The 370,350-nt window shown below is 72.7% G+C and carries 336 protein-coding genes, 1 tRNA gene, 2 rRNA genes, 3 pseudogenes and 2 riboswitches (1 of these 344 running past the window's edge); of the genes and pseudogenes, 173 read left to right on the forward strand and 169 right to left on the reverse strand.

Features of this window, described 5'->3' with window-relative positions:
• Both ACFVQG_RS02225 and ACFVQG_RS02230 read right to left on the reverse strand, forming a co-directional pair.
• A protein-coding gene (locus tag ACFVQG_RS02225; protein WP_383375814.1) for a helix-turn-helix domain-containing protein crosses the window boundary here: on the reverse strand, window positions 1-631 show its 5' portion. It extends 413 nt beyond the left edge of the window; 631 of the gene's 1,044 nt are visible here — the first part of the coding sequence; its start codon is at window positions 629-631; its stop codon lies beyond the left edge, outside the window.
• 60 nt (window positions 632-691) lie between these two features.
• Window positions 692-1,582, reverse strand: a complete 891-nt coding sequence (locus ACFVQG_RS02230) for an SDR family oxidoreductase (RefSeq protein WP_383375816.1) — start codon at window positions 1,580-1,582, stop codon at window positions 692-694.
• Window positions 1,583-1,720: 138 nt separating this feature from the next.
• Between ACFVQG_RS02230 and ACFVQG_RS02235 the strand changes: the two genes are divergently transcribed.
• The gene (locus ACFVQG_RS02235) at window positions 1,721-2,467 is read left to right on the forward strand and encodes a maleylpyruvate isomerase family mycothiol-dependent enzyme (RefSeq protein WP_383375819.1); all 747 of its coding nucleotides are present in this window, start codon (window positions 1,721-1,723) and stop codon (window positions 2,465-2,467) included.
• Window positions 2,468-2,474: 7 nt separating this feature from the next.
• Here the strand turns inward: ACFVQG_RS02235 and ACFVQG_RS02240 are convergent, their stop codons facing one another.
• Window positions 2,475-2,867 (reverse strand): MarR family winged helix-turn-helix transcriptional regulator, encoded by a 393-nt coding sequence (locus ACFVQG_RS02240; protein WP_383375821.1) that lies wholly within the window; start codon window positions 2,865-2,867, stop codon window positions 2,475-2,477.
• A gap of 86 nt (window positions 2,868-2,953) precedes the next feature.
• Here ACFVQG_RS02240 and ACFVQG_RS02245 point away from each other — a divergent pair, with 86 nt between their 5' ends.
• Window positions 2,954-4,435, forward strand: coding sequence for an MFS transporter (locus tag ACFVQG_RS02245; RefSeq protein WP_383375824.1), 1,482 nt, complete (start codon window positions 2,954-2,956; stop codon window positions 4,433-4,435).
• Window positions 4,436-4,505: 70 nt separating this feature from the next.
• Complete coding sequence (locus ACFVQG_RS02250; RefSeq protein ID WP_383375826.1) at window positions 4,506-4,820, forward strand: DUF6332 family protein; 315 nt, start codon at window positions 4,506-4,508, stop codon at window positions 4,818-4,820.
• Here the strand turns inward: ACFVQG_RS02250 and ACFVQG_RS02255 are convergent.
• Genes ACFVQG_RS02255 through ACFVQG_RS02265 form a run of 3 tightly spaced genes read right to left on the reverse strand, consistent with a single transcriptional unit; the run spans window position 4,781 to window position 8,903 of the window.
• Entirely contained in the window at window positions 4,781-5,446 is a 666-nt protein-coding gene (locus tag ACFVQG_RS02255; protein WP_383375828.1) for a response regulator, read from the reverse strand. The two genes, ACFVQG_RS02250 and ACFVQG_RS02255, sit on opposite strands and share 40 nt — an antisense overlap.
• A complete protein-coding gene (locus tag ACFVQG_RS02260) occupies window positions 5,443-6,699 on the reverse strand; it encodes a sensor histidine kinase (RefSeq protein WP_383375831.1) in 1,257 nt (418 codons plus the stop codon). Before ACFVQG_RS02260 ends, ACFVQG_RS02255 begins: the two co-directional genes overlap by 4 nt.
• 53 nt (window positions 6,700-6,752) lie before the next feature.
• Window positions 6,753-8,903, reverse strand: a complete 2,151-nt coding sequence (locus ACFVQG_RS02265) for an MMPL family transporter (protein WP_383375833.1) — start codon at window positions 8,901-8,903, stop codon at window positions 6,753-6,755.
• Between the two features lie 115 nt (window positions 8,904-9,018).
• Here ACFVQG_RS02265 and ACFVQG_RS02270 point away from each other — a divergent pair, with 115 nt between their 5' ends.
• A complete protein-coding gene (locus tag ACFVQG_RS02270) occupies window positions 9,019-9,873 on the forward strand; it encodes a BTAD domain-containing putative transcriptional regulator (RefSeq protein WP_383375835.1) in 855 nt (284 codons plus the stop codon).
• On the opposite strand, the gene ACFVQG_RS02275 is transcribed toward ACFVQG_RS02270, so the two are convergent.
• Entirely contained in the window at window positions 9,828-10,595 is a 768-nt protein-coding gene (locus ACFVQG_RS02275; RefSeq protein WP_383375837.1) for a TetR/AcrR family transcriptional regulator, read from the reverse strand. The two genes, ACFVQG_RS02270 and ACFVQG_RS02275, sit on opposite strands and share 46 nt — an antisense overlap.
• A 186-nt stretch (window positions 10,596-10,781) precedes the next feature.
• Between ACFVQG_RS02275 and ACFVQG_RS02280 the strand changes: the two genes are divergently transcribed.
• Window positions 10,782-11,243: a nitroreductase family deazaflavin-dependent oxidoreductase gene (locus tag ACFVQG_RS02280; protein WP_383375839.1), complete on the forward strand. Its 462-nt coding sequence runs from the start codon at window positions 10,782-10,784 to the stop codon at window positions 11,241-11,243.
• Here ACFVQG_RS02280 and ACFVQG_RS02285 read toward each other — a convergent pair.
• Complete coding sequence (locus tag ACFVQG_RS02285; protein ID WP_383375842.1) at window positions 11,233-12,516, reverse strand: geranylgeranyl reductase family protein; 1,284 nt, start codon at window positions 12,514-12,516, stop codon at window positions 11,233-11,235. The two genes, ACFVQG_RS02280 and ACFVQG_RS02285, sit on opposite strands and share 11 nt — an antisense overlap.
• 190 nt (window positions 12,517-12,706) lie before the next feature.
• Between ACFVQG_RS02285 and ACFVQG_RS02290 the strand changes: the two genes are divergently transcribed.
• Window positions 12,707-14,062, forward strand: coding sequence for a dipeptidase (locus ACFVQG_RS02290; protein WP_383375845.1), 1,356 nt, complete (start codon window positions 12,707-12,709; stop codon window positions 14,060-14,062).
• 70 nt (window positions 14,063-14,132) lie between these two features.
• Here ACFVQG_RS02290 and ACFVQG_RS02295 read toward each other — a convergent pair whose 3' ends face one another.
• The 3 genes from ACFVQG_RS02295 to ACFVQG_RS02305 form a co-directional block, all read right to left on the reverse strand.
• Window positions 14,133-15,185: an NUDIX domain-containing protein gene (locus ACFVQG_RS02295; RefSeq protein ID WP_383375847.1), complete on the reverse strand. Its 1,053-nt coding sequence runs from the start codon at window positions 15,183-15,185 to the stop codon at window positions 14,133-14,135.
• 145 nt (window positions 15,186-15,330) lie between these two features.
• Entirely contained in the window at window positions 15,331-15,579 is a 249-nt protein-coding gene (locus ACFVQG_RS02300; RefSeq protein ID WP_383375849.1) for a hypothetical protein, read from the reverse strand.
• 179 nt (window positions 15,580-15,758) lie between these two features.
• Entirely contained in the window at window positions 15,759-16,712 is a 954-nt protein-coding gene (locus tag ACFVQG_RS02305) for an ROK family protein (RefSeq protein ID WP_383375851.1), read from the reverse strand.
• Between the two features lie 186 nt (window positions 16,713-16,898).
• On the opposite strand from ACFVQG_RS02305, the gene ACFVQG_RS02310 reads away from it, so the two are divergent.
• Both ACFVQG_RS02310 and ACFVQG_RS02315 read left to right on the forward strand, forming a co-directional pair.
• A complete protein-coding gene (locus tag ACFVQG_RS02310; protein WP_383375853.1) occupies window positions 16,899-17,963 on the forward strand; it encodes a LacI family DNA-binding transcriptional regulator in 1,065 nt (354 codons plus the stop codon).
• A 193-nt stretch (window positions 17,964-18,156) separates the two neighbouring features.
• Window positions 18,157-18,894 (forward strand): hypothetical protein, encoded by a 738-nt coding sequence (locus ACFVQG_RS02315; protein WP_383376511.1) that lies wholly within the window; start codon window positions 18,157-18,159, stop codon window positions 18,892-18,894.
• Here the strand turns inward: ACFVQG_RS02315 and ACFVQG_RS02320 are convergent.
• The gene (locus ACFVQG_RS02320; protein WP_383375855.1) at window positions 18,840-20,528 is read right to left on the reverse strand and encodes a protein kinase; all 1,689 of its coding nucleotides are present in this window, start codon (window positions 20,526-20,528) and stop codon (window positions 18,840-18,842) included. The two genes, ACFVQG_RS02315 and ACFVQG_RS02320, sit on opposite strands and share 55 nt — an antisense overlap.
• Window positions 20,529-20,625: 97 nt before the next feature.
• Window positions 20,626-21,957 (reverse strand): DUF6986 family protein, encoded by a 1,332-nt coding sequence (locus ACFVQG_RS02325; RefSeq protein ID WP_383376513.1) that lies wholly within the window; start codon window positions 21,955-21,957, stop codon window positions 20,626-20,628.
• Window positions 21,958-22,147: 190 nt separating this feature from the next.
• Here ACFVQG_RS02325 and ACFVQG_RS02330 point away from each other — a divergent pair.
• A pseudogene (locus ACFVQG_RS02330) lies at window positions 22,148-22,849 on the forward strand (endonuclease/exonuclease/phosphatase family protein).
• Window positions 22,850-22,905: 56 nt separating this feature from the next.
• On the opposite strand, the gene ACFVQG_RS02335 reads toward ACFVQG_RS02330, so the two are convergent.
• The 4 genes from ACFVQG_RS02335 to ACFVQG_RS02350 form a co-directional block, all read right to left on the reverse strand.
• Window positions 22,906-23,868 carry an electron transfer flavoprotein subunit alpha/FixB family protein gene (locus ACFVQG_RS02335; protein WP_383375857.1) on the reverse strand — a complete coding sequence of 321 codons (963 nt, stop codon included), beginning with the start codon at window positions 23,866-23,868 and terminating at the stop codon, window positions 22,906-22,908.
• 54 nt (window positions 23,869-23,922) lie between these two features.
• Window positions 23,923-24,708, reverse strand: a complete 786-nt coding sequence (locus ACFVQG_RS02340) for an electron transfer flavoprotein subunit beta/FixA family protein (protein WP_210924853.1) — start codon at window positions 24,706-24,708, stop codon at window positions 23,923-23,925.
• A gap of 217 nt (window positions 24,709-24,925) precedes the next feature.
• Window positions 24,926-25,435, reverse strand: a complete 510-nt coding sequence (locus ACFVQG_RS02345) for a flavin reductase family protein (RefSeq protein WP_383375860.1) — start codon at window positions 25,433-25,435, stop codon at window positions 24,926-24,928.
• Window positions 25,436-25,552: 117 nt separating this feature from the next.
• Entirely contained in the window at window positions 25,553-25,903 is a 351-nt protein-coding gene (locus ACFVQG_RS02350) for a TlpA family protein disulfide reductase (protein ID WP_383375862.1), read from the reverse strand.
• Between the two features lie 314 nt (window positions 25,904-26,217).
• Between ACFVQG_RS02350 and ACFVQG_RS02355 the strand changes: the two genes are divergently transcribed.
• A complete protein-coding gene (locus ACFVQG_RS02355; protein WP_383375864.1) occupies window positions 26,218-26,946 on the forward strand; it encodes a lysophospholipid acyltransferase family protein in 729 nt (242 codons plus the stop codon).
• Between the two features lie 21 nt (window positions 26,947-26,967).
• Here ACFVQG_RS02355 and ACFVQG_RS02360 read toward each other — a convergent pair whose 3' ends face one another.
• The 5 genes from ACFVQG_RS02360 to ACFVQG_RS02380 all read right to left on the reverse strand — a co-directional run bounded on the left by ACFVQG_RS02360 (window position 26,968) and on the right by ACFVQG_RS02380 (window position 31,616).
• Window positions 26,968-27,672, reverse strand: coding sequence for a B3/4 domain-containing protein (locus ACFVQG_RS02360; RefSeq protein WP_383375866.1), 705 nt, complete (start codon window positions 27,670-27,672; stop codon window positions 26,968-26,970).
• A gap of 13 nt (window positions 27,673-27,685) precedes the next feature.
• Entirely contained in the window at window positions 27,686-28,279 is a 594-nt protein-coding gene (locus ACFVQG_RS02365; protein ID WP_383375868.1) for a transglutaminase domain-containing protein, read from the reverse strand.
• Between the two features lie 75 nt (window positions 28,280-28,354).
• Complete coding sequence (locus ACFVQG_RS02370; protein ID WP_383375870.1) at window positions 28,355-29,425, reverse strand: threonine aldolase family protein; 1,071 nt, start codon at window positions 29,423-29,425, stop codon at window positions 28,355-28,357.
• The gene (locus ACFVQG_RS02375) at window positions 29,422-30,171 is read right to left on the reverse strand and encodes an SDR family NAD(P)-dependent oxidoreductase (protein ID WP_383376515.1); all 750 of its coding nucleotides are present in this window, start codon (window positions 30,169-30,171) and stop codon (window positions 29,422-29,424) included. Before ACFVQG_RS02375 ends, ACFVQG_RS02370 begins: the two co-directional genes overlap by 4 nt.
• A 47-nt stretch (window positions 30,172-30,218) precedes the next feature.
• Window positions 30,219-31,616, reverse strand: a complete 1,398-nt coding sequence (locus ACFVQG_RS02380; RefSeq protein WP_383375872.1) for a DUF6421 family protein — start codon at window positions 31,614-31,616, stop codon at window positions 30,219-30,221.
• Between the two features lie 197 nt (window positions 31,617-31,813).
• Here ACFVQG_RS02380 and ACFVQG_RS02385 point away from each other — a divergent pair, with 197 nt between their 5' ends.
• A complete protein-coding gene (locus ACFVQG_RS02385) occupies window positions 31,814-32,497 on the forward strand; it encodes a glycerophosphodiester phosphodiesterase (RefSeq protein ID WP_383375874.1) in 684 nt (227 codons plus the stop codon).
• Here the strand turns inward: ACFVQG_RS02385 and ACFVQG_RS02390 are convergent.
• Window positions 32,481-33,026 carry a GNAT family N-acetyltransferase gene (locus tag ACFVQG_RS02390; RefSeq protein WP_383375876.1) on the reverse strand — a complete coding sequence of 182 codons (546 nt, stop codon included), beginning with the start codon at window positions 33,024-33,026 and terminating at the stop codon, window positions 32,481-32,483. The two genes, ACFVQG_RS02385 and ACFVQG_RS02390, sit on opposite strands and share 17 nt — an antisense overlap.
• A gap of 70 nt (window positions 33,027-33,096) precedes the next feature.
• On the opposite strand from ACFVQG_RS02390, the gene ACFVQG_RS02395 reads away from it, so the two are divergent.
• Window positions 33,097-33,489 carry a VOC family protein gene (locus tag ACFVQG_RS02395; protein ID WP_383375878.1) on the forward strand — a complete coding sequence of 131 codons (393 nt, stop codon included), beginning with the start codon at window positions 33,097-33,099 and terminating at the stop codon, window positions 33,487-33,489.
• On the opposite strand, the gene ACFVQG_RS02400 is transcribed toward ACFVQG_RS02395, so the two are convergent.
• Window positions 33,471-34,391 carry an N-acetyltransferase gene (locus tag ACFVQG_RS02400; protein WP_383375880.1) on the reverse strand — a complete coding sequence of 307 codons (921 nt, stop codon included), beginning with the start codon at window positions 34,389-34,391 and terminating at the stop codon, window positions 33,471-33,473. The genes ACFVQG_RS02395 and ACFVQG_RS02400 overlap by 19 nt on opposite strands.
• Before the next feature lie 165 nt (window positions 34,392-34,556).
• On the opposite strand from ACFVQG_RS02400, the gene ACFVQG_RS02405 reads away from it, so the two are divergent.
• Window positions 34,557-35,321, forward strand: a complete 765-nt coding sequence (locus tag ACFVQG_RS02405; protein WP_383375882.1) for a VOC family protein — start codon at window positions 34,557-34,559, stop codon at window positions 35,319-35,321.
• Window positions 35,322-35,348: 27 nt separating this feature from the next.
• On the opposite strand, the gene ACFVQG_RS02410 is transcribed toward ACFVQG_RS02405, so the two are convergent.
• Entirely contained in the window at window positions 35,349-35,906 is a 558-nt protein-coding gene (locus ACFVQG_RS02410; RefSeq protein WP_383375886.1) for a MarR family winged helix-turn-helix transcriptional regulator, read from the reverse strand.
• Window positions 35,907-36,234: 328 nt separating this feature from the next.
• On the opposite strand from ACFVQG_RS02410, the gene ACFVQG_RS02415 reads away from it, so the two are divergent.
• From ACFVQG_RS02415 to ACFVQG_RS02435, 5 genes are all read left to right on the forward strand, one after another.
• Entirely contained in the window at window positions 36,235-36,780 is a 546-nt protein-coding gene (locus ACFVQG_RS02415) for a DUF5134 domain-containing protein (protein WP_383376517.1), read from the forward strand.
• A gap of 97 nt (window positions 36,781-36,877) precedes the next feature.
• The gene (locus ACFVQG_RS02420) at window positions 36,878-37,813 is read left to right on the forward strand and encodes a M56 family metallopeptidase (RefSeq protein ID WP_383375891.1); all 936 of its coding nucleotides are present in this window, start codon (window positions 36,878-36,880) and stop codon (window positions 37,811-37,813) included.
• Between the two features lie 91 nt (window positions 37,814-37,904).
• Complete coding sequence (locus ACFVQG_RS02425; RefSeq protein ID WP_383375893.1) at window positions 37,905-38,621, forward strand: phosphatase PAP2 family protein; 717 nt, start codon at window positions 37,905-37,907, stop codon at window positions 38,619-38,621.
• A 9-nt stretch (window positions 38,622-38,630) separates the two neighbouring features.
• Window positions 38,631-39,344: an HAD family hydrolase gene (locus ACFVQG_RS02430; RefSeq protein ID WP_383375896.1), complete on the forward strand. Its 714-nt coding sequence runs from the start codon at window positions 38,631-38,633 to the stop codon at window positions 39,342-39,344.
• Between the two features lie 163 nt (window positions 39,345-39,507).
• Entirely contained in the window at window positions 39,508-40,182 is a 675-nt protein-coding gene (locus ACFVQG_RS02435; RefSeq protein WP_383375898.1) for a TetR/AcrR family transcriptional regulator, read from the forward strand.
• Here ACFVQG_RS02435 and ACFVQG_RS02440 read toward each other — a convergent pair.
• Complete coding sequence (locus tag ACFVQG_RS02440) at window positions 40,170-41,672, reverse strand: LVIVD repeat-containing protein (protein ID WP_383375900.1); 1,503 nt, start codon at window positions 41,670-41,672, stop codon at window positions 40,170-40,172. The two genes, ACFVQG_RS02435 and ACFVQG_RS02440, sit on opposite strands and share 13 nt — an antisense overlap.
• 211 nt (window positions 41,673-41,883) lie before the next feature.
• Between ACFVQG_RS02440 and ACFVQG_RS02445 the strand changes: the two genes are divergently transcribed.
• Entirely contained in the window at window positions 41,884-42,540 is a 657-nt protein-coding gene (locus ACFVQG_RS02445) for a DUF305 domain-containing protein (RefSeq protein WP_383375902.1), read from the forward strand.
• A 21-nt stretch (window positions 42,541-42,561) separates the two neighbouring features.
• Here ACFVQG_RS02445 and ACFVQG_RS02450 read toward each other — a convergent pair whose 3' ends face one another.
• Window positions 42,562-43,011 carry a DUF6214 family protein gene (locus ACFVQG_RS02450; protein ID WP_383375904.1) on the reverse strand — a complete coding sequence of 150 codons (450 nt, stop codon included), beginning with the start codon at window positions 43,009-43,011 and terminating at the stop codon, window positions 42,562-42,564.
• 190 nt (window positions 43,012-43,201) lie between these two features.
• On the opposite strand from ACFVQG_RS02450, the gene ACFVQG_RS02455 reads away from it, so the two are divergent.
• The gene (locus ACFVQG_RS02455; RefSeq protein WP_383375907.1) at window positions 43,202-44,542 is read left to right on the forward strand and encodes an FAD-dependent oxidoreductase; all 1,341 of its coding nucleotides are present in this window, start codon (window positions 43,202-43,204) and stop codon (window positions 44,540-44,542) included.
• A 236-nt stretch (window positions 44,543-44,778) separates the two neighbouring features.
• On the forward strand, window positions 44,779-46,131 hold the full coding sequence (locus ACFVQG_RS02460) for a nucleobase:cation symporter-2 family protein (protein WP_383375910.1): 1,353 nt from the start codon (window positions 44,779-44,781) through the stop codon (window positions 46,129-46,131).
• 68 nt (window positions 46,132-46,199) lie between these two features.
• Here the strand turns inward: ACFVQG_RS02460 and ACFVQG_RS02465 are convergent, their stop codons facing one another.
• The 3 genes from ACFVQG_RS02465 to ACFVQG_RS02475 form a co-directional block, all read right to left on the reverse strand.
• Window positions 46,200-50,504: an HAD-IC family P-type ATPase gene (locus ACFVQG_RS02465; protein WP_383375912.1), complete on the reverse strand. Its 4,305-nt coding sequence runs from the start codon at window positions 50,502-50,504 to the stop codon at window positions 46,200-46,202.
• A 9-nt stretch (window positions 50,505-50,513) separates the two neighbouring features.
• Complete coding sequence (locus tag ACFVQG_RS02470; RefSeq protein WP_383375914.1) at window positions 50,514-50,984, reverse strand: hypothetical protein; 471 nt, start codon at window positions 50,982-50,984, stop codon at window positions 50,514-50,516.
• Between the two features lie 168 nt (window positions 50,985-51,152).
• Entirely contained in the window at window positions 51,153-52,466 is a 1,314-nt protein-coding gene (locus ACFVQG_RS02475) for a PHB depolymerase family esterase (RefSeq protein WP_383375916.1), read from the reverse strand.
• Between the two features lie 370 nt (window positions 52,467-52,836).
• On the opposite strand from ACFVQG_RS02475, the gene ACFVQG_RS02480 reads away from it, so the two are divergent.
• Window positions 52,837-53,622, forward strand: coding sequence for a pectate lyase (locus tag ACFVQG_RS02480; RefSeq protein WP_383375918.1), 786 nt, complete (start codon window positions 52,837-52,839; stop codon window positions 53,620-53,622).
• 71 nt (window positions 53,623-53,693) lie between these two features.
• On the opposite strand, the gene ACFVQG_RS02485 is transcribed toward ACFVQG_RS02480, so the two are convergent.
• Entirely contained in the window at window positions 53,694-54,452 is a 759-nt protein-coding gene (locus ACFVQG_RS02485) for a PaaX family transcriptional regulator C-terminal domain-containing protein (RefSeq protein ID WP_383375920.1), read from the reverse strand.
• 88 nt (window positions 54,453-54,540) lie between these two features.
• Between ACFVQG_RS02485 and ACFVQG_RS02490 the strand changes: the two genes are divergently transcribed.
• Window positions 54,541-56,172: an acyl-CoA dehydrogenase family protein gene (locus ACFVQG_RS02490; RefSeq protein WP_383375922.1), complete on the forward strand. Its 1,632-nt coding sequence runs from the start codon at window positions 54,541-54,543 to the stop codon at window positions 56,170-56,172.
• A gap of 287 nt (window positions 56,173-56,459) precedes the next feature.
• On the opposite strand, the gene ACFVQG_RS02495 is transcribed toward ACFVQG_RS02490, so the two are convergent.
• Complete coding sequence (locus ACFVQG_RS02495; RefSeq protein ID WP_383375924.1) at window positions 56,460-57,044, reverse strand: hypothetical protein; 585 nt, start codon at window positions 57,042-57,044, stop codon at window positions 56,460-56,462.
• Window positions 57,045-57,326: 282 nt separating this feature from the next.
• On the opposite strand from ACFVQG_RS02495, the gene ACFVQG_RS02500 reads away from it, so the two are divergent.
• The 4 genes from ACFVQG_RS02500 to ACFVQG_RS02515 all read left to right on the forward strand — a co-directional run bounded on the left by ACFVQG_RS02500 (window position 57,327) and on the right by ACFVQG_RS02515 (window position 61,264).
• The gene (locus ACFVQG_RS02500; protein ID WP_383375926.1) at window positions 57,327-58,421 is read left to right on the forward strand and encodes a WD40/YVTN/BNR-like repeat-containing protein; all 1,095 of its coding nucleotides are present in this window, start codon (window positions 57,327-57,329) and stop codon (window positions 58,419-58,421) included.
• A 69-nt stretch (window positions 58,422-58,490) separates the two neighbouring features.
• On the forward strand, window positions 58,491-59,168 hold the full coding sequence (locus ACFVQG_RS02505) for a uracil-DNA glycosylase (protein ID WP_383375928.1): 678 nt from the start codon (window positions 58,491-58,493) through the stop codon (window positions 59,166-59,168).
• Window positions 59,165-60,154: an N-acetylglucosamine kinase gene (locus ACFVQG_RS02510; protein WP_383375930.1), complete on the forward strand. Its 990-nt coding sequence runs from the start codon at window positions 59,165-59,167 to the stop codon at window positions 60,152-60,154. Before ACFVQG_RS02505 ends, ACFVQG_RS02510 begins: the two co-directional genes overlap by 4 nt.
• 183 nt (window positions 60,155-60,337) lie before the next feature.
• Complete coding sequence (locus ACFVQG_RS02515) at window positions 60,338-61,264, forward strand: sirohydrochlorin chelatase (RefSeq protein WP_383375932.1); 927 nt, start codon at window positions 60,338-60,340, stop codon at window positions 61,262-61,264.
• Between the two features lie 69 nt (window positions 61,265-61,333).
• Here the strand turns inward: ACFVQG_RS02515 and ACFVQG_RS02520 are convergent, their stop codons facing one another.
• Both ACFVQG_RS02520 and ACFVQG_RS02525 read right to left on the reverse strand, forming a co-directional pair.
• Window positions 61,334-62,380 (reverse strand): lactonase family protein, encoded by a 1,047-nt coding sequence (locus ACFVQG_RS02520; RefSeq protein ID WP_383375934.1) that lies wholly within the window; start codon window positions 62,378-62,380, stop codon window positions 61,334-61,336.
• 109 nt (window positions 62,381-62,489) lie between these two features.
• Window positions 62,490-63,995: an FUSC family protein gene (locus tag ACFVQG_RS02525; RefSeq protein ID WP_383375936.1), complete on the reverse strand. Its 1,506-nt coding sequence runs from the start codon at window positions 63,993-63,995 to the stop codon at window positions 62,490-62,492.
• Between the two features lie 254 nt (window positions 63,996-64,249).
• Here ACFVQG_RS02525 and ACFVQG_RS02530 point away from each other — a divergent pair, with 254 nt between their 5' ends.
• Window positions 64,250-64,726, forward strand: coding sequence for an Lrp/AsnC family transcriptional regulator (locus ACFVQG_RS02530; RefSeq protein ID WP_383375938.1), 477 nt, complete (start codon window positions 64,250-64,252; stop codon window positions 64,724-64,726).
• A 33-nt stretch (window positions 64,727-64,759) separates the two neighbouring features.
• The gene (locus tag ACFVQG_RS02535) at window positions 64,760-65,455 is read left to right on the forward strand and encodes an HAD family hydrolase (protein ID WP_383375940.1); all 696 of its coding nucleotides are present in this window, start codon (window positions 64,760-64,762) and stop codon (window positions 65,453-65,455) included.
• Between the two features lie 108 nt (window positions 65,456-65,563).
• Here the strand turns inward: ACFVQG_RS02535 and ACFVQG_RS02540 are convergent, their stop codons facing one another.
• Entirely contained in the window at window positions 65,564-66,298 is a 735-nt protein-coding gene (locus ACFVQG_RS02540) for a LysR family substrate-binding domain-containing protein (RefSeq protein ID WP_383375942.1), read from the reverse strand.
• Window positions 66,299-66,363: 65 nt separating this feature from the next.
• Here ACFVQG_RS02540 and ACFVQG_RS02545 point away from each other — a divergent pair, with 65 nt between their 5' ends.
• The 3 genes from ACFVQG_RS02545 (at window position 66,364) to ACFVQG_RS02555 (ending at window position 68,771) form a co-directional block, all read left to right on the forward strand.
• A complete protein-coding gene (locus ACFVQG_RS02545; protein WP_383375944.1) occupies window positions 66,364-66,759 on the forward strand; it encodes a DUF5997 family protein in 396 nt (131 codons plus the stop codon).
• Between the two features lie 74 nt (window positions 66,760-66,833).
• Window positions 66,834-68,147, forward strand: a complete 1,314-nt coding sequence (locus ACFVQG_RS02550) for a hypothetical protein (protein ID WP_383375946.1) — start codon at window positions 66,834-66,836, stop codon at window positions 68,145-68,147.
• Between the two features lie 201 nt (window positions 68,148-68,348).
• Window positions 68,349-68,771: a hypothetical protein gene (locus tag ACFVQG_RS02555; protein ID WP_383375948.1), complete on the forward strand. Its 423-nt coding sequence runs from the start codon at window positions 68,349-68,351 to the stop codon at window positions 68,769-68,771.
• Between the two features lie 129 nt (window positions 68,772-68,900).
• Here ACFVQG_RS02555 and ACFVQG_RS02560 read toward each other — a convergent pair whose 3' ends face one another.
• Window positions 68,901-69,323 (reverse strand): YjbQ family protein, encoded by a 423-nt coding sequence (locus ACFVQG_RS02560; protein WP_383375950.1) that lies wholly within the window; start codon window positions 69,321-69,323, stop codon window positions 68,901-68,903.
• Between the two features lie 98 nt (window positions 69,324-69,421).
• Here ACFVQG_RS02560 and ACFVQG_RS02565 point away from each other — a divergent pair, with 98 nt between their 5' ends.
• Window positions 69,422-70,495 (forward strand): NAD(P)-binding domain-containing protein, encoded by a 1,074-nt coding sequence (locus ACFVQG_RS02565; RefSeq protein WP_383375952.1) that lies wholly within the window; start codon window positions 69,422-69,424, stop codon window positions 70,493-70,495.
• Between the two features lie 12 nt (window positions 70,496-70,507).
• On the opposite strand, the gene mltG is transcribed toward ACFVQG_RS02565, so the two are convergent.
• Both mltG and ACFVQG_RS02575 read right to left on the reverse strand, forming a co-directional pair.
• On the reverse strand, window positions 70,508-71,422 hold the full coding sequence (mltG, locus tag ACFVQG_RS02570) for an endolytic transglycosylase MltG (protein ID WP_383375954.1): 915 nt from the start codon (window positions 71,420-71,422) through the stop codon (window positions 70,508-70,510).
• A 43-nt stretch (window positions 71,423-71,465) separates the two neighbouring features.
• A complete protein-coding gene (locus ACFVQG_RS02575; RefSeq protein ID WP_383375956.1) occupies window positions 71,466-73,277 on the reverse strand; it encodes an ABC transporter ATP-binding protein in 1,812 nt (603 codons plus the stop codon).
• 101 nt (window positions 73,278-73,378) lie between these two features.
• On the opposite strand from ACFVQG_RS02575, the gene ACFVQG_RS02580 reads away from it, so the two are divergent.
• The 5 genes from ACFVQG_RS02580 (at window position 73,379) to ACFVQG_RS02600 (ending at window position 79,130) form a co-directional block, all read left to right on the forward strand.
• Window positions 73,379-73,864: a MarR family winged helix-turn-helix transcriptional regulator gene (locus tag ACFVQG_RS02580; RefSeq protein ID WP_383375959.1), complete on the forward strand. Its 486-nt coding sequence runs from the start codon at window positions 73,379-73,381 to the stop codon at window positions 73,862-73,864.
• A gap of 353 nt (window positions 73,865-74,217) precedes the next feature.
• The gene (locus ACFVQG_RS02585) at window positions 74,218-76,167 is read left to right on the forward strand and encodes an ABC transporter ATP-binding protein (RefSeq protein WP_383375961.1); all 1,950 of its coding nucleotides are present in this window, start codon (window positions 74,218-74,220) and stop codon (window positions 76,165-76,167) included.
• On the forward strand, window positions 76,164-77,945 hold the full coding sequence (locus tag ACFVQG_RS02590) for an ABC transporter ATP-binding protein (protein WP_383375963.1): 1,782 nt from the start codon (window positions 76,164-76,166) through the stop codon (window positions 77,943-77,945). The genes ACFVQG_RS02585 and ACFVQG_RS02590 overlap by 4 nt, the downstream gene beginning before the upstream one ends.
• Before the next feature lie 336 nt (window positions 77,946-78,281).
• Window positions 78,282-78,752: a DUF5709 domain-containing protein gene (locus tag ACFVQG_RS02595; RefSeq protein ID WP_383375966.1), complete on the forward strand. Its 471-nt coding sequence runs from the start codon at window positions 78,282-78,284 to the stop codon at window positions 78,750-78,752.
• Between the two features lie 105 nt (window positions 78,753-78,857).
• A complete protein-coding gene (locus ACFVQG_RS02600; RefSeq protein ID WP_383375969.1) occupies window positions 78,858-79,130 on the forward strand; it encodes a type B 50S ribosomal protein L31 in 273 nt (90 codons plus the stop codon).
• A gap of 107 nt (window positions 79,131-79,237) precedes the next feature.
• Here ACFVQG_RS02600 and ACFVQG_RS02605 read toward each other — a convergent pair whose 3' ends face one another.
• Window positions 79,238-80,032 (reverse strand): metal-dependent hydrolase, encoded by a 795-nt coding sequence (locus ACFVQG_RS02605; RefSeq protein WP_383375971.1) that lies wholly within the window; start codon window positions 80,030-80,032, stop codon window positions 79,238-79,240.
• A gap of 166 nt (window positions 80,033-80,198) precedes the next feature.
• On the opposite strand from ACFVQG_RS02605, the gene ACFVQG_RS02610 reads away from it, so the two are divergent.
• Window positions 80,199-82,712, forward strand: coding sequence for a DEAD/DEAH box helicase (locus tag ACFVQG_RS02610; protein ID WP_383375973.1), 2,514 nt, complete (start codon window positions 80,199-80,201; stop codon window positions 82,710-82,712).
• 19 nt (window positions 82,713-82,731) lie between these two features.
• Window positions 82,732-83,598 (forward strand): acyl-CoA thioesterase, encoded by an 867-nt coding sequence (locus ACFVQG_RS02615; RefSeq protein WP_383375975.1) that lies wholly within the window; start codon window positions 82,732-82,734, stop codon window positions 83,596-83,598.
• A 111-nt stretch (window positions 83,599-83,709) separates the two neighbouring features.
• Here ACFVQG_RS02615 and ACFVQG_RS02620 read toward each other — a convergent pair whose 3' ends face one another.
• Window positions 83,710-84,624, reverse strand: coding sequence for a DUF6397 family protein (locus ACFVQG_RS02620; protein WP_383375977.1), 915 nt, complete (start codon window positions 84,622-84,624; stop codon window positions 83,710-83,712).
• 126 nt (window positions 84,625-84,750) lie between these two features.
• Window positions 84,751-85,164 carry a roadblock/LC7 domain-containing protein gene (locus tag ACFVQG_RS02625; protein ID WP_383375980.1) on the reverse strand — a complete coding sequence of 138 codons (414 nt, stop codon included), beginning with the start codon at window positions 85,162-85,164 and terminating at the stop codon, window positions 84,751-84,753.
• Between the two features lie 107 nt (window positions 85,165-85,271).
• Here ACFVQG_RS02625 and ACFVQG_RS02630 point away from each other — a divergent pair, with 107 nt between their 5' ends.
• Window positions 85,272-85,700 carry a PPOX class F420-dependent oxidoreductase gene (locus ACFVQG_RS02630; RefSeq protein WP_383375982.1) on the forward strand — a complete coding sequence of 143 codons (429 nt, stop codon included), beginning with the start codon at window positions 85,272-85,274 and terminating at the stop codon, window positions 85,698-85,700.
• Between the two features lie 25 nt (window positions 85,701-85,725).
• Here the strand turns inward: ACFVQG_RS02630 and ACFVQG_RS02635 are convergent, their stop codons facing one another.
• The 5 genes from ACFVQG_RS02635 to ACFVQG_RS02655 all read right to left on the reverse strand — a co-directional run bounded on the left by ACFVQG_RS02635 (window position 85,726) and on the right by ACFVQG_RS02655 (window position 90,709).
• Complete coding sequence (locus ACFVQG_RS02635; protein WP_383375984.1) at window positions 85,726-86,331, reverse strand: ATP/GTP-binding protein; 606 nt, start codon at window positions 86,329-86,331, stop codon at window positions 85,726-85,728.
• Window positions 86,332-86,489: 158 nt separating this feature from the next.
• Entirely contained in the window at window positions 86,490-86,903 is a 414-nt protein-coding gene (locus ACFVQG_RS02640) for a DUF742 domain-containing protein (RefSeq protein WP_383375986.1), read from the reverse strand.
• A 23-nt stretch (window positions 86,904-86,926) separates the two neighbouring features.
• Window positions 86,927-87,364 (reverse strand): roadblock/LC7 domain-containing protein, encoded by a 438-nt coding sequence (locus tag ACFVQG_RS02645; protein WP_383375988.1) that lies wholly within the window; start codon window positions 87,362-87,364, stop codon window positions 86,927-86,929.
• Window positions 87,361-89,883, reverse strand: coding sequence for a nitrate- and nitrite sensing domain-containing protein (locus ACFVQG_RS02650; RefSeq protein WP_383375990.1), 2,523 nt, complete (start codon window positions 89,881-89,883; stop codon window positions 87,361-87,363). The genes ACFVQG_RS02645 and ACFVQG_RS02650 overlap by 4 nt, the downstream gene beginning before the upstream one ends.
• Before the next feature lie 52 nt (window positions 89,884-89,935).
• Window positions 89,936-90,709, reverse strand: a complete 774-nt coding sequence (locus ACFVQG_RS02655; protein WP_383375992.1) for an MHYT domain-containing protein — start codon at window positions 90,707-90,709, stop codon at window positions 89,936-89,938.
• 149 nt (window positions 90,710-90,858) lie between these two features.
• Here ACFVQG_RS02655 and ACFVQG_RS02660 point away from each other — a divergent pair, with 149 nt between their 5' ends.
• Window positions 90,859-91,458 carry a class I SAM-dependent methyltransferase gene (locus ACFVQG_RS02660; protein WP_383375994.1) on the forward strand — a complete coding sequence of 200 codons (600 nt, stop codon included), beginning with the start codon at window positions 90,859-90,861 and terminating at the stop codon, window positions 91,456-91,458.
• Between the two features lie 19 nt (window positions 91,459-91,477).
• Here the strand turns inward: ACFVQG_RS02660 and ACFVQG_RS02665 are convergent, their stop codons facing one another.
• A complete protein-coding gene (locus tag ACFVQG_RS02665) occupies window positions 91,478-92,383 on the reverse strand; it encodes an oxygenase MpaB family protein (protein WP_383375996.1) in 906 nt (301 codons plus the stop codon).
• A gap of 101 nt (window positions 92,384-92,484) precedes the next feature.
• Between ACFVQG_RS02665 and ACFVQG_RS02670 the strand changes: the two genes are divergently transcribed.
• Both ACFVQG_RS02670 and ACFVQG_RS02675 read left to right on the forward strand, forming a co-directional pair.
• Window positions 92,485-92,781, forward strand: coding sequence for a hypothetical protein (locus ACFVQG_RS02670; RefSeq protein ID WP_383375998.1), 297 nt, complete (start codon window positions 92,485-92,487; stop codon window positions 92,779-92,781).
• 136 nt (window positions 92,782-92,917) lie between these two features.
• Entirely contained in the window at window positions 92,918-93,865 is a 948-nt protein-coding gene (locus ACFVQG_RS02675) for a hypothetical protein (protein WP_383376000.1), read from the forward strand.
• A gap of 26 nt (window positions 93,866-93,891) precedes the next feature.
• Here the strand turns inward: ACFVQG_RS02675 and ACFVQG_RS02680 are convergent, their stop codons facing one another.
• The gene (locus ACFVQG_RS02680; protein WP_383376002.1) at window positions 93,892-97,185 is read right to left on the reverse strand and encodes a hypothetical protein; all 3,294 of its coding nucleotides are present in this window, start codon (window positions 97,183-97,185) and stop codon (window positions 93,892-93,894) included.
• A 409-nt stretch (window positions 97,186-97,594) separates the two neighbouring features.
• On the opposite strand from ACFVQG_RS02680, the gene ACFVQG_RS02685 reads away from it, so the two are divergent.
• Window positions 97,595-98,986 carry a tannase/feruloyl esterase family alpha/beta hydrolase gene (locus ACFVQG_RS02685; protein ID WP_383376004.1) on the forward strand — a complete coding sequence of 464 codons (1,392 nt, stop codon included), beginning with the start codon at window positions 97,595-97,597 and terminating at the stop codon, window positions 98,984-98,986.
• Window positions 98,987-98,989: 3 nt separating this feature from the next.
• Here ACFVQG_RS02685 and ACFVQG_RS02690 read toward each other — a convergent pair whose 3' ends face one another.
• Window positions 98,990-99,172, reverse strand: coding sequence for a hypothetical protein (locus ACFVQG_RS02690; protein ID WP_383376006.1), 183 nt, complete (start codon window positions 99,170-99,172; stop codon window positions 98,990-98,992).
• Window positions 99,173-99,414: 242 nt separating this feature from the next.
• Between ACFVQG_RS02690 and ACFVQG_RS02695 the strand changes: the two genes are divergently transcribed.
• Together ACFVQG_RS02695 and ACFVQG_RS02700 are read left to right on the forward strand one after the other, a co-directional pair.
• Window positions 99,415-102,327 carry a DEAD/DEAH box helicase gene (locus ACFVQG_RS02695; RefSeq protein ID WP_383376008.1) on the forward strand — a complete coding sequence of 971 codons (2,913 nt, stop codon included), beginning with the start codon at window positions 99,415-99,417 and terminating at the stop codon, window positions 102,325-102,327.
• Window positions 102,324-103,616 carry an SWF or SNF family helicase gene (locus ACFVQG_RS02700; protein ID WP_383376010.1) on the forward strand — a complete coding sequence of 431 codons (1,293 nt, stop codon included), beginning with the start codon at window positions 102,324-102,326 and terminating at the stop codon, window positions 103,614-103,616. Before ACFVQG_RS02695 ends, ACFVQG_RS02700 begins: the two co-directional genes overlap by 4 nt.
• Before the next feature lie 17 nt (window positions 103,617-103,633).
• Here the strand turns inward: ACFVQG_RS02700 and ACFVQG_RS02705 are convergent, their stop codons facing one another.
• Together ACFVQG_RS02705 and xylA are read right to left on the reverse strand one after the other, a co-directional pair.
• The gene (locus tag ACFVQG_RS02705; RefSeq protein ID WP_383376012.1) at window positions 103,634-104,053 is read right to left on the reverse strand and encodes a hypothetical protein; all 420 of its coding nucleotides are present in this window, start codon (window positions 104,051-104,053) and stop codon (window positions 103,634-103,636) included.
• Between the two features lie 138 nt (window positions 104,054-104,191).
• The gene (gene xylA / locus ACFVQG_RS02710) at window positions 104,192-105,358 is read right to left on the reverse strand and encodes a xylose isomerase (protein ID WP_383376014.1); all 1,167 of its coding nucleotides are present in this window, start codon (window positions 105,356-105,358) and stop codon (window positions 104,192-104,194) included.
• 177 nt (window positions 105,359-105,535) lie between these two features.
• Between xylA and xylB the strand changes: the two genes are divergently transcribed.
• From xylB to ACFVQG_RS02730, 4 genes and pseudogenes are all read left to right on the forward strand, one after another.
• Window positions 105,536-106,981 (forward strand): xylulokinase, encoded by a 1,446-nt coding sequence (gene xylB / locus ACFVQG_RS02715; RefSeq protein ID WP_383376016.1) that lies wholly within the window; start codon window positions 105,536-105,538, stop codon window positions 106,979-106,981.
• A gap of 101 nt (window positions 106,982-107,082) precedes the next feature.
• On the forward strand, window positions 107,083-108,291 hold the full coding sequence (locus ACFVQG_RS02720; RefSeq protein WP_383376018.1) for an ROK family protein: 1,209 nt from the start codon (window positions 107,083-107,085) through the stop codon (window positions 108,289-108,291).
• Between the two features lie 180 nt (window positions 108,292-108,471).
• On the forward strand, window positions 108,472-109,113 hold the full coding sequence (locus ACFVQG_RS02725) for an N-acetylmuramoyl-L-alanine amidase (RefSeq protein WP_383376020.1): 642 nt from the start codon (window positions 108,472-108,474) through the stop codon (window positions 109,111-109,113).
• Window positions 109,114-109,240: 127 nt separating this feature from the next.
• Window positions 109,241-109,378 (forward strand): annotated as a pseudogene (locus ACFVQG_RS02730) (transcriptional regulator); the annotation flags it as partial.
• A gap of 73 nt (window positions 109,379-109,451) precedes the next feature.
• On the opposite strand, the gene ACFVQG_RS02735 reads toward ACFVQG_RS02730, so the two are convergent.
• The 4 genes from ACFVQG_RS02735 to ACFVQG_RS02750 all read right to left on the reverse strand — a co-directional run bounded on the left by ACFVQG_RS02735 (window position 109,452) and on the right by ACFVQG_RS02750 (window position 114,764).
• A complete protein-coding gene (locus ACFVQG_RS02735; protein ID WP_383376022.1) occupies window positions 109,452-110,855 on the reverse strand; it encodes a GH1 family beta-glucosidase in 1,404 nt (467 codons plus the stop codon).
• Window positions 110,856-111,265: 410 nt separating this feature from the next.
• A complete protein-coding gene (locus ACFVQG_RS02740; RefSeq protein ID WP_383376024.1) occupies window positions 111,266-112,165 on the reverse strand; it encodes a carbohydrate ABC transporter permease in 900 nt (299 codons plus the stop codon).
• Window positions 112,162-113,124, reverse strand: coding sequence for a carbohydrate ABC transporter permease (locus tag ACFVQG_RS02745; protein WP_383376026.1), 963 nt, complete (start codon window positions 113,122-113,124; stop codon window positions 112,162-112,164). The genes ACFVQG_RS02740 and ACFVQG_RS02745 overlap by 4 nt, the downstream gene beginning before the upstream one ends.
• Before the next feature lie 341 nt (window positions 113,125-113,465).
• Window positions 113,466-114,764 carry an extracellular solute-binding protein gene (locus tag ACFVQG_RS02750; RefSeq protein WP_383376028.1) on the reverse strand — a complete coding sequence of 433 codons (1,299 nt, stop codon included), beginning with the start codon at window positions 114,762-114,764 and terminating at the stop codon, window positions 113,466-113,468.
• 374 nt (window positions 114,765-115,138) lie between these two features.
• Here ACFVQG_RS02750 and ACFVQG_RS02755 point away from each other — a divergent pair, with 374 nt between their 5' ends.
• Window positions 115,139-117,919: a glycosyl hydrolase gene (locus ACFVQG_RS02755; protein WP_383376031.1), complete on the forward strand. Its 2,781-nt coding sequence runs from the start codon at window positions 115,139-115,141 to the stop codon at window positions 117,917-117,919.
• Window positions 117,920-118,351: 432 nt separating this feature from the next.
• On the opposite strand, the gene ACFVQG_RS02760 is transcribed toward ACFVQG_RS02755, so the two are convergent.
• The 7 genes from ACFVQG_RS02760 to ACFVQG_RS02790 form a co-directional block, all read right to left on the reverse strand.
• The gene (locus tag ACFVQG_RS02760) at window positions 118,352-119,374 is read right to left on the reverse strand and encodes a LacI family DNA-binding transcriptional regulator (RefSeq protein WP_383376033.1); all 1,023 of its coding nucleotides are present in this window, start codon (window positions 119,372-119,374) and stop codon (window positions 118,352-118,354) included.
• 267 nt (window positions 119,375-119,641) lie between these two features.
• Window positions 119,642-120,769: a hypothetical protein gene (locus ACFVQG_RS02765; protein WP_383376035.1), complete on the reverse strand. Its 1,128-nt coding sequence runs from the start codon at window positions 120,767-120,769 to the stop codon at window positions 119,642-119,644.
• On the reverse strand, window positions 120,766-121,068 hold the full coding sequence (locus ACFVQG_RS02770; RefSeq protein ID WP_383376036.1) for a DNA-binding protein: 303 nt from the start codon (window positions 121,066-121,068) through the stop codon (window positions 120,766-120,768). The genes ACFVQG_RS02765 and ACFVQG_RS02770 overlap by 4 nt, the downstream gene beginning before the upstream one ends.
• Entirely contained in the window at window positions 121,065-121,808 is a 744-nt protein-coding gene (locus ACFVQG_RS02775) for a hypothetical protein (protein ID WP_383376038.1), read from the reverse strand. The genes ACFVQG_RS02770 and ACFVQG_RS02775 overlap by 4 nt, the downstream gene beginning before the upstream one ends.
• A 265-nt stretch (window positions 121,809-122,073) precedes the next feature.
• Window positions 122,074-122,934 carry a hypothetical protein gene (locus ACFVQG_RS02780; protein ID WP_383376040.1) on the reverse strand — a complete coding sequence of 287 codons (861 nt, stop codon included), beginning with the start codon at window positions 122,932-122,934 and terminating at the stop codon, window positions 122,074-122,076.
• A 110-nt stretch (window positions 122,935-123,044) separates the two neighbouring features.
• Complete coding sequence (locus tag ACFVQG_RS02785) at window positions 123,045-123,839, reverse strand: Crp/Fnr family transcriptional regulator (protein ID WP_383376043.1); 795 nt, start codon at window positions 123,837-123,839, stop codon at window positions 123,045-123,047.
• A 76-nt stretch (window positions 123,840-123,915) separates the two neighbouring features.
• The gene (locus tag ACFVQG_RS02790; protein ID WP_383376045.1) at window positions 123,916-128,367 is read right to left on the reverse strand and encodes a hypothetical protein; all 4,452 of its coding nucleotides are present in this window, start codon (window positions 128,365-128,367) and stop codon (window positions 123,916-123,918) included.
• Window positions 128,368-129,022: 655 nt separating this feature from the next.
• On the opposite strand from ACFVQG_RS02790, the gene ACFVQG_RS02795 reads away from it, so the two are divergent.
• From ACFVQG_RS02795 to ACFVQG_RS02895, 21 genes are all read left to right on the forward strand, one after another.
• Window positions 129,023-130,501, forward strand: coding sequence for a sugar transferase (locus ACFVQG_RS02795; protein WP_383376048.1), 1,479 nt, complete (start codon window positions 129,023-129,025; stop codon window positions 130,499-130,501).
• A 91-nt stretch (window positions 130,502-130,592) separates the two neighbouring features.
• Window positions 130,593-131,909 carry a nucleotide sugar dehydrogenase gene (locus tag ACFVQG_RS02800; RefSeq protein ID WP_383376051.1) on the forward strand — a complete coding sequence of 439 codons (1,317 nt, stop codon included), beginning with the start codon at window positions 130,593-130,595 and terminating at the stop codon, window positions 131,907-131,909.
• The gene (locus ACFVQG_RS02805; protein ID WP_383376053.1) at window positions 131,899-133,179 is read left to right on the forward strand and encodes a glycosyltransferase family 4 protein; all 1,281 of its coding nucleotides are present in this window, start codon (window positions 131,899-131,901) and stop codon (window positions 133,177-133,179) included. The genes ACFVQG_RS02800 and ACFVQG_RS02805 overlap by 11 nt, the downstream gene beginning before the upstream one ends.
• A complete protein-coding gene (locus ACFVQG_RS02810; RefSeq protein WP_383376055.1) occupies window positions 133,176-134,543 on the forward strand; it encodes a Wzz/FepE/Etk N-terminal domain-containing protein in 1,368 nt (455 codons plus the stop codon). Before ACFVQG_RS02805 ends, ACFVQG_RS02810 begins: the two co-directional genes overlap by 4 nt.
• Entirely contained in the window at window positions 134,540-136,054 is a 1,515-nt protein-coding gene (locus ACFVQG_RS02815; protein WP_383376057.1) for a Wzz/FepE/Etk N-terminal domain-containing protein, read from the forward strand. Before ACFVQG_RS02810 ends, ACFVQG_RS02815 begins: the two co-directional genes overlap by 4 nt.
• Before the next feature lie 3 nt (window positions 136,055-136,057).
• A complete protein-coding gene (gene asnB / locus ACFVQG_RS02820) occupies window positions 136,058-137,980 on the forward strand; it encodes an asparagine synthase (glutamine-hydrolyzing) (protein WP_383376059.1) in 1,923 nt (640 codons plus the stop codon).
• A gap of 17 nt (window positions 137,981-137,997) precedes the next feature.
• Window positions 137,998-140,178 (forward strand): bi-domain-containing oxidoreductase, encoded by a 2,181-nt coding sequence (locus ACFVQG_RS02825; RefSeq protein ID WP_383376062.1) that lies wholly within the window; start codon window positions 137,998-138,000, stop codon window positions 140,176-140,178.
• Window positions 140,175-142,103, forward strand: coding sequence for an alginate lyase family protein (locus ACFVQG_RS02830; protein WP_383376065.1), 1,929 nt, complete (start codon window positions 140,175-140,177; stop codon window positions 142,101-142,103). The genes ACFVQG_RS02825 and ACFVQG_RS02830 overlap by 4 nt, the downstream gene beginning before the upstream one ends.
• 9 nt (window positions 142,104-142,112) lie before the next feature.
• A complete protein-coding gene (locus ACFVQG_RS02835; protein ID WP_383376067.1) occupies window positions 142,113-143,633 on the forward strand; it encodes a right-handed parallel beta-helix repeat-containing protein in 1,521 nt (506 codons plus the stop codon).
• Between the two features lies 1 nt (window position 143,634).
• A complete protein-coding gene (locus ACFVQG_RS02840; RefSeq protein WP_383376069.1) occupies window positions 143,635-144,861 on the forward strand; it encodes an O-antigen ligase domain-containing protein in 1,227 nt (408 codons plus the stop codon).
• A gap of 8 nt (window positions 144,862-144,869) precedes the next feature.
• A complete protein-coding gene (locus ACFVQG_RS02845; RefSeq protein ID WP_383376072.1) occupies window positions 144,870-146,069 on the forward strand; it encodes a glycosyltransferase in 1,200 nt (399 codons plus the stop codon).
• Window positions 146,070-146,085: 16 nt separating this feature from the next.
• Window positions 146,086-147,321, forward strand: a complete 1,236-nt coding sequence (locus ACFVQG_RS02850; RefSeq protein WP_383376074.1) for a methyltransferase domain-containing protein — start codon at window positions 146,086-146,088, stop codon at window positions 147,319-147,321.
• The gene (locus tag ACFVQG_RS02855; protein WP_383376076.1) at window positions 147,318-148,118 is read left to right on the forward strand and encodes a glucose-1-phosphate cytidylyltransferase; all 801 of its coding nucleotides are present in this window, start codon (window positions 147,318-147,320) and stop codon (window positions 148,116-148,118) included. Before ACFVQG_RS02850 ends, ACFVQG_RS02855 begins: the two co-directional genes overlap by 4 nt.
• Complete coding sequence (locus tag ACFVQG_RS02860) at window positions 148,115-148,762, forward strand: PIG-L deacetylase family protein (protein WP_383376078.1); 648 nt, start codon at window positions 148,115-148,117, stop codon at window positions 148,760-148,762. The genes ACFVQG_RS02855 and ACFVQG_RS02860 overlap by 4 nt, the downstream gene beginning before the upstream one ends.
• A 3-nt stretch (window positions 148,763-148,765) precedes the next feature.
• Window positions 148,766-149,791 carry an NAD-dependent epimerase/dehydratase family protein gene (locus ACFVQG_RS02865; RefSeq protein WP_383376080.1) on the forward strand — a complete coding sequence of 342 codons (1,026 nt, stop codon included), beginning with the start codon at window positions 148,766-148,768 and terminating at the stop codon, window positions 149,789-149,791.
• Window positions 149,779-151,062, forward strand: a complete 1,284-nt coding sequence (locus tag ACFVQG_RS02870) for a DUF4910 domain-containing protein (protein WP_383376082.1) — start codon at window positions 149,779-149,781, stop codon at window positions 151,060-151,062. Before ACFVQG_RS02865 ends, ACFVQG_RS02870 begins: the two co-directional genes overlap by 13 nt.
• Entirely contained in the window at window positions 151,059-152,357 is a 1,299-nt protein-coding gene (locus ACFVQG_RS02875; protein ID WP_383376084.1) for a hypothetical protein, read from the forward strand. The genes ACFVQG_RS02870 and ACFVQG_RS02875 overlap by 4 nt, the downstream gene beginning before the upstream one ends.
• On the forward strand, window positions 152,354-153,301 hold the full coding sequence (locus ACFVQG_RS02880) for a glycosyltransferase family 2 protein (RefSeq protein ID WP_383376086.1): 948 nt from the start codon (window positions 152,354-152,356) through the stop codon (window positions 153,299-153,301). The genes ACFVQG_RS02875 and ACFVQG_RS02880 overlap by 4 nt, the downstream gene beginning before the upstream one ends.
• The gene (locus ACFVQG_RS02885) at window positions 153,298-154,500 is read left to right on the forward strand and encodes a polysaccharide pyruvyl transferase family protein (protein WP_383376088.1); all 1,203 of its coding nucleotides are present in this window, start codon (window positions 153,298-153,300) and stop codon (window positions 154,498-154,500) included. Before ACFVQG_RS02880 ends, ACFVQG_RS02885 begins: the two co-directional genes overlap by 4 nt.
• Entirely contained in the window at window positions 154,497-155,048 is a 552-nt protein-coding gene (locus ACFVQG_RS02890) for a dTDP-4-dehydrorhamnose 3,5-epimerase family protein (RefSeq protein WP_383376090.1), read from the forward strand. The genes ACFVQG_RS02885 and ACFVQG_RS02890 overlap by 4 nt, the downstream gene beginning before the upstream one ends.
• 4 nt (window positions 155,049-155,052) lie before the next feature.
• Entirely contained in the window at window positions 155,053-156,378 is a 1,326-nt protein-coding gene (locus ACFVQG_RS02895; RefSeq protein ID WP_383376092.1) for a glutamate-1-semialdehyde 2,1-aminomutase, read from the forward strand.
• A 7-nt stretch (window positions 156,379-156,385) separates the two neighbouring features.
• Here ACFVQG_RS02895 and ACFVQG_RS02900 read toward each other — a convergent pair whose 3' ends face one another.
• The 9 genes from ACFVQG_RS02900 to ACFVQG_RS02940 all read right to left on the reverse strand — a co-directional run bounded on the left by ACFVQG_RS02900 (window position 156,386) and on the right by ACFVQG_RS02940 (window position 169,695).
• Complete coding sequence (locus ACFVQG_RS02900; RefSeq protein ID WP_383376095.1) at window positions 156,386-157,045, reverse strand: phosphatase PAP2 family protein; 660 nt, start codon at window positions 157,043-157,045, stop codon at window positions 156,386-156,388.
• Between the two features lie 15 nt (window positions 157,046-157,060).
• A complete protein-coding gene (locus tag ACFVQG_RS02905; RefSeq protein ID WP_383376097.1) occupies window positions 157,061-158,152 on the reverse strand; it encodes a sensor histidine kinase in 1,092 nt (363 codons plus the stop codon).
• A complete protein-coding gene (locus ACFVQG_RS02910; RefSeq protein WP_383376099.1) occupies window positions 158,145-158,825 on the reverse strand; it encodes a response regulator transcription factor in 681 nt (226 codons plus the stop codon). Before ACFVQG_RS02910 ends, ACFVQG_RS02905 begins: the two co-directional genes overlap by 8 nt.
• A gap of 9 nt (window positions 158,826-158,834) precedes the next feature.
• A complete protein-coding gene (locus tag ACFVQG_RS02915; RefSeq protein ID WP_383376101.1) occupies window positions 158,835-159,539 on the reverse strand; it encodes a VanZ family protein in 705 nt (234 codons plus the stop codon).
• Between the two features lie 130 nt (window positions 159,540-159,669).
• Window positions 159,670-160,566, reverse strand: a complete 897-nt coding sequence (locus tag ACFVQG_RS02920; protein WP_383376103.1) for a UTP--glucose-1-phosphate uridylyltransferase — start codon at window positions 160,564-160,566, stop codon at window positions 159,670-159,672.
• A 186-nt stretch (window positions 160,567-160,752) separates the two neighbouring features.
• A complete protein-coding gene (locus ACFVQG_RS02925) occupies window positions 160,753-164,838 on the reverse strand; it encodes a discoidin domain-containing protein (protein WP_383376105.1) in 4,086 nt (1,361 codons plus the stop codon).
• A gap of 184 nt (window positions 164,839-165,022) precedes the next feature.
• Window positions 165,023-165,472, reverse strand: a complete 450-nt coding sequence (locus ACFVQG_RS02930; protein ID WP_383376107.1) for an SsgA family sporulation/cell division regulator — start codon at window positions 165,470-165,472, stop codon at window positions 165,023-165,025.
• 354 nt (window positions 165,473-165,826) lie between these two features.
• Complete coding sequence (locus ACFVQG_RS02935) at window positions 165,827-169,075, reverse strand: tetratricopeptide repeat protein (protein ID WP_383376109.1); 3,249 nt, start codon at window positions 169,073-169,075, stop codon at window positions 165,827-165,829.
• A gap of 146 nt (window positions 169,076-169,221) precedes the next feature.
• Window positions 169,222-169,695, reverse strand: coding sequence for a hypothetical protein (locus ACFVQG_RS02940; protein ID WP_383376111.1), 474 nt, complete (start codon window positions 169,693-169,695; stop codon window positions 169,222-169,224).
• A gap of 139 nt (window positions 169,696-169,834) precedes the next feature.
• On the opposite strand from ACFVQG_RS02940, the gene ACFVQG_RS02945 reads away from it, so the two are divergent.
• The 5 genes from ACFVQG_RS02945 to ACFVQG_RS02965 all read left to right on the forward strand — a co-directional run bounded on the left by ACFVQG_RS02945 (window position 169,835) and on the right by ACFVQG_RS02965 (window position 175,407).
• Entirely contained in the window at window positions 169,835-170,377 is a 543-nt protein-coding gene (locus ACFVQG_RS02945; protein WP_383376518.1) for a DoxX family protein, read from the forward strand.
• Window positions 170,275-171,090 (forward strand): 4Fe-4S dicluster domain-containing protein, encoded by an 816-nt coding sequence (locus ACFVQG_RS02950; protein WP_383376520.1) that lies wholly within the window; start codon window positions 170,275-170,277, stop codon window positions 171,088-171,090. Before ACFVQG_RS02945 ends, ACFVQG_RS02950 begins: the two co-directional genes overlap by 103 nt.
• Window positions 171,087-172,016, forward strand: a complete 930-nt coding sequence (nrfD, locus tag ACFVQG_RS02955; protein ID WP_383376114.1) for an NrfD/PsrC family molybdoenzyme membrane anchor subunit — start codon at window positions 171,087-171,089, stop codon at window positions 172,014-172,016. Before ACFVQG_RS02950 ends, nrfD begins: the two co-directional genes overlap by 4 nt.
• 4 nt (window positions 172,017-172,020) lie before the next feature.
• Entirely contained in the window at window positions 172,021-175,284 is a 3,264-nt protein-coding gene (gene fdh / locus ACFVQG_RS02960) for a formate dehydrogenase (RefSeq protein WP_383376117.1), read from the forward strand.
• Window positions 175,285-175,311: 27 nt separating this feature from the next.
• Window positions 175,312-175,407, forward strand: a tRNA-Sec gene (locus ACFVQG_RS02965).
• A 32-nt stretch (window positions 175,408-175,439) separates the two neighbouring features.
• Here ACFVQG_RS02965 and ACFVQG_RS02970 read toward each other — a convergent pair.
• Both ACFVQG_RS02970 and selA read right to left on the reverse strand, forming a co-directional pair.
• Window positions 175,440-177,263 (reverse strand): annotated as a pseudogene (locus ACFVQG_RS02970) (SelB C-terminal domain-containing protein); the annotation flags it as partial.
• On the reverse strand, window positions 177,182-178,519 hold the full coding sequence (selA, locus tag ACFVQG_RS02975) for an L-seryl-tRNA(Sec) selenium transferase (RefSeq protein WP_383376118.1): 1,338 nt from the start codon (window positions 178,517-178,519) through the stop codon (window positions 177,182-177,184). The pseudogene ACFVQG_RS02970 and the gene selA, both read right to left, overlap by 82 nt.
• A gap of 200 nt (window positions 178,520-178,719) precedes the next feature.
• On the opposite strand from selA, the gene ACFVQG_RS02980 reads away from it, so the two are divergent.
• The 7 genes from ACFVQG_RS02980 (at window position 178,720) to ACFVQG_RS03010 (ending at window position 185,999) form a co-directional block, all read left to right on the forward strand.
• Entirely contained in the window at window positions 178,720-181,548 is a 2,829-nt protein-coding gene (locus ACFVQG_RS02980) for a Na+/H+ antiporter subunit A (protein ID WP_383376120.1), read from the forward strand.
• A complete protein-coding gene (locus tag ACFVQG_RS02985) occupies window positions 181,545-181,961 on the forward strand; it encodes a Na(+)/H(+) antiporter subunit C (protein WP_383376122.1) in 417 nt (138 codons plus the stop codon). The genes ACFVQG_RS02980 and ACFVQG_RS02985 overlap by 4 nt, the downstream gene beginning before the upstream one ends.
• Window positions 181,958-183,463 carry a Na+/H+ antiporter subunit D gene (locus ACFVQG_RS02990; RefSeq protein ID WP_383376124.1) on the forward strand — a complete coding sequence of 502 codons (1,506 nt, stop codon included), beginning with the start codon at window positions 181,958-181,960 and terminating at the stop codon, window positions 183,461-183,463. The genes ACFVQG_RS02985 and ACFVQG_RS02990 overlap by 4 nt, the downstream gene beginning before the upstream one ends.
• Complete coding sequence (locus tag ACFVQG_RS02995) at window positions 183,460-184,014, forward strand: Na+/H+ antiporter subunit E (protein ID WP_383376127.1); 555 nt, start codon at window positions 183,460-183,462, stop codon at window positions 184,012-184,014. Before ACFVQG_RS02990 ends, ACFVQG_RS02995 begins: the two co-directional genes overlap by 4 nt.
• Complete coding sequence (locus ACFVQG_RS03000; protein ID WP_383376129.1) at window positions 184,011-184,277, forward strand: monovalent cation/H+ antiporter complex subunit F; 267 nt, start codon at window positions 184,011-184,013, stop codon at window positions 184,275-184,277. Before ACFVQG_RS02995 ends, ACFVQG_RS03000 begins: the two co-directional genes overlap by 4 nt.
• Complete coding sequence (gene mnhG / locus ACFVQG_RS03005) at window positions 184,274-184,666, forward strand: monovalent cation/H(+) antiporter subunit G (protein WP_383376131.1); 393 nt, start codon at window positions 184,274-184,276, stop codon at window positions 184,664-184,666. The genes ACFVQG_RS03000 and mnhG overlap by 4 nt, the downstream gene beginning before the upstream one ends.
• Window positions 184,667-184,784: 118 nt before the next feature.
• Window positions 184,785-185,999 (forward strand): phosphodiester glycosidase family protein, encoded by a 1,215-nt coding sequence (locus ACFVQG_RS03010; protein WP_383376133.1) that lies wholly within the window; start codon window positions 184,785-184,787, stop codon window positions 185,997-185,999.
• Window positions 186,000-186,017: 18 nt separating this feature from the next.
• On the opposite strand, the gene ACFVQG_RS03015 is transcribed toward ACFVQG_RS03010, so the two are convergent.
• The 6 genes from ACFVQG_RS03015 to ACFVQG_RS03040 form a co-directional block, all read right to left on the reverse strand.
• On the reverse strand, window positions 186,018-186,212 hold the full coding sequence (locus tag ACFVQG_RS03015) for a hypothetical protein (RefSeq protein ID WP_383376135.1): 195 nt from the start codon (window positions 186,210-186,212) through the stop codon (window positions 186,018-186,020).
• A 123-nt stretch (window positions 186,213-186,335) separates the two neighbouring features.
• On the reverse strand, window positions 186,336-187,199 hold the full coding sequence (locus ACFVQG_RS03020; protein ID WP_383376138.1) for a phosphatidylinositol-specific phospholipase C/glycerophosphodiester phosphodiesterase family protein: 864 nt from the start codon (window positions 187,197-187,199) through the stop codon (window positions 186,336-186,338).
• Window positions 187,200-187,379: 180 nt separating this feature from the next.
• Complete coding sequence (locus ACFVQG_RS03025; protein ID WP_383376140.1) at window positions 187,380-188,465, reverse strand: acyl-CoA dehydrogenase family protein; 1,086 nt, start codon at window positions 188,463-188,465, stop codon at window positions 187,380-187,382.
• Window positions 188,462-189,643 (reverse strand): acyl-CoA dehydrogenase family protein, encoded by a 1,182-nt coding sequence (locus tag ACFVQG_RS03030; RefSeq protein WP_383376141.1) that lies wholly within the window; start codon window positions 189,641-189,643, stop codon window positions 188,462-188,464. The genes ACFVQG_RS03025 and ACFVQG_RS03030 overlap by 4 nt, the downstream gene beginning before the upstream one ends.
• Entirely contained in the window at window positions 189,640-190,605 is a 966-nt protein-coding gene (locus ACFVQG_RS03035; protein WP_383376143.1) for an NADPH:quinone oxidoreductase family protein, read from the reverse strand. The genes ACFVQG_RS03030 and ACFVQG_RS03035 overlap by 4 nt, the downstream gene beginning before the upstream one ends.
• A gap of 87 nt (window positions 190,606-190,692) precedes the next feature.
• Window positions 190,693-191,286 (reverse strand): helix-turn-helix domain-containing protein, encoded by a 594-nt coding sequence (locus ACFVQG_RS03040; RefSeq protein WP_383376145.1) that lies wholly within the window; start codon window positions 191,284-191,286, stop codon window positions 190,693-190,695.
• 96 nt (window positions 191,287-191,382) lie between these two features.
• Between ACFVQG_RS03040 and ACFVQG_RS03045 the strand changes: the two genes are divergently transcribed.
• The 8 genes from ACFVQG_RS03045 (at window position 191,383) to ACFVQG_RS03080 (ending at window position 199,287) form a co-directional block, all read left to right on the forward strand.
• Window positions 191,383-192,312 (forward strand): NAD(P)/FAD-dependent oxidoreductase, encoded by a 930-nt coding sequence (locus ACFVQG_RS03045; RefSeq protein ID WP_383376522.1) that lies wholly within the window; start codon window positions 191,383-191,385, stop codon window positions 192,310-192,312.
• A gap of 249 nt (window positions 192,313-192,561) precedes the next feature.
• The gene (locus ACFVQG_RS03050) at window positions 192,562-194,100 is read left to right on the forward strand and encodes an ATP-dependent DNA ligase (protein WP_383376147.1); all 1,539 of its coding nucleotides are present in this window, start codon (window positions 192,562-192,564) and stop codon (window positions 194,098-194,100) included.
• Window positions 194,097-194,555, forward strand: a complete 459-nt coding sequence (locus tag ACFVQG_RS03055; RefSeq protein WP_383376149.1) for an NUDIX domain-containing protein — start codon at window positions 194,097-194,099, stop codon at window positions 194,553-194,555. The genes ACFVQG_RS03050 and ACFVQG_RS03055 overlap by 4 nt, the downstream gene beginning before the upstream one ends.
• A 63-nt stretch (window positions 194,556-194,618) precedes the next feature.
• Window positions 194,619-196,004 carry an NADP-dependent succinic semialdehyde dehydrogenase gene (locus ACFVQG_RS03060; RefSeq protein ID WP_383376151.1) on the forward strand — a complete coding sequence of 462 codons (1,386 nt, stop codon included), beginning with the start codon at window positions 194,619-194,621 and terminating at the stop codon, window positions 196,002-196,004.
• A 25-nt stretch (window positions 196,005-196,029) separates the two neighbouring features.
• Window positions 196,030-196,257 carry a DUF6213 family protein gene (locus ACFVQG_RS03065; protein ID WP_383376153.1) on the forward strand — a complete coding sequence of 76 codons (228 nt, stop codon included), beginning with the start codon at window positions 196,030-196,032 and terminating at the stop codon, window positions 196,255-196,257.
• Between the two features lie 178 nt (window positions 196,258-196,435).
• Entirely contained in the window at window positions 196,436-197,551 is a 1,116-nt protein-coding gene (locus ACFVQG_RS03070; RefSeq protein ID WP_383376155.1) for a type III polyketide synthase, read from the forward strand.
• Window positions 197,544-198,758 (forward strand): cytochrome P450, encoded by a 1,215-nt coding sequence (locus ACFVQG_RS03075; protein ID WP_383376157.1) that lies wholly within the window; start codon window positions 197,544-197,546, stop codon window positions 198,756-198,758. The genes ACFVQG_RS03070 and ACFVQG_RS03075 overlap by 8 nt, the downstream gene beginning before the upstream one ends.
• Before the next feature lie 7 nt (window positions 198,759-198,765).
• A complete protein-coding gene (locus ACFVQG_RS03080; RefSeq protein WP_383376159.1) occupies window positions 198,766-199,287 on the forward strand; it encodes a cupin domain-containing protein in 522 nt (173 codons plus the stop codon).
• Here the strand turns inward: ACFVQG_RS03080 and ACFVQG_RS03085 are convergent.
• Window positions 199,274-199,600 (reverse strand): hypothetical protein, encoded by a 327-nt coding sequence (locus ACFVQG_RS03085; RefSeq protein WP_383376161.1) that lies wholly within the window; start codon window positions 199,598-199,600, stop codon window positions 199,274-199,276. The genes ACFVQG_RS03080 and ACFVQG_RS03085 overlap by 14 nt on opposite strands.
• 134 nt (window positions 199,601-199,734) lie before the next feature.
• Here ACFVQG_RS03085 and ACFVQG_RS03090 point away from each other — a divergent pair, with 134 nt between their 5' ends.
• Window positions 199,735-199,983, forward strand: coding sequence for a hypothetical protein (locus tag ACFVQG_RS03090; RefSeq protein ID WP_383376163.1), 249 nt, complete (start codon window positions 199,735-199,737; stop codon window positions 199,981-199,983).
• 37 nt (window positions 199,984-200,020) lie between these two features.
• On the opposite strand, the gene ACFVQG_RS03095 is transcribed toward ACFVQG_RS03090, so the two are convergent.
• Window positions 200,021-201,247, reverse strand: coding sequence for an acyl-CoA dehydrogenase family protein (locus ACFVQG_RS03095; RefSeq protein ID WP_383376165.1), 1,227 nt, complete (start codon window positions 201,245-201,247; stop codon window positions 200,021-200,023).
• Between the two features lie 167 nt (window positions 201,248-201,414).
• Between ACFVQG_RS03095 and ACFVQG_RS03100 the strand changes: the two genes are divergently transcribed.
• The gene (locus ACFVQG_RS03100) at window positions 201,415-202,056 is read left to right on the forward strand and encodes a TetR family transcriptional regulator (protein ID WP_383376167.1); all 642 of its coding nucleotides are present in this window, start codon (window positions 201,415-201,417) and stop codon (window positions 202,054-202,056) included.
• Between the two features lie 87 nt (window positions 202,057-202,143).
• On the opposite strand, the gene def is transcribed toward ACFVQG_RS03100, so the two are convergent.
• The gene (def, locus tag ACFVQG_RS03105) at window positions 202,144-202,683 is read right to left on the reverse strand and encodes a peptide deformylase (protein ID WP_383376168.1); all 540 of its coding nucleotides are present in this window, start codon (window positions 202,681-202,683) and stop codon (window positions 202,144-202,146) included.
• A gap of 156 nt (window positions 202,684-202,839) precedes the next feature.
• Here def and ACFVQG_RS03110 point away from each other — a divergent pair, with 156 nt between their 5' ends.
• The 5 genes from ACFVQG_RS03110 to ACFVQG_RS03130 all read left to right on the forward strand — a co-directional run bounded on the left by ACFVQG_RS03110 (window position 202,840) and on the right by ACFVQG_RS03130 (window position 207,442).
• On the forward strand, window positions 202,840-204,078 hold the full coding sequence (locus ACFVQG_RS03110; protein WP_383376170.1) for a MurT ligase domain-containing protein: 1,239 nt from the start codon (window positions 202,840-202,842) through the stop codon (window positions 204,076-204,078).
• 23 nt (window positions 204,079-204,101) lie between these two features.
• Entirely contained in the window at window positions 204,102-204,833 is a 732-nt protein-coding gene (locus ACFVQG_RS03115) for a type 1 glutamine amidotransferase (RefSeq protein ID WP_383376172.1), read from the forward strand.
• Window positions 204,834-204,996: 163 nt separating this feature from the next.
• Window positions 204,997-206,022 (forward strand): 6-phosphofructokinase, encoded by a 1,026-nt coding sequence (locus ACFVQG_RS03120; RefSeq protein WP_383376174.1) that lies wholly within the window; start codon window positions 204,997-204,999, stop codon window positions 206,020-206,022.
• A gap of 219 nt (window positions 206,023-206,241) precedes the next feature.
• Window positions 206,242-207,192, forward strand: a complete 951-nt coding sequence (locus tag ACFVQG_RS03125; protein ID WP_383376176.1) for a cytochrome c oxidase assembly protein — start codon at window positions 206,242-206,244, stop codon at window positions 207,190-207,192.
• Window positions 207,193-207,271: 79 nt separating this feature from the next.
• A complete protein-coding gene (locus ACFVQG_RS03130) occupies window positions 207,272-207,442 on the forward strand; it encodes a hypothetical protein (RefSeq protein ID WP_383376178.1) in 171 nt (56 codons plus the stop codon).
• Window positions 207,443-207,453: 11 nt separating this feature from the next.
• On the opposite strand, the gene ACFVQG_RS03135 is transcribed toward ACFVQG_RS03130, so the two are convergent.
• The 4 genes from ACFVQG_RS03135 to ACFVQG_RS03150 all read right to left on the reverse strand — a co-directional run bounded on the left by ACFVQG_RS03135 (window position 207,454) and on the right by ACFVQG_RS03150 (window position 211,620).
• Window positions 207,454-208,641, reverse strand: coding sequence for a sensor histidine kinase (locus tag ACFVQG_RS03135; RefSeq protein ID WP_383376179.1), 1,188 nt, complete (start codon window positions 208,639-208,641; stop codon window positions 207,454-207,456).
• Complete coding sequence (locus ACFVQG_RS03140) at window positions 208,638-210,350, reverse strand: cation acetate symporter (RefSeq protein WP_383376181.1); 1,713 nt, start codon at window positions 210,348-210,350, stop codon at window positions 208,638-208,640. Before ACFVQG_RS03140 ends, ACFVQG_RS03135 begins: the two co-directional genes overlap by 4 nt.
• A 6-nt stretch (window positions 210,351-210,356) precedes the next feature.
• Window positions 210,357-210,737, reverse strand: a complete 381-nt coding sequence (locus ACFVQG_RS03145; protein ID WP_383376182.1) for a hypothetical protein — start codon at window positions 210,735-210,737, stop codon at window positions 210,357-210,359.
• A gap of 124 nt (window positions 210,738-210,861) precedes the next feature.
• A complete protein-coding gene (locus ACFVQG_RS03150) occupies window positions 210,862-211,620 on the reverse strand; it encodes a LytR/AlgR family response regulator transcription factor (protein ID WP_383376184.1) in 759 nt (252 codons plus the stop codon).
• A gap of 77 nt (window positions 211,621-211,697) precedes the next feature.
• Between ACFVQG_RS03150 and ACFVQG_RS03155 the strand changes: the two genes are divergently transcribed.
• The 5 genes from ACFVQG_RS03155 (at window position 211,698) to ACFVQG_RS03175 (ending at window position 216,349) form a co-directional block, all read left to right on the forward strand.
• Window positions 211,698-212,180, forward strand: a complete 483-nt coding sequence (locus ACFVQG_RS03155) for an Lrp/AsnC family transcriptional regulator (protein ID WP_383376186.1) — start codon at window positions 211,698-211,700, stop codon at window positions 212,178-212,180.
• Between the two features lie 166 nt (window positions 212,181-212,346).
• Window positions 212,347-213,159 carry a dimethylargininase gene (gene ddaH, locus ACFVQG_RS03160; protein ID WP_383376188.1) on the forward strand — a complete coding sequence of 271 codons (813 nt, stop codon included), beginning with the start codon at window positions 212,347-212,349 and terminating at the stop codon, window positions 213,157-213,159.
• Entirely contained in the window at window positions 213,156-214,376 is a 1,221-nt protein-coding gene (gene rocD / locus ACFVQG_RS03165) for an ornithine--oxo-acid transaminase (protein WP_383376189.1), read from the forward strand. Before ddaH ends, rocD begins: the two co-directional genes overlap by 4 nt.
• Window positions 214,377-214,517: 141 nt before the next feature.
• Entirely contained in the window at window positions 214,518-215,249 is a 732-nt protein-coding gene (locus ACFVQG_RS03170) for a lysophospholipid acyltransferase family protein (RefSeq protein WP_383376191.1), read from the forward strand.
• A gap of 83 nt (window positions 215,250-215,332) precedes the next feature.
• Window positions 215,333-216,349: an NAD-dependent epimerase/dehydratase family protein gene (locus tag ACFVQG_RS03175; protein WP_383376523.1), complete on the forward strand. Its 1,017-nt coding sequence runs from the start codon at window positions 215,333-215,335 to the stop codon at window positions 216,347-216,349.
• On the opposite strand, the gene ACFVQG_RS03180 is transcribed toward ACFVQG_RS03175, so the two are convergent.
• The 7 genes from ACFVQG_RS03180 to ACFVQG_RS03210 all read right to left on the reverse strand — a co-directional run bounded on the left by ACFVQG_RS03180 (window position 216,313) and on the right by ACFVQG_RS03210 (window position 221,651).
• Window positions 216,313-217,110 (reverse strand): urease accessory protein UreD, encoded by a 798-nt coding sequence (locus ACFVQG_RS03180; protein ID WP_383376193.1) that lies wholly within the window; start codon window positions 217,108-217,110, stop codon window positions 216,313-216,315. The two genes, ACFVQG_RS03175 and ACFVQG_RS03180, sit on opposite strands and share 37 nt — an antisense overlap.
• Window positions 217,092-217,778 carry an urease accessory protein UreG gene (gene ureG / locus ACFVQG_RS03185; RefSeq protein WP_383376195.1) on the reverse strand — a complete coding sequence of 229 codons (687 nt, stop codon included), beginning with the start codon at window positions 217,776-217,778 and terminating at the stop codon, window positions 217,092-217,094. The genes ACFVQG_RS03180 and ureG overlap by 19 nt, the downstream gene beginning before the upstream one ends.
• A gap of 82 nt (window positions 217,779-217,860) precedes the next feature.
• The gene (locus ACFVQG_RS03190; protein WP_383376199.1) at window positions 217,861-218,535 is read right to left on the reverse strand and encodes an urease accessory protein UreF; all 675 of its coding nucleotides are present in this window, start codon (window positions 218,533-218,535) and stop codon (window positions 217,861-217,863) included.
• Window positions 218,536-218,548: 13 nt separating this feature from the next.
• A complete protein-coding gene (locus tag ACFVQG_RS03195) occupies window positions 218,549-220,270 on the reverse strand; it encodes an urease subunit alpha (protein WP_383376202.1) in 1,722 nt (573 codons plus the stop codon).
• Window positions 220,263-220,574, reverse strand: coding sequence for an urease subunit beta (locus ACFVQG_RS03200; RefSeq protein ID WP_383376204.1), 312 nt, complete (start codon window positions 220,572-220,574; stop codon window positions 220,263-220,265). Before ACFVQG_RS03200 ends, ACFVQG_RS03195 begins: the two co-directional genes overlap by 8 nt.
• A gap of 11 nt (window positions 220,575-220,585) precedes the next feature.
• Window positions 220,586-220,888: an urease subunit gamma gene (locus ACFVQG_RS03205; RefSeq protein ID WP_383376206.1), complete on the reverse strand. Its 303-nt coding sequence runs from the start codon at window positions 220,886-220,888 to the stop codon at window positions 220,586-220,588.
• Between the two features lie 133 nt (window positions 220,889-221,021).
• Entirely contained in the window at window positions 221,022-221,651 is a 630-nt protein-coding gene (locus ACFVQG_RS03210; protein WP_383376209.1) for a TetR/AcrR family transcriptional regulator, read from the reverse strand.
• Window positions 221,652-221,783: 132 nt separating this feature from the next.
• Here ACFVQG_RS03210 and ACFVQG_RS03215 point away from each other — a divergent pair, with 132 nt between their 5' ends.
• Window positions 221,784-222,782, forward strand: a complete 999-nt coding sequence (locus ACFVQG_RS03215; protein ID WP_383376211.1) for an ABC transporter permease — start codon at window positions 221,784-221,786, stop codon at window positions 222,780-222,782.
• Window positions 222,783-222,851: 69 nt separating this feature from the next.
• Here ACFVQG_RS03215 and ACFVQG_RS03220 read toward each other — a convergent pair whose 3' ends face one another.
• Window positions 222,852-223,130 (reverse strand): type II toxin-antitoxin system Phd/YefM family antitoxin, encoded by a 279-nt coding sequence (locus ACFVQG_RS03220; RefSeq protein ID WP_383376213.1) that lies wholly within the window; start codon window positions 223,128-223,130, stop codon window positions 222,852-222,854.
• A 103-nt stretch (window positions 223,131-223,233) separates the two neighbouring features.
• Here ACFVQG_RS03220 and ACFVQG_RS03225 point away from each other — a divergent pair, with 103 nt between their 5' ends.
• From ACFVQG_RS03225 to ACFVQG_RS03235, 3 genes are all read left to right on the forward strand, one after another.
• A complete protein-coding gene (locus tag ACFVQG_RS03225; RefSeq protein ID WP_383376214.1) occupies window positions 223,234-223,869 on the forward strand; it encodes an ATP-dependent Clp protease proteolytic subunit in 636 nt (211 codons plus the stop codon).
• Window positions 223,870-223,876: 7 nt separating this feature from the next.
• Window positions 223,877-224,185, forward strand: coding sequence for a hypothetical protein (locus ACFVQG_RS03230; RefSeq protein ID WP_383376216.1), 309 nt, complete (start codon window positions 223,877-223,879; stop codon window positions 224,183-224,185).
• Window positions 224,186-224,489: 304 nt separating this feature from the next.
• Window positions 224,490-224,691, forward strand: a riboswitch (cyclic di-AMP (ydaO/yuaA leader).
• Window positions 224,692-224,694: 3 nt separating this feature from the next.
• Window positions 224,695-225,168: a C40 family peptidase gene (locus ACFVQG_RS03235; RefSeq protein WP_383376218.1), complete on the forward strand. Its 474-nt coding sequence runs from the start codon at window positions 224,695-224,697 to the stop codon at window positions 225,166-225,168.
• A gap of 56 nt (window positions 225,169-225,224) precedes the next feature.
• Here ACFVQG_RS03235 and ACFVQG_RS03240 read toward each other — a convergent pair whose 3' ends face one another.
• Window positions 225,225-225,689: an ATP-binding protein gene (locus tag ACFVQG_RS03240; RefSeq protein WP_383376219.1), complete on the reverse strand. Its 465-nt coding sequence runs from the start codon at window positions 225,687-225,689 to the stop codon at window positions 225,225-225,227.
• A 243-nt stretch (window positions 225,690-225,932) separates the two neighbouring features.
• On the opposite strand from ACFVQG_RS03240, the gene ACFVQG_RS03245 reads away from it, so the two are divergent.
• The gene (locus tag ACFVQG_RS03245) at window positions 225,933-226,793 is read left to right on the forward strand and encodes a helix-turn-helix domain-containing protein (RefSeq protein ID WP_383376221.1); all 861 of its coding nucleotides are present in this window, start codon (window positions 225,933-225,935) and stop codon (window positions 226,791-226,793) included.
• Between the two features lie 10 nt (window positions 226,794-226,803).
• Window positions 226,804-227,028: a DUF397 domain-containing protein gene (locus ACFVQG_RS03250; protein WP_383376223.1), complete on the forward strand. Its 225-nt coding sequence runs from the start codon at window positions 226,804-226,806 to the stop codon at window positions 227,026-227,028.
• 63 nt (window positions 227,029-227,091) lie between these two features.
• Here the strand turns inward: ACFVQG_RS03250 and ACFVQG_RS03255 are convergent, their stop codons facing one another.
• Window positions 227,092-228,237 (reverse strand): 8-amino-7-oxononanoate synthase, encoded by a 1,146-nt coding sequence (locus ACFVQG_RS03255; protein WP_383376225.1) that lies wholly within the window; start codon window positions 228,235-228,237, stop codon window positions 227,092-227,094.
• A gap of 375 nt (window positions 228,238-228,612) precedes the next feature.
• Between ACFVQG_RS03255 and bioB the strand changes: the two genes are divergently transcribed.
• From bioB to ACFVQG_RS03275, 4 genes are read left to right on the forward strand one after another with little or no spacing between them, the layout of a single operon-like run.
• A complete protein-coding gene (gene bioB / locus ACFVQG_RS03260; protein WP_383376227.1) occupies window positions 228,613-229,761 on the forward strand; it encodes a biotin synthase BioB in 1,149 nt (382 codons plus the stop codon).
• Window positions 229,754-231,034, forward strand: a complete 1,281-nt coding sequence (locus ACFVQG_RS03265; RefSeq protein WP_383376229.1) for an adenosylmethionine--8-amino-7-oxononanoate transaminase — start codon at window positions 229,754-229,756, stop codon at window positions 231,032-231,034. Before bioB ends, ACFVQG_RS03265 begins: the two co-directional genes overlap by 8 nt.
• Before the next feature lies 1 nt (window position 231,035).
• Window positions 231,036-231,809 (forward strand): dethiobiotin synthase, encoded by a 774-nt coding sequence (gene bioD, locus ACFVQG_RS03270; RefSeq protein WP_383376231.1) that lies wholly within the window; start codon window positions 231,036-231,038, stop codon window positions 231,807-231,809.
• 28 nt (window positions 231,810-231,837) lie between these two features.
• Window positions 231,838-232,518 (forward strand): class I SAM-dependent methyltransferase, encoded by a 681-nt coding sequence (locus ACFVQG_RS03275; protein WP_383376233.1) that lies wholly within the window; start codon window positions 231,838-231,840, stop codon window positions 232,516-232,518.
• Window positions 232,519-232,527: 9 nt separating this feature from the next.
• Here ACFVQG_RS03275 and ACFVQG_RS03280 read toward each other — a convergent pair whose 3' ends face one another.
• Together ACFVQG_RS03280 and ACFVQG_RS03285 are read right to left on the reverse strand one after the other, a co-directional pair.
• A complete protein-coding gene (locus tag ACFVQG_RS03280; protein ID WP_383376234.1) occupies window positions 232,528-232,902 on the reverse strand; it encodes a fic family toxin-antitoxin system, toxin component in 375 nt (124 codons plus the stop codon).
• A 4-nt stretch (window positions 232,903-232,906) separates the two neighbouring features.
• On the reverse strand, window positions 232,907-233,152 hold the full coding sequence (locus ACFVQG_RS03285) for a toxin-antitoxin system HicB family antitoxin (protein WP_383376236.1): 246 nt from the start codon (window positions 233,150-233,152) through the stop codon (window positions 232,907-232,909).
• 157 nt (window positions 233,153-233,309) lie between these two features.
• Between ACFVQG_RS03285 and ACFVQG_RS03290 the strand changes: the two genes are divergently transcribed.
• The 8 genes from ACFVQG_RS03290 to mug all read left to right on the forward strand — a co-directional run bounded on the left by ACFVQG_RS03290 (window position 233,310) and on the right by mug (window position 242,856).
• A complete protein-coding gene (locus tag ACFVQG_RS03290) occupies window positions 233,310-234,245 on the forward strand; it encodes an ABC transporter ATP-binding protein (RefSeq protein WP_383376238.1) in 936 nt (311 codons plus the stop codon).
• A gap of 4 nt (window positions 234,246-234,249) precedes the next feature.
• A complete protein-coding gene (locus ACFVQG_RS03295) occupies window positions 234,250-236,817 on the forward strand; it encodes an ABC transporter permease (RefSeq protein ID WP_383376240.1) in 2,568 nt (855 codons plus the stop codon).
• A gap of 67 nt (window positions 236,818-236,884) precedes the next feature.
• Window positions 236,885-237,307 carry a GNAT family N-acetyltransferase gene (locus tag ACFVQG_RS03300; protein WP_383376242.1) on the forward strand — a complete coding sequence of 141 codons (423 nt, stop codon included), beginning with the start codon at window positions 236,885-236,887 and terminating at the stop codon, window positions 237,305-237,307.
• A 164-nt stretch (window positions 237,308-237,471) separates the two neighbouring features.
• Entirely contained in the window at window positions 237,472-238,824 is a 1,353-nt protein-coding gene (locus ACFVQG_RS03305) for a hemolysin family protein (protein ID WP_383376244.1), read from the forward strand.
• Complete coding sequence (locus ACFVQG_RS03310; RefSeq protein WP_383376245.1) at window positions 238,821-239,834, forward strand: hemolysin family protein; 1,014 nt, start codon at window positions 238,821-238,823, stop codon at window positions 239,832-239,834. The genes ACFVQG_RS03305 and ACFVQG_RS03310 overlap by 4 nt, the downstream gene beginning before the upstream one ends.
• A gap of 62 nt (window positions 239,835-239,896) precedes the next feature.
• A complete protein-coding gene (locus tag ACFVQG_RS03315; RefSeq protein ID WP_383376247.1) occupies window positions 239,897-240,682 on the forward strand; it encodes an SGNH/GDSL hydrolase family protein in 786 nt (261 codons plus the stop codon).
• Between the two features lie 172 nt (window positions 240,683-240,854).
• Window positions 240,855-242,297, forward strand: a complete 1,443-nt coding sequence (gene purB / locus ACFVQG_RS03320) for an adenylosuccinate lyase (protein WP_383376249.1) — start codon at window positions 240,855-240,857, stop codon at window positions 242,295-242,297.
• Window positions 242,298-242,310: 13 nt separating this feature from the next.
• A complete protein-coding gene (mug, locus tag ACFVQG_RS03325; RefSeq protein WP_383376251.1) occupies window positions 242,311-242,856 on the forward strand; it encodes a G/U mismatch-specific DNA glycosylase in 546 nt (181 codons plus the stop codon).
• A 3-nt stretch (window positions 242,857-242,859) separates the two neighbouring features.
• On the opposite strand, the gene ACFVQG_RS03330 is transcribed toward mug, so the two are convergent.
• The 3 genes from ACFVQG_RS03330 to ACFVQG_RS03340 all read right to left on the reverse strand — a co-directional run bounded on the left by ACFVQG_RS03330 (window position 242,860) and on the right by ACFVQG_RS03340 (window position 245,014).
• Entirely contained in the window at window positions 242,860-243,291 is a 432-nt protein-coding gene (locus ACFVQG_RS03330; protein WP_383376253.1) for a hypothetical protein, read from the reverse strand.
• A 68-nt stretch (window positions 243,292-243,359) separates the two neighbouring features.
• Entirely contained in the window at window positions 243,360-244,085 is a 726-nt protein-coding gene (locus ACFVQG_RS03335) for an ABC transporter permease (protein WP_383376255.1), read from the reverse strand.
• 2 nt (window positions 244,086-244,087) lie between these two features.
• Complete coding sequence (locus tag ACFVQG_RS03340) at window positions 244,088-245,014, reverse strand: ABC transporter ATP-binding protein (protein WP_383376257.1); 927 nt, start codon at window positions 245,012-245,014, stop codon at window positions 244,088-244,090.
• Window positions 245,015-245,131: 117 nt separating this feature from the next.
• On the opposite strand from ACFVQG_RS03340, the gene ACFVQG_RS03345 reads away from it, so the two are divergent.
• The 3 genes from ACFVQG_RS03345 to ACFVQG_RS03355 all read left to right on the forward strand — a co-directional run bounded on the left by ACFVQG_RS03345 (window position 245,132) and on the right by ACFVQG_RS03355 (window position 248,204).
• Window positions 245,132-246,268: a sensor histidine kinase gene (locus ACFVQG_RS03345; protein WP_383376525.1), complete on the forward strand. Its 1,137-nt coding sequence runs from the start codon at window positions 245,132-245,134 to the stop codon at window positions 246,266-246,268.
• 14 nt (window positions 246,269-246,282) lie between these two features.
• Window positions 246,283-246,945 (forward strand): response regulator, encoded by a 663-nt coding sequence (locus ACFVQG_RS03350; protein ID WP_383376259.1) that lies wholly within the window; start codon window positions 246,283-246,285, stop codon window positions 246,943-246,945.
• A 101-nt stretch (window positions 246,946-247,046) separates the two neighbouring features.
• Complete coding sequence (locus ACFVQG_RS03355) at window positions 247,047-248,204, forward strand: ROK family transcriptional regulator (RefSeq protein ID WP_383376527.1); 1,158 nt, start codon at window positions 247,047-247,049, stop codon at window positions 248,202-248,204.
• A gap of 16 nt (window positions 248,205-248,220) precedes the next feature.
• On the opposite strand, the gene ACFVQG_RS03360 is transcribed toward ACFVQG_RS03355, so the two are convergent.
• On the reverse strand, window positions 248,221-248,982 hold the full coding sequence (locus tag ACFVQG_RS03360; RefSeq protein WP_383376261.1) for a GntR family transcriptional regulator: 762 nt from the start codon (window positions 248,980-248,982) through the stop codon (window positions 248,221-248,223).
• Window positions 248,983-249,255: 273 nt separating this feature from the next.
• Between ACFVQG_RS03360 and ACFVQG_RS03365 the strand changes: the two genes are divergently transcribed.
• Complete coding sequence (locus tag ACFVQG_RS03365) at window positions 249,256-250,086, forward strand: alpha/beta fold hydrolase (RefSeq protein ID WP_383376263.1); 831 nt, start codon at window positions 249,256-249,258, stop codon at window positions 250,084-250,086.
• A 267-nt stretch (window positions 250,087-250,353) separates the two neighbouring features.
• On the opposite strand, the gene ACFVQG_RS03370 is transcribed toward ACFVQG_RS03365, so the two are convergent.
• Together ACFVQG_RS03370 and ACFVQG_RS03375 are read right to left on the reverse strand one after the other, a co-directional pair.
• Window positions 250,354-251,271 (reverse strand): esterase/lipase family protein, encoded by a 918-nt coding sequence (locus ACFVQG_RS03370; RefSeq protein WP_383376265.1) that lies wholly within the window; start codon window positions 251,269-251,271, stop codon window positions 250,354-250,356.
• Window positions 251,272-251,407: 136 nt separating this feature from the next.
• Window positions 251,408-251,932: an SRPBCC family protein gene (locus ACFVQG_RS03375; RefSeq protein WP_383376267.1), complete on the reverse strand. Its 525-nt coding sequence runs from the start codon at window positions 251,930-251,932 to the stop codon at window positions 251,408-251,410.
• A gap of 389 nt (window positions 251,933-252,321) precedes the next feature.
• On the opposite strand from ACFVQG_RS03375, the gene ACFVQG_RS03380 reads away from it, so the two are divergent.
• The 6 genes from ACFVQG_RS03380 to ACFVQG_RS03405 all read left to right on the forward strand — a co-directional run bounded on the left by ACFVQG_RS03380 (window position 252,322) and on the right by ACFVQG_RS03405 (window position 258,949).
• Window positions 252,322-252,948, forward strand: coding sequence for a hypothetical protein (locus ACFVQG_RS03380; RefSeq protein WP_383376269.1), 627 nt, complete (start codon window positions 252,322-252,324; stop codon window positions 252,946-252,948).
• A 47-nt stretch (window positions 252,949-252,995) separates the two neighbouring features.
• Window positions 252,996-254,864 (forward strand): NAD(P)/FAD-dependent oxidoreductase, encoded by a 1,869-nt coding sequence (locus tag ACFVQG_RS03385; protein ID WP_383376270.1) that lies wholly within the window; start codon window positions 252,996-252,998, stop codon window positions 254,862-254,864.
• 283 nt (window positions 254,865-255,147) lie between these two features.
• Window positions 255,148-255,597, forward strand: coding sequence for an RNA polymerase sigma factor (locus tag ACFVQG_RS03390; RefSeq protein WP_383376272.1), 450 nt, complete (start codon window positions 255,148-255,150; stop codon window positions 255,595-255,597).
• Window positions 255,598-255,663: 66 nt separating this feature from the next.
• Window positions 255,664-256,374, forward strand: a complete 711-nt coding sequence (locus ACFVQG_RS03395) for a hypothetical protein (protein ID WP_383376274.1) — start codon at window positions 255,664-255,666, stop codon at window positions 256,372-256,374.
• 104 nt (window positions 256,375-256,478) lie between these two features.
• Entirely contained in the window at window positions 256,479-258,032 is a 1,554-nt protein-coding gene (locus tag ACFVQG_RS03400; protein WP_383376275.1) for an ABC1 kinase family protein, read from the forward strand.
• A gap of 38 nt (window positions 258,033-258,070) precedes the next feature.
• Window positions 258,071-258,949, forward strand: a complete 879-nt coding sequence (locus ACFVQG_RS03405; RefSeq protein WP_383376277.1) for an SAM-dependent methyltransferase — start codon at window positions 258,071-258,073, stop codon at window positions 258,947-258,949.
• Window positions 258,950-259,001: 52 nt separating this feature from the next.
• Here ACFVQG_RS03405 and ACFVQG_RS03410 read toward each other — a convergent pair whose 3' ends face one another.
• The 9 genes from ACFVQG_RS03410 to ACFVQG_RS03450 all read right to left on the reverse strand — a co-directional run bounded on the left by ACFVQG_RS03410 (window position 259,002) and on the right by ACFVQG_RS03450 (window position 268,169).
• Entirely contained in the window at window positions 259,002-260,240 is a 1,239-nt protein-coding gene (locus tag ACFVQG_RS03410) for a wax ester/triacylglycerol synthase domain-containing protein (RefSeq protein ID WP_383376279.1), read from the reverse strand.
• Window positions 260,241-260,277: 37 nt separating this feature from the next.
• Window positions 260,278-261,600, reverse strand: a complete 1,323-nt coding sequence (locus tag ACFVQG_RS03415; RefSeq protein ID WP_383376281.1) for an NAD(P)/FAD-dependent oxidoreductase — start codon at window positions 261,598-261,600, stop codon at window positions 260,278-260,280.
• Entirely contained in the window at window positions 261,597-262,172 is a 576-nt protein-coding gene (locus ACFVQG_RS03420; protein ID WP_383376283.1) for a flavin reductase family protein, read from the reverse strand. Before ACFVQG_RS03420 ends, ACFVQG_RS03415 begins: the two co-directional genes overlap by 4 nt.
• Window positions 262,144-262,608, reverse strand: a complete 465-nt coding sequence (locus tag ACFVQG_RS03425; RefSeq protein WP_383376285.1) for a type II toxin-antitoxin system RatA family toxin — start codon at window positions 262,606-262,608, stop codon at window positions 262,144-262,146. Before ACFVQG_RS03425 ends, ACFVQG_RS03420 begins: the two co-directional genes overlap by 29 nt.
• Window positions 262,609-262,683: 75 nt before the next feature.
• The gene (locus tag ACFVQG_RS03430) at window positions 262,684-263,970 is read right to left on the reverse strand and encodes an aspartate aminotransferase family protein (RefSeq protein ID WP_383376287.1); all 1,287 of its coding nucleotides are present in this window, start codon (window positions 263,968-263,970) and stop codon (window positions 262,684-262,686) included.
• Complete coding sequence (locus tag ACFVQG_RS03435; protein WP_383376289.1) at window positions 263,967-265,106, reverse strand: SDR family oxidoreductase; 1,140 nt, start codon at window positions 265,104-265,106, stop codon at window positions 263,967-263,969. The genes ACFVQG_RS03430 and ACFVQG_RS03435 overlap by 4 nt, the downstream gene beginning before the upstream one ends.
• A 457-nt stretch (window positions 265,107-265,563) precedes the next feature.
• Window positions 265,564-266,697: an acyl-CoA dehydrogenase gene (locus ACFVQG_RS03440; RefSeq protein WP_383376292.1), complete on the reverse strand. Its 1,134-nt coding sequence runs from the start codon at window positions 266,695-266,697 to the stop codon at window positions 265,564-265,566.
• A gap of 40 nt (window positions 266,698-266,737) precedes the next feature.
• On the reverse strand, window positions 266,738-267,700 hold the full coding sequence (locus ACFVQG_RS03445; protein WP_383376294.1) for a bifunctional lysylphosphatidylglycerol flippase/synthetase MprF: 963 nt from the start codon (window positions 267,698-267,700) through the stop codon (window positions 266,738-266,740).
• Entirely contained in the window at window positions 267,684-268,169 is a 486-nt protein-coding gene (locus ACFVQG_RS03450) for a hypothetical protein (RefSeq protein WP_383376295.1), read from the reverse strand. The genes ACFVQG_RS03445 and ACFVQG_RS03450 overlap by 17 nt, the downstream gene beginning before the upstream one ends.
• Before the next feature lie 320 nt (window positions 268,170-268,489).
• Here ACFVQG_RS03450 and ACFVQG_RS03455 point away from each other — a divergent pair, with 320 nt between their 5' ends.
• The 5 genes from ACFVQG_RS03455 to ACFVQG_RS03475 all read left to right on the forward strand — a co-directional run bounded on the left by ACFVQG_RS03455 (window position 268,490) and on the right by ACFVQG_RS03475 (window position 277,783).
• Window positions 268,490-269,932, forward strand: a complete 1,443-nt coding sequence (locus ACFVQG_RS03455) for a PLP-dependent aminotransferase family protein (RefSeq protein WP_383376297.1) — start codon at window positions 268,490-268,492, stop codon at window positions 269,930-269,932.
• 499 nt (window positions 269,933-270,431) lie between these two features.
• Entirely contained in the window at window positions 270,432-272,006 is a 1,575-nt protein-coding gene (locus tag ACFVQG_RS03460; protein WP_383376299.1) for an alkaline phosphatase D family protein, read from the forward strand.
• A gap of 146 nt (window positions 272,007-272,152) precedes the next feature.
• Window positions 272,153-273,553 (forward strand): SWIM zinc finger family protein, encoded by a 1,401-nt coding sequence (locus ACFVQG_RS03465; protein ID WP_383376301.1) that lies wholly within the window; start codon window positions 272,153-272,155, stop codon window positions 273,551-273,553.
• Window positions 273,550-276,216, forward strand: a complete 2,667-nt coding sequence (locus tag ACFVQG_RS03470; protein WP_383376302.1) for a DUF6493 family protein — start codon at window positions 273,550-273,552, stop codon at window positions 276,214-276,216. The genes ACFVQG_RS03465 and ACFVQG_RS03470 overlap by 4 nt, the downstream gene beginning before the upstream one ends.
• Window positions 276,217-276,349: 133 nt before the next feature.
• Entirely contained in the window at window positions 276,350-277,783 is a 1,434-nt protein-coding gene (locus ACFVQG_RS03475) for a GNAT family N-acetyltransferase (protein ID WP_383376529.1), read from the forward strand.
• 204 nt (window positions 277,784-277,987) lie between these two features.
• On the opposite strand, the gene ACFVQG_RS03480 is transcribed toward ACFVQG_RS03475, so the two are convergent.
• The gene (locus tag ACFVQG_RS03480) at window positions 277,988-279,190 is read right to left on the reverse strand and encodes a trans-sulfuration enzyme family protein (protein ID WP_383376304.1); all 1,203 of its coding nucleotides are present in this window, start codon (window positions 279,188-279,190) and stop codon (window positions 277,988-277,990) included.
• Between the two features lie 60 nt (window positions 279,191-279,250).
• Between ACFVQG_RS03480 and ACFVQG_RS03485 the strand changes: the two genes are divergently transcribed.
• Both ACFVQG_RS03485 and ACFVQG_RS03490 read left to right on the forward strand, forming a co-directional pair.
• Window positions 279,251-279,742: an Lrp/AsnC family transcriptional regulator gene (locus tag ACFVQG_RS03485; RefSeq protein WP_383376306.1), complete on the forward strand. Its 492-nt coding sequence runs from the start codon at window positions 279,251-279,253 to the stop codon at window positions 279,740-279,742.
• Between the two features lie 33 nt (window positions 279,743-279,775).
• Window positions 279,776-281,557, forward strand: a complete 1,782-nt coding sequence (locus tag ACFVQG_RS03490) for a DUF885 domain-containing protein (RefSeq protein ID WP_383376308.1) — start codon at window positions 279,776-279,778, stop codon at window positions 281,555-281,557.
• Window positions 281,558-281,616: 59 nt separating this feature from the next.
• Here the strand turns inward: ACFVQG_RS03490 and ACFVQG_RS03495 are convergent, their stop codons facing one another.
• Complete coding sequence (locus tag ACFVQG_RS03495) at window positions 281,617-282,096, reverse strand: rhodanese-like domain-containing protein (protein ID WP_383376310.1); 480 nt, start codon at window positions 282,094-282,096, stop codon at window positions 281,617-281,619.
• A 93-nt stretch (window positions 282,097-282,189) separates the two neighbouring features.
• On the opposite strand from ACFVQG_RS03495, the gene ACFVQG_RS03500 reads away from it, so the two are divergent.
• Window positions 282,190-282,636 carry an Lrp/AsnC family transcriptional regulator gene (locus tag ACFVQG_RS03500; RefSeq protein ID WP_383376311.1) on the forward strand — a complete coding sequence of 149 codons (447 nt, stop codon included), beginning with the start codon at window positions 282,190-282,192 and terminating at the stop codon, window positions 282,634-282,636.
• A gap of 3 nt (window positions 282,637-282,639) precedes the next feature.
• On the opposite strand, the gene ACFVQG_RS03505 is transcribed toward ACFVQG_RS03500, so the two are convergent.
• Both ACFVQG_RS03505 and ACFVQG_RS03510 read right to left on the reverse strand, forming a co-directional pair.
• Window positions 282,640-285,633: an AAA family ATPase gene (locus ACFVQG_RS03505; RefSeq protein WP_383376313.1), complete on the reverse strand. Its 2,994-nt coding sequence runs from the start codon at window positions 285,631-285,633 to the stop codon at window positions 282,640-282,642.
• On the reverse strand, window positions 285,630-286,793 hold the full coding sequence (locus ACFVQG_RS03510) for an exonuclease SbcCD subunit D (protein ID WP_383376314.1): 1,164 nt from the start codon (window positions 286,791-286,793) through the stop codon (window positions 285,630-285,632). The genes ACFVQG_RS03505 and ACFVQG_RS03510 overlap by 4 nt, the downstream gene beginning before the upstream one ends.
• Window positions 286,794-288,320: 1,527 nt before the next feature.
• On the opposite strand from ACFVQG_RS03510, the gene ACFVQG_RS03515 reads away from it, so the two are divergent.
• Window positions 288,321-289,541 (forward strand): alpha/beta hydrolase, encoded by a 1,221-nt coding sequence (locus ACFVQG_RS03515; RefSeq protein WP_383376316.1) that lies wholly within the window; start codon window positions 288,321-288,323, stop codon window positions 289,539-289,541.
• Between the two features lie 193 nt (window positions 289,542-289,734).
• Here ACFVQG_RS03515 and ACFVQG_RS03520 read toward each other — a convergent pair whose 3' ends face one another.
• From ACFVQG_RS03520 to ACFVQG_RS03530, 3 genes are read right to left on the reverse strand one after another with little or no spacing between them, the layout of a single operon-like run.
• Window positions 289,735-290,361 carry a YigZ family protein gene (locus ACFVQG_RS03520; RefSeq protein WP_383376317.1) on the reverse strand — a complete coding sequence of 209 codons (627 nt, stop codon included), beginning with the start codon at window positions 290,359-290,361 and terminating at the stop codon, window positions 289,735-289,737.
• A gap of 43 nt (window positions 290,362-290,404) precedes the next feature.
• Window positions 290,405-290,953, reverse strand: coding sequence for a SixA phosphatase family protein (locus ACFVQG_RS03525; protein WP_383376319.1), 549 nt, complete (start codon window positions 290,951-290,953; stop codon window positions 290,405-290,407).
• A complete protein-coding gene (locus ACFVQG_RS03530) occupies window positions 290,950-291,678 on the reverse strand; it encodes a hypothetical protein (protein WP_383376321.1) in 729 nt (242 codons plus the stop codon). The genes ACFVQG_RS03525 and ACFVQG_RS03530 overlap by 4 nt, the downstream gene beginning before the upstream one ends.
• A gap of 184 nt (window positions 291,679-291,862) precedes the next feature.
• On the opposite strand from ACFVQG_RS03530, the gene ACFVQG_RS03535 reads away from it, so the two are divergent.
• Complete coding sequence (locus ACFVQG_RS03535) at window positions 291,863-292,270, forward strand: CoA-binding protein (protein WP_383376323.1); 408 nt, start codon at window positions 291,863-291,865, stop codon at window positions 292,268-292,270.
• A gap of 40 nt (window positions 292,271-292,310) precedes the next feature.
• Window positions 292,311-293,525 (forward strand): 4-hydroxybenzoate 3-monooxygenase, encoded by a 1,215-nt coding sequence (locus ACFVQG_RS03540; protein ID WP_383376325.1) that lies wholly within the window; start codon window positions 292,311-292,313, stop codon window positions 293,523-293,525.
• Window positions 293,526-293,642: 117 nt separating this feature from the next.
• Here the strand turns inward: ACFVQG_RS03540 and ACFVQG_RS03545 are convergent, their stop codons facing one another.
• A complete protein-coding gene (locus ACFVQG_RS03545; RefSeq protein ID WP_383376327.1) occupies window positions 293,643-294,002 on the reverse strand; it encodes an ArsR/SmtB family transcription factor in 360 nt (119 codons plus the stop codon).
• A 17-nt stretch (window positions 294,003-294,019) separates the two neighbouring features.
• Here ACFVQG_RS03545 and ACFVQG_RS03550 point away from each other — a divergent pair, with 17 nt between their 5' ends.
• Complete coding sequence (locus ACFVQG_RS03550; protein WP_383376330.1) at window positions 294,020-295,075, forward strand: cation diffusion facilitator family transporter; 1,056 nt, start codon at window positions 294,020-294,022, stop codon at window positions 295,073-295,075.
• 104 nt (window positions 295,076-295,179) lie between these two features.
• Here the strand turns inward: ACFVQG_RS03550 and ACFVQG_RS03555 are convergent, their stop codons facing one another.
• Window positions 295,180-295,737 (reverse strand): YbaK/EbsC family protein, encoded by a 558-nt coding sequence (locus ACFVQG_RS03555; RefSeq protein ID WP_383376332.1) that lies wholly within the window; start codon window positions 295,735-295,737, stop codon window positions 295,180-295,182.
• 43 nt (window positions 295,738-295,780) lie between these two features.
• Window positions 295,781-296,353, reverse strand: coding sequence for a helix-turn-helix domain-containing protein (locus tag ACFVQG_RS03560; protein ID WP_383376334.1), 573 nt, complete (start codon window positions 296,351-296,353; stop codon window positions 295,781-295,783).
• Between the two features lie 106 nt (window positions 296,354-296,459).
• On the opposite strand from ACFVQG_RS03560, the gene ACFVQG_RS03565 reads away from it, so the two are divergent.
• Window positions 296,460-297,317, forward strand: a complete 858-nt coding sequence (locus tag ACFVQG_RS03565) for an EamA family transporter (protein WP_383376336.1) — start codon at window positions 296,460-296,462, stop codon at window positions 297,315-297,317.
• Window positions 297,318-297,338: 21 nt separating this feature from the next.
• Here the strand turns inward: ACFVQG_RS03565 and ACFVQG_RS03570 are convergent, their stop codons facing one another.
• Entirely contained in the window at window positions 297,339-298,175 is an 837-nt protein-coding gene (locus ACFVQG_RS03570) for an acyltransferase (RefSeq protein WP_383376338.1), read from the reverse strand.
• 108 nt (window positions 298,176-298,283) lie between these two features.
• Between ACFVQG_RS03570 and ACFVQG_RS03575 the strand changes: the two genes are divergently transcribed.
• Entirely contained in the window at window positions 298,284-298,814 is a 531-nt protein-coding gene (locus ACFVQG_RS03575) for a gamma carbonic anhydrase family protein (protein WP_383376340.1), read from the forward strand.
• Between the two features lie 58 nt (window positions 298,815-298,872).
• Here the strand turns inward: ACFVQG_RS03575 and ACFVQG_RS03580 are convergent, their stop codons facing one another.
• The 3 genes from ACFVQG_RS03580 to ACFVQG_RS03590 form a co-directional block, all read right to left on the reverse strand.
• Window positions 298,873-299,514, reverse strand: a complete 642-nt coding sequence (locus tag ACFVQG_RS03580; RefSeq protein ID WP_383376531.1) for a DedA family protein — start codon at window positions 299,512-299,514, stop codon at window positions 298,873-298,875.
• Between the two features lie 154 nt (window positions 299,515-299,668).
• Window positions 299,669-302,143: a beta-glucosidase gene (locus ACFVQG_RS03585; RefSeq protein ID WP_383376342.1), complete on the reverse strand. Its 2,475-nt coding sequence runs from the start codon at window positions 302,141-302,143 to the stop codon at window positions 299,669-299,671.
• 185 nt (window positions 302,144-302,328) lie between these two features.
• On the reverse strand, window positions 302,329-302,766 hold the full coding sequence (locus ACFVQG_RS03590) for a DUF4442 domain-containing protein (protein ID WP_383376532.1): 438 nt from the start codon (window positions 302,764-302,766) through the stop codon (window positions 302,329-302,331).
• A 176-nt stretch (window positions 302,767-302,942) separates the two neighbouring features.
• Between ACFVQG_RS03590 and ACFVQG_RS03595 the strand changes: the two genes are divergently transcribed.
• Both ACFVQG_RS03595 and ACFVQG_RS03600 read left to right on the forward strand, forming a co-directional pair.
• Window positions 302,943-303,965: a hypothetical protein gene (locus ACFVQG_RS03595; protein ID WP_383376344.1), complete on the forward strand. Its 1,023-nt coding sequence runs from the start codon at window positions 302,943-302,945 to the stop codon at window positions 303,963-303,965.
• Between the two features lie 83 nt (window positions 303,966-304,048).
• Window positions 304,049-305,341 carry an MFS transporter gene (locus ACFVQG_RS03600; RefSeq protein ID WP_383376346.1) on the forward strand — a complete coding sequence of 431 codons (1,293 nt, stop codon included), beginning with the start codon at window positions 304,049-304,051 and terminating at the stop codon, window positions 305,339-305,341.
• A gap of 10 nt (window positions 305,342-305,351) precedes the next feature.
• Here the strand turns inward: ACFVQG_RS03600 and ACFVQG_RS03605 are convergent, their stop codons facing one another.
• The 3 genes from ACFVQG_RS03605 to ACFVQG_RS03615 all read right to left on the reverse strand — a co-directional run bounded on the left by ACFVQG_RS03605 (window position 305,352) and on the right by ACFVQG_RS03615 (window position 307,763).
• On the reverse strand, window positions 305,352-306,203 hold the full coding sequence (locus ACFVQG_RS03605; RefSeq protein WP_383376348.1) for a spermidine synthase: 852 nt from the start codon (window positions 306,201-306,203) through the stop codon (window positions 305,352-305,354).
• 79 nt (window positions 306,204-306,282) lie between these two features.
• Entirely contained in the window at window positions 306,283-307,452 is a 1,170-nt protein-coding gene (tuf, locus tag ACFVQG_RS03610) for an elongation factor Tu (protein WP_383376350.1), read from the reverse strand.
• 92 nt (window positions 307,453-307,544) lie between these two features.
• Window positions 307,545-307,763: a hypothetical protein gene (locus ACFVQG_RS03615; RefSeq protein WP_383376536.1), complete on the reverse strand. Its 219-nt coding sequence runs from the start codon at window positions 307,761-307,763 to the stop codon at window positions 307,545-307,547.
• Window positions 307,764-307,783: 20 nt separating this feature from the next.
• On the opposite strand from ACFVQG_RS03615, the gene ACFVQG_RS03620 reads away from it, so the two are divergent.
• Window positions 307,784-308,557, forward strand: a complete 774-nt coding sequence (locus tag ACFVQG_RS03620; protein ID WP_383376352.1) for a TVP38/TMEM64 family protein — start codon at window positions 307,784-307,786, stop codon at window positions 308,555-308,557.
• A 21-nt stretch (window positions 308,558-308,578) separates the two neighbouring features.
• Here the strand turns inward: ACFVQG_RS03620 and ACFVQG_RS03625 are convergent, their stop codons facing one another.
• Entirely contained in the window at window positions 308,579-309,748 is a 1,170-nt protein-coding gene (locus ACFVQG_RS03625) for a thiolase family protein (protein ID WP_383376354.1), read from the reverse strand.
• Between the two features lie 116 nt (window positions 309,749-309,864).
• Between ACFVQG_RS03625 and ACFVQG_RS03630 the strand changes: the two genes are divergently transcribed.
• The 3 genes from ACFVQG_RS03630 to ACFVQG_RS03640 all read left to right on the forward strand — a co-directional run bounded on the left by ACFVQG_RS03630 (window position 309,865) and on the right by ACFVQG_RS03640 (window position 311,724).
• The gene (locus tag ACFVQG_RS03630) at window positions 309,865-310,395 is read left to right on the forward strand and encodes a winged helix-turn-helix transcriptional regulator (protein ID WP_383376356.1); all 531 of its coding nucleotides are present in this window, start codon (window positions 309,865-309,867) and stop codon (window positions 310,393-310,395) included.
• A gap of 156 nt (window positions 310,396-310,551) precedes the next feature.
• Window positions 310,552-311,427 carry an undecaprenyl-diphosphate phosphatase gene (locus tag ACFVQG_RS03635; protein WP_383376359.1) on the forward strand — a complete coding sequence of 292 codons (876 nt, stop codon included), beginning with the start codon at window positions 310,552-310,554 and terminating at the stop codon, window positions 311,425-311,427.
• An 87-nt stretch (window positions 311,428-311,514) separates the two neighbouring features.
• Window positions 311,515-311,724, forward strand: a complete 210-nt coding sequence (locus tag ACFVQG_RS03640; protein WP_383376361.1) for a hypothetical protein — start codon at window positions 311,515-311,517, stop codon at window positions 311,722-311,724.
• Between the two features lie 42 nt (window positions 311,725-311,766).
• Here ACFVQG_RS03640 and ACFVQG_RS03645 read toward each other — a convergent pair whose 3' ends face one another.
• Window positions 311,767-312,507, reverse strand: coding sequence for an SDR family NAD(P)-dependent oxidoreductase (locus ACFVQG_RS03645; protein ID WP_383376363.1), 741 nt, complete (start codon window positions 312,505-312,507; stop codon window positions 311,767-311,769).
• Window positions 312,508-312,597: 90 nt separating this feature from the next.
• On the opposite strand from ACFVQG_RS03645, the gene ACFVQG_RS03650 reads away from it, so the two are divergent.
• Both ACFVQG_RS03650 and lnt read left to right on the forward strand, forming a co-directional pair.
• On the forward strand, window positions 312,598-313,083 hold the full coding sequence (locus ACFVQG_RS03650) for a nuclear transport factor 2 family protein (protein WP_383376365.1): 486 nt from the start codon (window positions 312,598-312,600) through the stop codon (window positions 313,081-313,083).
• Window positions 313,084-313,150: 67 nt separating this feature from the next.
• Window positions 313,151-314,773, forward strand: a complete 1,623-nt coding sequence (gene lnt, locus ACFVQG_RS03655; RefSeq protein WP_383376367.1) for an apolipoprotein N-acyltransferase — start codon at window positions 313,151-313,153, stop codon at window positions 314,771-314,773.
• Here lnt and ACFVQG_RS03660 read toward each other — a convergent pair.
• Window positions 314,694-315,602 (reverse strand): Gfo/Idh/MocA family protein, encoded by a 909-nt coding sequence (locus tag ACFVQG_RS03660; protein ID WP_383376369.1) that lies wholly within the window; start codon window positions 315,600-315,602, stop codon window positions 314,694-314,696. The genes lnt and ACFVQG_RS03660 overlap by 80 nt on opposite strands.
• 12 nt (window positions 315,603-315,614) lie before the next feature.
• Window positions 315,615-316,835 (reverse strand): FAD-dependent monooxygenase, encoded by a 1,221-nt coding sequence (locus ACFVQG_RS03665; protein WP_383376371.1) that lies wholly within the window; start codon window positions 316,833-316,835, stop codon window positions 315,615-315,617.
• A 90-nt stretch (window positions 316,836-316,925) separates the two neighbouring features.
• On the opposite strand from ACFVQG_RS03665, the gene ACFVQG_RS03670 reads away from it, so the two are divergent.
• Window positions 316,926-317,579 (forward strand): TetR/AcrR family transcriptional regulator, encoded by a 654-nt coding sequence (locus ACFVQG_RS03670; protein ID WP_383376373.1) that lies wholly within the window; start codon window positions 316,926-316,928, stop codon window positions 317,577-317,579.
• Between the two features lie 113 nt (window positions 317,580-317,692).
• Window positions 317,693-318,220 carry a hypothetical protein gene (locus ACFVQG_RS03675; protein ID WP_383376375.1) on the forward strand — a complete coding sequence of 176 codons (528 nt, stop codon included), beginning with the start codon at window positions 317,693-317,695 and terminating at the stop codon, window positions 318,218-318,220.
• 76 nt (window positions 318,221-318,296) lie between these two features.
• On the opposite strand, the gene ACFVQG_RS03680 is transcribed toward ACFVQG_RS03675, so the two are convergent.
• From ACFVQG_RS03680 to ACFVQG_RS03710, 7 genes are all read right to left on the reverse strand, one after another.
• Complete coding sequence (locus ACFVQG_RS03680) at window positions 318,297-318,782, reverse strand: hypothetical protein (protein WP_383376377.1); 486 nt, start codon at window positions 318,780-318,782, stop codon at window positions 318,297-318,299.
• A gap of 122 nt (window positions 318,783-318,904) precedes the next feature.
• On the reverse strand, window positions 318,905-319,588 hold the full coding sequence (ung, locus tag ACFVQG_RS03685; RefSeq protein WP_383376379.1) for a uracil-DNA glycosylase: 684 nt from the start codon (window positions 319,586-319,588) through the stop codon (window positions 318,905-318,907).
• A 91-nt stretch (window positions 319,589-319,679) separates the two neighbouring features.
• Window positions 319,680-321,257, reverse strand: coding sequence for an ABC transporter substrate-binding protein (locus ACFVQG_RS03690; protein ID WP_383376381.1), 1,578 nt, complete (start codon window positions 321,255-321,257; stop codon window positions 319,680-319,682).
• 306 nt (window positions 321,258-321,563) lie between these two features.
• On the reverse strand, window positions 321,564-322,319 hold the full coding sequence (locus ACFVQG_RS03695) for an SDR family oxidoreductase (RefSeq protein WP_383376382.1): 756 nt from the start codon (window positions 322,317-322,319) through the stop codon (window positions 321,564-321,566).
• 22 nt (window positions 322,320-322,341) lie between these two features.
• Window positions 322,342-323,103 carry a 3-oxoacyl-ACP reductase FabG gene (fabG, locus tag ACFVQG_RS03700; protein ID WP_383376384.1) on the reverse strand — a complete coding sequence of 254 codons (762 nt, stop codon included), beginning with the start codon at window positions 323,101-323,103 and terminating at the stop codon, window positions 322,342-322,344.
• Window positions 323,104-323,377: 274 nt separating this feature from the next.
• Window positions 323,378-323,761, reverse strand: a complete 384-nt coding sequence (locus ACFVQG_RS03705) for a DUF3037 domain-containing protein (protein WP_383376386.1) — start codon at window positions 323,759-323,761, stop codon at window positions 323,378-323,380.
• Entirely contained in the window at window positions 323,758-324,513 is a 756-nt protein-coding gene (locus ACFVQG_RS03710; RefSeq protein WP_383376388.1) for a HipA family kinase, read from the reverse strand. Before ACFVQG_RS03710 ends, ACFVQG_RS03705 begins: the two co-directional genes overlap by 4 nt.
• Window positions 324,514-324,624: 111 nt before the next feature.
• On the opposite strand from ACFVQG_RS03710, the gene ACFVQG_RS03715 reads away from it, so the two are divergent.
• Window positions 324,625-325,125, forward strand: coding sequence for a Rieske (2Fe-2S) protein (locus ACFVQG_RS03715; protein ID WP_383376390.1), 501 nt, complete (start codon window positions 324,625-324,627; stop codon window positions 325,123-325,125).
• Between the two features lie 13 nt (window positions 325,126-325,138).
• Here ACFVQG_RS03715 and ACFVQG_RS03720 read toward each other — a convergent pair whose 3' ends face one another.
• On the reverse strand, window positions 325,139-325,780 hold the full coding sequence (locus ACFVQG_RS03720) for a cysteine hydrolase (protein ID WP_383376392.1): 642 nt from the start codon (window positions 325,778-325,780) through the stop codon (window positions 325,139-325,141).
• Between the two features lie 117 nt (window positions 325,781-325,897).
• On the opposite strand from ACFVQG_RS03720, the gene ACFVQG_RS03725 reads away from it, so the two are divergent.
• The gene (locus ACFVQG_RS03725) at window positions 325,898-326,365 is read left to right on the forward strand and encodes a pyridoxamine 5'-phosphate oxidase family protein (protein ID WP_383376394.1); all 468 of its coding nucleotides are present in this window, start codon (window positions 325,898-325,900) and stop codon (window positions 326,363-326,365) included.
• Here ACFVQG_RS03725 and ACFVQG_RS03730 read toward each other — a convergent pair.
• The gene (locus ACFVQG_RS03730) at window positions 326,343-327,281 is read right to left on the reverse strand and encodes a LysR family transcriptional regulator (protein ID WP_383376396.1); all 939 of its coding nucleotides are present in this window, start codon (window positions 327,279-327,281) and stop codon (window positions 326,343-326,345) included. The genes ACFVQG_RS03725 and ACFVQG_RS03730 overlap by 23 nt on opposite strands.
• Window positions 327,282-327,355: 74 nt before the next feature.
• Here ACFVQG_RS03730 and ACFVQG_RS03735 point away from each other — a divergent pair, with 74 nt between their 5' ends.
• Window positions 327,356-328,288: a DMT family transporter gene (locus ACFVQG_RS03735; protein ID WP_383376398.1), complete on the forward strand. Its 933-nt coding sequence runs from the start codon at window positions 327,356-327,358 to the stop codon at window positions 328,286-328,288.
• A gap of 6 nt (window positions 328,289-328,294) precedes the next feature.
• Here ACFVQG_RS03735 and ACFVQG_RS03740 read toward each other — a convergent pair whose 3' ends face one another.
• Window positions 328,295-329,623, reverse strand: a complete 1,329-nt coding sequence (locus ACFVQG_RS03740; RefSeq protein ID WP_383376400.1) for an aminotransferase class I/II-fold pyridoxal phosphate-dependent enzyme — start codon at window positions 329,621-329,623, stop codon at window positions 328,295-328,297.
• Window positions 329,624-329,658: 35 nt separating this feature from the next.
• Here ACFVQG_RS03740 and ACFVQG_RS03745 point away from each other — a divergent pair, with 35 nt between their 5' ends.
• Window positions 329,659-330,348, forward strand: coding sequence for a pyridoxamine 5'-phosphate oxidase family protein (locus ACFVQG_RS03745; RefSeq protein WP_383376401.1), 690 nt, complete (start codon window positions 329,659-329,661; stop codon window positions 330,346-330,348).
• A 61-nt stretch (window positions 330,349-330,409) separates the two neighbouring features.
• Here ACFVQG_RS03745 and ACFVQG_RS03750 read toward each other — a convergent pair whose 3' ends face one another.
• The 3 genes from ACFVQG_RS03750 to ACFVQG_RS03760 all read right to left on the reverse strand — a co-directional run bounded on the left by ACFVQG_RS03750 (window position 330,410) and on the right by ACFVQG_RS03760 (window position 333,362).
• Window positions 330,410-331,351 (reverse strand): DMT family transporter, encoded by a 942-nt coding sequence (locus tag ACFVQG_RS03750; protein WP_383376402.1) that lies wholly within the window; start codon window positions 331,349-331,351, stop codon window positions 330,410-330,412.
• A 210-nt stretch (window positions 331,352-331,561) separates the two neighbouring features.
• Window positions 331,562-332,566 carry a DMT family transporter gene (locus tag ACFVQG_RS03755; protein WP_383376404.1) on the reverse strand — a complete coding sequence of 335 codons (1,005 nt, stop codon included), beginning with the start codon at window positions 332,564-332,566 and terminating at the stop codon, window positions 331,562-331,564.
• Window positions 332,567-332,807: 241 nt separating this feature from the next.
• Window positions 332,808-333,362 carry a Clp protease N-terminal domain-containing protein gene (locus ACFVQG_RS03760; protein WP_383376406.1) on the reverse strand — a complete coding sequence of 185 codons (555 nt, stop codon included), beginning with the start codon at window positions 333,360-333,362 and terminating at the stop codon, window positions 332,808-332,810.
• A gap of 198 nt (window positions 333,363-333,560) precedes the next feature.
• On the opposite strand from ACFVQG_RS03760, the gene ACFVQG_RS03765 reads away from it, so the two are divergent.
• Together ACFVQG_RS03765 and ACFVQG_RS03770 are read left to right on the forward strand one after the other, a co-directional pair.
• Complete coding sequence (locus ACFVQG_RS03765) at window positions 333,561-333,749, forward strand: hypothetical protein (RefSeq protein ID WP_383376408.1); 189 nt, start codon at window positions 333,561-333,563, stop codon at window positions 333,747-333,749.
• 108 nt (window positions 333,750-333,857) lie between these two features.
• A complete protein-coding gene (locus ACFVQG_RS03770; RefSeq protein WP_383376411.1) occupies window positions 333,858-334,286 on the forward strand; it encodes an SRPBCC family protein in 429 nt (142 codons plus the stop codon).
• A 56-nt stretch (window positions 334,287-334,342) separates the two neighbouring features.
• Here the strand turns inward: ACFVQG_RS03770 and ACFVQG_RS03775 are convergent, their stop codons facing one another.
• The 7 genes from ACFVQG_RS03775 to ACFVQG_RS03805 form a co-directional block, all read right to left on the reverse strand.
• Window positions 334,343-334,969 (reverse strand): PadR family transcriptional regulator, encoded by a 627-nt coding sequence (locus ACFVQG_RS03775; protein ID WP_383376413.1) that lies wholly within the window; start codon window positions 334,967-334,969, stop codon window positions 334,343-334,345.
• 130 nt (window positions 334,970-335,099) lie between these two features.
• On the reverse strand, window positions 335,100-337,484 hold the full coding sequence (locus ACFVQG_RS03780) for a phosphoketolase (protein ID WP_383376414.1): 2,385 nt from the start codon (window positions 337,482-337,484) through the stop codon (window positions 335,100-335,102).
• Window positions 337,485-337,635: 151 nt separating this feature from the next.
• Entirely contained in the window at window positions 337,636-338,502 is an 867-nt protein-coding gene (locus ACFVQG_RS03785) for a universal stress protein (protein WP_383376416.1), read from the reverse strand.
• On the reverse strand, window positions 338,499-339,521 hold the full coding sequence (gene adhP / locus ACFVQG_RS03790; RefSeq protein WP_383376418.1) for an alcohol dehydrogenase AdhP: 1,023 nt from the start codon (window positions 339,519-339,521) through the stop codon (window positions 338,499-338,501). The genes ACFVQG_RS03785 and adhP overlap by 4 nt, the downstream gene beginning before the upstream one ends.
• A gap of 42 nt (window positions 339,522-339,563) precedes the next feature.
• Window positions 339,564-340,469 carry a universal stress protein gene (locus ACFVQG_RS03795; protein WP_383376420.1) on the reverse strand — a complete coding sequence of 302 codons (906 nt, stop codon included), beginning with the start codon at window positions 340,467-340,469 and terminating at the stop codon, window positions 339,564-339,566.
• 121 nt (window positions 340,470-340,590) lie between these two features.
• Window positions 340,591-342,321, reverse strand: coding sequence for a GAF domain-containing protein (locus tag ACFVQG_RS03800; protein WP_383376422.1), 1,731 nt, complete (start codon window positions 342,319-342,321; stop codon window positions 340,591-340,593).
• Window positions 342,322-342,892: 571 nt separating this feature from the next.
• Window positions 342,893-343,591, reverse strand: a complete 699-nt coding sequence (locus tag ACFVQG_RS03805) for a response regulator (protein WP_383376424.1) — start codon at window positions 343,589-343,591, stop codon at window positions 342,893-342,895.
• A 207-nt stretch (window positions 343,592-343,798) separates the two neighbouring features.
• On the opposite strand from ACFVQG_RS03805, the gene ACFVQG_RS03810 reads away from it, so the two are divergent.
• The 3 genes from ACFVQG_RS03810 to ACFVQG_RS03820 all read left to right on the forward strand — a co-directional run bounded on the left by ACFVQG_RS03810 (window position 343,799) and on the right by ACFVQG_RS03820 (window position 345,758).
• The gene (locus tag ACFVQG_RS03810) at window positions 343,799-344,260 is read left to right on the forward strand and encodes a pyridoxamine 5'-phosphate oxidase family protein (RefSeq protein ID WP_383376426.1); all 462 of its coding nucleotides are present in this window, start codon (window positions 343,799-343,801) and stop codon (window positions 344,258-344,260) included.
• A gap of 125 nt (window positions 344,261-344,385) precedes the next feature.
• Window positions 344,386-344,853: a cyclic nucleotide-binding domain-containing protein gene (locus ACFVQG_RS03815; RefSeq protein ID WP_383376428.1), complete on the forward strand. Its 468-nt coding sequence runs from the start codon at window positions 344,386-344,388 to the stop codon at window positions 344,851-344,853.
• Window positions 344,854-344,948: 95 nt separating this feature from the next.
• Window positions 344,949-345,758, forward strand: a complete 810-nt coding sequence (locus tag ACFVQG_RS03820) for a PhzF family phenazine biosynthesis protein (protein ID WP_383376430.1) — start codon at window positions 344,949-344,951, stop codon at window positions 345,756-345,758.
• Window positions 345,759-345,764: 6 nt separating this feature from the next.
• Here ACFVQG_RS03820 and ACFVQG_RS03825 read toward each other — a convergent pair whose 3' ends face one another.
• Both ACFVQG_RS03825 and ACFVQG_RS03830 read right to left on the reverse strand, forming a co-directional pair.
• Window positions 345,765-346,565: a CPBP family intramembrane glutamic endopeptidase gene (locus ACFVQG_RS03825; RefSeq protein WP_383376432.1), complete on the reverse strand. Its 801-nt coding sequence runs from the start codon at window positions 346,563-346,565 to the stop codon at window positions 345,765-345,767.
• A 149-nt stretch (window positions 346,566-346,714) separates the two neighbouring features.
• Complete coding sequence (locus ACFVQG_RS03830; protein WP_383376434.1) at window positions 346,715-348,232, reverse strand: glutamate--cysteine ligase; 1,518 nt, start codon at window positions 348,230-348,232, stop codon at window positions 346,715-346,717.
• 547 nt (window positions 348,233-348,779) lie between these two features.
• Here ACFVQG_RS03830 and ACFVQG_RS03835 point away from each other — a divergent pair.
• The 6 genes from ACFVQG_RS03835 (at window position 348,780) to ACFVQG_RS03860 (ending at window position 353,400) form a co-directional block, all read left to right on the forward strand.
• Complete coding sequence (locus tag ACFVQG_RS03835; RefSeq protein ID WP_383376436.1) at window positions 348,780-349,364, forward strand: hypothetical protein; 585 nt, start codon at window positions 348,780-348,782, stop codon at window positions 349,362-349,364.
• A 338-nt stretch (window positions 349,365-349,702) separates the two neighbouring features.
• Window positions 349,703-349,900, forward strand: coding sequence for a DUF5999 family protein (locus ACFVQG_RS03840; RefSeq protein WP_383376438.1), 198 nt, complete (start codon window positions 349,703-349,705; stop codon window positions 349,898-349,900).
• 186 nt (window positions 349,901-350,086) lie between these two features.
• Complete coding sequence (locus ACFVQG_RS03845; RefSeq protein ID WP_383376440.1) at window positions 350,087-350,482, forward strand: molybdopterin-binding protein; 396 nt, start codon at window positions 350,087-350,089, stop codon at window positions 350,480-350,482.
• Between the two features lie 184 nt (window positions 350,483-350,666).
• Window positions 350,667-351,503 (forward strand): molybdate ABC transporter substrate-binding protein, encoded by an 837-nt coding sequence (gene modA / locus ACFVQG_RS03850; RefSeq protein WP_383376442.1) that lies wholly within the window; start codon window positions 350,667-350,669, stop codon window positions 351,501-351,503.
• Window positions 351,500-352,324, forward strand: coding sequence for an ABC transporter permease (locus tag ACFVQG_RS03855; RefSeq protein WP_383376444.1), 825 nt, complete (start codon window positions 351,500-351,502; stop codon window positions 352,322-352,324). The genes modA and ACFVQG_RS03855 overlap by 4 nt, the downstream gene beginning before the upstream one ends.
• A complete protein-coding gene (locus ACFVQG_RS03860; RefSeq protein WP_383376446.1) occupies window positions 352,321-353,400 on the forward strand; it encodes an ABC transporter ATP-binding protein in 1,080 nt (359 codons plus the stop codon). The genes ACFVQG_RS03855 and ACFVQG_RS03860 overlap by 4 nt, the downstream gene beginning before the upstream one ends.
• Before the next feature lie 70 nt (window positions 353,401-353,470).
• Here ACFVQG_RS03860 and gcvP read toward each other — a convergent pair whose 3' ends face one another.
• Entirely contained in the window at window positions 353,471-356,356 is a 2,886-nt protein-coding gene (gene gcvP / locus ACFVQG_RS03865; protein ID WP_383376447.1) for an aminomethyl-transferring glycine dehydrogenase, read from the reverse strand.
• Between the two features lie 176 nt (window positions 356,357-356,532).
• Window positions 356,533-356,628: riboswitch (glycine riboswitch) on the reverse strand.
• Between the two features lie 163 nt (window positions 356,629-356,791).
• Here gcvP and ACFVQG_RS03870 point away from each other — a divergent pair.
• Complete coding sequence (locus ACFVQG_RS03870; protein WP_383376449.1) at window positions 356,792-357,139, forward strand: PRC-barrel domain-containing protein; 348 nt, start codon at window positions 356,792-356,794, stop codon at window positions 357,137-357,139.
• A 340-nt stretch (window positions 357,140-357,479) separates the two neighbouring features.
• On the opposite strand, the gene ACFVQG_RS03875 is transcribed toward ACFVQG_RS03870, so the two are convergent.
• The 12 genes from ACFVQG_RS03875 to ACFVQG_RS03930 form a co-directional block, all read right to left on the reverse strand.
• Entirely contained in the window at window positions 357,480-358,862 is a 1,383-nt protein-coding gene (locus ACFVQG_RS03875) for a DNA polymerase IV (protein WP_383376451.1), read from the reverse strand.
• A 56-nt stretch (window positions 358,863-358,918) separates the two neighbouring features.
• Window positions 358,919-359,599 carry a MerR family transcriptional regulator gene (locus tag ACFVQG_RS03880; RefSeq protein WP_383376454.1) on the reverse strand — a complete coding sequence of 227 codons (681 nt, stop codon included), beginning with the start codon at window positions 359,597-359,599 and terminating at the stop codon, window positions 358,919-358,921.
• Window positions 359,600-359,860: 261 nt separating this feature from the next.
• Window positions 359,861-360,334, reverse strand: coding sequence for a bifunctional nuclease family protein (locus ACFVQG_RS03885; protein ID WP_026281837.1), 474 nt, complete (start codon window positions 360,332-360,334; stop codon window positions 359,861-359,863).
• Between the two features lie 133 nt (window positions 360,335-360,467).
• Entirely contained in the window at window positions 360,468-361,208 is a 741-nt protein-coding gene (locus ACFVQG_RS03890; RefSeq protein ID WP_383376456.1) for a MerR family transcriptional regulator, read from the reverse strand.
• A 41-nt stretch (window positions 361,209-361,249) separates the two neighbouring features.
• Window positions 361,250-362,200 carry an FHA domain-containing protein gene (locus tag ACFVQG_RS03895; RefSeq protein ID WP_383376459.1) on the reverse strand — a complete coding sequence of 317 codons (951 nt, stop codon included), beginning with the start codon at window positions 362,198-362,200 and terminating at the stop codon, window positions 361,250-361,252.
• 61 nt (window positions 362,201-362,261) lie between these two features.
• Window positions 362,262-363,095: a DUF881 domain-containing protein gene (locus tag ACFVQG_RS03900; protein WP_383376461.1), complete on the reverse strand. Its 834-nt coding sequence runs from the start codon at window positions 363,093-363,095 to the stop codon at window positions 362,262-362,264.
• 5 nt (window positions 363,096-363,100) lie between these two features.
• Window positions 363,101-363,433, reverse strand: coding sequence for a small basic family protein (locus ACFVQG_RS03905; protein WP_003977440.1), 333 nt, complete (start codon window positions 363,431-363,433; stop codon window positions 363,101-363,103).
• On the reverse strand, window positions 363,430-364,356 hold the full coding sequence (locus tag ACFVQG_RS03910) for a DUF881 domain-containing protein (RefSeq protein WP_383376463.1): 927 nt from the start codon (window positions 364,354-364,356) through the stop codon (window positions 363,430-363,432). The genes ACFVQG_RS03905 and ACFVQG_RS03910 overlap by 4 nt, the downstream gene beginning before the upstream one ends.
• 98 nt (window positions 364,357-364,454) lie before the next feature.
• Window positions 364,455-366,950 carry a sugar phosphate nucleotidyltransferase gene (locus ACFVQG_RS03915; RefSeq protein WP_383376466.1) on the reverse strand — a complete coding sequence of 832 codons (2,496 nt, stop codon included), beginning with the start codon at window positions 366,948-366,950 and terminating at the stop codon, window positions 364,455-364,457.
• A gap of 115 nt (window positions 366,951-367,065) precedes the next feature.
• A complete protein-coding gene (locus tag ACFVQG_RS03920) occupies window positions 367,066-367,674 on the reverse strand; it encodes a CDP-alcohol phosphatidyltransferase family protein (protein WP_383376468.1) in 609 nt (202 codons plus the stop codon).
• Between the two features lie 109 nt (window positions 367,675-367,783).
• Window positions 367,784-367,900: ribosomal RNA gene (rrf, locus tag ACFVQG_RS03925) — 5S ribosomal RNA — on the reverse strand.
• 87 nt (window positions 367,901-367,987) lie between these two features.
• A 23S ribosomal RNA gene (locus ACFVQG_RS03930) occupies window positions 367,988-370,350 on the reverse strand; the annotation flags it as partial.

Raw genomic sequence — 370,350 nt, forward strand, 5'->3', positions numbered from 1 at the left:
AGGCGGCCAGGTCCACCCCGATGGCGCCGAGCCGGGCCAGTTCCGCGGGCCCGCAGGCGCGGGCGGCCTGGGCGAGCCCGGAGAGATACGCGCCGAGCAGGGCCCCGGACCCGGACCGACCGGACAGCGGTTCGGCCAGCAGCCGGTCCGCCCGTCCGCCGGTCAGCGGCAGCAGGCCTCGCGGCAGCCGCAGCTGCGTCGTCCGGCAGGGCCCGCCGCGGTCGATGAACTCGCAGGCCAGCGGGTACGACGTGGAGAACAGGGCCAGGTCACCGGCGTCGAGGCAGGCGGTGGCGCGCCCCTGCTCCAGCCGGATCGAGCTGTTGTCCCCGACCATGACGAGGAAGTAGTCCTCGGGGTCGTCCTGCCGGATCTGCACCGGTGAGCGCCGGGCGCTCATCGGGGAGTAGGTGTAGGTGCCCACCTGGCTGTGCGGCAGTTGGACGATCTCCGCCCGTCCCTCGAAGCGGGGCGCGTGCGGGCTGCGGATCGTGACGGACATGACCTCCTGGCCCACCAGGTCGCCCCACCAGCCGAACCGGTCCGCCACCGCGACCGCGTCGGTGTCCACCGTCACCACCGGCCCCACCGGAGCACTGCCCCGCTCCGCGGCCGTCCCGGGAATCGACATGCAACGATGATGCGGGGCCGTGGAGTTGACGGGGAAGCACGCGGCGGCCGAACCAGCCTCTCACGGCAACGGCGTGCCGCCCGTCACGTTCAGGATCTCCGCGGTCACGTAACTCGCCTCCTGCGACGCCAGATAGACGTACGCGGGCGCCAGTTCGGCGGGCTGGGCCGGGCGGCCCAGGGGGCTCTGCTTGCCGAACTCCGCCGTGTCGGGGAGCGTCGAGGGGATCAGCGGCGTCCACACCGGGCCGGGCGCCACCGCGTTGACCCGGATGCCGCGCCCGGCGAGCATCTGGGCCAGCCCGTGGGTGAAGGTGACGATCGCGCCCTTGGTCATCGCGTAGTCGAGCAGGTGCGGGCTGGGCTTGTAGGCCTGCACGGACGTGGAGTTGATGACGCTGCCGCCCTCCGGGATGTACGGCAGGGCGAACTTGGTCAGCCAGAACATCCCGTACAGGTTGGTCCGCATCACCCGGTCGAACTGCTCGGTGGGGATCGCCTCGATGCCGTCGGGCTGGGACATCTGGAACGCGGCGTTGTTCACCAGCACGTCGACACGGCCGAACTCGGCGACCGCCCGCCCGATCAGCGCCCGGCAGTTCTCCTCCTCGCGGATGTCACAGGAGACGGCGACGGCCTTGCGGCCCGCGTCCTCCACCAGGCGGGTCGTCTCGCGCGCCTCGTTCTCCTCCTCCCGCAGGTAGGTGAGGAGCACATCGGCGCCCTCACGGGCGAAGGCCAGGGCGACCGCGCGGCCGATACCGGAGTCACCGCCGGTGATGACCGTCTTGCGGTCGGTGAGTCGGCCGCTGCCGCGGTAGGTCTCCTCGCCGTGGTCGGGAGGTGGGTCCATGGGACCCGTCCAGCCGGGATGGGGCTGGTCCTGGGCGGGGAAGTCGGGCTGCGGATGCCGGGTCGCCGGGTTCTGCCGGGGGTGGTGTGCGTCGGTCACGTCGGTCTCCTCGGCGCCGGGGGAACGCATGGCGTGTGCGCGAGTTCCCCTCCCGCCCCGCCCTCAATCGACCGTCCTGCCACGCGTCCGTGAGACGGCCCTTGCGCTGCAGCCCACTCCATCCGGCAGACTCCGCCCATGGAAACTGCCGAGTACATCGATGTCCTGGACCGGGAGGGCCGGTTGCTGGCGGGTGCCGCCGCCGAGGCGGGGCCCGATGCCAAGGTGCCGCCCTGTCCGGGCTGGCAGCTGCGCGACCTGTTGCGGCACACCGGCATGGTGCACCGCTGGGCCACCGCGTTCGTCGCCGAGGGATACACCTCCTACCACCCCGACGGGGGGCTGCCGGACCTGGACGGCGCCGCGCTGCTCGACTGGTTCGAGGACGGCCACCGGCGGCTGGTGGCGACCCTCTCCGCCGCCCCGCCCGACGTGGAGTGCTGGCACTTCCTGCCCGCCCCGTCACCGCTGGCGTTCTGGGCGCGGCGGCAGGCGCACGAGACGACCGTGCACCGGTTCGACGCGGAGTCGGCGCGCGGCGGCACGCCGAGCGGGATCGACCGTGACTTCGCCGTCGACGGCATCGACGAGCTGCTGCGCGGCATGCACGCCCGCGGCAAGAGCAAGGTCCGCACCGCGGAGCCCCGGGTGCTGCGCATACGCGCGACGGACGTACCGGACGGCGGGGTGTGGACCGTGCACCTGTCCACCGAGGCGCCGGTGACGGCGTACGGCGACGACGGGAGCGACGCCGACTGCGAGATCAGCGGTCCGGTGGCCGGGCTCTACCTGGCGCTGTGGAACCGGGTGCCCTTCCCGGAGGTGACCGGGGACAGCGCGATCACCGACCTGTGGCGCGCCGCCTCGGCGGTCACCTGGAACTGAGCCCGGCTCAGTTCGTCAGCATCCGCGTCAGCACCGCGCGCTGCACCGGCAGTACCCGTCCGTGCAGCGCGCGCCCCCGCGCGGTGAGCCCCACGCGCACGCCCCGGCGGTCCTCCGGGCACATGCCGCGTTCGACGAGCCCGTCCTTCTCCAGCCGGGCGATCAGCCGGGACAGGGCGCTCTGGCTCAGATGGACCCGCTCGGCGATCTCCTGGACGCGGTAGGAGCGCACGCACTGGGCGGTGGCGTCCTCGGCCAGGACATCGAGCACCTCGAAGTCGCTGGCGCACAAGCCGTGTTCGTGCAGGGCGCGGTCGAGTTCGCACTGGGTGCGCGAGTGCAGGGCCAGGATGTCCCGCCACTGATCCACGAGAGCCTGTTCGGCCGTCTTCGCCGCCATGTCCGCACGGTAGCAGAGAAACGGCTTTGTTGCATCGTAATTAAATGCACTTGCACCTCATGCATGTGCATGTAGTGTCTGGGGTCATGACCTCTCCGCACACCCTCCCCGCGTCCGAGGGGCGCTGGACCCCGCGCCTGTGGGGCACCCTCCTGGTGCTCTGCGCCGCGATGTTCCTCGACGCGCTCGATGTGTCGATGGTCGGCGTGGCCCTGCCGTCCATCGGCTCCGACCTGGGTCTGTCGACCTCGACGCTGCAATGGATCGTCAGCGGCTACATCCTCGGCTACGGCGGTCTGCTGCTCCTCGGCGGCCGGACGGCCGACCTGCTGGGCCGCCGCCAGGTCTTCCTGGTCGCCCTCGGCGTCTTCGCGCTCGCCTCGCTGCTCGGCGGCCTCGTCGACTCGGGCCCACTGCTGATCGCCAGCCGCTTCATCAAGGGCCTCAGCGCGGCCTTCACCGCGCCCGCGGGCCTGTCGATCATCACCACCACGTTCCCACAGGGCACCCTGCGCAACCGCGCCCTGTCCATCTACACCACCTGCGCGGCCACCGGCTTCTCCATGGGCCTGGTGCTCTCCGGCCTGCTCACCGAGGCCAGTTGGCGCCTGACCATGCTGCTGCCCGCGCCGATCGCGCTGATCGCCCTCATCGCGGGCCTGAAGCTGCTGCCGCGCAGCGCCCGCGAGAAGGACCACAACGGCTACGACATCCCGGGCGCCGTCCTCGGCACCGCCTCGATGCTGCTGCTGGTGTTCACCGTCGTCCAGGCACCCGAGGTCGGCTGGGCCAGCGCCCGTACGCTGCTGTCCTTCCTGGCCGTCGCCGTCCTGCTGACCGTCTTCGTGGCCGTCGAGCGCCGGTCGCCCGGACCACTGATCCGGCTCGGTGTGCTGCGCTCCGGCAACCAGATCCGCGCCCAGCTCGGCGCGATGGCCTTCTTCGGGTCGTACGTCGGATTCCAGTTCCTGGTCACGCTGTACATGCAGTCCCTGCTGGGCTGGTCCGCGCTGCACACGGCGCTCGCCTTCCTGCCCGCCGGTGTGCTGGTCGCGCTGTCGGCCACCAAGATGGGCGCGATCGTCGACCGGTTCGGCACCCCGCGCCTGCTCACCCTGGGCTTCGCCCTGATGGTCGTCGGCTACGCGCTGTTCCTCGGCGTCGACCTGGACCCGGTCTACGCGGTCGCGATCCTGCCGAGCATGCTGCTGATCGGCGCGGCCTGCGCGCTGGTCTTCCCCTCGCTCAACATCCAGGCCACCAACGGCGTCGACGACCACGAGCAGGGCATGGTCTCCGGGCTGCTCAACACCTCGGTGCAGGTCGGCGGCGCGATCTTCCTGGCCGTCGTCACGGCGGTGGTGACCGCGCACGCGCCCGAGAACGCCACCCCGCAGGGCGTCCTCGACAGCTACCGGCCCGGCCTGATCGTCATCACCGGCATCGCCCTCGCCGGGCTGCTGATCACCCTGACGGGGCTGCGCACCGGACGCCCGCGGCAGTCCCTCGTCGTCGCCCAGTCCACCGTGAAGGAGACGGAGGCGGAGCGGGTACCGGTCCGCGACTAGGGGGACCGTCTCCCGGTGTGCCCGGCGGGGCCGCTTGTCCCGCCGGGCACACGCCTGTTTGACTCACCGGATGACCTACGACGGGGGACGGCGGACGCGGGCCCATGACGGTGGGCGGCGGACCCAGGCCGACCGGGACGCGATCACGGTCGAGATCGGGTACGCGCTGTGCAGCGCGGCGTTCGCGGCGGCGGTGGTGTTCGGGGCGGTCGCCGGTCCCGCGCTGCTGTTCACGCTGCCGGGACCGCTGGAGACCGTACTGGTGCGCACGGGCCTGGTGCTCGGGCCGGCGCTGTTCACCGCCCGGGTCGTCGCCGTCCTCGTCCGCTTCCAGCGGGCCGCCGGTCAGCCCAGCCAGCCCGGCCGCACCAACCCCGACTCATAGGCGAGGACGACCAGTTGGGCCCGGTCGCGGGCGCCGAGCTTCACCATGGTGCGGCTCACATGGGTCTTGGCGGTGAGCGGGCTGACGACCAGTCGGCGGGCGATCTCCTCGTTGGACAGGCCGATGCCGACCAGGGCCATCACCTCCCGCTCCCGCTCGGTGAGCCCGGCGAGCGCGTCGGCCCCGGCGGGTTCCTTGGAGCGGGCCGCGAACTCGGCGATGAGGCGGCGGGTCACACCGGGCGAGAGCAACGCGTCACCGTCGACCACCGCCCGTACCGCGCGCAGCAGTTCCTCCGGCTCGGTGTCCTTCACCAGGAAGCCGGAGGCGCCCGAGCGGATCGCCTCGAAGACGTACTCGTCGAGTTCGAAGGTGGTCAGCATGACGACCTTGACGTCCTTCAGCCCGGCGTCACCGGTGAGGTGACGGGTCGCGGCCAGTCCGTCGAGCGCGGGCATGCGGATGTCCATGAGGACGACGTCGGGCCGCAGTTCGCGCACCGCGCGCACGGCCTCCTCCCCGTCGGCGGCCTCCCCGGCGACCTCGATGTCGGGCTGCGCGTCCAGCAGCGCCCGGAATCCCGCGCGGACCAGTGACTGGTCGTCGGCGAGCAGTACGCGGATCACCGGTCGCCCTCCTTGGCTGTCGTACCGGTCAACGGCAGTACGGCGAGCACCGTGAAGCCGCCGTCCGGGCGCGGGCCCGCCTCGATGGTGCCACCCAGCGCCGCGGCCCGCTCCCGCATCCCGGCCAGACCGTTGCCGCCGCCGCCCGCGTCGGCGCCGGTCGCGGGCCCGTCGTCGTCGACGCGCAGCCGCAGCGCGCCGCCCGCCGGATCGAACCGCACGCGCGCGTGCCGCGAACCGGAGTGCCGTACGACATTGGTGAGGGCCTCCTGGACGATCCGGAAGGCGGCCAGGTCGGTGCCGGGTGGCAGCCGGGGGTGCTTTCCCTCGACCTCGACGGTCAGGCCCGCGCTCGCCGCCTGGGTCACCAGCTCGGGCAGCCGGTCCAGGCCGGGGGCGGGGGCGCGCGGCGCCTCTCCGGGCGCGCGCAGGTTGGCGAGCACCTGGCGGACCTCGCCGAGCGCCTCCTTGCTGGCGGCCTTGATGGTGGTGAGCGCCGTACGCGCCTGCTCGGGGTCGGAGTCCAGCAGCGCGAGACCGACACCGGCCTGCACGTTGATCACGGAGATGCTGTGCGCCAGGACGTCGTGCAGTTCGCGGGCGATGCGCAGCCGCTCCTCGTCCGCGCGCCGCCGGGCCGCCTGCGCCCGCTCCGCCCGCTCCCGGGCCCACTGCTCGCGCCGGACCCGGGCCAGCTCCGCCAGGGCCATGATCGCCACCACCCAGGCGAGGACGACCGCCTCCTGCCCCCACGAGAGCGCCGAGTCCCCCGACGGCGGCAGCCACCGGTACAGCCAGTGCGCCACCAGCACATGCGCGGCCCACAGCACCCCCACCGCGGTCCAGGCGGCCCGGCGGTGCCCGGCGACGACGGCGCTGAAGCAGGCGACGGCCACGGTGAGGAAGACCGGCCCGTACGGATAACCGGCGCCCAGATAGGTCGCCGCGGCGGCAGCCGTGCCGAACAGCACCGGCACCGGATACCGCTTCCGCCACAGCAGCAGCCCCGCGGCCACCACCAGCAGCACCCGCGCGAACGGGTCGAGGGCCGCCCGCTCGCCCTCCTGGCCGTGCGCGGCGAAGGTGGAACCGACCAGCACGAACGCCGTCAGCAGCAGGGTGGACCGCCAGGGCCAGCGGGCGCCGCCCGGGACCTCGTCGTCGTCCCACCGGGAGGCCCACGGCGGCCCCTGCCGCCACCAGGCCGGTCCCTGGCGGAACCACCCCGGCCCCCGTACGCGCCGCTCGTCCATGACCGCCACGCTAGACGCCGCGCACCCGCTCCGACGTCACCCGCGCGTGGTGATCACACGTACTCCCTGGGCAGTACGTCGGCCACCGGTTCCTCCCGCACCCGGACACGGCGCAGCGCGCGGGGCGCCCACCAGTTCGCGCGGCCCGCCAGCCGCATCGTCACCGGCAGCAGCACCACACGGATGAGGGTGGCGTCCACGAGGATCGTCAGGGCCGTGCCGATGCCGAGTTCCTTCAGGAAGACGACGCCGCCGGTGGCGTACGACAGGAAGGACAGCGCGAGGATCCCGGCCGCCGCGGTGACCAGCGGCGCGCTGCGCCGGATGCCCTCGCCGACGGCGCGCACGGTGTCACCGGTGCGCTCGTGCTCCTCCTTGATGCGGGCCAGCAGGAACACCTCGTAGTCCATCGACAGCCCGTACGCCACGCAGAACATCAGCACCGGGATGCTCGGCTCGATGGAACCGGTCGGGGTGAAGCCGAGCGGCCCGGACAGGTTGCCGTCCTGGAAGACCCACACCAGACAGCCGAACATCACCGCCAGGCTGAGCAGGTTGAGCACGGTCGCCTTGAGCGGCAGCAGCACGCTCCCGGTCATCAGGAAGAGGATCACGTACGTCGCCACCAGCACCAGCCCGACGGCGACCGGGAGCCGCTCGAGGAGGGTGGCGCGGAAGTCGGTGGTCTCGCCGGGGTAGCCGCCGACCAGGGCGGGCGCGGGGGCCGGGGTCTCACGGACGCGTTCGACGAAGGCGGGGACGTCGCCGTACATGGCCTCCTGGGTGGGTACGACGGCCAGCCGCACCCGTCCGTCGGGCGCGGTCAGCCGGTCCTGGCCGGGGGCGCCGGTGCGGCGGCCGTCGCGGTAGCTGCCCTCGGGCGCGTCGACCTGGTACACGCCGGGGACGCGGGAGAGGGCGGCGGCGTACGCGCGCGTGCCGGTGGGTTCGGCGAGGACCACCTGGATGGTGTCGGTGGGTTCGGCGGCGAACTCGCGGTGCACGATCTCGGAGGTGGTGCGCGAGGAGGTGCCCTCGGGGAGGGTGCGCTCGTCGGGCAGGCCGAAGCGCAGGCCGAGCAGCGGGGACGCGGCGACGAGGATGACGGTGAGGACTCCGGCGCCCGCGAGCAGGGGGCGGCGCATGGCGTGCAGGGCGGTGCGGTGCCAGAAGCCGGAAGCGGGGACGGTGGCGCGTTCCACGCGGTGGCCCCAACGGGCGAGCGCGGCGGGCAGGAACAGCACCGCTCCGGTGACGGCGGTGAGCACCACGAACACCCCGGCGTACGCGAAGGAGCTGAGGAAGAAGAACGGGAACACCAGCAGCGCGCACAGCGACACCGCCACCGTCACCCCGCTGAAGACGACCGTCCGCCCGGCCACCCGGGTCGCCCGCACCACGGCCTCCGGCTGGGCGTGTCCGGCGGCCCGCTCCTCGCGGTACCGGTTGATCACGAACAGGCTGTAGTCGACGCCCAGTCCGAGCCCGAGGACGAGCGCCAGGTTCGCGGCGAACGTCGACACCTCCGTGAACTGCGCGACCGCCCGCAGCCCCGCCAGCGTGCCGAGCACCGCGAACAGCCCGACCGCCACCGTCAGCAGGGCGGCGGCCGTGCGCCGGTAGACCAGGATCAGCAGAAGCAGCACGGCCGGGAGCGCGAAGACCTCCGCACGCAGGAAGTCGGCGCGGGCCTGCTCGCTGACCTGACGCGAGATCTCCTCCTGGCCGCCCACCCGGACCTCGAGTCGAGCGGTGCTACGGGTCAACTCCGGCGAGAGCCTGGCGAGTTCCTCGCGGGTCTCGGTGGCGGTGCCCTCGAGCCGGGCGAGGATCAGGGCGCGGCGGCCGTCCTCGCCGCGCAGGGCCGGGCTGTTCGCCTCCCAGTAGGAGGTGACGTCCGTGACCAGCGGCAACCCCTGTATCTCCGCCGTGAGTTCGCGGGCCGCGCGGGCGGTGTCCGGGCTGTCCACGTCGCCGTCGCGGGCCGTGACGAGGAGCGCGAGGTTGGGGTTGCCGGTGCCGAACTCGTCGCGCAGCACCTCTCCCGCGCGGACCGACTCGGTGCCGGGCGAGTCCCAGCGCGAGAGGTCGAGATCGTTCTGGGCGCCCGCGCCGTACGCGCCGAGGCCGAGGAAGGCGAGCAGGACGCCGAGCAGGACGGCGCGACTGCGCCGCACGGCCAGACGGCCGAGCCGGGTGAGCATGGGAGGGGCCTTTCTCCGGGAAGGGAACGCTGTCCACGGCTCACGGTCGGTGAGACCGCTGGAACGCCCGCTGGAAGATCCACTGGAATACGGGCCTCGGGATACGCTCGACCGCATGGCTGAGGGGACAACAGGGACATCGACACCGGCACCGGCACCGGCACCGGCACCGGACGGTCAGGGGCGGGGTGGCGGCCAGGGCGTCCCGCGCTTCGAACTGCTCGGCCCGCTGCGCGCGTCACGCGACGGCGTCGACCTGCCCCTGGGCCCGCCGAAGCAGCGCGCGGTGCTCGCGGTCCTCCTCCTCCAGGAGGACCGGCCCCTGTCCTACGAGGGTCTGGTGGAGGCCGTCTGGGACGGCGAGCCGCCGGTCCACGTACGCAACCTGGTGCAGAAGTACGTCTCCGGGCTGCGCCGCGCCCTCGGCCCGCACGGGCCGGAGCTGACCTGGACCGGCGCCGGATACCGGCTCACCGGCGCGGACATCGCCGACCTGCGCGAACGGCGGCGTCTCGTCGACGGGGCGCTGGCCGCGCGGGACGCCGGTGACATCGGGCGCGCGGTGGAACTGGCCCGGCGGGCCGAGGAGTTGTGGCGCGGCGACTTCGCCGAGGGACTGAAGGCGCCGTACCTGGCGGCGGAGCGGCTGCGCTGGGCGGAGAAGCGCCTCACGGTCCTCGAGGGACGGCTGGCCGGTGAGATAGAGCTGGGGCGGTCCTTCGAGTACGTCCATGAACTCGTCCGGCTCGTCGCCGCGCACCCCCTGCGGGAACGGCTCACCGAACTGCTGATGCTGGCGCTGTGCCGCACCGGCCGCCCGACGGACGCGCTCACCGCCTACGAGGCCACCCGGCGGCGGCTCGCTCAGGCGCTGGGCGCCGATCCGGGGCCCGCGCTGCGGTCACTGCACGAGCGGATCCTGCGTCAGGACCCCGCCCTGCTGCCCTTGCCGCCCGTCCCGGTGCCATGACCGGCCGGGCGCCGGGCGGCCCCGTTCCGGTAGGGGTCCACCAGCCCCACGCCCTGCGCCAGTTGTGTCACCGCCTGCCGGAAGAACGGCTCGCGGTCCTCCACGACCCGGTTGAACTGCCCGAACACCTCGAACCCGACCAGCCCGTACAGCTGCGCCCAGGCCGCGACGAGCGCGGTGACCACCTCCGGCGGCAGGTCGGGGGCGAGATCGGCGGCCAGCCGGGCGGCCTCGGTGCGCAGGTCGGCGGCGAGCGGGGTCCTGGCCAGGCCGACCTCCCGCTGCGCGTCGCGCAGGATCCGGATGAGCAGCAGCCCGACCCGGGAGGCGGCCGGGACGGTCGCCTGCGGCGCGGTGTAGCCGGGCACCGGGGAGCCGTAGATCAGCGCGTACTCGTGCGGATGCGCGAGCGCCCAGCCGCGCACCGCCTCGCACACCCGGGTCCAGCGGCCCAGCGGACCGGCGTCGGTGACCTCGTCGTGCGCGGTCTCGGCCGCCTCGCCGAGGGAGTCGTAGGCGTCGATGATCAGCGCGGTGAGGAGGTCGTCGCGGCTGGGGAAGTAGCGGTAGAGCGCGGAGGAGGCCATGCCCAGCTCGCGGGCGACGGCCCGCAGTGAGAGCTTGGCGGCACCGTCGGCGGCGAGCTGTCTGCGCGCCTCGTCCTTGATGGCGGCGGTGACTTCGATCCGGGCTCGGGCTCGGGCGCCGTGTGCGGTGCTCATGGGGTGAGTGTCGCATGGAAGCGGAGCGGTGCACACAAACGAGAGCACCGCTCTTGCTTTGGATCACCGATCTCGCGCACACTGTTCTCAAGCGAGAGCGGCGCTCACAAAAAAGAGCACCGATCACCAAAAGAGCGCCGATCACCAAAAGAGCGCCGCTCACCACCACAAACCCAGGGGCCACCCATGTCGTCATCGCAGCCGCAGCCGTACTACCTCCAGGCAGGCCCGATCGCCAACCGCTTCAACAACGTCATCGGCTGGCTCGCCCGGCACGGGATCAGCTTCGCGGGGACCGCCGAACTCTCCGTCCGCGGCCGTAAGAGCGGCAAGATGCAGCGCATCCCGGTCAACCCGCACACCCACGACGGCGGGCAGTTCCTGGTCTCGGCCCGCGGCCACTCCCAGTGGGTGCGCAACATGCGCGCCGCCGGGGGCGGAGAGCTGCGCGTCGGACGCAAGGTGCGCACCTTCACGGCCGTAGAGCTTCCCGACGAGGAGAAGCTCCCGATCCTGCGCAGCTACCTGGACAAATGGGGCTGGGAGGTCAACCAGTACTTTCAGGGAGTCACGGCCAAGTCCTCCGACGAGGAGATCACCGCCGCCGCCCCGGACCACCCCGTCTTCCGCGTCACCGTCACGAAGTGACGTCGCCGTCGTCGGACTTCTCCGCCGCAGGTTCCCCCGCGGGGACGGCACCGTCGCCACCCCCGGCCCGCCGGTCCAGCACGGCCATCGCACGCTGGACCATCGGCCGGTTGCGCACCATCTCGCCGAGCGTGGTCGAGCCCCGGGTGATGTCCATGAACGCCCGCCACGCGGGCCGCAGTCCGGTCAGCGCCGCGTGGAAGACGCCGGGCCGCCGCTCGAACACGGTCAGCAGCCGCTTGCCCACCGCCATCTCCACGCCCAGCCCCGCCTTGATCGCGAAGGCGTAGTTCAGCGCCTGGCGCCGGGTGTCCACGGCGTCGTGCGCCTCGGCAATCCGCACCGCCCACTCCCCCGCCAGCCGCCCGGAGCGCAGCGCGAAGGAGATGCCCTCGCGGGTCCACGGCTCCAGCAGGCCCGCCGCGTCCCCGCAGACGAGCACCCGCCCGCGCGACAGCGGCGAGTCGTCGGCCCGGCAGCGGGTCAGATGGCCGGAGGAGATGCTCGGCTCGAAACCGGCGAGGCCGAGCCGCCCGATGAAGTCCTCCAGATAGCGCTTGGTCGCGGCGCCCTCACCGCGCGCGGAGATCACGCCGACGGTGAGCGTGTCGCCCTTGGGGAAGACCCACCCGTAACTGCCGGGGATGGGGCCCCAGTCGATGAGGACCCGCCCCCGCCAGTCCTCGGCGACCGTCTCCGGCACCGGGATCTCCGCCTCCAGGCCGAGGTCCACCTGGTCGAGCTTGACGCCGACGTGCGCTCCTATCCGGCTGGCGCTGCCGTCCGCGCCGACCACGGCCCGCGCGAGCAGCGTCTCGCCGCCCTGGAGGACGACGGCGACCGTGCGCCGGTCCGGCACGGCCGAGCCGTGCTGCTCGACGCGCGAGACGGTGGCGCCGGTGCGCAGCTCGGCGCCCGCCTTCTGCGCGTGCTCGACCAGTTGCTGGTCGAACTCGGGCCGGTTGATCAGCCCGAACAGCATCTGGCGGGAGCGCCGGGTGCGGGTGAAGCGGCCGTTGTGGGAGAACGTCACGGCGTGCACGCGGTCGCGCAGCGGCAGTTCGAAGCCGGGGGGCAGGGCGTCGCGCGAGGGGCCGATGATGCCGCCGCCGCAGGTCTTGTACCGGGGCAGCTCCGCCTTCTCCAGCAACAGCACACGGCGTCCCGCTACCGCCGCGGCGTACGCCGCCGAGGCCCCGGCTGGTCCCGCCCCCACCACGACGACGTCCCACACCTGCGCCACATCGTCCGCCGAAGAGTTCTCGCTGCTCACGATGGTCTGCTGCTCCCGATCCCGCCGCCTGCCGCTGTTGTCCCCCGCATCCTACGGCGGCGGTTCCCGCAGGTCGTTGTGGGAGGATCGGCGGCGTCCGTCTCCGGAAGCACCAGGTCCGTTCACCGGACGGCCGGAGGCCGGGACAGCCACCCGGCAGTACAACGTCGCACCCACAAGGAGCGTGCCCATGTCGTCGAATCCGGTCGCCGAGACCGTCGCCTCGCTGATGCCCAGGGCCAGGGCGGAACTCACCGAGCTGGTGGCCTTCAAGTCGGTGGCGGACTTCGACCAGTTCCCGCGCGAGGAGAGCGAGGGCGCCGCCCGCTGGGTCGCCGACGCGCTCCGTGCCGAGGGCTTCGAGGACGTGGCCCTGCTCGACACCCCGGACGGCACCCAGTCGGTCTACGGCTATCTGCCGGGTCCCGAGGGCGCGAAGACCGTCCTGCTCTACGCCCACTACGACGTGCAGCCGCCGCTGGACGAGGCGGGCTGGGCGACTCCGCCGTTCGAGCTGACCGAGCGCGACGGGCGCTGGTACGGGCGCGGCGCCGCCGACTGCAAGGGCGGCGTCATCATGCACCTGCTGGCGCTGCGCGCGCTCAAGGCCGACGGCGGCATACCGGTGCATGTGAAGGTGATCGCCGAGGGCTCGGAGGAGCAGGGCACGGGCGGTCTGGAGCGGTACGCCGAGGAGCACCCCGAGCTGCTGGCGGCGGACACGATCGTGATCGGCGACGCGGGCAACTTCCGTGTCGGTCTGCCGACGGTCACCGCCACCCTGCGCGGGATGACGCTGCTGCGCGTGAAGGTGGACACGCTGGCGGGCAATCTGCACTCCGGCCAGTTCGGCGGCGCCGCCCCGGACGCGCTGGCCGCGCTGATCCGCGTACTGGACTCGCTGCGCGCCGAGGACGGTTCGACGACGGTCGACGGGCTGACGAGCGAGGCGTCCTGGGACGGGATCCAGTACGACGAGGAGCAGTTCCGTCAGGACGCCAAGGTGCTGGACGGGGTCGAACTGATCGGCTCCGGCACCGTCGCGGACCGGATCTGGGCCCGCCCGGCGATCACCGTGCTCGGCATCGACTGCCCGCCGGTGGTCGGGGCCACGCCGTCCGTGCAGGCCAGCGCGCGGGCGTCGGTCAGCCTGCGGGTGCCGCCGGGGGTGGACGCGGACGAGGCGACCAAGCTGCTCACGGCCCACCTCCAGGCGCACACGCCGTGGGGCGCGCGGGTGAGCGTGGAGCAGGTCGGCCAGGGGCAGGCGTTCCGCGCCGACACCGACAGCCCGGCGTACCAGGCGATGGCCGACGCGATGGCGGTGGCGTACCCGGGTCAGCGGATGCAGTACGCCGGTCAGGGCGGCTCCATCCCGCTGTGCAACACCCTCGCCGCCCTCTACCCGCGCGCGGAGATCCTGCTGATCGGGCTGAGTGAGCCGGAGGCGCAGATCCACGCCGTGAACGAGAGCGTCTCCCCCGAGGAACTGGAGCGGCTGTCGGTGGCGGAGGCGCTGTTCCTGCGCAACTACGCGGCGAGCTGAGCCGACGGGGGCGGGACCCGGCGCGCGAGGCGTGTGACGTAGGGCGTCGGCCGGACCCCGCCCCCTGGCCTCAGGTCTGGCCTCCCATCGGAATCCCCGCCTCCAGGTACAGCGCCGCGCCGCGTTCCCTGGCCCGCAGGGCCCAGCGCAGGCGTTCGTAGCGGACCGGTGGGAGCAGGCCCGCGGCCTCCTCCTCGGTGACGAAACGCCAGTCGCGGAGTTCGGGGCCGGGCAGGAGCAGCCGCTCGGTCTCGCTGGAGTCGAGCCGTCCGCCGTCGAAGAGGAGGCGCAGTCCGCCGTAGCCGGGCGGTGCGGGCGGCTCCCAGTCGACGACGAGCAGCCGCGGTACCTCGTCGAGGTCGATGCCGGTCTCCTCGGCGACCTCGCGGATCCCGGCGCGGGCGGGGGCCTCGCCCGGTTCGACGACGCCGCCGGGGAACTCCCAGCCGGGTTTGTAGGTGGGGTCGACGAGCAGGACGCGGTCGTGTTCGTCGAAGAGCAGGACGCCCGCGGCGAGGGTCTCGGCGGTGGGCTCCGGGGTCTGCACGATGTCCCGGACGGGCGCGGCACCGGAGGCGACGGCCTCGGCGATCCGGGCGGCGGTCTCGTACGGGGTGAGGCGGCCGTTGTCCACGGGGTGGGCGTCGGCGGTGAGCCAGGCGGCGAGGGCGGTGCGGTAGGGCTCGATGTGGTCGTAGCACCACTGTCGTATGCGTATGTCGCCGCCGGGCAGGTCGGGCGGTGTCTCGCGGTGGGCTATCCGCTCGCGCAGGATCGTTTCGGCCGGGGCGAGCAGGATGTGTCGGACGGCTATCCGGCGGGCGGCGAGGCCGCCGAATATCTCGTCCCGGTACTCCTGACGCAGCAGGGTCATCGGCACGACCAGGGTGCCGCCGAGTTCGGCGAGCATCGCGGACGCCGTGTCGATGACGAGCCGCCGCCAGATGGGCAGGTCCTGGTAGTCGCCGACCTCGGCGAGGTGCTTGGCCGGCAACAGGTGTGTGAGCGCCCCGCCGATCACCTCGGGGTCGAAGAGCGTGCTGTTCGGGATCAGCTCGATCAGTTCCCGTGCGGTGGTGGTCTTCCCCGCACCGAACGCGCCGTTGATCCAAACAACGATCACGTTTCCCCCTCTTCTTTTGGACCCCTGTGGCTTGCCCGCTCCACACTGCCACGGAAACCAGCCGCAGTTGAGGGCACGCAAAGCGAAAGGCGCCGGGCCCCCGCGAGGGGGACGCCCGGCGCCTCGGTGTCGGCTGCTGTGCAGGTCAGTCCTTCTGCCGCCGATCGGCGGCGCCGTCCCGGCCGCCGTCGTCCATGGCCAGGCTGTCCTTGCCGAGGGTCTTGCCCACGGCGCCGAGGGCCTTGTCGACGTCGACGGCACCCAGCTTGTCGACAGCGCCCAGCTTGTCGACGGCACCCAGCTTGTCAACGGCGCCCAGCTTTTCGACGGCGGCGTGGGACGGGGTGACCGCCGCGACGACGAACCCGGTGGCGAGGGAGGCAATGGCCAGCATGCTGCGCTTCTTCATGCCCGGCCCAACGGCCGGGACCGGCTCGGGGTCACGGCCTGATCACGGAGACGAGGGCCAACAGGGCGGGACGCGGGGGCGGCGTACGGGCGCACTGGACGTCCTCCGCCGGGCGCCCCCTCACACCCCCGCCCGCCTCACACCCCCATCCCAGCCCGCCCGCCTCACACCCGCGCCGCAGCCGCGCTCTCCCGCCCCATGAGCGCCGCCGCGGCAGCCCCCACGAGGCCCGCGTCCGTGCCCATCCGGGCCGGGGCCACGGTCAGGTGCTGGACGAAGGAGAGGGTCGCGTAGTCGGCCAGGGCCTTGCGCAGGGGCTCGAAGAGGATGTCGCCCGCCTTGCCGACCCCGCCGCCGATCACGGCGATGTCGATCTCCACGAGGGTCGCGGTCGCGGCGATGCCCGCGGCCAGCGCCCGCGCGGCCCGCTCGAAGGAGGCCACCGCCACCGGGTCCCCCGCGCGCGCCGCGGCGGCCACCGCGGCGGCGGAGGTGTCACCGTCGGTGCCGGGACGCCAGCCGCCCTCCAGGGCCCGGCGGGCGATGTTCGGGCCGCTCGCTATGCGCTCGACACAGCCGCGCCCGCCGCACGGGCACGGATCGCCGTCCAGGTCGACGCTGATGTGCCCTATGTGGCCCGCGTTGCCGGTGGGACCGGGATGCAGTCGGCCGCCCAGCACCAGACCGCCGCCGACACCGGTGGAGACCACCATGCACAGCGCGTTGGCGTGCCCGCGCGCGGCGCCCTGCCAGTGCTCGGCCGCGGTGATCGCGACGCCGTCGCCGATCAGCTCGACCGGCAGCCCGCCGGTCGCCGCCCGGACCCGCTCGACCAGCGGATAGTCACGCCAGCCAGGCACGTTCACCGGACTGACCGTGCCCGCGGAGGCGTCCACCGGGCCCGCGCTGCCGATGCCGACGCGGCCCGCGCGGGCCCACAGCGGTGACGCGATCAGCTCGCCGAGCACCTCTTCGACGGCCCGCATCACGGTGTCACCGTCCTGCTGAGCGGGCGTCGGTCGCTGCGCCCGCACCAGGATCCGGCCGTGGCCGTCGATCAGCGCTCCGGCGATCTTGGTACCGCCGACGTCGAGTGCGGCCACGAGATCGATGTGCATGAGTGTCAGAACTCCCCGTCAACCAGGTCAGTTTTTCCCCACCAGCAAGGGAAAAGGGCAGGCCGGTCCAGCGGTGGGGCGCGGGCCGGAGATGTCAGGGGACAGTGTCTCCCGCGCCTGACAACGTTGTCCAGGCTCTATGCTCGACGCCACATCCTCATACAAACCACGAGCCGACGCATCCCCGTGGACCACAGGACAGGACGCCGAAACGTGCCCGACACCCACCGCCGATCCGAGAGCCGCTACGGCAACCGCCCGACCATGAAGGACGTCGCCGCACGTGCCGGAGTCGGACTGAAGACGGTCTCGCGTGTCGTCAATGGTGAGCCCGGAGTCACCCCGGAGACCGAGCGCCGGGTCCAGGAGGCCATCGACGCGCTCGGCTTCCGCCGCAACGACAGCGCGCGGGTGCTGCGCAAGGGCCGCACCGCCAGCATCGGCCTGGTCCTGGAGGACCTCGCCGACCCGTTCTACGGCCCGCTCAGCCGCGCGGTGGAGGAGGTGGCCCGCGCGCACGGGGCCCTGCTGATCAACGGCTCCAGCGCCGAGGACCCGGACCGTGAGCAGGAGCTGGTACTGGCGCTGTGCGCACGGCGGGTGGACGGGCTGGTCGTGATCCCGGCCGGGGACGACCACCGCTACCTGGAGCCGGAGCTGAAGGCGGGCGTCGCCACCGTCTTCGTGGACCGTCCGGCCGGGCAGATCGACGCCGACGTGGTGCTGTCGGACAACTACGGCGGCGCCCGTGACGGCGTGGCCCATCTGATCGCGCACGGCCACCGCAGGATCGGCTTCATCGGCGACATGCCCCGCATCCACACCGCCGCGGAGCGCCTGCGCGGCTACCGGGCGGCGATGGAGGACGCGGGCATCACGGTCACGGACTCCTGGATGTCCCTGGGCGTCACCGACCCGGAGCGGGTGCGCCGCGCGGCCGAGGAGATGCTCGCCGGTCCCGAGCCCGTCACCGCGATCTTCACCGGCAACAACCGGGTGACGGTCACCGTGATCCGCGTCCTCGCCGGGCACTCCCACCCGGTCGCCCTCGTCGGCTTCGACGACATCGAGCTGGCGGATCTGCTCCAGCCGGGTGTCACGGTGGTCGCCCAGGACGCCACCGCCCTCGGCCGCACCGCCGCGGAGCGCCTCTTCCGCCAGCTGGACGGCTCCCTGATCCTGCCGGAGCGGATAGAACTGCCGACCCGGCTCATCACCCGCGGCTCGGGCGAACTGCCTCCGGCGGGCTGACGGGGCCGGTGCGGCTGGCGCTTGCGCTCCCGCGGAAGCCGCTGGGCGCCGGAGATCCCCCGGCCGGAAACACGGACAGGAGACGGAGACCCCCCTGCACTCCTACGACCAACGCGACCCCCGCGACCGCATCTCCGCCGACGACCACACCCTCGAGGCACTGGGCCTGGCCGCCGCTCCCCGCGAACATCCGCTGACCTACCCCGGCGCCTGGCCCGCCGCGTCCGGGCTGCTGGACGGGGACCGGTTCCTGCCGCTCACGCGGCTGGTGCACGAGGACCGCACCCCGGTGATCGCCGTCGGCTCCAACGCCTGCCCCGGCCAGCTCCGGCACAAGATGGCCGAGTTCCGGATCGACTCCCCCGTCCCGATGGTCAAGGCCCGGGTCACCGGCGTCGAGGTGGGCGTCTCGGCGCATGTGAGCCGTATGGGATACGTCAGCGCGTCACCGGTCAGCGCGCCCGGGACCACCCGGGAGCTGTTCGTGATCTGGCTGGACGCCGCGCAACTGGCGGTGATCGACGCGAGCGAGGGCGTGCCGCTGCCGGACGGCAACTACCGCCGGGCCTGGCTGCCCGCGCCGGACGTGAGCATCGAACTCGACGGCGGCGAGACGCTGCCGGGCGCGCATGTCTACGTCAATCAGCACGGCGTCCTGCACAACGGCGACGGCGCCCCGCGCCGCCACCCCGGCCAGCGCGCGCTGCTCGGGGAACTCCTGCTCACCCAGCCGCGGCTGCGGGAGCTGTTTGGCGTGACGCCGGAGGAGTTCTGCGCCCGGGCCCGTGCCGACCGTGCCCTGTGCGCGCGGGGGACCCGGCTGTTCGTGGAGGAGGAGCTGGTGACGGCGTCCGGTCTGGAGGGGTACGTGCGGCCTCAGCAGACGGGGAGTCCGGGCACCGGGGCGTCGTTGTCGCCGCCCTGGACGTAGACGTCGCTGACGTAGACGTCGGTGTTGCCGCTGTCGTCGTCCGTCTTCGCCCACCAGACGTTGGTCCACTCGCCGTGGGTCTCCCGGCGCCCCAGGTTCTGCTGGCAGTAGAAGTAGTTCGTGCCCGCGTTGAGGACTCCGGCCTCGGCGCCGGAGGCGGTGTAGGACTTGGCGGTGCGCCAGACGTGGCAGTTGTACTTGCCGCCGCCGATGGGGTGGCAGGCCGCCGGGGCGGACGAGGGGGCGGTGGGGGTCTTCGAGGGTGCGGGCCGGTCGGAGGCGGTCGCGCGGTCGGTGGGGTCGGCCGCGGCCTCCTGGTCGGGCGCGCGTGACGCGGTCGGGGTGCGCTCCTCCTCCTGCTCCCGCTCGCTGGGCCCGGGGTCGGACGGACGGTCGGAGGTGTCGCGCCCGGCCGGTGCGGCGGAGGCGGTGGACGTCGGCTGGCGACCGGCCTCCGGCTCACCCTCGTCGGGGCTGTTCAGCAGCGCGACCGTGATGCCGGTGGCCGCGAGGAGGACGGCGACGGCCACGGCGGCGAGCACGGCGCGGTTCCTGCGCCGGGGCGGTGGGCCGGTCAGCGGGCTGGTCGGGGCGGAGCCGTACGGCGGCTGTCCGACCGCGGGGCCGCCCGAGGCCGGACCGTGTGCCCCCGGCCCGGTTCCGGGCGCGCCGAAGCCCGGCGGCACCGCCGGGGCGACGCGTTCCGTGTGCTGCCGTACCGGCTCGGGGGCCACCGTGCGCAGGGTGGTCGTGGCCTGGTCGGGGTGGTCACCGTCCGCCACCGCCTGGAGCAGGGCGCGGGCCTGGTCGGCGCCCGGCCGGGACTCGGGGCGCTTGTCCATCAGCTGCCGCAGGACCGGGCCGAGGGGTCCGGCGCGGCGGGGTTCGGGAAAGGGCTCGGAGACGATGGCGGTGAGCGTGGAGTACGTCGACGTGCGGCGGAAGGGCGAGGCGCCCTCCACGGCCGCGTACAGGGTGGCGCCGAGGGCCCAGACGTCGGAGGCGGGGCCGGGGTCGGCGCCCTGGGCGCGCTCCGGTGCCAGGTAGTCCAGGGAGCCGACGATCTCTCCGCTGCGGGTGAGGTGGGTGGCGGAGCCGTCGCCCGGGTCGTCCATGGTGGCGATGCCGAAGTCGGTCAGGACGACCCGGCCGGAGCGGTCGAGCAGGATGTTGCCGGGTTTGACGTCGCGGTGCAGGACGCCCGCGCGATGGGCGGCGGCGAGGGCGTCCATGACCTTGGCGCCGATGTCCGCGGTCTCGTGCGGGTCGAGGGTGCCGCGCTCGGCGAGGACGTCGTCGAGGGAGGGCCCGTCGACGAGTTCCATGACGATGAGCGGGCGGCCGTCGACCTCGGCGATGTCGTGCACCGCGACGACGCCGGGGTGCCGGATCCGGGCGGCGGCGCGGGCCTCGCGCTGCATGCGCAGGCGCAGGTCGGCGAGTTCGGGTCCGCCCGCGTCGGTGTAGGTGCGCAGTTCCTTGAGGGCGACGTCGCGGCCGAGGACCTCGTCGACGGCTCTCCAGACGATGCCCATGCCGCCGCGGCCGAGCCGGGCCGTGACGCGGTAGCGCCCGGCCAGCAGCCGTCCGATGCCCTCGCCCCGCCCGTCCTGCCCGTACTCCCCCGATGACACCGCTGCCCCGTTCCCCGCTGTCCCACGTTGCCGTTGTCGCGTCGTGCGTGCGGTACAGACTACGGGGCGGCGGTGACAGCGGCGGTCCTCGGTCCGGTCACGGGGCGGAGGCGGTCAGGTCGCCGCGCCGGGGTGCCGCGAAGCCCTCCAGGTCGGCCCGGGTCAGACCGGTCGCGCGGGCCACCTCGGCGATGTCGAGGGCGCCGCAGTCCAGGCCGCGCAGCAGATAGCCGCTGAGGGCCTTGGCGGTGGCGGGCTCGTCCATGACGTCGCCGCCGGTGCGGCTGGCGTAGCGGGCGAGGCGGGCGGCGGCCTGTTCGAAGCCCTCGCGGTAGAAGGCGAAGACCGCGGCGTAGCGGGTGGGGAGGTGGCCGGGGTGCATGTCCCAGCCCTGGTAGTAGGCGCGGGCGAGGGCGCGGCGGGTGAGGCCGTAGTGCAGCCGCCAGGCGTCGTGCACGTTCGGGGTGGTGCCGACCGGCAGGACGTTGGTGGAGCCGTCGCTGACGCGTACGCCGGTGCCCGCTGCGGCGACCTGCATGACCGCCTTGGCGTGGTCGGCGGCGGGGTGGTCGCTGGCCTGGTGGGCGGCGGAGACGCCGAGGCAGGCGCTGTAGTCGAAGGTGCCGTAGTGCAGTCCGGTGGCGCGGCCCTCGGCGGCCTGGATCATGCGGGCGACGGTGGCGGTGCCGTCGGCGGCGAGGATGGCCTGGCTGGTCTCGATCTGTATCTCGAAGCCGAGCCGTCCGGCGGCCAGGCCGTGGGTCTTCTCGAAGGCCTCCAGCAGCCGGGCCATGGCGGTGACCTGCTCGGGGTAGGTCACCTTGGGCAGGGTGAGCACCAGCCCGTCGGGCAGGCCGCCGGTCGCCATGAGGCCGGTGAGGAAGATGTCGAGGGTGCGGATGCCCCGGTCGCGGACGGCGGCCTCCATGCACTTCATGCGGATGCCCATGTACGGGGCGGCGGTGCCTCCCCCGGCCTCCGGCCGGGAGGTGCCCCCGGCGTACGCCTGGGCGATCAGCCGGGCCGCGCGGGCGGCCGTGGCGTCCTCCTCGGCGTCGGGGCGGGGGCCGTAGCCGTCCTCGAAGTCGACGCGCAGGTCTTCCACGGGTTCGCGTTCCAGTTTGGCCCGCACGCGCGCGTACACGGGTTCGGCGAGGTCGTCGCCGAGTCCGAGGACGGCGGCGAAGGAGGCGGCGTCCGGGGCGTGCTCGTCGAGGGCGGCGAGGGCGCGGTCACCCCAGGTGCGGAGGGTGTCGGCGGCGAAGACGTCGCCGGGGACGTAGACGGTGTGGACGGGCTGGCGGGTGCCGGGGTCGCCGGGGTAGCGGCGGGCCAGTTCGGCGTCGACCGGTGCGAGGGAGGCGCTGATCTCCTCGCTGACGGCGCCCGCGAGGCTTGTCGACACCTTCTCCTGCTGGCCCTGGCCCATTCCACGTCCTCCCATTTTCCGCAGTACGGAATCAACAATCCGTTGAATGAAGTTATCCGGCCACCTTCCCGGTGGTCAACACCGCTTCCGCGCCCAGCCACTCCGGACGTTGGGCATGTTCACGCCCATCTCTTCCGGCGGTAGGAGACTTCCGAGTGGTGGCAGACTCCCGTCGAGCAAGGAGCCCCCTGTGCCGGTCCACAGCCGTGTTACGCGCCGCCTGGGCCTGAGGACCGCGTTGGCGGCGGCGGTCGCCCTGCCCCTGTCCAGTACAGCACTGTCCGCGCCGACCGCCTCGGCGGAGGAACTCCGCGACCGCCGACTGCGCGTCACGACCTTCAACCTGTGCTTCGCGAGCACCTCGGAACCCCACCCGTCGAGTACGACCACTTCTGGCTCTCCGACACCCCGGACGTCATCGCGTCCAACACCTGGGGCGGCGGTTCCATCCGGACGGCCACCTGGGTCCGCTTCCGCGACCTGGCGGACGGCGGGCGGGAGTTCCACGTCCTCGACACCCACCTGGACAACGCCAGCCACGACGCACGCGCGCGTGCCGCCGCGCTCATCGTGCGCCGGATCGCCGGGCTCGGCGCCTCACTGCCCCTGCTGATGACCGGCGACTTTCAACGTGGCCGCGCACGGAAGCCCGGTCTACGACACCCTGCTGGGCGCCGGGCTGACCGACACCGGGGACACCGCGGCCGAACGCGGCCCGCGGTACGCGACCTTCCACGGCTACCGGCCGCTGACCCCGGACGGCGACCGCATCGACTGGATCCCGGCCACCCCGGGCGTGACGGCGCACCGGGCGGACGTCAACACCTTCTCCGTCGAGGGGCGGTTCCCGAGCGGCCACCTGCCCGTGCAGGCCTCGCTCGGCCTGGGATGAGCGAAGGCCCCCGCGACCGGCGACGGTCACGGGGGCCTCGTACGGCTCAGGCGGGATCAGCCCTTGCGGGTCTTGATCTCCTCGGTGAGCTGCGGGACGACGTCGAACAGGTCACCGACGACGCCGTAGTCCACCAGGTCGAAGATCGGGGCCTCGGGGTCCTTGTTGATGGCCACGATGGTCTTCGAGGTCTGCATACCGGCGCGGTGCTGGATGGCGCCGGAGATACCGGAGGCGATGTACAGCTGCGGCGAGACGGACTTGCCGGTCTGGCCCACCTGGTTGGTGTGCGGGTACCAGCCCGCGTCCACCGCGGCACGCGAGGCGCCCACCGCCGCGCCGAGCGAGTCGGCGAGGGACTCGATGATCGCGAAGTTCTCGGCGCCGTTGACGCCACGGCCGCCGGAGACGACGATCGCGGCCTCGGTCAGCTCCGGGCGGCCGGTCGACTCGCGCGGCGTGCGCGAGGTGACCTTCGTACCGGTGGCCTGGGCGGAGAAGGCGACGGACAGCGCCTCGACCGCACCGGCGGCCGGGGCGGCCTCCACGGCGGCCGAGTTCGGCTTGACCGTGATGACCGGGGTGCCCTTGGAGACCCGGGACTTGGTGGTGAACGCGGCGGCGAACACCGACTGCGTCGCGACCGGACCGGAGTCACCGGCCTCCAGGTCGATGGCGTCGGTGATGATGCCGGAGCCGATGCGCAGCGCGAGGCGGGCGGCGATCTCCTTGCCCTCGGCGGAGGACGGGACCAGTACGGCGGCCGGGGACACGGCGTCGTAGGCGGCCTGGAGGGCGTCCACCTTCGGCACGACCAGGTAGTCGGCGTACTCGGCGGCGTCGTGGGTCAGGACGCGGGTCGCGCCGTGCTCGGCCAGCGCGGCGGCGGTGTCGGCGGCGCCGCCTCCGAGCGCGACGGCGACCGGCTCGCCGATGCGGCGGGCCAGGGTCAGCAGCTCGAGGGTCGGCTTGCGGACGGCACCGTCCACGTGGTCGACGTAGACGAGAACTTCAGCCATGGGACTTCTTCTCTCCTGCTTGCGGAAGATGAGGGGCGGTCAGCGGATCCGGGCTCAGATGAACTTCTGGCCCGCGAGGAACTCAGCGAGCTGCTTGCCGCCCTCGCCCTCGTCCTTGACGATCGTGCCCGCGGTGCGCGCGGGGCGCTCGGCCGCGGCGTCGACCGTGGTGTACGCGTTCTCCAGGCCGACCTCGTCCTCGTCGATGTCGAGGTCGGACAGGTCCCAGGACTGCACCGGCTTCTTCTTGGCCGCCATGATGCCCTTGAAGGACGGGTAACGCGCCTCGCCCGACTGGTCGGTGACGGACACGACGGCCGGGAGGGAGGCCTCGAGCTGCTCCGAGGCGGCGTCGCCGTCCCGGCGGCCCTTGACGGTGCCGTCCTCGACGGAGACCTCGGAGAGCAGCGTGACCTGCGGGACGCCCAGGCGCTCGGCCAGCAGGGCGGGGACGACGCCCATGGTGCCGTCGGTGGAGGCCATGCCGGAGATGACCAGGTCGTAACCGGCCTTCTCGATCGCCTTGGCCAGGACCAGGGAGGTGCCGATGGCGTCGGTGCCGTGCAGATCGTCGTCCTCGACGTGGATCGCCTTGTCGGCGCCCATCGACAGCGCCTTGCGCAGCGCGTCCTTGGCGTCCTCCGGGCCGACGGTGAGGACGGTGACCTCGGCGTCGTCGGCGTCCTCGGCGATCTGGAGGGCCTGCTCGACCGCGTACTCGTCCAGTTCGGAGAGCAGACCGTCGACGTCGTCGCGGTCGACGGTCAGGTCATCGGCGAAGTGCCGGTCGCCAGTGGCGTCGGGCACGTACTTCACAGTGACAACGATCCTCAAGCTCACGCCGGCTCTCCTACTGCCTCGTCATTTCTCGGCTGCCTCTTGCAGGCAGCATAGGCGCCCCAAGCGGCCGATCCCGGTCGGGGCGGCCCGCGCTCCGACCGGAATATTACTCGTCAGTACACCCAGTTCTTTCCCGCTAAGCAAGCGCTTTGAACTGTGACCTTCGCAACGCAGCGTAACCGGAACCGGACGGTTTCGCAGAACGGGGCGGACGTGATCAATCCCGCAGCGCGGTGAAGCGCCCGTGGTGGTAGAGCAGCGGCCGTCCGGTGCCCGCGGGGTCCCCCATGACGACCTCGGCCAGCACGATGCGGTTGTCCGCGGCGGGCACCAGCGCGGCCACCCGGCACACCAGCCAGGCGAGCACCCCGTCGAGCACGGGAACGCCCTTCGGGCCCTCGCGCCAGGCGGTGGGGGCGGCGAAGCGGTCGATGCCGCTGCGGGCGAAGGTGGCGGCCAGCTCCCGCTGGTGCTCACCCAGGATGTGCACGCCGATGTGGTCGGCGCCGGATATCGCGGGCCAGCTGGAGGAGGTCCCGCTGACGCTGAAGGAGAGCAGCGGGGGCTCGGCGGAGACGGAGGTGAGCGAGGTGGCGGTGAAGCCGACCGGCCCCGCCTCCCCCGGCGCGGTGATCACCGCGACCCCGGCCGCATGCCGCCGGAAGGCGGAACGCAGCAGGTCGGGCTTGGTGAGCTGATGGGTACCCAGGTCGGACGTGGCCGTCATGGAGTGATCTCCGCAGACATACAGTCAGACTGACGATAGATGGTACGCGCAGTCAAGTTCGTCCCGGGATGTGGGAGATGACTCACCCTCCGCACTGCCTCACCCTCCTCGGCCGACTCACGACTCCCGGACGGCCGCCCCCAGGGCCGCGATCACATCCGCCTTCCGGGGCTGACCGGCTGCCCGCCGCACGATACGGCCCTCGGGGTCGAGAACCAGCACAGTCGGGGTCTTGCGGACCCCGAGGGCGCGCACCAGCTCCAGCCGGGCCTCGGCGTCGATCTCGACATGCGCGACCCCGGGGACCAGCTCCGCGACCTCGCCGAGGATCCGCCGAGTGGCGCGGCAGGGCGCGCAGAACGCGCTCGAGAACTGCACGAGCGTGGCACGCTCGCCGAGTTCCCCGCCCAGTTCGGCCGATCCCAGCCGTTTTTCGCCCTCCTGTGCGGACGCTTCTGGTGCAGGCACGTCTGGTGCAGGCACGTCTGGTGCAGGCACGTCTGGTGCAGGCATGTCTGGTGCAGGCATATCTGGTGCAGGCACTTCGCGCTCCACCGCCCTCGCTCTCCCTCTACTCGTCCTCCGTCTCAGCACCCCCGGGGCCGCCGTGATTCCCTGACCCGGGACGGTGAAGTGACGAGGATCTCGCCGTACACGGGCACCAGGGCTGGCTACCCGTCCGTTCTTGGGGCACGATCTGCGGGATGCCGTAAACCTACGGCTGCGTAGCTTTCCCGCGGGGACTCCCTTCCCCGGCGGAGAAGGAAGGGTCAACACCGTCCATGGCCGAGCTTGTCTACCGTCCCGTCATCGGTCTCGCCCTGACCATGTTCAAGGCGTGGGACCTGAAGATCGACTGCAAGGGATCGGAGAACATTCCGCGCTCGGGCGGTGCCGTGCTGGTGAGCAATCACATCAGCTATCTGGACTTCATCTTCAACGGCCTCGCCGCCCTGCCGCAGAAGCGCCTGGTGCGCTTCATGGCGAAGGAGTCCGTCTTCCGGCACAAGGTCTCCGGTCCGCTGATGCGCGGCATGAAGCACATCCCCGTGGACCGCAAGCAGGGCGAGGCCGCGTACGCGCACGCGCTGGACTCGCTGCGCGCCGGTGAGGTGATCGGCGTCTTCCCGGAGGCGACCATCTCCCAGTCCTTCACGCTCAAGAGCTTCAAGTCGGGCGCGGCGCGCCTGGCCCAGGAGGCGGGCGTGCCGCTGGTCCCGATGGCGGTGTGGGGCACCCAGCGGCTGTGGACCAAGGGCCAGCCGCGCAACTTCAAGCGCAGCCACCTCCCGGTCACCATCCGCGTGGGCGAGCCCATCGAGGCCCCCCGCGACCAGTACGCGGGTGCGATCACCCGGCGGCTGCGCGAGCGGGTGCAGGAGCTGCTCGACACCGCGCAGCGCGCCTATCCCGTACGTCCCAAGGGCACCGACGACTCCTGGTGGCTCCCCGCCCACCTCGGCGGTACGGCACCGACGCCGGAGCAGGTCCGCGCCGCCGAGGCGCGCTGACGCGGGCGCCCTGCCCCGCGGTCAGGCCGTGGCCGGGCCGGGGGCGTGGACGGCGATACGGGCGCCGGGGCTGAACTTCTCCAGCAGTTCCGCGAGTTCCGCGGCGGCGCCCCCGACCTCGGCGACCGGCAGGGGCGCGAGGCTCTCCAGCAGGAAGATGCCGGAGACGGTCTCCTCGGTGAGCCGGGTGCGCGGCCCCTGCCGCCAGTTCCAGCGACGGCAGGTCACCCCGAGGTCGTCGCGCCACACCACCTCACCGGCGTCGGGGTGTTCGACGGTCTCCTCACCGCCCGCGACGGTCACGAAGTCCTCGTCGCCGGTGGCGCGCACCAGCCGCATGCCGCCCTGGACGCGGTCGATGTCCTCGCCGCCGACGGGGATGAGGTGGGCGACGCTGATCGCGTTGTAGAGGTCGACGAGCACGTTGATCCGGGGCAGTCCGCCGTCCGACAGCGCCCGCTTGGCGAGCGCCTCGGCGGAGTTGCGGGTGCGGGACGGCTTCGAGCCGAACGCCGTGTAGGTCGCGCGCCAGGCGGCCATGTGCGGGTCCTCGTGCGGGGCGCGTCCGGCCAGCCGCGCGGCGAGGCGGCGGGCGGCGTCGTCCAGCAGCGCCGAACTCGCCTCGCCGCTCGGTCCGTTGACCAGCCCATGGGCCTCTACGGCGACATGGGTGAAGCCGGGCGCGAGGGCGCGCACCTCGTCGGACACGGTCAGCGTGAAGGTCATGGTCGGCCTTGCCTCAGAGTGCGGTGGGCAGCGTCTGCCACAGGTGCGGCCGGTCGCGGGCGGCCTTGAGGGCGTCGAGCACGACCGGGTGTGGTTCAGCGTACAGCACCGGATAGTCCACCTCACTGGACTTCGGGTCGGGGATCCAGGCCAGCCGCTCGCCGTCCAGGGAGAACCGGGCGTCCACGCCCGGCTTGTTGCCGCGGGGGTCCTGCCGGTGCCAGGCGCCGTGGAACCTGACCGCGACCAGTCCGTGCACGACATGCCCGGGACCGTCGTCGCAGGCCAGCCGCTGGTAGCAGAGCGCGGTCGGGATGTCCTCGGCGCGCAGCAGCGCGGCCAGCGCGTGCGCCTTGGCGTGGCAGATGCCGGTGCGCTGGGTGAGCACGTCCGAGGCGCGCCAGGTGACGCGCAGATCGCCGGAGTCCTGGGAGTGCGGGATGGTGTCGCGGACGAACTCGTACGCCGCCCGCGCATAGGCATACGAGTCGGCGGCGCCCTTGGCGAGTCGGGTGGCCGTGTCCTGTACCACCGGGTGCTCATGGTCGATGGCGTCGTCAGCCACGAGGTACGTCGAAAGGTCGGGGGTGTTCTGGATCAGCTGCATGCCCGCAGAGCATAGGAATGCGATCACCCAGGAGTCAATGACTTTTCAGGTGACCGCATACTTATGCATAACCGCTCAGCGGGCCATCTCCTCCTTGAGGGCGGCTACGAAGGCGTCCACATCGTCCTCGGTGGTGTCGAAGGAGCACATCCAGCGGACGTCGCCCGCGGCCTCGTCCCAGAAGTAGAAGCGGAACCGCTTCTGGAGCCGCTCACTGACGTCGTGCGGGAGGCGCGCGAAGACCGCGTTGGCCTGCACGGGGTAGAGGATCTCCACGCCGTGCACGGCGCGGACGCCCTCGGCCAGGCGCTGGGCCATCTCGTTGGAGTGGCGGGCGTTGCGCAGCCAGAGGTCCTTGGCCAGCAGCGCCTCCAGTTGCACGGACACGAAGCGCATCTTGGAGGCGAGCTGCATGGACAGCTTGCGCAGGTGCTTCATGTGCCGGACGGCGTCCTGGTTGACGACCACGACGGCCTCGCCGAACAGGGCGCCGTTCTTGGTGCCGCCGAGGGAGAGGATGTCGACACCGGCCGCGTTGGTGAAGGTCCGCATGGGGACGTTCAGGGAGGCGGCGGCGTTGGATATCCGGGAGCCGTCCAGGTGCACCCTCATGCCGTGGGCGTGGGCGTGGTCGCAGATCGCGCGGATCTCGTCCGGGGTGTAGAGGGTGCCCAGCTCGGTGCTCTGGGTGATCGAGACGACCTGCGGCATGGCGCGGTGCTCGTCCTCCCAGCCGTACGCCTGCCGGTCGATCAGCTCGGGGGTGAGCTTGCCGTCCGGGGTGGGCACGGTGAGCAGCTTGAGCCCGCCCATGCGCTCCGGCGCGCCGCCCTCGTCGACGTTGATGTGCGCGCTCTCGGCGCAGACCACCGCGCCCCAGCGGTCGGTGACCGCCTGGAGCGCGACGACGTTCGCCCCGGTGCCGTTGAAGACCGGGAAGGCCTCGGCGGTGGCGCCGAAGTGGCTGCGGATGATCCGCTGGAGGTTGAGGGTGTAGTCGTCCTCGCCGTAGGCGACCTGGTGCCCGCCGTTGGCCAGGGCCAGGGCGGCGAGCACCTCCGGATGCGCCCCGGCGTAGTTGTCGCTGGCGAAACCGCGGACCTCGGGGTCGTGATGGCGACGCGCGTCGGTCTTCGCAGGGTTCACGGCTTCTCTGTGAGCCACAGACGGTTTCCGTTCACTTCGGCGGCGGGCTGGTCCCAGACACCGACGATGGCCTCGGCGAGATCCTCGACGTCCGTGAAGCCCGCGAACTTCGCGTTGGGGCGCTCGGCGCGCATCGCGTCGTGCACCAACGCCTTCACCACCAGGATCGCAGCCGCGGCCCGCGGCCCCTCGGCACCCCCCGCCTTGCGGAAGGCGTCGGCGAGCGCGAGCGTCCAGGCCTCGGCGGCGGCCTTGGCGGCGGCGTACGAGGCGTTCCCGGCGGTCGGCCTGGTGGCACCGGCGGCGCTGATCAGCAGGTAGCGTCCGCGGTCGCTGCGCTGGAGGCCCTCGTAGAAGGCCAGCGAGGTGTGCTGGACGGTGCGGATCAGCAGCAGCTCCAGGAAGTCCCAGTCGTCGAGGCTGGTCTTGATGAAGGTCTCGCTGCCGCGCCAGCCGCCGACGAGGTGGACCAGGCCGTCGATGCGGCCGAACTCCTTCTCGGTGCGGGCGGCCCAGTCCCGGGTGGAGTCCAGGTCCAGCAGGTCGACGGTCTCGCCGGTGACCGTCGCGCCGCCGTGCGCGTAGCGCGCGGCGTCCACGGCCTCCGCGAGCCGCTCCGGGTCGTTGTCCGCGCCGACGACGGTCGCGCCCGCCTCGGCGAGCCGCCGCAGCGCCGCGCGCCCGGCGGGCCCGCCCGCACCGGCGACCGCGATCACCGCGCCGTCGAGCGCCCCGTTCCCCACCATGGTCCTCGCCTCCTGAGCCGTCTGATCCGTCGTACCGGAGTCGTCGCTCACGCGGCGGTCCGCTCGGCGCGGTCCGCCCGGATGCCCCGGGTCGAGGCAATCACGTTCCTGAGTTTCTTGGACAGCGCCTCGTAGAACATGCTCAGCGGAAACTCGTCCGGAAGCACGTCGTCGACGAGCTTGCGCGGCGGGAGGGTCAGGTCCAGGGCGTCCGGGCCCTTGGCCCACTTGGAGCCCGGGTGCGGGGCCAGGTAGGTGGAGACCAGCTCGTACCCGGCGAACCAGTGGACCAGCTTGGGCCGGTCGATGCCGTCGCGGTAGAGCTTCTCGATCTCGGCGCACAGCTGGTTGGTGAGCTGCGGGGCCCGCTGCCAGTCGATGGACAGCTTGTTGTCGGTCCAGCGGACGACGTCGTGCTTGTGCAGGTAGGCGAAGAGGAGCTGGCCGCCGAGGCCGTCGTAGTTGCGGGTGCGCTCGCCGGTGACCGGGAAGCGGAACATGCGGTCGAACAGCACCGCGTACTGCACGTCACGGGCCTGCGGGACGCCCTCGTCCGCCAGCTTCACGGCCTCCTTGAAGGCGGTGAGGTCGCAGCGCAGTTCCTCCAGGCCGTACATCCAGAACGGCTGGCGCTGCTTGATCATGAACGGGTCGAAGGGCAGGTCGCCGTGGCTGTGGGTGCGGTCGTGGACCATGTCCCACAGCACGAAGGCCTCCTCGCAGCGCTTCTGGTCGTGGACCATCGCGGCGATGTCCTCGGGCAGCTCCAGGCCCAGCAGGCCCACGGCGGCGTCGGTCACCCGGCGGAAGCGGGCGGCCTCGCGGTCGCAGAAGATGCCGCCCCAGGTGAAGCGCTCGGGGGCCTCGCGGACGGCGATCGTCTCGGGGAAGAGGACGGCCGAGTTGGTGTCGTACCCGGCGGTGAAGTCCTCGAAGGTGATGCCGCAGAACAGCGGGTTGTCGTAGCGGGTGCGCTCCAGCTCGGCGAGCCACTCCGGCCAGACCATGCGCAGCACGACCGCCTCGAGGTTGCGGTCGGGGTTGCCGTTCTGGGTGTACATCGGGAAGACGACCAGGTGCTGGAGGCCGTCCCGGCGGTCCGCGGCGGGGTGGAAGGCGAGCAGCGAGTCGAGGAAGTCGGGCACGCCGAAGCCGCCGTCCGCCCACTTGCGCAGGTCCCCGACCAGGGCCGCGTGGTAGGCGGCGTCGTGCGGGAGCAGCGGGGCGAGTGCCTCGACGGACTCGGTGATACGGCGTACGGCGGCCTCGGCGTCCGCGCGGGCGGGGGCGCCGCCCGCGTCGAGATCGATGGATCCGTCCTTGGACTGCCACGGCCGGATCTGCTCCACCGCATCCTTGAGCACGGGCCACGCCGGGTGCTCCACCACCCTGCTTGCGGGAGGAACCTGGGCCTCCGCCGCCGCCTGCACAAGAATTTCCGTCATGTCCCATCCTCAACTGGAGAACCTTGCGTAAGAAGACCGTATACACAGCGGGTTCCCTCCAGCAAGACGGGGGGCGAAAATCTTCCTGCTCACACCCCGATTTCACCGCACTTTTTCCTGTCGACAACGGTTGGCGCAACGACTTCTACCCACAACTAGGCTGCGCATGCACCGCAGTCGACGGAAGCGAGTGAACCTTGAACTTCGTCACCATCGGACACCGCGGGGTGATGGGCACCGAGCCCGAGAACACCCTGCGGTCCTTCGTCGCCGCCCAGCGCGCCGGGCTCGGTGTGCTCGAGCTGGATCTGCACCTCAGCAAGGACGGCGCGCTGGTCGTGATGCACGACGAGGACGTGGACCGCACCACCGACGGCAGCGGGCCGATCGCCGGGCAGACCCTCGCCGAGCTGCGCGCCCTGGACGCCGGGCGGGGTGAGCGGGTCCCGGTCTTCGAGGAGGTGCTGCAGGCGGTGGACACGCCGTTGCAGGCCGAGATCAAGGACGTCCGCGCGGCACGGGCGCTGGCGGAGGTGCTGAACGCGCGGGAGCTGGCGGGCCGGGTGGAGGTGTCCTCGTTCCATGACGAGGCCATCGTGGAGATCGCCCGGCTGGTGCCCGGGGTGCGCACCGCGCTCATCGCCAGCCGGTACGGCACCGACATCGTGGAGCGCGCCGTCGAGGCGGGAGCGGCGACCGTCTGCCTCAACATCCGGCGGCTCACGCTGGAGACCGTGGAGCACGCGCGCGGGGCGGGGCTCAGGATCATCGGCTGGGTGGTGAACACCCCGGACCACGTACGGCTGGTGCGGGCGCTGGGCCTGGACGGCGCGACGACCGACTACCCGGAGACCGGGCGCCTGCTCAGCCAAGCTCCCTGACCAGCAGCTCGAACTCCAGATCGTCACGCTGCGGGATGCCGAAGCGCTCGTCGCCGTACGGGAACGGGGTCATCCGGCCCGTACGGCGGTAGCCGCGCCGCTCGTACCAGGCGATGAGGTCCTCGCGTACGGAGATCACCGTCATGTGCATCTCCCCGGCGCCCCACTCCTCGCGCGCCAGCCGCTCGGCCTCGGCGAGCACGGCCCTGCCGAGGCCGCCGCCCTGCTGGCCGGGGCTGACCGCGAACATGCCGAAGTAGGCGTGCTCACCGCGGCGTTCCAACTGACAGCAGGCGACGACGACACCGTCCCGTTCCACCGCCAGCAACCGGCTGTCGGGCGACTCGACGACCTCCCGCACCCCCTCGGGATCGGTCCGCTGCCCCTGGAGGATGTCCGCCTCGGTCGTCCACCCGGCCCGGCTGGAGTCCCCCCGGTAGGCCGACTCGATCAGCGCGACCAGGGTGTCCACATCGGCGAGGGTGGCATCACGGAAGCTCAGGGCGGTGGCGGGGGCGGCGGTGTCCATACGGGTACGTCTCCGATCTCGGCGCGGCTCGGACCGGGACGAGCCTAACCCCGCGGTTAGGCTCCACCGCATGGTGCATGTACTGAGCAGCCGCATTCTGCTCCGGCCCACGGACCCCGACCGCTCCCGCGCCTTCTACGGCGACCGGCTGGGGCTGCCGGTCTACCGCGAGTTCGGCACCGGCCCGGAACGCGGCACCGTGTACTTCCTCGGCGGCGGCTTCCTGGAACTCTCCGGCCGCTCGACCGAGCCCCCGTCGTCGGCCACCCGGCTCTGGCTGCAGGTCCCCGACGTCGAAGCCGCCCACCACGAGCTGCGGGACGCGGGCGTCGCCATCGTGCGACCGCCGGTGCGGGAGCCCTGGGGCCTGATCGAGATGTGGACCGCGGACCCGGACGGCACCCCCATCGTGCTGGTGGAGGTACCGGCCGACCACCCCCTGCGCTACCGGCCGGGCATCTGAGCGCCGGACCCGGGACGGTGCTCCCAACCGCGGTCGGTGCGGGTGAGTTCGCCGAAGCCCGCGCTCGTCAGCCGGTCGATCGCCGCCTGGTCGGTGGCCGTCTCGTAGGCCACGAGCCGGTCGACTCCGCTGAGGCGCAGCCAGTCGGCGGCGTGGGCGAGCAGGTGGTGCTCCCAGCCCGGCCCGCGCAGGTTGCCGATGTCGGCGAGACCGGCGGCGCGGACGTGCCGTTCCGGGCGGGCCAGTGCGGTGTCGACCTCGATGAAGCCGAGGGCGCGGCCGTCGGCGTACGCCGTGAATCGGGTGCCGCACTCCCCCAGCGTGCGCGCGAAGGACACGCCCGGCGGAGGCTCGGGCAGCGGCAGGTCGGCCACCCGGGCGAGCAGGATCACCTCGGTGTCCCCGGTGTGCCGGAAGCCCGCGCGCTCGTAGACGGCGCGGATGTGCGGCCAGTTCCGGGGCAGCCCGTAGACCATCGGGGCGGGCAGCGCGCCGTCGGCGAGACGGGCACGCACCCGCCAGCGGGCCAGCTGGGCCAGACAGGCGGACATCAGCAGATCGGCGGCCTCGTCGGTGCCGGGCCGGAAGGACGCGGGCGGGTGGCTCACGAACCAGGCGACCTCGCCGGTGTCGCGGTAGCAGTCGCCCACCTCGTCGTCGGCGCGGTAGCGCAGCAGATGGGCCGCGGCGACGACATGCCCGCGCGACTCCGCCACGAGGGTGACCCGCTCGCTCACCCACGGGTCGACGATGAACTCCTCGGGCCGTCGCTCCAGCTCGCTGAGCACGGTGTTCACGGAGACCGACACTCCGGGGACGACGGCGGCGACATGCCGGTTGACCAGGTCGGTGAGCTGGTCGCGGTCGCCGCGGTGGAAGGGGCGCACCCGGGCTGCGGGCATGGGGGACCTCCGGACGGGGTGGTGGGGTGGAGGCCGCCATGCGGTGCGGTACGGCGCCGAGGGTACGCCGGGAGCGGGGCCGGACACCAGGGCCCGCGTCGGCTGGCCGGGCCGCGGGGGCGGGCTTAGCGTGCTGCGGGGGTACCCCGCGGTGAGAGGACTGCCATGAAGCTCGACAGGCCGGTGACCGGCGGGCCCTGCTGGGCGGAGCTGGGGACGAGCGATGTGGACGGGGCCCGGCGGTTCTACGAAGGGCTGTTCGGGTGGCGGACCGAGACCGACCCCCGGTCGGAGGCCGGTGGGTGCACGATCGCGCACCTCGAGGACGCCGCGGTCGCCGCGCTGACCCCGCTGTACCAGGAGGCACAGCCGGTCGCCTGGAACGTGTCCTTCGCGGTGACCGACGCGGACGCCGCCGCCCGGCGGGTGACCGCGGCCGGGGGCACCGTGCTGCTCGGCCCGAAAGACGTGTTCGACCTGGGCCGGTTCGCGGTGGCCGTCGACCCGGGCGGCGCGGTCTTCCAGCTGTGGCAGGCACGGACCTTCCCCGGCGCCGGGGTGTTCAACGCGCCCGGCGCGCTCGGCTGGGTGGAGCTGCTGACCCGTGACCCGGCGCACGCCACCGACTTCTACCCCGCGGTGTTCGGCTGGACCGTGCACGCCTCCCGGAACTACAACCAGTGGGGCGTCGACGGCGCCGACTTCGGCGGCATGGTGGCGATGGACGAGAAGTTCCCGCCCGAGGTGCCGCCGCACTGGCTGCCGTACTTCGCCGTCGCCGACGTGGACGACACCAACGCCGGGACGGTCCAGGCGGGCGGCGCGGCCCTGATGGACCCGACGTCGCTGCCCGACGGCCCTCGGATCGCGGTGCTGCGTGACCCGCAGGGGGCGGTGTTCGGGGTCTACCGGGCCGGATCCGGTTTCTGAGACCCCGAGTCCGGTTCCCGGGACGGCTCAGGCGCGCGGCGGAGCCGCCAGTCGGCCCTCCAGCTGGGCCAGCAACTCCCCCAGCAAGCCCGCCAGTTCCTCCTGCTGGAGCAGGCCGAGGCCGGACAGCACGGCCGTCTCGTAGGCGAGCTGCTCGGGCAGGATGCCGTCGACGAGGTCGCGTCCGGCGTCCGTCAGGCGGACGTGGGCGACCCTGCGGTCACGGGTGTCGCCGCGCCGCTCCACCAGCCCGCGCTCGGTGAGCTGCTTGAGCCGCTTGGTGACGGCGGCGCCCGAGGAGAAGGTCTCGCGGGCCAGCTCGCCGGGGGTGAGTTCACGGCCGGTGCGGCGCAACGCGCCGAGCAGGTCGAACTCGGCGCGGCTGAGCCCCGCCCCGCGCAGGGGCGCGTCCTCGGCCTGCTGGAGGAGGGCGGCGCAGCGGTTGACCCGGCCGATGATCTCGATGGGGCCGGTGTCGAGGTCGGGGTGGACGGCCCGCCACTGCCGTACGACCGCGGCGACCGTGTCGCCCGTCGCCGTCCGGCCGCCCGCGCCGCCGCCCGGCACTCCGTTCGTCCCCGTCATGGCCGTACGTCCTCCGCCTTCTCGTCCCTGGTTCCGGCCGCGCTGCCGACCGCGTCCCCGGCCGGTCCAGGAGCAGCCCTGGCGTCGTACCGTACCGGCGAGCGTACGGCGTCCGGCCCGCACCACGAGGACGACCCACTCGCCCGGCGTCCGGCCCGCACCACGAGGACGACCCACTCGCCCGACGTCCGGCCCGCACCACGAGGACGACCCACTCGCCCGACGCGTGCTCCGTCGAATGCTCCCCGTGTACACCCTTGCGCTCGCGTGCGCACCGCACGGTCCGGGCATGCCTCGACTGCTGCTGACCGTCGAGCGGGAGGTGCGCGTGCACGGACCGGCTTCGCCCGGCTGGCTGCTGGTGGCGCTGTGCGCGGCGACCGGCGCCTACTGTCTGCTGCGGCTGCGCAGCGGTGTCGAGGAGCAGCGCCGGGCCGCGGGCGGCGAGGCGCTGATGGGGTTCGGGATGGCCGCGATGGCGGTGCCCGCGGCCGTGTTCACCCCGCCGTCGTGGGCCTGGCCGCTGTACGGCGTGGTGTTCGGGGCGGCGGCGCTGCACGCGCTGTGGGCGGCGCGGTCCGACGCGCACCACCTGCACCATCTGGTGGGCGCGGCGGCCATGGTCTACATGGCGGTCGTGATGGCGGGCACGCCCGGACACGCGAGCGGACACGGCTCCGGGGTCGCGCCGCTGACCGGTGCGCTGCTGCTCTACTTCACCGGGTACGTCCTGCTGTCCGGCGTCCGGCTGGTACCCGTGCCCGGCGTGGTGGGCGGCCCGCCCGTCACGGGGTGGGCGGACCGGCCGGAGCTGGCGCGGGCGTGCCGGGTGTCGATGGGGATCGCCATGCTCGCGATGCTGCTGACCATGTGAGCGTCCGACGGCCGGGGCGGTGGACGAAACCGTGGTCTGTGTCACTTCGGCGCGCAGGCCGTGCCGCTGAGCGGTCCCCGCTCATAGGCTGATTCCCATGATGGTCCCCGCGGCACTGCTGCTGCTCGGCGCGTTGACGGCGCTCGCCGCCCCCCGGCTGCTCGCCCGGGCCGACTGGCCGGACCGGGAACCGGTGGTCGCCCTGTGGGCGTGGCAGTGCGTGGTCGCGGCCGTCCTGCTGTGCTGCGCGCTGTCGATGACGCTCAGCGCGGCGGCCGCCTGGCAGGCGGTGCGCGGCCCGGTGTTCGCTCCGGCGCCGAGCGCGGTGGTGGAGGCGTACGCCCTCGGCGCGGCGGGGCCCTGGGCGGCGGCGACCGCGGTGGCGCTGGCGTGCGGCGGTCTGTGGACCGGGGCCATGCTGGTCCGCGAGGTGCTGCGGGCCCGGGCGCGGCGTCGGCGTCGGCGGGCCCAACTCCTCGTCCGCTCTCCGCTGTTGCCCGGCGAGCAGCCCGGTGAGGGCCGTCTGGTCGTGCTGGAGGGCGAGCGCCCTGACGCCTGGTGGCTGCCGGGCGCCGCGCCACGGCTGGTCGTCACCACCGCCGCCCTGCGCCGACTGAAGGGCCGCCAGCTGGACGCCCTGCTGGCCCACGAGGAGGGTCACGCGCAGGCCCGGCACGACTGGCTGCGGCACTGCTCGTCCGCACTGGCGGGCGGGTTCCCGCAGGTGCCGGTCTTCGCCGCGTTCCGGGACGAGATGCACCGGCTGGTGGAACTCGCCGCCGACGACATGGCCTCCCGGCGCTTCGGCAGGCTCACCACCGCCCTGGCCCTGGTCGGCCTCAACGAGGACCGGGGCTCCTTCGGCCCCTGCCCGACCCCGCAGGCCCAGGTCCCGCAGCGGGTGAACCGCCTGCTCACGCCCCCGGACCGGCTCACCGCGGCCCGCCGCCTCGGGCTGACCGCGACGATGGCGCTGGTGCCGGTGGTCCCGGTGCTGGTGACGTTCATGCCGGGGCTGCGCGCGCTCGGGTGACCGGCCGCGGTCCGTGCCCACAGGGGCGGGATCCGGCCGTGTCCCGTCCAGGGGTTGGTGTTGTGCCCCAGGGGTCGGCCAGGATCGCACCATGCACAACGCGCCCGTCGACTCCCCTCCCCGCCCACCGGCCCTGCGTGCCACCGCCCGGACCACGCTCGCCCTCGCGGGGTGTTCGCTGCTGCTGCTCACCCTGGTCGCGCTGGAATGGCGTCCGCTGATGTCCCTGGACGACGGCATCGCCCGCACCACGCACCGCTGGGCGGTCCAGGACCCGGTGCTCACCCGGACCTGCCGCATCCTCACCGACTGGGTCTGGGACCCCAACACCATGCGCATCCTCGTCGGGGTCGTCGTGGTGTGGCTGGCCTGGCGGGCGGCATGGTGGACGGTGGGCTGGCTGGTGGCGACGGTGGCGCTGGGCACCGCGTTGCAGCAGGGCACGAAGGCCGCGGTCGGCCGGGACCGCCCCGTCTGGCCGGACCCCGTGGACTCCGCCCACTACGCCGCCTTCCCGTCCGGGCACGCCATGACGGCGGCGATGGTGTGCGGTCTGCTGGTGTGGCTGCTGCACCGCCAGGGCGCCGACCGCACCCTGTGGCGCATCGCCCTCGCCTGGGCCCTGGTCTCGGTGGTCGGCGTCGGTCTGACCCGGGTGTGGCTGGGCGTGCACTGGTTCACGGACGTCCTCGGCGGCTGGCTGCTCGGCGCGCTGGTGGTCGCGGTGGCGGTGGCCGTGTTCGAGCGCCGGGCTCCGCGCGCGTCCGCTCCGGTCGCCCGTGCATCGCGGCGGGAGACCGCGCCGTAGCATCGCCGTATGACCGCCGTGCTCTTCGACTTCTCGGGCACCCTGTTCCGGATCGAGTCCGCCGAGTCCTGGCTGCGGGCCGTGCTGACCGAGGCCGGTGTCGCCCTGCCCGCGGCCGAACTCGCCGCCACCGCGCGGGCGCTGGAGCGGGCGGGGGCGCTGCCGGGCGGGGCGTTCCCGGAGCGGCTGCCCGCGGAACTGGCCGGGGTGTGGGAGGTGCGGGACGAGAGTGCCGCGCTGCACCGGAGCGCGTACACCGGTCTCGCCCGTCAGGTGCCGCTGCCCGCGCCGGGCCTGCACGAGGCACTGTACGACCGGCACATGACCCCGGCCGCCTGGGCGCCGTATCCCGATGCCGCCGAGGTGCTGGGCGGGCTGCGCGAGCGGGGGATCAAGGTCGGGGTGGTCAGCAACATCGGCTGGGACCCGCGGCCGGTGTTCCGGGAGCACGGCCTCGACGAGCAGGTGGACGCCTATGTGCTGTCGTACGAGCACGGGATCCGCAAGCCGGACCCGCGGCTGTTCGCGACGGCCTGTGCGGCGCTCGGCGTGGAGCCGGGTCGGACGCTGATGGTGGGTGACGACCGTCGCGCCGACGGCGGTGCGGCGGCGCTGGGCTGTGCGGTGCACTTCGTCGACCATCTGCCGGTGGCCGAACGCCCCGACGGGCTGCGGCCGGTGCTCGACCTGGTGGACCGCGACGGCCTCGGCATCCGCCCGTGAATACCCGTCACGCACCCAACAGCGGTATGCGGCCGTGAATTCCCGCCCGCTCTGGACGATCCCCCGCGTCGCCCAGAGCGGACGGTCTCCGGCCGGGCCGAACGGGCCGGGCCGGATGCGCTGAGTATAGTTGGCTGGCAGCCAGTCAACGCAGGAGTCCAGCATGTCCCCTCGTAGCGCCGCGGTCAATGAAGAGTTGCGGCGGCGTTCCCGGGAACGGCTGTTGCAGGCCGCCGTCGAGGTCGTGGCGGAGCGCGGATACGAGGCGACGACGCTCGCGGACATCGCCGACCGGGCGGGCTCGGCCCGCGGTCTGGTGTCGTACTACTTCCCCGGCAAGCGCCAGTTGGTGCAGTCCGCCGTGCACCGGCTGATGCACCGCACGCTGGAGGAGGCGCTGGAGCGCGAACCGCCCACCGAGGACGGGCGGGAGCGGATGGCGCGGGCCATCGACGCGATCCTGGGACTGGCCCGGGACCGGCCGGTGCTGATGCGTCAGCACATGGCGGGCCTGCTGCAGGCCGAGGGGTTCGTCCAGTGCCCGGAGCAGCAGCGGCTGGCGGAGCTGTTGCGGGACACCGTCGTCCGGCACGGGTCGTGCGAGGTCGACGCCGACTACCCGATGCTGCGCGCCCTGCTGATGGGGGCCGTCTACGCGATGGTGCTGCCGAACGTCGGGATGCCGGTACGGCCCCTGCGCGCCGAGTTGTTCAAGCGCTACCGGCTCGACTGGCGGCTCGGGGCCCCGCCGGACGCCGAGGCGCCCGGCGGGGTGTGCCGCGATGATCTGTCACGGTTCTTCGCGACGGGTGAGACGGCCGGGGATCAGTCGAAGTAGTCCGGCTGGGTCTGCACGTTCAGCTCACCGAGCCGGACCCGCTTCGCCGGGTCCGTGCGCCGGTCGTCGAGCTTCAGCACGTCGAAGCCCTTGGCGATGTCGTTGGAGTAGATGTAGCCGTTGTAGTAGTACGCCGACCAGGAACCGCCCGTGACGATGTTGGTGGTGCTGAGCGGGCCACGCTCGAAGTAGGCGATCTCCTTGGGCTTGGCGGAGTCGGTGAACTCCCAGACGGAGACACCACCCTGGTACCAGGCCTGGACCATGAGGTCCTTGCCCTTGACCGGGATCAGCGAGCCGTTGTGGGCCACGCAGTTCTCGGTGTCGGCCTGGTGGCGCGGGATCTTGTAATAGCTGCGGAAGACGAGCTTGCTCTTCTCGCCCTTGCCGACGATGTCGTAGATGCCGTTGGCGCCGCGGTTCGGGCCGATCGCCTCGTTGCAGGTGGCGCCGCCGCCACCGCCCAGCTCATCGGTGAACACGACCTTCTTCGCCGTCTGGTTGAAGGTCGCCGAGTGCCAGAACGCGAAGTTGACGTTGTCCTGTACCTGGTCGATGACCTTGGGGTTCTCGGGGTCCTCGATGGACATCAGGATGCCGTCGCCCATGCAGGCGCCCGCCGCCAGGTCCTCCGAGGGCAGCACCGTGATGTCGTGGCAGCCGGTGGTCTTGGAGACGCCCGGGTTGGTGGGGCTGCCCGGGTTGCCGCCGCCGTCCGGGCCCTCACCCGGGAACAGCACCGGGAAGCCCACGACCGCCGCCTTCTCGGGGGCGTGGCGCGGCACCTTGATGATGGAGATGCCGTCGTGCGGCGGCTGGCAGTCGGGGTAGGCCGCGTTCGGCGAGTACGAGGAGACGTACACGTAGACGTTGCGGCGCTCGGGCACCAGCGTGTGGGTGTGCGAGCCGCAGGCGGTCTCGACGGCGGCGACGTACTTCGGGTTGCGCTTGTCGCTGATGTCGAAGACCTTCATGCCCTCCCACGAGGACTTCTCGGTCACCGGCTGGGTGGTGCTGTTGCAACTGTCGTCGCTGCGCGAGGAGTCGGTCGACAGGAACAGCAGGTTGCCGGAGACGGAGATGTCGTTCTGCGAGCCGGGACACAGCACCTGGGCGACCGTCTTGGGGGCCTTCGGGTTGCTGATGTCGAAGATGCGGAACCCGTCGTAGTTACCGGCGAAGGCGTACCTGCCCTGGAAGGCGAGGTCCGAGTTGGTGCCGGGCAGCAGGTCCTTGGGGATGTTCGTCAGGTGCTCGATGTTGGCCGAGTGGACGATCTCGTCCTGGCCGGGTATCTCGCCCTCGGCGATCGCCTCCTTCACCTGCTCCTGAGCGGAGCGGGAGACGCCTTCCCGCGCGGGCGGGGCATCACCGGGGTCGGGCGTGGCAACCGCCGGATGGGCGGTGAGCAGAGCCGCCAGGAGTCCGACGGCCGCTGCGGCAACTCCTAGGCGTCTGTGCCGCGTTCGGGGGTCTTTCGACAGGGTCACTGCTTCCTCCCTCGTTCCGTTCACGAAGAACGGTGCACGGATCAACGAAGTATGGTCCTGGGCATGCCCAGATCAAAAGAGGTAAACGAACTCGTAATCAAGGTTTTTGATCACCAGGGCACGGAAGCGTGCTAGGACGGTCGTCGACACTCACAAGGTGTCGCCGTTCCTCCCCCGCAGGGGGTGGTCCCGCCAGACTCAGGAGGTCGTCGTGCCCCACCGCCGTGCCCGCCGCGTCCGATACGCCGCGGCCTCGCTGACCGCGCTCGCCGTACTGGCCCTCGGCGCCTGCGACTCCGCCTCCGAGCCCGCGCCGGACGCCGCGAGCGGCCCCTCGGTGCTCGTGCCCGGCAAGCCCGGCGAGGACAACCGCACGATGTCCGCCGAGGAGGCGGCTCAGCACCGCGCCGACGATGACAGCCCCAATTCGGCTGATGTGTCCTACGCCCGGATGATGATCGAGCATCATGCGCAGGCCCTGGAGATGACCGAACTCGTCCCGGACCGCGCCAAGTCGACGAAGGTCACCGCGCTCGCCGAGCGGATAGCGGCCGCGCAGCAGCCGGAGATCGCCGCCATGGAGGGCTGGCTCACCGAGCACGGGGAGGACAAGGTCGCCGACGGCGGCCACGACCACGGCTCGATGCCCGGGATGGCGACCGAGGCCCAGCTGAAGAAGCTGCGCGCGGCACGCGGCGACGCCTTCGACCAGCTCTTTCTCACTCTGATGATCACCCATCACGAGGGCGCCATCACCATGGCCACGGACGTGAAGGCACAGGGCAACAACATCCGCGTCGAGGAGATGGCGGACGACGTGGTCGCGCAGCAGACGAGCGAGATCACCCGGATGCGCAAGATGCTCTGACGGTCTGCCAGCCTTGCGGCTTCAGGCGCGAGCGTGACGTGGGGTCAGGAAGCCCGCGTCCCGCGCCTGTGCGATCAGCCGCAGCGACCCGCGACGGCTGTGACCGGTCGCGCACATCACCGCGAGCACGGGGTCGGCGCCCTCGTCCTGGGCCGCCCGGTACTCCCGCGCCACCAGCCACCGCCCCTCGACCCCGCGCGGCCAGGCGGGCCGGGCACGCCGCGCCGCGCCCACCGGCCCCGGCGCCACCCCGCACGCCTCGGCCAGCGGTCCCTCCAGCCAGTCGGCGAGCACCGCCAGGTCGTCGAGGGACAGCGCGGGCTGGGCGCGCACGTCCTCGACGCGGACGCGTCCCCCGGCCACCACCGCGAGGACGGCGACCTCGGCGCCGTCGGCGAACGTCAGCCGCACCTGCAGCCACTTCGTCGCACCGGCCTCCTCCTGCACTTCCCACGCGGGCCACACGGACACGGCGCCGTCCGTCGGACAGCGATCAGAAAGGTTGAGAAAGGATGCTTCGAGCACACACGGAACGTAACCGCATGATCACAATCCATACCTTCGGACACGCGCGCCCGCACCCTGTCAGCGCAACGGCCGCAGTGCGATGCTGGAGGCATCAGCGATCTCCTGATGAATCCCTCGGGTGAGGAGTTCCGCAGTGCTTCGTGTCGCCGTCGTCGGCTCGGGACCGAGCGGGGTCTACACCGCGCAAGGCCTGGTCCAGCAGGATCCCGGGGTGCTCGTGGACGTCCTGGACCGGCTGCCGTGCCCGTACGGACTGGTCCGGTACGGCGTGGCGCCGGACCACGAGAAGATCAAGTCGCTCCAGAACAACCTGCGTACGGTCCTCGAGCACGAGCGGGTGCGGTTCCTCGGCGGGGTGCACATCGGTTCCGGCGGGTTGCCCGCGGCCCGGCTGCGGGAGCTGTACCACGCGGTGGTGTACTGCGTGGGCGCCGCCACCGACCGGCATCTGGGGATTCCCGGGGAGGAGCTGCCGGGCAGCTTCTCGGCGACCGAGTTCGTGTCCTGGTACAGCGCCCACCCGGACGCCGCCGCCGACTCCTTCGTGCTGGGCGCCCGCTCGGCCGTGGTGATCGGCGTCGGCAACGTGGCCGTCGACGTCACCCGCATCCTGGCGCGGGGCGCGGCGGAGCTGAGCCCGACCGACATGCCGCAGGCCGCGCTGACGGCGCTGACCGCGAGCCGGGTCACCGACATCCACATGGTGGGGCGACGCGGGCCCGCGCAGGCCCGGTTCACCACCAAGGAGCTGCGCGAACTGGGCACCCTGCCGGACGCCGAGGTGCTGCTCGACCCGGCGGAGCTGGCGCTGGACCCGCCGTACGGGGACCCGTCCGCGCTGCCCGCGGTGCAGCGCCGGAACGTCGAGGCGCTGCGGGGCTGGGCGGACCGTTCGCCCCGGGGTGCCGCGCGCCGGATCCGGCTGCGGTTCTTCCTGCGGCCGGTGGAGCTGCTCGCCGACGGGGGGCGGGTGGGCGCGGTGCGCTTCGAGCGGACGGCGCCGGACGGCCGCGGCGGGGTGCTCGGCACGGGGCGGTACGAGGACATCGAGGCGCAGCTCGTGCTGCGGTCGGTGGGCTATCGCGGGGTGCCGCTGGAGGGGCTGCCGTTCGACGCGGAGCGCGGGACCGTGCCGCAGTCGGCGGGGCGGGTGCTGCGCGGCGGGGTGGTGGCGCCGGGCGAGTACGTGGCGGGGTGGATCAAGCGGGGCCCTACGGGGGTCATCGGCACCAACCGGCCGTGCGCGAAGGAGACGGTGGCCTCGTTGCTGGAGGACGCCTCCGTGCTCGTCCGCAAGGACCTTCCGGAGGATCCCCTCACGGCATTGCGCGCGCTGGGGATCGAGCCGGTCGAGTGGGCCGGGTGGCAGGCCATCGAGCGGGCGGAGGCGGAACTGGGGGCCTCGCTCGGGCGGGGTGTGGTGAAGCTGCCGGACTGGGAGGCGCTGCGGGCGGCGGCGCGGAGGGGGTCGTAGCGGGCGCGGGCGGACGCGGGCGCGGGCGGACGCGGGCGCGGGCGGACGCGGGCGCGGGCGGACGCGGGCGCGGGCGCGGTCGGTGGTGGTTGTGGGCGGGCGCGGTCGGTGGCGGTCGTGGTCGGTGGCGGTGACACACATCGGCAACACCGGGGAAATCAACAAACTGTTCAAGCCGCTTACGGTCTCTGGCAGTTCGGATGTTGTTCCTTCCCCCGCCGCTCTGGAGTGTGCCCATGGCCTCGCCCGTGCCCACCGTCCATCCCGTCGACGAGGTCCCTCCCGTACGGCAGTTGGCCACCTTCGGGCTTCAGCATGTGCTCGCGATGTACGCGGGCGCGGTGGCCGTCCCGCTGATCGTGGGCGGCGCGATGGGGCTGCCGCCCGCTGACCTGGCGTATCTGATCACCGCCGATCTGCTGGTCTGCGGCATCGCCACGCTGATCCAGTGCGTCGGCTTCTGGCGGTTCGGCGTCCGGCTGCCGATCATGCAGGGCTGTACGTTCGCCGCCGTCTCGCCGATGGTGCTGATCGGTACGACGGGTGGCGGGCTGCCCGCCATCTACGGCTCGGTGATCGTGGCGGGGCTGGCGATCGTGCTGCTGGCGCCGGTCTTCGGCAGGCTGCTGCGGTTCTTCCCGCCGCTGGTGACCGGCACCGTCATCCTGATCATCGGGGTCTCGCTGCTGCCGGTCGCGGGCAACTGGGCGGCGGGCGGCGCCGGTGCGGAGGACTTCGGGGAGCCGAGGAACCTGGCGCTGGCCGCGTTCGTGCTGGCCGTCGTGCTGGGCGTGCAGCGGTTCGCGCCGGTGTTCCTGAGCCGGATCGCGGTACTCGTCGGCATCGTGGTGGGGCTCGCGGTCGCGGTGCCGTTCGGGTTCACCGACTTCGGCGGGGTCTCCGACGCCGACTGGGTCGGCGTCAGCACGCCGTTCCACTTCGGGGCGCCCACCTTCGAGGTGTCGGCGATCGTGTCCATGCTGGTCGTGGCGCTGGTCTGCATGACCGAGACCACCGGTGACTTCATCGCCGTCGGGGAGATGACCGGGCGGAAGGTCGAGCCGCGCTCCCTCGCGGACGGGCTGCGCGCCGACGGGCTGTCGACCGTCCTCGGCGGTGTCTTCAACACCTTCCCGTACACGGCGTACGCGCAGAACGTCGGCCTGGTCGGCATGACCCGGGTGCGCAGCCGCTGGGTGGTCGCCGCGGCGGGCGGCATCCTGGTGCTGCTCGGGCTGCTGCCCAAGCTGGGCGCGGTGGTGGCGGCCATACCGGCGCCCGTGCTGGGCGGCGCGGGGCTGGTGATGTTCGGGACGGTGGCGGCCAGCGGGCTGCGGACGCTGGCCGAGGTCGACTTCAGCGGCAACCACAATCTGACCGTGGTGGCCGTGTCGGTGGCGATGGGGGTGCTGCCGGTGGGGGTGCCGACGGTGTACGACGAGTTCCCGGACTGGTTCCAGACGGTCATGCACAGCGGGATCAGCGCGGGGTGCCTCACGGCGATCGTATTGAACCTGCTGTTCAACCACCTGCCGTCGAGGGCCGGTTCGTCCACCGTCACGGAGAAGTCCCTCCAGCGGTCCGTCTAGCCCGATCACGGAGAAGCCCTTTGAGCGGTCCGACGAGACCGTACGCGAGAGCCCCTTGAGCGGTCCGTCTAGACCGTACGACGCAAGGTACCGACCGCCCGCTCCAGCCGGGGCAGGGCCCGCTGGCCCGTCACCGCGACGGCGATGGCCGCGGCCACCCCGGCCCAGGCGACCGGACCGAGCGGGGTGCAGCCGAAGGCCTGGCTGAGGCCCGGGGTCTGGATCAGCGCGACCAGGGCGGCGGCAGAGCCGAGGGACGTGGCGCGGACCAGGGGGCTGTCGCGGCGGTCGGCCAGGGTCTGGGCCAGTTGGGTGCCGACGACACCGCACAGCGCCATGGTCGTGGACCGGCGGGCCGTGCCCGGGGTGAACCGGCCGATCAGCCAGGCGGTCACGGCGCCCAGACATGTCGTCAGGGCCCGGTCGCGGATCTGCCGCATCAGCGGCTCGCCGAGCAGTTCGTTGCCCAGCGGCTCGCTGCCCGCCGCCTCCACGGCCGACTCCTCCTGTTCCGGCTGCCGTTGTGGGGTGACCGCCACCGCCATCGCCGGGAACAGGTCCGTGAACAGGTTCACCAGCAGCATCTGGCGGGTGGACAGCGGCGCCGACCCGGCGAGCAGGGTGCCGACGACGCCGAAGCCGATCTCGCCCGCGTTGCCGCCGATCAGGATCGCGACCGCGTCGGCGACGCTGTGCCACAGGGCCCGCCCCTCGGCGATCGCCTCGACGAGGACGGTCAGGTCGTCGCTGGTCAGCACCAGGTCCGCGGCGTTGCGGGCGGCGGCCGAGCCCCGGGCGCTGATGCCCACGCCTATGTCGGCGGCGCGGATGGCGGCGGCGTCGTTGGCGCCGTCGCCGACCATGCCGACCACGCGGCCCGCGTCCATCAGGGCCTCGACGACCTGGAGCTTCTGCTCGGGTGCCACCCGGGCGACGACGTCGACGCCGTGCAGCATCCGGGACCGCTCCGAGCGGTCGGCTGCGGCGAGTTCGTCGCCGGTGACCACGGCGGTGTCGTCGGGCCAGCCCAGCTCGACGGCGATGGCGCGGGCGGTCTGCGGATGGTCGCCGGTCAGCATGACCGGCCGTACGCCCGCCTCGCGCAGGCCGCTCACCAGGGCGGTGGACGTGTCGCGCGCCACGTCGGCCAGGGCCAGCAGTCCGGTGAACTCCAGCTCGCCCAGGGGCGCTTCGAGGACGTCCGCGTCCTGCTCGGCGCCGGTCAGCACCCGGCGCGCGACCGCGAGCACCCGCAGCCCGTCGGCGGCGAGGTCATGGGCGGTCTCGGAAGCGTGCTCGGGCAGCCCGGCACAGGCGGGCAGGATGACCTCCGGCGCGCCCTTGGCCACCAGGACGCGGTCGCCGTCCTCACTGCGGCCCACCGCGGCGGCGTAGCCACGGCCCGCCTCGAAGGGGCGGCCCTCGGTCTGGGTCCAGCCCGGGTCGTCGCGTCCGGCGGCGTCGAGGACGGCCTCGTCGGTGGCGTGGACGGGCTTGTCGGAGCCGCCGTTGAGCTGCGGGCACGCGCGCACCGCGGTGCGCAGGGTGGCGCCCTCGCGGGCCTCGTCGGGCTTGCGTACGGTGCCGTCGGCGTCGGTCACCCGGACCAGGCGCAGCTTGTTCTCGGTGAGAGTGCCGGTCTTGTCGAAGCAGAGCGTGTCCATCCGGCCGAGCGCCTCCAGCGTGCGCGGGGCGCGCACCAGCACACCCCGGCTGCTCAGCCGACGGGCGGCGGCGAGCTGCGCCACCGTGGCCACCAGCGGCAGACCCTCGGGCACGGCGGCCACGGCCACCGCGACGCCGCCGCTGACCGCGTCCCGGATGGGGGTGCCGCGCAGCAGCGCCAGGCCGGTCACCGCGGCGCCGCCCGCGAAGGTCAACGGCAGTGCCTTGCGGGTGAGTTCCTGGAGGCGGGCCTGCACTCCGGCGGCGGGCGGGGTACGGGCGGCCAGGTGGACGGCGCGGGCGGCCTCGGTGCGTTCCCCGGTCTCCACGACGACGGCGCGGGCGTGCCCGGCCACCACGGTCGTGCCCTCGAACACCATGCAGCGGCGGTCGGCGACCGGGGCGCGCGGGGTCGGGTCGGTCTGCTTGTCCACCGGCAGGGACTCGCCGGTCAGCGCCGACTCGTCGACCTCCAGGCCGTCCTCCCACAACAGGCGCGCGTCGGCGGGGACGACGTCGTCGCCCTTCAGCTCGATCACGTCCCCGGGATGCAGCCGGGCGGCGTCCACGGTGTGCGCGGGACCCTCCCGCTCGCCGTCCGCGACCCGGGCCTTCTGCTTCTGCTCGGCGACCAGTCCGGACAGCGCCCGCTCCGCGCGCAGCCGCTGCACCCCGCCCACCAGGGCGTTCAGATCGAGGGCGCCGACGACCAGCAGCGCGTCCACGAAGGAGCCGAGGATCGCCGACGCGGCCGAGCCGACCGCGAGGACGGGCGTGAGCGGATCGTCGAGTTCGCCGCGTACGGCACGCGCGAGCTGCGCGGTCCAGCGGACCGGGGCGAGCGCGGGGACCTTGGCGGCGGTATCGACCGCCTTGCGCACGCGTGAGGCCGCCTGTTCCAGCGGGGCGGGCGCGGCCTCCCGCATCCGCTCCAGCCGCGATCTGACCTCGCTCGGCGGCAGGGCGTGCCAGGCGACGCGCGGCCGGGGGTGCGGGGCGCGCGCGGTCGCCACCCCGAGGGCGGCCCGGGCGCCGCTAAGCAGGGCCACCGCGGCGGCCACGTCGACGGGCAGATGGCGCAGTCCTGGCAGCAGCGGGCGGCGCTTGCCGCGCGACTCCCCGACGGCCACCAGGAGGCCGGACAGGGCGGCGCCGGACCGGGCCAGGGTCTGCGAGCGGCTGCCGACCGCGCGGGCGGCGGGCACCGCGGCGAGCAGTCGCCACAGGTCCGGCAGGCCGTGCGGGGCGACCACGTCCGCGCCCCAGACGACCGCGGCGTCCTGGTCGGCGAGCGCGACGGCCACATCACCGCCGAGCAGCCCGGTCAGCAGTGCCTCGTCGTCGGCCGAGCGCGGCCGGGCGACGGTGACGACCCCGCCCCGGTCGCGCAGCCGGTGCACGACGTCGGCCAGCGGCCGGTCACCGCCGACGACATGGTCCGCGAGGGCGGTGAAGTCGCCGAGCGCCGGATCCTCCATCACCACGACCCGTAGCCCGGCGCGGCGCGCCGCGTCCAGCACGGCCTCCGCCCAGGGATCCACGCCCTCGTCGGGGGTGTGCAGGGCGCTGGGGTGCAGCACCAGGGTCTCGGCGCTCTCCAGCTGCCGCAGCCGGTCGGTGTCCCGCACCAGCACCCCGGTCCGGGCGAGCGCGGTACCCAGGGCGGCGTGGAAGGCGGCGGGCCCGTAGCGCGCGGCCTTCGGCGACCCGGCGAGCACCGCCTCGGACGCCTCCGCCGCATCATGCTTGACCAGCAGGGTCGCGGCGGCGCCCAGCACACTCCCGGCGGACGCGTGAGCGGCGTACTCCTGCGCCGGAGAGGTGCGCAGCGGCGGGCGCGGACAGCGGTCCACGGCCACGTCGGGCCGCCCCGGCACACACAGCTGATCGTGTACGGCGTCGAAGGCGGCGGCCCGCGCGACCGTGTCCGAGAGCTGGAAGCCGCGCAGGGTGCCGTCGAGCAGCAGCGCGACGGGGGTCTGACCGGCGCCGTGCGTGGCCGCGTTCGCGGCGGCGAGGAAGAGGTCCATGCGGGAGCGGCCGAGCCGGGCGCGCAGCCAGCCGCGGAAGCGGGGGTTCTCGCGCAGGAGGGTCACCAGGGCCGTCACGTGCCGCGGCAACGGCGGCAACCGCAGCGCGGACGCGGTGACCGCGGCGACGACCCCGGCCGCGTCGGCGGCGAGGGCCGCGGCGGCGGTGCGCACCCCGGCCGGGTCGCCCGGATGCGCGAACTCCTCCACCACCTCGTCCTCGGGGCCGAGTCCGTGCCGCTCGGCCAGGGCGGTGGCCTTGTCCACCACGCGGTCGGTCAGGGCGTCCTCGGTCGCGGCGACCACGAGCCGGGCCAGTCCGCCGTCCCAGTAGGCGTAGGCGACGTCCGGCCGCTCGGCCAGGGTGGCGGCCACCCGGTGCGCGGCACGCTCCAGTCCGCCCGCGCGGCGCACCTTCTCCCCCTCGGCGGGCCGCAGCGCGAGGTGCGCCCGGCGGCCGGAGCGCCAGTTGGGGCCACCGCCCGGCAGCGCGTTGCGCCCGACGCGCGTCACCCGGACCACGGCGTCGGCGCCGCGCACCCCGGCCCGCGCGGTCCCGGCCACCGCGCCCGCCGCCGCGCCGACCGCGGGCGCGGCACCGCGCGCGAGCAGCCGGGGACCGGCGAGCAGTACCCCGGAGACACCCGACGAGGGGCCCGTCAGCAGAGCCAGTGGCATGGTGCTCCCTCAGCTTCCGGTGCCGATGCCGTGCCGGACGCGGTTCTCGTCGGGCGCGTGCCTGGCGGACTCCAGTTTCCCGGACGGCGTGTCCGGGGCCGTCTTCCGCGCGGGGGCCGCGGTTGTCATCGGCCCGTGGACGGACGCGGCCACCTCGGACGGCTTCGGCACGTTGCGGGGCGCGGTGCCCTGGTCTGCGGCCACGTTCCCGTCCTTGTCGTGGCTCGGCTTGGGCTGGGTGAGCCAGGCGACGGCCGCCCCGGTCACGGCGACCGGCCACTCCACGATCCCAGCGACGCCCAGCACCCCGGCCCCGGTGTACACGGCCACCCGTCGACCGCGCGGCGACACGGACCCGACCGTGTTCAGGGTGGACTCGGCCACCCTGCCCACGAGCCCGGCACCGGGCACCCGGCCCAGCACCGACACCGCGCCGCGCAGCGGCTGCGGAAGGCCGGACGACGTCTTCTGTGCTGTCATGACTCCCCACACCTCCCGGCAGATCACTCTGGTGGAGGCCGAGTGCCCCGGGATGCGGGTCGTCATCCGCGTACGAAGTGACAAGTAGGTCCGGAGCCGGGCGGGTGCCGGTCAGCGGACGGCGCGGGCGGTGACGGACAGCAGACGGCGCAGGCGGTGCCACGCCGCTCAGCGGACGGCGCAGGCGGTGCCGTTCAGGGTGAAGGCGGCCGGGGCCGCGCTGTTGCCGCCGTGGTTCGCCTGGTAGCCGACGCTCACGCTCGCGCCCGGCGCGATCGTGCCGTTGTACGAGGCGTTGGACGCCGTGACCGCCCCGGAGGCGGGCGCGTAGGTGGCGCCCCAGCCGCCGGTGATGGTCTGGCCGCTGGGCAGGGTGAAGCCGAGCCGCCAGCCCTGCACGGGGGCGGTACCGGTGTTGGTGAGGGTCAGGGAGGCGGTCAGGCCCGTGTTCCAGGCGTTGGTGGTGGCGGTCACCCGGCAGCCGCCCGGCTGGGGCTGGGGTGCCGGGCCGTCACCGTCCAGGCCGAAGAAGGTCAGGACGCGGTCGGCCATGCCCCAGGTGTAGAGGTTGTGGCCGACGCCCTGAAGGCTGATGGCCTCGACGGGGGCCCGGTCACCGGTGCCGCCGTAGCGGGTGCGGGTCCAGCCCGCGGCGGGCGAGTCGGTGGCGGCGGAGGTCCGGCCGACGCCGAGCACGTCGGTCCACTGGTCGATCTCCTCGCCGAAGTTCGGGTAGCGCAGGACGTCGTCCTCGGTGCCGTGCCACAGCTGCATCCGCGGCCGGGGGCCGGTGTAGCCGGGGTAGGCGGCGCGGACCAGGTCGCCCCACTGCTGCGGGGTGCGGGTCACGGTGCCGTTCGCGCACGCGCTGTTCCACTCGGAGCCGTCCGTGGTGGCGAAGCAGCCGAACGGCACGCCCGCGAAGGCGGCGCCCGCCGCGAACACGTCCGGGTAGACGCCCAGCAGCACATTGGTCATCATCGCGCCGGAGGAAATCCCGGTGGCGAAGACCCGGTCGGGGTCGGCGTCGTAGGTCCGGGTCACCCAGTCGACCATGGACCTGATGCCGACCGGGTCGCTGCCACCGTCACGGCGCAGCGCCTGCGGCGAGGAGACGTCGAAGCACTTGCTCGCGCGGGTGACGGACGGGTAGACGACGATGAAGCCGTAGCGGTCGGCCAGCGAGGCGTACTCGGTGCCGGAGTGCATCGCCGGGCCGGAACCGGTGCAGTAGTGGACGGCGACGAGGACCGCCGGGTGCTCGGTCACGGTGTCGGGGACGTACAGGTACATCTGGAGGTTGCTCGGGTTGCTGCCGAAGCCGGTGATCTCGGTGAGCTGGGCGGTGGGGGCCTGCGCGCGGGCGGCTGTCGGCGGCGCGGTGGCCAGCAGCGTCGCGAGCAGGGGCAGCAGCGCCGCGAGGAGCGCGATGAGCGCCGGACGGCGGGGGCGGCGCGCGGGGTGGGGGGTGAGGGCGGGCACGGGGTGGTCCCTTCATGACGGCATCACTGGGGCATCGCTGAGGGAGCATCAGGCATGGTGGCATGCACATGGCCGCCATGGAAGCGCTCCCACGCACTTTGGGCCACGGCGCCGGACATCCGGACGCGCTCTGCGCGAGGCGTTGACTAGAAAGCGCTTGCCCTCTACGTTCCGTTCAGCGATGTGACCCGTCTGGGTGTAGCGAGGGCGGGTATACGGACCCATCGATCACATATGTGATCGCTGTTCCGCTATCCGATCCAAGTGAGCGCTGTTCCGCTATCCGCTCCAAGTCACACACACCTCGCACGCACCCGCACGACCGAAACCCCCCACGAAGGCCCCCCACGAAGAGAGAAGGACTCGGGACATGACCGCGACACGAACGCGTGCCCGGGGGCGCGCACTGACCGGCGGCCTGGCCACACTCGGCCTGTCGATTGGCATGATCATGACCACCGGAGCCACTCCGGCGAACGCCGCCACCTGGCCGACGCCCAGCGGCAGTCAGGCGGTGACCTCCACCATCTCCGTCTCCGGCGTCCGGGACGGCGGAATGGTCCGCTACTACGGCAGCGGCGACCTGGCCTCCGGCGGCCAGGAGGAGGGCCAGCCACCCATCTTCCAGCTCGCGGACGGCGCCACCCTCCGGAACGTGGTCATCGGCTACCCCGGTGCCGACGGCATCCACTGCATGGGCAGCTGCACGCTGGAGAACGTCTGGTGGGAGGACGTCGGCGAGGACGCCGCGACCTTCCGGGGCGGCACGAGCGCCGTCTACACCGTGCGCGGCGGCGGCGCCAAGAAGGCCGCCGACAAGGTCTTCCAGCACAACGGCGGCGGCACCGCGAACATCTCCAACTTCGCGGTGCAGGAGTTCAAGACCCTCTACCGCTCCTGCGGCGACTGCTCCACGTCGTACACGCGCAAGGTCAACCTCAACACCATCGAGGTGACCGGCACCGGGTCCACCGCGCGGATCGTCGGCATCAACGTCAACCGCAACGACGTGGCGACCCTGCGCGGCATCACCATCCTCAACGACGCGAGCCGCAAGGTCGTCCCCTGCCAGAAGTACAACAACAACACGGCCGTGGGCACCGGACCCGACAGCACCAACTGCCTCTACAGCAGCTCGGACATCACCTACCGGTGAGCCTCCGCTGAACCCCCCACGGTGAGGGCGGCCGTACGTGGTGCCCGCGCACGGCACTCCGTACGGCCGCCTCATCCTGCCCGGCCGCCCGCCACCGCCCGGGCCACCTCCCGCTGGTAGCCGCCGTAGGCGTCCCGCAGGGCCGGGCCCGGCCAGTCGGCCGGGAGGAGTTCGTCCGGCAGTACGGGGTCGGCGAGCAGATGGCGTACGAGGGCCGCGAAGGCGGTCAGCCGGGCGGCCGGACGGTCCGCCCCGGCGACCGCGGCCTCCGTCAGCAGGGCGCGGGCGGCGGACGCCCATGTGTCCAGCGGCCACAGGGCCGCGGCCAGCTCGCGCGCGTCCCGCGCGGGCCGGGTCGTACAGAACTCGGCCACCCGCTCCAGGTCGCCCGGCAGCGGGCGGTCCAGGTTGGCGGGCCGCAGCCAGACGCCCTCCCGCAGTTCGGCCAGGCGCAGGGCGGCGAGCCGGGCGCGCAGCTCGGCGCGTTCGGCGGGGCCGCGTCCCGTCGACGTGACGACGACCATCTCCCAGTCGCCGTCCCACGCGCGCGTGCGGGGCCGTACGGCGTCGTCCTGGCGGCGCTGGCGCTCCAGCAGCCGGTCGCTGAGCCGGTAGACGGCGTCGGTGCGCCGCAGGTCACCGCCGGCCACCATCCGGCTGAGCGCGGCGCGCAGCGTGGAGGCGCCCACCCCGAAGGGCTCCACCGCCCGCACCAGATCACGCACCGGCAACTCGGGCGGGTGCGCGCCGAGCAGCAGGCTCAGCACCACCGACCGCGCGGACAGCGGACGCAGAGCGCGGGCCCGCGGCTCGGACACGTGGGGAGGCATGGCCACGTACTGTACGCACCTCCTGCCGTACGCATCTCCTTGTTGTTGCACTATTGCTACGACCGCAGCGGAGATGCAACATGTCGGCATGACCGCCACCCATGACGTCACCAACCAGCCCCGTCCCCTGGCCCCCTACGACGCCTCGGACGACGCCGCCCTGCTGGAGGGGCTGCGCCGGGAGGGTGCCGGGTGGGCCGAGGAGGGCGTCCGGCGGATCGGCCTGCGCGCGGGGAGCGCCGAGGCGCAGGAGTGGGGTGAGCTGGCCAACCGGCACGAGCCGGTGCTGCGCACCCACGACCGCTACGGCCACCGCGTCGACGAGGTCGACTTCCACCCGAGCTGGCACCAGCTGATGGCGGTCGCGGTCGCCGAGGGCCTGGCGGGCGCCCCCTGGGCGGAGGACCGTCCCGGCGCCCACGTGGCGCGCACGGCGGGCGGTCTGGTGTGGGGGCACACCGAGGCGGGCCACGGCTGCCCCACGTCGATGACGTACGCCGCGGTTCCCGTGCTGCGCCGCGAGCCGGAGCTGGCGAAGGTCTACGAGCCGCTGCTGACGAGCCGGGAGTACGACCCCGGACTGCGTGTCCCGGCCGAGAAGCGTGGGCTGCTGGCGGGCATGGGGATGACCGAGAAGCAGGGCGGCTCGGACGTCCGGACCAACACGACGACGGCCACGCCCACCGCCGAGCCGGGGGTGTACACGCTGCGCGGGCACAAGTGGTTCACGTCGGCGCCGATGTGCGACGTGTTCCTGGTGCTCGCGCAGGCACCGGGCGGGCTCTCCTGCTTCCTGGTGCCGCGCGTGCTGCCCGACGGCGGGCGCAACACCTTCCGCGTCCAGCGGCTGAAGGACAAGCTGGGCAACCGGTCCAACGCCTCCTCGGAGCCCGAGTTCGACTCCACGGTGGCCTGGCTGGTCGGCCCGGAGGGGCAGGGCGTCAAGACCATCATCGAGATGGTCAACTGCACCCGGCTGGACTGTGTGATGGCGTCGGCGACGCTGATGCGCAAGACCCTCGTCGAGGCGGGGCACCACGCGCGGCACCGCGCCGCGTTCGGGGCGCCCCTCGCCGACCAGCCGCTGATGCGCAACGTCCTGGCCGACCTCGCGCTGGAGTCGGAGGCCGCGACCACCCTCGCCCTGCGGCTGGCTGGCGCCGCGGACCGGGCGGTGCGCGGGGACGACGGCGAGCGGGCGTTCCGGCGGATCGCCACCGCCGTGGGCAAGTACTGGGTGACCAAGCGGGGCCCGGCGTTCACCGCGGAGGCCCTGGAGTGCCTGGGCGGCAACGGCTACGTCGAGGAGTCCGGCATGCCCCGGCACTACCGGGAGGCTCCGCTGCTGTCGATCTGGGAGGGCTCGGGGAACGTCAACGCCCTGGACGTACTGCGGGCGCTGGGCCGCGAACCGACCACCGCCGAGGCCCTGTTCGCCGAGCTGGCCCTCGCGCGGGGCGCGGACGCCCGGCTGGACGCGGCCGTGACCCGCCTCAAGGACGCGCTGACCGGGGCGTCCGAGGCCGGTGCGCGCCGCCTGGTCGAGCAGATGGCCCTCACCCTCCAGGCCTCCCTCCTGGTCCGGCACGCCCCGCCCGCCGTAGCCGACGCCTTCTGCGCGACCCGGCTGGGCGGCGACTGGGGGCACGCGTTCGGCACGCTGCCCGACGCCGCGGACGTGGGGGCGATTCTGGGGCGGGCGCTGCCGGTGCGCGGCTGACGCGCCGGGGGGCCGGGCGGGGCGCGTGCGTCTCGGGGCGGGGCCGCTTCTTCAGAGGTGCGGGGCGCCTTTCGGGGCGAGGCTGCTTCCTCCCAGGGCACGCTTCCGGGCAAGGCTGCTTCCTTCCAGGGTGCGTCTCGGGGCGGAGTTGCTCCTTCCGGGGCGCGTCTCGGGGCGGAGTTACGCTTTCGGGGCGCGTCTCAGGGGGAGCCGCTCCTTCAGGCGCGCAGGGCCGCCCCCCTCACCCACCCCGTCTGCCGCCCCCCTCACCCCGTCTGCCGCCCCCCTCACCCCGTCCGCCGCCCCCGCAACGCGTCGAAGCGTGCCCAGTCCGCGTCCCACTGCTCCAGCCGCCGCCGCTCCAGGCGGCACCGCACGGCCCCGCCCGCCAGGAAGGGGACCGCCGCCGCGCCGAGGCCCGCGAGGCCGCCGATGACGGAGGAGTTCAGCCGGGCCTCGGACTCGGTGGCGGGCTCGGTGACCAGGTGGCCCCGCCGGTCCGTCCACACGGTGACCGGGCTGCCCGCGGGGCTGCCCGGCCGTACCCGGGCGTGACCCGAGTGCTCGGCGCCGTCCGGCCCCTGCCAGCGCACCTCGGACCACACGCGCTCCCGCGTCGACCCCACGCGCCGGTCACCGGGCGCGCGCTCGGCGAGGTGCGCGGCCGTGGGGCGCCACTCGGCGCGTTCCCGGTCGAGCTGCCGTTCGACGGAGTGGGCCGCGGTCAGACCGGCGAGCACCCCGACGAGGAGGCTGAGCAGCCAGGCACCGAGCAGTACCCAGCCCTCCACGACATCGGCACGGCGCCGCAGCGGACTGCGCCGCCAGCGCCACAGCCACACCCTCGCAACCCGCGGACCACGGAACGCCATCGAAGGCTTCCTCCTCGTGAGCGCACGAACATCCCCGACCACCTCTCCATACGGCGGACGGCCCCTCACTGCTCAGGACGAGCCCCTCGGGCCCGACGGTGCCAGGCGCCCGGACCTTGGGCGGACAGTGACCGGAACTGACCACCGGCGACCGCTCCGCGACTCCCCGCGACTGCGGGGACACCGCGCTGACCTGCGGCGCGGCCGTTGGAGGGGTGACTGTCAGTGGTGGGGTGCAGACTGGCCCGTGACTGAGACGAAGACGTCGCGGAGGTGATCGGCATGACCGAAGTACTGCTCGCCGTGGGCACGCGCAAAGGCCTGTTCATCGGGCGCCGGAGCGGAGGTGCCGGAGGTTCCTGGGAGTTCGACGAGAGTCCGTACTTCAACGCACAGGCCGTGTACTCGGTCGCCATCGACACCCGGGGCGCCACCCCGCGGCTGCTGGCCGGGGGCGACAGCGCGCACTGGGGCCCGTCCGTGTTCCACTCCGACGACCTGGGCCGCACCTGGACCGAACCGGCCCAGCCCGCCGTCAAGTTCCCGCAGGACACGGAGGCCTCACTGGAGCGCGTGTGGCAGCTGCACCCGGCCGCCGCCGAGCCGGACGTGGTGTACGCGGGCACCGAGCCCGCCGCGCTGTACCGCTCCGAGGACCGCGGCGAGTCCTTCGAACTGGTCCGCCCGCTGTGGGAGCACCCCACCCGGTCGCAGTGGGTGCCGGGCGGCGGCGGGGAGGGCCTGCACACCGTCCTCACCGACGAGCGGGACCCGCGCGCGGTCACGGTGGCGGTCTCGACGGCCGGTGTCTTCCGCACCCTGGACGGCGGCGCCAGCTGGAAACCCTCCAACTCCGGTGTCTCCGCGGTGTTCCTGCCCGATCCCCATCCCGAGTTCGGGCAGTGCGTGCACAAGATCGCCCAGGACGCGGTGACCCCGGACCGGCTGTATCTGCAGAACCACTGGGGGGTGTACCGCAGCGACGACGCGGGCGCGCACTGGACGGACATCGGCGAGGGCCTGCCGTCCACCTTCGGTTTCGCGGTGGCCGCCCATCCGCGCCGCGGCGACACCGCCTATGTCTTCCCGATCAACGCCGACTCCGACCGGGTGCCCGCCGGGCGGCGCTGCCGGGTGTTCCGCACCGCCGACGCGGGCAAGACCTGGGAGCCCCTGACGGCGGGCCTGCCCCAGGGCGACCACTACGGCACGGTGCTGCGCGACGCGATGTGCACGGACGGCGCCGACCCGGCGGGCGTCTACTTCGGCAACCGCAACGGCGAGGTGTTCGCCTCGGCCGACGACGGCGACAGCTGGCGGCAGTTGGCCGCCCATCTGCCGGACGTGCTGTGCGTGCGCGCGGCGGTCCTCGGATGAGCCGTGCCCGGCCGACGGGTCCCGGCCACCGGTTGAAGTCCGCCGCCCGTACGGCAGTAGGGTGACGCCGTGGCACCACGACCGTTGCATGAAATCGTCGAACCGGGCTGGGCGAAGGCCTTGGAACCCGTCGCCGGGAAGATCGCCGAGATGGGCGGCTTCCTGCGCGCGGAGATCGCCGCGGGACGCACCTATCTTCCGGCCGGACCGAACGTCCTGCGCGCCTTCCAGCAACCCTTCGACGACGTACGGGTCCTGATCGTCGGTCAGGACCCGTATCCGACGCCGGGGCATGCGGTAGGACTGTCGTTCTCGGTCGCGCCCGAGGTGCGTCCGCTGCCCGGCAGTCTCCTCAACATCTTCCGCGAGCTGAACACCGACCTGGGGCTGCCCCAGCCGTCCAGCGGCGATCTGACGCCCTGGACCGAGCAGGGCGTGCTGCTGCTCAACAGGGCGCTCACCACGGCTCCGCGCAAGCCGGGCGCGCACCGCGGCAAGGGCTGGGAGGAGGTCACGGAGCAGGCGATACGGGCGCTGGCCGCGCGCGGCAAGCCCTTGGTGTCGGTCCTGTGGGGCCGTGACGCCCGGAACTGCCGTCCGCTGCTCGGCGAGCTGCCGTCCGTGGAGTCCGCCCACCCCTCCCCCATGTCGGCCGACCGCGGCTTCTTCGGCTCCCGTCCGTTCAGCCGCGCCAACGACCTGCTGATCAGACAGGGGGGCCAGCCGGTGGACTGGCGACTGCCGTGACCGGACACGGCGGGGAGGGCTCGGGGGCCGTCCTCGCCGTGGACTCGGGCGGCTCCGGGCTCCGCGTGGTGGTGGGGACCGTGGGCGGCGGGGTGCTCGGGCGGCGGGAGTCCGCGGAACCGGTGCGGACCGGGGCACGGGGCATCGACCCGGAGCACTTCATGACCCAACTGGTGCCCATGGTGCGGTCGTTGCTCGCGGAGACCTCGCTCCCGGCGCCGGGTACGGCGGCGATCGGGGCCGCCGGTCTCGGCACACTGGGGGATGCCCTGCGCGCCGAACTCCCCGCCGCGCTGGGCCGGGAGTTCGGGGTCCGCAAGGTCGCCCTGGCCGCCGACGCGGTCACCGCCTACGCCGGTGCCCTGGGGGCGCAGCCGGGCGCCGTGGTGGCCGCCGGGACCGGACTCATCGCGACCGGCACGGATCTGACGAGGTGGCGGCGGGCGGACGGCTGGGGCCATCTGCTGGGCGACTGCGGCGGCGGGGCGTGGATCGGACGGGCCGGTCTGGAGGCCGCGCTGCGGGCGCACGACGGCCGGGACGGCGGTTCGGCGGCCCTGCTGGCGTGCGCGTGGGAGCAGTTCGGGCCGGTGGCCGGGCTGCCCGGCAAGCTGTATCCACGCCCCGACCGCCCCGCGGTCCTCGCCTCCTTCGCGCCCCGGGTGGCCGAGTGCGCGGGACGGGACCCGGTGGCCGGGGCCATCCTGCGCGCGGCAGCCCGGCACATGGCCGAGTCCGCCGCCGCGGTCTGCCCGGCGGAGGGTGCGCCGCGGGTGGCCGTCACGGGTGGCCTGTTCAAGATGGGCGCCCCTCTCCTCGTACCCCTGGAGGAGGAGTTGTCCCGGCGGCTGCCGCATGCGCGGCGGGTGGCGGCGGACGGGGATCCGCTGCTGGGTTCGGTGCGCATCGCGACGGACCTGGCAACCGACGCGCTCACTCTGCCGGGTGACGAGACCTTGCTGTGCGTGGTGACCGGCCAGGGGTGAGTCAGGGATCGGTCAGGAACCGGTCAGGGATGGATCCCGTAGCAGCAACGGCCTCATATCAGCGGATGAATAGGCCGATCGGTTCTGATTCGTAAGTAACTCATCAGACAAAACCGGACGGATACCGCTCACCTGCACCCTCCCCGAACAGGGGAGCCCCGGAAACAAGTAACATGCGGCGCCATGAGCTCCCCCACTGGGCCCGCGTCCGGCCTGCCTGTACGAATGCCGCGCCCCCGCCAGCCCGGGCGGCACCGCCGACCCGAGCCGCTGGCGGCTCCCGAGGGCGCGCCCGCGCTTGTCCTCGCGGTGCCCGGCACCCCCAGCGCCGCCACGCGCGGCCTGGCCGAGGAGATCGTGAGCATCGCCCGCTCCGAGCTGCCCGGCCTGGACGCGCGGATCGGTTACGTCGACGGCGACGACGCGGAGTTCCCCACGCTCCAGTCGGTGCTGGCGTACGCCGCCGACGAGCGCACCGCCCGCTATGAGCAGGCGCTCGCGGCCGGGGTGGAGGACGCCAAGGAGCCCGACGGTCCGGTCGCCGTGGTGGTGCCGCTGCTGGCCGGTCCGGACGGCGCGCTGCTGCGGCAGATCCGGCAGGCCGTGATGGACAGCCGGGTCGCGGCCGAGCTGACCGATGTGCTCGGTCCGCACCCGCTGCTCGCCGAGGCGCTGCACGTGCGGCTGTCGGAGGCCGGTCTGGCGCGTGCCGACCGGGCCCGGCTGTTCACCGTGGCGACCGCCGCCGACGGCATCGTGCTGGCCTCCGTGGGCGGCGAGGAGGCCGTGCAGGCGGCCGGGATCACCGGCATGCTGCTGGCCGCGCGGCTCGCGGTGCCGGTGATGGCCGCCGCGCTCGACCAGGAGGGTTCGATCACGTCGGTCGCCGAGCAGCTGCGGGCCGCGGGGTCGCAGCAGCTGGCGCTGGCGCCGTATCTGATCGGGCCGGAGATCGACTCGGCGCTGGTCGAGGAGGCCGCGAAGGAGGCGGGCTGCTCCGCGTCCGAGGCGCTCGGCCCGTACCCGGCGATCGGCAAGCTCGCGCTGGCCAAGTACACGACGGCGCTGGGCATCGCCCCGCAGCAGCCGCAGGGCGCGCCGGTGCGCTGAGGCCGCTCCTGTCGCATGGACGCGCACGGGCCCGCTCCCCCTTCCCGGGGAGGCGGGCCCGACGTCGTGCTACGGCGTCGTACCGGCCGCTTCCACCACCACGCAGGACGCGGCGGGCACCGCCACGGAACCGGCGCGCACCGGAAGTCCGGTGGCCGTGTCGAGGTGGAACCAGGTGACGTCGCCGGAGCGTTCGTTGGCGACGTAGAGGACGCCGTCCGACTCGGTGAGCGCGCGGGGCCAGTGGCCGCCGCAGGGCACGGTGCCGACGAGCCGCAGTGACTCGCCCTCGACGGCGAAGACGGACAGCACGTCCTCGCCGCGGGTGGCGACCCACACGAAGCGGCCGTCGGGCGCGACGACGACGCCCGACGGGTAGGCGTCCTGGGCCGGGGCGGCGGCCAGCACCTGCGCCTCGGCCAGCGGCTTCAGCGTGCCGTCGGCGCCGTCCCAGCGGCAGACGGTGACGGCGGGGGTGAGTTCGCCCACGACGTAGGCGTAGCGGCCGGTGGGGTGGAAGGCCAGGTGCCGGGGGCCGAAGCCGGGGCGCAGGGCGGTCTCGCGGTGCGGTACGAGGCGGCCGTCCTTCAGGGTGCAGACCCGCACCGAGTCGGTGCCGAGGTCCACGCTGACCGCCCACCGCCCGCTCGGGTCGGGCTGCACCTGGTGGGCGTGCGGCTGCTGCTGGCGCGGGGTGTGCGGTCCCGAGCCCTGGTGCCGGAGCACACCGGAGGCGGCGTCCGCGAGGGTGCCGTCGGGGCGCAGCGGCACGGCGGTGACGCTGCCGGAGCCGTAGTTGGCGGTCAGGACGTGCCCGGCGTACAGGCTGAGGTGGGTGGGCCCGCTCCCATCCACCGGGACCGGGCGCCCGGCGGGTTCGGGCACGTCCTTGGTGACGCGGTACGCGGCCACCGCGCCGTCGGTGGTCTCGCTGACGGCGTAGAGCATCTCCCCGTCGGCCGACAGGGTCAGGTAGGACGGATCGGACACGCCGTCCACCGCACCGACCACGGTCAGCGCGCCGTCCCGCGGATCCACCGCGGCGGCCACCACTCCAGGCCCTCCGGCCGCCGTGAACGACCCGATGAACGCCCGCCGTCTGCCGCCACCTGCCACCGCTGTCCCCTCTCGGTCCGTGCCGTCCCGTGGCTGACGGTAGCAGTCGATCACGTCAGGTCTAGACCAAATGGGGGAGCGTCGCGGTGCGCCGACTCGCCTCCAGCCCCTACGCCCCCACCAACGGCGACCCGGACGGCGCCCGCAACGGCGCGGCGAGTTCCGCGAGGGCGCGCTCCAGGCCGTGCAGATGGGCCAGGGCGGGGACGGCGACGTCGTACCCGGGTGTCGTCGCCGTCGTCGAGGTCACAGCCTCCGCGCGTCCCGCCACCAGGGCCTCCACCGCCGCCTCCACCCGCCAGCACGCGGTGGCCAGGCGGGCGTCGTGGGAGGCCTCCGGGTCGGCCGCGACGGCGACCAGGCCACGGATCTCACGGGCGCAGTCGTCGAGCAGCGTGAGGACCCGGCGGGCGCGACGCTTGCGGCCGCGCATGGGGTTGAGCGGATGGACGAGCGGGGCGACGGCGAGCCGCACCCGGGCGAGCAGTTGCTCCAGCTCGGCCACGTGCGGCGCCGGGTCGGCATGCGCGGCACCGGCGAGGCGCGCGGCGGTCGCGGCCGTGCAGGCGTGCACACAGCGCAGGGCGCGCTGGATCCAGGCGTCGGTGACGGCGTGGGTGGTGACCGGCAGCACGAAGATCACCGCGAGCACGGCGCCCAGCGCCCCGACCCCGGTCTCGGCGAGCCGCAGGGCGAGCAGGCCCGGGGTGAGCATGTCCAGGGCGCCGTAGAGAAGGCTGGCGAGCAGCGTGACGCTGAGCATCATCCAGGTGTAGGACACCGCGGCGGTGTAGAAGATGCCGAAGACGCAGACGGCGATGAGCAGGGCGGTGGGGACGGCCGACCCGTGCAGCGGTACGGCGACCAGCAGGGCGACGCCGATGCCGAGCACCGTGCCGAGGACCCGTCGGAAGCCCCTTACCAGGGTCTCGCCGCGCGAGGTGGTGTTGACGAAGATCCACCAGGTGGCGCCGACCGCCCAGTACCAGCGCTGCCCGGACACCAGCTGCCCGACGACCAGGGCGAAGCCCGCGCCCGCGGTCGCCTGGACCGCCTGCCGGGTGGTGACACGGGCCAGCCCGGTGCCCTCGGGCGGGGCGACGGCGGCGGGCGGCGGCAGGCGGCGCTCGTAGCACCACAGCCCGAACCGCACCGCCGCCGCGGCGAGCACGGACAGGACGACGGCGGCATACAGCTCGGGCAGTTGCCCGGGGGTCGCCTGGAGGAACTGGGCGATGAAGAAGGTCATGAACGCGAACACGCCGAGGCTGTGCCCGCGCGGTCCCCACCGGCGGGCGTAGACGCCCGCGCCGACCACGGCGAGGAAGGTCAGGTCCCGGGCGACGGGGTAGTCGTGCAGCCCGGCCGCGGCGGTCAGCACGGGCAGGCCGACGGCGGGCAGCAGCGCGGTGGTGACCGCCTGCCCGCGCACGGTGGCGTCGGCGACCGTGAAGAGGGCGAGGAGCGCGGCGAGACCGCCGGTGACCGCGCCGACGAGGGAGTACCCGAGGAGGCCGCACAGCACCACGGCCAGCCCGATACCGAGGACGGCCCGCGCGGCGAAGCGCAGCCGCGTCCGCCCCGGGTCCGGAGCCACGAACACCCTCTTCAGCACTGAATCCCACCCCTCGATCAAACCGGCATGAAAAAGGCGCCGCGGGGATCCGCAGCGCCATCGACACCCCCATGACAGCATCAATTACGCCACTGGCTCAAGTGGCGTCGAACTAACTGAGCCATTGGTACAGCCACCAGCGGTACCAACCGGCCGCCACCGGGCCAACGGACCACGTCGGACGGTTCGGGCGGGCTGCGGGTCACTAAGCCATTGGTACAGTCAGACAAGATCAACAGTGGAGGCCGGGCGTCATGACCGTCGACGAACTCGACACCCGCATCCTGCGGCTGCTGCTGGAGCAGCCGCGCACCAGCGTGCGCGAGTACGCCCGGATCCTCGGCGTCGCCCGCGGCACGCTCCAGGCCCGGCTCGACCGGCTGGAGCGGGACGGCGTGATCACCGGCACCGGCCCGGCGCTCTCCCCCGCCGCCCTCGGGCACCCGGTGCTGGCGTTCGTGCACATCGAGGTCACCCAGGGGCATCTGGACGACGTCGGCGACGCGCTCGCCGCGGTGCCGGAGATCGTCGAGGCGTTCTCGATCACCGGCGGCGGCGATCTGCTCACCCGGGTCGTCGCCCGCGACAACGCCCACCTGGAGGACGTCATCCAGAAGCTGATCAGCCTGCCCGGCGTCGTCCGCACCCGCACCGAGGTCGCCCTGCGCGAACGCGTCCCGCACCGGCTGCTGCCGCTGGTCGAGTCGATCGGCCGCACGGCGGGCAGGTGATCCCGGACGTCACGGGCTTGGCATGATGACCGTATGAACCAGCTCGGCGACCTCGCGGTCATCTTCGATCTCGACGGAACACTCGTGGACAGCGAGCCCGCCTACTACGAAGCGGGACGGCTGACCCTCGCCGAGCACGGCGTCGTGGACTTCTCCTGGGCCGACCACGAGCGGTACGTCGGGATCAGCACGTACGAGACGGTCTCCGACTGGAAGCGGCGGTACGGCATCGCCGCCTCGGCGGAGGAACTGCTGGCCGCCAAGAACCGCCGCTATCTCGCCCTCGCGGGCGAGGGCACGCGCGCGTACCCGGAGATGCGCAAGTTCGTGGAACTGCTGGACACCGAGGGCGTTGCGATGGCCGTCGCCTCGGGTTCGTCGCCGGAGGCGATCGCGGCGGTGCTGGCCGCCACGGGGCTGGACGCCCAGTTGCGCACCGTCGTGTCCGCCGACGAGGTCCCGCACGGCAAGCCCGCCCCGGACGTCTTCCTGGAGGCGGCCCGCCGTCTGGGCGTCGACCCGGCCCACTGCGTGGTCGTGGAGGACGCGGCCCCGGGCGCCGCCGCCGCGCACGCGGCCGGGATGCGCTGCATCGCGGTGCCGTACGTCGCCGCCCAGGCCGGGGCGCCCGAGTTCGCCACCGCCGGGCTGCTGCTGCGGGGCGGGCAGGCGGAGTTCACCGCGCGTGCGGCGTACGACTGGCTGGTGCGCACGGTGGCGTCCGGCTGAGCCGGTCGGACGGGTCGGGGTGGCCGAGGGGCTAGGTGTGCTGTCCGGACAGGTTGGTGACGCGGCTGAGCCGCCCTTCGGGCGACGACGGGCATTGTCAGACAGGCCCTAGGAGCGGCGGCGGGGTTTGCCCCGGCGGGCGCCCTTCGGGGCGGCGGAACGCGGGCTCTTGCGCGCCGCCGGTTTCCGGTGGGCCGGGGTCTCCTTGCGGGCCGTCGGCTGGGGCTGGGCGCGGCCACGGGTGCTGTTGACCGTGCGACCGCGCACGATGCCGATGAAGTCCTCGACCAGGTCGGTGGTCGCCGCCTCCGGCCAGGACAGGGCGACGCTCGACTGCGGGGCGTCCACGACCGTGCGGTAGGTCAGGTCCCTGCGGTGGTGCAGCCGGGCCAGGGACTGGGGCACGAAGAGGACGCCGATGCCCGCGGCGACCAGCTCGACGGCGTCGGCGGTGGTGGCGGGGCGTTCGAAGGCGGGTTCGCCGGGCGGTCCCTGTTCCCAGCCGAGGACGTCGTCGAGGGGGTGCAGGACGACCTCGTCGGCGAGGTCACCGAGGGTCACCTCGTCCGCCGCGGTGATCAGGTGGTCCTTGGGGACCACGGCGACGGTCAGCTCGGTGTAGAGGGGGATCGCGCTGAAGACCGTACGGTCCACGGGGAGCCGGACGATGCCCGCGTCCGCCTCGCCGTCGCGCAGCACCTCGGGGGCCTCGGCGGCCGTCACCTGGATGAGGGTGAGGGGGACGTCGGGCAGGCGCTCGTGCCAGATCCGCACCCACTTGCCGGGGGTGGCCCCGGGGACGTACGCCAGCCGGAACGCGGAGGGGGTGTCGGAGCCTGTCACCCCGTAAGGCTACCCGCCGTGACCGACGGTCGGGGGCGGGCCGTCCGGCGGATAGTCTGGACACCATGAAGTCGCACCAGAGCACCCAGACGATGAAGCCCGCGACCGCGGCGAAGAAGCTGGGTGTGTACCTCCCCGCCACCCCCGCCGAGTTCCAGGAGGGGACCGTCTCGCGCGCCGAGCTGAACCAGCTCCAGGCCGAGCCGCCCGAGTGGCTGCGGGAACTGCGACGGACCGGCCCGCACCCGCGTCCCGTGGTCGCGGCGAAGCTCGGTGTCTCCATCGCCGGGCTGGCGCGCGGCGGGGTGACCGAGGCGCTGACCACCGAGCAGATCGAGGCGCTGAAGGCGGAGCGGCCCGAGTGGCTGGAGAAGGAGCGCGCCACCCAGGCCGAGGTGCGCAAGGAGGCGGCCCGCATCAAGCAGCGGAACGCCGAGCGCGCGGAGCAGGGCGGTCGCTGAGCCGGTTTCTTGCACCCGCGACCGTCGAACAAATGTGTTGAGCGCGGGTGCCGCGATCGCTCATGATCGCGGGCATGTTCTCGCGGAAGAATCGTCGGCCCCGGTCCCCCGAACTCGTCCAGGCCTGGGAGCTGCTGGACGCCGGAGACGTCCTGGGCGCCCTGCGGCAGTTGCGGACGGCCCCGGACGGCCTGCCGCTCGGTGAGGTGGCCCTGGTGGTCGGGCGGGCGGCACAGACCGCGGGCTTCGACGACCTGCGGCAGGCCGCCACCGCACTCGCGGCCCACCCGGCGCAGGCCCAGGCGCTCTACGACTTCGGGTACGCGTGCGTGGAGCGCGGCCTGTCCCACCTCGCGGTCCCCGCGCTGCGGGAGGTCCTGCGGCACAACCCGGACGCGCTGGTCGTCGTACGGGAACTGGTGTCGGCGTACGAGGACGAGGGCCGCCATCGCGAGGCGGTCGAGCTGCTCACGCGGCACGAGGGCACCCTCGCCGACTGGCCGGACCGCTATCTGCTGGCCTACAACGCCGTCATGGCGGGCGACCTCACCCTGGCCCACCGCCAGCACGGGCTGCTGTCCGAACCCGACGACCCGCAGTGGCTGCCCGCGCGGGACCGGCAGCGCCGCATGCTGGAGCGCGCCACGGCCGCCGCGCCCGCGAGCCCGCTGGACGCGGGCGATCTGCGCGGCTGGCAGTACGTGATCGGCGGCACCGTCCTCGGCACCCTCTCCCCGCACGGGTACGACGCCGGGATGACCGGCCGCTACGCCTTCCTCCAGGACACACCCGGCCAGTGCCTGCGGGGTTTGCTGCGGCTGAGGGTGCTGCTGGAGGCAGCGGAGGTGCGGCCACGGTCGGTGTCGCTGCTGCCGGACCGCGGCAGCCGGATCCTGGGGCTGGCCGCCGCGGAGGTGCTCGGGCTCCCGGCCGAGCCGTTCGCCGCCGGGCGCGAGGACACGGTGGTCGTCGCCTACGACCTGAACGACCTCGCCGCCGAGCACCCAGCGGTCGTCGACCAGTTGTTCGGCCGCGCCACCGGGCAGGTACTGCACGAGCACGCGAGCTGCTGGACCGACGCCCCGGCCGTGACGGCCGACAGCGTCACGCTGCTGCACCAGGCGGTCGTGGCCCCCTGGGGCGAGCAACTGCGTCAGGGCGCCGACGGCGGCCTGGAACGCGGTCCGGCCGACGACCGTCCAGAGGCGGTGATCGCCGAGGAGATCGTGCGGGCGGACCCGGCGCCGGAGACGGGCGACGACTCGGCCCCGGCCGACCCCGACGAGACCTTCGCCGCGTTCGTCACGGCCGTCCGCGGCAACTGGCTGCGCGGCGACCGGGCCGGGCTGCGGTCTACCGGGCCGGTGGCCAGCTCGCGCTTCTTCTGACCTTCGCCGGAGCGGATCGCCCGGTGCCGGGGGTTGGTTCCTGATCCGCCGGTACGGCCCTCCGAGGCGGGGAGGCGGTTGGCCGGGATCGGAGTCCGGGTGGTGACGCCCGAGCGGAGAAGCTGCGAAAGTGTCCTGACGGGACGGACGTCGGCCGGGTCCTGAGTCCTCCTCCCAGGACGCGGAGTGCGAAGGGGCGCTATGGAACCGGAGTTGGCGACGCTCGTCGGTGCCGGGGCGACGACGGTGGTGAGCCTCATGGTCACCGAGGGGTGGGGGCAGGTGAAACAGCGTCTGGTCCGCCTCTTCGCCCGCGGCGACGACGCGGACAGTGGGGCGGACACCGAACTCGAGGAGTCCCGCGCCGCCCTGGTCGCGGCGGCCGGGGCGCCCGACGAGGCGGACCTGACCGCCGACGTACGGGCGCTGCTCCGACTCCGGCTGCGCCGCCTGCTGGAGCAGGATCCCGGCGTGGCCGACGAACTCCGCCTCCTGCTGGCCGAGTTCGCCCCGGACGCGAACACCGGCACCGTGCACAACTCCATCACGGGCGGCACACAGCACGGGCCGGTGTTCCAGGGGCAGTCGTTCTCGAACCTGAACTTCCGGGTGCCGGACGACTGAGCCCCGGGCCGTCGTCCGGCGTCGCGTCCGCCCCGCCCTCAGTACAGGGAGGCGGACGACCGCACCTGGGACGCGGTGAGGGCCCCGTCGAGGACGCGGACGGCGTCCGCACCGCTGTTCGCCTCGGACCTACCCGAGGAACGACAGCCGCACCTGACGGTCGGGGTTGTCCTTGTTCGTGTCGACCAGACACACCGACTGCCACGTGCCCAGTTCCAGTCGGCCGCCCACGACGGGGAGGGTCGCGTGGGGTGGGACGAAGGCGGGGAGGACGTGGTCGCGGCCGTGGCCGGGGCTGCCGTGGCGGTGCTGCCAGCGGTCGTCGGCGGGGAGGAGGGTGTGCAGGGCGGCGAGGAGGTCGTCGTCGCTGCCCGCGCCCGTCTCGATGATCGCGACACCGGCCGTGGCGTGCGGGACGAAGACGTTGAGGAGGCCGTCCCGGCCCGCGGCGGCCTCGCGGAGGAAGGTCTCGCAGTCCCGGGTGAGGTCGACCACGGTTTCGCCGGAACCGGAGGTGATGTGCAGGATTCGGGTCGTGAACGCGTCTGACATGGCTTCCATCCTGGCGCATGTGACGGGTCACGGAGGGGAGCGGCGGCCGGGGCGGGAAGATCCCCGAGGGCCGGGTAGTTAGTAGAAGCGTGAACGATATGGGTGCGCGTGAGGTCGAGGTCGTGGTCATCGGCGCCGGTCAGGCCGGGCTGTCCGCCGCCTACCACCTGCGGCGCACCGGCTTCGAGCCGGACCGTGACTTCGTGACCCTCGACCACTCCCCCGGCCCCGGCGGCGCCTGGCGGTTCCGGTGGCCCTCGCTGACGTACGGCAAGGTGCACGGGATGCACGCGCTGCCCGGGATGGAGCTGACCGGCGCCGATGCCGCGCGCCCCTCGGCGGAGGTCATCAGCGAGTACTTCGCGGCGTACGAGCGCACTTTCGATCTACGGGTACGGCGGCCGGTCGACGTACGGGCCGTACGGGAGGGCGCCGACGGGCGGCTGCTCGTCGAGACCTCGGCCGGGGACTGGGCGACGCGGGCGCTGATCAGTGCGACCGGCACCTGGGAGCGGCCGTTCTGGCCGCGCTATCCGGGGCAGGAGACCTTCCGCGGGCGGCAGTTGCACACCGCGCTGTATCCGGGGCCGGAGGCGTTCGCCGGGCAGCGGGTGGTCGTGGTGGGCGGCGGCGCGTCCGGGACACAGCATCTGCTGGAGATCGCCCCGTACGCGGCGGCCACCACCTGGGTGACCCGGCGTCCGCCGGAGTTCCGCGAAGGCCCCTTCGACGAGGACGCGGGGCGGGCGGCGGTCGCGCTGGTGGAGGAGCGGGTGCGGCAGGGGCTGCCACCGAGGAGCGTCGTGTCGGTGACCGGGCTGCCGCTCAACGACGCGATCCGGGAGGGGCTGGCGAGCGGCGTGCTGGACCGGCAGCCGATGTTCGACCGGATCGTCCCGGACGGGGTGGAGTGGAACGACGGGCGCCATGTGAGCGCCGACGTCATTCTGTGGGCGACCGGGTTCCGCGCCGCCGTCGACCATCTGGCGCCGTTGCGGCTGCGCGAGCCGGGTGGCGGCATCCGGGTCGAGGGCACCCGCGTCGTCGCCGATCCGCGGATCCATCTGGTCGGCTACGGCCCCTCGGCGAGCACCATCGGCGCCAACCGGGCGGGCCGGGCGGCCGTACGGGACATCCGGCGGCTGCTGGCGGGGGAACCGGTCACCGTGTGATGCCCCGCCCGGTCACCGCTGCGCGGCCCGCTCGCCCTTCTGCCGGGCGTTGAACTCGGCGACATTGCGCTGGTGCTCGGCGTAGTCGGCGGTGAAGCGGGTGTCGCCGGGCTTGACGGTGACGAAGTACAGCCAGTCCCCCGGCGTCGGGTTGATCGCGGCACGCACCGCGTCCTCGCCCGGGTTGTCGATCGGCGTGGGGGGCAGGCCCATGCGCTGGTACGAGTTGTAGGGGCTGTCCATCCGGGTGTCGCTCACCGTGGTGTTCAGGGAGGAACGGTTCAGCGCGTAGTTGAGGGTGGAGTCCATCTGGAGCGGCATGCCGCGTTCCAGCCGGTTGAAGACGACCCGGGCCACCTTCCCCATGTCCTCCTTGGTGGCGGCCTCGGCCTGGACGACGCTGGCGATGGTGACGGCCTGGTAGACGTTCATGGCGTTGCGTTGCGCACCGGCGGCGATCGGGGCGCCGTTGAACTTCTTGTTGGCGGTGTCGACCATCAGTGACAGCAACTGCTCGGGAGTCGACCGCTCCTGGAGGGGATACGTCGCCGGGTAGAGGTAGCCCTCCGGGTTGCCCTCGGCGTCGTTGGGCAGCTTCAGGCGGGCCTTGTCCAGGGACTTCCTGGTGGTGCCCGGGGGCAGTTCCAGGGCCCTGTCGACGGCGGCGTACACCTGTGTCGCGCGCCAGCCCTCCGGGATCACCAGGGTGGTGGGCTTCTTCTCCTCGTCCCCGGCCAGGGTCAGCAGCGGCACCGCCACGGCGGTGCCGGCCACGACGGCTCCGGTCGCGATGAGGGCGATACGGCCCCGGCGCGTCAGTCGGATCGTGGTGCCCTCGGTCCTCGTGGCCCTCGTGGTTCCCGCGCCCTTCGCGGTCCTCGTGGCCCCCGTGGTCCTCGTGCTCCGTGGCGGAGTGTTCATCTGCATGCGGGCACGGTAGCCCGCATATCCTCACAAACCCGGCATATCGTCAGTTTGTCGAGCTTGTCGGCTCCAGTCGGGCGTCCCGGCGGACCAGCGACGCATACCGCCCGTCCAGTCCCAGCAGTTCGTCGTGCGTACCCCGTTCCACGGCCTGTCCCGCGTCGAGGACCACGATCTGGTCGGCGCTTCGGATGGTGGACAGGCGGTGCGCGATGGTGAGCGTGGTGCGGTTGGCCGAGAGCGCGTCGATCGCGTCCTGTACGGCGTGCTCGGTACGGGTGTCCAGCGCGCTGGTCGCCTCGTCCAGGAGGAGCACCGGCGGATCGCGCAGGATGGTGCGGGCGATGGCCAGCCGCTGCTTCTCGCCGCCGGAGAACCGGTGGCCGCGTTCGCCCACGACCGTGTCGTAGCCGTCGGGGAGCGACGCGATGTGGTCGTGGATCTGCGCCGCCCGCGCCGCCGTGCGCAGTTCCTCGTCGGTGGCGTCGGGCTTGGCGAAGCGCAGGTTCTCGGCGACCGTGGCGTGGAAGAGGTACGTCTCCTGCGAGACGACGCCGACCGCGCGGGCGAGGGTGTCGAAGTCGAGGTCGCGCACGTCGACGCCGTCGATGGTGACCCGGCCGCCCGTCACGTCGTACAGCCGCGGCACCAGATAGCCCAGCGTGGACTTGCCCGCGCCGGTCGGGCCGACGATCGCGAGGCTGCCGCCCGCGGGCACGGTGACGTCGATGCCGTCGAGGACGGGGGTGCCCTCGGCGTCGTAGCGGAACTCGACGTTCTCGAAGCGGACCTCGCCCTTGACGCGGTCAAGGTGGGTGGGTCGCTCGCGCTCGGTGATGTCTATCGGCAGGTCGAGGTACTCGAAGATGCGCTGGAAGAGGGCGAGCGAGGCCTGGATCTGGACTCCGGTGCCGAGCAAACTGACCGCCGGGCGGAACAGGCCCTGCTGGAGGGAGACGAAGGCGACGATCGTGCCGACGGAGACCGCCGGGCCGCCGAAGTGCAGGGCGAAGCCCGCGGTCCAGTAGATGACGGCGGGCATCGCCGCCATGACGATCGTGATGACCGCCATCCGCCAGCGGCCCGCCATGTTCGACCGCACCTCGAGGTCGACCAGGCGTTCGGACTCGTCGGAGAAGGCGCGGGTGAGGGAGTCGGAGCGGCCCATGGTGCGGCCGAGCAGGATGCCGCTCACGGACAGGGACTCGGTGACCGTCGCCGCCATCGCGGCCATCTGCTTCTGCCGCTGGGTGGTGATCTTCCGGCGTTCGTTGCCGACCCGGCGGCTGATCCACACGAACACCGGGAGCAGGAGCAGGGAGACCACGGTCAGCCGCCAGTCGAGGGCGAGCATCGCGAGGATCGTGGCGACCACGCTGGTGAAGTTGGCGACCAGCGAGGTGGCGGTGGAGGTGACGGTGGCCTGCATACCGCCGATGTCGTTGGCGATGCGGGACTGGACCTCGCCGGTGCGGGTGCGGGTGAAGAAGGCCAGCGACATGCGCTGGAGGCGGCCGTAGACGGCGGTGCGCAGGTCGTGCATCACACGCTGGCCGACCGTCGTGGAGATCAGCGTCTGGAGCACGCCGAAGACGCTGGTCAGGACGGCGCCGACGATCATGCCGAGGGCGAGCAGGGTGAGCAGGCCGGTGCGGCCCTCGGGGATCGCGACGTCGAGGATCGCCTTGAGCAGGAACGGCGTGGCCACCGAGACCAGCGACGAGGCGCCGACCAGCAGGCCGACGACCGCGAGTCGGCCGCGGTAGGGACGGAAGAGGCTCAGGATCCGGCGCCACTGCCGGGGCTGGGCCTCGGCCTCGGGGGACGGTTTCCAGTGGGGGTCATGGTCGGGATGCATGGGCTCCTACGGTGAGTGAGACGGCGCCGGGCGGCGCTTGACGGATCGTAGCTCATTGTTACCTATGCTCACAATGAACGTCGTCCTGATATTGTTCCCGCATGACCCACCCCGCGTCCGATGGCTTCGACGGCTCTGATGGCCCCGAGGGCTCCGAGGGCCTGCTCGCCGAGCAGTTGCTGCGGCTGACCCGCCGTGTGCACCGCATCCAGAAGCGCCATCTGGAACAGCGCGAGCTGGGGATCACCCCGGCCCAGTCCCGGCTGCTGCGCACCCTCGCGCACTTCGGGTCGCCACCGCGGATGGCGGACCTCGCCACCCGCCTCGAGGTGGTGCCGCGCGCCGTGACGACGCTGGTCGACGCGCTGGAGGCGAGCGGGAGGGTGCGACGGGTGCCGGATCCCGCCAACCGCCGGGTGATCCGGATCGAGGTGACCGAGGAGGGCCACCGCGCCCTGCGCGAACTGCGCGCCGCACGGCGGTCGGCCGCGGAGGAGATCCTGGCGCCGCTGACGGAGGAACAGCGGTTGGTGCTGGGCGGGTTGCTGGACACGCTGGTGGACGGGGCGGCTGTGCCGCGTTGCTGAAACGTTCCGTGGGGGTGGGGGCGAGGGCGAGGGCGAGGGTGGGGGTGGGGGTGGGGGTGCGGTTGCGCGCTGGGGAGCGATGCGGAGGTTCCGGCGGGAGTTGCCTCCGTGGCAGCCGGTTCCGTGCGGGAGTTGCCTCCGTGGCAGCCGGTTCCGTGCGGGAGCCGATTCCGTGGCAGCCGGTTCCGTGCGGGAGCCGATTCCGTGGCAGCCGGTTCTGTGCGATGTCGTAGAAAACCGTTTGCCATTGAGCACTCCACGGAGCGAACCTTGCACGGTTTGCGACCGCCGCGTGCCGTCGGGCGCGCGCCGCCTCGTACCCGTTCACCCCTGACTCGAGCCACTGGGACGTCATGCAGATCCAAGACCTTCCCTATCCCGACCCTGGTGTGCCGGACGCACGTTCTGGGCCTCGATTCCTGTGGTGGCTGGGCCGCAACCAGCTGCGCGGTCAGCTGAAGTCCCTGGCCTGGGGCCTGTTGCACTTCCTGTCCGTCTCCTCCCTGCCCTTCTGCGTCGGTCTGGCCGTCCAGGCAGTCGTCGACCGCTCCGGCGAACGGCTCGCCCTCGCGGGCGGCCTGATGGCGCTGGCCTGCGCGGGCAACGCCATCGGCGACACCTTCCTGCACCGCGCCGCCGTCACCAACTGGATCACCGCCGCCGCCCGCGTCCAGCAACTGCTGGCCCGCAAGGCCGCGCAGTTGGGCTCCGCGCTGACCCGACGGGTCGCGGCCGGTGAGGTCGTCGCCGTCTCCACCGGCGACGTCGAGAAGATCGGCTGGTTCGTGGAGGCCATCTCCCGGTTCACCGCGGCGGCGGTGACGATCGTGGTCGTCTGCGCCGCGCTGGTCGTCTACCAGCCTGCCCTCGGCGTGGTCGTCGCCGTGGGACTGCCGGTGCTGGCGCTCGCCGTGCTGCCGCTGCTGCCGCGCGCCACCCGGCGTGCCGACTTCCAACGGGAGAAGGCGGGCCGCGCCACCGAACTGGCCTCGGACACCGTCGCCGGACTGCGCGTCCTGCGCGGCATCGGCGGCGAGGAACTCTTCCTCGACCGCTACCGCCGCGCCTCCCAGGAAGTCCGCCACGCCGCCGTGCGCAGCGCCCGCATGTGGTCCCTGATCTCCGCGATCCAGGTGCTCCTGCCGGGGCTGCTGCTGATCGCGGTCGTCTGGTACGGCGTCCACCTGGCCCGGCAGGGCCGGATCACCGTGGGCGAACTCGTCACCGTCTACAGCTCCGTCATGATCCTCACCTATCCGCTGCGGCACTTCGAGGAGATCGCCATGGCGTACTCCTTCTCCCGGCCTTCCGCCAAGCGGGCCGCCCGGGTGCTGTCGCTGGAGCGGGCCATGGACGAGGGCGGGTCCCGCGCGGCCGAGCTGCCGAGCGGGGAGCTGTACGACCCCGCCAGCGGTCTCCTCGCGCCCCAGGGACGGCTCACCGCGGTGGTGTGCGGCGACCCGGACGCGGCGGGGCGGCTGGCGGAACGGCTCGGCGGGCATCCGGCGGAGCCGGGACAGTCGGTCCTGCTGGGCGGCGTACCGCTCGACGAACTCCCGCTGGACTCCGCGCGGACCGCCGTCCTCGTCCAGGACAAGGACCCCGTGCTGCTCTCCGGAACCCTGCGGGAACTGCTCGACGTGCCCGCGTCCGGCGCCGTCGGCGCGAAGGAGGCACTGGCGGCGGCGCAGTGCGGGGACGTACTGGCCGCACTGGTCGAGGGGTCGCTCGACGCCGAGGACCCGCTGGACGCCCGGATCACCGAACGCGGACGGTCGCTGTCCGGCGGCCAGCGCCAGCGGCTGGCGCTGGCCCGGTCGCTGATCACCGACCCGGAGGTGCTGGTGCTCGACGAGCCGACCTCCGCCGTCGACTCCCACACCGAGGCACGGATCGCCAAGGGCCTCCGCGAGCTGCGCACGGGCCGTACGACCGTCGTCTTCACCTCCTCGCCGCTGGTGCTGGACCGCGCGGACCGGGTCGTCCTCGTGTACGAGGGCGAGGTCGCCGCGGTCGGCCCGCACCGGGAGCTGATGCACAGCGAGCCCCGGTACCGGGCGGTGGTGACGCGTGAGACGGACGAGGAGGCGGCGCTCTCGGATGTGGGCGCGAAGGTCGCGCGTGGTGGCGCGGGTGCGCCTGCTGGAGCCGGTGCGCGTGATGGAGCGAGTGCGCGTGGTGGAGCGAGTGCGCATGGTGGAGCGAGTGCGCATGGCGCGGGCGCGCGGGGCGGCGCGGGCGCGCGGCAGGAACTGGACGACCTGGAACTTGACGAGCTGGAAGAGATCGAGGAGACCGCATGATCGGCGTGGCGCCACCGGCCTACGACCCGGCGGCCCCGACGACGGCACACACGCTGCCCGTCGGCGCCCCCACGACCGTACGCGCCTACGTGGCCGAACTCTTCCAACGCCACCGGCGCGCGTTCCTGCTGCTCGTCGCCGTCAACACGGTCGCCGTGGTGGCCTCGATGGCCGGGCCCTGGCTGCTGGGCGGCCTGGTCGAGCGGGTGTCCGACGGTACCGAGGATCTGCGGCTCGGGCTGACCGCCACGCTGTTCGTGGTGGCGCTGCTCGTGCAGGCCGCGTTCGTGCGCGAGGTGCGGCTGCGCGGTGCGATGCTCGGCGAGCGGATGCTGGCCGATCTGCGCGAGGACTTCCTCATCCGCTCGGTCGGGCTGCCGCCGGGCGTCCTGGAGCGGGCCGGGACGGGTGATCTGCTGTCCCGGATCACCACCGACATCGACCGGCTCGCCAACGCGATGCGCGAGGCCGTGCCGCAGCTGGCGATCGGTGTGGTGTGGGCGGCGCTGCTGCTCGGCGGGCTGGTCGTGACCGCGCCGCCGCTCGGGGCGGCCGTGCTGCTCGCCGTGCCGCTGCTGGTGGTCGGCTGTCGCTGGTACTTCCGCCGGGCGCCGTCCGCCTACCGCTCGGAGGCCGCCGGGTACGCGGCCGTCGCCGCCGCGCTCGCCGAGACCGTGGACGCCGGTCGCACCGTCGAGGCGCACCGGCTCGGTGACCGCCGTATCGAAATGTCGGACCAGCGGATCCGGGAGTGGACGGCCTGGGAGCGCTACACGCTCTGGCTGCGCTCGGTGCTCTTCCCGGTCATCAACGTCACGCATGTGACGGTGCTGGCCTCGGTCCTGATGATCGGCGGTGTCTTCGTCCTCGAGGGGTGGATCGGCGTCGGTCAGCTGACGACCGGCGCGCTGATCGCGCAGATGCTCGTCGACCCCGTGGGGCTGATCCTGCGCTGGTACGACGAGCTTCAGGTGGCGCAGGTGTCGCTGGCCCGGCTGGTCGGCGTCCGGGACATCGAGCCCGCCGACGGTGACGCCTCGCTCGCCCCCGAGGGGCGTGACGTGCACGCCGACGGGGTGCGCTTCGGCTACCGCGAGGGCGTCGACGTGCTGCGCGAGGTCTCCCTCGACGTGGCCCCCGGCACCCGGCTGGCGCTGGTCGGCCCCTCGGGGGCGGGCAAGTCCACCCTGGGCAGGCTGCTCGCCGGGATCTACGCGCCCCGCGACGGCCGGATCACCCTCGGCGGCGCCGAGCTGTCCCGGATGCCCGCCGAGCGGGTCCGCTCCCATGTGGCCCTGGTCAACCAGGAGCACCACGTCTTCGTGGGCTCCCTGCGCGACAACCTCCGGCTGGCCCGCGCGGACGCCGGTGACGCCGAGCTGTGGGCGGCGCTGGGCGCCGTCGACGCGGACGACTGGGCCCGGGCCCTGGACGACGGCCTGGACACCGAGGTCGGCTCGGGCGGCTTCGCCCTGACCCCGGCGCAGGCCCAGCAGATCGCCCTGGCCCGGCTGGTGCTGGCGGACCCGCACACGCTGGTCCTCGACGAGGCGACCTCGCTGCTCGACCCGCGCGCGGCCCGCCATCTGGAGCGGTCGCTGGCCCGCGTCCTCGACGGCCGCACGGTCATAGCCATCGCCCACCGTCTGCACACCGCCCATGACGCCGACGTCATCGCCGTGGTCGAGAACGGCCGCATCAGCGAACTCGGCAGCCATGACGACCTCGTCACCGCGGATGGGGCGTACGCGGCGCTCTGGCGGTCCTGGCATGGGTGACCGGTGACGGGGGGCGTGGTGGCGGGCGGGGTTCGGCCCTCCTGACGGCTGCCCGCGATGCCATGGCGGGCAGGCGCCGACGACCAGCCCGTCCCTGGCGCTTCGGCGGTCGGTGACCCGCTCCCCAGGTGGCCACCCGGGGCGGAAGTGCGGCCGGGCGGCCGTCGTGGCGTTGCGCGGTTGTGTTGAGGGGTGGAAGTCTGGAAAGCGGCGCCGGCTCGGGGAGCGCCCGCGAACCCTGCGGTCGTGCGACTGTCGACACCTGCGCCCGGGCGCGCCGGCCACCCTCCGCCGTACGCGGTGGGAACGGTCCGTCCGCACCACCTGGAGGTACCCGTGAACAGCACCGAGGGATGGGGCGACGACGTCTACCAGCCCGACCAGTCCGACCAACGGGAGGACACGGGGGTGCTCGACGCGGAGGACACCCTCGAGTACGACGGTGTCCAGGATCCCCTCGACCGCGGCTGGTCCCCGCCGGAGAGGCCGTGGGCCGTGGAGCACGACGGTGTGACCGCTGCCGAACGACTGCGGGGCGAAACGCTGGACCAGCGGCTGGCCGAGGAGCTGCCGGACACTGTCGCCCCCGACGGTGACGGCCTCGGCGACAGCGAGGGTACCGACGGGGAACTCATCGACAACGAGGTCGGTGCCTTCCGCTCCGGCCGCCTCGTCGCCCCCGACGAAGGGGCGCACGAGGACGAGGAGAGCGCGCTGGTCGCCACGGACGTCGGCATCGACGGCGCTGCCGCCTCCGCCGAGGAGGCCGCGATGCACATCGTCGACGAGGACTCCCTGCCCGGCTGACCCCGCGAACACGAGGGTGTCTGCACGGCCGTCCTCGGTCTTCCCGGCCCTCCCGGGCCACCCGCCTTGCCTTCCTTCCCTGCCATCGCCGTACCAGGAGCCCCCATGCAGCAGGACAAGCACCCCGACTACCGCCCCGTCGTCTTCCGGGACCGGGCCGCGGGCTACGCCTTCCTGACCCGGTCCACCGCGACCAGCGACGAGACCATCGAGTGGGATGACGGCGAGACCTACCCGGTGGTGGACGTGGAGATCTCCTCGGAGAGCCACCCCTTCTACACCGGCAAGGCCCGCACGGTGGACACGGAGGGCCGCATCGCCCGGTTCGAGCGGCGCTACGGCGAGGGCGCGTCGCAGGTGCCTCAGGGCTCCGACTGAGGGCCGGTGCCCGGCTCCAGCTGAGAGCCGGTGCCCGGCTCGAGCTGGCAGGGGGCGCCCGGCTCCAGCTGAGAGCGGATGCCCGGAAACATCCGGCGGGCGGTGGCTCAGATGAAGTTGAGCGCGGCGGCGCCGCCCACTCCCCCAAGCACCATGAACGCGGGCATCAGCACCCTCAGCTCCACCCAGCTGCCCGCCCGGAAGCGCAGCGCCTTCGGCGGGCCCACCGGGTACCAGCGCTTGCGGCCCACCGGGATCGGCCACAGGATCGGGCAGCCCGATATCGTCAGCGCGTCCCCGATGTCGTGCACCAGCGCGCCCAGGACGACCGGCAGCCCCAGCCACAAGTACTGCTGGCCCGGTTCCGCGAACAGCCAGTCCGAACCGTTGCCCGGCTTGTCCAGCACCCCGGCGAGGAGCCACGCGCTCGTCGCGGCCAGCAGCCACACCAGGACGTCGCTGCTGGCGCCGCGGGTCGCCCGCCACAGCAGGCCCTCGATGGCCAGCACGAGGTGCACGAAGAGGATCGCCAGCACCGCCCAGCGACCGCCCGTGATCGCCAGCGCCGAGGTGCCCCCACCGATCAGCACCGCCCACAGCCAGGTGTGCGTCAGCGTGCGGTGCCCACCGGAGCGGCGCGGGTCGCCCTGCTTCCTGGTGGCCTTGTAGACCGCGTAGGAGAGCTTGTCGACGATCTCGCACAGCCAGCGCGACAGCGGACCGAAGGCGCGCGAGATGGTGGCTGCCTTGTGGTCGAGGTCGGGGGCGAGGGCGGCACCGGCGCAGATCAGGGCGCCGACGAGGAGGACCGGCCAGGGCATGGTGTGCCCGGCCGCGGCAGCGGCGGCACCGACGCCGAGCCAGGCCGCGGCGCCCGAAAGTGAGTGTGCTGGTCCCATCATCGCCGCTGCCCGCCCCATTCCTCGTGTTCCGCTGTGCAGTTGACCTGCCCGGCTGTTCGCTCGACCGTGCGCCTCGACGCCGCGTCGGCGACACAGCGTAGCGTTCGCGATCTTCGTATCCGTATCCGATTGCCGTTCGGGGTGGGTCGCCAGGCAAGATGGGGGCGTGACCCTCATCGATCAGCTGCCGCCGACCGCCGACCCCGACGCCCTGTACGAAGCCTTCGAGTCGTGGGCCCAGGAGCGCGGTCTCACGCTCTACCCCCACCAGGAGGAGGCGCTGATCGAGGTCGTCTCCGGTGCGAATGTGATCGTGTCGACCCCCACCGGCTCCGGCAAGAGCATGATCGCGGCGGGTGCCCACTTCGCCGAGCTGGCACGGGACGACGTCACGTTCTACACGGCGCCGATCAAGGCCCTCGTGTCGGAGAAGTTCTTCGAGCTGTGCAAGATCTTCGGCACCGAGAACGTGGGCATGCTGACCGGTGACGCCTCCGTCAACGCCGACGCCCCGGTGATCTGCTGCACCGCCGAGGTACTCGCGTCGATCGCGCTGCGTGACGGCAAGCAGGCGGACGTCGGCCAGGTCGTCATGGACGAGTTCCACTTCTACGCCGAGCCGGACCGTGGCTGGGCCTGGCAGATCCCGCTGCTCGAACTGCCCCAGGCGCAGTTCGTCCTGATGTCGGCCACGCTCGGCGATGTCTCGATGTTCGAGAAGGACCTCACCCGGCGCACCGGCCGCCCGACCACCGTGGTGCGCTCGGCGACCCGTCCCGTGCCGCTGTCGTACGAGTACAAGCGCACCCCGCTCACGGAGACGCTGACGGAGCTGCTCCAGACGCGGCAGGCGCCCGTGTACATCGTGCACTTCACCCAGGCGCAGGCCGTCGAGCGGGCGCAGGCGCTGATGAGCATCAACATGTGCTCGCGCGAGGAGAAGGAACAGATCGCCGAGCTGATCGGCAACTTCCGCTTCACCACCAAGTTCGGCCGGAACCTCTCCCGTTACGTCCGGCACGGCATCGGTGTGCACCACGCCGGGATGCTGCCCAAGTACCGGCGGCTGGTGGAGAAGCTCGCGCAGGCGGGCCTGCTGAAGGTGATCTGCGGTACGGACACCCTCGGCGTGGGGGTGAACGTCCCCATCCGGACCGTGCTGTTCACGGCACTCACCAAGTACGACGGGAGCCGGGTGCGCACGCTGCGCGCGCGGGAGTTCCACCAGATCGCGGGCCGGGCCGGACGGGCGGGCTTCGACACGGAGGGCTTCGTCGTCGCCCAGGCGCCGGAACATGTCATCGAGAACGAGAAGGCGCTGGCCAAGGCGGGCGACGACCCGAAGAAGCGCCGCAAGGTGGTGCGCAAGAAGGCGCCCGAGGGTTTTGTGGCGTGGTCGGAGGACACCTTCGAGAAGCTCATCGCCTCCGAGCCGGAGCCGCTGACGTCCCGCTTCCGCGTGACGCACACGATGCTGCTGTCCGTGATCGCCCGCCCCGGCAACGCCTTCGAGGCGATGCGGCATCTGCTGGAGGACAATCACGAACCGCGCAAGCAGCAGTTGCGGCACATCCGGCGGGCGATCGCCATCTACCGCTCGCTGCTTGACGGCGGCATCGTCGAGAAGCTCGACGAGCCGGACGCCGAGGGCCGCATCGTCCGCCTCACGGTGGACCTTCAGCAGGACTTCGCGCTGAACCAGCCGCTGTCCACGTTCGCGCTGGCCGCCTTCGAACTGCTCGACCCCGAGTCGCCGTCCTACGCCCTGGACATGGTGTCCGTCGTGGAGTCCACGCTGGACGACCCACGGCAGATCCTGGTCGCCCAGCAGAACAAGGCGCGTGGCGAAGCGGTGGCCGCGATGAAGGCGGACGGCATCGAGTACGAGGAGCGCATGGAGCGTCTCCAGGACGTCACCTACCCGAAGCCCCTGGAGGAGCTGCTCTTCCACGCGTACAACACCTACCGCAAGAGCCACCCCTGGGTCGGTGACCATCCGCTGTCGCCGAAGTCCGTCGTCCGCGACATGTACGAACGGGCCATGTCCTTCACGGAGCTGGTGTCCTTCTACGAACTGGCCCGCACCGAGGGCATCGTGCTGCGCTACCTGGCCAGCGCCTACAAGGCTCTTGACCACAACATCCCCGACGACCTGAAGTCCGAGGACCTCGAGGACCTCATCGCCTGGCTCGGCGAGATGGTGCGCCAGGTCGACTCCTCGCTGCTGGACGAGTGGGAGCAGCTGGCCAACCCCGAGGAGATGACCGCCGAGGAGGCCCAGGAGAAGGCCGACCAGGTCAAGCCGGTCACCGCCAACGCGCGCGCCTTCCGGGTACTGGTCCGCAACGCCATGTTCCGCCGGGTGGAACTCGCCGCCCTCGACCAGGTCGACGAACTGGGCGAACTGGACGCGGAGTCCGGCTGGGACGCCGAGGCGTGGGGCGAGGCGATGGACAAGTACTGGGACGAGTACGAAGACCTCGGCACCGGCCCCGACGCGCGCGGCCCGAAGCTGCTGCTGATCGAGGAGGTGCCGGAGAGTGAGCTGTGGCGCGTCCGGCAGATCTTCGACGACCCGAACGGCGACCACGACTGGGGCATCAGCGCCGAGATCGACCTCGCGGCCTCCGACGCGGAGGGCCGCGCCGTGGTCCGCGTCACCGACGTCGGCCAGCTCTGAGCACAGGAGAAACGCACCCATGACGAACCCGGCCGAGAGACTCGTCGACCTGCTCGATCTGGAGCAGATCGAGGTCAACATCTTCCGGGGCCGCAGCCCCCAGGAGTCGCTGCAACGGGTCTTCGGCGGCCAGGTCGCGGGCCAGGCGCTGGTCGCCGCCGGGCGCACCACCGAGGGCGACCGGCCGGTGCACTCGCTGCACGCGTACTTCCTGCGCCCGGGGCGGCCGGGCGTGCCCATCGTGTACCAGGTCGAACGGGTCCGGGACGGGCGCTCCTTCACGACCCGCCGGGTCACCGCCGTGCAGCAGGGACGCACGATCTTCAATCTCACCGCCTCCTTCCACAAGCCTGAACAAGGGAGTTTCGAGCACCAACTGCCACCCGCCCGCGAGGTACCCGACCCGGAGACGCTCCCCACGGTGGTGGAGGAGATCCGGGAACATCTGGGCGCGCTGCCCGAGCAGTTGGAACGGATGGCGCGCCGTCAGCCCTTCGACATCCGCTATGTCGACCGGCTGCGCTGGACCGCGGCAGAGATCAAGGGCGCGGACCCGCGCAGTGCCGTGTGGATGCGCGCGGTCAGTCCGCTCGGCGACGATCCGCTGGTGCACACCTGCGCGCTGACCTACGCCAGCGACATGACCCTGCTGGACGCCGTGCGCATCCCGGTCGAGCCCCTGTGGGGTCCGCGGGGGTTCGACATGGCGTCGCTGGACCACGCCATGTGGTTCCACCGGCCCTTCCGGGCGGACGAGTGGTTCCTTTACGACCAGGAGTCACCGATCGCGACCGGCGGTCGAGGGCTCGCCCGGGGTCGGATCTACGACCTCGAGGGGCGTCTGCTGGTGTCCGTCGTGCAGGAAGGGCTTTTCCGGGCTCTGTAAGGCGACTTCGGGCTCTGTAAGGCGCTTTCGGGACGGGATGCCCGTACGCCGAGCCGGTGACGGGATGCCCGAGCGCCACACCCGGTCGATGCCCGGACGCCAAGCCGGTCGTCAGGAGGGCCGGGGCCGGGATCCTCTGCGCAGCAGCCGGGCCAGCAGACCGCGTGGCCGCTCCGGCTCCCCCGGCACGCGGTCCTCGTGGGTGTGGTCCTCGGGTTCCGGCTCCGCGGGTGTCTCGCGCGGTGCGGGACGCGGGGCGGGACGGTGGCCGCGGGCCTCGCGCAGGGTCTGGGTCAGGTCGGCCCGCAGCCAGGCGATCTCGTCCGGGTCGTCCGCGGTCATGAGCCGCTCGGCGAGCTGTGCGGCCGGGGAGCCGGGCGCTCCGTGGGACGGCGGATCCGGCCGGAAGCGGTGCAGATGGGCGCGCTCGTAGGGGTCCTTGACGATCTCCGCGATCTGGACGGGGTCGAGGAAGGCAGCCAGGGCCCCGGCACGCTGCCATGGGTCGGTGGCCTGCCGCAGCAGGAACCCGAGGTGCCGCCCCCGCCAGTTCCGGGGCCGTCGGTCCACCCCTTCGTCCAGTTGCCGCCGCATGCTCTGCGGCATGCGCTGGTGCAGGAGTGCGGAGTTCTCCTTCCCGGCGACGAACTGCCGCAGTTCGTCGGCGAGATACAGCCAGACCACGGCTCGGTAGCGGTTGAGGTAGAACTTGACGGGAATCAGCAGGCCCGCCCGGGCGAGGCGGGTGAACCGCGCGGACGAGATCTCCATGAGGGCGGCACCCGCCGTGGTGCCCACGGCGCGGACGCTTTCGCGGAGCGCCTCCGGGAAGCCCTTCTCCTCGCGCAGCCGCTCCAGTTCGGCGCGGGTGACGCGTCGGCCGCCTCCGGTGTCGTCGGGCGCGGTGCGGATGCGTCCAAGATGTACGGCGAGGTCGAACTCGCTTCCCTTCAGTCCCAGTTCACGGGCGGCGCGGCTGGGCGCGCAGGTGGGCTGGGCGGGTTGGGTGACAGCGTGGCCTGACATGGTCGGTCTCCCCCGTGGAGTCGGCGGCCAGCGCCGTGCGCGCTCGCCGTGGAAAAACCGTAGCCGGTTCCGCGGATCTCGTGGCGAGCCTGTGGATAACTTTGAAGGAGGCGACAAACCTGCAGGTCAGGGGTCTGTGAGGGGGGTGCGTTCGGGGTGGCGGGCGTCCACGCCGAGATGCTCGCCCACCCGGTTGACGAGCAGCGTCATCTCGTAGCCGATCTGGCCGATGTCGGCATCCGCGCCGCTGAGTACGCAGAGGCAACTGCCGTTGCCCGCCGCGGTGACGAACAGGACCGCGTCGTCGAACTCGATCATCGTCTGGCGTACCCCGCCCGCGCCGAAGTGGCGTCCCGACCCCTTGGCGAGGCTGTGCAGTCCGGACGCGACCGCGGCGAGGTGCTCGGCGTCCTCCCGGCGTAAGCCGGTGCTCGCCCCGGTCACCAGCCCGTCGTTGGACAGCACCAGTGCGTGTCGTACATGCTCGACGCGTTCGGTCAGGTCGTCCAGCAGCCAGCCGAGTCCCTGGTTCTGCGCCATGATCCGGTCTCCCCGTGTGATACCCCGTCTGATGTCTCCCCCTGGTCGGGGGGATCTCTCCGTCAGCCTTCCCCAGGACCGGCCCGCGGGCAAGGAGGATGGGAGGCATGGCACAGAAGATGACCGACGAGGAATGGCGGGCTTTCGTCTCATACGGGACCCGCACCGGCAAACTGTCCACGGTACGGGCCGATGGGAGCCCGCATGTGACACCGATCTGGTTTCTGCTCGACGGGGACGACCTGGTGTTCAACACGGCCAAGCGGAGCGTGAAAGGGCGCAATCTGGTCCGGGACGGCCGGGTCGCGCTCTGCGTGGACAACGACCGGCCGCCGTTCGACTACGTCGTGCTGAGAGGCCGCGCCCATGTCTCGGAGGATCACGCCGCACTCCGGCTCTGGGCCGCCCGGATCGGGGCGCGGTACATGGGCGACGAGCGCGCCGGGGAGTTCGGGGCCCGTAACGGCCAGGCCGGTGAACTCCTCGTCCGCGTCACGATCGACCAGGTCCTGGCGGAGAAGGGCGTGGCGGTCTGACCGCCTTCGGCAGGCGGGTGTCCGATCAGCCGACGGAGTTCAGCAGCCGGGCGGTGTGCATCCGCCCGGCGTACTCGACGAGCCGGATCAGCACCTCCTTGCCGGAGTCCCGGTCGCGGGCGTCGCAGAGCACGACCGGGGTGCCCGGGTCGAGATCGAGTGCGCGGCAGACGTCGTGGGCGCCGTAGCCGCGGGCCCCCGCGAAGCAGTTGACGGCGACCACGAACGGAATGCGCCGGTGCTCGAAGTAGTCGACCGCGGGGAAGCAGTCCTCCAGCCGTCGGGTGTCGGCGAGCACCACGGCGCCGAGGGCGCCCTGAGCCAGTTCGTCCCACAGGAACCAGAAGCGGTCCTGGCCCGGGGTGCCGAAAAGGTAGAGGGAGAGCCCGGAGCGGATGGTGATGCGCCCGAAGTCCATCGCCACGGTCGTGGTGACCTTCTGGTCCACGCCGTCGGTGTCCTCCACCGACTGGCCCGCTTCACTGAGCAGTTCCTCGGTGCGCAGCGGTCTGATCTCACTGACCGCGCCCACCAGGGTCGTCTTGCCCACGCCGAATCCACCGGCGACCAGGATCTTCAGCGCCAGGGCGGTCGGCTCGTCGTCCGTCTGGGCGGAGTGCTCGGAGACCATCGATCACTTCTCTCGGGAGTACCGGCAGCGGTCGTCGGCGCGAAGGGGACACGGCGTCGGCATCATGACAAGTGCGGTCTCGTCCGGAGTGCTGGGACCGCTCTTTTGCCTTGTGTGACCGTCCCGCTCCGGTTCGCTGCCTCAAGGGAGAACTTCCATTACAGCGCCCGCAGTCCTTCGATCACTTCGCGCAGGATGCGTTCGTCGGGCAGTTGGGCGGGCGGCACCGGCCGGTGGACGGTGACGCGGCCGAGTTCCATGAGGTCGCCGAGGAGCACGCGGACGACGCCCACGGGGAGATCGGCGCCCGCGGCCAGTTCGGCGACCGACTGGGTCTCGGATCGGCACAGGTCGACTAGGGCCCGGTGTTCCGGTCCGAGGGCGGGGTCGTCGTCGACTCCGGAGGCGACCGGGTCGAGGGTGACCAGGGCGATCAGGTCGAACCGCACTCCGGTGGGGCCGGGTCTGGTCCGCCCGCCGGTCATGGCGTAGGGGCGGACCAAGGGCCCGGCCTCGCTGTCGTACCACTGGCTGCCCTGCTCGCGCGGGGCGCCGGTGACGTCATCGGTCATCACTGCTCGGACCCCCGTTCGCGTCATCCGCCGACGGTGGGCCGTGAGCCCGCGCGGGGGGCCGTGTCGAGGTGCTCGCCCACCCGCTTGACGAGGCGTGCCATCTCGTACGCCACCAGGCCGATGTCCGCGGTCACCGCGGTCAGGACGGCGAGGCAGGAACCGTCGCCCGCGGCGGCGACGAACAGGAATCCGTCGTCCATCTCGACCATCGTCTGGCGTACGCCGCCGGTGCCGAAGTGGCGGCCGGTGCCCTTGGCGAGGCTGTGGAAGCCGGAGGCCACGGCGGCGAGGTGCTCGGCGTCCTCGCGGCCGAGGTCGGTGGAGGCGCCGACCGCGAGTCCGTCGGTGGAGAGCACCACGGCGTGCCGTACCTCGCGCACGCGCAGTACCAGGTCGTCCAGCAGCCAGTCGAGTTCGCCGGAGCGCTGGGCGGCCCTCGTGCTCGGGTCCTGGATCATGCGGGGTCTCCTTCGCTGCTGTCGCTGCCGGGTGCCGGGGCCGGGGTGGCACCGCGGCCGGGCCGTCGGCCGCCGCCGCGGGCCCAACCGTCGCGGTAGGCCGCCATGCGGTCCCGTACCGCTTCCGGGGTGCGCTGGTCGTCGCCGGTGTGTGCCGGTGCGGCCGGTTCCCCTGGGGGTCGCTCGCGGAGTTGGGGGGCGAGGCTGGCCTGCCGTACCCGGCGCGGCAGGTCGTCGGAGCTTTCGGAGGTGTCCGGGGGGCGGTGCAGACGCAAGGCGGTCACTCCGGGGGGCTGCTGTTCGGTGGTGGGCTCCGCCGGGGCCGGTACGGGTGCCACCAGCGCGGGCCGGTCGGCGGGCGGGGGGACAACCTGTTGGTGGTGCGGTTCGCCGGGCACGCGCGCGTGGGCGTGTGCCATCGGCTGGGGGGTGTCCACCGTCCCCTTGCCAGAACGTTCCGGCAGGTCGCTCTTGTCGAGCAGGGCGGTGGGCAGCAGGACGACCGCGGTGGTGCCGCCGTAGGGCGAGGTGCGCAGGTGCACCTTGATGTCGTGCCGGGCGGCGAGTCTGCTGACCACGAAGAGGCCGAGCCGGTCGCTGTCGAAGAGGTCCAGGGCCTCGGACCGGGCGATGCGGTGGTTCGCCTCGGCGAGCGTCTCCTTGCCCATGCCCAGGCCGCGGTCCTCGATCTCGAGGGCGTAGCCGTTGCCGACGGGTTCTCCGGTGATGCGCACGCGGGTGTGCGGCGGGGAGAACTGGGCGGCGTTCTCGACGATCTCGGCCAGCAGGTGGGTGAGGTCCGCCACGGCGGCTCCGACGACCTGGGCCTCGGGGAGTTGGCGTACCTCCACGCGCGCGTAGTCCTCGACTTCGGAGACGGCCGCGCGGACCACGTTGGTCAGGGAGACGGGTCTGCGCCAGGCCCGGCCGGGGGCGGCGCCGGAGAGGATGATCAGGCTCTCCGCGTGGCGCCGCATACGGGTGGTGAGGTGGTCGAGGCGGAAGAGGTCGCTCAGTTCGTTCGGGTCCTCGGAGCGGCGTTCCATGCTGTCGAGGAGGTGCAGCTGGCGGTGGACCAGGATCTGGCTGCGGCGGGCGAGGTTGACGAAGACCCCGGAGATGCCGCTGGCGAGTTCGGCGCGCTCGACGGCGGCGCGCAGCGCGGCCCGGTGGACGGTGCCCAGTGCCTCGGCGACCTGGCCCGTCTCGTCCTCCGCGCGCGGACCGCGCGGCGCCTCGGCCCGGACGTCGATCTCCTCGCCCGCGCGCAGCTTCCGCATGGCCTCGGGGAGCTTGCGCCGGGCGATCTCCAAGGCGCTGTTGCGCAGGCTGACCAGTTCGACGACGAGGCCACGGCCGATACGCACGGAGATCACCAGTGACGCGGCCACGGCGGCGAGGCCGAGGAGGACCGCGGCACCGGCCGGGGTGAGCACTCCGCGCGTGAACGGGTCGGCCCGGTCCGCGACCCCACGGGCCGCGTCCTGCTCGATGGTCCGCATGCGTGCCTGCACGCGCGCGTGGGCGCGGTTCCAGGTCCCCTCCGGCGCGGCCTGGAGTGCTCGCGTGCCGTGACCGCTCGCCAGGATCGCGTCCTCGGCCCCGTGGAGGGTGGCGTAGTCGTCGCCGTCGGAGAGGCGCTGCCACTCTGCCCGTTCGGCGCCACGCAGGTCGGTGACGGCGGACTCGGTGAGCGCGCGGCGGGTGTCGACGGCGCCGGTGAACAGTCGCAGCCGCTCCCCCGAGAGGCCGCCGCTGAGGCGGGCGCTGGCGAGGAGCACGTCCTCCTGAGCCAGGGCCTCGCCCGCGCGGGAGAACTCCAGCAGCACGCGCGCGTCGGAGCCGAGGTCGGCGTCCTGGATGCCGGTGAGCGCGCCGCTCACGGCGAAGGCGGAGGCGAGGGTGCCGGTGTAGCGCTCATACGTCTCCTGCCATCCGGCCCGCCGGTCGCGTACCGCGTCCCGCAGGGACCGCAGTCGCTCCGCGCCGACGACGAACGTCTCCATGCGCCGGGTCACTTGGGCGGGCAGCTCCTGACCGTCGGCGACCGTGCTGTCGTCGCCGAGTCTGAGTGCCGCCACCGCGCGCGCGGTGTCCCGCGCGAGCCGCTCAAGGTCGTTGCCGCGTCCGGTGGAGGGCTCGGTCGCGTACCGCACGGCGGCGGCCCGCTCTGACTGGAGGGCCGCCACCGCGGCCGCGACGGGTGCGCGGACCTCGGCGTCCACGCGCTGCACCTGCCGCAGCCGGGACACGTCCTGGGCGGTGCTGACGGTGGCGTAGGCCCACAGGGCCAGCAGCGACACCACCGGCACCATCAGCAGGCAGACGATCTTGGCCCGGACGGTGCGCGGCCGTACGCGGCGGCGTCCCGCGCGTGTGGCCCGCGTTCCGGACACCATGTCCGGGATCTCGTCGGAACCCTCGTCGGCCGGTGGTCCGGCGTGCGCGCGACGGCCGCGCGCGGGTGGTGGGGTCGGCGTCTCGGCGCCCGCCGCGGCGCTCCTGCGGGGTGTACGCATGGCCTCCTCGCTCGGTGTGGTTCGGGGGCGTGCCGTCCGCGCGGGGCCGCCGTCAGCGGGCGGCGCTCTCGACCGGCCGCTGGGCTGAGACGGATGCCTCGTGTTCCCCCACGGTCGGCGACAGCGCGACGAAGGCCGAGGTCAGGAAGAGATAGGACCCGAGGCCGACGGCGAGGGGGAAGATGAACTGCATCGCCGTGGCCCCGGGCAGCACGTCGTCGGAAGGGGCGACACGCACGCGTACCGCGAGCATCCCGGTGTAGTGCATGCTGCTCACCGCCGCGCCCATGACGAGGGAGGCGACGGTGACCGCGACCGGCGACTCGATGTTCAGCGCCGCCCACAGGGCCGCCGTCGCCGCGACCACGGCGATCACCACGGAGAGGGCGACGAGGGCCGGGTCGTAGGTCACTTCGCCGTGCAGCCGCACCGCCGCCATGCCGAGGTAGTGCATGCTCGCGACGCCGACCCCGGTGGTGAGCCCGCCGAGCAGGAGCGCGCGACCTCGGTCGCGGCTGTAGCCGACGGCGAAGACTCCGGCGCAGACGACGGTCATGGCGACGATCAGGCTGAGGACGGTCAGCGGCACGTTGTAGCGGATCTCCGTGCCACTGACACCGAAGCCGAGCATGGCCACGAAGTGCATGGTCCAGATGCCGGTGCCGATGGCGGAGGCCGCCGTAAAGAGCCAGTTGCGGCGCGAGGCGCCGGTCGCGCCGAGCGCGCGGACGGTGCAGCGCAGCCCGAGTGCGGCGCCGGTACAGGCCATCGCGTACGACAGCACGGGGGTCAGCCAGCCGAAGGTGGCATGGTCCAGGTGTCCCATGGCCCCGGGACGCTAGGGGGCACGGGAGCACAGAGGGGGCGCATTTCGAAAGGTGCCGCAATATGACGCGGCGCTGCCCATGGGCGATCGCCTCCCGTTCGAACGTGTGCACCGCGACGTCGTCCGTGTCGGTGAGGGATCATGCGGACATGAGCGACGACCGCACAGACGTCCAGGAGTTCTTCACCGCCCGCGCCGCCGACTGGGACCGCCGGTTCCCCGACGACGGCCCCGCCTACGCCGCCGCGGTCGCCGAACTCGGCCTGCCCGAGGGCGGTCGCGTCCTCGACGCGGGCTGCGGCACCGGACGCGCGCTGCCGCCGCTCCGGGCCGCCGTGGGCCCCTTGGGAGTGGTCTTGGGGGCGGATCTGACCCCCGCGATGCTGGAGACCGCCGTACGCGCAGGGCGGGACCGCGACGGCCGGTTGCTGCTCGCCGACGTGGCCGCGCTGCCGCTCCGCTCAGGGTCGCTCGACGCCGTGTTCGCGGCAGGCCTCATCGCCCATCTCGCGCGGCCCGAGGCGAACCTGCGGGAGTTGGCGCGCGTGGTGCGCCCCGGCGGCACGCTGGCACTGTTCCACCCGCTCGGCCGGGCGGCGCTCGCCGCGCGTCACGGCCGCCAGCTCACCCCCGAGGACCTGCGTGCCGAGCAGAATCTTCGCCCGCTGCTGGCCCGGTCGGGATGGCGCATGACGTCCTACGTCGACGAGGCCAGCCGCTTTCTGGCGCTCGCCGTGCGCGAGGCCTGAGCCCGGGCGGCGGCCCGTCTCACTCGGCCCCCTCGGCGGCCGACCGTTTCGACCGCGGCACGGGACAGCCGCAGGTTCCGGGAACCGGCCAGGTGCCGAGTTCGTTCAGTCGGTAGCCGTTCGGGTAGCCCTTGATCTCGCGGTTCTGCCGTGCGAAGTGGGGTGCGCGCCGGGGCGGCAGCAGTCGGACGACACGGCCTCGGGCCCGTACCGCCCCGCGCACCAGCGTGCGGGTCGCGGGGCTCGGCGGCCGGTAGCGGAAGGAGCGCAGCAGCGAGTCGTCGAGCAGGGCGAGCGTCGCGGTGCGCAGAAGGGGGGCGAGTGGACGTGGGTACCAGGATGCCATCAGGTCGAGCGTGGCGTCGGAGACCCGGCGGGCGTCCTCGTCCCAGGCGAAGTGCGCGGCTTCGTAGGTGTCGAGACACTCCTCGAAGTCCTCGTAGGACTCGGGTACGTCCTTGATGCCCATGTGACGCCCGAGAGCGCGGTAGTGGACGGCGGTGGCGATGATCTCGTGACGCGACAGCCTGCGCCATCCATAGGCGTCGATCCACCTCTTGGGCATCACGACGAAGGTGCAGAGCACATAGCGCATGTCGTCGTCGCTGATGTCGTAGCTGCGGTGCATCTGGTTGATGCGGCGGACCGCCGTCCGGCCCTGTTCGCTGCCGAAGCCGTGCTCCACGACGGCGTCGAGCAGCAGGGAGGTGTCGTCGTAGCGCTTCTGCGCGCGGTCGGTGAGTTCGGCGGTTTCGGCGAGCAGTTGTCCGATGGACGGGACGGCATAGGTGCGGTAGAGCGCGAGTTCGAGGGCGCGGGTGTAGTCCCACGGGAATTCGTAGGCGGTGCTCAGCCGGTGGATCTCCAGCGCGTCCTGGTGCGGGTCCATCCTGAGGATCTCTTCGAGCCGCGCGAAACGCTTCACCGTGCCCTCCCCCTTCTGCCGCCGGATGTCCAACTCTACGTTGGGTAGCCGGGGGTGAACGGTCCGCGAGGCAAGTACCGAGCCGGGGGAAGGTGGTCGGTATGTGGGGCAGGTTGCGCAAGTCATGGGTGGGGTTCCGTAACGCCGTGCGCGTGGAGGGCGGCACCGGCCGGGATGCCCGTAGCCACAATCTGTTCGAGGCGGCCGCCGCCTATGTGTCGGCGTGCGCCGAGGACGACCAGGACCGGATCGACGAGGCCGCGGGCTGGGTGTCGCCGGAGGCGCTGTCGTTCGGGGTGAACGAGCTGGCGTGCCGTGCCGTCATCGCGCTCGCGAGAGAGCGCGACGAGTCGCCGCGGACCGTGGCGCGGGCGCTGCTGGGTCTCCCGGCGACCTGACACAAGCGGCGGCCGGATGGCCCTTCCGCCCGGTCCGGCCGGGAAGGCGCAGCTCCGGATGGTCTTCGCAGTCGTGACAACCGGCTCCCCGCCGCATTAGGGTGCGCGCCGTTGGACAACTCCTGGGGAGGCTGGGATGGCCGGGACGGACGAGTACGTCGTCGCCGCCGCGGACGACGCGCTCTATGTGCTGACCGCGGTGCTGCTGACGCCCGCGCAGTTCCCGAGTGTGCTCGGCGACGACTATCCGGAGGCGTGCGCCGCGCTCGGCCTGGCGCCGCTCGCCGACGGCTACGGCCTGGTCCTCGGCCAGGACGGCGACGGCGCGCGGTGGACCGTCGTCACGGACGACGTGTCGCTGGTCGCCGTCGCCATCGCCTCCTGGGACTGCGGCATGGAGTACGACCTGTCGCCGGACGAGCGCAGTGTGGTCGCCGCGCTGCCGGGCTGGCCCCTCGCGGTCGCCGTCGCGGCACCCGGCGTGCCCGCGCCCCACGATCCCGCCCCCGAGATCGCCGGGGGTCCCGCGCTGTCCCCGCCGGACACCGACGTCTGGGGGCCTGCCCAGCGTCGCCTCGGGGCCGACGAGATAGCGCTCCAGTGGGCGGTGTGGCGGGAGCAGATCGACGACACGGAGTTCGCGTCCGCGAGCGGCGGGAACGGTGCTGAAGGGGGCGGTGCCGAAGCGGGCGAGGGCGCGGGGGTGCCGGGGGACGGGGCTGCTGCGTCCGGCGCCGGTTCGAGCGGCTCCGGCACGGGTGGGGAAGGCCCGGACGCCAACGGGTCGGGGGCGGGCGTCAACGGCTCAGGCGGCGAGCCCAGTGGCGTGCGGCGGGTCCTCGCGGAAGCGCGCGCGTACGTCGACACACCGCCGCCCCTCGGCCGCGTCCGGTCGTCCTTCGCGCCGGGTGACGCGAGGACGCTGCGCGCCGACGGCCCCGGCTGGTCGCTGGTGGCCAGGACCGACGACATCGCCTTCGTACTGCTGGACGACATGCCGGGCGAGGTGCTGCCGGTGGGCCGGGGCCCGGAGCTGCCGGGTCTGCTGGCGGCGCTCGACAGCATGGCCGTACGCCCCAGCTGAGCCCGCGCGCCCCGGACCCGGCCCTTTCATTCCTCCGGGCCGGGCTCGACCAGCAGCGCCCCCATCGCCGTATCCGGGTCACCATGGGCACGCAGAGCGTCCAGTTCCGCACGCCATGGCGCTTCCCACCTCGCGGCCCGGCCACCGCCCCTGACGAGGCTCAGCGCGAGGAGCCCGGACACGGCGGTGCCACGGCCGCGCAAGGAGCGCACGGTGGCCAGGGCGGCGTCTCGGACGTATTCCTCACGGAGGTCCATCGGCAGGTAGGAGGAGACCGGCAGTCGCCAGGGCCCGGCCTCGCACAGCCCGACCAGCCGGTCCCACCGGTGTGCGTCGTGTCGTCCCTGGCTCAGGGCGTCCAGGGCGAGCCGCCAGCCGACCTGAACCGCGTCCTGGTGCAGCCCGACCGCGTCCAGGGTGCCGACGAGCATGTCCAGGATGGTCCGCGAGTCGGTGAGGCTCCCGCGCGGGTGCGCGGCGCCCGCGCACCGGTGGAGACGTCGCAGTGCGTCGGTGCGGGCGCTCGGGTCCTCAGCGCGGGCGCGGTCGGCCAGGGTCTCAAAGGCACGTCGGGCGACGGACTCGGCGACGGGCCCCGGCGGGAACCAGCTCAGACAGCCAACCACGGCGTCCCATACCCGCTCGGGCCGGTCCCGCGAGGTGAGGGCGTCGGCGACGACTCGCATCGCGTCACCCGCGTCGGGCTCCAGCCAGGTGGCGAGCGCCCGGCAGGCGGCCACGGCGGAGTCCTCGTCGCCCCCGTGGACCAGCCGCGCCAGGAACGCCCGGTAGGTCTCGCTCCACGCCTCGGAGACGGCGCCCACGCGCGCGTGGACCACGGCGTCACGGACGGCGGGTTCCCGCACGGCCCGCGCGAGACGATCGGCCACGTCCGGTCGGTGCAGCTCGGGAAGCAGCGCACCGGCCAGGGCCGCCCGTACGTCCGGATGCTGGCGCGGCACGGCCCAGGCCGTGAGGAGCGCCTCCAGGGCCTGGGAGCCGGGCAGCGCGCCCAAGGCCCGGGCGGCCTCCTTGCGAGGGCCCACCGCCGCGTCGGTCGCGCGGGCCACGGGTGCGAGCAGGGCGACGGCCTCGGAGTCGGGGAGGCTCGCCAGCAGGCGGCGGAGTGAGGTGACGGCGGCCCGGCCGCGTACCCCGCCGGTCGCCGCGTGCCCGAGGAGCAGATCGCGCAGGCCGGTCCCGGCCGGGCTCCGGTCCGGGACCGCCCCTGGCTCGCTCAGCGCCCACAACGCCGCCGCGGCAACCGGCTGCGGCGCCCGTTCGGCCAGTTCCGTCAGGCGCGTGGGGTCCGTCAGAAGGCTGACCGCGCTGGTGCGAAGACGGAGCGGGGCCGTCTCGTCCATGGCCACGCGCGCGTGGTACGCGCTCCAGGCGTCCCGCTGGTGCGGGAGCCACCGCCCGGCGGCGGCCGGATGCAACCGTGCCACCCAGGGGAAGGCACGCGGCCACAGCCGTCTGGTGAACCCCTCGCGCGTGGCGGCGCACACGGTGTCCAGCAGATCGGTCCGCCGGGTGACGAGGGTGCGCAGGACCAGTGGCACGACCGCGAACGCCGGGTCGAGGGAGACGAGTTCACCGCACCGTGCGTCCCGTAGCTTCGCGGGGCGCGCCCAGGCCGCTGCCGCGCGGGTGGCGAGATCCGGGTCGTCGCACTCCACGGCGATGCGGCGAGCCTCCGCGTCCAGCGCCGGGAGGGCGGCCAGATGCGGTGCGAGGAGTTCGGCGAGGACGACGATCGCCCTCGAACCGCGCGCGGTGGCGCGGGCCGCGGGCCAGAGGCCGCGTGCGCTCGTCTCGTCGACGTGCAGCGCCCTTGGCGCGGAGGTGTGCCCTGGTGCGGCGAGGATCTCGCCCAGCAGGTCGACGGCGCGGGCCGCTCGTTGGACGCGGCCGGTCGCCGCCGCCCGCTCGGTCACGCGGTACAGCAACCGCTCGGCGGCACGCAGCGTCGCGGTCGTGGCGTCCCGGGACTGGACGGTCGTCAGGACGGCGTCCCGCAGGACCTGTTCGGGCAGGGCGTCCAGCAAGGGCGGAGCGACTCCGGCCAGTTGCTCCAGCGCCGCGCGCCGCACCTCGTCCTGGTCGTGCCAGGCACGCTCGCAGGAGGCGGCGGTCCGGGCGAACTCCTCGGGATCGGCGTGGATCTCGGCGCAGGCGAGCAGGGCGGGCCAGGCCATGGCCCGCTGGTGCATGCGGTGGCTGGCCGCGAGTTCCCGCAGCACGGGCCCACCGTCGGACAGGGGCAGGGCCGCCGCCAGCGCGGCGCCGCGCCACGGGCGACGGGCGAGCCGCCGCACTCGAGGGCTGATCACGTCCCGGCGGTCGGCGGGGTCCAGGGCGGCCAACGTGGACAGCGAGGTGCGGTACGGTCCGGAACGACCGGCGAAGGATTCCTCGACCACCTGTCGGCGTTCGGCGGGTGGCAGCAGGCGCAGCAGGCCGTCGGGAGCCGTTCCGTGGCGCCCCGACCAACCGTGGTGCCTGGTGCCGGTGGCGGGAAAGTGCCGGGCCATTTCCACGAGGTCGTCGACGGGCAGTGCGCTCAGCGCCCGGCGCTGGGAAGGCGGCAGGGGCCCGGCGGGGATCGGGTGCTTCCGACGGCCGCCGTCCGGCGTGGGTGGTGCCGCGCGCAGGACGGCCAGGGCTTCCTCGGGGCGCTGCAGCGCCGCGAGGGCGCCGTGCGCCGTGAGGAGTTCGGGCGCCCGTGCCAGCAGGGTCAGCGCCGCGTGCGGGTCCCGTCGGGCGGCCGTGGAGGCGACCGCGCGGTAGCGGCGTGCGTGCTGGTACGCCGCATGGTGTGGGGTTCGCTCGCTGAGCGCCGCGAGGTGGGCGGCCACGGCGCGGGGTGCCGTGCGGGCCAGGGAGTTGAGGGTGCCGATCGGCACGTCGAGGCGGGGGAGCCAGTCCTCGGCCGTCTCCCCGGGGCAGGCGGTGAGCAGGGCGGCGGCGTCCTGGGCTCCCAGGCGGTCGTACACCGTGGGCAGCAGCCGGGCGGCGAGGGTGTGGCGGCGGCTGACCCTGAGCAACCGGTAGGTGTCGCGGCGGACCGCGGCGATGTCACTCAGGGCCAGGCGTTCCAGCGTGGGTTCGGGCACCGGTAGCCGGATGGCGGCGGAGCGTGCGCGGCGGCCGAGCAGGGGGTCGTCGAGGGCGGCCGCCACCGTTTCCAGATCGCGGCGTGCGACCGCCAGGAACAGGGCCGTGTGGCGTTCGTCCGGGTCACCGGCGTCGAGGGTGTGGCGCAAGGTCTCGTACGCGTGTGGGGTGAGGGTACGGGCGTAGCGTGCCAGGGCACTCATGCGTGCCGGGAACGGCAGGGGGTCGAAGTGGGCCCTCAGCCAGGCGGGCGTCAGGGGCGCCGACGAAGTCTGGGGCTGTCGGGAGGGCGTCTGGGACGCCTCGGATCCGGCCATCAGCGCTCACCGTGGAGTCGCTGGGCCTCCTTTCCGGAAGTCATGCCCGTCATCGTGAGGTTTCCGGATCTGCCGCGCAAACGAATTTCCGTGCGCGTGTCGATGTCCCGCACGTGAAGCTCCCTGTCCGGCAGGGCCGTTCAGCCCATAGCGCGTGTGATGCGACCCCATACGTGGGTGCCATTCCATAGGGCATCAACCCATGGCTCGCGCGGGGGCGGGCCAGCACCATGGGGCAGCTCTCGGCTTGCCCGCCGTGGCCTGTTCCCCGTCCCCGTCTGTCCTGGAGGCCGTCATGCGCCCGTCCCGAGGTGTTCCGTTCGTCGCCGTCGCACTGCTGGCGGCGGCGTTCACCGGTCCCGTGCCCGCCGCTGCCCAGCCGGTTGACGGCGAGCACTGTTCCGGCCGGGAACGGATCCGGGTGCCGGGTGCGGATCTCCAGCGCACGGCCTGTCTCGACGACCTCACGACCACCGGGCTGGCCGGTACGCCGTACACCGACACGGCGGACCAGGCGGGGCTGACGGCGCGGGCCACGCGTACGCCGTCCGGGGTCCCTGGGGTGCAGGTCGACGGCTACTTCCCGGACTCCTCCACCTTCAACGCCACGCACGGCTGGCGGCACGACGCGCAGTTCGTCATCCGGCTGCCGGACCGCTGGAACGGCGGGCTCGTGGTCACCGGCGCGCCGGGCACCCGCAGGCAGTACGCGACGGACAAGGCGATCTCGGACCAGGTGCTCGCGCGGGGCTTCGCCTACGCCGCGACCGACAAGGGCAACAACGGCACCGACTTCTACCGGGACGGCACCCGGCCCGGGGACGCCGTCGCCGAATGGAACGCGCGGACCACTCAGCTCACGCGCGCCGCCAAGCGGGTGGTGGCCCAGCGCTACGGCCGGAGCCCCGACCGCACCTATATGACCGGCATCTCCAACGGCGGTTACCTCACGCGCTGGCAGTTGGAGAACCACCCGGAGCTGTACGACGGCGGTGTGGACTGGGAGGGCGCGCTGTGGACCGCCCACGGCCCGAATCTGCTCACCTCCCTGCCGACCGCGGTGGCGCGGACCTTCGGCGCGGCGCGTGACGAGGACCTGTACGCGGTGGGGTTCGCGCGGGGTTCGGAGTTCCTGTGGCCCTACCACGAGAACGCCTACTGGGGTGTCACGCAGAAGACCTACCGGGCGGAGTTCGATCCCTCCTACGATCCCGCCTGCCCCGGTCCGTCCGCCGGGAGCACGCTGGAGGAGATCCTCGCCCCCTGCGCCTCCGACGCCGCCTACGACTACGCCTCACGGCCCGCGGCCGTCCACCGGGCCGTGGCCCGGGTGGCGCTGACCGGGCGCATCGGCCGACCGATGATCACGCTCCACGGCGATCTGGACACACTGCTGCCCCAAGCCGCGGACTCCGATGTCTACGCCGGGATGGTCGACGCGAGGGGCCGGGGTGCCCTGCACCGCTACTACACGGTCCAGGGCGGCACGCATGTCGACGGGCTGTACGACACCTACCCGGACCGGCTGCGGCCGATCCTGCCGTGCTACCGGTCGGCCTTCGACACGCTGGTCGCATGGGTGGAGCGGGGCGTACGGCCGCCCGCGGACCGGACCGTCGGCCGGTCCGCGGGCGGTGACGTGGTCGACTCCTGCACGCTGGACGACCAGGACGCAGCTGGGCGGTAGTCGCTAACGGCCCAGCTCCTTGCGGGTGGCACGGCGCAGCCTGCGCCGCTGCGAGGGGTCCAGCGTGAGGTAAGCGGCGGCCGGGACGCCCACCACTATGAGCAGCGCCGCCCACCAGGGCAGCCAGATCCACAGGATGAGCCCGGCCGCCACACCTCCCGCGGCGATCTTCGCGTTCTTCGACATCTGTGTCGCCTCCTTCGCGGCCACTGCCGCTCTCTGTCCTGAGAACGGGCCCGCGCTTCCGGCGGTTCCGGACCGCGACCCTGAGACATCCCTGAGCTACGCCCCCTACGGATTCCGTGACGCCGCGTCGACCCCGTGACTCAGGTCACAAGTCGAGCATGCCAGGTCGGCCCCGATAGTGCTGTACTCTCGGCGGCTCGACCCGGTAGTCAAATTTGAGGAATACTGACATCACTGTGCAGATGTTCCCCCCGGCAACCCCCTGCGAGATCTCCGAACTGGCCCGCTGCTGTGCCGTGTTCGTGCCCGGCGACCCGGCCCGTAGCGGCGGCGTCGCCTTCTGGCGGCCCGCCGGCGACGCACCGCCGGATGTCGCCGTGGGAGCCCGCACCGAGCTGACCGTCGTGGTGCCCGGCGGCGACGGCGTCGAGGCGGTGACCGTGCCCGCCGTCCTGCTGCCGGTGCGCGAGGCCCTGCCGGTCCTCACGCGCGCGCGAGTCGCCGCCGAGGGACACCGCGCGACGGTGTTCTGGGGCACGGCCGCCGTTCTCGCCCTGCACTTCGTGGCGCGCGGGCTGCTTCTCCCCGGTCTGTCCCCGACCGACCACGACGCCTGGCGGACCGGCCCTTTGAGCACGGACGACATCGAGCGCGTCCGGCGGCTCGCGGCGTCGATGCCGCCCGAGGCGCACGCCGTGCCGGTGACCGGCACCGAGCCGCTGCGGCTCCCCGAGCCGGAGCTGCTGTTGCGGGCCTTCCTGGACGCCACGGCCGACGCCCTCCCCCGGTCACCCGCCGCCTCACTCGTCACCGGCGGCCCGGCCTACGCGGCCCGGACGCCCCAGCGTCTGCCCGAACAGCGCGCGTGGGTGGCGGACGTCGCCGCGGGCCATGACGCGGGCGTCCGGATCTCCCTGCGCATCGAGGTCTCCGGCCTCGGTTCCGCCCCGGAGATCTTCGGTACCGGCGCGGATGCCGAGGTGTCAGGCACCGGCCCCACGGAGCTGCCGGTCACTGGACCCTCCTTCCGCGCCGTTCCGCAGGTGCACAGCGTGAGCGATCCGACGCTGGTCGCGGACGCCGTCGAGGTCTGGGCGGGCTCCGACGACGGGAGCCGGGCGTTCGGCTCGCGCGCGCGGATGGACGCCCTGCTCGCGCTGCGCCGCGCCGCCCGCGCCTGGCCCGCGCTCACTCCCCTGCTCTCCGCGGCCGTACCGGAAGCCGTGGAACTCGCCGACGAGGAGATCACCGAGCTGCTCGGCAACGGCGGCGACGCCCTCGCCGCCGCCGGGGTGGAGGTGCACTGGCCGAAGGAGCTGGCCCGCAAGCTGACCGCCCGCGCGGTGGTCGGCCCGCCCGACGACGGGACCACCCCGGGCAGGCTCACCTCGGACACGCCGTCGTTCCTGTCCGCGAACGCGCTGCTCGCCTTCAACTGGTGGTTTGCGCTGGGCGACCAACGGCTCAGCCGCGCCGAACTCGACCGTCTCGCCGAGGCCAACCGGCCCGTCGTACGGCTGCGCGACCAGTGGGTGCTGGTCAACCCCGAGGAAGTGCGCCGCGCCCGCGCCCAGCAGGACCGCAAGGTCACGCCCGTCGACGCGTTGAGCGCCGCCCTGACCGGCTCCACCGAGGTCGACGGCCACCGGGTCGAGGTGCAGCCGACGGGCTGGCTGGCCGCGCTGCGGGAGCGGCTCGCCGACCCCGAGGGGCAGGAACCCGTCGCCCAGCCCGCGGCCCTCGCCGCGAACCTGCGTGACTACCAGCGGCGTGGTCTCAGTTGGCTGGCCAACACGACGTCCATGGGCCTGGGCTGCTGTCTCGCCGACGACATGGGACTCGGCAAGACCATCACCCTGATCGCCCTCCATCTGCACCGGCAGACGGACCCGGCGTCCGCCGGACCCACGCTCGTGGTCTGCCCGACGTCCCTGATGGGCAACTGGCAGCGGGAGATCGAGAAGTTCGCCCCCGGCACGCCCGTGCGGCGCTTCCACGGTTCCCGGCGTGACCTGGACGCCCTGGCCGACGGCGAGTTCGTCCTGACCACCTACGGCACGATGCGCCTGGACGCCCGCAGGCTGGCCGAGGTGGGCTGGGGCCTGGTCGTGGCGGACGAGGCGCAGCACGTGAAGAACCCGTACTCGTCGACCGCGCGGGAGCTGCGTTCCCTCGGCGCACGCGCGCGCGTGGCGCTGACCGGCACCCCGGTGGAGAACAACCTGTCGGAGCTGTGGGCGATCCTGGACTGGACGACTCCGGGGCTGCTGGGCAGACTCGGCGCCTTCCGCAGCCGGTACGCGCAGGCCGTCGAGAGCGGTCAGGACCCGGCGGCGGCCGAGCGACTGGCGCGGCTCGTGCGGCCGTTCCTGCTGCGGCGCCGCAAGTCGGACCCCGGGATCGCGCCGGAGCTGCCCGCGAAGACCGAGACCGACCGCGCGGTGTCGCTCACCCAGGAGCAGGCGGGGCTGTACGAGGCCGTGGTCCGCGAGACCCTCGCGGAGATCGCCGGGGCCGACAGCATGCGGCGGCGCGGGCTGGTCGTGAAGCTGCTGACCGGCCTCAAGCAGATCTGCAACCACCCCGCGCAGTACCTCAAGGAGGACCGGCCGAGGATCGCCGGACGTTCCGGAAAGCTGGAGCTGCTCGACGAACTGCTCGACACCATCCTCGCCGAGAAAGCGAGCGTCCTGGTCTTCACCCAGTACGTCGGTATGGCGCGCCTCGTCGAACGGCACCTGGCCGACCGCGGTGTGGCCACGCAGTTCCTGCACGGCGGCACACCCGTCGCCGAGCGCGAGGCCATGGTGGCGCGCTTCCAGGACGGTGGAGTGCCCGTCTTCCTGCTGTCGTTGAAGGCGGCGGGTACGGGGCTGAACCTGACCCGGGCCGAGCACGTCGTGCACTACGACCGCTGGTGGAACCCCGCGGTCGAGGCGCAGGCCACCGACCGCGCGTACCGCATCGGCCAGACCCGGCCCGTGCAGGTGCACCGGCTGATCGCCGAGGGCACGATCGAGGACCGTATCGCCGCCATGCTGGACCGCAAGAGGGAACTGGCGGACGCGGTGCTCGGCTCCGGCGAGGCCGCGCTCACCGAACTGACGGACGCCGAACTGGCCGAACTGGTCGAACTGCGAGGGGGCACCCGATGAACCGCCATGGTGACGACACCGAGCGCACGTTCGCCGCGCTGCCGCCCGCCCAGGGACGAGGCTTCGCCCGGACGTGGTGGGGGCAGGCCTGGCTGAAGGCGCTGGAGGACGCGGCGCTCGACGGTGAGCAGGTGAAGACGGGCCGTAGGCTCGCGCGCGCGGGAGCCGTGGGCGCGGTCTCGGTTCGGCCGGGCCGTATCACCGCCGTCGTACAGGACCGCGACGGCACCGGGCACCGGGCCGACGTCCTCCTGGAGGAGCTGACCGAGGGCCAGTGGGACCGCTTCCTGGACCTGACGGTCGAGCGGGCGGGCCATGTGGCGGCGCTGCTGGACCGCGAGATGCCGCCGCACCTGGTCGAGGACGCGGAGACCGCCGGTGTCGAACTGCTGCCGGGGCTGGGCGATCTGGAGCCGTCCTGCGACTGCGGCGCCTGGGACCACTGCGGGCACACGGCCGCCCTGTGCTACCAGGTGGCGCGGCTGCTGGACCAGGATCCCTTCGTGCTGCTGCTGATGCGGGGCCGCGGCGAACGCGCCCTGCTGGACGACCTCCAGTCCCGCGGCACCGCACCCGTCGACGAGAGGCCCGCCGAGCCGGAGGGCGTGGACGCCGCCGAGGCCTACGCGGCCGGTGACATCCTGCCGCCGCTGCCCGCCCTGCCCGCGTTCCCCGGCGAGCCCGGCCCGCCGCCGTCCCTGGACACCGAGGCCGCGCCCGCGCCCGGCGTCGACCCGGCCGCGCTGGAGTTCCTCGCCGCCGCGACCGCGACGGAGGCGCACCGCCTGCTCGCGGCGACGCCGCGGGCCGTACCCGGAGCGGATGTGCCCGGCACCGAGTCAGCCTGGGGACGGCCCGGTACCGAGTTGACCTTGGGGCAGGACGCCGTGCGGCTGGCCGCGGGCTCTCCCGCGCGGGACGTGGCGGACCGGCTCGCCACGGGGTCGGGGCGCGGTCCGGAGGAGCTGGCGTCGGCCGTCCGGGCCTGGCGGTACGGCGGGGTGGCAGGGCTGTCCGTGCTGGAGGAGGAGTGGACCGTCGAGGGTGAGGCCCTCGCACGCGCGCGTGCCGCTGTGGAATCGGCGTGGGAGGAGGACGAGCGGCCCGCGCTGCGGGCGCGGGGCAACCGGTGGACGGTCGTCGGCGCGCCACGCCAGCTGCGGCTGGGACGCGACGGCCGCTGGTGGCCGTATCGCAGGGAGCGGGACCGCTGGCTGCCCGCGGGCGGCCCGGCCCAGGACCCGGCCACGGCACTGGCCTCGACGACCGTCCCGGAAGAGGATCTCTGACGGGTGTCGGTCGACGCCTAGGGCAGTCCCGCCTCCCCCAGTGACGGAATGAGCGACTCCAGGCCGCTCGGCAGCTCACTGGGGAAGTCGCTGGGGAAGTCGCTCGGCAGGTCGGTGGGAAACCCGCTGGGCAGCTCCGTGGGGATACCGAACGAGGGCTCGGCCGTAGGGCCCGTCGGTGTGGTGTTGCGGGGGGACGGTCCCCGGTCCGGCGAGTCGTCCCCGTCGGTCGCCGTCAGCACGACGACGGCGATGGCGGCGACCGCCACCAGCACCGCCAGGACGAGCAGGATCGGGTTCCAGCGCCGCGGCGGCCGACCGGGAGGCGGACCTGGCTCCCCTCCGGGACCGGGGCCTTCAGGGGGAGGCGGTCCGAAGCCACCGCCCGCGGGCGGTGGCTCACCAGGTGGCCGGGGCGGTACGGGCGGCATGGTCATACCGCCCAGAATCGCCTTGTAACGGTCTTGACGCGACCCCCCGCGCGGAGGCTGTCACCGGTTCACGCCATGGAGCGCATGATTCCGGAGCATCCCGCGCGGGGCGTCGCTCTGCCGTCGACAAGCGAACCGGGGCACTCAGCCCCGTGCGGCGAGCAGGTGGTCCATGGCCAGCTGGTCGAGGCGCTCGAAGGCCATCCCGCGCGCGGCGGCGACATCCACGTCGAAGTCCTCGAAGGCCGAGCGGTCGGCGAGCAGGGCCTGCAGGCCGTCGGCGGCGGTGGGCTGCGCCAGCTCGTCCAGACGCGACGCGCGCAGCGCCTCCTGCACCTCGGGGTCCGCGCGGAAGGCCGCCGCGCGCTCCTTGAGGATGAGGTAGTTGCGCATGCAGCCCGCCGCCGACGCCCATACGCCGTCGAAGTCCTCGGTGCGCGGCGGCTTGAAGTCGAAGTGCCGCGGGCCCTCGTACCCGGCGCTCTCCAGCAGGTCGACCAGCCAGAACGCGGCACGCAGGTCACCGGCGCCGAAGCGCAGGTCCTGGTCGTACTTGATGCCGTTCTGCCCGTTGAGGTCGATGTGGAAGAGCTTGCCCGCCCACAGGGCCTGCGCGATGCCGTGCGGGAAGTTCAGCCCGGCCATCTGCTCGTGGCCGACCTCCGGGTTGACGCCGTACAGCTCCGGCCGCTCCAGGCGCTCGATGAACGCCAGCGCGTGACCGACGGTGGGCAGCAGGATGTCGCCGCGCGGCTCGTTCGGCTTGGGCTCGATGGCGAAGCGGATGTCGTAGCCCTGGGAGGTGACGTACTCGCCGAGGAGGTCGAAGGCCTCCTTCATGCGGTCGAGGGCCGCGCGCACGTCCTTGGCACCGCCGGACTCGGCGCCCTCACGGCCGCCCCAGGCGACGTAGGTCTTCGCGCCCAGCTCCACCGCCAGGTCGATGTTGCGGATCGTCTTGCGCAGCGCGTAGCGGCGTACGTCGCGGTCGTTGGCGGTGAAGCCGCCGTCCTTGAAGACGGGGTGCTTGAAGAGGTTGGTGGTGGCCATCGGCACGGTCATGCCGGTCGCGTCGAGAGCCTGGCGGAAGCGCTTGATGTGCGACTCGCGCTCGGTGTCGGAGGACCCGAAGGGGATCAGGTCGTCGTCGTGGAAGGTCACTCCGTGGGCGCCCAGCTCGGCCAGGCGCTGCACCGTCTCGACCGGGTCGAGGGCCCGCCGGGTGGCGTCGCCGAACGGGTCCCCTCCCTGCCAGCCGACGGTCCACAGTCCGAAGGTGAACCTGTCCTCGGGGGTGGGCTGGTAGCTCATGCCGCGGCTCCTTGCTCGTGTGCGACTGTTGCTCACGACTATTTCGTCATGGCGCTTAACAAATTAGTATGCGAACGCGACTCTGGGAAGAGACACCCCCCAGAGACACATCTCCGGGGTATGCGGGACGGGTGTCCCGGGCCGGAGACACGAGCCGCCAGGAAGAGGGAGAGCCCGATGTCAGCAGCCGAGGGTCCGCTTGTCGTCGGAGTGGACACGTCCACCCAGTCCACCAAGGCGCTGGTCGTCGACTCGGCCACCGGACAGGTCGTGGCGAGCGGGCAGGCGCCGCACACGGTCTCCACCGGGGCCGGGCGCGAGAGCGACCCGCGCCAGTGGTGGGACGCGCTGCGCGAGGCGCTGCGCCAGTGCGGCGAGGCGGCCCACGAGGCCGCCGCCGTGTCCATCGGCGGGCAGCAGCACGGGCTGGTCACGCTGGACGAGCGGGGCGAGCCCGTACGCCCCGCCCTGCTGTGGAACGACGTGCGGTCCGCGCCGCAGGCCCGCCGCCTGATCGAGGAACTGGGCGGCGCGAAGGCCTGGGCGGAGCGCACCGGCAGCGTGCCCGCCGCGTCCTTCACGGTCACCAAGTGGGCCTGGCTCGCCGAACACGAGCCCGACGCCGTGCGCGCGACCAAGGCCGTACGCCTCCCCCACGACTACCTCACCGAGCGGCTCACCGGAGAGGGCACGACCGACCGGGGCGATGCCTCGGGCACCGGCTGGTGGGCGTCCGGGAGCGAGTCCTACGACGCCGAGACCCTCGCCCATGTGGGCCTCGACCCGGCGCTGCTGCCGCGCGTGGTGCGCCCCGGAGAGGTGGCCGGGACCGTCCGCGACAGCCATGACCTGCCCTTCTCCAAGGGCACCCTGGTCGCCCCCGGCACCGGCGACAACGCCGCCGCGGCGCTCGGCCTCGGGCTGCTCCCGGGCACACCGGTGCTGAGCCTCGGCACCTCGGGCACCGTCTACGCCGTCTCGCAGCGGCGCCCGGCCGACCCGACCGGCACGGTCGCGGGCTTCGCCGACGCGCGCGGCGACTGGCTGCCGCTGGCCTGCACGCTGAACTGCACCCTCGCCGTCGACCGGGTCGCCGCCCTGCTCGGCCTGGACCGCGAGGCCGTCGAACCCGGCACGGCCGTCACCCTGCTGCCGTTCCTGGACGGCGAACGCACCCCCGACCTGCCGAACGCCTCCGGCCTGCTGCACGGCCTGCGCCACGACACCACCGGCGGTCAGCTGCTCCAGGCCGCGTACGACGGCGCCGTCCACTCCCTGCTCGGCGCGCTCGACCTGGTCCTCGACGAGGACGCGGACCGCTCGACCCCGCTCCTGCTGATCGGCGGCGGAGCCCGGGGCACGGCCTGGCAGCAGACGGTACGACGGCTCTCCGGGCGGCCCGTCCAGGTGCCCGAGGCGAAGGAACTCGTCGCGCTCGGCGCCGCCGCGCAGGCCGCCGGTCTGCTCACCGGCGAGGACCCGGCCGCCGTCGCCCGGCGTTGGGACACCGCGCGGGGTCCGGTGCTGGACGCCATGGAGCGGGACGACGAGACGCTGGCCAGGATCAGCGGGGTACTCTCCGACGCGGCGCCGCTGCTGGAGAGGGGGACGGCGGGCCGCTGAGCAGGCGCGATCGGGGCCCTGCCGACGGAGGGCAGCGGCCTTCGACCTAGGATTCCGATTCCCCGACCAGGTTGGATCCCCGACCAAGGATTGACGGAGGCATGACCGCACCGCTGCACGAGGCCCACCCCGCCGGTCCCGGACGGGCGCTGCCCGACACCCAGCAGGGCATGCGCCGCCGCAACCTGGCCCGGGTGATGCACACGGTCAGCGCCGAGGGGCCGCTGTCGCGGGCGGCGGTCGCCTCCCGGATCGGGCTGACCCGGGCGGCCGTGTCGACGCTGGTCGACGAGCTGATCCGCTCGGGCCTGCTGGAGGAACTCGGCCCGGAGCGACCCGGCCGGGTGGGACGCCCCGGTTCCGCCCTCGCGATCAGCGGGCGCGGTCCGGCCGGGCTCGGCGCGGAGGTCGGCGTCGACCACCTCGCGGTCTGCGCGGTCGACCTGCGCGGGGAGGTGCGGGCACGGGCCGTACGGCACGGCACGAACCGCGGGCGCTCCCCCGAGCCGGTCGTCGAGGAAATCACCGCCCTGGTCCACCAGGTGGTCGCCGACGCGGAACGCGAGGGCCTCACGCCCGCGGGGCTCGCGGTGGCCGTGCCCGGCCTGGTGGCGCGCGACGCCCGTACGGTCGTACGCGCCCCGAACCTCGGCTGGCACGACATCGACCTCGGCACCCTGCTGCCGGAGGAGTTCCCGCTGCTGGTGGACAACGAGGCCAACTTCGGTGCCCTGGCCGAGCTGTGGCTCGGGGACGGCGCTCCGCGGGACTTCCTGCATGTGTCGGCCGAGATCGGCATCGGTGGCGCCGTGGTCGTGGACGGGCGGCTGCTGCGCGGAACGCGCGGTTTCGCCGGTGAGCTGGGGCATGTGCCGGTCCGGCCGGACGGCCCGGAGTGCGTCTGCGGCGGCCGGGGGTGTGTGGAGCAGTACGCCGGTGAGGAGGCGGTACTGCGCGCGGCGGGCCTGGAGCCGGGCGCCGACCGCGTCGGACTGCTCGCGGGGCGCGCCGCGGAGGGCGACGCGGACGTACGGCGGGCCCTGCGGGACGCGGGAGAGGCGCTGGGCATCGCGCTGACCGGGGCGGTCAATCTGCTGGACCCGGAGGGTGTGGTGCTGGGCGGAGCGCTGGCCGGTCTCGCGCCCTGGCTGCTGCCGTCGCTCCGGACCGAGCTGGCCCGGCGTACGGCGGGACCGGCCTGCCCCGTGTCCGTGTCCCGGCTGGGACCCGAGGGGCCGCTGCTCGGTGCGGCGCATTCCGTGGTCCGGGCGGTGCTGGACGATCCGGCGGCGGTGGCGGCCCAGGGCTGACAACGAGCCCCGGACACACCGCGGACGCCCCGCCCTCACCCACACGAGTGGGCCCGTTATCCACATCTCACCGGCTGTCCACGGCAAAGCGCGTCACTCCCCCGGCCAAACCGCAGGCCACGTAACGTGATTCAGGCAAGGCGGCTGGCAAGGCAGCCGATGAGTGAGGGGGAACCACCTATGTCGGTCAACGGGGAAACGGCTGAGGTACCGCGGGACGAGGAGCGAACCGGGGCGCTCCCGAGCAGGCGACGGCTGTTGCGGGGCGCCGCCCTCGCCGCCGTACCGTATGCGCTGCTTCCAGGCCCACAGGCGGGTGCGCTGGCGCAGGCTCCGGACCATCCGCTCGCCGAGTGGCAGCCCGCGCACCGGTCCAACTACACGCCCTCGAAGCGCGCTACCGCACGCCGCCGTGTCGACCTGGTGATCATCCACGTCACACAGGCGACGTACACCAGCACCCTCGGCATCTTCCAGAACCCGAAGAAGGACGTGTCCGCGCACTACGTGGTGCGGTCCGGTGACGGGCACCTGGCGCAGTGCGTGCGCGAGTCGGACATCGCCTGGCACGCGGGGAACTGGGACTACAACACCCGCAGCATCGGCATCGAGCACGAGGGCTGGGTGGACCAGCCGGGCTACTTCACCGACGCGATGTACAAGGCGTCGGCGCGGCTGACGGCGGGGATATGCACCAGATACGGCATCCCCCGCGACCGGGCGCACATCATCGGGCACCACGAGGTGCCGGGCACCGACCACACCGACCCGGGCGCGCACTGGGACTGGCCGCGCTACCTCAGGCTGGTCGGCTCCCTCTGACCCCCTTCGGTCACCGACGTCAAAACGGTTGTCGGCGTCCGCACCCGGAGACGACGCCCCGAGCCGCATCGCCCTTCGGGCATCCGAGTTGACCGATGGCCGGGTGGCCCCGAACCCGGGGACCGACGAGGACGAGTCGGTGACGCCGGTGACCCTGCGCGCCGAACTGGCCCGGTCGCGCGGCCCGCTCGGCCCGGCACCGCTGGCGTCACGCCCCTACCGGCTGAGGGTGCCGGTCGAGTCGGACGTCGCGGTCGTGGAGCGGCATCCCGGCGGCCAGCCCACCGTGGGGGTGTCGCCGACGCGGTCGGCCCCCGAGGTCGCGGGGCCGACCGGGTTCACGAGGCGGGGACGCCGTTCTGGGCGATGGCGTTCGCGTACCAGTGGGCGCTGGACTTCAGGGTGCGACGCTGGGACGCGAAGTCGACGTGGACGATGCCGAAGCGCTTGCTGTAGCCGTAGGCCCACTCGAAATTGTCCAGCAGCGACCACAGGAAGTAGCCCCGCACGTCCGCGCCGCCCTCGATGGCTCGGTGCACGGCGGTCAGGTGGGTGTGCAGATAGGCCACTCGTTCGGGGTCCTTGACCTCCCCGGAGGGGTCGGCGTAGTCGTCGTAGGCGGCGCCGTTCTCCGTGACGAGCAGCGGTGTGCCGGGTAGGTCGTCCCTGAGCCGCAGCAGCAGTTCGTGCAGTCCGTCCGCGTCCACCGGCCAGTCCATCGCCGTTCGCGGCCCGGGCACGGGCACGAAGCGCACATGCTGTTCGGCGCCCGCCCACGGGGACGGCGACTCGGACGTGCCGGCCGCGACCATGGCGGGCGAGTAGTAGTTGACGCCCAGGGAGTCGATGGGGGCGGCGGCCGTCTCCAGGTCACCGTCGGCCACGAAGGACCAGTCCGTGACCGGGGCGGTGTCGCGGACCAGGTCGTCGGGGAGCCGTCCGTGGAAGACGGGGTCGAGGAAGATCCGGTTGCCGACCGCGTCGATCCGGCGGGCCGCGTCCACGTCCTCGGGTGCGTCGGTGTGGGGGCGCGCCACGTGGAGGTTGAGAGTCAGCGACACCTCCGCCGGGGCGGGCAGCGCGGCGCGCAGTGCCCGTGTGGCCAGGCCGTGCGCCAGGTTGAAGTGGTGGGCGGCGCGCAGCGAGGCCAGCGCGCTGGTGCGGCCGGGGGCGTGGACGCCGTTGCCGTAGCCGAGGAAGGCCGCGCACCAGGGCTCGTTGAGGGTGGTCCAGGTCGCCACCCGGTCGCCGAGCGCCTCGGCCATCAGGGTGGCGTAGTCGGCGAAGCGGTACGCCGTCTCGCGGTGCGGCCAGCCGCCCGCGTCCTCCAGTTCCTGCGGCAGGTCCCAGTGGTAGAGGGTGGCCACCGGCCGGATCCCGGCCTCGCGCAGCTCGTCGGTGAGCCGCCGGTAGAAGTCCAGGCCCTTCTGGACGGCGGGGCCCCGGCCGGTGGGCTGCACACGGGGCCAGGCGATGGAGAAGCGGTAGTCGGTGACGCCGAGGCGGCGCAGGAGGGCGACGTCCTCGCCGAGGCGGTGGTAGTGGTCGGCCGCGATGTCGCCGGTGTCGCCGTTGCGCACCTTGCCGGGCGTCCGGCTGAAGGTGTCCCAGATCGACGGGGTGCGGCCGTCCTCGGCGGCGGCGCCCTCGATCTGGTACGCCGCGGTGGCGGTGCCCCAGCGGAAGTCGGGCGGGAAGTGGAGCGTCGCGGTGGTGTGGGGGCGTGCGTCGAGCGCGGTCATGAGGTGAGGGCTCCAAGGAGGTGACGAGTCTCGGGTGGTGGGGTACGGCGGCCCGGTTCCCATGCGGTCCGGAAGGCGCCGGGGCGGGTCGGGGTAGGCGCCGAGCGGTCGGGACGGGCACTGAGCGGGTCGGGGCAGACACCGGAGCGAGTCGGGGCAGACACCGGAGCGAGCCGAGGCGGACACTGAGCGAGTCGGGGCAGACACCGGAGCGAGCCGAGGCGGACACTGGGGCCGTGGTGCGGGGCCGTGACCTCGCGGGTCAGCCTCGCGGCCAGACAGTGCCCTGGCCTCTCGGGGCAGCCTCGCCGCCAGACACTGCCCTGGCCTCTCGGGGCAGCCTCGCCGCCAGACACTGCCACGGTCTCTCGGGACAGCCTCGCCGCCAGACACTGCCACGGTCTCTCGGGTCAGCCCTTGACGGCGCCCTGCATGATGCCGCCGACGATCTGCCGACCCAGCAGGCCGAAGACCAGGAGCACCGGCAGCGTGCCGAGCAGGGTACCGGCCATGATCACGGACTGGTCGTGCACATAGCCACCGCCGAGCTGCCGCAGGGCGACCTGGACCGTCGGCTCGGAGGAGGAGAGGGCGACGATGGGCCAGAAGAAGTCGTTCCAGGCGGCCATGAAGGTGAGCAGGCCGAGGACGGCCATGCCGGGCCGGGCGACCGGGACCACGATCGACCAGAAGATCCGGGCGGTGGAAGCGCCGTCGACCCGGGCCGCCTCGATCAGCTCGTCCGGGAGGGACTGCACCAGGTACTGGCGCATGAAGAAGACGCCGAAGGCCGAGACCAGACCGGGCAGGATCACCGCCTGGAGCTGGTTGACCCACTGGAGTTCGGCGATCAGCATGAACAACGGGATGACACCCAGCTGGGGCGGGATCATCATGGTGCCCACGGTGACCGTCAGCAGGGCGCCCCGCCCGCGGAAACGGAGTTTGGCGAAGGCGAACCCGGCGAGCGTGCAGCACAGCACGGTACCCAGGGTGATCGAGCCGGACACGATCAGGGAGTTGAGCAGCGCCTTGCCGATGTCGGCCTCTTCCAGCACCGCCTCGAAGTTGCGCAGCAGGTTGGGGCCCGGCAGCAGCGAGGGGGGCACCCGTGCCATGTCGGCGTTGGAGCGGCTGGCGGCCACGATCGTCCAGTAGAACGGGAACGCCGAGACCAGCACGGCGACGATCAGGATGGCGTAGGTGAGCTTTCCGCCGTGCATGGTGCGGCCCGCGCGGGAGCGGCGCGCGCGCTCCGGCCCACTCCCGTGCTCGGAGGGTGCGGTCGGCGGGCTGGCCAGTGCGGTCATCGGACGGCCTCCTTGCGGGAGCGGCGGCGCGCGATGAGGGCGTTGACCCCGACGAGCACCACGATGAGCAGGAACATCACCCAGGCCACGGCGGCGGCGCGGCCGAGGTGGAAGAAGCCCCAGCCCTGTTCGTACATGTAGAGGCCGAGCGTCTGGTACTGGTGCGAGATGCCGCCGGAGATCGAGCCCTCGAACAGCAGTGGTTCGCCGAACAGTTGGGTGGCGCCGATGGTGGACACGACGACGGTGAAGACGATGGTGGGGCGCAGTCCGGGCAGTGTGACGTGGAAGAACTGGCGCCACCGGGAGGCGCCGTCCACCTCGGCGGCCTCGTACAGCTCGGCGGGGATGGACTGCATTCCGGCCAGGTAGATGAGCGCGTTGTAACCGGTCCAGCGCCAGATGACGATGGTGGAGACGGCGACCTGGGAGGCGAAGGTGCCGGTCTGCCAGTCGATCGGGCCGATGCCGACGAGCCCGAAGACGTAGTTGACCAGCCCGAAGTCGTGGCCGAACAACTGGGCGAAGACCAGCGTGGCCGCGGCGACGGACGTCGCGTAGGGCAGCAGCATCGCGGTGCGCAGGAAGGTACGGCCGCGCAGCTTGTAGTTCAACAGGTGCGCGAGCCCGAGCGCCATCACCAGCTGGGGCACGGTGGAGAGCACGCCGATGGTGAACGTGTTGCGCAGTGCGAGCCAGAAGTAGTCGTCCTGGAGCAGCGCGGTGTAGTTGTCCAGACCACGCCACTGCATGTCGCCGGGGGTCTGCAGCTCCACGCGGTACAGCGACACGAAGGCCGTGTAGATCAGCGGGAAGAGTCCGAAGGCGGCGAACAGGGTGAAGAACGGGGCGATGTAGGCGTAGGGCGAGAACTTCCGCCAGGCTCGCCGGGCGGTGCCGGGCCGGGGCGGGGCCGCCTGCTTCGGCGGGGCCGGTGGGGCGGAGGCGGTGAGGGTCACGGTGCGGCCCTTCGGGTGGTGGGAGCGGGGTGCGGGGGCTTCGGCGGGCCGGTGGCCGCCGCGGGGCCCGGAGGGTGTCCGGGGCGGATAGCACGCGGGCGGAGGGCGTCAGTGGCGGGCAGCACCCGGGCCGGAGGACATCCGTGGCGGACGGCACCCGGACCGCAGGACATCCGCGGCGGACGGCACCCGGACCGCAGGACACCCGCGGCGGGCAGCACCCGGACCGCAGGACACCCGCGGCGGGCAGCACCCGGACCGCAGGACACCCAGGGCGGACGACATCCAGGGCGGACGGCACCCGGACCGGACGGTGCCCGGCCCGGTGGCGGCCTCCCGGGTCAGCCGATGATGTTCGCGACGCCCTTCTTGGCGTTCTCCCACGCCTTGTCAGGGGCCAGCCCCTTGCGCTCGACCTCGCTCAGGGCGTTGGTGATCTGCTGGCTCACGTTCTGGTCGTGGACGCCCAGCACCTGGACGGGCGCGGCCTTGGCGGCGTCACCGAAGATCTGGCCGATCGGCGCGCCGGAGAAGTAGGGGTCCTTCGCGTCGGCGATCTCCTCGATGGCGCCCGTGGCGGACGGGAAGCTGCCGTGCTTCTGGAAGAGCTTGGCCTGCTGCTCGGGCGCGGTCAGCCAGGAGATCAGCTGGTACGCCTCCTCCTTGTTCTTCGCGGCCCGGGGCACGGCGAGGTAGGAGCCGCCCCAGTTGCCCGCGCCGCCGGGCAGCGCGGCGACGTCCCACTTGCCCTTGCCGCCGTCGCCGGCCTGGCCCTTGATGTAGCCGAGCATCCAGGCCGGGCAGGGCAGGGTGGCGAACGACCCGGCGGCGAAGGCCTGGTTCCACTGCGGGGACCACTGGTCCAGCTCCGCGCTCAGCCCGCTCTGCGCCGCCTCCACCGAGGTGTTCCAGGCCTCCTTGAGGGCCGGGTTGGTCTCCCAGATCAGCTTCCCGGAGGCGTCGTAGTAACGCTCCTTCTCCTGGCCGATCATGACGGAGTAGAGGCTGCCGACGCTGTCGATCCAGGCGCTCTTGTCCGGGGCCTTCTTCTTGTACTGCTCGCCCAGCTCCAGGTAGCCCTCCCACGTGGACCACTTCTGGGCCAGTTCGGTGCGGTCGGTGGGCAGGCCCGCCTTGTCGAAGAGGTCCGTGCGGTAGCACATGGCCTCGGGACCGACGTCGGTGCCCAGGCCGAGGACCTCGCCACCCGCGCCCGTGGCGGCTGCCCACTTGGCCTCGGCGAACTCGCCCTTGAGCTTGTCCGCGCCGTACTTGCGCAGATCCTCGAACTTGTCGGCCTGCTGCTGGGCGACGGAGGCGATCCGGCCCACCTCGATGCCCTGGACGTCCGCGAGGCCGCCGCCGCCGGCGAGGCGGGTCTGGAGGGACTTCCAGTAGTCGGCCTCGTCCTCGGTGTCCGTCTGCTTGATGGTGACACCCGGGTGGAGCTTCTCGTACTCGGCGTAGAGCCCAGCTTCCTTGTAGCCGAAGGAGCCGAAGAGGTCGACGGTGATGGTGACCTTTCCGTCGGCGTTGGAGGCGCCGTCCGACGAACCTCCGCAGGCGGCGAGGAGCGCCCCGGCGAGCGCGACCGCCCCCAGGCGGACGGTGGCCCTCTTGGCGGCTCGGGCAATGGGCATGGGAAGCCTCCTTGGCTCCGGGGTGGAACGAGCGCCGAAAGTCTTTGAGAGCGCTCTCAAAACGTGGGGTGAGAGTGCCCGCCCTTCGCTCGCCCCGTCAAGACTTGAAATGGCAACGAAGCAGCCATGCACCGGAATATCCAGTTCACGCCGATAACAGCCCAGGCTTGCGTGATCTATTGACAGCACGTTTCAGGAGTCTTACGTTTCGCCCGACTGAGAGCGCTCTCAGACCAGGTTCCTGAACTCGCCCCACCGACGGTTCCGTTGCGGTTCCACCACTCCCCCCCGGGCGCCCCTAACCCACCGGTGGCCCCATGACCCCGCCGCCGACGCCCCCGGTCGCTCACCCGCGATGACATGAGGTGTTCCCCATGCCAACTCCCCGACCACGGCCAGCCGCCACGCTGGTGCTGGCCGCCGCCCTGGCCGCCGTCGGCCTCGGCCCGGCCGCCACACCCGCGGCAGCCGCCACCATCCCCGTAGGCGCCGGGAGTTACTCCGACACCCGGCCAGCCGGCACCTCCGGCCCCACGAACAACACGGGCGGGCCGGTGACCCCCAAACTCACCCAGGCCGCCCGCAGCAAGCCCCTGCCCACCAACGACTGGTGGTCCTCCCTGGCCTTCCAGCGCTACGGCGACAATCCGTACTCCACCCCCATGTACGGCCACCCGCTCACCTACCAGGCCGTCGCTGGCGGACTGGAGGTCGGCTACCCGACCAGCCCCGCCATAGTCGGCGACGGCCGCCAGTACGAGTACGCCCACAAGCGGGACCTCACCCTCGGCCTGAGCGGGCTGAACTCGCCCGACACCAAGGCCGACGCCTGGTCCGACTGGACGGTCACCCCCTACTGGTCCGACGGTTCCCGCACCCTGCGCACCACCATCGGCCACGGCCTGCCCTTCGTGTACGCCCAGGGCACCGGCGGCAACGCCCAGGTCACCACCGCCGCCACGCCGACCGTCTTCTCCGACCAGGGCAACGTCCTCGGCATCACGGTCGGCGGACACCACTACGCCCTCTTCGCGCCGAGCGGCACCGACTGGAACGTCTCCGGCACCACGATCAGCGCAGGGCTCGGCGGCAAGGACTACTTCTCCCTCGCCGTACTGCCCTCCACCGACGCGCTCGCGACCTTCCGCAAGTACGCGTTCAGCTTCGTGACCGGGTCGCAGGTCGACTGGAGCACCTCCGGCGGCACGGTCAACGCCACGTACCGGCTCACCACCGAGGCCAAGGAGGGCACCGAACGCGGCACCCTCCAGGCCCTCTACCGGCATCAGTGGCTCCACACCACCGACGCCCTCACGTCGTACACCTATGTCTCCCCCCGCGGCACCATGAAGGTCCGGGAGAGCACCTCCTTCACCACCCGTCAGAAGGCCGCGCCGGTCCTGCCCGGCCTGCCGAGGACCAACGCGGTCGACACGGCCCGGCTGCGCACCTACCTGTCCGAGGTGGCCAACTCCTCCGACCCGTTCAGCGGGGCCACGGACACCTACTGGACCGGCAAGGCGCTGGGCAAGCTCGCGCAGTTGGTGCCGCTCGCCGACCAGATCGGTGAGACCGCGGTCCGCGACAAGCTCATCGGCCTGCTCAAGGGCCGCCTGCAGGAGTGGTTCACCGCGGGCGGGGCGAACGAGTTCTCGTACGACAGGGACTGGAAGACGCTCATCGGCTACCCCGCCTCCTACGGCAGCGACACCGAGCTGAACGACCACCACTTCCACTACGGCTACTACGTCTACGCGGCGGCGATCGTCGCCCAGTACGACGCCGCCTGGGCCGCCGACGCCGCCTGGGGCGGCATGGTCAAGACCCTGATCCGCGACACCGCCAACGCCAGCCGCACCGACAGCGCCTTCCCGTTCCTGCGCGGCTTCGACGTGTACGCCGGGCACAGCTGGGCCTCCGGCCACCAGGGCTTCGCCGCGGGCAACAACCAGGAGTCCTCCTCGGAGTCCACCAACCTCAGCGCCGCGCTGGTGCTGTGGGGTTCGGCCACCGGCGACACGGCCGTGCGCGACCTCGGCAGCTATCTGCTCGCCACCGAGGGCGAGGCGATCGCCCAGTACTGGTTCGACGCCGACCAGCAGGTCTTCCCCGGCTCCTTCGGTCACGACACGGTCGGCATGGTGTGGGGCAGCGGAGGGGCCTACGCCACCTGGTGGACCGCCAACCCCGAGGAGATCCACGGCATCAACGTCCTGCCGGTGACCGCGGGCGGGTCCCTGCACCTGGGCGGGCACAAGGCGGCGATCCGGCGCAACCTCGCCGAACTCGAGCGCGAGAACGGCGGACCCGCCGTCGAATGGCGCGACATCCTCTGGGAGTTCGAGTCGCTGGCCGACCCGGGCGCCGCGAAGTCGAAGTGGGACGCCGGAAACGCCGGGTACACCCCGGAGGCGGGCGAGTCCAAGGCCCACACCTACCAGTGGATCACCACCCTGGACGCGCTCGGCGCCCCCGACCCCTCGGTGACCGGCGACCTCCCCACCTCCGCGGTGTTCACCAAGAACGGCACCCGCACGTACGCCGCCCACAACCACGGCTCCACGGCCCGCACGGTCACCTTCTCCGACGGCAAGACGCTCACCGTCCCGGCGCGGTCCACCGCGACCGGCACCGGCACCACGACCGACCCCGGTGACCCGGACCCGGAGCCGCCCACGGGCAACACCTTCCAGCTCCGCTCCGGCGGCACCCTCACCACGGCCACCGGCGGCACCGCAGGCAGTGACACCATCCCCTCCGCCGAGGGCCGCAACCACGACGGCACCCCCAACAGGCCGCTCGTCTACCAGGTCACGGGCGTCAACGGCACGCTCAAGGCGGGTGGGTCCACCGCGTTCCGCCTCCCGGTGGACGCCGGTACCGCCGTCGGCCTCGGCCAGCAGGCCCGCGTCAGCTACGACCTCACCGGCGACGGCACCTTCGACCGGATCGAGACGTACCACTACTTCGCCACCGACCCGGTCACGGGCTGGGAGGAGTACAGCCAGGCCCGCGGCCTGAAGTCCGCCACCGGCACCCTCGGGAACCTGCGCGGGGGGACGGTACGACTGGAGGTCTGGAGCGCGATCGGCAACGCGGACGCGCGACTGCGCACCGGCACGGACACGTCCGTGGTGGTCATTCCCTACGAGTGACGCATGTGAGCACCCCGCACACTGACGGCGGGCACCGGGCTGCGCCCCGGCGCCCGCCGTCGCGGTACCCGCCGTCGCGGTACCCGCCGTCGCGGTACCCGCCGTCGCGGTACCCGCCGTCGCGGTACCCGCCGTCGCGGTGTCCGCCGTCGCGGTGCCCGCACGCCGTGCTACCGCCCCCGCGCTGGGGGCGGTCGACTCGGCCGACCGGCCCGGGGCGATGAGCTAGGGGCTGTTTCGGACCCGCCGACCTGGGGCGATGGCTCGCGCGGGTCAGCTCGGGCCGGTCGGCGGGGCCCACCGCCTCGCACCCCGAGCGGCTCGCACCCGCGCGCCTCGCACCCGCGCGGCTGGGGCCCGTCGACTGGACGCGCCCCCTCTGACCCGGCCCCGGTGCGCCGACTCCGGCCAGTCGGCCGGGCCACGGCACGGTCAGGCGGAGGCCCGGCGGACCAGCGTCGTCGGGGTGATCACGGACTCGGGGACGTCCTCGTCCGGCGCGTCCAGCAGCCGCATCAGCAGCCTGACCATGATCCGGCCCATGCCCTCGATGTCCTGGCGGACGGTGGTGAGCGGCGGATCCGCGGCCAGCGCCACGGGCGCCATGTCGTCGAAGCCGACCACCGCCACGTCCTGCGGCACCCGCAGCCCGCGCTCACGCAGCGCGCGCAGCACGCCCAGAGCCATCGCGTCGTTGGCGGCGAAGACCGCGTCGGTCTCGGGGCACCGCTCCAGCAGCTCGGCCATGGCACGGGCACCGCTGGCCTCGGTGAAGTCGCCCTGGCACAGCAACAGCGGATCGGCGTCGACCAGGACGTCACGGTAACCGTGGATCCGGTCCACCGCCGAGGTCTGGTCGCGCGGGCCCGCGATGTGCGCCACGTGCCTGCGGCCCAGGGAGACCAGATGCCGCACCGCCTCCCGCGCGCCGCCGCGGTTGTCGCAGTCCACGAACGGAACGGTGAGGCCCTCGCCCGCCGCCGGACGGCCCCCCAGGACCGTCGGAACCCCGGTCCGGGCGATCAGCGCCAGCAGCCGGTCGTCGTGGAGGGAGAAGGCGAGGGCGCCGTCGACGTGCCCGCCTTCCAGGTAGCGTCCGATCCGCTCGTGATCGCCGGAGCCCTCCGCCCACAGCAGCACGAGCTGCCCGTCGTGCGCGGTCAGTTCCCGGCTGATCCCCCGTATCTGCTGCTCGAAGAACGGGTCGGAGAACACCCGGAACTCCGGCTCGGCGATGATCACGGCCACCGCGCCGTTCCGCCGGGTGACCAGGGTGCGGGCCGCGTGATTGGGGACGTAGCCCAGTTCCTCGACCGCCACGCGCACCTTTTCGGCCAGCGCGGGACGCACGCCCGCGCCCCCGTTGACGACTCGGGAGGCCGTCGCGCGGGACACGCCGGCGCGCGCCGCGACGGCTTCCAGCGTGGGACGGGACCTCACGGTCTGCTCTGGCAAGGCGGGCGCTCCTTTTGTACGTCTGCGATCGCTCTGCGAGGGATCTGCGTGGACCTGTGCCCACCACAATAGACGCAGGCACCGACGCTTGAGAGCGCTCCCAGGAACGGGGACGGGGGTGGTCGTGGCCCGGATTCGAGGGAAGCCTCGTCCGCACAGACCGCCACCGGCCCCACGGGTGACGGCGCGGGACCCGGGCCTCCTCAGAGGCACCGAGGAGGCACCGAGGAGGCCACCGAGGAGGCCCGGGTCGCTGTGAGGGCTGTGTCAGGCAGCGTCGCGGTGCGCCAGTGCGCGGGCCTTGGCCGCCCACTCCCCCATCCGCGCGATGGCGGAGGTCAGCTGCTTCACCGCGGCCGAGATCTCCTTCACCGGCTTGCGGAGATGCCGACTCACCCGGACCATGGCGCCCGCCGAGGTGCCGAAGGAGTTGATCTGGGCCAGCCCCTCCTGCGCGGCCTCGTCCAGGGACATCAGCTGCTCCAGGAACTCCTGCGCGTCCTCGCCGCGTTCGTCGGGCGGCGTCATCTCGATGAGCCCCAGTGCCGCCCGCACGCCGCTGTCCAGGGTCGCCATCCGACCGGCGAACGCGGTGGCGACGGTGTGCAGTTCGCCCGCGGGCGCGCTGATCGTCTCCGCGTAGCGGGCGACGGCGGCGAGCCGGGCGCTGACGGGCGCGTTGGCCTGGGTCAGATCGAGCATCTCCGTGCCGGACTGCTCGGTCAGCGCGGCGATCGTCTGGATCGTCTTCGTGATCGCGTCCATGTCGGCGGCCATCTCGTCCAGCCCGTCGTCGATCACGGCGAAGTCATCGAGCAGGCCGGGCGAGTTCTCGTCCTGCCCGTCGTCGGCCGTCGAGGCGGAGGCCGCTCCGTCACCGGTCTGGAGTCCTCGCAGCACGCGGGCCGGCGTGAGGGGTTCGAAGCCGTCCCGCAGACCGGCCTCGAGGGCGCTCTCGATCTCCTTGCGCGCTCCGGCCAGGTGACTGCGCGTCCGTTGGTAGCGGATCGTCCTGATCGACGCGATGTCGAAGGGCAACTGCCCGGCCTCCCCGATGTGGATCGTCGGCTTGCCGGTGATGTGCCGCAGTCCCAGCTCGTACATCACGTTGGGGTTTCCGCCGCTGACGTCCGCGATGACCAGGTCGGACTCGACGACGTAGCGGCAGATCTGCTCGTTGATGTCACCGGCGTGCGCGATGCCGTCCGCGCGCACCGCGGTGATGCCGTACTTCTCGCAGGCGGGGGCGATCACCTGCTCGAAGATGCCGAGGTGGTGCTCGTACTCCTCGCGCTCGGGGCTGACGTGCGCGGCGTGCGGGTCGCCGATGGGCCCGATGACGAAGCACCTGCGGGGCTGGTCGGCCACCAGCGTGAGCGTCTGTGACGTGATCATGAGAGAACCTCCGAGGTACGGGGGCGGATGTCGTGAGGCCAGGCCACGGCGTCCTCCTCCAGGGGGACGGCGTACACCGGCCGCTCCTCGATGCCGAGGGCGCGCAGCATGGCGGCGGTGGGGACGCGGTAGCGTCCGCCCACGCGCAGCACGAGGCAGGGGAAGGCGTCGAGGCGGATCAGCTTGTACGCCGTCGCGGGGCAGATGCCGAAGGCGCGGGCGGCTGTGCGCACGTCGACGCTCAGGGGCAGGTCGAGGGCCTCCGCGAAGCCGAGTGGCGGTCCGGACCGCCCGCTCACCGCTGGGCTCCGGCGGGGCGCAGGGCCAGTGTGCCGACCAGGTCGGCCTCCTCGTGGCGGCGGGCCCGGAAGACCAGGTCGAGCAGGTGGGTACCGGTTCGCCGACCGTGTTGCCGGGGGCGCGGCTCGGCGAAGCGGAGCGTGGCGTACAGGCCTTCACGGCGGGGCGGGGGTGTGATGTGCAGTTCCCAGCCCTCGGGCGGGCGGGGCCGTTCCTCGGGCGGGGCGGTGGCGTTGCGGGCCTCGGCGAAGGCGCCGATGTCGACGACGGGAACCTCCCGCGAGACGCGCTTGGCGTAGGCCCACATCCGGTTCACGGCCTCCTTGACCAGGCGGCCACCCAGGTCCGGGCCGTCCGGGTCCGCCGCTTCCAGGGCCGCGAGCACGGCCAGGACGGCCTCGGCCTCGAGGTCGGCCCGGTCGACCCGCCGCCAGCGGCGCAGAATCCGATGCAGGTTGCGGTACAGCCCGGGGAGGGCCAGCCAGACGACGAGCAGCCGTCCGGCACCGTCGTCGTCCTGCGGCTCCTTTCGGGCCTCGGTGACGGCCTGTCGCCAGACCGCGGCGCCGAGCACCGCGTCCCGCCGTGGTCCGTAGAGCGCCCCTCTGCTCTCGTCCGGCGAGAGCAGGAGCGCACGGGAGCCGACGTGCACCGTGAGGGAAGGCCATGGGCCGTCGGGTGGTCCGGCGACGCTTCGGTCGATCCGGGCGAAGACGCCCTCGGGTTCGGTCGTTGTCATGTGTCCTCCGTTCCGGCCTCGTCGGGCCGGAGATACGACATGGCGGTGGCCGTTCGGCCGCAGGCACGGGCGAGGTCGGTCAAGGCCGACCGCACGGCCGCGGGCCACGTCGTGCGGTCCGGGTGCGCGGTCCCGCCCCCACGCGCGGGCGGGGCGGGAGGGTGGAAGTGGATGCCGCCGTACACGGCGTGGCCGACGTTCACGCCGTAGTCCGCCCACTGGCCGTTGCCCCGATCGCGCCAGGGCGGGACCGTCTGGAAGGCCGTCACCGGGTGGGCCCGGGGCCGTCGGCTGGCGGCGGGGGCACCGGAAGGCCGACCGTGAGACCGCCGACGACGTCCCGGCCGACAGCGGCCCCCTGGTGGACGTACTGGGACAGGGCCATCCCGCTCGGGGCGTCCGCGTCGGTCAAGGGTCGCGGCCCCGGCGCCTCCGCGTCGGTCGAAGGTCGCGGCCCCGGCGCCTCCGCGTCGGTCGAGGGCCACGGCCCCGGCGCCTCCGCCATGGCCGACCGCACGTCGTCCGCCGCATGGCCCGGCACCCGGATCCAGCCGTAGCCGCCGAACTCCTTCACCCGCACATGGGCCCGCACGTACTGAGCGGGGTCGAGGTCCGGCCGCCCGGACCGCACCACATCCTGGTACAGCCGGTCCGAGACCATGACGGCGAGATCCGCCGCGGTGAGGGCGGCGAGTACGTTCCTGAGCTGGGGCGCGTTGACGAAGCGGGCCACGGCGACCGGGGCCGGTCCGGCGTGGCCGAGGGCCGCGTCCGCGACCACGCCGGAGTCCACCGCCAGCCGCAGCCTGACCCTCGGAGCGGCCGGGCGGGCGTTGCGGTCCCTGAGGCGGACCGCGAGGTGGTGCACGAAGGGGCCCAGCACGGCGTCCTCCGGCGTGGCCTCGGGGAGGACCGCGAACTCCAGGTCGCCCTGCGGCTGACGCTTCCAGGACGCCCGGTCCAGCCCGGTCGACGCCGCGGCCTCGTCCAGCATCCGGACCAGGCCGGACTGGACGGCCGACTGCGTCCGGGTGTCCAGACGGCTGTAGTGCTCGACGTCCACGGCCAGGCACAGCCGACGGTGCGGCGGGCGGGCCGGGGGTTGGGGTGCGGAGACTTCTCTCACGACAACTCGCCACCTTCCAGAAGGGGTTGGGTGCGGTGCACGCCAACCATGGGAGGAAGGGGCGGTGATCATCAAAGAAGCCGCATTAATGCGGTTCTCTTGGCCTGGTCCTAGGCAGCCGGGACACTCAGCAACGCCGCCTCACGCAGACGGACCATGTCCCGTACGAACGTCTGACGGAGGCCGGTGGTGATGATCCTTTCGTTGCGCAGCCGGGCGAGGGCCTTGTGCACGGTGTGCGCGGTGGACGCGGTGAGGGCGGCCAGTTCCGGCTGGGAGAGGTTCACGTCGATGCGCACCGAGTTGCGGTCGGGTCGCCCGTACGAGTCCGCGAGTTCCACGAGGACGCGCGCCAGCCGGACCAGGACCGGATATCCGCCCAGCTCCAGTCGTAGGCGGTCGGAGCGGAGCAGTCTGCCGCACAGCATGCGGTTGAGGGCCAGTGACGTCTCGGGGTGATCGAGGAGGAAGGGTTCCAGGGCGTCGCGCGGTACGGCGGTGGCGACCACGGTGCCGCAGGCGGTGACCGTGGCCGACCGCGGCCCGAGGCCCATCGCCGCCACCTCGCCCACGGTGTCCCCGGCGACCCTGATGTCCATGAGCCACACCCGGTCACCGCCCAGCCGGGCCGTCACCTTCGCCAGGCCCTCGTGGAGGACCATCAGCTCCTGTACGTGGTCGCCCTGGTGGATGAGTACGTCGCCCACGGAGTAGTGGCGTCGAGTGCCGATCCGCAGGAGAGCCGTTCGCGCTGCGGGCGACAGCATGTCGAGGAAGGCCGCGCGACCGTGGGAGTTCGAGCCGTGCATCATCCGCACAGCACAGCACTCGGCCCCCGCGGCGGTGAACGCTTCCGCCCGGTCCGCCGGTGCGTCGGACGCACGCCGGGGCGCGCGGCGGCGCACGCCTGGAGCGTCCGCCGTATCCCGCTGTACTCCGCCGTACTTCCTGTGCGCCCAAACAGGAGAGCATCACTTTCGTTCAGCTTCGGTCGGAGTCGTTGATCGCCTCGATCACGCCGTAGGACCCGAGGAGCAGTAGTCGGTCCAGCACATCGAGGATCTCGGACCGGCGGGCGGGTGAGTTCGCCTGGACATACGCGCGCACCAGCAGGCGGCCGATGTCGCGGGCGTCGGCCGCCGCACCGCGGGCCAGGTCGGCCGAGGCGGCGCCGAAGACCGTGACGAAGCGCCGCACACACGTCAGGACCAGTTCATCGACCTGGTCGGGGGCGTGTTCGAGCGTGATCAGCAGTTGTGGCAGGGCCGCCTCGAAGGCACGGGAGTCGATCAGCGCGGTGAGCGTCCGCCCGTGGGGCCGCAGACGTCGGCCGCGCAACTCGGCGGCCACCGCTGCCGCGGCTTCCCGTACCTCCTGCGCGGAGTCATGGAAGAACCGGACGAGCGCGTGGTGGGCGAGCGCCGCGTCACCGGTGTTCAGGAGGCGCCGGGCGCACACGTCCGCCGCTCCCTGCCGCTGCGCCGTGTCGTTCCCGGCGAGCACCTTCGCCAGCAGGTCCGGAGTCTCCCACTCCATCGCGGCCAGCGCGGCGATCTGCCCGCCGACCCGGCGCACCGACGCCACCGGGGAGTGCAGCATCCGTTGTGTCAGCGGTCCGACCAGCAGCGGGTCACCGTGCATCAGGGCGACGGTCAGGCGGTGCGCATACGGTGAGGCCAGCAACTGGTCGGGAGCCTGGACGAGCACCGCGAAGGCATCGGCCACGGCAGGGCGGTCGTGACGGATCGCGGCACGCAGCGCGTGGGCCACACACGCCCGGACGTCTAGCGAGGGGTCGGCCGCCAGGCGGCCCAGTCGGGGGACGATCAGGGCGGCGCGGGACCCGTCCCCGTCGTGGCGGAGCAGATCGCCCAGGGTCTCCGCCGCGCAGCCCCGCACGGTGTTGATCCCCGCGGTGATCAGATCACGCGTCGGGTCGGTCGCGTGCGCGCCGGTGGGATCGGCGGCGGCCCTCGGGTCACTCGAGTCGAGGGCGCGGCTCAGGAGTGTCTCCACCAGGTCGGGCGGCACGTGGTCGAGGTACTTCCGCAGGGCGTGTCCCAGCCACTGGTCCTGCTCGGGCCTGCCCCTGCTCGCGAAGTGGCGCACCGCCGCGAAGACGGTCTCCGGGTCGGCGTACGGCTCGGCCTCCCCGAGGCCTTGGAGCAGCGAGGCACCGTAGGCCGGATGCGTCCCGGCGTCGATCCGCGGGGCGAGCCGCGCGAACCGGCCGGGGTCCGCCACCGTCATGCTCCGCAGCACGTGGGACAGCTCGCGCGCCCCGCCGGTACCGGTCACCCAGTCGGTGCGGTCGCGGCTGTGCTTCCTCATGGCTCGCAGCCACTGGTCGTCGCTCATGCGTTCAGCCGCTTCCGGCGGGATGGGCGGTCCGACCCGTCCGCCCGTCATCCCCTCCGGTTCGTCGGGCGCCTGTCGGTCGTCGTGGAGTCGGCGGAGTTCACCGAGCCGCCGCCTCGCCCGCTCGGAGAGCCGCGCTTCGGGGAGGGCCGTCAGCAGGGTGAACTCGTGCCACGGCGAGAGTTCCTCGTCCGAGGGCAGCCGCAGGCGGAGCAGGTACTCCTCCAGCCGCCCGAGGGTGTCGTCGGGCAGGGCGCCGCCGATGGCGTGGAGCACCTCACGGGCGCCCCACACGGCGTTGGCCGCGTAGCCGGACAGGAGACGGTGCCTGCCCTGGAGAAGGATCTCGGCGGACCACGGAGCGAGAGCGGGTCCCGCCGCGGCCAGCGCCTGGTACAGCAGCCACTGCGCCGTCTCGTACGGCTCGGTCGCCAGGCGCTCCACCAGCTGACGCGCCCGCGAGGCGTCCCGGCCCGCCGTGCTCCGCAGGGCGTGGGCCGCACCGTGCAGCAGGGCGTCGCCCAGGTCGCTCGGGTCGTCGCCGGGATGCCGGTGCCAGAAGTGGCGGTCCCGAACGGGTCGTCCGGTCCGTGCCGGGTAGGCGGTCAGGCGCATGACGGTCAGCAGGACCGGCAGCAGCCGGAGGCAGAACTCCTCCGGGGCGCCGGAGGCGGCCGCGGTCACCATCCGGCGTGCGGCGTAGTCCGGGGTCAGCAGCACCGCCACACGGCCCTGACCGTCCAGCCGGAGGGCATCCGGGCGTTCCGCCAGCAGCGCCTCCAGCAACTCGATCACCCAGGTGGGCTCCTCGGCCGCCAGGTCGCCCGTCGGGTCCCACAGGACGTGTTCGACGCCGGTGAGGAGGTCCTTTCGTACGCCGTCGAGCAGGAGGTCGAACAGCGGTCGACTTCCGGCGAGGCGGGCGCGGGGAACGATCCGGAGCAGCCACGCGCCGTACCGGGCGTCCGCGGTGCGCGGTTCCAGGACACGGGCCACCCGATCGGGCAAGGCGTCGGCGACCGCCACCATCGCCGCTGTCGCCCAGTCCCGCTCCCGTGTGTCGGCGCTGTCGAGCCAGTTCTCGATGACGCCCTCGTCGTCCGCCCGGCGGAACCAGGCCGGTCGCCAGACCAGTTCGGCCAAGCGGTTCAGGAAGTACGGGCGCGTGTCCAGCACCCGGGCGACGGCGCCCCACTCCGCGGCGGTGGGCGCGTCCAAGCCGCGCAGCACCGCCTGGGTCAGGTCCTTGAGGTGGTAGCGGATCTCCGGGCCGGTCAGCAGCGCCTCGGTCTCCTCGGCGAACCGTTCCGGGTCGAGGTCCCGTAGGTGGTCGAGCACCTGCCGGAGCTGTCCGCGGCGGAACAGTTCCTGCTCCCCACCGGTGAGGAAGGCGACGAGGCTCTCGTCGCGCCGGAGCCAGTCGCGGGCGAAGGCGTAGTCGAAGAAGCTCTCGTGGAAGAAGGCCAGTTGACGGCCGTCCCGTACACAGACGTGTTCGGACTCGAGCACCTTCCGGCTGGCGGCGAGGTCGTCCGTGTCGAGAACGCTGTACGGCACGGACAACCGCTGCCGCGCGCTCATGGCGGCGACGACGGTCGAGACGGCGTCGTGGAAGCGCACCGCGGGCTGACGCCGGGCGCACTGCTCCTGTTTGGTGTCCCAGAAGGCGTCGAACAGCTGTCGGGTGGTGTGGAAGGAGAGTGCCTCGTCCTGGTCGGCGACCTGGGCGAGCAGGACGAGGTGCAGCGGTGAGCGCAGCAACGCCCGCTGCGGCGCGGCCAGTCGGGCGGCGTCCAAACCCATGTCGGTGACGGCGGCGTCGACTTGGGCGTCCGAGAGGGAGCCGACCGTGACGTGTGTGCAGTGGTCGGGGTGGGTGAGTCCGCGGATGCGGGCGTCGGCCTCGGCGTCGAAGGCGCGGCAGGCCAGGACCACCCGCATGCCGGGATGTGCCGCGGCCTCGTCCACCAGGTCGGCCACCGGGTCGAAGGTGTCCGGAATCCGTCCCGACACCATGCTGACGGCGTCGAGCTGGTCCACGAGGAGGACGCAGGGCCGCCCGTCCGCCACGGCGCCGAGGGCGCCGACCGGGGACATGGGCAGGCCGACGCGTTGTCCCAGTTCCTGGGTCGAGCCGAAGGGTTCCAGTCGGTCGAGACGGAAGGCGAGAACCGGTGTGGCCGCCTCTTCGAGGGCGGTGAAGGCCTGGTGCAGCACGGCGCTCTTGCCGCCGCCGGCCGTTCCGGTCACCAGGACGAGCCGCGCGTCGCCCTCCCTGACCTCCGCCACGAGGTCGACGGCCTCCGCCCGGGGGATCACGGGCCGCAGCAGCGCACGTTCGACACTCGCCACCCACCGGCGCGTTACCGTGCCCACGGCGTCGGACACCGCGACGGCGTCGGCCCGTACGACGCCCCGCAGCCGGTACGGCGCCAGTCGGGCGGTGATGGCCGCGGCGTCGAGCGTGGTGCCCAGGTTGTCGAGCAGGAGCTGGCCGAGGGCGAGCGCCGCGAGGTGACCCGGTACTCCCGCCAGAACCCGCTCGGCCAACACCGCGTTGGTGTGCACGAGGTCCCGTTCGTCGTGCCACTCCACCCGGAGCCCTCTCAGCATCCTCCAGGCGGTCGCGGCCGAACCGTAGACGCCGTCCGAGGCGAGCGCCTCGAAGGGACCCCGCAGTTCGTCCGTCAGCCACTCGGTCTCGAAGGAGGCGAGATGGTCGGAGCGGCGGGCGCGGTCGGTGAGTTCGTCGAGTGCGCGGGCCGGAAGCGTGGAGACGAAGTGGAATGTCCGGCCCGCCTCCACGTGCGCGCGCAGGCTCTCCCACACTCCCTTGTCGCGAAGTGCGGCCACGTTCCAGCTGTTCGCGTTGCGGTTCTGCCGTTTGACCTGGTGCGCCTCGGTGCGCTGGTCGTGCCGGTAGACGAACTCGACCCCGTCACCCGACGGCCCGGCCGGTTCCACGCAGAGCGACGTCCCGGAGCCCAGCAGCACGTAGAGGGCATGCCTGATCGTCCAGGCGCCCTCGTAGCGATTGCCGAACTTGTCCGTCTCGCCACCCGGCCGCGGTGCCACCGTAGTCCTGCCTCTCCGGCCCGCTCCGGGCCGCGCGCTTGCGGACGCTATCGCATTCACGTCTTTGTCTTCGCTGGTCGCCGGGCCCATCTGACCGACCCGTCAGCCAAGAACTTGCCGCTGTCCTATTCACCGCGGAAACCGGGTTTCCATTGGCCGCTCACACGCCCCTGACCAGGCATCTCGCCCATCCGGCGGCTACCGCTCGGCACCCGGTCGCCATGCGCCCGCCATGCCCCGGTCATGCACTCGCCCCCCATCCGAACCGGCCGAAAAATCAAGTCTCAAAGCTTGCGCACAAATTCTCCACATCCCCTCTTCTTACCGGCGCCGATGGTCTAGATTGACCATGCTTCAGCTGTTCGGACATGAAGCAACCGTTAATGATCTTTAGGTCTGGCACCACCCGGAGCCAGCAGTCACGCCCTCGTGGCCAGACGTGGGCGTGATCAAGAGGTGGAGCCCGAGAGGGCCTCTTGGGTGCGGGGAGCACCCGAGGTTTCACGGACCTCGACGAGTAACCGGAATGTCATGCGCGGAAGGCGGGGGCCTTCCGAGGGGAGGAACAGCGCGGCGCGGGAGGCGGGGCGCCTCCCGGGGGGAGGAACAGGGGTGGGCGGAGCCGTCTGACCCCTGGTGACCTGGGGGGGGTCTTGTGCAGCAGGGGGAAATAGTCGACCCGTTTCCGTCGGCGCGCGGGCGTCTGGCGGACGGGAGAGTCAAGAGGGCCGCGAGCGACTGGGAACAGCGGTACCGGCGTACCGTGATCATCAGCGACACCGTGGCCACCGCCTTCGTGGTGGCGGGGATCGGCATCTTCTTCGGTGCCCGCGACGCGGCCAACTGGCATGAGAAGTGGGGCATCCTCGCCTTCGGCACCGAACTGCTGGTGCTGGGAGCGCTGACGGTGAGCCGGGCGTGGGCGCCGGGTGTGCTCGGGCAGGGCGCGGAGGAATTCCGGCGGCTCGGGCGCTCGTTGTTCACGGCGGTCGTCGTGCTGGCGCTCGGTGGGATCGCCCTCACCTCGCGCAACATCAAGCTCTGGATCTTCGTGGCGATACCGGCCATCGCGATCGTCACCATGACCGAGCGGTATCTGCTGCGGCTCAGGCTGCACAGGCAGCGCAAGGAAGGACAGTGTCTGCGGCCGGTGCTCGCCGCCGGGAGCAGAGCCACCGTCCGTGATCTGATCAGCCGTTCCCGCAAGTTCCCGCATCTCGGCTGGCGGGTGGACGCGGTGTGCACGGCGGACGGCGTGGGGCTCGACGGCGATCAGCTGGACGGCGTGCCGGTCGTCGGGCGACTGTCGGACGTCGCCATGCACGTACGCCGCGACGGCTACCGGGTCGTCGCGATCACACCGGACCCGCACTGGTCACCGGACCGGCTCCAGCGGCTGGCCTGGAACCTGGAGGGCAGCGAGGCCGAGATGGTGGTGGCCCCGGTGCTGATGGAGGTGGCCGGTCCGCGGCTGCATGTCGACGCCGTGCTCGGGATACCGCTGCTGCGGGTCAGCATGCCCGCGTTCACCGGGGGCCGCCGGGCGGTCAAGGAGGTCGTCGACCGGCTGGGCGCGGCGTTTCTGCTCGTCCTCTTCGCGCCGTTGATGGTGCTCGTCGGGCTGCTTGTCGTCGCCGACAGCCGGGGTGGGGTGTTCTACCGGCAGCGGCGGGTCGGCAAGGACGGCCGGGAGTTCACCATCTACAAGTTCCGCACCATGGTCGCCGGAGCCGACCGGGCCCGTGCCGAGCTGGCGGACCTCAACGAGGGTGCCGGGCTGCTGTTCAAGCTGCGCCGGGATCCGCGGGTGACCCGGGTGGGATCGGTGCTGCGCCGGTACTCGATCGACGAGTTGCCGCAGCTGTTCAACGTGCTCACCGGCTCGATGTCGCTGGTCGGTCCGCGGCCCCCCTTACCGGAGGAGTCCGCCGCGTACGGCCCGGACATCCGGCGGCGGCTGCTGGTCAAGCCCGGCCTCACCGGCCTGTGGCAGATCAGCGGACGCAGCGACCTGCCGTGGGAGGAGGCCGTCCGGCTGGACCTGCGCTACGTGGAGGACTGGTCGCTCGCACTCGACACGGTGATCTTGTGGAAGACGCTGCGTGCGGTGCTCCAGGGGCAGGGGGCCTACTGATGCGCGGGGTTCGTCGTAGTCGTAGTCGTAGGGGTCTGGTCAGCGCACGGACGGCAGGCCGCGAGGGCCTGTCCGGGGGGAGGAACGGGTCATGAAGGTAAGCGTCCTGGGGCTCGGCTACGTGGGTTGTGTGTCGGCCGCGTGCCTGGCCAGCATGGGTCACGAGGTCATCGGGGTCGACGTCAACCCGGTGAAGGTCGACCTGGTCAACGACGGCAAGGCGCCCGTGGTCGAGGAGCGGATCGGCGAGCTGACCGCCGAGGTCGTGCGGACCGGGGCGTTGCGCGCCACCGGCGACGTCCGCGAGGCGATCATGGGCAGCGATGTGTCGCTGGTCTGCGTGGGCACGCCGTCGGAGCCCAACGGCAGCCTGTGCACGACGTACTTGGAGCGGGTCACCGAGCAGATCGGCGCCGCGCTCGCCGAGCGGGGCGGGCGGCACACCGTCGTGTTCCGCAGCACCATGCTCCCGGGCACCTGCCTGAACCTGCTGGTGCCGCTCCTGGAGAAGCACGTCGGCGGTACGGCCGGGGTGGACTTCGGGGTGGCGGTCAACCCGGAGTTCCTGCGCGAGGGCACCAGCGTGCGGGACTTCTTCGACCCGCCCAAGACCGTCATCGGGGAGATCGACCCGGCCAGCGGAGACGTGGTCGCGGCGCTGTACGACGGGTTACCGGGTGAGGTGTTCCGGGTGCCGGTGCCGACGGCCGAGGCGATCAAGTACGCGGACAACGCGTTCCACGGGCTCAAGATCGGCTTCGCCAATGAACTGGGCGCGGTGTGCCAGGCGCTCGGCGTGGACTCGCACCAGGTGATGGACGTCTTCCTGGCCGACCACAAGCTGAACATCAGCCCGGCCTATCTGCGGCCCGGCTTCGCCTTCGGTGGCTCCTGCCTGCCCAAGGACCTGCGCAGCCTGGTCCACGCGGCGCACCGGGCCGACGTCTCGGTGCCCATCCTCGCCCACGTCCTGCCCTCCAACGCCGACCACCTCCAGCGCGCGGTGGACCTGGTCGAGCGCACCGGCAAGCGCCGGGTGGGCCTGTTCGGGCTGTCCTTCAAACCCGGCACCGACGACCTGCGCGAGAGCCCGCTCGTGGAGCTGGCGGAGAGACTCTTCGGCAAGGGGTACGACCTGCGGATCTACGACGCCAACGTGAACCTCTCGCGGCTCATCGGCGCGAACCGCGAGTACATCGAGAACCGGCTGCCGCACCTCGGGCAGCTACTCGCGGACTCCGTTGAGGAAGTGCTCGAACACGCCGAGGTGTGCCTGGTCGGGACCAAGGACCCGGCCGTGCTGTCGGCGCTGCCCCACGGGGACGGCCCGGTACTCGTCGATCTCATCCGCCTACCCGACGCCGAGACGCGCCGGACCGAACCGGGGTACATGGGCCTTGCTTGGTGACACGACGCTTGGTGACGCAGGCAGCGGCGACGGCTCCGGCCGCCGCGCGCTGATCCTGGTGGAGAACCTGTCCGTGCCGTTCGACCGGCGCGTGTGGCAGGAGTGCACGACACTGCGCGACGCGGGCTGGGAGGTGCACGTCATCTGCCCGCGGGGAAGCAAACGGGACACCGAGCCCGAGGCGGTGATCGACGGGGTGCGGATCCTCCGCTACCCGTTGCGCGCGGCGACCGGAGGACCGTCCGGCTATCTGCGGGAGTACGGATCGGCGCTGTGGCACACTGCCCGGCTGGCCCGGAAGGTCGGCCCGGTCGACGTGGTGCACGCCTGCAACCCGCCCGACCTGCTGTTCCTGCCCGCCCTGTGGCTGAAGCGGCGCGGCGCGCGGTTCGTCTTCGACCAGCACGACCTGGTACCCGAGCTGTACCTCTCCCGGTTCGACCGCGGCGAGGACCTGCTCTACCGCGCGGTGTGCGCCCTTGAGCGGCGGACCTACCGGGCCGCCGACATCGTGCTCGCCACGAACGAGAGCTACCGCGACGTCGCGGTACGCCGTGGCGGTCAGCGGCCGGAGGACGTCTTCGTGGTGCGCAGCGCCCCGGACGTCGACCGGTTCCATCCGGTGCCGCCCGAGCCGGAGTTGCGGCGCGGCAAGCCCCATCTGCTGTGCTACCTCGGTGTCATGGGACCGCAGGACGGCGTCGACTACGCCCTGCGGGCCCTGGCGAAGCTCCGCGACGAGGTGGGGCGGAGCGACTGGCACGCGGTGTTCGTCGGCGGCGGCGACACCTTCGACGCGATGGTGGAGCTGTCCGGGCGGCTCGGGCTCTCCGAGCAGGTGCAGTTCACGGGGCGCGTGCCGGACGCCGACCTGGCGCGCTACCTGTCCACCGCGGACGTGTGCCTCTCCCCCGACCCGCGCAATCCGCTCAACGACGTGTCGACCATGAACAAGGTCCTGGAGTACATGGTGATGGGCCGCCCGATCGTCTCGTTCGACCTGAAGGAGGCGCGGGTCTCCGCCGGTGACGCCGCCGTCTACGCGCCCGCCAACGACGAGGCCGAGTTCGCCCGGCTCATCGCCTTGCTGCTGGACGATCCGGAGCAACGGGCCCGGATGGGCAAGATCGGTCAGGAGCGGATCAGCGGGCAGCTCTCCTGGCGCAACTCCCAGCGCTCGCTGCTCGCGGCCTACGCCGCCGCCTGCCGCAACCGCCCTCCGGTGTCGGCGGGCGGCCCGGCCAGGACAGGGCGGAGGTCGCGTCGTTGAGCGATGACACGATACGGCTGGCCACGATCGGCCGGATATTCCGGCGGCGCTGGCGGCTGCTCGCCGCCCTCGCCGTCCTCGGCGCGCTCCTCGGCTACGGCGCCTCCGTGCTGTTCCCGCCGCGCTACACGACGTCGGCGTCCGTCCTGCTGCCCGGGGCGTGGGAGGAGCGCGAGCTGCTCACCCAGGCGCAGGTCGCGACCAGTTCCGTGGTCGTCGACCGGGCCGCCGCCGCGCTCGACTGGAACGGGGTCAGCGGCAGCGAACTGCGGGAGCAGGTGAGCGCCAAGGCCGCCGACGGGAACATCATCAAGATCTCGGCCAGGGCCGAGACCCCGGAGCGCGCGCAACGGCTCTCCGACCAGGTGGCCGCGCAGTTCGTCGCGTTCGCCGCGCGGATCGGGGACGAGAGCACCGACCCCGAGGCGGCGGCGCGGCCCGAGGAGCTGCGGCAGATGGTGGTGCAGACCAGCCGCCGTATCACCGACCTGGCCAACGCGGCCGATCCGGGTCAGACCGTGGAGAGCGTGCAGGCCCGCACCGAGCTGGAGAAGCTGCGCACCACGCTCCAGGAGGCCATGAACAAGCTGGACCAGGTCGATCCGGCCTCCCTCAAGGCCAACATGGTCGTGATGGGACCGGCGGCCCGGCCGACCGGCGAGGCCCCGCCGACCAGGACGCAGCTCATCGTCGCCGGGGCGCTGCTGTTCGTCCTCCTCGCGGTCATCGGCCATCTCACCGCGGCGCGGATGAGCCGTCGGCCGCGCACCGAACCGGAGATCGCGGCGGCGCTGGGCTCGGCGCTGCTGGGGACCGTCGACGTACCCGGTGAGCGGCCGGTCCACCGGCCGGGGGACCGTGGGCTACGGGCCCGAATACGGCGGCTGCTGGGCCTCGACGTCCGGTGGGACGTACCGGCCCCGCTGACGTCCGACGACGAGCGCGGCAGACGGATCCGCTACCGGCGGGTGTGCGCCCGCCTCCGGGACCGGCTGCCCGCTCCCCATCGGCTGCTGGTCGTCGTACCGGACGGCGACGGGACCGCCCGCCGGGCCGCCGAACAGCTCGTGGCCGAGGCCGACGGGGACCTGTCGCTCAGGGTGGTGGAGGTCTCGGCGTCCCGGCCGCTGGTGCCGGACCGCGACACCGAGTCCGGTGCCCTGGTCGTGCTCGGCGCGGGCGACTGTACGGCGGCGGAACTCACGGGCGTCGCCGATGCCTGTGCGGACGCCGGGCACGAGATCGTCGGCTTCGTCGTCGCCAGTACGGTCCTGGCCCGTCCGGCGCGGCCCGCCGGACGGCCGCCGGGTGACGCGAAGTCACCGGTCGCCGTCGGCGACGGTGCGACGGGAGGTTCGGTATGACGACGAGCACGGCCTCGGAGTCGGCCGCCACTCCCCTGTTCGACCTCCAGGCGCTGGTGGTGGCGGTCCGCAGGCGCCGCCGCCTGTGGTCTTCCATGGCGCTGCTGGGACTGCTCGCCGGTGTCGCGGTGGCCGTGCTGCTGCCGCCACCGCCGACCGCGGTGACCAAGGTGCTGGTCGCCCATGAGGACGACCAGCCGAACGACACCGGAACACTGATCCGTACCGACGTCGCCCTGCTGCAGACCACGCGGATCGCCGAAGCGGCCCTGAAGTCCCTGGACTCCCCGGAGCGTCCGGAGGACTTCATGCGGGAGTACGAGGGCGCCGGACTGACCAACAACCTGCTCCAGATCACCGTGACCGGTGACAGCGAGGCGGAGGCGGTGGCCCGGGCCGGGGCGCTGGCCGACGCGTTCGTCACCGACCATGTGCGGCGGATGCGGGAGGCCGCGAACGCGGAGGCCAAGACCCTGCTCGCGCAGCGTGACCGGATGCGGGAGGAACTCGCCGAGGTCAACGCGGAGATCGGGGAGGCCTCACCGGAGTCCGGACCGCGAGCGGCGGACACCGAGGCGCTGTTCGCCCGCCGGGCCGAACTCACCTCGCGGATCGCCGACTTCGACCAGCGTGCCGCGGAGGCGCGGCTCGGCGCGCCCCAGCTCGTCGCCGGTACGCAGATCGTGGACGCGCCGCGCGCGATGGAGCACTCCCTGCCCAGGACCGCGGCCACGAACGCCGTGATCGGGCTCGTCCTGGGCCTCGTGCTGGGGCTCGCGGTGGCCGCGGTCGGCGCGGTGGTGGCGGGCCGCCCCGTGCTGCGCCGGGAGATCGCGGCGGAGCTGGGCGCCTCGGTCATCGCGGAGCTGCCCCGCGGGCGGTCCCGGCTGTGGCGGCGCCGACGGGCCCGGGCGGCCCGCGAGCGGCTCACCGTGATGCTGGCCCGCACCGTGCGCGGCTCGGCGGAGACGGTGTCGCTGCTGGAACTGGGCTGTGCCCGCGCCACCAGCGAGATCGCCCTGGACGTCGCCGGGGAGCTGGCGGCGGAGGGGCCGGTGGTGATCATCGACGGCCTGCCCGGGCTGCGCCTCGCCAACCACCGGCAGAAGCCGCAGGGCGCGGCCGTGGTGAGCGGCGCGCGTGCCGCGACCCTCTCCCGGCAGGAGCGCCGCTTCGGCGTCGGCTCGGTCGCGCCCGGCACGGCGTGGACGGACCTGCAGTACCTCGGCACGCAGACCGTGCTCGTCGTACGCGCCGGGCACTCCGGCGCCGTATGGCTGCACACCGTGGCGCGGCAGCTGGCGGATCTCAACATCCCGGTGATCGGCGTGGTGCTGATCGACCCGGATCCGCGTGACCGCACCGACGGCACGCTGTGGGACGGCCCGCACCTCGCGCTGCGCGGCCACCACGAGCGGCTGGCCCGGCAGAACGGGACGGGTCAGCTGCGCACGGAGCGGGTGCGGGTGTGGGCCGCCCGCGTCCCGGACGGCGACCAGGAGGCACGGTAGGACATGTGTGGCATCGCAGGCACGTACCGGTGGCCGGACGGGAAGGTCGTCACCGACCGGCTCACCGACATCCTCGCCCACCGCGGTCCGGACGGGGCGGGCCGGTACAACCATCCCGTCGGTGACGGCGAGGTGCATCTCGGGCACCGCCGACTGTCGATCATCGACCTGTCCGAGACCGGCGCCCAGCCGATGGTCTCGGACGGCCTCGCCCTCACGTACAACGGCGAGCTGTACAACGCGCCCGAGCTGCGCGCCGAACTGGCGTCCGCCGGGGTGCGGTTCCGCGGCACCTCCGACACCGAGGTGCTGCTGGAGGCCTGGCGGCGCTGGGGCACCGGCTGCCTGCCCCGGCTGCGCGGCATGTTCGCGTTCGCGGTCTTCGACGAGCGCACCGGGGAACTGGTGCTCGCCCGTGACCAGCTGGGCATCAAGCCGCTGTTCCTGCTCCGGCGCGGCGAGGGGCTGGTGTTCGCCTCCGAGCTGAAGGCGCTCGCCGCCGTGACGGGCGGGTCGCTGGAGGTGGACCCCGGGGCGCTGGTGGCGTCGCTGCTGTACTACTGGGTGCCGGACTCGCGCTGCGCGTACCGCGAGGCGGAGAAGCTGCCGCCGGGGAGCTGGCTGCGGTGCCGACCGGACGGCCGGGTGGAGCGCGGCCGGTTCTGGAACCTCAAGGACGTCGCCGCCGAGGCCCGCGAGGGCGAGCAGCCCGACCTGGCCGCCGTCGTCGAGGAGTCGACCCGGCGCCATCTGCTCTCCGACGTGCCGGTGGCGACCTTCCTGTCCGGCGGTCTCGACTCCAGCTATCTGACCGCGCTGGCGGCCCGGCACCAGCCCGGGATCTCCGCCTACACGATCGGGTTCCGCGCGGAGGACGCCCGGTTCGAGGCGATGCCGGACGACCTGCGCTACGCCCGCAGGGTGGCCGAGCGGTTCGGCGTCGATCTGCACGAGATCGAGATCGCCCCGAACGTGCTCGACCTGCTGCCGCAGATGACGTACCACCTGGACGAGCCGATCGGCGACCCGGCCGCCATCAACACCTTCCTGATCTGCTCGGCCGCCCGGGAGGCCGGGGTCAAGGTGATGCTGTCGGGGATGGGCGCCGACGAGCTGTTCGCCGGGTACCGCAAGCACCTGGCCAACCTGATCGCGCTGCGCTACCAGCGCGTGCCCCGGCCCCTGCGGCGCGGGGTGCACGCGGCCGTGGACCGGTTGCCGGTGGCGACGAGCCGCCGGGGGTACCGGTCGGTGCGCTTCGCGAAACGGTTTCTCTCCTTCGCCGAGCTGCCGGAGGAGACGGCGTTCCGGCGCAGCTACACCATGTACGACCGGCGGGAGCTGCTCGCCCTGCTCGATCCGGACCTGGCGGGGACCGTCGACGACGTGCTGACCGAGCACGCGGACGTCTACCGGGACAACGAGCTGGACGACTTCGTCAACCGCATGTGCCTGACCGACGCCCGGATGTTCCTGCCGGGCCTGAACCTCGCGTACACGGACCGGTCGAGCATGGCCGCGTCGACCGAGGTGCGGGTGCCGTACGTGGACGTCGACGTGGTCAGGGCGGCGTTCGCCGTCCCCGGTGATCGCAAGATCGTCGGGCGGCAGGGCAAGGTCGTCCTCAAGGAGGCGGCCACCTCGGTGCTGCCCCGGGAGATCGTGTACCGGCCCAAGGGCCTGTTCAGCGCCCCGCTGCGGGCCTGGATGAGCCGCGATCTGGCGCCCCTGGTGCGGGAGGTGGTGCACGACGGCGTGCTCGTCCGCTCCGGGTTCCTGCGCCGCGAGGCGCTGCAGCGGCTCGTCGCGGAGGACGCCGCGGGCCAGCGGGACTTCTCCAAGCATCTGTGGCATGTGCTGACCCTCGAGTACTGGTACCGCGGCGCGACCTCCGGATCCGGCCAGAACTCTGGCTCGACGGCTTAGGAACTGAAGGAGTCTTGGTGAAACAGGTTGTGCAGAACTACAAGAGCGGCGAGCTGGCGCTGCTCGACGTTCCGGTGCCGGGGTGCAAGCCGGGCGGGGTGCTGGTCCGGAGCCTCTTCTCGCTGATCTCCACCGGTACCGAGCTGATGAAGGTGTCCGAGGCGGGCATGTCGATGGTGGGCAAGGCCCGCTCCCGCCCCGACCAGGTGGCCAAGGTCATGCAGAGCGTGGCCACCAACGGGCTGCCCGCCACCTACCGCAAGGTGATGGGGAAGCTGGACTCCTACACGCCGCTGGGCTATTCGCTGTGCGGGGTGGTCGAGCAGGTCGGCCCCGGGATCGACGACGTGGCCGTGGGCGACGTGGTGGCGTGCGCGGGCAATGAGCACGCGCTGCACGCCGAGCTGAACTGGGTGCCGAAGAACCTCTACGCCCGGGTCCCGGACGGCCTCGCGCCACGGCACGCGGCGTTCGGCACGGTCGGGTCCATCGCGTTGCAGGGCGTCCGCCGCGGTGAGCCACAGCTCGGCGACGCGGCGCTGGTCATCGGCCTGGGCCTGATCGGGCAGCTCGTGGTGCAGTTGCTGACCGCTTCCGGAGTCAACGTGGTCGGTGTCGACCCCGACCCGGCGCGCTGTGCGCTGGCCGAGCGGCTGGGCGCCGTGGCCTGCGGCGATCCCACGTCGGCGGCGGTGGAGAGCTTCGTCGCCGAACTCACGGACGGGCACGGGGTGGACCAGGTGTACCTGGCGGCGGGCGGGAGCAGCAACCAGCCCGTCGAGCTGGCCGCCCGGCTGAGCCGGGACCGCGGCCGGGTCGTCGACATCGGCAAGTGCCGCCTGGACCTGCCGTGGAACGCGTACTACGAGAAGGAGCTGGACGTCCGGTTCTCCCGCAGCTACGGCCCCGGTCGCTACGACCCGGAGTACGAGCTGGAGGGGCGGGACTACCCGATCGGCTATGTGCGCTGGACGGAGCGCCGCAACCTGGCGTGCTTCCTCGACCTGGTCGCCCGTGGACGCGTCGACGTGGAGCCCCTGGTCTCCCACGTCGCCGACTTCGAGGACGCCGTCAAGACGTACCAGCGGCTGAAGGACGGCGAGCTGAAGGCCGTGGCCGTGCTGTTCCGGTACCCCGAGCACACCCCCGGGGCGACGGCCCCGGAGGTGACCGTGCCCGCGGTCGCGCGAGGCGTCGGGTCACCCGCCCCGGCCCGCGCCGTCAAGACGCCGGTACGGCTGGCGTTCGCGGGCGCCGGGAACTACGCGACGTCGATGCTGCTGCCGCACCTGGCGCAGCGCGAGGGCGTCGAGCTGTCCACGGTCGTCACCACGACGGCGCTGTCCGCGGCCAACGCCCAGCGCAAGCTCGGCTTCGCGGAGGCGACCACCGATCTCGACGCCGTGCTCGGTGACCCGTCCATCGACGCGGTGTTCGTGGTCACCCGGCACAGCTCGCACGCCGAGCTGACCCGAAGGGCGCTGCTGGCGGGCAAGACGGTGTTCGTGGAGAAGCCGCTGGCGCTCACCGAGGACGAGCTGTCCGGTGTGCTCAAGGCGGTGGAGGAGTCCGGCAACGACCGGCTCCAGGTGGGCTTCAACCGGCGGTTCGCGCCGCTGCTGCGGGAGGCCAGGAAGCAGTTCGGCGCCCGGACGGGACCGGCGAGCCTGCGCTATCTAGTCAACGCGGGGCGGCTGCAGCACGGCAGCTGGTACCTCCAGCAGGCCACCGAGGGTTCGCGGTTCGTCGGCGAGGGCGGGCACTTCATCGACACGGCGAGCTGGCTGCTCGACGCCGACCCGGTCTCGGTGTACGCGGTGGGCACCTCCGGCAACGAGGACCTCCAGGTCGTGCTGCGCTACCCGGACGGGTCCACCGCCACCATCAGCTACGTCACCACCGGCTCGCCCGGCTTCCCCAAGGAGACGCTGGACCTGGTCGCGGACGGCAAGGTGCTGCGGCTCGACGACTTCGTCCGTGCCTCGGTGTACGGCCGTAAGCGATGGGTCAGTTCACGGTTGCCGAAGGCCCGGGACAAGGGGCAGCGCGCCGAGCTGGACGCGTTCCTCGAGGCCGTGCGGACCGGCGGGCCGATGCCGGTGACGCTGGAGTCGCTGGTCGCCACCACGGCGGCCTCCCTCGCCGTGCAGACCGGTCTGGCCGGTGGCGCGCCGGTGACGTTGGCGAGGACGCCATGACCATGAGCGCGGGCTGGTACCTGCGGCGGCTGTCCCGGATGGGGCCGCGGGAGGTCGGCGGCCGGGCGGGCGACGCGGTGCGCAGACGGCGCTGGCGGTCGGCGCGGCCGGAGAGTCCGGAGGTGACCGGCGCCCGGTTCACCGCCGTCCTGCCCGCCGGGACGCTCGCCGCGGTGCCGCCGGACGCCGCGAAGCGTCTGATCGCGGAGGCGGACCGGCTGCTGGCCGGGCACGCCGAGTTCTTCGGGGTGGTCCGTGACGACCTGGCCGACCCGGACTGGTGGTACGACCCGAAGACCGGGCGCCGGGCCCCCTTCGGGTACGCCTTCGACGTGCCGTACCGCGACGAGGACGCGGTCGGCGACATCAAGCAGATCTGGGAGCTGTCCCGGCACCAGTACCTCACCGTGCTCGCCGCCGCCTACGCGGTCACCGGGAACGAGCGGTACGCGGAGCGCGTGGCCGAGCACCTGCGGCGGTGGTGGGCGGGCAACGCGCCGCTGCGCGGGGTGCACTGGATCAGCGGCATCGAGCTGGGGATCCGGCTGCTGTCCTGGGTGTGGGTCCGTCGGCTGCTGGACGGCTGGCCGGGCGCGGCCGGGCTGTTCGAGGACAACCCGGTGGCGCGGCACCAGATCTGGCACCACCAGCGCTGGCTGGCCGCCTTCCCCAGCCGGGGTTCGTCGGCGAACAACCACGTCATCGCCGAGGCCGCCGGGCAGTTCGCCGCGGCCTGCGCGTTCGGGTGGTTCCCGGACTCGGCGCGGTGGCGGGCCGACGCGCTGCGGTCGCTGGAGCGGCACCTGCGGGCCAACACCTTCGGCTCCGGCCTCAACCGTGAGCTGGCCACCGAGTACCACGGGCTGGTGCTGGAGCTGGGGCTGGCCGCGCTGGCCGAGGCGGACGCCGCCGAGGTGCCGGTGCCCGCGCCGGTCCGGCTGACGCTGCTGCGGATGACCGACGCGCTCGCGGCCGTCGTGGACAACCGGCTACGGCCGCCTCGCCAGGGGGACGCGGACGACGGTCACGGTCTCGTCCTGGACGGCGCGGGCACCGACCGCTGGGCCTCCCTGCTGGCCACCGGGGACGCCGTGTTCGGTCGGCTCGCCTGGTGGCCGACGGTGACCGGCGCCGATGTGCGCACCCCGCTGCTGGCGGCGCTCATCAAGCCCGCCGACCTGTCGGTGACCCGCCCGGCGAGTCGGCCGGACCACTTCGCGGACGCGGGGCTGACCATCCTGCGCGGGCCGGAGGAGATCTGGTGCCGCTGCGACGGCGGCCCGCACGGCTTCCTGTCCATCGCCGCGCACGCCCACGCGGACGCGCTGTCCGTGGAGGTCCGGCACGACGGGGTCGACGTGCTCGCCGACCCGGGGACGTACTGCTACCACGGGCAGCCCGAGTGGCGGCGGTACTTCCGCTCGACCCTCGGCCACAACACCCTGCAACTGGACGGTGAGGACCAGTCCGTCTCCGGCGGCCCGTTCCTGTGGACCCGGCAGGCCCGCAGCCGGGTCCTGGAGGCGAGCGGTGTCCGCTGGAGCGCCGAGCACGACGGGTACCAGCGCTCCGTGCACCGCCGCCGGGTGGAGCTGATCGCCGCCGACCGGGAGCTGCGGGTGGTCGACGAGGTGCGCGGGCCGCGCCGGGCCGCACGGCTGGCGTTCCACCTCGGCCCCGAGATCACCGCCGACCTGGAGGGGAACCGGGCGGTGCTCACCTGGACCCGCGACGGCGAGGACCGCTCCGCGGTGCTCGACCTGCCCGGACAGCTGTCCTGGCGGGCGCACCGCGGCGAGACCGACCCGCCGCTGGGCTGGTACTCCCCCGGCTTCGGGCGCAAGGAGCCCGCCACCACGCTGGTCGGCACCGGATTCGCCGACGGCGCGGAGGAATTCACCACCGTGCTCGGATTCCGCGGCTAGGGGGGACGCGTGGGGATGAAGTGGCGGAACTGGGCGTTGCCGGTGGCACCGCTGGCGCTGGTCCTGCTGGCCGTCACCGGCTGCAAGAGCACGCCGGACGCCCAGGCGAAGCCGACCGCTACGCCGTCCACGCCCGTGGCCCGGGTGTGCGCCAAGCCCGAACCCGGGCCGACGCGTGCCCCGGCGGGCGCGGTGACGGTCGACCCCGCGGTGGTCGGTGACCTGGCCACGAAGACCAGGAAGAACCCCGCGCACACCACGTTCTGGCTGCGGCCGGGCAAGCACCGGCTGGAGCCGGACCGCTATGCCCAGGTCATCCCCAAGAAGGGCAACCGCTACCTCGGCGCGCCGGGCGCGGTGCTCGACGGCCGGAAGGTGAACCAGTACGCGTTCGGCGGCACCGCCCCCGACGTCACCATCCAGCATCTGACCGTGCAGCGTTTCGTCGCGCCGCACAACGAGGGCGTGGTCAACCACGACTCGGCCGACGGCTGGGTGATCGAGCACGCGACGATCCAGCACAACTCCGGCGCCGGGCTGATGGCCGGGGCCCGTCAGCAGGTCCGCGCCAGCTGTCTGCGCGCCAACGGCCAGTACGGCATGAACGCCTACAAGGCCGCCGACCGGATCAGGGACCTGGTGCTCGAGGGCAACGAGATCGTGGGCAACAACACCGACGACTGGGAGCGCCGCGAGGAGGGCTGCGGCTGCACCGGGGGCGTCAAGTTCTGGGCCGTCGACGGCGCCGACGTGCGCGGCAACTGGGTGCACGACAACCGTGGCGCGGGGCTGTGGGCGGACACCAACAACAACGACTTCCGCTTCGAGGGCAACCTCCTCGAGGACAACGACGGGGCGGCGCTGATCTACGAGACCAGTTACAACGCGGTCATCCGGGAGAACACGATCCGGCGCAACAACTGGGTCGAGGGCCGCACCTACGCCGACCGCGGCGACAACTTCCCGTTCGCGACCGTCTACCTGTCCGAGTCCGGCGGGGAACCACGGGTCCCGGCCCGCACGGACAAGATCGAGATCTATCGGAACGTGCTGGAGAACAACTGGTCCGGGATCACCCTGTGGGAGAACGCGGACCGGTTCTGCAACAGCCCGGCCAACACCTCCTCCGGTGACTGCACCCTGCTGGTGGAGGACACCGACCGCTGCGAGCGCCCGGCGATCGCCACGGCGCCGCTCTACTCCGACTGCCGGTGGAAGACGCAGCGGGTGGACATCCACCACAACCGCTTCGTGCTGGACAAGGCCGTCGTCGGGTGCGCGGTGAAGTGCGACCGCATGGCGGTGCTGGCCAACTACGGCACCTATCCGGAGTGGTCGCCCTACCAGGGCGAGCGGGTGGCCGAGGCAATCACCCGCGAGCAGCACAACCGCTGGCACCACAACGTCTACGTCGGCCCGTGGACGTTCGTGGCCCACGACCCGAGCCGGGTGCTCGACTCCGGGCAGTGGCAGTCCGCGCCGTACCAGCAGGACGCGGGCAGCACCTTCCGCGCACGGGACGGTGATTGAGATGACCGTGGATCACACACCGAAGATCGTCGGGGCGGTCTGGGGGCTGCTGGTCCTCAACACCCTGGGCTCCGCCGGGGCGAAGACCATCATCCCGCTGCCCCGCTCCCTGATCCAGATGGTCACCATGGGCGCGCTGGTCGCCGCGTTCGCGCTGGCGCTCGCCGTCAACCTCCGGCTGCGCATCCGGCCCAGCGCCTACGTGTTCCTGCTCACCCTGCTGCTGGTGCCGAGCGTGATCTCCAGCGCGAACCTGGAGTCCGGGTTCGGCGCACTGTTCCGGTGCGCCCGGCTGGCCCTGTTCGTCGGCACGCTGTGGCTGCTGAGCCGCTGGTGGGACGGCGGCCTGACGTTCGTACGGCAGCACGTCCGGATGTACTTCTTCGTGCTCGGGTCGGTCGCGGCCGGGCTGGCGATCTCGCCGGGCGCGGCCCTGCCCGAGCTGTACGGCGGGCGGCTGGTCGGCGCGCTGTGGCCGCTGACCCCGCCGCAGATCGGGCAGTACGCCGCGGTGATCACCGGGCTCACGGTGCTGCTGGTGCTGGGCCGCCGGACGGACCGGACCAGCGCGGTGGTGGTCATCGTGCCGTCGCTGGTCCTGCTCGCGCTGACCCACACCCGGACGGCCACGCTCGGCATGCTGTTCGGGCTGACGCTGGCGATCGGCTCGCTCGTCCTGACCAGCGCCGCGGCCCGCCGGTTCTTCGCCTGGGCGGTGCTGTGCACGGTGGTGGCCGCGGTGGGGTTCGGCTCCGCGCTCCAGGCGTGGTTCCTGCGCGGGCAGAGCCAGGAGTACTTCACCAGTCTCACCGGCCGGGCCAAGGTCTGGGACGCCCTGCTGGCGGCGGACCGCACGACCGCGGAGCGGCTGTTCGGCATGGGCCTGGGCGACAAGTCGTTCGGCGGGCTGCCGATCGACAACAGCTGGCTGGCCGTCTACCACGAGCAGGGTCTGACCGGCACCGTCATCGTCGCGACGATCATCATCGTGCTGGGCGGCGTCGCGCTGCTGCGTCCGCCGTCGCTGCAGCGGGCCTGCGCGATCTTCCTGATCAGCTACTGCGGGATCGCGTCGTACACCGAGGCCGGGCTGGGCGACGCCTCGCCGTATCTGCTGCATCTGGCCGTGGCCGCCTCCCTGTTGGCGGCCCCCGCCGCGGCCACGCCGCTCCCGGCGCCCGCGACCCCTCGACGACGTGCCCCGCGCTGGGCCCAGGTACGGAGGTGACCCCAAGCATGCACGTCCTCGTGGTGCACAACCGCTATGCCTCGGCGCAGCCGAGCGGGGAGAACAAGGTCGTCGACCAGGAGGTGGCACTGCTGCGCGAGGGCGGCCACCGGGTCGAGGTGTTCGAGCGGCGCAGCGACGACATCGCCGCCCGGTCCCTGCCGGGCAAGGCCGTGCTGCCGCTGCTGGTGCCGTGGAACCCGGCGGTCCGCAGGGAACTCGCCGCCCGGCTGCGCGCCGACCGGCCGGACGTGGTACACATCCACAACGTCTTCCCGCTGCTGTCACCCGCGGTGCTGGCCGCCTGCGCGGACGCCGGGGTGCCCGCCGTCGCCACGCTGCACAACTACACCCAGGTCTGCCCGCCCGGCACCCTGCAGCGCGACGGGCGGCCGTGCACCGAGTGCGTCGGGGCGGCGGTGCCACTGCCCGCCGTCCGGCACGGCTGCTACCGGAACTCCCGCCTGGCGACGGTGCCGCTCGCCGTCAGCCTGTCGGTCAACCGGCGGCGCTGGTGGTCGGGCGTGGCCCGGTTCCTCTGCATCTCGGCGGCACAGCGCAACGTCCTGGTGCGGTCCGGGATGCCGCCCGAACTGCTGGCGGTGAAGCACAACTTCGTGCCCGAACCGGGCGACCGCCGCACGGGCGCCGGAGAGCACCTGCTGTACCTCGGCCGACTCGCGGAGGCCAAGGGCGTACGGCTGCTCATGGCCGCCTGGGACGAGATCGCCGCGGACGGCGGGGTGGGCGTGCCGCTGGTGATCGCCGGGACCGGGCCACTGGAGCACGAGGTGACCGCCTGGGCGGCGGGCCGGGACGACGTGCGCTACGTCGGCCTGTACGACACCGCCGAGAGCCGTGAGGCCATCGCGCGGTCGGTCGCCGTGGTGGCGCCCTCGACATGGCTGGAGGCGTTCGGCCTGGTGGTCGTGGAGGCGATGGCGGCCGGGGTGCCGGTCGTCGCCGCCGGGCACGGCGCCTTCGTCGAACTGGTCGAGGAGGGCGTGACCGGGCTGCTGCACCGGCCGGGCGAGGCCGCCTCGCTCGCGTCCCGCATACGCCGGATCGCGGCCGAACCGGGCCGCAACCGGGAGATGGGCCAGGCGGCCCGGCGCCGTTACGAGCGGGACTTCAGCCCGGTCGTCGGCCTGGAGCGCCTGGTGGACGAGTACCGCACCGCGATCAAGATCAATGGGGGGAACACATGATCAATGGGGGGACCATATGACCCGATGCCGACTCTGCGGCTCGACGGCGCTGGAGAGCGTCGTCGACCTGGGGGCGACTCCGCCGTGCGAGAGCTTCCTCGCCGCGGACCAACTGGACCGGCCGGAGGCCACCTACCCGCTGCACCTGCGGGTCTGCACCGAGTGCTGGCTGGCGCAGATCCCGCCGCTGATCTCGCCGGAGGAGACGTTCACGCAGTACGCGTACTTCTCGTCGTACTCGACCTCCTGGGTGGAGCACGCGCGCACCTTCGTCACCGGCTCCGTCGAGCGGCTGGGGCTCGGCGCCGACGCCTTCGTGGTGGAGGTGGCGAGCAACGACGGGTATCTGCTGCGGCACCTGGTGGACCGGGGGATCCGCTGCCTGGGCATCGAGCCGTCGGTGAACGTCGGCGCGGCGGCGCGGGAGGCGGGGGTGCCGACGGTCACGGAGTTCCTGACCCCGGACACCGGTGGCGCCGTCCGTGCCGAGCACGGCCCTGCGGACCTGGTCGTGGCGAACAACGTGTACGCGCACATCCCCGACGTGGTCGGGTTCACCCAGGGGCTGCGCGCGCTGGTCGCCGACGACGGCTGGGTCTCGATCGAGGTGCAGCACCTGCTGACGCTGATCGAGCTGAACCAGTACGACACGATCTACCACGAGCACTTCCAGTACTACACGGTCGCCTCCGCGATCCGGGCGCTGGCGAGCGGCGGACTGGCGCTGGTGGACGTCGAGTTGCTGCCCACGCACGGCGGCTCCATCCGGCTGTGGGCCCGGCCCGCCGAGGTGGCCGGGGAGCCGACGCGCCGGGTGGCCGACGTGCTGGCCCGGGAGAAGGCGGCCGGGCTCCAGGAGCTGTCCGGGTACACCGAGTTCTCGGCGCGGGTGGCCAAGGTGCGCCGGGACCTGCTGGGGTTCCTCATCGAGGCGGCCGAGCGCGGCGAGACCGTGGTCGGCTACGGCGCTCCCGGCAAGGGCAACACCCTGCTCAACCACTGCGGCATCCGCCCCGACCTGCTCCCGTACACGGTCGACCGCAACCCCTACAAGCACGGCAGGTTCACCCCGGGCACCCGCGTCCCGATCCTGCCGCCCGAGCAGATCGCCGCCGACCGGCCGGACTACGTCCTCGTCCTCCCCTGGAACCTGCGGGACGAACTGGTCGAGCAGCTGTCCTTCGTCCACGACTGGGGCGGCCGACTGGTCTTCCCCATCCCCGAGCTGAGCATTGTCGAGGTCAAGTCATGAAGGTCGTCCTGTTCTGCGGCGGTTACGGGATGCGGATGCGCAACGGCGCCTCCGACGACGTGCCCAAACCGATGGCGATGGTCGGCCCGCGCCCGCTGATCTGGCACGTCATGCGCTACTACGCGCACTACGGGCACAAGGAGTTCATCCTGTGCCTGGGCTACGGCGCCCACCACATCAAGGACTTCTTCCTCAACTACGAGGAGACGACGTCCAACGACTTCGTGCTGCGGGGCGGGCGCACCGAGCTGCTGTCCACCGACATCGCCGACTGGACCATCACGTTCGCGCAGACCGGCATCGAGTCGCCGATCGGGGAGCGGCTGCGCCGGGTGCGGCACCACCTGGACGGCGACGAGATGTTCCTCGCCAACTACGCCGACGTGCTCACCGACGCCCCGCTGCCGGAGATGATCGACCGGTTCGCCCGGCGCGACGCCGGGGCGTCGATGACGGTGGTGCCGCCGCAGTCCTCGTTCCACTGCGTGGACCTGGGCGACGACGGCCTGGTGGGCGGCATCACCGCGGTGAGCGACATGCCGCTGTGGGAGAACGGCGGCTACTTCGTGCTGCGTCAGGAGATCTTCGACCACATCCCGGAGAACGGGGACCTGGTCGCGGACGGCTGCGCCCAACTGGCCAAGCGGGGGCGGCTGGTGGCCTACCAGCACCGCGGCTTCTGGAAGCCGACCGACACCGTGAAGGAGCGGGCCGCGCTCGACGCCGCCTACACGCGCGGCGACCGCCCGTGGGCCGTGTGGGAGCGGGACGGCGCGGGCGCCGGGGTGGGCGCGTGATCCGGCTCGGGGCCGGGGGCCTGGACCGGATCGTCGCGGTGGGCGCGCACTGCGACGACATCGCCATCGGCGCGGGCGGCACCCTGCTCACCACGTGCCTCACCCGGCCGGGCGTCCGCGTCGACGCGCTGGTGCTCTCCGGCGGCGGCGGTGAGCGCGAGCAGGAGGAGCGCGCCGCCCTCACCGCCTTCTGCCCGGACGCCGACCTGCGGCTGACGGTCCTCAAGCTGCCGGACGGCCGGATGCCCGCGCACTGGGACGAGGCCAAGGCCGCCGTCGAGGAACTGCGCGAGCGCACCGAACCGGACCTGGTGCTGGCACCGCGCACCGAGGACGCGCACCAGGACCACCGTGGTCTGGCCCAGCTGATGACCACGGCGTTCCGTGACCACCTGGTCCTCGGCTACGAGATCGTCAAGTGGGACGGCGACCTCGGCCGTCCGGTGGCCTACCAGCCGCTCACCCCGGAGACCGCCGAACGCAAGGTGCGGCTGCTCCAGGAGCACTACCCCTCGCAACGCCACCGGCCCTGGTACGACCGGGAGGCCTTCCTCGGCCTGGCGCGGATCCGCGGCATCGAATGCCACGCCCGCTACGCCGAGGCGTTCGACGTCAGCAAACTCACGCTCAACCTGGGGGGTTGAACCATGCGCGTACTCCTGACCGGACACCAGGGTTACCTGGGCACCGTGATGGCCCCGGTCCTCACGGCCGCGGGACACGAGGTCGTCGGCCTCGACTCCGGCCTGTTCGCCGACTGTGTGCTGGGCCCGGCGCCCGCCGACCCGCCGGGACACCGGGTCGACCTGCGGGACGTCACGGCCGAGCACGTGGCCGGGGTGGACGCGGTGATCCACCTGGCCGCCCTCTCCAACGACCCGCTGGGCTCGCTGGCGCCGGAACTCACCTACGACATCAACCACCACGCCTCCGTACGGCTGGCCCGGCTGGCCCGCGACGCCGGAGTAGGGCGCTTCCTGTACGCGTCGACCTGCTCGGTGTACGGCGCCGCGGGCGGCGACGACCTGGTCACCGAGGACGCCCCGCTGCGCCCGGTGACGCCGTACGCGGAGTCCAAGGTGCGCGTGGAGGACGACCTGCACGCGCTCGCCGACGGCGACTTCAGCCCGGTGTACCTGCGCAACGCCACCGCCTTCGGGTACTCGCCCCGGCTGCGCGCCGACATCGTGCTGAACAACCTGGTGGGCCACGCGCTGCTCTCCGGCGAGGTGCTGGTGCTCTCCGACGGCACCCCCTGGCGCCCGCTGGTGCACGCCGCCGACATCGCCCGCGCCTTCACGGCCGCGCTGACCGCGCCCCGGGAGGCGGTGCACGACCGGGCGTTCAACATCGGCAGCGAGACCAACAACGTCACGGTCGCCGAGATCGCCGGGCAGGTCGCGGAGGCGGTGGCCGGTTCCAAGGTGGTGATCACCGGGGAGACCGGCGCCGACCCGAGGTCGTACCGGGTGGACTTCTCCCGGTTCCGGGACGCGCTGCCCGGCTTCGACTGCGAGTGGTCGGTGAAGCGGGGCGCGCTGGAACTCGCCGAGGCCTACCGCGAACACGGGCTGACGCAGGACGACTTCGAGCGCCGCTTCACCCGGCTGGCCGTGCTGCGCGCGGCGTCCGAGGCCGGTGCCGTCGACGACACCCTGCGGTGGCGCCGGTGACCGAGGTCGGCGAGGAGATGTACGCGCTGGTGGAGCGGATGTACCCGCTGTGCCGGAGCATCACCGGCGACGGGGTGCGCGCCACCCTGGACATCGTCGGCGAGTACGTCCCGCTCCAGGTGCACGAGGTGCCGACCGGCACCCAGGTGCTCGACTGGACGGTCCCGCAGGAGTGGAACATCCGGGACGCGTACATCGCCGACGCGTCCGGCAACCGGGTCGTCGACTTCGCGGCGTCGAACCTGCACGTGCTCGGTTACAGCGTGCCGGTGGCGCGGCGGATGCCGCTCTCCGAGCTGCGCGCCCATCTGCACACCCTGCCCGACCACCCGTCCTGGGTGCCGTACCGGACCAGCTACTACCAGCCGCAGTGGGGGTTCTGCCTGGCCCAGGAGACCCTGGACGCGCTGCCGGACGGCGAGTACGAGGTGCGCGTCGACTCCACGCTCGCGGACGGCCACCTCACCTACGCCGAGCACGTGGTCCCCGGGCAGGTCGCGGACGAGGTGATCGTCTCCTGCCACGTCTGCCACCCGTCGCTGGCCAACGACAACCTCGCCGGGATCGCGGTGGCGACGTTCCTGGCCCGGGAGCTGGCCCAGGGGACGCCGTACTACACCTACCGGTTCCTGTTCGCGCCCGGCACCATCGGGGCGATCACCTGGCTGGCCCGCAACGCGGAGCGGATCGACCGGGTGCGGCACGGGCTGGTGCTGGCCTGCGCCGGGGACCCGGGGCAGGTGACGTACAAGCGGAGCAGGCGCGGTGACGCGGAGATCGACCGGGTGCTGCGGCATGTGCTGACGGCGTCGCAACGCCCGCACCGGGTCGTCGACTTCACCCCGTACGGCTATGACGAGCGGCAGTTCTGCTCGCCCGGGTTCGATCTCGGGGTGGGCTCGCTCACCCGGACCCCGTACGCGGGCTACCCCGAGTACCACACCTCGGCGGACGACCTGGACTTCGTCTCCCCGGCGGCGATGACGGACACGCTCGCCGTGTGCCGCGAGGCGTTCGCCGTGCTGGACCGCAACCGCCGGTACGTCAACCTCAGCCCCTACGGCGAACCGCAGCTCGGCAGGCGCGGGTTGTACGACTCGCTCGGCGGCCGGAGCGACGCCAAGCAGGCCCAGATGGCCATGCTGTGGGTGCTCAACCTCTCGGACGGCGAGCACAGCCTGCTGGACGTCGCCGAGCGGTCCGGGCTGCCGTTCGACACCGTCGCCGACGCGGCCGGTGCCCTGCGCGGCGCCGGACTGATCAAGGCATGACGCCGGTGACCACCGCGGGGGACGGGAAGACGCCGACGCGCGGGTCCGCGAGGCGGGCCCTCGTCGGCAGGCTGTCCTGGGGGCTGGCCGACCAGGCGGCGTCCAGCATGACCAACTTCGCGGTGGGCATCTACGTGGCCCGCTCCCTGGGGCTGACCGCGTTCGGTGTGTTCAGCCTGGCCTGGGTGACGTACGGCGTGGTGCTCAGCGTCTCCCGGGGGCTGGCCACCGACCCGCTCGTGGTGCGCTTCAGCGGGGTGCCGGACGCGTCCTGGCGGGGGGCCGTGGCCCGCTCGTCGGGTACCGCGCTCGGCGTCGGTGCCGCCGTCGGCGCGGTGTGCCTGGCGGTCGGACTGGGCGTCGGGGGCAGCGTGGGGCCCGCGTTCGCCTGCCTCGGCGTGATGCTGCCGGGGCTGTTGCTGCAGGACGCCTGGCGGTACTCGTTCTTCGCCGCGGGCACCGGGCGCAAGGCGTTCGTCAACGACGTCGTGTGGGGCGTCGCGCTCGTCCCGGCCATGGTGGTGGCGGCGCGCGTCGGCAGTGTGGCCGCCTTCGTGCTGGCCTGGGGCGCGTCCGCCGCGGTGGCGGCGGTGTACGGCTGCCTCCAGTCCGGCATCCGGCCGCGGCTGACCGGGGCGCGCGAGTGGCTGCGCGCGCACCGCGACCTCGGCTACCGCTATCTGGTAGAGAACGTCAGCACCAGCGGCGCGAGCCAGCTGCGGGCCTACGGGCTCGGCGCGATCGTCGGCGTCAGCGCGGTCGGTGTGATCCGGGGCGCCGAACTGCTGCTCGGCCCGTTCCTCGCGGTGCTGATGGGGCTGTCCCTGGTCACCGTCGCGGAGGCGGCCCGGGTGCTGCGGCGGGCCCCGCACCGCCTCGGCCTGTTCTGCCTCCTGCTGGGCGGCGTACAGGCCGTCGCCGCGCTGCTGTGGGGCGCGGCCCTGCTGCTGGTGCCGGACCAACTCGGCGAACTCACCCTCGGCGACGTCTGGGGCTCCGCCTCGGAGCTGATCGTCCCGGCCACGCTCGGCGTCGCGGGCGCCGGTCTGGGCACCGGCGCGGCGGCCGGGCTGCGCGCGCTCGGCGCCGCCCGGCGCAGCCTGCGCAGCCAGTTGTTCGCCTCCGCCTGCTATGTCATCGGCGGGCTCGGCGGGGCCGCCGTGGGCGGCACCGTCGGCTCGGCCTGGGGCGTCGCCGCCGCGACCGTCAGCGGCTCGGTTGTGTGGTGGCTGCACCTGCGCGCCGCCCTGCGCGAGCACCGCCCCTCCCCCCTTCCCGAAGTGAGGACGTCATGACCGCCCATCCCAGGCTGAGCATCGGCCTGCCCGTCTACAACGGCGAGGAGTACCTCGCCGAGTCGCTCGACGCCCTGCTCGGCCAGACCTACGAGGACTTCGAGCTGGTCATCTCCGACAACGCCTCGACCGACGGGACCCGGGACATCTGCGAGCGGTACGCCGCGAAGGACTCGCGCATCCGCTACCTCCGGCTGCCCCGGAACATCGGCGCCGCCCCGAACCACAACCACGTGTTCACCGAGTGCCGCGGCGAGCTGTTCAAGTGGGCCTCGCACGACGACCTGTACGCCCGGGACCTGCTGCGGCGCTGTGTGGAGGCGCTGGACGAGCGTCCGGACGTCGTCCTCGCCCACTCCGACCAGGCGGTCATCGACGGCGACGGCCAGGTGAAGGTCCCGTACGAGTACGGCCTCGCCACCGACTCCCCGCACGCTCCGGAGCGGTTCCGCAGTCTGCTGTTCGAGCCCGGGGGCGACGACTTCTACGGGGTGATGCGGGCCGACATGCTCCGCAAGGTGAAGCCGCACGACAGCTACCACCACGCGGACCGCACCTTCGTCGCCGAGATCACCCTGCACGGGCCCTTCCACCAGGTGCCGGAGCTGCTGTACTTCCGCCGCGACCACCCCACCCGCGCCGAACGCGCGAACCCCTCCAAGCGGTCCCGGTGCGTCAACCTGGACCCGCGCCGGGCGGGCCCGCTGCACCCGACGCCCCGGCTGCTCGCCGAGTACGTCTGGGGGTTCGCCTCGGCGATCCGGCGGGCGCCGCTGTCCCCGGCCGACCGGCGCGCCTGCTACGGCCATCTGGCCGCGTGGCTGACCAGCCGGGCGCGGCCGGGCGCGGGCGAGCGGGTCGAGGACCGGGCGCCGGTCGACCCGGCCCGGTTCGCCGTCTCCGTGGACGCCCTGGTCGCGGGCCGCGAGGGGAGGCGGGCGTGACCGCTGCCCGCGTCGGGCTGTTCGGGCTGCTCGGCTCCGGCAACCTCGGCAACGACGGGTCACTGGAGGCCGTGCTCGGGTACCTCCGCGCCGAGCACCCGGAGGCGGCCGTGGACGCGCTGTGCGGCGGCCCGGAGGTCGTCACGGCCCGGTACGGGATCCCCGCGACGCGGCTGCACTGGTACCGCGGGGAGTACCGGACCGCGTCGCGTGCGAACGCGATCGTGTCGAAGGGGCTGGGCAAGCTCGTCGACGTCTTCCGCACCGCCGCCTGGGTGCGTCGCCATGACGTGGTGATCGTGCCGGGGATGGGCGTGCTGGAGGCCACGCTGCCGCTGCGGCCGTGGGGCTTCCCGTACTCGCTGTTCCTGCTCTGCGCGACCGGCCGGGTGTTCGGCACCCGGGTGGCGCTGGTCGGTGTCGGCGCCGCGCCGATCGGGAACCGGCTCACGCGCGCCCTGGTGCGCTGGTCGGCGCGGCTGGCCGCGTACCGCTCGTACCGTGACGCCCAGTCCCGTGCCGCGCTGCGGGAGATGGGCGTGGACACCGCACACGACGAGGTCTACCCGGACCTGGCGTTCGCGCTGCCGACGCCGGAGCCCGGCACGTCCCCGGGCACGGTCTGCGTCGGTGTGATGGACTTCCACGGCGGCGACGACGACCGCGCCCGGGCCGGGGAGATCCACCGCCGCTACCTCGCCGGGACGACCCAGTTCGTCCGCGCCCTGGTCGAGGACGGCAGGCCGGTGCGGCTGCTCACCGGCGACGCGTGTGACGCGCCGGTGGTCGCCGCGATCCTCGACGCGGTGGACTCGCCGCTGGTCACCGCCGCCGAGGCGACCTCGCTGACCGACCTGATGAGGGAGACGGCGGCAGCGGACAGCGTGGTCGCGACCCGCTACCACAACCTGGTCTGCGCGCTGCGGGTCGGCACACCGACGCTCGCGCTCAGCTACGCGGCCAAGAGCGACGCGCTGATGGACCGGATGGGCCTGGGCGCCTACTGCCACCCGGCCCGCGAGGTCGACCCCGGACACCTGCTGGAGCAGTTCCGGTCGCTGGAGAAGCGATCGGCGGAACTACGGCGCACGCTCACGGAACGGAACCTGGCCACCGCCCAGCAACTCCAGACGCAGTTCGCGGAGTTGACCGCGGTCCTGTTCCGCACCGCCGACCGTGCCCCTCGGGAGACGTCATGAAAGCGATCGAAGTCCGACAGGTCTCGGGCGCCTACCTCTTCGAACCGACGCCGTTCGCCGACGAACGCGGCTTCTTCTGCCGCACCTTCGACGCCGACGTGGTCCGCTCGGTGGGCCTCGACCCGAACGCCTTCGTCCAGGACAGCGTCTCCCGCTCGGTGCGGGGCGTGCTGCGCGGCCTGCACCTGCGCTCCGGCGCCGGTGAGGCCAAGCTGGTGCGGTGCTCGTACGGCAGGATCTTCGACGTGGTCGTGGACCTGCGGCCGGGCTCGCCGACGTATCTGGGCCGCGCCTTCTTCGAGTTGTCCGGCGAGACACAGAAGACCCTGTACATCCCGGCGGGGTGCGCGCACGGCTTCCAGGCGCTGACCGGGACCGCCGACACCTCGTACCGGATCGACCGGCCGCACGATCCGGCCGAGGACGTGACGATCGCCTTCGACGACCCGGAGCTGGCCATCCCGTGGCCGCTGCCGGTCGCGTCGATGTCCCAGCGGGACCGGCAGGCACCGAGCCTCGCCGAGGTCCTGAAGCACATGGAGAGGTGAGACGGTGGACACCGAAGAGTTCTCGCTGCCCCGGTCGCGGGCGGCGAACCAGCGGCTGCACGCCCTGGTCCCGGGCGGCGCGCACACCTACGCCAAGGGCGACGACCAGTACCCCGAGGACCTGGCCCCGGTCATCAGCCACGGCCGCGGCGCCCATGTGTGGGACGTCGACGGCAACCGCTATGTCGAGTACGGCTCCGGCCTGCGCTCGGTCAGCCTCGGCCACGCCCACCCGCGCGTGACGGAGGCGGTGCGCCGCGAACTCGACCGCGGCAGCAACTTCGTGCGCCCGTCCATCGTGGAGGTCGAGGCCGCGGAACGCTTCCTGGCCACGGTGCCGACCGCCGAGATGGTGAAGTTCGCCAAGAACGGCTCCGACGCCACCACCGCCGCCGTGCGCCTCGCCCGCGCCGTCACCGGGCGCCCGCGGGTGGCGATCTGCGCCGACCATCCGTTCTTCTCCGTCGACGACTGGTTCATCGGTACGACGCCGATGTCCGCGGGCATCCCGGCGGCGACCACCGAACTCACCCTGGCGTTCCCGTACGGCGACCTGGCCGCCACGGAGGAGCTGCTCACCCGGCACCAGGGCGAGGTCGCCTGTCTGATCCTGGAACCCGCCACCCAGAGCGAGCCGCCGCCCAGCTATCTCGCCGGTCTGCGCGCGCTGGCCGACCGGCACGGCTGTGTGCTGGTCTTCGACGAGATGATCACCGGTTTCCGCTGGTCGGAGGCGGGCGCGCAGGGCCTGTACGGCGTCGTCCCCGACCTCTCCACGTTCGGCAAGGCGCTGGGCAACGGGTTCGCGGTCTCCGCGCTGGCCGGGCGCCGCGAGCTGATGGAGTGGGGCGGGCTGCGGCACTCCGGTGAGCGGGTGTTCCTGCTGTCCACGACGCACGGCGCGGAGACGCACGCGCTGGCCGCCGCGATGGCCGTGCAGTCCACCTATGCCGAGGAGGGCGTCACCGCGCGGCTGCACGCCCTCGGCGAGCGGCTGGCCGCCGGTGTCCGGGACGCCGCGGCCAGCATGGGCGTCGGTGGCCATGTCGTCGTCCGGGGCCGGGCCAGCAACCTGGTCTTCGCCACCCTCGACGAGCAGGGGCGGCCGTCGCAGGAGTACCGGACGCTGTTCCTGCGTCAGCTCCTCGCGGGCGGGGTGCTGGCCCCGTCGTTCGTGGTGAGCGACGCGCTCACGGACGCCGACATTGACCACACCGTAGGCGCGGTGGCGCAGGCGTGCGCGGTCTACCGGAAGGCACTGGACGCCGGGGATCCCACGCCCTGGCTGGCCGGGCGGCCGGTGCGGCCGGTGTTCCGCCGTCGGGTGTGACGTACGGTCAGCGGCGCCGTGGCCAGCCCGCGTCGACCAGCCACGCGGTCGCCGGTACCACCGCCAGCGCGGTGCACCAGCCGCCGAGGACGTCGGTCGGGTAGTGCGCGCCCAGGGCGACCTGGGCCCAGCCCATGGCGGCACCGGCGACCAGCGCCGCCGCGAGCACGAGGAGCGTCCCGGCGGCGCTGCCGAGGCCGAGCCGACCGGTCGCGACCAGTGCCACGACGACGGCGAGCGCGGTGAGGAAGGCGGTGTGCCCGCTCGGGTAGGACAGGTGCCCGCCGTGGATGGTGCGTCCCGCGAGGGGCTTGACCAGCTTGGTCAGCCCCACGCTCAGTCCGACGGCCACGACGAGGAGCACCGCCGCGCGGACCCGCCGCAGCAGGAGACACCCCGCCACGGCGCCCCCGACGAGCAGCACCGCTCCGACCGGCTCCCCCAGGAAGTCGGTGGCCAGGGCGACGTTCCGCCACGGCGCCCGCACGCCCTCCACCGCCCCCCAGATCCGCGCGTCCACCCGCCCGGGCTCGCTGTCGCCGGTGTACAGCACCCCGAGCCCGACGACCACCAGCGCGGCGAGGCCCGCGACCAGCCCGAGCCAGACGCGCAGCGAACGGGTCAGCAACGGGGACGCGGGCCTGTCCATCACCTTGGCTAAGTCCATTCCGACCAGTATCTCCTACGCCCACGCCCACGGTGTGCGAGGCAGCCGGACGGTGACGTGGAGCCCGCCGTCGGGGCGCGGGACGAGGTCGAGGCTGCCGTCGTGGGCGCGGACGACGCTGTGCGCGATGGCGAGACCGAGGCCGACCCCGGCGTGTTCGTCGGTGCGGACGCGTTCCGTGCCGCGCTGGAAGGGTTCGGTGAGGATCGGCACCAGTTCCGGTGGCACCGGTGGGCCGGTGTTCTCGACCCGCAGCACGCTCACCCCGCCCCGCGCCTCGGTGTGGACGGTCACGGTGCCGCCCGCGGGCAGGTTGTGGACGATGGCGTTCTGGACGAGGTTCGTCACCATCCGCAGCAGCAGCTCCGCCGAGCCGCTGGTGCGTGCCGCCTCGCCGGTGACGTCGAGCGTGGTCCCGCGCTGTTCGGCGAGGGGAAGCAGGGTCTCGGCGGCCTCTTCGGCGACCAGGGAGAGGTCGACGCTCTCACGGCTGAACGTCCCGCGGTCGCTGCGGCTGAGCAGCAGGAGGGCCTCGGTGAGGCCGATGGCGCGGGTGTTGACGGCCTGGAGGCGTTCGATGAGTTCGCCCCGGTCCCGTGTGGGGTCCTTGCGGGCGACGTCGAGCAGCGTCTGCGAGATGGCGAGCGGGGTGCGCAGTTCGTGGGAGGCGTTCGCGGCGAACCTCCGCTGCTCGCCGACGTGTGACTCGAGTCGTTCGAGCATGGTGTCGAAAGCGTCGGCCAGTTCACGGAACTCGTCCTGGCGGCCTTCCAGGTGGATCCGGTGGGACAGCGACCCGGTCCCGGCCCTGCGCGCGGCGGCCGTGATCCGGGTGAGCGGTGCGAGCATCCGACCGGCGAGGAGCCATCCCCCGACGAGGCCGAACACCAGCAGGAAGCCCATCGCCACGGCCGCGGCGGGGGCGAACGTGCGTACCAGGAGGTAGCGGTTGGGCGAGATCCCGAGCAGGCCTTGGCTGTTGTCGGGCACATAGCGCAGCAGGAACGCCCACACCACGGCCAGCAGCAGGGCACCGGCGACGGCCAGGAACCCGGCGTAGCTGAGGGTGAGCTTCAGCCGCACGCTGAGCCCCGGCCGCCTACGCATCCGGACGGTCCGGGCCGGTGTCGATGCGGTAGCCGACGCCCGGCACCGTGGCGATGATCCAGGGTTCGCCGAGCCGTTTGCGCAGCGCGGAGACGGTGATGCGGACGGCGTTGGTGAAGGGGTCGGCGTTGCCGTCCCAGGCCCGCTCCAGCAGTTCCTCGGAGCTGACGACACCGCCCTCGGCGGCGACGAGGACTTCGAGCACGGCGAACTGCTTGCGGGTGAGCGCGACATAGCGTCCGTCGCGGAAGACCTCCCGGCGGAACGGGTCGACACGCAGGCCCGCGATCTCGCGGACCGGTGGCCGGGCGTGTGCGCGCCTGCGGTCCAGCGCCCGTAGCCGCAGGACGAGTTCCCGCAGCTCGAACGGTTTGGTGAGGTAGTCGTCGGCACCGAGCGCGAACCCGGACTCCTTGTCGTCGATCCGGTCGGCGGCGGTGAGCATCAGGATCGGGGTGCCGCTGCCGGAGGCGACGATGCGCCGGGCGATCTCGTCGCCGGAGGGGCCGGGGATGTCACGGTCGAGGACCGCGAGGTCGTAGGTGTTGACGCTGAGCAGTTCCAGGGCGGAGTCGCCGTCGCCCGCGATGTCGGCGGCGATCGCCTCCAGCCGCAGCCCGTCACGGACGGCCTCGGCCAGGTAGGGCTCGTCCTCCACGATCAGTACGCGCATGCCCGAAGCCTAGGCAGCGGGCGACATCGCCGACGTCCGCCGGTCCGACGGCGCCGGTGCCGTGGTGCGCCACCAGGGGCGCGACACCAGTCCGGCCAGCACGGCCCCGGTGGCGTTGACCAGTACGTCGTCCACGGAGGACACCCGGTCCAGGCGCAGCACGTACTGCGCGGTCTCCACCAGCACCGAGCAGCCCGCGCCCAGCGCCAGGACCCGCGGCACGGACGCCAGCGCCGCGAACCGCATCGGCGCGAAGGCCCCCAGCGCCGCGAAGATCAGCAGATTGCCGCCGATGCCGAGCACCCCCATGGTGGGCAGGTCCCGCAGCGGCACCAGGCTCACCCGGGCGAGGTCCGTACCGGGTTCGGCGCCCGGCATCATGGTCAGCCACACCAACGGCACCGTCCCGTGGACCATGCCCACCTCGGCCAGCGACATCCGCCCCGCCGACGGGATGTGGGCGGCCCGCCGCCGACGCGCCAGCGCCCACGCCACCAGCGCGGCCAGCGGCAGCGTGACCAGCGTCATCAGCACCACGCCGTTGAACGTGTCGAGGCAGCCGTGCCACTGCCCGGCCGCGCATCTCGGCGCGGACATCAGCAACGGCCGCCGCAGGACGAACAGGGCGCTCGCCACGCCCAGGATCGCCAGACCGAGGAACACGATCCTGGACGTGCGGCGGGGCGGACCCGACAGGGATGCGTTGTGGCTCATGCCCCTATTGGAGACGGCGGCCCGTTGCGGTGGCGTATCCGGTTTTCGATACGCCCGCGATACGCGGACCTCGGCCGTGCTGCCCGCCCGTGGCGTACCGGCGACGAGGTGCCGTCCGGACGGACTTCCGTCACTCCGCGTCCAAGGAGGCGACCAGCCCCCGCAGGACGGGGCCGTACTCCGGGTGGGCGAGGGCGAAGGCCATTTGGGCCACCAGGTAGTCGGCCGGGTTGCCGGTGTCGTACCAGCGGCCCTTGATGACCTGGCCGTACACCGCGCGGGTGGCGGCGTAGGCGTTGATGGCGTCGGTCAGGTAGATCTCGCCGGTCCGGTGCTCGTACCAGCGGCGGGTCTGCTCGCGCAGTTCGTCGATGATGCCCGGGGTGACGACATAGCCGCCGATGGCCGCGTACGACGACGGGGCGGCGGCGGGCTCGGGCTTCTCGACCAGGCCGGTGATCCGCAGTTGGCCGTCCCCGAGGTCCTCCTTGACGAGGGGCACGCCGTAGCGCTGGGACTCGGTGGGGTCCATCGGCATGAGGGCCAGCACCGGGCAGCCGGTCCGCTCGTAGGCGCGGATCAGCTGCTGGGCGCGGGGCACCTCGGCCACGAAGACGTCGTCGGGCCACAGCACCAGCACCGGCTCGTCGCCGAAGGTGCGGGCGGCGTTCAGCACGGGGGTGCCGTTGCCGTACGGGCCGTACTGGTCGAGGTAGGTGATGTGGCCGCGCCGGGCCAGCTCCGCGACCTCCTCCACGGCGTCGGCGTAGGCCGTCTTGCCGTCCGCGCGGAGTTGTTCGACGAGGGCGGGGTTGGGACGGAAGTGGTCCTGGATGAGGCTCTTGCCGCCGGAGACGACGATGGTGACGTCCGTGATGCCGGAGTCCACCAGCTCGCGCACGGTGTGCTCGATGACCGGCTTGTCGCCGACCGGGAGCATCTCCTTCGGTGTGGCCTTCGTCAGGGGCAGCAGACGGGAGCCGAGTCCAGCGGCGGGGATCACGGCCCTGCGGATCGTCGGGGACATCATCGTCTCTCTCGGTCGAGCGGCACACCGTACCGGCCGGGGCGGCACACTCCGACGCTACCAACGCCGACGGCGGGAACCGGGGCGCCGCCGGGTCCGGCATTTCGGCGTGCGCGGAGAACGAGGGACGACGACCGCCCGGGTTCCGGCACCCCCACGGGGCCGGAATCCGGGGTGGCGTGCCCGTCAGACGTGGAGCGTCGTCGGGCGGCTGTTGTACGCCTCCGCCCGCAGCGCCGGACGCCGTGCGCCGAGCGCCTCGGCGGGCCAGGACAGGCGGACCGTCCGGGACTCGCCGGGGAGCAGCCACAGGTAGTTGTCGCTGTAGAGGGTCGGCAGCACCCGGCTGCCGTCCGAGTCGTCCAGCAGGGACAGCCGGACCATCGCGGCGACGGCGGAGCCCTGGTTGCGGAGGGACGCGGACAGGGCGTGGCGTGCGCCGGAGCGGGACACCCGGGTGATCACGCCGGAGATCCTGACCGGCTCGGCCCGGTTCAGGGCCCGCATGGCGGACGGGTCCCGGTAGCGCCAGTAGCTGTTGTGGGACAGCTCCCCGCCGTCGGCGGCGCGCAGTGTCAGCCGGAGCAGGTGGAGGTCGGGCAGGTCGTCGGTCCAGGGCGCGGTGAACGCCTCGGCGGTGCTGGCCCGGCCGACGTCCAGCCGGGTCGACCGGGTCCCGCCGAGCTGTCGTCCGGCGAGGTCGTGCAGGCGGGCGGTGACGGTGGCGCCCTTGAGGTCGGCGGCCGTGTGGTTCACGGCGAGGACCCGCCACTGCACCGGGTCGGCCTGGACGTGCAGGGGCTCGCAGGCCGACCGGGCGCCGTAATAGGTGCCGTTGACGTCGAAGTCGTAGTCGTAGGTCTGCCAGACCGTGCTGTGCCAGGCCGGGTGGGACATCCACAGCAGCAGCCCGGAGCCGTTGTCCCAGAGGTTGGCGTTCCAGGCCTCGAACATGGCCCGGGTGTTCTCGTAGTTGACGAACTGCGCCTTGCGGGCGAAGTCGTCGAGGTCCGTCGCCTCGCCGAGCCGCTTCTCGACGGCGGCCTTGTAGGCGGCCGGTGCCTGGTTGCCGCGCTCGCTCCAGTCGTGGTGGTACCAGGCCCCGGCGATGGGCCACTCCGGTTCGTCGCCGGTCATGTGGCGCAGGCTGGCGGCGGTGGAGACCACCGGCATGCCGATCTCGGTGTGGAAGCCGAAGTCCTTGCTGCCGTAGGTCATGGGGTCGAAGTAGCGGTCCGGTTCCACCCAGCCGTAGGGGCCGCCGCCGGTGACGATGCCGCCCGCGGAGTTGTTCTGGTAGAGGATGCCGGGGACCTGCTGTTCGACGGCCTCGCGCATGCCCTGGTCGATGGCGGCGGGCGGGTTGCCCTCGTTGGCGCCGCACCAGACGGCCACACAGGGGTGCAGGCGGTAGCGCAGGACCGTGTCACGGGCGGTCGAGAGGAACGCCTCGCGGTCGGGTACGTCCATGGCCCAGGCGTTGGGGAAGTCGTTCCACACCAGGATGCCGTACCGGTCGCAGGCGGCGAAGAACTCCTCCCGGTCGCTGGTGCCGAGCCAGTTGCGGATCATCGTGAAGTTCATGTCGCGGTGCATCCGCACCGCCGCGTCCATCCGCTCCGGCGGCATCCTGCGCAACAGCTCGTCCCAGCCCCAGTTGCCGCCGCGGGCCAGCACCCGCACCCCGTTGACGGTGATCTTCAGCGGGTCGGGGGTGTTGGACACGGACTTCACGTCCGTCCAGGTCTCGCCGTCGTCGGAGACCTGGATGGCATACGTCTTCGGGTACGCCGTCTCCCAGACGATCGCCACCCGGTCGAACTCCCGCGCGGAGCCCAGGTCCACCCGTATCCACTGGTGGTCCTCGTACCGCGACGACCAGCGGGTGCCCGCGTTGCCGTCCGTGGCGTGGGCGGCCGGGTGGTCGGGCTCCTCGGTGGAGGCCGTGACCGGCTGGTTCAGGGCGAGGTCGGTGCCGGGCGCCGCGCTGTCGATGACGGCGAGGGACCACAGGGAGGTGCCCCAGCTGCTGTTGCGCAGACCGCAGTTGATCCGGACGTGGCGGGCGGTGCGCCGGTCGAAGTCCTCGACCCGGAGGCTGGCGTCGCCGTTGCCGAACGGCAGCGGCACGGCGCCGTTGTCCACCGCCGCCACGTCGGTCCAGTCGGTGCCGTCGGCGGACACCTGCACCACGAAGGACTTGGCGTACGCCCGCTCCCAGGTGAGGCCGACCCGGTCGACGCTCTGCGCGGAGCCCATGTCCACGCTGATCCACTGGTCGTCCTCGTACGCCGAGGACCAGCGGGTGCCCGGATCTCCGTCGGTGACGTTCCCCGGGCCGTGACCGTCGCCGTCGGTGCTGGAGGCGTCGGCCGTGGCGTGCAGGGCCAGGTCGGTGGTCGGCCGTGTGCTGTCGTACACGGCCAGCGCCCACAGGGAGCTGCCCCAGCCGGTGGCCCGGGTCAGACAGCGCACCCGCACATGGCGGGCCTGACGGCGGTCGAAGGTCACGGTCTGGGTGTACGCGTCACCGGACGCCTTGAACGGCAGCGGCACCTCGTACTCGTAGCCGAACCGGCGGATGCCGAAGCGGGCGGTGCGCCGGTCGCTCTCGGTGCCGCCGACCGACGCGGTGAGCGTGAGGTCGTGCAGGTGCGGCTCGCCCAGTCCGTTGGGCCACCACAGCTCGGGATCGCGTACCCGCAGCTGCCGGAAGGCGTCGGGGGCGAAGACGACGTCGACGCCCTTCCCGGCGGGCACGGTCACGGTCCGGGAGACCCGGACGTCACCGAAGGCGGCGGTGACCGTCGCCCGGTGGTCGGCGGAGTCGGCGTTGCGGACCGGCACGACGACGGTCAGCTCGGCGACGGACAGGTCCGGCAGGCCGGGCAGCGCGGTGTCCACCCGGGGGTCGCCGATGACGACCTGGCCGGTCGATCTGAGCCGCACATGGTTCCAGATGCCCGCCGAGCGGTCACGGACGGCGGGCATCCAGTCCCAGCCCGAGGCGGCCAGATACGTGGGTGAGTTGAGGTTCATCTGCGGCGCGCCCGCGTCCACCCAGGCCTCGCCCAGTGGGCCCTTGTCCCCCGGGCTGCCCGGCACGGGCATCGGCGTGATCCGCACCGCCAGCGCGTTGCCCCCGTCCGTGACGAGCAGCCGGGTGACGTCGTACGCGGCGCGGGCGAAGGGGTAGGCCAGATCCCCGACCCGCTCGCCGTTGAGCCATACGTCGGCCTGGTGGTTGACGCCGTCGAGCTCCAGCCAGAGACGGCGGCCGGGCCCGGTACGCAGGTCGCGCGGCAGCTCGAAGTCCCGCTTGTACCACCAGGAGTGGCGGGACAGCGCCTCCGGTATGCGCAGGTTGTTCAGGCCCGCGACCGGGTCGGGCAGCCTGCCCCGCTCCACCAGGGAGCCCAGGACCGTGCCCGGGACCGTGGCGGGCAGCCAGCCACTGGTGTCGACGGACGTCCTCGACAGACCGGCGCCGTCGTCGCCCGCCCAGTCGTCCATGGTGAGCCGCCAGCCGGACTCCACGGGCACCGTCCCGTCGGGCGCCGTCCTCAGCCGGGGCGCCTCCTCGCGGTGGGTGCCCCAGTCGGTCCATCCGGTGGCCGAAGGACGCTCCTCCGGGGAAGTGCCGTACACCTCGAGGCCGTTGAGCCCCAGCGGCAGTGGGCTGGAGCGCTTGCGGGAGGTCAGGCGCACCCAGCGCGCCGGCACCGGGCGCGGGAGCTGCACCTCGACGACGCCTCCGGTGCCCGCGGTGGTGCGGTACGCGCTGGTCCAGGACTTGGCGTCGCGGGACGTCTCCAGCACGAAGTCCACCGCGTAGCTGGACTGGATCTCCTTGCCGGTGGTGCCGCTGTGCGGATTGCCGCTGGTGGGCGGCGTGAACACCGGGTCGGAGGCGTCCGCCTCGAAGGTGATCCGGATCCAGTCGACCTCGCACACGGCCTCGAGGTCCACGGCGATCCACTGCGGGTCGCCGCCCTCGGCCCGCCAGCCGCTGCCCCGCACCCCCGGCACGGCGAGCCGGTCGACGGCGAACGAACCGGGCGTGGCGGCGTAGGCCGTCGAGGAGACCGAGACGGGCCGGTGCAGGGCGAGTTCACCCGGCGACGCGGGCCTGGCCGGGGCGGTGGCGGGAGTGGCCGCGGCGGCGGAGGTGGTGAACACGGAGCCGAGTCCGAGCCCCGCCAACAGCGTGGACCCCGTGGTGACGAGGGAACGCCGCGAGGGATGACGCGACGGGTCCGACTGATCTGTCATGTGTCTGATGTCCTATCAAAACGCACTGAGACAGCGAGCGGTAGCCGCGGTAGCTGCTGCTCACGCCCCGTGCCGCGCTCTATGACAACGTTGCCAAAGGCTGTGGGTGCCGGGTGTCCCGTGTCAACCCATCGCACGGAGATTGCCGCGAAGCCACAGGTCAGGGCGGATCGAACGCCGCCGACTACGGGAGGAGGAGCCGGTGCAGGACCGCGTCCCAGTCGACGAGCCCGCTCTCCTGCCCTGGCGCCACCGCCCCCCAGGTGCGCCCGAGCCACTCCCGCAGGGGAGCCTGGGGCAGTTCGAGGATCGCCGAGCCGGTGGTGCCCCGGATCAGCATCCGCAGGTCGTTCCCGCCGTTGCGATCGCAGGGAGGCCAGAACCGGACGTCACCCTCACCGGCCGGTCGGCGCAGCCCGTCCGCGAGCAGCTCACGGGCGAAGACCCACTGGGTGACGCCGCCGCCGTCGGGGCGCGGGAACTCCAGACACACGGCGAAGGGTTCCCGCAGGTCGTAGACGAACCGCGCCGGGATCGGCACCGCCTCCTCGGGACCGAGGACCAGCTTGACCATGAACTCGACGACGATGTGGTCACCGAACGGGAAGGGACTTCGTCCGGGGAGGGAAGGCACCCACACGGCGTTTCCCCTCCCGGTCCCAGCCCACACAACTGACACGGTGTTCGCGACCGCCAACACGATCGAGGTGGAGATTATGTCCCTCGGGCGCCGCGCACCGCACCCGGGGGGGAACACTGGCCGGATCCCTGGGGAGGGTGGCCGGATCAGTCGCCATGAGCCGTGGACGATGGTGCGACGTCGTCCTTTCCGTCCGTCACCGGTCGCATCGGTCGGAAGGCCGCCGAGCATCGCCCCGCCCGCGCTGCCGTAGGAGACCTCCCGCTCCGCGATGGACCCGAACCCCTTCTGGGGGGCGAGGACGCGGCCCAGCGCAGCAAGAGGTCGAGGTCCTGTGCGCCTCCGACGTCACGCGGCGGTGGGGGTCGCACGGCCGGAGCGCGCGGCTTCCCCGTGCTGGCCCAGCAGTTCGAGGTACGTGATCGTCGGAAGTCCCGGGCCACTGTGGTGCAGGGCGTCCCAGAAGGCCCGGGTGGCCCCGGTGACGTAGTGGTCGGGGCCCAGGACGCGCAGGCAGTCGTCGAGGAGCGCGGCGAACGCGGCGAGGCCGTCGGCCGGGGCGCCGTCGCGCCGGGTCCGCACCTCGGCCAGGCCGCCGCGGAACATGAGCGAGCCGAAGTGGTCGGGGCCCCAGATCCGCAGGGCGACCGGCAGCAGGTCCTCGTACGCGGTGACCGCCCCGGCGAAGTCCTCGCTGTCCGCGAGCAGCTTGGCGTAGGTGGCGCGGACGGGAAGGGTCTCGACGTGGTCGGGCGGCATGAGCCGCTGGTAGTCGTGGATCAGCTCGCGGCACTCCTCGGCCGCTCCCGCCGGGTCGCCCGCCTCCGCCCGGCAGTCGAGCAGGCGGCCGCGCATGTCGAGGGTTCGCGGATGGTCGGGGCCCAGGACGCGCGTGTAGTCCGCGGTCAGCTCCTGATAGACCAGGAGCATCGTGTCCGCCTCCGCGTCCCGGGCACGGCAGTCGGCAAGCGCGCCGCGCAGGCGGAGGGTGTCCGGGTGGTCCGGGCCCAGCACTTGGCCGTGCACGGTGATCAGGTCCTCGTACGCCGCGAGGGCCGCGGCCGTCTCACCTGTCGCGTCCAGCTTCCCGGCGAGCAGCCTACGGGCGTTCAGGGTCTCCGGATGGTGTGGGCCCAGTACCCGGGCCATGTCTTCCTGCACTTCGCGGAGGTCGGCGACCGCCCCGGCGTGGTCGCCCGCCTCGCCGCCCCAGTCGGCGAGCTCCATGCGGGTGGTCAGCGTGAGGGGGTGCTCAGGACCCAGGACCCGTCGGCAGTCGGCGAGCAGCGCGGCGAACTCCTCGGCTGTCCGGCCCGGGTCGCCGAAGACGCCCTCGATCCCGAGGAGGACGCTGCGGTGCATCAGCACCTCGGGGTGGTCGGGGCCCCAGACCGAGCGCAGGGCGGCGATCATCTCCCTCGCGGCCTCGGCGGCGGCGACCGGATCGCTCTCCGCAAGAGCGTGTTGCCACATCCGGAGCAGGCCGCGGTGGGCGATGACGATCGGGTGGTCGGGCCCGAAGGTCTCCTCGAGCAAGCGGGCCGACTCGTCTATGCCGCCTGGTGCCGCGCTGGTGTCTCCCGCCTGGTTGCGCAGCATCCCCAGGGAGTAGCGGGCACGGGAGACGTCGATGTGGTGGGTGCCCAGGACCCGCACGGCGTCGTCGATCATGTCCGCCAGCTCGGCGGCGGCTCCGGCCGGATCTCCGGCGGCGGCTCGCCACTCGGCCAGCTCGTGCCGCACCACCAGGGTGCGGTGGTCGTCGCGGCCGAACTCCGTCAAGTGCTCGTCCAGCAGTTCGCGGAACCGCTCGCGGGCCCCGGCAGGGTCCCCCGCCTCACCCTGGAGGCGCGCGAGCCGGATCCGTACGTCCAAGGTGAGGGCGTCGAGGGGCCCCAGGTGGGTCCGGCAGTCGCCGAGCAGTTCCTCGTACGCGGCGGCGGCGCGCGCCGCGTCTCCCCTCTCGACGTGCAGGGACGCGATCTGGAAGCGGACCGAGAGTGTGGTGCGGTGGTGCGGCCCCCGGACGCGCCGGTGGTCGGCGAGCAGTTCCTCGTAGTCGGCCAGCGCACCGGCCAGGTCGCTCCCACTGACGCGGGCGGCGGCCAGCTCGCCGCGGGCGTCGAGGGTGGCGTGGTCGTCCGGTCCGGCCAGCCAGGCGCAGTCCGCGGCCAGCTCCGTGTACGCCGCCACGGCCTCCGCGGGGTGTGCGGTAATCCTCAGGAAGCGGAGGGAGTTGCCGCGACAGCCGAGGGTACGGGGAGAGCCGGGGCCGTACTTCCGCTCGGAGGTGGCCGCGAGTTGCCGGTAGTGGTCCATCGCTGCCCGCATGAGCGCCGCACTGCCGAGACTCTGGCCCAGCCGGAGCAGGACCTCGTGCACATCGTGGTCCGACCACAGCAGGTCTTCGTCATGGGCGCGCAGCGTCTCGGCGTTGGCGCGGAACCGCTGACCGGTGGCGAAGTCGGGTTCCGTCCGCGGCCACGCCTGGAGCAGGGCGTCGGCCGCCGCCCGGACGGTCCCGGCCAGCAGTTCCGGCGGAAGCTGTTCGCGCACACTGCGCTGCACCAGCCCGTGGAGCTGAACGGGTCGGCCCGGCGCGTGGCTGACCAGGCTGAGCCGGTGCAGGGCGTGCAGCGCCCCGGTGGCGTCCTCGGTCGTGATGGGTGCTGGTGGCCGAGTGTCGGGGGTGCGGTGGCGGGTGAGGTGGGTGAGGACGGGTCGGCTGGTCAGTACGTCGGTGGGGATGCCGTTGGGGTCGAGCGTCGCGGCGAGTTGGAGCATGGGGCGGGCCAGGCCGAGGGGGCGGAGCCGGTCGGCGTGTTCGATGGAGAGGGACCAGGTGGCGGCCACGGTGACGGCCTGGTCGTCGGGCAGGGCGCTGGGCTCGGGGAGCAGGTCGGCCAGTTTCCTGAGCCGGTCGGCGAGCAGTCGGCGGTAGTCGGCGCAGGTGACGTCGGTGTCGATGACGTAGGCGGCGGCCTGGGCCAGGGCGAGGGGCAGGTGTCCCAGGTCGGCGGCGAGTCCGTCGATCTGGTCGGACGGCTCGTGGCGGCCGTGCGCGGCGAGTACGGCGGTGAAGTAGGCGGCGGCGTCCCGCGGGGTGAACAGGCCCACGGTCACTAGGCGTCGCCCGGCGCCGGTCAGGGCGGACTCGCGGCGGCGCGTGGTGACCAGGACACGGCCGCGCGGGCTGGCGGGCGGCCACAGGCCACGCAGGTCGGCGGGATCGGTGACGTCGTCCAGAACGACCAGCCACCGGCACGGTCGCTGGCCCGCCTTGGGCTCCAGCCAGGCCAGGAACGCCCGCGCGGCCCGCTCCGGATCACCGGGGTCGGCGGCGAGGACCTCGACACCGGCCTGCGTGTAACCGGCCGTGATCGCCGAGCGGTTGTTCGCGCTGATCCACACCAGTACGTCGACCTCGCCGCTGTCCCATTCGGTGCGGGCGTAGTCGGCGGCCAGCTGTGTCTTGCCCACGCCGCCGGTTCCGGTGAGTACCTGGCTGAGCACCGCCGTACCCCCGCTGTCGACCGCCGCCCGCAACTGGTCGGCCTCGGCCCGGTGCTGGAACGACAGGGCACGGGGCGGGAGCACGCCGACCTGGTGCGGCCAGGTGGCCGGTGTGCGGGGCGGGGCGTGGTGGTGGACTTGCCCGGCGTAGCCGACGGCGATGCCGCCGTGGTCGGCGAAGACGCCGCCGATGAGGTGGGTCGGCGCGGCCGGGGCTGTACCGGGTGCGCTCAGTCCTGGTGCGAACCCGGCCGGGAAGGGTTTCCCAGGGTCACGTTCCCCATGGTCACGGCGGCGGCGGACCGGTGGTCGGCCCGGACGTGCACGTCCCCGCCGACGGCCAGTCCACCCGGCCCGGCCGACACGCTGGGGCGGGAGGTCTGTCGGCCCAGCAGGGTACGCAGCTCAGCGGCGACGCGGTCCTGCTCGACGCGCTCCATACTCTCCAACAGGGCCTGGATCCGCCCCTGCCAGACCGCCTCCTGCCGGATCCGCACCCGCTCCAGGTCGTCCGCCCGGGCCCCGTCCAGCTCGCCCGCGGTCTGGTCGAGGCGCTCCAACTCGGCGTGCTCGCGCTGCGGATTCCCCCGGCCGAACCAGCGGGCCACCCGCAGGCGCACCTCAGCCCACGCGTCGGTACCCGCGGCCTGCACCACCGCGGTGCCTCCCGCCGCGGCCAACGCGGTCATCGCTTCCGACAGCATCCTCGCCCTTCCCTCACCTTCCCCGGGACATCACTCCATCAGACACGTGCTGCTGTTGTCCCTGGTTCCGGGAAGAGAGGGCGGGCGATGAACTTCTGGGAGACCGTCACGGGCAGCGGTCCCGTCGCGAGCGGCCCCGCTGTTCGGCCACGCGGCCCAGAAGCTGCTGGGCTGGTTCCGGGGCCCGCGCCCGAGCGGCGCCGCGGCCGCCTTCCAGGGCCCGGGATTACGGCCCGGCAGGCCGCTGGTGCTGCTCGCGGGGTCCTGCGAGGTGCTGGGGGCGGTGCTCATCGCGGCCGGGGCGGCGACCCCGCTCGCGGCGGCCGTCATCATGGGCACGGTGATCGTGGCCGCCACCCCCGAGCGGGGGCGCGGCCGTCCCGCACGGCGGCCCCGGCGTCCCGCTGGTCCTCGCCGCGATCTCGCTGGTGGCCCACCGGCTGTCCGACGGCGACCGCGCCCGGCGCGGGTCCCCCGATCGCCGTTTCGGCCGCGCGCGCCGAGGGCACCCGTGTCAGGCTCGGTAGGCGAGCGAGGAGGTCCGACGTGCCGGAACACACCGTCGCGCGGCTGCCGCGCATGGGCTTCTTCACCGACACCTCGGTCTGCATCGGCTGCAAGGCCTGCGAGGTGGCGTGCAAGGAGTGGAACGCGATCCCGGCGGACGGCGGCCCGGAGCTGACGGGCATGTCCTACGACAACACCGGGGGCCTCGGCGCCGACACCTGGCGGCATGTCGCGTTCGTCGAACAGCGTGCGCCCGCCGCCGACCTGGACGTGTTCACCGCCGCCCGCGAACTGGACGCACCCGGCGGATCCGAGCTGCGCTGGCTGATGTCCTCGGACGTGTGCAAGCACTGCACCCACGCCGCCTGCCTGGACGTCTGCCCGACCGGATCGCTGTTCCGCACGGAGTTCGGCACGGTCGTCGTCCAGGAGGACATCTGCAACGGCTGCGGCTACTGCGTCCCGGCCTGCCCGTACGGCGTCATCGACCAGCGGCGCGGCGACGGCCGGGCCTGGAAGTGCACCCTGTGCTACGACCGCCTGGGCGTGGGCATGGAACCGGCCTGCGCCAAGGCCTGCCCGACCGAGTCCATCCAGTTCGGCCCGCTGGACGAGCTGCGCGACCGGGCGGCGGACCGGGTCGCCGCCCTGCACGCGGCCGGGGTCACGGACGCCCGCCTGTACGGCGCGGACCCGGCGGACGGCGTCGGCGGAGACGGCGCGTTCTTCCTGCTGCTGGACGAACCGGAGGTCTACGGCCTGCCACCGGACCCGGTCGTCACCACCCGCGACCTGCCCGCCATGTGGCGCCACGCGGCGACGGCCGCCGCGTCGCTCGCCGCGCTCACCGCCGTCAGCTTCGCCCGCTTCGCCAGGAGGCCCCGGTGACCCGGCAGAAGCGCCGCGGTGAGCAGCCCGTGGTCCCCGACGCCTCGTTCACGTCCTACCACGGCTCCCCGATCCTCAACAGCCCGACCTGGCAGCCCCTCGACATCGCGGGCTATCTCTTCTGCGGAGGACTCGCCGGAGCCTCTTCGCTGCTGGCCGCCGGGGCGCACGCCACCGCCCGGCCCGCGCTGGCCCGGGCGGCGAAGCTCGGCGCGGCGGGCGGCGTGTCGGCCTCGCTCGGCCTGCTCGTGCACGACCTCGGCCGCCCGGCCCGCTTCCTGAACATGCTGCGCGTCTGCAAGCCCACCTCCCCCATGAGCCTCGGCTCCTGGCTGCTGGCGGGCTACGCGCCGCTCGCCCTGGCCGCGGCGGCCACCGACGTCACCGGCCGCTTCCGCCGCGCCGGTACGGCCGCCACCTCGGCCGCCTCCGTTCTGGGCCCGGCGGTGGCGACGTACACCGCGGTCCTCGTCGCCGACACCGCGGTGCCGTCCTGGCACGAGGCCCACCGCGAGCTGCCGTACGTCTTCGCGGGTTCCGCCGCCACCGCCGCCGCCGGGCTCGGCCTGCTCTGTGCCCCGGCCGCGCAGAGCGGTCCCGCGCGCCGGATGGCCGTACTCGGCGCGGCGCTGGAGTGGGGCGCCGTCCGGCTGATGAAGCGGCGGATGGGCCTCGCCGCCGAGACCTACGAGCGGGGCACCCCGCGCACCCTGCTGCGTGCGGCCGAGACGCTCACGGCGGGGGGCGCGCTGCTCGCGGCGTGCGCGGACCGCCGGGCCCTCGGTGCCGTCGCCGGGTCGGCGCTGCTGGCCGGTTCGGCGGCGCTGCGGTTCGGTGTGTTCCACGCCGGGGTGGCGTCGGCGAAGGACCCGAAGTACACCGTCGTACCCCAGCGGGAGCGGCTCGCCGTGCGGGAAGGGGCGTAGGGACATGGGCGTACGCACCTGGATCGACTCCTGGCCGGTCTACCGGCAGCTCACCGGCACCGACCCCCTGGGCCGGGGCGACGCCGCGCGCAGCGGTGCGCGGCGCACGCCCCGGGTCGCGTCGGCGGACCGGGTGGTGAAGTCGGTCTGCCCGTACTGCGCGGTCGGCTGCGGCCAGGACGTCTACGTCGAGGACGGCCGCGTCACCCAGATCGAGGGCGACCCCGACTCCCCCGTCTCACGCGGTCGGCTGTGCCCCAAGGGCTCGGCGAGCCTCCAGCTGACCACCGGGCCCGCCCGTGAGCGGCAGGTGCTCTACCGGAGGCCGTACGGCACCGAGTGGGAGCGCCTCGGCCTCGACACCGCGATGGACATGATCGCTGACCGGGTGATCGAGGCGCGGCGGGCGGGCTGGCAGTGGGAGGTCGACGCGGCCCGCACCCGGCGCACGCTGGGCATCGCCAGCCTGGGCGGGGCGACCCTCGACAACGAGGAGAACTACCTGATCAAGAAGTTGTTCACCGCGCTCGGCGCCGTACAGATCGAGAACCAGGCGCGCATTTGACACTCCGCCACCGTTCCCGGTCTGGGAACCTCGTTCGGCCGCGGCGGCGCGACCACCTTCCAGCAGGACCTCCAGAACAGCGACTGCATCGTCATCCAGGGCTCGAACATGGCCGAGTGCCATCCGGTCGGGTTCCAGTGGGTGATGGAGGCCAAGGCGCGCGGCGCGAAGGTGGTCCACGTCGATCCGCGGTTCACCCGCACCAGCGCGCTGGCCGATCTGCACGTGCCGCTGCGCGCGGGCTCCGACATCGCCTTCCTCGGCGGGATCATCAACCACGTCCTGCGGACCGGGGCGTACTTCCGCGACTACGTGGTGGCGTACACCAACGCGCCCGTGATCCTGCGGGAGGAGTTCCGCGACACCGAGGACCTCGACGGGGTCTTCTCCGGCCTCGTCCCGGACAGCCCCGACCAGGACGGCCCCGCCCCGGGGGACCGGAGCTACGACAACAGCAGCTGGCAGTACGCGGGCACGCGCGTGCAGGCCGCGTCCGGCCAGCGGGAGCAGCCCGGCTCGATCGCCGAGGAGGCCGGTGGCGAGGCACACGGCTCCGGCGGCGCCGACATCGGCGGCGGCGAGCCCGAGCGCGACGACACGCTGACCCACCCGCGCTGTGTCTTCCAGGTCCTCAAGCGCCACTACGCCCGCTACACCCCGGAGATGGTGGAGCGGGTCTGCGGGGTGCCGCGGGATGTCTTCCGCCGGGTGTGCGAGCTGGTGACGGAGAACTCCGGGCGCGAGCGGACCACCGCGTTCGCCTACGCCGTCGGCTGGACCCAGCACACGGTGGGCGTGCAGTACATCCGCGCGGCCAGTGTGCTGCAGAGCCTGCTGGGCAACATCGGCAGGCCCGGCGGCGGCATCCTCGCGCTGCGCGGGCACGCCTCCATCCAGGGCTCGACGGACATCCCCACGCTGTTCAACCTGCTGCCCGGCTACATCCCGATGCCGCACGCGCACGAGCAGCGGCAGGACCTGGACTCCTTCGTCCGGGCGGACGCGGCGCGCAAGGGCTACTGGGGCAACATGCGCGCCTACCTGGTCAGCCTGCTGAAGGCGTACTGGGGTGAGGCGGCGACCGCGGAGAACGACTACTGCTTCGACTACCTGCCCCGGCTGACCGGTTCGCACTCGATGTACGAGACGGTGCTGGCCCAGCTGGACGGCGTGTGCAAGGGCTACTTCCTGATGGGCGAGAACCCGGCCGTCGGCTCCGCCAACGCAAAGATGCAGCGCCTCGGCATGGCCAACCTGGACTGGCTCGTCGTACGGGACTTCTCCCTCATCGAGTCGGCGACCTGGTGGCGGGACGGCCCGGAGACCGAGACGGGTGAGCTGCGCACGGAGGACATCGGCACGGAGGTGTTCTTCCTCCCGGCCGCCGCGCACACCGAGAAGGACGGCACGTTCACCAACACCCAGCGCCTGCTGCAATGGCACCACCAGGCCGTGGAACCGCCCGGCGAGGCCCGTAGCGACCTGTGGTTCACCTACCACCTCGGGCGCCTTATCCGGCGCAAGCTGGCCGCGTCCACCGACCCGATGGACCGCCCGCTCCTCGACCTGACGTGGGACTACCCCACCAAGGGGCCGCAGGCCGAGCCGGACGCCGCCGCCGTCCTCGCGGAGATCAACGGCCACGACGCCGAAGGGGCGCCGCTGAGTTCGTACGAGCAACTGCGCGCGGACGGGTCGACGTCCTGCGGCTGCTGGATCTACTGCGGGGTGTACGCCGACGGCGTCAACCAGTCGGCGCGCCGCACCCCGGGCGGCGAGCAGGACTGGGTGGCCGCCGAGTGGGGCTGGGCGTGGCCCGCGAACCGCCGGGTGCTCTACAACCGCGCCTCGGCCGACCCGGAGGGCAGGCCGTGGAGCGCGCGCAAGGCGCTGGTGTGGTGGGACGCGGAGCGCGGTGAGTGGACCGGCCACGACGTGCCCGACTTCAGGAAGGACAAGGCCCCCGACCACCGCCCGCCGCCGGACGCGACCGGCCCCGAGGCGCTCGGCGGCTCGGACGCGTTCATCATGCAGGCCGACGGCAAGGCCTGGCTGTACGTCCCGTCCGGGCTCACCGACGGCCCACTGCCCACCCACTACGAGCCGCAGGACTCGCCGTTCCCGAACCTGCTGTACGGGCAACAGCGCAATCCCGTACGGCAGTTGACGCGCCCACACCCCGACAACCGCTACCAGCCCGGCCCCGGCGAACCCGGTTCGCGCGTGTTCCCGTACGTGGCCACCACCTACCGGCTCACCGAGCACCACACGGCGGGCGGCATGTCCCGCTGGCAGCCGTACCTGGCGGAGCTGCAACCGGAGTTCTTCTGCGAGGTGTCACCGGGGCTCGCCGCCGAACGGGGCCTGGAGCACACCGGCTGGGCGACGATCGTCAGCGCCCGCGGGGTGATCGAGGCCCGGGTGCTGGTGACGGACCGGATGCCGCCGCTGACCGTGCACGGCCGTCCGCTGCACCAGGTGGGCCTGCCCTACCACTGGGGCCCGAACGGCCTCAGTACCGGCGACGCGGCCAACGAGCTGCTGCATCTGTCCCTCGACCCCAACACCCACATCCAGGAGGCCAAGGCGTTCGCCGTCGACATCCGCCCGGGGCGCCGCCCCAGGGGCCCGGCGGCGGTGGAGCTGGTGCGTGCCTACCGGACGCGCGCGGGCATCGGCGAGCGCACCGGCAGGGAACGGTGAGCCGCCTCGGGTAGCCTGGCCAGGCGTGGAGGCGTATGGGTGCCTGGTGGCCCTCCCGGTCTTCAAAACCGAGGTGCCCGAGGATCTCGGGCAGGCCGGTTCGATTCCGGTCCGCCTCCGCCAGCCCCGTTTCCCAGGCATCTGCGCCGCTGGTCGTCGACGCGCTCGGTGTGGCCGTGGGCGTCCAGGTACTCCAGCAGGGGTACGGCCACCCGTCGGGTGGTGTCCAGGGCCTTGCGTGCCTCGCTCAGGGTGAACGGCTGCTCCAGTTCGCGCAGTACGGCGGCGGCGTGGGCGTCCGCCCCGGGCAGCAGCACGATGCCGTCGCCGACCTTGAGCAGCGCGCCCGCCGTCACCGCGGCGGCCAGTGCCCTGTGGGTGAGGCCCAGTTCGGCCAGCCGGTGTGCCTCCGGGGCGCGGAAGGGTGCCTCGGCCAGTTCGGCGCGCAGGGTGTGCACCGCCGGTGGCAGGGCGGGTCCCGGGGCCGTGTCGCCGTACAGCCGTCCCTGGGCCCGCCGCAGCGGGCGCCCGCCCGGGGTCGCGGCGAGCGCGTCGACCAGGGTCCGGTCGGGCAGGCCGAGCAGGTGCCGGGCGGCCTCGGTGGGCAGGCCGGGGTCCAGGGGGTGCCGGGACGCGTGCCGGTCCACGACCTCGGAGAGCCGCTCGCGCAGGGCGGCCCAGTGCGCGGGGTCGGCCAGCCAGTCCCCGGCGACGGGCGTGGCGTCGGTGGGGACGCCCATGGCGCGCAGTGCGGTGCGGCGGATCAGCAGGCGGCGGCGCAGTTCGGCCCCGTCGTCCGGGCGGCCGGTCATGGTGGCCAGTTCGGCGGCCCGGGTGCGGGCGGCGCCGCGCCGGGCCAGCCGTGGTGGCCGTACGTCGAGCACGGTCACGGCGGCCGGGGTGCGGGGGCCGCCCGGCTGTCGCAGCACCGCCCGGTCGCCGACGCGCAGGGGCAGTTCCCTGGCGAGGGTGAGCCGGGCGGTGTCCGCGCCGAGCGGCCGGACGGTCACCGGCACGGCGGCGGTGCCGAGGTGCAGGGTGGCCGCGCGGGGCAGGTCGGCCACGGGAATCCCGGTGACGCGTACGTCGGTCAGGCCCGTCGGCAGCCAGCGGTCCGGGGTGAGCAGCACCTGACCGCGGGCCAGCGGGCCGTCCGGGGCGCCGTGCACGTTGACCGCCACCCGCGCGACCGCGCTGACGGCGTCCCGGTTCTCGTGCAGGCACTGCAGGCCGCGCACCCGCAGCCCGTCCGTGCCGTCGCCTGTCGTCAGCCGGTCGCCGACGCGCAGGGTGCCCGCGGCCAGGGTGCCGGTGACGACGGTGCCGTGCCCGCGCACGGTGAAGGCCCGGTCCAGCCACAGCCGGACGTCGGCGTCGGCGGGCGGCACGGGCAGCGCGCGGGCCAGCCGGACCAGTTCGGCGCGCAAGTCGTCCAGACCCGCGCCGGTCACCGCGCTGACCGCGACGGACGGTACGGCGCCCAGCGAGGTGGCCGCGAGGCGTTCGGCGGCGTCCGCGCGCACCGGCTCCGGGTCGGCGAGGTCGGCGCGGGTGACGGCGAGGACGGCGTGGCGGACGCCGAGGGCGTGCAGGATCTCCAGGTGTTCCTGGGACTGCCGCTGCCAGCCCTGGTCGGCGGCGACCACGAACAGCACGGCGGGCACCGGGCCGACCCCGGCGAGCATGGTGGCGACGAAGCGCTCGTGCCCGGGCACGTCGACGAAGGCGAGGGGTTCGCCGTCCGGGTCCGGGCGGGTCCATACGAAGCCCAGGTCGAGGGTGAGTCCGCGGCGCCGTTCCTCCGCCAGCCGGTCGGGTTCCCTGCCGGTCAGCGCCCGCACCAGCGCGGACTTGCCGTGGTCGACGTGTCCGGCGGTGGCCAGTACCCGCACGACGGCTACCCCCTCGCCGCCGACCGCACGGCCGCGGCGAGGCGCTGGTCGTCCGGCTCGGGCACCGTCCGCAGGTCCAGCAGGCACCGCCCGGCCGCCAGTCGTCCCACCACCGGGTCCGTGCCGGTGCGCAGGGCGGCGGCGTACCGCTCGGGCAGCGACAGCGCGGCACTGGGCAGGGCCACTCCGGGCGCTCCCCCGCCGCCCACCGTCGCCACGCTGTCGACGGCCCGTACGTCGATGCCGTCGGCGTCCAGCAGCCGGGCGAGCCGTTCGGCGCGGTGCCGCAGCCGCGCCGGGTCGGCGGCCAGTGCCTCGGCGGTCGGGGTGGCGGGTCCGGTCAGGGTCGCCTCCAGGGCGGCCAGGGTCAGCTTGTCCACGCGCAGGGCGCGGGCGAGGGGATGCCGTGAGAGGGTGCGCACGGTGTCCTCCGTGCCGAGCAGGAGTCCGCACTGGGGGCCGCCGAGCAGTTTGTCGCCGCTCGCGGTGACGAGGGCCGCCCCGGCGCGCAACTGGGTCTCGGCGTCGGGTTCCTCGGGCAGCAAGGGGTGCGGGGCGAGCAGCCCGGAGCCGATGTCGACGACGACCGGGACGCCCAGCGGGGCGAGTTCGGTGACGTCGGCGGCGCGGGTGAAGCCGGTGATCCGGAAGTTGGAGGGGTGCACCTTCAGGATGAAGGCCGTGTCGACCCCGAGGGCGGCGGCGTAGTCGTCGGGTGTGGTGCGGTTGGTGGTGCCGACCTCGCGCAGCCTGGCGCCGGTGGAGACCAGCAGGTCGGGCAGGCGGAAGCCGTCCCCGATCTCCACCATCTCGCCCCGGCTGACCAGGATCTCGCGTCCGGCGGCGAGCGCGGTGGCGGCCAGCACGAGCGCCGCGGCGCCGTTGTTGACGACGTGTGCCGCGGCGGCGGACGGGACGCGGTCGCGCAGGGCGGCCAGCGCGGTGCGCCCGCGCCGGGCCCGTACGCCGGTGCGCAGGTCGAGTTCGACGTCGGTGGGTCCGGCGGCCTCCCGCACCGCCTGCCGGGCCGCCGCCGACAGCGGGGCGCGGCCGAGGTTGGTGTGCAGCAGGACGCCGGTGGCGTTGACGACCGGCAGCAGTCCGCTCGCCGCGTGCGGCAGGAGGGTGACGGCGGTGTCGGCCACCGCGTCCGGTGGGACGGCGCCGTGCCGGGCCCGCTCCTGGGCCCGCCGGACCGCCGACTTCACGGGTGCCTCGCCCAGTCGGCGCGCCGCCTCCCGCAGCCGTGGGTCGCTCAGGACGGTGTCGGTGCGGGGGACGCGGCGGCGCGGGTCCAGCCGCGGTCCTTCGCTCACCTGTTGGTCCACGTGACCCTCCGTCATGCCGCTGTGCCGGACTCCATCGTCTTCCAGTGCCCGGGGCCGTCGGCGGGACACGCCGGGCAGGGCCGATTGCGCGTCGATGTCGCGGCAAAAGGTTCATTTGCCGTCGCGCCGGGCACCCGGCCGCGTCGAGGGTGGTAGATCCCCCGCGAAGGCCGGGCAGGGACGGAGCGGGTCGCCGCGGAGGGGTTGGTGTTGCCGTGCTGTTCCTGCTCGCCGCCCATGCCGTGGTCGCGGGGGCGGTCCACTGGGGGCGGTGGCGGCTGGGCCGGGCCGTGTGGGCGGTGGCCGCGCTGGTGCCGCTGGCCGTCGTGGGGTGGGCGAGCGCGCGGGCGGCGCGGGTGCTGGACGGCGCCGTGTACACCGAGTCGCTGGCCTGGGCGCCGTCGCTCGGGCTGACCGTCGACCTGCGCCTGGACGCCCTGTCCCTGCTGATGCTGTGGATCGTGGCCGGGGTCGGCGCCCTGGTGCTGTTGTACTGCCGCTACTACGTCCAGCGGGACGCGGGACAGTTGGCGGCCCTGCTGCTCCTGTTCGCCGGGGTGATGGCGGGGCTGGTGCTGGCCGACGGCCTCTTCGTGCTCTACGTCTTCTGGGAACTGACCACGGTGGTGTCCTTCCTGCTCATCGCCGGGCGGGGGGAGTCGGCCGAGGAGCGCCGGGCGGCCCGGCAGGCGCTGCTGGTGACGACGGCCGGGGGCCTGCTGATGCTGCTCGGCTTCGTGCTGCTGGCGCAGGCCGCCGGGACGCAGCGGATCTCCGCGATCGTCGCCGATCCGCCCCGGGGCGGCCTGGTCACCGCGGCCGTGGTGCTCGTACTGGTGGGCGCGTTCGCCAAGTCGGCGCAGTTGCCGCTGCACGGCTGGCTGCCCGCGGCGATGGTGGCGCCGACGCCGGTGAGCGCCTATCTGCACGCGGCGGCGATGGTGAAGGCGGGGGTCTATCTGGTGGCCCGGCTCGCGCCCGCGCTGGCCGAGGTGGGCCCGTGGCGGCCGATGGTGCTCGGGGTGGGCCTGACGACCATGGTGCTGGCGGCGTGGCGGGCGTTGCGCGCGCTCGATCTGAAGCTGCTCCTCGCCTACGGCACGATCAGTGAACTGGGCCTGCTGACCGCCCTGCTGGGCGCGGGGACGCGTACCGCGGCGATCGCCGGGACGGTGATGCTGATGGCGCACGCCGCGTTCAAGTCGGCGCTGTTCCTGACGGTGGGCATCGTGGACCGCCGCACGGGCACGCGGGACGTGCGCGAACTGTCGGGTCTGGGCCGTCGTATGCCGGTGCTGTGCGCGGTGGCCGTGCTCGCGGCGGCGTCGATGGCGGGGCTGCCGCCGCTGGTGGGCTATCTGGGGCACGAGGCCGCCGTCGAGGCGTTCCTCCATGTCACGGGCGCCGGGTGGGTGACGGCCGCGCTGGTCGTGGGCTTCGCGCTGACCGTGGCCTATAGCGCGCGGTTCCTGCGGGGCGCCTTCGGTGGGCCTCCGGCGGGGGTCGTCGAGGAGGCGGAGCGACCGCAGCCGGGGTTCCTCGCTCCGGTGGCCGTGCTGTCGGGGGCCGGTGTCGTCCTCGGCGTCTGGTACGGGGGGACGGCGGCCGTGGCGGAGGCGTACGCGGACGTGTTCCCGGCCGGTTCTGACGGATCGTACGCGCTGTCGCTGTGGCACGGGTTCACGCCGGTGCTGGGTCTGTCGGCGCTGGCCCTGCTGCTGGGTGCGCTGCTGCACGTCTGTCTGCGGCGGCTGCCGTACGGCTCCGGGGCGCGGTTGCCCCGGCTGCCCGACGCGCAGGGCGTGTTCGACCGGGCGGTGGCGGGCCTGGACCGGCTGGCGGTCGTGGTCACCGGGCGGCTCCAGGTCGGCTCGCTGCCGGTCTATCTGACGGTGCTGCTGGCGACGGTGGTCGTCGTGCCCGGCGTGGCGCTGGCCGCGGCGGCGCCGCCGCTCGGGTCGCCGTCGGCGTGGTGGTCGCCGGTGGAGCCGGTGCTCGCGGTGCTGGTGCTGACGGCGGCCGGGGCGGTGGTGGCCGCCCGGCACCGGCTGACCGGCATCCTGCTGGCGGGCGCCGTGGGCTACGGGGTGGCCGGGATCTTCCTGGTGCGCGGCGCGCCGGACCTGGCGCTCACCCAGTTGCTGGTGGAGACCATGACGCTGGTCGTGGTGGTGCTGGTGCTGCGGCGGATGCCGTCGCGGTTCAGCCCCGGCCGGACGGTCACCCGGGCGCGGCTGCTGCGCGCGGTCGCGGCCTGTTCGGTCGGGGTGTTCGTCATCTGCTTCGCCCTGGCGGCGTCCGCGGCCCGCAGGGCGCCCGCGGTCTCCGGGGAACAGGTGCGCCGGTCGGGGGAGGCGGGCGCCGACAACGTGGTCAACGCGATCGTCGTGGACTTCCGCGCCCTGGACACCCTGGGCGAGATCTCGGTGCTGCTGGTGGCGGCGGTCGGGGTGGTCAGCCTGGTCCGGGTGCCCGGCAGGGGGCGCGCGAGGACGCCCGGCGAGGAGCGGCGCGAGGCGTTCCCCACCGCGCGCTGGGACGAGCCCGCCGGGACCTGGCTGCCCGGGGCGCACGAGCGGCCCGGCGGTGAGCGTTCCGTGCTCCTTGAGGTGGTCACGCGGCTGCTGTTCCCGTCGATCCTGGTGCTCTCCCTGTTCCTGCTGTTCTCCGGGCACTACCACCCGGGCGGCGGCTTCTCGGCCGGTCTGGTGGCGGGTCAGGCGTTCGTGCTGCGCTATCTGGTGGGCGGCCGGGCCGATCTGGGCGCCGCCGTACGGGCGCCGTCCGGGGTGGTCGCGGGCACGGGGCTGCTGATCGCGTCCGCCGTCGGGCTGTTCCCGCCGCTCGTCGGCGGCGCGCCGCTGGAGAGCACGGTGGTGACGCTCCATCCGCCGCTGCTGGGCACGGTGAAGTTCGCGACCAGTCTCTTCTTCGACATCGGTGTCTACCTGGTCGTCGTCGGGGTCACCCTCAAGCTGCTGTCGGCGGCGGGTGTGTCGCTCGGCCGGGCCCCCGCGCGGCAGCAGAAGGGGGCCGCCGTGTGAACACCATCGACATCACGCTGTCCGTCGTGGTCGGCGGCCTGTTCGCCGTCGGGTTCTATCTGATGCTGCAACGCTCGCTGATGCGGATCGTCCTGGGGTTCATCGTCCTCGGCCATGGCACCAACCTGCTGCTGCTGGTCGCGGGCGGCACCCCGGGGCGGCCCCCGGTGACGGACGGCGAGGCGGCGGATCCCTCGCGGTTCGCCGATCCGCTGCCGCAGGCGATGGCGCTGACCTCGATCGTGATCACCTTCGCCCTGACCGCGTTCCTGACGGCGCTCGCGTACCGCTCCTGGCGGCTGTGGGGCAACGACGAGGTGCGCGACGACGTGGAGGACCGGCGTATCGGCACGTTCGCGGAGCGCGCCGGGCGCGGTGACCGGGACGGCCGCGCCCCGGAGGGTGACCGATGACGCCGACGATGCTGGCGCTGCCGGTGCTGCTGCCGCTGCTCGGCGCCGGGGTGTCGCTGCTCGGGCTGAGCCGTACGGCGGTGCGGGGCCTCGGCGGCGCGGTGCTCGCGGTGGTGCTGGCCGACGCGATGGCGCTGCTGGTGCTGGCCGACCGCGACGGACCGCAGGCCGTCCACATGGGCGGCTGGCCCGCGCCGCTGGGCATCACCCTGGTCGCGGACCGGCTCTCCGCGCTGCTGCTGACGGTGTCCGCGCTGGTGTCGCTGGCGGTGCTGGGCTTCGCCGTGGGCGAGGGCACCGCGGAGCGCCGCCAGCGCTCGGCGCGCGTGTTCCACCCCGCCTACCTGGTGCTCGTCGCGGGCGTCAGCCTGGCCTACCTCTCCGGCGACCTGTTCAACCTGTTCGTCGCCTTCGAGGCGATGCTGGCGGCGTCGTACGTGCTGATCACCCTGGACGCGGGGCGCAACCGCACCCGCGCGGGCATGACGTACACCATCGTCAGCCTGACCTCCTCGCTGCTGTTCATCACGCTGATCGCGCTGGTGTACGCGGCCACCGGCACGGTCACCCTGGCGCAGCTCGGCCCGCGGCTGGCGGAGCTGCCCGACGGGCTGCGGGGCGCGCTCGCCCTGCTGACGCTGACCGTGCTCGGCATCAAGGCGGCGCTGGTGCCGCTGCACTTCTGGCTCCCCGACAGCTACCCCACCGCGCCCGCGCCGATCACCGCGGTGTTCGCGGCACTGCTGACGAAGGTCGGGGTGTACGCCGTGCTGCGCACCGAGACGCTGCTGTTCCCCCGGGACGGGCTGTGGACGCCCCTGGCCTGGGTGGCGGTCGCCACCATGGTGGTCGGCATCCTGGGCGCCCTCGCGCAGGACGACATCAACCGGCTGCTGTCCTTCACCCTCGTCAGCCACATCGGCTTCATGCTGTTCGGGCTGGCGCTGTTCGACGTCGGCGGCCTGACCGGCACCATCCTGTACGTCGTCCACCACATCGTCGCCCAGGCGGCGCTGTTCCTGGTGGCGGACCTGATGGTGCGCCGCGCCGACACGGCGGCCCTGTCCCGGATGGCGCGGCGGCCCACGCCGGGCGCTCTGGTGGCCGTACTGTTCGCGCTTCCGGCGATGAGCCTGTCCGGGATTCCGCCGTTCTCCGGGTTCGTGGCCAAGCTGGCGCTGTTGCGGGCGGGCGTCGGGCACGGCGGGGCCGTGGCGTACACGCTGGCCGGGGCGGCCGTGCTCACCAGCGCGCTGACCCTGTACGCCATGACCCGGGTGTGGACGGCGGGCTTCATGAAGCCGCCGCGTCCGGCGCGTGGGGCGGCGGTGCCGCTGCGCGGGGCGCGGCTGATGCTGGTCGCGGCGGCCGGGGTGACGGCGGCGGGGCTGGCGGTGACGGTCTGCGCGGGGCCGTTGGCGCGGCTGGGTGAGCGGGCGGCGCAGGATCTGCTGCGTCCGCAGGCGTACCGGTCCGTGGTGCTCGGCGAGGGGGAGCGATGAGCCGGGGGCGGGGGGCCCGCCGGGTGGTGCGGCAGTTGCCGATGGTGGGCTGGCTGTGGGTGCTGTGGATCCTGCTGTGGGGGTCGCTGGGGCCGCTGGTCCTCGTCGGTGGCGCGCTGGTCGCCCTCGTGGTGGTCGCGGCGTTCCCGTTGCCGCCGGTGCCGGGGCGGGTGCCGCGGCCGTGGGCCACCGTGCGGCTGCTGGTGCGGCTCCTCGCGGATCTGGTGGGGTCGGGCGCCGTGGTGGCCTGGCAGGCCGTGCGGCACGGGCCCCGGACCGCCGCCGCGATCGTGGAGGTGCCGCTGCGGGCCGACAGCGATCTGCTGATCACGGCCGTCGCGGAGGTCACGACGATGGCCCCGGGGGCGCTGGTGATGGAGATCGACCGGCGACGGCGGCGGCTGTACGTGCACGCCCTGCCGGTCCGCGACGCGCACGACGTGGAGGCCCGCAGGGCGGAGGCCCGGTCGGTGGAGCGCACGGTCGCGCGGGCCATGGGCCAGCCACTCACGGAACGCCACCCCGACGAACCCGGAGGGAACCCGCCATGACCCTGCTCCACACCGTCACCCTCGGCCTGCTGTCGACGGCCCTGCTGCTGACGCTAGTGCGGCTGGTGCGCGGCCCGAGCGCGCTGGACCGGATCATGGCGCTGGACGTGGTCGTGACGCTGGTCATCGCGGGGACGGCGGTCGGCATGGTGCTGCGCGCGGACACCACGCCGGTGCCCGCGCTGGTCGTGCTCACCCTGCTGGCGTTCATCGGCTCGGTGACGGCGGCTCATCTGGTGGAGAAGCGGGAGGGCATGCGGTGACCGTGGTGCGGGACGTGGTGACGGCGGTGCTGTTCCCGGCCGGTGCCGTCTTCTGTCTGCTGGGCGCGGTGGGGCTGCTGCGCTTCCCGGACACCGGGAGCAGACTGCACGCCGCCGCGAAGGCCCAGACGCTCGGGCTGCTGCTCGTCCTGCTCGGCGCGGCGGCGCAACTGCCGTGGCGGCACGCGCCCGTGCTGGTGCTGGTCGCCGTGTTCCAGATGCTCACCGCCCCGGTGACCAGCCAGATCATCGGCCGCACCGCCTACCGCACCGACGGGCTCGACCGCCGTCTGCTGGTCCGCGACGAACTCGCCGACCGGCTGGCGAAGGACGGTACGCCACGGCCCGGGGCGGACACCGAGGGGCGGGACGCCGACGTGGACCGCTGAGCCGGGGGTCGTCGCCTCCCGTTTCGGTGCCATCGGCGCGTAGGCTCCCCGCGGTCCACCGCCGTCTGCTCCACTGCTTCCTGTGGACAGGACAGTTGACGGACCCTCAGGGGGGACTGTGGCGGGCGGCAGACTGCTGGCTTTACTCACCACCCTCGGCGCGCTGGCCGGGACGGCGCTGGTGGGCGCCGCCCCGGCCACCGCCGCGGCCGACGGCACCCAGGTGGCGCCGGGTGTCCGGTACGAGGAGGCTGACATCGCGGCGGACGCCGGTCCGACGCGGGTGCATGTGCTGAGCGTCGACGTGAGCGACCCGCGGGTGCGGCTCGACCTGCTGTACCCGGGCACGGTGGCCGCGCGCGGGACGGTGTCGTCGATGGCGGACGCCTCGGGTGCCGTCGCGGGCGTCAACGGCGACTTCTTCAACATCACCGAGGCGCAGCACCCGGGTGTGGAGGCGACCGGCGCGAGCGCGGGACCGGCCATCGCGTCCGGGCGGACGCTGAAGGCCTCGGTGCCCGACGCGCAGCGCTTCGGCCCGGCGCTGCCGCCCGGCGCCAGCGCCCGGGACGTCCTCGGAGTGGGCGTCGACCGGCGGGCCCGGCTGGACCGGCTGACCCTGGCGGGGACGGTGCGCACGGCCGAGGGGGCGCTGCCGCTGGGCGGGCTCAACCAGTACGCGCTGCCGGAGGGTTCGGTCGGCGCGTTCACCCCGCGGTGGGGCAGCGCCTCCCGGGTGCGGGCCACCTGCGGCACGGACACCGACCGCGGGGCGCCGTGCAGCGCGGACACCCATGAGGTGACGGTCCGCCAGGGCCGGGTCGTCTCGACCGCCGACACCCCGGGCAGTGGGCCCATCGAGCCCGGGACGACGGTCCTCGTCGGCCGGGAGGCGGGCGCGCGGGAGTTGCGGAAGCTGTCGCCGGGCGAGCCCGTGCGGGTGGGGCACCGGCTGGTGCCGACCCGGAGCGCGGTGCCGTACCGGTTCGCCATCGGCGGCTACCCGGTCCTGACGGACGGTCGGCCGCTGCCGGGTCTGAGCCACGGCGCCTCGGCCGTGCGCACCGCGGCCGGGATCTCCGACGGCGGGCGTCGGCTGCTGCTGGTCGCCGTGGACGGCGCGCCCGAGTACCGCACCGGTCTGACGGTCGCGGAACTGGCGGACGTCATGCGGCGGCTGGGGTCGGTGGACGCGTTCAGCCTGGACGGCGGCGGTTCGTCGGCGCTGGTCTCCCGGGAGCCGGGGGCGCCCTACGTCACCGTGCGCAACCATCCCTCCGGCGGCGCGGAGCGCCCGGTGCCGAACGGCATCGGGGTGTACTCCACGTCCTGACCCGGGCGGGCCGCGGCCTCACGGCCGGAGACTGCTGACGATGTCGGCGGTCGCCGTGAGGCCGCTGCTGATGGTGGGGGCGATGCTGGTGCCCGCCAGATAGAACCCCAGGAGCAGGCAGACCAGGGCGTGCGAGAACTTCAGTCCGCCGTTCCGCAGGAAGATCACCGCCAGGACCGAGAGCAGCAGCACCACAGAGATGGAAATCGCCATCGTCACCCTCCTCCGCCACGCCGCACGTCCGGTTCACGGCGTTCGGCCGCAAGTGTGGCGTAGCGGAGGGTTCGTCCGGGCGGCTGACCTGTCCTCCGATCGTGTGGTCTTGCCGTGGATCCTTTACGCGGTCCGGCGGGCGTCCAGGAAGGCCTCCAGGCCCGCCAGGTCGTCGGTGTTGAGGTAGTCCACGTCGGCGGCGACCAGTTCCGTCCACAGCGCGTCGCGCTCGGGACCCGGGAGGTCCGGGGTCGCCCAGAACCGCACCTGCTGGCCCCGCGCGTGCGCCGCCTGGGTGATGGCGTGCAGCTTCTGCCGCTCGGCGGCCGGGAACTCGCCCGCGCCCCGCCAGGTGAAGTGGTTGGTCCAGTTGTCGCTGATCAGCGAGATGAACGAGGCGGGCGCGGGACCGCCGAGGTCGGCGAGGCGGCCGTCGTAGAAGGCCCGGCGCACGGTCTGCGCCTCCATCGGGACGCGGGCGGCGCGGTCGCCGGAGATGACGGCGGTGACGGGGCCGGTGCGGACACGTCCGTGGGCGTAGGTGGTGAACAGGTGCTTGTAGCGCCGCAGTCGGCGGTCGAGTTCGAGGTAGGTGGCCGAGCCCTCGGTCTTGAGGTCGATGAGGAGCTGGAGGGGCCGGTGGTGGCCGCGGTAGACCCAGCCGTGCCCGGCCCGGACGCGGGCGGCGAGCGGGTCGAGGTAGAGGGACTCCAGGGTGCGGGCCGGGTCGAGGTCCTCGGGGTCGTGGGCGACCAGGAGTTGGCCGTCGACGAGGAAGATGTCGGCCTCGACGCTGCCGAAGCGGTGGTCGAGGGCGTCGAGGAGGGGGCGCGGATGCTCGTAGTCGTTGTGGGCGTGGGCGCGCCACAGCGGGCGCGGGCGGTGCTCGTTCTCGCCCGCGAGCGCCTGGGTGGCGGGCAGCGCGACGGTGCCCGCGAGGGCGGCGCCGAGGGTGGTGAGGGCTCTGCGGCGGGTGGTGAGGGCCATGCTCTGCCTCCCGGGAGGTGCGGGACTGGGACGCAGAGAGTATGGGGCCGATCAGCGCCCAAAGAACCTGTACATGCCAGGAGTTGGCCGGACCGCCGCCGTCAGTTCACCCCTGTCACTCGGGGCACACGGGAAAGCCCGCCCCAGGTGGGACGGGCTTTCCCCGGTGGCCTTCGGCCGTCAGGGAGTCGGCAGACCGACCAGTTCACCGACGGCCGCGCGGTGGGCGCCCGCCGTGCCGTACGCGATCGAGTCGGCCTTGGCCCGCTTCAGGTACAGGTGCGCCGGGTGCTCCCAGGTCATCCCGATGCCGCCGTGCAACTGCACCGCCTCCTCGGCGGCGTGCACGGCGACCGGCGCCGCGTAGGCCTGGGCGACGGCCACCGCCACGTCGGTGTCCTCGCCGGTGGCCAGCGCGTCGGCGGCGTTGCGGGCGGCGGCGCGGAGGTTGACGACCTCCAGCCACAGCCGGGCGAGCCGGTGCTTGAGCGCCTGGAATCCGCCGACGGGCCGGTTGAACTGCTTACGGTCCTTCAGATAGCGCACGGTCTCGGTCAGCGCCCACTCGGCGACCCCGAGCTGCTCGGCGGCCAGCAGTCCGGCCCCGGCCCGCAGGGCGCGGCGCACGGCGGGCTCCGCGTCGCCCACCCGGCGCCCGGGCGCGCCGTCGAGGGTGACCGTGGCCAGCGGCCGGGTCAGGTCCAGGGACACCTGCGGGGTGACGGTCACGGCGTCGGCGTCCACGGCGTACAGCCCGCCGTCGTCCGCGGGCACCAGCAGCACATCGGCGACGGCCGCGTCCGCGATGCCGGTCAACTCCCCGCGCAGGGCGCCGTCCTCGACGCGTACGGTCTTCCGGTCGCCGCCCGGACCGAGGTGCAGCCCGACGGCGAGGGCGCCGATACGGCGGCCGGTGGCCAGCTCGGTCAGGAGGTCACCGCCGTCCGCGCAGGCGAGCAGGGCCTCGGTGGCGACGACGGCGCTGGTGAGGTAGGGCACGGGGGCGACCGCGCGGCCCAGTTCCTCCAGGACGACGGCGGCTTCCCGGTGGGTGGCGCCCTGACCACCCAGGTCCTCGGGCACCAGCAGACCGGCGAGGCCCATGCCGTCGGTGAGCGCCTTCCACGCCTCGGGGTCGTGCGGGGTGTCCGACTCGGCGCGGGCGAGCACCCCGGCCGCGTCGCAGTGGTCGGCGAGCAGATCGCGGACGGCGGCGCGGAGGGCCTCTTCCTCCTCGCTGTAGAGCAGGTCGGGCTGTGCGCTCATCGGGCCAGGTCCTTCCAGGCGACGTCCTTGTCGGTGCGCGGCTCGGCGGGCAGCCCGAGGACGCGCTCGGCGACGATGTTCAGCAGGACCTCGCTGGTCCCGCCCTCGATGCTGTTGCCCTTGGCGCGCAGATAGCGGTACCCGGCGTCGCGGCCGGTGAAGTCCACCAGTTCCGGGCGCCGCATGGTCCAGTCGTCGTACAACAGGCCCTCTTCGCCGCGCAGTTCCACCTCCAGGCCGCTGATCTCCTGGGCGAGGCGGGCGAAGCCGAGCTTCATCCCGGCGCCCTCGGGTCCGGGGTGGCCCGCGGCGAGCTGCTGGCGCAGGCGTTCGCCGGCGAGCCGTGCCACCTCGGCGTCGACCCACACCTTCAGCAGCCGCTGGTGCAGGTCGTGGGTGCGCAGCTCGGGGCGGTCGCGCCAGGCCCGGGCGATGGGGCCGATCATGCCGCCCTCGCGGGGCAGCCGCATGCCGCCGATGGCGACGCGTTCGTTGTTGAGCGTGGTCTGCGCGACCCGCCACCCGTCGCCCACGTCACCGAGCCGCCGGGAGTCGGGGATGCGGACGTCGGTGAGGAAGACCTCGTTGAACTCCGCCTCGCCGGTGATCTGCCGCAGTGGCCGGACCTCCACGCCGGGGTCGGTCATGTCGCACAGGAAGTAGGTGATGCCGCGGTGCTTGGGCACGTCCGGGTCGGTACGGGCGATGAGGATGGCCCAGCGGGCGACATGGGCGCTGGACGTCCACACCTTCTGCCCGTTGACCACCCAGTCGTCGCCCTCCCGGACGGCACGGGTGCCGAGCGCGGCGAGGTCGGATCCGGCGCCGGGCTCGCTGAACAGCTGGCACCAGACCTCCTCACCCGTCCACAGCGGGCGCAGATAGGTGCGCTTCTGCTCCTCGGTGCCGTAGTGCAGGATCGTCGGCGCGGCCATGCCGAGGCCGATGCCGATCCGCCGGGGGTCGTTGTCGGGGGCGCCCGCGGCTTCCAGCTCGGCGTCCACGACGGCCTGGAGGGTGCGCGGGGCGCCGAGTCCGCCGAGGCCCTCGGGGAAGTGCACCCAGGCGAGCCCGGCGTCGAAGCGGGCCCGCAGGAAGTCCAGCCGGTCGGTAGTGGCGGGCGGGTGCGCGGCCAGGAACTCCTGGGCGCGGCGGCGCAGTTCGGCTGCGTCGGTCATGCGGTCGCCTCCATCACCACGGCGATCCGGCCGGTGGTCACACCGTCCGCCACCTTCTGCACGGCGGTCGCGGCCCCGCTCAGCGGCACCCGCTCGCTCACCAGCGGCTTGATGGCGCCACGGGCGGCCAGTTCGGTGAGCTGCTCGTGGCAGTGCTGGACGAGCTTGGGGTTCTTGGTGTTGTACAGACCCCAGTGCAGGCCGACGATCGAGTAGTTCTTCACCAGCGCGTGGTTGAGGCCGGGGCTGGGGATGGTGCCGCTGGCGAAGCCGATGATCACGATCCGGCCCTCGAAGGCGACGACCTTCGTCGACTGGGTGTACGCCTCACCGCCCACGGGATCGAAGACCACATCGGCGCCCCGCCCGCCGGTGGCCTCCTTCACGGTGGCGATGACGTCCTCGGCGCGCCGGTCGACCACCAGGTCACAGCCCAGCTCACGGGCGACGGCCGCCTTCTCGGCACCGCCCACCACACCGATGACGGTGGCCCCGGCCGCCTTGCCGAGCTGGACGGCCGCGCTGCCGACGCCGCCCGCCGCGGCGTGCACGAGCAGGGTCTCGCCGGGTTCGAGGCGGGCCCGCTGGTGCAGGGCGAACCAGCCGGTCTGGTAGGCGATGTGCAGGGCGGACGCCTCCGCGTCGTCCAGGGCGTCGGGGGCGGGCAGCAGCCCGGCGGCGTTCGCGACGGCGTACTCGGCGAAGCCGCCGTAGGGCAGCACGGGGTTGCCGATCACGCGGCGTCCGTCCGCGGTCTCACCGCAGATCTCCATGCCGGGGGCGAACGGCATCGGCGGCCGGACCTGGTAGAGCCCGCGGCACATCAGCGCGTCGGGGAAGTTCACGCTCGCGGCGCGCACCTTCAGCAGGACCTGGCCCTCGCCCGGAGCGGGCGGCGCCACTTCCGCCAGGCGCATCACCTCACTGGGCTCGCCGTTCTGGTGCACTTGCCATGCCTGCATGCGGGGCCTCCACGGGGGACTGCTTCGTCTGACCGGGGTTCGCTCCGCATACTAAGCGGTTGCTTGACGCCCTGGGAACAGGTGACGTCAGTCCTCCTGCCCGAGGTCGCCGCGCTGCTTGGGCCGCGCCCGCACGTGCATCCGCTCCCCCTGCGGCCCGAAGAGGCTCAGGAACTCGGCGGGCCCCTCCCCCGTGGACCCGAACCAGTGCGGCACCCGGGTGTCGAACTCGGCGGCCTCCCCCGCCGTGAGCACGATGTCGTGCTCGCCCAGCACCAGCCGCAGCCTCCCGGACAGCACGTACAGCCACTCGTAGCCCTCGTGGGTGCGCAGCTCGACCTCCCGCTCCTGCTGGGGCTCCAGCACCTTGAAGGCCTGGAGTCCGCCGGGCTGGCGGGTGAGGGGCCAGTGGGTGCGGCCGTAGCGGGAGATCGGTTCGGCCCGCACCCGGGGGTCGCGCACCGGCGGGGCGCCCACCAGCTCGTCCAGCGCCACCCCGTGCGCCTGCGCGATCGGCAGCAGCAGCTCCAGGCTGGGCCTGCGCAGCCCGGACTCCAGCCGGGAGAGCGTGCTCACCGAGATGCCGGTGGTCTCGGACAGGGCGGTGAGCGTCACGTCCCGTTCCTTGCGCAACTGGCGCAGCCGTGGGCCCACGCCTGCCAGGACTTCTTCGGTACTCATGCTCTTATTGCAAGTTCGGCAAAGAGGTTTGTCAATCAAGCGTCGGCCGGGCGACCGTGTGCGTGGAGGTGGTCACTCATGACCGAGAGGAACGACATGACGGACCGGTACGAAGTCGTGGTGGTCGGCGGCGGCACGGCGGGCCTGTCCGCCGCCCTCGTCCTGGGCCGCGCCCGGCGCCGCACCCTGGTCGTCGACGCGGGCGAGCCCCGCAACGCGCCCGCCGCCCACATGCAGGGCTATCTGTCGCGGGACGGCATGCCCCCGGCCGAGTTCCTGGCCGTGGGCCGCGAGGAGATCGCGCGGTACGGCGTCGAACTGGTCCGGGACGAGGCGGTCGGCGTCACCCGGGACGGCGACTTCGCCGTACGGCTGGCGAGCGGGCGTCGCGTGCTGGCGCGGCGGCTGGTGGTGACCACCGGTCTGCGGGACGAGCTGCCGGACGTGCCCGGTGTCGCCGAGCGGTTCGGCCGCGATGTGCTGCACTGCCCGTACTGCCACGGCTGGGAGGTCCGCGACCAGGCCTTCGGGGTGCTGGCGGGCAGCGTGATGCCCGTGCACCAGGCGCTGATGGTGTCGCAGTGGTCCAAGGACGTGACGCTGTTCCTGCACGGGATCGCCGAGGAGTCCCTGCCGGACGACGACCTGCGCCGCCTGGCCGCGGCCGGGGTGAAGGTGGTGCCCGGCGAGGTCGCGGGCCTGGAGGTGAGCGGCGACCGGCTGACCGGCGTACGCCTCGCGGACGGCGCGGTGCACGAGCGGTCGGTCCTGTTCGTCGCGCCGCGTGCCGTACCGCGCACCGGGCTCCTCGCGGAACTGGGCGCCGAGCTGACCGAGACGCCGTTCGGCGCGTACCCGGTGGTCGACCCGACGGGGCAGACCACCGTGCCGGGGGTGTGGGCGGCGGGCAACGCGATGGGCTTCGCCGAGCAGGTGGTGAACGCGGCGAGCGGCGGGTACCGGGCCGGGGCGACGATCAACGGGGACCTGCTGATGTCCGACTTGGACGCGGCGCTGGAGGGGTAGGGCGTGCTGGGCGGGACCCCGGCCGCCCGGTGGCGGGTGACCGGGGATCTGCCGGAGACCGGTCCCGGAAGACGCCCACCGTGCGGGTACGGAGGCCACGACCGCGACGGCATGCGCCCGCCCGATCCCCCCACCCAGCGGCTCGCGGCCCGCACGCCAGGCGGAAGACGCCGCGTGCCCGCCGGATACGCACCCCGGAAAGCCCGCCACCCAGGTGTGGAAGCCGCCCCGCCGGTGCACTCTGGCTCCATGCTGCTCACCCGGCTCGCCCAAGTGTCCCGGGAGGTCGCCGCGACCTCCGCGCGGTCCCGGAAGACGGCCCTGCTCGCGGAGTTGTTCCGGGACGCGGAGGCGGAGGACGTGCCGGTGGTGATCCCGTATCTGGCGGGGCGGCTGCCGCAGGGGCGGCTGGGGCTCGGGTGGAAGGTGCTGAGCCGACGGGTGGCACCGGCCGAGGAGCCGAGTCTGACCGTGCGCGAGGTGGACGAGCGGCTCAGCGCGATCGGCGCGGTCTCCGGCACCGGTGCGCAGGCCGAGCGGGTCCGGCTGACCGGGGAGCTGATGGGCCGGGCCACCGAGGAGGAGCAGCGGTTCCTCGTCGGGCTGATCACCGGTGAGGTGCGGCAGGGCGCGCTGGACGCGGTGGCCGTGGAGGGGCTGGCGCAGGCGACCGGCGCGCCGCCCGCGGACGTACGGCGGGCGGTGATGCTGGCGGGCTCGCTCCAGCACGTGGCGCGGGCGCTGCTCGCGGACGGCCCGGCGGCGCTGGCGGCGTTCCGGCTCACCGTGGGCCGCCCGGTGCTGCCGATGCTGGCGCACAGCGCGTCCTCGGTGGCGGAGGCGGTCGGCAAGCTGGGCGGCTGCGCGGTCGAGGAGAAGCTCGACGGCATCCGCGTCCAGGTGCACCGCGACGGCGACGACGTACGGCTGTACACCCGCACCCTGGACGACATCACCGACCGCCTGCCCGAGGTGACCTCGGCCGCGCTGGGCCTGGCGGGCGAGCGGTTCATCCTGGACGGCGAGGTCATCGCGTTCGACGCGGACGGCAGACCCCGCTCGTTCCAGGAGACCGCGGGGCGCGTCGGCTCCCGCGTGGACGTGGCCACGGCCGCCCGCGCCGTCCCGGTCTCCCCCGTGTTCTTCGACGCCCTGTCCGTCGACGGCCGCGAACTGCTGGACCTGCCGCTGACCGAGCGGCACGCGGAGCTGGCCCGGCTGGTCCCGGAGCCGATGCGGGTGCGGCGGACGGTCGTGTCGGGGGCGCCGGGCCTGGCCGCCGCCGAGGAGTTCCTCGCCGCGACCCTGGAGCGCGGCCACGAGGGCGTCGTCGTCAAGGCCCTCGACGCCCCCTACAGCGCGGGCCGCCGTGGCGCGTCCTGGCTGAAGGTCAAGCCCGTGCACACCCTCGACCTGGTCGTCCTGGCCGCCGAGTGGGGCCACGGCCGCCGCACCGGCAAGCTCTCCAACCTGCACCTGGGCGCCCGCGCCGCCGACGGCTCCTTCGCCATGCTCGGCAAGACGTTCAAGGGCCTGACCGACGAGCTGCTCAGCTGGCAGACCGAGCGCCTGAAGGAGCTGGCCGTCGACACCGACGGCCAGGTGGTGACCGTACGCCCCGACCTCGTCGTGGAGATCGCCTACGACGGTCTGCAGCGCTCCACCCGCTACCCGGCCGGGGTCACCCTGCGCTTCGCCCGCGTCCTGCGCTACCGCGAGGACAAGCGCCCCGAGGACGCCGACACCGTCGCGACCTTGCTCGCCGCGCACCCGGAGGCGCTGCGGTGAGGCGGAGCGCGGGGCTGCTGCTGTTCCGGGGCGCCGACGACGGCCTGGAGGTACTGCTCGGCCACATGGGCGGCCCGTTCCACGCCCGCCGCGACGCCGGGGCGTGGACGGTCCCGAAGGGCGAGTACGAACCGGACGAGCCCGCCTGGGACGCGGCCCGCCGCGAGTTCACCGAGGAGCTGGGTCTGCCCCCGCCCGACGGGGAGGCCGTACCGCTGGGCGAGGTCCGGCAGTCCGGCGGGAAGCTGGTCACGGTGTGGGCCGTGCGGGCGGACCTCGATCCGGCGACGGTCGTCCCGGGCACGTTCACCATGGAGTGGCCGCCGCGCTCCGGGCGGACGCGGGAGTTCCCCGAGCTGGACCGGGTGCGCTGGTTCACCCTCCCCGACGCCAGGAACGTGATCGTCAAGGCCCAGACCGCGTTTCTCGACCGGCTGGCGGAGCACTCGGCCTGAGACGTTGCGGGGCCCGGCGTCGCACGCGAAGGTCGAAGCACAGCGCTCCCAGGAGGTCCAGCCATGTCCATCGCGACGGTGAACCCGGCGAACGGCGAGACAGTCAAGACGTACCAGGCCATGGGCGAGGAGGAGATCGAGCGCAGGCTCCAGCTCGCCGAGGCCACGTTCCGCACCTACCGGACGACCGGGTTCGACGAGCGGGCCGCGCTGATGCGCCGGGCCGCCGATCTCCTCGACGAGGACCAGCGGGACATCGCCCGGGTCATCACCACCGAGATGGGCAAACCGGTCAAGCAGGCCCGCGCGGAGGCCGCCAAGTGCGCCAAGGCGATGCGCTGGTACGCCGACCACGCCGCGCGGCTGCTGGCCGACGAGGAGCCCGCCGACGCCGATGTGCGCGACTCCGGCGCCAGCCGCGCCCTGGTGCGCTACCGGCCCGTCGGCCCGGTGCTGGCGGTGATGCCGTGGAACTTCCCGCTGTGGCAGGTGATCCGGTTCGCCGCGCCCGCGCTGATGGCGGGGAACGTCGGTCTGCTCAAGCACGCCTCGAACGTCCCGCAGACCGCCCTGTACCTGGAGGACCTGTTCCACCGGGCGGGCTTCACCGAGGGCACCTTCCAGACCCTGCTCGTCGGCTCCGGCGCGGTCGACGACATCCTGCGCGACGAGCGCGTCAAGGCGGCCACCCTCACCGGCAGCGAGCCCGCGGGCCGCGCGGTCGCCGCCACCGCCGGGGAAATGATCAAGAAGACGGTGCTGGAGCTGGGCGGCAGCGACCCCTTCATCGTGATGCCGTCCGCCGACCTCGACCGGGCCGCCGAGGTCGCGGTGAACGCGCGCTGCCAGAACGCGGGGCAGTCGTGCATCGCCGCCAAGCGGTTCATCGTGCACACCGAGGTGTACGACGCCTTCGCCGAGCGCTTCACCGAGGGCATGCGCGCGCTGGTGATGGGCGACCCGCTGGACGAGGACACCGAGATCGGGCCGCTGTCCAGCGAGCGCGGCCGGGCCGATCTGGAGGAGCTGGTGGACGACGCCGTACGCGGCGGCGCGAGTGTGCTGTGCGGCGGGGAGCGCCCCGACCGGCCCGGCTGGTACTACCCGCCGACCGTGCTGGCCGGGATCGGGCGCGAGATGCGCGTGCACCGCGAGGAGGCCTTCGGCCCGGTCGCCACGCTGTACCGCGCGGGCGACCTCGACGAGGCCGTGCTGATCGCCAACGACACGCTGTTCGGGCTCAGTTCCAACGTCTGGACCCGCGAGGAGGCCGAGGTCGACCGGTTCGTACGGGACCTGGAGGCCGGGGGCGTGTACGTCAACGGGATGACCGCCTCCCACCCGGCGTTCCCGTTCGGCGGGGTCAAGCGGTCGGGGTACGGGCGTGAGCTGTCCGGGCACGGAATCCGCGAGTTCTGCAACATCACCACCGTATGGCACGGAGCGTGAGCCTTCCGCGACTACGATCGTCTTTGTGAACCGCGAAGTGACTCTGCCTCTGATCGTCGACGACCGCGGTACCTTGCAGGTGTCCGCGGCCGACGTGAGCAAATTGCTCCGCACGGTGGGCGGGCGCTGGCTGCACCTCGTCGAGTCCGGTGAGGAGGGCCTGGACGAGGACACCGTGGCCGCGTTGACGATCGAGCTGGCGAAGCTGGCCGATCGGATCGACGTGGCGTGCATCGCTCACAGCAGCGGGTGAGCGCCGTCGGGGTTGCTCACTGGTGCCGGGTGCGGGTCGTGGCGGGTTGCTCGCGCGGTTCCCCGCGCCCCCTGGGGGCGTCCATCCAGCCAGCGTGACACGGTGCCGTCCCCGAGACGGAGTAGTCCCGCGCGAGATCGCCGCCGATGCGGGTGATCGTGGGTGAAGCACCTTTGAGGTGAACCACCTTCGGCGAAAGCAGGCACGGTTCATGGCGACTTTGTGCAGACCCTCGGTGTCCGTTCCAGAGCACGTGATCACGATGGAGGAGACGCTGGACCTGGCGCGCTCCCGCCACGCCGACCACCCCCAACTCCCGCTCGTCCTGAGGCTGATATCGAACACCGGAGTGCGTACCCGGCACATCGTGCAGCCCATCGAGGAGACCCTGAAGCACCCCGGCTTCGAGGACCGCAACAAGCTCTACGAGGCCGAGGCCAAGGCCCGTGTCCCGGCGGTCGTGCAGCGGGCCCTGGACGACGCGGAACTGCTCACCCGCGATGTCGACCTGATCATCTACGTGTCGTGCACGGGCTTCATGATGCCCTCGCTCACGGCCTGGCTGATCAACGAGATGGACTTCGACAGCAACACCCGCCAGCTCCCCATCGCCCAGCTGGGCTGCGCGGCGGGCGGCGCCGCGATCAACCGGGCGCACGACTTCTGCACGGCCTACCCGGAGGCCAACGTGCTCATCGTGGCCTGCGAGTTCTGCTCGCTGTGCTACCAGCCCACCGACGTCGGCGTGGGCTCGCTGCTGTCCAACGGGCTGTTCGGCGACGGGATCGCCGCGGCCGTGGTGCGCGGCCAGGGCGGCACGGGGGTACGGCTGGAGCGCAACGGCTCGTACCTGATCCCCAAGACCGAGGACTGGATCTCGTACGACGTCCGCGCGACCGGCTTCCACTTCCTGCTGGACAAGCGGGTTCCCGGCACGATGGAGCCGCTCGCACCGGCGCTCCAGGAACTCTCCGGGCTCCATGGCTGGGACGCCTCCGACCTGGACTTCTACATCATCCACGCGGGCGGTCCCCGAATACTCGACGACCTCAGCAAGTTCCTCCAGGTCGACCCGCACGCCTTCCGGTTCAGCCGGGCCACCCTCACCGAGTACGGCAACATCGCCAGCGCCGTCGTCCTGGACGCGCTGCGGCGGCTGTTCGACGAGGGCGGCGTCGAGGAGCGGGCGCGCGGACTGCTCGCCGGGTTCGGTCCCGGCATCACCGCCGAGATGGCCCTGGGCCGCTGGCACTCCACGGACGCGAAGGCCCGACATGAGTCCCGATATGAGTGAAGAAACGATTCTGCGGTTCGCGCCGCCGGTCCGGCAGTGGCCCGCCCTCGATCTGAGCGGCACGGACTACGACCCCGTCCTGCGGGAGCTGATGGACGACGGGCCGGTCACCCGGATCCAGCTGCCGAACGGGGAGGGCTGGGCCTGGCTGGTCACCCGCTACGACGACGTGCGGATGGTGACCAACGACCCCCGGTTCAGCCGCGCGGCCGTCATGGACCGGCAGGTCACCCGGCTCGCCCCGCACTTCATCCCGTCCCGGGGCGCGGTCGGCTTCCTCGACCCGCCCGACCACACCCGGCTGCGCCGCTCGGTGGCGTCCGCGTTCACCGCCCGGGGCGTGGAGCGGATCCGGGACCAGTCGCGGGAGCTGCTCGCCGAACTCGTCGACGAACTCCTCCAGGACGGCCCGCCCGCCGATCTCACCGCGGCCGTGCTGAGCCCCTTCCCCATCGCCGTGATCTGCGAGCTGATGGGCGTGCCCGCCGCCGACCGGCACGACATGCACACCTGGACCCAGCTGATCCTGTCCTCCTCCAACGGGGCGCAGGTCAGCGAGCAGGCCAAGGACGAGATGGGCGCGTACTTCGCCGATCTCATCGGCCTGCGCGAGGGCAGCACGGGCGAGGACGTCGCCTCACTGCTCGGCGCCGCGGTGGGCCGCGGGGAGGTGACGCTCCAGGAGGCGGTGGGGCTCGCGGTGCTCCTGCAGATCGGCGGGGAGGCGGTCACCAACAACAGCGGGCAGATGTTCTACCTCCTGCTCACCCGGCCCGAGCTGGCCGAACGGCTGCGCGCCGAGCCGGAGATCCGGTCCCAGGCCGTCGACGAACTGCTGCGCTTCATCCCGCACCGCAACGCCGTCGGGCTCTCCCGGATCGCCATGGAGGACGTGGAGATCCACGGCCATCTGATCCGCACGGGCGACGCGATCTACGTCTCCTACCTGGCCGCCAACCGCGACCCGGACGTCTTCCCCGACCCGGAGACGATCGACTTCGCACGCGGCCCCAACCCGCACGTGGCGTTCGGCTTCGGCCCGCACTACTGCCCCGGCGGCATGCTGGCGCGGATGGAGTCGGAGCTGCTGGTCGACGCCCTGCTGGACCGGATCCCGGATCTGCGTCTCGCGGTGGACCCGGCCGACGTGCCCTTCAAGAAGGGCGCGTTGATCCGTGGGCCCGAGGCCCTGCCCGTGACCTGGTGAGCGCCCGATGACGGCGACGGAGGGGCTGCTGGTGCCGCCCGGCCATGGGCGGGTGGTCCGTACACCCGCCCAGCATGTCACCTTCAAGGTGACCGGCTCGCACTCGCGGATGGCGTCCACCTTCGAGGTGGTGGTGCCGCCGGGCTTCGACGTGGGCGCCCATGTGCACACCCGCAGTGAGGAGTTGTTCTACGTGCTGGAGGGTGAGCTGGACGTGCTCGCCTTCGAGCCGCGCGTCCGTACCCCCGACAACTGGCAGCGGTGGGAGTCGACTTCGGGCAACCGGGTGGTACGGGCGACGCCGGGCACGGTCATCGTCGTACCCCCGGGGTGCCCGCACGCGTTCGCGAATCCGCTCGACACCCCCGCGAAGATGTTCTTCCAGTCCTCTCCCCCACCGGACCACGAGCGCTACTTCGAGGAGCTGTTGGAGATCCTCGGCGACGGGGGCCCGCCGGACCACGCGGCGATCGAGGAACTGCGCAGGCGCTACGACATCCAGCAGCTGACCCCGCTCAGGCACCGGTGACCGGGCCGCCACGACGGTCCCGTGCCTCGCCCACCAGGATGCGCCGCTTGTACGCACCCAGCTGCCCGCGCTCCTCCCGGGTCAGATAGTCGGCGAGCTTGTCGACCTCGGCCCAGGCCGCCGAGCGGGCGCTCCGCGCGGCACGCCAGTCACGCCGCTCCACGGCCGCGGCGAGCTGCCCCATGATCGCGACCAGCGGTGCGCGTGCGGCCTGCTGTGACCTGCTGAACCCCGTCTGCCGGTCCACCGCCCGCCGCTGCGCCCACGTGGGCCCACCGCTGGTGAGGTACGCCCGTGACCGTCCCCTCTTCATGGGGCGGAACGCTACCCGGCCGCCCCCGCCGGGGAGCGCACGGGAGCCCGTGCGCCCGTTTCGCGCCCTTGTGGGCGTCCTGTCCTGCACCGACCGTGGTGAGTGAGCGGTGCCGCACGACGACAGGGGGTTCGATGACGCACGGCTGGGACGACATGACGGGCCGACTGCTGCTGCGGACGGCGGTGATCCTGCACCGGACCCTGGCGAGCCGGGCGGCGGTCGAGCGCATACAGGCCCGCCGCAACGCCGCCCTGCGGGCGGCACACCGCCACGGGGTGCCGGTGCCGGAGCTTGCGGCCGGGCTCGGGTTGACGGAGGGGTGGGTACGCAGGGTGCTGAACGAGCGGAGACCGCCGCCGGAGGTGGAGGAGGCGGCGTAGCGGAGGGCGGACGGCCCCCCGCTCCGACGGACACCCCTTACCGGATCGGCAGCCCCGAGAGTGTGCGGGCGATCACCAGGCGCTGGATCTCGCTGGTGCCCTCGAAGATGGTGTAGATCGCGGCGTCGCGGTGCATCCGTTCCACCGGGTACTCACGGGTGTAGCCGTTGCCGCCGAGGATCTGGATGGCCTGGGCGGTGACCTTCTTGGCGGTCTCGCTGGCGAACAGCTTGGACATCGAGCCCTCGGCCGCGGTGAACGGCCTGCCGTTGATGGCCATCCAGGAGGCGCGCCAGACGAGCAGCCGGGCCGCGTCGATCTGGGTGCGCATGTCGGCGAGCTGGAAGGCCACGCCCTGGTTGTCGATGATCGGGCGGCCGAACTGCTCACGGGTGCTGGCGTAGTCGAGGGCCACCTCGTACGCGGCGCGGGCGGTGCCGACCGCCATCGCGCCGACGGCGGGACGGGACGCCTCGAAGGTCGCCATCGCCGCGTTCTTCACGCGCTCGCCGCCCGCCTTGGCCTTCTCCCGGGCGCGGGCGAGCCGTTCGTCCAGCTTCTCCTTGCCGCCGAGCAGACAGGAACCGGGGACGCGGACGTTGTCCAGGACGACCTCGGCGGTGTGCGAGGCGCGGATGCCGTGCTTCTTGAACTTCTGGCCCTGGGACAGGCCGGGCGTGCCCGGCGGGATGATGAAGGACGCGTGGCCCTTGGAGCCCAGGTCCGGGTCGACCACCGCGACGACGACATGGACGTTGGCGATGCCGCCGTTGGTCGCCCAGGTCTTCGTGCCGTTGATCACCCACTCGTCCTTGGCCCCGTCGTACACCGCCCGGGTGCGCATGGAGGCCACGTCGGAGCCCGCGTCGGGCTCGGAGGAGCAGAACGCGGCCACCTTGACGTCGTTGACATCGCCGTACATCTGGGGGATCCAGGTGCCGATCTGCTCCTCGGTGCCGTTGGCGAGGACGCCGACGGCGGCGAGACCGGTGCCGACGATGGACAGGGCGATGCCCGCGTCACCCCAGAACAGTTCCTCCATCGCCATCGGGATGCCGAGCCCGGTGGGGTCGAAGTACTGCTGGGCGTAGAAGTCGAGGGAGTAGATGCCGACCTTGGCGGCCTCCTGGATGACCGGCCAGGGAGTCTCCTCACGCTCGTCCCACTCGGCGGCCGCGGGGCGGATGACATCGGCGGCGAAGCCGTGCAGCCAGCTCTGGACCTCCTTCTGTTCGTCGTTCAGCTCCATGGTGAACTCGGCCATGTCCCCTCCGGCGGCGCACAAGTGTTACTAGCGGTAACCCCAGTCTGTTACCCATGAGTAAGAAAAGTCAACTCACGACCACCCCTCGGCAGCCCGTTCGATCGTCCCAGCATGGCGGGTGTTAGTTTGCGCAGGCGTCACCGAACCAGCACGGGTGGGGAGAGCCGATGGACACCACACAGCGGGCCGAGCAGCAGCGGTCGGCGGACAGCCGACGACGCGAGCTGCTGGAGGCCGCCGACCGGGTCGTGCTGCGCGACGGTCCGCAGGCCTCCATGAACGCGATCGCCGCGGAGGCGGGCATCACCAAGCCGATCCTCTACCGGCACTTCGGCGACAAGGGCGGCCTGTACGCCGCCCTCGCCCAGCGGCACACGGACGCCCTGCTGGCGTCGCTGCGGGCCGCGCTGGACGCCCCGGCGGAGCGCCGGGAACGCGTCGAGGCCACCCTGGACACCTATCTCGCGGCCATCGAGTCACGCCCTCAGGTGTACCGCTTTCTGATGCATCCGGCCGAGGGCTCCCAGAGCGACCAGGGCTTCGACGTCGGCAAGCACAGCGCGCCGCTGCTGCGGCGGATGGGCGAGGAACTCGCCCAGGTCATCGAGGAGCGCGTGGACCTCGGACCGGACAGCCAGCGGCTCGCCCGGGTCTGGGGGCACGGGATCGTCGGCATGATGCACGCGGCCGGTGACTGGTGGCTGGGGGAACGGCCGTGTTCGCGGGCGGAGTTGGTAAGGAGCCTCGCCGACCTGTTGTGGGGCCGCCTCGCGGCAGCGGGGGACCGCATCGGAGGCCCCGGCTTCTGAGACACCCTAGGGGCGCGGGGCCGTGTGCACCACGCGACTCCGTCGCGGGGCCGCGACCAGCCACGAACAACCCGCAGCCGCACGACGTCAACGCCCCCACGGCGCTCGCGCGGCCTGCCGCAGCACCCGGCGCCTGCGCCACCCCGTCAGGTGGTCGACGTAGAGGCCGCCCTCCAGGTGATCGCACTCGTGCTGCAGGCACCGCGCGAAGAACCCCGTGCCGTGCACGGTGACCGGCTCCCCCGTCACCGTGAACCCCTCGACCACCGCGTGGTCATGGCGTACCGTGCCCGCTTCCAGGCCCGGCAGGGAGAGACAGCCCTCCGGGCCGCGGATGCTGACGCCGTCCGCCTGCACCAGACGCGGATTGACCACATGTCCCAGATGACGTACGTCCTCGTCGTCGGGGCAGTCATAGACGAAGACCCGCGACGGCACCCCCACCTGGTTGGCCGCCAGGCCGACGCCCCGCGCGGCGTACATCGTGGCGAACAAGTCCTCCACGAGCGCGGCGAGTTCGGGGCCGAAGTCGGTGACCTCGGCGCAGGGGGTGGTGAGGGCCGGGTCGCCCAGCAGGGTCAGGGGGCGGACGCGTCCGCGGGCGCCCGGGATGGAGCCTTGTCGCATGGCGGCAAGGGTACGGTTCAGGGCGTCGCGTCCGCTGCGCTGCCGGATCGTGACGGTGCCGCAATTCGGGAGTGCGAATGGATCTCGATAGGCTGACCACCACCACGTTGCCGTCAGGCAGAGGCGCGGCGCGTACGCAAGGAGGATCGAGGACTGATGGCAGGCAACTCGGACCCGCTCACGCCGCGGGCCAAGCTGGCCGTGACCGCGGGCAAGGCGGTCGCGGCGGCATCCCGAGCCGCGGGGCGCGGCAGCGGTTCGGTGATCGGCGGCCGGGTGGCCCTCAAACTCGACCCCGACCTGCTCGCCCGGCTCGCCCAGAACCTGGACGTGATCCTCGTCTCGGCGACCAACGGCAAGACCACGACCACCCGGCTGATCGCCGAGGCCCTGCGGGCCGCGGGCCCCGTGGTCTCCAACGCGCTCGGCGCCAACATGCCCGCGGGCATCACCTCGGCGCTGGCGGGCGGCTCGGACGCGCGCTACGGCGTCATCGAGGTCGACGAGAAGTACCTCGCCGGGGTCGCCCGGGACACCGACCCCAAGTGCATCGCCCTGCTCAACCTCTCCCGCGACCAGCTGGACCGCGCCGCCGAGACCCGGATGCTCGCCGAGAACTGGCGTGAGGGCCTGGCCGGGTCCAAGGCCGTCGTCGTCGCCAACTGCGACGACCCGCTGGTGGTGTGGGCCGCGTCGTCCTCGCCCAATGTGATCTGGGTCGCCGCGGGCCAGATGTGGAAGGACGACGCCTGGTCCTGCCCGTCCTGCGGCGGTGTGATGCAGCGGCCCGGCGACGACTGGTTCTGCGGCGAGTGCGGCTTTAGGCGTCCGACGCCGACCTGGGCGCTCTCCGGCGACCACGTCCTCGACCCGCACGGCTCCGCCTGGCCGATCCACCTCCAGCTGCCGGGCCGCGCCAACAAGGCCAACGCCGCCTCCTCGGCCGCCGTCGCCGCCGTCTTCGGGGTGCCGCCGCAGGTCGCGCTGGAGCGGATGTACCAGGTGCAGGCGGTCGCCGGGCGGTACGACGTCGTGCAGTTCATGCAGCGCGACCTGCGGCTGCTGCTGGCGAAGAACCCCGCGGGCTGGCTGGAGACCTTCTCCCTGATCGACCCGCCGCCCACCCCGGTGATCCTCTCGGTGAACGCGCGCGGCGCCGACGGCACGGACACCTCCTGGCTGTGGGACGTCGACTACACGCGGCTCACCGGGCACCCGATCTGTGTCATCGGCGACCGGAAGCTGGACCTCGCGGTGCGCCTCGAGGTCGCCAACCAGCAGTTCCAGGTCTGCGAGAGCCTCGACCAGGCGGTGCAGATGTGCCCGCCCGGCCGGATCGAGGTCATCGCCAACTACACCGCCTTCCAGGACCTGCGCCGCCGCGTCGGCAACTGACCCCACGACTTCAGGGAATCTTCGTGAGCGACAACCAACTGCGGGTCGTCTGGATCTACCCCGACCTGCTGAGCACCTACGGCGACCAGGGCAACGTCCTCGTCGTGGAGCGCCGGGCCCGGCAGCGCGGCCTCGACGTGGCCCGGCTCGACGTGCGCAGCGACCAGCCCATCCCGACCTCCGGTGACATCTACCTGATCGGCGGCGGCGAGGACCGGCCGCAGCGGCTGGCGGCCGAGCGGCTGCGCCGGGACGGCGGACTGCACCGGGCCGTGGGCAACGGCGCCATCGTCTTCTCGGTGTGCGCGGGCTACCAGATCCTCGGCCACGAGTTCATCAACGACCTCGGCCAGCGCGAGCCCGGCCTCGGCCTGCTCGACGTGGTCTCGACGCGCGGTGAGGGCGCCCGGTGCGTCGGTGACGTCCTCGGCGACATCGACCCGCGGCTCGGACTGCCCCCGCTGACCGGGTTCGAGAACCACCAGGGCGTCACCCACCTCGGCCCCACCGCCCGTCCGCTCGCCCAGGTGCGGTTCGGCAACGGCAACGGCACGGGCGACGGCACCGAGGGCGCGTACAACGACACCGTCTTCGGCACGTACATGCACGGCCCCGTGCTGGCCCGCAACCCGCTGATCGCGGACCTGCTGCTGAAGCTGGCGCTGGATGTGAACGCGCTGCCGCCGACCGACGACCGCTGGTACGAGGCGCTGCGGGGCGAGCGCATCGCGGCGGCCCAGGAGACGACCGCGTAAGGCCCCTCGCGAGCCCGTCTGACGGGACGTCCGCACAGGTGAGCGGGGTCGTCCAGCAGGCGGACGCACGGTGCGTCCCCGCCCCTGGCTGGCGCTAGGGTGGCGGGGATCGAGCCGGACAGCGCGGTCCGGTCCCGGCCCACGTCGAGAAGGTATTCGGGCTATGCGCATTGGTGTCCTCACGTCCGGCGGCGACTGCCCCGGCCTGAACGCCGTCATCCGGTCCGTCGTGCACCGCGCCGTCGTCGACCACGGCGACGAGGTCATCGGTTTCCGGGACGGCTGGAAGGGCCTCCTGGAGTGCGACTACCTCAAGCTCGACCTCGACGCCGTGAGCGGCATCCTCGCCCGCGGCGGCACCATCCTCGGCTCCTCCCGGGTCCGGCCCGAGCATCTGCGGGACGGTGTCGAGCGGGCCAAGGGCCATGTCCGGGAACTCGGTCTCGACGCGATCATCCCGATCGGCGGCGAGGGCACGCTGAAGGCCGCCCGGCTGCTGTCCGACGGCGGGTTGCCGATAGTCGGCGTGCCGAAGACGATCGACAACGACATCGCCGTCACCGACGTCACCTTCGGCTTCGACACGGCGGTGGGGGTCGCCACGGAGGCGCTGGACCGGCTCAAGACCACCGCCGAGTCCCACCAGCGGGTGCTGATCGTGGAGGTCATGGGCCGCCACACCGGCTGGATCGCCCTGCACTCCGGCATGGCGGCCGGTGCCCACGCCGTCGTCGTGCCCGAGCGGCCCTTCGACATCGAGGAGCTGACCGCCAGGGTCGGCGAGCGGTTCGAGGCGGGCAAGCGGTTCGCGATCGTCGTCGCCGCGGAGGGGGCCAAGCCGGTCCCCGGCACCATGGCCTTCGACGAGGGCGGCAAGGACGTCTACGGCCACGAGCGGTTCGCCGGGATCGCCCGGCAGCTGTCGGTCGAGCTGGAGCGGCGCCTCGGCAAGGAGGCCCGGCCGGTGATCCTCGGGCATGTGCAGCGCGGTGGCACGCCGACCGCGTACGACCGGGTGCTGGCCACGCGTTTCGGGTGGCACGCGGTGGAGGCGGTGCACCGCGGGGAGTTCGGGAGGATGACCGCGCTGCGGGGGACCGACATCGTGATGGTGTCGCTGGCGGAGGCGGTGGAGACGCTGAAGACGGTGCCGGACGCGCGGTACGCGGAAGCGGAGTGTGTGCTTTAGGTCCGTCGCCGGGTGCGGGTGGTCTGTGGCTCGTCAGGTCCGTCGCCGGGTGCGGGTGGTCTGTGGCTCGTCGCGCCCATGCGGCGGAGCCGCATATCGATACAGCCCCGCGCCCCTGAGGGACGTATCCGTGCCCCCGGTCGCAGCCACGGCCGGGGGCGGTTCTAGTCTTGGGGCGGACCAAAAGGCACAACCCCCACGAATCAGGAGCCGGGCGGCATGGATCACAGCGGGCATGGGATGGGCACGGATCTCGCGCCGTTCACGCTGGGGCGGGGGCTCCAGTGGTCGGCGGATCCGTTCTTCCTCGTGGCGTGTCTGCTGGCGCTGGCGCTGTACGGCTGGGGGGTCGTGCGGCTGGTCAGGCGGGGGGACAAGTGGCCGGTCGGGCGGACGATCGCGTTCGTGACCGGTGTGCTGACCATCGGGCTGATGATGTGCACCCAGCTGAACGACTACGGCATGGTCATGTTCAGCGTGCACATGGTGCAGCACATGGTGATCAGCATGCTGTCGCCGATCCTGATCCTGCTCGGCGCCCCGATCACGCTGGCGCTGCGCGCGCTGCCGCCCGCCGGGCGGGGCCGGAAGGGGCCGCGTGAGCTGCTGCTGGCCCTGCTGCACAGCCGGTACCTGCGCGTCGTCACGCACCCGGGGTTCACCATCCCGATGTTCATCGCGAGCCTCTACGCGCTGTACTTCACCCCCCTCTTCGACTTCCTGATGGAGTCCAAGCCGGGGCACATCGCGATGATGGTGCACTTCCTCGCCGTCGGCCTGGTGTTCTTCTGGCCGATCATGGGCGTCGACCCGGGCCCGCACCGGCCCGGCTATCTGATGCGGATGCTGGAGCTGTTCGCGGGCATGCCGTTCCACGCGTTCTTCGGGATCGCGTTGATGATGGCGTCGACGCCGATGGTGGAGACGTACGCCGATCCGCCCGCGTCCCTCGGGATCGACGCGCTCTCCGACCAGAACGCGGCGGGCGGGATCGCCTGGGCGTTCAGCGAGATCCCGTCCGTGCTGGTGCTGATCGCACTGATGTTCCAGTGGTACGCCTCCGACCAGCGGCAGGCCAAGCGCCAGGACCGCGCCGCCGACCGGGACGGCGACAAGGAGCTGGAGGCCTACAACGCCTATCTGGCCTCCCTGAACGCGCGCGGGAACTGAACCTCATTCGGTCGTGCGGATGGTGCGTCGGCGGAACGGGGGCACCATGGAGGGGACGGACCATGAGGAGGGTGTCGCGATGCCCGGTTCTACGGACAGTTCGACGAAGACGATGGGGGTGCTCACCGTCGGCGGACTCGTCGCGGTGACCGCCTACACGGTGGCGCTCGGCAGCAACGGCTGGCTGTGGTTCGGCTGGGTGGTGCTGGGTCTGATCACCCTCGGGATGGTCGCCACCCGCAGCGCCTGAGCGGCGCGGCCTCAGTGGACGCCCGGCTGGTACTTCGGCAGCCGGGCGGTGACCTTCATCCCCGCGCCGGGGGCGGTCTCGATGACGAGGCCGTAGTCGTCGCCGTAGACCTGGCGGAGGCGGTCGTCGACGTTGGACAGTCCGATGCCGCCGGACGGGCTGTCCTCCCCCGCGAGGATGCGGCGCAGCAGCTCGGGGTCCATTCCGGCGCCGTCGTCCTCGATCACGACGAGGGCCTCGGCGCCCGTGTCCTGGGCGGTGATGCTGATCCGGCACTTGTCCGACTTGCCTTCCAGGCCGTGTTTGACGGCGTTCTCCACCAGGGGCTGGAGGCAGAGGAAGGGCAGGGTGACCGGCAGCACCTCGGGGGCGATCTGGAGGGTGACGGAGAGGCGGTCGCCGAAGCGCGCCCGTACGAGCGCCAGGTAGTGGTCGATGGCGTGGAGTTCGTCGGCGAGCGTGGTGAAATCGCCGTGCCTGCGGAACGAGTAGCGGGTGAAGTCGGCGAACTCCAGGAGGAGTTCACGGGCGCGCTCGGGGTCGGTGCGCACGAACGAGGCGATCACCGCGAGCGAGTTGAAGATGAAGTGCGGGGATATCTGGGCGCGCAGGGCCTTGATCTCGGCCTCGATGAGCCGGGTGCGGGACTGGTCGAGGTCGGCGAGTTCCAGCTGTACGGAGACCCAGCGGGCGACCTCGCCCGCCGCGCGCACCAGCACGGCGGACTCACGCGGCGCGCAGGCCACCAGCGCCCCGTGCACGCGGTCGTCGACGGTGAGCGGGGCGACCACCGCCCAGCGGACCGGGCAGTCGGGGGTGTCGCAGGTCAGCCGGAACGCCTCGCCGCGCCCGCTGTCCAGGGGGCCCGCGAGCTTCTCCATGATCTCGGGCCGGTGGTGGCCGCCCACCCCGTCCCAGGCCAGCACCTCCCGCTCGTCGGTCAGGCACAGGGCGTCCGTGCCCAGCAGGGAGCGCAGTCGGCGGGCCGACTTGCGGGCCGTCTCCTCGGTCAGCCCGGCCCGTAGCGGGGGCGCGGCGAGGGAGGCGGTGTGCAGGGTCTGGAAGGTGGCGTGCTCGACGGGTGTGCCGAGCCCCCCGAAGCTCTTGGGCCGGGGCGCGGTACGCCGCCCGAGCCAGAACCCGGCGGCCAGCAGCGGCAGTACGGCGACGCACAGCCCGGCGACGAATCCGGTGGTCATGTCTTCACCTCCGCCCGCAGCTCCTCCGGCAGATGGAAGCGGGCCAGTATCGCGGCCGTCCCGGCGGGGACGCGGGCCGGGGTCGCCAGGGAGACCAGGATCATCGTGAGGAAGCCCAGCGGCACCGACCACAGGGCGGGCCAGGCCAGCAGGGTGTGCAGGGCGCCGGTGCCGGGGAAGCCCGCCATGGTCGCGGTGACGGCGAGGAAGGCGGAGCCGCCGCCGACCAGCATCCCGGCCGCCGCGCCGGGCGGGGTCAGGCGGCGCCACCAGATGCCGAGGACCAGCAGCGGGCAGAAGGACGACGCGGAGACGGCGAAGGCGAGCCCCACCGCGTCGGCCACCGGGAGCCCGCCGACCAGCATGCTCGCGGCGAGCGGCGCGGCCATCGCGAGCACCGTGCCGAGCCGGAAGTGCCGTACCCCGCGCGCGGGCAGCACGTCCTGGGTGAGCACCCCGGCGACGGCCATGGTCAGCCCGGACGCGGTGGACAGGAACGCGGCGAAGGCGCCCCCGGCGACCAGCGCGCCGAGCAGGTCGCCGCCGAGGCCGCCGATGACCCGCTCGGGCAGCAGCAGCACGGCGGCGTCCGCGTGGCCGGTGAGGACCAGTTCGGGGGCGTAGAGGCGGCCCAGGGCGCCGTAGACGGGCGGCAGCAGGTAGAAGGCGCCGATCAGGGCGAGCACGGCGACGGTGGTGCGGCGGGCGGCGACGCCGTGCGGGCTGGTGTAGAAGCGGACGACGACGTGCGGCAGGCCCATGGTGCCGAGGAAGGTCGCGAGGATCAGCCCGTACGTCGCGTACAGCGGGCGTTCGTCGCGGCCCGCGGCCAGCGAGGCGGACATGCCGCCGTTGCTGCCGCGGTCGGCCTCGGGGACCGGGTCGCCCCGGTCGAAGGTCAGCCGGGTGCCCCGGTCGACGCGGTGGGTCCCGGCGGGCAGGCGGAGCGTCTCGGCCTCGTGCGCGCGGCCGTCGATCTTGCCGGTCACGGTGACGGTCAGCGGGCGCTCCAGCTTCAGGTCGAGGGTGTCGTCGACGCGGACGACGCGCTGCTCGCGGAAGGTGGCCGGTTCGTTGAAGGCGTGCCGGGGGGAGCCGTCGGCCTGCCAGGCCAGCACCAGGAAGAGGGCGGGGACGAGCAGGGCGGTGAGCTTGAGCCAGTACTGGAAGGCCTGTACGAAGGTGATGGAGCGCATGCCGCCCGCGGCGACGGTCACCGTGACGACCACGGCGACGATGATGCCGCCGAGCCAGTCGGGTGCGCCGGTGAGCACGGTCAGGGTCAGTCCGGCGCCCTGGAGCTGGGGCAGCAGGTACAGCCAGCCCACGCCGACGACGAAGGCGCCCGCGAGCCGCCGTACCGCCTGGGAGGCGAGCCTGGCCTCGGCGAAGTCGGGCAGGGTGTAGGCGCCGGAGCGGCGCAGCGGGGCGGCGACGAAGAGGAGCAGGACCAGGTATCCGGCGGTGTAGCCGACCGGGTACCAGAGCATGTCGGGGCCCTGGACGAGGACCAGGCCCGCGATGCCGAGGAAGGAGGCGGCGGACAGGTACTCGCCGCTGATCGCGGCGGCGTTCAGGCGCGGGCCGACCGTGCGGGAGGCGACGTAGAAGTCCGAGGTGGTCCGGGAGATGCGCAGGCCGAAGGCGCCGACGAGGACGGTCGCGACGACGACCAGGGCGACTGCGGGGACGGCGTAGTTCTCGTTCACGGCTGCTCAGCGGTCCTGGCCCTCGAGGTTCTCGTCCTCGACCAGCCGGACGAAGTCGTGTTCGTTGCGTTCGGCGCGCCGCACGTACCAGCGGGCGAGCAGCACCAGGGGGAGATAGAGCCCGAAGCCGAGCACCAGCCACTTCAGGCGGCGGCCGTCCGGCGTGGACACGAACAGCAGCGGCAGCGGGCCGACGAGGAGCACGAGCACGGCGGACACAGCGAGCGCGGCGCGCAGCTGGGTGCGCATCAGGGAGCGGACGTAGGTGTGCCCGAGGGTGGTCTGCTCGTCGATCTCGGTGCGCGGCCGGTAGTAGCCGGGGGCCCTGCGGGTACGGCGGGGCGGGCCGGTGACGACGACCCGGCGTTCGGTGGGTTCCTGGGGCATGCGGCGCGCCTTTCTCTCAGCCCGTGTCTCTCGGCCCGTGTTCTCGGCCTGTGCTGTCAGCCCGTGTCTCTCGGCCTGTGCTGTCAGCCCGTGTCTCTCGGCCTGTGCTGTCAGCCCGTGTCTCTCAGCCCGTGGTCCGGCGCATCAGCAGGTCCCGCAGCTCCCGGGCGTGGCGGCGGCTGACCTGGAGTTCCTCCTCGCCTACCAGGACGCTGACCGTACCGGCGTCCAGGCGCAGCTCCCCGATGTGGCGCAGGGCGACCAGGTGGCGGCGGTGGATGCGGACGAAGCCGCGGGAGCGCCAGCGGTCCTCCAGGGTGGACAGCGGGATGCGGACGAGGTGGCTCCCCTTGTCGGTGTGCAGGCGCGCGTAGTCGCCCTGCGCCTCGACGTGCGTGATGTCGTCGACGGCGACGAAGCGGGTCACGCCGCCCAGCTCGACGGGGATGTGGTCGGGGTCGGGTTCGTGGACCGGGATGGCCGGGGCGGTGCTGCCGCGCAGTTCGACGGCGCGGCGTATGGCCTCGGCGAGGCGTTCCTTGCGGACGGGTTTGAGGACGTAGTCGACGGCCTTGAGGTCGAAGGCCTGCACCGCGAAGTCCTCGTGCGCGGTGACGAACACGACCAGCGGTGGCCGGGCGAACCCGGTGAGCAGCCGGGCCAGGTCGAGTCCGTCGAGGCCGGGCATGTTGATGTCGAGGAAGACGACGTCGATCGCCTCGGGGCCGTGCGGTCCGGACTCCAGGGCCCGGTTGATGCGGCGCAGCGCCTCGGTCGCGTCGCCCGCGCCCTCCGCGCTGCCGATGCGGGGGTCGGCCTGCAACAGGTACAGCAGTTCCTCGAGCGAGGGGCGTTCGTCGTCGACAGCCAGGGCGCGCAGCATGAAGGTGGAGTGTAGGAGCAATCGGTACGCCTGCACACGGGCCGGACCATGACATATCCGCTGGATACAGTGCCCGCATGAACAGCAGCCCCGCCTCCTTCGACGAGCTGGACCGGAAGATCCTCACGGCGCTGATGGCCAACGCCCGCAGCAGTTTCGCCGAGATCGGCGCGGCGGTCGGGCTGTCCTCCACGGCGGTCAAGCGCCGGGTGGACCGGCTGCGGGACACCGGCGTGATCACCGGGTTCACGGCGACGGTGAAACCGGCGGCGCTGGGCTGGCGCACGGAGGCCTACGTCGAGGTGTACTGCGAGGGCGCGGCGCCCCCGCGGCGGCTCGCGGAGGTCGTCCGCAACCACCCCGAGATCACCGCGGCGATGACGGTGACCGGCGGCGCGGACGCGCTGCTGCACGTCCGCGCCCGGGACGTCGAGCACTTCGAGGAGGTCCTGGAACGCATCCGTGTCGAGCCGTTCATCCGCAAGACGATCAGCGTGATGGTCCTGTCCCACCTGCTCCCGGAGAGTCCGGAGGCGGGGGCGAACCAGCCCCCGCTCTGACGATGGTGGGACCGCCCGGCCCCGCGCAGCAACCCTGCGTCGGGGGCGGCGAAGACGCAGCGTTCCTGCGCCAACGCGCAGGATTTGTTTCTTGTCGAGCGTCAGCGGTGCTTTCTACCGTGGTGTGATCCCACCCCGACACCGCAGGAAGCGGAGGAACCCCTCTGTGTCCGACTGCCGTGTGCCGCGCCGACGGCGCTTTCTCGTCTGTGAACCCAGACACTTCGCCGTGCAGTACGCGATCAACCCCTGGATGCATCCCGAGGTCCGGGTAGACGTCGAGCTGGCCCGGGAGCAGTGGCACGCGCTGGTGCGTGCCTACCGCGACCACGGGCACACCGTGGAGACCATCGAGCCCGTCGCCGGGCTCCCCGACATGGTGTTCGCCGCGAACTCCGCGGTCGTCGTCGACGGCCGTGTCTTCGGCTCCCTCTTCCACGCCCCCGAGCGGCGCCCCGAGTCCACGCACTACGACATGTGGTTCAAGCGGGCGGGCTACGACGTCCACCGCCCCGAGAGCGTCTGCGAGGGCGAGGGCGACCTGGTCCCCACCGGCCGCTACGTCCTCGCCGGAACCGGTTTCCGTACGACGCCCGCGGCCCATCGCGAGGTGCAGGAGTTCTTCGGCGTACCGGTGATCGGCCTGACGCTGGTGGACCCGTACTTCTACCACCTGGACACGGCGCTGTTCGTGCTGGGAGACGGGAACATCGCCTACTACCCCGGCGCCTTCTCGCCCGGCAGCCGCGAGGTGCTCGCCCGCCTGTACCCGGACGCGGTGCTCGCGACCCGCGAGGACGCGATGGCCTTCGGGCTGAACTCCGTCTGCGACGGACGCCATGTCTTCATCGCCCCGGAGGCGACCGCGCTCATCGACCAGCTCGAACAGCGCGGCTACGTCCCCGTCCCCGTCGACCTGTCGGAGTTCCACAAGGCAGGCGGCGGCATCAAGTGCTGCACCCAGGAGATCCGCTCATGACCGCACCCGCCCGCACCCGCACCTCCGCCGAACTGATCCGCGCCGAGGAGCCGGTCCTCGCGCACAACTACCACCCGCTGCCCGTGGTGGTGGCCGGCGCCGAGGGCGCCTGGGTGGAGGACGTCGAGGGCCGCCGTTACCTCGACATGCTGGCCGGTTACTCGGCCCTCAACTTCGGCCACCGCCACCCGGACCTGATCGAGGCCGCGCACCGCCAGCTGGACCGGCTCACGCTCACCTCGCGCGCCTTCCACAACGACCGGCTGGCCGTCTTCGCCGAGCGGCTCGCCGCACTGACCGGCCAGGACATGGTGCTGCCGATGAACACCGGCGCCGAGGCGGTGGAGAGCGGCATCAAGGTGGCCCGCAAATGGGCGTACGACGTCAAGGGCGTCCCCGACGGCCAGGCGACGATCGTGGTCGCCGCGGAGAACTTCCACGGCCGTACGACGACCATCGTCAGCTTCTCCACCGACGAGACGGCCCGCACCGGCTTCGGCCCCTTCACCCCGGGCTTCCGGATCGTGCCGTACAACGACCTGGCCGCGCTGGAGGCCGCCGTCGACGACACGACCGCGGCGGTGCTGATCGAGCCGATCCAGGGCGAGGCCGGGGTCGTCATCCCCGACGACGGCTACCTCACCGGCGTACGGGAGCTGACGCGCCGCAAGGGCTGCCTGTTCATCGCGGACGAGATCCAGTCGGGCCTCGGCCGCACCGGTCACACCCTCGCCGTCGAGCACGAGGGCGTGGAGCCGGACGTCGTGCTGCTCGGCAAGGCGCTCGGCGGCGGCATCGTGCCGGTGTCCGCGGTGGTGGCGCGCCGGGAGGTGCTGGGCGTGCTGCGGCCGGGCGAGCACGGTTCGACGTTCGGCGGCAACCCGCTGGCCGCCGCGGTCGGCACGGCCGTGGTCGAGCTGCTGGAGACCGGCGAGTACCAGCGCCGGGCGGCCGAACTGGGCGTGGTGCTGCGCGGCGGGCTGGCCTCGCTGGTCGGCAAGGGCGTCCTCGGCTTCCGGGCCCGCGGGCTGTGGGCGGGCGTCGACATCGACCCGGCGATCGGCACCGGACGCGAGGTCAGCGAACGCCTGATGCGCGAGGGCGTCCTGGTCAAGGACACCCATGGCTCGACGATCCGGCTGGCCCCGCCGCTGACCATCACCAGCGGCGAACTGGAGTCGGCGCTCGGCACCCTGGAGAAGGTCCTGGCGCACTGAGCCAGGGCGGCCGGAACCCGATGAGCCCACCAGCGGGTTCCGGCCGCCGTCCCCCGCGCCTAGACTGGCAGCCCACGACACGCCGGTTGACCTGCCGTAACCCGGCAGCCCAGCGGTCCAGCGCAGTGAGGGGCGACCGCCTTGTTCTATTACCTGCTCAAATACGTACTGCTGGGACCGCTGCTGCGACTGCTTTTCCGGCCCCGGATCGAGGGCCTCGAGCACATCCCGGCGTCGGGCGCGGCCATCGTCGCGGGCAACCACCTCTCCTTCTCGGACCACTTCCTGATGCCCGCGGTCCTCAAGCGGCGGATCACCTTCCTCGCGAAGGCCGAGTACTTCACCGGCCCCGGCATCAAGGGCCGCCTCACCGCCGCGTTCTTCCACAGCGTCGGGCAGATCCCGGTCGACCGCTCCGGCAAGGACGCGGGCCAGGCCGCGATCCGCGAGGGGCTCGGCGTGCTGGCCAAGGACGAGCTGCTCGGCATCTACCCCGAGGGCACCCGCTCGCACGACGGACGCCTCTACAAGGGCAAGGTCGGCGTCGCGGTGATGGCGCTGAAGGCCCAGGCCCCGGTCGTCCCCTGCGCCATGATCGGCACCTTCGAGGCGCAGCCCCCGGGCAAGGTCGTCCCCCGGCTGCACCCCGTGGTGATCCGCTTCGGCGAGCCCCTCGACTTCTCCCGCTACGCCGGGATGGAGGGCGAGAAGGCGGTGCTGCGAGCGGTCACCGACGAAATCATGTACGCGATCCTCAAGCTGTCCGGGCAGGAGTACGTGGACCGGTACGCCGCCGAGGTCAAGGCCGAGGAGGAGGCGGCGGCCAAGGAGCGCGCGGGAGCCCGTCGGCTCCCCCGGCTGCCACTGCGCTGACAGCGCTGGCACTCTGCTCCCAGCCGAACGACGCGCGTGCGCCGCCTCCCACCACCTACGGTCGCCGTATGACACGACGCGCTGTGGTGATCGGAGCGACAGGCCAGATCGGACGCCCCGCCGTGCGGGCGCTCGCCGAGGACGGCTGGCAGGTCACGGCCGCCTCCCGGGGCGGCGGCCGGGACACGTCCTGGCCCGAGGGGGTACGGCCGCTGCGGCTGGACCGCGCGGACGACACGGCCCTGGCCGCCGCGATCGGCGACGACTGCGACCTGGTGGTGGACATCGTCGCCTACGGCACCGGCCACGCACGGCAGTTGACCGCCCTGGCCGGAAGCGTCGGCTCGGCGGTGGTGATCTCCAGCGTCTCCGTCTACGAGGACGACAAGGGCCGGAACTTCGACACCCAGGCGGAGCCGGACGGCTTCCCCGAGTACCCGGTGCCGATCCCGGAGAGCCAGCGCACCATCGCCCCCGGCGAGGCGTCCTACAGCACGGGCAAGGCGGCCCTGGAGCGCGAACTCCTCGCCGCCACCGACCGGTTGCCGGTCACCCTGCTGCGCGCGGGCGCGGTGCACGGCCCGCACTGCCGCACCCCCCGCGAGCTGTACTTCGTCAAGCGCAACCTCGACGGCCGACGCCGCCGCGTCATCGCCTACGGCGGCACCAGCCGCTTCCACCCCGTCAGCGTCCACACCCTCGCCGAACTGATCCGCCTCGCCGCCGCCCACCCGGGCACCCGCGCCCTCAACGCCTGCGATCCGGAGGCCCCCACGGTCAGGGAGATCGCCACCGCGATCGACGCGGTGATGGGCGCGGCCCCGGAGACGGTCCTCGTCGACGGCCCGCCCCCGCTCCCTACGGTCGGCGACACACCGTGGTCGGTCCCGGTCCCGGTCATCTGCGACATGACCGCCGCCACCCGCGAACTGGGCTACCGCCCGGTGGTCTCCTACGCCGACACCCTTCCGGAGACCGTCGCCTGGATCGAACGCCAACTGGCGGGCCGCGACTGGCGCGAGGCCTACCCGAAGATGTTCGCCGCCTACGGCGACCTCTTCGACTACGCGGCGGAGGACACCTGGCTGGCCTCGCGCTGAAGCTCGCCGAGCGCCGCGTCCAGCAGCCGCCGCAGCGCCAGCGCGTCCGCGGCGACGGCGGTCACCAGCGCGGCGGGCCCGGCGAGCGGCAGCACCGCGGCGCCATCCCCGAGCGGTCGCGCGGCCACCGGCCGCTCACCGAACTCCGGTCGTACGACGACCAGTTGCCCGACGGCCCGCAGCCCCCCGAGCCCGGCGGGCCCGTCCCAGCCCCCCGGCGCCCCGGGCCCGCACGCCAGCTCCTGATCCAGCACCGTCCGCCCGTCCACACCCACCGTGAGCCGACTGGTGAGCCGCCCCGGCTCCTCCCCCGCCCGCCCGAGCACCTGCTCCTCGCGCAGCACGAGCCGGGCGCGGCCCCGCAGCTCGGCACGGGTGGTGACGTACAGCTCACTCTCCCGCGCGGAGATCAACTGCTCGGGCAGCCAGCACAGTTCGCCTCCGTCCGCGACGGTGAGCCGCACGTCGTAGCGCGCCTCCCCCTTCTCCTGCCCCGGCAGCGCGATGGTGGCGGCGGCCGATCCGACCCGTAGCCGGGCCCCCTCGCCCACCTCGGCCTCCACCCGGAAGCGGTCCCCGCCGAGGGGCCCGCTCATCGCCCCGACGAGCATCACCCGGGCCTCGCCGCCGCTCCCCCGGGTCCGCCGCAGCGCCAGCGGCCCGTCGCCCTCCAGCACCGGGAGCGCCGTACCGCCCCTGCCGTCACCCCGTGCGCCGATCCGCGCGGTGGCGGCGACCCCGGTCACGCTGACGCCGTCCACGCGACGAGCCGCGCCCGCACCCAGGCGGCGACGTCCGCGACGCCGCCCTCGCTTCGCAACGACTGGAAGACGACGGGCAGTTCGGCCCGCTGCGTCTTGGCGTCGGCCGCCATCCGCCCCAGGTCGGACCCTACGTACGGCGCGAGGTCGGTCTTGTTGACGACGAGCAGGTCAGCGGTCGTTACCCCGGGCCCACCCTTGCGCGGGATGTCGTCCCCGCCCGCGACGTCGATCACGAAGATCTGCGCGTCGACCAGCCCTCTGGAGAACGTGGCGGTGAGATTGTCGCCACCCGACTCCACCAGGATCAGATCCAGCGGCCCGACCTCGTCCTCCAGGTCCTCCACCGCCTCCAGGTTGGCGGAGATGTCATCCCGGATCGCGGTGTGCGGACAGGCCCCCGTCTCGACGGCGCTGATCCGCTCGGGCGGCAACACGGCCTCCCGCAGCAGGAACTCCGCGTCCTCACGGGTGTAGATGTCATTGGTGACGACGGCCAGGGACAACTCGTCCCGCAACACCCGGCACAACGCGGCAACGGTGGCGGTCTTCCCGGACCCGACGGGCCCACCGAGCCCGATCCGCAGGGCACGCCGGGACCCGTCGGGGCGCCGGGCGTCGGCGCCGAGGGAGGCGGGGGCATGGAGAGGGGCATGGTCAAGGTGCATGGAACGGCTCCTGGTCTAGAGGGTTCTTCTTCACGTCCGACGACTTCCAGCACGTCCGGCGTTCGAGGCGGGGGTGAAACCCCTAAGAGGCAAACAACCGCGCACCCCAAGCCGCATGCGCCTCCGCCCCGATCTCCAGCAACGGCGAGGAGGCCGCAGGCAACACCCCCACCCCCTCCCCCACAGCCAGCCGCCCGGCCTCCACCGCCCGGTCCACCACCCCGTCCACCTCCGACGCCACCCGCGCCAGCACCCCCGTCGCATCGAACGGATCAAGACTCAACAACCGCACGGTCGCCGACGCGGGCCCACTCACACACTCGTACGCCGCGCAGTACGCCGCGTCGACCGCCCCCAGCCCGGCCGCCCGCGCCGTCACCCCCAACACCACCGGCTGATGCGCCCCCTTGGGAAACCGCCGCGCGACCGCGTCCAACTCCTCCGACGGCCACGTCACCCGAGCCGCCCGCATCAACTGCCTCCCCAGCCTCCGCGCCGCGAGCCGCAGCGCGGGCGACGGCGTCCGCGCGTCGGCGGCGGCATCCAGCGCGACCGGATCCACCCCGAGCGCCGCCGCCGCGGCCAGCGAGGCGGCCACCAGCCCAGCGGTATGCAGCCGCCCCCGGCAGAACTCCTCCAGGCTCCCGGCACCGGTGATCCGCCCGGCCCGCACGGCGGCCTCGGCCCCGCCGGAGTGCGCATGCCCCCCGGCGGGGAAGCGACCGTCGGCCAGCACCAGCAATGTGGCCCTGCTCATCGCACCCCGCTCCTCAGAAGAGGAAGTACCGCTGGGCCATGGGCAGTTCCGCCGCCGGAGTCGCCTCCACCAGCTCACCGTCGATGTGCACGGCGAAGCTGTCGGGATCCACCCGCACCGCGGGCCGTGCGTCGTTCTCCCGCATGTCCGCCTTGCTCACACCCCGCGTCGACTCGATCGCCACGAACCGCTTCCCCAGCCCGAGCCGCTCCGGCAGCCCGTCCTCGAGGGCGAGCGGTGCGACGAAGTTGACGGAGTTCGCGGCGGGCGCCCGCCCGATGGCGCCGAACATGGGCCGGGGCAGGACCGGCTGCGGCGTCGGGATGGAGGCGTTGGCGTCGCCCATCTGCGCGTAGGCGATCTGCCCGCCCTTGATGACCAGGTGCGGCTTGACGCCGAAGAACGCGGGCTCCCAGAGGACCAGGTCGGCGAGCTTCCCGCTCTCCACGGAGCCGATCTCGCCCGCGAGGCCCTGCGCGACGGCCGGGTTGATCGTGTACTTGGCGACATAGCGGCGTACGCGACGGTTGTCGGCGCGCCCGTCGCCCGGCAGCGCGCCGCGCCGTCGCTTCATCACGTGCGCCGTCTGCCAGGTCCGCATGATGACTTCGCCGACCCGCCCCATGGCCTGGGAGTCGGAGGAGATGATCGAGATCGCGCCCAGGTCGTGCAGGACGTCCTCGGCGCCGATGGTCGAGGGCCGGATCCGGGATTCGGCGAAGGCGAGGTCCTCGGGGACGGCGGCGTTGAGGTGGTGGCAGACCATCAGCATGTCGAGGTGTTCCTCGGCGGTGTTGACGGTGAACGGGCGGGTCGGGTTGGTCGAGCTGGGCAGCACGTGCGGCTCGGAGACCACGGTCATGATGTCGGGGGCGTGCCCGCCGCCCGCGCCCTCGGTGTGGTAGGCGTGGATGGACCGCCCGGCGATCGCGGCGAGGGTGTCGCCCACGAAACCCGCCTCGTTGAGGGTGTCGGTGTGGATGGCGATCTGCACGCCGGTGCGGTCGGCGACGGTGAGCGCGGCGTCGATGACGGCGGGGGTGGAGCCCCAGTCCTCGTGCAGCTTCAGGCCGAGGGCGCCGCCGCGGATCTGGGAGAGCATCGCCTCGTGGGAGACGGTGTTGCCCTTGCCGAGCAGGCCGAAGTTGAGCGGGTACTGCTCCATCGCCTCCAGCATCCGGGCCAGGTGCCAGGGTCCGGGGGTGACGGTGGTGGCCTTGGAGCCCTCGGCGGGGCCGGTGCCGCCGCCGACGAGGGTGGTGATGCCGGAGGCGAGCGCCTCGTCGGCGATCTGCGGGCAGATGAAGTGGACGTGCGCGTCGATGGCGCCCGCGGTGACGATCCGCCCGTTGCCCGCGATGATCTCGGTCTCGGGACCGATGACGAGGTCCGGGTGGACCCCGTCCATGGTGTCGGGGTTGCCCGCCTTGCCGATGCCGGTGATCCGGCCGTCGCGGATGCCGATGTCGGCCTTGACGACGCCCCAGTGGTCGACGATGACAGCGCCGGTGATGACGGTGTCGGGGGTGCCGTCCGCGCGCGTGGCACGCGACTGGCCCATGGACTCGCGGATGACCTTGCCGCCGCCGAACACGGCCTCGTCACCGGCGAGTCCGGGGCCGCCGCTGCGGTCCTCCTCGATCTCGATCAGCAGGTCCGTGTCGGCGAGCCGGACGCGGTCGCCGGTGGTGGGGCCGAACAGGTCGGCGTAGGCGGCGCGGGAGATCTCAGGCATCCAGGGCACCTCCGGTCCGGCCGCGCAGTCCGGGCACGATCCGGGCGCCGGTGAGCGGGACGAGTTCGACGTCGACGGGGATGCCGGGTTCGAAGCGTACGGCCGTACCGGCGGCGACGTTGAGCCGCTTGCCGTGGGCCGCGGCGCGGTCGAACTCCAGGCCGGGGTTGGCCTCGGCGAAGTGGTAGTGGGAGCCGACCTGGACGGGGCGGTCGGCGGCGTTGAGGACGGTCAGCCGGGTGACCTCGCGGCCCTCGTTGTAGGCAATCGGCCCGTCGGCGAAGAGGATCTCTCCGGGAATCATCGGCCAGCCCCTCAGACGATCGGCTCGTGGACGGTGACGAGCTTGGTGCCGTCCGGGAAGGTCGCCTCCACCTGGACGTCGTGGATCATCTCGGGGACGCCGTCCATGACGTCGTCCCGGGTGAGGACCTTGCGTCCGGAGGCCATGAGTTCGGCGACGGTCCGGCCGTCCCGGGCGCCTTCGAGGATGTGCGAGGTGATGAGGGCGACGGCCTCGGGGTGGTTCAGCCTGAGGCCGCGGGCGCGGCGCTTGGCGGCCACGTCGGCGGCCACATGGATCAGCAGCCTCTCCTGCTCGTGCGGGGTCAGTTGCATGTCCCGTCCCACCTCCTCGCTCCGGGCCGTGCGGGGCCCGGTCGCCGCGGCCACCAGGCAAAGTCCCTGGTGGCGTGGAGGGGCAGGCTAGTTGTCATGAGTTTCGGGCACGTTAACCCCGCCGTGGCCCGGATCAGCCGACGGGGCGTACGGCGTCCATGCTCATCAGCGCCCGCAGCCCGTTGCCGAGTGCTTCCATCGGCACGGGTCCGAACAGGGACTGCTGCACGATGAACCCCTGCGCGGTGGCGATCATCGTGCGGGCCACGTCGTCCGCGGGCAGGTCGGTGCGCATCATCCCGCTGTCCTGGTAGGCCTGCACCACCTTGGTCCAGGCCGCGAGCACGGCGCCGTAGCCCTCCCGCAGGACGGCCGCCAGTTCCTCGTTGCGCACGGTCTCCGTCCAGACCTGGACGACCAGTCGGGGGAAGCCGGGCTGTCCGTCGACGGCGAGGAACTCGCGGGCGGCCAGCGTCCGGCCGAGGACGGTGGTGATCAGGGCGTCCGGGGTGGGCGGCGGGGTCTGCCGGGCGGCCTCCTCGAAGGCGCCGCGGATCTCGCCCATCACCTCGGAGACGATCGCGGCGATCAGCGCGTCCTTGCCGCTGAAGTAGCGGTAGACGGCACCGGCGGACAGGTCGACCTCCTTCAGCACGTCCTGCATGGACGTGGCGTGGAAGCCGTTGCGGGCGAAGCAGAGGGCGGCGCCGTCGAGGATCTGGCGGCGGCGGGCGTCGAGGTGTTCCTGGGATACGCGGGCCATGCCGCAAAAGTAAAACGAACATTCCTTCTTGACAAGGGAGCCGCCCGGAGCCACGGTGGAGGCAGCGCAAAAACGAACGATCCTTCTTTTTACTGCCCGCCCCACTCCGGGCGCTCCACCCGAGGAGACCCCATGTCCGCCACCCCGGCGCCGCTGAACCGCCGCATGATCGCCGCCGCCGTCCTCGTCCCCGTCATCGCCGCGCTCGCGCTGTGGGCCTTCGCCTGGCCCGCCGCGCGCACCGCGCCGCACGACCTGCCGCTCGGCGTGGCCGGACCCACGGCCGCGACCGCACCGGTCCAGGAGCGCCTGGAACAGCGGGAGGGCGCCTTCGAGATCCACCACTACGACGACGAGGCCGCCGCCCGCGAGGCGATCGAGGACCGGACCGTGTACGGGGCGGTCGTCGTCGGCGAGAGCGGCCCTCAGCTGCTCACCGCGTCGGCGGCGAGCCCCGTCGTCGCCCAGCTCCTCCAGCAGGCGGTGGCGGAGCAGGCGTCGGCCGACGGCGCGCGGCTCAGGACCGTCGACGTGGTGCCCGCCCCCGAGAGCGACCCGCGGGGCGCGGCGCTGAACGCCAGCGTGCTGCCACTCGCCCTGACCGGCATCGCGGCCGGAGCCGTGGTGAGCGTGCTCGGGCTGCGCGGGGCGCGCGCGGTGACCGCGCTGGTGGGCGCCGCGGCGCTGACCGGACTGGCCGCGGCGGCGATCGGGCACAGCTGGCTGGAGGTCCTCACCGGCGACTGGTGGGCCGAGGCGGCGGCGCTGGGGCTGGCGGTGCTGGCCGTGGGCGCCGCCGTCGCGGGGCTCGCGGCGCTCATCGGGACGGCCGGGCTCGGGATCGGCGCCGCCGTGGTGATGCTGTTCGGCAACCCGTGGGCCGGTGCGGCCTCGGCGCCGCAGTTGCTGCCCGAGCCGACCGGGTTCATCGGTCAGCTGCTCCCGCCCGGCGCGGCGGCGACCCTGCTGCGCTCGGTGGCCTACTTCGACGGCGCGGCGGCGACCGGCCCCGCCCTCACGCTGGCCTGGTGGTCCGTGCTGGGCCTGGGCGCGGTGCTGCTGGGCACCATGATCACGAACCGGGGGAAGATCGCCCCGCGCACCGCCCCGACGCCGGTGCTCGCGGGCTGAGCAGCCGGGACACAGGGCCCGACCCCGCCAGGTGGCGCGGGGCCGGGCCCCGCGCGGTTCTGCGGGGGCCTACGCGGGACCCGGCCCCCTGTGCTCAGCGGTGATGCCGAAGCGCTGACGCTCGCGGGGCGCGGCGGACACCTCACGGACGCCGGAGACCGCGCTGCCGACCTGCTCGTCCACGGGTTCCGGTTGCTCCTCCAGGCGTTCGAGGTCGGCGGCGGAGACCAGGGCGACGAGCGGCTTGCCGTGCCGTGTCACCACGACACGCTCACCGCCGTACACCACCCGGTTGATGAGGTCGGCGAGTTCAGCCCGGGCTTGGGTCACCGGAATCTCGTAGGCCATGACTCCCAGCTTACGGGCCGCCCTTCTCCCAGAGAATGTACGTCCTGTACATTTTTTACAGACAGCTCTCCGGAGACAGCATCGCCGCGAGGAGGGGTCCGCCATGACCCGACCGTCCGCCCGCCATGTCCTGCCCGAGTTCACCGAGCGCACCGGTTTGGGCAACCGCACCATGGACCCGTACGCCAAGCTCCTGGAGGGAAGGATCGTCTTCCTCGGGACGCGGCTCGACGAGGCCGCGGCGGGCGATGTGATCGCCCAGTTGACGCATCTGGAGCACACCTCGCCGGACCAGGACATCGCGCTGTACGTCAACTCGCCCGGCGGCTCCTTCAGCGCCATGTCGGCGATCTACGACTCGATGCGCTACGTCAGCTGTGACGTGCGGACCTTCTGCATGGGCCAGGCCAGCGCCACCGCCGCGCTGCTGGTGGCCGCGGGCGCGCCCGGCAAGCGGTGCGCGCTGCCCGGCGCGCGCATGGTGCTGCGGCAGCCCGCGCTGCCCGAGCCGGTCGGGGGGCGGACGTCCGATCTGGCGGTCCAGGCGGCGGAACTGACGCGGATCCGCGGCCGGATCGAGGAGCTGCTGGTACGGCACACCGGGCGCACGCCGGAGCAGGTGGCCGAGGACGTCGAACGGGACACGGTGCTCGACGCGCACCAGGCGGTGGAGTACGGCCTGGTGGACCAGGTCGTCCCGGACCGTCGGGACGTGACGCCCTCGTCCGGCGCGAGGTGAGCCGCCGGTGCTGCCACCCGAGCTGCCGCCGCTGCCCGCCCTGACGCGGGCCGAGGGCGAGTTGATCGACCGTTATCTCGACGTGGTGGACCTGGTCGGCCGGATCAACCCGGCGCACCCCGGCGACACCTACCGCGGGCTGCGCGCCGCCCAGGCGCTGGTGGGCAAGGCGGCCGAGTTGCGCGACGCGCTCGCGCTGATGCACCGGCGGGGCGAGACCGAGCTGCACTCGTCCACACTCGAGCGGGCGCTGCGCGTCCTGGACGGTGAGCGCCGCACGGCGCGGGTCACGCTTCCGGCGCGCTCCGACAGTTGACGCGATGACACCCGGTCGGGAAGTGAAACGATCCGAACGGCGTACCCCCCGTTGGAGTAGAACTTCGTCGTTTTGCGAGACCCCCACGGTTGCGCAACACGCGTGCTCCGAAGGGGGGGCACGGAGTTTCGCCGCTGGTCCGGGCCTGCGCACCCACCCCGCCAACTGATCGAACAGGGGCCTGTCCACCCGAACGGGCGAGTGGTGAGGAACAACACAAATCCCCGGTTCCATTGGGATTTTCGGACATGCGTGGGTGAAGATCCCTGTCTGACGACAAGGCCCCGCCACAGCGGCGGGGCGGTCCGGGCGGACGCCGAGTCCTGCCGCCGCCCGGACGACCGGTCGACAGGAGTGGATCGGCAGGAGTGGAGGACCCGAGCAAGACGGGCCACCGGGGCACAGGTTCCGGGCGGTCCTTGGGGTGAAGCCGCAGCACGCGGCCGGGCAACTTCGCCAGCCCGAATCCGACAGGTCATCCTTCACAGGCGGCTGACGAAGGGTTGCGCATGACCACGCACAATCGAGTCCCGTCACTCATGGCCCGGGCAGGAACGGCCTCGGCCCTCACCCTCGCCGCCGTGGGCGGCTCCCTCGTGATCCCCGGCGCCGCCTCCGAGGCCCAGGCCGCCACACCGGCCAAGAAGGCGCTCCAGGTCGCTGCCTCGAAGCAGGGGTCTCCGTACAAGTACGGCGCCGCCGGACCACGCCGGTTCGACTGCTCGGGGCTCACCCTGTACTCGTACAAGAAGGCGGGCAAGAAGCTGCCCCGCACCGCCGCGCAGCAGTACAACAAGACGCGCCACATCTCGGCGTCCAAGCGCAGGGCCGGGGACCTGGTCTTCTTCCACTCCGGCTCCAGCGTGTACCACGTCGGCATCTACGCCGGGAAGGGCAAGATCTGGCACTCCCCGAAGACCGGGGACGTGGTGCGGCTCCAGAAGATCTGGACGAAGAGCGTCTGGTACGGCCGGGTCGCCTGACCCGGGGGCGCGGTGGCGGGGCCCTGAGGCGCCGCCACCGCCCCCTCATGACCGGCTCAGGGCTCCTGGCGCCGCGCGGCGGTGACCGGCCCCGCCGGAACGGCTCCGGGCCACGGCAGTTCGATCAGCACGGTCTTGCCGCCCTCACCGGTGGGACGGACTCTGAGTCTGCCGCCGCACTCCGTGGTCAGCCAGCGGATGATCACCATGCCGCGGCCGTTGTCCTGCTGCACGGCGGCCGGGAGCCGCTTGGGGAACCGCGGATGACTGTCGGTGACCCCGATGCTCAGCTGTTCGTCATGGTGCAGCCGCAGGTCCACCGTGAAGGTGGGTGACTGCCCGAAGGTGTGCTGTACGGCGTTGGTGGTGAGTTCGGAGACGATGAGCCGTACGGTGTCGGCCACCTCCGACTCCGGTGACAGGCCCCACTCCCCCAGCGTCCCGACCGCGAAGGCCCGGGCCGCGGAGACCGAGGCGGGATCGCTCGGCAGAGTGACGGATGCTTCCAAATGGTCTGCCATGGCGACGTCGTCCCTTTCCCACGGGACCGCGGTCCGACACTCAGCGGCTGGTTCGAGTACGGTCCCGGACTGGTGCTCGTCGCCAGACTGCCACTACCGCGCCGTTCTCGGTGGCGATCCACCAAGATATGCATATATCTGTCCCTCGAAGCGGTGAACTCTGCGACGGCAGACCGTATTTGGTTGGGCCGCATGGAGTCTCGGCGAAGAGTGGGCCGAGTGGCCGGAAGTGAGGAGCCTCCCATGCAGCACGGTCCCGCGGTACGCCGCCGGAAGCTGGGTGCCGAACTGCGCGCGCTGCGCGCCCGGCTGGGAGTCACCAGTGGCGAGGCTGCCAGACTGGTGGGTTGGCACCAGTCGAAGGTGAGCCGGATCGAGACCGGCGCCAGCGGGGTGAAACCGGCCGATGTTCGGTTACTGCTGGACGCCTACGGCGTCGAGGACCCCGAACTGCGCGAACTGCTGCTGATGCTGGCCGGTTCCGACGAGGGCGGCGGGCGGCACCACTGGTGGCACGCCTATCGCGGGGTACTGCCGCCCACCTACCGGGACTTCATCAGCCTGGAGTCACAGGCGACCGCGATGCGCACGCTGGAGACCTCCGTGGTGCCGGGGCTGCTGCAGACCCCGGAGTACGCCCGAGCGGTGACCCGGGCCGCGCTCGGGGGCGGGGCGCAGGACCAGTTGGAGGCCCTGGTGGAGGTGCGGCTGGCCCGGCAGGAGGTGCTGCGCTCACCGCGTCCGCTGAGGCTGAGCGCGGTCCTCGACGAGGCCGTGCTGCGGCGGAAGGTGGGCGGGCCGGGCGTCATGGCCCAGCAGCTGGTCCGCCTGGTGGAGGCGGCCCGGCTGCCCCAAGTGCGACTGCAGGTACTGCCGTTCGCCGCCGGGGCGCACATCGGCATCACCGGGCCTTTCGTTATCTTCTCATTTTCGAGCACTTCTGATCTGGACGTGGTGGTTCTCGACCACTTGACGAGTAGCCTCTACCTCGAACGGAAAGAAGACCTGGAGGCCTACACCGAGGCCTTCAGCACCCTGCAGTTCCACGCCCTTACACCCGAGGACTCGTTGGACTACATCGCCGAGATAGGTGACGGCTCGTAAGGAGGCACCCATGACAGCTCCGCCTCGGCACGTACCCACGGCTACCGACCTGCCAGCCGTGCGGTGGCTGCGCAGCAGCTACAGCACCGGAGCGAACAACTGCGTAGAGACGGCCCGTCCGGCAACCGGTCCCTGTGCCGGGCTGCTCGCCGTCCGCGACTCCAAGGACCCGGCCGGGCCCGCGCTGCTTTTCTCCCCCGGGAGCTGGGCGGGATTCACCGCGGCGTTCCGCTGACCGACCCCGCGCGACGCACGGCCGTGTCACGCCGACTCACGGTCGCGTTTCGCCAACGAACGGTCACGATTCGCCGATGAACGGCCGGGTTTCACCCACGACCTGTACAGCGCGTTCCAGCTGTTCCCCGGAGAGGTCCGCGCGGGCGGTCAGCCGCAGCCGCGAGATGCCGTCGGGCACCGACGGAGGCCGGAAGCAGCCCACCGCCAGCCCGGCGGCGCGGCAGTCGGCCGCCCACCGCACGGCGCCCTCCGGGGACGGCGCCCGCACCGAGACGACGGCGGCGTCCGGACGTACCGCCGTCAGACCCACGGCCGTCAGCCGGTCGTGGAGTTCGCCCGCCACCGCGCGGGCCCGTGCCGCCCGCTCCGGCTCGCGGCGCAGCAGCCGCAGCGCGGCCAGGGCGGCTCCCGCCGCGGCGGGAGCGAGCCCGGTGTCGAAGATGAACGTCCGGGCCGCGTTGACCAGATGGGCGATCACCCGGGCGGGGCCGAGGACGGCACCGCCCTGGCTGCCGAGCGACTTGGACAGCGTGACGGTGACCACGACGTCCGCGGCCCCCGCGAGCCCGGCCGCGTACGGGGCACCCCGGCCGCCGTCGCCCAGCACGCCGAGCCCGTGGGCGTCGTCCACCACCAGTCCCGCGCCGTGCTCCCGGCACGCCGCGGCCAGTTCCGCCAGCGGGGCGGCGTCGCCGTCCACCGAGAAGACGGTGTCGGAGACGGCGACGGCGGACCCGTCATGGGTCCCCAGCGCCTTGCGCACGGCGTCCGGCTCGGCGTGCGCCACGACCTGCGTGGTCCCGCGGGCCAGTCGGCAGCCGTCGATGAGGGAGGCGTGGTTGCCCGCGTCGGAGACGATCAGCGAGCCGTGCGGGGCGAGCGCGGTGACCGCGGCGAGGTTGGCCGCGTAGCCCGAGGAGAAGACCAGCGCCGCCTCGAAGCCGCAGAAGTCGGCCAGTTCGCGCTCGAGTTCGGTGTGCAGCTCGGTCGTGCCGGTGACCAGCCGCGAGCCGGTCGAGCCCCCGCCCCAGGCACGCGCGGCCCGCGCCGCGCCCTCGGTGACCTCGGGATGCCGGGCCAGCCCCAGGTAGTCGTTGCTCGCCAGGTCCAGCAGCGGCGAGTCGGCGGGGCGGGGCCGCAGGCTCCGCACGAGCCCGGCCCGGCGCCGCAGCTCCGCCTGCTCGTCGATCCAGCCGAACGCCGCCATCGATCCTCCGGTGATTTTGTAGGCAGTCAACAGACCCTAGGGGTCTGCGCGGCGGATCCCGCCGGAGACGCGGGGCCCGGCACGCACATCTGCCGCGTTGTCGTCACTCGCCAACTCCCCCAAGCCCTCGGCTCCGCTCGAGCAGGGGGGACCCCCCTCGCGTCGACTCCCGCCTCCGCCTTGCAGCTGCGCGCACCAAGCCCCGCTCACCTGCACTGATCGTCTTTCCGTCGCCTTCCTCCGGCCCGATCCACCGCACAGACCCTAGCGGGGAACCGCGCAGCTCAGAATGTGGCAATACCCACACGACGAAGTGCCGGTGTTGTACGAAGTCTCCTTGGCCCGGAGCGGCACCTTACGACAGGATCGGCTCTCATGGACCTGCTGAACACGCTGGTGGAGAAGGGGCTTCGGCGCGAGCTGCCGAGCCGCGAGGAGGCGCTCGCCGTCCTCGCCACCTCCGACGACGAACTGCTCGACGTGGTGGCCGCGGCCGGAAAGGTGCGCCGCCACTGGTTCGGCCGCCGGGTGAAGCTCAATTACCTCGTCAACTTGAAGTCCGGACTGTGTCCGGAGGACTGCTCCTACTGCTCCCAGCGCCTGGGCTCCGAGGCCGGGATCCTGAAGTACACCTGGCTCAAGCCCGAACAGGCGTCCGAGGCCGCGGCGGCCGGTCTCGCCGGGGGCGCGAAGCGGGTCTGTCTGGTGGCCAGCGGCCGGGGTCCCACCGACCGTGACGTGGACCGGGTCTCCGAGACCATCAAGGCGATCAAGGACCAGCACGAGGACGTCGAGGTGTGCGCCTGCCTCGGGCTGCTCTCCGACGGCCAGGCGGACCGGCTGCGGCAGGCGGGCGCGGACGCCTACAACCACAACCTCAACACCTCCGAGGCGACCTACGGCGACATCACCACCACCCACACCTACGCCGACCGCGTCGACACCGTGCGCAAGGCGCACGCGGCCGGGCTGTCCGCCTGCTCCGGGCTGATCGCGGGCATGGGGGAGGGCGACGAGGACCTCGTCGACGTGGTCTTCGCGCTGCGCGAGCTGGACCCCGACTCGGTTCCGGTCAACTTCCTGATCCCGGTCGAGGGCACCCCGCTGGCCAAGGAGTGGCACCTCACCCCGCAGCGCTGCCTGCGGATCCTGGCCATGGTCAGGTTCGTCTGCCCGGACGTCGAGGTGCGCATCGCGGGCGGCCGTGAGGTCCATCTGCGCACCCTGCAGCCGCTCGCCCTGCACCTGGCCAACTCCATCTTCCTCGGCGACTACCTGACCACCGAGGGCCAGGCGGGCAAGGCCGACCTGGAGATGATCGCGGACGCCGGGTTCGAGGTGGAGGGGGCGGGCGAGGTGACGCTGCCGGAGCACCGGGCGGGTGGCGCCTGCGGTACCACGGAGAGCACCTGCGGTACCACGGAGGGCGCCTGCGGTTCCGCGCCGCAGGGGAACGAGGCCCGGCCGGACCTCGTCGCCGTACGCCGCCGCGGTGCCGGAACGGACCTCGCGCCCAATGCCTGACCTGAGCGTGCCCGAGCTGCTGGACCTGGACCGGGCGCACGTGTGGCATCCGTACGGGCCGATGCCGGGCCGTCAGGACCCGCTGGTCGTGGGGTCGGCGAGCGGGGTGCGGCTGCGGCTCGCGGACGGCTCGGGCGAACTCGTCGACGGGATGTCGTCGTGGTGGTCGGCCATCCACGGCTACCAGCACCCGGTGCTCGACGAGGCCGTGCACGAGCAGCTCGGCCGGATGAGCCATGTGATGTTCGGCGGGCTCACCCACGAGCCCGCCGTCCGGCTGGCGAAGCTCCTTGTCGACTTGTCGCCCGAGGGTCTGGAGCATGTCTTCCTCGCCGACTCCGGGTCGGTGTCGGTCGAGGTCGCGGTGAAGATGTGCCTGCAGTACTGGCGCTCGCTGGGCCGCCCGGAGAAGCACCGCCTGCTCACCTGGCGCGGCGGCTACCACGGCGACACCTGGCAGCCGATGTCGGTGTGCGACCCCGAGGGCGGCATGCACCAGCTGTGGAGCGGTGTGCTCCAGCCGCAGGTGTTCGCCGAGGCGCCCCCGGCCGAGTACGAGGAGACCTACGCCGAGCGGTTGCGCGAGCTGATCGGGCGCCACGCGCACGAGCTGGCCGCGGTGATCGTCGAGCCGGTGGTGCAGGGCGCGGGCGGGATGCGGTTCCACTCCCCCGGGTATCTGCGGGTGCTGCGCGAGGCGTGCGACGCGCACGACGTGCTGCTGGTGTTCGACGAGATCGCCACCGGGTTCGGCCGCACCGGGGCGCTGTTCGCTGCGGAGCACGCGGCCGTGACACCGGATGTGATGTGCCTGGGCAAGGCGCTGACCGGCGGCTATCTGACGATGGCGGCGACTTTGTGCACCTCGGGGGTCGCGGACGGGATCTCCCGGGGCGAGGTGCCGGTGCTCGCGCACGGGCCGACGTTCATGGGCAATCCGCTCGCGGCGGCCGTCGCCTGCGCGTCGATCGGGCTGCTGCTCGGCCAGGACTGGCTGGCGGAGGTCAAGCGGATCGAGACCGGGCTGCGGGAGGGCCTCGCCCCCGCGGCGGAGCTTCCGGGCGTGCGGGACGTACGGGTGCTGGGCGCCATCGGCGTCGTACAGCTGGACCGTCCGGTGGACATGGCCGCGGCGACCCGGGCCGCGGTGCGTGAGGGTGTGTGGCTGCGGCCGTTCCGGGATCTGGTGTACACGATGCCGCCGTACGTCACCGGGGACGCGGACGTGGCACGGATCGCGCGCGCGGTGTGCGCGGCGGCGCGGGAGGGATGACATGCCGGTCCTGATCATCACGGGCACGGGCACCGAGGTCGGCAAGACGGTCACGACCGCCGCGGTCGCCGCCGCCGCGCTGGCGGCCGGTCGTTCGGTGGCCGTGCTCAAGGGCGCGCAGACGGGCGTACGGCCCGAGGAGCGCGGGGACGCCGAGGAGGTGGCCCGGCTCGCGGGTGCCGTGACGGCCGTCGAACTCGCCCGGTACCCGGAGCCGTTGGCCCCGGCGACCGCGGCCCGGCGGGCCGGGATGCGGCCGGTGGGGCCGCGGGACGTCGCCGAGGCCGCCGCCAAGCTGGCCACCGAGCACGATCTGGTGCTGGTGGAGGGCGCGGGCGGGCTGCTGGTCCGGTTCGACCCGGACGGCGGCACCCTGGCCGACGTGGCGGCGCTGCTCGGGGCGCCGGTGCTGGTGGTGGCCACGGCCGGGCTCGGCACCCTCAACACCACCGAGCTGACGGCGCGTGAGCTGGCCCGGCGCGGGCTGGAACTGGCCGGTGTCGTGATCGGCAGCTGGCCCGTGGACGCCGACCTCGCCTGCCGGACCAACCTCGCCGACCTGCCGGAGGTGGCCGGGGCGCCGCTGCTGGGCGCGCTGCCCGCGGGTGCCGCCGCGCTCGATCCGGGTGCCTTCCGGGCCGCGGCGCCGGGCTGGCTGGCGGCACGGCTGGACGGGACGTGGGAAGCGGAGACGTTCCGGGCGCGCGAGGCGCCGCCGAAGCCGGTGCCTTTGGCGGGGGGTGCCGGGGAGCCGGGCGGGGGACAATCGCGGTAGGGCCACGCTCGTGGGCGAGGAGGTCGCCATGCCGATACGGACCGTCGGTGCCCGGAAGGTGAGCCGTGACGCCGTGCGTCACCCGCTGTTCGCGCGGTACTACGCCCGGGTCAGCGTCGCCGCCGAGAGCAGGATGGGCATGGCCCGGGTGCGCGACCGGCTGCTCACCGGGCTCTCCGGACGGGTGATCGAGATCGGCGCGGGCAACGGCCTGAACTTCGCCCACTATCCGGCGGCCGTCTCCGAGGTCGTCGCGATCGAGCCGGAGCGGGTGCTGCGGCAACTGGCGGTGGAGTCCGCGCTGCGTGCCGAGGTGCCGGTCGACGTGGTGCCGGGGGCGGCGGAGGCGCTGCCGGTCAAGAGCGAGGCCTTCGACGCGGTGGTGCTGTCGCTGGTGCTGTGCAGCGTCCGGGACGTGGAGCGCGCCCTCGGTGAGGTGCGGCGGGTGCTGCGGCCGGGCGGGCAGCTGCGGTTCTTCGAGCACGGGCGCGGCGGCGGCCGGATGATGACCTTCACCCAGCGGGCCCTGGACCGCACGGTGTGGCCGCCCCTGAACGGCGGCTGCCACCTGGCCCGCGACCCCATCGCCGCGCTGCGCGACGCCGGGTTCGAACTGGGCCCGTACCGGCGGCTGTTGATGCCGGAGAAGGGGCCGCGGCTGCCCACGTCCTTCTGTGTGCTGGGCACGGCGTGGCGGCCGGAGTCGTAGGCACGCGGCTCACAGGCTCCACTGGCGCAGTTCCCGCCCGATGTCGTCCAGGGACGCCTCGCCGCTCTTGACCAGCCGGGCCAGGTCACGGACCCGCTCGGGCGAAGTGACCACCTTCAGACCGCTGGCCACGAGGTAGGCGTAGGCCACGGCGGAGGCGAACAGCGCGTTGGAGCGCTCCAGCGCGGGGACGTGGATGAGCAGTTGGAGCAGGGCCGCGGCCCTGGTGTACGGGGTGTCGTAGACGGGGACGTCGAATATCTCGGCCTCGTGCCGGGCGACCGCGGCGACCAGGGCGCCCCAGTCGGTGACCTGGGGGTCTCCGGGGGTCTTCTGCTCGGCGAGCATCAGCAGCCAGGCGAGGTCGATTCTGAGGCCGCTCAAGGGATCAGTGGTGACCTTCGCGGGTGTCCTTGCGGGCCGGTTCGCCGCCGAACTCCTCGGCGAAGACGGACTCGTACTGCTTCATGAAGTCGGCGGCGGCCTCCACGAAGGTGTGGCCGACCTCGCCGGTGTCCTGTCTGACCAGTTCCTCGATGTAGCGGTTGACGCTCATCCCGCGGGCCAGCGCGCGCTCCCGGGCGGCGCGGGCGGTGCCCTCGTCGACCCGGACGTTCAGCTGAGTCTTCGCCATCCTTCGAAGCTAGCGCCGGAGCGCTAGCGGCGGCAAGGAAAAATGGGGACCGACCGGTACCTGGGAGGGATACCGTGTGTGCCGCTCATCACACTACCCTCGGCCGCGACGAGGGACTCGGGACGTCCGCGAGCCAGGAACGACCAAGGAGGCAACCTTGTCCATACCTGTAGCGGGGCAGGTCCCCGGCCATGCCCCGGCCGACGGGACCGCGGCCCGCGCGCGCGGTCTGACCAAGGCGTACGGCTCCGGCGAGACGACCGTGCTCGCCCTCGACTCGGTGGACGTGGACATCGCGCGGGGCCGCTTCACCGCCGTCATGGGGCCGTCGGGTTCCGGGAAGTCCACGCTGATGCACTGTCTGGCCGGACTGGACACGGTGTCCGCCGGGCAAGTCTGGCTCGGTGACACCGAGATCACCGGACTCAAGGAGCGTCAACTGACCCGGCTGCGCCGGGACCGGATCGGGTTCATGTTCCAGTCGTTCAACCTGATCCCGACGCTGAACGCGCTGGAGAACATCACCCTGCCCATGGACATCGCGGGGCAGAAGCCCGACCCGAAGTGGCTGGACCAGGTCATCGACACCCTCGGGCTGCGCGACCGCCTCAAGCACCGGCCCGCCCAGCTCTCCGGCGGGCAGCAGCAGCGGGTGGCGTGCGCCCGCGCGCTGGCCTCCCGGCCCGAGCTGATCTTCGCCGACGAGCCGACCGGCAACCTCGACTCGCGGGCCGGTCTCGAGGTGCTCGGTTTCCTCCGCGAGGCCGTCGACGACCTCGGGCAGACCGTCGTCATGGTGACCCATGACCCGGGGGCCGCCGCCCACTCCGATCTGGTCCTGTTCCTCGGGGACGGGCGGATCGTGGACGAGATGGAGCGGCCGACGGCGGAGGCAGTGCTGGAGCGGATGAAGCGGTTCGACGTGATCCGGGGCCAGGTGGAGGGGCAGGCGGCCGGGCGGGCGGCCGGGCAGGTGGAGGGGCAGGCGGAGTGGCAGGCGGCCGGGCAGGCGGAGGGACCGGCTCCGGGTGCCGTGGAGCCGCCGGTGGAACACCGGGGCCGCGACGCCTCCGGCGCCGACGAGGAGGCCTGACCCCGTGCTGAAGGCGACCTTCCGGAGCTTCCTGGCGCACAAGGGGCGGCTGCTGCTGTCCGCGCTGGCCGTGATCCTGTCCGTGGCGTTCGTCGCGGGCAGCCTGATCTTCTCGGACACCGTCAGCCGTACCTTCGACCGGCTGTTCGCCTCGACCGCCGCCGATGTCACCGTCACCCCGAAGCAGAACCTCGACGAGGCCATCCCCTCCGGCATGACGCCCACTCTCCCGGCCCAGCTCGCCGACCGGGTGGCCGGGATCGACGGGGTGGCGGCGGCGCGCGCCGAGGTGGACGTCGAGGGCATCACCGTCGCCGACCAGGACAACGAGTCCGTCGGCCCGACCACCGGCGCCCCCACCCTCGGCCTCGACTGGAACCCGACCGAGCGCAGCCCCGTGGAGCTGACCTCCGGGCGCGCCCCGAGCGGCGACGGGGAGGTGCTGCTCGACTCGGAGACCGCCGAGCGCAGGGACGTGAGCATCGGGGACCCGCTGACCGTCATCGCCCAGCCCGGCTCCTTCGAGGTCGAGGTCGTCGGCATCGTCACCTTCACCACCACCAACCCCGGCGCCGCGCTCGTCTTCTTCGACCCGCCGACCGCGCAGGCCAAGCTGCTGGGCGACCCCGAGGCGGCCACCGCCATCTCCGTCGACGCCGCCGAGGGCGTGAGCGACCCGCAGCTCAAGCAGCGGGTGGCCGAGGCGCTGGGCACCGACGGCTACGAACTGCGCACCGCCGACGAGCAGGCCGAGTCCGACGCCGAGCAACTGGGCGGATTCCTCGACGTGATCAAGTACGTGATGCTGGGCTTCGCCGGTGTCGCCGTCTTGGTGGGCGTGTTCCTGATCGTCAACACCTTCTCCATGCTGATCGCCCAGCGCACCCGTGAGCTGGGCCTGCTGCGGGCGCTGGGCGCCGACCGGCGTCAGGTCCGCCGCTCGGTGCTCACCGAGGCGCTGCTGCTCGGCGCGTTCGGCTCCACCCTGGGCCTGGCCACCGGCATCGGGCTGGCCGCCGGGCTGATGGAGCTGATGAGCCTGCTCGGGATGAACATCGACGCCACCGAGATGGTCATCGGCTGGGGCACCCCGGTCGCGGCGTACGCCGTCGGGGTCGGCGTCACCTTCGTCGCCGCGTACCTCCCGGCCCGGCGCGCGGCGGGCGTCTCGCCGATGGCGGCGCTGTCGGACGCCGAGGTCGCCGGGGTGGGCCGCCCGCTGCGGGTGCGTGCCGTGGCGGGCGCGGTGATCGGCACGGCGGGCGCGGCGGCGCTCGTCGGCTGCGTGACCTCGTCGGACACCGGTTCGGCGGCGTCCCTGCTGGGTCTCGGTGTCGCCCTCACGCTGATCGCCACGGTGATCGCGGGACCGCTGCTGGTCCGGCCGGTGATCCGGGTGCTGGGCGGGGCGTTCCCGGCGCTGTTCGGCTCCGTCGGGCGGATGAGCCAGCGCAACGCCCTGCGCAATCCGCGGCGCACCGGCGCGACGGCCGCCGCGCTGATGGTGGGTCTTTCGCTGGTCGGCGGGATGTCGGTGGCGAGCGCGTCGATGACGAAGTCCTTCGACGAGCAGATCGACAAGACGCTGGGCGCCGACTTCGTGGTGCAGAACACCAACTTCGTACCGTTCCCGCGGGAGGTCACCGACGCGGTGCGGGACACCGAGGGCGTCGGTCTGGTGGTGCGCTCGCAGTTCACGCCGGTGGCGGTGCGGCTGCCGGACGGCGACCGGGTGGAGACCACGGCGGCGGCCTACGAGCCACAGCTCGACGAGGTCGCGAACATCACCTACGCCCAGGGGGACAGCGCGGCGGCGCTCGCCGACGGGCGGATGGCGATGGACCGGGAGTTCGCCCGCGACCACGGCGTCCGGGTCGGTACGGCGATCCCGGTGGAGTTCCAGGGCGGGCGCACCACCGAGCTGACCGTGGGCGCGCTGACCGACCAGGACTCCGCCGACGGGTTCGGCACCCAGGGCGGGATGTACTTCGGCCTGGCCACGCTGGAGCGGTACGCGCCGGGCGGGCAGGACTCCGCGGTGTACGTCAACGCCGCCGAGGGCACCGCCGACGACGAGCTGCGGGCCGGTCTGGAGCGGGCGCTGGATCCGTATCCGCAGGTGCAGGTGCGGGACCTGGCCGACTACAAGCAACTGGTCCGCGACCAGATCGCGGTGCTGCTCTACCTGGTGTACGCGCTGCTGGGCCTGGCGATCGTCATCGCCGTGCTCGGGGTGGTCAACACCCTCGCCCTGTCGGTGGTGGAGCGCACCCGCGAGATCGGGCTGCTGCGGGCGATCGGTCTGGCCCGCCGCCAGTTGCGCCGGATGATCCGGCTGGAGTCGGTGGTGATCGCCGTGTTCGGCGGGGTCCTGGGGCTGGCGCTGGGGCTGGTGTGGGGCGTGTGCATCCAGCAGGTGCTGGCGCTGGAGGGCATGACGGCGCTGGCGATCCCCTGGGGCACGATCGTCGCGGTGGTGATCGGTTCGGCGGTCGTGGGCGTCGTGGCGGCGTTGCTGCCCGCGCTGCGGGCCTCGCGGATGAACGTGCTGGCGGCGATCGCGCACGAGTAGGTCCGTGGGGTGGGTCCGGATGCTGGAATTCCGTGTCCATGCGGGGCGCGGCTGATGTCATCACCGCATGAGTGAGCTGCGTATACGGCCCGCGGGGCCCGAGGATCTCGACGCCGTGCTGGCCTTCTGGAAGGTGGCCGCGGAGGGCACGAGCATCAGCGACGACCGGGAGGGAGTGGAGCGGCTGGTGGCCCGTGACCCCCAGGCGCTGGTCCTGGCCGAGCGGGCGGGTGAGCTGGTCGGCACGGTCATCGCCGGTTTCGACGGGTGGCGGTGCCATCTGTACCGTCTCGCGGTGCACCCGGGCCACCGGCGGCAGGGCATCGGCGGGGCGCTGCTGGCCGCCGCGGAGGAGCGGTTCGTACGGCTGGGCGGGCGTCGCGGGGACGCGATGGTGCTGACCCGGAACGAGACCGCGCACCACGCCTGGAGCGCGGCGGGCTACGCGCCCGAGGAGAAGTGGCGGCGCTGGGTGAAGCCTCTGACGTGACCCGCGCCGACCGGAATCCGACCGGGCTTTGCCGATCCTTTACCATGGGCGGAACACTCGTCTCTCCATGAAAGGTGTGAGCGTCCGTCCATGGGCGAGCCTCCCAGTAGCAGATGTCGCGCGATCCTCCCCGCCCTGCCGGATCATGGGACGGGGGTGACCCGATGACCGAAGTGCTCCTGCTGCTCGTGGCGGTCCTGCTCTCCCTCGCGTGCGGCGCCTTCGTCGCCGCGGAGTTCTCCCTGACCACCGTCGAGCGCGGCGACCTCGAACGGGCCGCGCAGCGCGGTGAGCGGGGTGCCGCGGGCGCCCTGAAGGCCGTACGGAACCTGACGTTCCAGCTGTCCGGCGCGCAGCTCGGCATCACCGTCACCAACCTGGTCGTCGGCATGCTCGCCGAGCCGTCGATCGCCCGGCTGATCGCGGGCCCGCTGCGCGGCATCGGCGTCTCGCGGTCCGCGGCCTCCTCGATCGCCCTGGTGCTGGGCACCGCGCTGTCGACGGTCTTCCTGATGGTCGTCGGCGAGCTGGTGCCGAAGAACTGGGCGATCTCGCAGCCGCTCGCCATGGCCAAGCGGGTGGGCAACGCGCAGCGCTTCTTCAGCGCCGCGTTCCGGCCGTTCATCGGGCATCTGAACAACACCGCCAACCACATGGTGCGCCGGTTCGGCATCGAGCCCGCCGAGGAGCTGGCCTCCGCGCGCGGACCGCAGGAGCTGGCGGCGCTGGCCCGGCACTCCGCCAAGGAGGGCGCTCTGGAGGCGGACACCGCCGAGCTGTTCGTGCGCACCCTGAACCTCGCCGACCTCACCGCGGAGAACGTGATGACCCCGCGCGTGCAGGTCATCGCCCTGGACGCGCAGGCGACCTGCGAGGACGTGGCGAACGCGACCCGGGCGACGGGCCTGTCCCGGTTCCCGGTCTACCGCGGCAACCTCGACACGGTCGTGGGCACGGCGCACATCAAGGACGTCCTCGCGGTGCCCGCCGAGCGGCGGCCCCGGGTGCCGGTGGCCGAGCTGATGCGCGAGCCGCTGCTGGTCCCCGAGTCGCTGACCGTGGACCGGCTCCTCGACCGGCTGTCCGGCAAGCGGACCATGGCCGTCGTCATCGACGAGTACGGCGGCACGGCGGGCGTGGCGACGCTGGAGGACATCGTCGAGGAGGTCGTCGGCGAGGTCCGCGACGAGCACGACCCGCACGAGACCCCCGACCTGGCCGCGGCCGGGACGGACGACGACGGCCACGCCGTGTACTCCGCCGACGGCGCCGCCCGCATGGACCAGCTCGCCCGCGTCGGCCTGCGACCGCCGGAGGGCCCGTACGAGACCCTGGCCGGGCTGGTGGCGAGCCGACTGGGCCGCATCCCCGTCGTCGGGGACAGCCTCGCGGTCCACGGCTGGCGGCTGGACGTCGTGGACGCCTCCGGGCGCCGGGCCGCGCGGGTGCTGCTGCACGCGCCGCTCGACGACGAGACCGACGAAAGTGACGAGATGAACGAGGAGGGCGGGCGGTGACCGCCGTACAACTGCTGATCGGTCTGGCGACCCTGGTCGTCAACGCCTTCTTCGTGGGCGCCGAGTTCGCGCTGATCTCCGTACGCCGCAGCCAGATCGAGCCGTACGCCGAACAGGGCGACCGGCGCGCCAAGAGCGTGCTGTGGGGCCTGAAGCACGTCTCCGCGCTGATGGCCGCCGCGCAGCTCGGCATCACGCTGTGCACGCTGATCCTCGGTGTGGTCGCCGAACCGGCGATCGAGCACCTGCTGGAGCCGGTCTTCCACGCCATGGGCGTGCCGAGCGGCGCGGGGCACGCGGTGTCCTTCGTGATCGCGCTGACCCTGGCGACGTATCTGCACATGCTGCTCGGCGAGATGGTGCCGAAGAACATCGCGCTCGCCGAGCCGGTGCGCAGCGCGCTGCTCCTCGGTCCGCCGCTGGTGACGCTGTCGCGGGCGCTGCGGCCGGTGATCTTCACCATCAACGCGTTCGCCAACGGTCTGCTGAAGCTGATGCGGATCGAGACCCGGGACGAGGTCACGGCGACCTTCTCGGACGCCGAGCTGGCCCGCCTGGTCAAGGACTCCGGTGAGGCGGGGCTCATCGACGAGCGGGCCCGGGAGCGGCTGCACGACGCGCTCGAGCTGGGGCGCCGCCCGGTCCGTGACGTGGTCCTGCCGCTTGAGGGCGTGGTCTACGCGCGCGTGGGCGTCACTCCGGAGGAGCTGGAGCGGCTGTCGGCCGAGTCCGGGTTCTCCCGCTTCCCGGTCGTGGACGAGGAGCGCCGGATCATCGGCTACCTCCATGTCAAGGACGCGCTGGACGCCTCGCCGAAGGACCTGCCGTTCCGGCTGCGGGACATGCGGTCCATCGCGCGGGTCCGCGAGACCACGCCGCTGGACGACGTCCTCACCGCGATGCGGGGCAGCCGTACGCACCTCGCCGCGGTGCTCGGCGCCGACGGGCGGCTGGCGGGGCTCGTGACCATGGAGGACGTGCTGCGGGAGTTGTTCGGTCAGCGCGCGTGAGCTGAGCCGGGGGGGGGGTGACCGACCGCTGGGTATGGCGCCCGGATAGCATCTGCGACGCCATGCAGACGAACACCCCTCCCACGCACTCCAGCCTGGTCGCGGTCGGCGACTCCTTCACCGAGGGCATGTCGGACCTGCTGCCCGACGGCACGTACCGGGGCTGGGCCGATCTCCTCGCCGCCCGGATGGCGGCCCGGACGCCCGGCTTCCGGTACGCCAACCTCGCGGTCCGCGGCAAGCTCATCGGACAGATCGTCGACGAGCAGGTGGACGTGGCCGCCGCCATGGGCGCCGACGTCATCACCCTCGTGGGCGGCCTCAACGACACCCTGCGGCCCAAGTGCGACATGGGCCGGGTGCGCGGACTCCTGACGGAGGCCGTGGAGCGGCTCGCCCCCGCCTGCAAGCAGCTCGTCCTGATGCGCAGCCCGGGCCGCCAGGGACCCGTCCTGGAGCGGTTCCGGCCGCGCATGGAGGAGCTGTTCACCTGCGTCGACGACCTGGCCGCCCGGCACGGCGCCCTCGTCGTCGACCTGTACGGCGCCCCCTCGCTCAGCGACCCGCGGATGTGGGACGTGGACCGGCTGCACCTGACCGCCGAGGGCCACCGCCGGGTCGCCGAGGCGGTCTGGCAGACGCTGGGCTACGAGGCCATGGACCCTCAGTGGCACACCCCGATGCCGCCGACCGCGCCGCCGGGGTGGGTGACCCGCCGGGTCACGGACGTCCGGTTCGCCCGGCAGCACCTGCTGCCGTGGATCGGCCGCCGTCTGACCGGGCGGTCCTCCGGGGACGGGATGCCGCCGAAGCGGGCGGAGTTGCTGCCGTACGAGGGGTCGGCGTGAGGTCCCGTACAGGGGTCGGTGTAGGGCCGTGCAAGGGGTCCGCGTAAGGCCGTACAGGGCCGTGCAAGGGGTCCGCGTAAGGCCGTGCAAGGGGTCCGCCCCGGTTCTCGTAGCTTCCTCCGAACCACCCCGTGGCGCTGGCCTGCACGAATCGCCAGTAGAATCCGTCTACGTGACTTCAGCGCCCGCCAAGCCCCGCATCCCGAACGTCCTCGCCGGACGCTACGCCTCCGCCGAACTGGCCACCCTCTGGTCGCCCGAGCAGAAGGTGAGGCTGGAGCGGCAGCTCTGGCTCGCCGTGCTGCGGGCCCAGAAGGACCTCGGGATCGAGGTGCCGGACGCGGCGCTGGCCGACTACGAGCGGGTGCTCGACCAGGTCGACCTGGCCTCCATCGCCGAGCGCGAGAAGGTCACCCGGCACGATGTGAAGGCGCGGATCGAGGAGTTCAACGACCTCGCCGGGCACGAGCAGGTGCACAAGGGCATGACGTCCCGCGACCTCACCGAGAACGTCGAGCAGCTCCAGATCCGGCTCTCCCTGGAGCTGGTGCGCGACCGTACGGTGGCGGTGCTGGCGCGGCTCGGCAAGCTCGCCGGTGAGTACGGCGAGCTGGTCATGGCGGGGCGCTCGCACAACGTCGCCGCGCAGGCCACCACGCTGGGCAAGCGGTTCGCGACCGCCGCCGACGAGCTGCTGGTGGCGTACGGCCGGGTCGAGGAACTGCTCGGCCGGTACCCGCTGCGCGGCATCAAGGGCCCGGTCGGCACCGCCCAGGACATGCTGGACCTGCTCGGCGGGGACGCCTCGAAGCTGGCCGACCTGGAGCGGCGGATCGCCGCTCACCTGGGCTTCTCGCAGGCGTTCACCTCGGTCGGCCAGGTGTACCCGCGCTCGCTGGACTACGAGGTCGTCACCGCGCTGGTGCAGCTGGCGGCGGCGCCGTCGTCGCTGGCCAAGACCATCCGGCTGATGGCCGGGCACGAGCTGGTGACCGAGGGCTTCAAGCCCGGCCAGGTCGGCTCCTCCGCCATGCCGCACAAGATGAACACCCGCTCCTGCGAGCGCGTCAACGGCCTGATGGTGATCCTGCGCGGCTACGCCTCGATGACCGGTGAGCTGGCGGGCGACCAGTGGAACGAGGGCGACGTGTCCTGCTCGGTGGTGCGCCGGGTGGCCCTGCCCGACGCGTTCTTCGCGCTGGACGGGCTGCTGGAGACGTTCCTGACGGTGCTCGACGAGTTCGGCGCCTTCCCGGCGGTCGTGGCACGCGAGCTGGACCGCTATCTGCCGTTCCTGGCGACGACGAAGGTGCTGATGGGCGCGGTGCGCGCCGGGGTCGGCCGGGAGATCGCGCACGAGGCGATCAAGGAGAACGCGGTCGCCTGCGCGCTGGCCATGCGGGAGCGGGGCGCCGAGCGCAACGAACTGCTCGACCGGCTCGCCGCCGACGAGCGCATCCCGCTGGACCGCGCCCAGTTGGACGAGCTGATGGCCGACAAGCTGTCCTTCACCGGTGCCGCGGCCGACCAGGTGGCCACCGTGGTCGCCCGGATCGAGGAGATCGCGAAGCAGCACCCGGAGGCCGCGGGCTACACGCCCGGCGCCATCCTCTGACCGCCGCCCCGTCATGGCCCGGTCCACCCCGGCGGAGCTGGAGGCCGCCCGCGACCGTCTCGTACCGGACGTCGTCGCGGACGGCCTGCACGTGCTGTTCTGCGGCATCAACCCCGGACTGATGACCGCGGCGACGGGGCACCACTTCGCCCGGCCCGGCAACCGCTTCTGGCCGGTACTGCACCTGTCGGGCTTCACACCCCGGCTGCTGAAGCCCGCCGAGCAGGAGGAGCTGCTGTCCTACGGGCTCGGCATCACCAACGTGGTGGCGCGGGCGACCGCGCGGGCCGACGAGCTGAGCGCCGAGGAGTACCGGGAGGGCGGGCGGCTGCTCGCGCTGAAGGTGGCGCGGCTGCGGCCACGCTGGCTGGCGGTGGTCGGGGTCACCGCCTATCGGGCCGCCTTCGATGATCGCAAGGCCCAGGTGGGGCCGCAGGAGCGGGTCATCGGGGACACCAGGGTGTGGGTGCTGCCCAACCCCAGCGGGCTGAACGCGCATTGGACGGCGGCGACGATGGCCGAGGAGTTCGGGCGGCTGCGGGAGGCGGCCGGGGCGTAGGGCTCACGGCGGGTCGATGTCGGTGACCACGGCGAACAGGCGTGGCGCGTCCGTGTCGTCCTCGTCGGAGACGCCGACGGCTATCCAGCGGTCCGTGCCGGTGGCCTGCCAGAGGTGCACCTGGTCCGCCAGGACGCCGACCGTCGCCCATGGCTCGGGTATCTCCTCGCCGCGCCCGCCGCGCACCCGCAGGGTGAGGGTGCCCCACGGGGGTGCCGCGCCCCAACGGGCGTCCAGCCGCTGGGCTATGGCCTCCCGCCACGCCTCGACGTCGTCCGCGTCCGCCGTGTGCTCCCCGCACTCCCCCGTGCCGGACCCCAGCTCCGCCACGAAGTAGCCCGGCCCTCCCCTGCCGACGTCCGACCAGCCGTGCTCCTCGGGGAACGGCAGGGAGCACAGCCGGTCGATCGTCTCCAGGCACCGTGCGATGTTCATGCGGTCCAGTAAACCCGTCGCCACTGACAATTGGCGGGGCGTCAGGGACGGGGGCGCCTCGGGGCCGGTCACGCGTCCCGGTGCCGCACGCTCCAGGCGCCCGCCGCGATCGCCGCCGCCGTCCACAGGGCGGTGACGGCCAGCCCGGTCCACGGTCCGAGGGTGCCGTCCCAGGTCTCGTGGAGGACCACCTGGCCTGCCCGGTCCGGCAGGAACTCGGCCACCGTGCCCGCCGCGTCGCCGATGACGAAGGAGACGATCAGGATGAAGGGGATCAGGATGCCGAGCGCCGCCATGCCGCTGCGCAGCAGGGCCGTGAGGCCCGCCGCGAACAGCGCCATCAGCGTCAGGTAAATCCCGCAGCCCAGGACGCCGCGCGTCTGCTCGGCGGCCGTGAGCCCGTCGGCCGCCGCTCCGAGTCCGGCCCGCGCGGCGGACAGCGAGGCGGCCCCCGTGACCAGACCGGTGAGCAGCGCCGGTACGGCGACGGCGGTCAGCTTGGCGGTGAACCACCGGCCGCGCCGCGGGACCGCCGCCAGCGACAGCCGCAGGGCGCCCGAGTGGAACTCCGAGGAGACGGCCAGGGCGCCGAAGGCCAGCACCGCGATCTGACCGGGAATCACGCCGGAGACCGCCATGTACAAGGGGTCGAACTCCGGGTCCGACGTCTCGGAGACCCCGGCGACGGCGGAGAACGCCGTGGACACCGCGAGGAGCGCGAGCAGGGCGCCGTAGAGGGACCTGAGGGTACGGATCTTCAGGAACTCGGCGTGCAGGACGGGTGCGAAGGGCATCGTCAGGCCTCCAGGGTGTGCCGCTGGGCGGTGAACTCCGCCTCGGTCGCGGTCAGGTCGAGGTAGGCCTGCTCCAGCGTGGCCTCCTCGGCGGCGAGTTCCAGCACGGGCACCCCCGCCTCGGCGGCGATCCGGCCGACGTCCGCCACGCGCGCGTGCGGCACGGTCCACGCGCCGTCCTCGCCGGGCACGGCCCGGTGACCGCGCCGGGCGAGGGCGTCCCGCAGCGCGTCGGCGTCGGTGGTGCGCACCCGCACCCGGGGCTGCACCCGCGCGTCGATGAACTCCCGCAGCGGCATGTCCGCGAGCAGCCGTCCCCGGCCCAGGACCACGAGGTGGTCGGCGAAGGAGGCGGTCTCGTTCATCAGATGGCTGGAGACCAGCACCGTGCGTCCCTCGTCGGCCAGGCGCCGCACCAGTCCGCGGATCCAGATGATGCCCTCCGGGTCCAGGCCGTTGGAGGGCTCGTCGAGCATGACGACGGAGGGGTCACCGAGGAGGGCGGCGGCGATGCCCAGGCGCTGGCGCATGCCCAGGGAGTACGTCTTCACCCGGCGCCTGGCGACGGAGGCGAGGCCCGTCTCGGCCAGCAGCTCGTCGACGCGGGCGTCCGGGACGCGGTTGCTGGCGGCCAGGGTCCGCAGGTGGTCGCGGCCGGTGCGGGAGCCGTGCGCGGCCTGGGCGTCGAGCAGCGCGCCCACCGTGCGCAGGGGTTCGCGCAGGGTGGCGTAGGCGTGGCCGCCGAGGGTGGCGGTGCCGGAGGTCGGCCGGTCCAGGCCGAGGACGAGCCGCATGGTGGTGGACTTCCCGGCGCCGTTGGGACCGAGGAAGCCGGTGACCCGGCCGGGCAGGACGCTGAAGGTCAGGCTGTCCACGGCCTTCGTGGCGCCGTACTCCTTGGTGAGGTCTCGGACGTCGATGCTGGTCATGGGGCCACCATCGCCGCGGTCGGGGGCCGGGGTCGTCCCCCATGGGTGGAGGGCGGCTCCCCCGCCCGGGGGAGGTCGGCTGTCAGTGGTGGCTGCGACGATGACGTGATGGACCTCGTGATCCGTTTGCTGCGCCCGTTCACCCGGGCCGTGACCTACACGCGGTGGATCCATCTGCTGATCGCCGTCGTGTGGCCCGCTCTGTGGATCTTCGTCGAAGAGGCGTGGTGGACTCCGGCCATCGCGGTCGTGCTGCTGCTCCTGGGCGGGCTGGTGCCCGCGATGCGGACGGTGGAGGGCCTTCAGGCCCGGTTCCTGCTGACGGGCCAGCGGCACGACGAGGAGAGCGCGGCGGTCGTGGTCGCTCCGGCCACCGCCTGGGGCGACCGAGGACGGACCGTCGTATGGCTGGCGGCGCGGCTGCTGCTGGGGTGCGGGGTGTCGTTCCTCAGCGTCCATCTCCCCCTCACCGCGGTGGAGTTGGTGACCGACTCGGTGCGGGGAGAGGCGCCGTGGTGGTACGTCCCGGCCGCGCTGGGCCCGGTGGTCCTGCTGGCGGGCGTGGTCGTCGGCGCGGGCGAGCTGGTCACGCTGCTCGCCCGGCGGCTGCTCGGTCCCTCGCCCGCCGAGCGGCTGGCCGCGCTGGAGGAGCGTACGGAGCAGTTGCTGGAGCGCACCCGTATCGCGCGCGAGTTGCACGACTCCATCGGGCACGCGCTGACGGTGGCCGTGGTGCAGGCGGGGGCTGCGCGCGCGGCGGGCGATCCGGCGTTCACCGACCGGGCGCTTGAGGCCATCGAGGAGACCGGGCGGGCCGCGCTGGAGGATCTGGAGCGGGTGCTCGGCGTGCTGCGCGAGGCGCGGCCCGCGGTGAGCGGGCGGCCGACGCTCGTGGACGCCGACCGGCTGCTGGAGTCGGCGCGGGCCTCGGGGGCGAAGGTCGACGCCGAGGTGACCGGGCCGGTGGAGTCCGTGCCGGGGCCGGTCTCCCGCGAGGGCTACCGGATCCTCCAGGAGTCCCTGACGAACGTGCTGCGGCACGCGGGCGCCGTCCCGGTCCGGGTCCGCATCGGCGTCGCGGACGGCGGCCTCGCGCTGGAGGTGCGCAATCCGCTGACCGCGGCGATACCCGGTCCCGGCCGGGGCAGCGGCCTGCGCGGGATACGCGAGCGCGCGGCGCTGCTCGGCGGGCGGGCGGACACCGGGCCCGCCGACGGGGACTGGAGGGTGCGGGTGGAGCTGCCGCTGCGCTGATCTACGCTGGCCGGATGCCCGTCACCGTACTGCTCGTCGACGACGAACCGCTGGTCCGCGCGGGACTGCGGGCCGTCCTTGAGGCGCAGCCCGACATCGAGGTGGTCGGTGAGGCGGCCGACGGGGCGGCGGTGATCACGCTGGTGCGGCGGCTGCGGCCGGACGTGGTCGCCATGGACGTACGGATGCCGCTGCTGGACGGGATCGAGGCCACGCGCGCGGTGCTGCGGACGGTGGACGAGCCGCCGAAGATCCTGGTCGTGACGACGTTCGAGAACGACGAGTACGTCTACGAGGCGCTGCGGGCCGGTGCCGACGGGTTCCTGCTCAAGCGGGCCCGCCCGGCGGAGATCGTGCACGCCGTGCGGCTGGTCGCCGAGGGCGAGTCGCTGCTCTTCCCGGCGTCGGTGCGGCAGTTGGCCGCCGAGTACGGGGACGGTGGCGGGAACCGCGCGGCGCGCGCGGCGCTGGAGCGGGCCCGGCTGACCGAGCGGGAGGCGGAGGTGCTGCGGCTGATGGCCCGGGGGCTGTCGAACGCGGAGATCGCCGCGCGCCTGGTGGTGGGCACGGAGACGGTGAAGTCGCATGTGAGCGCGGTCCTGGCGAAGCTGGGGGCGCGCGATCGCACCCAGGCGGTGATCGCGGCGTACGAGTCCGGGTTCGTCTCGCCCGGCTGATCGTCGTGGGCGGAGCGGTTCGGGGCCGGGGGGCACTCGCCCGGGTCCGCCGCGCCGAGTACGATCCGGCCAACACGCGCACGAGCTGGGAGGACGGGACGTTGGGGCGGCTGACCGGCGGGGATCCCTCGCTGCTGCGAAGGATCAACTCCGCGGTGGTGCTGCACGCGCTGCGTGCCACGGACTGCGCGACGCTGACGGAGATCACCCGCGTGACGGGGCTGTCCCGGCCGACCGTCGAGGGGGTCGTCGAGGGTCTGATCGAGGCGGGGCTCGTCGTCGAGCAGGCGGCCGAGGAGGGCGCCACTCGCCGTCAGGGGCGGCCCGCGCGGCGGTTCCGGTTCCGGGCCGAGGCCGGTCATCTGCTGGGCCTGGAGATCGGGCCGCACCGGGTCGCGGCGCTGCTCGCCGATCTGGACGGCCGGATCATGGGCGCGCAGGCCAAGGACGTCGACGAGACGGCACCGGCCGACGAGCGGCTGGACCGGCTGCGTACCGCGGTCGCCGAGCTGCTGCGGCGGGCCGGTGTCGCCCGCGGTTCGCTGCGCGCGGTCGGCGCCGCCACGCCGGGGATCGTCGAGGCGGACGGCACGGTGCGGCTGGGCACCGCGCTGCCGGGGTGGACGGGGCTGCGGCTGGGCGAGCGGCTGAGCCGCTCCTTCAAGTGCCCGGTGCTGGTGGAGAACGACGCCAACGCCGCCGCGGTCGCCGAGCACTGGAAGGGGTCCGCGCGGGACTCCGACGACATGGTGTTCGTACTGGCCGGGCTGAGCCCGGGTGCCGGTTCACTGATCGGCGGGCGGCTGCACCGGGGGTTCGGCGGGGCGGCCGGGGAGATCGGGGCGCTGCATCTGCTGGGCCGCGAGGCGACCCCGGAGACGCTGCTGTCGACGACGGACGAGCCGCTGCACCCGCTGGACGAGCAGGCGGTGGCCCGGGTCTTCGCGCGGGCCCGGGAGGGCGACCTGCGCGCCCGCGCGGCCGTCGACCGGTTCATCCAGCGGCTGGTGCACGACGTGGCCGCGCTGGTCCTCGCCCTCGATCCGGAGCTGGTCGTCGTCGGGGGCTGGGCGGCCGGTCTGGACGGCGTACTCGAACCCCTGCGGCAGGAACTGGCCCGCTACTGCCTGCGCCCGCCGAAGGTGACCCTCTCCCTGCTGGGCGAGGCGGCCGTCGCCACCGGCGCGCTCCGGCTCGCCCTCGACCACGTGGAGGAACAGCTGTTCGCGGTGGAGGGCACGGTGACGGCCCGCCGGTGACGGGGCCCGGCCGCGCTCAGGACGCCCGGCGCTGTGGTCCGTCGTGGATCTCCACGCCGCCCGAGTCCCCGAAGGTCAGTCGGCAGGTGTCCGCCCGGTAGGTGGCAACGGACAGCGCGGCGGTGTGGCCCGCGGCGAAGAAGCGGGTGGTGACGACGAGCACGGGGGCGCCGGGGAGGCGGTCGAGTTCCCTGGCGTCGTCGGCGCCGGCCGAGCCCAGTTCGACGGCGCTGTCCCGGCCCTCCAGCTCCAGGCGCTGCAGCTCGCGCAGCACGGCACGCGCGCGTGCCGGTCCGGCGGGGGCGTCGATGGCGGAGAGGTCGGGCACGGAGGCCTGGGGGACGTAGAGCAGTTCGGCGGCGACGAGCTGGCCGTGCGTCGTGCGGGTGCTGCGGACGGTGTGCACGGCCTCGTCGCGACCGGTCTCCAGCGCGGCGGCGACGGCGGCGGGCGGGGCGGCGAGCGTGCAGTCGGCGGGCTGCCAGTCGTCCCCCGGCATGCCCGGCCACACGTGCTGGTCGGGGCCGACGGCGACGCCCATGCGCGGCGGGGCGACGGTCGTACCGACACCGCGGCGGCGCTGGAGCCTGCCTTCGAGTTCGAGCTGTTCGAGGGCCTGGCGGAGGGTGGCTCGGGCGACGCCGAAGCGGGCGGCGAGGTCGCGTTCGTTGGGCAGGATCTCGCCCACGGTGAACTCGGAGTCCAAAGCCTCACTGAGCACGGTCCTGAGGTGCCAGTACTTCGGTTCCGGCACCGATTCCAGCTGCGTGGTCCCCACCCTTACCTCCGCAATCGCCGTGACCCGGCGGCGTTTAGCGCCCTTGTTTATTAAAGGTTGTTGTACTTATCTGCGACCATAAGGCGGCCCCCACCCTTGGTCAAGACCAATCATTCAGGCGTGGCGGGCACTTCGCGGGCGGCACAGGGGGGTACCGCCAAGCGTTCATGGAGTGTTGGCGCGGCGACACACTCATGACATGGGGCTACCCGTCAGTAGCGGTTGCTGACAGTCTGTCTACGCAACTTCCGTCCATCCCTGACGAGGAGCCCCATGTCCGCCACCGTCACCTTCAAGGTGCCCACGCCGCACGGCCCGCAGAGCATCACCCTCGCCTACGCGCGCACCGGCGCCGGGGCGCCGCTGCTCCTGATGCACGGCATAGGCCACCACCGGCAGGCGTGGGACCCGGTGATACCCGCGCTGGCCGCCGAGCGCGAGGTGATAGCGGTGGATCTGCCCGGGTTCGGCGAGTCCGAGCCGTTGCCCGGGGTCATGGCGCACGACCTGCCGACGATGAGCGGTGTCCTCGCGGCGCTGTGCGAGGCGCTGGAGATCGAGCGCCCGCACGCCGCGGGCAACTCGCTGGGCGGGCTGCTGGCCCTGGAACTCGGCCGCAAGGGGCTCGCCCGGTCCGTCACCGCCCTCTCCCCGGCCGGGTTCTGGTCGCAGGCCGAGCGGCGGTACGCCTTCGGGGTGCTGCTGTCGATGCGCCAGGTCGCCCGGCGGATGCCGCCGCCGGTGGTCGAGGGGCTGTCCCGTTCGGTGGTCGGCCGGACCCTGCTGACCAGCACCATCTACGCCCGCCCCGGCCGCCGTTCCCCCGCCGCCGTGGTCGCCGAGACCCGCGCGCTGGCCGGGGCGGAACGCTTCGCCGAGACCCTGCGCTCCGGGCGGGACGTCCAGTTCACCGACGACGTCACCGGCATACCGGTCACCGTGGCCTGGGGCAACCGCGACCGCCTGCTGGTGCCCCGGCAGGGCATCCGCGCCAAGTACGTCATCCCCCGCGCACGGCTGATACGGCTGCCGGGCTGCGGGCACGTACCGATGAACGACGACCCGGCGCTGGTCGCGCGCGTGTTGCTGGACGGCAGCCGCTGACGCGGGACGCCGGGCGCACTCGGCCAGGGCCCAACGCACCTCACCAGGGCGACGGGCCCGCCTGGCCAGGACCTCACGGGCCACGCCCGCGAGCAGACCCGCTCGGCGAGGACCTCACGAACCGGGCCCACGCGACCAGCGCACCAGGCCCCGGCCCCGCGGACCACACCCGCACGACCAGCCTCCCGGCCGACGCCGCACCGACCACGCCACCACAACCGGCCACCCGGGCGGGACCTCGCCGACCACACCCGCGCGGCGCCCCCCTCAGTCGGCCAGCGCCTTGAGGACCTCCTTCAGGACCGTCTGGTTGTACGGCATGCTCACATGCGGCGTGTGGTCCTCCGGGTCGATGTCCTGGAGGACGATGTTGTTGATCTGGTGACCCTCGGTCAGGGTGAGCGCGCACGAATCGTAGGGCGTGACCACGTCGTCGTACTTGGTGGCGATGACGGTGTAGCGGATGCCCTCCACCGTCTCGCCGAGGTCGGCCAGCTCGCGCTGGAAGGGGTGGTCGTGCTGGAGCTGCGGCCAGGCGGGGACGATCTGGCCCACCGCGCCCTGTTCGACCAGCTCCTTCGCGAGCGGGATCTGGCGCGCGAGGTTCATCAGACCCTGCGCGGTGACGCCGTGGTGGCTGGGCGCGATGCCGACGTAGTTGTGCACCTTGGGTGCGCCGCCCAGCGCGCCGATGAACCAGCGCGGCATCATCCCGCCCTGCGAGAAGCCGACCAGGTCGACCTTCTGGGCGCCGGTGCGCGAGAGCACCTCGTCGACGAAGTCGGAGAGCTGCTGGGCGGACTGCCTGATGTCGTTGAGCCCGAAGATGACGGGGTTGAGGTGCTGACCGTAGTCGAGCCGGAAGACCCGGTAGCCGTTGTCGCGCAGCAGTGGCGTCGCGGAGGTCCAGGTGTAGCCGCGGTTGCCGAAGGTGCCGTGCACCAGGACGACGGGGCGCGGGTGCTCCTCGGTGAGCGGCTTGTCCCAGTCGTCCGGGCCGCCCTCCACGTCGACGACGGCGATGGTCTGGGCGGCACCGGCCTGGGCGACGGCGTGCAGGCGGTGGGGCGCCTCGGTGACGTCGGTGATGATGTTCCCGGAATTGGGCCCGGGGATGTTCGGGAGGCTGGGCGTCGGGATGCCGGGGTTGGGGATGCCGGGGTTGGGGATGCCGGGTAGCGACATGGCGATCTCCTTTCACGGATTCGGCTGCTCACGGATTCAGCTGCGAATCCGGGTCGCTTTCCCTGTCTTACGGCGCCGGGGGGCCCGTCCCGACACGCGATTCGGCGGCCCGGCGCCCCGCTCGGGCCCGCGGGACTCACGCGCTCGCGTACGGTGACGTCAGCCAGCGGGGCACGAGCCAGGCCGACAGGCGGCGCAACAGGCGTACGTAGAACCCCCAGCGCACCGGTCTCGCCACCCGACCGGTCAGCGCCAGCTCGGCGCGGTCCAGGCACTGCTCGAACGCCGTGTCGTGCATCACGCGGAAGAACAGCAGCCAGCCCAGCCAGCGGGTGGCGCTCGGCCGGAGCACCAGGGTGTTGCGCAGGACGGCGCAGTTCGGGCCGAGGCTCTCCACGGCGAATTCATGGAAGCCGTCGAAGCCGCCCCGGCCGGTGAACCGGAACCGCACCCACTGGCCGGGCACGTAGTGGCTCACCTGGTAGCGCACCGGCCCGTGTCCGCCGCGCACGCCCACGGCGAGCGGCGCTTCGAAGCGGACGGGGGGCCAGTCCGGCGGCCAGAGGCGGTCGTCGTCGCTGCCCAGGGAGTCGATCAGGTCGCCGACCCGCTCGGGTGCGGCGGGCAGCGTGCGTTCATGGATGTTCAGCACTGCGATCACGCAAGGGTGGCTGCCCGGACCGGACGGCGCAGGAACTCCCCGAAAGGGGGGCGGAAGCGCACACCGGCGCACGGCGGATCACCGGGGATCGCGACCGCACGCGCATGTACGACCACGCGCCCGGGGGCCGCGCCCTCAATTCCCGTACCGCGGGGGATTCACGACGGGAAAGGCGAGGTGCAAGTGGCCGATAAACATCGGTCCAGGTCGCCCGAACTCCCCCGCACCCGGCCCGCCTTGCCCTTCGGGCAGGCCAAGCGCCCGCTTCCAGGGGCGAAGACCGGCCAAGGTGGCAGCGGTGCGTGACCAGGGGAGGGGGAACGGATTCCGGAGCGTAAAGAGAGATGAGACGGACACAACCAGCAAAGCGCGTATCCAAGGGAGTGAGCATGGCCAATGTGCCGCCGGAGGTGCTGCCGGACGCCTGGCAGCCACTGCTCACACAGCCGCCGCTGGCCGAACTGCTCGGTCAACCGCTCGTGGACGACGCGCTGTTGGCCATGCACCGCCTGTTGCCGCCGCGCGTCGCGGTGCACTCGCTGCGGACGTTCCTGCTGGCCGACGCCGCTGGGCGGGCCCGTGGCAGCGAGTGCGACCCGGCCGGGCTGTTCGCCGCCGCCGCGTTCCACGACACCGGGCTGACCGGCTCGGCCCCGCGGGTGCGCGGCGGCTTCCCGTGCCGTTCGGCCGTGCTGCTCGACCGTTTCCTGGCCCGGCACGGGGTGGGCGAGGGTCGGCGCCGGGCGCTGACCCGGGCCGTGCGCGAGCACATGCGGCCGTTCCCCGCGCGGGACGCCGGTCCCGAGGCACGGCTGCTGCACTTCGGCGCCTGGCTGGATGTCGTCGGGCGCGGTGGCCGTGAAGTGCCCGGTGAGCGGGGCCGGTTGGCGGAACTGGCGCCGACCCCCTGGTTCGCCGTCTCGTTCGCGGCCCGGGTGGCCCTCTGCGGGCTGCGCGGCATCCTGCCCGACCGCCCGCCGCCCACCGGGGGCCGCCTTCGGCGCCCGGCCAGCTGAACTCCGGTTCGGCGCCCCGCATCTCCCGTCGCGAAAGGACCGCAGACATGCACCAAGAGGACCAGCGTGTGTTCGATGTCGCCATCGTCGGAGGCGGCATCGGCGGGACCATGCTGGGGGCGATCCTCGCCCGCCACGGCGTTCGCGTGCTGCTTCTGGAAGGAAGCGGCCACCCCCGTTTCGCCATCGGCGAGTCCACCGTCCCCGAGACCACCTTCGGACTGCGGGTGCTCGCCCGCCGCTACGACGTCCCGGAACTCGAGCACCTGGCGACCCACGGCGCGGTGCGCCGCCATGTGTCGTCGAACTGCGGAATCAAGCGGAACTTCAGCTTCATCTACCACCGGGAGGGCGAGTCGACCCGGCCCACGGAGTGCACCCAGTACCCCACCTGGGGACCGCCGCTCGGCCCGGACTCGCACTACCTCCGGCAGGACGTGGACGCGTACATGTTCCACGTCGCGGTCTCCTACGGCGCCACCGCGCACACCCACACCCTCGTCGACGACGTGAAGTTCGACGACGACGGCGTCACCCTCGTCACCCGCGAGAAGGGCACCTTCCAGGCGTCCTACCTGGTCGACGCCGGCGGGATGCGGGCCGTGCTGCCCGAGCGCCTCGGGCTCCGGCAGGAGCCGCCCTACCGCACCCGGTCGCGCACGATCTTCACCCACATGGTGAACGTGCGTCCCTTCGACACCGTCGCGCCCCCGCGCCAGCAGCACGGGATGCCCAGCCCCTTCAGCCAGGGCACGCTGCACCACCTGTTCCCGGGCGGCTGGTTCTGGGTCATCCCCTTCGACAACCACCCGGACAGCACCAGCGAGCTGTGCAGCGTCGGCGTCAACCTCGACCTCGACCGCTACCCGCGCCCCGACGGCCTCTCCGCCGAGGACGAGTTCTGGAGCCACGTCCGCCGGTTCCCCAGCGTGGCCCGGCAGTTCGAGCGGGCGCGGTCGGTACGGCCGTATGTCGCCACCGACCGCACCCAGTTCTCCTCCCGGTCGATGGTCGGCGACCGGTGGTGTCTGCTGCCGCACGCCAGTGACTTCATCGACCCGCTGTTCTCCAGCGGGCTCGGGGTCACGGTGATGTCGCTCAACGCCCTCAGCCACCGGCTCATCGACGCGGTGCGCAAGGACGACTTCGACACCGCCCGCTTCGAGTACCTGGAGCACTGGACCAAGCGGATGTTCCGCTTCTACGACGACCTGGTGTCGTGCAGCTATCTGGCGTTCGACGACTTCGAGCTGTGGAACGCCTGGATCCGGGTGTGGACCATCACCACGCTCTACGGCACCAATTCCCAGAACCAGGTCGCGGTGAAGTTCGAGAAGTCACACGACCCGGCCGCCTTCGACGCCCTGGAGACACCGCCCTACCGGGGCCTCCAGGGCGTGGACAACCCCTGGGTGGAGCGGATGTTCAACCGCTCTCGGGACGCCGTGCTGGCGTACGGCAAGGGCGAGCTGTCCAAGGAGCAGGCGGTGGCGCGGATCTTCGAGGCGCTGCGGGAGAGCGAGCTGTCCCCCGCGGTGTGGGGCACGCTCGACCCGGAGAACCGCTGTCCGGCGGGATCGTTCACGCTCTGGCCGCTGATGAAGATCCTGCTCTGGGGCAAGTTCGGCTCGCCGGGGCACGTCCGCGGCGCCTACCTCAGCGGCGGCGCCCGGATGGTGGGCAAGGAGGCTGTCCAGGTCTACGCGGCCGAGCTGCGCCACGGCGCCTCCCAGGCGCGCCGGACGCTGCGGGACATGTGGGTCAACTGGAACCGCGACTGGACCCGCCAGGGGCCCGCACGGCCCACCTCGCCGCCCCCGGTGTCACCGGCCGCACAGCTCCCGGCGCAGTCCGGCGCGCAGCCCGACGCCGGGTCCGGAGAAACCCTCGAGGAAGGGATTCGTATGCAGAAATGATCGCGCTTCGGTGACGGCCGCCGGGAAATAGCGACAACCGGGCCGCGGCAGCACTGACGTGACGGTCGAAAAAACATTACTGCCGTTGCGAAGCAGAAGTACACAGTTTGCCGCCCCACCCTCTCGGGTAGGAAAACAATACGGCCAACAATTCAAATTCGGCCGTCATTCCCTCTGCCCAATCGAGAGACAATGGGCTGCATTCCCCATGGCGCAAAACTTAACCTGCCCACCGCCCGCCGCATGCTCCTGGGAAGAGATTTCTCAGCACCAGGACCGCCTTATGCGACTGGTTCGCCGGAGACTCCCCAGCCAACAGGACGCGGAGGACTGCGTCCAGGAAACCATGGCACGCGCTGCCGCCCACGCCGATCTGGACAGGAACCGGCTCGGTGCCTTCCTGACCTCGGTGGCGATTCGCCTCTGCATCGACTTCTACCGGGACATGGAGCGCCGCAGGCGCCTGGTGCAGCGTGCGGCACTGCTGGACGACCCCGGAACGACGGAGGAAGACGTCTGCGACGAGGACTTCGGCAGATGGCTGCTGGGCCAGGTCCGACAACTGCGCGGCCGCGAGCAGGAAGTCATACTCGCCCGAGCCGCCGGAATTTCCACCGCGGAATTCGCCCGAATGCACAACATCTCGATCAAGGCCGCCGAAGCCGCTTTCACCAGAGGTCGAGCGCGCCTGAAAACAGCCTGCCTCAAGGCCATGGGAGACCGCATGGGATAAACCGTGCGGAATCCAACGCACAGCAAGCTGAATCCAACGCAAAGCAAACCGAGAGGAATTCACCGCATGGGCAGCAACAAGAACCTCCAAGACATCATGAAGGACTTCGTCGGCGGTGTGACCGACAACTGGAAGGACATGATCGACGAACTCATCAACCGCAACGACGACAAGGACAAGTCCGCCACCAACCCCCTCGGGGCACTGACCGGACTGCCCGTGGACGCCCTCGGCGCCCTCTCGGGCGCGCTCAACCCGGCCGCCGCGGCCCAGCTCCTCGGCGGCGGCGCGGGCGGCAACCCGCTGGCCGCCCTCAACATGCTCACCGGCGGAGCGGCCGCCGCCAACCCGTTCGCCGCCCTCCAGATGCTCAACGCGCTCGGCGGCGCGGGCGGCAACCCGCTGGGCGTCCTCGCCGGGCTCAGCCAGCTGGCGGGCGGCACCGGACAACTCGCGGGCGGCCTCGGGCAGGCGGCCGGGGGCGTGGGCAACGTCCTCAACACGGCCGCCGGACTGCCGCAGCAGCTGGGCCAACTGGCCGGGATGTTCCCGGGACTCGGGCAGCTGCCCGGTGGTGTGCCGGGCATGGGTCAGGGTCAGGCGGCCGGTGCGGTGCCGGGGCTCGGCCAGGTCGCCGGGATGGCGTCCCAGGCCGCCGGGGCCGTGCCCGGGGTCGGCCAGGTCGCCGAGCAGGCCACGCAGGCGGTGCAGGGGCTCGTACCCGGGCTCGGCGGTCAGCAGCAGCCGAAGCAGGGCGGCCAGAGCAAGGGCAGCTGACCGCCCAGTCAGCGGCCATCACCGCGTCCCGTCCCACCGGTCACCGCGAGCCCGTCGGCTCACGTGCCGGGGTACACCGTACCGATCTGGAAGGATCAAGCACGATGGCATCCGTCGTCGGCGACCGGTTGCGCCTGGTGGTCAAGGTCCTGGGAAGCCTCGTCGCCGACGAGGTCCAAGTGGCCACCCGGCTGCGCAGGAGCGGGAAACGGGACGGCCCGTCCCCGGCGGAGGCCGACGAGGCCCCCGCCGGGGCCGAACAGCGGCGCGCCAAGGCGGTGCGCCACGCCCTGGAGAGCCTCGGCCCCTTCTACGTCAAGCTCGGACAGATCCTCTCGACCCGGCCCGACATGGTGCCCGACTCGATCCGGGATGAACTGCAGAACCTGCACGACCAGGTCGACGTCCAGCCCTTCTCCGCCTTCGAACCGGTCCTCGCCCACGATCTCGGCCCCGACTGGAAACTGCGGTTCGACGACATCGACACCATCAAGCCGCTCGGCGCCGCCTCCCTCGCGCAGGTCTACAAGGTCACCCTGCCCGGCGGACGCCCCGCCGTGGTCAAGGTGCAGCGGCCCGGCATCCGCGAGGGCGTGCTCGCCGACATGGCCCTGATGCGCCGGGCAGCGCGGATCGTGGCCCGGGTCGCGCCCAGGTTCAACGAGGTCATCGACATCGAGGCGATGCTCGGTTCCGTGTTCGACGCGATGGAGCCGGAGCTGAACTTCACCGGCGAGGCCCGCAACATGGACGAGGCCCGTGAGCACGTGCGCCCCTTCCGCACCCTGGAGGTGCCCAAGGTGCTGCACGCCAGCCCCCGGGTGCTGGTCCAGTCGCTGGCCCCCGGCAAGTCGGTGCGCCATGTCGACCGGGAGCACTTCACCGACGACGAGCGCATCGAGATCGGCCGGGATCTGCTGCGCTTCATGTACCGCGGCTACTTCGTGCACCGCTTCTTCCACGCCGACCCGCACGCGGGGAACATCTTCGCGCAGCCCGGCGGCCCGGCGACGCTGATCGACTGGGGCATGGTCGGCCGTCTGGACCGGCGCACCAGTCTGCAACTGCTGCCCCTGTTCATGACGTTGGCGCAGAACGACGGCGCGGGCCTGGCGCACCACTGGGCGGGCATGGGACGGATCACGCCGTGGTCGAACATGCCCGCGTTCGCCGCCGACATGGCGGCGTTCGTGCCCAAGGTCTCCCATCTGTCCCTGGAGGAGATGAACTTCGGGGTCTCCCTGACGACGGTGCTGGGGAAGGCGACCAAGCGGGGCATCGGCTCCCCGCCCTCGGTGTCGCTGCTCGGCAAGTCGTTCGCCAACCTGGACGGTTCCGTCCGTCATCTGGCGCCGGAGATCACCCTGCCGGAGGTGTTCCAGGGCGAGGTGCCCAGGATCCTCTTCGCGCTGGGTCGGGAGTTCCTCGGGCGGCACCAGTTCGCCCGCAACTCCATGGAGCTGCTGGTGACCGCCGTCAACAGCCCCGACCAGGTGCGCGGGACCCTCGCCGACATCGCCAACCGCCAGTTCGCGATCAACGTGCACGAGCCGCGGACCCCGGCCGCGATGGGCGGTCACCGCCCGTCCCGGCCCTCCGGCAGCCTGCTGGCCCTGGGCGCCCTGGCACTGCTGGTGGGCCGTCGCCGCGCCGGGTGACCGCCCGCGCGCCCCTCACCCTCATCAGGAGACAGACCATGCCGGACGCCACCCGCCCCCCGTCACCGTCCTCGTCGCCCGCCCCGCCGCTGGACGGCGTGCACCGGGCGGCGCTGTGGACCGCCGCCGCGCACGCCGCGGAGTACGGCCGCGAGTCACCGTACGTCCGTGACCCGTGGGCCGCCGACTTCCTGCACGCCGCCGGGTTCCAGGGCGGCCCGCCCGGCGACGGTCCGCTGCAGCGGCTGCTGCCGGACTGGATGGTCGTACGCACCCGGTTCTTCGACGAGCACCTGCTGGACTCCGCCCGCGCGGGCGGTCGGCAGGTGGTGCTGATCGGGGCCGGACTCGACACGCGCGCGTTCCGGCTGGACTGGCCGACGGGGGTGCATGTCTTCGAGGTCGAGCATCCCGCCCTACTGGCCTTCAAGGAGCGGGTGCTGGACTGCAGTCCGCCCACGTGCGGACGGCGCAGCCTGGTCGAGGCGGAGCCCGCCGACGGCTGGCGCGAGGAGCTGCTCGCCGCGGGGTTCGACCCGCGGCGGCCGACGTCGTGGCTGTGTGAGGCGCCGATGTACTTCCTGCCGCCCGCGACGGTGGCGGGCATCGTCGACGCGATGACGGAACTGTCCGCGCCCGGCTCCACGTTCGCCGCCGAGTGCGTCAGCTCGCGGTCGGGGTCCTCGCCGTTCGTGGCGCCCTTCCTGGAGGCCCTGGCATCCATCGGGATCGGCTGGCACTGGCAGCTCACCGATCCGGAGCGCTGGTGGGCCGAGCACGGCTGGGACGCCCAGGTCGCCGACCTGTACACGCTGCCGTACGTGGTGGAGCGGTTCTCGCACCATCTGCCGCTGCTCCACGAGGTGGCGAAGAAGTGCGTGTTCCTGACGACCGGCGCACTGCGCGACGCGAACTGACGGCACACACACGCGCGGGAGCCCCCGTTCGGGGGCTCCCTGCCACGCGCGGCTACGCCTGTTCCAGCTCCAGCAGCGCCGCCAGCCACAGGTCCGGGAGTTCACCCGCGGTGGTCAGAGCGCCATCGTGGACGACGGACAGGCAGGCGGTGTCGTGCTGGCTGGTCAGCGTCACCACCCAGGGGACGCTCGCCGCGGTGTCCGCGAAGACGGCGGCGCGCCGGGACACGGCCCCCTGGTGGACCAGCGCCTGCCCGAAGTTCACGCTGCTGGCCGGACCGGCGACCACCGCGCCGTTGACCATCCGGGTGCCGAGGCGGGCGCCGATCGCCCGGGGCGAGGCGGCGAGCAGCAGCCGGGTCGCGTCCCGCTGCCGACTGGCGCGCAGCCGCTCGGTGGCCGCCATCACGCGCGTGAGGGCCCGCCGCGGCGACGACTCGTCGCAGGGCAGCGGCAGCCGGGCCACGACCATCCGGTTGCCGGGGGCGCACTCCTCACCGGCGGTGCGCACGGACATCGGGATCACCACCGGCAGCGGTGGATGGACGGTGCCGGTCTCCTTCATGTGCCAGGTGTGCACGGCGTGCGCCAGGGCGGCCAGGTAGACGTCGTTCACGGTGCCGCCGCGGGACCGGCCGATGGCCCGCAGCCGGGCCACCGTCGTCTCCGCGTGGCACACCCCGCAGCGCCCGCCGTCCGCACGGTCGAGGGCGGGCATGCCACTGCCCGCGCGCAGCGAGGCCGCCACGTCACCGAGGGCGCCCACGACGCCCCGCGCGGTCGGCCGGGCCAGGCGGGCCGGGGGCGGGCCGCCGATCGCGTGGTCGTCGAGGAGGGCCCGGACGGCGTGCGAGGCGCCGACGCCGTCCTGAAGGGCATGGTCGGTGCGGTAGCACAGGGCGTAGCCGTCCTCCCGGCCGCGCAGCAGCCACACGTCCCAGGGCGGGCGGCCCCCTCCGGCCATGGGCTGGGTGAGCATCATCCGTCCGGGGGCGGAGCCGTCGTCGTCCTCGGGGAGCCGGGCCTCGTGCACATGCTGTTCGACGGGCAGCCGGTCGGCGCGCCGGAACACCCGGCGGTCGCGGACGATGCCGTAGCGCAGGGACGGGACGCGGTGGGCGCGTTCGGCCACGCGCGCGCGTACGGCGTCCAGGGTCGGCGCCCGGCCGGGGAACCAGAACACGAAGACGACCGGCAGCGGTCCGCCGCGCGCGGCCAGATGGTAGGCGACGTCCACGGTCGTCATCGGCACGGACGGCGGCAGTCCGCCGCCGGGGTGGGCTCGGGTCATGGAAACCTCCTCGTCGGGTGGGGAACGAGCCGGGCCCTCAGCAGGTGCGCCGGGTGTAGCGGCCGAGCGCGTCCAGCGCGGCCCGCAGCAGGGGGCGCCCGACGCTCTGGACGGGCATCCAGGGGGCCGCCGGGCGGTGCCAGGGCAGCGGGTCGCCGGGTTCCGGCTCGCCGAGCAGGGCGGCGGCGACGTACGCGCCGTGCGCCACGGACATCGCCAGGCCGTGTCCGCAGCAGCCGCCGATGTACCAGACGTCCGGCAGTCCGCGGACCGGCCCGACGACGGGCAGTCCGTCGGTGGTCATCCCGATCCGGCCCGACCAGCGGTGCGCCACGGAGACGTCGTGCAGGTCCGGGTGCAGGGTGCGCAGCCAGCGGCCCAGCCAGCTCCAGGCCCGCTCGCGGAGGGCCCGGAGGCGGTCGGTGCCCAGTCCGGTGGGGACGGTGACGGTGCCGCCGCCCGCCACCAGGCCGCCGTCCGGGAGCGGCCGGAAGTACGGTGCCATCGGCACGGCGTCGACGACGGCGTACCCGTGGCGCCCGCCGAGGGCCTCGTACACCGGGCGCCGGACCGGTGCGGTGGCCACGGCGTGCACCTCCAGCGGCAGGACCGTGCCGACCGGCAGGCCCACCGCCTGGGCGGCGGAGTTGACGGCGACGACGGTCTGTCCGGCGTAGAGGCGGCCGTGCGGGAAGACCAGTTCGGAGCCGACCAGGTCCCCGGCGCGTACGGCGCGCAGTGGGCTCTCGCCGTAGAAGCGCACGCCCTTGGTGGCGCAGGCCCGCGCGAGGGCGCTGGTGAGTGCGGCGGGGTCGAGGGTGGCGGCCGTGCGGTACAGCAGTCCCGCGCTGTACGGGACGCCGACCCGGGCCCGGATCCCGGCCGGGGACAGCACGGGCACGTCGAGGTCGAGCGCCCGGTAGGCGCGGGCCTGCCGGGCGAGTGCCGTCAGTCCCGCGCGGGAGCGCGTCGCCATGATTTGCGCGCCGGGCCGCAGCCCGCAGGACACGTCGAGGCGTGCGCACAGATCCAGGACGTCCTCCACGGCCCGCACGCTGGCCAGGTGCATCCGGCGGGCGGTGCGCGGGCCGAAGCGCTGCACCGCGCGGTCGATCGCCGGGCCCGCGCGGGGTCCGAGCAGGCCGGTGCCGTGACCGCTGGCCCCGGCGGCCGGGCGGGCCGCGTCGATCACCGCGATGTCCAGGCCGGGGGCCCGTTCCGCCAGGTGGTAGGCGCAGGCCAGCCCGGCGAGTCCGGCCCCGACCACGGCCACGTCGGCGGTGACCACGCCGTGCAGGGAGGGCTGCGGAGGGAGTTCCACCGGTTCCCAGAGCGGGGTTCCGGCGGGGCGAGCGCTCATCCGGGGCCGTCCGGGGCGAGTTCGGTCAGGGACCGGAACCTGCGGTCGTGCCACAGCAGTGGCCGCCCGCCGCCCACGTGGACGGCGGCCACCCTCCCGACGACGAGGTGGTGGTCGCCGTACCGCCGTACGTCCTCCACCAGGCACACCGACCAGGCGAGCGCTCCGGCCAGCACCGGGACGCCGAGGACCTGCCGGGTGTCCGTACCGGCGAACCGGTCGGCGGCGGGGGTGGTCGGGTGGGCGAACCGGGTGGCCAGGGCGTGCTGTTCCTCGCGCAGCAGGTGGACCGCGAACGCCCGGTGCGCGGTGAGCGCCGCGAGGGTGCGCGAGCCGTCGCGCAGACAGGCCACGAGCAGCGGCGGCCTGGCGGACAGCGAGGTGACCGCGGAGACCGTCATGCCGAGCGGGCCGTCCGGGCCGCGCGCGGTCACCACGCTCACCCCTGCGGCCAGCTTGGAGTAGAGGCTCAGGCAGCGGGCGGCGCCGGGGCCCGGCTCCTCGCGCAGGGGGTCGCCGTAGGCCCGTTCGACGGTGAGGAGGTCAGCTGCGGGCCGCGGCGGCGCACTCATCGGTCACCTCCGCGCCGACCAGTCCCTCGACGATCCGGGAGATGATCGTCCGCAGTGTGGACTCGGCCACCGGGTCGAGAATGTCGGCCAGGGTGGGGATACCCAGGTCGAAGGAGGCACTGAAGACGATCAGGGTGCCGCGCTCGTGCGGGGTGCAGCGCCAACTCCCCTCGAAGACCAGGAAGTCCCCGCTGAGCTGTTCGAACGCGAGGGTGTGGGTCTCCGGTTCGAAGATGTCGCGCTCCCGCCAGCGCATCAGGCCGCCGCGGAACTCAACGGTCCAGTCGGACACGGCCGAACCGTCGGGCAGCGTGTCGACCTGGACCTCGTGGACGGTGTCGGTGAGTTCGGGGTAGCGGCGGAAGTCGCTGATGCTCCGGTAGACGGCGGCCGGTTCCCGGCCGTCGGCGATCGCGTGCAGGACCACATGGCGCATGGTGCTCGGATTCCTTTCCAGTCGATACGTCGCTCTGGGTCCGGACGGTGTGTCTCACCGCGCCGGACGGCCGGGTCAGTCGGCCATGCGGGCGGCCGTGGCGCGCAGGGCGTCGGCGAGGGTCGTGAAGAACACCCCGAGCGCGGTGTCGTCGGCCACGGCGGGCGGGGTCAGCCGGAGCACATGCGTGGAGTTGAGGGAGTGGTTGACCAGCACATCGCGGGCGATCAGCTCCAGCAACAGCTCCCCGACAGCCCGCTCCGCGCCGAACTCGATGCCGATCAGCAGCCCCCGCCCGCGGATGTCCCGCACCAGTCCGCCCTGATAGGGGGCGCACACCTCGCGCACCCCGGCGATGATCCGGCTGCCGAGCGCCGCGGCCCGGGCGACGATGTTCTCCCGCTCCATGGTCCGTACGGTGGCCAGGGCGGCGGCGCAGGCGATGGGTGAGGCGCCGAAGGTGGAGGTGTGCAGATAGGGGTCGCGGCTGAAGGGTCCGTACGCCTCCGCGGTGGCGGCCATCGCCGCGACGGGTACGACACCACCGCTGAGGCCCTTGCCGATCAGCAGCACGTCGGGGCGGACGTCCTCGGCGTCGACGCCCCACCAGGTGCCGAGCCGCCCCATGCCGGTCTGGATCTCGTCCACCACGAGCAGCGCGCCGAACTCCTTGCACAGGTCGGCCACTTCGCGCAGATAACCGGGCTCCGGGATGCGGACCCCGCCCTCGCCCTGCACCGGTTCGAGGATCACACAGGCCCGGTCGCGGCGGGTGGCCAGGGCCCGCTTGAGGTCGCCCGCGTCGCCGTGGTCGACCTGGGTGACATCGGGGAGCAGCGGCTCGAAGGGCGTCTGGTAGGTGGCGTTGGCGGTGGCGCTCAGCGCGCCCAGCGTCTTGCCGTGGAAGCCCTTGCGGGTGGTGATGACGGCGTTGCGGCCGCCTGCGCGGGCCAGCTTCAGGGCGGCTTCGGTGGCCTCGGCGCCGGAGTTGACGAAGTGGATGTAGTCAAGGCCCGGCGGGGTGTGCGCGGCCAGCGCCCGGGCGGCCTGGGCCGCGACCGGCTCCAGGAAGACCCGGCTGGCCAGCGGGTGGGCGTCGATCTGCCGGTGCACCGCCTCGACGACGGCCGGGGGGCGGTGACCGAGGATGAAGACGCCGTAGCCGCCGAAGTTGAGGAAGCGGCGGCCGTCGTCGGTGTGGATCCAGCAGCCCTCGGAGCGCACCTCGGCCATGCCGCCCATGACCCGGCCCATGACGGCCCGGCCGGAGCCGATGTGCCGCTGGTACAGGTCGACGACGCTCGGCTCGTCGGGGCCGGTGTCGTCGGTCACGGTGCGGGGCGCCGGTGGGGAGAACGTCATGACGCCACCTCCGTGGGCATCGGGGAGACCGGACGGGCACGGTGCTTGCGCAGGACTTCCGGCCTGCCCTCCGCCCAGGCCTCCAGATTGCGAACGAGCGCGGCCCGGATGTCGGCGTGGGTCAGCCGGGTCCCGCAGGGGGACTCGCCGAACGACTCACCGAGGGAGGTGTCGAACGGCAGCTCGGTCTGGAAGCACAGCAGCAGCTCGGCGTAGTGCTGGAAGCGCTGACGCATCTTGCCGGGCAGCTCGGTGCCCTCCAGCATCGGCAGCAGCAGCCGGTGCACGGCCTCGACGGGGATGAGCCGGGGCCGGTGCGGCAGGGGGAGGCCGTTGCGGACGGCGAACTCGCCGCAGATGTCGGCGATCTCCCGCAGCTCGATGGCCTCCTTGCCCGCGGTCAGCCAGTACTCGCCGCTGCCCACGCCACCGCGGATGAGGTCGGCGATCGCGCGGGTGACGTAGTCCTGCGGGACCATGTCGACCTTGGCGTCCGGGGCACCGGGCAGCACCGGCACCTGGCCGAGGACCATGGAGCCGATGGTCCTGGTCAGGCCCTGCTCCCCGGCGATCTGCCCGGTGACGGAGTCGCCCATGACGACCGAGGGCCGCACGATGGCGCCGGGCAGGTCCGAGTCCCGCATCAGCTGCTCGGCGGCCACCTTGGAGGCGAGGTAGGCGGCGGCGCCCGGGAAGCGGCGGTGGTCCTCCTCGGTGGGCGTGTTCACCACGAAGGCGGTGCTGACCAGGTACAGGGGCGCGTCCGCGCGGGCGGCCAGGTCGATCATGTTCTCGGTGCCGACCGTGTTGGTCCGCACGATCTCCTCGGGTGGGACCCGCCAGTTGGTCGCGGCGGCGGAGTGCAGCACGACGTCCACTTCGAGGGCGAGTTCGTGCCAGGCCAGCGGGGTCAGGCCCAGCCGGGGCGCCACGAGGTCGCCCTTCAGCTCCCGCACGCGCGGGTCGCCCAGCGGGCGGTTGCGGCGCAGGCAGAGCAGGTCGTAGTCCTCCGACAGTTCGTCGATCAGGGCCCGGCCGAGGACGCCGGAGCCGCCGGTGAGCAGCAGGGTGGGACGGTCGGCCGCGGGCGGTCGGGGCGCGCGGGATTCGATAGGGCACGGAAGGTGTCGCGACATGGCGGTGCTCCCTCACACGGGTGGCGCCTGACGGGAGTTGGTGGGCCGTCGGGCGGGGGCGGCTGGCGGGGGCGGTGGTCCGTCAGGCGGGGGCGGTGGGTCCGTCAGGCGGGGGCGGTGGGTCCGTCAGGCGGGGGCGGTGGGTCCGTCAGGCGGGGGCGGCTGACGGGGGTCGGCGGCTCCGTCAGGCGAGTGGCCACGGACAGGGGACGGTGGCTCCGTCAGACGAGTGGCCACGGACAGACGACGGTGGCTCCGTCAGACGAGTGGCCACGGACAGACGACGGTGGCTCCGTCAGTGGCTGGCCACTTGGCGGAGGACCGTTGATCCATCAGGCGCGTGGCCACTCGCGGAGAACGGTCGATACGTCGCCAGGTGGGTGGCCGCCAACGGAGAACGGTCGGGTCGACACGCCGCCAGGTGAGTGGCCACGGACGGCGGACGGTCGGTCCGTCGTCAGGCGATGGCGAGTGGCTGGTCGGCGAGGTAGTCGGAGAACGGGCCGGTCATCCGCGAGCGGGACGGCGGGTGCAGGGACAGTCCGTTGGCGCTGGCGGCTAGGTGGCCGACCTCGTCGGACGTCATGAAGTTCAGGCCCCCGAGCAGTTCGACGGCGCGCGGGACGATCCGCGCGAGGGCGTCCTGGACGCCGTAGCGGACGTAGAGGGCCTGGGCGAGCGCGGACTCGCCGAGGTCACCGGCGTCCACGCGGCGGGCGACGCCCTCCGCGGTGGCCATGGTGGCCTCGGTCTCCACGAACAGCCGGACGCGTTCGTGCTCCGGGATGCGGTCGTTGAGCAGCACCCGCTCCACCAGGGCGCTGGCGGCGCCGAGGTAGCTGCCGGTCATCAGCACCTGGAACCAGATCAGCCCGGCCGTCTGGAGTTCGTCGAGGCGCTGACCGGCGGGCGCGGTGGTGCGCAGCAGCAGCTCGGGCGGTACGAGGACGTCGGTGAGCGTGACCTGCTCGCTCTCCGCGCCCGCCAGGAACGTACTGGACCAGAAGCCGCTGACGGTCAGGCCCTCGCTCTCCGCGGGCACCAGCGCCACCGCGAGTTCCTCACCCTGCCCGTCCTCGCGGGGCACCAGGACGCTGGCGGTGAGCACGTCCATGGACCTCGCGAGGCTGCACGGCCGCTTGACGCCGTTGATCCGCACCCCGTCCTCGGTGACCCGCGCGGTCATCGTCGGCTCCAGGATGCCGGTGCCGCTGCGGCCCTCGGCGAAACCGGAGGCGATGACGCGGTTGGAGGCGGCGACTCCCTCGATCAGCATCCACTCCATGCCGTCGCCGAGGGCGCCGAGGCCCACCAGGGTGGCCATGGAGAAGTGGTGCATGGTGGTCCCCACGGCCAGCGACGGCGAACGGCTGCCGATGGCCCGCTGCACCCGCAGCGCGTCCAGCGCGGTGGCCCCCCGGCCCTGGTGGGACTCGGGGACCAGCAGCCCGGGACCACCGCTGTCCCGGAACAGCTTGATACCGGGGCTGCCGGACCGCTCCAGCTCCATCAGCGGGATCTCGCGCAGCGCCGGGTCGAGGTCCGGCAGCAGCTTGGCCAGGGTGGTGCGTTCACGCTCGAGGAATCTCATGGACGAACAGTCCTCCAGGGTCGGTTCGGTACACCGGTGGTCATACGGCGTTGGTGGCGCGCAGCAGCTGCCACACGGCGCCGATGCGGGGCTTGCCCAGGAAGGCGAGGTACTCGGGGAGGACCGCGTGCGGGGCCCATTTCTCCTTGTATTCGAGCTGTGAGGCGGCCGGGTAGATCGCCGTGCCGTGCTCCGCCAGCAGCCGCGCGAACCGGGTGAACGTGCGGCTGGAGCCGGGCAGTTCATGCTCCTCGGCGAGCCCGGTGAAGGGCGTGAACCCGAAGTGCAGCCACCCGGCGCCGTCGTCGGTGAACCGCTCGATGACGGTGGCGTTGAGGGCCTCCATCACGCCGGGCGGCGCGTCCGGCAGCCTGCGGCTGAGGTCGTGCAGCCAGCCGGGGCGGCTGCCGTAGACGGGCGAGTAGTTGATGTAGCCGACGGCCTGGCCGTCGATCCGGCCGACGAACAGCCTGCGGTGCTCCTGGAGGGGGCCGGTGCGCTGGCCGACCAGGAACCGCAGCTCCTTGACGTGCCGCCCCTTGTCGCGCAGCCAGCGGTCGTCCAGCCGGTCCAGTTCGGCCGGGTCGTCGTCGTGCCGCAGCTCGGCGACCTCCAGTCCGGCCCGCCGGGCCCGGGAGATCTTGTTGCGCAGCCGCACGAACTTCGACCCGCGCAGTGTGAAGCGGGCCAGATCGACGGCGTAGGACGACCCGATCTGGTTGACCGTGAACCCGTGGCGTGCGTACAACTCGGCGTCCTTACGCTGGAGTTGTACGGCGACCAGGCGCCGTCCGGTGTGCTCGGTGAAGGACGTCAGCAGCTCCGCGCGGTGTTCGGGCGCGGTGAACGGGCCGCCGAACTGCAGCGTGTACCGTCCGGAGCGGCGATAGGCGCAGGCGCCGTCGAAGCGTTCGTCTCGGAAATAGTCGTTCCCGCTGTTGAGGGCGAGAAAGGAACTGGGGTTGTCGCTGTGTGCGGCGAGTGTGTCAAGCACCGACTGCATTCGTGCCCTCCATCGGGACCCGCGCCGTTTCTTTTCCGTACTTCTGCTCGAACTCCCGGTAGGCCGGGTCGGTTTCCGGCTCGAAGGCGACACCGAACGGTTTCAGGGAATTCCCGAAGATCGCCCGGTCGCCCATGAGGTGGATGGGAAGCGCGAGGAGGGCCCATTCCGGCCGGACGAACAGCGCCCATGCCCCGGCCAGCGCACCGGCCGTGACCAGGCTGTGCATGGTGTTGTAGGCCACGTAGTAGCCGCGTGGGATGTTCTTGTCGGGGCTGCGGCGGTAGGCGATGGCGCCGGGAATGTAGCCGATGACGTCGATCACCGCGAAGAGCAGCACGAAGACCCACCAGCGGATTTCCGAGTAGTGCTGGAAGGCCAGCACGAGTGAGACGACGAGAGCGGCCAGCCATTCGAGCCGGGAAAGCGCGAAGGTGGTCTTCGTCTCGAAACGGTTCTTGGCGTCCACGGGCGCTCCAGGATTGCGCGTACGGTACTGGGGCCCGACATCAGCCTGCCCCCTCGCTGCGGTCTTTCACTCTGTTTACGCGGGAGTTGGTGGAACCCCTCGTGAAACACGGGCGGGGGGTGGGGGGTTCGGGGCGGGGCTCTGCGTGGGGGGCTCAGGGCGGGGCTCTGCGTGGGGGGCTCTGCGTGGGGGGCTCTGTGTGTGTAGGGGGCTCTGCGTGGGGGCTCTGTGTGTGGGAGGGCTCTGTGTGGGGGCTCAGTGTGGGGGCTCAGTGTGAAGGGCTCAGGGACCGTGGACCGCAGGGCTTAGGGTCCACAGGCATGACGTCCTCACCACCGTCCGGGTCCGCCGCCCGGGAACTGCTCCTCGCCGCCGCCGCGGCGCCCGCACGCGCGCGTGGGCGTTCCCTTCAGGCGGCGCTGCGCGAGGCGGTCCGCTCCGGGCGGCTCGCGCCGGACACCCGGCTGCCGTCGAGCCGGGACCTCGCCGCCGACCTGGGGGTGTCGCGCGGGCTGGTGACGGAGACGTACGAGCAGTTGACGGCGGAGGGTTATCTGCGCAGCGGGCGCGGTGCCGGGACCTGGGTGAGCGGGGCGGTACGGGCCGCCCGGCCACGCGCGCGTGACCTCGCCCCGCGCGCCCAGGGCGTGCGGGTCGGGTTCGTGCCCGGCACTCCCGACCTGTCGCTGTTCCCGCGGGCCGCGTGGGCCGCCGCACAGCGCGGTGTGCTGACGGAGCTGCCGCACGAGGACCTCGGCTACCCCGACCCGCGCGGACTGCCCCGGCTGCGGACGGCGCTGGCCGGGCTGCTCACCCGGCGCCGGGGCGTGGTCGCGGACCCGGAGCTGCTCGTGATCGTGTCCGGGGTGACCCAGGCGACGACGCTGCTCGGACACGTGCTCCACGCGCGCGGGGTGACCGCCGTCGGCGTGGAGGACCCGGGCAGCCCGCACCTGGACTCGCTCTACCCCACGACCGGGGTCAGGGTCGTTCCGCTGCCCATGGACGACGAGGGACTCGCCCTGGGCCCGCTGCGGTCGTCGTCCGACGTGCGGGCGCTGCTGACGACACCGTCCCACCAGTTCCCCACCGGCATCGCCTACTCCGCGCGGCGCCGTGCGGAACTCCTCGACTGGGCGCGGTCCGTCGACGGGCTGATCCTCGAGGACGACTACGACGGCGACTTCCGCTACGACCGCGCGCCCGTGGGTGCCCTCCAGGGACTGGACCCCGAGCGTGTGGCCTACGCCGGGTCGGTCAGCAAGTCCCTCGCCCCCGGGCTGCGGCTCGGCTGGCTGCTGGTCCCGCAGGCGCTGGCCAAGGACGTCGTGGAGCGCAAGCGCACCATGGACCTCGGCCACCCCACCCTGGACCAGGCGATGTTCGCCCGCTTCCTGGAGCGCGGCGACTACGACCGCCAGCTGCGCCGCTGCCGACAGGCGTACCAGGAGCGGCGCGACGCACTGGTCACCGCGCTCGCGGAACACTTCCCCGGCACCCGGGTCACCGGGATCTCGGCGGGCCTGCACGTCATCGCCACGCTGCCCGAGGGCTACGGGCCCGAGGAACGGTTCGTCGCGCGGGTGGGCGCGGCCGGGGTCGCCGTGCGCCCGGTCTCGGCCTACCGGCACGGGGATGCCACCGCCCCCGAGGGCGATCCCACCGTGCGGCTGGTCCTGGGCTACGCCCACCTGCCGCCCTCGCGGATCCGAGAAGGAGTACGCCTGATGGCGGAGGCGGCGGGGAGCCACGCGGTGGCCTGAGGCGGGCGCCGGGGCGGAGGGCAGCTCTACGCGGGTGCCGGGGCGTGGGGCAGTTCCACGCGGGTGCCGGGGCGTGGGGCAGTTCCACGCGGGTGCCGGAGCGGGGGGCAGCTCAACGCGGGTGCCGGAGCGGGGGGCGCGGGGTGCGGCGGCTTGAGACGGGCTCCAGCGTATGGGGGTCGGGGGGACGGAGCGCGGGGCACGGGATGTGGGGCAGGGGGCACGGGGGCGCGGACGGCGGACTTGGGGGAGGGTGGCGCGGAGGGCGGACTTGAGGCGGGGGCACGGCGGGCGGACTTGAGGCGGGGGGCACGCAGCGCGGGGCACCGGACACCGACAACCGGCAACCGGCAACCGGCCACCGACAACCGGCCACCGGCCACCGGGCAGCCCGCCGCCAGCCTCGGCCAGTTGTTCACCCCCGGTTTCCACGCGCGCCGCAGCATGCCAGTAGTTCTGACAGGGCACACCGGCCGGATTCCGCCCTGGAGGTCCACCCATGTCCCACCACCCGTCCCCGGGCCGCCGCAGCGTGCTGCGCGGCTCTCTCGCCGCGTCGGCCGCCCTGACCCTGCCCGGCGCCCTCGGCGCGGCCCCGGCGCTCGCCCTCTCCGGTCGCCCGCAGGCGGGCTGGGGCGTGCAGACCGGCGATGTGACCACGAACTCCGGTCTGGTGTGGGTGCGTGCGGACCGACCCGCGCGGATGATCGTCGAGACGTCCGCGACCGAGTCGTTCCGCAACCCGCGCAGATGGCACGGCCCGCTGCTCGGCGCGGACAGCGACTTCACCGGCACCACCCGGCTGCACGGCCTGCCGCCCGGCGAGCAGATCCACTACCGGGTCCTGCTGGCCGACCCGCACGACCCCCGCCGCACCGGCGAGCCGGTCACCGGCACCTTCCGCACGGCGTCGGCCAGTCGCCGCGACGACGTGCGGTTCGTCTGGTCCGGCGACCTGGCCGGGCAGGGCTGGGGCATCAACCCCGACTTCGGCGGCTACCGCATCTTCGACGCGATGGCCGCGCTCGACCCGGACTTCTTCCTCTTCAGCGGCGACACCGTGTACGCGGACGGCCCCATCGCGCCGACCGCCGCGCTGCCCGACGGCGGCACCTGGCGGAACATCACCACCGAGGAGAAGTCCAAGGTCGCCGAGACCCTGGCGGAGTTCCGCGGCAACTTCCGCTACAACCTGCTCGACGAGAACCTCAGGCGGTTCAACGCCCAGGTGCCGTCGGTCGTCCAGTGGGACGACCACGAGGTCACCAACAACTGGTACCCGGGCGAGATCCTCACCGACGCCCGCTACACCGTGAAGGACGTCGACGTGCTCGCCGCACGGGCCCGGCAGGCGTTCTCGGAGTACTTCCCGATCTCGACCCTGCGCCGCCCGGGCGGCCGGGTGCACCGCGTGCAGCACTACGGCCCGCTGCTGGACGTCTTCGTCCTGGACATGCGCACCCACCGCAACGCGAACTCCACGGACGACCAGACCACCGACCCGCAGGGCATCCTCGGCCGCGAGCAGCTGGAGTGGCTCAAGCGGGAGCTGTCCCGGTCGAGGGCGGTGTGGAAGGTGATCGCCTCCGACATGCCGCTGGGCCTGGTCGTGCCGGACACCGGCGACGGCAAGCCGCACATCGAGGCCGTGGCGCAGGGCGATCCGGGTGCCCCGCTGGGCCGGGAACTCCAGATCGCCGAGCTGCTGCGGTACATCAAGCACCGGCGGATCACCGGCACGGTGTGGCTGACGGCCGACGTGCACTACACCTCGGCGCAGCACTACCAGCCGTCGCGGGCCGCCTTCAGCGACTTCGAGCCGTTCTGGGAGTTCGTCTCGGGACCGCTCAACGCCGGGGCCTTCCCCGCCAACGCCCTCGACAACACCTTCGGCCCCGAGCGGGTGTTCGTGAAGGCGCCGACCACGGCGAACGTCTCCCCCGCCGGTGGCTACCAGTTCTTCGGCGAGGTCGGCATCGACGGCGACAGCGCCGAGCTGACGGTCCGGCTGCGTGAGCAGGACGGCACGGTGCTGTTCACCAAGGTGCTCCAGCCCGGCCGGGTCGGCCAGTAACTCCTCCCGTACCCTCGGAGGCGGGCCGCGCACCGGCGTCATCCCCCGGTGCGCGGCCCCCGTGGCATCCCGCCGCAACTCCTCGTGCCGCAGGGCGTTTTCGCAGGTCGGAGCCGATTGTCAGTGGTCGCCTCTACGGTTTTCCCATGACGCGATCTGTGCAGGCCGTGACCTATCGGCAACCCTCCGTGCTGGAGTCCGCTGCGGACGGACAGCGCCTGGGGCTGGAGACCTCCCGGGGTGCGACGTCCTCGGGCGTGCGGGACCATCCGCAGTTCTTCGCGGGCTTCCTGACGTCCCCTCAGGTGGCGTCGGCAGGGCTGCTGGCGGTGGCGGACGTGGCCGCGGCCCGGTACTACCAGCGGCAGCTGCGGGCCTCCCTCGACCCGGTGGTGACGGGCAACGGCGACCGGCTGCGCTTCGAGTCCTTCTCCGGCTGCGGCGGGGTGTACGCCCGCCTGGACGTGCTGTCCCCGGGCCTCGACGGCGGCGAGGTGGGGCACGGCACCACCAACGTCGACGTCAACAACCCCCTGCGCGAGGCCCTGTCGAGGATCGGCACGGACGATCCGCTGCACCTGCGCGTCGGCCCGGAGGAACTGGCCGTGACCACGCTGGACGGGCCGGTCGTGGAGAAGAAGGTGCCGCTGCCCGACCGCTGGCTGCGCGGCTTCGCCGAGGCCCAGGTGATCGCGGCCGACTTCGAGCTGCGCGCGGAGCTGCCCGCGGCGGAGGCCGTGCGGTTCCTGCGGGCGCTGCCGCGCGGCGGTCCCCGTGGCTCCTCCGTCGGCCCCCGGTGGGTGGTGCCCGCCGGGCGCGGGCTGCGGCCGACGACCCGCGCGGTGCCCGGCGCGGTGTGCCTGCCCGGCCCGGAGCGGCTGATCGCCCTCCAACGGGTGCTGCGGCACGCGACGGCCCTCAGGGTGTACGGCCCCACCGCCACCGCTGCCGCCGTGGCCAGCGCCTGGGAGATCGTCCTGCCGGGCATGCGGCTGACCCTGACGCTGTCGCCGGACGCCTCGCGCGGGTTCTCCGGCGAGGGCGGCGTGCTGGACGCGCTCGCCACCGACGAGGCGGCCGAGGACGCGGAGCTGATCGCGGTGCTGCTGGCGTGGGAGCCCCGGATCGACGTCGCCGACCTGGCCGCCGCCTCCGGCCTCCCGGCGCCAAGGGTGCGCGCGGCACTGGTCCGCCTCGGCACCTCCGGCCGCGTCGGCTACGACCCGGCGGAGGCGGCCTACTTCCACCGGGAACTGCCCTACGACGCCGAGCGCGTCGAGCGGCACAACCCCCGGCTGCGCTCGGCCCGAGCGCTGGTGGCGGCGGGCGCGGTCACCGTGGACGGCGCGCTGGCGACGGTGACGGCCGAGGACGGCCACGCGCACCGGGTGCGGGACGAGGACGGGCGGCTGAGTTGCAGCTGCCTATGGTGGGCCAAGTACCGGGGTGGGCGCGGCCCTTGCAAGCACGCGCTGGCGGTGCGCATGGTGCGGCGGGGCGCCGCGGCGGAGCCGATGACGACGACGGTTGACGGGGGTGTGCGATGAGTTCGCTGGCGGAGCTGGTGTGGGCGGGCCGTACGGCGGAGGCCGTGGAGGTGCTGGACGGGATGACGGACGCCGAACGGCGCGTCTTCGTGCCCGTGTGGAAGGAGATGCGCAAGGAGCTGCGCAAGGAGCCGTGGAACTCGCACGCGCGGCGCGCCTATCCGGCCCTGCACATGGCGGGCGCCGCGTGCCAGACCGGGGCCGCCGGGGTGGCGAGCTGGCTCACGGCGAGCGACATGCGCTGGTCGGGGGCGTCGCCCGCGCTGCTCCTGCATGTCCTGGGCGACCGGGAGGCCGACTGGCTGACCGATGTGGTGCAGCGGCTCGCGGAGCGTCCGGCGACCGCCTGGGTGCCGTACGAGCTGATGTCCGGGCTGGTGCGGCTGGCCGGTTGTCCGGCGCCTACGACGGACGCCTATGTGCGGGGCTGGGTGGACCACACCTACGGCTCCTGGCAGCTCGGGGGCACGCTGCGGGACCGGCTGCGGCAGGATCCGCATCTGGTGCCGCTGGTGGCCGCGCTGTTCGAGACGGACGACATCGGCGGCCGTCTGGGGTGGCCCAACCACGACGGTCCGGACACCTGGACCGGCGCCCTCGCCGGGCTCGCCGCGGACGGTGTGCTGGACCGCCGGACCATGCTGGACGCGTGCGTGGCCCGTCTGCTGCGCGGTGGCACCACCGCCGACCAGCGGCTGTTCCTGCGGCTGCTGAAGACCCTGGCGCCGAGCCGGGACGAGTCGTGTGAGCGGATCGCCGACTGGTTGGCCCTGGCCTCGGACGCGGCCTCCCCGGTGGCGGCGCACGCGCAGTCGGTGCTGACGTCGCTGGCGCTCGACGGCGGGCTGGGCGTGCGCCAGTTGGCCGAGATGTCGGAGGCGGTGCTGTTCCGCAGCGAGAAGAAGCTCGTCCGGGCGCAGCTGGTGCTGCTGGGGAAGGCGCTCACGCGGGACGCCGCCGCGGCCGGGGAGCTGCTGCCCACGGCGGCTGTGGCGTTCGGGCACGAGGACTCCGACGTTCAGGAGCGGGCGCTCAAGCTCGTGGAGCGGCATGTGGAGAAGGCCGACTCGGCGGAGCTGCGCGAGCGGCTGGCCTCGGACGCCGAGCAGTTGATCCCCGCCCTGCGGGCCCGCGCGGTGGAGACGCTCGGCGCGGCCCCGGCCTCAGCGTCGGCTGCCTACGCCGAGGTGCTGCCGCCCGCCCCGGAACCGGTGCGGCTCGCGCCCGCTCCCCGGACCGTCGAGGAGGCCGCCGAGGAGATCGGCGCCGTGCTGGCGTCCAGCGACGTGACCGCGTTCGAGCGCGCGGTGGACGGACTGGTCCGCCATGCTCACGGCGACCGGGACGCACTCCTCGCGGCGCTGAGGCCGGTGGTCTCGCGGCAGTGGTGGGACGAGTCCGACCCCACCGCCGGGTACCGCTCGGAGCCCTACTTCACCTCCACCCGCATGGGTTTCGTCCTCGCGACGCAGGGTGTGGAGCTGCTCCTGGCCACCCTGGCTGGCAAGGTCCGCACCAGCACCCTGCGCCGCGCGGTGGCGCACGGGATGACCACCCGCGACTGTGTGCACAGCGCCCTCTCCCACACCTTCGACGCCCGTATGTGGGAGGTGGCGTACCGGCTGGCCACCAAGCCGCTGCCGCTGCTGCTGTCTACGCCGACCTGGAACACGGGGCTGCTGGACCCGGACGAGCTGGTGGACCGCCTGGACACCTACCGTCGTCTCGGCGCGGAGGTGGCGGCGACCGACTTCGCCCAGGCCCTGCTGCGGGTGCGCCGCTCGGACCGTGCGGCGGCCGAGGCAGCCGCCGAGCGGGCGGCGGCCCTCGGCACCGCGGAGGGCGCCCGGCTGGCCCGCTGGCTGACCGCGCCGGAGTCCGTCCCGCCCACGCACGGGCGCCGGACGGCGGAGAGCCGGGTGCTCGTCGAGTACGGCGAGGTCCCCGAGTTCCTCTTCCTCCACAAGGACCTCCCCGCGGACTTCCAGCGCCTCGCCAAGCCGGTGAGCGGCTTGGAGGAGAGCCGGTACTGCCCGCACTGGCAGACCGAGATACGCGCGTACTGGCTGACCCAGCTCCCGGAGCACCGCGAGCTGGTGGCGGCGCGGCTGCTGTGGGACCTGTCCGCGCTGGCCGTGGACGACAGCAGGGGTACCGCCGCGGTCCTGCCGTCCCTCGCCGAGTCCGGCGGCGAGGCGGGCGACGCGCTCCACCTGGGCCTGGCCTACGGTCTCGGCGCCCGGCATCCGGAGGACCGGCTGGCGGCCGTGGACGCGCTGCTGGTGCTGGCCGCGCGCGGGCAGTTGGACGCCCCTCGGCTGGGGGCCGACCTGGGGGATCTGGTGCGGCGCGGCGCGGTGAAGCCGCTGCGGCTCGCCGAGTCGGTGCGGACGGCCGCGGCCACCGGGGCGAACGCCACGGTGTGGGAGGTGCTCCGGCACGCCCTGCCGGTGCTGCTGGCCGCTCTGGCGACGGGTGGCGGGGTCGCTCCGGCGCGTGGTCTGGGCGAGCTGCTGGCGGTGGCCGCCGAGTGCGCCGAGCGGTCCGGGGCGCGGGGTGAGGTGCCGCATCTGGCGCAGACGGCGGCCCGGCGCGGGTCCTCTCGGCTGGTGGCGCAGGCGCGGCGGCTGCGGGGCGCGCTGGCCGGGGAGGCGGCGGCGTGACCCGGGCGACGCCGGGTGCAACACAACCGTAAGAAAACCGACAAAAAACGCGGATGCACACTTTACCGATCAGTCACAGAGCGTTCGTGATCACGCAACACCGTTCCTTCACAGTGGTTCCATGACTCCGAACATGTCTGATGTGACGCGAACGAAAGACGGGCGCCCGGTGCACCACTGGCGACGGGACGTGGTCGAACTGGCCGCCCTGTTCACGGCGGTCGCGGTGGCGGACGCCGTCGCCAACATGGTCGGGCACGGCCCCGACGGTCCCGCCCTGCTGGTGATCTCGGCGGTGGTGCTGCTGGCCACGGCCGCCTTCCACACCTGGTGGGCACGGCGCCACGGGCACGCACCGCCGACGAGCGATACCGGTGCCCGGCCGCGCTCCGCAGCGGAGCACGCCGGGCCGTCCGACCCGTCCTCCCCGGTCGGGCAGGCGGGGGCGGAGAGCGTGCTGTGGCGGATGCGGACGACCGTGCGGGACGAGCCGGGCTCGCTGGCCGCGCTGTGCGCGGCGCTCGCGGGGCACCGGGTGGACATCCTGAGCCTGCAGACGCACCCGCTGGGGCACGGCACCGTGGACGAGTTCCTGCTGCGCGCCCCCGGGGAGCTGGCACCCGCCGGGATCAGCCGGGCGGTGGCCCTGGCCGGGGGCGCGGACACCTGGATCGAGCGGGCCGACGCCCACGACCTGGTCGACGCGCCCACCCGGATCCTGGGCCTGGCCACCCGCACCGCGCTGGACGCGGCGGAACTGCCCCTGGCGCTGCGGCAGTTGCTGGGCCGGTGCACCATCCGGTCGCTGCCCGCTCCCCCGGACGGCGGCGCTCGCGAGGCGGACGGCGTGCCGGTGGAGGGCGTACTGGAGGACTCGGTGATGCGGCTGCGCGCACCGGAAGGCGGCGTGATCAGCGTGGAGCGGCCGTATCTGCCCTTCACCCCGACGGAGTTCGCCCGGGCCCGGGCCCTGGTCGAGCTGGACACCCGGCTCGGCCCGCGCGTCCCGCGCAGCCAGGACGTGCTGACCCTGCCCGAGGGCGACGCGATCACCGTACGCCGGGCCGACGAGCGCGATCTCGCCGCCGCGAAGCAGATGCACGACCGGTGCTCGGCGCGCACGCTCCAGATGCGCTACCACGGGCCGGTCAAGGACGCCGACCGCTATCTGAACCACCTGCTCAGCCCCCGGTTCGGGCGGACGCTCGCGGTGCAGACCGGATCCGGGCGGATCGTCGGCCTCGGTCATCTGCTGTGGGACGGCGACGAGACGGAGGTGGCGCTGCTGGTGGAGGACGAGTGGCAGCGCCGCGGCATCGGCGCCGAACTGCTGGGCCGACTGGTGACGTTGGCCGTGGAGGCGGGCTGCGAGAGCGTGTACGCGGTGACGCAGTCGTCCAACACCGGCATGGTCGCCGCGATGCGCGGCCTCGGACTCCCGCTGGACTACCAGATCGAGGAGGGCACCCTGGTGATCACCGCGCGTCTGGACGCGACCCCGGTGACGTCGCGGCTGCCGTACGACCGGCCGCAGCAGCGGACGGCCGAGCGGAGCCTGCGGGACTGAACAAGCCGACGGGCCCGGCGGCACACGCCCCGCCGGGCCCGTCGGGCTTCAGCACCCACCAGGCCCGTCGGGCCTCAGCACACCCCGGGCCCGTCGGGCCTCAACACGCGCCGGGCCCCTCGGGCCTCAGCACCCACCAGGCCCGTCGGGCCTCAGCACGCGCCAGGCCCCTCGGGCTTCGGCACACCCAGGGCCCGTCGGACGTCAGCGCACCGCCGCCGCCCACTCCTCCCCCGCCCCGGAGGGCACCGAGCCCGCGCTCCCCGCGCCCAGCGCCCGGTCCAGGTCGGCCCACAGGTCGTCGACGTCCTCCAGCCCCACCGACATCCGCAGCAACCGGTCGCTCACCCCGGCGCCGCGGCGGTCCTCGGCGTCGACGATGCGGTGGCTGATGGACGCCGGGTGCTGGATGAGGGTGTCGACGCTGCCGAGGCTGACGGCGGGGGTGATGAGCCGGACGCCGCCGATCACGTCGTGCGGGTCGCCGTGCACCTCGAAGGCGACCATGGCGCCGCCGATCCGCGGGTAGTGCACGCGGGCGACCCGCGGGTCCGCGGCGAGACGGCTCACGAGTTCGGCGGCGTTCTCGGACGCGGCGCGCACCCGCACCGGAAGGGTCGAGAGCCCGCGCAGCAGCAGGTATCCGGCCAGCGGATGCAGCACTCCCCCGGTGGCGAACCGCACCTGCCGCAGGTGCCCGGCGAACTCCTCGTCGCAGGCCACCACGCCCGCCATCACATCACCGTGACCGCCGAGGTACTTGGTGGCGCTGTGCAGCACCAGCCGCGCGCCCTGCTCGACGGGCCGTTGCAGCACGGGCGTGGCGAAGGTGTTGTCCACCAGCAGCGGCACGGACCCGCAGGCATGGGCCAGGGCCCGCAGATCGGTCTCGGCGAGGGTGGGGTTGGCCGGGGACTCGACCATCACCAGGCCGGTGTCCGGGCGCAGCGCGTCGGCGACCCCGGCCGGGTCGGTCCAGGTGACCTCCGAGCCCAGCAGCCCGGCGGTGAGGAGATGGTCGCTGCACCCGTACAGCGGCCGTACGGCGACCACGTGCCGCAGGCCGAGTGAGGCCCGTACCAGCAGGACGGCGCTCAGGGCGGCCATGCCGCTGGCGAAGGCGACCGAGGACTCGGTGCCCTCCAGCCGGGCCAGGGCGGTCTCGAAGCGGGCGACGGTGGGGTTGCCCAGCCGGGCGTAGACGGGCGGCCCGTCCAGCTCGGCGCCGGTGGCGGCGAAGGCGTCGATCCGGGCGGCCTCGCCACGGCTGTCGTACGACGGGTAGGTGGTCGACAGATCGATGGGCGCGGCGTGCAGCCCCTGCCGGGCGAGGTCATCGCGTCCGGCGTGCACGGCCTCGGTGGCCAGGGCACGGCCGACGGCCGGTATGTCCATGGGGGTGTCCATGCACGGCAGAGTGAACGCCGACCGGGCCGCAGGGGCCGTACACCGTGTTACGTTCGGCCAGTGGCTGAATCTGTCGAACTGGATCCGGTGGACCTGGAACTCCTGCGCCTGTTGCAGAACGACGCCCGGACGACGTACCGGGACCTCGCGGCGCAGGTCGGCGTCGCTCCGTCGACCTGTCTGGACCGGGTGACCCGGCTGCGCAGGGCGGGGGTGATTCTCGGCCATCAGCTCCGCCTGGACCCGGCGAAACTGGGCCGCGGCCTCCAGGCGCTGCTGTCGGTGCAGGTCAGACCGCATCGGAGGGAGCTGGTGGGGCCGTTCGTGGACCGTATCCGGGCGCTGCCGGAGTCCAGGACCGTCTTCCATCTCACCGGCCCTGACGACTATCTCGTGCATGTCGCGGTCGCGGACATGGCCGACTTGCAGCGGCTGGTCCTGGACGAGTTCACGTCACGGAAGGAGGTGGCCCGGGTCGAGACGCGGCTGATCTTCCAGCAGTGGGACTGCGGTCCGTTGCTGCCGCCTTCGCCCTCGGCGCAATCGGGCTGACGCGCGGCGGATCACCGTACGAGGATGGTCCGCATGTCAGAGACGAGCATGCCAGGAACGAGCCTGCCAGAGACGAACCCGTCGGAGACGAACCCGTCGAAGACGAACCCGTCGAAGACGAGCCCGTCGGAGACGAACAGCCCTCTGCCCCGCGCGGTCGCCGACGCCTACGTCGACGACTTCATCGCCCTCGACCCGATCACCGGCACCTACCTGGGTGTGCGGGAGTGTTCGAGCCGCCTGCCCGACCTCTCGCCCGCCGGTCAGGAGGCGATCGCCGAGCTGGCCCGGAGGACGCTCGCCAAGCTCGACGAGGCGGAGCGGCAGCCCGGCGCGGACAGTGACATCGAGCGCCGGTGCGCACGCCTGCTGCGGGAGCGGCTGACCGCCGAACTCGCCGTGCACGAGGCCGACGAGGGCCTGCGCGCGGTCGGCAATCTGGGCATGCCCCCGCACTCGGTGCGCGAGGTGTTCACCGTGACCCCGGCCGACACGGACGAGGACTGGGCGGCGATCACCGAGCGCCTGCGCGCGGTCCCGGGCGCGCTGGCGGGCTACCGCGACTCCCTCGCGCTCGGTCTGGACCGCAAGCTGTACGGGGCGCCGCGACCGACCGCCACCTTCGTCGAGCAGCTCACCGAGTGGTCGGACACGGACGGCGACGGCCGTGGCTGGTTCGAGGACTTCGCCTCGGCCGGTCCCGAGTCCCTGCGCGCCGAACTGGACGAGGCGGCGCGCGCGGCGACCGCCGCCGTGGTGGAGCTGCGGGACTGGATGCGGGACGTGTACGCGCCGACCGTCGAGGGTGCGCCGAACACGGTGGGCCGTGAGCGCTACGCCCGCTGGGCGCGCTACTTCAACGGCACCGATCTCGACCTGGACGAGGCGTACGCGTACGGCTGGGCGGAGTTCCACCGGCTGCTCGGCGAGATGCGGCAGGAGGCCGGGAAGATCCTGCCGGGCGCCGCCACGCCGTGGGTCGCGCTGGCGCACCTCGACGAGCACGGTCGGCACATCGAGGGCGTGGACGAGGTCCGGGAGTGGCTCCAGGGCCTGATGGACGAGGCGATCGAGGCGCTGGACGGCACGCACTTCGAACTCGCCGAGCCGGTCCGCGAGGTGGAGTCGCGCATCGCCCCGCCCGGCGGCGCGGCGGCCCCGTACTACACCTCACCGTCGGAGGATTTCTCCCGCCCCGGCCGCACCTGGCTGCCGACGATGGGGCTCACCCGCTTCCCGGTCTACGACCTGGTCTCGACCTGGTACCACGAGGGCGTGCCGGGCCATCACCTCCAGTTGGCGCAGTGGACGTACGTCGCCGGGAAGCTGTCCCGCTACCAGGCGACGCTCGGCCAGGTCAGCGCCAACTGCGAGGGCTGGGCGCTGTACGCGGAGCGGCTGATGGACGAGCTGGGCTTCCTCACCGACCCGGAGCGGCGGCTCGGCTATCTGGACGCGCAGATGATGCGGGCCGCCCGGGTGATCGTCGACATCGGCATGCATCTGGAGCTGGAGATTCCGGTGGACTCGCCCTTCCACCCGGGTGAGCGCTGGACGCCGGAGCTGGCGCAGGAGTTCTTCGGGGCGCACAGCAGCCGTCCGGCGGACTTCGTGGAGAGCGAGCTGACCCGCTATCTGACCATCCCGGGCCAGGCGATCGGCTACAAGCTGGGCGAACGGGCCTGGCTGCTGGGCCGGGACCGGGCCCGCGAGCGGCAGGGCGACGCCTTCGACCTCAAGGCCTGGCACATGGCGGCCCTCTCCCAGGGTTCGCTGGGCCTGGACGACCTGGTGGACGAGCTGGCGCGGCTCTGACCCGGTGCCCCGGAGTGCGCGGGTGGCGGGACCGGCCGGTCCCGCCACCGTTCCCGGGCTCAGCAGCCGCAGTCGTCCCCGCCCCGCGGTGCCGTCAGCGGGTCGGCGGGGCGCCGCTCGCGGCCCTGCCAGGTCTCGAACTCGAAGCCCTCCCGCACCCAGTACTCGAAGCCGCCGAGCATCTCCTTGACGCGGTAGCCGAGTTCGGCGAGGGCGAGCGCGGCACGGGTGGCGCCGTTGCAGCCGGGCCCCCAGCAGTACGTCACCACCGGCACCGACCTGTCGAGGAGCCGCTCGGCCTGCTCGGGGACGAGGGCGGTCGGCAGATGGACGGCGCCGGGGACGTGGCCTTGGTCCCAGGCCTCGGTGGAACGGGAGTCCAGGACGACGAAGCCGGGTTCGCCGTCCGCCGCGAGGGCGGCGGCCACGTCGGAGACATCGGCGTGGAAGGCGAGGCTGGCGCGGAAGTGGGCGGCGGCCTCGGCCGGGGCGGCGGGGGCCACGCGCAGGACGGGGTTCACGGAGGTGGCTGTGGTCATGCCAGTAACCTACGGCCGTGAATTCGCCGCCTGAACCGGCGATCACCGGAGCCGGGCTTGATCGGCCGGGGATTCCCCTGCTATTCATCGGAGATGACCGCGTATTCCCCGGACGCCACCGACTGGCGCATTCTCGAGGTCCTCCAGCGGGAGGGCCGGGCCACGTTCGCCGAGCTGGCCCGTGCCGTCTCGATGTCCGCCAGCGCGGTCACCGAGCGGGTGCGGCGCCTGGAGGAGGCCGGGGTCATCCAGGGCTATGCGGCGGTGGTCGACCCGGAGCGGCTCGGCCTGCCGATCCTGGCCTTCGTCCGGCTGCGCTACCCCACCGGCAACTACAAGCCCTTCCACGACCTCGTCGCCGTGACCCCGGAGATCCTGGAGGCCCATCACGTCACCGGCGACGACTGCTTCGTGATCAAGGTCGCCGCGCGTTCCATGCGCCATCTGGAGGAGGTGTCGGGCCGGATCGGCACGCTGGGCTCGGTGACGACCAGCGTCGTCTACTCCTCGCCCCTCCCCCGGCGCCCGCTGGGCCACTGACGGCTACCCGGCGCCCCGCAGCCGCAGCGTCGAGCCCGACCGCCCCTTGACCACCTCGAGCTGCGCGTGGATCCGCCGCCGCAGATCGGCGACATGGCTGACGATGCCGACGCTGCGGTCCCGCTCACGCAGCGAGTCCAGGACGTCGAGGACCTCGTCGAGGGTCTGGTCGTCGAGGCTGCCGAAGCCCTCGTCGATGAAGAGGGTGTCGAGCCGCACCCCGCCGGTCTCGTCGGTGACGACGTCCGCGAGCCCCAGCGCGAGCGCCAGCGACGCGAAGAACGTCTCGCCGCCCGACAGGGTGGCCGTGTCCCGCTCCCGCCCGGTCCAGGCGTCGACGACGTGCAGCCCGAGACCGCTGCGACCGCGGCCGGTGCGGTCGTCGGAGTGGACGAGGGTGTAGCGGCCGGACGACATGCGCTTCAGCCGTACGGTCGCGGCGGCGGCCACCTGCTCCAGACGGGCGGCCAGGACGTACGACTCCAGCCGCATCCGGCGTTCGTTGTCCGCGGAGGTGCCCGCGGTGAGGGCGGCCAGCCGGGCCACCCGGTCGTACTCCTCGCGCAGCGGGGCGAGCCGTCGCACTCCGGTGGCGGCGCGCGCGGAGAGCCGGTCGAGTTCGGCGCGGCGGCGGTCGGCGGCGTCCCGCGCGGAGGCGGCGTCCCGTACGCGCTGCGCGGCCGTGGCGGCCGTGCGCTCGGCGGCGGTGAGGTCGGCGGCGGGCTGTCCGGCGGCGGCCGTGGTGTCGGCCTCGGCGAGGACCGCGCGGACGGCGGCCTGTTCGGTCTGCCAGGCGTCCAGCCGCTGTTGCAGTTCGCGGTGGGCGGCGTCGTCGAGGAGGGCGTCGGCCGCGGCGCGGGGGGTGTCGAAGCCCGCCCGGTACGCGGCGTCCGCGAGGCGGGCGTCGGCGTCCTTGAGGCGCTGGGCGGTGTCCTCGGCGCTGCGCGCGGCCTCGGCGGCGTCGGTGAGGAGGGCCGTCTGCCGCTCCAACTGAGCCGCCCGCGCGGCAACGCTGCCCGAGCCACCCCGGGCCTGCGTCAACTCCTCCTCCAGGAGGACTCTTTCGCGGTCGAGGGCGTCGCGATGCGCCACCCGGGACGCCGCGCGCAGGGCGGCCTGCTGCCGCTCGGCGGTGCGGCGGGCGTGCTCCGCCTCGGCCGCCCGCAGCTCCTCCCGTACGGCGTGCAGCGCGGAGGCGTCCCGGCGTGCCCGCGCGTACTCCCCTTCCAGCTCCTCCGCCTCGGCGGCGAGCCGGTCCGTCGGCACGTCTCCCGCCTCGGCGGTGGCGGCGGCCAGCGCCTCGCGTACGGTGCCCAGCCGTCGTTCGTTCTCGGCGTGCCGTTCCTCGGCGCGCTGGTGGTCGGCCAGCGCCCGCTCCTCCGCCGCGCGGTCGACATGCCCGGCGACCTTCCGCGCGGGCGCCGGGTGCGTGGTGGCGCCGCAGACGGCGCAGGGTTCGCCGTCCTCGAGGTTCGCGGCGAGTTCGGCGGCGATGCCGTTGAGGCGCTGTTCCTTCAGGTCGAGCCAGTGCGCGCGGGCCGCGAGGGCGGCTTCGCCGGAGGCGAGGGCCTGGCGCTGGGCGGCGTCGGTGTCCCCGGCGAGCTGGTCGCGCAGCCGGGCGGCGGCGAGGCGCTGTCGCGCGGGTTCGCGCTGGACGGCGAGCTGCTCGGCGCGGCCCGTGGCCTCCTGGGCGGCTTCGATCCGGGCCTGGAGCGCCGAGCGGACCGTCTCCCAGTCCGCGAGCCAGGTCTCCGCCTCCCCGAGCACGTCCTCGTCGGCGCGTTCCTGGCGGTCCAGGTCCGCGCGCTCTGCGGCGAGTTCGGCGACCCGCTGTTCCGCGCGGCGGGCGGATTCCAGCCCGCCCAGCTCCTCGGCGGCCCGGCGCGCGGCGCTGGCGAGCCCGGCCGCCCCGGCGTCCGCGAAGGTGTCCGGCAACCGCGCACGCGCGTGTGCCTCGGCGACGGCCGCCCGCCGGTGCTCGGCGTCGGCGGCCTCCCGCAGCTCCAGCGCGGGCGCGACCGCCTCGGCCTTGCGGGCACGCTCCATGCGCACCCGGTCCTCCCGATGCGTGTCGGCCCGGTCCTCCAGCCGCCGCGCCCGCTCCCGCGCCTCGGCGAACCGCCGTTGCAGCCGCGCCACTTCGCGTACGTCGGCCAGGGCGCGGTCGGCGGCTGCCTGGGCGGACTCGGCGGCGGCGAGACGGCACTCGGCGACGGTGAGCTGTTCCCGCGCGGTGGCACGGGCGACGGCGGCGGCGCTCAGCACGGCGTCGGCCAGGCCGGGGTCGCCGGGCTGCAGCTCGGGCAGCTCCATGGTGTCGCCCGCCGCCTGCTGCATCCGGTGCGCGTCGGCCAGCAGCGCCGCGTCCCCGTCGCGGACGTCGGCCTCGGTCGCGCGTCGCCGCTCCGCGAGCCGCTTCTCGACCTCGGCGAACCGGTGGGTCTCGAAAAGCCGCCCAAGCAGCTTGCCCCGCGCCTCGGCGTCGGCCCGCAGGAAGCGCGCGAAGTCGCCCTGCGGCAACAGCACGACCTGACAGAACTGCTCCCGGCTCATCCCGAGCAGCTGGGTGACCTCCTCACCGATCTCCTGGTGGGAGCGGCTGAGGTCCTTCCAGACCCCGGCGACGGCGTCGTACTCGCGCAACCAGCTCTGCGCCTTGTCCAGGGTGGTGCCGGTGCCGCGCTTCTTGGGCCGCTCCCAGGGCGGCTGCCGGGTGATCTCCAGCCGACGGCCCGCCACGGTCAGGTCGAGCGTCACGGACGTACGCGTGCCGGGCTCGGCGTGGTCGCTGCGCAGGGTGATTCCCTGCCCACTCTGCCGGGCCCCGGGAACCGAGCCGTACAGGGCGTAGCACACCGCGTCGAGGACGGAGGTCTTGCCCGCGCCGGTCGGGCCGTGCAGCAGGAACAGCCCCGCCACCGACAGGGCGTCGAAGTCGACGCTCTGGGAGCCGCCGAACGGCCCGAACGCGGTGATGTCCAGCCGGTGCAACCTCATCCCGCCACCTCCCGCACGGTCCGGTCCGCGCGCACGGCGTCGAACGCGTCGCGCAGCACGGCCTGTTCGCGCGCGTCGGGTCCGGCGCCGCGCACATGGGCCACGAAGTCCTCGGCGATCTGCTGGTCACCGCGGCCCGCGAGCCGCCTGGCGTAGGACACGTCGGGATCGTCCGGCGCCCGTTCGGGGTCGAAGACCAGGCTGAGGGTGTGCGGGAAGCGCTCACTGAGCCGGGCCATGGGCTCGGCCGGGCGCACCGGGTCGGTGAGCGTCGCCTCGACCCACGCCTCCTCGTGCCGGGCGAGCGCCGGATCGGCGAGCAGTTCCTCCAGGCCGCCCCGGATCCGGGCCAGCGGCCGGGGCACCGGACAGTCGACACGCTCGGCACTCACCGCACCGTCGCCGTCCAGCTCGACGAGCCACATGCTCTTGCGGTGCCCGGCCTCCGAGAAGGAGTACGGCAGCGGGGAGCCGGAGTAGCGCACGCGCTCGGTGAGGGTCTGGCAGCCGTGCAGATGCCCCAGCGCGACGTAGTCGACCCCGTCGAAGACCCCGGCGGGCACGGCGGCGACCCCGCCGACGGTGATGTCCCGCTCACTGTCGCTGGCCTCACCGCCGGTGACGAAGGCATGCGCGAGGACGACGGACCGCGTCCCCCGCGCGCGTGCCGCGAGATCGGCGCGGACCCGCTCCATGGCGGCGCCGAGCACCTGCTCGTGCCCGGCCTTCTCCACCCCGAACTCGTCCTTCACCAGGGCCGGTTCGAGATAGGGCAGCCCGTAGAACGCCACGTCCCCGAACCCGTCCCGCAGCACCACGGGCGTCCCGCACGCCGACGGCTCGGTCCGCAGATGGATCCCGGCCCGCCCGATGAGCCCGGCCCCGACGCCGAGGCGGCGCGCCGAGTCGTGGTTGCCGGAGATCATCACCGTGGGCACACCCAGGTCGGCCAGCCGGTGCAGGGCGTCGTCGAACAGCTCGACGGCGGCCAGCGGCGGCACCGCCCGGTCGTACACGTCCCCGGCCACGACCACCGCGTCCACGTCCCGCTCCCGCACGGTCCTGACGAGGTGCGCGATGAACTCGGCCTGGGCGCCGAGCATGGTCACCCGGTGGAACGCCCGGCCGAGGTGCCAGTCGGAAGTGTGCAGCAATCTCATGAAACGGCTCTGACCTGCATGTTTCTCTCGGTAACGTCTCAAAACCAGCACAAGTCAGCACGGGAACCCCGGGCTGGCATCCACCACGCTAACGCCTGGAGGCATCTGATCCACCACTGACCTCACATCGCGATCCCACATCAGCCATCACGCACAGTGGAAATGTCCATGTGAGGACTCCGCATAGGAGGTTGCCTCCCCACCAGTCCCCTGGGCACCAGGGGGATGCCCTACCTGTCTGGCGCGGACAGATTCAATTCGGCCAATCCCCGAAAGGCGGTCCGCGAGGTACGGAGAGCCTGTCGCACGCTCTTGACGTCGAATGTCGCGCCAGGACGGGGAGCTGTGCCGGACATCGTGGAGGACAGGCCCAGTGCAACTGAAGTATTGGAACGGCTCGTACAGCAGGTGAACGCCCCTGCCCTATCAAAACTGGCCCTGGTGGGAATCGTCGAGAAGGCCGCGGTCGCCGAGGACAAGAAGCGCTGGAGGAAGCATCAGCGGCAGGTCAATGAAGCCAAGATGGAGGGCCGGACCGCCAAAGAGGGGCCATTCGAACTGCGTCGTAAGGAGGGACTCGACCCGCTCCCCGACGCATCCAGGCCCTGCAGGCCAGGAAGGGTTCCCTTCTGTGGCTGTCGCCCGAAGGTACGCGCCCCGGGAAGTACTACAAGGCGCCCCAGTCAGACGAGTTGGGCCCTGCCTTCGCCTTGACCGCAGCCGTGCGTATCCTGCGCAGCCGCTACCCGGAGCACCGCGTCTCCATCCTCCACGCGTGTCCTGGCGCACGCCAGCACGGCCGGGCTGACCTCGTTCGCCGGAGCGGGGCACGCCGTGTCTGCCGCTTGAGGGATAGTCCGCTCGGCTCTGAGGCCATCCGCGATGCGTCGAAGGCATGGATGAACCGTGCGAGCATTTCGCGGAGTCGTCGTGCAATGGCGGCTCCTCGGCAAGTTGCCGGAGGCCTGACCTGCTGGCGTCGCACTCGTGCCGCATCGCGTCTCAACCGCGTTGAGCAATCTGGCCTGCAGGACAGCTTCAGTGGCGTGTTCTCCCCAACGACACAGCCAGGCCAGGAAAACCGGCGAGGCTTTATCCACCGGACTGTTTCACGATGAATTAAAACAAGATTCTGGCCGACCGCCCGGGATGCGAGGCTCCTCCGCACGGATAGAATGGTCCCTGAGACTGCTCAAGCGCGGTATGCGCAATATGCAGCGAGACGCTCTAGACGTCACACATCACTCCACGCGTTCACCTCCTTCGCTGGGGCTGACCTGCCTTGTGGTGCCTCGGCCGCCACCAAGGCCTATTCACGACTGAGCCCACCCAACGGGAGCAGCAACCAGTCATGACTACGACCAGCCGTCCACGAGCGCCCGGGCCCCTACCACGCTGCGTCCCGACGGAGTATCGGCGCCGACGTGCGTGCGGTCGGCTCTCTCGCAAGGCCAGCTCCCCGAACGCCGAGTCGATATATCCAGCCACGATCAGGGTCGCCAGCCATCGGAGGCAACCATGCCGCATATGACTCCCGTCAACCACAGGGTCAAGCACAAATCGACCATCCCGGCGAATTCCGGCACCGAGATCGAGCTTTTTGTACGGGAATACAAGGCCGACGGATCCGGGGGCACCCGCAAGCCGGTCCTCATGCTCCACGGCAGGAGCGTTCCGGCCCTGCCGTGCTTTGACCTCGTGCGCCCCGCGCAGGGCGGCTCCCCGCACCCGGACGCGAGCTACAGCTGGGCGCAGACCCTGGCCAGCAAGGGCTACGACGTCTACATCATGGACCTCCAGGGATCCGGGCTCTCCCCTCGCCCGGAAATGCACGACCCGTGCAACGCCAACCCGGCTCCGGCCCAGCGGGGCCTCCTGAAGACCAATCCCGGCACGGAGGACTGCGACTCGACAGCGAACTACAAGTCTCAGCTGGGGAATTCCAAGAGCGAATGGGGCGAGCTGGGAACAGTCGTCAAGTTCATCAGGAAGCGGTGCGACAACGAGAAGGTCGCATTCATCGGCTGGTCCGCGGCCGCGTTCGTCATGGGCCCGTACGCGCTGCAGAATCCCGAGCACGTGGCGAGCATGTTCCTTCTCGCGCCCATGTTCCCCCCGAAGGGCCGATGGTCGAAGAACCCTTCCGACCCCTTCGCTCCGCCTCCCGGAACACCCCTTCCCGATGAGGCCGTGTCCGAGCCCGCGGCGGTATTCGGCTTCCCGATGAACCTGACCAGTAAGGCGGCATTCCACGCCGTCATCCCTGACAAGGATCTGGCCGACGACGTGTGGCAGGCCGTCATGGACTGCGACAGCATCGGCCAGAAGTGGGGCGGCTCGACCCCGGGGGCACCCGAGGGCGTCATGCGGTGGCGCAACACCTATTGGTGGGGCTGGAACACGAGCACCGTCCCGCACGGCTCCGCGCTCGGCAACGCCGTGCCGGTGTGCATCGTCTACGGAGACGAGGACAGAACGGCCAACACCCCGGAGGAGATGGGGGACGTGCTGCACTTCTCCGTTCCGAAGCTCTACGAAGGGATCCCGGGCGCCGACAAGCTGATGTTCCGTGTCGAGGGCTGGGACCACAACCCGGTCTGGGAACGAAAGCCCAACCAGATCCTGCAGCACATGTCCTGGAAGTGGCTCAAGGACCAGAGGGTGTACGGCGTCGAGAGCGGAAGCTGGGTCATGGACCCGGACGGCGTGCTGGAGGAAGTAGCTCCCGTACCTCCACCCGGGGACTGACTGGGTCCGGGAGTACCTCACGAGCCTGTGGATCGCATGATCCCCGAGATCAACGGCCGGGTCTGACATCACGGGCGGTCACTCCCGTATCGCCCCGTCATGATTCGGGGGTGGGGACGGCCGTGGGGCTCAAAATGCCCCAATTGAGGCAATTCACCCGTCGCATGTCCGCGCACTACCGGGAACCGCGCCGTCACGCGTCCCCGTACGCCTCCCCGCCCAGTTCGAACCCGGCTGTCCCTGCGGTCGCGTTCGCGAGCCACGCCCTGAAGGCCGGTACGTCGGCGTCGGGCAGGCCGATGTCGATCGTGACGGACTCCCCGTAGCGCACGTCGCGGACCTCGCGGCCGGTGGCGTGGAGGTCGTTCTGGAGCTTTCCGGCGCGCTGGTGGTCGACGGTCACGGTGGCGAGGCGGAAGCGGCGGCGGGTGAGGGTGCCAAGCGTGTCGAGTGCCTCGCCGACCGCTCCGCCGTAGGCCCGGATGAGGCCGCCCGCGCCGAGCTTGACGCCGCCGTAGTAGCGGGTGACCACGGCGACGACGTACCGCATGTCGCGGCGCAGCAGCATCTGGAGCATCGGGACGCCCGCGGTGCCGCCGGGCTCGCCGTCGTCGCTGGCCTTCTGGACGGAGGCGTCGGCGCCGACGACGTAGGCCCAGCAGTTGTGGGTGGCGTCCGCGTGCTCCTTGCGCACGGCGGCGATGAAGTCCTGGGCCTCGCGCTCGGTGGCCGCCGGGGCGAGGGCGCACAGGAAGCGGGAGCGGTTGACCTCGGTTTCGTGCACACCCGCGCGGGCGACCGTGCGGTACTCGTCCTGCATCCGGCCAGCCTATGCGCTGCGGCTCCGGCACCCGGCGGAGCCCCTACGCGCGCTTCTTCTTGCCCCGGGGCACCGACAGCCCCGTCAGGAGCGCCGTGCCCGGGGTGAGGGCCTCCCAGGTGGTGCCGTACCAGGACAGGAAGGCCAGGGCCGAGGTGGGGAACTTCGTCCGGAGGCGGTCCAGGGCGTCGGCGAGGGCGTCCCCGGCCAGGGTGAGGACCAGTTCCTCCAGGCCCGGGTTGTGTCCGACGAGGAGCAGGGTGCCGACCTCGGGCGGTGTCTCGTGCACGGCGGCGAGCAGGGCGGACGCGGTGGCGGCGTACAGCCGGGGGTCGTGGCGCACCGGCGGGGGTGTGCCCCATTGGGCGGCGGCCAGTTCCCAGGTCTGGCGGGCGCGCAGGGCGGTGGAGCACAGGGCGAGGTCGGGCAGGCAGTCCGCCTCGGCGAGGGCGCGGCCCGCGGCGGGCGCGTCGCGGCGCCCGCGCGGGGCGAGCGGGCGTTCGTGGTCGGCGACGTCGTCCGGCCAGGCGGACTTGGCGTGACGGAGCACGACCAGGCGGTGCAGCGGGCCCGCTCCCGCCCGTTCGATCACGCGGGGGATCCCAGGTCGCGGGTGAGGTCGACGCCGAGCAGCCGGTCGGCGTAGGCGAAGGTCTCGAAGCGGGCGCCGTGCGGCAGGTCGGGCTCGGTGCGCACCCGGTGCAGGACCCGGAGCACCGCGGGGAGGTCCAGGTTGTCCTCCCAGGCGGCCCTGAGGTCGGCGCGCACCTCGTCGGGGATCGGCCGCGACGGCTCGCGCGCCCACGCGGCGACGGCGCGCCGCCAGTCGGCGAGGGTGTCCCGGGCCTCGTCCAGGGTGGCGGCGTCGAGCCGTACCGGGACGTCCCTGCGGCGGGCCAGCAGGGCGAACCGCAGGACCGCGGGGTCGTCCCCGGCCGCCGCGCCCGCCACCGGTTCCACGGGGGCCACGGCGACCCGGACACCGCCGTCGGGCGCGGTGCCGTCCTCGGCGGCCACATGGAGGACCTGGGTCTCGCCCAGGCCGGGGCCGCCGACGTCCCGGGTGTCCTCGAAGGGACGGATGCCGAGGGCCGCGGCGCCCGCCCGGAGTTCCGCGTGGTCCCGGTCGCCGCTGAGCAGTGCCCATACGGGAGTGCCGCCGAGTTCCAGGGCGCGCACGAGCAGGTCGGCCACGAGCAGCACCCGCAGGGCGGTGGTGCCGAAGCCCGGGGCATGGGCCTCGACCCGGGTCAGACCGCGGCGGGCGGGGGCGGCCTCGACGACTTCGCCGGTTCGGGCGTCGATGATGCGCAACACGTGGCGAGCGTAGGCGGGCGGGCGGCCGGGCGCAGCATGTGGCGGGGGTTCGGCACGCGGCGGCGCGGTTTCCGCCCGGGAATCTTCGCGGGCCGTCGGCCGTTGTCGGGGTGCGGGACGGTTTCCGTCCAGCGAGCCCGGCGACGGGACGACAAGGCACGGCATGGCCGAAGGGGGCCGAGAGGTGTACGGCGACGCAGAGACGATCCGCAGGATCCTCACCGAGTCCGGTGACACATGGGCCGTGGTGGGCCTGTCCTCGAACCGGTCACGCGCGGCGTACGGCGTCGCGGAGGTGCTCCAGCGCTTCGGCAAGCGGGTGGTGCCGGTCCACCCCAAGGCCGAGACGGTGCACGGCGAGCAGGGGTACGCCTCACTGGCCGACATCCCCTTCGAGGTGGACGTGGTGGACGTCTTCGTCAACAGCGACCTCGCGGGCGCGGTGGCGGACGAGGCGGTCGCCAAGGGTGCCAGAGCGGTGTGGTTCCAGCTCGGCGTGGTGGACGAGGCGGCGTACGAGCGCACCCGCGCGGCGGGCCTCGACATGGTGATGGACCGCTGTCCGGCGATCGAGATCCCCCGGCTGGGCTGATCCCACCGCGCGAGGGCGTCCGCCGCCCCATAATGCTCGGGTGACCGTCACCCCCAACTCCCCTTCTCCGCACAGGCTTCCGGTCGTCATCGTGGGCGCCGGGCCCGCCGGTCTCACCCTCGGCAATCTGCTGCGGGCCGCGTCCGTCGACTGTGTGGTGCTGGAGACGGAGAGCCGGGAGTCCATCGAGCGGCGGCCCCGCGCGGGGGTGCTGGAGGAGTGGGCCGTACGCGGCCTGGAGCGGCACGGGCTGGCGGACAATCTGCTGGCGCGGGCGGAGCGGCACACCGCGTGCGAGTTCCGCTTCGACGGGGAGCGCTACCGCTTCCCCTACCACCAGCTCACCGGACGCCATCACTTCGTCTACCCGCAGCCCCTGCTGGTCACGGACCTCGTGCGGGAGTACGCCGACGTACGCGGCGGCGACATCAGGTTCGGCGTGCGGGATGTCCACCCGCACGACCTGGACACCGACCGGCCCTCGGTGTCGTACACCAGCCCGGAGACGGGTGAACGCCAGGTGCTGCACTGCGAGTTCGTGGCGGGCTGCGACGGGGCGCGCGGCGTGACGCGGGCCGCGCTGCCGCCGGAGCGGGCCCGGGTCGCGCGCCATGACTACGGCATCGGCTGGCTGGCCCTGCTCGCCGAGGCACCGCCGTCCTCCGACTGTGTGCTGTTCGGCTGCCACCCGCGCGGGTTCGCCGGGCACATGCCCCGCAGCCCCGAGGTCACCCGCTACTACCTCCAGTGCCCGCCGGGCGACGACCCGGAGAACTGGCCGCATGACCGGGTCTGGAGGGAACTGCGGACCCGGCTCGCCGCCGCCGGTCAGCCACCGCTCACGGAGGGCGCGCTGATCGAGAGGCGGGTGCTGGACATGCATGACTACGTCGTCGAGCCGATGACGTACGGACGCCTTTTCCTGGCCGGTGACGCCGCGCACCTGGTCGCGCCCATCGCCGCGAAGGGCATGAACCTCGCGCTGCACGACGCCTTCCTGCTCGCGGACGCCCTCGTCGCGCGGTTCACCCAGGGCGACCCGCGCGGGCTCGACGGCTATGAGCGGGCGAGTCTGCGGCGGGTGTGGGACTACCAGGAGTTCTCGCAGTGGCTGTCCGAGGTGTACCACGGCGCCGCGGCGGGGGACGCGTTCCGCGCGGGCACCACGGCGGCCCGGCTACGTCGGCTGTTCACCTCGCCGGTGGCCGCCGCCGCGTTCGCGGAGCAGTATCTGGGGACGGCCGAGCGGTACTGATGTCCTGCGGGCAGTGGTCAGTACTGATGCCCTGCGGGTAGTGGTCAGTGCTGACGTCCTGGGGCAGTGGTCAGTACTGATGTCCTGCGGGCAGTGGTCGGTACTGATGCCCTGGGGTCAGTCGTGCACGGGCCGGTCCGCGATCCGGTGGTCCGCGACCTTCAGCGCCTCGTCCACCAGCCTGCGCAGATGCCCGTCGCGCAGTGAGTAGACGACCCGCCGCCCCTCCTTGCGGGTGTCGACCAGTCCCGCGAGCCGCAGCCGCGCCAGATGCTGGCTGACCGCGGGCCGCGCCGCCCCGCAGACCTCGGTGAGCGTGGTGACATCGGCCTCCCCGTCGGTCAGGGCGTGCAGCAGGGTGAGCCGGGTGCGGTCGCCGAGGAGGGCGAGGAGTTCCGCGGCGAGCGCGAACTGCTCCTCGCCGGGGGTGCGCGGGTGCGCATCGGTCGCAGGTGATAGGTGCATGCGTGCGCTCATACGCACATAATGGTCCCATGGGCGTGAGGCGTCCAGCGCCCGCACCGTGGAAGGGAAACCCCGTGAGCGAACACCGGCATCATCACCACACCCTCCGCCACCGCCTCTCCCACCTCCTCCGGCCCCACTCCCACCAGACCGCCGACAAGGTCGACCACGCCCTGGAGTCCTCGGCCCGCGGCATCCGTGCCCTGTGGGTCTCGCTGGCGGTGCTGGGAGCGACGGCCCTGGCACAGGCGGTCGTCGTGGCGGCCTCGGGGTCGGTGGCGCTGCTCGGGGACACGGTGCACAACGCCGCGGACGCGCTGACCGCCGTACCCCTGGGCATCGCCTTCGTGCTGGGCAGACGGGCGGCGACCCGTCGGTTCACCTACGGCTACGGGCGTGCCGAGGATCTGGCGGGCCTGGTGATCGTGCTGACCATCGCGGCGTCCGCCGCCTTCGCCGGATGGATGGCGGTCGAGCGGCTGTTCGATCCGCGTCCGGTGCAGCACGTTCCGGCCGTGGCGGTGGCCGCGCTGGTCGGTTTCGCGGGGAACGAGTGGGTGGCCCGTTACCGGATCCGGGTGGGCCGGTCGATCGGCTCGGCGGCGCTGGTCGCGGACGGACTGCACGCCCGCACCGACGGGTTCACCTCACTGGCCGTCCTGCTGGGCGCGGGCGGCTCGGCGCTGGGCTGGCAGCTCGCCGACCCGATCGTGGGACTGGCGATCACGGCCGCGATCCTCCTGGTCCTCCGGGACGCGGCGCGCGAGGTCTTCCGGCGGGTGCTGGACGCCGTTGACCCGGCCCTGGTGGACCGGGCCGAACGGGCGCTGCACGAGGTCGCCGGGGTGCGCGGGGTGAGTGAGCTGCGGCTGCGCTGGATCGGGCACCGGCTGCGCGCCGAGGTGGCGGTGGTGGTGGACGGCGACGCGACCGTGCGGCGGGCCCACGCCATCGCCGTCGACGCGGAACACGCCCTGCTGCACGCGGTCCCCGGCCTCACCGCGGCGCTGGTGCACGCGGACCCGGCACCGGTACCCGGCGAGACGGACCCTCATCTGACGCTGGCCCACCACGCTCACGCGTAGCACTGACCCACCATGCCCACGCAGAGCAACTGGCCCACGAAGCTCACGCAGAGCAACTGGCCCACCACGCTCACGCAGAGCAGGGAGGGCCAGCGCGAGCGGATTCAGGCGATGCCCAGCCCCTCCAGCACCACCGCTCCCGGCAGCTCCGCGAACACCTTCCCCGGCACCAGCAGCTTCCCGCGCCGTCGGCCACTGCCGACCAGGACGTACGGCAGGTCGACCACGGCGGAGTCGACGAGGATCGGCCAGCCCTCGGGCAGGCCGATCGGGGTGATGCCGCCGTACTCCATGCCGGTCTCCCCCGTGGCCGTGTCCATCGGGGCGAAGGAGGCCTTGCGGGCGCCGAGTTGGCGGCGGACGGCGTTGTTGACGTCAACGCGGGTGGTGGAGAGCACCACGCAGGCGGCGAGCGTGGTCTCGCCGCCCCGCTTGCCCGCCACGACCACGCAGTTCGCGGACTGCTCCAGCAGTTCCCTGCCGTAGTGCTCGACGAAGACGGCGGTGTCGGCCCACTGCGGGTCGGTCTCGACGTAGACGATCTGCTCGGCGGGGACGCTGCCGCGCCAGTGGCGTACGGCGTCGGCGACCGGGCCGGTCAGCTCGTCGAGGGCGTCGGGGGCCGTAACGGCCGTGTCGAAGTCTCCGATGGGTGCACGCATGGCCGCACGGTAACAGCAGCTCGGCGGCGGCCCGCGGGGCGTCTCAGTGCACGGGCGGGACCGAGACGGCGAGCACCATCTCCATCGGTACGTCGCCCTGGTTGGCGTAGGTGTGCGGGACGTCGCCCTCGAAGGAGGCGCTGGCACCGGCGGGGACGAGGTGGTCGGCGCCGTCTACGGTGAGGGTCAGTTCGCCCACCGTGACATGGACGAGTTCGACGGTGCCGGTGGGGTGTGGGTCGGAGGAACTGCCCTCGCCCGGCATCAGCCGCCAGTCCCACATCTCCAGCGGCCCCGGCGCCTCCGCGCCCGCGAGGAGGCGGCTGTAGCTGCCCGCGTCGGTGTGCCACAGCCGTACCACCTGGTCGGCCGGGACGATCCGCACCTTGGGCCCCTGTTCGTAGTCGAGCAGGGTGGTGATGCTGACGCCGAGGGCGTCGCCGATCTTGACGACCGTGCCGAGGCTGGGGTTGGTGCGGGCCTGCTCGATCTGGATGAGCATGCCGCGGCTGACCCCGGCCCGGGCGGCGAAGGTGTCGAGGGTGAATCCGCGCTCGGTGCGCCAACGTTTGACGTTGCGCGCCAGGGACTGGGTCAGCAGGTCGAGGTCCGACACATCACGTCCAATAGCCTGGTTCATTATTTTGGATGGCTTAGTTCATCGCAGTGCACTACGGTGTGGTGCACCCGATCGTGCACCGAACTGTACTGCGAGGCTACCCGTGACAGCACTCTTCGCCCTGGCCACCAGCCTGCTCTGGGGGCTGGCCGACTTCGGCGGCGGGCTGCTCACCAGGCGCACCCCGGCGCTCACGGTGGTCGTCGTGTCGCAGGCGATCGCGGGGGCCGTCCTCGGAGTGATCGTGGCGGCCACCGGCGGCTGGGGCGAGGCCGGGCCCCGGCTCTGGTTCGCCGTCGGGGCGGGGCTGGTGGGGCCGGTCGCGCTGCTCGCCTTCTACAAGGCGCTCGCGCAGGGCCCGATGGGCGTGGTCTCCCCGCTCGCCACGCTGAGTGTCGCCGTCCCGGTCGGCGTCGGTCTCCTCCTCGGCGAACGCCCCGGTCCGGTCCAGGTCGCGGGCATCGCGGTCGCCGTCGGCGGCGTCGTCCTGGCGGGCGGCCCACAGCTGAGGGGCGCGGCGGTGCAGCGGCAGACGATCCTTCTCACCCTGGTCGCCGCGCTCGGCTTCGGCACGGTGTTCGCGCTGATCGCGGAGGCGTCGACGACCCTCACCGGCCTGTTCCTCGCCCTGTTCGTGCAGCGCGTCGTCAATGTCGCCGTGGGTGGTGCCGCCCTGTTCGTCTCCGTCCGGCGCGGCGCCCCCGCGCTGCCCGAGGGCGGCTTCCCGTGGGCGTCGCTGCCCGCGCTGGCCTTCGTCGGCCTCGCCGACGTGGCGGCGAACGGCACGTACTCCATCGCCGCACAGCACGGTCCGGTCACCGTGGCGGCCGTACTCGCCTCGCTCTACCCGGTGGTGACGGCGCTGGCCGCCCGCGGTTTCCTCAGGGAGCGGCTGCGGGCCGTCCAGGCCACGGGGGCAGGGCTGGCATTGGCGGGGACGCTGTTGCTGGCCGCGGGCTGATTCAAGAGCCCGCCCTCCGCTTCAGGACTCGGCGTCCAGCTCCAGCCGCGCCAGCCTCGCCGCCGACTCCTCGTCCAGCCGCCCCAGCCTCGCCGCCGACTCCTCGTCCAGCCGCGCCAACCTGGCCGCCGACTCCTCGTCAAGGTCCGCCAACGCCATCAACTGCTCCGTGGTGACGCCCTCCGGTATCGGCACCGGCGCCGGAGTCCGCAGCGGCGGCTGCCAGCCGTCGGCCGCCGTCCAGCGCCGTACGACCCGGGCGGGCGCCCCCGCCACCACCGCGTGGTCGGGCACCACACCGCGCACCACCGCACCCGCGGCCACCACCACGTTCCGCCCGATCCGCGCCCCCGGCAGGATCACCGCCCCGGTGCCGATCCAGCAGCCGGGGCCGATCTCCACCGGTTCCATCCGGGGCCACTGCTTGCCGATCGGCTGGTGCGGATCGTCGTAGGAATGGTTCGTGGAGGTGACGTAGACGTACGGGCCGAAGTAGCAGTCGCTGCCGATGGTGACCGTGGTGTCGGCGATGACGTGGCTGCCGCGGCCGAGGACGACGCCGTCGCCGATGCGCAGGATCGGCTCGGGGCCCAGTTCCAGGCCCGGCATCAGACCGGCCGTCAGGGTGACCTGCTCTCCGACGATGCAGTGGGCGCCGAGGTGGATCCAGGGTTCGCCGAAGACCGTGCCGAGCGGGAAGGCGAGGCGGGTGCCGTGGCCGAGTGCGCCGAAGCGGAAGCGTCCCGGGTGCGCCGCGGTGACGGAGCCGGTGCGCTGCACCCAGGCCCAGCCCGCGTGGACGGCGCGCTGCGCGAGGCGGCGGCGCCAGGATGAGAACGTGTTCTTGCGCTTCGGCACCCGCTCACGGTACTCAGCACGCCGTGCGCCCTGGCGGCCGTAGCCCTGTGATCTTCGCCCCACCGGGGCCCGGTACGGTGCCGTACATCACCCGACCAGGAGGCGACGATGACGCACAAGGCGCTGATCACGGGCATCGGCGGCAAGGAACCGAAGGTGGACGCGGAGGCGTTCGTGGCCCCGACCGCCTCGGTGATCGGGGACGTCACGCTGCACGCCGGGGCAAGCGTCTGGTACGGCGCGGTGCTGCGCGGCGACGTCGAGCGGATCTCCGTCGGCGCGAACAGCAACGTCCAGGACAACTGCACCCTGCACGCCGACCCCGGCTTCCCCGTCACCGTCGGCGAACGGGTCTCCATCGGGCACAACGCGGTGGTGCACGGCGCGACCGTCGAGGACGACTGTCTGATCGGCATGGGCGCGACGGTGCTCAACGGGGCGGTGATCGGGGCGGGGTCACTGGTCGCCGCGCAGGCGCTGGTGCCGCAGGGGATGCGGGTGCCGCCCGGGTCGCTGGTGGCGGGGGTTCCGGCGAAGGTGAAGCGGGAGCTGACGGAGGAGGAGCGGGAGGGCGTTTCGCTGAACGGCACGATGTATGCGGCGCTGGCTGGTGAGCACCGGGGCGTGCACGGGGGATGACCGCAGTCGGCGGGTGCGTGGGGGCTGGTCGCGCGGTTCCCCGCGCCCCTTCCTGCGACTACTGACCCGCGTTCACCGGTTCCGGTTCCGGCTCCCGCCCCACCTTCGCCGCCTTCCGCCTGAGCACCAGCATCGAGGTCAGGCCCACCAGGACCGCCAGGAGCAGCCCCAGCCAGGAGAAGCGCTTCAGCCAGGCCTCGGCGACCACGCCGACGTAGTAGATCACCGCGGTGGTGCCGCCCGCCCAGAGGATGCCGCCGAGGACGTTGGCGGTGAGGAACTTCCAGTACGGCATCCGCAGGACACCCGCGAGCGGGCCCGCGAAGATGCGCAGCAGGGCGACGAAGCGGCCGAAGAAGACGGCCCACATGCCCCACTTCTGGAAGGAGCGCTCGGCGGTGGCGATGTGCGCCTCGCTGAAGTGCCGCGGGAACCTCCCGCCCAGCCAGGCGAGCAGCGGCCGTCCGCCCTTGCGGCCGATGGCGTAGCCGATCGAGTCGCCGACGATGGCGCCGGTGGTGGCGCAGGCGCCCAGGATCACGGGGTCGATCTCGCCGTGCTGGGAGGCCAGCAGCGCCGAGGAGACCAGGATGATCTCGCCGGGCAGCGGGATGCCCAGGCTCTCCAGGCCGATGACCAGGCCCACCAGAAGGTAGATGGCGAGCGGGGGCACCGTTTCGAGCCACTCCTGGACGTGCAACGCCGCTTCCTCTCTCATACCGGACACCGGAGCGGACCGGATACCGGCCACCGGAACGCACCGGATACCGGCCACCGGAACGGACCGGATACCGGCCACCGGAACGGACCGGTTTCCCGGCGCACGCCCATGAGCGGGCGTGCGCCGGGGCAGCCTACCTCGTCCCGATCTCCACACTCGTCCGTAGCCGCAGGTCACGCGACGACGCCCCCACCCACACGGCGCGCCGCCCGGTGCCCAGCACCCAGTCGTGCCGCCGTGGGTCCCAGGACGACAGCGTCCGCTCGGCCACCCGCACGGTCACCCGCCGCCGCTCCCCCGCCCGCACCGCGAGCCGCCGGTAGCCCCCGAGCGCCCGTACGGGCTGGTCGAGCCGGAGTTCCGGCGAGGGTCCGACGTACACCTGCGGTACGGCGATCCCGTCCCGCCCGCCGGTGTTGTGCACGGTGAAGGACACCTCGACCCCCCGCTCCTCCCGGCGCACCGCCAGCTCGCCGTAGGCGAAGGAGGTGTACGACAGCCCGTGGCCGAAGGGGAACAGCGGCCGTACGCCGCGCTGGTCGTACCAGCGGTGGCCGACGTGGACGCCCTCCGAGTACCGCTGCACGCCGTCGACGCCCGGGTAGCGGTGTGGATCGGCGGCGGTGGGATGGTGGGCGTCGTCGGCGGGGAACGTCTGGGTGAGACGGCCGCCGGGGTCGCGGTCGCCGAACAGGACGGCGGCGGTCGCGGCGGCGCCCTCCTGGCCGGGGTAGTACATCTGGAGCACCGCGCCGGTGCGGCGCAGCCAGGGCATCGAGGTCGCGGACGAGGTGTTGAGGACCACGGTGGTGCGCGGGTTGGCCGCCGTCACCGCCTCGATCAGCCGCTCCTGGTTGCCCGGCAGCGCGATCGTGGCGCGGTCCAGGCCCTCGGTGGCGTCCTCGTAGGCGAACAGTACGACCTGGCGGGCGGCCCGTGCGGCGCGCACCGCCTCGGCCACGTCGCTGGCGCGGGTGGCACTGGTGATCCGGCGCAGCCGGAACAGCAGCCCGTCCTTCCCGCCCTTCGCGGTGATCCGGAGCCGGTGCGGGCCCGCGGTGAGGCGGCGCGTCCGGCGGCGCACGGCGAGGCCGTCGGGGGCGGTCGTGACCAGGCCGCCCATGAAGTACTCGCCGAACCGGGGGGCGACGGGGAAGAGTTCCTCGCCGTCGAGGAGGACCTCGGGGCGGGCGAGGGGATCACCGGAGAAGTGCAGGACCAGCGTCCACTCGTCGTCCTCGGGGACGGTGAGCGTGCCGTCGTAGGTCCAGGTCCGCCCGGCGTCGACGCCCTGGCCCTCGCTGTCGAGGCCGGGGTCGAGGGCCTGGGCGGGGAGCGGTCTGCCGAAGAGGTCCTCGCCGAGCGCGTACGCCACCTGGGTGCCGTCTCCGGCGCGGGAGCGGATCTCGGTCAGCGGGCTGGTCGCCCGGTCGGGGACGACATGGGCGCTGCCGCCGCCGCTGACGAAGGGCCGCGCGCCGGTCGGGCCGATGACGGCGATGCTGTCGCCGCCGGTCAGGGGCAGGGTGCCGGACTCGTTGCGCAGCAGGGTGGCGCCCGCCTCGGCGACCTCCCGGGCGAGGGCGGCGCCCGCGCGGGCGTCCCGGTCCGGGCGCGCGGGGGCGCTGCCGTCGAGGAGCCCGAAGCGGTCCATGACGGCCAGGATCCGGCGTACCGCCCGGTCGACGTACCGTTCGGGCAGGCTGCCGTCGCGGACGGCGGTCTTGAGCGCCGTACCGAAGTACGTGCCGTCGGGCATCTCCATGTCGAGTCCGGCGGTGAGCGACGGGGCGGTGCTGTGCGCGGCGAACCAGTCGGTCATCACCCAGCCGTCGAAGCTCCAGCGGTCCCGGAGGATCGCGGTCAGCAGGGTGCTGTTCTCGCAGGCGTAGGTGCCGTCGACCTTGTTGTAGGCGCCCATCACGGCACCGGTGCCGGTGGTGACGGCGGCCTCGAAGCCGCGCAGTTCGGTCTCGTGCAGGGTGCGTTCGTCGGCGCGCACGTCGATGGAGGTGCGGTCCTTCTCCTGGTTGTTGAGGGCGTAGTGCTTGACCGTGGCGATCAGGCCCTCGCCCTGGATGCCCTCGATCTCGGCGGCGACCAGGTCGGCGGCGAGCAGCGGGTCCTCGCTGAACGTCTCGAAGTTGCGGCCCGCGTACGGGGTGCGGATGAGGTTGACCATCGGGGAGAGCAGCACGTCCTGGCCGAGGGCGCGGCCCTCGCGGCCGATGACCTGTCCGTAGCGGCGGGCGAGTGCGGGGTCGAAGGCGGCGGCGAGCAGGACGGGGGCGGGCAGGGCGGTGGCGTGGGCGGTGACGCGGACTCCGGCGGGGCCGTCGGCGAGGCGCAGCGGCGGGATGCCGAGGCGTTTCACTCCGGGAACGTAGCCCGCCTGGCCGAGCTGGGCGGGGTCGGTGGCGCCGTGCAGCAGGGAGATCTTCTCGTCGAGGGTGAGCCGGGCGAGGAGCTTGTCGACGCGGCGGGTGTGGGCCGCGTTCGCCCGGCCGTGGGCGTGCGCCGGGGCGGCGAGGGCGCCGGTGGCCGCGGCGACGGTGAGGGCGCCGCCGAGCAGGGCCAGCGCGGAACGCCGGGGGACGGGATCGGTCATGGGCCGTCACTCCTTGGGTGTGCGGGCACGACGTGGTGAACCGTGGGTGCGCTTTCCGGCACTATGCGCCGGGATGCCCTGACACACCATCAGGCGGGGCCCATGGGTCACCCCGGCCAGGGCAGCACGAAGGCCCGTACGGGCCATGCCGTACGGGCCTTCGGCGAACGAGGACGACAGGTGGCTCAGCCGTTGGGCCGCAGCGTCCAGACGACGGTCATCTCACTGGTCACGGCGCCATCCGCGCGCTGGACGGCGACGGTCACGGGGAACTCGGGGCGCTTGCCCTCGTCGAGTTCGGCGACCACCTCGGCCGCGGGGCGGCCCAGCGTCGCGGTGGCGGTCACGGGACCGAGGGCGATCTTCTTGAACGCGATCTCGGCGTGTACCGGCAGCGGGGTGGCACGGGAGAGCTGGTCACCGAAGGCGGCCAGGACGATCGCGCCGCTCGCCGACTCGCCCAGGGTGAACATGGCGCCCGCGTGCGGCCCGCCGACGTGGTTGCGGTACTCGCTCTGGTCCGGCAGGGCCAGCACGGCCTTCTCCGGGGTGGTCTCCAGGTACTCCAGGTTCAGGGTCCGGACCATCGGCACCGTGGCGGCGAGCAACTCGCCGATCGACATCTGATCTGCGCTCATGGCCGCAGGTTACCCACGAGTAGCCTTCACTGGCCAGACACCGGCCAGGTCGCGTACGTCACCGGGCGGAGCGGTCGGCGGTGCCGTTCATCGGATTTGCTACGTCCCTGACAAGGGCCGGTGACCGAATCGTGTCCCGGACGGCACTAGGGTTACCGCACATGTGGCCAGGACAGCAGCCGCCCGGGGGCGAGCAGAACCCGCAGCAGAACAATCCCTACCAGCAGCCGGGGTACCAGCAGCCGAATCCGTACCAGCAGCCCGGATATCAGCAGCCCAACCCGTATGCGCAGCAGCCCCAGTGGGGCACGCCGCAACCCGTGGGGGCGCCGCAGGCGCAGCCCGGCGGCGGGGGAGGTGGCGGCGGGAACCGGACGAAGCTGGTCGCGATCATCGCCGCGACGGCGGTCGTGGTGGCCGCCGGTGTCACCGGCTTCCTGGTCCTCGGCGGTGACGAGGACGACCAGGCGGACGGCGGCAAGGACGACAAGAAGGCGAGCCAGTCGGCGTCGCCGTCCCCCGAGCCGAGCGAGTCCGCCTCCGGCTCCGGGGACAACCCGCGCGGCGGCGACGACCTGAAGCCGACCATCGAGGGCTGGAAGGTCGTGGTGAACCCCAAGTGGGGCACCGCCTTCGACGTACCGGCCGACTGGGAGGTGCAGTCCCCCGGTCTGACCATCGGCTTCGAGGACCCCAAGTCGGACGACGCCAAGCCGATCATCGTGATGACGGCGCCCGCCATCTACAAGTCGAAGTGGTGCACCGAGGACGACGACAAGGACGGCCAGACCGACGACACCCACCTCGCCGCGACCGGCACCAAGGGCGCCAGCGGCGCCAAGAGCACCGACGAGGTCGCCGTGAACACCGTCGCCTGGTGGGTCTACGGCGGCTACACCCAGCCCGACAAGAAGAGCATCACCTTCGACGAGAAGGCCACGCCGTACACCACCGAGGCGGGCGTCGAGGGCAGCCTCGCGTGGGCGGAGTCGAAGGACACGCCGCAGAAGGGCAAGTGCGCCAGCGACGGCAAGGCGGTCACCTTCGGCTTCAAGAACTCCGCCGGGGACTTCGTGTCGTGGAACTGGTACGGGGCCAAGGGCGTCAAGGACGAGGTGCCCAAGGAGACCATCATGAAGATCCTCAGCACGGTACGGCTGCACGGGGAGCCCACGGGCGGCTGAGCCGAGCGCGGCTGACCGGTTCCCGCCGTTGACAGCGGCGCGAGGGTTTGGCAAGTCGGGGCCGGGACGGGGATAGTCGGCCGGTGAGCACCAACACCGACTCTCCACGCCGCCTGCGCCGACCCGAGTGGGCGGGCCGTAACTACACCCTGCTGACCGGCGCCGCGTTCATCACCAGCCTCGGCAGCCACGGCGCGCTGATCGCCGCCGCGTTCGCGGTCCTCGAGGCGGGCGGCGACGGCGGCGACGTGGGTCTGGTGGCCGCCGCCCGCACCCTGCCGCTGGTGGTGTTCCTGCTGATCGGCGGCGCGGTCGCGGACCGGCTGCCCCGGCACCGGGTGATGGTCGCGGCCAACGCCCTCAACTGCGTCTCCCAGGGCCTGTTCGGTGTGCTGGTGCTGACCGGGGAGCCGCGGCTGTGGCAGATGATGGTGCTGACCGCGCTCGGCGGCACCGGGCAGGCGTTCTTCAGCCCGGCGGCCGAGGGCATGCTGCTCTCCACCGTGCAGGGCGAGCAGGCCAGCCGTGCCTTCGCGATGTTCCGGATGGCGATGCAGGGCGCGGCGGTCGGCGGCGCGGCGCTGGGCGGCGCGATGGTCGCCGCCGTGGGTCCCGGCTGGGTGCTGGCGGCCGACGCGGTGGCGTTCGCCGCCGCCGGGGCGCTGCGGTCCTTCCTCGACGTCAGTCACATAGCGCCGCGCGAGCCGGGCGGCGGCCTGCTGTCCGACCTGCGGGAAGGCTGGCGGGAGTTCACCGGCCGTCCGTGGCTGTGGGGCGTCGTCGTCCAGTTCTCCATCGCCAACGCCGTCGTCGGTGCCGCCGACGCGGTCTACGGTCCCCTGGTCGCCCGGGACCATCTGGGCGGGGCGGGGCCCTGGGGGCTGGCCCTCGGCTTCTTCGGGGCGGGCACGGTGGCGGGCGCGCTGCTGATGACGCGCTGGAAGCCCCGCCGACTGCTGCTCGCGGGCACGCTGTGCGTCTTCCCGCTCGCCCTGCCGTCCGCGGCGCTCGCGGTGCCGGTGTCGGTCGAGCTGCTGTGTGCGGCGATGTTCGTCACCGGGGTGACCCTGGAGGTGTTCGGCGTCTCCTGGATGACCGCCCTGCACCAGGAGATCCCGGAGAACAAGCTCTCGCGCGTGTCGGCGTACGACTGGTTCGGCTCGGTCGCCCTGATACCGCTGGCGACCGCGCTGGCGGGCCCCGCCGAGACCGCGTTCGGCCGCACCAGCGCCCTGTGGGGCTGCTCGGCCCTGATCGTGCTGGTCACCGCGCTGGTGCTGACCGTGCCCGAGGTACGGAACCTGCGCCGCCGCAGCAAGCACGTCACGTCCGCCGAACCCGCCGTGGCCGTGGAGCGCGCCCCCGAGTCGGCCTAGGGGCCGTCCGTCATCCCACCCCGAACGCCCCCTCGGGCGGCTCCGGCGACGGCACCGCGTCCGCGTCCCGGACCGGCCGCGCCCCGGCGATGAGGTCCCGCAGTGCGGGGCCGTGCTCGACGCGGGCCGGGAAGGCGTCGGAGGCGGTGCGGCGGGCCAGGGCGGCGGTGTCCAGGGGGCGGTGCGCGGCGACCAGGACCATGTTGCCGAAGCGCCGCCCGCGCAGCACGCCCGGCTCGGCGATCAGCGCCAGCTCCTCGAAGACCTCGGCGAAGGTGGCGAGTTGGGAGCGCAGGAACGCGAACGGCGCCCCGTCCGCGAGGTTGGCCAGGTACACCCCGTCGGGCCGCAACACGCGCCCGGCCTCCCGCGCGTAGTCGACGGACGTCAGATGCGCGGGCACCCGCGAGCCCCCGAAGACATCGGCGACGAGTACGTCGGCCAGGTCGGCGGACGCGTTCTCCAGCCAGGCCCTGGCATCGGCGGCGTGCAGCGCGATGCCGCTGCCGTCCGGGACCGGCAACTGCTCGGCGACCAGCGCGAGAAGACCCCGGTCGGCCTCCACGACGTCCTGCCGGGAGCCGGGCCGCGTCGCCGCCAGGTAGCGGGGCAGGGTGAGCGCCCCGCCGCCGAGGTGCAGCACGTCCAGCGCCCGCCCCGGCTCCGCGACGGTGTCCAGCACGTGCCCGAGCCGCCGCGCGTACTCGAACTCCAGGTGCGTCGGCTCGTCCAGGTCCACGTACGACTGCGGCGCCCCGTCCACCGTCAGCAGCCACGCCCGCGCCCGGTCGACGTCCGGCAGCAGCTTGGCGGTGCCGTGATCGACGGCTCGGGTGACGGGGATCGGCTCGGTCTCGCTCACGCGCCCATTGTGCCGGGGCGTGCCCGGACCGTTTCCGGCCCGGGCACGCCCTCGTACGGCGGGTGCCTTGGCGGCCCGCTCAGAGCACCTCCGTGACGGTGCCCGCGCCGACCGTCCTGCCGCCCTCGCGGATGGCGAAGCCGAGACCTGCCTCCAGCGGGACCGGGCGGCCCAGCTCGACCGTCAGCGAGACGGTGTCGCCGGGGCGGGCGACGGCCGTCTCACCGAGGTCGATGTCACCGACCACGTCGGCCGTGCGGATGTAGAACTGCGGCCGGTACCCGGTGGACACCGGCGTCGTACGCCCGCCCTCACGCGCCGACAGCACGTACACCTGCGCGGTGAAGCGCTGTCGCGGCTCCACGCTCCCCGGCGCGGCGACCACGTGCCCGCGCCGGACCGCGTCCCGGGCGACGCCGCGCAGCAGCAGCGCCACGTTGTCCCCGGCCTGGGCCTCGTCCATCGGCTTGCCGAAGGTCTCGACACCGGTGACGACCGTCTCCAGCCCGGCCCCGAGCACGTCGACCCGGTCGCCGACGCGTACGGTGCCGCGCTCGACGGCGCCGGTCACGACGGTGCCGCGCCCGGTGATGGTGAGGACGTTCTCCACCGGTAGCAGGAAGGGCGCGTCCACGTACCGCTCGGGCATCGGCACATACGTGTCCACCGCGTCCAGCAGCGCCTCGATGGCGGCCGTCCACTTCGGGTCGCCCTCCAGCGCCTTCAGCCCGGAGACGCGTACGACGGGCGCCGCGTCGCCGCCGTAGCCGTGCGCGGTGAGCAGGTCGCGGACCTCCAGCTCGACCAGGTCGGTCAGCTCCTCGTCCCCGGCGTCGGCCTTGTTCAGGGCGACGACGATGTGGTCGACGCCCACCTGCCGGGCGAGCAGCACGTGTTCGGCGGTCTGCGGCATGATCCCGTCGAGCGCGGAGACGACGAGGATCGCCCCGTCGAGCTGCGCGGCGCCGGTGACCATGTTCTTGACGTAGTCGGCGTGACCGGGCATGTCGACGTGCGCGTAGTGGCGGGTGTCGGTCTCGTACTCGACGTGCGCGATGTTGATGGTGATGCCCCGCGCCGACTCCTCCGGGGCGCGGTCGATGCGGTCGAAGGGCACGAAGGTGCCGGAGCCGCGCTCGGCGAGGACCTTGGTGATGGCGGCGGTCAGGGTGGTCTTGCCGTGGTCGACATGGCCCATCGTGCCGATGTTGAGATGCGGTTTGGTGCGGACGTATGCCGTCTTGGGCATGGCTGTACCTCGAAGTCACTGCGGAGGAAGCGGGGACCCCAAGGACTTGCCGACCCTCCCCTTGCGGGGTCCGCCGGACGATCCGGAGAGGGTCAGCTTCGGGCGCCGTCGACGGCTGTCAGGAAGACGGGAACGGCAGCCTTCGGCGCATCCGCGACGGCGGATGCTGCGAGGAGGAAGGCGTGCCGGAACATGACGCCGATCATCGCCGACGCGGGACCCGGCGTCGAATGGTTTTCGCGCTGCCGCACGGCGCGGCCCCCGGGCACCTGTGACCGTCGTGAGACGCACCATACGGCGATCACGGACATCGGTCGGTTACTGTCACCGAATGCTCGATGCCTCCACCCGCTCTGGCGGCACCGCCACGGCCCCTCCCCCGGCCACCGCCCCGGCCGCGGCCGTCGCCGTGCCCGTCGGCACCGCCGCACGCCTGGTGCGGGTGCTGATGTCGCCCTGGTCCCGCTTCTCGCTGCTGGTCGCGCTGCTCGCCGGGGCCGCCACGGCGGTGCTGCTGTTCGAACCGCAGCGGCTGCTGGCGCACGGCTGGCCGCCGCAGCTCGGTGGTGCCGCGGCGGCGCTGGTGTTCGCGGTGGCGTACGGGCTGTGCACGGTGGCGTTCGTGCCGCGGCCCCTGCTGAACCTCGCGGCGGGCGCGCTGTTCGGCTCCCAGCTGGGGCTGGGGGCGGCCGTGGCGGGCACCGTGCTCGGGGCCGGGATCTCCTTCGGGCTGGGCCGGGTCCTCGGGCAGGACGCGCTGCGTCCGCTGCTGCGGGGCCGGTTGCTGAAGGCGGCGGACGAGCAGCTCAGCAGGCACGGCTTCCGGTCGATGCTGGCGGTGCGGCTGTTCCCGGGGGTGCCGTTCGTCGCGGCGAACTACTGCGCCGCCGTCTCCCGCATGGGCATCCTGCCGTTCCTGCTCGCGACGGCGCTCGGCACGATCCCGAACACCGCCGCCTACGCCGTCGCGGGTGCCCGTGCCTCGACGCCGACGTCCCCCGCCTTCCTGATCGCCATGGCCTGCATCGCCGTACCGGCGCTGGTGGGCGCCGTGCTGGCCTGGCGCAAGCGGCACCGGCTGCGGGGGCCGGTGACCGGCGGCTGACGGCTGACGGCTGACGGCCGCTCAGACGTTCTCGAGGATCATCGCGTTGGCGAGGCCGCCCGCCTCGCACATGGTCTGCAGGGCGTAGCGGGCGCCGCGCTCGTGCAGGGCGTGCACCAGGGTGGTGGTCAGCCGGGTGCCGCTGGCGCCCAGCGGATGGCCGAGCGCGAGGGCTCCGCCGTGCACGTTGACCTTGGCGAGATCGGCGCCGGTCTCCTGCTGCCAGGCCAGGACGACGCTGGAGAAGGCCTCGTTGACCTCGAACAGGTCGATGTCGTCCAGGGCCAGGGACGCCCTGCGCAGCACCTTCTCGGTGGCCGGTACGACGCCGGTGAGCATCAGCAGCGGGTCGGAGCCGGTGACGGCGAAGCTGTGCAGCCGGGCCAGCGGGCGCAGACCGAGACGGGCCGCGGTCTCGCTGGACGTGATCAGCACGGCGGAGGCGCCGTCGTTGATGGGGCTGGCGTTGCCCGCGGTGACGTTCCACTCGATCTGCGGGAAGCGCTCGGCGAAGTTCGGGTCGTAGTAGGCGGGCTTCAGATCGGCGAGGGTCTCCATGCTGCTGCCCGGCCGTACGCACTCGTCGCGCGCGACGCCGTCCAGGGGTGCCACCTCCGCGTCGAACAGCCCGGCGTCCCACGCGGCGGCGGCCTTCTGGTGCGAGGCGACGGCGAAGGCGTCCAGCCGCTCGCGCGTGAGCGACCACTTGGCGGCGATCAGCTCGGCGCTGATGCCCTGCGGGACCAGTCCCTCGGGGTAGCGCTCGGCGACACCGGGGCCGAAGGGGTCGGCGCCGGGCGGCACGTTCGACCACATCGGCACCCGGCTCATCGACTCGACGCCGCAGGCCACGACCAGGTCGTAGGCCCCGGCGATGACGCCCTGGGCGGCGAAGTGGACGGCCTGCTGGGAGGAGCCGCACTGGCGGTCCACGGTGGTCGCCGGGACGGACTCGGGGAAGCCCGCCGCCAGGGCGGCGTACCGGGTGGTGTTCATGGCCTGCTCGCCGACCTGGTCGACGGTGCCGCCTATGACGTCGTCGATCAGCGCGGGGTCGACGCCGGTGCGCTCGACGAGGGTGCGCAGGGTGTGGGCGAGGAGTTCGACGGGGTGGACGTGCGCGAGGGAGCCGTTCGGCTTGCCCTTGCCGATCGGGGTGCGTACGGCTTCGACGATCACTGCGTCACGCATGTGCGGGCCTCCTTGGCCGCCGTGGCGATCACCGGCACGACTACCGGTGAGTAGGAAATCCGAACTCACCTTAGCCCTGTGGGTTGGAAAATCAAACCCTCATTAGACTGAGCGGTATGCCCGCCCCAAGAGAGACCGCCCGCAAAGAGTCCGGGCGCAAAGAGTCCGCCCGCAAAGAGTCCGCCCGCAAAGACCCGCGCCCCTGCTCCATCGCCGACGCCCTGGCCCTCGTGGGCGAGAAGTACTCCCTGCTCGTGCTGCGGGAGGTGTGCCTCGGCAACGGCCGCTTCGACCAGCTGGTGCGCAACATCGGAGCCCCGCGCGACATCCTCGCCACCCGGCTGCGGCGCCTCGTCGACGCCGGGATCCTGACCAAGCGCGTCTACAGCGAACGCCCGCAGCGCTTCGAGTACCGGCCGACCCGGGCGGGCCTCGAGCTGGAGCCCGTCCTGCTCACCCTCATGGCGTGGGGCGACCGGCACCTGCGCGGGGACGACGACCGCCCCATGGTCCTGGAGCACATGTGCGGCAACGAACTCGTCCCGGTCGTCACCTGCACCGCCTGCGGCGACCCCGTGCGCCACGAGGACCTCACCTCCCACCCGCAGGTACCCGGCTGGACGGTGACGGGACCGACGGCGGCGTGACCCGCGCGGGCAGGGCGTAGATCACCTACGAAACCCCTGTGTCGGGCCCGACTTCCAAGGGCGCTACGCTGCCCTCCGGCAACCCCGTTCACCGCATCCGGGCGCTCGGTGTGGCCATCGTCCGTTCCACGATCGGCACTTGGACTCCGTAACTTCATGTCTTGGTTCGAATCACTCATCCTCGGACTCGTCCAGGGGCTGACCGAGTTCCTCCCCGTGTCCTCCAGCGCCCACCTGCGCCTCACCGCGGCCTTCTCGGGCTGGGAGGACCCGGGCGCCGCCTTCACGGCGATCACGCAGATCGGCACCGAGGCGGCCGTGCTGATCTACTTCCGCAAGGACATCGGCCGGATCCTCGCCGCGTGGACCCGCTCGCTGCACGACAAGGCGCGGCGCAAGGACCACGACGCCCAGATGGGCTGGCTGGTGATCGTCGGGTCGATCCCGATCGGTGTGCTCGGCGTGACGCTGAAGGACCAGATCGAGGGGCCGTTCCGTGATCTGCGGATCACCGCGACGATGCTGATCGTGGTCGGCATCATCATCGGCGTCGCCGACCGGCTCGCGGCCCGCGACGAGACCGGCGGACGCCACCGCGCCCCACGCGCCCGCAAGGAACTCGAGGACCTCGGCGTCAAGGACGGCCTGATCTTCGGCCTCTGCCAGGCGGCGGCCCTCATCCCCGGCGTCTCCCGCTCCGGCGCGACCATCAGCGGCGGCCTGTTCATGGGCTACAAGCGCGAGGCCGCGGCCCGCTACTCCTTCCTGCTCGCGATCCCGGCGGTGCTCGCCTCCGGCCTGTTCGAGCTGAAGGACGCGATGGAGACCGGCCATGTCTCCTGGGGTCCGACGGTCTTCGCGACGGTGATCGCCTTCGTGACCGGATACGCGGTCATCGCGTGGTTCATGAAGTTCATCTCCACAAAGAGCTTCATGCCGTTCGTCTGGTACCGGATCGCACTCGGCATCGTCCTCGTCATCCTGGTGACCTTCGGGGTGCTCAGCCCGCACGCCGGGGAATCCGCCCACTGACGGCCGTGGGCGGGCGGTGGCCGATCGCCCGCGGTTGCGTAGTGGACCGGTAGCGCAGTGTCAGTGCTTGCCCCTAGGCTTGCCCGCATGTCCCCCGAGTTCTTGACGCCCGGTGACGTGCCGCCCGCTCCCCCGACGGACGGCTCCCCGCGCTCCGCAGCCGAGGTGAACGAGATGATTCGTGCCCTGTGGCTGCGCGCGGGCGGCAGACTCTCGCCCCAGGAGCGGGCGGAGTACGAGCTGTTGGTGGTGGAGTGGGCGGCGGCGATCCGCGGCGAGATCATCGAGGCGGCCTGACCGGACCCGCTCGCCCCGTGCCGTCACCCGACCCCGTCACCTTCACATCCCGCCCGACACCCGCAGCACCGCCCCCGTCGCGTACGACGCGTCCGGCGACATCAGCCACGCCACCGCCGCCGCGATCTCCTCGGGCTGCCCGGGCCGACGCAGCGGAATCCGCGCCGCGGCCCGCTGGGCACGGTCCGGAGCGCCCATCGCGGCGTGGATGTCGGTGTCGATGGTCCCCGGCGCGACCGCGTTGACGCGGACCCCGTCCGGCCCCAGCTCCTTGGCCAGGCCCACGGTCAGGGCGTCGACGGCGGCCTTCGTCGCGGCGTAGTGGACGTACTCGCCGGGGCTGCCCAGCGTGGCGGCGGCCGACGAGATGTTCACGATCACCCCGCCGCCCCGGGGCGTCATCAGCTGCGCGGCCCGCCGCGCGCACAGCAGCGCGCCCAGCAGGTTGACCTCGACGACCCGGCGCAGCACGGCGGTGTCGGTGTCGGACAGCCTGCCCAGCAACCCGGTCACGGCGGCGTTGTTCACCAGCCCCGTCACCGGCCCGAGCCGGGTCTCGGCGGTCTCGAAGAGGCGCTCCACGTCCGCCTCGTCGGAGGTGTCCATCCGTACGGCGACACAGCGCCCGCCCGCCGTGCGCACACCGTCCGCCACCTCCTCGGCGGCCTCGGCATCACGGACGTAACCGAGGGCGATGTCGTGACCGTCCGCCGCGAGCCGCAGACAGACCGCCGCGCCGATGCCCCGGCTGCCGCCGGTGACGACCGTGACGGGACGCGTCATGGGGTACCTCCTGAGGTAAGGGCCGAAATGGATCAGCCTAAGGCCGCACGCCCCCTTGGCGGGATCGGCCCCGTGCCCAACACTGAGCCGATGACGCAGCGTGTGGAGCTGGCGACCGTAATGGACCGACTGGCCGTGGACGAAGTGATCACCGACTACGCGGGAGCGGTGGACGACGGGGACTGGGAGGCGTACCGCGGCCTGTTCACCCGGGACGGGCGGGCCGACTACCGCTCGGCGGGCGGCATCGAGGGGGACGCCGGGCAGGTGGCCGACTGGCTCGCGGAGAGCCTGGGGCTGTTCTCGATGCGTCAGCACCTGATCGTGAACCGCCGGGTCCGGTTCGGGCTCCTGGAGCGGGACACCGGGGACACGGCGCGGGTCCGGGCCGACTACGTCAATCCGATGCGGCTCGCCGGGAGCGACGGCGCCTCGACCGTGCCCGACTTCGTGTGCGGCGGCCGGTACGCCTTCGCGCTGTTGCGGACGGCGGACGGGTGGCGGCTGCGCGAGGTGGTCGTGCAGGAGAAGTGGCGCCGTCTGCCCGACCGTACCGGCGCCGGTGTGATCCACTGACCGGGCGCCCCCTGTACCGAGATCGTCCGGAGCGCGCACACTGGACCCACGGGTAGGGAGGCGCCGTATGAAGTGGTCCGGCCAGTGGCTCGCCTCCCCTTGGCGCCGCTCGGCGATCGCCGCGCTGGCGGGCGCGCTGCCCATGCTGGCCTTCCCCGCGCCCTCCTGGTGGTGGTTCGCCTGGGTGGCGCTGGTGCCGTGGCTGCTGCTGGCCCGCACCGCGCCGACCGGGAAGCGGGCCCTGTACGACGGCTGGTGGGGCGGCTTCGGCTTCATGCTGGCCGTGCACCACTGGCTGCTGCCGAACCTGCACGTGTTCACCTTCGTCATCGCCGCCCTGCTCGGCGCGCTGTGGGCGCCCTGGGGCTGGCTCGTGCGCCGGTTCCTCGGCGGGGCGCCCGGCGCGCGCCGGATCGCGGCGGCGCTGCTCGTGCTGCCGTCGGGCTGGCTGGCGGTGGAGCTGGTCCGCTCCTGGGAGGGGCTGGGCGGGCCCTGGGGCATGCTCGGCGCCAGCCAGTGGCAGCAGGAACCCGCGTTGCGGCTGGCGTCGGTGGGCGGGGTGTGGCTGCTGAGTCTGCTGGTGGTGACCGTGAACGTGGCGGTCGCGGTGCTGGTCGCGGTGCTGGTCGCGGCGTGGACGTCACCGGCGCCGGGCACGGCCCGTGCGGGCACCCGCGCCGTCACCGTCGTCGCCGTCACCGCCCTGGCCCTCACCGCCATCGCCACCTTCGCCGCCCACGTCTGGTCCCCCCGCCCCGGCACCGACGCCCACGTACGGATCGCCGTCGTCCAGCCGGGCATCATCGGCGGCGCGGACAGCGGCGAACGCCGGTTCGACCGCGAGGAGCGGCTGACCCGCGACCTGGCCGGTCAGGACGTCGATCTGATCGTCTGGGGTGAGAGCAGCGTCGGCTTCGACCTCGGTGACCGCCCCGATCTGACCCGGCGCCTCGCCGCGCTCTCGCGGGAGACGGACGCCGAGATCCTGGTGAACGTGGACGCCCGCCGCTCCGACCGGCCCGGCATCTACAAGAGTTCGGTGCTCATCGGACCGGACGGCCCCACCGGCGACCGCTACGACAAGATGCGGCTGGTCCCCTTCGGCGAGTACATCCCGGCCCGCTCCGTGCTCGGCTGGGCGACCTCGGTCGGCGAGGCCGCCGCCGAGGACCGCAGGCGCGGCACCGAGCAGGTGGTGATGAACGTCGGCGAGAGCCTCAGGATCGGCCCGATGGTGTGCTTCGAGTCGGCCTTCCCGGACCTGAGCCGCAGTCTCGCGCGGGACGGCGCGGACGTGCTGATCGCCCAGTCCGCGACCTCCACGTTCCAGCAGAGCTGGGCGCCCGCGCAGCACGCCTCGCTCGCCGCGCTGCGCGCCGCGGAGACCGGCCGTCCGATGGTGCACGCCACGCTGACCGGGATCTCGGCGGTGTACGGCCCGAGCGGGCATCGCGTGGGTTCCTGGCTGGGCACGGACGCGAGCGCCGCCGAGGTGTACGAGGTGCCGCTGGCGGACGGTGTCACGCCGTACGCCCGGCTCGGCGCCTGGCCGGTGTACGCGGCGCTGCTGGTGCTCGCCGCGTACGGGCTCGTGGAGGGGGCGCGGGCGGTCAGGCGACCGCGCGGTCCTGAACGGCGTGGACCACCCGCTCGCACAGTTCGTGCGTCGCCAGCGCGTCCCGGGCGCTGAGCGTCTTCCCGGCCCGTACGGCGTCGAGGAAGGCCAGCGCCGCCTGCTCGATGCCGCGCTGCCGGGCCACCGGCACCCAGTCCCCGCGCCGCCGCACGGTCGGCTGGCCCTTGTGGTCGATCACCTCGGCGATGTTGAGCACCTGCCGCTTGGTGTCCTGCCCGGATACCTCCAGGATCTCCTCCGTCGAGCCGCTGAGCCGGTTCATCACGCCGAGCGCGGTGAAGCCCTCCCCGGCGAGCTGGAGCACGACGTGGTGCAGCAGCCCGCCCTCGGTGCGGGCGCGCACGGTCACGTCGTCGACCGGTCCTGGGACGAGGAAGCGGAGGGTGTCCACGACGTGGATGAAGTCGTCGAGGATCATCGTGCGCGGCTGCTCGGGCAGGCCGACGCGGTTCTTCTGCATGACGATCAGCTCGCGCGGGTGCTCGGCGCACTGCGCGTACGCGGGCGCGAACCGGCGGTTGAACCCGACCGCGAGCCCCACCTCGCGCTCCTCGGCCAGCGCCACCAGCCGCTCGGAGTCAGCGAGTTCATAGGCGAGCGGCTTGTCGACGTAGGTCGGTATGCCCGCTTCCAGCAGCCGGGTCACGATCTGCGGGTGCACCTCGGTGGGCGCGTGCACGAACGCGGCGTCGAGTCCCTCGCCGAGCAGGGAGTCGAGGTCCAGGTGGCGCCGCGACGCCGGGAGGTGGAGGCTGTCGGCGACCCGGGCGAGCGTGGCGGGGGTGCGGGTCTGGAGGTGCAGTTCCACCCCGGGCTGGACGCCGAGCACCGGCAGATACGCCTTCTGCGCGATGTCGCCGAGTCCGATGCAGCCGACCTTCACGGGGTGTCTCCTCTACCGCTTGCCTGAATCCGCCTTTCCGGCAGCATACGGGCGCTGCGGTGGCCGCCAGTCGGCGATGCCGTCGAAGCCGCGCAGGAGCAGCGCGGGCCCCGTCCTGGACAGGGCCGCCAGCGCCGTGTCGCGTACGGCCATCCCGGCGCGGTTGCTCATCATGTTCAGCCGCGCGACCCTCACGGACTGGCGCGCGATGGCCGTCGTACGCGGCAGCCGGGCGGCGCTGTAGGCGGGCAGGTCGCGGGCGTGGGCGGCGAGTACGACCGCGTCCTCGATGGCCTGGTTGCCGCCCTGGCCCAGCGTCGGCGGCATGGCATGGGCGGCGTCGCCGAGAAGGGCGACCCGGCCCCGGTGGAAGGCGGGCAGCGGCTCGGCGATGTGGTGGACGTCGTGCCGGAGCACGTCCTCGGGGCGGGCGGCGGCCAGGACGGCGGGGACCGGGTCGTGCCAGTCGCCGAAGCGGCGTACCAGCTCGGCCCGCTCGTCGTCGGGCGCGCGTCCCCCGGCCGGGGTGACGGCGGCGGCGTAGGCGTACACCCGGCCGTCCTTCAGCGGGTGCGTGCCCCAGATGCGGCCCCGGCCCCAGGTCTCGTGGGAGGCGAACTCGGCGCCGGGCACGGGGATCACCACGCGCCAGGTGGTGAAGCCGGAGTAGGTGGTTCCGGGGTGGTCGGGGAAGAGGGTGCGGCGTACGGCGGACTGGATGCCGTCGGCCGCCACGACCAGGTCGGCCTCCCACTCGCCGTCCGCCGTGGCCACGCGCGCCGGGCGCCCGGTGTCACCGGGGTCGGCGAGGGTCGCGGCGGCGGCCGTACGGACGGTGCCGTCGGGGAGGCGGGCGGCGAGGCCGTCGATCAGGGTGGCGCGGTGCAGCAGGACCAGGGGGCCGCCGAAGCGCTCGGCCGCGGCGGCGGCGTCGGAGCGCGCGATCCAGCGCCCGCGTGGGGTGCGCAGCCCTCCCCCGCTCTCGGCCTCGCTCGAGCGGGCGGCGCCCCCACCGCCCTGCCAGACGGCGAGGGCGCGGATGTCGTCGCCGAACCCGATGACGTCCAGGGCGCGCAGGGCGTTGGGGGCGAGCGAGATGGCGGCGCCGACAGGCTCCAGGGAGCGGGCCCGTTCCAGGACGGTGACCTGCCAGCCGCTCTGGTGCAGGGCGACGGCCGCGGTCAGGCCGCCGATCCCGCCCCCGACGACGACGGCGCGCGCCGACTGTGCCATGGCTCCTCCTCGGACCCCCCGGCTCACTACACCCGTAGTGACCTCCGGCCACCGTACTACAGCTGTAGTCCGCCGGGTAGGTTGGGCGTCATGTCAGATCGCTTCCCCGGTGCCTCCCCCGGCGCCTCCCCCGGTGCCTCCCCCGGCGCCTCCCCCGGCGCCTCCCGCGCCGACCTCGTCGCCGACACCGCTCTCGCCCTGCTCGCCGAGCGCGGGATGCGCGGTCTCACCCACCGGGCGGTCGACGAGACGGCCGGGCTCCCCCAGGGCTCCACCTCCAATGTGGCCCGCACCCGGCAGGCGCTGCTGGAACTGGCGGTACGGCGGCACGCCGAGCGCGAGGCGCGCGTGCTCGGGCTGCACGAGATGCCCGACCCGCGCGATGGGCTCGACTCCCTGGCCGATGCCATGGCCCTGGCGGTCCACCGCACCATCACCGCCCACCGCGATCTGCTCGTGGCCCGCTACGAACTCGCCCTGGAGGCCACCCGGCGCCCCGGACTGCGCGCGTTCTACGACGCCGAGGGAGCCGTCTTCCGCGAGCACCTCACCGTGCTGGTCACCGCCCTGGGCTCCACCTCCCCCGCCCGGCACGTCCTGTCCCTGATCGCCTGGGCGGACGGACTGATGTTCAGCTGCGCGGCCGGTTCCTTCAACGCCGAACCGCCGAGCCTCGACGAGGTGCGGGCCGGGCTGCGGGAGCTGCTCGTCGGGATGTTCGGCGACGGCGGCACCGGCGGCTGACGTCAGCAGCGCCCCCCGCGCGCCCTCCCTACCGGGGACGGAGATCACCCGTACGGGGCAACCCTCGCTTGTCCGCCGTGCCCCTCGGGACCCGAACCATCACAGTTGCGCGGGTGCATCGAACGACGACCACCGCAGCGCTTCTGGTCACCGTGGCCGTGTCCGCCCTCTCCGGCTGTACGACGGTCCCGCACCCGCCCGCGCCCGGCCCGCCCACCATGCCGTCCGCGCCCCCGGCACAGCGCCCGGACCACCGGGCGGAGCCGCAGATCGTCCAGGCCCCGGCGCGCGAGGCGCTGGAGCTGATCGGCCCCTCCCACCGCCCCGCCCCGAGCACCGCCGCCCCGCGCCGTCCGTCAGCCACGGCACCGACACCGGACGGGCGGCCCCCGCGGCACGCCGAGCCGCGCCACGAGCCGCGCGCCGACCACCCCCAGCGGTCCGCCGACCGGCCCGACCGCTCACAGCCCTCGACCCACCCGGCCCCCCACCCGCCCCGGCCCTCGCACCCCGTGATCCCGGACGTGTCCTCGGCCCTCCGCCAGAACGCCGACGTCTGCGCACTCGGCCGGAAGTACGGCGGCTGGCGCCCCGACAGCCCGGAGTCGGTGACCTGCGAGCAGGTGCACGGCCGCCGCTGAGGCCACGGCTAGGGCCTGTCTGACGACTCCCGCCCGCTCCGCCCTTCGGGCGACGACCGGAATCGTCAGACAGGTCCTAGGACCGGCCGTCCTCCCCCAACCGCATCTCCAGCCGCCCGATGGCCGCCCGCACCCCGTCCCCGTAGCTGTCGTCGGCGAGGGCGGCCGAGGCGCTCCGGGCGCGTCTGAGGTGGGTGCGGGCGGCCTCCGCGCGGCCGAGCTTCACATAGTCGGCGGCGAGGTTCAGATGCAGGGAGGGATACAGCGCCCGTACCGCGAGGGTGCCGTCGTGGCGGGCGAGGCGGTCGCCGGTGAGTTCCTCGGCGGCGGTCAACGCCCGCAGGTCCCAGGCCAGTTCGTCGGCGGGGTCGTCATGGGTGTCGGCCATGTAGTGGGCGAGGGTGCACCGGTGCAGCGGGTCCCCGTCCTCACCGATCTCCGCCCACAGCTGGAGGAAGCGCTGCCGGGCCTCCTCCTTGTCCCCCGCGTGATGCAGCATCACGACCTGCCCGATCCGCGTCATCACCGCGTCCGGCGCCACCTGCTCCCGCCGCTCCACCATCACGCCTCCCGCGCCCTCACCGACCGTCGTGCCCCGACGCTAACCGCAGGCACCGACAATCCGGACGAGGCGGCTCCGGTAACGGGCCCGGGGGCCGGACCGACCCCCCGGCCCACCAGGGATCAGCCCAGGTCGGGGATGCGCCAGTCGATGGCCCCATGACCCTGCGCGGCCACCGCCTCGTCGATCTGCGTGAACGGCTTCGAGCCGAAGAACTTCTTCGCCGACAGCGGCGACGGGTGGGCGCCCTTCACCACCACATGGCGGGTCTCGTCGATCAGCGGGAGCTTCTTCTGCGCGTAGTTCCCCCACAGCACGAACACCGCCGGGTCGGGCCGGTCGGCCACCGCGCGGATCACCGCGTCGGTGAACTTCTCCCAGCCCTTGCCCTTGTGCGAGTTGGCCTCACCGGAGCGGACCGTGAGCACCGCGTTCAGCAGCAGTACGCCCTGCTGGGCCCACGGCATGAGGTAGCCGTTGTCCGGGACGGGCAGGCCCAGCTCCGCCTGCATCTCCTTGTAGATGTTGCGCAGCGAGGGCGGCGTCTTCACACCGGGCCGGACCGAGAAGCACAGGCCGTGCCCCTGCCCCTCGCCGTGGTACGGGTCCTGACCGAGGATCAGCACCTTCACCTGGTCGTACGGCGTGGCGTCCAGGGCGGCGAAGACCTCCTCGCGCGGCGGGTAGACGGGACCCTTCGCCCGCTCCTCCTCGACGAACTCCGTCAGCTCCTTGAAGTAGGGCTTCTGCAGCTCGTCGCCCAGAACCCCGCGCCAGGACTCGGGCAGCATGGCGATGTCGGTCACGTCAACTTCCTCACGGTGTGCGGTCACTTGCAGGACTCAGAACCTACCGGCGACCACTGACAATCACCCTCACCGCCCGGAAATCCGCCGCCTACCAGCTGGTCTTGCGGGACAGCTCCCACAGCATCATGATCGTCAACGGGTCCAGGGCCCGCTCACCACCGGAGATCTCCTCGCTGGCGGCCCAGTACTGCTTGCCCTGCCACAGCGGCAGCAGCCGCGCGTCCTCGACGAGGATCTCCTGGGCCTCCTCGAAGTCCTTCGCGACCTGCGCACGGTCGCTCTCCCGGCGGGAGCGGGGCAGCAGCTTCTCGGTGATCTCGGTGGCCGGGTACGGCGTGCCGAGGGCGTTCTCCTGGCCCACGAACGGGGCGATGAAGTTCTCGGCGTCGGGGAAGTCGGGGAACCAGCCGCGCCCGAACACCGGGTACTCGCCCTTCTGGTAGCCCTCCACGTACGTCTTCCAGGGGCGGCTTTTCAGCGTGATCTCGAACAGACCCGTGGCCTCCAGCTGGCGCTTCAGCTCCTTGAACAGCGTGGCCGTCTCGGAGCCGTACCGGTCGGTGGTGTACCAGAAGGTGAGCGGCACCGGCTCGGTGATGCCCGCCTCGGACAGCATCGCGCGGGCCTTGTCGGCGCTCGGGTCACCGTAGTTGTCGAAGAAGCCGGTGGTGTGTCCGGTGAGGCCCTTGGGGACCATGGAGTACAGCGGCTCCACGGTGTCCTTGTAGATCTCGTGCACGATCGTCGCCCGGTCGACGACCTGCGCGACCGCCTGCCGCACGGCGAGCTTGGCCGCCCAGGGGTCCTTCGGGTTGAACACCAGGTAGCTGATGTCGGAGGCCGCGCCCTCGACGAGCTGGAGGCCCGAGTCGTTGTTGCGCTTCTGGAGTTCGACGACGTCGTCGGAGGCGAGACCGCGGTAGGTGAGGTCGATCTGCTTGGCCTTCAGCGCCTTGACCATGGCGTCGGAGCCGTCGAAGTACCGGATGGTCACCGCGTCGTTGCGGCGCTCGGCGTACCCCTTGTAGTGCTCGTTGCGGACGAGTTCCGCCTCGTCGCCCTCCTCGTACGACTGGAGGGCGTAGGGTCCGGAGCCGTTGACGTCGGTGCCCTCGCGCAGCGCGTCGGCGGGGTACGTGTCCGGGTCGACGATCGACATGGCCGGGGTGGCGAGCACGAACGGGAAGGTCGCGTCGGCGGTCTTGAGGTGGAAGACGACCTCGCGGTCCCCGCGCGCCTGGACCCGCTCCAGGCTGCCCAGCATTCCGGCCGGTCCGCCGGGGACCTTGATCTTCAGGATCCGGTCGATGGAGTGCTTCACGGCCTGGGCGTCGAGGGCGGAGCCGTCGGCGAACTTCAGCCCCTCGCGCAGTTCACAGCGGTAGGCGCGGTTGGAGCTGTCGGTGAACCCACAGCTCTCGGCGGCGTCGGGCTGCGGCGTGGTCGCGCCGTTCGGGTAGCTCAGCAACGTCTGGTAGATGTTGCGGAACAGCTCCCAGGAACCGTCCCAGGAGGCGGCGGGGTCCAGGGTGCTGGGCGCGCTGGTGGTGCCCACGACGATCGGTCCCGCATCGGAGTCGTCGTCCGAAAAGAGACTGCACCCCGCCACCAGGGATATGGACGCCACGGCAGCTATCTGCTGCAAGCATCGATTCCGGTTGAACACGCGCACGCTCCTCGATCTGCCATACCAAGGGTCGGCAGACATTACCGCAGGCGTTTGGGCGGTTGGGCCATGCTTGTGCACGCTTCTTGATCAACCCGTGTCATGACTACGTTGTCAAGCGGCTGTGAGCTGCCCGTACATCAATGACAGCTGTCTGTTACATCGAAGGCGCCGTTTTCCGCCACAACCGGGATCCGGTTACGGCGGAGAACGGCGCCCGTGCCGAGGGCGCCGAGACCCGGCGCGCTGCGGCGGTGAAACTCAGGCACCCCGGCGGTGAGACTCAGTGCACCCCGGCGTTGAGACTCAGTGCACCCCGGCGTTGAGGAAGATCCCCCCGTCCACGACCAGCGTCTGGCCGGTGACCCAGTCGGACTGCTCGGAGGTGAGGAACGCGGCGGCGCCGCCGATGTCGGAGGGCACCCCGAGGCGGCCCAGCGGGTAGGCGGCGGCTGCCTCCGCCTCCCGGCCCTCGTACAGGGCCTGCGCGAACTTCGTCTTGATCACGGCCGGGGCGATCGCGTTGACCCGCACCTTGGGCGCGAACTCGTGCGCCAGCTGCACGGTCAGGTTGATCATCGCGGCCTTGCTGACGCCGTACGCGCCGATGAACGGCGAGGGCGCGAGCCCGGCGACGGAGGAGATGTTGACGATCGCGCCGCCGTTCTCCCGCTGCCAGGCCTTCCAGGTCTGCTGGGCGAAGCCGAGCGCCGAGATCACATTGGTCTCGAACACCTTGCGCGCGACGTTCAGGTCCAGCTCGGCGATCGGCCCGAACACCGGGTTCGTACCGGCGTTGTTGACCAGGTAGTCGACCCGGCCGAACGCCTCCATCGTGCGCTCGACGGCGATGACCTGGTGCGCCTCGTCGTGCGCCTTGCCCGCGACGCCGATCGCGCGGTCGGAGCCGAGCCGGTCGACGGCCTCCTTCAGGGCGTCCTCGTTACGGCCGGTGATGCAGACCCGGTCACCGCGCGCGATGAGGGCCTCGGCGACGCCGTAGCCGATGCCGCGGCTGCCGCCGGTGATGAGGGCGACCTTGCCCGAAAGCTCCACAGTCATGTCTCTCGCTCCTGCTCCGGATCTAGTTGAGCGGTCCACCGGCGACGTACATCACCTGGCCGGACACGAACCCGGCGTCGTCTCCGGTGAAGAAGGCGATCGCGTTGGCGATGTCCTCGGGGCGGCCCACCCGCTGCACCGGGATCTGGGTGGCGGCGGCGGCCTGGAACTCCTCGAAGCCCATGCCGACGCGCTCGGCGGTGGCCTTGGTCATCTCCGTGACGATGAAGCCGGGGGCGACGGAGTTGGCGGTGATGCCGAACTTGCCCAGCTCCTTGGCGAGCGTCTTGGTGAAGCCCTGGAGACCGGCCTTGGCGGCGGCGTAGTTGGCCTGGCCGCGGTTGCCGAGCGCGGAGGACGAGGAGAGGTTGACGATCCGGCCGAAGCCCGCGTCGACCATGTGCTTCTGACAGGCCTTGGTCATCAGGAACGAGCCGCGCAGGTGCACGTTCATGACCGTGTCCCAGTCGGAGGCGCTCATCTTGAACAGCAGGTTGTCGCGGAGCACGCCCGCGTTGTTGACGAGGACCGTCGGCGCGCCCAGCTCCTCGGCGATCCGGGCCACGGCCGCCTCGACCTGGGCCTCGTCGGAGACGTCACAGCCGACCGCGATCGCCTTGCCGCCCGCGGCGGTGATCTGCTCGACGGTGTCCTTGCAGGCGGCCTCGTCGAGGTCGATCACCGCGACGGCCCGGCCCTCCGCGGCCAGGCGTACGGCGGTGGCCGCGCCGATTCCGCGCGCTCCGCCGGTGACTACGGCGACCCGCTGGTCAGTGCTGGACATGGCTGCTTCTCCTCGTCCTCGGGATGCGGCTCCGCGGCCCGCCCATCGGTGAGCGACCGCTTAGTACCTTCAGCAGACGTGACGCTAGAAGCCCTGGCACGCGGTGTCAACGGCTCATGGGGCCGTGTGATCCATTACCTCACCCAGCAGCCGGACCAGCCGCCCGGCCTCCGGCGCCGGATCAGGGGTCGGCCCGGGATGCACCGGCCCTCGAACGCGGCACGGTCAAGCGCCCGAAGCGGCGCCGCCCGCGCGGACGCGACCGTGTGATCCCCTACCTCACCAGCAGCTCAAGCAGCCGCTCCGCCTCCGCCCCCGGATCGGCGGTCAGCCCCGTGTGCACCGGCCCCGGCTGCACGACCGTCGAGCGCGGCGCGATCAGCCACCGGAAGCGCCGCCCGGGGTCGTCCGGGGCCGCCTGGCCCGCCGCGTCGCCGCCCGCGCAGACGCCCTCCACGGCACGGAGGGCGGCACGGACGCCGGGAAGGTCCACCTCCGGGTCCAGGGCGAGCAGGCGTGCCTCGTCGAGGTGGGTGCGGGCGCCGACGTAGGACTTGGCGCGGCAGTAGACCAGCACCCCGGCGTTGACGCACTCGCCGCGTTCGACGCGCGGTACGACGCGCAGGAGCGCGTACTCGAAGACGTGGCGGTCGTTCACTTGGTCCCCTGGATGCGCTCGTGGATGTCGGCGGCCCGCGCGAGCAGCGGTTCGGCGTAGGCGCGCCGCAGGTCGTCGGTGGTCTCGAAGCCGGGCTCGTCGGCCAGCCAGACCTCGGGGATCTCGGCGGTGACCTCGGCGAGGAGGTCGGCCGTGACGCGGGGCGCGAGTTCGGCGGCAGCGCCGGCGACGTCCGGCGCGAAGCGGATCAGGGCGTGGTCGGAGGCGTCGTAGGGGCGGGCGGCGGAGGCCCGCGCGCCGGGCCAGTTGTGCTGCCAGATCATGGTGGCGCCGTGGTCGATCAACCACGGGTCGCCGCGCCACATCAGCAGGTTGGGGTTGCGCCAGGACCGGTCGACGTTGCCCACCAGCGCGTCGAACCAGACGATCCGGCCCGCCTCGCGCGGGTCCACCCCGAAGGCGAGCGGGTCGAAGCCGAGCGCACCGGACAGGAAGTCCATGCCGAGGTTGGTGCCGCCGCTGGCCTTCAGCAGCTCCTGCACCTCCGGGTCGGGCTCGCCGAGCCCCAGCACCGGGTCGAGGCCGACCGTCACCAGCCGGGGCACGCGCAGGCCCAGCCTGCGGGCGAGTTCACCGCAGACGACCTCCGCGACGAGGGTCTTGCGGCCCTGGCCCGCGCCGGTGAACTTGATGACGTACGTCCCGAAGTCGTCGGCCTCGACGAGTCCCGGCAGCGAGCCGCCCTCCCGCAGGGGCGTGATGTAGCGGGTCGCGAAGACTTCCTTGAGCATCGCCCCAGGCTACTGGGGTCATCTCGACGGAGTCTGAACGGGCGTGGCGCGGGGCCCGTACCACTGGGCGGATCATCCCAGCACACCTATCCCCTGGAAGGGACTCCCAGCATGACCAGCGCATCGTTTCAGCCCGTACAGCCCTCGTCCCGGCCCGCCCGGCGGGCCGTCATCGCGGCGGCCGGGGCGGCGGGGATCGCCGTCGCGCTGACGGCGTGCGGGTCGGAGGACGACTCCGGGACGGGGACCGGTACCGACACCGAGGTCGACGCCGGGGCCGGATCGCCGAGTTCCGGGGCCGGGGACGCCGAGGCGGGTGGCGCCGGTGGGGGCACCGTGCTCGGCAAGGCGGCGGACGTGCCCGAGGGCGGCGGGAAGGTCTTCGGCGACGTGGTCGTGACCCAGCCGACGGCGGGCGAGTTCAAGGCCTTCTCGTCCAAGTGCACCCACCAGGGCTGCGCGGTGAAGGACGTCAAGGACGGCCTCATCCACTGCCCCTGCCACGGCAGCCAGTTCTCGGCGACCGACGGCAGTGTCCAGAAGGGCCCGGCGACCCAGCCGCTGGCGGCGGCCGAGATCGCCGTCGACGGGGACTCGATCATGCGCATCTGAGCCCGCCCCGGTCTCAGCGGCGGCGCGGACGCTTCAGACAGCCGAGCACCTCGTCGGTGGTGGCGAGGGTGGCGACCAGGGCGAGGGTGTGCCGGATCATCGCGGGGGTGTACTCGGCGGGCACCCCCGCGACGGCGTCCGTCGGCACGACGGCGGTGTAGCCCCGGTTCACGGCGTCGAACACGGCGTTGGGTATCGCCACGTTGGCCGAGACGCCGGTGACGACCAGGGTGCGGCAGCCGAGGTTGCGCAGCAGGGCGTCGACGTCGGTGCCCTGGATCGGCGACAGGCCGTGCAGCCGCCGTACGACGAGGTCCTCCTCGGCGACCTCGATCGGTGCCGCCACCCGTACCGCCGTACTCCCCGAGAGCTGTTGCACGGGCAGCCGTTCGGCGGCGCGGAACAGCCGGGCGTTGCGGCTCGCGCCCCGGCCGTCGGGGCGGCGTTCGGCGATGGCGTGGACGACCTGGACACCGCTCTCGTGCGCCGCGGCCACCAGCCGGGCGACGTTGGTGAGAGCGCCCGAGGCCCGTGCCTCCCGGGCGAGTTCGGGCAGCGCGCCGTGCGGTCCGACGACGCCCTCCTGGCACTCGACGGTGAGCAGCACCGTGGCGGCGGGGTCGAGAAGCTCGCTGAGCTGTGCGGGGGACGGCATCACGGCTCTCCTCACTGGTGGGCGCCGTTGCGTGGGTACGGAAGACGGGCCATGCTCTGTCCTGACGCACCGTCAGTATCCGGGCGGTGAACCCGCCGGGGAAGTGGAGGGGCCCGCATGACCGTGACCCAGCGCCGTGGCCGGAAGATCATGATGACGCCCGAGGAACTGGACGCGTTCCTCGCCGCCGAGCGCACCTGCCGCGTCGCCACCGTCTCCGCCGACGGCACCCCGCATGTGAGCCCGCTGTGGTTCGCGTGGGACGGCACCTCGCTGTGGCTGTACTCCCTCACCCGCAGCCGCCGCTGGACCGACCTGCGCCGGGACGCCAAGGTCGCGGTCGTGATCGACGCCGGGCACGCCTACGACGAACTGCGCGGCGTCGAGCTGTCCGGCACCGTCGAGTTCGTGGGCGAGGCGCCGCGCACGGGCGACCCGCACGACGGGCTCGTGCCGGTGGAGCGGATGTTCGCGCGCAAGTACTTCGGCATCGGGGAACTCCCGCACGACGGCCGCCACGCCTGGCTGCGGCTGACGCCGGACGCGGTCAGGTCCTGGGACTTCAGGAAGCTGGCGGCGCCGTAACGACCCCCGCGCCGACCCCGATCCGCTCCCCCGCCGCACGCAGCGCCCGCACCGCCGCCCGGATCGACGGGCGGCGGTCGGCGTCCGCCCGCCAGACGACGTACACATGGCGGCGCACCCGCTGCCGCAGCGGGACCGTGACGACCCCGGCGGGCAGCGGATGGCGGCCGAGCAGGGGCGCGATGCAGACGCCGAGCCCCGCCGCGACCAGCCCGAGCTGGGTGTGGGTCTCGGCGGCGCGGTGGCCGAGGATCGGCTCGATGCCGCGCGAGCGCAGCGTGAAGATCAGCCACTCGTGGCAGAACTCGCCCTCCCCCCAGGTGATCCACTCGTCCTCGGCGAACTCCCCCAGGTCCACCTCGTCCCGGCCCGCGAGCGGATGGCCGACCGGCATCGCCACATCGGCCGGGTCGTCCAGGATCGGCGCCTTGACCAGGCCGTCGGGCAGCGGCATCGGCTTGTTGTACCAGTCCAGGACGACCGCGAGGTCCAGGTCGCCGCGGACCACGCCCGCGATGCCGCGCTCCGGTTCCAGCTCGCAGGAGCGCAGCCGCAGCGCCGGATGCTCGACACGCAGCGCGGCCAGGGCGGTGGGGAACAGCCCGCGCGCGGCGGTCGGGAAGGCCGACAGCCGCAGTTCGCCGACGACCTGTCCGCGCTGGGCCTCCAGGTCGGACTGGGCGAGCTCGACCTGCGACAGGATGCGCGCCGCGTGCTCGGCGAGCAGTCGCCCGGCGTCGGTGAGCCGTACCCCGCGGCCGTGCTTGGCGAGCAGCCGCTGGCCCACCTCCCGTTCCAGCTTGGACAGTTGCTGCGAGACGGCCGAGGTCGTGATGTGCAGTCCCTCGGCGGCGCCGCTGACCGAGCCGTGCCGGGCGAGGGCGTCGAGGGTGCGGAGCCGCTCCAGGTTCAACATGTAAGCGATGCTACGAGATATTCGGTTCCGATTCTCGCTTGTTCTACGAGATCGGCTCGCGCATCGTTGCCCCTATGACCACCCTGACCACCACCCACCCGGCCACCACGAGCCCCGCCCGGCCCCGCCCCCGTCTGGACTGGCGGCTGCGACTGGGCGCCCTGTCGCTGGTCTGGGGCTTCAGCTTCCTGCTCATCAAGGTGGGCACCGGGGCGTACGCGCCCTTCCAGGTGACCCTGGGGCGACTGGTGTTCGGTACGGCGGTGCTGGCGGCGGCGCTGCTGGTGAAGCGGCAGCGGCTGCCCCGGGGCGCGCGGACCTGGGCGCATCTGGCGGTGGCCGCCTTCTTCCTGAACGCCCTGCCGTTCTCCCTGTTCGCCTACGCGGAGCTGACCATCCCGTCGACGCTCGCGGGCATCTGCAACGCCACCTCGCCCCTGTGGGGCATGGCCCTGTCGCTGGTCGCCCTCTCCGAGGACCGCCCGACGCGCGTGCGGGTCGCCGGTCTGGGCCTGGGCTTCCTGGGCGTCCTGACCGTGCTCGGCGCCTGGCAGGGCTTCCGGGGCCTGGACGGTCCCGGCACGGCGATGGCCCTGCTGGCCTCGCTCAGCTACCCGATCGGCTGGATCTACGTCCGGCGGACCCTGGCCGGGTCGAACCACTCCCACCTGTCCCTGACGGGCGCCCAGTTGCTGCTGGCGACGGTCCAACTGGCCATCGTCACCCCGCTGTTCACGGACCTGCCGACCCGCTTTCCCGTCCTTCCCCTGCTCGCGATCGCCGCCCTGGGCATCCTCGGCACCGGCCTCGCCATGCTCGTCCAGTACGGCCTGGTCGCCGAGGTCGGCCCGACCACGGCCCAGACGGTCACGTACTTCGTCCCGGTCATCGCCACGGCGGCGGGCATCGCCCTCCTCGGCGAACCGCTGACCTGGTCGACCCCGGTGGGCGCGGTGATCGTCCTGGCGGGGGCGGCGCTGACACAGCTACGGCCTCGGCCTCGGTGACTCCGGCTACACCCGGCTGCGCCCGACCCGCCCCACCGCCGCCGCGATCGCCTCCGCCAGCGGCCCCACTTCCCGCTCCCTGAGCGTCGAGACGGTGACCCGGATGCCGGGCGGCGCGTCGAGGCGAAAGCGTGCACCAGGGGCGACGGCCCAGCCGGAGTGCAGCAGGCGGGCGACGGCGCCGGTCTCGTCGGGGACGGGAATCCAGACGTTGAGCCCGCTGCGGCCGTAGGCGGGCACCCCACGCGGGGCGAGCGCCGCGATCAGCGCGTCCCGGCGTCTGCCGTACGCCGCCGCCACCGCCCGCGCGTCCACCGCGCCGAGGGCCCACAGCCGCGCCACCGCGCCCTGCGTGATCCGGCTGACCCAGCCGGGGCCGAGCCGCTGCCGCCCGCGCACCCGGTCGAGGGTCACCCCGTCGCCGGTGAGCACGGCCAGCCGCAGGTCAGGGCCGTAGGCCTTGGCGGCCGAGCGGACGAAGGCCCAGTGCCGGGTGCCGCCCGCCAGCGGGTGCAGGGGCAGATCGACGATGCCGTGGCCGTGGTCGTCCTCGATCAGCAGCGTCTCCGGGTGCTCCCGGAGCACGGACCGCAGGGCACGCGCGCGCGTGCCGCTCACCGAGGCCCCGGTCGGGTTCTGCGCGCGGTCGGTGACGATCAGGGCCCGCGCCCCGGCGGCCAGGGCGTCGCGTACCGCGTCCGGGAGCGGACCGTCACCGTCGACGCCCACCGGACGGGTGCGCAGCCCGAGCGCCGGGACGAGGTCCAGCAGCCCGCCCCAGCCGGGGTCCTCGACGGCGACCGTGTCCCCGGGCTTCAGATGGACGGCGAGGACCCGCTCGATGGCGTCCAGCGAGCCGGAGGCGACCGCCACCGGCCCGTCGGGCACCCCGCCCGCGTCCAGGTCGGCCCGGGCCAGACGGGCCAGTTCGGGGTCCACCGGGTCGGCCCCGTAGAGCACCGGCTCCCGGTCGCCCCGCTCGGCCGCCGCCGCGAACACCCCCGCCAGCGACGGCAGCAGCGCCGGGTCCGGGTTGCCGTCGGACAGGTCGCGCACGCCCTCCGGCACGTCGACCCGGATCTCCTCGCGCCCGGTGGTGGCCGGTTTCGCCCGGATACGGCTGCCCCGGCGCCCGGCGGTCTCGATGACCCCGCGCTCCCGCAGGGTGCGGTAGGCGGCGGCGACGGTGTTGGGGTTCACCCCGAGCCGGGTCGCCAACTCCCGCATCGGAGGCAGCAGTTGCCCGGGTTCGAGCGCGCCGGAGCCCACCGCGCGCTCCACGCTCGCCGAAATCTCCGCTGCGCGTCGTCCGCTGATCGGATAATCTTCTAGCACAAAGCCAATTATGCACTAGAGCAATGGAGAGCGCCATGCAGGGGACCCGGGAGCCGCAGTCGCAGCCCGCCGCCTACACACCGACCGACCGCACCGTCCCCACCCGCTCGGCCGACCGCGCCTCCTACGACAGGGAACTGGTGCACGCGATCCTCGACGAGGGCTACGTCTGCCATCTCGGCTTCGTCCGCGACGGCGCCCCGGTCGTCCTGCCCACGCTCTACGGCCGGGTCGGCGAGCGGCTCTACGTACACGGCTCGACGGGCTCACGCCCGCTGCGGATGACGGGCGCCGCCGACCCCGGCCTGCCGGTCTGTCTGACGGTCACGCACGTCGACGGGCTGGTGCTGGCCCGCTCGGCCTTCCACCACTCCATGAACTACCGCTCCGTGGTGGTGCACGGCATCGCCTACGACGTGACGGACCCGGAGGAGAAGCGCACGGCCCTGGACGCGCTGGTCGACCACGTCGTACCCGGCCGCTCGCGCGACTCGCGCCCCGCCGACAAGAAGGAGCTGGCCGCCACCGCCGTCATCCGCCTCGACCTCGACGAGGTCTCCGCCAAGCTCCGCACCGGCGGCGCCAACGACGAGCCCGACGACCTCGCCCTCCCGCACTGGGCAGGTGTCCTCCCCCTGCGCAAGGGCTACGAGGCCCCCGTCCCCAACGCCGACCTCGCCCCCGGCGTCGACTTCCCCGACTACCTGGCGGCGCTGAACCACTGAGCCGACGCCCCCGTGGCGCCCCGCGCCCGAGAACCGGACGCAGGGCCCCACAGGCCGCCGCTCAGCTTTCCCGCGTCCCGCGCGCCTCCGCCGCCGCGAGCCCCGCGACCGAGCCGAGCAGCAGCAAGGTGCCCGCCAGCGTGGCCGCCGTGAGCCGCTCACCGAGCAGCCCGACGGCCAGCACCGCCGCGCTCACCGGCTCCAGGAGCATGATCACCGACACGGTCGCGGACCGTACGACGGCCGCCCCGGCGAAGTACAGCGCGTACGCGAGAGCGGTGGGAACCGCCGCCATGTACGCCAGCAGCCACACCAGCCGCACCGGCTCGGCGGTGTGCGGCACCAGCCCCTCCGCCAGGGCGAACGGCAACAGGCACGCGCTCGTCACCGCGAACGCCCATACGGTCGTGTGCGCGGCGTCCGTTCCACCGTCCCGGCCCCACCAGCGGGTGAGCAGGGTCATCGCGCTGTATCCGGCGGCGGACAGCAGCGCGAGCAGCACGCCGGACGGCCGTACCGTCGCGGCCCCGTCACCGACGACCAGCACCCCGAGCCCGGCGAGCGCCCCGAGGACGGCGACGGCCCCGGCCCGGCCGAGCCGCTCCCCCATGGTCAGCCGGGCGCCGAGCGCGATCAGCACGGGCCCGGCGCCCAGCGTGACCACGGTGGCGACGGCGAGCCCGGTGGCAGACACGGCGGCGAAGTAGGCCGTCTGGAAGATGGCGAGGCCGACCCCGGTGGCCCCGATCCGCAGCGCGGTGCGGCGGCGAGCCCTCGGGGCGGCGACGGTCCGGGCGCCCCGCGAGCGGGGAGTGAGCAGCCGGGCGGCGACCAGCAGGGCCAGCCCGGCCGCGCAGCGCCAGAACGACAGGGCGACGGAGCCCATGTCACTGGTCCGGTAGACCAGTGCGGCGGCGGCACCCGCGGTGCCCCAGGCGGCACCGGCGACGATCAGATAGAGGAGGCCACGCCCGAGGGGCAGGCCGGAAGCAACTGTGGACACGTGTTCTCCGCAGCGCGCGAGATGCGCGGAAGTTCGGGAAAGGACCGCCGCTGGGCGGGGTCCGCGGACTTCGTCTGCGGGCAGGACGGCATGGCCCGGCGAAGGATCAGGGAGTCAGCTCCCTGCCCTGGGCGTCATGCCTAAGGGACCGGCCCGCCTCAGGCGGCCGGGGGCGGAAGAACGCGTGCGTCCGAATGCATGATCGGCACTTTAGGCCACCGTCTCGCTGGTCGACAATTCCCTTTCGGCGCCACCGGCGGCCACCGGCTCCACGGCGGTCTTCGCGGGCGTCGACGACTGCGCGATGAAGGCGCCGACCAGCACGATCGCGCCGCCGACGAGCTGCGGCGCCGAGAGGTGCTCCCCGAGCAGCACCCAGGCCAGAACGGTCGCGATGACCGCTTCCAGACAGGCGACCACCCCCGCGACCTGCGGCGAGAGCCTGCGCACGGCGACCACGCCCGTGACGTAGGCGACGACGGTGGCGATCAGTACGATCCACGCCAGCAGCAGCACGGCCGGGACCGCGGTGCCGTCCATGGACACGGTCTCGCCGAGCACCGCCCAGTCCATGCCCCAGGGCCGGGCCACCAGGGTCAGCACGGCGGCGCCGATCAGCAGGCCGTAGGCGATGACGCCGAGCGGGTCGGGGGCGTCGGCGCCGGAGTCGCTGCCCTGGTCGGACAGGACGAAGTAGCCGACCTGGCAGCAGGCCGCACCCAGGGCGAGAAGCAGCCCGAGTGCGTCGAAGCCGAGGCCCGCCCAGACCTCGACGACGCAGGCCAGGCCCCCGACCGCGAGGACGACACCGAGGGCGGCGGCCCGGGTCACCGGCCGCCGCTGCACGAACCGCACCCAGCCGAGGACCAGCGCGGGCGCCAGATACTCGACGAGCAGGGCGACGCCGACCGGGATCCTGGATATCGCGGCGAAGTAGCAGGCCTGCACACCGGCGACCGCGAGCAGCCCGAACCCGGCGAGCAGGGCGGGCCTACGGCGCAGCAGCGCGCGGTGCCGCACGGCGAGCGGCAGCATCACCAGGGCCGCCCCGGCCACCCTCAGCCACACCACGTGCAGCGGGTCGAGGCCCGCCTCGATCAGCGGCTTGGCCGCGACCCCGGAACCCCCGAAGGCGAGCGCGGACCCGAGCGCGAGCCCCAGGCCGAGGCCCTTGCCGCGGTTGCCCTGACTGCTTTTCGACGTATGCACCGGCACATGATGACAGGCGCCGACAGGAGCGTCACCCCTGATGGCACCTGTCTCGCCAGGTGAACGGACGAAGCCCCCCGACGGCCTCGACGACCCCGAAGGCCCCGAAGGCCCCGAAGGCCCAGCGAACGAACTCAGCGCCCGGACGGCCCCGGAGCCACCGTGAACGGACCAACCCCCCGGGCAGTCCCGGCACCCCAGCGAACGGACTCAACACCCGGACGACCCCAGACCCCAGCGAACGAACTCAACGCCCAGACGGCCCTAGAGGCCGCAGGCTCCGACCACCCTCGATGGCGGCCCGCAGCCCCCCGACGTCCACCCCGGCCCGCCCGAGCACCTCGACCGCCCGCGCCGCCGGATCCGCGACGATCTCCGCCAGCAGATCGACGCACCCGGCCCGCTGGTCCCGCCCCACGGCCCGTGCCCAGGCCCGCTCCATCGCCTGCGCGACGAGCGGCGAGCACCCTTCGACCTCCCGGCCCCCGGCTACGACGGGCAGGGCGCCCGAGTCCTCGACCGCCCCCTGCCAGCGCAGGCCGTAGCCGATGCTGCGCTGCACGAGGTAACCGAGCAGCCGCGCGAGCTGTGGTCCGTCGTCGAAGACGGCGCGCACCTCGGGGTCGTACTCCAGGAGGGAGTGCAGCAGATGTGCCGAGTCGACATGCCGGTCCCCGTCCCGCTGGGCCCGTCGACGGGCGCCCGCCACCACCGCGGCCAGTTCGTCGGTGAGCCTGGCATCGTTGTCCGAGCGGTGGGCGCCCTGGTCGGCGGGCGCCTGCGGGGGGATCCGGTGTTGCACATCCCCTACCCCATCAGCCTCCGAAGATCGGTTCATCCCCGGCGGGGAGCATTTCGGCGTCCCACACAGAGCGGACATCACCGGCCGGTATCTCATCCTTACGGATGAGATCAGGCCGGTTCCCTCCCGAGGGCGCGCGCCCTCCCGCCACGCGCCCACCGGGCAACCGGCATGCCCCGTCGCACGTCCCTGAAGGGCATGAGGAGCGGTTGCTGGCTGGTCGCGCTGCCCGCGGTCGACGGCAGACAGTACGTGTACCGGGTGTACGCCCCGGAGGACGCGCTGCTCGCCGACCTGTTCTGGGAGGCCTGGCACTGCCACGAGGAGAGCGCCCTCCCGCGCGCGTGGGACGTGTTCGACGCGGCGGTGATACGCCGGATCGGCTGAGCAGGAGCGCAGGCCCCCGGCAGAAACCTGACGACCCATCAGTATTGAATGTTCTGGACCCCACGGCTACGTTCCGCGACACCCGGCCCGAGTCGAAGAGGTGGTCGCATGGCCGAAGTCAGCGCGCAGGCACGCATCGCCGCCCCCGCCGAGCAGGTGTGGGCCAAGCTCACGGACTGGCCCTCCTACGGCGACTGGAACGCGACGCACACCGCCTTCCCCAAGGGCGGCCCCGAGGTGCTGGAGACCGGCGCGACCTTCGAGGAGCACATGAAGCTGATGGGCTTCCCGGCCGAGGTCGAGTGGACGGTCGAGGAGCTGGAGCCCGCCCGGGTGCTGGCCATCCGCGGGAAGGGCCCGATGGCGGTGACGGTCGCCACCCGCTACACCCTGACGCCCGACGACGGGGCGACGACGGTCCGCATCGACGGAGAGTTCACGGGCGCCGCGGTGTCCCTGATGGCGGGCAGGCTGAAGGACTCGGCGACCACGGCCCTCAACGAGTCGCTGAGCAAACTGGCGGGGCTGGTGACCTGACAGCGAACGGGGCGCCCCATGGCCGATGCCAGGGACGCCCCGCCGCGCAGGAGACCTCAGTCCTCGTCGGCGAGGATGAGATACAGCTTCTTACGGGCCTCGTTGATGACCGCGAGCGCCTTCTCGCGCTGCTCCTTGCTGCCGGTCTTCCAGACCTGGCCGAAGGCCTCCATCAGCCCGAACCCGGCCTGCCGGATCTCCCCGAGGGCCTCCCAGTCGACCCCACGCGAGGCCTCCTCCCAGGGAGCCTCCGGGCCGTCCTCGGCCGCGGTGCGACCGGCCTCGGTGAGCGAGAACAGCTTCTTGCCGCCCTCGGTCTCACTGGCGATCAGCCCCTCGTCCTCCAGCATCTGAAGGGTGGGGTACACCGAGCCGGGGCTGGGCTTCCATGCCCCGCCGCTGCGCTCGGCGATCTCCTGGATCATCTCGTAGCCGTGCATCGGCCGGTCCTTCAGCAGCGCCAGGATCGACGCCCGCACATCACCGCGCCGCGCCCTCCCCCGAGGCCCGCCACGCCCCCGCCCCCAGGGGCCGGGGCCGAATCCGGGCCCACCGGGCCCGAACCCGTGCCCGCCATGACCACCGGGCCCAAAGGGCCCGAAGGCCGCCCGACGCCCTTCGAAACCGCCGCGGCCCTCCGAGAAGGGTCCACCGTGTCCACGCTCGTATCCGTGGGAACGCATCGCCATCACTCCATCCATCGTTGATCCATCGCGATGCTTCAACGATATATCGGAACTGTTCGGATGACAACCCCTACCGATACCCGGTCCCTTCGTCAGCCCTCAGCCGAACCGCACCACCACACCCCGCTCACGCCCCCCAGCTCCACTCCGCCACCTCCGGCATGTCGGTGCCGTGCTCGCGGATCCAGGCGTGGTGGCGGGTGCGGGCGTCGGCCATCCGCTGGCGTACCGCGGCGGCGCGGACGGTGAGGCCGGGGACGCGGTCGATGACGTCCATGACCAGGCGGTAGCGGTCGAGGTCGTTGCGGACGACCATGTCGAACGGGGTGGTCGTGGTGCCGGACTCCTTGTAGCCGCGGACATGCAGGTGGGGGTGGCCGGTGCGGCGGTAGGCGAGGCGGTGGATCAGCCAGGGATAGCCGTGGTAGGCGAAGATCACCGGCTTGTCGGCGGTGAACAGGCCGTCGTACTCGAAGTCGGTCATCCCGTGCGGATGTTCCTCGCGCGGCAGCAGGGTCGTCATGTCGACGACGTTGACGACGCGCACGGCGAGGTCCGGCAGGTTCCGGCGCAGCAGTTGGGCGGCGGCCAGGACCTCCTGGGTGGGCACGTCACCGGCGCAGGCCAGGACCACGTCCGGCTCGTTGCCGTTCTCCGTCCCGGCCCACTCCCAGATTCCGGCGCCGCGCGCGCAGTGGGCGCGGGCCTCGTCCATGGTCAGCCAGTCGAAGCAGGGCTGCTTCCCGGCGACGACGACATTGACGTAGTCGCGGCTGCGCAGCGCGTGGTCGGCCACGGAGAGCAGCGTGTTGGCGTCCGGCGGCAGATAGACCCGCACGACCTGCGGGCTCTTGTTGAGGACGTGGTCGACGAAGCCGGGGTCCTGGTGGGAGAAGCCGTTGTGGTCCTGCCGCCACACATGGGAGGTCAGCAGGTAGTTGAGGGAGGCGACGGGGGCGCGCCAGCTCAGCTCGCGGGAGGTCTTCAGCCACTTGATGTGCTGGTTGACCATCGAGTCGACGATGTGCACGAACGCCTCGTAGCAGGAGAACAGACCGTGGCGTCCGGTCAGCAGATAGCCCTCGAGCCAGCCCTGGCAGAGGTGCTCGGAGAGGATCTCCATCACCCGGCCGTGCCGGTCCAGGTGTTCGTCGACCGGGAGGGTGCGGTCCTGCCAGGCCTTGCCCGTGGCACCGAAGACGTCCTGGAGGCGGTTGGAGGCGGTCTCGTCCGGCCCGACCAGCCGGAAGTCGCGGCGGGCCGCGCTGTCCCGCATCACCCGCTCGAGGAGGCCGCCGAGCACCCGGGTCGGCTCGTGCAGGGTCACCCCCGGCTTGTCGACCGGCACGGCGAACGCGTCGAGGGAGGGCAGCGGCAGATCGCGCACGAGCAGCCCGCCGTTGGCGTACGGGGTGGCGCCGAGGCGGCGGGGGCCGTCCGGCACACAGGCGAGGACGTCGGCGACGGGGCGGCCGTCGGCGTCGAACAGTTCCTCGGGGCGGTACGAGCGCAGCCAGGCCTCCAGTTGCCGCAGGTGCTCGGGGTTCTCGCGGACGCCGGGCAACGGGACCTGGTGGGCGCGCCAGGTGCCCTCCACCGGTTCACCGTCGACCTCGGCCGGTCCCGTCCAGCCCTTCGGCGTGCGCAGCACGATCACCGGCCAGGGCTGCCGCTCGGTGGCCCCGCCCTCGCGCGCCGCGCGCTGGATCACGGCGATGCGGTCAAGGGCGCGGTCGAGGGTGGCCGCGAGGTCGCGGTGCACCTGGGCCGGGTCGTCGCCGACGACGTAGAGGGGGTCGTGGCCGTAGCCGCGCAGCAGGGCGTCGAGTTCGGGCTCCGGGAGCCGGGACAGGACGGTCGGGTTGGCGATCTTGTAGCCGTTCAGATGGAGGATCGGCAGCACCGCGCCGTCGTGCGCCGGGTCGAGGAACTTGTTGGAGTGCCAGGAGGCCGCCAGCGGGCCGGTCTCCGCCTCGCCGTCGCCGATGACACAGGCGACCACCAGGTCCGGGTGGTCGAAGGCGGCGCCGTACGCGTGCGCCAGGGCGTAGCCGAGTTCGCCGCCCTCGTGGATCGAGCCCGGCGTCTCCGGCGCCACATGGCTCGGCACCCCGCCGGGGAAGGAGAACTGCCGGAACAGCCGCGCCATCCCCGCCGCGTCCCGTGACACGTCCGGATAGGTCTCGCTGTAGCTGCCCTCCAGCCAGGAGTTGGCCACCACGGACGGCCCCCCGTGCCCGGGCCCCCACACGCACAGCGCGTTGAGGTCACGCGCGCGGATCACCCGGTTGAGGTGCGTGTACACCAGGTTCAGGCCGGGCGAGGTGCCCCAGTGGCCGAGCAGCCGCGGCTTGATGTGGGCGGGCTGCAGGGGCTCGGTCAGCAGCGGGTTGGCGAGCAGGTAGATCTGTCCGGCGGCCAGGTAGTTGGCGGCCCGCCAGTGGGCGTCCAGTCGGCGCAGTTCCTCGTCGGTCAGTACGGCCTGGTCTGCGGTGTCTTCTGCCGTGGGCATGGAAGGGCTCCGTCGGATGTGGTCGAGGTGAGTCGTCGGGCGCTTGCCGGGGACACTGCCCCGCACCAGGGATGGGTACCAGCACCGCCCCGGCCCCTATCCGCCCAGTGCGCCCGAATCCCGCCGACCGCCACGGAAGCCACCTCGCGCGTCACGCCACCCGCTGCGGTACGACGACCACCGGGCAGGCGGCGTGGTGCAGCACCGCGTGGGCGACCCGGCCGAGCTGGAGCCCGAAGCGTCCGCCGCGCCGCCGCGCCCCGACGACCACCAGCGCGGCGTCCTGGGAGGCGTCCACCAGGGCCCGGCGGGCGTGCCCCTCGACGATCCGCCGCAGCAGTTCGACGTCGGCCGGGACGTCACGCAGCGCCTCGTCCAGTGTCCGCGCGGCCTGTTCCCCGTACGACAGGTCCGGCGGCCCTCCGGCCAGCAGCGGTGGGCCCGCCTCCCGCGCGGGGCGCCGCCAGGCCCGTACCGCCTCGACGGGCGCCTTGCGGACCCGCGCCGCCTCGACGGCGTACCGGACGGTCGCCGCCGTCTCGGCGCCGTCGCCGACGCCCACCACGATCCCGGCGCCCGTGCGGGCCTGCGCGCCGCCGCGCACCACGATCACCGGGCAGTGGGCGTGCGCGGCCACCGTCACGCTGACCGAGCCGAGCAGGGCGCCCGCGAAGCCGCCGTGCCCGCGCGTGCCGACGACCACCGCACAGGCCTGCCGGGCCTCATGGACGAGCACGTACTCCGGCTCCTCCGGTACGACCTCGGCGGTGACCTTCAGATCCGGCTGCCGGGCCTCCGCCCGGCGCACGGCGGCGTCCGTGACGTCCTCGCCGCGCAGTCGCGCGCGGCCGGTGCCGTGACCGTGCGCGGCGCCCTCGTAGCGCTCCCACAGGGTGGCGTACACCACCCGCAGCGGGACGCCGCGCCGGGCGGCCTCGTCGGCCGCCCAGTCCACGGCCCGCAGGCTCGGCTCGGAGCCGTCCACTCCGACGACCAGCGGGAACTCCATCACGGTCATCCCCCGGCGCCCAGATCGAAGACGATTCTGGCCTTGACCTCACCGCGCAGCACCTCGTCGATCGACTCGTTGACGGAGCTGAGCGGGCGGGACTCGCGGACCACCCGGGTGCGGCCCGCCGCGTGCAGCTGGAAGACCTCGGTGAGGTCCTGGCGGGTGCCGACGATGGAGCCGATGACCGAGGTGCCGTTCAGGACGGTGTCGAAGATCGGCACCCGGACCGTGCCCTCGGCGGGCAGGGCCACCATGACGAGCTTGCCGCCGCGCCGCAGCCCGGTGTACGCCGCCTCGAACGCGGCCTCGTTGACCGCGAGCGCGATCGCCGCGTGCGCGCCGCCGTGCTGCTTCAGCACGGCGCCCACGTCCTCCTTGCGGGCGTCGATCACGAGGTCCGCGCCGAGTTCCGTGGCGAGTTCGAGCTTCTCGTCGGTGACGTCGATCGCGGCGACCGTGGCCCCGGCGATCTTGGCGTACTGCACCGCGAGGTGGCCGAGGCCGCCGACCCCGGAGATCGCGACGAGCTGCGTGGGCTGCACCCCGGCGACCTTGAGCGCCTTGTACGTGGTGACCCCGGCGCAGGTCAGCGGGGCGGCGTCGAGGGCGGAGACGCCGTCGGGCACCGGCTGGGCGAAGTCGGCCCAGGCGAGCATCTTCTCGGCGTACCCGCCGTCACAGCCGTACCCGGTGTTGATCTGCTGCTCGCACAGCGTCTCCCAGCCGGTGCGGCAGTGCTCGCACCGCCCGCAGGCGCGGCCGAGCCACGGTACGGCGACCCGCTGGCCGACGGCGAGGTGCGTCACGCCCTCCCCGAGCCGCTCCACCAGGCCGACGCCCTCGTGGCCGGGCACGAACGGCGGGTTCGGCTTCACCGGCCAGTCGCCGTGCGCGGCGTGGATGTCGGTGTGGCAGAGCCCGGAGGCCTCGACCCGGATCAGTACCTGACCGGGGCCGGGCTCGGGGTCGGGGCGCTCCTCGATGACGAGGGGCTCACCGAACGCTCGGACGACGGCTGCCTTCATGACGGAACTCCCTGCTGTGCTCGGTACGGGTGGATCGGGTGGTCAGCGGTGTGCGACGACGGCGACGGGGGCGCCGGAGTGGTGCAGGAGGGCGTGGGTGACGGAGCCGATCCGGGCGCCGAAGGCGCGGCGAACGATCCGACGCCCGACGACCACCAGCGAGGCCGTCCGGGAGGCGTCGACCAGGTGGTGTGCGGGTACCCCGACGACCGCCTCCTCTACGACCTCGACGCTCGGGTACTTGGCGCGCCACGGCTCCAGGGCCGCGGCCAGCGCGGTCGTCCGCTGCGCGGCGAACAGCTGCTGCGACTCGGGGCTGGCGGCGAGGCTGTAGACCTCGTACGGCGACGGACTCCAGCCGTGTACGACGCGCAGGGAGGTGCCGCGCACGGCGGCGGCCTCGAAGGCGAACCGGATCAGGGACTCGTCGGCGCTGTCGACGTCCAGCCCGAGGACGACCGGCCGGAAGGCGGTGCTGGCCGAGGGGACGCCCGTGGGGTCCGGCTCGTGCTCGTCGGCGGCCTGTTCACCGGCGCGGACCAGGACCACGGGCCGCTCGGCGTGCGCCACGACGGACAGGCCCACGGAGCCCACCATGAAGCCACCGACGCCGCTCAGCCCGCGGGAGCCGAGGACCAGCATCTCGGTGTCGCCCGACACCCGGGCCAGCACCTCGGCGGGGCCGCCGGGGAGCTGCTCGGAGGTGACCTCCAGACCGGGGTGCCGGAGGCGGAGTCCCTCGACCATCTCCCGGGGGATCCGCTCGGACCAGTGCCGCAGGGTCTCCTTGCCGAACCGGGGCGCCTGGGCGATCGGCTCCGGCACCGGGTCCCAGACGTGGACCACCTTCAACGGCAGTTCGCGCAGCCGCGCCTCGCGGGCCGCCCACTCGGCGGCAGCCCGGCTCTCCGCCGAGCCGTCGAGGCCGGTGACGACGATGCGCTCCATGGTTTTCCTCCCCTGACCTGGTGTCTAACTCCAGGATCAGGGGGCGGGAGGCGGCGGTGGAGGGGCCGCAAGTCCCCGGCAGGGGCCGTTGGACCCCACCGGAGAAGCTGTGCGAGGCGTACTACTGCGAGGCCACCGGCGCCCGCCACACCAGCGTGGTGCCACCGCCGGGCGGGCTGCTCAGCTCAAGGTCGCCGCCGAGCTGCTGGGCGCGCTCGGCCATGTTGCGCAGGCCGCTGCGGCGGCCCTCGGCCGGGATGCCCACGCCGTTGTCGGACACCGTCAGACGCACCTCGCGGCCGTCGGTCTCCAGGGCGACGTCGGCCCGGTCCGCCCGGGAGTGCCGGGCCGCGTTGGTGAGCGCCTCGGAGAGGACGGCCACGACATGGTCGGCCGTCTCCCGTGGCACATGGGTGTCGACCAGACCCTCCATGCGCAGGCTGGGCGCGAAGCCGAGCACCGGGGCGGCCTCGCCGACGACGCGCACCACCCGGGCGCGCAGGCCGGGGCCCGCGGCGCCGTCCCGGGCCCGCAGTCCGAAGATCGTCGACCGGATGATCTTGATGGTCTCGTCCAGGTCGTCCACCGCCCGCACCACGCGCCCCGCGGCCTCGGTGTGCTCGATGAACCGGCCCGCGCTCTGCAGCGTCATCCCGGTGGCGAACAGCCGCTGGATCGCCAGATCGTGCAGATCCCGGGCGATGCGGTCGCGGTCCTTCAGTACGGCGATCTCCTCGGCGTCCTCACGGCGCTCCGCCAGTTCCATGGCGATCGCGGCCTGCGCGGCGAAGCCCTGCAGCGGCTCGATCTCCTTCTCGGCGAACGGCTGCCTGCCCGACTCCCGGGCCAGCAGGACGACGCCCTGCACACCCCCCTCACCGGTGCCGACGGGGACGGCCACGGCCGGGCCGAGGCCCTCGAAGCGGCGCGGTGGCCCGGCCGAGATGCGCTCGTCGTTGGAGGCGTCCCGGCTGGTGACGGGCGCGGCGCTGGCGAACGCCTCACCCATGAGGGTGCCGCGCACGGGCAGCACCAGTCCCCGGTGGTTCTCGGCGCCGGTGCCGACGGCGAGTTCCACGTTGAGCGTGCCGGTGTCCTCCATCGGCACCGCGAACACGGCCAGTGCCGCGCCCGTGATCTCCGCGGCCCGCCCGGTGATCAGTCCCAGCACCTCGGTGCGCGCGGTGCCCGACATCAGGCCGTGGGTGATCTCCGCGTTGGCCTGGAGCCAGCGCTCACGCAGCCGGGACTCCTCGTAGAGCCGGGCGTTGTCGATGGCGACACCGGCCGCGACGGCGAGCGTGGCCAGGACCGACTCGTCCTCCTCGTCGAACTGCCCGCCGCCGCGCTTCTCGGTCAGGTACAGATTGCCGAACACCTGTTCCCGAACCCGGATGGGGACGCCGAGGAAGCTGTTCATCGGCGGGTGGTGGGCCGGGAAGCCGTACGACGCCGGGTGGTCGGAGAGCTTCGCCAGACGCAGCGGCTCCGGGTGGCGGATCAGCTCACCGAGGATGCCGTGGCCCTCCGGGTACGGGCCGATCTTGGCGATCTGCTCGTCACTGACGCCGACGGTGTGGAAGTCGGACAGCCGCTTGCCGTCCGGGCCGATCACGCCCAGCGCCGCGTACTCGGCGTCGACGAGCACCGCCGCCGCCTCGACGATCCTGCGCAGCGCCTGCTCCAGGTCCAGCTCACGCCCGACCGACAGCACCGCCTCCAGCAGGCTGCGCACCCGGTCCCGGGTGCCGCGGGCCGCGTCGATCCGGGCCTGTAGCTCCTCCAGCAGCTCGTCCAGCCTGAGCTGCGGCAGCTGGACCCGCGCCTCCCGGGACTCGTCCGAGCTTCCCACCAGTGTTCCTCCACCTCGCGCGACACAGCGAAGATGATGTGCCGGTCAGAGGACACGTTAATAGGCCGAGGTGAAAGAGGTTACTCCGCCTTCCACCTCGACCACCGACCTTGCCGGTCGCACTCCGTCACGGGGCGACGAACTCCACCGACGGGGCGCCGCAGTCGACGGCTGGGCCGCGGGGGTGCGGTCGCCGGGACGCCGGGGGCTCGTCGGGCCGCCGCGGGGGCGTGCGGCGGTCGGGCCCTGCGGAGACGAAGGCGTGAGTCCGTCGGTCCGTGAGGCCGCTGGGCCGCTGGGCCGCTGGGCCACGACAACGCAAGGCCACCAGGCCATGCAGACGCGGGGACGCGAGGACGCGAGGCCATGAGGCGGAGACCCAGCACCGCGAAACTGCCAGACCCCCGGCCCTCAAGGCCACCATGCCGTGCAGGCGCGGGCCGTCAGGGCCCCAGGCCGCTAGGCCACTGAGCCGCTAGGCCACTAGGCCACTAGGCCACTAGGCCACTAGGCCATAAAACCGCAGGTCCGAGACCCCGCCCCGCCAAGCCACCAGGCCGCCGAGCACTCCTCAGTGCGCCCCACCGTTCTGCCGCAACCGATCCTGCGCCTGCGTCGCGATCACCGCGGCCTGAATACGGCGCTCCACGCCGAGCTTCGCCAGCAGCCGGGAGATGTGGTTCTTCACCGTCTTCTCCGCGAGGAACAGCTGCTGCCCGATCTGCCGGTTGGTCAGCCCCTCACCGATCAGGGCCAGGATCTCCCGCTCCCGCGCGGTGAGGCCCGGCAGCACGTCCACCTCGGTCTCCTGCTCCTGGCCACCCCGCAGCCGCGCCATCAGCTTGGTCGCGGCGCTCGGGTCGAGCAGGGACTGCCCCTTGGCGACCGTACGCACGGCGGAGACCAGGTCGGAGCCCTGGATCTGCTTGAGCACATACCCGGAGGCGCCCGCCATGATCGAGTCCAGCAGGGCCTCCTCGTCGTCGAAGGAGGTCAGCATCAGACAGGCCAGGTCGGGCATCCGCGAGCGCAGCTCCCGGCACACGCTCACCCCGTCACCGTCCGGCAGCCGCACGTCGAGCACCGCGACCTGCGGCCGCAGCGCGGGCACGCGCGCGAGGGCCTGCTCCGCCGTGGCGGCCTCGCCGACCACGGTGATGTCCGGCTCGTCGTCCAGCAGGTCGTGCACTCCGCGGCGTACCACCTCGTGGTCGTCCAGCAGGAAGACCCGGATGGGGGTGCCGGGGCCGCTCTGCTCACTGTCCGCCATGAATGCGCTCCTGATTCCGCTGTCTCGCTCGCCGGTGCGGCCGAACGCCGCTCCTGGGTTCCCATCCTGCCGCGTCCACGGGCCGAAGGGCCAGGGCCGATAGTCCCTGATTGGGGTCGTCGCCAGGGCTACGGGGGCCGTTCGGCCCTGGCGGGACACCGCCGTGAGCCGGTCGAATGGATGGATCAAGCCCTCGGAGCAAAAGCCATGACCTTCGACAACGCCCGAACCGCCGCCGGACCACGCCAGAGCATCGAACTCGACGGCGCGGAGGCCCTGCGACTGCTCGGCAGCCTATCGCTGGGAAGGATCGTCTTCACCCGGCACGCACTGCCGACTGTCCGCCCGGTCAACCACGTCCTGGACCGCGGCGACATCATCATCCGCACCCATGAGGGCGCGGCGCTCACCTCACACGCGCGCCGGGCCAACGGTCAGGGGGTCGTCGTCGCCTACGAGGCCGACGCCATCGACCCGGACACCCACCTCGGCTGGAGCGTGGTGGCCACCGGATACGCCCATCTGGTGACCGACCCCGACGAGCTGGCCCGCTTCAAGTCCCTGCTCCGGCCCTGGGCACCCCCGGTCCTGGACATGGACCACGCCGTCCGCATCCGCCCCGACCTGATCACCGGCATCCGCCTGGTAGCCCCCGAAGAGGCGGCGTGAGGGGCCCACTGGCACCCGTTCCGGGGCCGGTCGGCCCACGCGCGAACGGGTCCGGCGAAGCCACCCTGACACCACAGACCTGGCACCACCGCCCCTCCCCCGTCGGCCCGTCCGGGAGGCACTCCATGAACTCTGCGTCCACCCCCAGCATGCTGCGCGCGCTCCCGATGGAACACCGCCAGCGGCTGATGCGCGTCGCCCGCGAGGTGTCCTTCCCGCAGGGCGCCCAACTGTTCCAGGAGGGTGGCCGCGCGGACCGCTTCTGGATCATCCGCACGGGCACGGTGGAACTCGACATGCATGTGCCCGGCCGCCGCGCCGCCGTCATCGAGTCCCTCGGCCACAACGAACTCATCGGCTGGTCCTGGCTGTTCTCCCCGCACGTCTGGCACCTGAGCGCCGTCACCACCTCGCCGGTCCGCGCCTACGAGTTCGACGCCTCCGCCGTACGCGCGATGTGCGCGGACGACCCCGCCATGGGCAACTCGGTGAGCCAGTGGGTCGGCAACGTCCTGGCGCACCGCCTCCACTCGGCCCGCACCCGCCTGCTGGACCTGTACGCCCCCTACGGGGCGGGCAGCGCCCTCGGCTGACCGCCGACCCGGTCCCGGGCCCTCCCCGGGAATCCAGTCCAGCGCCCCGCGATTGGCCTTGGCCCCACCCCGCATGCCCCGTCTAGCGTCGGGGCATGCGGATTCGTATCGTCGACGCCTTCACCCAGCGCCCCTTCTCCGGCAACCCGGCCGGTGTCCTGCTGCTGGACGCCTTCCCGGACGACGCCTGGATGCAGAACGTGGCGATGGAGGTGAACCACGCCGAGACGGCCTTCGCGCACCGCCTCCCCGACGGCGGCGGGGCCGACTGGGCGCTGCGCTGGTTCACGCCCGCCACCGAGGTCGACATGTGCGGCCACGCCACGCTCGCCACGGCCCATGTGCTGCACTCCACGGGCACCCACGAGGGCCCCGTACGGTTCGCCACCCGCAGCGGCGTGCTCATCGCGACGCCCGGCGCGGACGGCTCGATCACCCTGGACTTCCCGACCGCGCCACTCACCGAGGTCGACGTCCCGGAGGGGGTCGCCGAGGCCCTGGGCGCCGAGCCGCGCACGGCCTTCGACACCGGTCCGCACGTCGGTGACCTGGTCGTGGAGCTGGCCGACGAGAAGACCGTCCACGCGCTGCGCCCCGACCACAAGGCCCTCGCCGCCTACTCCCGCCGCGGCATCATCGCCACCGCCCGCGCGGAAGACCCCACCCGCGGCTACGACTTCGTCTCCCGCTGCTTCTTCCCGAACGTCGGCATCGACGAGGACCCGGTCACGGGCAGCGCCCACACCGCCCTCGCCCCCTACTGGTCCGAACGCCTCGGCCGCCCCGACCTCACCGGCCTCCAGGCCTCCCCCCGCGCGGGCCGCGTCCGCACCACCCTGCGCGGCGACCGCACCCTCCTGACGGGCCGCGCGGTCACGGTCATCGAGGGCGACCTGCACGCCTAGGGCGTGTCAGGCCGTCGGCAGCCAGTCCACCTTCCCGGCGAGCAGCCCGTACCCCACGAACGCCCCGATGTCGAGCAGCGAGTGCGCCACCACGAGCGGCCCCACGCGCCCCCACCGCCGGTACAGGTAGACGAACACCACGCCCATCACCATGTTCCCGATGAAGCCCCCGATGCCCTGGTACAGGTGGTACGAGCCACGCAGCACCGAACTCCCCGTCAGCGCCGCCATCGGCGACCAGCCCAACTGCCCGAGCCTGCGCAGCAGATAGGCGAGGACGATGACCTCCTCCACCACGGCGTTCTGGATCGCGGAGAGGATCAGCACGGGGTACTTCCACCACACCTCGGGCAGCGCCTCCGGCACCACGGTGAGATTGAAGCCGAGCCCGCGTGCGGCGAGGTAGAAGGCGATTCCGCTGCTGCCGATGACCGCGGCGACCATCGCGCCCCGGCCGAGGTCGAACCAGGGCCGGGTGCGGTCGAACCCGAGGGTGCGCAGGCTGCGCCCCTCGCGCAGCAGAAAGTGCGCGACCAGCGCCACCGGCACCAGCGCCGTGGCGATCCCGAACAACTGCCAGGCGAGGTCCAGCCAGGGCCGCCCGGGCGCCGCCGAGGCGTTGAGCGTGGCGGCCTGGTCCTTGAGCCCGCCGGGCCGGGTCACCGACCCGACAAAGCTGATCAGGGCGGACACCCCGCTCGCCCCGAGGGACACCCCCAGCACCAGCAGCGTCTCGTCCCGCAACTGCCGCCGCGAGAGCCCTTCCTTCGCCACCGCCCCGGCCCCGGAACCCGCCTCCACCTGCACACCCGCCTCCGCTCACCCATCCACCAGGCCCCCATCTTCGCCGCACACCGCCACCGCGGCAGAACCGGGGGCGACCTGGGGGACTGTTCCGAGCGGGGCGCACACCTACCCAGGAGGGACGGAACCCGGCAACCCGCCCCCACCGCACCTCACCCCAGCGGCACCGCCTCCGGCAACCCCACCGGCCACGTGTGCACCGGCTCCCCGATGTGCATCAGCTCGCAGTACCGCCGCGTGGTGGCCGCCAGCGCGACATCCCGGGACAGCCCGGCCTCCAGCGCCCGGTGGAACGTCGCGGCCTGCCAGGACGCCCCGTTGAACCGCCGTCGGCAGCGCTCCTCGATCACGCCCAGGTACAGGTCACGGTCGGCGGGCTCGACGCCCCACGCGTCCAGTCCGGCCTCGGCGAGCGGCAGCAGTTCGTCGCGCACCAGGGTCACCGCCTCGACCTCGGCCAGCCCGCCGTACCGCCCGCGCCGCGGCCACCGGAAGCGGGCCTCGATGCCGTGACGGCAGGCGGCGTCGAAGTTGGTGGCCGCCGCCTCGAAGGGCAGCCGGTTCCACACCGGCCGGGACTCCTCGGCCAGGGCGCGCACGAGCCCGTAGTAGAAGGCGGCGTTGGCGATGACGTCCGTGATGGTGGGCCCGGCGGGCAGCACGCGGTTCTCGACGCGCAGATGGGGGACGCCGTCGGCGATGCCGTACACGGGCCGGTTCCAGCGGTAGACGGTGCCGTTGTGCAGGACCAGCTCGCCGAGGGCGGGCACGCCGCCCGCGTCCAGCACGGCCCCGGGGTCCTCGTCGTCGCAGATCGGCAGCAGCGCCGGGAAGTAGCGCAGGTTCTCCTCGAACAGGTCGTACGCGGAGGAGATCCACCGCTCGCCGAACCAGGTCCGCGGCCGCACCCCCTGCGCCTGCAGCTCGGGCGGGCGGGTGTCGGTGGACTGCTGGAACAGCGGCGGGCGGGACTCCCGCCACAGCTCACGCCCGAAGAGGAACGGCGAGTTCGCCCCGACGGCGATCTGCGCGGCGGAGGCGGCCTGCGCGGCGTTCCACACGTCGGCGAACCGGTCCGGCGTGACCTGGAGATGGAGCTGGACGGAGGTGCACGCGGCCTCGGGGGCGATGGACTTCGACGTACAGGTGAGGCGCTCCACGCCCGCGATATCGAGGGTGAAGTCCTCACCACGGGCCGCGACTATCTGGTCGTTGAGCAGTGTGTAGCGGTCGACGTCGGAGAGGTTGGAGGAGACCAGGTCATCGCGGTCCAGGGTGGGCAGAATGCCGATCATCGCGATTCCCGCGGCCAGCTCCCCCGCTTTTCGGTCAGCATATGCCAGTGACGTGCGGAGTTCCTCCGCGAGCCGGTCGAATACCCGGCCGCCCAGCTGGTGTGGGGCTATGTTGACCTCAAGGTTGAACATGGCGAGTTCTGTTTGGAAGTCCCTGCTGGCGATCCGTTCCAGGACTTGCGCATTCAACATTCTCGGCATGCCGTCCGCACCGACGAGATTCAATTCGATCTCCAGCCCCATCAGGTTCCTGGGCCGGTCGAACCGCCGCTCCGCCAGGAGACGTTCCAGCCCCGTCAGGCACTGTCGGAGCTTGTCACGGTAGCGCTGCCGATCGGACAGGTCGAACGCGCCCGCCACGACCTTCTCCCCCATGGAGCGTCCCTCCTCGCACGGTGTCCGGGTCAGGGTGGATGATGCCCAGCCGAAGCGATCGATAACGTCCCCCACGGACGGCACCGCACGCTACTGTGGTCACTGCGGACCTGGATGATCGATGGCGCATCGGTGGCACATTCACGGGGCAAGTTGCCAAGTGAATTTTCCGGTACCCAAGACCTCGTGAAAAACGCCGATGAGAATTAGCCTACCGCAGCGGCGGCAAATCCCGAGGTCAGGGCGGTGTGACGGCCGCGGAAACGGGAACAATCCCGCATACCAGTGACCGGTTGAACCCTTGCCCCGCTCGCCGGAAACGACTAGACGAAACACAGCCTGAACACATGTCGTATAAACTCCGCGAACAAGGCAGAAGGTTGGCGCCCGCGGTCGCAGAGTCCTGCCGCTGATCCAGTCGCGGCAGACCGCACCCACTCGCTCGTCCCCCGACCCCGGCCCCTGCCTCTCTGACCTGGTGAGCTGACAGCGCCGTCCGCCCCGCCCCCTCGCGCCACCGTGCCTGTCGAATGAGAGGCGACCCACCATGCCGCTGCATGCCCCCGAGGCTCCCACGCCCGCACTCCGTACCGTCCTCACGGCACTCGGTTCCCCGACCGCGGTGCGCGAGGCGCGTACACCGTCCCTCCGCGCCGCCCAGGGCCCCGCACACCCCGAACTCCCGCTGCCGGTCCACGTACTGGACCAGATCCCCGCCAAGGGCGCCCCCGCCACCCGGCTCGCCGGCTGGCGCTTCCTGATCCGCTGCGGCGACCGCGCCGTGGCCGCCGCGGACACCATGCTGACCCCCGACGGCTGGGCCTTCTCGCACTTCTTCGAGGGCCCCTACGTCGCCTCCACCGAGCGCGCGCTGCGCCAGGCGGAGACCCTCGCCCAGCCGTACCAGCCGCGCCTGTTGTCCCTGCCTGGCCTGTACATGCTCACGCTCTGGCTGCACGGCGACTGCACGGCCGACGGCGCCACGGGCCACCCCGCCGCCACCGACCTGCTCGTCCCGCTCGCCCCCGCGCCGCCCGGCATCGCGGCCCACCGCCCGCACCGCGTCGCCGACCTGCTCCCGGTCCTCACCCACCGGGCCACCCCGGCGCCGCTGCTCGGCTCCCCCGCCTGACCGCCCCGCCCCGCACAACCCACCCGTACCCCGCCGCCACGTCCCGGCAGCGGGGTACGGCGCTGTCCGGGCACCGGTGCGGCGACGACCGGCGCGGTCATGGCCAGCCCGATAATGACTAGCCCCATCCGGCCACTACGAACCACCCGAAGTGACCGTGCAGTTGAGATGAACCGTCCGCGTGGGTGACGCGTCCTGAACCTGTGAGTAGCGGTGCCGCGAAATCCCTGCGGATCGCCGCCCATAGGGCAACACTGGGTTCCGACCGACTTAGACCAACGGGGGCGGCCATGAACGAATCCATTCCACACCTCACAACGGACCGAGAGAACCCACCCATGTGCCAGCACCAGCCGCCGTGTCCGTCAGCCGAATCCGCCGACCGGGAGTCCGCCCGCCTCATGGCGCACCACCCGGAACAGGGCTGGAGCCTGCTGTGCAACGGAGTCCTGCTCTTCGAGGACACCGGTGAGCTGCTGCCGGACGGCCGGATCATCGACCCGCACCGTCCGCTCCAGGTGATGACGGCAGCCTGAGCACGACCGGGCGGATACGACCCACCGCCCGCGGAACTGAAGGGGCCGGCCCGCGGGAAGTCACCGCGAACCGGCCCCGACGCGCATCCACGGCCCGTCACTCCTCGTAGCCGGTCACGCACGCCAGCCCGGACCCGCCGCCGCCCCACGGCCAACCGGCGCCCCGGCAGCCCTATCGTGACCGCCATGCAGTCCTACACAATCGGCCAGGCCGCCCGCCTGCTCGGCGTCAGCCCCGACACCGCCCGCCGCTGGGCGGACGCGGGCCGCGTGCCCACCCACCGCGACGACAACGGGCGGCGGCTCATCGACGGACGGGACCTCGCCGCCTTCTCCGTCGAACTCGCCCGCGCCGACACCGCCGGGGAGGAGACCCCGTACACCTCGGCCCGCAACGCCTTCCCCGGCATCGTCACCGCCATCAAGCTCGGCGACGTCGCCGCCCAGGTGGAGATCCAGGCGGGCCCGCACCGGCTGGTCTCCCTGCTCACCCGCGAGGCGGTCGAGGAACTGGGCCTGGAGGTCGGCATGTCCGCTACCGCCCGCGTGAAGTCGACAAACGTACACATCGACCGCATCTGACGTCCGCGACCGGCCACCATCTCCGCACTCTTGACGCATATGCGAACCAACATCGGCACCTACACCCGCTCATGCGATGCTCCAACACATTTCCGGCTCGCATCTGCGCAAGTATGATCGGCGTAGAGTCGACGCATCGAACGGGCCCCGCCGGGCCCTTCCCGGACACCGAGCGAGGGCACACGTGACCACCCGTTCCACCCGCCGAGCCCCCCGCGCCCGCCGCGCCCTCACCGCGGGCGCGATCGGCGGCACCGCGCTGCTCCTGCTGGCCGCCTGCTCCCCCGCGTCGCCGTCCGACCCCAGCAGCAGTACGCGGACCGGCTCCTGGACACCCACGAACGTCTCCGGCACGATCACCGTCTTCGCCGCCGCCTCCCTCAAGGAGAGCTTCACGGCGCTGGGTACGGCGTTCGAGCGCTGGCACCCGGGCACCAAGGTCACCTTCAGCTTCGGCGGCAGCGACAGCCTCGCCGCGAGCATCACCGGCGGCGCCCCGGCCGACGTCTTCGCCGCCGCCAGCCCCGGCACCATGGAGGTCGTGGTCAACGGGAACCGTACGGCGGGCCCGCCCGCCACCTTCGTCCGCAACCAGCTGGAGATCGCCACCCTGCCGGGCAACCCCGACCGGATCACCGGCCTGAAAGACCTCACCAAGTCCGGCCTGAAGGTCGTGCTCTGCGACCAGACGGTGCCCTGCGGCGTCGCCGCCCAACGGGTCCTGACGGCGGGCGGCGTCAAGGTCACCCCGGTGTCGTACGAACAGGACGTCAAGGCCGCCCTCACCAAGGTCGAGCTGAAGGAGGCCGACGCCGCCCTCGTCTACCGCACCGACGTCCGGGCGGCGGCGGGCAAGGTCACGGGCGTGCCCTTCCCCGAGGCCGCGCAAGGCATCAACAACTATCCGATCGCCCGGCTGGCCGACGCGCCCAACGCCGCGGGCGGCCAGGCCTTCATCGACTTCGTGCGCTCCGCGGAGGGCCGGAAGGTCCTGACCGGCGCCGGTTTCCTCGCGCCATGACCAGCAGCCCCCCGGCCACCGGCAAGGCCCGGCGCCGCCGCACCCGCTCGGCACCGCTGCCGTTGCTGATCCCCGCCCTCGTGGGTCTGGCCTTCCTGCTGCTGCCGCTTCTCGCCCTGCTCATCCGCGCACCCTGGCGCACCCTGCCGGACCAGCTGACCAGCCCCGAGGTCTGGGAGGCGCTGCGGCTGTCGCTCGTGTGCGCCACCTCGGCGACGGCGCTGAGCCTCGTCGTCGGCGTCCCGCTGGCCTGGCTGCTGGCCCGCACCGACTTCCCCGGCCGCCGCCTGGTCCGGGCCCTGGTGACGCTGCCGCTGGTGCTGCCGCCCGTGGTCGGCGGTGTGGCACTGCTGCTCGCCCTCGGCCGCAACGGCGTCGTCGGGCGGTGGCTGGACTCCTGGTTCGGCATCACCCTGCCGTTCACCACCACCGGGGTGATCCTCGCGGAGACCTTCGTGGCGCTGCCGTTCCTCGTCATCAGCGTCGAGGGCACCCTGCGGGCCGCCGACCCCCGCTACGAGGAGGCCGCCACCACCCTCGGCGCCTCCCGCTTCACCGCGTTCCGCCGCGTCACCCTGCCGCTGATCGCACCGGGCGTCGCGGCCGGTGCCGTACTGGCCTGGGCCCGCGCGCTCGGCGAGTTCGGCGCCACCATCACCTTCGCGGGCAACTTCCCCGGCCGCACCCAGACCATGCCGCTGGCCGTCTACCTCGCCCTGCAGAGCGACCCGGCCGCCGCGATCGCGCTCAGCCTGGTCCTGCTCGCCGTCTCCATCGCGGTCCTGGCGGGCCTGCGCGACCGCTGGCTGACCCCGTCATGACCTCCCCGGAAGCGCACCCCATGACCGACCCGGCGCCCGGCGCCCTCGACGCCCACCTGATCGTCGACCGCGGCGACTTCCACCTGGACGTCAGCCTCACCGCCGCCCCCGGCGACGTCGTCGCACTCCTCGGTCCCAACGGCGCGGGCAAGACCACCGCCCTGCGCGCCCTCGCCGGTCTCACCCCGCTCACCGGCGGGCATCTGCGCCTCGACGGCACCGAGCTGGACGGCACGCCGCCCGAGTCCCGCCCGGTCGGCGTCGTATTCCAGGACTACCTGCTGTTCCCGCATCTGACCGCGCTGGACAACGTGGCCTTCGGCCCGCGCTGCCAGGGCGCCCCCAAGGCGGCGGCCCGCGCCCAGGCCGCCGAGTGGCTGGCCCGCATGGGCCTCACCGACCACGCCGCCGCCAAGCCCCGGCGGCTGTCCGGCGGCCAGGCCCAGCGCGTGGCCCTGGCGCGCGCCCTGGCCACGCGTCCCCGACTGCTCCTTCTCGACGAGCCCCTGGCCGCCCTGGACGCCCGTACCCGCCTGGAGGTGCGCGCGGGGCTCCGCCACCATCTGGCGGACTTCGAGGCCGTCGCCGTACTCGTCACCCATGACCCACTGGACGCCATGGTGCTGGCGGACCGCCTGGTCGTCGTCGAGCACGGCCGGGTCGTCCAGGAGGGCACCCCCGCCGAGATCGCCCGCCGCCCCCGCACCGACTACATCGCCCAGCTGGTCGGCCTCAACCTCTACCAGGGCCGGGCCGACGGCCACACGGTCCGCCTGGGCACCGGCCCGGCCATCGCCACCACCGAGCACCTCACGGGCCCCGCGTTCGTCGCCTTCCCGCCGAACGCGGTCACCCTCCACCGCGACCGCCCGACCGGCTCCAGCGCCCGCAACCTCTGGCACTGCGAGGTCACGGGCCTGGAAACCCACGGCGACCAGATCCGCGCGGCCCTCACGGGCGCCCTCACCCTGACCGCCGACCTGACGACGATCGCCGCGGCGGAACTGGACCTCCACCCGGGAGCGAAGGTCTGGGCCACGGTGAAGGCGGCCCAGACCCACGCTTATCCGGCGTAGGGCTGTCGCGGCTCAGGGGCGCGGGGAACCGCGCGACCAGTCACAACGCGCCCGCAGCCGAAGAACCGTCTCAGTCCTCGTACGCATCCAGCGGCGGGCAGGAACACACCAGGTTCCGATCCCCGAACGCCTGGTCGATCCTGCGCACCGGCGGCCAGTACTTGTCCGCGGCCGACACCCCACCCGGGAACACGGCCTCCTCACGGCTGTAAGCGTGCTCCCACTCACCACCGACAGAAGCCGCCGTGTGCGGCGCGTTCCGCAGCGGGTTGTCGTCCGCCGACCACTCCCCGGACCCGACCTTCTCGATCTCACCCCGTATGGCGATCATCGCCTCGCAGAACCGGTCGAGTTCGATCAGGTCCTCCGACTCGGTCGGCTCGATCATCAGCGTCCCGGCCACCGGGAACGACATCGTCGGCGCGTGGAAGCCGTAGTCGATGAGCCGCTTGGCGACATCGTCGACGCTCACCCCGGTCGCCTTGGTCAGCGGCCGCAGATCGATGATGCACTCGTGCGCGACCAGCCCACCCGGCCCGGTGTACAGCACCGGGTAGTGCGGCTCGAGCCGCTTGGCGATGTAGTTGGCGCCCAGCACGGCCACCTGGGTGGCCCGCTTGAGCCCCTCGCCGCCCATCAGACGGACGTACGCCCAGGAGATGGGCAGGATGCCCGCGGAGCCCCACGGCGCCGCCGAGATGGGCCCGACGCCCGTTTCCGGCCCGGCCGCGGGCTGCAGCGGGTGGTTCGGCAGATACGGCGCCAGGTGGGACCGTACGGCGACCGGGCCGACGCCCGGACCGCCGCCGCCGTGCGGGATGCAGAACGTCTTGTGCAGGTTCAGGTGCGAGACGTCACCGCCGAAGTGCCCCGGCTTGGCGAGCCCGACGAGCGCGTTGAGGTTGGCCCCGTCGATGTACACCTGCCCACCGGCCTCGTGCACCTGCGCGCAGACGTCGGCGACGTGCTCCTCGAACACACCGTGCGTGGACGGATACGTGATCATCAGCACCGCCAGTTCGTCACGGTACTGCTCGATCTTCGCCCGCAGATCGTCGACGTCGACCTCGCCGTCCTCGGCGGTCTTCACGACGACGACCTTCATCCCGGCCATCACGGCGCTCGCCGCGTTGGTCCCGTGCGCGGAGGACGGGATCAGACACACGGTCCGCTGCGCGTCGCCGTTGGCCCGGTGGTACCCGCGTACGGCGAGCAGCCCGGCCAGCTCGCCCTGCGACCCGGCGTTGGGCTGGAGCGACACCTTGTCGTACCCGGTGACCTCGGCGAGGCCCTCCTCCAGCTCACGGATGAGCGTGAGGTAGCCCTCCGCCTGCTCGGCGGGCGCGAACGGGTGCAGCTGCCCGAACTCCGGCCAGGTGACCGGCTCCATCTCGGTGGTGGCGTTGAGCTTCATGGTGCAGGAGCCCAGCGGGATCATGCCGCGGTCGAGCGCGTAGTCCCGGTCGGCGAGCCGCCGCAGATACCGCAGCATGGCCGTCTCGGACCGGTGCTGCTGGAAGACGGGGTGGGTCAGGAACTCGTCGCTCCGCAGCAGCTCCCCCGGCAGCGCGTCCCCGGCCTCCGCGTCCAGCGCCTCGACATCACCCTCGACCCCGAAGGCGTCCCACACGGCGCTCAGCCGGGCCCGGTTCGTGGTCTCGTCGCAGGCGATCGAGACGTGGTCGGCGTCGACCAGCCGCAGGTTCACCCCGTTGCGCCGCGCGGCCTCGACGACCGCACCGGCGCGCCCGGCGACCCGCACGGTCAGCGTGTCGAAGTAGGAGCCGTGCACGACCTCGACACCCCCCGCGGTGAGGCCCGCGGCGAGGATGGTGGCGTACCGGTGGGTGCGGCGGGCGATGCCCTTCAGCCCTTCGGGCCCGTGGTACACGGCGTACATCCCGGCCATCACGGCGAGCAGCACCTGTGCGGTACAGATGTTGCTGGTGGCCTTCTCCCGGCGGATGTGCTGCTCACGGGTCTGGAGCGCGAGGCGGTAGGCCTTGTGCCCGTCGGCGTCCACGGAGACACCCACGAGCCGCCCGGGCAGGCTGCGCGCGAACTTCTCCTGTACGGCCATGTAACCGGCGTGCGGCCCGCCGAAGCCCATCGGCACACCGAACCGCTGGGTCGTGCCGACCGCGATGTCCGCGCCCAGCGCGCCCGGCGACTTCAGCAGCGTCAGCGCGAGCAGATCGGCGGCGACGGTGACGACCGCGCCCAGCTCATGGGCCCGCGCGATGACCGGCTCAAGATCCCGCACGGCACCGGAGGCGCCCGGGTACTGAAGGAGCACGCCGTTGATCTCACGCTCGGCGACCTCGGCCGGAATGCCGTCACTCAGGTCGGCGACGACGACCTCCACCCCGGTCGGCTCGGCGCGGGTCTGGATCACGGCGATGGTCTGCGGCAGCGCGTCCGCGTCGACCAGGAAGAGGCCCTTCTTGTTCTTGCCCATGCGCCGCGACAGCGCCATGGCCTCGGCGGCGGCCGTGCCCTCGTCGAGCAGCGAGGCACCGGAGGTCGGCAGCCCGGTGAGGTCGGCGACGACGGTCTGGAAGTTCAGCAGGGCCTCGAGCCGCCCTTGAGAGATCTCCGGCTGGTAGGGCGTGTAAGCCGTGTACCAGGACGGGTTCTCCATGACATTGCGCAGGATGACCGGCGGGGTGAAGGTCCCGTAGTAACCGAGCCCGATCATGGAGCCGAGCACCTGGTTCCGGTCGGCCAGCGACCGCAGCTCGGCCAGCACCTCGGCCTCGGTGCGCGCCTCGGGCAGCTCCAGGGATTCGACGTTCTTGATCACGGCCGGGACCGCGGCGGCGGTCAGCCCGTCGAGCGAGCCGTAGCCGACCTGCGCGAGCATCTTGGCCCGCGCTTCCTGGTCGGGTCCGATATGACGCTGCTCGAAGGGAATGCCCTTCTCAAGCTCGGCGAGGGGAATGCGCTGGGCGGTCATGCGGAGGCCTCCTGGTCAGACGCGACCTTCGAGGGACACCACGGCACGGGTGCCCCGACGGCCTCCCCCTCTGTCATCTCAACCTGAGAGCTTCACCGGTCGCCCGTGGGGGCTTCCGGCTTTCACCGTCGGTGAGGGCGGACGCCGTCGACACCCGCCCTGCTTTCCAGAGTGACCTCGTCCGTGCGGTACGTGGGCCTGAGAGATTCCGGGGAGGATTTGCTCCTTCGGCGCCTCCGATGGTGTCTGGAGGACTCTCCCGCACGGGGTCAGCAGCCGTTCGTCAGCGTACCAGCGCACACAAGACCCGGTCCTTCGAGTGGCCGCCACTCTCAATGTGCTCTTTCGTAGTAATCAAGCACAAACCGCTGGAGAACGCCTAGAACCCCCTGAGAGCCGACCGTAACGGACGACTTGCGACCAGTTGGAGGGCCCGTGCAGACCGACATCGATCCGCGCAACCTGATCGGCCGCAAGGCGTTCGACCGCAACGGCGTCAAGATCGGCACGATCGACGAAATCTACCTCGACGACGCCACCGGCGTCCCCGAGTGGGCCGCCATACGCACCGGCCTCTTCAGCAGAGACGCCTTCGTCCCCCTCGAACCCAGCGAACTCGTCGAAGGCACCCTGCACATCCCTTTCGACCGCACCCTCATCAAGGACGCCCCCGACTTCGGCGTGGGCCGCCACCTCTCACCCGAACAGGAACTCCAGCTCTACCACCACTACGGCCTGGACGTGACCCCTCCCTCCACCACACCGGAGGACGCGGAGGCCTGAGCCAACGGCCCTACCCCTGAGCCCCGACCTGCCCTGCCCTGACCTGCCCTGCCCTGCCCTGCCCAACTGCCTGATCTACACCGCCCGCCTCGCCCACTCGAACTGCCACCCGCCGTGCCCCCCTCGCAGCCCGCCCAATCCGCCTAGCGTGCGGGCAGTCGTGCCGCTGGGGCGGTACGGGTGGGCACAGGCACGGGTGGACGCAGGCGGCACGGGTGGGCGCGGGCGGCACGAGTGGACGCAGGCGGCACGAGTGGACGCAGGCGGCACGAGTGGGCGCGGGCAGCACCCCGCCAGCGCTGGACCGCGCGACCCACCCCCGCCCAGCAACAGCACCGGATCAGCCAAGAACCCCGTCCACCGACCCGGCCCCGGGCGCACCGTCGGCGACCAGCGGCAACGAATCCACCCCCACCAACAACGGATCCCCCACCAAGAACGTCCGCACCCGCCCAGGCAGAGACCCCGGCGTCTCAAACCGCACCGTCACCCGCCCCACCCCGCTCCCCTGCACCCACCCGTACCCATACTCCGCGTGCCGCACATCGTGCCCCGGCAGCCACCGACGCTCACCGACGTCCTCGCCCTGCTCACGACCCCCGTCATCCGCGGTCCCCTCCCCCACGGCCTCCGCCTCCTCCCCCCGCTCCCCCGCCGCCTGAGCGAACAAGTCCTCCTGCGTGTAATCGGCAAGCCCACTCACCCCCACCCCCAACAACCGCACACCCCCGGTCGTGTCCACCGACTCCAGCAACCGCCCAGCCGCCTCCCGCACCACCGCCGGATCATCGGTAGGCCCCCGCAACGTCTCGGACCGCGTCAGCGTGGAGAAGTCGTAGCGCCGCACCTTGAGCACGATCGTCCGCCCGGACAACCCGGCCCCCCGCAACCGCCGCACACACCGGTCCGCCAGCCGCTGCACCTCCAGCCCCACCCGCACCCGGTCATGGATGTCCACGTCGTACGTGTCCTCCACGGACACCGACTTGGTCTCCCGCTCGGCCACCACCGGCCGCTCATCCCGCGCCAACGCCATCGCGTGCAACGCGTGCCCGTGCGCCTTGCCCAGCAGCCGGACCAGCTCGTCCTCCCCCGCCTCCGCGATCTCCTCCACCGTGGTGATCCCGGCCCGCCGCAGATGGTCCCCCGTCGCGGGCCCCACCCCCGGCAGGGTCCGCACCGACATCGGCCCGAGCAGCGCCCGCTCCGTGCCGGGCTCGATCACCACGAGCCCATCGGGCTTGGCCTGCTCGGAGGCGATCTTCGCGAGCATCTTGGAGGCGGCCAGCCCCACCGACCCGGTGAGCCCCGTGACCCGCCGTATGTCCGCCCGGAGCCTGCCCCCGACCAGCCGCGCCGACGTCTCGTCCCAGGCCGCTCCCCCGGCCTCCAGATCGACGAACGCCTCATCGAGGCTGAGCGGCTCCACCAGCGGCGACAGCGCCCGCAGCAGCTCCATGACCTGCTCGCTGATCGTCCGGTACAGCTGGAACCGCGGCACGAGATACGCCGCGTTCGGCGCGAGCCGCCGCGCCTGCGCCATGGGCATCGCCGAGTGCACCCCGAAGACCCGGGCCTCGTACGACGCGGTGGCCACCACACCCCGCGGCCCCAGCCCGCCGACGATCACGGCCTTGCCGCGCAGGCTCGGCTTGGACGCCTGCTCCACCGAGGCGAAAAAGGCATCCATGTCGAGATGCAGGATCGTGGGCGCGGTTCTCACATCTCCGATGCTGCCTCACGCCACTGACAATGCCCCGCGAGGACGGCCCGTCGGCCTCACACCGCCCGATTGCGCCGCCGCGCCAGCTCATCCGCCGGGTTGTGCCCGACGAGCGTCTCCCCGGTGTCGATGCGCTCCCCGTGCAACTGCGAAAGCGCGCTCTCGACGTCCCGCCACACGACCCCCACGGCGATCCCGAAGATCCCCTGACCACCCTGGAGCAGGGCATGCACCTCGTCGGGCGAGGTGCACTCGTAGACCGTGGCACCATCGCTCATCAGCGTCATCCGCTCCAGATCCCGGAAGCCGCGCTCCCGCAGATGCTGCACGGCGGTACGGATGTTCTGCAGGGACACCCCGGTGTCGAGGAACCGCTTCACGATCTTCAGGACGACAACGTCCCGGAAGCTGTACAGGCGCTGTGTCCCCGACCCGTGGGCGGGCCGCACGCTCGGTTCGACGAGCCCGGTACGGGCCCAGTAGTCGAGTTGCCGATAGGTGATCCCGGCGGCGGCACACGCCGTCGGACCCCGGTAGCCGATCTCTTCGGATGCCATGGACGCCGCCCCTCCGCCGCCGACCACGGCCGCCGCGCGCTGCACAGCGTGATCGGCCGCCCTGACCTGGGGATACCCCCCGTTCGAGCGGAGCCGAGAGCTTGGGGGAGGGTACGGACCGCTCTCCCCCGGACTGCGTCCGGGGGCACCCCCAGCCGTACCGTCGCCGCTGCTTCTCACGCCGACCTCCGTCCTTGACCTGCCTTCTCGACGGTAGGCAGTCACCAAGGGTGCGTCAACGATCGCCACACTCGGCACGCCGAGTGATAATCACCCTAAGAGTGGTTTCCCGCACCCCGCCGCGGGGAAAGGCTAGCCGAATGCTCTGGTGAGAAGCCGCATGACGCCCTCACTCGCCCCCGGCACATGCCGGGCCACGAGCGGTCACCGGCCGTGAGCCGACCCTTACGGAGCACTCGCCCACTGGGTCGGCCGCGCGGCTCACTGGCTGCTGCTGCCGAAGTCCTCCGGCGAGATCTGATCGAGGAACTCGCGGAACTTCTCCACTTCGTCCTCCTGCTCGTCCGGAATCGCGATACCGGCGTCGTCGAGCACCCCGTCACTGCCGTAGATCGGCGTTCCGGTGCGCAGGGCCAGCGCTATGGCATCGGACGGGCGGGCACTCACCTCGACGCCGCTGGCGAAGACCAGCTCCGCGTAGAAGACGCCTTCGCGCAGGTCAGTGATGCGCACTTCGGTCAGCTCCTGGCCGACGGCCTCGAGCACGTCCTTGAACAGGTCGTGGGTCAGCGGTCGCGCGGGAGCCATGCCCTGCTGGGCGAAGGCGATCGCCGTCGCCTCCCCCGGCCCGATCCAGATGGGGAGGTAACGGTCGCCTCCCACTTCACGCAGGAGCACGATCGGTTGGTTGGAGGGCATTTCGACCCGGACACCTACGACATCGAGCTCGTTCACACAGTAACCCTAGGACGTGCCCGGGACGTTTGGGTAGTCGGGCCGACAACGGGTGCCCGATCCGTCCCGGCCGGACCCGGCCCCCAGCCCGTCCGGCCGGGCCCTGAGCCCCGTACCGGATTCGGCGCGCCGCTCATGGCAGCCGCACTCCGAGCGCGGTCTGCACCAGCGCCGCGTGCAGCTTCATCGTGAGCCCCGCCAGTTCCTTCGTACGGGCCTCCGCGTGCGTTCTGGTCTGCGGGTTGCGGTGCCGCCGCAGCGGGGCCACCACCTGGTCCACCAGCCCCGCCTCACGGTCGGCCGCGGCCTTCATCAGCCGCAGGTGCCGCGGCTCGATCCCGAACCGCCCCAGCTCGGCGACGAGCGCCGCCACGGTCACCACCTCGGCGTCGAACGACCCGTCCGGCAGCGCCGCGACCAGCCCGTACGACTCCCACTCGGCCAGCTCGGACTCTCCGATCCCGGCGGCGGCCAGCAGCTCGGCCCGGCCGATCCGGGCCGCCGTGGGCCCCTCACAGGGCTCCGGCGCGTCCTCCCCGTCCCGCTGCCTGCCCACCCGGGCCGGAAGGGGCACGGCCTCACCGCGCTCCATGGCGTCGAGATGCTCACGGATCACCTTGAGCGGCAGGTAGTGGTCCCGCTGCATCCTCAGCACGTGGCCGAGACGCTCGACGTCCTCGGCACTGAACTTGCGGTATCCCGAGGGGGTCCGCTGCGGCTCGATCAGCCCCTCCGACTCCAGGAAACGGATCTTGGAGATCGTCACCTCGGGGAACTCCTCGCGCAGCACGTTCAGCACCGTGCCGATGCTCATCAGCCCACTGTCCATGGCGGCGGTACCGCGCCCGGCACCGCCGCTCGGTGTTCGAAGCATGGACCTTCCCTGGGGTTCCCCGGACCGCGTCCGGGGGCGGGTCAGATGCCCTGCCTGCTGGCGTAGAACACCAGCCGGTACTTGCCGATCTGGACCTCGTCACCGTTCGACAGAGCGACCTGGTCGATCCGCTCGCGGTTGACGTACGTGCCGTTCAGGGAGCCCACGTCGGCAACCGTGAACGAGCCGTCCGGGCTGCGCCGGAACTCCACATGGCGGCGCGAGACCGTGACGTCGTCCAGGAAGATGTCGCTCTGCGGGTGCCGCCCGGCCGTGGTCAGATCGCTGTCCAGCAGGAAGCGGCTGCCCGAGTTCGGCCCCCGGCGCACCACCAGCAGCGCGGAACCCAGCGGCAGCGCGTCGACGGCCGCCTGGGCCTCGGGGGAGAGCATCGGCACCGGCGTCTGACCGGTCGCCTCGGCGTCGTAGGCCTCGAGACCGCTGATGGAGATCGTGGACGTCGTCTCCGACGGACGCTCGGCCGCGGCGCCCGCGCGCAGCGGCGCGCCGCAGTTGGAGCAGAAGCGGCTGTTCTCCGCGTTGCGGTTGCCGCACCTCGTACAGACCAGGGCCGACATGGACGGATCCTCCTGCCGCGGCTGCCCCGCGGGGGCGTTGGACGCGTACGGACCGGAAAACCCTCCACCCGCACTTGAGGGTTGCCCGAAACCTATGCCTCCGGCCTGGGCAGGGTCAACCGACGGCGCGCCCGGACCTCCGGCGACACCACCGCCTTGACCAGCTACCTCGTCCCGGAACATCGGGCGCTGACCCTCTGCGTCGGGCTGTGCGCGATGCCGAGCGGTCGCGTTCCCGCGGCCCTCTCGTGCGCTCTTGCCGAACAACTTCGCAAACAACTTCACGGGCGATTCCCCTTGACCGAAACAGACCCGCCCGTGGGGCAGGACGAACCCTGATAGCACACACTGGCCGACCCGGACACCTTCACAACGTCCGTCTCCACCAGACAGTTTCCACCACGCACCACCCATTCGGTGCGCCGACCCCCCGCAACCTCATGCCCTGGCCGGACGTCCCCCATGCACCCCCGGTTCACGGGGAGGACGACCGAGCGTAGTCAGGCCGCTTCGCCACTCGCAAGGCGTCCACAACGATCTTGTCCGACCGCGCAACCGTAACGGTGGCCTGCTCCTTCTCCAGCATCTGCACCACGCCTCCTGGGATGTTGAGCGCCGGTTCGAGGTCCTGCGGCTTGCCGATGACCTTGAAACGATAGGGCGCGTTGATCTTGTTCCCGTCGACGCTCACGCTTTCACCCGACTCCGTCAGATAGGTGCCCGCGACCACGCGTACCCCGTTCACCTGGATCGCCTCCGCACCCGCCGCCCGCAGCTCCTGGACCGCGTCGAGCAGCATGTGCGCCTCGACCGTCCCCTTCGTGTCCTCGATGGTCATCGTGATCCCGGGCCCCTGAGCCGCCACCGTGCCCGCCAGGATCCCGAGTTGCCGCTCCTTCTCGACACGCTGCTTGCGCGCCTCCTCGGCTTGGTCCGAACTGTTCTCCAGTTCGTCCCGCTGCTCCTCGAGATCCCGCTTCTCGTCTTCAAGACGCTGAGTACGGTCGTCCAGTTCATCGAGGATGCGAACAAGATCTTCCTGACGGGCACCCCGCAGGGCACTGTCACCGTCACTGTTCGAGGCGACCTGGACGGCGAGCCCGAAGCCCAGCCCGAACAGCAGCAGGGCGACGATGAGTTGCGCCCGGCTCACCCGCGGCGGCCACAGCCCCTGCGCCAGCCGCTGCCGACCGGTCAGCCGCGGCTCGGAGACCTGCTCGGCGACCTCGGCCCGCGGCACCTGCGCGGGCACCTCCGCGGGCAGCTCTCTGCGCAGCCGGTTCTCCTGCGCCTCGTCCTTGTCGTTCATCGCCCTCACGCCCGGAACACATGCCGCCGGATCGCCGCGGCGTTGGAGAAGATGCGGATACCGAGCACGACCACCACACCGGTGGACAGCTGCGCCCCGACGCCCAGCTTGTCGCCCAGGAAGACGATCAGCGCGGCCACGACGACGTTCGACAGGAACGACACCACGAAGACCTTGTCGTCGAAGATGCCGTCGAGCATGGCCCGCAGGCCACCGAACACGGCGTCGAGCGCCGCGACGACGGCGATCGGCAGATAAGGCTCCACTGCCGCCGGAACCTCGGGCCGGACCAACAGGCCGGCCACGACTCCCACGACGAGGCCCAGTACGGCGATCACGATGTGCCTTTCTCAGTTCTCGGCTGTGCGGTCTCGATGAGCGGCTCAGCGGTACGGACGATCACGCTGGGCGCCGCCGGCAGCCGGAGATCGTCCTCCACGGAGATGCCGGTACGGATGCCGAAGCTCTCCTCCAGAGCATCCAGGTACAGCCCGTCGGCGCTGTCCTGGAACCTGGCGCTCATTCCTTCCCCATCCCCCACCGCCAGCACCGTGTACGGCGGCACCAGCGGCCTGTTGTCGACCAGTATGGCGTCGCCCGCGGCCCTGATCGCGGACAGCGCCGTGAGCCTCTGGCCGTTGATCGAGACGGCCTCGGCACCCGACTCCCACAGCCCGTTCACCACGCGCTGCATGTCCCGGTCCCGTACCCGCCCCGTGTCGGAGAAGCCCGACGTCCCGCGCGGGTCGTTGTCGCCGCCCGCCGAGGCGTCCTCGGCGTCGTTGACGACCAACTTCACACCGGGCCCGCGCACTTCGGCAGCGCCCGACAGAATCCCCAGCAGCGCCGTACGGTCACCGCCGCCGCTCTCCTTGAGCGCCTCTCGCTGGCGCGCGCCCACCTCGTCACGCAGTTCGTCGACGCCGCTCTCCAGATCGTCCGCGGCGGCGGTCTCGCTCTCGATGCGGTCGATCAGCTCCTCGCGCTCCTTGGCCACGACGGGAGCGGCGACCCGCGCCTGCGCGGCGCCCACCGTCACGATCAGGGCCGCGAGCACCAGACCGGCGGCCAGCCCGAGCTTCGCCCGCAGCGTCTTGGGCAGCCCTCCGGCCCCCGCCGCCTCCTTGCGGGCCGCCGCCTCGGCGTACCCGTCGTCGAGGCTGTGGTCCATGACATTGGTGAGCAGCGACATGGACGCGTCCGGACGCGAGGCGCGTGGCGGTGTGCTCCGAACGGGGGGCGGCTGCGGCATGCCGCACATCGTCGCATGTCGCGACCGGTACCTCCGAACGGCCCCACCGGCGTGCCGGACAGGCCCCCTTGGGGACACTTGTCCGGCACGCACGCGTGCAGGGTGTTTTACCGCCCGGCGCTGTCCACGACGGCCGACCACTCGTCGAGCAGGGCCTGGGCGGAGGCGTCGTCCGGCCCCTCGGCCCACAGATGGGTGACCGCCTCGGCCGGGTCGGGCAGCACCAGCACCCAGCGACCGTCGGACTCGACCACCCGTACCCCGTCAGTGGTGTCCACGTCGCGCTCTCCCGCCGCCTCGACGACCCGCCGCATCACCAGCCCCTTGACGGCCCACGGGGTCGCCAGATCCCGCTTCAGGACGTGCGCGCGCGGGATCCGCGCGTCGATCTGGCTGAGGGTGAGCTGAGTCCGCGCCACCAGTCCGATCAACCGCACGAAGGCCGCCGTACCGTCGAAGACACTGCTGAACTCGGGGACGATGAACCCGCCCCTGCCATCCCCACCGAAGATCGTCGACTCGTCCCGCCCCACGCGGGTCAGATCGTCCGGCGAAGTGGTGGTCCAGTCCACCTGCGTCCCGTGGTACGCCGCCACCTGCTCGGCGATCCTCGTCGTGGTCACCGGCAGCGCCACCCGCCCGCTGCGCCGCTCCGCGGCCACCAGGTCGAGCATCACCAGCAGTGCCCGGTCGTCCTCGACGATCCGCCCCTTCTCGTCGACCAGCGACAACCGCTCGCCGACAGGGTCGAACCGCACCCCGAACGCGGCCCGCGCGGACGCGACGATCTCACCCAGCCGGACCATCCCGGACCGCCGCGCCTCCGCCGACTCCGTCGGCCTCGACTCGTCCAGACCGGGGTTGATGGTCAGCGAGTCCACACCCAGCTTGCCCAGCAGACTGGGCAGCACCAGCCCGGCACTGCCGTTCGACGCGTCGACGACGACCTTCAGCCCCGACTCGGCGATCCCTGTCGTGTCGACGTTCCGCAGCAGCGACCCGGTGTACGAGTCGAACACACTGGCCGGGAAGTGCAGGTCTCCGATCTCCCCGGGGAACGCCCGCCGGTACTCCTGCCGCGCGAACACCCGGTCCAGCTTGCGCTGACTGCCCTGCGACAGATCCGCGCCCTGCCCGTCGAAGAACATGATGTCCACGGAATCCGGCACCCCGGGCGTGGTCCGGATCATGATCCCACCCGCGCTCCCCCGCGCCGTCTGCTGGCGAGCAACGGGCAGCGGTACGTTCTCCAGGTCCCGTACGTCGATGGCGCTGGCCTGCAGCGCGGAGATGACCGCGCGCTTCAGCGCCCGGGCGCCACGGGAGTGGTCGCGGGCCGTCGTGACGGTGGAGCCCTTCTTCAGCGTCGTCGCGTAGGCACCGGCCAGCCGCACCGCCAGTTCGGGCGTGATCTCCACGTTCAGGATTCCGGAGACGCCCCGCGCACCGAACAGATGCGCCTGGCCCCTCGACTCCCAGATGACGGAGGTGTTGACGAACGCACCGGCCTCGATCGTCTTGAACGGGTAGACCCGGACATTGCCCTGCACGATCGATTCTTCGCCGATCAGGCACTCGTCCCCGATGACCGCCCCGTCCTCGATCCGGGCGGCCCGCATGATGTCCGTGTTCTTCCCGACGACACAGCCCCGCAGATTGCTGTGCTGGCCGACGTACACGTTGTCGTGCACCACGGCCTTGTGCAGGAAGGCCCCGCTCTTGACGACGACGTTCGAGCCGACGACCGTGTGCTCCCGGATCTCCGCACCGGCCTCGACCTTGGCGTAGTCGCCGATGTAGAGCGGTCCGCGCAGCACCGCGTCGGGATGCACCTCGGCACCCTCCGCCACCCACACACCCGGGGAGATCTCGAAGCCGTCCATCTCGACGTCGACCTTGCCCTCCAGGACGTCGGCCTGCGCCTTCACATAGCTCTCATGGGTGCCGACGTCCTCCCAGTAGCCCTCGGCGACATAGCCGTAGACGGGCTTGCCCTCCTTCATCAACTGGGGGAAGACATCACCTGACCAGTCGACGGGCACGTCCGCCTCGACGTAGTTGAACACCTCGGGCTCCATCACGTAGATGCCCGTGTTCACCGTGTCCGAGAAGACCTGGCCCCAGGTCGGCTTCTCAAGGAAACGCTCGACCTTGCCCTCTTCGTCGACGATGGTGATGCCGAACTCCAGGGGATTGGGCACCCTCGTCAAACAGACCGTGACCAGCGCTCCCTTTTCCTTGTGGAAGCTGATCAGCTCGGTGAGATCGAAGTCGGTCAGGGCATCGCCGGAGATGACGAGGAAGGCGTCGTCCTTCAACGCTTCTTCGGCGTTCTTGACGCTTCCGGCGGTACCGAGTGGCTTCTCCTCGTTGGCATAGGTCAGTTCCATACCGAGTTCTTCGCCGTCACCGAAGTAGTTCTTGACGAGCGACGCGAGGAACTGGACTGTGACAACGGTCTCATTGAGCCCATGCCTTTTGAGCAGCCGCAGAACGTGCTCCATGATCGGCCGGTTGGCCACCGGCAGGAGCGGCTTGGGCATGCTTGAGGTCATTGGGCGAAGGCGTGTACCTTCGCCACCGGCCATCACGACGGCCTTCATGTCGGAAGCGTCCTCCTCTAAGAGATGACGGTCTAGCCGACTACTCCCGCCCGAATTGTCCCGCACTTTTCCACCGCGGGCCATCGCGCCGCTGCGGCCGCATCAATCGGCGAGGTCAATCGGCCATGGTGTCCGCCCGTACCAGACGGCGGACCTGTACCACGTAGAGAACTCCTGCCCACCAGTACAGGGTTGTACCCCATCCGGCGAACGCCCATCCGAAAATGGCAGCGAGTGACGAGATCCATCCACTTCCGTCACTGAGCAGGAGCAGCGGAAACGCGTACATCAAGTTGAAGGTCGCGGCCTTCCCCAGGAAGTTCACCTGCGGCGGCGGATAGCCGTGCCGTCTGAGGATGCCGACCATCACCAACAGAACCAGCTCACGTGCCAGCAGTACAAGGGTCAACCAGATCGGCAGAATCTCGCGCCAGGTGAGCCCTACCAGAGTCGAGAGAATGTAGAGGCGATCGGCCGCAGGGTCGAGGAGCCGACCCAGGCTGCTGATCTGGTTCCAGCGCCGCGCGAGCTTACCGTCCAGGTAGTCACTGACCCCGCTCAGCGCCAGTACGAGCAGCGCCCAGCCATCGCTCTTGGGCCCTCCGAACTCGGGCCTGAGGATCAGCCACAGGAAGAGCGGCACACCAAGGAGCCGCGCCATGCTGAGGATGTTCGGGATGGTGAGGACCCGATCCGTCTGGACACGGGTCTCCTGGACCTCCACCCGGGAGCCTCCTGTGGGAAATGAGCCAACGATGCCCCCCGACCTTACCTCAACGCAAAAAAGCTCTGGCCCTCGGGTTAGAGACCCAAGAGCCAGAGCTCTAAAAGGAGTTCGGCGGCGTCCTACTCTCCCACAGGGTCCCCCCTGCAGTACCATCGGCGCTGTAAGGCTTAGCTTCCGGGTTCGGAATGTAACCGGGCGTTTCCCTCACGCTATAACCACCGAAACACTATGAAACTGTCAGCCGCACCACGCTCTGTGAAACGTGGGGCTGTTCGTGGTTTCAGAACCAACACAGTGGACGCGAGCAACTGAGGACAAGCCCTCGGCCTATTAGTACCGGTCAACTCCACACGTTACCGTGCTTCCATATCCGGCCTATCAACCCAGTCGTCTACTGGGAGCCTTACCCTCTCTAGGAGGTGGGAGTCCTCATCTCGAAGCAGGCTTCCCGCTTAGATGCTTTCAGCGGTTATCCCTCCCGAACGTAGCCAACCAGCCATGCCCTTGGCAGAACAACTGGCACACCAGAGGTTCGTCCGTCCCGGTCCTCTCGTACTAGGGACAGCCCTTCTCAAGACTCCTACGCGCACAGCGGATAGGGACCGAACTGTCTCACGACGTTCTAAACCCAGCTCGCGTACCGCTTTAATGGGCGAACAGCCCAACCCTTGGGACCGACTCCAGCCCCAGGATGCGACGAGCCGACATCGAGGTGCCAAACCATCCCGTCGATATGGACTCTTGGGGAAGATCAGCCTGTTATCCCCGGGGTACCTTTTATCCGTTGAGCGACGGCGCTTCCACAAGCCACCGCCGGATCACTAGTCCCGACTTTCGTCCCTGCTCGACCCGTCGGTCTCACAGTCAAGCTCCCTTGTGCACTTACACTCAACACCTGATTACCAACCAGGCTGAGGGAACCTTTGGGCGCCTCCGTTACCCTTTAGGAGGCAACCGCCCCAGTTAAACTACCCATCAGACACTGTCCCTGATCCGGATCACGGACCCAGGTTAGACATCCAGCACGACCAGACTGGTATTTCAACGACGACTCCACCACCACTGGCGTGGCAGCTTCAAAGTCTCCCAGCTATCCTACACAAGCCGAACCGAACACCAATATCAAACTGTAGTAAAGGTCCCGGGGTCTTTCCGTCCTGCTGCGCGAAACGAGCATCTTTACTCGTAGTGCAATTTCACCGGGCCTATGGTTGAGACAGTCGAGAAGTCGTTACGCCATTCGTGCAGGTCGGAACTTACCCGACAAGGAATTTCGCTACCTTAGGATGGTTATAGTTACCACCGCCGTTTACTGGCGCTTAAGTTCTCAGCTTCGCCCCACCGAAATGGAGCTAACCGGTCCCCTTAACGTTCCAGCACCGGGCAGGCGTCAGTCCGTATACATCGCCTTACGGCTTCGCACGGACCTGTGTTTTTAGTAAACAGTCGCTTCTCGCTGGTCTCTGCGGCCACCCCCAGCTCAAGCAGCAAGTGCTATCACCGGAAATGGCCCCCCTTCTCCCGAAGTTACGGGGGCATTTTGCCGAGTTCCTTAACCATAGTTCACCCGAACGCCTCGGTATTCTCTACCTGACCACCTGAGTCGGTTTAGGGTACGGGCCGCCATGAAACTCGCTAGAGGCTTTTCTCGACAGCATAGGATCATCCACTTCGCCACAATCGGCTCGGCATCAGGTCTCAGACACATAGTGCGCGGATTTACCTACACACCGTCCTACACCCTTACCCCGGGACAACCACCGCCCGGGATGGACTACCTTCCTGCGTCACCCCATCACTCACCTACTACCACCTTGGTTCAGCGGCTCCACCACTCCCCTTTGCCCGAAGGCTCCAGGACGGCTTCACGGCCTTAGCATCAATAGGTTCGATGTTTGACGCTTCACAGCGGGTACCGGAATATCAACCGGTTATCCATCGACTACGCCTGTCGGCCTCGCCTTAGGTCCCGACTTACCCTGGGCAGATCAGCTTGACCCAGGAACCCTTAGTCAATCGGCGCACACGTTTCTCACGTGTGAATCGCTACTCATGCCTGCATTCTCACTCGTCAACCGTCCACAACTCGCTTCCGCGGCTGCTTCACCCGGCAGACGACGCTCCCCTACCCATCACAGCGGGCGTTGGCCCTCATGCTGCAATGACACGACTTCGGCGGTACGCTTGAGCCCCGCTACATTGTCGGCGCGGAATCACTTGACCAGTGAGCTATTACGCACTCTTTCAAGGGTGGCTGCTTCTAAGCCAACCTCCTGGTTGTCTGTGCGACTCCACATCCTTTCCCACTTAGCGTACGCTTAGGGGCCTTAGTCGATGCTCTGGGCTGTTTCCCTCTCGACCATGGAGCTTATCCCCCACAGTCTCACTGCCGCGCTCTCACTTACCGGCATTCGGAGTTTGGCTAAGGTCAGTAACCCGGTAGGGCCCATCGCCTATCCAGTGCTCTACCTCCGGCAAGAAACACACGACGCTGCACCTAAATGCATTTCGGGGAGAACCAGCTATCACGGAGTTTGATTGGCCTTTCACCCCTAACCACAGGTCATCCCCCAGGTTTTCAACCCTGGTGGGTTCGGTCCTCCACGAAGTCTTACCTCCGCTTCAACCTGCCCATGGCTAGATCACTCCGCTTCGGGTCTTGAGCGCGCTACT

It is taken from the genome of Streptomyces sp. NPDC057877 (genome assembly GCF_042796855.1).
In the GTDB taxonomy this organism is placed as follows: domain Bacteria; phylum Actinomycetota; class Actinomycetes; order Streptomycetales; family Streptomycetaceae; genus Streptomyces.

Coding starts and splice junctions, on each gene's coding strand:
- ACFVQG_RS02235 (WP_383375819.1), top strand. CDS start 1,721: ATGGAAACTGCCGAGTACATCGATGTCCTGGACCGGGAGGGCCGGTTG.
- ACFVQG_RS02240 (WP_383375821.1), bottom strand. CDS start 2,867: ATGGCGGCGAAGACGGCCGAACAGGCTCTCGTGGATCAGTGGCGGGAC.
- ACFVQG_RS02245 (WP_383375824.1), top strand. CDS start 2,954: ATGACCTCTCCGCACACCCTCCCCGCGTCCGAGGGGCGCTGGACCCCG.
- ACFVQG_RS02250 (WP_383375826.1), top strand. CDS start 4,506: ATGACCTACGACGGGGGACGGCGGACGCGGGCCCATGACGGTGGGCGG.
- ACFVQG_RS02260 (WP_383375831.1), bottom strand. CDS start 6,699: ATGGACGAGCGGCGCGTACGGGGGCCGGGGTGGTTCCGCCAGGGACCG.
- ACFVQG_RS02265 (WP_383375833.1), bottom strand. CDS start 8,903: ATGCTCACCCGGCTCGGCCGTCTGGCCGTGCGGCGCAGTCGCGCCGTC.
- ACFVQG_RS02270 (WP_383375835.1), top strand. CDS start 9,019: ATGGCTGAGGGGACAACAGGGACATCGACACCGGCACCGGCACCGGCA.
- ACFVQG_RS02275 (WP_383375837.1), bottom strand. CDS start 10,595: ATGAGCACCGCACACGGCGCCCGAGCCCGAGCCCGGATCGAAGTCACC.
- ACFVQG_RS02280 (WP_383375839.1), top strand. CDS start 10,782: ATGTCGTCATCGCAGCCGCAGCCGTACTACCTCCAGGCAGGCCCGATC.
- ACFVQG_RS02290 (WP_383375845.1), top strand. CDS start 12,707: ATGTCGTCGAATCCGGTCGCCGAGACCGTCGCCTCGCTGATGCCCAGG.
- ACFVQG_RS02300 (WP_383375849.1), bottom strand. CDS start 15,579: ATGCTGGCCATTGCCTCCCTCGCCACCGGGTTCGTCGTCGCGGCGGTC.
- ACFVQG_RS02305 (WP_383375851.1), bottom strand. CDS start 16,712: ATGCACATCGATCTCGTGGCCGCACTCGACGTCGGCGGTACCAAGATC.
- ACFVQG_RS02325 (WP_383376513.1), bottom strand. CDS start 21,957: ATGGGCCAGGGCCAGCAGGAGAAGGTGTCGACAAGCCTCGCGGGCGCC.
- ACFVQG_RS02335 (WP_383375857.1), bottom strand. CDS start 23,868: ATGGCTGAAGTTCTCGTCTACGTCGACCACGTGGACGGTGCCGTCCGC.
- ACFVQG_RS02345 (WP_383375860.1), bottom strand. CDS start 25,435: ATGACGGCCACGTCCGACCTGGGTACCCATCAGCTCACCAAGCCCGAC.
- ACFVQG_RS02355 (WP_383375864.1), top strand. CDS start 26,218: ATGGCCGAGCTTGTCTACCGTCCCGTCATCGGTCTCGCCCTGACCATG.
- ACFVQG_RS02360 (WP_383375866.1), bottom strand. CDS start 27,672: ATGACCTTCACGCTGACCGTGTCCGACGAGGTGCGCGCCCTCGCGCCC.
- ACFVQG_RS02365 (WP_383375868.1), bottom strand. CDS start 28,279: ATGCAGCTGATCCAGAACACCCCCGACCTTTCGACGTACCTCGTGGCT.
- ACFVQG_RS02375 (WP_383376515.1), bottom strand. CDS start 30,171: ATGGTGGGGAACGGGGCGCTCGACGGCGCGGTGATCGCGGTCGCCGGT.
- ACFVQG_RS02380 (WP_383375872.1), bottom strand. CDS start 31,616: ATGACGGAAATTCTTGTGCAGGCGGCGGCGGAGGCCCAGGTTCCTCCC.
- ACFVQG_RS02390 (WP_383375876.1), bottom strand. CDS start 33,026: ATGGACACCGCCGCCCCCGCCACCGCCCTGAGCTTCCGTGATGCCACC.
- ACFVQG_RS02395 (WP_383375878.1), top strand. CDS start 33,097: ATGGTGCATGTACTGAGCAGCCGCATTCTGCTCCGGCCCACGGACCCC.
- ACFVQG_RS02400 (WP_383375880.1), bottom strand. CDS start 34,391: ATGCCCGCAGCCCGGGTGCGCCCCTTCCACCGCGGCGACCGCGACCAG.
- ACFVQG_RS02405 (WP_383375882.1), top strand. CDS start 34,557: ATGAAGCTCGACAGGCCGGTGACCGGCGGGCCCTGCTGGGCGGAGCTG.
- ACFVQG_RS02410 (WP_383375886.1), bottom strand. CDS start 35,906: ATGACGGGGACGAACGGAGTGCCGGGCGGCGGCGCGGGCGGCCGGACG.
- ACFVQG_RS02420 (WP_383375891.1), top strand. CDS start 36,878: ATGATGGTCCCCGCGGCACTGCTGCTGCTCGGCGCGTTGACGGCGCTC.
- ACFVQG_RS02425 (WP_383375893.1), top strand. CDS start 37,905: ATGCACAACGCGCCCGTCGACTCCCCTCCCCGCCCACCGGCCCTGCGT.
- ACFVQG_RS02430 (WP_383375896.1), top strand. CDS start 38,631: ATGACCGCCGTGCTCTTCGACTTCTCGGGCACCCTGTTCCGGATCGAG.
- ACFVQG_RS02435 (WP_383375898.1), top strand. CDS start 39,508: ATGTCCCCTCGTAGCGCCGCGGTCAATGAAGAGTTGCGGCGGCGTTCC.
- ACFVQG_RS02460 (WP_383375910.1), top strand. CDS start 44,779: ATGGCCTCGCCCGTGCCCACCGTCCATCCCGTCGACGAGGTCCCTCCC.
- ACFVQG_RS02465 (WP_383375912.1), bottom strand. CDS start 50,504: ATGCCACTGGCTCTGCTGACGGGCCCCTCGTCGGGTGTCTCCGGGGTA.
- ACFVQG_RS02470 (WP_383375914.1), bottom strand. CDS start 50,984: ATGACAGCACAGAAGACGTCGTCCGGCCTTCCGCAGCCGCTGCGCGGC.
- ACFVQG_RS02480 (WP_383375918.1), top strand. CDS start 52,837: ATGACCGCGACACGAACGCGTGCCCGGGGGCGCGCACTGACCGGCGGC.
- ACFVQG_RS02485 (WP_383375920.1), bottom strand. CDS start 54,452: ATGCCTCCCCACGTGTCCGAGCCGCGGGCCCGCGCTCTGCGTCCGCTG.
- ACFVQG_RS02490 (WP_383375922.1), top strand. CDS start 54,541: ATGACCGCCACCCATGACGTCACCAACCAGCCCCGTCCCCTGGCCCCC.
- ACFVQG_RS02495 (WP_383375924.1), bottom strand. CDS start 57,044: ATGGCGTTCCGTGGTCCGCGGGTTGCGAGGGTGTGGCTGTGGCGCTGG.
- ACFVQG_RS02500 (WP_383375926.1), top strand. CDS start 57,327: ATGACCGAAGTACTGCTCGCCGTGGGCACGCGCAAAGGCCTGTTCATC.
- ACFVQG_RS02515 (WP_383375932.1), top strand. CDS start 60,338: ATGAGCTCCCCCACTGGGCCCGCGTCCGGCCTGCCTGTACGAATGCCG.
- ACFVQG_RS02530 (WP_383375938.1), top strand. CDS start 64,250: ATGACCGTCGACGAACTCGACACCCGCATCCTGCGGCTGCTGCTGGAG.
- ACFVQG_RS02535 (WP_383375940.1), top strand. CDS start 64,760: ATGAACCAGCTCGGCGACCTCGCGGTCATCTTCGATCTCGACGGAACA.
- ACFVQG_RS02545 (WP_383375944.1), top strand. CDS start 66,364: ATGAAGTCGCACCAGAGCACCCAGACGATGAAGCCCGCGACCGCGGCG.
- ACFVQG_RS02550 (WP_383375946.1), top strand. CDS start 66,834: ATGTTCTCGCGGAAGAATCGTCGGCCCCGGTCCCCCGAACTCGTCCAG.
- ACFVQG_RS02555 (WP_383375948.1), top strand. CDS start 68,349: ATGGAACCGGAGTTGGCGACGCTCGTCGGTGCCGGGGCGACGACGGTG.
- ACFVQG_RS02560 (WP_383375950.1), bottom strand. CDS start 69,323: ATGTCAGACGCGTTCACGACCCGAATCCTGCACATCACCTCCGGTTCC.
- ACFVQG_RS02565 (WP_383375952.1), top strand. CDS start 69,422: ATGGGTGCGCGTGAGGTCGAGGTCGTGGTCATCGGCGCCGGTCAGGCC.
- mltG (WP_383375954.1), bottom strand. CDS start 71,422: ATGCAGATGAACACTCCGCCACGGAGCACGAGGACCACGGGGGCCACG.
- ACFVQG_RS02575 (WP_383375956.1), bottom strand. CDS start 73,277: ATGCATCCCGACCATGACCCCCACTGGAAACCGTCCCCCGAGGCCGAG.
- ACFVQG_RS02580 (WP_383375959.1), top strand. CDS start 73,379: ATGACCCACCCCGCGTCCGATGGCTTCGACGGCTCTGATGGCCCCGAG.
- ACFVQG_RS02585 (WP_383375961.1), top strand. CDS start 74,218: ATGCAGATCCAAGACCTTCCCTATCCCGACCCTGGTGTGCCGGACGCA.
- ACFVQG_RS02590 (WP_383375963.1), top strand. CDS start 76,164: ATGATCGGCGTGGCGCCACCGGCCTACGACCCGGCGGCCCCGACGACG.
- ACFVQG_RS02600 (WP_383375969.1), top strand. CDS start 78,858: ATGCAGCAGGACAAGCACCCCGACTACCGCCCCGTCGTCTTCCGGGAC.
- ACFVQG_RS02605 (WP_383375971.1), bottom strand. CDS start 80,032: ATGATGGGACCAGCACACTCACTTTCGGGCGCCGCGGCCTGGCTCGGC.
- ACFVQG_RS02615 (WP_383375975.1), top strand. CDS start 82,732: ATGACGAACCCGGCCGAGAGACTCGTCGACCTGCTCGATCTGGAGCAG.
- ACFVQG_RS02620 (WP_383375977.1), bottom strand. CDS start 84,624: ATGTCAGGCCACGCTGTCACCCAACCCGCCCAGCCCACCTGCGCGCCC.
- ACFVQG_RS02625 (WP_383375980.1), bottom strand. CDS start 85,164: ATGGCGCAGAACCAGGGACTCGGCTGGCTGCTGGACGACCTGACCGAA.
- ACFVQG_RS02630 (WP_383375982.1), top strand. CDS start 85,272: ATGGCACAGAAGATGACCGACGAGGAATGGCGGGCTTTCGTCTCATAC.
- ACFVQG_RS02635 (WP_383375984.1), bottom strand. CDS start 86,331: ATGGTCTCCGAGCACTCCGCCCAGACGGACGACGAGCCGACCGCCCTG.
- ACFVQG_RS02640 (WP_383375986.1), bottom strand. CDS start 86,903: ATGACCGATGACGTCACCGGCGCCCCGCGCGAGCAGGGCAGCCAGTGG.
- ACFVQG_RS02645 (WP_383375988.1), bottom strand. CDS start 87,364: ATGATCCAGGACCCGAGCACGAGGGCCGCCCAGCGCTCCGGCGAACTC.
- ACFVQG_RS02650 (WP_383375990.1), bottom strand. CDS start 89,883: ATGCGTACACCCCGCAGGAGCGCCGCGGCGGGCGCCGAGACGCCGACC.
- ACFVQG_RS02655 (WP_383375992.1), bottom strand. CDS start 90,709: ATGGGACACCTGGACCATGCCACCTTCGGCTGGCTGACCCCCGTGCTG.
- ACFVQG_RS02660 (WP_383375994.1), top strand. CDS start 90,859: ATGAGCGACGACCGCACAGACGTCCAGGAGTTCTTCACCGCCCGCGCC.
- ACFVQG_RS02670 (WP_383375998.1), top strand. CDS start 92,485: ATGTGGGGCAGGTTGCGCAAGTCATGGGTGGGGTTCCGTAACGCCGTG.
- ACFVQG_RS02675 (WP_383376000.1), top strand. CDS start 92,918: ATGGCCGGGACGGACGAGTACGTCGTCGCCGCCGCGGACGACGCGCTC.
- ACFVQG_RS02680 (WP_383376002.1), bottom strand. CDS start 97,185: ATGAGTGCCCTGGCACGCTACGCCCGTACCCTCACCCCACACGCGTAC.
- ACFVQG_RS02685 (WP_383376004.1), top strand. CDS start 97,595: ATGCGCCCGTCCCGAGGTGTTCCGTTCGTCGCCGTCGCACTGCTGGCG.
- ACFVQG_RS02690 (WP_383376006.1), bottom strand. CDS start 99,172: ATGTCGAAGAACGCGAAGATCGCCGCGGGAGGTGTGGCGGCCGGGCTC.
- ACFVQG_RS02695 (WP_383376008.1), top strand. CDS start 99,415: ATGTTCCCCCCGGCAACCCCCTGCGAGATCTCCGAACTGGCCCGCTGC.
- ACFVQG_RS02700 (WP_383376010.1), top strand. CDS start 102,324: ATGAACCGCCATGGTGACGACACCGAGCGCACGTTCGCCGCGCTGCCG.
- ACFVQG_RS02705 (WP_383376012.1), bottom strand. CDS start 104,053: ATGACCATGCCGCCCGTACCGCCCCGGCCACCTGGTGAGCCACCGCCC.
- xylA (WP_383376014.1), bottom strand. CDS start 105,358: ATGAGCTACCAGCCCACCCCCGAGGACAGGTTCACCTTCGGACTGTGG.
- xylB (WP_383376016.1), top strand. CDS start 105,536: ATGTCAGCAGCCGAGGGTCCGCTTGTCGTCGGAGTGGACACGTCCACC.
- ACFVQG_RS02720 (WP_383376018.1), top strand. CDS start 107,083: ATGACCGCACCGCTGCACGAGGCCCACCCCGCCGGTCCCGGACGGGCG.
- ACFVQG_RS02725 (WP_383376020.1), top strand. CDS start 108,472: ATGTCGGTCAACGGGGAAACGGCTGAGGTACCGCGGGACGAGGAGCGA.
- ACFVQG_RS02735 (WP_383376022.1), bottom strand. CDS start 110,855: ATGACCGCGCTCGACGCACGCCCCCACACCACCGCGACGCTCCACTTC.
- ACFVQG_RS02740 (WP_383376024.1), bottom strand. CDS start 112,165: ATGACCGCACTGGCCAGCCCGCCGACCGCACCCTCCGAGCACGGGAGT.
- ACFVQG_RS02750 (WP_383376028.1), bottom strand. CDS start 114,764: ATGCCCATTGCCCGAGCCGCCAAGAGGGCCACCGTCCGCCTGGGGGCG.
- ACFVQG_RS02755 (WP_383376031.1), top strand. CDS start 115,139: ATGCCAACTCCCCGACCACGGCCAGCCGCCACGCTGGTGCTGGCCGCC.
- ACFVQG_RS02765 (WP_383376035.1), bottom strand. CDS start 120,769: ATGATCACGTCACAGACGCTCACGCTGGTGGCCGACCAGCCCCGCAGG.
- ACFVQG_RS02775 (WP_383376038.1), bottom strand. CDS start 121,808: ATGACAACGACCGAACCCGAGGGCGTCTTCGCCCGGATCGACCGAAGC.
- ACFVQG_RS02800 (WP_383376051.1), top strand. CDS start 130,593: ATGAAGGTAAGCGTCCTGGGGCTCGGCTACGTGGGTTGTGTGTCGGCC.
- ACFVQG_RS02815 (WP_383376057.1), top strand. CDS start 134,540: ATGACGACGAGCACGGCCTCGGAGTCGGCCGCCACTCCCCTGTTCGAC.
- asnB (WP_383376059.1), top strand. CDS start 136,058: ATGTGTGGCATCGCAGGCACGTACCGGTGGCCGGACGGGAAGGTCGTC.
- ACFVQG_RS02830 (WP_383376065.1), top strand. CDS start 140,175: ATGACCATGAGCGCGGGCTGGTACCTGCGGCGGCTGTCCCGGATGGGG.
- ACFVQG_RS02840 (WP_383376069.1), top strand. CDS start 143,635: ATGACCGTGGATCACACACCGAAGATCGTCGGGGCGGTCTGGGGGCTG.
- ACFVQG_RS02845 (WP_383376072.1), top strand. CDS start 144,870: ATGCACGTCCTCGTGGTGCACAACCGCTATGCCTCGGCGCAGCCGAGC.
- ACFVQG_RS02850 (WP_383376074.1), top strand. CDS start 146,086: ATGACCCGATGCCGACTCTGCGGCTCGACGGCGCTGGAGAGCGTCGTC.
- ACFVQG_RS02855 (WP_383376076.1), top strand. CDS start 147,318: ATGAAGGTCGTCCTGTTCTGCGGCGGTTACGGGATGCGGATGCGCAAC.
- ACFVQG_RS02865 (WP_383376080.1), top strand. CDS start 148,766: ATGCGCGTACTCCTGACCGGACACCAGGGTTACCTGGGCACCGTGATG.
- ACFVQG_RS02875 (WP_383376084.1), top strand. CDS start 151,059: ATGACGCCGGTGACCACCGCGGGGGACGGGAAGACGCCGACGCGCGGG.
- ACFVQG_RS02880 (WP_383376086.1), top strand. CDS start 152,354: ATGACCGCCCATCCCAGGCTGAGCATCGGCCTGCCCGTCTACAACGGC.
- ACFVQG_RS02890 (WP_383376090.1), top strand. CDS start 154,497: ATGAAAGCGATCGAAGTCCGACAGGTCTCGGGCGCCTACCTCTTCGAA.
- ACFVQG_RS02900 (WP_383376095.1), bottom strand. CDS start 157,045: ATGGACTTAGCCAAGGTGATGGACAGGCCCGCGTCCCCGTTGCTGACC.
- ACFVQG_RS02905 (WP_383376097.1), bottom strand. CDS start 158,152: ATGCGTAGGCGGCCGGGGCTCAGCGTGCGGCTGAAGCTCACCCTCAGC.
- ACFVQG_RS02910 (WP_383376099.1), bottom strand. CDS start 158,825: ATGCGCGTACTGATCGTGGAGGACGAGCCCTACCTGGCCGAGGCCGTC.
- ACFVQG_RS02915 (WP_383376101.1), bottom strand. CDS start 159,539: ATGAGCCACAACGCATCCCTGTCGGGTCCGCCCCGCCGCACGTCCAGG.
- ACFVQG_RS02920 (WP_383376103.1), bottom strand. CDS start 160,566: ATGTCCCCGACGATCCGCAGGGCCGTGATCCCCGCCGCTGGACTCGGC.
- ACFVQG_RS02925 (WP_383376105.1), bottom strand. CDS start 164,838: ATGACAGATCAGTCGGACCCGTCGCGTCATCCCTCGCGGCGTTCCCTC.
- ACFVQG_RS02940 (WP_383376111.1), bottom strand. CDS start 169,695: ATGCTGTCGGAAGCGATGACCGCGTTGGCCGCGGCGGGAGGCACCGCG.
- ACFVQG_RS02950 (WP_383376520.1), top strand. CDS start 170,275: ATGGGCTTCTTCACCGACACCTCGGTCTGCATCGGCTGCAAGGCCTGC.
- selA (WP_383376118.1), bottom strand. CDS start 178,519: ATGACGGAGGGTCACGTGGACCAACAGGTGAGCGAAGGACCGCGGCTG.
- ACFVQG_RS02990 (WP_383376124.1), top strand. CDS start 181,958: ATGACGCCGACGATGCTGGCGCTGCCGGTGCTGCTGCCGCTGCTCGGC.
- ACFVQG_RS02995 (WP_383376127.1), top strand. CDS start 183,460: ATGAGCCGGGGGCGGGGGGCCCGCCGGGTGGTGCGGCAGTTGCCGATG.
- ACFVQG_RS03000 (WP_383376129.1), top strand. CDS start 184,011: ATGACCCTGCTCCACACCGTCACCCTCGGCCTGCTGTCGACGGCCCTG.
- ACFVQG_RS03015 (WP_383376135.1), bottom strand. CDS start 186,212: ATGGCGATTTCCATCTCTGTGGTGCTGCTGCTCTCGGTCCTGGCGGTG.
- ACFVQG_RS03020 (WP_383376138.1), bottom strand. CDS start 187,199: ATGGCCCTCACCACCCGCCGCAGAGCCCTCACCACCCTCGGCGCCGCC.
- ACFVQG_RS03025 (WP_383376140.1), bottom strand. CDS start 188,465: ATGAGCGCACAGCCCGACCTGCTCTACAGCGAGGAGGAAGAGGCCCTC.
- ACFVQG_RS03030 (WP_383376141.1), bottom strand. CDS start 189,643: ATGACCGACGCAGCCGAACTGCGCCGCCGCGCCCAGGAGTTCCTGGCC.
- ACFVQG_RS03035 (WP_383376143.1), bottom strand. CDS start 190,605: ATGCAGGCATGGCAAGTGCACCAGAACGGCGAGCCCAGTGAGGTGATG.
- ACFVQG_RS03040 (WP_383376145.1), bottom strand. CDS start 191,286: ATGAGTACCGAAGAAGTCCTGGCAGGCGTGGGCCCACGGCTGCGCCAG.
- ACFVQG_RS03045 (WP_383376522.1), top strand. CDS start 191,383: ATGACGGACCGGTACGAAGTCGTGGTGGTCGGCGGCGGCACGGCGGGC.
- ACFVQG_RS03050 (WP_383376147.1), top strand. CDS start 192,562: ATGCTGCTCACCCGGCTCGCCCAAGTGTCCCGGGAGGTCGCCGCGACC.
- ACFVQG_RS03060 (WP_383376151.1), top strand. CDS start 194,619: ATGTCCATCGCGACGGTGAACCCGGCGAACGGCGAGACAGTCAAGACG.
- ACFVQG_RS03075 (WP_383376157.1), top strand. CDS start 197,544: ATGAGTGAAGAAACGATTCTGCGGTTCGCGCCGCCGGTCCGGCAGTGG.
- ACFVQG_RS03080 (WP_383376159.1), top strand. CDS start 198,766: ATGACGGCGACGGAGGGGCTGCTGGTGCCGCCCGGCCATGGGCGGGTG.
- ACFVQG_RS03085 (WP_383376161.1), bottom strand. CDS start 199,600: ATGAAGAGGGGACGGTCACGGGCGTACCTCACCAGCGGTGGGCCCACG.
- ACFVQG_RS03090 (WP_383376163.1), top strand. CDS start 199,735: ATGACGCACGGCTGGGACGACATGACGGGCCGACTGCTGCTGCGGACG.
- ACFVQG_RS03095 (WP_383376165.1), bottom strand. CDS start 201,247: ATGGCCGAGTTCACCATGGAGCTGAACGACGAACAGAAGGAGGTCCAG.
- ACFVQG_RS03100 (WP_383376167.1), top strand. CDS start 201,415: ATGGACACCACACAGCGGGCCGAGCAGCAGCGGTCGGCGGACAGCCGA.
- def (WP_383376168.1), bottom strand. CDS start 202,683: ATGCGACAAGGCTCCATCCCGGGCGCCCGCGGACGCGTCCGCCCCCTG.
- ACFVQG_RS03110 (WP_383376170.1), top strand. CDS start 202,840: ATGGCAGGCAACTCGGACCCGCTCACGCCGCGGGCCAAGCTGGCCGTG.
- ACFVQG_RS03120 (WP_383376174.1), top strand. CDS start 204,997: ATGCGCATTGGTGTCCTCACGTCCGGCGGCGACTGCCCCGGCCTGAAC.
- ACFVQG_RS03125 (WP_383376176.1), top strand. CDS start 206,242: ATGGATCACAGCGGGCATGGGATGGGCACGGATCTCGCGCCGTTCACG.
- ACFVQG_RS03130 (WP_383376178.1), top strand. CDS start 207,272: ATGCCCGGTTCTACGGACAGTTCGACGAAGACGATGGGGGTGCTCACC.
- ACFVQG_RS03135 (WP_383376179.1), bottom strand. CDS start 208,641: ATGACCACCGGATTCGTCGCCGGGCTGTGCGTCGCCGTACTGCCGCTG.
- ACFVQG_RS03145 (WP_383376182.1), bottom strand. CDS start 210,737: ATGCCCCAGGAACCCACCGAACGCCGGGTCGTCGTCACCGGCCCGCCC.
- ACFVQG_RS03150 (WP_383376184.1), bottom strand. CDS start 211,620: ATGCTGCGCGCCCTGGCTGTCGACGACGAACGCCCCTCGCTCGAGGAA.
- ACFVQG_RS03155 (WP_383376186.1), top strand. CDS start 211,698: ATGAACAGCAGCCCCGCCTCCTTCGACGAGCTGGACCGGAAGATCCTC.
- rocD (WP_383376189.1), top strand. CDS start 213,156: ATGACCGCACCCGCCCGCACCCGCACCTCCGCCGAACTGATCCGCGCC.
- ureG (WP_383376195.1), bottom strand. CDS start 217,778: ATGCACCTTGACCATGCCCCTCTCCATGCCCCCGCCTCCCTCGGCGCC.
- ACFVQG_RS03190 (WP_383376199.1), bottom strand. CDS start 218,535: ATGAGCAGGGCCACATTGCTGGTGCTGGCCGACGGTCGCTTCCCCGCC.
- ACFVQG_RS03195 (WP_383376202.1), bottom strand. CDS start 220,270: ATGCCTGAGATCTCCCGCGCCGCCTACGCCGACCTGTTCGGCCCCACC.
- ACFVQG_RS03200 (WP_383376204.1), bottom strand. CDS start 220,574: ATGATTCCCGGAGAGATCCTCTTCGCCGACGGGCCGATTGCCTACAAC.
- ACFVQG_RS03205 (WP_383376206.1), bottom strand. CDS start 220,888: ATGCAACTGACCCCGCACGAGCAGGAGAGGCTGCTGATCCATGTGGCC.
- ACFVQG_RS03210 (WP_383376209.1), bottom strand. CDS start 221,651: ATGGCCCGCGTATCCCAGGAACACCTCGACGCCCGCCGCCGCCAGATC.
- ACFVQG_RS03215 (WP_383376211.1), top strand. CDS start 221,784: ATGTCCGCCACCCCGGCGCCGCTGAACCGCCGCATGATCGCCGCCGCC.
- ACFVQG_RS03220 (WP_383376213.1), bottom strand. CDS start 223,130: ATGGCCTACGAGATTCCGGTGACCCAAGCCCGGGCTGAACTCGCCGAC.
- ACFVQG_RS03225 (WP_383376214.1), top strand. CDS start 223,234: ATGACCCGACCGTCCGCCCGCCATGTCCTGCCCGAGTTCACCGAGCGC.
- ACFVQG_RS03235 (WP_383376218.1), top strand. CDS start 224,695: ATGACCACGCACAATCGAGTCCCGTCACTCATGGCCCGGGCAGGAACG.
- ACFVQG_RS03240 (WP_383376219.1), bottom strand. CDS start 225,689: ATGGCAGACCATTTGGAAGCATCCGTCACTCTGCCGAGCGATCCCGCC.
- ACFVQG_RS03245 (WP_383376221.1), top strand. CDS start 225,933: ATGCAGCACGGTCCCGCGGTACGCCGCCGGAAGCTGGGTGCCGAACTG.
- ACFVQG_RS03250 (WP_383376223.1), top strand. CDS start 226,804: ATGACAGCTCCGCCTCGGCACGTACCCACGGCTACCGACCTGCCAGCC.
- ACFVQG_RS03255 (WP_383376225.1), bottom strand. CDS start 228,237: ATGGCGGCGTTCGGCTGGATCGACGAGCAGGCGGAGCTGCGGCGCCGG.
- bioB (WP_383376227.1), top strand. CDS start 228,613: ATGGACCTGCTGAACACGCTGGTGGAGAAGGGGCTTCGGCGCGAGCTG.
- ACFVQG_RS03265 (WP_383376229.1), top strand. CDS start 229,754: ATGCCTGACCTGAGCGTGCCCGAGCTGCTGGACCTGGACCGGGCGCAC.
- bioD (WP_383376231.1), top strand. CDS start 231,036: ATGCCGGTCCTGATCATCACGGGCACGGGCACCGAGGTCGGCAAGACG.
- ACFVQG_RS03275 (WP_383376233.1), top strand. CDS start 231,838: ATGCCGATACGGACCGTCGGTGCCCGGAAGGTGAGCCGTGACGCCGTG.
- ACFVQG_RS03285 (WP_383376236.1), bottom strand. CDS start 233,152: ATGGCGAAGACTCAGCTGAACGTCCGGGTCGACGAGGGCACCGCCCGC.
- ACFVQG_RS03300 (WP_383376242.1), top strand. CDS start 236,885: ATGAGTGAGCTGCGTATACGGCCCGCGGGGCCCGAGGATCTCGACGCC.
- ACFVQG_RS03305 (WP_383376244.1), top strand. CDS start 237,472: ATGACCGAAGTGCTCCTGCTGCTCGTGGCGGTCCTGCTCTCCCTCGCG.
- ACFVQG_RS03315 (WP_383376247.1), top strand. CDS start 239,897: ATGCAGACGAACACCCCTCCCACGCACTCCAGCCTGGTCGCGGTCGGC.
- mug (WP_383376251.1), top strand. CDS start 242,311: ATGGCCCGGTCCACCCCGGCGGAGCTGGAGGCCGCCCGCGACCGTCTC.
- ACFVQG_RS03330 (WP_383376253.1), bottom strand. CDS start 243,291: ATGAACATCGCACGGTGCCTGGAGACGATCGACCGGCTGTGCTCCCTG.
- ACFVQG_RS03335 (WP_383376255.1), bottom strand. CDS start 244,085: ATGCCCTTCGCACCCGTCCTGCACGCCGAGTTCCTGAAGATCCGTACC.
- ACFVQG_RS03340 (WP_383376257.1), bottom strand. CDS start 245,014: ATGACCAGCATCGACGTCCGAGACCTCACCAAGGAGTACGGCGCCACG.
- ACFVQG_RS03350 (WP_383376259.1), top strand. CDS start 246,283: ATGCCCGTCACCGTACTGCTCGTCGACGACGAACCGCTGGTCCGCGCG.
- ACFVQG_RS03365 (WP_383376263.1), top strand. CDS start 249,256: ATGTCCGCCACCGTCACCTTCAAGGTGCCCACGCCGCACGGCCCGCAG.
- ACFVQG_RS03370 (WP_383376265.1), bottom strand. CDS start 251,271: ATGTCGCTACCCGGCATCCCCAACCCCGGCATCCCCAACCCCGGCATC.
- ACFVQG_RS03380 (WP_383376269.1), top strand. CDS start 252,322: ATGGCCAATGTGCCGCCGGAGGTGCTGCCGGACGCCTGGCAGCCACTG.
- ACFVQG_RS03385 (WP_383376270.1), top strand. CDS start 252,996: ATGCACCAAGAGGACCAGCGTGTGTTCGATGTCGCCATCGTCGGAGGC.
- ACFVQG_RS03390 (WP_383376272.1), top strand. CDS start 255,148: ATGCGACTGGTTCGCCGGAGACTCCCCAGCCAACAGGACGCGGAGGAC.
- ACFVQG_RS03395 (WP_383376274.1), top strand. CDS start 255,664: ATGGGCAGCAACAAGAACCTCCAAGACATCATGAAGGACTTCGTCGGC.
- ACFVQG_RS03400 (WP_383376275.1), top strand. CDS start 256,479: ATGGCATCCGTCGTCGGCGACCGGTTGCGCCTGGTGGTCAAGGTCCTG.
- ACFVQG_RS03405 (WP_383376277.1), top strand. CDS start 258,071: ATGCCGGACGCCACCCGCCCCCCGTCACCGTCCTCGTCGCCCGCCCCG.
- ACFVQG_RS03410 (WP_383376279.1), bottom strand. CDS start 260,240: ATGACCCGAGCCCACCCCGGCGGCGGACTGCCGCCGTCCGTGCCGATG.
- ACFVQG_RS03415 (WP_383376281.1), bottom strand. CDS start 261,600: ATGAGCGCTCGCCCCGCCGGAACCCCGCTCTGGGAACCGGTGGAACTC.
- ACFVQG_RS03420 (WP_383376283.1), bottom strand. CDS start 262,172: ATGAGTGCGCCGCCGCGGCCCGCAGCTGACCTCCTCACCGTCGAACGG.
- ACFVQG_RS03425 (WP_383376285.1), bottom strand. CDS start 262,608: ATGCGCCATGTGGTCCTGCACGCGATCGCCGACGGCCGGGAACCGGCC.
- ACFVQG_RS03430 (WP_383376287.1), bottom strand. CDS start 263,970: ATGACGTTCTCCCCACCGGCGCCCCGCACCGTGACCGACGACACCGGC.
- ACFVQG_RS03435 (WP_383376289.1), bottom strand. CDS start 265,106: ATGTCGCGACACCTTCCGTGCCCTATCGAATCCCGCGCGCCCCGACCG.
- ACFVQG_RS03440 (WP_383376292.1), bottom strand. CDS start 266,697: ATGAGATTCCTCGAGCGTGAACGCACCACCCTGGCCAAGCTGCTGCCG.
- ACFVQG_RS03445 (WP_383376294.1), bottom strand. CDS start 267,700: ATGCAGTCGGTGCTTGACACACTCGCCGCACACAGCGACAACCCCAGT.
- ACFVQG_RS03455 (WP_383376297.1), top strand. CDS start 268,490: ATGACGTCCTCACCACCGTCCGGGTCCGCCGCCCGGGAACTGCTCCTC.
- ACFVQG_RS03460 (WP_383376299.1), top strand. CDS start 270,432: ATGTCCCACCACCCGTCCCCGGGCCGCCGCAGCGTGCTGCGCGGCTCT.
- ACFVQG_RS03465 (WP_383376301.1), top strand. CDS start 272,153: ATGACGCGATCTGTGCAGGCCGTGACCTATCGGCAACCCTCCGTGCTG.
- ACFVQG_RS03470 (WP_383376302.1), top strand. CDS start 273,550: ATGAGTTCGCTGGCGGAGCTGGTGTGGGCGGGCCGTACGGCGGAGGCC.
- ACFVQG_RS03475 (WP_383376529.1), top strand. CDS start 276,350: ATGTCTGATGTGACGCGAACGAAAGACGGGCGCCCGGTGCACCACTGG.
- ACFVQG_RS03480 (WP_383376304.1), bottom strand. CDS start 279,190: ATGGACACCCCCATGGACATACCGGCCGTCGGCCGTGCCCTGGCCACC.
- ACFVQG_RS03490 (WP_383376308.1), top strand. CDS start 279,776: ATGTCAGAGACGAGCATGCCAGGAACGAGCCTGCCAGAGACGAACCCG.
- ACFVQG_RS03495 (WP_383376310.1), bottom strand. CDS start 282,096: ATGACCACAGCCACCTCCGTGAACCCCGTCCTGCGCGTGGCCCCCGCC.
- ACFVQG_RS03500 (WP_383376311.1), top strand. CDS start 282,190: ATGACCGCGTATTCCCCGGACGCCACCGACTGGCGCATTCTCGAGGTC.
- ACFVQG_RS03505 (WP_383376313.1), bottom strand. CDS start 285,633: ATGAGGTTGCACCGGCTGGACATCACCGCGTTCGGGCCGTTCGGCGGC.
- ACFVQG_RS03510 (WP_383376314.1), bottom strand. CDS start 286,793: ATGAGATTGCTGCACACTTCCGACTGGCACCTCGGCCGGGCGTTCCAC.
- ACFVQG_RS03515 (WP_383376316.1), top strand. CDS start 288,321: ATGACTCCCGTCAACCACAGGGTCAAGCACAAATCGACCATCCCGGCG.
- ACFVQG_RS03520 (WP_383376317.1), bottom strand. CDS start 290,361: ATGCAGGACGAGTACCGCACGGTCGCCCGCGCGGGTGTGCACGAAACC.
- ACFVQG_RS03545 (WP_383376327.1), bottom strand. CDS start 294,002: ATGAGCGCACGCATGCACCTATCACCTGCGACCGATGCGCACCCGCGC.
- ACFVQG_RS03550 (WP_383376330.1), top strand. CDS start 294,020: ATGGGCGTGAGGCGTCCAGCGCCCGCACCGTGGAAGGGAAACCCCGTG.
- ACFVQG_RS03555 (WP_383376332.1), bottom strand. CDS start 295,737: ATGCGTGCACCCATCGGAGACTTCGACACGGCCGTTACGGCCCCCGAC.
- ACFVQG_RS03575 (WP_383376340.1), top strand. CDS start 298,284: ATGACGCACAAGGCGCTGATCACGGGCATCGGCGGCAAGGAACCGAAG.
- ACFVQG_RS03585 (WP_383376342.1), bottom strand. CDS start 302,143: ATGACCGATCCCGTCCCCCGGCGTTCCGCGCTGGCCCTGCTCGGCGGC.
- ACFVQG_RS03590 (WP_383376532.1), bottom strand. CDS start 302,766: ATGTCGATCGGCGAGTTGCTCGCCGCCACGGTGCCGATGGTCCGGACC.
- ACFVQG_RS03595 (WP_383376344.1), top strand. CDS start 302,943: ATGTGGCCAGGACAGCAGCCGCCCGGGGGCGAGCAGAACCCGCAGCAG.
- tuf (WP_383376350.1), bottom strand. CDS start 307,452: ATGCCCAAGACGGCATACGTCCGCACCAAACCGCATCTCAACATCGGC.
- ACFVQG_RS03615 (WP_383376536.1), bottom strand. CDS start 307,763: ATGTCCGTGATCGCCGTATGGTGCGTCTCACGACGGTCACAGGTGCCC.
- ACFVQG_RS03620 (WP_383376352.1), top strand. CDS start 307,784: ATGCTCGATGCCTCCACCCGCTCTGGCGGCACCGCCACGGCCCCTCCC.
- ACFVQG_RS03625 (WP_383376354.1), bottom strand. CDS start 309,748: ATGCGTGACGCAGTGATCGTCGAAGCCGTACGCACCCCGATCGGCAAG.
- ACFVQG_RS03630 (WP_383376356.1), top strand. CDS start 309,865: ATGCCCGCCCCAAGAGAGACCGCCCGCAAAGAGTCCGGGCGCAAAGAG.
- ACFVQG_RS03635 (WP_383376359.1), top strand. CDS start 310,552: ATGTCTTGGTTCGAATCACTCATCCTCGGACTCGTCCAGGGGCTGACC.
- ACFVQG_RS03640 (WP_383376361.1), top strand. CDS start 311,515: ATGTCCCCCGAGTTCTTGACGCCCGGTGACGTGCCGCCCGCTCCCCCG.
- ACFVQG_RS03645 (WP_383376363.1), bottom strand. CDS start 312,507: ATGACGCGTCCCGTCACGGTCGTCACCGGCGGCAGCCGGGGCATCGGC.
- ACFVQG_RS03650 (WP_383376365.1), top strand. CDS start 312,598: ATGACGCAGCGTGTGGAGCTGGCGACCGTAATGGACCGACTGGCCGTG.
- lnt (WP_383376367.1), top strand. CDS start 313,151: ATGAAGTGGTCCGGCCAGTGGCTCGCCTCCCCTTGGCGCCGCTCGGCG.
- ACFVQG_RS03665 (WP_383376371.1), bottom strand. CDS start 316,835: ATGGCACAGTCGGCGCGCGCCGTCGTCGTCGGGGGCGGGATCGGCGGC.
- ACFVQG_RS03670 (WP_383376373.1), top strand. CDS start 316,926: ATGTCAGATCGCTTCCCCGGTGCCTCCCCCGGCGCCTCCCCCGGTGCC.
- ACFVQG_RS03680 (WP_383376377.1), bottom strand. CDS start 318,782: ATGGTGGAGCGGCGGGAGCAGGTGGCGCCGGACGCGGTGATGACGCGG.
- ACFVQG_RS03695 (WP_383376382.1), bottom strand. CDS start 322,319: ATGACTGTGGAGCTTTCGGGCAAGGTCGCCCTCATCACCGGCGGCAGC.
- fabG (WP_383376384.1), bottom strand. CDS start 323,103: ATGTCCAGCACTGACCAGCGGGTCGCCGTAGTCACCGGCGGAGCGCGC.
- ACFVQG_RS03710 (WP_383376388.1), bottom strand. CDS start 324,513: ATGCTCAAGGAAGTCTTCGCGACCCGCTACATCACGCCCCTGCGGGAG.
- ACFVQG_RS03715 (WP_383376390.1), top strand. CDS start 324,625: ATGACCAGCGCATCGTTTCAGCCCGTACAGCCCTCGTCCCGGCCCGCC.
- ACFVQG_RS03720 (WP_383376392.1), bottom strand. CDS start 325,780: ATGCCGTCCCCCGCACAGCTCAGCGAGCTTCTCGACCCCGCCGCCACG.
- ACFVQG_RS03725 (WP_383376394.1), top strand. CDS start 325,898: ATGACCGTGACCCAGCGCCGTGGCCGGAAGATCATGATGACGCCCGAG.
- ACFVQG_RS03730 (WP_383376396.1), bottom strand. CDS start 327,281: ATGTTGAACCTGGAGCGGCTCCGCACCCTCGACGCCCTCGCCCGGCAC.
- ACFVQG_RS03735 (WP_383376398.1), top strand. CDS start 327,356: ATGACCACCCTGACCACCACCCACCCGGCCACCACGAGCCCCGCCCGG.
- ACFVQG_RS03745 (WP_383376401.1), top strand. CDS start 329,659: ATGCAGGGGACCCGGGAGCCGCAGTCGCAGCCCGCCGCCTACACACCG.
- ACFVQG_RS03765 (WP_383376408.1), top strand. CDS start 333,561: ATGAGGAGCGGTTGCTGGCTGGTCGCGCTGCCCGCGGTCGACGGCAGA.
- ACFVQG_RS03770 (WP_383376411.1), top strand. CDS start 333,858: ATGGCCGAAGTCAGCGCGCAGGCACGCATCGCCGCCCCCGCCGAGCAG.
- ACFVQG_RS03775 (WP_383376413.1), bottom strand. CDS start 334,969: ATGCGTTCCCACGGATACGAGCGTGGACACGGTGGACCCTTCTCGGAG.
- ACFVQG_RS03780 (WP_383376414.1), bottom strand. CDS start 337,484: ATGCCCACGGCAGAAGACACCGCAGACCAGGCCGTACTGACCGACGAG.
- ACFVQG_RS03785 (WP_383376416.1), bottom strand. CDS start 338,502: ATGACCGTGATGGAGTTCCCGCTGGTCGTCGGAGTGGACGGCTCCGAG.
- adhP (WP_383376418.1), bottom strand. CDS start 339,521: ATGAAGGCAGCCGTCGTCCGAGCGTTCGGTGAGCCCCTCGTCATCGAG.
- ACFVQG_RS03795 (WP_383376420.1), bottom strand. CDS start 340,469: ATGGAGCGCATCGTCGTCACCGGCCTCGACGGCTCGGCGGAGAGCCGG.
- ACFVQG_RS03805 (WP_383376424.1), bottom strand. CDS start 343,591: ATGGCGGACAGTGAGCAGAGCGGCCCCGGCACCCCCATCCGGGTCTTC.
- ACFVQG_RS03810 (WP_383376426.1), top strand. CDS start 343,799: ATGACCTTCGACAACGCCCGAACCGCCGCCGGACCACGCCAGAGCATC.
- ACFVQG_RS03815 (WP_383376428.1), top strand. CDS start 344,386: ATGAACTCTGCGTCCACCCCCAGCATGCTGCGCGCGCTCCCGATGGAA.
- ACFVQG_RS03820 (WP_383376430.1), top strand. CDS start 344,949: ATGCGGATTCGTATCGTCGACGCCTTCACCCAGCGCCCCTTCTCCGGC.
- ACFVQG_RS03830 (WP_383376434.1), bottom strand. CDS start 348,232: ATGGGGGAGAAGGTCGTGGCGGGCGCGTTCGACCTGTCCGATCGGCAG.
- ACFVQG_RS03835 (WP_383376436.1), top strand. CDS start 348,780: ATGCCGCTGCATGCCCCCGAGGCTCCCACGCCCGCACTCCGTACCGTC.
- ACFVQG_RS03840 (WP_383376438.1), top strand. CDS start 349,703: ATGTGCCAGCACCAGCCGCCGTGTCCGTCAGCCGAATCCGCCGACCGG.
- ACFVQG_RS03845 (WP_383376440.1), top strand. CDS start 350,087: ATGCAGTCCTACACAATCGGCCAGGCCGCCCGCCTGCTCGGCGTCAGC.
- ACFVQG_RS03855 (WP_383376444.1), top strand. CDS start 351,500: ATGACCAGCAGCCCCCCGGCCACCGGCAAGGCCCGGCGCCGCCGCACC.
- ACFVQG_RS03860 (WP_383376446.1), top strand. CDS start 352,321: ATGACCTCCCCGGAAGCGCACCCCATGACCGACCCGGCGCCCGGCGCC.
- gcvP (WP_383376447.1), bottom strand. CDS start 356,356: ATGACCGCCCAGCGCATTCCCCTCGCCGAGCTTGAGAAGGGCATTCCC.
- ACFVQG_RS03890 (WP_383376456.1), bottom strand. CDS start 361,208: ATGCTTCGAACACCGAGCGGCGGTGCCGGGCGCGGTACCGCCGCCATG.
- ACFVQG_RS03895 (WP_383376459.1), bottom strand. CDS start 362,200: ATGGGTGGTGCGTGGTGGAAACTGTCTGGTGGAGACGGACGTTGTGAA.
- ACFVQG_RS03900 (WP_383376461.1), bottom strand. CDS start 363,095: ATGAACGACAAGGACGAGGCGCAGGAGAACCGGCTGCGCAGAGAGCTG.
- ACFVQG_RS03910 (WP_383376463.1), bottom strand. CDS start 364,356: ATGTGCGGCATGCCGCAGCCGCCCCCCGTTCGGAGCACACCGCCACGC.
- ACFVQG_RS03915 (WP_383376466.1), bottom strand. CDS start 366,950: ATGAAGGCCGTCGTGATGGCCGGTGGCGAAGGTACACGCCTTCGCCCA.